Annotated in this window: 424 protein-coding genes, 24 tRNA genes, 7 pseudogenes and 1 riboswitch (2 of these 456 only partly in view); of the genes and pseudogenes, 238 read left to right on the top strand and 217 right to left on the bottom strand. The window is 73.8% G+C overall.

All coding sequences use genetic code 11. The annotated features are described in order from the left end of the window. Nucleotides 1-457 carry the 5' end (the start) of an RNA polymerase sigma factor SigB gene (gene sigB / locus COO58_RS17950; protein ID WP_091579604.1) on the bottom strand. The gene continues 530 nt to the left of window position 1, outside the view, so 457 of the gene's 987 nt are visible here — the first part of the coding sequence; its start codon is at nucleotides 455-457; the stop codon falls past the left edge of the window. A 220-nt stretch (nucleotides 458-677) separates the two neighbouring features. On the opposite strand from sigB, the gene COO58_RS17945 reads away from it, so the two are divergent. Continuing rightward, nucleotides 678-1,466 (top strand): sporulation protein, encoded by a 789-nt coding sequence (locus COO58_RS17945; protein WP_091583963.1) that lies wholly within the window; start codon nucleotides 678-680, stop codon nucleotides 1,464-1,466. Nucleotides 1,467-1,470: 4 nt separating this feature from the next. Here COO58_RS17945 and dtd read toward each other — a convergent pair whose 3' ends face one another. After that, on the bottom strand, nucleotides 1,471-1,893 hold the full coding sequence (dtd, locus tag COO58_RS17940; protein WP_091579600.1) for a D-aminoacyl-tRNA deacylase: 423 nt from the start codon (nucleotides 1,891-1,893) through the stop codon (nucleotides 1,471-1,473). Continuing rightward, nucleotides 1,893-3,377 carry a methyltransferase gene (locus COO58_RS17935; RefSeq protein WP_176558836.1) on the bottom strand — a complete coding sequence of 495 codons (1,485 nt, stop codon included), beginning with the start codon at nucleotides 3,375-3,377 and terminating at the stop codon, nucleotides 1,893-1,895. The genes dtd and COO58_RS17935 overlap by 1 nt, the downstream gene beginning before the upstream one ends. Nucleotides 3,378-3,561: 184 nt before the next feature. Here COO58_RS17935 and COO58_RS17930 point away from each other — a divergent pair, with 184 nt between their 5' ends. The 3 genes from COO58_RS17930 to COO58_RS17920 all read left to right on the top strand — a co-directional run bounded on the left by COO58_RS17930 (nucleotide 3,562) and on the right by COO58_RS17920 (nucleotide 6,704). Then, nucleotides 3,562-4,782, top strand: a complete 1,221-nt coding sequence (locus COO58_RS17930; RefSeq protein WP_091579596.1) for a S8 family peptidase — start codon at nucleotides 3,562-3,564, stop codon at nucleotides 4,780-4,782. 111 nt (nucleotides 4,783-4,893) lie between these two features. Further along, nucleotides 4,894-5,469, top strand: a complete 576-nt coding sequence (locus COO58_RS17925; protein ID WP_091579592.1) for an HhH-GPD-type base excision DNA repair protein — start codon at nucleotides 4,894-4,896, stop codon at nucleotides 5,467-5,469. A gap of 2 nt (nucleotides 5,470-5,471) precedes the next feature. Then, nucleotides 5,472-6,704, top strand: a complete 1,233-nt coding sequence (locus COO58_RS17920; RefSeq protein ID WP_098745849.1) for a low temperature requirement protein A — start codon at nucleotides 5,472-5,474, stop codon at nucleotides 6,702-6,704. Between the two features lie 4 nt (nucleotides 6,705-6,708). Here COO58_RS17920 and COO58_RS17915 read toward each other — a convergent pair whose 3' ends face one another. Next, complete coding sequence (locus COO58_RS17915; protein WP_091579582.1) at nucleotides 6,709-7,020, bottom strand: hypothetical protein; 312 nt, start codon at nucleotides 7,018-7,020, stop codon at nucleotides 6,709-6,711. Then, a complete protein-coding gene (locus tag COO58_RS17910; RefSeq protein ID WP_245666815.1) occupies nucleotides 7,010-7,321 on the bottom strand; it encodes a hypothetical protein in 312 nt (103 codons plus the stop codon). The genes COO58_RS17915 and COO58_RS17910 overlap by 11 nt, the downstream gene beginning before the upstream one ends. Before the next feature lie 106 nt (nucleotides 7,322-7,427). Between COO58_RS17910 and COO58_RS17905 the strand changes: the two genes are divergently transcribed. Further along, nucleotides 7,428-7,784 carry a DUF3099 domain-containing protein gene (locus tag COO58_RS17905; RefSeq protein ID WP_091583956.1) on the top strand — a complete coding sequence of 119 codons (357 nt, stop codon included), beginning with the start codon at nucleotides 7,428-7,430 and terminating at the stop codon, nucleotides 7,782-7,784. A gap of 36 nt (nucleotides 7,785-7,820) precedes the next feature. Here the strand turns inward: COO58_RS17905 and COO58_RS17900 are convergent, their stop codons facing one another. Both COO58_RS17900 and COO58_RS17895 read right to left on the bottom strand, forming a co-directional pair. Continuing rightward, complete coding sequence (locus COO58_RS17900) at nucleotides 7,821-8,717, bottom strand: carbohydrate kinase family protein (RefSeq protein WP_098746430.1); 897 nt, start codon at nucleotides 8,715-8,717, stop codon at nucleotides 7,821-7,823. 224 nt (nucleotides 8,718-8,941) lie between these two features. Then, nucleotides 8,942-9,868, bottom strand: a complete 927-nt coding sequence (locus COO58_RS17895; RefSeq protein WP_098745847.1) for a pseudouridine-5'-phosphate glycosidase — start codon at nucleotides 9,866-9,868, stop codon at nucleotides 8,942-8,944. A gap of 88 nt (nucleotides 9,869-9,956) precedes the next feature. Here COO58_RS17895 and COO58_RS17890 point away from each other — a divergent pair, with 88 nt between their 5' ends. The 3 genes from COO58_RS17890 (at nucleotide 9,957) to COO58_RS17880 (ending at nucleotide 12,779) form a co-directional block, all read left to right on the top strand. After that, nucleotides 9,957-10,175 (top strand): DUF3039 domain-containing protein, encoded by a 219-nt coding sequence (locus COO58_RS17890; RefSeq protein WP_091579574.1) that lies wholly within the window; start codon nucleotides 9,957-9,959, stop codon nucleotides 10,173-10,175. Nucleotides 10,176-10,215: 40 nt separating this feature from the next. Beyond that, nucleotides 10,216-10,860, top strand: a complete 645-nt coding sequence (locus COO58_RS17885; protein WP_091579571.1) for a trimeric intracellular cation channel family protein — start codon at nucleotides 10,216-10,218, stop codon at nucleotides 10,858-10,860. A 197-nt stretch (nucleotides 10,861-11,057) separates the two neighbouring features. Then, nucleotides 11,058-12,779 carry a DEAD/DEAH box helicase gene (locus tag COO58_RS17880; protein WP_098745846.1) on the top strand — a complete coding sequence of 574 codons (1,722 nt, stop codon included), beginning with the start codon at nucleotides 11,058-11,060 and terminating at the stop codon, nucleotides 12,777-12,779. Nucleotides 12,780-12,922: 143 nt separating this feature from the next. Here COO58_RS17880 and COO58_RS17875 read toward each other — a convergent pair whose 3' ends face one another. Then, nucleotides 12,923-13,156, bottom strand: coding sequence for a hypothetical protein (locus COO58_RS17875; protein ID WP_013284786.1), 234 nt, complete (start codon nucleotides 13,154-13,156; stop codon nucleotides 12,923-12,925). Between the two features lie 245 nt (nucleotides 13,157-13,401). Then, complete coding sequence (locus COO58_RS17870) at nucleotides 13,402-15,015, bottom strand: RNA polymerase sigma factor (RefSeq protein WP_098745844.1); 1,614 nt, start codon at nucleotides 15,013-15,015, stop codon at nucleotides 13,402-13,404. Between the two features lie 287 nt (nucleotides 15,016-15,302). Here COO58_RS17870 and COO58_RS17865 point away from each other — a divergent pair, with 287 nt between their 5' ends. Continuing rightward, entirely contained in the window at nucleotides 15,303-16,124 is an 822-nt protein-coding gene (locus tag COO58_RS17865) for an inositol monophosphatase family protein (RefSeq protein WP_098745843.1), read from the top strand. Nucleotides 16,125-16,219: 95 nt separating this feature from the next. On the opposite strand, the gene COO58_RS17860 is transcribed toward COO58_RS17865, so the two are convergent. Continuing rightward, complete coding sequence (locus COO58_RS17860; protein WP_176558891.1) at nucleotides 16,220-16,735, bottom strand: LytR C-terminal domain-containing protein; 516 nt, start codon at nucleotides 16,733-16,735, stop codon at nucleotides 16,220-16,222. 437 nt (nucleotides 16,736-17,172) lie between these two features. On the opposite strand from COO58_RS17860, the gene COO58_RS17855 reads away from it, so the two are divergent. Beyond that, nucleotides 17,173-17,469: a DUF4193 domain-containing protein gene (locus COO58_RS17855; RefSeq protein WP_013284790.1), complete on the top strand. Its 297-nt coding sequence runs from the start codon at nucleotides 17,173-17,175 to the stop codon at nucleotides 17,467-17,469. A gap of 269 nt (nucleotides 17,470-17,738) precedes the next feature. Then, nucleotides 17,739-18,467 (top strand): hypothetical protein, encoded by a 729-nt coding sequence (locus COO58_RS17850; RefSeq protein WP_172968012.1) that lies wholly within the window; start codon nucleotides 17,739-17,741, stop codon nucleotides 18,465-18,467. A gap of 18 nt (nucleotides 18,468-18,485) precedes the next feature. On the opposite strand, the gene COO58_RS17845 is transcribed toward COO58_RS17850, so the two are convergent. Then, on the bottom strand, nucleotides 18,486-18,977 hold the full coding sequence (locus tag COO58_RS17845; RefSeq protein ID WP_098745841.1) for a DUF3093 domain-containing protein: 492 nt from the start codon (nucleotides 18,975-18,977) through the stop codon (nucleotides 18,486-18,488). Nucleotides 18,978-19,062: 85 nt separating this feature from the next. On the opposite strand from COO58_RS17845, the gene dut reads away from it, so the two are divergent. The 4 genes from dut (at nucleotide 19,063) to COO58_RS17825 (ending at nucleotide 21,441) form a co-directional block, all read left to right on the top strand. Then, nucleotides 19,063-19,560, top strand: a complete 498-nt coding sequence (dut, locus tag COO58_RS17840; protein WP_172968011.1) for a dUTP diphosphatase — start codon at nucleotides 19,063-19,065, stop codon at nucleotides 19,558-19,560. A gap of 25 nt (nucleotides 19,561-19,585) precedes the next feature. Further along, nucleotides 19,586-20,221: a DUF3710 domain-containing protein gene (locus COO58_RS17835; RefSeq protein WP_091579538.1), complete on the top strand. Its 636-nt coding sequence runs from the start codon at nucleotides 19,586-19,588 to the stop codon at nucleotides 20,219-20,221. Between the two features lie 162 nt (nucleotides 20,222-20,383). Beyond that, nucleotides 20,384-20,764, top strand: a complete 381-nt coding sequence (locus COO58_RS17830; RefSeq protein WP_091579534.1) for an OB-fold nucleic acid binding domain-containing protein — start codon at nucleotides 20,384-20,386, stop codon at nucleotides 20,762-20,764. Further along, nucleotides 20,761-21,441: a DUF3159 domain-containing protein gene (locus COO58_RS17825; protein ID WP_091579530.1), complete on the top strand. Its 681-nt coding sequence runs from the start codon at nucleotides 20,761-20,763 to the stop codon at nucleotides 21,439-21,441. The genes COO58_RS17830 and COO58_RS17825 overlap by 4 nt, the downstream gene beginning before the upstream one ends. A gap of 15 nt (nucleotides 21,442-21,456) precedes the next feature. On the opposite strand, the gene COO58_RS17820 is transcribed toward COO58_RS17825, so the two are convergent. Together COO58_RS17820 and COO58_RS17815 are read right to left on the bottom strand one after the other, a co-directional pair. After that, complete coding sequence (locus COO58_RS17820) at nucleotides 21,457-22,146, bottom strand: TrkA family potassium uptake protein (protein ID WP_091579526.1); 690 nt, start codon at nucleotides 22,144-22,146, stop codon at nucleotides 21,457-21,459. 3 nt (nucleotides 22,147-22,149) lie between these two features. Then, on the bottom strand, nucleotides 22,150-22,815 hold the full coding sequence (locus COO58_RS17815) for a TrkA family potassium uptake protein (RefSeq protein WP_091579521.1): 666 nt from the start codon (nucleotides 22,813-22,815) through the stop codon (nucleotides 22,150-22,152). Between the two features lie 158 nt (nucleotides 22,816-22,973). Between COO58_RS17815 and COO58_RS17810 the strand changes: the two genes are divergently transcribed. From COO58_RS17810 to COO58_RS17790, 5 genes are all read left to right on the top strand, one after another. Further along, nucleotides 22,974-25,034 (top strand): APC family permease, encoded by a 2,061-nt coding sequence (locus COO58_RS17810; protein WP_091583949.1) that lies wholly within the window; start codon nucleotides 22,974-22,976, stop codon nucleotides 25,032-25,034. 176 nt (nucleotides 25,035-25,210) lie between these two features. Continuing rightward, nucleotides 25,211-26,452, top strand: coding sequence for a class I SAM-dependent RNA methyltransferase (locus COO58_RS17805; protein ID WP_255292666.1), 1,242 nt, complete (start codon nucleotides 25,211-25,213; stop codon nucleotides 26,450-26,452). Between the two features lie 63 nt (nucleotides 26,453-26,515). After that, nucleotides 26,516-27,658 carry an anhydro-N-acetylmuramic acid kinase gene (locus tag COO58_RS17800; RefSeq protein WP_255292665.1) on the top strand — a complete coding sequence of 381 codons (1,143 nt, stop codon included), beginning with the start codon at nucleotides 26,516-26,518 and terminating at the stop codon, nucleotides 27,656-27,658. Nucleotides 27,659-27,706: 48 nt separating this feature from the next. Continuing rightward, nucleotides 27,707-29,653 carry a 1-deoxy-D-xylulose-5-phosphate synthase gene (gene dxs / locus COO58_RS17795; protein WP_091579513.1) on the top strand — a complete coding sequence of 649 codons (1,947 nt, stop codon included), beginning with the start codon at nucleotides 27,707-27,709 and terminating at the stop codon, nucleotides 29,651-29,653. Nucleotides 29,654-29,819: 166 nt separating this feature from the next. Continuing rightward, on the top strand, nucleotides 29,820-30,317 hold the full coding sequence (locus tag COO58_RS17790) for a GNAT family N-acetyltransferase (protein ID WP_255292664.1): 498 nt from the start codon (nucleotides 29,820-29,822) through the stop codon (nucleotides 30,315-30,317). 165 nt (nucleotides 30,318-30,482) lie between these two features. Here COO58_RS17790 and uppS read toward each other — a convergent pair whose 3' ends face one another. Then, the gene (gene uppS / locus COO58_RS17785) at nucleotides 30,483-31,250 is read right to left on the bottom strand and encodes a polyprenyl diphosphate synthase (RefSeq protein ID WP_091579507.1); all 768 of its coding nucleotides are present in this window, start codon (nucleotides 31,248-31,250) and stop codon (nucleotides 30,483-30,485) included. A gap of 36 nt (nucleotides 31,251-31,286) precedes the next feature. Then, complete coding sequence (locus COO58_RS17780; RefSeq protein ID WP_098746426.1) at nucleotides 31,287-32,480, bottom strand: hypothetical protein; 1,194 nt, start codon at nucleotides 32,478-32,480, stop codon at nucleotides 31,287-31,289. A gap of 144 nt (nucleotides 32,481-32,624) precedes the next feature. On the opposite strand from COO58_RS17780, the gene COO58_RS17775 reads away from it, so the two are divergent. Next, complete coding sequence (locus COO58_RS17775; RefSeq protein ID WP_098745836.1) at nucleotides 32,625-34,547, top strand: hypothetical protein; 1,923 nt, start codon at nucleotides 32,625-32,627, stop codon at nucleotides 34,545-34,547. After that, entirely contained in the window at nucleotides 34,505-36,292 is a 1,788-nt protein-coding gene (locus COO58_RS17770) for a hypothetical protein (RefSeq protein WP_098745835.1), read from the top strand. Before COO58_RS17775 ends, COO58_RS17770 begins: the two co-directional genes overlap by 43 nt. A 90-nt stretch (nucleotides 36,293-36,382) precedes the next feature. Here the strand turns inward: COO58_RS17770 and COO58_RS17765 are convergent, their stop codons facing one another. Next, the gene (locus COO58_RS17765; RefSeq protein ID WP_098745833.1) at nucleotides 36,383-38,248 is read right to left on the bottom strand and encodes a hypothetical protein; all 1,866 of its coding nucleotides are present in this window, start codon (nucleotides 38,246-38,248) and stop codon (nucleotides 36,383-36,385) included. 79 nt (nucleotides 38,249-38,327) lie between these two features. On the opposite strand from COO58_RS17765, the gene COO58_RS17760 reads away from it, so the two are divergent. Continuing rightward, nucleotides 38,328-39,590, top strand: coding sequence for a PQQ-binding-like beta-propeller repeat protein (locus COO58_RS17760; RefSeq protein WP_091583937.1), 1,263 nt, complete (start codon nucleotides 38,328-38,330; stop codon nucleotides 39,588-39,590). Continuing rightward, nucleotides 39,587-40,879, top strand: a complete 1,293-nt coding sequence (locus tag COO58_RS17755; RefSeq protein ID WP_098745832.1) for a PQQ-binding-like beta-propeller repeat protein — start codon at nucleotides 39,587-39,589, stop codon at nucleotides 40,877-40,879. Before COO58_RS17760 ends, COO58_RS17755 begins: the two co-directional genes overlap by 4 nt. Here COO58_RS17755 and COO58_RS17750 read toward each other — a convergent pair whose 3' ends face one another. Then, a complete protein-coding gene (locus COO58_RS17750) occupies nucleotides 40,880-42,082 on the bottom strand; it encodes a C39 family peptidase (protein ID WP_255292662.1) in 1,203 nt (400 codons plus the stop codon). A 158-nt stretch (nucleotides 42,083-42,240) separates the two neighbouring features. Between COO58_RS17750 and COO58_RS17745 the strand changes: the two genes are divergently transcribed. The 4 genes from COO58_RS17745 to COO58_RS17730 all read left to right on the top strand — a co-directional run bounded on the left by COO58_RS17745 (nucleotide 42,241) and on the right by COO58_RS17730 (nucleotide 47,427). Continuing rightward, nucleotides 42,241-42,906, top strand: a complete 666-nt coding sequence (locus COO58_RS17745) for a response regulator transcription factor (protein ID WP_091579487.1) — start codon at nucleotides 42,241-42,243, stop codon at nucleotides 42,904-42,906. Nucleotide 42,907: 1 nt separating this feature from the next. Beyond that, the gene (locus COO58_RS17740) at nucleotides 42,908-44,065 is read left to right on the top strand and encodes a cell wall metabolism sensor histidine kinase WalK (protein WP_176558835.1); all 1,158 of its coding nucleotides are present in this window, start codon (nucleotides 42,908-42,910) and stop codon (nucleotides 44,063-44,065) included. Between the two features lie 207 nt (nucleotides 44,066-44,272). Next, nucleotides 44,273-46,813, top strand: a complete 2,541-nt coding sequence (locus COO58_RS17735; protein ID WP_098745829.1) for a malectin domain-containing carbohydrate-binding protein — start codon at nucleotides 44,273-44,275, stop codon at nucleotides 46,811-46,813. A 227-nt stretch (nucleotides 46,814-47,040) separates the two neighbouring features. Next, a complete protein-coding gene (locus COO58_RS17730; protein ID WP_091579480.1) occupies nucleotides 47,041-47,427 on the top strand; it encodes a VOC family protein in 387 nt (128 codons plus the stop codon). Between the two features lie 55 nt (nucleotides 47,428-47,482). Here COO58_RS17730 and COO58_RS17725 read toward each other — a convergent pair whose 3' ends face one another. The 4 genes from COO58_RS17725 to COO58_RS17710 all read right to left on the bottom strand — a co-directional run bounded on the left by COO58_RS17725 (nucleotide 47,483) and on the right by COO58_RS17710 (nucleotide 53,153). After that, the gene (locus COO58_RS17725; protein ID WP_098745827.1) at nucleotides 47,483-48,274 is read right to left on the bottom strand and encodes a hypothetical protein; all 792 of its coding nucleotides are present in this window, start codon (nucleotides 48,272-48,274) and stop codon (nucleotides 47,483-47,485) included. Nucleotides 48,275-48,458: 184 nt separating this feature from the next. After that, entirely contained in the window at nucleotides 48,459-50,522 is a 2,064-nt protein-coding gene (locus tag COO58_RS17720; protein WP_098745826.1) for a 3-hydroxyacyl-CoA dehydrogenase NAD-binding domain-containing protein, read from the bottom strand. Continuing rightward, entirely contained in the window at nucleotides 50,519-51,712 is a 1,194-nt protein-coding gene (locus tag COO58_RS17715; protein WP_098745824.1) for a thiolase family protein, read from the bottom strand. Before COO58_RS17715 ends, COO58_RS17720 begins: the two co-directional genes overlap by 4 nt. A 118-nt stretch (nucleotides 51,713-51,830) precedes the next feature. After that, nucleotides 51,831-53,153, bottom strand: coding sequence for a ribonuclease D (locus tag COO58_RS17710; RefSeq protein WP_091579467.1), 1,323 nt, complete (start codon nucleotides 53,151-53,153; stop codon nucleotides 51,831-51,833). 234 nt (nucleotides 53,154-53,387) lie between these two features. On the opposite strand from COO58_RS17710, the gene COO58_RS17705 reads away from it, so the two are divergent. Together COO58_RS17705 and COO58_RS17700 are read left to right on the top strand one after the other, a co-directional pair. Further along, nucleotides 53,388-54,761 (top strand): S1C family serine protease, encoded by a 1,374-nt coding sequence (locus tag COO58_RS17705; protein ID WP_098745823.1) that lies wholly within the window; start codon nucleotides 53,388-53,390, stop codon nucleotides 54,759-54,761. Between the two features lie 52 nt (nucleotides 54,762-54,813). Then, nucleotides 54,814-55,644: a hypothetical protein gene (locus tag COO58_RS17700; RefSeq protein WP_098745821.1), complete on the top strand. Its 831-nt coding sequence runs from the start codon at nucleotides 54,814-54,816 to the stop codon at nucleotides 55,642-55,644. A 78-nt stretch (nucleotides 55,645-55,722) separates the two neighbouring features. Here COO58_RS17700 and COO58_RS17695 read toward each other — a convergent pair whose 3' ends face one another. Then, nucleotides 55,723-56,289: a DUF3000 domain-containing protein gene (locus COO58_RS17695; protein WP_091579455.1), complete on the bottom strand. Its 567-nt coding sequence runs from the start codon at nucleotides 56,287-56,289 to the stop codon at nucleotides 55,723-55,725. Nucleotides 56,290-56,462: 173 nt separating this feature from the next. Here COO58_RS17695 and hemE point away from each other — a divergent pair, with 173 nt between their 5' ends. From hemE to hemQ, 3 genes are read left to right on the top strand one after another with little or no spacing between them, the layout of a single operon-like run. Continuing rightward, a complete protein-coding gene (gene hemE / locus COO58_RS17690; RefSeq protein ID WP_176558834.1) occupies nucleotides 56,463-57,554 on the top strand; it encodes a uroporphyrinogen decarboxylase in 1,092 nt (363 codons plus the stop codon). Nucleotides 57,555-57,562: 8 nt separating this feature from the next. Beyond that, the gene (gene hemG / locus COO58_RS17685) at nucleotides 57,563-58,969 is read left to right on the top strand and encodes a protoporphyrinogen oxidase (protein WP_098745818.1); all 1,407 of its coding nucleotides are present in this window, start codon (nucleotides 57,563-57,565) and stop codon (nucleotides 58,967-58,969) included. Beyond that, entirely contained in the window at nucleotides 58,966-59,667 is a 702-nt protein-coding gene (gene hemQ / locus COO58_RS17680; protein ID WP_091579442.1) for a hydrogen peroxide-dependent heme synthase, read from the top strand. The genes hemG and hemQ overlap by 4 nt, the downstream gene beginning before the upstream one ends. A gap of 93 nt (nucleotides 59,668-59,760) precedes the next feature. Here hemQ and COO58_RS17675 read toward each other — a convergent pair whose 3' ends face one another. The 5 genes from COO58_RS17675 to COO58_RS17655 form a co-directional block, all read right to left on the bottom strand. Then, nucleotides 59,761-60,891: a lytic polysaccharide monooxygenase gene (locus COO58_RS17675; protein ID WP_098745817.1), complete on the bottom strand. Its 1,131-nt coding sequence runs from the start codon at nucleotides 60,889-60,891 to the stop codon at nucleotides 59,761-59,763. A gap of 112 nt (nucleotides 60,892-61,003) precedes the next feature. Next, the gene (locus tag COO58_RS17670) at nucleotides 61,004-61,450 is read right to left on the bottom strand and encodes a GNAT family N-acetyltransferase (protein ID WP_098745815.1); all 447 of its coding nucleotides are present in this window, start codon (nucleotides 61,448-61,450) and stop codon (nucleotides 61,004-61,006) included. Nucleotides 61,451-61,459: 9 nt separating this feature from the next. Then, nucleotides 61,460-62,383: a cytochrome c biogenesis CcdA family protein gene (locus tag COO58_RS17665; protein WP_098745814.1), complete on the bottom strand. Its 924-nt coding sequence runs from the start codon at nucleotides 62,381-62,383 to the stop codon at nucleotides 61,460-61,462. Between the two features lies 1 nt (nucleotide 62,384). After that, a complete protein-coding gene (locus COO58_RS17660) occupies nucleotides 62,385-62,969 on the bottom strand; it encodes a redoxin domain-containing protein (protein ID WP_091579429.1) in 585 nt (194 codons plus the stop codon). Nucleotides 62,970-63,027: 58 nt separating this feature from the next. Continuing rightward, nucleotides 63,028-63,288, bottom strand: a complete 261-nt coding sequence (locus COO58_RS17655) for a Prokaryotic metallothionein (RefSeq protein WP_091579424.1) — start codon at nucleotides 63,286-63,288, stop codon at nucleotides 63,028-63,030. Between the two features lie 153 nt (nucleotides 63,289-63,441). Here COO58_RS17655 and COO58_RS17650 point away from each other — a divergent pair, with 153 nt between their 5' ends. Continuing rightward, nucleotides 63,442-63,717: an isoamylase early set domain-containing protein gene (locus tag COO58_RS17650; protein ID WP_091579420.1), complete on the top strand. Its 276-nt coding sequence runs from the start codon at nucleotides 63,442-63,444 to the stop codon at nucleotides 63,715-63,717. A gap of 6 nt (nucleotides 63,718-63,723) precedes the next feature. Here the strand turns inward: COO58_RS17650 and msrB are convergent, their stop codons facing one another. Further along, nucleotides 63,724-64,134, bottom strand: coding sequence for a peptide-methionine (R)-S-oxide reductase MsrB (gene msrB / locus COO58_RS17645; protein ID WP_091579416.1), 411 nt, complete (start codon nucleotides 64,132-64,134; stop codon nucleotides 63,724-63,726). Nucleotides 64,135-64,181: 47 nt separating this feature from the next. On the opposite strand from msrB, the gene ligD reads away from it, so the two are divergent. The 16 genes from ligD (at nucleotide 64,182) to COO58_RS17575 (ending at nucleotide 76,229) form a co-directional block, all read left to right on the top strand. Then, nucleotides 64,182-65,207 (top strand): non-homologous end-joining DNA ligase, encoded by a 1,026-nt coding sequence (gene ligD, locus COO58_RS17640; RefSeq protein WP_098745812.1) that lies wholly within the window; start codon nucleotides 64,182-64,184, stop codon nucleotides 65,205-65,207. 65 nt (nucleotides 65,208-65,272) lie between these two features. Next, nucleotides 65,273-66,205, top strand: coding sequence for a tyrosine-type recombinase/integrase (locus COO58_RS17635; RefSeq protein WP_098745811.1), 933 nt, complete (start codon nucleotides 65,273-65,275; stop codon nucleotides 66,203-66,205). A gap of 551 nt (nucleotides 66,206-66,756) precedes the next feature. Further along, nucleotides 66,757-67,041 (top strand): hypothetical protein, encoded by a 285-nt coding sequence (locus COO58_RS17630; RefSeq protein ID WP_098745809.1) that lies wholly within the window; start codon nucleotides 66,757-66,759, stop codon nucleotides 67,039-67,041. After that, complete coding sequence (locus COO58_RS29945) at nucleotides 67,031-67,402, top strand: hypothetical protein (protein ID WP_141561920.1); 372 nt, start codon at nucleotides 67,031-67,033, stop codon at nucleotides 67,400-67,402. Before COO58_RS17630 ends, COO58_RS29945 begins: the two co-directional genes overlap by 11 nt. Further along, on the top strand, nucleotides 67,399-68,496 hold the full coding sequence (locus COO58_RS17625; protein ID WP_176558833.1) for an AAA family ATPase: 1,098 nt from the start codon (nucleotides 67,399-67,401) through the stop codon (nucleotides 68,494-68,496). The genes COO58_RS29945 and COO58_RS17625 overlap by 4 nt, the downstream gene beginning before the upstream one ends. Nucleotides 68,497-69,043: 547 nt before the next feature. Beyond that, nucleotides 69,044-69,250 carry a hypothetical protein gene (locus tag COO58_RS29940; protein WP_141561919.1) on the top strand — a complete coding sequence of 69 codons (207 nt, stop codon included), beginning with the start codon at nucleotides 69,044-69,046 and terminating at the stop codon, nucleotides 69,248-69,250. Continuing rightward, nucleotides 69,247-69,513 carry a hypothetical protein gene (locus COO58_RS17615; RefSeq protein WP_098745805.1) on the top strand — a complete coding sequence of 89 codons (267 nt, stop codon included), beginning with the start codon at nucleotides 69,247-69,249 and terminating at the stop codon, nucleotides 69,511-69,513. Before COO58_RS29940 ends, COO58_RS17615 begins: the two co-directional genes overlap by 4 nt. Further along, the gene (locus COO58_RS17610) at nucleotides 69,510-69,974 is read left to right on the top strand and encodes a hypothetical protein (RefSeq protein WP_141561918.1); all 465 of its coding nucleotides are present in this window, start codon (nucleotides 69,510-69,512) and stop codon (nucleotides 69,972-69,974) included. The genes COO58_RS17615 and COO58_RS17610 overlap by 4 nt, the downstream gene beginning before the upstream one ends. Further along, complete coding sequence (locus tag COO58_RS17605; protein WP_141561917.1) at nucleotides 69,971-70,411, top strand: helix-turn-helix domain-containing protein; 441 nt, start codon at nucleotides 69,971-69,973, stop codon at nucleotides 70,409-70,411. Before COO58_RS17610 ends, COO58_RS17605 begins: the two co-directional genes overlap by 4 nt. Continuing rightward, complete coding sequence (locus tag COO58_RS17600) at nucleotides 70,408-70,983, top strand: hypothetical protein (RefSeq protein ID WP_098745801.1); 576 nt, start codon at nucleotides 70,408-70,410, stop codon at nucleotides 70,981-70,983. Before COO58_RS17605 ends, COO58_RS17600 begins: the two co-directional genes overlap by 4 nt. A gap of 264 nt (nucleotides 70,984-71,247) precedes the next feature. Continuing rightward, nucleotides 71,248-71,466: a hypothetical protein gene (locus COO58_RS17595; RefSeq protein ID WP_098745799.1), complete on the top strand. Its 219-nt coding sequence runs from the start codon at nucleotides 71,248-71,250 to the stop codon at nucleotides 71,464-71,466. A gap of 217 nt (nucleotides 71,467-71,683) precedes the next feature. Further along, nucleotides 71,684-74,056, top strand: coding sequence for a hypothetical protein (locus COO58_RS17590; RefSeq protein ID WP_098745798.1), 2,373 nt, complete (start codon nucleotides 71,684-71,686; stop codon nucleotides 74,054-74,056). Between the two features lie 118 nt (nucleotides 74,057-74,174). Beyond that, a complete protein-coding gene (locus COO58_RS17585; RefSeq protein ID WP_098745796.1) occupies nucleotides 74,175-75,398 on the top strand; it encodes a helix-turn-helix domain-containing protein in 1,224 nt (407 codons plus the stop codon). Between the two features lie 155 nt (nucleotides 75,399-75,553). Then, complete coding sequence (locus COO58_RS30260; RefSeq protein WP_176558832.1) at nucleotides 75,554-75,712, top strand: hypothetical protein; 159 nt, start codon at nucleotides 75,554-75,556, stop codon at nucleotides 75,710-75,712. Next, a complete protein-coding gene (locus tag COO58_RS17580; protein WP_255292661.1) occupies nucleotides 75,700-75,999 on the top strand; it encodes a hypothetical protein in 300 nt (99 codons plus the stop codon). The genes COO58_RS30260 and COO58_RS17580 overlap by 13 nt, the downstream gene beginning before the upstream one ends. Next, entirely contained in the window at nucleotides 75,996-76,229 is a 234-nt protein-coding gene (locus COO58_RS17575) for a hypothetical protein (RefSeq protein WP_141561916.1), read from the top strand. The genes COO58_RS17580 and COO58_RS17575 overlap by 4 nt, the downstream gene beginning before the upstream one ends. Here COO58_RS17575 and COO58_RS17570 read toward each other — a convergent pair. The 10 genes from COO58_RS17570 to COO58_RS17525 form a co-directional block, all read right to left on the bottom strand. Further along, nucleotides 76,215-76,985 carry a hypothetical protein gene (locus COO58_RS17570; protein ID WP_098745793.1) on the bottom strand — a complete coding sequence of 257 codons (771 nt, stop codon included), beginning with the start codon at nucleotides 76,983-76,985 and terminating at the stop codon, nucleotides 76,215-76,217. The genes COO58_RS17575 and COO58_RS17570 overlap by 15 nt on opposite strands. 82 nt (nucleotides 76,986-77,067) lie before the next feature. Continuing rightward, on the bottom strand, nucleotides 77,068-77,454 hold the full coding sequence (locus COO58_RS17565; protein ID WP_098745791.1) for a hypothetical protein: 387 nt from the start codon (nucleotides 77,452-77,454) through the stop codon (nucleotides 77,068-77,070). Between the two features lie 65 nt (nucleotides 77,455-77,519). Continuing rightward, nucleotides 77,520-77,756 carry a hypothetical protein gene (locus COO58_RS17560; RefSeq protein WP_218012364.1) on the bottom strand — a complete coding sequence of 79 codons (237 nt, stop codon included), beginning with the start codon at nucleotides 77,754-77,756 and terminating at the stop codon, nucleotides 77,520-77,522. After that, nucleotides 77,753-79,480, bottom strand: coding sequence for a helicase HerA domain-containing protein (locus COO58_RS17555; RefSeq protein WP_255292660.1), 1,728 nt, complete (start codon nucleotides 79,478-79,480; stop codon nucleotides 77,753-77,755). The genes COO58_RS17560 and COO58_RS17555 overlap by 4 nt, the downstream gene beginning before the upstream one ends. Then, entirely contained in the window at nucleotides 79,477-80,298 is an 822-nt protein-coding gene (locus COO58_RS17550; protein ID WP_098745788.1) for a DUF2637 domain-containing protein, read from the bottom strand. Before COO58_RS17550 ends, COO58_RS17555 begins: the two co-directional genes overlap by 4 nt. Then, nucleotides 80,295-80,498: a hypothetical protein gene (locus tag COO58_RS17545; RefSeq protein WP_098745786.1), complete on the bottom strand. Its 204-nt coding sequence runs from the start codon at nucleotides 80,496-80,498 to the stop codon at nucleotides 80,295-80,297. The genes COO58_RS17550 and COO58_RS17545 overlap by 4 nt, the downstream gene beginning before the upstream one ends. Then, complete coding sequence (locus COO58_RS17540) at nucleotides 80,495-80,674, bottom strand: hypothetical protein (protein ID WP_098745785.1); 180 nt, start codon at nucleotides 80,672-80,674, stop codon at nucleotides 80,495-80,497. Before COO58_RS17540 ends, COO58_RS17545 begins: the two co-directional genes overlap by 4 nt. Continuing rightward, on the bottom strand, nucleotides 80,671-81,447 hold the full coding sequence (locus COO58_RS17535; RefSeq protein ID WP_141561915.1) for a helix-turn-helix domain-containing protein: 777 nt from the start codon (nucleotides 81,445-81,447) through the stop codon (nucleotides 80,671-80,673). Before COO58_RS17535 ends, COO58_RS17540 begins: the two co-directional genes overlap by 4 nt. Before the next feature lie 11 nt (nucleotides 81,448-81,458). Then, nucleotides 81,459-81,824 (bottom strand): hypothetical protein, encoded by a 366-nt coding sequence (locus COO58_RS17530; protein ID WP_141561914.1) that lies wholly within the window; start codon nucleotides 81,822-81,824, stop codon nucleotides 81,459-81,461. Further along, complete coding sequence (locus COO58_RS17525; RefSeq protein WP_098745780.1) at nucleotides 81,821-82,372, bottom strand: hypothetical protein; 552 nt, start codon at nucleotides 82,370-82,372, stop codon at nucleotides 81,821-81,823. Before COO58_RS17525 ends, COO58_RS17530 begins: the two co-directional genes overlap by 4 nt. Nucleotides 82,373-82,624: 252 nt before the next feature. On the opposite strand from COO58_RS17525, the gene COO58_RS17520 reads away from it, so the two are divergent. From COO58_RS17520 to COO58_RS17495, 6 genes are all read left to right on the top strand, one after another. After that, on the top strand, nucleotides 82,625-83,374 hold the full coding sequence (locus tag COO58_RS17520) for a hypothetical protein (RefSeq protein ID WP_141561913.1): 750 nt from the start codon (nucleotides 82,625-82,627) through the stop codon (nucleotides 83,372-83,374). Between the two features lie 221 nt (nucleotides 83,375-83,595). Then, a complete protein-coding gene (locus tag COO58_RS17515; RefSeq protein WP_091579403.1) occupies nucleotides 83,596-84,438 on the top strand; it encodes an endonuclease domain-containing protein in 843 nt (280 codons plus the stop codon). A 163-nt stretch (nucleotides 84,439-84,601) separates the two neighbouring features. Continuing rightward, entirely contained in the window at nucleotides 84,602-87,763 is a 3,162-nt protein-coding gene (locus COO58_RS17510) for an ABC transporter permease (RefSeq protein ID WP_098745777.1), read from the top strand. A gap of 40 nt (nucleotides 87,764-87,803) precedes the next feature. After that, nucleotides 87,804-90,518, top strand: a complete 2,715-nt coding sequence (locus tag COO58_RS17505; protein ID WP_098745776.1) for an FtsX-like permease family protein — start codon at nucleotides 87,804-87,806, stop codon at nucleotides 90,516-90,518. Next, the gene (locus COO58_RS17500; RefSeq protein ID WP_091579393.1) at nucleotides 90,518-91,510 is read left to right on the top strand and encodes an ABC transporter ATP-binding protein; all 993 of its coding nucleotides are present in this window, start codon (nucleotides 90,518-90,520) and stop codon (nucleotides 91,508-91,510) included. Before COO58_RS17505 ends, COO58_RS17500 begins: the two co-directional genes overlap by 1 nt. Further along, complete coding sequence (locus tag COO58_RS17495) at nucleotides 91,510-92,223, top strand: ABC transporter ATP-binding protein (RefSeq protein ID WP_098745774.1); 714 nt, start codon at nucleotides 91,510-91,512, stop codon at nucleotides 92,221-92,223. Before COO58_RS17500 ends, COO58_RS17495 begins: the two co-directional genes overlap by 1 nt. Before the next feature lie 18 nt (nucleotides 92,224-92,241). Here COO58_RS17495 and COO58_RS17490 read toward each other — a convergent pair whose 3' ends face one another. Continuing rightward, a complete protein-coding gene (locus COO58_RS17490; protein WP_091579385.1) occupies nucleotides 92,242-92,694 on the bottom strand; it encodes a GNAT family N-acetyltransferase in 453 nt (150 codons plus the stop codon). Nucleotides 92,695-92,765: 71 nt separating this feature from the next. Here COO58_RS17490 and COO58_RS17485 point away from each other — a divergent pair, with 71 nt between their 5' ends. Next, nucleotides 92,766-93,242 (top strand): potassium channel family protein, encoded by a 477-nt coding sequence (locus COO58_RS17485; protein WP_091579381.1) that lies wholly within the window; start codon nucleotides 92,766-92,768, stop codon nucleotides 93,240-93,242. A gap of 10 nt (nucleotides 93,243-93,252) precedes the next feature. Here COO58_RS17485 and COO58_RS17480 read toward each other — a convergent pair whose 3' ends face one another. After that, nucleotides 93,253-94,401: a CdaR family transcriptional regulator gene (locus COO58_RS17480; protein ID WP_098745773.1), complete on the bottom strand. Its 1,149-nt coding sequence runs from the start codon at nucleotides 94,399-94,401 to the stop codon at nucleotides 93,253-93,255. A gap of 172 nt (nucleotides 94,402-94,573) precedes the next feature. Between COO58_RS17480 and COO58_RS17475 the strand changes: the two genes are divergently transcribed. Further along, entirely contained in the window at nucleotides 94,574-95,845 is a 1,272-nt protein-coding gene (locus tag COO58_RS17475; protein ID WP_098745771.1) for a YncE family protein, read from the top strand. A 15-nt stretch (nucleotides 95,846-95,860) separates the two neighbouring features. On the opposite strand, the gene COO58_RS17470 is transcribed toward COO58_RS17475, so the two are convergent. Further along, on the bottom strand, nucleotides 95,861-97,465 hold the full coding sequence (locus COO58_RS17470; RefSeq protein WP_176558831.1) for an alpha/beta hydrolase: 1,605 nt from the start codon (nucleotides 97,463-97,465) through the stop codon (nucleotides 95,861-95,863). A 19-nt stretch (nucleotides 97,466-97,484) separates the two neighbouring features. Further along, nucleotides 97,485-98,597 carry an ATP-dependent DNA ligase gene (locus COO58_RS17465; RefSeq protein ID WP_091579366.1) on the bottom strand — a complete coding sequence of 371 codons (1,113 nt, stop codon included), beginning with the start codon at nucleotides 98,595-98,597 and terminating at the stop codon, nucleotides 97,485-97,487. Nucleotides 98,598-98,732: 135 nt separating this feature from the next. Here COO58_RS17465 and COO58_RS17460 point away from each other — a divergent pair, with 135 nt between their 5' ends. Beyond that, complete coding sequence (locus tag COO58_RS17460) at nucleotides 98,733-98,945, top strand: hypothetical protein (RefSeq protein ID WP_098745770.1); 213 nt, start codon at nucleotides 98,733-98,735, stop codon at nucleotides 98,943-98,945. Nucleotides 98,946-99,057: 112 nt separating this feature from the next. After that, complete coding sequence (locus tag COO58_RS17455; protein ID WP_098745768.1) at nucleotides 99,058-99,480, top strand: SRPBCC family protein; 423 nt, start codon at nucleotides 99,058-99,060, stop codon at nucleotides 99,478-99,480. Here COO58_RS17455 and COO58_RS17450 read toward each other — a convergent pair. Beyond that, nucleotides 99,455-99,940, bottom strand: coding sequence for a GNAT family N-acetyltransferase (locus COO58_RS17450; protein WP_098745767.1), 486 nt, complete (start codon nucleotides 99,938-99,940; stop codon nucleotides 99,455-99,457). The two genes, COO58_RS17455 and COO58_RS17450, sit on opposite strands and share 26 nt — an antisense overlap. A gap of 47 nt (nucleotides 99,941-99,987) precedes the next feature. Here COO58_RS17450 and COO58_RS17445 point away from each other — a divergent pair, with 47 nt between their 5' ends. Further along, a complete protein-coding gene (locus COO58_RS17445; RefSeq protein ID WP_176558830.1) occupies nucleotides 99,988-100,494 on the top strand; it encodes a DUF1990 family protein in 507 nt (168 codons plus the stop codon). Nucleotides 100,495-100,498: 4 nt separating this feature from the next. On the opposite strand, the gene COO58_RS17440 is transcribed toward COO58_RS17445, so the two are convergent. The 10 genes from COO58_RS17440 to COO58_RS17395 all read right to left on the bottom strand — a co-directional run bounded on the left by COO58_RS17440 (nucleotide 100,499) and on the right by COO58_RS17395 (nucleotide 112,591). After that, nucleotides 100,499-101,413 carry a DNA-3-methyladenine glycosylase gene (locus COO58_RS17440; RefSeq protein WP_098745764.1) on the bottom strand — a complete coding sequence of 305 codons (915 nt, stop codon included), beginning with the start codon at nucleotides 101,411-101,413 and terminating at the stop codon, nucleotides 100,499-100,501. A 169-nt stretch (nucleotides 101,414-101,582) separates the two neighbouring features. Then, nucleotides 101,583-102,236, bottom strand: coding sequence for a hypothetical protein (locus COO58_RS17435; protein ID WP_091579342.1), 654 nt, complete (start codon nucleotides 102,234-102,236; stop codon nucleotides 101,583-101,585). A 202-nt stretch (nucleotides 102,237-102,438) separates the two neighbouring features. Then, complete coding sequence (locus tag COO58_RS17430) at nucleotides 102,439-103,221, bottom strand: anti-sigma factor (protein WP_091579337.1); 783 nt, start codon at nucleotides 103,219-103,221, stop codon at nucleotides 102,439-102,441. Further along, nucleotides 103,218-103,919, bottom strand: coding sequence for a sigma-70 family RNA polymerase sigma factor (locus COO58_RS17425; RefSeq protein WP_091579334.1), 702 nt, complete (start codon nucleotides 103,917-103,919; stop codon nucleotides 103,218-103,220). The genes COO58_RS17430 and COO58_RS17425 overlap by 4 nt, the downstream gene beginning before the upstream one ends. 82 nt (nucleotides 103,920-104,001) lie before the next feature. After that, complete coding sequence (locus tag COO58_RS17420) at nucleotides 104,002-104,859, bottom strand: spermidine synthase (protein ID WP_098745763.1); 858 nt, start codon at nucleotides 104,857-104,859, stop codon at nucleotides 104,002-104,004. Continuing rightward, a complete protein-coding gene (locus tag COO58_RS17415; protein ID WP_098745761.1) occupies nucleotides 104,859-105,821 on the bottom strand; it encodes a hypothetical protein in 963 nt (320 codons plus the stop codon). The genes COO58_RS17420 and COO58_RS17415 overlap by 1 nt, the downstream gene beginning before the upstream one ends. Then, entirely contained in the window at nucleotides 105,818-108,292 is a 2,475-nt protein-coding gene (locus COO58_RS17410) for an AAA family ATPase (RefSeq protein ID WP_098745759.1), read from the bottom strand. The genes COO58_RS17415 and COO58_RS17410 overlap by 4 nt, the downstream gene beginning before the upstream one ends. Beyond that, nucleotides 108,292-109,440 carry an exonuclease SbcCD subunit D gene (locus COO58_RS17405; RefSeq protein WP_098745758.1) on the bottom strand — a complete coding sequence of 383 codons (1,149 nt, stop codon included), beginning with the start codon at nucleotides 109,438-109,440 and terminating at the stop codon, nucleotides 108,292-108,294. The genes COO58_RS17410 and COO58_RS17405 overlap by 1 nt, the downstream gene beginning before the upstream one ends. A 12-nt stretch (nucleotides 109,441-109,452) precedes the next feature. Continuing rightward, nucleotides 109,453-111,201 carry an ATP-binding protein gene (locus COO58_RS17400; protein WP_098745756.1) on the bottom strand — a complete coding sequence of 583 codons (1,749 nt, stop codon included), beginning with the start codon at nucleotides 111,199-111,201 and terminating at the stop codon, nucleotides 109,453-109,455. Nucleotides 111,202-111,805: 604 nt separating this feature from the next. After that, on the bottom strand, nucleotides 111,806-112,591 hold the full coding sequence (locus tag COO58_RS17395) for a pyrimidine reductase family protein (protein WP_098745755.1): 786 nt from the start codon (nucleotides 112,589-112,591) through the stop codon (nucleotides 111,806-111,808). Nucleotides 112,592-112,741: 150 nt separating this feature from the next. Here COO58_RS17395 and COO58_RS17390 point away from each other — a divergent pair, with 150 nt between their 5' ends. The 6 genes from COO58_RS17390 to COO58_RS17365 all read left to right on the top strand — a co-directional run bounded on the left by COO58_RS17390 (nucleotide 112,742) and on the right by COO58_RS17365 (nucleotide 119,387). Then, nucleotides 112,742-113,287, top strand: coding sequence for a plasmid pRiA4b ORF-3 family protein (locus COO58_RS17390; protein WP_176558829.1), 546 nt, complete (start codon nucleotides 112,742-112,744; stop codon nucleotides 113,285-113,287). A gap of 212 nt (nucleotides 113,288-113,499) precedes the next feature. After that, a complete protein-coding gene (locus COO58_RS17385) occupies nucleotides 113,500-114,819 on the top strand; it encodes an ABC transporter substrate-binding protein (RefSeq protein WP_091579307.1) in 1,320 nt (439 codons plus the stop codon). Between the two features lie 121 nt (nucleotides 114,820-114,940). Then, a complete protein-coding gene (locus tag COO58_RS17380; protein ID WP_091579303.1) occupies nucleotides 114,941-115,921 on the top strand; it encodes a carbohydrate ABC transporter permease in 981 nt (326 codons plus the stop codon). A 9-nt stretch (nucleotides 115,922-115,930) separates the two neighbouring features. Continuing rightward, a complete protein-coding gene (locus COO58_RS17375) occupies nucleotides 115,931-116,827 on the top strand; it encodes a carbohydrate ABC transporter permease (protein WP_091579299.1) in 897 nt (298 codons plus the stop codon). After that, nucleotides 116,824-118,257, top strand: coding sequence for a GH1 family beta-glucosidase (locus COO58_RS17370; RefSeq protein WP_098745753.1), 1,434 nt, complete (start codon nucleotides 116,824-116,826; stop codon nucleotides 118,255-118,257). Before COO58_RS17375 ends, COO58_RS17370 begins: the two co-directional genes overlap by 4 nt. A gap of 83 nt (nucleotides 118,258-118,340) precedes the next feature. Further along, entirely contained in the window at nucleotides 118,341-119,387 is a 1,047-nt protein-coding gene (locus tag COO58_RS17365) for a LacI family DNA-binding transcriptional regulator (protein WP_098745752.1), read from the top strand. Between the two features lie 31 nt (nucleotides 119,388-119,418). Here the strand turns inward: COO58_RS17365 and COO58_RS17360 are convergent, their stop codons facing one another. Then, the gene (locus COO58_RS17360) at nucleotides 119,419-120,630 is read right to left on the bottom strand and encodes an acyl-CoA dehydrogenase family protein (RefSeq protein ID WP_098745750.1); all 1,212 of its coding nucleotides are present in this window, start codon (nucleotides 120,628-120,630) and stop codon (nucleotides 119,419-119,421) included. Then, the gene (locus tag COO58_RS17355) at nucleotides 120,631-121,704 is read right to left on the bottom strand and encodes a phosphotransferase family protein (protein ID WP_098745749.1); all 1,074 of its coding nucleotides are present in this window, start codon (nucleotides 121,702-121,704) and stop codon (nucleotides 120,631-120,633) included. 150 nt (nucleotides 121,705-121,854) lie between these two features. Here COO58_RS17355 and COO58_RS17350 point away from each other — a divergent pair, with 150 nt between their 5' ends. Then, a complete protein-coding gene (locus tag COO58_RS17350; protein WP_098745747.1) occupies nucleotides 121,855-122,559 on the top strand; it encodes an amino acid-binding protein in 705 nt (234 codons plus the stop codon). Between the two features lie 80 nt (nucleotides 122,560-122,639). Then, a complete protein-coding gene (locus COO58_RS17345) occupies nucleotides 122,640-123,782 on the top strand; it encodes a GNAT family N-acetyltransferase (protein WP_255292659.1) in 1,143 nt (380 codons plus the stop codon). 178 nt (nucleotides 123,783-123,960) lie between these two features. Here COO58_RS17345 and COO58_RS17340 read toward each other — a convergent pair whose 3' ends face one another. Next, nucleotides 123,961-125,526, bottom strand: coding sequence for an aldehyde dehydrogenase family protein (locus tag COO58_RS17340; RefSeq protein WP_091579276.1), 1,566 nt, complete (start codon nucleotides 125,524-125,526; stop codon nucleotides 123,961-123,963). 430 nt (nucleotides 125,527-125,956) lie between these two features. Here COO58_RS17340 and COO58_RS17335 point away from each other — a divergent pair, with 430 nt between their 5' ends. The 3 genes from COO58_RS17335 (at nucleotide 125,957) to COO58_RS17325 (ending at nucleotide 132,151) form a co-directional block, all read left to right on the top strand. Then, nucleotides 125,957-128,827 carry a glycoside hydrolase family 9 protein gene (locus COO58_RS17335; protein WP_098745746.1) on the top strand — a complete coding sequence of 957 codons (2,871 nt, stop codon included), beginning with the start codon at nucleotides 125,957-125,959 and terminating at the stop codon, nucleotides 128,825-128,827. Nucleotides 128,828-129,059: 232 nt separating this feature from the next. After that, nucleotides 129,060-131,495 (top strand): non-reducing end alpha-L-arabinofuranosidase family hydrolase, encoded by a 2,436-nt coding sequence (locus COO58_RS17330; protein ID WP_098746419.1) that lies wholly within the window; start codon nucleotides 129,060-129,062, stop codon nucleotides 131,493-131,495. 131 nt (nucleotides 131,496-131,626) lie between these two features. Further along, on the top strand, nucleotides 131,627-132,151 hold the full coding sequence (locus COO58_RS17325; RefSeq protein ID WP_098745744.1) for a GNAT family N-acetyltransferase: 525 nt from the start codon (nucleotides 131,627-131,629) through the stop codon (nucleotides 132,149-132,151). A 1-nt stretch (nucleotide 132,152) separates the two neighbouring features. On the opposite strand, the gene COO58_RS17320 is transcribed toward COO58_RS17325, so the two are convergent. The 3 genes from COO58_RS17320 to bioB are packed head-to-tail and all read right to left on the bottom strand — an operon-like array spanning nucleotide 132,153 to nucleotide 133,881. Further along, the gene (locus COO58_RS17320; protein WP_098745743.1) at nucleotides 132,153-132,659 is read right to left on the bottom strand and encodes a GNAT family N-acetyltransferase; all 507 of its coding nucleotides are present in this window, start codon (nucleotides 132,657-132,659) and stop codon (nucleotides 132,153-132,155) included. A 3-nt stretch (nucleotides 132,660-132,662) separates the two neighbouring features. After that, nucleotides 132,663-132,878 (bottom strand): hypothetical protein, encoded by a 216-nt coding sequence (locus COO58_RS17315; protein WP_091579261.1) that lies wholly within the window; start codon nucleotides 132,876-132,878, stop codon nucleotides 132,663-132,665. Nucleotides 132,879-132,885: 7 nt separating this feature from the next. After that, entirely contained in the window at nucleotides 132,886-133,881 is a 996-nt protein-coding gene (gene bioB / locus COO58_RS17310; protein WP_091579258.1) for a biotin synthase BioB, read from the bottom strand. Between the two features lie 144 nt (nucleotides 133,882-134,025). Between bioB and COO58_RS17305 the strand changes: the two genes are divergently transcribed. The 4 genes from COO58_RS17305 to COO58_RS17290 are packed head-to-tail and all read left to right on the top strand — an operon-like array spanning nucleotide 134,026 to nucleotide 138,245. Continuing rightward, nucleotides 134,026-135,171 carry an 8-amino-7-oxononanoate synthase gene (locus COO58_RS17305; RefSeq protein ID WP_098745741.1) on the top strand — a complete coding sequence of 382 codons (1,146 nt, stop codon included), beginning with the start codon at nucleotides 134,026-134,028 and terminating at the stop codon, nucleotides 135,169-135,171. After that, nucleotides 135,168-135,893, top strand: coding sequence for a dethiobiotin synthase (gene bioD / locus COO58_RS17300; protein WP_091579249.1), 726 nt, complete (start codon nucleotides 135,168-135,170; stop codon nucleotides 135,891-135,893). The genes COO58_RS17305 and bioD overlap by 4 nt, the downstream gene beginning before the upstream one ends. Nucleotides 135,894-135,939: 46 nt before the next feature. Further along, nucleotides 135,940-137,571 (top strand): sensor histidine kinase, encoded by a 1,632-nt coding sequence (locus COO58_RS17295; RefSeq protein WP_255292658.1) that lies wholly within the window; start codon nucleotides 135,940-135,942, stop codon nucleotides 137,569-137,571. Continuing rightward, entirely contained in the window at nucleotides 137,568-138,245 is a 678-nt protein-coding gene (locus COO58_RS17290) for a response regulator transcription factor (protein ID WP_091579239.1), read from the top strand. Before COO58_RS17295 ends, COO58_RS17290 begins: the two co-directional genes overlap by 4 nt. Nucleotides 138,246-138,260: 15 nt before the next feature. On the opposite strand, the gene COO58_RS17285 is transcribed toward COO58_RS17290, so the two are convergent. From COO58_RS17285 to COO58_RS17270, 4 genes are all read right to left on the bottom strand, one after another. Beyond that, on the bottom strand, nucleotides 138,261-139,082 hold the full coding sequence (locus COO58_RS17285) for an ABC transporter permease (protein WP_091579235.1): 822 nt from the start codon (nucleotides 139,080-139,082) through the stop codon (nucleotides 138,261-138,263). Continuing rightward, nucleotides 139,079-140,011 carry an ABC transporter ATP-binding protein gene (locus COO58_RS17280; protein WP_091579232.1) on the bottom strand — a complete coding sequence of 311 codons (933 nt, stop codon included), beginning with the start codon at nucleotides 140,009-140,011 and terminating at the stop codon, nucleotides 139,079-139,081. Before COO58_RS17280 ends, COO58_RS17285 begins: the two co-directional genes overlap by 4 nt. 155 nt (nucleotides 140,012-140,166) lie before the next feature. Next, nucleotides 140,167-141,330, bottom strand: coding sequence for a cytochrome P450 (locus tag COO58_RS17275; protein WP_098745738.1), 1,164 nt, complete (start codon nucleotides 141,328-141,330; stop codon nucleotides 140,167-140,169). Between the two features lie 9 nt (nucleotides 141,331-141,339). Beyond that, the gene (locus tag COO58_RS17270) at nucleotides 141,340-142,008 is read right to left on the bottom strand and encodes a methyltransferase (RefSeq protein ID WP_098746417.1); all 669 of its coding nucleotides are present in this window, start codon (nucleotides 142,006-142,008) and stop codon (nucleotides 141,340-141,342) included. 189 nt (nucleotides 142,009-142,197) lie between these two features. Here COO58_RS17270 and COO58_RS17265 point away from each other — a divergent pair, with 189 nt between their 5' ends. Then, nucleotides 142,198-143,040 (top strand): hypothetical protein, encoded by an 843-nt coding sequence (locus tag COO58_RS17265; RefSeq protein WP_091583917.1) that lies wholly within the window; start codon nucleotides 142,198-142,200, stop codon nucleotides 143,038-143,040. A gap of 6 nt (nucleotides 143,041-143,046) precedes the next feature. Here COO58_RS17265 and COO58_RS17260 read toward each other — a convergent pair whose 3' ends face one another. Continuing rightward, entirely contained in the window at nucleotides 143,047-144,405 is a 1,359-nt protein-coding gene (locus tag COO58_RS17260; protein WP_091579225.1) for a glycosyltransferase family 2 protein, read from the bottom strand. Nucleotides 144,406-144,684: 279 nt separating this feature from the next. On the opposite strand from COO58_RS17260, the gene COO58_RS17255 reads away from it, so the two are divergent. After that, nucleotides 144,685-145,875 carry an alkane 1-monooxygenase gene (locus COO58_RS17255; RefSeq protein WP_098745736.1) on the top strand — a complete coding sequence of 397 codons (1,191 nt, stop codon included), beginning with the start codon at nucleotides 144,685-144,687 and terminating at the stop codon, nucleotides 145,873-145,875. 60 nt (nucleotides 145,876-145,935) lie between these two features. Here the strand turns inward: COO58_RS17255 and COO58_RS17250 are convergent, their stop codons facing one another. Beyond that, nucleotides 145,936-146,538 carry a TetR/AcrR family transcriptional regulator gene (locus COO58_RS17250; protein WP_091583912.1) on the bottom strand — a complete coding sequence of 201 codons (603 nt, stop codon included), beginning with the start codon at nucleotides 146,536-146,538 and terminating at the stop codon, nucleotides 145,936-145,938. Nucleotides 146,539-146,815: 277 nt separating this feature from the next. Between COO58_RS17250 and COO58_RS17245 the strand changes: the two genes are divergently transcribed. The 3 genes from COO58_RS17245 (at nucleotide 146,816) to COO58_RS17235 (ending at nucleotide 147,081) form a co-directional block, all read left to right on the top strand. Then, nucleotides 146,816-146,888, top strand: a tRNA-Gly gene (locus tag COO58_RS17245). A 34-nt stretch (nucleotides 146,889-146,922) separates the two neighbouring features. Continuing rightward, a tRNA-Cys gene (locus COO58_RS17240) sits at nucleotides 146,923-146,993 on the top strand. A gap of 13 nt (nucleotides 146,994-147,006) precedes the next feature. Next, a tRNA-Val gene (locus tag COO58_RS17235) sits at nucleotides 147,007-147,081 on the top strand. A 49-nt stretch (nucleotides 147,082-147,130) separates the two neighbouring features. Here the strand turns inward: COO58_RS17235 and COO58_RS17230 are convergent. After that, a complete protein-coding gene (locus COO58_RS17230) occupies nucleotides 147,131-148,111 on the bottom strand; it encodes a helix-turn-helix domain-containing protein (protein ID WP_218012363.1) in 981 nt (326 codons plus the stop codon). 70 nt (nucleotides 148,112-148,181) lie between these two features. Between COO58_RS17230 and COO58_RS17225 the strand changes: the two genes are divergently transcribed. Then, the gene (locus tag COO58_RS17225) at nucleotides 148,182-149,000 is read left to right on the top strand and encodes an isocitrate lyase/phosphoenolpyruvate mutase family protein (RefSeq protein WP_098745734.1); all 819 of its coding nucleotides are present in this window, start codon (nucleotides 148,182-148,184) and stop codon (nucleotides 148,998-149,000) included. Nucleotides 149,001-149,086: 86 nt separating this feature from the next. On the opposite strand, the gene COO58_RS17220 is transcribed toward COO58_RS17225, so the two are convergent. Then, entirely contained in the window at nucleotides 149,087-149,329 is a 243-nt protein-coding gene (locus COO58_RS17220) for a DUF6458 family protein (protein ID WP_091579214.1), read from the bottom strand. A gap of 148 nt (nucleotides 149,330-149,477) precedes the next feature. Between COO58_RS17220 and COO58_RS17215 the strand changes: the two genes are divergently transcribed. The 3 genes from COO58_RS17215 to COO58_RS17205 all read left to right on the top strand — a co-directional run bounded on the left by COO58_RS17215 (nucleotide 149,478) and on the right by COO58_RS17205 (nucleotide 151,454). Then, nucleotides 149,478-149,550: transfer RNA gene (locus tag COO58_RS17215), tRNA-Gly, on the top strand. A gap of 12 nt (nucleotides 149,551-149,562) precedes the next feature. Further along, a tRNA-Val gene (locus COO58_RS17210) sits at nucleotides 149,563-149,634 on the top strand. A 173-nt stretch (nucleotides 149,635-149,807) separates the two neighbouring features. Continuing rightward, on the top strand, nucleotides 149,808-151,454 hold the full coding sequence (locus tag COO58_RS17205; RefSeq protein WP_098745732.1) for a PKD domain-containing protein: 1,647 nt from the start codon (nucleotides 149,808-149,810) through the stop codon (nucleotides 151,452-151,454). A 64-nt stretch (nucleotides 151,455-151,518) separates the two neighbouring features. Here COO58_RS17205 and COO58_RS17200 read toward each other — a convergent pair whose 3' ends face one another. After that, nucleotides 151,519-152,070 (bottom strand): hypothetical protein, encoded by a 552-nt coding sequence (locus tag COO58_RS17200; RefSeq protein ID WP_098745730.1) that lies wholly within the window; start codon nucleotides 152,068-152,070, stop codon nucleotides 151,519-151,521. A gap of 1,019 nt (nucleotides 152,071-153,089) precedes the next feature. On the opposite strand from COO58_RS17200, the gene COO58_RS17195 reads away from it, so the two are divergent. Further along, on the top strand, nucleotides 153,090-154,091 hold the full coding sequence (locus tag COO58_RS17195) for an NAD-dependent epimerase/dehydratase family protein (RefSeq protein ID WP_098745728.1): 1,002 nt from the start codon (nucleotides 153,090-153,092) through the stop codon (nucleotides 154,089-154,091). A gap of 161 nt (nucleotides 154,092-154,252) precedes the next feature. On the opposite strand, the gene COO58_RS17190 is transcribed toward COO58_RS17195, so the two are convergent. The 3 genes from COO58_RS17190 to COO58_RS17180 all read right to left on the bottom strand — a co-directional run bounded on the left by COO58_RS17190 (nucleotide 154,253) and on the right by COO58_RS17180 (nucleotide 159,288). Continuing rightward, nucleotides 154,253-155,254 (bottom strand): hypothetical protein, encoded by a 1,002-nt coding sequence (locus tag COO58_RS17190; protein ID WP_098745727.1) that lies wholly within the window; start codon nucleotides 155,252-155,254, stop codon nucleotides 154,253-154,255. Nucleotides 155,255-155,320: 66 nt separating this feature from the next. Then, a complete protein-coding gene (locus COO58_RS17185; protein WP_098745725.1) occupies nucleotides 155,321-158,257 on the bottom strand; it encodes a BTAD domain-containing putative transcriptional regulator in 2,937 nt (978 codons plus the stop codon). A gap of 56 nt (nucleotides 158,258-158,313) precedes the next feature. Continuing rightward, nucleotides 158,314-159,288 (bottom strand): nitroreductase family protein, encoded by a 975-nt coding sequence (locus COO58_RS17180; RefSeq protein WP_091579194.1) that lies wholly within the window; start codon nucleotides 159,286-159,288, stop codon nucleotides 158,314-158,316. A gap of 183 nt (nucleotides 159,289-159,471) precedes the next feature. On the opposite strand from COO58_RS17180, the gene COO58_RS17175 reads away from it, so the two are divergent. Further along, nucleotides 159,472-160,110: a response regulator transcription factor gene (locus tag COO58_RS17175; RefSeq protein ID WP_091096280.1), complete on the top strand. Its 639-nt coding sequence runs from the start codon at nucleotides 159,472-159,474 to the stop codon at nucleotides 160,108-160,110. Nucleotides 160,111-160,116: 6 nt separating this feature from the next. On the opposite strand, the gene COO58_RS17170 is transcribed toward COO58_RS17175, so the two are convergent. Then, nucleotides 160,117-161,784 carry a GAF domain-containing sensor histidine kinase gene (locus COO58_RS17170; RefSeq protein ID WP_176558889.1) on the bottom strand — a complete coding sequence of 556 codons (1,668 nt, stop codon included), beginning with the start codon at nucleotides 161,782-161,784 and terminating at the stop codon, nucleotides 160,117-160,119. A gap of 93 nt (nucleotides 161,785-161,877) precedes the next feature. Continuing rightward, complete coding sequence (locus COO58_RS17165) at nucleotides 161,878-162,888, bottom strand: nitroreductase (RefSeq protein WP_098746413.1); 1,011 nt, start codon at nucleotides 162,886-162,888, stop codon at nucleotides 161,878-161,880. Between the two features lie 170 nt (nucleotides 162,889-163,058). Between COO58_RS17165 and COO58_RS17160 the strand changes: the two genes are divergently transcribed. Further along, complete coding sequence (locus COO58_RS17160; protein WP_098745722.1) at nucleotides 163,059-165,407, top strand: heavy metal translocating P-type ATPase; 2,349 nt, start codon at nucleotides 163,059-163,061, stop codon at nucleotides 165,405-165,407. 200 nt (nucleotides 165,408-165,607) lie between these two features. On the opposite strand, the gene COO58_RS17155 is transcribed toward COO58_RS17160, so the two are convergent. From COO58_RS17155 to COO58_RS17130, 6 genes are all read right to left on the bottom strand, one after another. Further along, the gene (locus tag COO58_RS17155; RefSeq protein ID WP_091579179.1) at nucleotides 165,608-166,474 is read right to left on the bottom strand and encodes a universal stress protein; all 867 of its coding nucleotides are present in this window, start codon (nucleotides 166,472-166,474) and stop codon (nucleotides 165,608-165,610) included. A 42-nt stretch (nucleotides 166,475-166,516) separates the two neighbouring features. Further along, nucleotides 166,517-168,928 (bottom strand): phosphoketolase, encoded by a 2,412-nt coding sequence (locus COO58_RS17150; RefSeq protein ID WP_098745721.1) that lies wholly within the window; start codon nucleotides 168,926-168,928, stop codon nucleotides 166,517-166,519. Between the two features lie 128 nt (nucleotides 168,929-169,056). Continuing rightward, nucleotides 169,057-169,887, bottom strand: coding sequence for a universal stress protein (locus COO58_RS17145; protein WP_091579174.1), 831 nt, complete (start codon nucleotides 169,885-169,887; stop codon nucleotides 169,057-169,059). Between the two features lie 66 nt (nucleotides 169,888-169,953). Continuing rightward, nucleotides 169,954-170,778 carry an oxidoreductase gene (locus tag COO58_RS17140; protein ID WP_091579171.1) on the bottom strand — a complete coding sequence of 275 codons (825 nt, stop codon included), beginning with the start codon at nucleotides 170,776-170,778 and terminating at the stop codon, nucleotides 169,954-169,956. After that, nucleotides 170,775-171,341 carry a TetR/AcrR family transcriptional regulator gene (locus tag COO58_RS17135; RefSeq protein ID WP_098745719.1) on the bottom strand — a complete coding sequence of 189 codons (567 nt, stop codon included), beginning with the start codon at nucleotides 171,339-171,341 and terminating at the stop codon, nucleotides 170,775-170,777. The genes COO58_RS17140 and COO58_RS17135 overlap by 4 nt, the downstream gene beginning before the upstream one ends. A gap of 67 nt (nucleotides 171,342-171,408) precedes the next feature. After that, a complete protein-coding gene (locus tag COO58_RS17130; RefSeq protein WP_098745718.1) occupies nucleotides 171,409-172,209 on the bottom strand; it encodes a PP2C family serine/threonine-protein phosphatase in 801 nt (266 codons plus the stop codon). Nucleotides 172,210-172,313: 104 nt separating this feature from the next. Here COO58_RS17130 and COO58_RS17125 point away from each other — a divergent pair, with 104 nt between their 5' ends. From COO58_RS17125 to COO58_RS17100, 6 genes are all read left to right on the top strand, one after another. Beyond that, complete coding sequence (locus COO58_RS17125; protein ID WP_073836364.1) at nucleotides 172,314-172,550, top strand: HTH domain-containing protein; 237 nt, start codon at nucleotides 172,314-172,316, stop codon at nucleotides 172,548-172,550. Beyond that, a complete protein-coding gene (locus COO58_RS17120; protein WP_091579163.1) occupies nucleotides 172,550-173,125 on the top strand; it encodes a Clp protease N-terminal domain-containing protein in 576 nt (191 codons plus the stop codon). Before COO58_RS17125 ends, COO58_RS17120 begins: the two co-directional genes overlap by 1 nt. A 91-nt stretch (nucleotides 173,126-173,216) precedes the next feature. Next, entirely contained in the window at nucleotides 173,217-174,224 is a 1,008-nt protein-coding gene (locus COO58_RS17115; protein ID WP_091579161.1) for a diacylglycerol kinase family protein, read from the top strand. After that, on the top strand, nucleotides 174,217-175,218 hold the full coding sequence (locus tag COO58_RS17110; RefSeq protein WP_091579159.1) for a YihY/virulence factor BrkB family protein: 1,002 nt from the start codon (nucleotides 174,217-174,219) through the stop codon (nucleotides 175,216-175,218). Before COO58_RS17115 ends, COO58_RS17110 begins: the two co-directional genes overlap by 8 nt. Before the next feature lie 77 nt (nucleotides 175,219-175,295). After that, on the top strand, nucleotides 175,296-176,786 hold the full coding sequence (locus COO58_RS17105) for a phosphatase PAP2 family protein (RefSeq protein WP_098745716.1): 1,491 nt from the start codon (nucleotides 175,296-175,298) through the stop codon (nucleotides 176,784-176,786). Nucleotides 176,787-176,790: 4 nt separating this feature from the next. Then, a complete protein-coding gene (locus COO58_RS17100; RefSeq protein ID WP_098745715.1) occupies nucleotides 176,791-177,585 on the top strand; it encodes an endonuclease/exonuclease/phosphatase family protein in 795 nt (264 codons plus the stop codon). Here the strand turns inward: COO58_RS17100 and COO58_RS17095 are convergent. Together COO58_RS17095 and COO58_RS17090 are read right to left on the bottom strand one after the other, a co-directional pair. After that, complete coding sequence (locus COO58_RS17095; RefSeq protein WP_098745713.1) at nucleotides 177,582-178,217, bottom strand: GAP family protein; 636 nt, start codon at nucleotides 178,215-178,217, stop codon at nucleotides 177,582-177,584. The two genes, COO58_RS17100 and COO58_RS17095, sit on opposite strands and share 4 nt — an antisense overlap. Nucleotides 178,218-178,441: 224 nt before the next feature. Continuing rightward, complete coding sequence (locus COO58_RS17090) at nucleotides 178,442-179,404, bottom strand: TIGR03557 family F420-dependent LLM class oxidoreductase (RefSeq protein ID WP_091579149.1); 963 nt, start codon at nucleotides 179,402-179,404, stop codon at nucleotides 178,442-178,444. Between the two features lie 362 nt (nucleotides 179,405-179,766). Here COO58_RS17090 and COO58_RS17085 point away from each other — a divergent pair, with 362 nt between their 5' ends. Then, a complete protein-coding gene (locus COO58_RS17085) occupies nucleotides 179,767-181,155 on the top strand; it encodes a cellulase family glycosylhydrolase (protein ID WP_098745712.1) in 1,389 nt (462 codons plus the stop codon). A gap of 67 nt (nucleotides 181,156-181,222) precedes the next feature. Here the strand turns inward: COO58_RS17085 and COO58_RS17080 are convergent, their stop codons facing one another. After that, a complete protein-coding gene (locus COO58_RS17080) occupies nucleotides 181,223-183,412 on the bottom strand; it encodes a tetratricopeptide repeat protein (protein WP_255292707.1) in 2,190 nt (729 codons plus the stop codon). Nucleotides 183,413-183,555: 143 nt separating this feature from the next. Between COO58_RS17080 and COO58_RS17075 the strand changes: the two genes are divergently transcribed. Further along, nucleotides 183,556-184,128 (top strand): hypothetical protein, encoded by a 573-nt coding sequence (locus COO58_RS17075; RefSeq protein WP_098745709.1) that lies wholly within the window; start codon nucleotides 183,556-183,558, stop codon nucleotides 184,126-184,128. A gap of 30 nt (nucleotides 184,129-184,158) precedes the next feature. Here COO58_RS17075 and COO58_RS17070 read toward each other — a convergent pair whose 3' ends face one another. From COO58_RS17070 to COO58_RS17060, 3 genes are all read right to left on the bottom strand, one after another. Further along, nucleotides 184,159-185,415, bottom strand: a complete 1,257-nt coding sequence (locus COO58_RS17070; protein WP_176558888.1) for an RNA polymerase sigma factor — start codon at nucleotides 185,413-185,415, stop codon at nucleotides 184,159-184,161. 2 nt (nucleotides 185,416-185,417) lie between these two features. Continuing rightward, complete coding sequence (locus tag COO58_RS17065; RefSeq protein ID WP_255292706.1) at nucleotides 185,418-185,810, bottom strand: YciI family protein; 393 nt, start codon at nucleotides 185,808-185,810, stop codon at nucleotides 185,418-185,420. A gap of 119 nt (nucleotides 185,811-185,929) precedes the next feature. Further along, nucleotides 185,930-186,340 (bottom strand): RidA family protein, encoded by a 411-nt coding sequence (locus COO58_RS17060; protein WP_091583896.1) that lies wholly within the window; start codon nucleotides 186,338-186,340, stop codon nucleotides 185,930-185,932. Between the two features lie 79 nt (nucleotides 186,341-186,419). On the opposite strand from COO58_RS17060, the gene COO58_RS17055 reads away from it, so the two are divergent. Beyond that, a complete protein-coding gene (locus COO58_RS17055; protein WP_098745704.1) occupies nucleotides 186,420-186,797 on the top strand; it encodes a helix-turn-helix domain-containing protein in 378 nt (125 codons plus the stop codon). Between the two features lie 3 nt (nucleotides 186,798-186,800). Here the strand turns inward: COO58_RS17055 and COO58_RS17050 are convergent, their stop codons facing one another. From COO58_RS17050 to COO58_RS17035, 4 genes are read right to left on the bottom strand one after another with little or no spacing between them, the layout of a single operon-like run. Next, the gene (locus tag COO58_RS17050; RefSeq protein ID WP_098745703.1) at nucleotides 186,801-189,026 is read right to left on the bottom strand and encodes an alpha-galactosidase; all 2,226 of its coding nucleotides are present in this window, start codon (nucleotides 189,024-189,026) and stop codon (nucleotides 186,801-186,803) included. After that, complete coding sequence (locus COO58_RS17045; RefSeq protein ID WP_091579130.1) at nucleotides 189,023-189,907, bottom strand: carbohydrate ABC transporter permease; 885 nt, start codon at nucleotides 189,905-189,907, stop codon at nucleotides 189,023-189,025. The genes COO58_RS17050 and COO58_RS17045 overlap by 4 nt, the downstream gene beginning before the upstream one ends. Further along, on the bottom strand, nucleotides 189,904-190,860 hold the full coding sequence (locus COO58_RS17040) for a carbohydrate ABC transporter permease (protein WP_098745701.1): 957 nt from the start codon (nucleotides 190,858-190,860) through the stop codon (nucleotides 189,904-189,906). Before COO58_RS17040 ends, COO58_RS17045 begins: the two co-directional genes overlap by 4 nt. A 22-nt stretch (nucleotides 190,861-190,882) precedes the next feature. Further along, nucleotides 190,883-192,214, bottom strand: coding sequence for an ABC transporter substrate-binding protein (locus tag COO58_RS17035; RefSeq protein WP_098745700.1), 1,332 nt, complete (start codon nucleotides 192,212-192,214; stop codon nucleotides 190,883-190,885). Between the two features lie 229 nt (nucleotides 192,215-192,443). Between COO58_RS17035 and COO58_RS17030 the strand changes: the two genes are divergently transcribed. From COO58_RS17030 to COO58_RS17020, 3 genes are all read left to right on the top strand, one after another. Then, nucleotides 192,444-194,435: a beta-galactosidase gene (locus COO58_RS17030; RefSeq protein ID WP_091579123.1), complete on the top strand. Its 1,992-nt coding sequence runs from the start codon at nucleotides 192,444-192,446 to the stop codon at nucleotides 194,433-194,435. Further along, complete coding sequence (locus COO58_RS17025) at nucleotides 194,435-195,211, top strand: DeoR/GlpR family DNA-binding transcription regulator (RefSeq protein ID WP_098745698.1); 777 nt, start codon at nucleotides 194,435-194,437, stop codon at nucleotides 195,209-195,211. Before COO58_RS17030 ends, COO58_RS17025 begins: the two co-directional genes overlap by 1 nt. Before the next feature lie 118 nt (nucleotides 195,212-195,329). Further along, a complete protein-coding gene (locus COO58_RS17020; RefSeq protein ID WP_098745697.1) occupies nucleotides 195,330-196,298 on the top strand; it encodes a sporulation protein in 969 nt (322 codons plus the stop codon). A gap of 65 nt (nucleotides 196,299-196,363) precedes the next feature. Here the strand turns inward: COO58_RS17020 and COO58_RS17015 are convergent, their stop codons facing one another. Further along, nucleotides 196,364-196,699 (bottom strand): hypothetical protein, encoded by a 336-nt coding sequence (locus COO58_RS17015; protein ID WP_176558887.1) that lies wholly within the window; start codon nucleotides 196,697-196,699, stop codon nucleotides 196,364-196,366. Between the two features lie 318 nt (nucleotides 196,700-197,017). Here COO58_RS17015 and COO58_RS17005 point away from each other — a divergent pair, with 318 nt between their 5' ends. Continuing rightward, nucleotides 197,018-197,440 carry a hypothetical protein gene (locus tag COO58_RS17005; RefSeq protein ID WP_176558828.1) on the top strand — a complete coding sequence of 141 codons (423 nt, stop codon included), beginning with the start codon at nucleotides 197,018-197,020 and terminating at the stop codon, nucleotides 197,438-197,440. Between the two features lie 55 nt (nucleotides 197,441-197,495). Here COO58_RS17005 and COO58_RS17000 read toward each other — a convergent pair whose 3' ends face one another. Then, complete coding sequence (locus COO58_RS17000) at nucleotides 197,496-199,781, bottom strand: AAA family ATPase (RefSeq protein WP_176558886.1); 2,286 nt, start codon at nucleotides 199,779-199,781, stop codon at nucleotides 197,496-197,498. Between the two features lie 170 nt (nucleotides 199,782-199,951). Further along, nucleotides 199,952-201,094, bottom strand: a complete 1,143-nt coding sequence (locus tag COO58_RS16995; RefSeq protein ID WP_098745692.1) for a sigma-E factor regulatory protein RseB domain-containing protein — start codon at nucleotides 201,092-201,094, stop codon at nucleotides 199,952-199,954. A gap of 95 nt (nucleotides 201,095-201,189) precedes the next feature. Between COO58_RS16995 and COO58_RS16990 the strand changes: the two genes are divergently transcribed. After that, nucleotides 201,190-201,846, top strand: coding sequence for a response regulator transcription factor (locus tag COO58_RS16990; protein WP_091579106.1), 657 nt, complete (start codon nucleotides 201,190-201,192; stop codon nucleotides 201,844-201,846). Between the two features lie 38 nt (nucleotides 201,847-201,884). Further along, nucleotides 201,885-203,234: a cell wall metabolism sensor histidine kinase WalK gene (locus COO58_RS16985; protein WP_098746408.1), complete on the top strand. Its 1,350-nt coding sequence runs from the start codon at nucleotides 201,885-201,887 to the stop codon at nucleotides 203,232-203,234. Between the two features lie 4 nt (nucleotides 203,235-203,238). On the opposite strand, the pseudogene COO58_RS16980 reads toward COO58_RS16985, so the two are convergent. Together COO58_RS16980 and COO58_RS16975 are read right to left on the bottom strand one after the other, a co-directional pair. Next, nucleotides 203,239-204,794: pseudogene (locus COO58_RS16980) on the bottom strand (tetratricopeptide repeat protein). 48 nt (nucleotides 204,795-204,842) lie between these two features. Further along, nucleotides 204,843-205,313 carry a MarR family winged helix-turn-helix transcriptional regulator gene (locus tag COO58_RS16975; RefSeq protein WP_098746406.1) on the bottom strand — a complete coding sequence of 157 codons (471 nt, stop codon included), beginning with the start codon at nucleotides 205,311-205,313 and terminating at the stop codon, nucleotides 204,843-204,845. Between the two features lie 50 nt (nucleotides 205,314-205,363). On the opposite strand from COO58_RS16975, the gene COO58_RS16970 reads away from it, so the two are divergent. Both COO58_RS16970 and COO58_RS16965 read left to right on the top strand, forming a co-directional pair. Beyond that, nucleotides 205,364-205,885 (top strand): VOC family protein, encoded by a 522-nt coding sequence (locus tag COO58_RS16970; protein WP_098745691.1) that lies wholly within the window; start codon nucleotides 205,364-205,366, stop codon nucleotides 205,883-205,885. Nucleotides 205,886-205,933: 48 nt separating this feature from the next. Next, on the top strand, nucleotides 205,934-206,830 hold the full coding sequence (locus COO58_RS16965; protein WP_098745689.1) for a hypothetical protein: 897 nt from the start codon (nucleotides 205,934-205,936) through the stop codon (nucleotides 206,828-206,830). On the opposite strand, the gene COO58_RS16960 is transcribed toward COO58_RS16965, so the two are convergent. Together COO58_RS16960 and COO58_RS16955 are read right to left on the bottom strand one after the other, a co-directional pair. Next, on the bottom strand, nucleotides 206,796-207,314 hold the full coding sequence (locus tag COO58_RS16960) for a potassium channel family protein (RefSeq protein WP_091579097.1): 519 nt from the start codon (nucleotides 207,312-207,314) through the stop codon (nucleotides 206,796-206,798). The genes COO58_RS16965 and COO58_RS16960 overlap by 35 nt on opposite strands. Nucleotides 207,315-207,434: 120 nt before the next feature. Beyond that, complete coding sequence (locus tag COO58_RS16955; RefSeq protein WP_064498970.1) at nucleotides 207,435-207,608, bottom strand: DUF4236 domain-containing protein; 174 nt, start codon at nucleotides 207,606-207,608, stop codon at nucleotides 207,435-207,437. Nucleotides 207,609-207,792: 184 nt separating this feature from the next. On the opposite strand from COO58_RS16955, the gene COO58_RS31245 reads away from it, so the two are divergent. The 7 genes from COO58_RS31245 (at nucleotide 207,793) to COO58_RS16925 (ending at nucleotide 213,276) form a co-directional block, all read left to right on the top strand. Next, the gene (locus COO58_RS31245) at nucleotides 207,793-207,933 is read left to right on the top strand and encodes a putative leader peptide (RefSeq protein WP_369700186.1); all 141 of its coding nucleotides are present in this window, start codon (nucleotides 207,793-207,795) and stop codon (nucleotides 207,931-207,933) included. Between the two features lie 135 nt (nucleotides 207,934-208,068). Beyond that, a complete protein-coding gene (locus COO58_RS16950; RefSeq protein WP_098745688.1) occupies nucleotides 208,069-209,100 on the top strand; it encodes an ABC transporter substrate-binding protein in 1,032 nt (343 codons plus the stop codon). Beyond that, on the top strand, nucleotides 209,097-209,915 hold the full coding sequence (locus COO58_RS16945; RefSeq protein ID WP_098745686.1) for an ABC transporter ATP-binding protein: 819 nt from the start codon (nucleotides 209,097-209,099) through the stop codon (nucleotides 209,913-209,915). The genes COO58_RS16950 and COO58_RS16945 overlap by 4 nt, the downstream gene beginning before the upstream one ends. Continuing rightward, the gene (locus COO58_RS16940) at nucleotides 209,908-210,762 is read left to right on the top strand and encodes an ABC transporter permease (protein WP_091579089.1); all 855 of its coding nucleotides are present in this window, start codon (nucleotides 209,908-209,910) and stop codon (nucleotides 210,760-210,762) included. The genes COO58_RS16945 and COO58_RS16940 overlap by 8 nt, the downstream gene beginning before the upstream one ends. An 11-nt stretch (nucleotides 210,763-210,773) precedes the next feature. Next, entirely contained in the window at nucleotides 210,774-212,108 is a 1,335-nt protein-coding gene (locus COO58_RS16935) for an LLM class flavin-dependent oxidoreductase (protein ID WP_091579086.1), read from the top strand. Further along, a complete protein-coding gene (locus tag COO58_RS16930; RefSeq protein WP_091579083.1) occupies nucleotides 212,105-212,668 on the top strand; it encodes a flavin reductase family protein in 564 nt (187 codons plus the stop codon). The genes COO58_RS16935 and COO58_RS16930 overlap by 4 nt, the downstream gene beginning before the upstream one ends. Beyond that, nucleotides 212,665-213,276, top strand: coding sequence for a malonic semialdehyde reductase (locus COO58_RS16925; RefSeq protein ID WP_091579081.1), 612 nt, complete (start codon nucleotides 212,665-212,667; stop codon nucleotides 213,274-213,276). The genes COO58_RS16930 and COO58_RS16925 overlap by 4 nt, the downstream gene beginning before the upstream one ends. Here COO58_RS16925 and COO58_RS16920 read toward each other — a convergent pair whose 3' ends face one another. After that, nucleotides 213,277-213,732 (bottom strand): Rrf2 family transcriptional regulator, encoded by a 456-nt coding sequence (locus COO58_RS16920; protein ID WP_098745685.1) that lies wholly within the window; start codon nucleotides 213,730-213,732, stop codon nucleotides 213,277-213,279. Nucleotides 213,733-213,739: 7 nt separating this feature from the next. Next, entirely contained in the window at nucleotides 213,740-214,657 is a 918-nt protein-coding gene (locus COO58_RS16915) for an AraC family transcriptional regulator (RefSeq protein ID WP_091579076.1), read from the bottom strand. Nucleotides 214,658-214,814: 157 nt separating this feature from the next. On the opposite strand from COO58_RS16915, the gene COO58_RS16910 reads away from it, so the two are divergent. Next, on the top strand, nucleotides 214,815-215,591 hold the full coding sequence (locus COO58_RS16910; protein WP_091579073.1) for a glucose 1-dehydrogenase: 777 nt from the start codon (nucleotides 214,815-214,817) through the stop codon (nucleotides 215,589-215,591). An 84-nt stretch (nucleotides 215,592-215,675) separates the two neighbouring features. On the opposite strand, the gene COO58_RS16905 is transcribed toward COO58_RS16910, so the two are convergent. After that, complete coding sequence (locus COO58_RS16905; RefSeq protein ID WP_053653619.1) at nucleotides 215,676-216,107, bottom strand: SsgA family sporulation/cell division regulator; 432 nt, start codon at nucleotides 216,105-216,107, stop codon at nucleotides 215,676-215,678. 273 nt (nucleotides 216,108-216,380) lie between these two features. On the opposite strand from COO58_RS16905, the gene COO58_RS16900 reads away from it, so the two are divergent. Both COO58_RS16900 and COO58_RS16895 read left to right on the top strand, forming a co-directional pair. After that, entirely contained in the window at nucleotides 216,381-216,911 is a 531-nt protein-coding gene (locus COO58_RS16900; RefSeq protein WP_369700185.1) for a TIGR02611 family protein, read from the top strand. A 50-nt stretch (nucleotides 216,912-216,961) separates the two neighbouring features. Then, nucleotides 216,962-217,033 (top strand) — tRNA-Val (locus tag COO58_RS16895). Nucleotides 217,034-217,111: 78 nt separating this feature from the next. Here the strand turns inward: COO58_RS16895 and COO58_RS30900 are convergent. Beyond that, nucleotides 217,112-217,314: pseudogene (locus COO58_RS30900) on the bottom strand (site-specific integrase); the annotation flags it as partial. Between the two features lie 908 nt (nucleotides 217,315-218,222). Beyond that, entirely contained in the window at nucleotides 218,223-218,531 is a 309-nt protein-coding gene (locus COO58_RS16885; protein WP_098745683.1) for a hypothetical protein, read from the bottom strand. Nucleotides 218,532-219,548: 1,017 nt separating this feature from the next. Between COO58_RS16885 and COO58_RS30895 the strand changes: the two genes are divergently transcribed. The 3 genes from COO58_RS30895 to COO58_RS16870 all read left to right on the top strand — a co-directional run bounded on the left by COO58_RS30895 (nucleotide 219,549) and on the right by COO58_RS16870 (nucleotide 222,555). Further along, a complete protein-coding gene (locus COO58_RS30895) occupies nucleotides 219,549-219,962 on the top strand; it encodes a transposase (RefSeq protein WP_255292655.1) in 414 nt (137 codons plus the stop codon). Between the two features lie 120 nt (nucleotides 219,963-220,082). Beyond that, nucleotides 220,083-220,502, top strand: coding sequence for a transposase (locus COO58_RS30890; RefSeq protein ID WP_255292654.1), 420 nt, complete (start codon nucleotides 220,083-220,085; stop codon nucleotides 220,500-220,502). A 277-nt stretch (nucleotides 220,503-220,779) separates the two neighbouring features. Continuing rightward, nucleotides 220,780-222,555, top strand: a complete 1,776-nt coding sequence (locus COO58_RS16870; protein ID WP_255292653.1) for an AIPR family protein — start codon at nucleotides 220,780-220,782, stop codon at nucleotides 222,553-222,555. 417 nt (nucleotides 222,556-222,972) lie between these two features. On the opposite strand, the gene fxsT is transcribed toward COO58_RS16870, so the two are convergent. Then, entirely contained in the window at nucleotides 222,973-226,197 is a 3,225-nt protein-coding gene (fxsT, locus tag COO58_RS16865) for an FxSxx-COOH system tetratricopeptide repeat protein (protein ID WP_098745679.1), read from the bottom strand. A gap of 88 nt (nucleotides 226,198-226,285) precedes the next feature. Here fxsT and COO58_RS16860 point away from each other — a divergent pair, with 88 nt between their 5' ends. Then, the gene (locus tag COO58_RS16860; protein WP_141561911.1) at nucleotides 226,286-226,759 is read left to right on the top strand and encodes a hypothetical protein; all 474 of its coding nucleotides are present in this window, start codon (nucleotides 226,286-226,288) and stop codon (nucleotides 226,757-226,759) included. 229 nt (nucleotides 226,760-226,988) lie between these two features. Here COO58_RS16860 and COO58_RS16855 read toward each other — a convergent pair whose 3' ends face one another. Then, a complete protein-coding gene (locus COO58_RS16855; RefSeq protein ID WP_369700184.1) occupies nucleotides 226,989-227,750 on the bottom strand; it encodes a helix-turn-helix domain-containing protein in 762 nt (253 codons plus the stop codon). A gap of 138 nt (nucleotides 227,751-227,888) precedes the next feature. Here COO58_RS16855 and COO58_RS30255 point away from each other — a divergent pair, with 138 nt between their 5' ends. The 3 genes from COO58_RS30255 (at nucleotide 227,889) to COO58_RS16845 (ending at nucleotide 230,154) form a co-directional block, all read left to right on the top strand. Further along, on the top strand, nucleotides 227,889-228,059 hold the full coding sequence (locus COO58_RS30255; RefSeq protein WP_176558826.1) for a hypothetical protein: 171 nt from the start codon (nucleotides 227,889-227,891) through the stop codon (nucleotides 228,057-228,059). Next, nucleotides 228,046-229,245 carry a helix-turn-helix domain-containing protein gene (locus COO58_RS16850; RefSeq protein WP_255292652.1) on the top strand — a complete coding sequence of 400 codons (1,200 nt, stop codon included), beginning with the start codon at nucleotides 228,046-228,048 and terminating at the stop codon, nucleotides 229,243-229,245. Before COO58_RS30255 ends, COO58_RS16850 begins: the two co-directional genes overlap by 14 nt. Before the next feature lie 306 nt (nucleotides 229,246-229,551). After that, a complete protein-coding gene (locus COO58_RS16845; RefSeq protein ID WP_098745676.1) occupies nucleotides 229,552-230,154 on the top strand; it encodes a hypothetical protein in 603 nt (200 codons plus the stop codon). A gap of 164 nt (nucleotides 230,155-230,318) precedes the next feature. Here COO58_RS16845 and COO58_RS16840 read toward each other — a convergent pair whose 3' ends face one another. Together COO58_RS16840 and COO58_RS16835 are read right to left on the bottom strand one after the other, a co-directional pair. Beyond that, entirely contained in the window at nucleotides 230,319-230,867 is a 549-nt protein-coding gene (locus COO58_RS16840) for a hypothetical protein (protein ID WP_141561910.1), read from the bottom strand. A 62-nt stretch (nucleotides 230,868-230,929) separates the two neighbouring features. Further along, nucleotides 230,930-231,445 carry a hypothetical protein gene (locus tag COO58_RS16835; RefSeq protein ID WP_098745673.1) on the bottom strand — a complete coding sequence of 172 codons (516 nt, stop codon included), beginning with the start codon at nucleotides 231,443-231,445 and terminating at the stop codon, nucleotides 230,930-230,932. Nucleotides 231,446-232,314: 869 nt separating this feature from the next. On the opposite strand from COO58_RS16835, the gene COO58_RS16830 reads away from it, so the two are divergent. Continuing rightward, nucleotides 232,315-232,728: a hypothetical protein gene (locus COO58_RS16830; protein ID WP_141561909.1), complete on the top strand. Its 414-nt coding sequence runs from the start codon at nucleotides 232,315-232,317 to the stop codon at nucleotides 232,726-232,728. A 219-nt stretch (nucleotides 232,729-232,947) separates the two neighbouring features. Here the strand turns inward: COO58_RS16830 and COO58_RS16825 are convergent, their stop codons facing one another. Beyond that, the gene (locus COO58_RS16825; protein WP_098745670.1) at nucleotides 232,948-233,553 is read right to left on the bottom strand and encodes a TetR/AcrR family transcriptional regulator; all 606 of its coding nucleotides are present in this window, start codon (nucleotides 233,551-233,553) and stop codon (nucleotides 232,948-232,950) included. Between the two features lie 130 nt (nucleotides 233,554-233,683). Here COO58_RS16825 and COO58_RS16820 point away from each other — a divergent pair, with 130 nt between their 5' ends. Beyond that, nucleotides 233,684-234,787, top strand: coding sequence for an aldo/keto reductase (locus COO58_RS16820; protein WP_098745668.1), 1,104 nt, complete (start codon nucleotides 233,684-233,686; stop codon nucleotides 234,785-234,787). A gap of 109 nt (nucleotides 234,788-234,896) precedes the next feature. On the opposite strand, the gene COO58_RS16815 is transcribed toward COO58_RS16820, so the two are convergent. Further along, complete coding sequence (locus COO58_RS16815) at nucleotides 234,897-235,637, bottom strand: alpha/beta fold hydrolase (protein ID WP_098745667.1); 741 nt, start codon at nucleotides 235,635-235,637, stop codon at nucleotides 234,897-234,899. 56 nt (nucleotides 235,638-235,693) lie between these two features. Between COO58_RS16815 and COO58_RS16810 the strand changes: the two genes are divergently transcribed. Both COO58_RS16810 and COO58_RS16805 read left to right on the top strand, forming a co-directional pair. Further along, nucleotides 235,694-236,668, top strand: a complete 975-nt coding sequence (locus tag COO58_RS16810) for a YafY family protein (RefSeq protein ID WP_098745665.1) — start codon at nucleotides 235,694-235,696, stop codon at nucleotides 236,666-236,668. Between the two features lie 9 nt (nucleotides 236,669-236,677). Next, a complete protein-coding gene (locus COO58_RS16805) occupies nucleotides 236,678-237,004 on the top strand; it encodes a TraR/DksA C4-type zinc finger protein (RefSeq protein WP_091579045.1) in 327 nt (108 codons plus the stop codon). Between the two features lie 30 nt (nucleotides 237,005-237,034). Here COO58_RS16805 and COO58_RS16800 read toward each other — a convergent pair whose 3' ends face one another. Next, nucleotides 237,035-237,598 (bottom strand): NYN domain-containing protein, encoded by a 564-nt coding sequence (locus tag COO58_RS16800; protein ID WP_098745664.1) that lies wholly within the window; start codon nucleotides 237,596-237,598, stop codon nucleotides 237,035-237,037. Between the two features lie 244 nt (nucleotides 237,599-237,842). Here COO58_RS16800 and COO58_RS16795 point away from each other — a divergent pair, with 244 nt between their 5' ends. From COO58_RS16795 to COO58_RS16785, 3 genes are read left to right on the top strand one after another with little or no spacing between them, the layout of a single operon-like run. Beyond that, nucleotides 237,843-238,238 (top strand): GntR family transcriptional regulator, encoded by a 396-nt coding sequence (locus COO58_RS16795; RefSeq protein WP_091579039.1) that lies wholly within the window; start codon nucleotides 237,843-237,845, stop codon nucleotides 238,236-238,238. Continuing rightward, entirely contained in the window at nucleotides 238,235-239,134 is a 900-nt protein-coding gene (locus tag COO58_RS16790) for an ABC transporter ATP-binding protein (RefSeq protein ID WP_098745662.1), read from the top strand. Before COO58_RS16795 ends, COO58_RS16790 begins: the two co-directional genes overlap by 4 nt. Then, complete coding sequence (locus COO58_RS16785) at nucleotides 239,131-240,102, top strand: ABC transporter permease subunit (RefSeq protein ID WP_098745660.1); 972 nt, start codon at nucleotides 239,131-239,133, stop codon at nucleotides 240,100-240,102. The genes COO58_RS16790 and COO58_RS16785 overlap by 4 nt, the downstream gene beginning before the upstream one ends. Nucleotides 240,103-240,151: 49 nt before the next feature. Here COO58_RS16785 and COO58_RS16780 read toward each other — a convergent pair whose 3' ends face one another. Both COO58_RS16780 and COO58_RS30885 read right to left on the bottom strand, forming a co-directional pair. Then, entirely contained in the window at nucleotides 240,152-241,255 is a 1,104-nt protein-coding gene (locus COO58_RS16780) for an FUSC family protein (protein ID WP_091579030.1), read from the bottom strand. A gap of 153 nt (nucleotides 241,256-241,408) precedes the next feature. Continuing rightward, nucleotides 241,409-241,561 (bottom strand): hypothetical protein, encoded by a 153-nt coding sequence (locus tag COO58_RS30885; protein ID WP_255292711.1) that lies wholly within the window; start codon nucleotides 241,559-241,561, stop codon nucleotides 241,409-241,411. Here COO58_RS30885 and COO58_RS16775 point away from each other — a divergent pair. From COO58_RS16775 to COO58_RS16765, 3 genes are all read left to right on the top strand, one after another. Then, nucleotides 241,508-241,837 carry a nuclear transport factor 2 family protein gene (locus COO58_RS16775; protein ID WP_255292705.1) on the top strand — a complete coding sequence of 110 codons (330 nt, stop codon included), beginning with the start codon at nucleotides 241,508-241,510 and terminating at the stop codon, nucleotides 241,835-241,837. The two genes, COO58_RS30885 and COO58_RS16775, sit on opposite strands and share 54 nt — an antisense overlap. A gap of 22 nt (nucleotides 241,838-241,859) precedes the next feature. Continuing rightward, a complete protein-coding gene (locus tag COO58_RS16770) occupies nucleotides 241,860-242,570 on the top strand; it encodes a hypothetical protein (protein ID WP_141561908.1) in 711 nt (236 codons plus the stop codon). Between the two features lie 97 nt (nucleotides 242,571-242,667). Then, nucleotides 242,668-243,642 carry a hypothetical protein gene (locus COO58_RS16765; RefSeq protein WP_255292651.1) on the top strand — a complete coding sequence of 325 codons (975 nt, stop codon included), beginning with the start codon at nucleotides 242,668-242,670 and terminating at the stop codon, nucleotides 243,640-243,642. Nucleotides 243,643-243,833: 191 nt separating this feature from the next. Here the strand turns inward: COO58_RS16765 and COO58_RS16760 are convergent, their stop codons facing one another. From COO58_RS16760 to COO58_RS16735, 6 genes are all read right to left on the bottom strand, one after another. Further along, on the bottom strand, nucleotides 243,834-244,619 hold the full coding sequence (locus COO58_RS16760; protein WP_141561907.1) for a hypothetical protein: 786 nt from the start codon (nucleotides 244,617-244,619) through the stop codon (nucleotides 243,834-243,836). A 135-nt stretch (nucleotides 244,620-244,754) separates the two neighbouring features. Beyond that, the gene (locus COO58_RS16755; RefSeq protein ID WP_098745654.1) at nucleotides 244,755-245,678 is read right to left on the bottom strand and encodes an AEC family transporter; all 924 of its coding nucleotides are present in this window, start codon (nucleotides 245,676-245,678) and stop codon (nucleotides 244,755-244,757) included. A 38-nt stretch (nucleotides 245,679-245,716) separates the two neighbouring features. After that, on the bottom strand, nucleotides 245,717-246,601 hold the full coding sequence (locus COO58_RS16750) for a class I SAM-dependent methyltransferase (RefSeq protein WP_176558825.1): 885 nt from the start codon (nucleotides 246,599-246,601) through the stop codon (nucleotides 245,717-245,719). A gap of 132 nt (nucleotides 246,602-246,733) precedes the next feature. Further along, on the bottom strand, nucleotides 246,734-247,174 hold the full coding sequence (locus COO58_RS16745; RefSeq protein ID WP_098745651.1) for an SgcJ/EcaC family oxidoreductase: 441 nt from the start codon (nucleotides 247,172-247,174) through the stop codon (nucleotides 246,734-246,736). Nucleotides 247,175-247,343: 169 nt separating this feature from the next. Continuing rightward, on the bottom strand, nucleotides 247,344-249,620 hold the full coding sequence (locus tag COO58_RS31135) for a glycoside hydrolase family 44 protein (protein WP_304363130.1): 2,277 nt from the start codon (nucleotides 249,618-249,620) through the stop codon (nucleotides 247,344-247,346). Between the two features lie 95 nt (nucleotides 249,621-249,715). After that, nucleotides 249,716-250,435, bottom strand: coding sequence for a TetR/AcrR family transcriptional regulator (locus COO58_RS16735; RefSeq protein WP_098745650.1), 720 nt, complete (start codon nucleotides 250,433-250,435; stop codon nucleotides 249,716-249,718). Between the two features lie 90 nt (nucleotides 250,436-250,525). Here COO58_RS16735 and COO58_RS16730 point away from each other — a divergent pair, with 90 nt between their 5' ends. The 27 genes and pseudogenes from COO58_RS16730 (at nucleotide 250,526) to COO58_RS30240 (ending at nucleotide 259,024) form a co-directional block, all read left to right on the top strand. Further along, the gene (locus tag COO58_RS16730) at nucleotides 250,526-251,392 is read left to right on the top strand and encodes an NAD(P)H-binding protein (RefSeq protein WP_098745648.1); all 867 of its coding nucleotides are present in this window, start codon (nucleotides 250,526-250,528) and stop codon (nucleotides 251,390-251,392) included. Between the two features lie 137 nt (nucleotides 251,393-251,529). After that, a pseudogene (locus COO58_RS16725) lies at nucleotides 251,530-252,725 on the top strand (helix-turn-helix domain-containing protein). 290 nt (nucleotides 252,726-253,015) lie between these two features. Continuing rightward, nucleotides 253,016-253,390 (top strand): annotated as a pseudogene (locus COO58_RS31240) (hypothetical protein); the annotation flags it as partial. Further along, nucleotides 253,387-253,605: a hypothetical protein gene (locus COO58_RS16715; protein WP_098745647.1), complete on the top strand. Its 219-nt coding sequence runs from the start codon at nucleotides 253,387-253,389 to the stop codon at nucleotides 253,603-253,605. The pseudogene COO58_RS31240 and the gene COO58_RS16715, both read left to right, overlap by 4 nt. A gap of 78 nt (nucleotides 253,606-253,683) precedes the next feature. Next, a complete protein-coding gene (locus COO58_RS16710; protein ID WP_098745645.1) occupies nucleotides 253,684-254,193 on the top strand; it encodes a DUF664 domain-containing protein in 510 nt (169 codons plus the stop codon). Nucleotides 254,194-254,243: 50 nt separating this feature from the next. Next, a complete protein-coding gene (locus COO58_RS16705) occupies nucleotides 254,244-255,269 on the top strand; it encodes a hypothetical protein (RefSeq protein WP_141561906.1) in 1,026 nt (341 codons plus the stop codon). 85 nt (nucleotides 255,270-255,354) lie between these two features. Continuing rightward, the gene (locus COO58_RS16700) at nucleotides 255,355-256,194 is read left to right on the top strand and encodes a helix-turn-helix domain-containing protein (RefSeq protein ID WP_255292648.1); all 840 of its coding nucleotides are present in this window, start codon (nucleotides 255,355-255,357) and stop codon (nucleotides 256,192-256,194) included. 65 nt (nucleotides 256,195-256,259) lie between these two features. After that, nucleotides 256,260-256,841 carry a dihydrofolate reductase family protein gene (locus COO58_RS16695; protein ID WP_098745642.1) on the top strand — a complete coding sequence of 194 codons (582 nt, stop codon included), beginning with the start codon at nucleotides 256,260-256,262 and terminating at the stop codon, nucleotides 256,839-256,841. A 129-nt stretch (nucleotides 256,842-256,970) separates the two neighbouring features. After that, complete coding sequence (locus tag COO58_RS30855; RefSeq protein WP_255292647.1) at nucleotides 256,971-257,102, top strand: hypothetical protein; 132 nt, start codon at nucleotides 256,971-256,973, stop codon at nucleotides 257,100-257,102. 73 nt (nucleotides 257,103-257,175) lie between these two features. Then, nucleotides 257,176-257,248: transfer RNA gene (locus COO58_RS16690), tRNA-Trp, on the top strand. A 184-nt stretch (nucleotides 257,249-257,432) separates the two neighbouring features. Further along, nucleotides 257,433-257,505, top strand: a tRNA-Ala gene (locus COO58_RS16685). A gap of 40 nt (nucleotides 257,506-257,545) precedes the next feature. Beyond that, nucleotides 257,546-257,618 (top strand) — tRNA-Glu (locus tag COO58_RS16680). Between the two features lie 16 nt (nucleotides 257,619-257,634). After that, nucleotides 257,635-257,707: transfer RNA gene (locus tag COO58_RS30250), tRNA-Gly, on the top strand. A 53-nt stretch (nucleotides 257,708-257,760) separates the two neighbouring features. After that, nucleotides 257,761-257,832: transfer RNA gene (locus tag COO58_RS16675), tRNA-Gln, on the top strand. A 6-nt stretch (nucleotides 257,833-257,838) separates the two neighbouring features. Continuing rightward, nucleotides 257,839-257,911 (top strand) — tRNA-Leu (locus COO58_RS30245). 4 nt (nucleotides 257,912-257,915) lie between these two features. After that, nucleotides 257,916-257,989, top strand: a tRNA-Met gene (locus COO58_RS16670). A 10-nt stretch (nucleotides 257,990-257,999) separates the two neighbouring features. Continuing rightward, nucleotides 258,000-258,073, top strand: a tRNA-Leu gene (locus COO58_RS16665). A gap of 5 nt (nucleotides 258,074-258,078) precedes the next feature. Next, nucleotides 258,079-258,155 (top strand) — tRNA-Ala (locus COO58_RS16660). A 1-nt stretch (nucleotide 258,156) separates the two neighbouring features. Continuing rightward, nucleotides 258,157-258,228, top strand: a tRNA-Asp gene (locus COO58_RS16655). Nucleotides 258,229-258,255: 27 nt separating this feature from the next. Next, a tRNA-Ile gene (locus COO58_RS16650) sits at nucleotides 258,256-258,328 on the top strand. 1 nt (nucleotide 258,329) lies between these two features. Further along, nucleotides 258,330-258,402, top strand: a tRNA-Arg gene (locus tag COO58_RS16645). Nucleotides 258,403-258,454: 52 nt separating this feature from the next. Further along, nucleotides 258,455-258,526, top strand: a tRNA-Lys gene (locus tag COO58_RS16640). Nucleotides 258,527-258,581: 55 nt separating this feature from the next. Then, nucleotides 258,582-258,653, top strand: a tRNA-Val gene (locus COO58_RS16635). A gap of 6 nt (nucleotides 258,654-258,659) precedes the next feature. Then, a tRNA-Glu gene (locus COO58_RS16630) sits at nucleotides 258,660-258,733 on the top strand. A gap of 1 nt (nucleotide 258,734) precedes the next feature. Then, nucleotides 258,735-258,808: transfer RNA gene (locus tag COO58_RS16625), tRNA-Asn, on the top strand. Between the two features lie 45 nt (nucleotides 258,809-258,853). After that, nucleotides 258,854-258,925 (top strand) — tRNA-Val (locus COO58_RS16620). 15 nt (nucleotides 258,926-258,940) lie between these two features. Beyond that, nucleotides 258,941-259,024, top strand: a tRNA-Tyr gene (locus COO58_RS30240). Nucleotides 259,025-259,121: 97 nt separating this feature from the next. On the opposite strand, the gene COO58_RS16615 is transcribed toward COO58_RS30240, so the two are convergent. Beyond that, entirely contained in the window at nucleotides 259,122-260,303 is a 1,182-nt protein-coding gene (locus COO58_RS16615; RefSeq protein WP_098745641.1) for a low temperature requirement protein A, read from the bottom strand. A gap of 126 nt (nucleotides 260,304-260,429) precedes the next feature. Next, nucleotides 260,430-261,317, bottom strand: coding sequence for a M23 family metallopeptidase (locus COO58_RS16610; RefSeq protein ID WP_141561905.1), 888 nt, complete (start codon nucleotides 261,315-261,317; stop codon nucleotides 260,430-260,432). 81 nt (nucleotides 261,318-261,398) lie between these two features. Here COO58_RS16610 and COO58_RS16605 point away from each other — a divergent pair, with 81 nt between their 5' ends. Together COO58_RS16605 and COO58_RS16600 are read left to right on the top strand one after the other, a co-directional pair. Further along, nucleotides 261,399-261,980 carry a hypothetical protein gene (locus COO58_RS16605; protein ID WP_098745638.1) on the top strand — a complete coding sequence of 194 codons (582 nt, stop codon included), beginning with the start codon at nucleotides 261,399-261,401 and terminating at the stop codon, nucleotides 261,978-261,980. A gap of 33 nt (nucleotides 261,981-262,013) precedes the next feature. Next, on the top strand, nucleotides 262,014-262,310 hold the full coding sequence (locus tag COO58_RS16600) for an NUDIX domain-containing protein (RefSeq protein WP_369700183.1): 297 nt from the start codon (nucleotides 262,014-262,016) through the stop codon (nucleotides 262,308-262,310). Between the two features lie 38 nt (nucleotides 262,311-262,348). Here the strand turns inward: COO58_RS16600 and COO58_RS16595 are convergent, their stop codons facing one another. Next, nucleotides 262,349-263,134 (bottom strand): DUF5984 family protein, encoded by a 786-nt coding sequence (locus COO58_RS16595; RefSeq protein ID WP_098745636.1) that lies wholly within the window; start codon nucleotides 263,132-263,134, stop codon nucleotides 262,349-262,351. Nucleotides 263,135-263,163: 29 nt separating this feature from the next. After that, a complete protein-coding gene (locus COO58_RS16590) occupies nucleotides 263,164-263,745 on the bottom strand; it encodes a TetR/AcrR family transcriptional regulator (RefSeq protein WP_091578986.1) in 582 nt (193 codons plus the stop codon). Between the two features lie 63 nt (nucleotides 263,746-263,808). Between COO58_RS16590 and COO58_RS16585 the strand changes: the two genes are divergently transcribed. From COO58_RS16585 to COO58_RS16555, 7 genes are all read left to right on the top strand, one after another. Next, nucleotides 263,809-264,810, top strand: a complete 1,002-nt coding sequence (locus tag COO58_RS16585; RefSeq protein WP_098745635.1) for a hypothetical protein — start codon at nucleotides 263,809-263,811, stop codon at nucleotides 264,808-264,810. Nucleotides 264,811-264,977: 167 nt separating this feature from the next. Continuing rightward, nucleotides 264,978-265,511 (top strand): DUF6817 domain-containing protein, encoded by a 534-nt coding sequence (locus COO58_RS16580; RefSeq protein WP_098745633.1) that lies wholly within the window; start codon nucleotides 264,978-264,980, stop codon nucleotides 265,509-265,511. Between the two features lie 44 nt (nucleotides 265,512-265,555). Next, nucleotides 265,556-265,957 carry a pantetheine-phosphate adenylyltransferase gene (gene coaD / locus COO58_RS16575; protein ID WP_255292646.1) on the top strand — a complete coding sequence of 134 codons (402 nt, stop codon included), beginning with the start codon at nucleotides 265,556-265,558 and terminating at the stop codon, nucleotides 265,955-265,957. Nucleotides 265,958-266,056: 99 nt separating this feature from the next. Continuing rightward, nucleotides 266,057-266,710: a hypothetical protein gene (locus COO58_RS16570; protein ID WP_098745630.1), complete on the top strand. Its 654-nt coding sequence runs from the start codon at nucleotides 266,057-266,059 to the stop codon at nucleotides 266,708-266,710. A 7-nt stretch (nucleotides 266,711-266,717) separates the two neighbouring features. Next, nucleotides 266,718-267,965: a DUF6357 family protein gene (locus COO58_RS16565; protein WP_098745629.1), complete on the top strand. Its 1,248-nt coding sequence runs from the start codon at nucleotides 266,718-266,720 to the stop codon at nucleotides 267,963-267,965. Nucleotides 267,966-268,074: 109 nt separating this feature from the next. Next, nucleotides 268,075-268,884: an SAM-dependent methyltransferase gene (locus COO58_RS16560; protein WP_091578971.1), complete on the top strand. Its 810-nt coding sequence runs from the start codon at nucleotides 268,075-268,077 to the stop codon at nucleotides 268,882-268,884. Between the two features lie 62 nt (nucleotides 268,885-268,946). Continuing rightward, nucleotides 268,947-269,213, top strand: coding sequence for a hypothetical protein (locus tag COO58_RS16555; protein ID WP_098745627.1), 267 nt, complete (start codon nucleotides 268,947-268,949; stop codon nucleotides 269,211-269,213). Between the two features lie 102 nt (nucleotides 269,214-269,315). Here COO58_RS16555 and COO58_RS30235 read toward each other — a convergent pair whose 3' ends face one another. Beyond that, complete coding sequence (locus COO58_RS30235) at nucleotides 269,316-269,687, bottom strand: hypothetical protein (protein ID WP_141684621.1); 372 nt, start codon at nucleotides 269,685-269,687, stop codon at nucleotides 269,316-269,318. Between the two features lie 112 nt (nucleotides 269,688-269,799). Here COO58_RS30235 and COO58_RS16545 point away from each other — a divergent pair, with 112 nt between their 5' ends. Continuing rightward, nucleotides 269,800-270,264, top strand: a complete 465-nt coding sequence (locus COO58_RS16545) for a hypothetical protein (RefSeq protein ID WP_098745626.1) — start codon at nucleotides 269,800-269,802, stop codon at nucleotides 270,262-270,264. A gap of 18 nt (nucleotides 270,265-270,282) precedes the next feature. On the opposite strand, the gene COO58_RS16540 is transcribed toward COO58_RS16545, so the two are convergent. The 3 genes from COO58_RS16540 to COO58_RS16530 form a co-directional block, all read right to left on the bottom strand. Then, nucleotides 270,283-270,924, bottom strand: a complete 642-nt coding sequence (locus tag COO58_RS16540) for a GyrI-like domain-containing protein (RefSeq protein WP_098745624.1) — start codon at nucleotides 270,922-270,924, stop codon at nucleotides 270,283-270,285. Then, nucleotides 270,905-271,441, bottom strand: a complete 537-nt coding sequence (locus COO58_RS16535) for a PadR family transcriptional regulator (RefSeq protein WP_098745622.1) — start codon at nucleotides 271,439-271,441, stop codon at nucleotides 270,905-270,907. Before COO58_RS16535 ends, COO58_RS16540 begins: the two co-directional genes overlap by 20 nt. Before the next feature lie 89 nt (nucleotides 271,442-271,530). Then, nucleotides 271,531-272,106, bottom strand: coding sequence for a hypothetical protein (locus tag COO58_RS16530; protein ID WP_098745621.1), 576 nt, complete (start codon nucleotides 272,104-272,106; stop codon nucleotides 271,531-271,533). A 357-nt stretch (nucleotides 272,107-272,463) separates the two neighbouring features. On the opposite strand from COO58_RS16530, the gene COO58_RS16525 reads away from it, so the two are divergent. Continuing rightward, nucleotides 272,464-273,123 (top strand): DUF6082 family protein, encoded by a 660-nt coding sequence (locus COO58_RS16525; protein ID WP_141561904.1) that lies wholly within the window; start codon nucleotides 272,464-272,466, stop codon nucleotides 273,121-273,123. Between the two features lie 97 nt (nucleotides 273,124-273,220). Here the strand turns inward: COO58_RS16525 and COO58_RS31235 are convergent. Together COO58_RS31235 and COO58_RS16515 are read right to left on the bottom strand one after the other, a co-directional pair. Further along, nucleotides 273,221-273,516, bottom strand: a pseudogene (locus COO58_RS31235) (hypothetical protein); the annotation flags it as partial. A 27-nt stretch (nucleotides 273,517-273,543) separates the two neighbouring features. Next, nucleotides 273,544-274,125 carry a DinB family protein gene (locus COO58_RS16515; protein WP_091578955.1) on the bottom strand — a complete coding sequence of 194 codons (582 nt, stop codon included), beginning with the start codon at nucleotides 274,123-274,125 and terminating at the stop codon, nucleotides 273,544-273,546. A gap of 5 nt (nucleotides 274,126-274,130) precedes the next feature. Between COO58_RS16515 and COO58_RS30840 the strand changes: the two genes are divergently transcribed. Next, the gene (locus COO58_RS30840) at nucleotides 274,131-274,259 is read left to right on the top strand and encodes a hypothetical protein (RefSeq protein ID WP_255292645.1); all 129 of its coding nucleotides are present in this window, start codon (nucleotides 274,131-274,133) and stop codon (nucleotides 274,257-274,259) included. Between the two features lie 23 nt (nucleotides 274,260-274,282). Here the strand turns inward: COO58_RS30840 and COO58_RS16510 are convergent, their stop codons facing one another. From COO58_RS16510 to COO58_RS16495, 4 genes are all read right to left on the bottom strand, one after another. Continuing rightward, nucleotides 274,283-275,812: a hypothetical protein gene (locus COO58_RS16510; RefSeq protein ID WP_098745618.1), complete on the bottom strand. Its 1,530-nt coding sequence runs from the start codon at nucleotides 275,810-275,812 to the stop codon at nucleotides 274,283-274,285. Then, the gene (locus COO58_RS16505; protein WP_098745616.1) at nucleotides 275,809-276,606 is read right to left on the bottom strand and encodes a hypothetical protein; all 798 of its coding nucleotides are present in this window, start codon (nucleotides 276,604-276,606) and stop codon (nucleotides 275,809-275,811) included. Before COO58_RS16505 ends, COO58_RS16510 begins: the two co-directional genes overlap by 4 nt. Nucleotides 276,607-276,671: 65 nt before the next feature. After that, nucleotides 276,672-277,058: a hypothetical protein gene (locus COO58_RS16500; RefSeq protein WP_141561903.1), complete on the bottom strand. Its 387-nt coding sequence runs from the start codon at nucleotides 277,056-277,058 to the stop codon at nucleotides 276,672-276,674. Nucleotides 277,059-277,151: 93 nt separating this feature from the next. After that, nucleotides 277,152-279,092 (bottom strand): GTP-binding protein, encoded by a 1,941-nt coding sequence (locus COO58_RS16495; protein ID WP_098745613.1) that lies wholly within the window; start codon nucleotides 279,090-279,092, stop codon nucleotides 277,152-277,154. A 379-nt stretch (nucleotides 279,093-279,471) separates the two neighbouring features. On the opposite strand from COO58_RS16495, the gene COO58_RS16490 reads away from it, so the two are divergent. Next, complete coding sequence (locus tag COO58_RS16490) at nucleotides 279,472-280,707, top strand: cellulose binding domain-containing protein (protein ID WP_098745612.1); 1,236 nt, start codon at nucleotides 279,472-279,474, stop codon at nucleotides 280,705-280,707. 72 nt (nucleotides 280,708-280,779) lie between these two features. Here the strand turns inward: COO58_RS16490 and COO58_RS16485 are convergent, their stop codons facing one another. From COO58_RS16485 to COO58_RS16470, 4 genes are read right to left on the bottom strand one after another with little or no spacing between them, the layout of a single operon-like run. Next, on the bottom strand, nucleotides 280,780-281,220 hold the full coding sequence (locus tag COO58_RS16485; protein ID WP_091578940.1) for a hypothetical protein: 441 nt from the start codon (nucleotides 281,218-281,220) through the stop codon (nucleotides 280,780-280,782). Further along, entirely contained in the window at nucleotides 281,217-281,795 is a 579-nt protein-coding gene (locus COO58_RS16480; protein ID WP_091578937.1) for a CDP-alcohol phosphatidyltransferase family protein, read from the bottom strand. Before COO58_RS16480 ends, COO58_RS16485 begins: the two co-directional genes overlap by 4 nt. Continuing rightward, nucleotides 281,792-282,004, bottom strand: a complete 213-nt coding sequence (locus tag COO58_RS16475; protein WP_098745610.1) for a hypothetical protein — start codon at nucleotides 282,002-282,004, stop codon at nucleotides 281,792-281,794. The genes COO58_RS16480 and COO58_RS16475 overlap by 4 nt, the downstream gene beginning before the upstream one ends. After that, nucleotides 282,004-282,330, bottom strand: a complete 327-nt coding sequence (locus tag COO58_RS16470) for an ArsR family transcriptional regulator (protein ID WP_091578932.1) — start codon at nucleotides 282,328-282,330, stop codon at nucleotides 282,004-282,006. The genes COO58_RS16475 and COO58_RS16470 overlap by 1 nt, the downstream gene beginning before the upstream one ends. Before the next feature lie 111 nt (nucleotides 282,331-282,441). Here COO58_RS16470 and COO58_RS30505 point away from each other — a divergent pair, with 111 nt between their 5' ends. Together COO58_RS30505 and COO58_RS16455 are read left to right on the top strand one after the other, a co-directional pair. Beyond that, nucleotides 282,442-283,239, top strand: a complete 798-nt coding sequence (locus COO58_RS30505; protein WP_218012362.1) for a hypothetical protein — start codon at nucleotides 282,442-282,444, stop codon at nucleotides 283,237-283,239. A 147-nt stretch (nucleotides 283,240-283,386) separates the two neighbouring features. Then, nucleotides 283,387-283,947 (top strand): DUF3455 domain-containing protein, encoded by a 561-nt coding sequence (locus COO58_RS16455; protein ID WP_098745609.1) that lies wholly within the window; start codon nucleotides 283,387-283,389, stop codon nucleotides 283,945-283,947. 45 nt (nucleotides 283,948-283,992) lie between these two features. On the opposite strand, the gene COO58_RS16450 is transcribed toward COO58_RS16455, so the two are convergent. Then, nucleotides 283,993-285,288, bottom strand: coding sequence for a cellulose binding domain-containing protein (locus tag COO58_RS16450; RefSeq protein ID WP_091578926.1), 1,296 nt, complete (start codon nucleotides 285,286-285,288; stop codon nucleotides 283,993-283,995). 382 nt (nucleotides 285,289-285,670) lie between these two features. Here COO58_RS16450 and COO58_RS16445 point away from each other — a divergent pair, with 382 nt between their 5' ends. Beyond that, complete coding sequence (locus COO58_RS16445; RefSeq protein ID WP_091578923.1) at nucleotides 285,671-286,168, top strand: YcxB family protein; 498 nt, start codon at nucleotides 285,671-285,673, stop codon at nucleotides 286,166-286,168. On the opposite strand, the gene COO58_RS16440 is transcribed toward COO58_RS16445, so the two are convergent. From COO58_RS16440 to COO58_RS16430, 3 genes are read right to left on the bottom strand one after another with little or no spacing between them, the layout of a single operon-like run. Beyond that, nucleotides 286,134-286,703, bottom strand: coding sequence for a hypothetical protein (locus tag COO58_RS16440; RefSeq protein WP_245666785.1), 570 nt, complete (start codon nucleotides 286,701-286,703; stop codon nucleotides 286,134-286,136). The genes COO58_RS16445 and COO58_RS16440 overlap by 35 nt on opposite strands. Before the next feature lie 44 nt (nucleotides 286,704-286,747). Then, nucleotides 286,748-287,338 (bottom strand): DinB family protein, encoded by a 591-nt coding sequence (locus COO58_RS16435; protein WP_091583850.1) that lies wholly within the window; start codon nucleotides 287,336-287,338, stop codon nucleotides 286,748-286,750. Nucleotides 287,339-287,375: 37 nt separating this feature from the next. Continuing rightward, nucleotides 287,376-287,795 (bottom strand): PPOX class F420-dependent oxidoreductase, encoded by a 420-nt coding sequence (locus tag COO58_RS16430; RefSeq protein WP_091578920.1) that lies wholly within the window; start codon nucleotides 287,793-287,795, stop codon nucleotides 287,376-287,378. 186 nt (nucleotides 287,796-287,981) lie between these two features. On the opposite strand from COO58_RS16430, the gene COO58_RS16425 reads away from it, so the two are divergent. Beyond that, nucleotides 287,982-288,857 carry an aldo/keto reductase family oxidoreductase gene (locus tag COO58_RS16425; RefSeq protein WP_098745607.1) on the top strand — a complete coding sequence of 292 codons (876 nt, stop codon included), beginning with the start codon at nucleotides 287,982-287,984 and terminating at the stop codon, nucleotides 288,855-288,857. 100 nt (nucleotides 288,858-288,957) lie between these two features. Then, nucleotides 288,958-289,557 carry a tetratricopeptide repeat protein gene (locus COO58_RS16420; protein ID WP_091578914.1) on the top strand — a complete coding sequence of 200 codons (600 nt, stop codon included), beginning with the start codon at nucleotides 288,958-288,960 and terminating at the stop codon, nucleotides 289,555-289,557. 4 nt (nucleotides 289,558-289,561) lie between these two features. On the opposite strand, the gene COO58_RS16415 is transcribed toward COO58_RS16420, so the two are convergent. From COO58_RS16415 to COO58_RS16390, 6 genes and pseudogenes are all read right to left on the bottom strand, one after another. After that, on the bottom strand, nucleotides 289,562-290,677 hold the full coding sequence (locus tag COO58_RS16415) for a ricin-type beta-trefoil lectin domain protein (RefSeq protein WP_098745606.1): 1,116 nt from the start codon (nucleotides 290,675-290,677) through the stop codon (nucleotides 289,562-289,564). 11 nt (nucleotides 290,678-290,688) lie between these two features. Continuing rightward, a complete protein-coding gene (locus tag COO58_RS16410) occupies nucleotides 290,689-292,530 on the bottom strand; it encodes a family 43 glycosylhydrolase (RefSeq protein ID WP_098745604.1) in 1,842 nt (613 codons plus the stop codon). A 345-nt stretch (nucleotides 292,531-292,875) separates the two neighbouring features. Beyond that, nucleotides 292,876-293,247, bottom strand: a complete 372-nt coding sequence (locus COO58_RS16405) for a helix-turn-helix transcriptional regulator (protein ID WP_091578905.1) — start codon at nucleotides 293,245-293,247, stop codon at nucleotides 292,876-292,878. 85 nt (nucleotides 293,248-293,332) lie between these two features. After that, on the bottom strand, nucleotides 293,333-294,076 hold the full coding sequence (locus COO58_RS16400) for a cyclopropane-fatty-acyl-phospholipid synthase family protein (protein ID WP_091578902.1): 744 nt from the start codon (nucleotides 294,074-294,076) through the stop codon (nucleotides 293,333-293,335). A 63-nt stretch (nucleotides 294,077-294,139) separates the two neighbouring features. Continuing rightward, the gene (locus COO58_RS16395; RefSeq protein WP_255292644.1) at nucleotides 294,140-294,910 is read right to left on the bottom strand and encodes a hypothetical protein; all 771 of its coding nucleotides are present in this window, start codon (nucleotides 294,908-294,910) and stop codon (nucleotides 294,140-294,142) included. Between the two features lie 240 nt (nucleotides 294,911-295,150). Beyond that, a pseudogene (locus COO58_RS16390) lies at nucleotides 295,151-296,131 on the bottom strand (NAD(P)-dependent alcohol dehydrogenase); the annotation flags it as partial. 113 nt (nucleotides 296,132-296,244) lie between these two features. On the opposite strand from COO58_RS16390, the gene COO58_RS16385 reads away from it, so the two are divergent. The 5 genes from COO58_RS16385 to COO58_RS16360 all read left to right on the top strand — a co-directional run bounded on the left by COO58_RS16385 (nucleotide 296,245) and on the right by COO58_RS16360 (nucleotide 301,130). Then, nucleotides 296,245-296,958 (top strand): TetR/AcrR family transcriptional regulator, encoded by a 714-nt coding sequence (locus tag COO58_RS16385; RefSeq protein ID WP_098746393.1) that lies wholly within the window; start codon nucleotides 296,245-296,247, stop codon nucleotides 296,956-296,958. Nucleotides 296,959-296,977: 19 nt separating this feature from the next. Beyond that, nucleotides 296,978-297,541 carry an alpha/beta fold hydrolase gene (locus tag COO58_RS16380; RefSeq protein WP_091583844.1) on the top strand — a complete coding sequence of 188 codons (564 nt, stop codon included), beginning with the start codon at nucleotides 296,978-296,980 and terminating at the stop codon, nucleotides 297,539-297,541. Nucleotides 297,542-297,594: 53 nt separating this feature from the next. Continuing rightward, complete coding sequence (locus COO58_RS16375) at nucleotides 297,595-298,911, top strand: hypothetical protein (protein ID WP_141561902.1); 1,317 nt, start codon at nucleotides 297,595-297,597, stop codon at nucleotides 298,909-298,911. Nucleotides 298,912-299,490: 579 nt separating this feature from the next. After that, nucleotides 299,491-300,393, top strand: a complete 903-nt coding sequence (locus COO58_RS16365; RefSeq protein ID WP_091578892.1) for a sulfotransferase domain-containing protein — start codon at nucleotides 299,491-299,493, stop codon at nucleotides 300,391-300,393. Nucleotides 300,394-300,419: 26 nt separating this feature from the next. Continuing rightward, nucleotides 300,420-301,130 (top strand): helix-turn-helix domain-containing protein, encoded by a 711-nt coding sequence (locus COO58_RS16360; RefSeq protein ID WP_091578890.1) that lies wholly within the window; start codon nucleotides 300,420-300,422, stop codon nucleotides 301,128-301,130. On the opposite strand, the gene COO58_RS16355 is transcribed toward COO58_RS16360, so the two are convergent. After that, a complete protein-coding gene (locus COO58_RS16355; protein WP_091578888.1) occupies nucleotides 301,112-301,690 on the bottom strand; it encodes a dihydrofolate reductase family protein in 579 nt (192 codons plus the stop codon). The two genes, COO58_RS16360 and COO58_RS16355, sit on opposite strands and share 19 nt — an antisense overlap. A gap of 72 nt (nucleotides 301,691-301,762) precedes the next feature. Between COO58_RS16355 and pyrE the strand changes: the two genes are divergently transcribed. Both pyrE and COO58_RS16345 read left to right on the top strand, forming a co-directional pair. After that, nucleotides 301,763-302,302, top strand: a complete 540-nt coding sequence (gene pyrE / locus COO58_RS16350; protein ID WP_245666776.1) for an orotate phosphoribosyltransferase — start codon at nucleotides 301,763-301,765, stop codon at nucleotides 302,300-302,302. Then, entirely contained in the window at nucleotides 302,299-302,685 is a 387-nt protein-coding gene (locus COO58_RS16345) for a hypothetical protein (RefSeq protein WP_098745598.1), read from the top strand. Before pyrE ends, COO58_RS16345 begins: the two co-directional genes overlap by 4 nt. A gap of 28 nt (nucleotides 302,686-302,713) precedes the next feature. Here COO58_RS16345 and COO58_RS16340 read toward each other — a convergent pair whose 3' ends face one another. From COO58_RS16340 to COO58_RS16330, 3 genes are read right to left on the bottom strand one after another with little or no spacing between them, the layout of a single operon-like run. After that, entirely contained in the window at nucleotides 302,714-303,070 is a 357-nt protein-coding gene (locus COO58_RS16340) for a nuclear transport factor 2 family protein (RefSeq protein WP_091578880.1), read from the bottom strand. Further along, a complete protein-coding gene (locus COO58_RS16335; RefSeq protein WP_091578878.1) occupies nucleotides 303,048-303,533 on the bottom strand; it encodes an SRPBCC domain-containing protein in 486 nt (161 codons plus the stop codon). Before COO58_RS16335 ends, COO58_RS16340 begins: the two co-directional genes overlap by 23 nt. Continuing rightward, nucleotides 303,530-303,874 carry a helix-turn-helix transcriptional regulator gene (locus COO58_RS16330; RefSeq protein ID WP_091583841.1) on the bottom strand — a complete coding sequence of 115 codons (345 nt, stop codon included), beginning with the start codon at nucleotides 303,872-303,874 and terminating at the stop codon, nucleotides 303,530-303,532. Before COO58_RS16330 ends, COO58_RS16335 begins: the two co-directional genes overlap by 4 nt. A 159-nt stretch (nucleotides 303,875-304,033) precedes the next feature. Between COO58_RS16330 and COO58_RS16325 the strand changes: the two genes are divergently transcribed. Both COO58_RS16325 and COO58_RS16320 read left to right on the top strand, forming a co-directional pair. Then, the gene (locus COO58_RS16325) at nucleotides 304,034-304,777 is read left to right on the top strand and encodes a hypothetical protein (protein WP_245666774.1); all 744 of its coding nucleotides are present in this window, start codon (nucleotides 304,034-304,036) and stop codon (nucleotides 304,775-304,777) included. A 179-nt stretch (nucleotides 304,778-304,956) separates the two neighbouring features. Continuing rightward, nucleotides 304,957-305,907, top strand: coding sequence for an FAD-dependent oxidoreductase (locus tag COO58_RS16320; protein ID WP_091578875.1), 951 nt, complete (start codon nucleotides 304,957-304,959; stop codon nucleotides 305,905-305,907). Between the two features lie 13 nt (nucleotides 305,908-305,920). Here the strand turns inward: COO58_RS16320 and COO58_RS16315 are convergent, their stop codons facing one another. The 3 genes from COO58_RS16315 to COO58_RS16305 all read right to left on the bottom strand — a co-directional run bounded on the left by COO58_RS16315 (nucleotide 305,921) and on the right by COO58_RS16305 (nucleotide 307,415). Next, nucleotides 305,921-306,346 (bottom strand): iron chaperone, encoded by a 426-nt coding sequence (locus COO58_RS16315; RefSeq protein ID WP_091578872.1) that lies wholly within the window; start codon nucleotides 306,344-306,346, stop codon nucleotides 305,921-305,923. A gap of 95 nt (nucleotides 306,347-306,441) precedes the next feature. Next, a complete protein-coding gene (locus COO58_RS16310) occupies nucleotides 306,442-306,825 on the bottom strand; it encodes a nuclear transport factor 2 family protein (protein WP_091578869.1) in 384 nt (127 codons plus the stop codon). A 41-nt stretch (nucleotides 306,826-306,866) separates the two neighbouring features. Further along, on the bottom strand, nucleotides 306,867-307,415 hold the full coding sequence (locus COO58_RS16305; RefSeq protein WP_098745596.1) for an SMI1/KNR4 family protein: 549 nt from the start codon (nucleotides 307,413-307,415) through the stop codon (nucleotides 306,867-306,869). 133 nt (nucleotides 307,416-307,548) lie between these two features. Between COO58_RS16305 and COO58_RS16300 the strand changes: the two genes are divergently transcribed. From COO58_RS16300 to COO58_RS16280, 5 genes are all read left to right on the top strand, one after another. Continuing rightward, nucleotides 307,549-308,163 carry a dihydrofolate reductase family protein gene (locus tag COO58_RS16300; RefSeq protein WP_091578864.1) on the top strand — a complete coding sequence of 205 codons (615 nt, stop codon included), beginning with the start codon at nucleotides 307,549-307,551 and terminating at the stop codon, nucleotides 308,161-308,163. 49 nt (nucleotides 308,164-308,212) lie between these two features. Continuing rightward, on the top strand, nucleotides 308,213-309,103 hold the full coding sequence (locus COO58_RS16295; RefSeq protein WP_091578861.1) for a hypothetical protein: 891 nt from the start codon (nucleotides 308,213-308,215) through the stop codon (nucleotides 309,101-309,103). 90 nt (nucleotides 309,104-309,193) lie between these two features. Next, nucleotides 309,194-310,546: a hypothetical protein gene (locus tag COO58_RS16290; protein WP_098746390.1), complete on the top strand. Its 1,353-nt coding sequence runs from the start codon at nucleotides 309,194-309,196 to the stop codon at nucleotides 310,544-310,546. A gap of 42 nt (nucleotides 310,547-310,588) precedes the next feature. Continuing rightward, a complete protein-coding gene (locus tag COO58_RS16285) occupies nucleotides 310,589-311,833 on the top strand; it encodes an AAA family ATPase (protein WP_218012361.1) in 1,245 nt (414 codons plus the stop codon). Further along, nucleotides 311,830-313,068: a VWA-like domain-containing protein gene (locus tag COO58_RS16280; protein ID WP_098745593.1), complete on the top strand. Its 1,239-nt coding sequence runs from the start codon at nucleotides 311,830-311,832 to the stop codon at nucleotides 313,066-313,068. Before COO58_RS16285 ends, COO58_RS16280 begins: the two co-directional genes overlap by 4 nt. A gap of 9 nt (nucleotides 313,069-313,077) precedes the next feature. Here the strand turns inward: COO58_RS16280 and COO58_RS16275 are convergent, their stop codons facing one another. The 6 genes from COO58_RS16275 to COO58_RS16250 are packed head-to-tail and all read right to left on the bottom strand — an operon-like array spanning nucleotide 313,078 to nucleotide 315,904. Continuing rightward, entirely contained in the window at nucleotides 313,078-313,614 is a 537-nt protein-coding gene (locus COO58_RS16275; protein WP_091578852.1) for an SUKH-4 family immunity protein, read from the bottom strand. Continuing rightward, nucleotides 313,611-314,150, bottom strand: a complete 540-nt coding sequence (locus tag COO58_RS16270) for an SUKH-4 family immunity protein (protein ID WP_091578850.1) — start codon at nucleotides 314,148-314,150, stop codon at nucleotides 313,611-313,613. Before COO58_RS16270 ends, COO58_RS16275 begins: the two co-directional genes overlap by 4 nt. Further along, on the bottom strand, nucleotides 314,147-314,674 hold the full coding sequence (locus COO58_RS16265; RefSeq protein ID WP_091578848.1) for an endonuclease: 528 nt from the start codon (nucleotides 314,672-314,674) through the stop codon (nucleotides 314,147-314,149). Before COO58_RS16265 ends, COO58_RS16270 begins: the two co-directional genes overlap by 4 nt. Then, nucleotides 314,667-315,161, bottom strand: coding sequence for a hypothetical protein (locus COO58_RS16260; protein ID WP_091578845.1), 495 nt, complete (start codon nucleotides 315,159-315,161; stop codon nucleotides 314,667-314,669). The genes COO58_RS16265 and COO58_RS16260 overlap by 8 nt, the downstream gene beginning before the upstream one ends. A gap of 3 nt (nucleotides 315,162-315,164) precedes the next feature. Further along, entirely contained in the window at nucleotides 315,165-315,494 is a 330-nt protein-coding gene (locus COO58_RS16255) for a hypothetical protein (RefSeq protein ID WP_098745592.1), read from the bottom strand. Next, nucleotides 315,491-315,904: a YbaB/EbfC family nucleoid-associated protein gene (locus COO58_RS16250; protein ID WP_091578840.1), complete on the bottom strand. Its 414-nt coding sequence runs from the start codon at nucleotides 315,902-315,904 to the stop codon at nucleotides 315,491-315,493. The genes COO58_RS16255 and COO58_RS16250 overlap by 4 nt, the downstream gene beginning before the upstream one ends. Nucleotides 315,905-316,065: 161 nt before the next feature. On the opposite strand from COO58_RS16250, the gene COO58_RS16245 reads away from it, so the two are divergent. Both COO58_RS16245 and COO58_RS16240 read left to right on the top strand, forming a co-directional pair. After that, the gene (locus COO58_RS16245) at nucleotides 316,066-316,680 is read left to right on the top strand and encodes an RNA polymerase sigma factor (protein WP_098745590.1); all 615 of its coding nucleotides are present in this window, start codon (nucleotides 316,066-316,068) and stop codon (nucleotides 316,678-316,680) included. Further along, a complete protein-coding gene (locus COO58_RS16240) occupies nucleotides 316,673-317,590 on the top strand; it encodes a CU044_5270 family protein (RefSeq protein ID WP_098745589.1) in 918 nt (305 codons plus the stop codon). Before COO58_RS16245 ends, COO58_RS16240 begins: the two co-directional genes overlap by 8 nt. A 53-nt stretch (nucleotides 317,591-317,643) precedes the next feature. Here COO58_RS16240 and COO58_RS16235 read toward each other — a convergent pair whose 3' ends face one another. Continuing rightward, nucleotides 317,644-318,540 carry a LysR family transcriptional regulator gene (locus tag COO58_RS16235; protein ID WP_255292643.1) on the bottom strand — a complete coding sequence of 299 codons (897 nt, stop codon included), beginning with the start codon at nucleotides 318,538-318,540 and terminating at the stop codon, nucleotides 317,644-317,646. 113 nt (nucleotides 318,541-318,653) lie between these two features. On the opposite strand from COO58_RS16235, the gene COO58_RS16230 reads away from it, so the two are divergent. Then, nucleotides 318,654-319,655: an FAD-dependent oxidoreductase gene (locus COO58_RS16230; RefSeq protein WP_098745586.1), complete on the top strand. Its 1,002-nt coding sequence runs from the start codon at nucleotides 318,654-318,656 to the stop codon at nucleotides 319,653-319,655. 14 nt (nucleotides 319,656-319,669) lie between these two features. Here the strand turns inward: COO58_RS16230 and COO58_RS16225 are convergent, their stop codons facing one another. Then, a complete protein-coding gene (locus tag COO58_RS16225) occupies nucleotides 319,670-320,110 on the bottom strand; it encodes a VOC family protein (protein WP_098745585.1) in 441 nt (146 codons plus the stop codon). A 186-nt stretch (nucleotides 320,111-320,296) separates the two neighbouring features. Between COO58_RS16225 and COO58_RS16220 the strand changes: the two genes are divergently transcribed. Next, nucleotides 320,297-320,764: a hypothetical protein gene (locus tag COO58_RS16220; RefSeq protein WP_098745583.1), complete on the top strand. Its 468-nt coding sequence runs from the start codon at nucleotides 320,297-320,299 to the stop codon at nucleotides 320,762-320,764. Nucleotides 320,765-320,782: 18 nt separating this feature from the next. Here the strand turns inward: COO58_RS16220 and COO58_RS16215 are convergent, their stop codons facing one another. Continuing rightward, nucleotides 320,783-321,487, bottom strand: a complete 705-nt coding sequence (locus tag COO58_RS16215; protein ID WP_091578822.1) for a hypothetical protein — start codon at nucleotides 321,485-321,487, stop codon at nucleotides 320,783-320,785. A 190-nt stretch (nucleotides 321,488-321,677) separates the two neighbouring features. On the opposite strand from COO58_RS16215, the gene COO58_RS16210 reads away from it, so the two are divergent. The 3 genes from COO58_RS16210 to surE are packed head-to-tail and all read left to right on the top strand — an operon-like array spanning nucleotide 321,678 to nucleotide 323,694. Beyond that, a complete protein-coding gene (locus COO58_RS16210; protein ID WP_098745582.1) occupies nucleotides 321,678-321,890 on the top strand; it encodes a hypothetical protein in 213 nt (70 codons plus the stop codon). Nucleotides 321,891-321,932: 42 nt separating this feature from the next. Further along, complete coding sequence (locus tag COO58_RS16205; protein WP_245666770.1) at nucleotides 321,933-322,874, top strand: 1-phosphofructokinase family hexose kinase; 942 nt, start codon at nucleotides 321,933-321,935, stop codon at nucleotides 322,872-322,874. Next, nucleotides 322,864-323,694, top strand: coding sequence for a 5'/3'-nucleotidase SurE (gene surE, locus COO58_RS16200; protein WP_098745580.1), 831 nt, complete (start codon nucleotides 322,864-322,866; stop codon nucleotides 323,692-323,694). Before COO58_RS16205 ends, surE begins: the two co-directional genes overlap by 11 nt. Nucleotides 323,695-323,737: 43 nt before the next feature. On the opposite strand, the gene COO58_RS16195 is transcribed toward surE, so the two are convergent. The 3 genes from COO58_RS16195 to COO58_RS16180 form a co-directional block, all read right to left on the bottom strand. Next, on the bottom strand, nucleotides 323,738-323,965 hold the full coding sequence (locus tag COO58_RS16195) for a hypothetical protein (protein ID WP_091578815.1): 228 nt from the start codon (nucleotides 323,963-323,965) through the stop codon (nucleotides 323,738-323,740). Between the two features lie 85 nt (nucleotides 323,966-324,050). Then, nucleotides 324,051-327,248 carry a hypothetical protein gene (locus tag COO58_RS31130; RefSeq protein WP_141561901.1) on the bottom strand — a complete coding sequence of 1,066 codons (3,198 nt, stop codon included), beginning with the start codon at nucleotides 327,246-327,248 and terminating at the stop codon, nucleotides 324,051-324,053. A gap of 176 nt (nucleotides 327,249-327,424) precedes the next feature. After that, nucleotides 327,425-328,255: an alpha/beta fold hydrolase gene (locus COO58_RS16180; protein WP_091578813.1), complete on the bottom strand. Its 831-nt coding sequence runs from the start codon at nucleotides 328,253-328,255 to the stop codon at nucleotides 327,425-327,427. Between the two features lie 106 nt (nucleotides 328,256-328,361). Between COO58_RS16180 and COO58_RS16175 the strand changes: the two genes are divergently transcribed. Next, entirely contained in the window at nucleotides 328,362-329,393 is a 1,032-nt protein-coding gene (locus COO58_RS16175) for a sigma-70 family RNA polymerase sigma factor (protein WP_091578811.1), read from the top strand. A gap of 30 nt (nucleotides 329,394-329,423) precedes the next feature. Here the strand turns inward: COO58_RS16175 and COO58_RS31230 are convergent. Then, a pseudogene (locus COO58_RS31230) lies at nucleotides 329,424-329,657 on the bottom strand (hypothetical protein); the annotation flags it as partial. A 295-nt stretch (nucleotides 329,658-329,952) separates the two neighbouring features. On the opposite strand from COO58_RS31230, the gene COO58_RS16165 reads away from it, so the two are divergent. Beyond that, nucleotides 329,953-330,441 carry a winged helix-turn-helix domain-containing protein gene (locus COO58_RS16165; RefSeq protein WP_091578809.1) on the top strand — a complete coding sequence of 163 codons (489 nt, stop codon included), beginning with the start codon at nucleotides 329,953-329,955 and terminating at the stop codon, nucleotides 330,439-330,441. 265 nt (nucleotides 330,442-330,706) lie between these two features. Here COO58_RS16165 and COO58_RS16160 read toward each other — a convergent pair whose 3' ends face one another. Next, nucleotides 330,707-335,113 (bottom strand): S8 family serine peptidase, encoded by a 4,407-nt coding sequence (locus COO58_RS16160; RefSeq protein WP_098745579.1) that lies wholly within the window; start codon nucleotides 335,111-335,113, stop codon nucleotides 330,707-330,709. Nucleotides 335,114-335,370: 257 nt separating this feature from the next. Between COO58_RS16160 and COO58_RS16155 the strand changes: the two genes are divergently transcribed. From COO58_RS16155 to COO58_RS16135, 5 genes are all read left to right on the top strand, one after another. Further along, on the top strand, nucleotides 335,371-335,946 hold the full coding sequence (locus tag COO58_RS16155; protein ID WP_098745577.1) for a winged helix-turn-helix domain-containing protein: 576 nt from the start codon (nucleotides 335,371-335,373) through the stop codon (nucleotides 335,944-335,946). 53 nt (nucleotides 335,947-335,999) lie between these two features. Then, complete coding sequence (locus tag COO58_RS16150) at nucleotides 336,000-337,439, top strand: cryptochrome/photolyase family protein (protein WP_098745575.1); 1,440 nt, start codon at nucleotides 336,000-336,002, stop codon at nucleotides 337,437-337,439. A gap of 100 nt (nucleotides 337,440-337,539) precedes the next feature. Then, nucleotides 337,540-338,310: a DedA family protein gene (locus COO58_RS16145; protein WP_098745574.1), complete on the top strand. Its 771-nt coding sequence runs from the start codon at nucleotides 337,540-337,542 to the stop codon at nucleotides 338,308-338,310. Nucleotides 338,311-338,344: 34 nt separating this feature from the next. Next, nucleotides 338,345-339,499, top strand: coding sequence for a sensor histidine kinase (locus COO58_RS16140; RefSeq protein ID WP_098745572.1), 1,155 nt, complete (start codon nucleotides 338,345-338,347; stop codon nucleotides 339,497-339,499). Next, on the top strand, nucleotides 339,490-340,134 hold the full coding sequence (locus tag COO58_RS16135; RefSeq protein ID WP_098745571.1) for a response regulator transcription factor: 645 nt from the start codon (nucleotides 339,490-339,492) through the stop codon (nucleotides 340,132-340,134). Before COO58_RS16140 ends, COO58_RS16135 begins: the two co-directional genes overlap by 10 nt. 4 nt (nucleotides 340,135-340,138) lie before the next feature. Here the strand turns inward: COO58_RS16135 and COO58_RS16130 are convergent, their stop codons facing one another. From COO58_RS16130 to COO58_RS16105, 6 genes are all read right to left on the bottom strand, one after another. Beyond that, nucleotides 340,139-341,311, bottom strand: a complete 1,173-nt coding sequence (locus tag COO58_RS16130) for a PLP-dependent aspartate aminotransferase family protein (protein ID WP_091578794.1) — start codon at nucleotides 341,309-341,311, stop codon at nucleotides 340,139-340,141. Continuing rightward, nucleotides 341,308-346,581 carry a non-ribosomal peptide synthetase gene (locus tag COO58_RS16125; protein WP_098745569.1) on the bottom strand — a complete coding sequence of 1,758 codons (5,274 nt, stop codon included), beginning with the start codon at nucleotides 346,579-346,581 and terminating at the stop codon, nucleotides 341,308-341,310. The genes COO58_RS16130 and COO58_RS16125 overlap by 4 nt, the downstream gene beginning before the upstream one ends. Then, the gene (locus tag COO58_RS16120) at nucleotides 346,578-347,597 is read right to left on the bottom strand and encodes a TauD/TfdA family dioxygenase (protein WP_098745567.1); all 1,020 of its coding nucleotides are present in this window, start codon (nucleotides 347,595-347,597) and stop codon (nucleotides 346,578-346,580) included. The genes COO58_RS16125 and COO58_RS16120 overlap by 4 nt, the downstream gene beginning before the upstream one ends. Before the next feature lie 175 nt (nucleotides 347,598-347,772). Next, on the bottom strand, nucleotides 347,773-348,828 hold the full coding sequence (locus tag COO58_RS16115; protein ID WP_098745566.1) for a TauD/TfdA family dioxygenase: 1,056 nt from the start codon (nucleotides 348,826-348,828) through the stop codon (nucleotides 347,773-347,775). Then, nucleotides 348,825-352,079, bottom strand: a complete 3,255-nt coding sequence (locus COO58_RS16110; protein ID WP_098745564.1) for a non-ribosomal peptide synthetase — start codon at nucleotides 352,077-352,079, stop codon at nucleotides 348,825-348,827. Before COO58_RS16110 ends, COO58_RS16115 begins: the two co-directional genes overlap by 4 nt. Beyond that, entirely contained in the window at nucleotides 352,076-364,018 is an 11,943-nt protein-coding gene (locus tag COO58_RS16105; protein WP_176558824.1) for a non-ribosomal peptide synthetase/type I polyketide synthase, read from the bottom strand. The genes COO58_RS16110 and COO58_RS16105 overlap by 4 nt, the downstream gene beginning before the upstream one ends. A gap of 991 nt (nucleotides 364,019-365,009) precedes the next feature. Between COO58_RS16105 and COO58_RS16100 the strand changes: the two genes are divergently transcribed. Then, the gene (locus COO58_RS16100) at nucleotides 365,010-368,240 is read left to right on the top strand and encodes an Ig-like domain-containing protein (RefSeq protein WP_098745561.1); all 3,231 of its coding nucleotides are present in this window, start codon (nucleotides 365,010-365,012) and stop codon (nucleotides 368,238-368,240) included. 63 nt (nucleotides 368,241-368,303) lie between these two features. On the opposite strand, the gene COO58_RS16095 is transcribed toward COO58_RS16100, so the two are convergent. Continuing rightward, nucleotides 368,304-369,350, bottom strand: a complete 1,047-nt coding sequence (locus COO58_RS16095) for a zinc-dependent alcohol dehydrogenase family protein (protein ID WP_098745560.1) — start codon at nucleotides 369,348-369,350, stop codon at nucleotides 368,304-368,306. Nucleotides 369,351-369,522: 172 nt separating this feature from the next. Between COO58_RS16095 and COO58_RS16090 the strand changes: the two genes are divergently transcribed. The 10 genes from COO58_RS16090 to COO58_RS16045 all read left to right on the top strand — a co-directional run bounded on the left by COO58_RS16090 (nucleotide 369,523) and on the right by COO58_RS16045 (nucleotide 379,961). Continuing rightward, a complete protein-coding gene (locus COO58_RS16090; RefSeq protein ID WP_091578770.1) occupies nucleotides 369,523-370,797 on the top strand; it encodes a cytochrome P450 in 1,275 nt (424 codons plus the stop codon). A 167-nt stretch (nucleotides 370,798-370,964) separates the two neighbouring features. Beyond that, nucleotides 370,965-371,426, top strand: a complete 462-nt coding sequence (locus tag COO58_RS16085) for a helix-turn-helix transcriptional regulator (RefSeq protein WP_098745559.1) — start codon at nucleotides 370,965-370,967, stop codon at nucleotides 371,424-371,426. 179 nt (nucleotides 371,427-371,605) lie between these two features. Then, entirely contained in the window at nucleotides 371,606-374,068 is a 2,463-nt protein-coding gene (locus tag COO58_RS16080) for a nitrate- and nitrite sensing domain-containing protein (protein WP_141561900.1), read from the top strand. Nucleotides 374,069-374,086: 18 nt separating this feature from the next. After that, nucleotides 374,087-374,491, top strand: coding sequence for a roadblock/LC7 domain-containing protein (locus COO58_RS16075; protein WP_091578763.1), 405 nt, complete (start codon nucleotides 374,087-374,089; stop codon nucleotides 374,489-374,491). A gap of 47 nt (nucleotides 374,492-374,538) precedes the next feature. Continuing rightward, nucleotides 374,539-375,732: an ABC transporter substrate-binding protein gene (locus tag COO58_RS16070; protein WP_098745557.1), complete on the top strand. Its 1,194-nt coding sequence runs from the start codon at nucleotides 374,539-374,541 to the stop codon at nucleotides 375,730-375,732. Beyond that, a complete protein-coding gene (locus COO58_RS16065) occupies nucleotides 375,729-376,610 on the top strand; it encodes a branched-chain amino acid ABC transporter permease (protein WP_098745555.1) in 882 nt (293 codons plus the stop codon). The genes COO58_RS16070 and COO58_RS16065 overlap by 4 nt, the downstream gene beginning before the upstream one ends. Further along, nucleotides 376,607-377,617 (top strand): branched-chain amino acid ABC transporter permease, encoded by a 1,011-nt coding sequence (locus COO58_RS16060; RefSeq protein ID WP_091578757.1) that lies wholly within the window; start codon nucleotides 376,607-376,609, stop codon nucleotides 377,615-377,617. Before COO58_RS16065 ends, COO58_RS16060 begins: the two co-directional genes overlap by 4 nt. After that, a complete protein-coding gene (locus tag COO58_RS16055; protein WP_098745554.1) occupies nucleotides 377,614-378,357 on the top strand; it encodes an ABC transporter ATP-binding protein in 744 nt (247 codons plus the stop codon). The genes COO58_RS16060 and COO58_RS16055 overlap by 4 nt, the downstream gene beginning before the upstream one ends. Then, nucleotides 378,357-379,154 carry an ABC transporter ATP-binding protein gene (locus COO58_RS16050; protein ID WP_091583828.1) on the top strand — a complete coding sequence of 266 codons (798 nt, stop codon included), beginning with the start codon at nucleotides 378,357-378,359 and terminating at the stop codon, nucleotides 379,152-379,154. The genes COO58_RS16055 and COO58_RS16050 overlap by 1 nt, the downstream gene beginning before the upstream one ends. A 6-nt stretch (nucleotides 379,155-379,160) precedes the next feature. Continuing rightward, nucleotides 379,161-379,961 carry a methyltransferase domain-containing protein gene (locus COO58_RS16045; RefSeq protein WP_098745552.1) on the top strand — a complete coding sequence of 267 codons (801 nt, stop codon included), beginning with the start codon at nucleotides 379,161-379,163 and terminating at the stop codon, nucleotides 379,959-379,961. Between the two features lie 10 nt (nucleotides 379,962-379,971). Here the strand turns inward: COO58_RS16045 and COO58_RS16040 are convergent, their stop codons facing one another. Both COO58_RS16040 and COO58_RS16035 read right to left on the bottom strand, forming a co-directional pair. After that, the gene (locus COO58_RS16040) at nucleotides 379,972-380,703 is read right to left on the bottom strand and encodes a hypothetical protein (RefSeq protein ID WP_098746388.1); all 732 of its coding nucleotides are present in this window, start codon (nucleotides 380,701-380,703) and stop codon (nucleotides 379,972-379,974) included. Then, nucleotides 380,700-381,203, bottom strand: coding sequence for a SigE family RNA polymerase sigma factor (locus COO58_RS16035; RefSeq protein WP_098745551.1), 504 nt, complete (start codon nucleotides 381,201-381,203; stop codon nucleotides 380,700-380,702). The genes COO58_RS16040 and COO58_RS16035 overlap by 4 nt, the downstream gene beginning before the upstream one ends. Before the next feature lie 135 nt (nucleotides 381,204-381,338). On the opposite strand from COO58_RS16035, the gene COO58_RS16030 reads away from it, so the two are divergent. The 3 genes from COO58_RS16030 to COO58_RS16020 are packed head-to-tail and all read left to right on the top strand — an operon-like array spanning nucleotide 381,339 to nucleotide 385,311. Then, nucleotides 381,339-382,124 carry a DUF3152 domain-containing protein gene (locus tag COO58_RS16030; protein ID WP_098745549.1) on the top strand — a complete coding sequence of 262 codons (786 nt, stop codon included), beginning with the start codon at nucleotides 381,339-381,341 and terminating at the stop codon, nucleotides 382,122-382,124. A gap of 54 nt (nucleotides 382,125-382,178) precedes the next feature. Continuing rightward, on the top strand, nucleotides 382,179-383,837 hold the full coding sequence (locus COO58_RS16025; protein ID WP_091578745.1) for an FAD-dependent oxidoreductase: 1,659 nt from the start codon (nucleotides 382,179-382,181) through the stop codon (nucleotides 383,835-383,837). A gap of 55 nt (nucleotides 383,838-383,892) precedes the next feature. Continuing rightward, on the top strand, nucleotides 383,893-385,311 hold the full coding sequence (locus tag COO58_RS16020; protein WP_098745548.1) for an ATP-binding protein: 1,419 nt from the start codon (nucleotides 383,893-383,895) through the stop codon (nucleotides 385,309-385,311). A 12-nt stretch (nucleotides 385,312-385,323) separates the two neighbouring features. Here the strand turns inward: COO58_RS16020 and COO58_RS16015 are convergent, their stop codons facing one another. Beyond that, nucleotides 385,324-386,151, bottom strand: coding sequence for a DUF72 domain-containing protein (locus COO58_RS16015; RefSeq protein WP_218012393.1), 828 nt, complete (start codon nucleotides 386,149-386,151; stop codon nucleotides 385,324-385,326). Nucleotides 386,152-386,284: 133 nt separating this feature from the next. Here COO58_RS16015 and COO58_RS16010 point away from each other — a divergent pair, with 133 nt between their 5' ends. Further along, on the top strand, nucleotides 386,285-386,710 hold the full coding sequence (locus COO58_RS16010; protein WP_098746386.1) for a VOC family protein: 426 nt from the start codon (nucleotides 386,285-386,287) through the stop codon (nucleotides 386,708-386,710). Between the two features lie 57 nt (nucleotides 386,711-386,767). Here the strand turns inward: COO58_RS16010 and COO58_RS16005 are convergent, their stop codons facing one another. The 6 genes from COO58_RS16005 to COO58_RS15985 all read right to left on the bottom strand — a co-directional run bounded on the left by COO58_RS16005 (nucleotide 386,768) and on the right by COO58_RS15985 (nucleotide 394,405). Further along, nucleotides 386,768-387,760: a GGDEF domain-containing protein gene (locus tag COO58_RS16005; protein ID WP_091578738.1), complete on the bottom strand. Its 993-nt coding sequence runs from the start codon at nucleotides 387,758-387,760 to the stop codon at nucleotides 386,768-386,770. A gap of 233 nt (nucleotides 387,761-387,993) precedes the next feature. Further along, nucleotides 387,994-388,965, bottom strand: coding sequence for a phosphotransferase family protein (locus COO58_RS16000; RefSeq protein WP_098745545.1), 972 nt, complete (start codon nucleotides 388,963-388,965; stop codon nucleotides 387,994-387,996). After that, complete coding sequence (gene prfH / locus COO58_RS15995; protein ID WP_091578733.1) at nucleotides 388,962-389,567, bottom strand: peptide chain release factor H; 606 nt, start codon at nucleotides 389,565-389,567, stop codon at nucleotides 388,962-388,964. The genes COO58_RS16000 and prfH overlap by 4 nt, the downstream gene beginning before the upstream one ends. Further along, nucleotides 389,564-390,712, bottom strand: coding sequence for an RNA ligase RtcB family protein (locus tag COO58_RS15990; RefSeq protein ID WP_098745543.1), 1,149 nt, complete (start codon nucleotides 390,710-390,712; stop codon nucleotides 389,564-389,566). Before COO58_RS15990 ends, prfH begins: the two co-directional genes overlap by 4 nt. A 191-nt stretch (nucleotides 390,713-390,903) precedes the next feature. After that, nucleotides 390,904-391,029: a hypothetical protein gene (locus COO58_RS30830; RefSeq protein WP_255292642.1), complete on the bottom strand. Its 126-nt coding sequence runs from the start codon at nucleotides 391,027-391,029 to the stop codon at nucleotides 390,904-390,906. A 31-nt stretch (nucleotides 391,030-391,060) separates the two neighbouring features. Further along, nucleotides 391,061-394,405: an RHS repeat-associated core domain-containing protein gene (locus COO58_RS15985; protein ID WP_255292641.1), complete on the bottom strand. Its 3,345-nt coding sequence runs from the start codon at nucleotides 394,403-394,405 to the stop codon at nucleotides 391,061-391,063. A 522-nt stretch (nucleotides 394,406-394,927) separates the two neighbouring features. Between COO58_RS15985 and COO58_RS15980 the strand changes: the two genes are divergently transcribed. Both COO58_RS15980 and COO58_RS15975 read left to right on the top strand, forming a co-directional pair. Beyond that, nucleotides 394,928-395,686, top strand: coding sequence for a peptidylprolyl isomerase (locus tag COO58_RS15980; RefSeq protein WP_091578725.1), 759 nt, complete (start codon nucleotides 394,928-394,930; stop codon nucleotides 395,684-395,686). A gap of 62 nt (nucleotides 395,687-395,748) precedes the next feature. Further along, entirely contained in the window at nucleotides 395,749-396,726 is a 978-nt protein-coding gene (locus tag COO58_RS15975) for a DUF2804 domain-containing protein (protein ID WP_098745540.1), read from the top strand. A 49-nt stretch (nucleotides 396,727-396,775) separates the two neighbouring features. Here the strand turns inward: COO58_RS15975 and COO58_RS15970 are convergent, their stop codons facing one another. From COO58_RS15970 to COO58_RS15950, 5 genes are all read right to left on the bottom strand, one after another. After that, nucleotides 396,776-398,149 (bottom strand): glycosyl hydrolase family 18 protein, encoded by a 1,374-nt coding sequence (locus tag COO58_RS15970; protein WP_098745539.1) that lies wholly within the window; start codon nucleotides 398,147-398,149, stop codon nucleotides 396,776-396,778. Between the two features lie 102 nt (nucleotides 398,150-398,251). Next, nucleotides 398,252-399,928, bottom strand: a complete 1,677-nt coding sequence (locus COO58_RS15965) for a discoidin domain-containing protein (protein ID WP_098745537.1) — start codon at nucleotides 399,926-399,928, stop codon at nucleotides 398,252-398,254. A gap of 144 nt (nucleotides 399,929-400,072) precedes the next feature. Beyond that, complete coding sequence (locus COO58_RS15960; protein ID WP_091578716.1) at nucleotides 400,073-402,334, bottom strand: catalase; 2,262 nt, start codon at nucleotides 402,332-402,334, stop codon at nucleotides 400,073-400,075. A gap of 45 nt (nucleotides 402,335-402,379) precedes the next feature. Next, on the bottom strand, nucleotides 402,380-403,069 hold the full coding sequence (locus COO58_RS15955) for a 4'-phosphopantetheinyl transferase (RefSeq protein ID WP_098745536.1): 690 nt from the start codon (nucleotides 403,067-403,069) through the stop codon (nucleotides 402,380-402,382). Next, nucleotides 403,066-403,899, bottom strand: a complete 834-nt coding sequence (locus tag COO58_RS15950) for a metallophosphoesterase (protein ID WP_091578711.1) — start codon at nucleotides 403,897-403,899, stop codon at nucleotides 403,066-403,068. The genes COO58_RS15955 and COO58_RS15950 overlap by 4 nt, the downstream gene beginning before the upstream one ends. A gap of 157 nt (nucleotides 403,900-404,056) precedes the next feature. Here COO58_RS15950 and COO58_RS15945 point away from each other — a divergent pair, with 157 nt between their 5' ends. Further along, a complete protein-coding gene (locus COO58_RS15945) occupies nucleotides 404,057-404,812 on the top strand; it encodes a hypothetical protein (protein WP_091578708.1) in 756 nt (251 codons plus the stop codon). Between the two features lie 9 nt (nucleotides 404,813-404,821). On the opposite strand, the gene pip is transcribed toward COO58_RS15945, so the two are convergent. From pip to COO58_RS15915, 6 genes are all read right to left on the bottom strand, one after another. Then, the gene (pip, locus tag COO58_RS15940) at nucleotides 404,822-405,778 is read right to left on the bottom strand and encodes a prolyl aminopeptidase (protein WP_098745534.1); all 957 of its coding nucleotides are present in this window, start codon (nucleotides 405,776-405,778) and stop codon (nucleotides 404,822-404,824) included. A 42-nt stretch (nucleotides 405,779-405,820) separates the two neighbouring features. Beyond that, entirely contained in the window at nucleotides 405,821-406,195 is a 375-nt protein-coding gene (locus tag COO58_RS15935; protein ID WP_098745533.1) for a hypothetical protein, read from the bottom strand. A gap of 95 nt (nucleotides 406,196-406,290) precedes the next feature. Next, on the bottom strand, nucleotides 406,291-407,763 hold the full coding sequence (locus tag COO58_RS15930; RefSeq protein ID WP_091578699.1) for a hypothetical protein: 1,473 nt from the start codon (nucleotides 407,761-407,763) through the stop codon (nucleotides 406,291-406,293). Nucleotides 407,764-407,871: 108 nt separating this feature from the next. Then, nucleotides 407,872-408,834, bottom strand: a complete 963-nt coding sequence (locus COO58_RS15925) for an anti-sigma factor RsbA family regulatory protein (protein ID WP_091578696.1) — start codon at nucleotides 408,832-408,834, stop codon at nucleotides 407,872-407,874. Continuing rightward, on the bottom strand, nucleotides 408,831-409,658 hold the full coding sequence (locus COO58_RS15920) for an MEDS domain-containing protein (protein WP_091583817.1): 828 nt from the start codon (nucleotides 409,656-409,658) through the stop codon (nucleotides 408,831-408,833). The genes COO58_RS15925 and COO58_RS15920 overlap by 4 nt, the downstream gene beginning before the upstream one ends. Nucleotides 409,659-409,714: 56 nt before the next feature. After that, nucleotides 409,715-410,230 carry a 2'-5' RNA ligase family protein gene (locus COO58_RS15915; RefSeq protein ID WP_098745531.1) on the bottom strand — a complete coding sequence of 172 codons (516 nt, stop codon included), beginning with the start codon at nucleotides 410,228-410,230 and terminating at the stop codon, nucleotides 409,715-409,717. A gap of 86 nt (nucleotides 410,231-410,316) precedes the next feature. Here COO58_RS15915 and COO58_RS15910 point away from each other — a divergent pair, with 86 nt between their 5' ends. Then, complete coding sequence (locus COO58_RS15910) at nucleotides 410,317-410,823, top strand: DinB family protein (RefSeq protein ID WP_091578691.1); 507 nt, start codon at nucleotides 410,317-410,319, stop codon at nucleotides 410,821-410,823. Here COO58_RS15910 and COO58_RS30825 read toward each other — a convergent pair. Together COO58_RS30825 and COO58_RS30820 are read right to left on the bottom strand one after the other, a co-directional pair. Beyond that, on the bottom strand, nucleotides 410,810-411,403 hold the full coding sequence (locus tag COO58_RS30825) for a glycoside hydrolase family 88 protein (protein WP_255292640.1): 594 nt from the start codon (nucleotides 411,401-411,403) through the stop codon (nucleotides 410,810-410,812). The genes COO58_RS15910 and COO58_RS30825 overlap by 14 nt on opposite strands. Nucleotides 411,404-411,418: 15 nt before the next feature. Further along, nucleotides 411,419-411,787, bottom strand: a complete 369-nt coding sequence (locus tag COO58_RS30820; protein WP_255292710.1) for a hypothetical protein — start codon at nucleotides 411,785-411,787, stop codon at nucleotides 411,419-411,421. Nucleotides 411,788-411,896: 109 nt separating this feature from the next. Between COO58_RS30820 and COO58_RS15900 the strand changes: the two genes are divergently transcribed. Further along, complete coding sequence (locus COO58_RS15900; protein ID WP_098745529.1) at nucleotides 411,897-412,280, top strand: SCP2 sterol-binding domain-containing protein; 384 nt, start codon at nucleotides 411,897-411,899, stop codon at nucleotides 412,278-412,280. Further along, nucleotides 412,277-414,361: a glycogen debranching N-terminal domain-containing protein gene (locus tag COO58_RS15895; RefSeq protein WP_098745528.1), complete on the top strand. Its 2,085-nt coding sequence runs from the start codon at nucleotides 412,277-412,279 to the stop codon at nucleotides 414,359-414,361. The genes COO58_RS15900 and COO58_RS15895 overlap by 4 nt, the downstream gene beginning before the upstream one ends. An 11-nt stretch (nucleotides 414,362-414,372) precedes the next feature. Here the strand turns inward: COO58_RS15895 and COO58_RS15890 are convergent, their stop codons facing one another. The 3 genes from COO58_RS15890 to COO58_RS15880 all read right to left on the bottom strand — a co-directional run bounded on the left by COO58_RS15890 (nucleotide 414,373) and on the right by COO58_RS15880 (nucleotide 416,531). Then, nucleotides 414,373-415,065 (bottom strand): Pr6Pr family membrane protein, encoded by a 693-nt coding sequence (locus tag COO58_RS15890; RefSeq protein WP_091578680.1) that lies wholly within the window; start codon nucleotides 415,063-415,065, stop codon nucleotides 414,373-414,375. Nucleotides 415,066-415,088: 23 nt separating this feature from the next. Further along, nucleotides 415,089-415,943, bottom strand: coding sequence for a hypothetical protein (locus COO58_RS30230; protein ID WP_091578677.1), 855 nt, complete (start codon nucleotides 415,941-415,943; stop codon nucleotides 415,089-415,091). An 81-nt stretch (nucleotides 415,944-416,024) separates the two neighbouring features. Continuing rightward, nucleotides 416,025-416,531: a DinB family protein gene (locus COO58_RS15880; protein WP_091578675.1), complete on the bottom strand. Its 507-nt coding sequence runs from the start codon at nucleotides 416,529-416,531 to the stop codon at nucleotides 416,025-416,027. 120 nt (nucleotides 416,532-416,651) lie between these two features. Between COO58_RS15880 and COO58_RS15875 the strand changes: the two genes are divergently transcribed. Continuing rightward, nucleotides 416,652-417,542: a DUF72 domain-containing protein gene (locus COO58_RS15875; RefSeq protein ID WP_091578673.1), complete on the top strand. Its 891-nt coding sequence runs from the start codon at nucleotides 416,652-416,654 to the stop codon at nucleotides 417,540-417,542. Between the two features lie 64 nt (nucleotides 417,543-417,606). Further along, nucleotides 417,607-417,792, top strand: coding sequence for a GTPase activator (locus COO58_RS15870; RefSeq protein ID WP_091578670.1), 186 nt, complete (start codon nucleotides 417,607-417,609; stop codon nucleotides 417,790-417,792). Nucleotides 417,793-417,801: 9 nt separating this feature from the next. Here COO58_RS15870 and COO58_RS15865 read toward each other — a convergent pair whose 3' ends face one another. The 13 genes from COO58_RS15865 to COO58_RS15805 form a co-directional block, all read right to left on the bottom strand. Beyond that, a complete protein-coding gene (locus tag COO58_RS15865; protein ID WP_091578667.1) occupies nucleotides 417,802-418,179 on the bottom strand; it encodes a hypothetical protein in 378 nt (125 codons plus the stop codon). A 117-nt stretch (nucleotides 418,180-418,296) separates the two neighbouring features. After that, nucleotides 418,297-418,917, bottom strand: coding sequence for a hypothetical protein (locus COO58_RS15860; protein ID WP_091583812.1), 621 nt, complete (start codon nucleotides 418,915-418,917; stop codon nucleotides 418,297-418,299). A gap of 53 nt (nucleotides 418,918-418,970) precedes the next feature. Further along, the gene (locus COO58_RS15855) at nucleotides 418,971-419,840 is read right to left on the bottom strand and encodes an alpha/beta fold hydrolase (protein WP_098745526.1); all 870 of its coding nucleotides are present in this window, start codon (nucleotides 419,838-419,840) and stop codon (nucleotides 418,971-418,973) included. A 22-nt stretch (nucleotides 419,841-419,862) separates the two neighbouring features. Beyond that, complete coding sequence (locus COO58_RS15850) at nucleotides 419,863-420,843, bottom strand: glycosyltransferase family 9 protein (RefSeq protein ID WP_098745525.1); 981 nt, start codon at nucleotides 420,841-420,843, stop codon at nucleotides 419,863-419,865. Further along, complete coding sequence (locus tag COO58_RS15845; RefSeq protein WP_091578660.1) at nucleotides 420,840-421,535, bottom strand: SDR family oxidoreductase; 696 nt, start codon at nucleotides 421,533-421,535, stop codon at nucleotides 420,840-420,842. The genes COO58_RS15850 and COO58_RS15845 overlap by 4 nt, the downstream gene beginning before the upstream one ends. Then, nucleotides 421,532-422,935 carry a D-glycero-beta-D-manno-heptose 1-phosphate adenylyltransferase gene (rfaE2, locus tag COO58_RS15840; protein ID WP_091578657.1) on the bottom strand — a complete coding sequence of 468 codons (1,404 nt, stop codon included), beginning with the start codon at nucleotides 422,933-422,935 and terminating at the stop codon, nucleotides 421,532-421,534. The genes COO58_RS15845 and rfaE2 overlap by 4 nt, the downstream gene beginning before the upstream one ends. Beyond that, on the bottom strand, nucleotides 422,932-423,714 hold the full coding sequence (locus tag COO58_RS15835) for an SIS domain-containing protein (protein ID WP_342672785.1): 783 nt from the start codon (nucleotides 423,712-423,714) through the stop codon (nucleotides 422,932-422,934). The genes rfaE2 and COO58_RS15835 overlap by 4 nt, the downstream gene beginning before the upstream one ends. Continuing rightward, nucleotides 423,714-424,931 (bottom strand): glycosyltransferase, encoded by a 1,218-nt coding sequence (locus tag COO58_RS15830; protein ID WP_098745523.1) that lies wholly within the window; start codon nucleotides 424,929-424,931, stop codon nucleotides 423,714-423,716. Before COO58_RS15830 ends, COO58_RS15835 begins: the two co-directional genes overlap by 1 nt. Continuing rightward, nucleotides 424,916-425,899, bottom strand: a complete 984-nt coding sequence (locus COO58_RS15825) for a glycosyltransferase (RefSeq protein ID WP_098745522.1) — start codon at nucleotides 425,897-425,899, stop codon at nucleotides 424,916-424,918. The genes COO58_RS15830 and COO58_RS15825 overlap by 16 nt, the downstream gene beginning before the upstream one ends. A 58-nt stretch (nucleotides 425,900-425,957) precedes the next feature. After that, the gene (locus COO58_RS15820; protein ID WP_255292639.1) at nucleotides 425,958-427,535 is read right to left on the bottom strand and encodes an HAD-IIIA family hydrolase; all 1,578 of its coding nucleotides are present in this window, start codon (nucleotides 427,533-427,535) and stop codon (nucleotides 425,958-425,960) included. A gap of 35 nt (nucleotides 427,536-427,570) precedes the next feature. Then, nucleotides 427,571-428,587: a glycosyltransferase family 2 protein gene (locus tag COO58_RS15815; RefSeq protein WP_098745519.1), complete on the bottom strand. Its 1,017-nt coding sequence runs from the start codon at nucleotides 428,585-428,587 to the stop codon at nucleotides 427,571-427,573. After that, on the bottom strand, nucleotides 428,584-430,236 hold the full coding sequence (locus COO58_RS15810) for a carbamoyltransferase C-terminal domain-containing protein (protein ID WP_098745518.1): 1,653 nt from the start codon (nucleotides 430,234-430,236) through the stop codon (nucleotides 428,584-428,586). Before COO58_RS15810 ends, COO58_RS15815 begins: the two co-directional genes overlap by 4 nt. A gap of 199 nt (nucleotides 430,237-430,435) precedes the next feature. Beyond that, nucleotides 430,436-431,647, bottom strand: coding sequence for a globin domain-containing protein (locus tag COO58_RS15805; RefSeq protein ID WP_091578645.1), 1,212 nt, complete (start codon nucleotides 431,645-431,647; stop codon nucleotides 430,436-430,438). A 163-nt stretch (nucleotides 431,648-431,810) separates the two neighbouring features. On the opposite strand from COO58_RS15805, the gene COO58_RS15800 reads away from it, so the two are divergent. Then, nucleotides 431,811-432,248: an Rrf2 family transcriptional regulator gene (locus COO58_RS15800; RefSeq protein WP_098745516.1), complete on the top strand. Its 438-nt coding sequence runs from the start codon at nucleotides 431,811-431,813 to the stop codon at nucleotides 432,246-432,248. Then, entirely contained in the window at nucleotides 432,248-432,880 is a 633-nt protein-coding gene (locus COO58_RS15795; RefSeq protein ID WP_098745515.1) for a class I SAM-dependent methyltransferase, read from the top strand. Before COO58_RS15800 ends, COO58_RS15795 begins: the two co-directional genes overlap by 1 nt. Nucleotides 432,881-432,967: 87 nt before the next feature. Here the strand turns inward: COO58_RS15795 and COO58_RS15790 are convergent, their stop codons facing one another. Together COO58_RS15790 and COO58_RS15785 are read right to left on the bottom strand one after the other, a co-directional pair. Further along, nucleotides 432,968-434,224: a hypothetical protein gene (locus COO58_RS15790; RefSeq protein WP_091578637.1), complete on the bottom strand. Its 1,257-nt coding sequence runs from the start codon at nucleotides 434,222-434,224 to the stop codon at nucleotides 432,968-432,970. A gap of 96 nt (nucleotides 434,225-434,320) precedes the next feature. Further along, the gene (locus tag COO58_RS15785; RefSeq protein ID WP_091578634.1) at nucleotides 434,321-434,974 is read right to left on the bottom strand and encodes a bifunctional 2-polyprenyl-6-hydroxyphenol methylase/3-demethylubiquinol 3-O-methyltransferase UbiG; all 654 of its coding nucleotides are present in this window, start codon (nucleotides 434,972-434,974) and stop codon (nucleotides 434,321-434,323) included. 164 nt (nucleotides 434,975-435,138) lie between these two features. Between COO58_RS15785 and COO58_RS15780 the strand changes: the two genes are divergently transcribed. Together COO58_RS15780 and COO58_RS15775 are read left to right on the top strand one after the other, a co-directional pair. After that, nucleotides 435,139-437,238 (top strand): type IIA DNA topoisomerase subunit B, encoded by a 2,100-nt coding sequence (locus tag COO58_RS15780; protein ID WP_172967818.1) that lies wholly within the window; start codon nucleotides 435,139-435,141, stop codon nucleotides 437,236-437,238. Between the two features lie 32 nt (nucleotides 437,239-437,270). Continuing rightward, nucleotides 437,271-439,760: a DNA topoisomerase (ATP-hydrolyzing) subunit A gene (locus tag COO58_RS15775; RefSeq protein WP_098745513.1), complete on the top strand. Its 2,490-nt coding sequence runs from the start codon at nucleotides 437,271-437,273 to the stop codon at nucleotides 439,758-439,760. 428 nt (nucleotides 439,761-440,188) lie between these two features. Here COO58_RS15775 and COO58_RS15770 read toward each other — a convergent pair whose 3' ends face one another. The 3 genes from COO58_RS15770 to COO58_RS15760 all read right to left on the bottom strand — a co-directional run bounded on the left by COO58_RS15770 (nucleotide 440,189) and on the right by COO58_RS15760 (nucleotide 443,633). Next, nucleotides 440,189-441,526: a uracil-xanthine permease family protein gene (locus COO58_RS15770; protein ID WP_098745512.1), complete on the bottom strand. Its 1,338-nt coding sequence runs from the start codon at nucleotides 441,524-441,526 to the stop codon at nucleotides 440,189-440,191. A 96-nt stretch (nucleotides 441,527-441,622) separates the two neighbouring features. Beyond that, the gene (locus tag COO58_RS15765) at nucleotides 441,623-442,267 is read right to left on the bottom strand and encodes an alpha-ketoglutarate-dependent dioxygenase AlkB (RefSeq protein WP_098745510.1); all 645 of its coding nucleotides are present in this window, start codon (nucleotides 442,265-442,267) and stop codon (nucleotides 441,623-441,625) included. Nucleotides 442,268-442,307: 40 nt separating this feature from the next. Beyond that, nucleotides 442,308-443,633, bottom strand: a complete 1,326-nt coding sequence (locus COO58_RS15760) for a polysaccharide pyruvyl transferase family protein (protein WP_098746384.1) — start codon at nucleotides 443,631-443,633, stop codon at nucleotides 442,308-442,310. 147 nt (nucleotides 443,634-443,780) lie between these two features. On the opposite strand from COO58_RS15760, the gene COO58_RS15755 reads away from it, so the two are divergent. From COO58_RS15755 to COO58_RS15740, 4 genes are all read left to right on the top strand, one after another. Then, nucleotides 443,781-444,965, top strand: coding sequence for an acyltransferase (locus COO58_RS15755; RefSeq protein ID WP_098745509.1), 1,185 nt, complete (start codon nucleotides 443,781-443,783; stop codon nucleotides 444,963-444,965). A 137-nt stretch (nucleotides 444,966-445,102) separates the two neighbouring features. Beyond that, the gene (locus tag COO58_RS15750; protein ID WP_255292638.1) at nucleotides 445,103-445,405 is read left to right on the top strand and encodes a hypothetical protein; all 303 of its coding nucleotides are present in this window, start codon (nucleotides 445,103-445,105) and stop codon (nucleotides 445,403-445,405) included. Nucleotides 445,406-445,554: 149 nt separating this feature from the next. After that, a complete protein-coding gene (locus COO58_RS15745; protein WP_098745506.1) occupies nucleotides 445,555-446,319 on the top strand; it encodes a hypothetical protein in 765 nt (254 codons plus the stop codon). A gap of 306 nt (nucleotides 446,320-446,625) precedes the next feature. Further along, nucleotides 446,626-446,765, top strand: a riboswitch (cyclic di-AMP (ydaO/yuaA leader). A gap of 208 nt (nucleotides 446,766-446,973) precedes the next feature. Then, nucleotides 446,974-447,813 (top strand): C39 family peptidase, encoded by an 840-nt coding sequence (locus COO58_RS15740; RefSeq protein WP_098745504.1) that lies wholly within the window; start codon nucleotides 446,974-446,976, stop codon nucleotides 447,811-447,813. 62 nt (nucleotides 447,814-447,875) lie between these two features. Here the strand turns inward: COO58_RS15740 and COO58_RS15735 are convergent, their stop codons facing one another. Then, nucleotides 447,876-448,427 (bottom strand): hypothetical protein, encoded by a 552-nt coding sequence (locus COO58_RS15735; protein ID WP_098745502.1) that lies wholly within the window; start codon nucleotides 448,425-448,427, stop codon nucleotides 447,876-447,878. Nucleotides 448,428-449,311: 884 nt separating this feature from the next. On the opposite strand from COO58_RS15735, the gene COO58_RS15730 reads away from it, so the two are divergent. Then, complete coding sequence (locus COO58_RS15730; protein ID WP_098745501.1) at nucleotides 449,312-450,064, top strand: alpha/beta fold hydrolase; 753 nt, start codon at nucleotides 449,312-449,314, stop codon at nucleotides 450,062-450,064. Between the two features lie 145 nt (nucleotides 450,065-450,209). After that, nucleotides 450,210-450,764, top strand: coding sequence for a dihydrofolate reductase family protein (locus COO58_RS15725; RefSeq protein ID WP_098745499.1), 555 nt, complete (start codon nucleotides 450,210-450,212; stop codon nucleotides 450,762-450,764). A 45-nt stretch (nucleotides 450,765-450,809) separates the two neighbouring features. Here COO58_RS15725 and COO58_RS15720 read toward each other — a convergent pair whose 3' ends face one another. Then, nucleotides 450,810-451,237, bottom strand: the final stretch of a protein-coding gene (locus COO58_RS15720) for a CDP-glycerol glycerophosphotransferase family protein (protein WP_098745498.1). Its footprint extends 1,249 nt past the window's final position; 428 of the gene's 1,677 nt are visible here — the last part of the coding sequence; its start codon lies off the right edge, out of view — the gene reads right to left on this strand; it ends in the stop codon at nucleotides 450,810-450,812.

Here is a 451,237-nt window from a genome sequence, read left to right as displayed (position 1 = left end):
CCTGGCGGATCCACCAGGTGGCGTACGTGGAGAACTTGTAGCCCTTGGTGTAGTCGAACTTCTCGACCGCGCGGATCAGGCCGAGGTTGCCCTCCTGGATCAGGTCGAGGAACGCCATGCCGCGTCCGGTGTAGCGCTTGGCGATGCTCACCACCAGCCGCAGGTTCGCCTCCAGCAGGTGGTCCTTGGCGGCGCGCCCCTCGGCGGCGACCAGCGCCAGGTCCGCGCGCAGCTCGGCGGAGACCGGCGTGCAGGTGGCCAGCTTCTCCTCGGCGAAGAGCCCGGCCTCGATCCGCTTGCTCAGCTCCACCTCCTGCGCCGCGGTGAGCAGCTTGGTGCGGCCGATCCCGTTCAGGTACGCCCGGACCAGGTCGGTGGAGACGCCGCGCTCGTCGGTGGCGTCCAGGTCGGTGAGGGTGACGTCCATGTCCTGGTGCTCGATCATTCGCTGGGTCATCTCTGTTCTCCCCGTGTCCTACGTGCCGTACCGGTCCCCGTGCCGCCGGCGCGGTGGGCCGGTGACAACAAGCTTGGCGGTCGGGGCGTGAGACGGGAGTGAGGCGATCGGGGACCCGACACGAATCCGGGCGGAAGTCCGGCTGTCGCTTGCCCGACCCGGATACCGTGCCAGCGTCCGGCCGGTGGGGCCGGGAACGAACCGGCGATCGGAGAACGTGGTGGTCTTCAAGCGGCTCATGCAGGCGATGGGTGTGGGCGGTCCGTCGGTGGAGACGGTGCTGGCCAACCCGAACTGCCGCCCGGGCGGTCAGCTGGAGGGCCGCGTCCACGTGGTCGGCGGCGACCACCCGGTGGATGTGAGCTGGGTCGCGCTCGGCCTGGTGACCCGGGTCGAGGTGGAGAGCGGCGACTCGGAGTACGACACCACCCAGGAGTTCGGCCGGGCCCAGGTGACCGGCCCGTTCCGCCTGGACCCGGGGCAGCGCTACGACGTGCCGTTCCGTTTCCAGGTGCCCTGGGAGACCCCGCTCACCGACCTCTACGGCCAGCACCTGCACGGGATGACGATGGGTCTGCGGACCGAGCTGGAGGTGGCCCGGGCGGTGGACAAGGGCGACCTGGACGCGGTCGCGGTGCACCCGCTGCCCGCCCAGGAGCGCCTGCTGGAGGCGTTGCTGCGGCTGGGCTTCCGGTTCGCCCGCGCCGACGTCGAGCGCGGCCACATCTACGGCGTACGCCAGCAGCTGCCGTTCTACCAGGAGATCGAGTTCTACCCGGCGCCCCAGTACGCCGGCGCGATGAACCAGCTGGAGGTCACCTTCGTCACCGACCCGCAGCAGGTGCAGGTGGTGCTGGAGATGGACAAGCGGGGCGGCCTGTTCACCGAGGGGCGGGACGCGTTCGGCCGGTTCACTGTGGACCACGCCACCGCCGATCGCACCGACTGGGCCGCCCAGCTCGACGGCTGGCTGCGCCAGTCGCTGTCCCGTCGGGGTCTGTTCTTCTAGGCCGTCAGAGGTCCAGCAGGAGGGTGCGGGGACCGACGTTGACGCTCTCCACCAGCATGTGGGTGCGGAAGCGGCCGGTCTCCACCTTCGCGCCCCGGGCGCGCAGCTCCTCGACGACGGTGTCCACCAGGGGTTCGGCCACCTCGGCCGGGGCGGCGGCGGTCCAGCTCGGCCGCCGCCCCTTGCGGGCGTCGCCGTAGAGCGTGAACTGACTGACCACGAGCAGCGGCGCGCCGGTGTCGGCGGCGCTGCGGTCGTCGTCGAGGATGCGCAGCTCGTGCAGCTTGCGGGCCATGGTGGCGGCGACCTGCGGGGTGTCGGTGTGGGTGACGCCGAGCAGCACCAGCAGCCCGTCGGCGATCTCGCCGACCACCGCGCCGTCGACGGTGACCGACGCCCGGCCGACGGTCTGCACCAGCGCCCGCATCAGTCGGTCACCGGTTCGACGAGGCCACGCTCGACCAGGTGCGCCACGATCGGTCCGGCCGCCTCGGCCAGCTCGTCCGGTGCCACGTCGTGCGCGGCGGCGAGCAGGGCGAGCTGGTCGCGCAGCGGCAGCCGGCCGTCCGCGCCGCCGACCAGGGCGAGCACCAGCGGGTCGACCTCCTCCGACCAGCGCAGGCCGCGCGGCATGGCCAGGACCTGCCGGTCCACCGCCCAGCCGTCGTCGCCCATGGTGGCCTCCTGGCGCAGCTGGAGCCCGTCGGCGGCCCGGTAGCGGGCGGCGAGCAGGCCGTCGGTGTCCCGGGCGCGCAGCCAGTCCTGCCGGTCGAACCACTCGCCGATCCGGTCGCCGAGCGGCGGTTCGACCCGCTGGCGCAGGTCCTCGACCCGGACGATCGGCTGGTCGTGCCCGGCCCGGCGCAGCGAGACGATGCCGAACCCGATCGCCTCGACCTTGTGCGCGTCGAACCAGTCCAGCCAGGCCTCCATCCGCGCCGGGTCGGCGCGCTCGCCGACGTCGGTCAGCCAGAGGTTCACGTACGCCATCGGGTCGGCCACCTCGCGCTGGATCACCCAGGCGTCCAGGCCGGTGCCGGCGAACCAGCCGGTGACCCGCTCGGCCCAGTCCTCGCCGGTGACGTGCACCCAGTTCGCCAGGTACTGCATGGTGCCGCCCTCGGTGAGCAGGTCCGGCGCGGCGGCGGCCAACTCGGCGCCGATCGCGTCGCCGACCCGGCCGGAGTCGCGGTAGACGTGCGTGGTGGTGCCGGGGCCGACCACGAACGGCGGGTTGCTGACCACCAGGTCGAAGCGGCGTCCGGCCACCGGGGCGACCATGTCCCCGCGCAGCAGCTCCCAGTCCTGTCCGTTGAGCGCGGCGGTGGTGGCGGCGAAGCGCAGCGCCCGCTCGGAGACGTCGGTGGCGGTGACGTGGCGGGCGTGGGTGCCCAGGTGCAGCGCCTGCACGCCGGAGCCGGTGCCGAGGTCGAGCGCGGTGTCGACCGTGCGGCGCACGGCGGCGCCGATCAGCGTCTGGGTGGCGCCGCCGACGCCCAGCACGTGCTCGGCGTGCAGCGGCCGGCCCGGCCGGGCGCTGGCCGGCACGTCGGCGAGCACCCACCAGTCGTCGCCGTACGGCTCCAGGTCGACGCCGGCGCGCAGCCCGTCGCCGTGGCGCTCGACGATGCCCCCGGCCAGCGCCTCGTCCACGGTCAGCGGGGCGAGCGCCTCGGCCACGACCGGCTCGGGCTCGGTCTGGTCGCAGATGAAGACCCGGATCAGCGTGGCCAGCCGGTCGCGGTCCTCGGTGGCGCGCAGCGCGGCCCGGTGGTCGTTGCGGGCCACGCCGCCGGTGGCCTGCGGACCGAGCCGGTCGGCGATTCCGTTCGCGGTGAAGCGGGCCAGCGTCAGCGCGGTGCGCAGCGCGTCCACCCCGGCGGGGGAGAGCAGCATGTCGTGACGGTTCACACCGGCCATCCTGCCTCGCCCGGCGGCCGGCGTGGCGCGCACCCGCCGGAACCGGACCGCAGACCGTATCAATCGGCAACTATCTCTTTCACGAGCATCAATGTATGGCTAGCATTCCCTCCAACATCCGTCGATGGGCGGTCCCGCCGGCCACGAACCGGCCCGCCCGGTAGGGAGCCAGACGATGCCCGACGTGTCCGTTCCCCGGCGGCGTGCGCTGCGCGCGCTCGCCGTCACGGCCGCCGCCGCGGCCCTCACCGCCGCCGCCTCCACCCCGGCCCTCGCCGCGCCGACCGGCGAGATCCGGTACGCCGGCGCCGCCGACGCCGTCAGCGGCAGCTACGTGGTCGTGCTCAAGGGCGACGCGGTCGGCACCGCGAACAGCCGCACCGCCCGCACCGCCGTGCCGGACCGGGCCGCCGGCCTGGCCAAGCGCTACGGCGGCGCCGTCGGCACGGTGTGGAGCGCCGCCCTCACCGGCTACAACGCCACGATGAGCGCCGCGCAGGCCCGTCGGCTGGCCGCCGACCCGGCCGTCGCCTACGTCGAGCAGGACCGCCGGGTGACCGTCCAGGGCACCCAGACCGGCGCCACCTGGGGCCTGGACCGGATCGACCAGCGCAACCTTCCGCTCAACAGCACCTACACCTACCCGAACACGGCCAGCAACGTGCGGGCCTACATCATCGACACCGGCATCCGGACCACCCACACCGACTTCGGCGGCCGGGCGACCTGGGGCACCAACACGGTGGACAGCAACAACACCGACTGCAACGGCCACGGCACGCACGTCGCCGGCACGGTCGGCGGCACCCGGTACGGCGTGGCCAAGGGCGTCCGCCTGGTCGCCGTGAAGGTGCTCAACTGCTCCGGCAGCGGCACCACCGCCGGCGTGATCAGCGGCGTCAACTGGGTCACCTCGAACGCGGTGAAGCCGGCCGTGGCCAACATGAGCCTCGGTGGCGGCGCCAGCAGCACGCTGGACAACGCGGTGGCCAACTCGATCAGCTCCGGCATCACGTACGCCGTCGCGGCCGGCAACTCCAGCGCCAACGCCTGCAACTCCTCGCCGGCCCGGGTCGCCTCGGCGCTCACCGTCGGCTCCACCACCAGCAGCGACGCGCGGTCGTCCTTCTCCAACTACGGCTCCTGCGTGGACATCTTCGCCCCGGGCTCGTCGATCACCTCGGCCTGGCGCACCAGCGACACCGCGACCAACACGATCAGCGGCACGTCGATGGCGTCCCCGCACGTGGCCGGCGCCGCGGCGCTCGTGCTCGGCGCCAACCCGTCCTACACCCCCTCCCAGGTGGCCAGCTACCTGACCAGCAACGCCACCACCGGCAAGGTGACCAACCCGGGCTCGGGCTCGCCGAACCGGCTGCTCTTCGTGGTGAACTGACCGCACCGTGAGCCGCGCGGCCCGGTGGACCCCAGCCCGGTCCACCGGGCCGCGTCGCGCTCGTCGGGGAGTCGCCCCCGCGACCGGTGGCCGGGGCGGCAGGATGGGGGCATGACGCTCTCCCTGCCCATCGACCCGCAGGCCAACGAGCTGCTCGGGCGCAGCCCGCTGGCGTTGCTCCTCGGCATGGTGCTGGACCAGCAGGTGCCGATGGAGAAGGCGTTCTCCTCCCCGTACGTGCTGACCCAGCGGCTCGGCCACGAGCCGGACGCCCGGGAACTGGCCGGGTACGACCCGGAGGCTCTGGTGGAGCTGTTCGCCCGGCCCCCGGCGCTGCACCGCTTCCCCAAGGCGATGGCCGCCCGCACCCAGGAGGTCTGCCGGGCGCTGGTCGAGCGCTACGACGGCGACCCGGCCCGGCTCTGGTCCGACGCGGCCGACGGCCGGGAGCTGCTGCGCCGGGTGGGTGAGCTGCCCGGCTTCGGCCGGCAGAAGGCGCAGATCTTCGTCGCCCTGCTCGGCAAGCGGTTCGGGGTCACCCCGGCGGGCTGGCGCGAGGCGGCCGGCGACTACGGCGACCCGGCGGCGCACCGGTCGGTGGCCGACGTGACCGACCCCGAGTCGCTGCGCCGGGTACGCGAGTTCAAGCAGCGGATGAAGGCGGAGGCGAAGGCCGCGAAGGGCTGACCATGAGCGAGCAGCGGGGCGGGGCGCTGCTGCGCACCATGGCCAGTTCGGAGCGGGCGACGTTCCTGGAGCTCTTCTTCGACCTGGTCTTCGTCTTCGCGCTGACCCGGGTGTCGCAGCGACTGATCACCGACCTCGACGGCTCCGGCGAGACGATGGTCGCCGGTGTCGGCCGGACGCTGCTGCTCTTCCTGGTCCTCTGGCACGTCTGGACCATCACCACCTGGGTGACCAGCCGCTACGAGCCGGAGCGGATCGTGATCCAGGCGCTCGTGGTCGGCACCGCGTTCGGCAGCCTGGTGCTCGGGGTGACGCTGCCCCGCGCGCTGGAGGAGCGGGCGCTGCCGTTCGTGCTCGCGTACGTGGTGATGATGGTCGGCCGGCCACTGGTGATCGTGGCGGCGCTGCGCGGCCACCCGCGGCGGACGGTTCCGCTGCGGCTCGCCGCCTGGGCCGGCACCAGCGCGCCGCTCTGGCTGGCCGGCGCGCTGCTGCCCGGGGCGCGCCTGCCGCTGTGGGTGGTGGCGCTGGCGGTGGACTACCTCGGCACGTACCTGGGGTGGCCGCTGCCCCGGCTCGGGCGGTCCCGCATCCGGAGCTGGCTGGTGGCCGGGGAACACCTGGCCGAGCGCTACCAGCAGATCTTCCTCATCGCGCTCGGCGAGTCGGTCCTGGTGATCGGGGTGGCCTACAGCGGCGAGCGGTTCTCCCGGCAGGGCGCGGCGGCGTTCACGCTCGCGTTCCTGGTCACCGCGCTGCTCTGGCGGATCTACTTCCACCGGGCCGGGTTCCTGCTCGCCGAGGCGCTGCGCCGGGCCGGCTCCCCGGGGCGGCTGGCCGAGTCGGCCGCGCAGACGCACCTGTTCATGGTGCTCGGGGTGCTCGCCGCCGCGGTCGGCTACGAGCTGGTCATCGCCCACCCGTTCGACCCGGCCGAGCCGCGCTGGCTGGTCTTCGTGGCCGGCGGCCCGGCCCTGTTCCTGGCCGCCCGGTCCCGCTTCGAGTACGAGATCTTCGGTCGGATCTCCCGCTCCCGGCTGGCCGGTCTGCTGGCCCTGGTGCTGCTCGCGCCCGTGCTGACGGCCGGCCCGGCGCTGCTGGCGCTGGGCACGGTGGCCGGCGTGCTGGCGCTGGTCGCGCTCGCCGACGCCCGGCACGCCCGAGGTCGGCCGCCGGAGTCCTCCGCCTCGCCCCTGGGCCGGGAGATGCGCGGTGAGGCCGGCCCCGAGGCGTGAGGGCTCAGGCGGCGGTCGGGCGGGACAGCGAGGCCAACGCGCGGCGTACGTCGGCCAGCGAGACGGTGGCCGAGTCGTCCAGGTCGGCCAGGCCGGCCTCGATCCACTGCCGCATCAGGGTGGTCACGCCGATGCCGCGCGCCTCGGCGGCGGCCCGGACCCGGTCGTAGGTCTCCAACGGCAGCCGCACCGAGCGGCTCACCATCGGCACGTCGCTGTCGGGGGTGGGTAGCTGCGCCGGCGACGTCTCGTCGATCAGGTCGGCGAACGCGTCGCCGCCGGCGTGGAACCGCTTGGTCGCCTCGTCACGGTGCATGGTGACCGCCTCCTCGTCGGCGTGACCTCCGCACCGCCTCGTCGTAGCGCTTGGCCTCGACGTCGCTCAGCTCGCGGGCGGAGAGGATGTCCCAGTCGTTGTCGGTGCCGTCGGCCTCGGCCAGCAGCACGGCGAGTCGTCGGCCCCGGTGGTCGGTGGCGTAGACCACCATGACGTCGTCGCCGAGGTGCCGGATGACCCGACGGGTGCTGTGCAGGGCCTCCCAGACTTCCCCGGGTGTGACGTCGTAGACCCGCAGGTTCGCCAGCGCCTCGTCGGTGAAGCTGAACCGGTTGGCCACGAATCGGAGCGTACCACGCACGTAACACGAGCCGGGTCGGTCGAAGTTCGCCGATCATCCGCCCCGAGTGACAGGATGGGCCGTATCCCCTCGTAGGAGGTCCGTGGTGAAGCGTCAGGCTTACCAGCCGATCCTGATCACCGACGCCCCGCGCAGCCAGGACGACCAGCTCACCAGTCGGCAGAAGCGCTACGTGCTGATGATGGGCGTCCGGGTCGCGTGCCTGGTCGCGGGCGCGATCCTGGTCGGCGTCAAGGCCCCGCTGCTCTGGCTCTGGCTGCCGCTGTGCGGGCTCGGCATGGTGCTCATCCCGTGGCTCGCGGTGCTCCTGGCGAACGACCGCCCGCCCAAGGAGGAGCACCGCCTGTCCACCAGGTTCCAGCAGCGCCACCGCGACGAGACGCCGCCGATGGCGCTCCCGGCCGAGGAGCGCCCGCACAGGGTCATCGACGCCGAACCCTGACCGGCCCGGGCCGACGCGCCCGGGCCGGCCCGCGGATCAGCGGGTGGGACGGGCGCCCACCGTGGTCACGGCCAGCGCGCCGAGGTCGCCCGCGCGGGCCAGGGCCGCGCGCGGGTCGGCGCCGGCCAGCCAGGCGGTGAGCAGACCGGCGGCGAACGCGTCCCCGGCCCCGGTGACGTCCACCACGGCCACCCCGGGCGCCGGCGCCGTCTCCACCCGGCCCCCGCGCTCCACCCAGACCGCGCCGGCCGCGCCGCGCTTGACCACCACCCGGTGCGCCACCGACGTCAGCGCCCGCGCCTGGGCCGCCGGATCCAGGCCGCCGGTCAGCACGGTCGCCTCATCCGTGTTGACCAGCAGCAGGTCGACGTCGCGTACCCAGGTCAGGAACGACCCGCCGACGCGCCGCAACGGCGCCGCGGAGGCCGCGTCGACGCTGACGGTCAGCCCGCGCTCGCGGGCCGCGGCCAGCGCGCGCAGGCCCGCTCCGCGCGACCCGACGTCCAACAGGGTGTACGCGGACAGGTGCAGGTGCCCGACGTCGGGCACCGCCGCCAGGGCCGCGTCCACGTGCCCGGCGGTCAGACGCAGGTTGGCGCCCCGCTGGCTGACCATGGTCCGCTCGCCGCCGTGGGTGAGCACGATGACGGTGCCGGTGGGGTAGCCCTCGTGCCGCTCCACCACGCAGTCCACGCCGGCCCGGGTCAGCTCGGCCACCCGCTCCCGGCCGGTCTCGTCGTCGCCGACGGCGGCGACCAGCGTCACGGCCGCGCCCTGCCCGGCGAGCCAGGCCGCCGTGTTGGCCGCCTGGCCGCCGCCGCTGAAGCGGATCCCGGCCGCCGTGTCCGAGCCGGTGGCCAGCGGGCCGGACAGCACCGCGAGCACGTCCGTGATCACGTCGCCCACGACGACGACGCGCGGCACCCCGCTCATGCCGTGCCGGCCGGGCATGTTCTCCCGGCCCTCGCTGCGCTCGGTGCGTTCGCTCATGCTGTGCTGGCCGGTCATGTTCTCCCGGCCCTCGCTGCGCTCGGTGCGTTCGCTCATGCTGTGCTGGCTGGGCATGTTCTCCCGGCCCTCGCTGCGCTCGGTGCGTTCGCTCATGCTGTGCTGGCTGGGCATGTTCTCACGGCCCTCGCTGCGCTCGGTGCGTTCGCTCATGCCGGGCGACGCTTCGCGGCGGCGACCGCGATCCGGGCCGCCAGGTCGGCGTTGCGCAGGATGATGCGGACGTTCACCGCCAGGCTGGCGCCCTCGGTGGCGGCGTGGAAGTGGGCCAGCAGGAACGGCGTCACCGCCTTGCCGGTGATCCCCTCGCGGGCCAGCGCGGCCAGGCCCTCGGCCAGTGTCCGGTCGTGCAGCGCCGGGTCGAGCTGCTCGTCGACCGGCAGCGGGTTGGCCACGACCAGCCCTCCGTGGTGCACGCGCTGCGCCGCGCGGGCGGCCAGCACGTCGGCCACCTGCTCCGGGGACTCCACCGACCAGTCCAGGTCGAACCCGGCGTCGGTCAGGTAGAACCCGGGGAAGCGGCGGGTGCGGTAGCCCACCACGCCCACCCCGAGCGTCTCCAGCCGTTCCAGCGTCGCGCCCACGTCGAGGATCGACTTCACCCCGGCGCAGACCACGGCGATCGGCGTACGGGCCAGGGTGACCAGGTCCGCCGACTCGTCGAACGTCTGCGCCGCCTCGCGGTGCACGCCGCCGAGCCCGCCGGTGGCGAACACCCCGATCCCGGCGGCCGCCGCGACCGCGCTGGTGGCCGCCACCGTGGTGGCCCCGTCCGCGCCGGTCGCCGCGGCCGGCGCCAGGTCGCGGACCGAGAGCTTGCTCACGCCGTCGACGGTGGCGAGCCGGGTGAGCTGGGCGTCGTCCAGCCCGACCCGCAGCTCACCGGCGACCATGCCGATGGTGGCCGGCACCGCGCCCGCGTCCCGGACCGCCTGCTCGATCTCGCGCGCCACACGCAGGTTGTCCGGCCGGGGGAGGCCGTGCGAGACGATCGTGCTCTCCAGCGCCACGACCGGGCGCCCGTCGCGCAGGGCGTCGGCCACGTCACTGCCGAGGCTGATGTGAAAGTTGGTCACTTCGGCTACGGTACGGGCCGCTCCCGGGGCGGGCCCAGCTGGACCGACCCGGGCGGACCTGCAAAACTGGAAGGTCGGAGGTGCAGACGTGAGCACAGAGGTTCTCGAGCGTCCCGAGCTGAAGGACGCCGACACTGGTCCCGAGATGTTCCACTACGTCCGCAAGGAGAAGATCGCCGAGAGTGCCGTCATGGGCACCTACGTGGTCGCGCTCTGCGGTGAGACGTTCCCGGTCACCAAGGCCGCCAAGCCCGGCTCCCCGGTGTGCCCGAAGTGCAAGGAGATCTACGACTCCTACTCGGAGTGATCGCGGGCGGCGCCGCCGCCCGCCCACGTAACCTGCGGCGGTGACCACCTCCACCGCGCTGCTCCTCGCCGACCTCACCGGCGTGGCGGTGTTCGCCGCCTCCGGCGCCTCCGCGGCGGTCGCGAAACGACTCGACCTGTTCGGGGTGGTCTTCGTCGGTGTGGTCGCCGCCCTCGGCGGCGGCATCTTCCGCGACCTCGTGATCGACGAGGTCCCCCCGCTGGCGTTCGCCGACTGGCGGTACGCGGTCACCGCCGCCGTCACCGCCGCCGCGGTGTTCCGGCTGCACCCGCAGCTCGCCCGGCTGCGCACCACCGTGCTGGTGCTCGACGCGGCCGGCCTCGCCCTGTTCACCGTCACCGGCACGCTCAAGGCGCTCGACGCGCACGTGCCCGCCGTCGGCGCCTGCATGATCGGCATGCTCACCGCGATCGGCGGTGGGCTGGGCCGCGACCTGCTCACCGGCGAGATCCCGGTGGTGCTGCGTTCGGAGATCTACGCGGTCGCCGCGCTCGCCGGCTCGGTCGTGGTGGCGTTGCTGTCGACCTACGGACACGCCACCGCACTGCCGCTGACCGGCGCGGCGGTCTTCGTGTTCGGGCTGCGCCTGATCGCGCTGCGGCGACGCTGGTCGGCGCCGGTGCCCACGCTGCGCCCGCCCCGCACCGGGACCCGCTGGCCGTAGCCGCGACCGTCGCGCACCGGGGTGGGCGGATGTGACCAGCGTGGCGTCGAGTGGGGCGGAACGCCCCCGCTGGTTATGCTGAGTCGGCCTTCGCGGCACCGGATGCGCGAGGGCCTTTTCATGGGCGGCGGCTCCCGTGGCCCCCGGTCGGGCCCGCCGCCGTCCGCGGCGGAGAGGAGCCACGCGTGCCACCGCGGATGCCCGCGCTCGACACGTTCCCGCCCCTGCGTGCCTGGCAACGCAAGGCGATGGTGGAGTACCTGCGCCGGCGGGCCGAGGACTTCACCGCGGTCGCCACGCCCGGCGCCGGAAAGACCACCTTCGCGCTGCGGATCGCCGCCGAACTGCTCGCCGACGGCACCGTCGAGGCGGTCACCGTGGTCGCGCCGACCGAGCACCTGAAGACCCAGTGGGCGCAGGCCGCGGCCCGGGTCGGCATCCAGCTCGACGCCGCGTTCCGCAACGCCGACCTGCACTCCGCCGCCGACTTCCACGGCGCCGTGGTCACCTACGCCCAGGTCGGCATGGCGCCGCAGGTGCACCGGCGGCGCACCATGACCCGGCGGACGCTGGTGATCCTCGACGAGATCCACCACGCCGGCGACGCGCGCACCTGGGGCGACGGCGTCAAGGCCGCGTTCGAGCCCGCCGTACGCCGGCTGATGCTCACCGGCACGCCGTTCCGCTCCGACGACAACCCGATCCCGTTCATCAGCTACGAACGCGGCGGGGACGGGCTGCTGCGCTCCCGCGCCGACTCGGTCTACGGCTACTCCGACGCGCTGCGCGACGGCGTGGTCCGGCCGGTGCTGTTCCTGGCCTACTCGGGGGAGACCCGGTGGCGCACCAACGCCGGCGACGAGTTGGCCGCGCGGCTGGGCGAGCCGATGACGCAGGACCTGATCGCCCAGGCGTGGCGGACCGCGCTGGACCCGGCCGGCGACTGGATGCCGCAGGTGCTGCGCGCCGCCGACGCCCGGCTCAGCGTGCTGCGGGCCAACGGCATGCCCGACGCGGGCGGCCTGGTCATCGCCAGCGACCAGCAGGTGGCCCGCGCGTACGCGAAGCTGCTGGAGCAGGTGACCGGTGAGAAGGCCGCCGTGGTGCTCTCCGACGACCAGGGCGCCTCGGCGCGGATCGCGACGTTCGCGGCCTCCGAGCAGCGGTGGCTGGTCGCGGTGCGGATGGTCTCCGAGGGCGTGGACATCCCCCGGCTGGCCGTCGGGGTGTACGCGACCAGCGCCAGCACCCCGCTCTACTTCGCGCAGGCGATCGGCCGGTTCGTCCGGGCCCGCCGGTCCGGCGAGACCGCGTCGGTCTTCCTGCCCAGCGTGCCGCACCTGCTCGGGCTGGCCAGCGAGATGGAGGCCGAGCGGGACCACGTGCTCGGCAAGCCGAAGGACCGCGAGGGCTTCGAGGACGACCTGTTGGAGCGCGCCCAGCGCGACGACGGAGCCAGCGGCGAGCTGGAGAAGCGGTTCGCGGCGCTCTCCGCCACCGCCGAGCTGGACCAGGTGATCTTCGACGGCGCCTCCTTCGGCACCGCCGCCCAGGCCGGCACCCCGGAGGAGGAGGAATACCTCGGGCTGCCCGGGTTGCTCACCGCCGACCAGGTCTCGCTGCTGCTGACCAAGCGGCAGGCCGAGCAGCTCGCCGCGCAGAAGCGTCGAGCCGCCCTACGGACCGCTGAGCCGGCCGCTGCCGCCCCGGCGGCGGTGCCCCCACCGATGAGTGCGGCCCAGCGTCGGGTGGCGCTACGGCGGCAGCTGAACGCCCTGGTGGCCGCGCGGCACCACCGCACCGGCCAGCCGCACGGCAAGATCCACGCCGAGTTGCGCCGGATCTGCGGTGGCCCGCCCAGCGCCCAGGCCACGATCGAGCAGCTCGAGGAGCGCATCGCCACCGTGCAGACCCTGTAAGGAAGGGCCCCTTCTTAACGCCTCCGGTAGTGCAGGGGCCCCTTGTTAACACCTTGCGCGCGCGGGTACGAAAAACCGACCGGAGGCGACCCGTGTGGGTGCCTCCGGTCGGTTATGTCGAGTTGCGGATTTCCTGTCGGACCTCAGTTCGCCATCAGATCGGCGCCACGCCAGCTGAACTCCGGGTCCGACGCGTAGCGCACGGTGATCTTCACGAGATCCTCCGCGTACTTGTTCGCGTGGTGCCCACAGAACACCAGCTCGCTCCCACCCGCCAGAGTGATCCGGAGCTTGCCGGCAGCATTGCAGCGGTCGCACCGTTCATCGGCGGCCGGGGGGCTCACCGTCTCGGGCGGCGGCGTGAGGGTCGGGGTCATCGCCTTCCTCCTCTGGTCGTCACCGATGAACACTCTCTTCGGTTGCTCACCTATCGTGCAACACCCATCTCGGGCCCTGCCTTCCCTGTGTGCCCGCGGGGGACCGAGGTCACACCTGGCGTGGAAGACAGTGTGCCGTGCACCAAGGGTGCCACGTCAACGATCACAAACAGGCAACCGACCGATCACCGATGAGTGTTCTACGGCTGGTGATCAAACCGGCACGACGAGTTGACGTGCGGTGGTCAGTCCAGGTAGTCGCGGAGCACCTGGGAACGCGACGGGTGCCGCAACTTGGACATCGTCTTGGATTCGATCTGCCGGATGCGTTCCCGGGTCACGCCGTACACCTGGCCGATCTCGTCCAGAGTGCGCGGCTGACCGTCGGTCAGGCCGAACCGCAGGCGTACCACGCCCGCCTCGCGCTCGGACAGCGTCTGCAGGACCTGCTGGAGCTGGTCCTGCAGCAGCGAGAACGACACCGCGTCGACCGCCACCACGGCCTCGGAGTCCTCGATGAAGTCGCCGAGCTGGCTGTCACCCTCGTCACCGATGGTCTGGTCGAGCGAGATGGGCTCCCGGGCGTACTGCTGGATCTCCAGCACCTTCTCCGGTGTGATGTCCATCTCCTTGGCCAGCTCCTCCGGAGTGGGCTCGCGGCCCAGGTCCTGGAGCAGCTCGCGCTGGATCCGGCCGAGCTTGTTGATCACCTCGACCATGTGCACCGGGATGCGGATGGTGCGGGCCTGGTCGGCCATGGCGCGGGTGATGGCCTGGCGGATCCACCAGGTGGCGTACGTGGAGAACTTGTAGCCCTTGGTGTAGTCGAACTTCTCGACCGCGCGGATCAGGCCGAGGTTGCCCTCCTGGATCAGGTCGAGGAAGGCCATGCCGCGTCCGGTGTAGCGCTTGGCCAGCGAGACCACCAGGCGGAGGTTGGCCTCCAGCAGGTGGTTCTTGGCCCGCTCACCGTCCCGGGAGATCCACATCAGGTCGCGCTGCAGGTCGCGGACCAGCTTCTCCTCGCCCTCGTCGGCGGCGCGCAGCCGCTCGGCGGCGTAGAGGCCGGCCTCGATCCGCTTGGCGAGCTCGACCTCCTGCTCGGCGTTGAGCAGCGGCACCTTGCCGATCTGCTTGAGGTAGGCCCGGACCGAGTCGGCGGAGGCGGTCAGCTCGGCGTCCCGGCGCGCCTGCTTGAGCGCCTCGGACTCCTCGTCGTCCCACTCGAAGTCGTTGTCGGTGGCGGAGCTGGCGGCGTCGGCCTCGGCGGCCTGGGTCAGCTCGGCCGGCTCCTCGACCACGACGTCCTCGATCTCGGCGGCCAGCTCCTCCGGGTCGATCTCACCCTCGGCGCCCTCGCCCTTGGCGCCGGCCTTGCCGGACTTCGCCGCGGCGGTCTTGGCGGCCACGGTGGCCTTGGTGGCCCGGGTCGCCTTGGTGGCCTTCGCCGGGGCGACGGCCTTGGCGGCCACGTCGGCGGTGGTGCCGGCGGCCTTGCGCGCCGTCGCCTTCCGCGGGGCCGGCGCCGGGGACTCCTCGGCGGCGGGCGCCTGCTTCGGGGCGGGCGCGGCGGCCTTCTTGGTGGTCTTGGCGGTGGTCGCCCGGGAGGCCGGGGTGGCGGACCGGGCCGCGGCGACCCGCGGGCGGCGGGTGCTCGCCGAGCCGTCCACGACCACCGTCACGCCCGCCTCGGAGAGCGCACGGAGGATCTTCTTGGCCTGGGCCGGGGTCACCTCAGCGGACTCGACGGTGCGCGCGAGCTGGGCCGACGTGAGCTGGCCGCCGGCGCTCTGCGCGTGGGCGATCAGGGTGTCGGTGAGCGAGCGAACGTCGGCGCCGGTCTGGCGGGGTTCTGTCACGAATGACCTTCCGGAGGCGAAAGAGCGAGCACGGCCGGGTCGTCCGGCGCAGCACGAACGGCCGTGCCGGGCGAGTCGTTGAGGGACCCCCGTGTCCCGGTCCGTCCGGTCGCTGGCGGTCCGTGGCGCGTGGGCAGGGTGAATTGTAACGCCGTCTGCCGCGATCATCCTGCGCCGCACGGCGTACCGGTGGTCCGGGACCGCCGAATCAGTGCAGATGTGGACTTTGTAAGGATGATACCCACGCGCGATGCGGGCGGTCCCGATCGTGCGGGAAGGGGACGAACATGATCACCTCGGCGCCCACGCCGCGGGAGTTGCTCACGATCGCCGTCGAGGTGGCCCGCGACGCCGCCGCCACCGCGCACCGGATGCGGGCCGAGGGCGTGTCGGTGGCCGCGACCAAGAGCACGGTGACCGACGTGGTCACCGCCGCCGACCGCGCGGTCGAGCGGCAGGTGCTGGCGGCGCTGCGGGAGCGCCGTCCCGGCGACGCGGTGCTCGGCGAGGAGTACGGCACGGGGGACACCGGCCCGGCCGCCGAGGACGGCGTGCGCTGGATCGTCGACCCGATCGACGGCACCGTCAACTACCTCTACGGGCTGCCCTACTGCGCGGTCTCGCTCGCCGCCGAGGTGGCCGGCGAGGTCGTGGCCGGGGTGGTGCGCAACGTGGCCACCGGCGAGGAGTGGACCGCCACCGCCGGCGGCGGGGCCTGGCGGGACGGGGAGCGGCTGCGCTGCTCCGCCGAGACCGACCTGGGGCAGGCGCTGGTCGCCACCGGCTTCGGGTACGACGCCGGCCGCCGGGCGCACCAGGCCCGCGTGGTCGCCGAGCTGATCCCGCACGTGCGGGACATCCGCCGGATGGGCGCGGCCGCGCTCGACCTCTGCCTGGCCGCCGAGGGGCGGGTGGACGCCTACTACGAGAAGGGGCTCGCCGCCTGGGACCTCGCCGCCGGCGGGCTGGTCGCCCGCGAGGCCGGGCTGCTGGTGACCGGGCTGTCCGGTCGGGCGGCCGGGCCGGACCTGGTGCTCGCCGCGCCGCCGGCGCTGCACGGGCCACTGCACACCCGCCTCGCCGACCTGGACGCCTCCGGCGGGCCGTGACCGGCACGCGCCCTCGTACGCGTCAGGGCGGCCTCCCGAACCGCGGAGGCCGCCCTGCGTCGTCGTCGGGTCGGGCCGGGTGACCGGCCCACCGGTCACTTGTCGAACGGCATCGGGCACGTCTCCGGCGGCGCCTCGGGCGCGCCCAGGTCGCCGAGCGACTGGTTCACCTCGGTGGTGGTGGCCAACTGCTGGAAGCCGTTGCCCAGGACCACGTCGACGCTGTCGTCCTTGCGGTTCGGGTCGAACTTCCGCTCGGCCTCGTTGAGGAAGTACGCCCGCAGCAGGTGCGCCGAGCCGACGCCCTTCGGGCCGTAGCGCAGCACGGCCACGCCGTCGAACGCCTTCTTCTCGTTGCCGACCTTCTTGACCTGGAACTTGCGGTTGCGGAAGTCGTCCGCGACCAGGCCGGCCCGGCCGGCCTCGTCGGTGGCGTTGTAGACGTTGAGCTTCACGTCCTTCTGCTCCCGCAGCCGCAGGTCGACCAGCTGCCAGCCGTCCGGGCACCCGGCGGCCGTGCCCGCCTTGCTCTGGGTGTCGCGCACCACGGCGACGACCACGATGACCAGGGCGATGACCGCCAGCAGTCCGACGACAACGAGTGCCCGCACTCGCGCAAAACTCATCCTGGGCGCTCCCCCGGACAGTGATTGGGTGGCGGCGGCCGCCGCGGTCGGGCCGCGTCTGTGGCCGTCCAGTACGCCGCTGAGGTTAACCCTTGTCCGGCTCCCGCGTGGAAACAGTCCGACATGCCGGCGCGCCACCGGGGGAACGGGTAGGACTACCCCTATCTTCGTGTCGCCTGAGTCACATTGGGAACAACTTCGGGCGCAGGGGCGTACATCTCTCCCGCGAGGGCGGTATACATGCCTCGCCCAAAGGGGGGGTAAGGTTCCGCGCTCGCCGGGGGGTTCCGCTCCGGCGAGCCCGACCCAACGGTCGTCGGGTCGGGTGCCCGACACAGATGGTGGCCGACCAGGGGAACCGAAACGGCGTCGTCCGGCGTTACAACCGGCAGCGACCATATCGATATTGGAGAGTGAAACCGATGGCCACCGACTACGACGCCCCGCGTCGCGACGAGGTCGACCTCGGCGAGGACAGCCTGGAAGAGCTCAAGGCCCGGCGGGTCGACTCACAGTCGGGCGCCGTGGACGTCGACGAGGCCGAGGTGGCCGAGAGCTTCGAGCTGCCCGGCGCCGATCTGGCCGACGAGGAGCTCACGGTCAAGGTCCTCCCGATGCAGCAGGACGAGTTCCGGTGCGCGCGCTGCTTCCTGGTCCACCACCGCAGCCAGCTGGCGGTCGAGCGCAACGGCGACCTGATCTGCCGCGAGTGCGTCTGATCCCGTCCGGGGAAACCGGCGGCGGCCCCGGTGCGGGGCCGCCGCTGTTCGAGCCGCCGTGCGCGGGTGGCCGGAAGCTGCTTGACTCGTAGCGGCGGCTGCCACGCCGCACGGAGCAGGAGGGCGGACGGGTGAGCGAGCGCAGCGAGCGTGCGGACGGGACCGACCGGACGCCGGCCCCGGAGCCGGGACCGGCGCCGACCACCCCCGACGCGGCCACCGCTCCGGCGGAGCCGGGCCGGGCGCCGTCCGGTGCGGACGGTGACGAGCTGGGCGCGACCGTCGCCGCCCTGACCGCCGACGACATCGCGCCGGCCCGCCGCCGGCAACTGCTGGTCCGGATGGTCGGCCAGGCCCGGGCCCGCGGCATCACCGACCTGTTCAAGCCGAAGGCGGCGCTGCGCTGGATGACGGACACCGTCGCCGAGGTCGCCCCGCACGTGCCGATCCGGGACCTGGCCACGCTCCGGCGGCACTTCCCGGGGCTGGACGACGACGCGCTGGCCGACCGGCTGGTCCGCAACGCCTCCCGGGCCACGGCCGGGGTGGGCGCGGCCGGCGGCGGGGTCGCCGCGGTCGAGTGGGCGGTCACGCCCACGCTGCTCTCCGCCCCCGTCCTGCTGGCCGCCGAGACGGTCGCGGTGGTGGCGATCGAACTGAAGCTGATCGGCGAGCTGCACGAGATCCACCGGATGCCGCTGCCCACCGGCGGCACCGCCCGCGCCGTGGCGCTGGTGCAGTCCTGGGCCGGGCAGCGGGGGATCAACCCGATGATGCCGGGCGTCGGGGTGAGCGCGGTGCTGGGCACCGCCGCCCGCCGCGAGCTGCGCGACAGCCTGCTGCGCCGGTTCGGTCGCAACCTCACCACGCTCGGGCCGTTCCTGACCGGCGCCGCGGTGGCCGGCTACCTCAACCGGCGGGCCACCCGCGCGCTCGGCGAGCAGCTCCGCAAGGATCTCCGGCACACGGCCCGCGGCCTGCCGCACAAGCGGGGCTGAGGGCCCGGCGGGGGACGGTCAGTCCGCGTCGCGGGCGGCCAGCAGGGCCGCCGCCAGCTCCACCGGACGCCGGGTGCTGACCACCCAGAACGGGGTCGGGTCCGCCGGGTCGTCCAGCACCACCTGGACCGCGCCGCCGACCCAGGGACGCTGGACCACGAAGGCGAGCGGGTCGGCGCCGACGCCGAGCACCTCGCGCCGGCCGGCCGCGTCCAGCGGCACCACGTCCGCGACGTGCCGCACCGGCAGGTGGGCGTCGTCGACCCGCAGTTCGCCGTCGCGCACCTCGACCCGGATCCGGCCCAGCCACCACAGGGCGGCCACCGTGCCGGGGATCAGCAGCACGAACGGCAGCCAGGCGCGGACCCCGGTCGCGCCCAGCCACAGCTCGGCGGCGAGCAGCCCGGCCACCGCCAGGCCCACCGGCCAGGCCCACCAGGGCAGCCCGAGGCGCTCCGCGTACGACGCGGGGGTGGCCGTCGGGGCGGCCGGGGATGACGACTGACGCACACTGCGAGGGTACGGCGCGCGGCGGGTCGGCCAACCGGCAGGATGGCAGGGTCACCCCGCGAGGACCGGACGGAAGAGGATGACCGTGACAGACGTCGTACCCGTGCCCGTACGGCAGCTCGACCCGGAGCTGCCGCTGCCGGCGTACGCCCATCCCGGCGACGCCGGCGCGGACCTGGTGTCCGCCGTGGACGTGGAGCTGCCGCCCGGCGGCCGGGCCCTGGTGCCCACCGGCGTCGCGGTGGCGCTGCCGGAGGGGTACGTGGGACTGGTCCACCCCCGATCGGGGTTGGCCGCGAGGCTCGGCGTGACGGTGCTCAACGCGCCCGGTACGGTCGACGCCGGCTACCGGGGTGAGATCCTGGTCAACCTGATCAACCATGATCGGGACACGCCGGCCACGATCAGCCGGGGCGACCGGATCGCCCAGCTGGTGGTGCAGCGGGTCGCCCGGGCCGAGTTCCGGCCGGTCGCCGAGCTGCCCGGGTCGCGGCGCGGTACCGGTGGGCACGGATCCACCGGCGGGCACGCCGGGCTGGTTCCGGCTCCGGCCGGTGGGCAGGACGAAGAGGTGGCAGGGTGAGTGCGAACAGCGGAGGGTGGGCGCAGTGATCTTCTCCCGGAAGCGGGCCGACGAGACGCGTGACGACGCGGTCCTCGACGTCGAGGAGGCCGCCGGGCCGTCCCGCGGCCCGTACGACGTCAGTGAGGCGCCCGACGCGCCCCGGCTGGACCTGGGCAGCCTCCAGATCCCGGCGGTGCCGGACGTGGAGGTGCGGGTGCAGGCCGACCCGCAGGGGGTGATCCAGCAGGTGGTGCTGGTGCACGGGCAGAACGCGCTCCAGCTCGGCGTCTTCGCCGCGCCCCGGTCCGACGGCATCTGGGACGAGGTGCGCGAGGAGATCCGCCAGTCGCTGTTCAACGACGGCGCCGCGGCCCAGGAGGTCGAGGGCGAGTACGGCACCGAGCTGCGCGCCCGGCTGCGCACCCCGGACGGCATGACCGACCTGCGGTTCGTCGGCATCGACGGGCCGCGCTGGATGGTCCGCGGCGTCTTCCAGGGCCAGGCGGCCACCGACCCGACCGCCGCCGGCCCGCTGGCGGCCTGCCTGGACGGCCTGGTGGTCGACCGCGGGCAGGAGGCCAAGCCGGTGCGGGAGCCGCTGCCGCTGCGGCTGCCCCGCGAGGTCGCCGAGCAGCAGGCCGCCCAGGAGCAGGCCGCCGCCGGTCCGCAGGAGGTCTGACGCACCGTGCCGGGCCCGGTCCCGTCGGCCTCCGGGCCGGCGGCGCCGGGCCCGTCGCGTGCGCGCCCACGCCGGTCCCGCCGGCGCGCCGGATCGGCGTACGCTGGCGGGACGGTTCCGCCGTCCGCGGAGCCCCGGCGTGGAGAGGGTGACGCGGAGGTCATGACGACCGACCAGGGCCGGGTGTCGCTGCGGCGGCTCCTGCAACGGCTCACCGCGAGCGAGGCCGAGATCGAGGCGCAGGAGCTGCGCCGCGAGAGCGCCGAGTCCGGCGGCACGCCGACCCACCAGTGCAACCGGGGCCAGGTCGTCTCGGTGGCCGGGCGGCTGCGCACGGTGGTCTACACGCCGCGCACCAACCTGCCCACGCTGGAGGCCGACCTCTACGACGGCAACGACGTGGTCACCCTGGTGTGGCTGGGCCGGCGGCACATCGCCGGGATCGAGCCGGGCCGGCACCTCACCGCCCGCGGCCGGGTGGCCGTGCGGGACGACCGCAAGGTGATCTACAACCCGTACTACGAGCTGGAGTCGCCGAAGTGACGACCGGACAGCAGCACACCCCGTCGGGGCTCGACCCGCAGGACGACGAGCGGCTGCCCAGCATCGCCGAGCAGATGGCCGACCAGCTGGGCGGCTGGCGCGGCCTGGTCGAGTCGAGCATCCCGGTGGTGGTCTTCGTGATCGCCAACGTGGTGGGCGAGCTGCGTCCCGCGGTGATCGCCTCGGTCGCGGTGGCGCTGCTGATCGCCGTGCTCCGGCTGGTGCAGCGCCGGCCGGTGCGGCACGCGGTGAACGGGCTCTTCGGCGTCGGCATCGGCGCGGCCATCGCCTGGCGCACCGGCAACGAGCGCGACTTCTACCTGCCCGGCATCCTCTACGGGATCGGCTACGGGCTGGCGCTGCTGCTGTCGGCCGCGATCCGGCAGCCGCTGGTCGGCTGGATCTGGTCGGTGCTGGTGGCCAAGGGCCGCTCCGAGTGGCGCGACGACCCGAGGCTGGTGCGCACCTTCACCCAGCTCACCGTGCTCTGGGGCGTGGTGTGGCTGGCCAAGGTCGGCGTGCAGGCCGGGCTCTACCTGGCCCACCAGGACACCGCGCTCGGCGTGGCCCGGCTCGCCCTGGGTTACCCGCCGTACGCGCTGCTGCTGCTGATCACGGTCTGGGTGGTGCGCCGGGTCACCCGGGAGGGCGCACCCGCCCCGCTGCCCGGCGCCTGAGGATCCTCCCGCCCGTCAGGGGCGGCCGCGGTGCCGCTCGGTGCTCTCCGGGCCCAGGATGACGCCGCGCACCTCGTCCTCCACCTCCGCCGTGCACACGAACACCAGCTCGTCGCCGGCCTCGATCGGGTCGTCCGGGGTGGGCACCAGCACCCGCTTGCCGCGCAGGATCGCCACCAGCGCCGCGTCCCGGGGGAGCGGCACCGCGTGGATCGGCTGCCCGACGTAGGGCGCGGTCGGCGGCAGCGTGATCTCGACCAGGTTCGCCTCGCCCTGCCGGAACGTCATCAGCCGGACCAGGTCGCCGACGGTGACCGCCTCCTCGACCAGCGCCGCCATCACCCGCGGCTTGCTGACCGCGACGTCCACGCCCCACTGGTCGGTGAAGAGCCACTCGTTCTCCGCCCGGTTGACCCGGGCGACCACGCGGGGCACCGCGAACTCGGTCTTGGCCAGCAGCGAGACCACCAGGTTGACCTTGTCGTCGCCGGTGGCCGCCACCACCACGTCGCAGCCGGCCACGTTGGCCTCCTCGAGGCTGGCCAGCTCGCACGCGTCGGCGAGCACCCAGTCGGCGGCCGGGACGCGGTCCGGCCGCAGCATCTTGGGCTGCCGCTCGATCAGCATCACCTGGTGGCCGTTGTCGATCAGCTCCTGGGCGATCGAGCGGCCCACGTTGCCGGCGCCGGCGATGGCGATCCGCATGGCTCAGTGCCCCCCTTCCGGCGGCGTCGCCGCCACCGACGTGACCGACGCGGTGATGTCGTCGGTCACCAGCATGAAGACCTGGTCGCCCTCCTGCACCACGGTGGAGGCGGTGGGCAGGGTGCCGATCCCGAACCGGGTCAGGTAGGCCACCCGGGCGCCGACGGCCTCCTCCAGCTGCCGCAGCGACCGGCCGATCCAGTCCTTGTGCACCGGCACCTCGATGATCGACACGGTGCTGGTCGGGTCGCGGAAGATCTCCACGTTGCCCTCGGGGACCAGGTGCCGCAGCATCCGGTCGGCGGTCCACCGGACCGTCGCCACGGTGGGGATGCCGAGGCGCTCGTAGACCTGGGCGCGGCGCTGGTCGTAGATCCGGGCCGCGACCCGGGAGACGCCGAACGTCTCCCGGGCCAGCCGGGCCGAGATGATGTTGGAGTTGTCGCCGCTGGAGACCGCGGCGAACGCGTCGGCCCGCTCGATGCCGGCCTGACGCAGCACCTCGCCGTCGAAGCCGGCGCCGGTGACCGTGATGCCCGCGAAGTCCGGCCCGAGCCGGCGGAACGCGTCCGCGTCCTGGTCGATCACCGCCACCGAGTGCCCCCGGGACTCCAGGCTGTGTGCCAGGGTCGACCCGACCCGGCCGCAGCCCATGATCACGACATGCACGGTGTCCGCTCCTCCCACGGTGCCGCCCGCCGACCCGTCGTCTGCGAGCCTGCCACGTCCCCGCCCGCGACGGGGCACCGAACCGTACCGCGCGGTCGCGCGCGGGGGTGATCAGCCACCCCACCGTCCCGAGCCGGCTGGCCGTACGCTTGGCGGTTGTGGCCCGACCCACCTCGCTGCTGAAGCGACTCCTCCTCGGTCGACCGTTCCGGTCCGACCGCCTGCAGCACACCCTGCTGCCGAAGCGCATCGCGCTGCCGGTCTTCGCGTCCGACGCGCTCTCCTCCGTGGCGTACGCCCCGGACGAGATCCTGCTGACGCTCTCCATCGCGGGCGCCTCGGCGTTCTTCTTCTCGCCGTGGATCGCGCTCGCCGTCGTCGTGGTGATGCTCACCGTGGTGGCGAGCTACCGGCAGAACGTGCACGCGTACCCCTCCGGCGGCGGCGACTACGAGGTGGCCACCGTCAACCTGGGGCCGCGCGCCGGCCTCGCGGTGGCCAGCGCGCTGCTCGTCGACTACGTGCTCACGGTCGCCGTGTCGGTCTCCTCCGGCGTGGCCAACCTCGGCTCGGTGGTGCCGTTCGTGGCCACCCACAAGGTGCTCATCGCGGTCAGCGCGGTCGTGCTGCTCACCGCGATGAACCTGCGCGGCCTGCGCGAGTCCGGCACCGCGTTCGCGATCCCCACCTACGGCTTCGTCATCGTCATCGGCGGCATGCTGCTGACCGGGTTCGTGCGGATCTTCGTGCTCGGCGACGACCTGCAGGCTCCCAGCGCCGGCCTGGAGATCCACGCCGAGCACAGCGTGACCGGCTTCGCGCTGATCTTCCTGCTGCTGCGCACGTTCTCCTCCGGCTGCGCCGCGCTCACCGGCGTCGAGGCCATCTCCAACGGCGTACCGGCGTTCAAGTCGCCCAAGTCCAAGAACGCGGCGACCACGTTGCTGCTGCTCGGCACCATCGCGGTCACCATGCTGGTCGGCATCATCCTGCTGGCCCGCAAGACCGGCCTGCAGTTCGTCGAGGACCCGACCACGCAGATCGTCGGCGGCCCGGCCGGGTACGTGCAGAAGACGGTCACCGCGCAGCTCGGCGAGACCGTGTTCGGCAGCGGTTCGGTGCTGCTCTACGTGGTCGCCGGCATGACCGCGCTGATCCTGTTCCTGGCCGCCAACACCGCGTTCAACGGCTTCCCGGTGCTCGGCTCGATCCTGGCCCAGGACCGCTACCTGCCGCGCCAGCTGCACACCCGGGGCGACCGGCTGGCGTTCTCCAACGGCATCGTCTTCCTCGCCGTCTTCGCGGTGGTGCTGATCGTCGGCTTCCAGGCCGAGGTGACCCGGCTCATCCAGCTCTACATCGTCGGCGTCTTCGTCTCGTTCACGCTCTCCCAGGCCGGCATGATCCGACACTGGAACCGGCACCTGCGCACCGAGCGCGACCCGGAGGCGCGGCGGCGGATGATCCGCTCCCGGGCGATCAACACGTTCGGCATGGCCATGACCGGCATCGTGCTGATCATCGTGCTGGTCACCAAGTTCCTGCTCGGCGCGTGGATCGCGATCGTCGCCATGGCGGTGATGTACGTGGTCATGCTCGCCATCCGCCGGCACTACGACCGGGTCGCGGCCGAGCTGGAGCCGACCGAGCAACGGGCCGTGCTGCCCGCCCGCAACCACGCCATCGTGCTGGTCAGCAAGCTGCACCAGCCGACCCTGCGGGCCGTCGCGTACGCCCGGGCGACCCGGCCGGACACGCTGACCGCGGTGACCGTCAACGTGGACGAGAAGGACACCCGGGACCTCCAGGCCGACTGGGAGCGCCGGGAGCTGCCGGTGCCGCTGACCGTGATCGACTCGCCGTACCGGGAGATCACCCGGCCGATCCTCAACTTCGTCGCCTCGGTCCGCCGCGAGTCGCCCCGCGACGTGGTCACCGTCTTCATCCCCGAGTACGTGGTCGGGCGCTGGTGGGAGAACCTGCTGCACAACCAGAGCGCGCTGCGGCTCAAGGGCCGGCTGCTGTTCGAGCCGGGCGTGATGGTGACCAGCGTGCCCTGGCAGCTCGCCTCCACCGCCAGCAAGAACCTGGACCGCCTCGACGCCACGCTCAGCCGTGGTCCGGCCCGCGGCCCCCGGGTGGCGCCGCAGAGCACGCTGCCGCCGACCGTGCCACCGGTCGCTCCGGCGCCCTCCGACGAGCCGGGAGGCCGGTCGTGAGCGCGAGGAGTGAGCCGGTGTTGCGAGCCTCGCAGTCGCGAACGAAGGAGGACGCCGTGAGCGCGAGGAGTGAGCCGGTGTTGCGAGCCCCGCAGTCGCGAACGAAGGAGGACGCCGTGAGCGCGAGGAGTGAGCCGGTGTTGCGAGCCTCGCAGTCGCGAACGAAGGAGGACGCCGTGAGCGCCGCGCCGGAACGCCCCGGGCTGGAGGAGGCCGAGCGGGTCGAGCTGACCGTCGACGCGGTCGCGCCGGGCGGGCACTGCGTGGCCCGGGTCGGCGGCCAGGTGGTCTTCGTCCGGCACGCGCTGCCCGGCGAGCGGGTGGTGGCCGAGGTGACCGAGCTGCACCGTGGCTTCGCCCGCGCCGACGCGGTGGAGATCCTCGACGCCTCCCCGGACCGGGTCGTCCCGCCCTGCCCGTACGCCCGGCCCGGCGCGTGCGGCGGCTGCGACCTCCAGCACGTCGCCCCGGCGGCCCAGCTCGACTGGAAGGTCGCCGTGGTGCGCGAGCAGCTCACCCGGCTGGGTCGGCTCACCGACGCCCAGGTGGACGCGCTCGGCGTCCGGGTCGAGGCGCTGCCCGGCGGGCCGCTGGGCTGGCGCTCCCGGGTCCGCTACGCGGTCGACGCGACCGGCCGGGCCGGGCTGCTCAAGCACCGCTCGCACGAGGTGGTGCCGATCGACAGGTGCCTGATCGCCCACCCGGCGATCCAGGAGCTGCCGGTGCTGCCGCCCACCGGGGCGCGCTGGCCGCACGCCGACGCCGTGGAGACGGTCGCCAGCACCGGCCGGGACGTCGCCGTGGTCGCGTACGCCGAGGGGGTCGCCACGGCCGTGAGCGGGCCGGAGCGGGTCCGGGAGACGGCGGCCGGGCGGTCCTTCACGCTGCCCGCCTCCGGCTTCTGGCAGGTGCACCCGGCGGCGGCGGATGCCCTGGTCGGCGCCGTGCTCGATCTGCTCGACCCGCGTCCGGGCGAGAGCGCCTGGGACCTGTACGGCGGGGCCGGGCTGTTCGCCGCCGCGCTCGCCGGCCGGGTCGACGGGGCCCGGGTGACGGTGGTCGAGTCGGCGCCCGACGGGGTGGCCGCCGCCCGCACCAACCTGGCCGACCTGCCCGCCGTCGAGGTGGTCGCGGCCCGGGTCGAGACCGCGCTGGCCCGGCGCCGGATCACCGGCCCGGTCGACCTGGTGGTGCTCGACCCGCCGCGCTCCGGCGCGGGCGCCCCGGTGGTATGCGGCGTGGTGGCCGCCGGGCCGCGCGCGGTCGCGTACGTGGCCTGCGACCCGGCCGCCTTCGCCCGGGACGTGCGCACGTTCGCCGAGGCGGGCTGGCGGCTGGCCGCGCTGCGCGGGTTCGACCTGTTCCCGATGACCCAGCACGTCGAGCTGGTCGGCCTGTTCCTGCCCCCGGCGCGTTAAGCGGGGGCCCTTCCTCTACCGGATCCGTTAAAAGGGGGCCCTTCCTTGCGCATCGTCGGGCTGATGTCGGGCACCTCGTACGACGGGGTGGACGTGGCGGCGGGCGAGTTCACCCTCGACGGGGACACGTTGCGGCTGCGTCCGCTCGGGCACCGCGAGCTGGCCTACCCGGACGACCTGCGGGCGCAGATCGGCGCGCTGCTGCCGCCGGCCGCGACCACGATCGAGGCGGTGTGCCGGCTGGACAACCGGCTCGGTGAGGTGTTCGCCGAGGCGGCGGCCGTCGGTGTCGAGCTGGCCGGGGGCGCCGTCGACGCGGTCGTCTCCCACGGCCAGACCGTCTTCCACTGGGTCGAGGCCGGCCGGGTGCGCGGCACCCTCCAGCTCGGCGCGCCGGCCCGGGTCGCCGCCCGGGTGGGCGTGCCCGTGCTGCACGACCTGCGCTCGGCGGACGTGGCGGCCGGCGGGCAGGGCGCGCCGCTGGTCCCGGCGTTCGACGCGTTGCTGCTCCACGGGAGCGCCGAGGCCCGCGCGGCGCTGAACCTGGGCGGCATCGCGAACCTCACCGTGGTCGCGCCCGGGGCGCCGGTCCTCGGGTACGACGTGGGCCCGGCCAACGCGCTGCTGGACGCCGCCGCCCGCCGCTTCCTCGACCGCCCCTGCGACGTCGACGGGGCGCGGGCCGCCGCCGGCCGGGTGCACGGCGCGCTGCTGGCCCGGCTGCTCGCCGAGCCCTACTACGCCGCGCCGCCGCCCAGGTCGACGGGCAAGGAGCTGTTCCACGGCGGCTACCTGGACGCCGCGCTGGCCGCCCTGGGCGAGCCGGTGGCCGCCGACGACGTGCTGGCCACGCTCACCGAGCTGACCGCCCGCACGGTCGCCGACGCCTGCGACCGGCACGGGGTGACCGAGGTGGTCGCCGCCGGCGGGGGAGTGCGCAATCCCACACTCCGGGCCCGGCTGGCCGCGCTGGGCGCCGGGCGGTGGCGGCTGCGCACCACCGACGAGCTGGGCGTGCCGGCCCAGGCCAAGGAGGCGTACGCGTTCGCGCTGCTGGGGTGGCTGAGCTGGCACGGGCTGCCCGGCGCGGTCCCGTCGGTCACCGGCGCCTCCCGGGCCGCCGTGCTCGGCTCCTGGACCCCCGCCGGCCCGCCGTTCGGGGCGGCCCGGGCGACGCCGCCGCGCCGGCTGGTGGTCGCCGCCTGATCCACGGCTCGGCTGCGGACTGTGGCGCGGCCGATAGACTCTCCGGTCATGAGTGTTGAAGAGGGCACGGCCAACCACGGTCGGCTGCTGGGCACCGTCCGCGGCCCGCAGGACGTGAAGCGGATGACCGCCGAGCAGCTGGACATCCTCGCCGCCGAGATCCGTGACTTCCTGATCGCGAAGGTCTCCCGCACCGGCGGGCACATCGGTCCCAACCTCGGTGTGGTCGAGCTGACCCTGGCGATGCACCGGGTCTTCGACTCCCCGCGCGACCGGCTCCTCTTCGACACCGGCCACCAGGCGTACGTACACAAGATCCTCACCGGCCGGCAGGAGGGCTTCGACAAGCTCCGCCAGCGCGGTGGCCTCTCCGGCTACCCCAGCCAGGCGGAGAGCGAGCACGACCTGATCGAGAACTCGCACGCCTCCACCGCCCTGTCCTACGCCGACGGCCTGGCCAAGGCGTACGCGCTGCGCGGCGAGAAGCGGGCCGTGGTGGCCGTGGTCGGCGACGGCGCGCTCACCGGCGGCATGTGCTGGGAGGCGCTGAACAACATCGCCACCGCCGGCAACCCGCTGGTCATCGTGGTCAACGACAACGGCCGGTCCTACTCGCCGACCATCGGCGGCCTCGCCGACCACCTGTCGTCGCTGCGGCTCAACCCCGGCTACGAGAAGGTGCTCGACACCGTCAAGGACGCGCTGGGCAACACCCCGTTCGTCGGCAAGCCGATGTTCGAGGTGCTGCACGCGGTCAAGAAGGGCATCAAGGACGCGGTCGCCCCGCAGGCGATGTTCGAGGACCTGGGCATCAAGTACGTCGGCCCGGTCGACGGCCACGACGTGCCGGCGGTCGAGGCGGCGCTGCGCGCGGCGAAGAACTTCGGCGGCCCGGTGATCGTGCACGCGGTCACCCGCAAGGGCTACGGCTACCGTCCGGCCGAGGACGACGAGGCGGACTGCCTGCACGGCCCCGGCGGCGCCTTCGACGTCGAGACCGGCCAGCTGGTCGCCGCGCCGTCGGTGAAGTGGACCCACGTCTTCGCCAACGAGCTGGTGAGCATCGCCGACGAGCGTCCGGACGTGGTCGGCATCACCGCCGCCATGGCCGAGCCCACCGGCATCGCCACGCTGGCCCGCAAGTACCCGGAGCGGGTCTACGACGTGGGCATCGCCGAGCAGCACGCGGCCACCTCCGCCGCCGGCCTGGCCATGGGCGGCCTGCACCCGGTGGTCGCGGTCTACGCCACCTTCCTCAACCGGGCGTTCGACCAGGTCCTGCTGGACGTGGCCATGCACAAGCTGCCGGTCACGTTCGTGCTGGACCGGGCCGGCATCACCGGCCCCGACGGGCCGAGCCACTACGGCGTCTGGGACATGTCGGTCTTCGGCGTGGTGCCCGGTCTGCGGATCGCCGCGCCCCGCGACTCGGCGACGCTGCGCGAGGAGCTGCGCGAGGCGATCGCCGTGGACGACGGCCCGACCATCCTGCGCTTCCCGACCGGCACCGTCGCCGCTGACCTGCCGGCCGTGCGCCGGGTCGGCCCGGTGGACGTGCTGGCCGAGTCGGCGCGTACCGACGTGCTGCTGGTCGCGGTCGGCTCCTTCGGCGCCCTGGGCATGGAGGTCGCCACCCGGGTCGCCGAGCAGGGCTACGGCGTCACCGTGGTCGACCCGCGCTGGGTCCGCCCGGTCCCGGCCGAGCTGGTCGAGCTGGCCGCCGGGCACCGCCTCGTGGTCACCGTCGAGGACGGCGTCCGGGTCGGTGGCGTCGGCTCCGCGCTGGCCCAGGCGATGCGCGACGCCGACGTCCGGGTGCCGGTCAAGGACCTGGGCGTACCGGCCGACTGGCACCCGCACGGCACCCGCGCGCAGATCCTGGCCGACCTGCGGTTGACCGCGCAGGACGTGGCGCGTGACGTCACCGGCTGGATCTCCGGCCTGGACGCCGCGCCGGTCGACCCGGCCACCGACGGGGCCACGGCGCAGAACTGATCCGGATACGGTGCTCGGGCGGTCCCGCTTTCCCGCGGGGCCGCCCGAGCGCTGTTCCGTAGGTGTCCCGGCCGCGGCGTGCCGCCAGTTCGCCGTAGTGGCGGCGTCGAGGTAGCCGGGACGCCACCACGTCGGCGACGTGGAGTGGATCATGGGAGGCTGCGCGATGGACGTGCGTGCCGCCACGCCGGCCGACCTCGATGACATCGTCGACCTGCACACCCGGGCCCGGATCACCTACTACGGCGCTGGTGGGCTGCCCCTCGGCGAGATCGTCGACCCGGAACTCGCCCGGGAACAACGGGACGGCTGGACGGCGGCGATCGCCGCGCCGCACAAGCACGTGCGCGTGGCCGTCATCGAGGGGCGGGTGGTCGGCCTGCTGGCCATGGGCCCGCCGCACTCGTCCGAGGTGAATGCCGCGCAGCTCTACCAGATCCACGTGGACCCGGAGTGCTGGAGCCGTGGCGTCGGCAGCACGTTGCACGGGCTCTTCCTGCGCCACCTGGAGGCCGAAGGGCTGGCGGTGGGGGTGCTGGAGGTGTGGGAGCGCAACACCCGGGCCCGCGCCTTCTACACCCGGCACGGCTGGCGCCCCGACGGCACCACCCGCCCCGGCCCCGCCGCCGCCCCCTACCTGGGCATGCGCCTCCACCACCCCTGATTTCCGCCCGGCCCGGCTCGCCCTCGCGCCGCTCGCACTGCCCCGCCGCCCCGGCGATCTTGCGATTGTGGCCCAGAATTCGTCCTTTATGCCCTGATTGCGTGGGCCGAAACTGCAAGATCGACGGTGGGGAGGGGTGGGGGCGAGGGGAGGCGGGAACGGTGGCTAGTGGGGGCGGGCGGTGCGGGTGGCGTAGGTGCGCAGGGCCCGGAGGAAGTCGACCTCGCGGAAGCCGGGCCAGTACACGTCGCAGAAGTACAGCTCCGAGTGGACGGCCTGCCAGAGCAGGAAGCCGGACATCCGCCGTTCCCCGCTGGTCCGGATGACGAGGTCGGGGGCCGGTCGGTCCCCGGTGTAGAGGTGCGCGCCGATCGCCTCGGCGGTGAGGCGGGCCGCCGCCTCGGTGAGGGTGGCCCCGGCCTCCGCCTCATGGTGCAGCAGGCGCCGGACCGCGTCGGCGATCTCGGTGCGACCGTCGTAGCCGATCGCGACGGTGAGGTCGAAGCCGCCGGCCCGGTCCTGGGTGTCCTCCTCGGCCAGCTTCAACGCGTGCCGGGTCGAGTCGGGCAGGACGTCGGTCCGGCCGGCCACGTGCAGCCGCCACGGGCTGTCCGGTCGCCGCAGCGGCTCGGCGATGACCTCCTCGACCAGCCGCATCAGGTGCGCCACCTCGGCGGAGCCGCGCTTACGCACGTTGTCGACCGAGGCGACGAACAGGGTGATCTGCCGGATGCCCAGCTCGGCGCACCAGCCGGCCACCTCGTGCAGGTGCGCGGCGCCGTACCGGTGGCCCACCGAGGGATCGTCGAACCCCATCTGCCGCGCCCAGCGACGGTTGCCGTCCATCACCATCGCGACGTGCCGGGGCAGCGTCGCGTCGACGAGTCCGGCCCGCAGGCGACGGGCGTAGAGCCGACGGATCATCTCGACCATGGCGTCTCCTCCGACGCGGCGCGCGGGTGCTCGCCGTCAGCGGGGGGCGGACAGGGAGCGGTACCAGGTCTTCTCGGTACCGGCCAGGCTGAACGTCTGCTTGGCGTCGGTCTGTTCGACCACCACCAGGCCGGGCCGGTCGACCAGGCGGGTGGTGCCGGGCGGGGCGGCGAACGACGCGTCCCGGGTACGCCAGGTCAGCACCGCGAGCGGCTGCCCGGGCACCGGCAGGTGGTAGGCCTGCAGCGTGGTGGACCGGTCGGCGGGGGAGACCACCGGGGTGCCGCCGCCGGCCGGGCGGTAGACCACCGCGGTCATGGTGCCGGTGGCCGTCTCCCAGCTGAGCTGCTCCAGGTCGCCCGGCTCCCCACCGCCCAGGGCCACCTCGCCCAGCGACCGGGTCGCGATCTTCGCCATCGGCCAGGACTCGGGCGCCGAACGGGGCGCCTCGCGGTCGCCGAGGCGGCGGGGGAGGCTGCCGAACGGGCCCCGCTCACCGGCCAGCGCGCAGGTGTCCAGCCCGGTCAGGGCCCGCTTGCCGGCGCCGGTCTCGTCGCGCACCAGCGGGTAGCGGGGCGCCTCGGTGGCCGTACCCAGGTCGAGGACGCGGTCCGCGGCCCGGCCGCGCGGCAGCGACGGGGTGGGCCGCAGCGTCGCGGTCAGCTCGACGGCCCGGCAGGCCGGCACGGCGACCGGGTCGGTCACGCCGTCGGCGCCGCCCAGCACCCGGCCGTCGGGGCCGAGCAGGCGTTCCACCCGGGCGGAGGTGAGGTAGCGGCGGCCCTCGGGCTGGCGCACCGGCAGCACGTCGGAGTAGACCAGGTAGCCGGGGTCGGTGTACTCGGTGGCGTGCGCCACCCGCCAGCGCTGCCCGTCCTGGTCGAGTTGCAGCAGCCAGGAGGCGGCCTCGCCGGGCACGTCCGCGGCGACCAGCGCCAGCGCGGAACCGGCGACCTGGCCGGAGAAGAGAATGCCGGAGGAGGGCACGTGCACCCGGTCGTCCACCGGGGACCGCCAGTCCCGTACCGCCTCGGTGATCCCGGCGGTGGCGGCGGCGTCGCGGGCCAGGCTGCCGCGCGGCGGCCAGACCGCCAGGGTGCCGTCCAGGCTGTCGTAGCCGACCCGCAGGTCCTTCGGCTGCCGGTCGGCGACCGGTCCGCAACCGACCGTGACCAGCAGCAGCGCGGCCAGCGCGGTGCCCGTCGTAGCGCCTCGGCGGGCTGAAACCACCCTGATCCCCTCGCCGGTCGTCGGTCGGAAGCCCACATGGTACGAGACGACCGGTCGCCCGGCCGAGCCCGGCTCACCCGTTCGTCGCGGAACGTGACGCGCGATTCGTGCGCCAATATCCGGCTCCGGTAGACTCCGCCGACTGTGACGCCTGCCGAGACCCGCGGCGCCTCGACGCCGGCCGCCGACGCCCCGACGGGACCCCGCTCCGTCACCCTCGACCGGCCTCCGGTCACCCGGCCGGCCCCGCCGGCCCCCGCCGATGCGCCGCCCCCCGCCGACCCGGCGGACGAGGCCGCGCCCGCCGCGCGTCGCCGGTGGCGGTGGCGCTGGACGCGCCGCCGGATCGACCTCGTCGTGTACGGCGGTTTCCTGCTCGCCGCGATCTGGGTGACCAGCGGCATCTGGGCCGACCCCGCCGGCCGGGTGGCCGCGCTCTACAGCAGCGACCCGGCGCAGGTGCAGTTCTTCCTCGCCCACTCGGTGCGGGTGGTGCTGCACGGCGAGTTCCCGTTCTTCACCGAGCAGTTCAACTACCCCGACGGGGTCAACCTGATGGCGAACACCGCCATCCTGGCGCTCGGCATCCCGATGGTGCCGGTGACCCTCCTGTTCGGACCGGCGGTCTCCTTCGTCACGCTGGTCACGCTCGGCCTGGCCGGCACCGCCGCCGCCTGGTACCGGGTGCTCTCCCGGCACCTGGTGCGCCACCGGCCGGCCGCCGCCGTCGGCGCCTGGTTCTGCGGGTTCTCACCGGCCATGCTGTCGCACGCCAACTGGCACCCGAACATCATCAGCCAGTTCCTGCTGCCGTTCATCGTCTGGCGGGTGCTGGTGCTGACCCGGTCGACCCGCCCGGTCCGCGACGGCGCGCTGCTCGCGCTCCTGGTCACCGCGCAGGCGTTCATCAACGAGGAGATCCTGCTCTTCACCGCCATGGCGCTGGGCGTGTTCCTGCTCGCCGTGCTGGCGCAGCAGCGTGCGCGGTGGGCCGCCGCCTGGCGACCGCTCGGCGCCGGGCTCGCGGTCTGCGCGCTGCTCGCCGGCGCGCTGCTGGCGTACCCGCTCTGGGTGCAGTTCGCCGGGCCGATGGCGTACCACGGGCTCAGCGACACGGTGCGTGACTACGGCAACGACATCGCCGCGTTCTTCGCCCCCGGCTCGCCCACCTTCGGCGGCAACGAGCGGGCCAACGTCAACCTCGCCCCGAACTACTCGGAGGAGAACGCCTTCTTCGGCTGGAGCCTGTCGCTGCTCGCCGTGGGCATCGTGGTCTGGCTGCGCCGGGACGTGGTGGTCCGGGCGCTGGCCGCGACCGGGCTGTTCTTCGCCGTGCTCTCGCTCGGCGAGCGGATCTCCTGGTGGGACCGGGAGCTGGTCACCGGGCCGTGGGAGCTGCTGGTGCGGCTGCCGCTGCTGGACGCCGTGGTGCCGACCCGGTTCGGCATGATCACCGGCGTGACGGTCGCGGTGCTGCTCGCGTACGCGGTGCGCAGCGCCTGGGTGCTGCGGGGCGTGGACCGGCGTACCGCCCGCACGCTGACCGCCGCCGGCCTGGTCTTCGCGCTGCTGCCGATCGCGCCGATGCCGCTGCGGGTCACCACCCGGCCGCCGGTGCCGGAGTTCATCACCGCCGACCGGTGGCGGCAGTACGTCGGGCCGGACCAGACACTGGTCTCCGTGCCGGTGCCGGCGATGGGCAACACCGACCCGATGCGCTGGGCCGCCAGCACCGACCTCGACTTCAAGATCCCCGGCGGCTACTTCCTCGCCCCGCGCAACGGCGTCACCGGCGACCCGGGCCGCTTCGGCGGCCGGCCCAGCGGCATCGGGGAGATGCTGGAGGAGGTGGCGTCCACCGGGCGTACGCCGAAGCTCGACGACCGGCAGCGCCGCCGCTTCCTCGACGAGCTGCGGCACTGGAACGCGGCGGTGGTGGTGCTGCCGCTCAACGAGCAGAACGCCGAGCCGCTGCGCCGGACCGTGGAGCAGCTGGTCGGCCCCGGCCGGCAGGAGCTGGACGTGTGGTTGTGGGACGTCCGGACACTGACCAGCCGCTCCGTCTGACCGGGGCGGACCGCCCCGGCCGCGCGCCCCGGCGCCGGTGGCGGCCCCGCCCGGTCGACGCGCTCGTGGTGGCCGGCTACCTCGGTCTGGCCGTGCTGCTCACCACCGACCAGTGGCGCCGGCCGGAACGGCTGTTCCACCAGGCCGGCGACCAGATGCTGTTCGAGTGGATGCTGGCCCGGGCGGCCCGCGCGGTGACCGGCGGGGAGAACCCGCTGTGGAGCGCCGCGCTGAACGCCCCGGACGGCGTGAACCTGATGGCGAACACCTCGGTGCTCGGGCTGGGCGTGCCGCTCACCCCGGTCACCGTGGCGTTCGGCTCGCAGGTGGCGTTCCTCGTCGCGGTGACGCTCAGCCTCGCCGGCACGGCCACCGCCTGGTACGCGCTGCTCGCCCGCCGGCTGGTCCGCTCCCGGGCCGCCGCCGCGGTGGGCGGCCTGGTCTGCGGCTTCGCCCCCGGCATGGTGGCCCAGGCCGGCGCGCACCTGCACATGGCCGCCCAGTTCCTGGTGCCGGTGATCCTGGCGCTGGTGTTCCGGCCGGCCACCGACCGGGTCCGCCGCGACGGCGTGCTGCTCGGGCTGGCGGTCGCCTACCAGGTCTTCCTCGGCGAGGAGGTGCTGGTCTTCCTGGCCCTCGCGGCCGGGGTGCTGGCCGGGGCGTACGCGCTGGCCGACCGGGCCGCCGCCCGCCGGCTGGTCCCGGTGGTGGCCCGCCGGCTGGGTATCGGCGCGCTGGTCGCCGGCGTGCTGCTGGCGTACCCGTTGTGGTTCCAGTTCTTCGGGCCGGGCCACTACAGCGGGATGCCGTTCCACACCCTGGGGTACCGGCTGGACCTGGCCTCGTTCAGCGCCACCGCGCGGCAGACCGTCGCCGGGGACGCCCACCGCGCCGGGCTGCTGTCGCCGAACCCGACCGAGCAGAACTCGTTCTTCGGGCCGTTCCTGCCGCTGCTGGCGCTGCTCGTGGTGGTGCGGCTGTGGCGCCGGCCGCTGGTGCGCGCGCTCGCCGCGTGCGGGCTGCTGTTCGCGCTGCTGTCGCTCGGCGCGAGCGTGGTGCTGAACCGGCACGACACCGGGGTGCCCGGCCCTTACCGCCTGCTCGCCGGGGTGCCGCTGCTCGACCTGGTCGTGCCGGCGCGGTTCGCCCTGGTGTGCGTACCGGTGTGCGGGGTGCTGCTGGCGTTGGCCCTGGACCGGGTCCGGCGCTCCGGCACGCGCGCCTGGGCGCCGTGGGCCGGCGCGGTCGCCGCCGCGCTGCTGCCGCTCACCCCGACGCCGATCCGCACGGTGCCGGTGACGCCGGTGCCGGCCGTGGTGTCCGGCGGCGGCTGGCAGGCGTACGTCCCGCCGGGCCGGACGCTGGTGCCGGTGCCGCCGGTGACCGGGGCGGCGGTCAGCCCGGCCATGTTCTGGTCGGCGCGCACCGGGCTGGCGTTCGACGCGCCCGGCGGCTACTTCATCGGCCCGCACTCGGCGACCGACCCGACCGCCCGCTGGGGCGCGCCGGACCGGCCCACCTCGCTGCTGCTGCGCCGGGCCGCCGAGACCGGCCAGGTGCCGCCGGTCGGCGACGTGGAGCGCCGGCAGGCGGTCGAGGACCTGCGACACTGGCGGGCGGCGGCGCTGGTGCAGGCCGACTCGTCGCCGGCCGACCCGGTACGCGCCACCGTGGACGCCCTGGTCGGCCCGGGCCGGGACGTGCCCGGCGGGCACCTGTGGGACGTCCGCCCCCTGCTCGGCTGACGCACCTGGTGCAAGGAGGGGCCCCCTTTTAACGCGCGGTGTTAAAAGGGGGCCCCTCCTCTACCGAATACGTTAAGCAGGGGCCCTTCCTTACACGCGGTCGCGCACGTCCCAGAGCCAGACGTCGTCGACCCGCTGGGCGGGGCCGAGCAGCGCCGTCATCAGGTCGCGCAGCACCGCCTCGCGCGGGTTCGCCCCGAGCACCACCGCCGACGCCCGCCAGAAGCGCAGGTCCTCGACGGCCTGCCGGCGGTTCTCCTCGGTGATCTCCGGGACCCGGTCGGCGTCCATGGTGGAGTAGATCAACGTGCTGGTGGGGCGGTTCGGGGCGCCGAAGACGCCCTCACCCCGCTCGTTCGGGCCGATGAAGTAGCCACCCGGGATCGGGAACTCCTGCCCGGTCAGCGCGCTCCAGCGCAGCGTCGGCAGCCCGTGCACGTTGCTCGGGATCGGCACCGGCACCAGCGTCCGGCCGTCCGGCACGTAGGGGCGCCAGCCGCCCGAGGTGACGAAGTGCGGCGGCGGGTCGATCTGCTGCGCCGGCAGCGGGCGCGGGAACAGCGGCAGCAGGGCGGCCGCGATCGCGGCGTACCCGACCAGGCGCAGCCCGCGCCGCCGACGGGGCCCGGCGCCCGGCGCGGAGGCGCCGTCGCCGGCGCGCGGGGCGGGCACCGGGGACCGGCCGTCGCGGGCCAGGGCGTCCCAGGCCAGCGCCAGCAGCACGCCGACCGCGCCGACCACCACCAGGCTCAGCCGGGTCGGCATCATCATCTCGACCAGCGGCAGGTCGTCCGGCACGTACGCCCAGGGGCCGTCGACGTCGGTCTCCACCCCGTCGAAGCGCACCTTCGGCCCGATCGAGGCGACCGTGAACACGACCACCAGCACGGCCAGGATCCGGGCCGGCACCGACCGGCGCGCCAGCAGGACCAGCGCGACCAGCCCGACCAGCACCAGCGGCCAGCCGAACCAGGTGTTCTGCTCGGTCAGCCCGATGGTCTTCTCCACCGCCTCGTCGCCGGCCACGGTGTCCCGGGCGAAGGTGACGAAGGCCATCAGGTCCTCGCCCCAGTTGTGGAAGACCCCGCCCTGCAGGCCGCGGTAGGACTGCGGGCCGTTGAACTGGAACCAGATCGGGTACGCGGTGAGCAGCAGCGCCACCCCGCCACCGACCCCGATCGCGGCCAGGAACGCGCCCGCCCGCTCCCGCGTGGCGCGCGGGCGTTGCACCGCGTACGCCACCACGACGACCAGGCAGGCCAGCGCGGTGAGCAGCAGCATCTCCTCGTTGATGAAGATCTGGTACGCCACCAGCAGCCCGAGCGCCACGCCGTTGCGCCGCCAGCGGCCCGGCTCGCCGAGGCGCAGCACGCGGGAGACGATCAGCGGGAGCAGGAAGTTCGACACGAAGTTGGGCTGCCCGTTGGCGTGGTGCACGATGCCCGGTGCGAAGCCGAGGAACGCCCCGCCGACGAAGGCCGCGCCGCGGGAGCGGACCAGGTGCCGCGACAGCACCCAGTACGACGTGGCGGCGGTCGCCGACAGCGCCGCGCCGAGGTAGAGCGCGTACATCACCTGCGGGCCGAGCAGCATGGTCAGCGGCGCCAGCGGCAGCGTCACCCCGAGCAGCGAGGTGTTCGCCATCATGTTCACCCCGTCCGGCGCGTTCTGCCGGGCGGTGAACAGCGGGTTCTCCAGGTGTCGCACCGAGTAGGCGCCGTGCGCGAACAGCCACTCGAACCAGCTGTGGTCGGTCGGCAGGTGCGAGGAGACCCGGTGCTGCACGTCGCCCCAGTAGTTGAGGCAGACGAGAACACCGAGCAGCGCATAGGCTCCGATGGCCAGCACGTCGGCACGGGCCGGTCGGCGACGCGGCCGACGCGGCGGGTCGGACACGCCGGTGTCGACCTCGACGGACGAGGAGTTCAGCGAGGGGTCCACCACCGGCACGGCCACGACGGGCCATCGTACAGGCGGTCCGGGCGCGGTCCGGTCACGACCGGGCGACGGTCCGGCGGCGCGGAGAGGGGTGCTCGTGACCGTCATCGACCTGGGTGAGCTGCGGGACGGCGCGGTGTCCGACGTGCCGGGCCGGGCGCCGCGTGCGGTCGGCCGGCCGTTCCGCGTGCTGGTGGTGCTGCTGGTGGCGCTGGTCACGCTCGCGTCCGCGACGCCACCGGCGCGTCCCGCGCAGTGGACGGTGCCGGGTGGCACCGGGGCGTCCGCGTTCGTCGCCGGTGACCGGGTGTACGTGGTCCGGCCGTTGGACTGGCGGCCCGGCGCGCTCCGGGAGGTGGTCGCCTACCGGGACGGGCGGGAACGCTGGCGCAGCCGGCTGCCGACCCCGGGCGAGGTGGTCTCGGTGTGGGAGATGGGCGACCGGGTGCTGGCCGCCGGGCCGAACGGGCCCGACCAGGCGTGGCAGACGGTGGCCCTGGAGGCGGCCACCGGCCGGCTCAGCTGGCGGCAGCCCGCGCTCGGCTACCCGGCCGGTGACGCGCTCCTGCTCCAACCGACGACCGCGTCGGGCCCGCAGGAGGTACGCAGGGTGGCGGTCGCCGACGGCCGCACGTTGTGGACCGCCCCCGCGACGCCGGATCTGCGTTTCGTCCTCGGGCCGGCGGGGGTCGAGGGGCTGCTGGTGGTGCCGGAGAGCGGCGAGACCGTGGTGCTGGACGCGGTCACCGGTGAGCGGCTGGCCGCCCGTGACCTGCATCCGGGGGAGCTGCCCACCCAGCGGCGGGTGCTGACCGCCGGCGACCTGGTGCTGGAGATCCGGGAGGACGGCGTCGCGGCCTACCAGCGGGAGACGCTGCGCTCGCGGTGGACCGCCGACCTGCCGCTGCTGGACTACGTGGACACCTGCGGCGACGTGCTCTGCGCCAGCCGGCAGACCGGCGGCATGTGGGGGCTCGACCCGGCCACCGGCGCGGTCCGGTGGGCCACCGACCGGTGGTTCGGCGTGATCCGGGTGGACGGCGGGCGGCTGCTCGTCGGGGCCGGCGACGGCGACGGCGGTGGCGGTGGCGGGGACCGCCTGGCGATGCTGGACGCCGACGACGGGCGGCTGGTCGCTGACCTTCCCGGTTGGGCGGTGGTCGCTCCGAACGAGTTCGGCGACCGGCTGTTCCTGACCCGGCCGCTGGGCGGCGGGCGGCTGCTCCTCGCCGAGCTGGACCTGCCCGCCGGCCGGCTCCCGGTCCGGGGCGTGCTGTCCGGCGTCGACTGCTCGGCCGGGCGCGTGCTGGTGGTGTGCCGGGACCGCGACGGCGACTTCACGGTGCGGCGGCTGCCATGAGCGCGCTCATCGACCTGGGTGAGATGCGGCACGGCGGGGACGGCGACGAGCCGCTTCCCGCGTCGCCCCGGCGTCCTCCGGGTCGGGTCGCGCGGGTGGTGGCGCTGGGCTGCCTGGCGCTGCTCGCGGTGACCGGCGCGGTCGCGCCGGCCCGGCGCCCGGCGCCGGTGCGGGTGCCCGCACCGCAGGGGGCCGCGTTCGTGGTCCTCGCCGACCGGCTGATGGTGGCCGACGGGCCGGGGACGGTCGGCCGGGGCGGCCGGGTGGTCACCGGGCACCGGCTGCCCGGCGGGGAGCCGCTCTGGCGGTTCAGCCTGCCCGCCGGCGACCACGTGCTCGGGCTGGGCGTCGCCGCCGGTGGGCTCCTGGTCACGAGCAGCCCGGCCGGCGCCGGCGACACGCTCTCCACGCTGCTCGACCCGGCCACCGGCGCGTCGCGCTGGCGGCAGCCCGGCTACCCGGTCGCGACCGCGTCCGGCGGCCTGCTGCTGGAGAGTCCCCGGGCGGCCGGCGCGGGCAGCGTGCTGGCCGTCGACCCGGGCTCCGGGGCGGTGCGGTGGACGCTGCCGATACCGGCCCAGGGGGTGGCGTACCGGACGGACGGCCACGGGGTGACCCAGCTCGTGCTGGTGACGCCGGACGGGCGGGTGGCCGTGCACGACGCGGACACCGGCGCGCTGGCGCACACCGGGCGGGTGCCGGCCGCGCCGGACGGCGTCTCCTACCGGTACGCGCAGGTGGTGGCCGATCTGCTGCTGGTCGACGGCGGTCCGGGCACGGTCACCGCGTACGGGCTGGACCGGCTCGACGCCCGCTGGACCGTGCCGGTGCAGGAACGCGCCGGGCTCTGGTTCACCGACTGCGCCGGCATGGTCTGCCTGCGTGACCAGGTCGGCGGCGCCCGGACGCTCGACCCGGCGACCGGGCGGCCGGCGTGGACCGACGAGCGGTGGCTCGGGGTGTACCCGGTCGGCGGCCGCCTGCTCGCGGCCACGCCCGGGATCGGCCTGGAGCTGGACCGGTGGGTGCTGGAGCCGACCACCGGACGGGTGCTCGGCCGGCTCGGGCGCTGGCGGATCACCGGCACGGACCGGGAGGCCGGCCGGCTGCTCGGGCTGCGTCACCTCAGCGCGGACCGGACGCTCGTCGGCGTGCTGGACGTCCCGGCCGCGGAGGCGCGGATCCGGGCGGTGCTGCCCGGCTCGTGGGACGAGTGCGCCGACTCGGGCACCGTGCTGGTGTGCCTGCGCCCGGACGGCGGGCTGACGATCTGGCCGGTCGGCCGCTGATCACCAGTTGCGCTGCGCGGGCGGCGCCGGCAGCGGCACCGACTCCGGGCGCACCACGTACGCGATCCCGCCGCTGCCGCCCTGCCAGGCCGCCTCGAACGGCGCCCGGGGCACGGTCCGGCGGACCCGCTCGTCGTCCGGCGCGTACGGGTCGTTGAGGACCGGGTCGCCGTCGTCGGTGAAGCCGACCAGCACGACGAGGTGCCCGCGGGTGTCGTAGTCCAGCCCGGGGACCTGCCCGGCGGTGAACGCCGCCGAGACGATCAGCGGGATGCCGGCGGCGACGAACCGTTCCGCCTCGGCCAGCGACCGCAGCCGGGTGACGAACGCGTCCACCCCGTGCGTCGCCGCGTACGCGGTGTTGAACGGCCAGTTCCCCGCCCCGGCGTACGCGTGGTCGTAACAGTGCCGGGCGGCGTGCACCACCACCGGGCGCGGGCCGGGCGGGTCGACCCAGGCGTAGCGCTCCGGGGTGGGGCCGGCGCCCCAGAAGTCGAGCACCATCGACACGCAGGTGGGGCTGCACCAGGAGTCCCCGCCGCCGCCCCAGCGGGTCTCCCCGCCGGCGTGCAGCCGCTGCGCGTACCGCGGCACGTCCAGCACCCGACCCCGGGCGCCGGTCTCCTCCGCCGCGCCACCGTCGACCCCGGCGTCGGCGTCGGCGTCGGCGTCGGCGGACGCGACCACGCCGACCGTGCGCAGCACCGGGCCGGCGGGCGCGTCGGGCCGGCGGAACAGGGTCACCCGGGCCTGCCAGCCGGTCACCCTCGCGTCGGTGACGCGGAGCGTGTCGGCCAGCACCCGGGCGTGGCCGTCGGCCTGGCCGGGCACGGACGAGCGGTGCACCGCGCTGTCGTCGGCCGCCCAGCGGCCCAGCTCGTACCAGCCGGTGGTGGCGGCGTCACCGGCCCAGCCGCGCAGCTCCACCCGCAGCCAGCAGCCGGGGGGCGTGTCCGCGGTCCAGGAGGGCACCAGCTCGGCGGCGGCGAAGCCGACCGGCACCACCGGGGAGGTCCACGTCCCCGCGGCGTAGTCGACCGTGGTGCCGGAGTGCGGATCGGTGTGCGTGACCGGCTCCGCGGTCCCGTCGGGAGTCAGCCCGCCCGGCTCGGCGCGCAGCCCGTCCACGCGGCCCCGGTCCCGGTCCGCCGGGAAGCGGAACCGGTGGTGTGCCACGTCGCGGCCGGGGTGGACGGCGGTCATCGGGGCTCCGCTCGGCTCGGGTCCGGCCGTCGGCCGGCGCGCTGGTCGATTCTTGTCGGGGAGCATCGCGTACCCGAAGGTTTTCTGCAACGGCGGCGCGTGCCGGCCGTTTGGTCCCCGCCAGTAGGTTGTGGGAGGTCACGAGGCGGGAGGCCGGGATGCGGGTACTGGTGGTCGAGGACGAGCGGAACCTCGCCGACGCGATCGCGCGCGGGCTGCGCAAGCGCGGGATGGCGGTGGACGTCGCCTACGACGGGAACGCCGGACACGAGGCGGCGTTCGTGACCCGCTACGACGTGGTGATCCTGGACCGCGACCTGCCCGGCGTGCACGGCGACCGGATCTGCGCGGACCTGGCCGCCTCCGGCGCGCTGACCCGGGTGCTCATGCTCACCGCCAGCGGGACCGTCGCCGACCGGGTCGAGGGGTTGCAGCTCGGCGCCGACGACTACCTGGCCAAGCCGTTCGCCTTCGACGAGCTGGTGGCCCGGGTGCAGGCGCTGGGCCGGCGCGCCACACCGGCCGCGCCCCCGGTGCTGGCCGTCGCCGACCTGGAACTCGACCCGGCGCGCCGGGTGGTGAGCCGCGGCGGGATGCCGCTGGAACTCACCAACAAGGAGTTCGGCGTGCTCGCCGAGCTGCTCAAGGCGCGCGGCGCGGTGGTGTCCAGCGAGGAACTGCTGGAACGGGTCTGGGACGCCAACACCGACCCGTTCACCACCATCGTCCGGGTCACCGTGATGACCCTGCGCAAGAAGCTCGGCGACCCGCCGCTGATCGACACCGTGGTCGGCGCCGGCTACCGCGTCGGCGGGGTCTCCTGACATGGGTACGCGGCGGGTGCGACCCACGCTGCGGCTGCGACTGACCCTGCTCAACGGCGTGCTGCTGGTCGGCGCCGGGGCGATCCTGGTCCTGCTGGCCTGGCTGCTGGTCCGGGACGCGTTGCGTCCCACCGACGAGCTGCTGCCCGGCACCACCGTGGTGCTCACCGACGGCCGCACCCTCAACGCCGGGCAGTGGCAGCGGCAACTGGTCGACGCCGCCTCCCGGGAGCTGCTGGTCAAGGGGCTGCTGGCGCTGCTGGCCGTCGGCGTGGTCGGGGTGGCCGGGGCGTACCTGGTGGCCGGGCGAGCGCTGCGCCCGCTGCACCAGGTCACGGCCACCGCCCGCCGGCTCGGCGAGACCACGCTGGACGAGCGGATCGGCTGGTCCGGCGCGGACGACGAGGTGGCCGAGCTGGCCGAGACGTTCGACGCGATGCTGGACCGGATCACCGCCGCGTTCGAGGCGCAGAAGCGGTTCGTCGCGAACGCCTCGCACGAGCTGCGCACACCGCTCGCGGTGATGCGTACCGAGATCGACGTGACGCTCAGCGACGACGACGCCGACCTGGCCGAGTACCGGCGGATGGCCGGCGTGGTGCGGGAGGCGTCGGAACGGGCCAACGGCCTGGTCGACGCGCTGCTGGTGCTGGCCCGCAGCGAGGCGCAGACCGGCCGGCGGCTGGCCCGGCGCGCGGAGAGCGACCTCGCCGTGGGCGCCGCCAACGCGCTCTCCGCGGTCGCCCGGGAGGTCGAGCGGATCGGCCTGCGGGTGCAGACCTCGCTGCGGCCGGCGCCGGTGGTCGGCGACCCGGGGCTGCTCGACCGGCTGGCCGGGAACCTGGTGGAGAACGCGGTCCGCTACAACCACCTGCACGGGCGGATGTGGGTGCGCACCGGCACCGACGGGCAGCGGTCCTGGCTGGTGGTGGGGAACACCGGCTTCGAGGTCGCCCCGGCCGAGGTGCCCGGGCTGTTCGAGCCGTTCCGGCGGGGCGGCCAGGAACGCACCGGCGCCCGTGGCTCCGGCCTCGGCCTGTCCATCGTGCGGGCCGTCTGCGACGCGCACGGCGGCACGGTGACGGCGGTCGCCCAGTCCGGCGGCGGCCTGGAGGTGACGGTCACCCTTCCGTCGGCCGACCCGCCCGCGGCCACCTGACCGCCGATCCCGCGCCGCCCGGCCGGCCACGGGTCCCCACCTTTTCGTGCGGCCCGGCCCGGCTGTCCCGCCCGCCCGCGACGGGTGCTCGGCCGTGGCGACGCGGTGGTCGGTCAGAAAGCTTGCCCGGCGCTGGACGGCGGCTGAGCGGTGGCCCAGGGTGAGCGGAGCGACACGCCTCACCCCGCTCACCTCACGGAGCTGCCAGTGACCCACCCCTCCGCCCCGCGCCGCCGGGCCCTCGCGGCCCTCGCCGCGGTCGCGCTCACCGCCGCCGGCCTGGCCCCCGCCGCCCCCGCGAACGCCGCGCCCGACCACACCGCCGTGGTCAAGGCCGTCCCCTCCACCGCCTCGCCGGACATCGTGGACGGCAGCGTCGACGCGATCCACGACGCCGGTACGAAGATCATCGCGGCCGGCTCGTTCACCACGGTGCAGAACCGCGGGTCCGACGTCGACATCACCCGCAACTATTTGCTCGCCTTCGACAAGGCCACCGGCGCCGTGGACACCGCGTTCGTACCCGTGGTCGACAACGAGGTGTACGCGGTCGTCGCCGGCCCGACCGCCGGCACGGTCTACGTCGCCGGCAAGTTCAACACCGTCAACGGCGTCACCCGGCGCAAGGTGGCCCTGCTCGACGTGGCCACCGGCGCGCTGGTCACCAGCTTCACCGGCCCGGCGTTCAACGGGTTGGTCAACGACATCGCCCTGGTCGGAAACCGGCTGCTGGTCGGCGGCATCTTCACCACGGCCGGCAACAGCAACCCGCGCGGCGGCCTGGCCTCGCTCAACGCCACCACCGGCGCGCTCGACAGCTACCTCACCACCGCGCTGACCGAGCACCACAACTACGACGGGGTCAGCGGGTCCAACGCCGGGGTCGGCCCGGAGAAGCTGGCGGTCTCCCCGGACGGCACGACGCTCGTGGTGATCGGCAACTTCAAGAAGGCCGACGGGGTGCTGCACGACCAGATCGTCAAGCTGGACCTGGGCGCCACCGCCGCCACCGTGGCCGACTGGAACACCAGCCGCTACACGCCGCGCTGCAAGTGGCAGGCGTTCGACTCGTACATGCGGGACATCGCGTTCGCCCCGGACAGCAGCTACTTCGTGGTGGTCACCACCGGCTCGCCGTACGCCGGCACGCTCTGTGACGCCGCGGCGCGGTGGGAGGCCGCCGCCACCGGCCCGGACCAGCAACCGACCTGGGTGGACTACACCGGCGGCGACACGTTCCTGTCGGTCGGCGTCAGCGAGCAGGCGGTCTACGTCGGCGGGCACTTCCGCTGGCTGAACAACAGCACCGGCGCCGACAACGCCCGGGCCGGCGCGGTGGGCCGGGCCAGCATCGCCGCGCTGGACCCGCGTACCGGCCTGCCGCTGTCCTGGAACCCGGGCCGGCACCCGCGCGGCGTCGGGGCCACCGAGATGCTGGTGACCCCGACCGGGCTCTGGATCGGCGGGGACACCTCGTGGATCGGCAACTTCCAGTACCGACGGGAGCGGATCGCGTTCTTCCCGCTGGCCGGCGGCGCGGCCCCGCACCCGACCACCTCGGCCACCCTGCCGGGCCGGGTCTACCAGGCCGGCGTGCCGAAGCCGACGAACGTGCTCTACCGAATCAACGCCGGCGGCCCCGCGGTCGCCGCCACCGACGGTGGACCGGACTGGGCGGCCGACGACGGCGGCAACCCGAGCCCGTACCACAACAGTGGCAGCGCCACCGCCGGCTTCGCGCCGGTCGGCACGCTGGACGCGACCGTGCCGGCCGGTACCCCGGCCGCGCTCTACAGCGACGAGCGGTACGACCCGGCCGGCGCACCGGAGATGACCTGGCAGTTCCCGGTGCCCGCCGGAACCGAGGTGCAGGTACGGCTCTACCTGGCCAACCGGTACGACGGCACCGGCACCGCCGGCAAGCGCGTGTTCGACGTGGCGCTGGATGGCGCCACCGTCCTCGACGACCTGGACCTGTCCGCGAGCGTCGGGCACAACGTCGGCACCATGCGTGAGTTCACCGTGGTCAGCGACGGCACGGTGGACCTGGAGTTCCGGCACGTGGTGGAGAACCCGCTGGTCGACGGCGTCGAGATCGTCAAGACCGGGGCGCCGCCGGCCGGCACCGGCGACGAGGTCCAGGCCCGGCCGTACGACGGCGCCACCACCGTCGGTGCGGCGACGCCGGTGACGAACCCGGACGGCACCGCCTGGTCCGCCGTGAAGGGCGCGTTCTGGGTCGGCGGCACGCTCTTCTACGGCCTGAACGGCGCGCTCTGGCGACGCACGTTCGACGGGACCACGTTCGGCGCGCCGGCGCTGGTCGACCCGTACCACGACGCCTACTGGGACGCGGTGGAGACCGACTCCGGCCCGGCCGGGCAGACATACGTCGGGGTGACCACCGGCTTCTACGCGGAGATCCCCAACGTGACCGGGATGTTCCACCTCGACGGGCGGCTCTACTACACGCTCGCCGGGCAGAGCGGCCTGTTCTGGCGCTGGTTCACCCCGGACAGCGGCGTGGTCGGCGCGGACCGGTTCACGGTGGCCGGGTCGGGCGGCCTCGCCGACGCCGGCGCGGTCTTCGTCTCGGGCAGCACCCTCTACAAGGTCAACCGCAACACCGGCGACCTGTCGGCCACCGACTGGGCGAACGGCGCGCCGACCGCGACGTTCACGGTGCGCAGCGGTCCGGCGGTCGACGGCGTCGACTGGCGGGCCAAGGCGGTCTTCGTCGGCCCGTAAGGAAGGGCCCCCTGTTAACGCCTCCGGTAGAGGAGGGGCCCCTTGTTAACACCCGGGTGTTAACAAGGGGCCCCTCCTTGTCAGGGGGCGGTGGAGGGTGGAAGGATCATGGCGTCAGCCGAGTGTGGAAGGGGGTGTGGTGATGTCCGTTCCGAACCGTCCCGCGCCCCGCGTTCCCCGCTGACCTCGCACTCCGGCGGGGCGCACTCCCCATTGGAGGATGCACCGTGAGCGCACGGATGCACTGCATGACCGTCGAATCCGACGACCCGTACACGCTGGCCAGCTGGTGGGGCCGCGTGCTCGACCGCGAGCTGCACGACGACGACCACCCCGGCGACCCGGAGGCGGTCCTCGTGGCGCCCGACGGGCACGGCACCGACCTGCTCTTCGTCCGGGCCGAGGAGCGCCACGGCAAGGGCGCGTTCCACCTCGACCTGCACGCGGCCGAGGGCACCCGGGACGAGGAGGTCGTGCGGCTGCGCGACCTCGGCGCCACGGTGGTCGCCGACCGCCGGCGACCGGACGGCACCGGCTGGGTCGTGCTCGCCGACCCGGAGGGCAACGAGTTCTGCGTCTGCCGCAGCCCGGCGGAGCGGGCCGCGTCGGCCTGACCCGGAAACGGCACCGGGCCCCCGCCGTCGGCGGGGGCCCGGTGTGCGAGCGGTGTCAGTCCTGCTTCTCGATCTCGCCGCGCAGCGAGACGAACTCCGACTGGAGTTCGGCGGCGGACTTGAAGTAGATCACCACCATGCCCAGGCTGCCCTTGTCGACCCAGATGCAGACGCCGACCGGGATGCCCTCGGTCTTGCCGTCGCCGCACTTGGCGTCGCCGCCCAGCGGGCCGGCGTCGACCGTCTTGAACTCCTTGGCGCCCAGCTCGGGGGTGATCGCCGTGATGGCGTCCGCCATCTCCTTCTTCGGGTCGGCGATGACGCCGGAGACGCCGGCGATCATGACCAGGTCCTTCTTGGCCGGGTCGCCGTAGAACGCGCCGGCCGTGCTGGTCGCGTTCGGCACGTCCTTGCTGAACTCGGACTTCATCTGCAGCGCGGCGCTCTGCAGCTCGGGCTGGCTCACCTTCGGCCGGCCGCCCAGCGTCGTCGGCTCGACGACCCGGGTCTTGGTGGCGGTGACGACGTCCTTGACGTCGTCACCCGCGGCGAGCCAGAAGGCGACGCCACCGCCGACGCAGAGCACCAGGACGACGGCGAGGACGATCAGCAGGATCTTGCCGACCCCGGACTTCTTCTTCGGCGGCACCGGGGCGCCGAGCTGGTCGCCGCCGTACTGCGGCTGCTGCGGGACCTGCGGGTAGTCACCGCCGTACTGCGGCTGCTGCTGCGGAGCAGGCGGGTAGCCGCCGCCGTACTGCTGCTGCTGCTGCGGCTGGTAGCCGCCGGGCTGCTGCGGGGAAGGGGGGTAGTTGCCGGGGTAGGGATTGGACGGCGGCTGGGACATGAAGGCAGCTCCTGTGAAGATTCTGGACGCGTGATGGTAGCCATGACCACCGACGTGCCGCTGTCCGCCCAAGGCCGGTGTGACAAAACCGGGACCCAGCCGTGACCGGGCCCGCAACGCCGATCGCGGTGGCCGGAGCCGCCCCGAGGGGCGGACCGACCACCGCGATCGATGTCCCGGTCGGTCAGCGCAGGCTGGCCGCGCCGCGCGGCAGGAACCGCTTGCCGGTCACCCGCTCGGAGGTGCCGGTCCGGTCCAGGTACGGCGTGACGCCGCCCAGGTGGAACGGCCAGCCGGCGCCGAGGATCATGCACAGGTCGATGTCCTGCGCCTCGGCGACGACGCCCTCGTCGAGCATGAGCCGGATCTCCTGCGCCAGCGCGTCGAGCGCGTTCTGCCGGACCTGCTCGGCGGTGAGCGGCTGGTCGCCGACCACCAGCAGCTTCGCCACCTCGTCGTTGATCTGGTCGTCGACCACGATCGGCTGGCCCGAGTCGGCGATCCGCTTGAGGTTCTCGCTGACACCGAACCGGTCCGGGAACGCCGCGTGCAGCGTGCCGCCCACGTGGTAGGCCACGGCCGGGCCGACCAGCTGGAGCAGCGCCAGCGGACGCATCGGCAGACCCAACGGGTCCAGCGCGCTGTTGGCCACGTCCAGCGGGGTGCCGGCGTCGACGGCGGCGAAGACGGTGCCGAGGAAGCGGGTCAGCAGCCGGTTGACCACGAACGCCGGGGCGTCCTTGACCAGCACGCTGGACTTCTTCAGCTGCTTGCCGACCGCGAACGCGGTCGCGAGGGTGGCGTCGTCGGTCCGCTCGCCGCGGACGATCTCCAGCAGCGGCAGCACCGCGACCGGGTTGAAGAAGTGGAAGCCGACGACCCGCTCCGGGTGCTCCAGCTCGGCGGCCATCTCCGTGATCGACAGCGAGCTGGTGTTGGTGGCGAGCACCGCCTCCGGCTTGACGATCTTCTCCAGCTCGGCCCAGACCTGCTTCTTGACGCCCAGGTCCTCGAACACGGCCTCGATGACGAAGTCGGCGTCGGCGAACACCGACTTGTCGACCGAGCCGCTGACCAGGCCGTAGAGCTTGGCGGCCGTGCCCTTGTCCATCCGGCCCTTGCTCACGGCCTTCTCGATCTGGGCGTGCACGTAGCCGACACCCTTGTCCACCCGGGACTGGTCCAGGTCGGTCAGCACGACCGGCACCTGGAGCCGCCGGGCGAACAGCAGCGCGAGCTGGCTGGCCATCAGGCCGGCGCCGACGATGCCCACCTTGGTGACCGGCCGGGCCAGGCCCTTGTCCGGCGCGCCGGCCGGGCGCTTGGCCCGCCGCTGCACCAGGTCGAAGGCGTACAGGCCGCTGCGCAGTTCCTCGGAGAAGACCAGGTCCGCGAGGGCCTCGTCCTCGGCGGCGGTGCCGGTGGCGAAGTCGGCGTCCTTCGCGGTCTCCAGCAGGTCCAGCGCCTTGTACGCGGCCGGGACCGCGCCGTGCAGCCGCTGGTCGAGGGTCTGCCGGGCGAAGTAGAGCACGCCCGCCCACATGTCCTTGTCGACCTCGGGCCGGGTGACGGTGACCTCGCCCCGGACCACGCCGGCGGCCCACTCCAGGGACCGCTCCAGGAAGTCGGCCGGCTCCAGCAGCACGTCCGCGATGCCCATCTCGGCAGCCTGCTTCGGCTTGAGCATCTTGTTCTGCATCAGCGGGTTCTGCAGGATCACCTGCGTGGCGGCCGGGATGCCGATCAGGTTCGGCAGCAGCTGGGTGCCGCCCCAGCCGGGCACCAGGCCGAGCGAGACCTCGGGCAGCGCCAGCGCCGCCGCGCCCGCGGACAGCGTCCGGTAGTGGCAGTGCAGCGCCAGCTCCAGGCCACCACCCATCGCCGCGCCGTTGACGAACGCGAAGGTGGGCACGGCGCTGTCCTTGAGCCGGGCGAAGACCCGGTGGCCGAGCCGGCCGACCTCCAGCGCCTGCTCGCGGTCCGCCAGCTGGGGGAGGCTGGTGATGTCCGCGCCGACACAGAAGATGTACGGCTTGCCGGTGACCGCGATGAACGACGGCTCCGCCGCGAGCGCGGCGGTGATCGCCTCGTCCAGGCTGGTCAGGCCGCCCGGGCCGAAGCTGTTCGGCTTGGTGTGGTCGAACCCGTTGTCCAGGGTGATCAGGGCGGCGGGCCGGTCCAGTCCCGGTACGTTCACCGCGCGCAGCAGCGCCTTGGTGACGACCTCGTTCGGTGCGGCGAGGCTCACTTGTCTCCCTCCCAGTTCGGGTTCTCCCAGATCACGGTGCCGCCCATGCCGATGCCGATGCACATGGCGGTGAGGCCGTAGCGGACCTCGGGGTGCTCGGCGAACTGCCGGGCGAGCTGGGTCATCAGCCGGACGCCGGAGGACGCGAGCGGGTGACCGATGGCGATCGCGCCGCCCCACGGGTTGACCCGCGGGTCGTCGTCGGCGATGCCGAAGTGGTCGAGGAACGCGAGCACCTGCACCGCGAACGCCTCGTTCAGCTCGAACAGGCCGATGTCGTCGATGCTCAGGCCGGCGATGCGCAGCGCCTTCTCGGTGGAGGGGATCGGGCCGACGCCCATCACCTCCGGCTCGACGCCGACGAAGCCGTACGACACCAGCCGCATGCCGATCGGCAGGCCCAGCTCGCGGGCGGTCTCCTCGGCGACCAGCAGCGCGGCGGTGGCGCCGTCGTTCAGGCCGGCCGCGTTGCCCGCGGTGACCTTGCCGTGCGGCCGGAACGGGGTCTTCAGGCCGGCCAGCTTCTCCATCGAGGTGTCCCGGGGCGCCTCGTCCACGGTGGCCAGGCCCCAGCCGCCCTCGGCGTCGCGCACGGCCACCGGCACCAGGTCGCCCTGGAGCTTGCCGTTGGCGTACGCCTTGGCGGTCTTCTGCTGGGAGGCGAGCGCGAACGCGTCGGTGCGCTCCTTGGTGATGTGCGGGACCCGGTCGTGCAGGTTCTCCGCGGTGGAGCCCATCACCAGGGCGGACGGGTCGACCAGCTTCTCCGCGACGATCCGCGGGTTCGGGTCGACGCCCTCGCCCATCGGGTGGCGGCCCATGTGCTCGACGCCGCCGGCGATGGCCACGTCGTAGGCGCCCATGGCGATGCCGCCGGCCACCGTGGTGACGGCGGTCATCGCGCCGGCACACATGCGGTCGATGGCGAAGCCGGGCACGGTCTTGGGCAGGCCGGACAGCAGGGCGGCGGTGCGGCCGATGGTCAGGCCCTGGTCGCCGATCTGGGTGGTGGCGGCGATGGCCACCTCCTCGACCTTCTCCGGCGGCAGCTGCGGGTTGCGGCGCATCAGCTCACGGATGCATCGGATCACCAGGTCGTCGGCGCGGGTGTTGGTGTACATCCCACCCGCCTTGCCGAACGGGGTACGGACGCCGTCGACGAAGACGACATCCCGAACTTCACGGGGCACTTGGAGCCTCCTGACCGGCACTGGCATTTCCCCGGATGCTACTCGCCAGTAACCAAGCGCGTCACCACCCCCCGTGTGGCCCGTCCCACACCCGGCCGGGCCGCACGGGGGGTGAACGTCAGGACGACGGGACGCGCAGCGCCTCGGTCAGCGCGGGCAGAAGCAGGCCGAGCTGCCACTCCCGGGCGCCGAACGTCCGCAGCGTCTCCGCCACGGTCGCGTCGGTGATCTCCTCCGGCGGCTGCCACGCCAACCGGCGGATCGAGTCGGGCGCGACCAGGTTCTCCGCCGGCAGCCGATGCGCCGACGCGGTGCCGACCACCACCTCCCGGCAGCGGGCCAACCGGCCCGCCGCGACCGGGTCGCGCTCCGCCCACCGGTGGGGCGGGGGCGGGCCCTCGACCGCCGGGCTCACCGGCAACGCGTCGTCCGGCAGCTGGCGTGCGTCGTCCAACGCCGCCAACCAGGTACGCGCCAGCCGGCGCACCGACCGCCCGCCGAAGCCGGGGAGCGTCAGCAGCGTCTTCTCGTCCTTCGGGTCCAGTTCGGCGGCGGCCACGATGGCCGAGTCGGGGAGCACCCGGCCCGGGGCGGCGTCCCGCCGGGCGGCGATCTGGTCCCGGGCGTACCAGAGGGACCGCACCCGCGCCTGGGCGCGGGCGCCGCGGACCCGGTGGATGCCCGACGTGCGGCGCCACGGTTCGGCGCGGACCCGGGCCGGGCGGGCGCCGCCCCGCACCAGCGCGGCGAACTCCTCCGCCGCCCAGCCGGACTTGCCCTGTCGGTCCAGTTCCGCGTCGAGCGCGTCGCGCAGGTCGACCAGCAGCTCCACGTCCAACGCCGCGTACGTCAACCAGGACTCCGGCAGCGGCCGGCTGGACCAGTCCGCGGCGGAGTGGTGCTTCTCCAGGCTGAAACCGAGCAGCTGTTCGGTCAGCGCGGCCAGGCCGACCCGCTCGAACCCGGCCAGCCGGGCGGCCAGTTCCGTGTCGAACAACCGGCGCGGGCGCAGCCCCACCTCGGCCAGGCAGGCGAGGTCCTGGCTGGCCGCGTGCAACACCCACTCGGCCTCGGCGATGGCCGCGTCGAGCGCGGACAGGTCGGGCAGCGGCAGCGGGTCGACCAGCGCGGTGCCGGCCCCCTCGCGGCGCAACTGCACCAGGTAGGCCCGCTGGCTGTAGCGGTATCCGGAGGCGCGCTCGGCGTCCAGGGCCACCGGGCCGGTGCCCGCCGCGAAGCGGGCCACGACCTCGTCGAGCTCGGCCGGGGTGGCCACCGGGGCGGGCGTGCCCTCACGCGGGGCGGTCAGCGGGACGGCTGCGCCCGTGTCGGTCTCGGTCCCCGCGTCCGCCGGCTCCGGCACGGCCGACGACGGATGTGGGGACACCTCTCCCGTACGGCTTTCGGCGGCCCGACGGCGCAGGGGTGGTTCGTCGGTCACCTGACAACCCTAGTGGGCCGGACGATCCGGTGTGCGCAGCCGGTCGGGCGCGTGTCGGCGGGATGTCCGTCAGGTGTCCGGAACGGGCCGCCTTGCGCGCACGTGAGAGGGTCGGACAACGGGGGAGACAAACCCCGTTCCCGCCGGTACGGTCCATCGGGCCGTGAGCGGCGCATGGCCGCCGGACGGGCGGTCGGGGGTCGTCGGCGGAGCCGACGGGGAGGACGGACGATCATGGCAGGCGGGTACGGAACCGGCGAGCCGGGGTGGGACGGTGACGGCACGGCCGACCGGCCGGGGCCGCTGCCCCCGCGGATGGCCCCGCCCGGCGCGGCGGCCCCGTTCCCCGGACCTCCGGCCCCGCATCCCGCGACCGCAGGTCCCGATCCGGCCCGGGACGCGGCCGCCGGATACCGGCCGGCGTCCGGCGCCACCTACCCGGACCCGGCGGGCCAGCCCGGACACGACGCCGGTCACCGGCCCGCCGGCGGGACGTATCCCGGCCGGCCCGACCTGATGGGTCCGGCCCACCCGTCGGCCCGCGCGGCGGCGTCCGTCGTGCCGGTCCAACCGACCCCGGCCTCGCCCCACCCGACCGCCGGCGCCTCCTACCCGGGGCAGCCGACGTCAGGCCCGGTGTATCCGGGGCAGTCGGGGTCGGGTTCGGCGTATCCGGCGCAGCCGACCTCGGGCCCGGCGTATCCGGGCCAGCCCGCCTCCGGGCCGGCGTATCCGGGGCAGCCGGCGTCGGGGCCGGGGTACGCGGCGTACCCGGGTCAGGCGCCCGGCGGGTTCGGCGTGCCGCCCGGCGCGCATCCGGACCGGTCCGGCCGGCGCGGCCGGCTGCCGGTGGTGGCGCTGGTCCTGGCCGGCGTGCTGGCCGTGGTCACCGGCGTGCAGGCGTACCAGATCCACCGGCTCGACGACCGGCTCGCCGCCGCCGACCGGCGGACGGCCGAGGCGCAGGGGGCCGACGCCCGTCGGCTGGACGGGCTGGAGCAGCGCGCCGGAAGCCTGGAGAAGCAGGCCGGCGCCGCCTTCAACCCGGAGGCGGTGGCGAGCGCGGTGCTGCCCAGCGTGTTCCGGGTCCGGGCCGGGCAGTTCACCGGCACCGCGTTCGCGGTCGGCAAGGCGCCGGCCGGCGGCGGCACCACGCTGCTCACCAACTTCCACGTGGTGGAGGCCGTCTTCACCGCCGGCGAGCGCAAGGTGTTCCTGGAGCGCACCGACCAGCGGTTCGAGGCGACCATCGTCGCCACGGACAAGGAGAAGGACCTGGCGCAGCTGCGGACCACCGCGAAGTTCAGCGGCCTGGTCGCGGCGCGGACGCCGGTCAAGTCCGGCCAGCAGATCGTCGTGGTCGGCGCACCGCTCGGTCTGCAGGACAGCGTCACCACCGGCGTGGTGAGCGCGTTCCGCAAGGACGAGGGCGGCTCCGGCCCGGTGATCCAATTCGACGCGCCGATCAACCCCGGCAACTCCGGCGGTCCGGTGATCAACGGATCCAAGGAGGTCGTGGGCATCGCCACGGCCAAGGCCCGCGACGCCGAGGGCATCGGTCTGGCGGTGCCGATCAAGACCGCCTGCGACCGGTTCAAGCTCTGCTGACCGATCGGTCCGGGTCGCCCCACGGGGGGCTCAGCACATCTGGAGGAACGACATGTCCCAGCCACCGATCGGAGCGGGGGACCACCCGCCCCCGCCGCCGGGCGGCACGGTCTACGGCAACCCGTACGGGGGCCAGGCCACGCCCCCGTCGTACGGGCCGGCCCAGCCCGACCCGACCCGACCCCAGCCGCCCGTGCCGGGCCAGTACGCGCCGGAGGTCGCGCCGGGCCGGTACGCGCCGGGCGCCGCCCCGGTCCCGGCCCCCGGCCAGCCGATGTCGGCGCCGCCGGTCTCGGGCCCCGGATACGGGCCGCAGCCGATGTCCGCGCCGCCGGTCTCCGGCCCGGGCTACCCGCCGATGTCGGCCCCGCCGGTCTCCGGACCCGGGTACGGGCCGCAGCCGATGTCCGGGCCGCCCGGCGCCGTGCCGCCGTACGCCCCGACCGGGTTCGGTCCGCCGGCGGGCGCGCCGGCCGGCGGGGGCCGGGGACGGACGGCGCTGATCCTGGGGATCGTCGCCGGCCTGCTTCTGGTCCTCGGCGGCGTGATGACCGGCCTCTACGTCACCACCAACGGCAAGCTGGACAAGGCCGAGCGGCAGGTCAGCCAGCGCGACGGCACGATCGCGGCCAACTCGCAGGAGATCGAGAAGCTCAAGGGTGAGCTGAAGACGGTGCAGGAGCGCCTCGCCGACACCGAGCAGGACCTCACCGGCACCAAGAACGACCGGGACGAGCAGGCCCGGCAGAAGAAGGTCATCGCCAACTGCCTGGACAAGCTGACCACCGCGATCACGGCGGCGTCCCGCGGCGACAAGGCCGGCTTCGAGGCGGCCAACAAGGGCCTCGACAAGGTCTGCGACGAGGCCGAGAACTACCTCTGACAGCTCTTCACCCGGTCGACCACGAGGTGGGCGGCGTTCCGGATCTCCGGGACCGCCGTCGACCCCGCGGTCGACGGGTCAGGCGGCGCCGGCGCGGCGGGGCAGCGCCGTGACGCCGGGCGGCGGCAGGCCGGCGGTGGAGGCCAGCAGGGTGCACCAGCCGAGCAGGTGCGGGGCCAGGTCGGCGCGCAGCGGCGTCCAGGAGGCGCGGATCTCGATGTCGCCGGCGGCGGGCGGCCCGGCCAGCTCGCCGAACCGGGTGGAGAGCGTCTGCGTGACCGTGCCGCCGATCGCCCGGTGGCCGGCGCCCTGCGCGTCCAGCGCGTCGGTCAGCCAGGTCCAGCCCACGCTCGGCAGCAGCGGGTCGCTGGCCAGGTCGACCTCCAACTCGGCGGTGACGTAGGTGACCAGCCGCAGCGTGCCCTGCCAGGCCTCATGCCCGGCCGGGTCGTGCAGCAGGATCAGCCGGCCGGTGGCCACCTCGTCGTCGTCGCGCAGCACCGCGGCGGAGAGCGCGAACGCGTACGGGGCCAGGCGCTGCGGGGCGCCGACCTCCTCCAGCACGATCTCCGGGCGGGGTGTCGCCGACCGCAGCCCCGCGACCGCGCGAGCGAACGTTTCCGGGAGCGCGATCGGGGGGGCCATGCGAGCAGCCTATGCCGCCCCCGCCGTGCCGCGCGTGACGGCGCGCCGGGTGATCGACGGTTAAGAAGGGGCCCTTCCTCTACCGCAGGCGTTAAGCGGGGGCCCTTCCTTCTACGTCACAAATGCGGATGGTGAGCGTGGGCGCGGACGGGGCGCGTGGCACGATTGCCGCGATGACCACCGACACCACGGGCACTGCCGCCCGAGACGGAGAACCCCGCCGCGGCGGGCCGGCCGACTCGCCCTTCGTGCGCGCCTGCCGGCGCGAGCCGGGCCCGCACACCCCGGTCTGGTTCATGCGCCAGGCCGGCCGGTCGTTGCCGGAGTACCGGGAGATCCGGGCCAGCGTGCCGATGCTGGAGTCGTGCCGCCGGCCCGAACTGGTCACCGAGATCACGCTCCAGCCGGTCCGCCGGCACGGGGTGGACGCGGCGATCCTGTTCAGCGACATCGTGGTGCCGGTGGCGGCGGCCGGGATCGACCTGGACATCGTGCCCGGAACCGGGCCGGTGGTGGCCGAGCCGGTGCGGACCGCCGCCGACGTCGAACGGATCTCCCCGATCGGCCGCGACGAGGTGTCCTACGTGGACGAGGCGGTCCGGCAACTCGTCGTCGAGCTGGGCGACACCCCGTTGATCGGCTTCGCCGGGGCGCCGTTCACGCTGGCCAGCTACCTGGTCGAGGGCGGGCCGTCGCGGACCCACGCGAAGACCAAGGCGCTGATGTACGGCGACCCGGAGCTGTGGCACGCGCTCTGCGCCCGGCTGGCCGAGGTGACGCTGTCGTTCCTGCGGGTCCAGATCGACGCCGGCGTCTCCGCGGTGCAGCTCTTCGACTCCTGGGCCGGCGCGCTGTCCGAGGCCGACTACCGCCGCTTCGTGCTGCCGCACTCGACGTACGTGCTGGGCGGGCTCGCCGACGCCGGCGTGCCCCGGATCCACTTCGGGGTGGGCACCGGCGAGCTGCTCGGCGCGATGGGCGAGGCCGGCGCCGACGTGGTCGGCGTGGACTGGCGTACCCCGCTGGACGTGGCCACCCGCCGGATCGGGTCGGACAAGGCGGTGCAGGGCAACCTCGACCCGACCGTGCTGCTCGCCCCGTGGCCGGTGGTGGAGGCCGAGGTGCGGCGCATCGTCGAGCAGGGCCGGGCCGCCCCCGGCCACGTGTTCAACCTCGGCCACGGCGTCCTGCCGGAGACCGACCCCGACGTGCTGACCCGGGTGGTCGCGCTGGTGCACGAGCTGTCCGCGCGACCGGCCCGCTAGGAGGAGTCGTGGCGCGACCGTGGCGGGTGGCGATCGTCGGTGGCGGGATCACCGGGTTGGCCGCCGCCGTCCGGTTGCGCGACCGCGCGCCCGCCGGCACCGAGATCACCGTCTACGAGCAGTCCGGTCGGCTCGGCGGCAAGCTGCGCACCGGTGAGCTGGCCGGTGGTCCGGTCGAGTTCGGGGCCGAGTCGTTCCTGATGCGGGACCCGGCCGGCGGCGAGTCGGCGGCGGTCACCCTGGCCGGCCGGCTCGGGCTGGACGCCTCGATCGTGCACCCGACCGTCGGGCAGGCCGCCCTGCTGGTCGACGGCGGGCTGCGCCCGGTGCCGGGCGGCACGCTCGTCGGCGTACCCGGGGATCTGGAGAAGGTGGCGGCGGTGGCGCGGCCGGCGGACGCCGACCGCGACGCGGGCCGCCCGCTGCTGGCGCCGGACGAGGACGTCGCGGTCGGGGCGCTGGTCCGCCAGCGGCTCGGCGACGCGGTGGTGGACCGGCTGGTCGACCCGATGCTCGGCGGCGTCTACGCCGGCCGCGCCGACGACCTCTCCCTGGTCACCACCATGCCGGCGCTGGCCCGCGCGGCCCGCGCCGAGCACACGCTCGTCGGTGCGGTACGCGCGGCGCAGGCCGCCGCGCCACGCGCCCCCGGCGCTCCCGTCTTCGGCACCCTCGCCGGCGGGCTGAGCACGCTGGTCGAGGCCGCGGCGCGGGCGAGCGGGGCGACGATCCGCCGGGACGCGGCGGTACGCGAGCTGCGCCGCACCCCGACCGGATGGCAACTCACCGTCGGGCCGACCCGCGACGCCGAACAGATGGACGCCGACGCGGTGCTGCTCGCGGTGCCGGCCCGACCGGCCGCCCGGCTGCTCGCCGGCGCCGCGCCGGCGGAGGCGGACACCGTCGGCGCGTTGGACTACGCCAGCGTCGCCCTGGTCACTCTCGCGCTGCCCGGCCCGGACCTGCCGGAGCTGTCCGGCTTCCTGGTGCCGGCCGCCGAGGGCCTGCTGATCAAGGCGTCCACGTTCTTCACCACCAAGTGGGGGCACCTGCGCCGGCCGGACGGGCTGGCGCTGGTGCGCGCCTCGGTGGGCCGCTACGGCGACGAGACGTCGCTCCAGCTCACCGACGACGACCTGGCCGCGACCGTGCACCGGGAGCTGTCGGCGGTGCTGGGCTCGCCGCTGCCCACCCCGGTGGCCCGGCACGTGCAGCGGTGGGGCGGGGCGCTGCCGCAGTACACCCCCGGGCACGCCGACCGGGTGGCGGCGGTCCGGACGGCGCTGCGCGGCGCCCACCCGACGTTGGCAGTGGCCGGCGCCGGTTACGACGGCGTCGGCATCCCGGTCTGCGTCCGCTCCGGCGAGACGGCGGCCGAAGAGATCATCACGGCACTGGGAGGATCGGCAGCATGACCGAGCAGACCAACGCGGCGCGGCTGCGGGAGCTCAACGAGACCATCCGCTACACCATGTGGTCGGTGTACCGGGCCACCAGCCCGCTGCCCTCGTTGCGGGAGAACGTCGTCGACGAGGTCGAGTCGCTCTTCGCGGAGCTGGCCGGCAAGGACGTGACGATCCGGGGCACCTACGACGTGGCCGGCCTGCGCGCCGACGCGGACCTGATGATCTGGTGGCACTCGTCGTCCAGCGACGCGCTCCAGGACGCGTACCTGCGGTTCCGCCGCACCACGCTGGGGCGGGCGCTCACCCCGGTCTGGTCGCAGATGGCGCTGCACCGGCCCGCCGAGTTCAACAAGAGCCACATCCCGGCGTTCCTGGCCGACGAGGAGCCCCGCGCCTACCTCTGCGTCTACCCGTTCGTCCGCTCCTACGAGTGGTACCTGCTGCCCGACGCCGAGCGGCGTGAGCTGCTGGCCGAGCACGGCAAGATGGCCCGGGGCTACCCGGACGTGCGGGCCAACACGGTCGCGTCGTTCGCGCTCGGCGACTACGAGTGGATGCTCGCGTTCGAGGCCGACGAGCTGCACCGGATCGTGGACCTGATGCGCGACCTGCGGGCCTCGGGGGCCCGCCGGCACGTGCGGGAGGAGATTCCCTTCTACACCGGCCGGCGCCGCCCGGTCGCCGACATCGTCACCTGCCTGGTGTGAAAGGAAGGGCCCCCTTTTAACGCCTCCGGTAGAGGAGGGGCCCCCTCTTAACACCGACGTGTTAAGAGGGGGCCCCTCCTTGCTCCGGGGTGGTCAGGCGGCCGTGGTGCAGGAGAGGATGCCCGGCACCGGGTTGGTGCCGGTCGTGGTGCCGGTGAAGCCGAACGAGGTGCTCGCCCCCGGCGCCAGCGCACCGTTGTAGGACACGTTGCGGGCCGTGACCAGGGTCCCGCTCGTGGTCACCGTGGCGTTCCACGCCGAGCTGACCTGCTGCCCGTTCTGGTAGTTCCAGCTCACCGACCAGCCGCGGATCGGCGACCCGCTGCCGTTGGTCACCTTCACCTCGGCCTGGAAGCCGCCGCCCCACTGACCGGTGATCTGGTAGGTCGCGGTGCAGCCCCCGGCCGGGTTCGGCGTGCTCGGCGGCGTGGTCGGGCCGCCCGTCGGCGAGGTGGTGGGCGATGCGGTGGGCGACGCGGTCGGCGTGGTGGTCGGCGATGCGGTGGGCGATGCGGTCGGCGACGGGCCGGCCCCGCCGAAGTCCACGTCACTGCACAGGTAGTAGGACTGGTCCAGGTGGCTGGCCTGCCAGATGGTGTAGACGATGTGCCGGCCGGTGCGGCCCGGCGCGTTCGCCGGCACCTGGATGGACACGCCCGAGGTCTCGGGCGTCCACTGGCTGGCCGGGGTGTTGCCGATCTGGCCGACCTGCTCCAGGTCGCTCCAGCGCAGCGGCGTGGTCAACGCGTTGAAGCCCTGCTTGGTCACGTACACCCGGATGTAGTCGGCGCCGTGGCTGGCCTGGTCGAACAGCTTGATCCGGAAGTTGTTGGAGATGGACGTGGTCTTCCAGGCGCCGACCGTGTCGAGCGCGTTGTAGCGGCCGGCGGAGGTGCGCCCGCCGCTGCACAGCTGGCCGTCCGGGATGGCGCCCTGGTGGTTGCCGGCGACGCCCTCGCGGAACAGGCCGTTCCAGTTCCACATGGCGCTCGGGTCGGCCTGCCAGGCCTGCCAGCACATCGGGTCCTGGGTGGCCATCGCCGGGTTCTGGAAGTCGCCGCCCCAGCGCTGCCAGCAGCCGTAGTTGCGCGACGCCGGGTCGACCACCGACCCGTGCGCCGAGGCCGGGCCGGAGAACGCGGTGGTGAGCAGCGCCGCGACGACCGCGCAGACGCCGAGGATCGCCGCCGCGAGCGGGACGCGACGGCGGTACGGAGTGGACATGTGAAGCCTCCGGGGTGGGGATGTCGGTGCACGACGCCCGGACTGTCGGGAGTTGCCCTCTCCCGCGTGGCGGCTCCGTCCGCACGCTGCCACAGAAAGCGACAGGCGTCAATTAGTTGGGATTCCGGCGCATCGGGGTGTGCGGGATGCCGTCCTCCACGTAGCCGGGGCCGTCGACCGCGAAGCCGTGCCCGGCGTAGAGCGCCACCAGGTGCGTCTGCGCCTCCAGCACGCACGGCCGCTCGCCCACCTCGGCCAGCGCCTCGGTCATCAGCGCGCCGGCCAGGCCCGCGCCGCGGGCGGCCGGCGCCACCACCACCCGCCCGATCCGGGCCACGCCGTCGGGGTCGGCCAGGATCCGCAGGTACGCCAGCACGGCGCCGTCGCGGGTCAGCCAGAGGTGGCGGGTGCCGGGCTCGACGTCCCGGCCGTCGAGTTCCGGGTACGGGCAGGACTGCTCGACCACGAACACGTCGATGCGCAGCCGGAGCAGGTCGTGGAAGGTGCGGGCGTCCAGTTCGGTGAACGCCGCGACGTGTGAGTCGACGGACGGCGGCATCCCGCGATGTTAGGACGCGTCCACCTCGGCGGTGGACTCGACGTCGGGCCGCGCCGGCGCGGCGACCCCGGCGGAGCGCGCGGCGCCGACGCGGCGGGCCAGCGCGCCGACCACGCCCACCGCCACCAGGGCGGCGACCACGGCGGCCACCCCCCACGGTCCGAGGCGGGCCAACCCGTCGCTCACCCAACCCTGCACCCGGCCGGCCACGGCGATCACCGGGTCGTCCGCGCCGCCGCCGGCGAACAGGCGCACCTCGTACCAGCCGTACCAGGCCACGTAGCCGCCGGTGAGCACGAGCAGCACGCCGGCGAGCCGGCCGAGCAGCGGCGCCGCGCGGCGGGTGCGCCGGACCAGCGACTCCCGGGCCAGCGCCACGGCGAGCGCGGCGGCGCCGACCGCCAACCCCATGCCCAGGGCGTACGCCACGAAGAGGCCCATGCCGGCGAGCGGACTGCCGGCCCGGAAGCCGGCGACCACCACGGCCAGGAACGGGCCGATCGTGCACCCGAGCGACGCGACCGCGTACGCCGCGCCGAAGAGGGCCATCGAGCCGAACCGGGCCCGTACCGCGGGACCGGCCGCCGGGCGCGGGGTGAACGCCGGCAGTTGCCGGCCCGTGACCAGCCAGACGCCGGCCGCCACCAGCGCCACCCCGATCAGCACCGACACCCAGGGCAGGCGACGCGCCACCGCGTCCGCGGCCGGGCCGGCGAGCAGGCCGAACGTGCCGAAGACCGCGACGAAGCCGACGGTCATCGCGGCGGTCAGGGCCAGCGCCCGGCCCACCGGCGCGAGCGGCCCCCGGGCGGCCGCCGGGCCCTCGCCCGACACCAGCACCGACAGGTACGCGGGCAGCAGCGCGAAGCCGCACGGGTTCACCGCGGCGAGCAGGCCGGCGGCCAGGGCCAGGCCGTACGGGGCGTCGGGCATGTCAGGTCAGCCCGGCGACGCGACGGCGCAGCTCCGCCTGGGACAGGGCGCCGGAGTGCGTCACCCGGCCGGCGGAGTCCAGCAGCACGTACCACTCCTGGCTGCGGACGCCGAACCGGCGCCACACCTCGCCCTCGTCGTCGGCCAGGTTGGGGAACTCCGCGATGCCGGTGTCGCCGGCGAACCGCCGCATCGCCTCGTCGCCGCTGCCCAGCCCGGCCACCCCGATGAGGTTGACCCGGTCGGCGTGGTCCCGGCGCAGCGCGGCCACGTCCCCGGCGACGCCCCGGCAGCGGCCGCACCAGGCCGCCCAGAACCACAGCACGGCCGGCTTCCCGGCCAGGGCGCTGCCGGCGAAGGGCTTCCCGTCGATCGTGCGTACCGTGAAGTCCAGCACGGCGGGGACCGGCGCGGCGGCGGAGCCGGTGGGCGCGGCGGTCGTCCCGGCGGGTGTCGTGGGCGCCGACGTCGGGGTGCCCGGGGCCGACTCGGCGGCCGGGCGGTCGGCCCCGGCGCAGCCGGCGAGGGCGAGCACGGCGGTCAGTGTCAGTGTCAGTGGCAGCAGCGACGATCCGGTGGCGGGCATGGCCGGATGCTAACCAGGCCCGACCGGCGGCAACCCTTACTGCTCACTTACGGTTCGTCTAGGCGGGGCGGGCGCCGACCGCGTCGCGGATCTCGGCGCCCTGGTCGCCCTCGACCGCCCGCGCGCAGTGGGCGCAGCAGAAGAAGCGGCCGGAGACCTCGACGCCGTGCCCGACGATCTTGATCTGGCAGTGCTCGCACACCGGCGCCATCTTGTGCACCGCGCACTCGAAGCAGTCGAACGTGTGCCGGGACCCGTCGACCGTGCGCACCTCGAACGCCATCCAGTAGTCGTTGCCGCAAACTTCACAGGTAGCCATGCGAAACCCCCCGAAAACGGACCTGTCACCCCAGGGTCGCGTGCTCGACACACCAGGGCAACCGGAACGGGCGAACCTGGTCCGGCCCGACGGCGAGTCGCTCCCGGCGTGTCGTGCGTTGACTGTGGTGACCGCTGCAAATCCGGAGGATCCGTGATCAAGCGCAACAAGCTCTTCGGCAACCAGACCCGGGTGACCTTCTCCCTCCCGCGGGACGCCCCGGCCGGCACCGTCAGCGTGGTCGGCTGCTTCAACGGGTGGGAGCCGGGCCGGCACGAGCTGGTGCCGCGCCGCGACGGCACCCGGACCGTGACCGTGCGGCTCGGCCCGGGGGAGTACCGCTTCCGCTACCTCGCCACCGGTGGCGTCTGGCTCGACGACGAGGCCGCCGACCAGGTGGACGAGGCCGGCGGCCTGCTGCGGCTCTGAGCGCGGTCAGCCGCCGGTCGGCTCCAACCGCACCGAGATCGAGTTGACGCAGTGCCGGGTGTCCTTCGGGGTGAAGCCCTCACCCTCGAAGACGTGCCCCAGGTGACTGTCGCACCGGGCGCAGCGGATCTCCGTGCGCCGCATGCCGAGCGTGTTGTCGGGGATCTCCTTGACCGCACCCGGGATGGCGTCGTCGAAGCTCGGCCAGCCGCAGTGCGAGTCGAACTTGTCCTGGCTGCGGAACAGCTCCAGCCCGCAGGCCCGGCAGTGGTAGACGCCGGGGGTCTTGGTGTCGACGTACTCGCCGGTCCAGGGCGCCTCGGTGCCGGCCTCCCGGAGCACCCGGAACTCCTCCGGGCTCAGGCGGACGCGCCACTCGTCCTCGGTGCGGGGCAGTTCGTTGTCGGAAAGACTCACCCGTCAACGGTACGTCGGCCGTCGGTGCCATCGCATAGGGTCGCCTGATGGCGGGCAGCAGAAGCGCCGTCGAGGAGATCGAGGTCGCCGGGCGGGCCGTGCGGCTCAGCAGCCCCGACCGGGTGATCTTCCCGCAGCGCGGCTTCACCAAGGCGGACGTCTTCCACTACTACCTGGCGGTCGGCGACGGGATCACCCGGGCCCTGCGGGACCGGCCCACCACCCTGCAACGCTTCCCCGAGGGCGTCGAGGGGGAGATGTTCTTCCAGAAGCGGGTGCCGACGCGCGGCGTACCCCCGTGGATCCGCACCGCGGAGATCAGCTTCCCCAGTGGCCGCAAGGCCGACGAGCTCTGCCCGGCCGACCTCGCGCACGTCGCCTGGGCGGCGCAGATGGGCACGGTCGTGTTCCACCCGTGGCCGGTGCGCGCCGCCGACACCGACCGGCCGGACGAGCTGCGCGTCGACCTCGACCCGCAACCCGGCACCGACTTCGCCGACGCGGTGACCGCCGCCGGGGAGCTGCGCGGGCTGCTCGACGAGCTGGGGGTGCCCGGCTGGCCGAAGACCTCCGGTGGTCGGGGCGTGCACGTCTACCTGCGCATCCAGCCGCGCTGGACGTTCGTGGAGGTGCGCCGGGCCACCATCGCGCTGGCCCGCGAGCTGGAACGACGCCGACCCGAGCTGCTCACCACCGCCTGGTGGAAGGAGGAGCGGGGCCGGCGCGTCTTCGTCGACTTCAACCAGACCGCCCGCGACCGCACCATCGCCTGCGCGTACTCGCTGCGGGCCAACGCCCGCGCCACCGTCTCCACCCCGGTCGAGTGGGACGAGCTGCCCGAGGTCGACCCGGACGACTTCCACCTGGGCACCGTGCCGGCCCGGTTCGCCGAGCGGGGCGACCCGCACGCCGGCATCGACGACGCGCCGTGGGACATCACCCCGCTGCTGGAGTGGGCCGAGCGGGACGCCGCCGACGGCCTCGGCGACCTGCCCTACCCTCCGGAATACCCCAAGATGCCCGGCGAGCCGAAACGGGTTCAGCCGAGCCGCGCGAAGCGCCCCACCAGCTAAAACGTTGATCCGTCGAACGTGGACGGGGGTAGCATAACGCTGACTCACCCGATAATCTACCCGACATGTCGCCCCAGCTTTCCGACCTCGCCGCGTCGTTCCGGCGATCCCTACGCGCCGCCGGCAAGGCCGACGGCACTCTGAGGCTCTACGGGCAGAGCATCCAGTTCTTCTGCGCCTGGCTCACCGCGCAGGGTCGGCCCACCACCCTCGACCAGCTCAACCGGCACTCAATCTCCGCTTGGCTGGCGGACCTGATCGAGCGCGGCAACGAGCCGTCCACGGTGGCTACCCGGCTGCGCGGGCTGCGCCGCTTCTGCCGCTGGCTGGTCGTCGAGGGGGAGCTGGAGAAGGCGCCCACCGAGGGCGTGGAGATGCCCGCCAAGTCGGAGAAGCCTGTCCGAGTGCTCACCGACGACGAGCTGGCCCGGCTGATCAAGCTCTGCCAGGTCCCGCGCGGCAAGGCCGGGCAGCACGACCGGCGCATCTTCGACGGCCGCCGCGATGAGGTGTTGATTCGGCTGCTCGCCGACTGCGGGCTGCGCGTCTCCGAGCTCGTCGGCTTGGAGCACCCGGAGCACGTCGACCTCGACCAGGAGCTGGTCTACGTCGTCGGCAAGGGCAACCGGCCCCGAGTGGTGCCGTTCGGCGCCCGGACCGGACAGGCAATCGACAGGTACCTGCGGGCGCGGTCGGCGCATCCGCACGCCGCACGGACCCCGCGGCTGCTGCTCGGCGAGCGGGGCGCGATGTCGGCCGACGGGGTGCGGTGGCGGCTGGAAGTGCTCGGCCAGGCCGCCGGCGTGCCGGACCTGCACCCGCACGCCTTCCGGCACACGTTCGCGCACCGCTGGCTCGCCGAGGGCGGCCAGGAACGGGACCTGATGCAGCTCGCCGGGTGGCGCTCCGACGCGATGCTCTCGGTCTACGCCCGGTCGACGGCGGTCGAGCGGGCGCGCGGCGCGCATCGTCGGATGGGGCTCGGTGACCGGCTCTGATGTGGGCGTTCGAGGGGTCCGCTGTGCCGCTGGGCACGGGGGCAACGGACAGTAATGTCCGGAACTGGCGTCGAGTGGCCAAGCTCACAACCGCCGCACATTGCGTAGCGTGAATCTGACCTCACGTAGACCCGTGACCTGCGGATATTGCTCGGGCACATGAGCAGGGTCACTGCACCACACTGGACCGGCCCGTCACCTATGCATTGCTGTGCAGTCGAGGTCCGACGGAAGTGCCCTGACCAGGTTGGATGCCCAAGTCCGGGCGCTACCAAATCAAGCGGTGCGCCACTATCGTCGGTGGCGCACCGCTTGATCAACACAGGTTGTTATCCCCGCCCCGAGGGGCTAATCCTCGGACGGGAACGAACGCAGGTGGCCTGCCAGCCGCACTGCGCTCATGCACAAAGTAACCACGCACAGCGCTTCTTGCCAGGTGTTGAGCCTCACCCGTAGCCGGGTGAGCCCGGCTCTCTTGGCGCGAGGGCTACGCAGCGTTACTGCGCACCCGTTCGTGTACTCGGGGTGGGCGGACCGAAAGGTAGCCCCGAATGGCATCCAGCCACCCGTCCGACCGCGTCACGATCGCGTCCCTCGCCGCTCACCTCAGATGGGCGCAGACCGAGGACCGTGCCGCCGCCACCGCTCCCGCGCGCCGGGCGTTCAACGATCGCTTCGAGAAGCAGGTCGACCCCGAAGGCAAGCTCTCGCCCGCTGAGCGCGCCCGCCGTGCCGAATCCGCGCGCAAGGCCTACTTCGCCCGGCTGGCGCTGAAGTCGGCGCAGACCCGTCGGGCGAAGGCCGCCCGCAAGGCCGGTGCGCAGGATGCAGCCTGACGAGAACGCCCGCCCCCAGCGGGGCAGCTGGGAAGCGGGCGAGGCGACGGCCGGCGAAGCAGTCGAGCAGAGCGTACCGCAGTGCAGCGACGTAACGCCCCTGCTCCGCGGCGGTGACCCGGTCATCCGCCGGCGACGCGACGCCTACCGCCTCGACGACTACCTCGACGCCATGGGCTATCGACTCACCCCGGCCGACGTGCTGGCCCTGACCACGCCGGCGCCGGCACCCGACGTCGCGCCATGCGGCGGCGCGCACTCCGGCCCGTGCGACTGGTGGCGTTCGTGCACCGGCATGACCCTGCCCGCCGCCGAGCGGGACGCCGCCGGCGCCGTGCACCCCGGACGGATGGCCGCGTGACCGACCTCGACGCCTGGGCAGACGTCACCGTCGCGCAGCCCGGCACCGTGCCCGTCGGCGACCTGCCCGGCCGCCGCGAAGAGGGCTGGCCGGAAGGCGTCACCACCGAACGTCCGGCATCGTCCGGACCGCCGGACGCTCCGGACGACAAGCCGGCCCGCCGGTTCACCGCCACCCTGCTGCGCCGGTCGCAGCTGCGCAGCCTCCCGCCCGTGGAGTCCCTGATCGACGGTGTCATGTCGCGGCGCAGCACCGTGCTGCTGGTCGGGCCCAGCAACGCCGGGAAGACGTTCGTCAGCCTCGCCTGGGCGTGCTCGGTCGGCACCGGCCGCCCGTGGCTCGGCCGAGAGGTCCACCGCACCCGGGCGCTGTACGTCGTCGGTGAGGGCGCGAACGGCCTCAACGCGCGCATCAGCGCGTGGGAAACGGCGTGGGGCACCGAGGTCACGGACGACGACGTCGTGTTCTCCGTGCGGCCCGCGAGCCTTCGCGAGGTCGACACGTGGGTCGAGATGCGCGCCGAGGCCGTCGACCTGGGCGCCGGGCTGATCGTGCTCGACACGTTCTCCAGCCTCGCGCCGGACGTCGACGAGACGAAGGACGCCGCCACGGTGACCCGGCGCATGGCCGACCTGGCGGCGGCGATCGACGGCACGGTGGTGCTGGTGCACCACCCGGGGTGGGGCGACGCGTCCCGGGCCCGCGGCGGCAGCCAGCTGGAGGCCAACGTCGACGAGGTGCTGATCCTGGCCGGCACGTCGGCGAACCCGCTGCTGGAGCTGGAGCGCAAGAAGGTCAAGGAGGGCGTGGCCGGGGAGAAGACGTGGCTGCGCCGCAAGCCGGCGCACGGCTCGGTGATCATCGAGGGCGTCTCGTCGGTCGAGCGGACCGCGGACATGGTCGTCTCCGCCGAGCAGGTTGCCCGTGCGGTGTTCGGAGAGCCGTTCACCAAGACCATGCTGCGCGACGCGCTGATCGAGCGGCTCGGCGTGTCCCGGACGACGGCGTACGAGCACATGACGCAGATGGAGCGGGACAAGCTGCTGCGCAAGGTGGGCGGCAAGGGCCGCGCGTCACTCTACGAGGTGGCCTGACATGCGCGCCGTAGCCGAACGTCCGGACGACCGCCGGACGAACTCTCCGGACGAACTCCCGGACGAACAGGCGTCGCCGCCGGAAAACAGGAGGTCACGGCGTGCAGACGTCCGGACGAACTATCCGAACGTAATCGTCCGTCCGGCACCCCCTCCTTTAGGAGGGGGGGTGCCGGACGAACTCGCGGATGGATGGACAGATGGAGAGCGTGAAGCCGCCGACTGGCCGGCCCGCCTCGATGCAGCGCCGATGACTGACACCTCGCCCCCTCGCCCCAACCTCGCCCCACCTCGCCCCGGGCACAGCTCCCACACCTCGCCCCCTCGCCCCCTCGCTATAGGCGAGGGCGAAGGGGCACACCTTGAAACCGATCCGACCTCGCCCCTCGCGATCGACTGGGACGCACGGCTCCGCGCAGCCGTCGCCGAAACGCTCCGCTGCCGCGCCGAACGCCGACAACTCCGCGAGCACCACCAGGCCGCCCGCAACATCGGGCTCGCCCACCGACACCGGGCCCGGCTCGCCCACGCCAGAGCAGGAGACACCATGCCCGACCAGGAGCAGCACGACCAGACCCTCACCGTTGACGTCACCGGCCTGCGCGACGGGGAACTGGCCACCGTCGCCGGTGCCCTCACCCGCGCCTGCTCCGCGGTGAACCTCCCCGCCGCCGTATCGCTCACGCTCGGGCAACTCGCCCACCAAGCCCGGCAGCTGCACGACCGGCGCCGCACCGACAGGACAGCATCATGAACCACGACAGCCGCCCGGAGACCCGCGCAGCCACCGCCGGCACGCTGCAAGCCGCAGCGGTCGGCGTGGCCACCGAACTGGCCATCGGCCGCCACGACCAGGCCGTCATCACCGCGCTCGTCGACGAGCTGCCCGACGAAGCGCTGCCCCTGCTGGCCCTGCTCGTCGACACCCTCGGCGACATCGCCCGCCTCGCCGGCGTCACCGCGCTGCGCCGCGCCGGACTGCACGCCGCGCAACTCGCCACCCAGGTGCCACGATGACCGAACCGTGGCCGCCGCCAGCGAACTACTACACCGAGCACCGCAGAGCACCCATCCGCCTCGACGGACAGCTGCGCATGCGGAACATCCGCTCCGTGCTCCTGTGGGGCGACGTGGTGTTCGTCGACGACACCGGCCGCTACGTCTACTGCAGCCGCTGCGACCAGCTGGTCGACGTTGACGAACTCGGCCGGCCCGGCAATCCGCACCGCCCCGGTCTGCCGTTCCGCGCTGGCGCCATCGACACCGTCGCACCGCAGCAGCACCTTCCCCTCGATCAGCTCGGCCCGCTGTTCGACCGCATCAGCGACGCTCTCGCCTACGGCTACTCCGTCCAGCAGACCGTCGCCGTCGCCCGCTGCACCGAGGACCAGGCGCGCACCGTCAAGGCGATCCGTGACTGGCGAGCCAAGCCGCCACCGACGACGAAGCCGGGACGGCCGTGGGGGACCGGGTGGTGAGCGACGGCCAGGCGCCCGACGTCCTCGACGCCTACGCGGTGCGGCTCGGCGGCTGCCGTCTGCTGCTCGCCTCCCGGCAGGCGTGCCTCGACGTCCTGCGGTCCCTGCAAGCCGCCGTCGCCGCCTCCGACCGGGCCGGGCTCCGCCCACCGCCACGCATCGTCACCCTGATCGCCGCGCTGGAGGCCGAAATGCAGCAGCCCTCTTCCCCGGGCGGAAGCGCGGAAGTTCCCCGTGAGCCGGGTGTGCCAGGTTCGGTCCTGACAACCGAACCGGCGGACACGAAGGAGGCGGCCCGGATGCTCGGAGTCACGCCCCGCCAGATCCGCAACATCAGCCACCGGCTCGACGGCCGCAAGGTGGCCGGGTCGTGGGTGTTCGACCGCGACCTGGTCGCCGCCGAGGCCATCCGCCGCCAGCGAAAGGCCAGCCAGTGACCATCGACTTCGCCGCCATCAAGGCCGCCAACGCCAGCCTCGACGTCGACCCCGCCGTCCGCAGGATGGCCGACGGGATGGGCATCGACCTGCGGGCCCTGCAGCCGCGACCGGGCCAGGCCGCCCTCGACGCCAGCGACGTCACCGCCGCCTATGCCCAGCGCCTGCGCGCCAGCCGGCGCAGTAGCCCCGCCGCCGGCCCGTACGCCACCGCCGCTGGCGAGCTGCCCGCCTTCACCGCCTCCGGCATCGACCCCAAGGTGCTGCTGCGCTCACCCGCCCCCGTCCGACCCGCCATCGCCGCCGCACCCACCACCGCCGAGGCCTACGCCATCGCCCAGCGCTACAACGGCATGAGCGACATCGACGCCGCCCGCGTCCTCGCCACCGACATGAGCGTGCCCGCCGACCTCGCCCACCACTGGGCCACCACCAACAACGTCGACCTCAGCAACAGCGGCAACTACCAGCCCGACACCACCTTCGGCACCCCCGAGCAGCGCCGCCAAGCCACCGAACAATGGTGGGCCGCACACCGCGCCCGCATCAGCAACCGCACCCAGCAGGGCTGACCTGTGCACGGCGCGTCAACGTCACCCGAGCCCCGACCGACCACGCGGACAGGGCAGCACGCGGGAGCGAAGCCGGGGAGCCGCACCCCCTCCGCGACAACGATCCGAGCTGCGCGCCGAGACACCACCGGCCCTGCCGCCGGGGGCCCGGGCCACACCGAGGCCCCGGCCCCCGGCAACGCCACCACCCCCACCGACCAGGGCAGCACGAGCAGCACCGCGGCGACACCCGCCCTGCCGCCAGCCGAACAGCAGCAGCTCTTCGTGCGCCTATTCACCGACCGCGCGACCGCGTTCCTCGAGGAGATGCGCGCCATCCTCGACGACAAGCAGCGACCCGACCTCGACGCCCTCCTGGCCCCGGTCCTCGACCGCACCTCGACGGCCGTCACCCGAGGCGCCGTCGACGCGCCGACCCTCACGGCCATCGTCGACGACCTCGCCTACATCACCACGCTGCTCAAAGGCGGTGCCATCACATGACCGCCCCAAAAAATTCGGACATTGAAGACGCCCCTGACCGCCGGGGTCAGGATTTTTTTTCGCGGGGCCGCCGGCGCATGGATGGACGGGCCGCCGGCGCTCCCGCAAGCCGCAGGTCAGGCAGGAGGTTGCGGTGAGGTATCCAGGTCAGCCGAGGCCGGGCGGGTCGCCGCGGCCGGTCGGGCCGAGTGGTCCACGGCCGAAGGTGGGCTGAGCGGTGGCCAGGGGCAAGAAGCTGTCCGACGCCTACATCGAGCTGCGCGCAGATGACTCGAAGCTCGACGGGGACGTCAAGGTCAAGGCCACCCGGGCGGCCCGCGGGTTCGGCGCGCAGCTCAACAACGCGCTCAAGGCGCTGAGCATCGACCCGATCGACGTGAAGGCCAGCCCCAAGGCGGCGCTCGCCGCGATCGAGACGACCCGGGATCGGCTGCGGGAGATGTCCCGCGACGCCGAGAGCGTCGAGATGCGGGTGCGCACCGAGCGGGCCACCAGCCAGCTGGAGAAGTTCCGCCGGCAGTTGGGCACCGTCGACGACGAGCCGGTCGAGGTCAAGGCGGAAGTGTCGCCGGCGCAGCGGCAGATCGAGCAGCTGCGCCGCCAGCTCGTCAGCCTCGGCATCGACCCGGTTGACATCGACGCGGACCCGAGTACGGCGTTGGCGCAGATAGCGCGCGTGGACCAGCAGCTGCGGCAGCTGTCCGGTGAGGCTGCCACCGTGCGGGTGAAGGTCGATGTGGATTCGGCGCGGGCCAGCCTGGCCCGGTTGACGTCGCAGTTCGGTGATGCGGCGGTGGAGAGCGCGGACGGGTTCGCTACTCGGTTCGGGCAGCGGCTCGGTGGCCAGTTGCTGGCGAAGTTGCCGGCGAACCCGGAGATCGCCGCGGCGGTGGCGTCGGTTGCGGCGTTGGCGGCGCCGACGCTGGCGGCGACCGTGTCGGCGGCTGTGGTCGGTGCGGCGGGCGCCGGCGGGATCGTCGGTGGTGTGGCTATCGCCAGTAAGCATCCGGCGGTGCGTGCGGCGGCGGAGCTGCTGGGGGATGACTTCACGGAGACGATGCAGCGGGCGGGGGTGTCGTTCGTGCCGGCCGTCGTTGACGCCCTCGGTGACGTCCGCTCCGAGATCCCCGGCATCGGCGCCGACCTCGAGCGGGCGTTCTCCCGCGTGTCGGTGTACGTCGACCCGCTGACGCAGGACTTCCTCTCCGGCGCCCGCTCCGGGGTCGAGGGCTTCGCCACCGCGGTGGAGCGGTCCGGTCCGGTGCTGCTCACCATCGGCAACATCGCCGAGCGCACCGGTGTGCTGGTGGGGGACATCTTCACCGGCCTGTCCGAGCACGCCCCCGAGGCGGCCAACGCCCTCGCGATGGTGTGGACCGTCTTCGAGTACGGCACCCGGTCGGTGTTCGGCACGATCGAGATGCTGACCCAGGCGTACGGGTGGCTGGCCAAGTTCGGGCTGGTCCTCACCGGCAACCTGGACCAGATGGCCCAGCTGACCGCCCAGCAGGAGGCGGCGAAGGGATCCAGCAGTGGCCTGTCGACGGAGCTGCAGAATCTGCTCAGCGGGTTCACCAACACGTCGACGTCGGCGGCCGGGCTGACGTCGCAGGTGCGCACGCTCAAGGAGCTGCTTGCCGAGAGCACCAACCGGACGCTCGACGCCAGGGCGGCGAACCGGGAGTACCAGGCGGCGATCGACGCGGCGGCTGCGTCGGTGAAGCAGAACGGCGCGACGCTGGACACCCACACGGCGAAGGGCCGCGCGAACCAGGCCGCCCTCGACGACCTGGTCCGCACCACGCAGCGCAAGGCCGAAGCCACCCGGGTGCTGACCGGGGACGAGGCCAAGGCCGCAGCCGTGACCGAGGCGGGCCGGGCGGCGTTCATCCGGGCGGCGACCGCGATGGGCATGGGGTCGGCGGAGGCGAAGCGGCTCGCCGGCCAGCTGTTCGCGATCCCCAACGTCGACCGGACGGTCAAGATCCGCACCGAGCAGGCCATGGACGCGATCCGTCGCGTTCAGCAGGCGCAGGGCCGGATCAAGGACATCGTCGTGGGCGTCTACTACAAGACCAACGGCGACCTGAAACTGCCGGGCGGGACGAGCCTCAGGGGCTACGCCGCCGGCGGTCCGGTCGAGGACGCCCCGGGCCCGAAGGGCGTCGACTCGCGGGCGTACATGCTGGCCCGCGGCGAGCACGTGTTCACCGCGGCCGAGGTCGACCGGATGGGCGGCCAGGCGGCGGTCAGCGCGTTCCGGCAGCAGATCATGTCGTGGCCGACCGGGTGGCGGCCCGGCACGACCAGCGCGGCCTCGGCCGCCGTCGCGCCGGCGTCCCGGCCGCTGGTCATGGACTCCGGTGGGGCGATCATGCCCGGCTGGAATCCGCCGATCTACAACGGCACCGGCCGCGCGGAACCGGTCATGCCCGCCCAGGTGCTCGACGAGCTGATCGACGAGTTGCGCGGACTGCGAGACGCGGTGGAGGGCGGCCTGATCGCTGCCGTGCGGCAGGTCGCGCCCCGGGTCGGGGACGAACTGCGCGGGACCGCACGCGGGGCGCTGGCACTGGCACGGGGGAGGTGACGTGGCGACGCTGACGATCCCCTCTCGACCGGCGGGCCGGGTGTACCGTCCAAGGTGGCTGGCCCGCCGGTTGTAGCGGTCGGCGGGCTGCCACCCAGACCGCTACCTGGGAGCGACCATGAGCGACCCGACCATCGGTGACCACGTCGCCCGCCTCCGCCGCCACGCCACCCTCACGCAGGAGCAGCTCGCCGAACGCGCCGGCGTCAGCGTCGAGACGGTCCGCAAGCTGGAGCAGGGCGAGCGTCGCAGCGCCCGGATGTCCACTCTCCACGCTCTCGCCCGCGCCCTGGGGGTGGCGACCACCGCGCTGCTCGGCGACGCGTCGGAGGCCGCTGCCCGCGCCGAGCCGGACCACCGGCCGCTCGCGCTGGCGGAGATCCGACGGTCGCTGACGCCGGCGCGCGGGCTGGGCGCCCTGCCGGATCCGGACGCCGACCGGCCCGCCGCGCCGGTTGAGATCCTGCGGGCCCGGCTGCGGCAGGCCGACGCCGCGTACCACCGCGGGGACTACGCCGCCGCGCTGGCCACCACGCCGCGGCTGCTCGACGACGCCCGGCACGCCGCCGAGGTGACCGGCTCACCGATCGTGCACGCCACCCTGGCGCAGGCCCGCTACCTGGCCACCGAACTGCTCATCCAGCTGCGCGCGGGTGACCTCGCCTACGCGGCCGTCAGCGGCGCTCTCGACGCTGCTCAGGCCGCCGGCGACCCGGTGCTGGGCGCGTCGACGGTGAAGGGCTCGTCGTGGCTGCTGCTGCGGCAGGGCCGCCTGGCGGAGGCGGAGCAGGTCGCGATCTCGACCGCCGACGCGGTGGAGCCACGACTGCGCCGGGCCGAGCCAGCGGAGCTGGCGGTGTGGGGGTGGCTGCTGCTCGCCGGCGCCGCCGCGGCGTCCCGGGACAACCGGCCCGACGACGCCACCGCGCTGCTCGATTCGGCAGCCGCTGCGGCCGCGCGGTTGGCGGACCGGCCCGTCGACGGCCACCTGGCCATCCTCGGCGGGTTCCGGTCCGCGAGGGTGGAGATGATGCGCGCGGAGGCGGCGGCCGTGGCCGGGGAGCCGGGCCGGGTGCTGCAGGTGGCGGAGCGGGTGCCGGTGGGCGAAACCGTCGCCACGTCGTGGCAGCGGCACCGCCTGGACGTGGCGTGGGCGTACGCCGCGCAGCGCCAGTACGGGGAGGCCACCGGCGTGCTGCTGGAGCTGCGGGACCGTGCGCCGGCGTGGCTGCGGCACCAGCGGTACGCCCGCGACATCGTGCAGACGATCAGCGACGGCCGCCGGCGGGCGATGACGGCCGAGCTGGCCGAGCTGGCGACGCTGGTCGGCTACGCCGCCTGACGCTGGTACGGCACGTACCACAATCGTCGGTCCCCCTCTCCGCTCGCACGTGACCTGCCTGGCCGGGTCCTCCCAGGGTCGCCACCCTGAAGACAGGGCGCGGTAACCCTTCGGCTACAGCCAGTTGCCGCGTTTCTCGACTGAGGGAGGCGACCATGGCGACGAGGATCCGCGCGTTCATCCGCCGGCCGACCGGCCGGCCCGACCCGGCCCCATCCGGTCTCGGCCCGCGCATCCAGACGCTGGAGCAGCAGGCCGCCCGCCGTCGCCTGCTGGAGTCCAACCAGGCGCAGGAGCGCCGGTGGACGCCGTGACCACCGGACCAGCCAGCGTCGATCGTGCCCTGGCCGTGGTCGACGATCGGATGCGCGCCGTCGACCACCAGCCCCACCGACCCACGTGGGAGTGCCGCCGCTGCTTCGAGCCGTGGCCGTGCGCGGCCGGTCAGGTGCAGCTGGCCGAGGCGTACCGCGGTGACCGGGCCGCACTGGCGATCTACATGGGCGAGTTGTACGCCGCTGCGCTCGAGGAACTGCCGGCGTTCCCACCGCAGCTGCTCTACACGCAGTTCGTGGCGTGGACCCGCGCGCTGGCCCGGTGACCGCACCGCCCGTGCAGGTACCCGGGCAGCGGTGCATGGGCTGCGTCGAGGGCATCACCGTGAAGAAGCACTACTGCGCCGGCGACAAGGAGCTGGTGCCGTACGGCGGCACCTGCCAGTGCCGGCGGGCCGGCTGCGGGCCGAGTCCGATGATCCAGGCAGGGGCGACCAACCGGCGCCGGGCCGACGCGTCGGCCCGGGCCAGCGGTGAGGACCTACCTGCGCGGTGACGTCGGAAGGCTGCGCGGCAGCAGCGAGGTGCTGACGTTGTCGGACGAAGGCGTCGGGAAGGGCTCCCGCCACCGCTCCGGCTCGCCGTCCTTCGGCAACCGCCAGCCCCGATTGCTCGAGTCGTAGAAGTACAGGGTCACGTCCGTGGCCCTGGTGATCGCGTCGTGCACCGCGTTCACCTCCTGGCTCTCCGTGACCCGGCCGGGCGGGTCGATACCAGTCAGCTCAGCAACGATTACCTTCTCCACCAGGCGCAAGTCGAGCAGGACCTCATCGTCGGCCCGGATGATGGTGAGCGGCTCCGAGACCAGCTCAACGTCGCCGATCGGGGGTCTGACGACGGCCGTCACCCGACGGATCCCTCGAGGACCGTGGTTGGCGATGTTGAGCCGGCACCCAGTGAAGCCGTCCTGGTAGAGGAACAGGTGGAAGTGGAGCAGCAGGACGTCGCGGGCGTCGTCCAACGCGGCCGCGTCGCGCTCCTCCTGCAGCTCGGCGCGCGCCTGCCGGGTCTGCTCTCGCTCGTGCAGCAGCAGCGCGGTCGCGGCGCCGGCGGCGAGCAGACCGGCGATCACCCCACCGAAGCTGCCCCAGGCCTGCATCCAGTCGGTGATCTTCGGCGGTTCAGCACCGGCGGGCGGGTGGTACCGGGCGGTGGAGATCGCGGCCAGCGCCAGAGGAAGAGACGCGACACCGCAGACGACGCTCGTGATCAGGGCGATGGTCCGCCAGTTCAACTTCACGGCCGCCATCATGGCAACGCCCCGCCAGCCGGGCCGGCAGGCCGCCCCCGTGTCGCCCTGGTGACTGCAGCCCCTGCCGACCGGTGGAGCGGTCCTACCAGGGGCCGTCGCCGAAGACGGCCGCGCAGGCCTCCGCGAGGTCGAGCTGGGCCTGGGCGATGTCGACGTTCACCACCGGCGAGGCGGTGGCCGCGGCGACCAGCTTCCCGCCGGCGGCGGAGATTCCCGGCTGACTCGACTGCACGGCCAGCTGCCCGTGGGCCAGGTTGGTGGCCGGGTCGAACTCGAACGCGTTGCCGGTGTCGGCGTTCTTCCGGCAGGTGGCCCGGTCGTCGACGGCGGCGGACGTGGCCGGAGCGGCGCTACTCGCGGCCGGGGCGGCGCTGGTCGGCGCGGCGGCCGGCGCTGCGTCCTTACCGCAGCCGGACAGGGCGAGAAGCAGGGCGGTGGACAGCGCGACGGCGGCACGTGCTCGGGTCATCCGGGCAACGTACCGCCGTCGCTCAACCTGTCAGCCGCTTCCGTCGCCTGGCTGACAGGTGGTGCTCACACCGTCCGTCGTCCCCGTCGGATCCGGCGCCACGCCCGACGGCCGAGGCGCAGCCGCTTGCCGCTGCCACCGCACCAGCGGCACGGTCGGGACAGCTTCGGGTTGCCGCTGCTGCGGTGGCAGCCCTGCCCTCGGCACACCCGGCAGTCCCGGTGCGGGTAGACCAGGCACGACAGCGGATACCACAGCACCACGATCGTCAGGAGCGTCCAGCCGACCCAGCCGCCCCTCACCGGGCCGCCGCCTCGGCGCGGCTGCTGGCCACCCATGCCGCGAGATCCGCGCGGGCGTACAGGTCCGCGGTGCCCCGCTTCCCCACCGGCGTCGGCGCCGTCCCGACACGCCGCTGCAGGCGCTTCTTCGCCGCTTCGTACGACCAGGGCAGCACGCCGGCGTCGACGGCGTCCCGCAGCGTCATCATGTCCCCGTCCCCGGGGACATCCCTGCTCAGCGCCGTATCAGGGTCCGCGCTCGCCTTCGAGAGGGCACGTGCTTGCGCGGTCGTCAGGTACGCCACCTGAACCTCGGTGGCCTGCCCACCGATGACGCACTGCCACCGGCCGAGGGTCCGCGACGCGCGGGGCATCGCCGCCTCCGGCACGAGCATCTTCCAGTTGTTCGCGGTGTAGCGGGCCAGCAGCCGGATCCCGAAGTTCTCCCGCGCCTCCGGCCCGCCGATCGCCCGGGCGGTGAGCATCTGCGCGATGGCCAGCACGTTGACCTTCGCGCTGCGGCCCATGAACAGCAGGTCGGCCAGCGCCGACACCGCCGGGGACCGCTTCGGCTCGCCCTTGTCCCGCACGTCGGCCCAGTAGTTCGCCAGCTGCCCGATCGTCGCGTTCATCTCCTCGCAGATCACCAGCTCGCGGGGGCCCGGATCCCAGTCGTCAGCCTCGTGCAGCGCCAGGGTGTTCCGCTCGTCGGCCAGCTCCGCGAGCCGCAGCAGCGCGGTGTGCATCTGCGCCGGGCGGGTGCAGTAATCGACACCCGGCTGGCCGAGCGCCCACCGGTGCGAGCCCTTGCGGTCCAGGATCGTCACCCGACCGCCACGACGGAGAACCTGCACGGCAACCAGCTGGGCGAGCACCGACTTGCCGGCGCCGCTGCCGGCGCTCTCGGCGATGTGCGGGGAGTCGTCGCGCAGCGAGATGACCACCGGCACGTCCCCGGCGCCCTGCCCCAGGTAGAACTCCCACTCGGCGAGGCGGGGCAGCTGCGCGGCGACCTGGTCGTGGCCCACGGCCGCTGGCGGCCGCTTGCGTACCGTCCACGTCGCGCGGACCCGGGGGCCGACCTGGTGCCACGACTCGACGAGGTCGGAGACGGGGATCTTGCTGCCGATGACGGAGGACACCAGCTGCCGCTGCTCCTTCGTCAGGTACGGGGTGTCGACCGTCAACTCGATGCGCGGCCCGGCGTCCGGGTCGGCGGGCCGGCGGAACACCTCCATCCGGGACGTAACCGGGCGGGCGTGCCGCTGCACGGTCCACAGCGCCCGCTGGGCGTGGTCGGGCAGCCATCGCAGCACCGGCTCGACGTGCTCGCCGTACCACAGCCGAAGGGCCGTCTCAGCGGGCGACAGCGGCTTCGCCAGCCGGGGAGTGAGGTTGCCCAGGGACGGGTCGACGTGCAGCCGCACACCGGTCTGCAGGCCGAGCGGCGGGGTGATCGCGGCGAGGGTCGGCGCGATGTACTCGGCGTGGAAGCGGCGCCGGACCAGCCGGCAGCGGCCCCGCCACAGCGCCACCGCGGCGACCGTCCCGGCGGCGGTCAGGGTCTGCTGCGGCAGGGCGGCGACGAGGCCGCCGGCGGTCGGCACGCCGACGCGGATGATCTGCCGCTGCCAGCCGGTGAGCCGGCCCCGGCCGCGCCGCCGGTAGGGGTAGCCGGCCCGGCCGGTGAGCGGCCGACCGGACAGGTAGCGGTACGTCAGCCGCCCCATGGTGCGGGCCTTCACCGCTTCACCGCCCCGCTGATGCGGCCGCCGAGCTCGACGAGGCAGATCGACGCGACGACGACCAGGCCGTCGACGGACAGCGGGAGCAGGTACTGCGACCCGTTCGTCTCCCCGTACCGGGACGCCACCGCGGCCATGTGCCAGTAGCTGACCCAGGCGGCGATACCGGCGATCAGGGCGGTGGCCGCCCACCGGCCCAGGGCGAGGCTGCGGCGGTGCACGGGCACCCGGGAGATCAGCTCGATGGTCAGCAGCAGCGCCAGCGGCGACCACGCCGAGATGATCTGCGAGATCAGTTCGTCGCGGGCGTGCAGAACGTTCCCGGCGATGCTGGCGGCGACGCCGAGGGTGAGCACGGCGCGCACGCCCCAGCGGATCCGCTTGAGCTGCCGCAGTTCCCCGCTGCTGGCGGGAGCCGGTGCGGGCGTGCCCGGGTGTCCGTCCACCCGGACCTGCTCGGACGCCTCGGCGGTGTTGCGACGCCGGAACCACCTCCGGCGCTGCCGGACCGGCCCGGCGGGCCCGGGTACGACGCCAAGCTCCCGCAGCTCTTCCCGGATCGGCTCCGGGGCGTCCGCCGGGTTCGGGCCGATCGGCTCGGCGTAGTCCCACGGGTCGGTCGCCGGCGGCGTGGTGTCCTGCTCGGCGGTGCCGGCGACCAGCCGCTCACGCAGCTCGGTGGCCTTCGGCACCCCGATGCGGAACTCCTTCATCAGCCGGTTCCGCGACGGCACCTCGCCGAGCTGGTCGGCGAGGGCGAGCGCGCCCGGGTACAGGTCGTCGACGGCGCGCGGGTGGGCGCTGGCGGGGGCGGTCATCGGGTGGTTCCTCCAGTCAGGTCGGCAAGGGCGCGGGTGAGGCGGTGCAGGGCGATGTAGCGACGGCGGATGGCCTGCAGGTGCCGCGCCCGGACGTCGGCGTGGTCGTTGATGGCGTAGGCGAACTCCTGGGTGGCCTCGCCGTACCGGGCCGCCATGTCCAGCACGGCCCGGCGTAGCTTCTCGGCGCGGACGTTCACCGGGCCAACTCCTTCGGACGGTCAGCGGACGGGCGGGTTTCGGCCTGGCGGATCGCCTCGGCGGTGGTGTTGGCGTGGCGCTCGCTGGCCAGGTGGCCCAGCCAGAACGGCGTGAACATCACGGCCGGACCGCCGAGCAGCACCGCCGCGAGCGCGGTGAGGGTCGTCTCGTTCATCGGGCACTCCTGCGGATGGCGGCAGCCGCGGCGGCGGCGCCGCGACGGGCACGGTCGGTCTGGCTGGGGTCGTGTGAGCAGAGCCGGCTGTCGCGGTAGCCGGACGCGTCGCACAGCCCGCAGGCGTCGATTGCCAGCCGGGCCGCCTCGGCGCGCTGCCGGCCCAGCTCCGACTGCACCTGGGCAAGCACGGCCACCTGGTCCCCGTCGAACCGCTCCCGCCGGCGGCGGGCGTCACCGCACGGCCCGCACGGCGGCGGCTCCGGGTCGTCGAGGTGCTTCTCGCATCGGAGAGGGGGCGGCCCAGCCGGGTCGACCGCCGGCGGCTTCACGCGCCCGCCCGCACCCCCCTGACGTTCCTTGACGTTCAAGGACGTTCGGGGGGCGCAGCTGTGTCCGGGGGGAGGGGGCATAGCTGTGTCCGGGGGGAGGGGGCGCAGCTGTGTCCGGGGGGCAGAACGCCCGGGGGGCGCATCGCCCGGGGGCACGCTGCCCCCGGGGGGCACGCTGCCCGGGGGCGGATCGCCCCCCATCAGCACCGCGTACCGGTTGGTGCCGGACGGGCCGGCGCCGACGGCGACGGCCAGGTGCCCGCCGTCCTGCAGCCGCCGGATGATCCGCCGCACGGTCCGCTCGTCGAGGCGGGTCTTGCGGGCCAGCGTGCCCAGCGACGGCCAGGCGTTCGTGCCGTCGTCGGCGGCGCAGTCGGCGATGGCGAGCAGCACCAGCCGCTCGGTGCCGCCGACCGGGGAGTGGTCCCACACCCACGTCATCGTCCGAACGCTCACCGGTCACCGTCCCGACCGGCCAGCCACGCCTGCACCTCGTCGACCAGGAGCGCGCCGTCTACGTCGGGGAGCGGGGTCACGCCGGTGGCGTCCGCGACGTCGAGCAGGTCGTCGCCGTTCTGCTCTGCGTTCAGCGCGGCCAGCGGCCCGGAGTCGCCGGTGCGGGCGGCCTCGGCCGCGTCGGCGAGCCGGGCCAGGTCGTCGCGGAGCTGCCGGTCGGCTTCCTGCTGGTCGGCCACACCAGCCTCGTACGCGGCCCGCAGATCAGCGCCGCCGCCGTGGTGGCCACGCAGCCGGGCAACCCGGGCGGGCCGGACGTTGCGGCGCGGCGCCGGCCGCCACCACCTCTCCGCCCGGCTCACCAGCTGCCCCCGTCCCGGCCAGCGCGGCGAACCGCGTCGGTGAGCAGCCGCATCCGGTTCGACAGCACGTAGCCCTGCGACACAGACAGCCGCAACTGCACCGTCCGCGGCTGTCCGCCGGGGCTGGTGTCGACGGCGGCGATGACCACCTGCGGCTGCTGGTCGCTGTCGACGGCCTGGACGAGACCGACGTTGACGATGGTCGGCTCGGGCCGGTTGGTGTCGACCTCGACCGGTCCGGAGCGGTGCTCACGGCGTCGGTCGCAGTCGTTTCTGTCGCACCAGGCCGGATGCATGGGGCCGGCCAGCGCGCCGGTGGGGAACGGGTACACCTGCCCGCAGTTGCGGTGCACGTCGGGCGCCATCCTGACGCGGTTAACGGTTCGGTTGGTGCCCTCGATGGCGTCGGTGGCCGCGTCAACGTGCTGCTCGCACACGTAGACGGAGGCGTCGAGCGAGCCGGGCAGGCCGGCGGTGGTGCTGAAGACTTCGAGCCGCGTGGTGGCCGGCTGGTCACATGTGGGCAGGGCGAACGGTAGATTGCTCACGGGTCGCCTCCTACTAGGCGATCAAGTCCCCGGGCGGTGCTGGAATCACCGTTCCGGGGGCGCTTAAGGCGGCTGGAATCCGCCAGATAACCTCCCTGTCTACGCTCGTCGGCGACCTGCGTTTTTCCTGGTGTTGCACACCGCTACGCCCAGGGCTCCCCCAAGATGCCCGGCGAGCCGAAACGGGTCCAGCCCTCCAAGGACCGCGACCGCCCGCGCCCCTGAGCCGCCCGTCGACGAGGGAGGCCGCCGATGAGAGCCGTGAAAACGGGAGCGCCGGGCCGACGACGGCGACGCTGGCCGTGGGCCCTGGCCGGGGTGGTCGTCCTGCTGCTCGTCGCGGGCGCGGTGCTGGTCCGGGCCTACCCCTCGGTCGCCGCGACGACCTGCCCCCGCTGCTACGGGATGGTGCCGGTGCGGGACCGCCTCTATGTCGAACCCGGCCGGTCGGACGCCGACCGGCAGCGGCTCGTCGACGTGTACGACGCGGCGACCCGGCGGGTCGACGACTTCTACCGGGGGCGCCGGAGCGACCCGACGGTGCTCGCCTGCTTCACCCCCGGTTGCTACGAGCGGATCGGTGGCGGTGGCGAGCGGGGGGTCGCCATCCTCGACCAGGCGCTGATGCTCTCCCCCCGCGGCATCGATCCGGTGATCGCCGCGCACGAACTGTCACACGTCGAGTTCCACGTACGGCTCGGCGCCCGTGCCGGCGACGTTCCCCAGTGGTTCGACGAGGGTCTCGCCGTCCTCGTCGCCGACGACCGGCGCTACCTGTTGCCGCCCACCGAGCCGGACCGCTGCCGCGACGCCTCGCCGGGGCCGCTGCCGGAGACGCTGGACGCCTGGTTGCGGGCCGCCGGGGCGGACGAGCAGGTGTACGCCCGGGCCGCCTGCCGGGTCCACCGGTGGGTGGACGGGCACGGCGGGCCGCGGGCCGTGCTCGACCTGATCGACCGGGTCCGCGCCGGGGACGACATCGCCACGCTCGTCACCGACTGACCGGACCCGACCGACCGGCGGCCCACCCGTACGACGGGTGACCCGCCTTCCCCGCCCCGGTCGTCGATCTTGGAGTTGTGGCGCCTTTAATGCCCCTTCTACGACTTTTCTGAGGTGCCATAACTCCAAGGTCGACAAAGGGGCGGGAGCGGATCGAGTGCGACCGGCGGGGTTGTCCACAGGGGCGGACGGGGGCGGGGCCGGGGCGGGACAGTGTCCGTGTGTGGGGGTACGGGGAGTTGCTGGCGGGTGGGCTGAGTCGGGGCGCGATCCGCCACCGGGTGGAGGCTGAGCGGCTGAGTCGGCTCGCGCGGGGTGTCTACGGCTACGCCGACGACGAGACGAGCCGGCTGCGGGCGCTGTTCCGGCGGTTGCCCCCGGACGCCGTGGCGGGTTTCCACACCGGCGCCGGGCTGCACCGCTTCGGGGCGGTGCGCAGCGAGCGGGTGCACGTCATCGTGCCGGCGGGCGGTGCGGTGCCGACCATCCGGGGCGTGGCGGTGCACCAGAGCGTCCTGCCGATCGGCGAGGTCGTGGAGATGGCCGGGATACCGTGCGCGTCGGCCGCCCGCTGCGCCGTCGATCTGGCCCGGGTGACGCGCCGGGCGGACGCGCTACCGACGCTGGATCTCTGCCTGCGGGTGGGCGCCTGCGGTCGTGACGAGCTGCGGAGGGAGGTGGCGTCCCATGTCGGCCTGCGCGGGGTGCGCCAGGCGGGCCGACTGGTCGAGTTGGCCGATCCGCGCGCGGAGTGCCGGCAGGAGAGCCAGTTGCGGCTGCTGCTGATCGACGGCGGGCTCCCGCCGCCGGAGCCGCAACTCTGGGTACCCGACGACGTCATGGGGATCTACCGTCTGGACCTGGGCTACCGCAGGCAGCGGGTCGGCGTGGAGTACGACGGCCGCTCCCACTTCGACCCGGACCGCCTGCACCACGACCGCGCCCGCCTCAACTGGCTGGCCGAGCAGGGCTGGCGCATGCGCGTCTACACCGCCGCCGACCTCTACCGTCGACCGGAGCGGATCCTGGGCGCCGTCCGCACCCTCCTTCTCGCCGCTCCGTGATCCGCCCCGCCCTGCCGCACGTCCCAGGCGACGGAAAGGGCTGGGAAGGCGGGAGGCAGCGGGAGGTGGTGGGGATAACGATCATGTAACGGGCGCGAACCTTTTCCGGCCCTTCACCGCTCTTCCTGGTCATCGGCCCGTCGGGGGCCACGGGAGGGGTCGGATGAGACTGGTATGGAGGCGGGCCAGGGCGGCGCGAGGGCTGCTGGTGGCCGCGATCGCCGCGGCGCTGGTCGCGATCGCCCTGGTGGCCGGTCTCACCGAGTACAACCGCAGGGCGGTCGAGGCCGGCCAGCAGGCGTTGCTCAACGGCGCCCCGCTGGAGGAGCGCAGCCTGCTGCTGACCGGCCCCGCCGGAGGCGACGCCGCGGAGGCGGCGGAGCGCGACCGGAAGGTCCGTGACGGCTTCGCCGACGGTTTCGGTGGCGCCCGGGTCGACGTGTACGGGGCCCGGTACGGCTCGGGGCGGCAACTCACCGGCGATCTCGGGCCGAGGCCCCAGGACGACGATCTCGTCTTCGCCAACCTGGCCACCCTCGACGACCTCGCGGCGCACGCCGAGCTGACCGCCGGGGCCTGGCCGACGGCCGGCGCCCGCCCGCTCCAGGTCACGCTGCCGGAGAAGGTCGCCGGCGCGCTCGGCATGGCCGTCGGCGACCGGGTGCCGATGCTCGACCGGAGCACCGACCGGGCCGGCGAGGTGGTGCTCGTCGGCACCTGGCGGCCCCGCGACGCCACGGAGGCCTACTGGCAGTTGGCGCCCGGTGTCGGCGCCGGCAGCGCCCCGGCCTCGGACACCTCGTACGGCCCGTTCGTGCTGGACCCGGCGGACTTCAGCAGGACCTTTCCGAGCCTGGTGTCCGCGTGGTGGGTGGTGCGGCCCGACCTCCCGGCGGTGGCCGGCCAGGGCCGGCTGCTGGACGTCCGGGACGCGCTGCCGGCGGCCGTCACCGGAGTGCCGGCGGCGGCCGGGCTCGGCGACTCCGCCCAGGTCGTCACCGCGATGGACCGGCTGCTCGGGCGGGCGGCCGGCGCCGACCTGGTGGGCCGGTCCTCGCTGGCCACGCCGGTCCTGCTGATCGTGGTGCTCGGCGGGTACGCCTTGATCCTGGTGGCCGCGCTCCTGCACGCCGACCGGCGCAACCAGACCGCCCTGCTCCGGGCCCGTGGCGCCGCCCGACACCAGTTGGCCGGCTTCGCGGCCCGGGAGGCGGCGCTCGTCGTGCTGCCGGCGGCCGTGGTCGGCCCGTTGGTCGCCGACGCCGCCCTGCGGCGGGTCGGCGCGTCCGCCGACGGCGGCCTCACGGCGCTCTGGCTGGCGGCCGCGCTGACCGGGGCCGGATGCCTGGTCGCGATGGTCGCCCCGACGCTGCGGAGCACCGGCACCTACGTCGCCGACATGGCGGCCCGGTCGCGGCCCACCCGGTCCGCCGCCGTGCAGCGGGCCAGCCTCGATCTGGTGCTGGTGGGCTTCGCGGTGCTCGCCTGGACCCAGCTGCGGCAGTACTCCTCGCCGATCTCGGGCGCGGCCGGCCGGCTGGGCATGGATCCGCTGCTGGTCGCCGCGCCGACGCTCGGCGTCCTGGCCGGCGCCGTGGTGGCGCTGCGGCTGCTGCCACCCGCGACCCGCTTCGCCGAACGGTTCGTCGACCGCCGGCTGTGGACCGCGACGATCCTGGGCATGTGGCAGGCGGGCCGCCGCCCGCACGCCGGTCCGGTGCTGCTGCTCGCCCTCGCGGTCGGCGGCAGCACGCTGGCCTGGTCGCTGGTGGCGACCGGCGAGCGTTCCCAGGTCGACCAGGCCGACCACGTGGTCGGCGCCGATCTGCGGCTGACCGAGCGCGGCGGGGTCGCTCCGCCCGGTCGGCCGGCGGAGGTCGCGGCGCTGCCGGGCGTGCGGGCGGCCCTTCCCGGGTGGAGGGACGAGATCCGGGTCGGCCGGGCGGACCTGCCCGCCACGGTGGTCAGCCTCGACGCGGCGGGCGCCGCGGGCGTGGTGCGCCTGGACGACCGGCTGGCCACCGAGCCGGGGCCGGCGTTGTTCGACCGGATGGTCCGGTCGCGCGGCCCGGCTGCCGGCGTCGTGCTGCCCGAGGGCGCGCGGTCGATCACCGGCTCCGTCCGCACCTGGGTACGCGACGCGGTCGCCCCCCAGCGGGTGCAGGTCTGGCTGCTCGTGACCCGCGCGGACGGACTCGCCCTGCGGCTGCCGGTGGGCACCGGGGACGAGTCGGGTCGACGGGTGCCGTTCCGCATCCCGCTCCCCGTCGCCGGTGAGCTGCGGCTGGCCGGTTTCGAGGTCGACGGCGGGGACGTGGCCGGGACCGCGTACCGACTCGGGGTGAACGACCTGCGCGTGGTCGACGCCGCCGGCACGGCCCGGCCGCTGTCCCTGGGCGCCGACTGGAAGGCGATCGGGGCGGCGGCCGGCCCGAGGACCAGGGTCGACGCCACGGCTACCGGCCTCACCGTCGAGAACGACGTCGTGCTGGTGGCCGGCGGACAGTTCGCGTACCAGGAGTCCTCACGCTTCGCCGTGGTGCCGACGGGTGAGGCCCGTCCGGTTCCCGCGCTGTTGACCCCCGGGGTGCGCGAGGCGCTCAGCCTGCGCCCCGGGGAGACGGTCACCCTCTCGCTGTCGGGGGTGTCGCTGCCGGTGACCGTGGCCGGCGAGGTGGACGCCGTGCCGTCGGCCACCGGCGAGGGCGTGCTGCTGGACATGCCGGCGGCGACCGACTGGCTGATCCGCGAGAGCGGCGCCGTGCGGCCGGTGCAGGAGTGGTGGCTCGGCGCCGACGACGACGGCGCCCGGCAGGCGGCCGGGGAACTGGACGGCGTGAGCGTCCTCGACCGGCGCCAGACGGCCGACCGGGCCGCGGCCGATCCGTACTGGCAGGGGGCCCGCACGGGGTTGCTCGTCGCGGCGCTGGGCGCGGTGCTGCTGGCGCTCGTCGGGCTGCTCGTGGACGTGTGGGCCACCGCCCGGCGTCGCCTGGGCGAGTTCGCCGTCCTGCACACGCTCGGCGCCACGCCCCGCCTGCTGGCCCGGGCGCTGCTGGCCGAGCAGACCTTCCTGGCGGGCATCGGGGTGGGCGTCGGGCTGCTGCTCGGGGCCGGTGTCGGCGTGACGATGGCCCCGCTGGTCATCCTCACCCCGTCGGCCACCCGGCCGGTGCCCGAGGCGGCCTTCGTCCTGCCGTGGCTGCCGGTCGGGCTCACCGCGGCGGGCCTCCTGCTCGCGGCGCTGGCCTTCAGCGCGTTCATCGCCTTCGGCATCCGGCAGCGGGTGGCGGCGGCACAGCTGCGAATCGGGGGAGACCAGTGACCGGTTGGAGCAGGGCGGCCCGCGACGTGGAGGAGGCCCGATGAGCATCGGCGCGGTCGTCCGCCGGGTCCGTGCGTACGGCGGACAGTTCCTGTTGCTCGCCGCCCTGGCGGCGGTCACGTTGGCGCTGATCGCCGGCGTGCCGCGGTTGGTGAACGGACGCACCGAGGCGGGCCTGCAGAGTTTCCTGCGGAGCCAGCCGGCCACCGTCCGCGACGTGACGTACGCGACCGACACGATCTTCAACGCGGGTAACGGCACGTCCCTGATGGAGGCGTTCGCGGCCGACCTGCCGCGCCTGCAGGACGAGATGCCGCCGCCGGTGCGGGCGCTGGTCGACCAGCGGTGGTTCACCGCGGAGACCGATCCGGGCCGGCTGACCGGGCCGGACCTCGCCGCGCGGAACCTCCTGGTCGATCTGGGCCTGCGGAGCATGCCGGGCGTCGCCGAGGCGGGCCGCCTGACCGGCGGGCGCTGGCCGGACCCGACGGCGACCGCCGAGGACCCGGTGGAGATCGCGCTGGCCGCCGAGGTGGCCGGCAAGCTGAACCTGCGGGTCGGCAGCAAACTCACCCTCGCCGGGCCCCAGTCGGCGACCCCCGAGGGCGCCCCGGATCCGGTCCGGGCGCTCGTGGTGGGCGTCTTCGAGCCCCGCGACCGCGCCGGGGGGTTCTGGGACGGGCTGCCCCAGGCACTTCGCGTCATCGAGCCGATCGGCGACGCGCAACCGTTCGTCGCGCTCGGCGTGGTCGACCCGGCGACGCTGGACCGGCTCTCCGCCGACGGGTGGGGCCTGCGGTTCGCCTGGCGCTACCGGATGGGCGCGAGCGGGATCCACGCCGTGGACGCGGACCGGCTCATCGGCGACGTCGACCGGATGGGCCGGCAGGCCCAGGGCCGCGCGTTCACCCAGGGGCTCGACATCCCGCTGCGGCAGTTCCAGGACCAGGTGGCCTCCGTCCGTACGGTCCTCGCGGTGTCCGCCACCGGCGCGCTGGGTGCGCTGGCCGGCCTGGTGATCCTGGCGGCCGGGCTGACCGTACGCCGCCGGCGTACCGAGTTCACCCTGCTGCGGGCGCGCGGCGGCACCGCCCTCGTCGGAGCCCGGCGCAGTCTGTCCGAGTCGTTGCTGGTGCTGCTGCCGGCAGCCGGCGCCGGTTTCGCGCTCGGGAACCTCGCGCCCGGCCCGGCCGCGGAGTCGGCGTCCGCCGCCGCCGTGGCCGCCACCCTGCTGATCGTCCTGGCGCTGCCGCTGGCGACCCTCGCCCTGCCGACCGGTGTCGCGCAGCGGCGGGACCTGGTGACGATGCGTCCGTCGGCGCGACGGATCACCATGGAGGCCGGGCTGGTGCTGCTCGCCGTGATCGGCGTGCTGCTGCTGCGCCGGCGTGGTCTGGTGCCCGGCGTGGTGGACCCGCTCCTGGTGTCGGTTCCGGTGCTGCTCGCGGTCGCCGCGGCGGTGCTGACGATCCGGCTGTACCCGTGGCCGCTGCGACTGCTCGGCCGACTGGCCGCCCGGACCCGGGGCAGCGTCGCCTTCCTCGGCTCCGCGCGCGGCGCCCGCGCCGTGGTCACCACACCGCTGGTGGTCGTGGTGCTGGCGGTCGCCAGCGCCGCGTTCTGCGGTGTGGTCGCCGCCGGGGTGGAGGCGAGCCGGGACCGGGTGGCCGCGCGGCAGGTGCCGGCGGACGGGCTGATCCGGGGTGAGCGGCTCGCCCCGGACACCGCCGCGGAGCTGGCGCGGCTGCCGGGCGTACGGCGGGCCTCCCCGTTCCTGCAGGAGGCGGGGCAGCGGCTCGCCACCGACGAGGACGGCACCGACCTGCGGGTCGGTGAGGTGAGCGTGCTGCTGGTGAACGGACCGGAGCTGGAGGCCCTGGTCCGGGACGCCGACGTGCCGGTCGGGGTGCCGGACGCGCTGCTCGGCAGCGGCGACGCGGGACCGCTGCCGGCGGTCGTGTCGCCGGCGGTCGCGGCGGATCTGGCCGCCGCCGGCCGCGACGGCTCCGCCTTCGTCGGTGTGCAGGGGCAGCGGTACGAGTTCCGGGTGGCCGCGCGGGCGGACAGCTTCCCGCTGCTGCGCGGCGAGACGACCCGGTTCGTCGTCCTGCCGTGGCAGCAGCTGCCCCGCCGGACGACCGACGTGACACCGACCGGCTTCCTGGTGGCCGGCGACCGGCTCGACGTGTCGGAGCTGCGCCGGGTCGGCAACGAGGGGCAGCGCCGCTTCGCGCGGGGCGGGACGATCGTCGGACGGGAACAACCGCTCGACGTCGAGGTGACCACCTGGGCGGAGGCGCGTCGGCAGGTCGGCGAGGGCGGGGTGAACGCGGTCCTCGGCTTCGGCTTCACCGCCGGCGCCGTCGTCGGAACGGCGTTGGGCCTGCTGGCCGTCGCGTTCGTGGTGCTGGCCGGCGCCCGCGCCCGGGGGCAGGCGCTGTCCCAGCTGCGCACGCTGGGCCTGTCCCGGGGCCAGTCGCGTGGGCTGCTGCTGGTGGAGCTCGGTCCGTTGGTCGGCGTGGCGGTGGTCACCGGCGCGGTGGTCGGGGCGCTGCTGCCGCTGCTGCTCAATCCGGTGCTCGGCCTGTCCGCCTTCACCGGCGGCGCACCCGTCGAGGTGGCGTTCGAACCACGCCTGGTCGTCGGCGTCGTCGTGCTCGGTGCGGTCGCCCTCGGCTTCGCGATCGTCGTCGAGGCCCTGAACAACCGTCGGACGCGCCTCGGCGAGGCGCTCCGGCTCGGAGAGGAGAGCTGATGACCACTACCGCGAGCACCGCGGCGGTGCCGGACCTGGCCGCGCTCCAGCGGCAGGCCGCCCGCCGGGCGGCCGAGCGAGCCGGCGGAGAGGACCGCCTGCGCGGGCACATCGTCTGCGACGGCCTGGTCCGCATCTTCAAGACCGAGGGCGTGGAGGTCGTCGCCCTGCAGGGACTCGACCTGGTCATCGACCGGGGTGAGCTGGTCGCGATCGTCGGCGCCTCCGGCTCCGGCAAGTCCACCCTGCTGAACATCCTGTCCGGGTTGGACACGCCGACCGCCGGCATCGCCCGGGTCGCCGACTACGACCTGCTCGCGCTGTCGCACAAGAAGCGGTTGGCGTACCGGCGGGAGATGGTCGGCTTCATCTGGCAGCAGACCGGCCGCAACCTGCTGCCGTACCTGAGCGCGGTGGAGAACGTGGAGCTGCCGATGAAGCTGGCCGGGCGGCACGGCGGCCGGCGGGAGCGGCGGGAGCGGGCGCGCCGGCTGCTCGACCTGGTCGGGGTCGGCTACTGCGCGGACCGTCGACCGGGTCAGATGAGCGGCGGCGAGCAGCAGCGGTGCGCGGTGGCCGTGGCGGTGGCCAACGACCCGGAGATCCTCTTCGCCGACGAGCCGACCGGCGAGCTGGACGAGGCCACCGGCGCGGAGGTGTTCGCCGCGCTGCGCACCATCAACGCCGAGCTGGGGGTGACCATCGTGGTGGTCACCCACGACCACGCCGTGGCCGGGCAGGTCCGCCGGACCGTCGCCATCCGCGACGGGCGGACCGCCTCCGAGGTACGCCGGACCGCGCGGGCCACCGCCGACGGCGGCACCGAGCTGGTCAGCGAGGAGTACGCGGTGCTCGACCGGACCGGTCGGATGCAGTTGCCGGCGCCGTTCGTGGAGGCGCTGTCGCTGCGGGACCGGGTCCGGCTCAACCTGGAACCCGACCACGTCGAGGTGCGGCCCGGCGACCGGACGCACGCCGAGGAGAGTGAGTGATGACCGAGCGGACCGTGGTGCTGCCGGCGACGGGTGTCGAGGACGTGGTGCGGGTCGAGGGGGTGAGTCGCACCTTCGGCCGGGGCGAGCACGCGGTGCACGCCGTGCGGGACGTGTCGTTCACCGCCCGGCGCGGCGAGCTGGTCGCGGTGCGCGGCCGCTCCGGCGCCGGCAAGACCACGCTGCTGAACCTGATCGGTGGCCTGGACCGGCCGGACGCCGGGCGGATCGAGGTGGCCGGGCACGAGGTCACCGCCGCCGGGGAGAAGGAGCTGCTGGCGCTGCGCCGGGGCACCGTCGGCTTCGTCTTCCAGACGTTCGGGCTGGTGCCGATCCTGTCCGCGGCCGAGAACGTCGGGGTGCCGCTGCGGCTGGCCAAGGTGCCGGCGGCCGAGCGGGAGCAGCGGGTGGCGGTGCTGCTGGAGCTGGTCGGGCTGGGCGGGCACGCCGCGCAGCGCCCGTACGAGCTGTCCGGCGGGCAGCAGCAGCGGGTGGCGGTCGCCCGGGCACTGGCCAACGAGCCGGACCTGCTCATCGCCGACGAGCCGACCGGCCAGCTCGACTCCGAGACCGGCCGATCGATCATGGACCTGCTCCGGGCCGTGGTGCACGCCCGGGGCATGACCGCGCTGGTCGCCACGCACGACCCGGCGCTGATCGAGATGGCCGACCGGACCCTCACGCTGCGCGACGGCCGGCTGGTGGTCGACTGATCCGTCCGGCCGGGCGGGTCAGAGCGCCAGCTTCATGCCCTCGTGGCTGGCGACGAAGCCGAGGCCGCGATAGAACCGGTGCGCGTCGGCGCGCTGCTTGTCGGTGGTGAGCTGCACCAACGCGCAGCCGCGCGCCCGAGCCTGGTCGATCGCCCAGCGCATCATGTCCCGGCCCAGCCCTCGGCCGCGCAGGTCGGAGCGGACCCGCACGGACTCGATCAGGCACCGTTCCGCGCCGTGCCGGCCCAGCCCGGGGATGTACGTGAGCTGGAAACAGCCGGCCGGCTCGCCGTCGACCTCGGCGACGACCAGGTGGTTACGGGGGTCGGCGTCGAGGTCGGCGAAGGCCCGCTCGTAGGCGGCGTCCACCTCGGGCAGGTCGCGGTCGCGGCCCAGCACGTCGTCGGCGAGCAGGGCGAGCACGGCCGGCAGGTCGGCCCGGGTGGCCTCCCGGAAGATCACATCGGTCACCCCGGCAGCCTGGCACAGCGACACCGGGCGATGGGAATGCGGCGCTTGCCGGCACCGGGCAGCATGACGCCATGGACCTCCTGCTGCCGTTCCGCTGGATCTACCGAGGCCTGGTCTGGTTCGCCAACTCGCCGCGCACGCTGATCACGTCGTACCTGCTGATGATCGTGGTGGCGGGCGTGCTCTACAGCCACTTCGAGCACAAGAGCGCCCCGGACTCGGTCTGGTGGGCGGTGGTGACCGCGTCGACCGTCGGGTACGGCGACATCTCCCCGACCACGTTCGGCGGCCGGCTCCTGGCCGCGCTGCTCATCTCCACCATGGTGCTGCTGGTGATCCCGCTGATCACCGCGCACTTCGCCAGCCGGCTGATCGTCGACGACGACGCGTTCGAGCACGCCGAGCAGGAGGAGCTGAAGGCGGACGTGCGGCGGCTGCGGGTCCTGGTCGAGGAGATGGCCGCCCGGCAGGGCGTCGTGCTGCCCGAGCCGCCCCGTCCGGTGCCCGAGGTCGCGCCCGGCGACCGCCGCCGGCGCCGCCGCCGGTGAGGCGGGGTCCTCAGCACCCGTCCAGCCAGCTGCGCAGCGCCCACCACCAGTGCACGGTCTGCGGCACCGTGCACCGCGCCCCCTCCTCGACCGGTGGTCCACCGGTCACCTCCCGGAGCCGGCGCAACCGGTAGCGCACCGTGTTCGGGTGCACGTGCAGCGCGGCGGCGGTCTGGTCCAGCCGCTGGCCGTGGTCCAGCCAGGCGAGCGCGGTGGTGGCCAGCTCCCGGTGGAACTCGTCGGCCGGGTCGAGCGGGCCGAGCAGCGTCGCCCGCAGCAGCTCGGCCAGGGCCGGCTGGGCGGCCAGGGCGGTCTCCCCGGCCAGGTCGGTCACCTGGCGCAGCCCGCGAAGCCGCCGGTGCGTGGCGGTGCGCAGCGCCGCCCGGCAGAGCGCGTACATCGCCGGGGCGCGGGCCAGCGGCTGCGCCGGCGTCACCAGCGCGAGCAGATCGGCCGGCGCGTCGCCGGGCAGGCGGGGGAGCAGGCCGGCCAGCCGGTCCTCGACGGCGCCGAGCAGACCGCCGTGCCGGGCGAGCTGCCGGTGCAACGTGTGCGCGCGGACCGGATCCGGCGCGGCGGCGACGAGGCAGTGGTAGCGCCCGTCCGGTCGTAGCCCGAACCGGGCCAGCTCCGCCGCCGGCGTGTCGTCGGGTCCGTCGATCAGCAACCGGCGCAGCAGGTGCGCCCGGGCGGCCGGGCCGCTGCGGACCAGCTCCCGTTCGGCCTCCCGGTGCCCGTCGACCACGGCCCGCTCCACCGCGGCGGCGTACCGGCCGATGGTGAGCAGCCCCTCGACGAGCACCTCGTCGGGGATGCCGGCGTCGCGGCCGTGCCGGACCACGAGTTCCACCGCCCGGTCCCGCCCGGCCTGCACGCCGCGCAGCAGGCCGGCGACGGAGACGCCCTGCGCCGCCCGGTCGGCGCCGAGCCGGCGGGCCTCGGTGAAGTCCCGGCCGGCGGGGTCCTCGCGGCGCTCCAACGCGCCCAACCCGCTGGTCAGCAGCAGCACGACCTGCCGGCGGACCTCGGCGGCCGGGAGGCGGGCCACCTCCGGGGAGTTCGCCCGGGCGGCCCGGGCCACCTCGTCCACGGCGGCGGCGTCGGCGGCCAGGTGGCGCAGGAGCGCGCTGAACGCGGGGGCGCTTCCGGTCCGGGTCATCGGCGCCCGCCGCCCTCCCGTTGTCGTCGCGGCACAACCGGGCCGGTCGGGCGTTGGCGTCCGGTGCCTAGCCGGGCCGGCCGTCCGGTTGCTCTCCTGGTTGTTACCGAAAGGTAACACCGATCGAGCCGTTGAGAAACGTCGATGTCGCACCGGCTGCCAGGAGGCGTCCATGACCCCCGCGTCACCCCGCCCGTCCCGATCCCGCCGCCGCGCCGCCCTCGCCGCGCTGGCCGTCCTCGCCCTCGTCGCGCCCACCCCGCTGGTGGCGTCGCCCACGCCCGCCGCCGCTGCCGCCGCGCTCCAGGAGGTGATGTTCGTCGGCAACAACTGGGACGGCACCGCCGACGTCATCCGGTCCCGGGGCGACTACGCCAGGCTCGGCCGGATCAACGTGATCCCGGACCGGGCCGCGCGGCTGCGCGAGATCTACCTCAACCCGATCCGGCTGGCGTTCTTCCTCGGCATCCGGCAGGGACCGGGGGAGGGACACGACCAGTTCGTCGACGACATGTACACCACCCCGGACGGCACCGCCCTGGTGGTGTCCCGGCCCAGCTTCGCCGACGTGGTCTCGATCGACCTGGCCACGGGCGCGATCCGCTGGCGGTTCCCGGTCTCCGGCTACCGCGCCGACCACATGGCCGTCTCGCCCGACGGCACCCGGGTCGCGGTCTCCGCCTCCACCTCGAACACGGTGCACGTGCTGGACATCCGCACCGGGGCGCAGCTCGGCTCGTTCGGCACCGGCGACAAGCCGCACGAGAACGTCTTCACCCGCGACGGGCGGCTGTGGAACATGTCCATCGGCGAGGTCAACACCGACCTGGACGCGCCCTGGCTCGACTGGACCAAGGGCGACCGGCGGATCACCGTCGCCGACGCCACCACGTACCAGGTGGTCAAGGTGATCGACATGCGTGACCGGCTGGACGCCGCGGGCCGCCGGGACCTCTCCGACGCGGTCCGCCCGGCGGTGTTCACCCCGGACGGCGGCACGCTCTACTTCCAGGTCTCGTTCTTCAACGGCCTGGTCGAGTACGACGTGGCCACCGACCGGATCACCCGGGTCACCACGCTGCCGAAGAACCCGGCGACCAGCGACGACCGCACCACCTGGGTGAACGACTCGCGGCACCACGGCCTGTCGGTCAGCCCCGACGGCACGCGGCTCTGCGTCGCCGGCACCATGGACGACTACGCGACGGTGGTGGACCGGGCCACGCTGCGGGAGGGCCCGCTGGTGCCGGCCAGCAAGCCGTACTGGGCCACGGTCAGCGGCGACGGCCGGGACTGCGTGATCTCCGAGTCCGGCGCGGACCGGGTCACCGCGATCACCTTCGCCACCGGGCAGAAGGTGGCCAGCGTCCCGGTCGGCGACCACCCGCAGCGGGTCCGCATCGGGCACCTGCCGGAGGGCTGGACCCCGCCGGCGGCCGGCTGACCGGCCGCCACGCCGTCACCGGGCGGGGCAGCGCAGCCCCTCCCGGGGGACGGTGAGCGAGATCAGGTACGCGTCGACGGCCGCGGTCACGCACGAGGTCTGCGGGTAGGCGGTGTGCCCCTCGCCCTCCCAGGTGAGCACCCGACCGACGCCCAGCATCGAGGCCAGCGCGGCGGTCTGCTCGTAGGGCGTGGCCGGGTCGCCGGTGGTGCCGACCACCAGGATCGGCGGCGCGCCGGTCGCCCGCCCGGTCGGGTAGGGGTCGCGCCCGCCGGGCCACTCCACACAGCCGAGCATCCCCACGGCCAGCGCCGGACCGAACAGCGGGTATTTCTGGCGCCACTGCGACTGCAACGACCGCACCTGCTCCCGGGTCGGCTTCTCGGTCTCGTCCGCGCAGTTGACCGCCATGTTGGCGTCGAACAGGTTGGAGTAGTGGCCGTCGTCCTCGCGACCCGCGTACGCGTCGGCCAGCTTGAACACCCCGTCCGGGTCGCCGCCCTGCAGGTCGTCGATCGCCCGGGCCAGCTCCTGCCAACCCTGCTCGGTGTAGAGGGAGGAGATCACCGCGTAGAACACCCAGCCGGCGGTGGCCTCCCGGCCGCCCTGGCCGCGTACCGGGGAGGTGGTGGCCTTGTCGATCGCGGCGGTGACCGCGCCGCGGGCGTCCGGCGCGATCGGGCAGCGGCCGGCGTTCGCCGCGCACCACCGGGAGAAGTTGTCGAACGCCCGCTCGAAGCCCTTCGCCTGGCTCTCCGACCCGGCGATCAGCTTCTGCCGGGGGTCGACCGCGCCGTCGAGCACCAGGGCCCGGACCCGCTGCGGGTAGAGCTGGGCATAGGTGGCGCCGAGCAGGGTGCCGTAGGAGTAGCCGAGGTAGGTGAGCTTGTCGTCGCCGACCGCCGCGCGCACCGCGTCCATGTCCCGCGCGGCCTGCTCGGTGCCGTAGAGCGGGAGCTGGTCGCCGTACTTGGCGCCGCACCGCTGACCGATGCGCCGGTTGAGGTCGACGAAGCCGTCGAAGGACGCCTGGCTCTCCGGATCGGGGTCGTAGCCGAAGCTGGCGTCCAGGTCGGCGTCGGGGATGCACTTCACCGGGCTGGACCGGGCCACCCCGCGCGGGTCGAAGCCGACGATGTCGAACCGGTCGGTGACCGCCGCCGGCAGACCGCCGAACGCCGGGCCGAAGGAGAGGTAGACCGCCGTGTCGACGCCGGACGCGCCGGGGCCGCCCGGGTTCACCACCAGCGACCCGATCCGGTCGCGCTGCTTGGTGGAGCGGATCCGGATCAGCGCGATCTCGAACGTCTCGCCGGTGCCCGGCCCGGCGGTGGCGCCGGTCGTCGCCCCGGTGCCCCAGTTGCGGGGCACGGCGATCCGGGCGCACTCGTAGCGCATGTCGGCCGCGCCCCGGCCGACCAGCTCGTCGGGCACCTCCGGGCAGGACCGCCAGGTGGGCGTGCTGCCCGGCGGGGCCGCCTCGCCCTCGCTCTCGGCGCGCGGGGCGAACGCCGGCAGCGTGCAGCCGGCGGTGAGGACGACCGCGGCCACGAACGCGGCCACTGTGGGCCGGAACCGGCGGGTCCGGTCGGGGAAGCCTGTCACGTGGGCGCCTTCCATGATCGTGTCGACCGCCAGGCTACGCCCGGCCGTGGGCGTCGCTGACCGTCGCCGCCGGATCCCCGCGCAGCACCTCGTCGACGTCGTAGCGGATCGGCCGGTCGAGCTGGCCGTAGTCGCAGGAGCGCGGGTCGCGGTCGGGCCGCCAGCGCAGGAACCGCGCGGTGTGCCGCAGCCGATCGCCCTCCATCGCGTCGTAGGCCACCTCCACCACCAGCTCGGGGCGCAACGGCTCCCACTCCAGGTTCTTGCCGCCGGTCCACCGGCTCACCCCGCCCGGGATGCGTTGCCCCCGCTCGTGGTCGCCGTGCACCCACGGGTGGCCGCCGCCCACCTCGCGGTAGGGCTCCAACTCGTCGAGCAGCTCCTGGCGGCGGGCCATGGTGAACGAGGAGCTGACGCCGATGTGGTGCAGCACCCCGTCGTCGTCGTGGAGGCCGAGCAGCAGCGAGCCCACCACCGGACCGGACTTGTGCCAGCGGAAGCCGGCCACCACCGCGTCCATGGTGCGCGCGTGCTTGACCTTGGCCATCAACCGCTTGCCCGGCTCGTAGGGCAGGTCGGCCGGTTTGACGATGAGACCGTCCAGCCCGGCGCCCTCGAACACCTCGAACCAGCGCCGGGCCGTCTCCGGGTCGGTGGTCACCTGCGTCACGTGCACCGGCGGGCGGACCCCGGCCAGGGCCCGCTCCAACCGCTCCCGGCGCCGCGGGTAGGGCCGGTCGGTGAGCAGCTCGTCGTCCAGGGCGAGCAGGTCGAACGCGACGAAGTCGGCCGGGGTGGTCTCGGCGAGCAGCTTCACCCGGGAGGCGGCGGGGTGGATCCGCTGGGCCAGCAGCTCGAAGTCGAGCCGTGGCTGCCCGCCGGGGCCGTCCCGGCGGATCACGATCAGCTCGCCGTCGACCGCGCACCGGGGCGGGAGCTGACGGAGCGCCTGCTCGACCACCTCGGGGAAGTAGCGGGTCATCGACTTCCCGCCCCGGCTGGCCAGCTCGACCTCGTCGCCGTCGCGGAAGATGATGCAGCGGAAGCCGTCCCACTTCGGCTCGTACGTCAGACCGGGATCGGTGGGCAGCTCGGCCACGCTCTTGGCCAGCATCGGCTCGACCGGCGGGTTGATCGGCAGGTCCACGGCGACCAGTCAACCAGACCCCACCGACGCTGGTGAGCCAGATCACCGCCCGGGCCGGGCGGCGTGTCCCGCCCCGGCCCCCTTCGTCCCCGCCGCCCGGATGATGAAACCGCAGGTCAGAGCTACCGTCGCGGCGTGCCGGAGTGGAGTTGCGGATGCTGCGGGCGCTGGCGGGTCAGCGTCGAGCTGGTGCGCGGGCGCTACCGCTACCGGCTGGCGCACCGCTACCCGCCGGAGCACGGCGGCGGCGCGAACGTCGTCGGCGAGGTCGGCTCGGTGGCCGAGCTGGAACGGCTGCTCCGCCGGTACGCCCCGGTCGCCCTGGCCGACCTCCACGAGGCCGCCTGACCCGCCCGCCGCCCCGGGCTGTCGCCGCGCGCTCCCGCCGTCGGCCGTGCGGGATACGTCGTGCGAGTGGGCGGCGTAGGGTGGGGTGGACTGTCCATGGGGGAGGGACGCCATGCGGTTCGTCGAGTCCGTCGAGATCGCCGCCGACGTCGACCAGGTCTGGGCGGTGCAGAGCGACGTCGAGCGCTGGCCGGAGTGGACGCCCTCGGTCACCGCCGCCCGGCGCCTGGAGCCCGGCCCGCTCGCGCTCGGTGCGACCGCCCGGTTGACCCAGCCCCGGCTGCGGCCGGCGGTCTGGCGGGTCACCGAGATCGACCCGCCGTACGCGTTCGTCTGGGAGTCCACGAGCCCGGGCGTGCGCAGTCGGGGCGAGCACCGCCTGGTGCGGCTGGACGACGGGCGGACCCGGGCCGAGCTGACGCTGACGCAGAGCGGCCCCCTGGCCGCGCTGGTCGGGCTGCTCGGCGGCTCGACCATGCGCCGCTACCTGCGGCAGGAGGCGGACGGGCTCAGGCGTCGCTGCGAGCGGGGCTGAGTTTCTCCAGCACCGCCAGGCGGTTGCCGTTCTCGTCCGGGCGGTGCGTCACCACCCGGTAGCCGCGCCGGGTGTACAGCCCCAGGTTCTCCGCGCTCCGCGCGCCGGTGAACAGCGCGAACCGGGCCACCCGGCCGGCGCAGGCCTGCTCGACCGCGGCGAGCAGCCGGCCGCCGACGCCGTGCCCCTGCTGGTCCGGGGCCACCGAGAGGCGGCCGACGTGGGCGGTGTCCCCGTCGATGCGGGCCCGCACCGAGCCGACCAGGCGCGGGCCGCGGCGGGCGGCGAGCACCACGTCCGGGCCGGTCAGCGCCGCCCGGACCTCGTCCAGCGTCTCGGTGAGCGGGGGCAGGAACACGTCCCGGTAGCGCTGCGCCTCGACCAGGTAGGCGGCGCGTTGCACGGTGAGGATCTCGCCGGCGTCGGCGACGACGGCGGGGGCGATGGTCACGTCGGTCACCGGCTCAGCTCACCACAACCGGCCCGGACGGTCGTACCCTGGCGGGTGTGGAGAGGTCCGAGCTGACGTACGCCGAGGTGGGCGCGACCCGCGGCGGCGACCTGCCGTCCGGCTACCACCACCTGCGCCACCGGGTCCGGCTGCCCGACGGCGGCTTCCCGCTCGCGGCAGACGCGGTGCTCGGCTGGCGGCTGCACCGCGCCGCCGGCGTGGTGATGCGCACCGACGCCCCGCGCGCCGCCCCCGGCGTCCGGGTCACCCCGGGGCTGGGCGTCGGCCCGGCGCGGGTCTGGGGGCCGACCGAGGTGGTCTGGACGGTGGACGAGCCGGACCGGGCCGGGTTCGGCTACGGCACCCTGCCCGGGCACCCGGAGGTCGGCGAGGAGGCGTTCGTGGTCACCCGGGGCCCCGACGGCACCTGGTTCGAGGTGACCGCGTTCAGCCGGCCGGCCCGGTGGTACGTGCGCGCCGCCGGCCCGGTCACCCGGGGCTTCCAGCTGGGGTACGCCTGGTGGCTGGGGCGCACGCTGCGCCGGCTGTGCGCCCGCCGGTGAGCGGTCAGTAGCGGGCGAAGGAGCGGATCGGGGCGCGTGGGCCGTACTTCGGCGCCTGGATCCCGGCCGCCTCCAGCAGCACGCACACCCGACCCCGGTGCCCCCGGAACGGCTCCAGCAGCGCCAGCATCCGGGCGTCGTCGCCGCGCGGTTCCCCGGCCAGCGCCCAGGCCACCGTGTTCGGCACGTGGTAGTCGCCGACGCTGACCGCGTCCGGGTCCCCGTACGCGACCCGCACCACCTCGGCGGCGGTCCACGGGCCGATGCCGGGGACGGCGGTGAGCCGGCGGGTGGCCTCGGCCGCGTCGGCGCAGCGTTCCAGCCGGTCCGCGACGGCGGCGGCGCGGCGCAGCGTGTCGGCCCGCCGCTGCTCCACCCCGAACGGGTGGAAGACCCAGTACGGCGTGGCCGCCACCGCGGCCGGCTCGGGCGGCAGCAGCAGTGGTTGCAGCGGGCCGGGCGCCGCCTCGCGGAAGTGCCGCACGGTCGCCGCGTACGCCCGGTAGGCCTCCTTGCCGGTGACCTTCTGCTCGAACACCGCCCGCAGCAGCCGGGGGAAGACCTGGCCGGTGGCGGGCATCCGCAGCCCGTGGTGCTCGTGGGCCAGCCGGGCGACCAGCGGGTGCGCGGCGGCCAGCGCGGCGAACCCGGTCAGGTCGTCGCGCAGCCCGGCCACCCGGTCGGCCCGCTCGAGGACCCACGCCGCGCCCGGCCCGTACCCCTCGGCGACCAGGTCGCCGGCCTCCGGACGCAGCGCCAGGGTGGCCGGCCCGTCCGGGGTGCGGGTGGCCCACCAGAAGCTCCCGGCGGCGATCCGCGCGCACGGGTCGTACGGGCTGAAGGTCAGCGCGCGCACCGAGGCGGCCAGTCGGTAGCCGGCCGGAGGGCGCAGCGTCCGGCGGGCGGCGGGCGAGGTCACTACGCCACTCTGCCACGCGGCCCCGTCGTGACGGCCGACACCGCCGCGCGGGGCGCGGCGGTGCTCGTGCCGGAAGGCGGGGCGATGCCGGTACGCCCCACCTTCCGGGTCCACGACGGTGACCGGCCGCGCCCTCCCCGGCGGCGACCGGTCACCGTGACCAGGTGCGTCAGTACGAGTAGGTCGACCCGCCGCCCGAGTCGCCGCCGCCCGACGCCGGCGGGGCGACCGCCTTCGGCGTGCCGGTCGGCAGGCAGGTCAGGTTCTTCTTGCCGTTCGGGTCGACCACGAACCAGGTGCCGCCGACGCCCTGACCCTTCCACTGGCCCGGCTTCTTGTCCCCGATGTAGCGGTAGACCGGCCAGCCCCCGATGGTGATCTGCCGGGTGCCGTCCTGCCGGGTGACCGTGCCGACCTTGTCGTCCGAGACGCCCTGCAGCTGCGGGTTGCCGTCGGTCAGCGCCGGCGGCCACACCTCGGCGCACTTGTCCACGCAGTTGGACTGCGGCGGGGTGGCCGTGTCCTTGTCGAACCGGTACAGCACCCAGCCGTCCTGGTCGGTGACGACCTTGCCCATCCGGGGCAGCTTCTTGCCGACCAGCTCGTCGGTGAGCTTCACGTCGGACGGGGGCGCCTGGTCGGCGGTGGGCTCCTCCGGTGCCGCCGACGCCTCCGGTTCGGCCGCCGCGGTCGGTTCGGCCGCGGCGACGGCCACCGGCTCCGCCGCGCCCGAGTTCGCGCCGTTGTAGCCCGCGGGGGCGCAGGCCGTCAGTGCGACCATCGCGCTCGCGACGATGACGGTCGTCCGCTTGTGGTGTGCCACGTGCCCTCCTCGATTCTGGCAGTTCGTCGAGTAGTACGGGCGGCGGCGCTGTCAAGGTTGAAGTCGAAAGGGTGGTCCATTTCACAGTGGACCGGTTGAACCGTTCCGCGCCGCCGCGCGTGCGGCACCGCGAGGGCCGGTGGCGGAAACGACGCGACGGCGCCGGGCGGCCAGGCCGCCCGGCGCCGTCGGCGCGGTCACCTCAGAGGTCGGAGACGGTCACCAGCGGGCTCGCCACCCCGTTGACGTCGACCGACTGCACCTGGACCTTCTCGATGTCGCCGAGCGGGGCCGAGGTGGACGCGCTCAGCTGCAGCGTGAGCGGGTTCTGGTTGGTGCCGTAGCCGTTGCCCGGCACCGACCAGGTGCTCACCACCTCACTGGTGGCGTTCTTGCGCCACACCACCAGCCGGCAGGTGCGCGGCCCGGGCAGGCGGCCGAGCTGCACCGCGATCTGCGTGCCGTACTCCTTCTTCGCCAGCCACATGGTGGTCTGCACGCCGGTGCCGGGGTCGGTCGCGCGGTGCTCGTCGCCCTCGATCTCCTTGTCGCCGCCGACGCCCGGGGCGTTCGGGTCGGCCGGACCGCTGCTCGGCGCCGAGGTCGGCACGGGCGGCGTCGGCTCGGCCTGCGGCACGGACGGCGAGTCGTCGCCGAGCATCCCGGCCGCGACACCGCTCAGGCCGCCGAACACCACCACGGCCGCCGCCGTGGCCAGCAACTGCCGGACCCGGGTACGCCGGCGGTCCCGTCGCACCGCGACCAGCGTCCGGTCCAGCAGCGCCGGGTCGGTGTGGGTCTGCTCCAACGCGGCCATCGCCTCGCCGTCGATGCCGGAGAGCAGCCCCACCACGGGGACCATCGTCTCCAGCTCCGCCGCGCACGCCCAGCAGGTGGCCAGGTGCTCCTCGAACCGCTCCGTGTCCTGCGGGTCCAGCACGCCGAGCGCGTACGCGGCGACGTCCATGTGGTCGGCCCGGCTCATTCCGTCACCCCCCTCTCCTGCAGAGCCGTGCGCAGCGCGCGCAGCGCGTAGTAGACCCGTGACTTCGCGGTGCCGAGCGGAAGGCCCAGCTCCTCGGCCGCCTCGGGCACGGTACGACCCCGGAAGTACGTCGCCACTAGGATCTCCCGGTGGGACTGGCTCAGCGTACGCAGCGCGTCCGCCACGGTCATCGTGCGCAACACCCGGTCGGTGCTGTCCGCCTCCGCGAACGCGGTCAGGTCCCGGTCGTACGTCTCCGCCGGCCGGGCCTGCTCGCTGCGGTGCTCGTCGATCGCGATCCGCCGGGCCACCGTCACCAGCCACGGCCGCAGCGAGCCCTGACCACCCTGCACGCCGAGGCGGTGCGCGTTGCGCCAGGCCCGCAGCAGCGTCTCCTGCACGATGTCCTCGGCGCGCTGCCGGTCCCCGCCGGTCAGCCGCATCACGAACATCAGCAGCGGCCCGGCGTGCTCCGCGTAGAGCAGCCGGATCAGCTGGTCCGAGTGGCTGGCCTCGGCGGAGGTCGCCTGGTGGCGTCCGGGGGCGGGTCGCGGCGGCACCGGGTCATTCTGGCGATCCGCGGGGCGGGCGTCGACCCCCCGTCCCGAGCGCGACGCGCGCGAGTGTGGCTGCGCCCGGGCGAACATCCACTCGGGCCTCGCCACCTCGCCGTGCCAGCCGGCCGCCACCGCATGCATGCAGACCTCCGGTGTCCAATGACATCAGCCGGCCCCCCACGGGCATGGCCGCCCGGTGATACGCAGCGACCCGCCGATCGGATCAACGATCGACCGAAAAAATTCCCGGCGGGGGCGGAGTGGAGTCGACGGCGTCCGCGTCGCGCACCACCGCGACACCGCCGGCGAACCGGTCCAGGTCCGCGCCGGCCACCACCCGACCGGGGAACCAGTCGCCGGCCGCGCGTCGGGTCAGCTCCGGCACCGGCGGCTCCACCCGGGACGCCACCAGCACCAGGTTGCCGTACCTCCGGCCGCGCAGCACCGCCGCGTCGGCCACCAGGCAGGCCCGGGGCAACACGGTACGCACGGTGGCGACCTGGCCACGGGCGTGCCGCAGCGGCGGCCCGTCGGCGATGTTCGCCAGGTAGCAGCCGTCGGGCGCGAGCACCCGGGCCACCTGCGCGGCGAACTCGACGGAGGTCAGGTGCGCCGGGGTGCGGGCGCCGGCGAACACGTCCGCCACGATCACGTCGTACGCCCCGTCCCGGCTGGACGTCAGCGTCGCGCGGGCGTCCGCCGCCCGCACCTTCAGGCGGGGGTCGGACGGCCAGGGCAGGGCGCGGCGGACCAGGTCCACCAACGAGCCGTCCACCTCGGACACACGTTGCGTCGAGCCGGGCCGGGTGGCCTGCACGTACCGGGGCAGGGTGAGCGCGCCGCCGCCCAGGTGCAGCACCCGCAGCGGCGCGCCCGCCGGCGCCACCACGTCGAGCGCGGCGGCCAGTCGCCGGACGTACTCGAACTCCAGGTGGGTCGGGTCGTCCAGGTCCACGTGGGACTGCGGCGCGCCGTCCAGCAGCAGCGTCCAGGAGCCCGGGCGGTCCCGGTCCGGCACCAGCTCGGCCCGGCCGGTGTCGACGTCGGCCACCACCCGGTCGTCGTCGCGTCGCCGGCCCATCAGCGCCGGATCCCGCGCGCCGCCGCGGTGAGCACCCGGTGCAGCAGCCGGGCGTCGCCGAGCATCCCGCGCAGCCGGCGCTCCAGCCCGGCGATCGGCACCAGGTTCTGCGGGGCGCGCGGGTCCTTGTACGGGGTGGACGCGAACCGGGGCAGCGTGACCAGCGACAGGTCGGCCAGCGCGACCGCCTCCGGGACGGTCAGGTCGGCCGAGCACTCCATCCGCACGATGCCCGCCCACGGCGCCCCGGCGGACACCGGCAGTCGCAGGTACCAGGACCAGCCGCCCCACGCCGTGCCCAGCCGGAACACCGGGCAGCGCTGGCCCGGCGCCAGCCCGGTCACCACCGCGGTGAGCCGGGCGTCCAGGTACTGGCTGTGCTGGGTCTTGATGTAGCCGAGCGTGCGCGGCAGGTTGCGCCGGCTGCGCAGCGGGCCGTCCACCACCAGCAGGTCGCCGTCGGTGCGGACCGCGTCCGAGACGGCCACCTCCAGCGCGGTGAGCGGGGCCTGCACCGCCGCGGGCAGCTTGCTCAGCTCGCCGGTGCCGGAGACCCGGTGCACCGGGTAGCGGATCGCCCCGGCCACCACGTCCTGCGCCGACGGGCTGGCCGTGAACAGCCCTCGGCCCACCCGGGCGCCGGCCAGCTCGGCGGCGCCCCGGTCCAGGTCACAGCGGACCACCCCGGCGGCGTACGAGGCGGCGATGCCGGGGAACGAGCCGCCGTCCTCCTCGGCGGTCCACACGCTGGCGTCGATCCGGCGCACGCCGTCGACCAGCAGCACCACGTCCGGCGCGCGCACGTCCGGGCGGGCGTCGATCGCCCGCCAGTCGGTCGCCGGCAGCTCGACGTCCGCGTCGACCTGGGCGCTGCTCGGCGCCGCCGGACCGGACCCACCCGCCGCCTCGAATGACGCGCCGTACGCCGGGTCCCACGTGTCGACGAAGAACTTCGGGGTCACAGGCCGGTCCGCTCGACGCGGGCCGTGCGCGCGTCCTTGCGGACCTCGAAGCGGACCGGGATCCGCTCCGCCAGGGCCGGCACGTGGGTGACCACACCCACCATCCGGTCACCCCGGGCGGCCAGGTTCTCCAGCGTGGCCGCGACCGTGTCCAGCGTCGCCGCGTCCAACGTGCCGAAGCCCTCGTCCAGGACGATCGACTCCAGGCTCGCGGCGCTGGTCGACATGCCGGCCAGTTGCTCCGACAGGGCCAGCGCCAGGGCCAGCGACGCCTGGAACGTCTCCCCGCCGGACAGCGTCCGCACGCCCCGGCGCAGCCCGGCGTCGTGATGGTCGACCACGAAGAACTCGCCCTTGTCGTGGACCAGGTCGTACTGCCCGCCGGACAGCTCCCGCAGGATCCGCGACGCGCCGTCGACCAGCAGGTCCAGCGCCTCGGTGAGCAGCCACCGCTCGAAGTTGTTGGCCCGCAGGTGCCCGGCGAGCGCGCGGGCCACCCGCGCCTGGCGCTCGTGGCCGGCCCGCTGCTCCCGCAGGTCGGCGGCCTGCTCGCGGCGCTCGTCGAGGCGGCGCAGCTCCGCCTCGGCCCGCTCCACGGCCACCGCCACGTCGCGCGGTGCGTCCTGCGGGGCGTCCAGCCCGGCCGCGGTGAACAACGCGGCGATCCCGTCGGCGACCTCGGCCGCGGCCCGCTGCGCCGCCTCCACCGAGGCGGCCAGCCCGTCGCGGTCCGCGCGCCGCGCCTGCGCCTGCTGGGCGGCCCAGCCGGCCAGCGCCGCCCACGCCGCCGCCACGTCGTCCCGGTCGGCGGCCGGCGGCCCGAAGCGGGCCAGCCCGTCGCGTACCGCGTCGAAGTCACGCCAGGCCCGACGCAGCCGCTCCTGCGCGGCGTCGAGTGCGCCCCGCGCCCGCCGGGCCGCCTCCCGGCCGGCCCGCACCGCACCGGCCGCCTCCTCCAACGCGGTCCGCAGCCGCGCGTGCTCGGCCAGCGACTCGCGCAGCCGCTCCGGCGCCGGCGCGTCCGCGAGCTGCTCGTCCAGCTCGGCCAGGCGCGCGCCGAGCTGGTCGTGCTGGGTCCGGGCACGCAGCAGCACCCGATCCAGATCACGCGCCGTGGTGTCGCGTTCCTGCACGACCCGCTTGGCCACCTCGCTCGCCGCCCGCGCCGCCTTGCCCGCCTCGATCGCCCGGCTCACCGCCGAACCCTTCGGCACCGCCGGCACCGTGGTGACCGTCTGCTCGCACACCGGGCACGGCGCGCCGCCGACCAGGTGCGCTCGCAGCGCCACCGCGTGGTCGGCGGCCTTCGCCTCCTCGTGCGCGCGGAACGCCGACTCCAGCTCCGTCTCGGCCCGCTGCGCGTCCGCCCGCGCCGCCGCCAGCGCCGCCACCGCCGCGTCGTGCTCGGTCCGCGCCGCGTCCACCGCCGCGCGGACCGTCGCCGCCTCCGCGGTCAGCCGGTCCCGGTCCGCGTACGCCTTCAGGTGCAGCCGCAGCGCGCTCTCGTCACCGGCGGCGGCCAGCTCCCCGCGCAGCTTCTCCTCGCGCTCCTCGGCCAGCCCGACCGCGGTTGCCGCCTCGTCGGCGGCGACCCGGGCCTGCGCCACCGCCCGCGCCAGCTCGGCGGTGCCCTCCGGCGGCCGCACCCCGGCCAGCACACCCAGCTCGGCGTCGAGGTCGGCCAGCGCCGCGGCCCGCTCACCCGCCGTGGCCCGGGCCTGCTCCCATTCGGGTACGGCGGCAGCGACCGCGGCGGCCAGCTCCCGCATCGCGTCCACCCGCTCCCGGGCGGCGGTCAGACTCTCGTCGTCGACGTCGGCGAGCCCGCCGAGCATCTTGTCGACCGCCTCCAGCTTCGCCTCGGCCTGCCCGGCGCGTTCGACCGCCTTCTTCTGGACCTCCTCGTAGACGCCCAGGCCCAGCAGGTTGACCAGGATCTGCTGACGGGTGGCCGGCTTGGCGTGCAGGAAGTCGGCGAACTGCCCCTGCGGCAGCACCACGCAGGAGGTGAACTGCTCGTACGGCAGCCCGACCGCGTCCAGCACCGCCTGCTCCATCTCGGCCGGGGTGCCGGCCACCACCTCGCCCAGGTCCTCCGGGCTGAGCCCGGTGTCGAGCTTGGTGACGTCGAACCCCGGCGGCATGAGCTGGAGCCCGGCGTTGGCCGTCTTCACCGTGCCCCGGCCGTCGCGACGGACCACCCGGGTGGCGACGTAGCGGTCGCCGGCGGACTCGAAGACCAGCCGGACCCGCGCCTCGGTCGCCGACGGCGCCAGCGCGTTGGCCAGCCCCCGCGCGCCGCCCCAGCGGGGGACCGTGCCGTAGAGGGCGAAACAGATCGCGTCGAGCACCGTGGACTTGCCGGAGCCGGTCGGGCCGACCAGCGCGAAGAAGTCGGCGTCGGTGAAGTCGACGGTGGTCTCGTCGCGGAAGACGGTGAAGCCGGCCATGTCCAGTCGCATCGGCCGCATCAGTGGTCGACCTCCTCGAGCAGCTCGTCGAAGAGTTCCCGGACGTCCTCGTCGGCGTGCCCGCGGCTGCCCAGGTAGTCGGCGAACAGGTCGCGCGGCGAGCGGCCGGCCCGCTGGGCGGTGCGGGTGCCGCTGCCCGGCGTCGGCACCAGCTCCGGGTCGATCCGGATCTCCAGCGCCCGGGGCAGCAGCTCCTGCACCTCCTCGCGCAGCCCGGCCCGGGGCTGCTCCCGGACGTAGACGCGCAGCCAGCCCTCCGGCGGCTCGATCTCGGCGAGCTGGGCGAGGGTGCCGCGCACCGTGCGCAGCGGCACCGCGCCGGGCACCGGCACCTCCCGGATCCGGGCGGCCGTCGTCGCGGTCACCTCCACGATCGTCACCGAGCCGACGTTCTCCTGCTCACCGAAGTCGACAGCGAGCGGGCTGCCGCTGTAGCGGATCGGGCAGGGCCCGACGACCCGCTGCGAGCGGTGCAGGTGGCCCAGGGCCACGTAGTGCGCGTTGCCGGGGAACACGGTGGCCGGCACCGCGTAGCCGAGCACGGTGTGCGCGTCCCGCTCGCCACCGCCGGTGCTCGCCCCGACCACGGTGAGGTGGGCGGTGACCAGGTGCACCCGGTCCGGCTCGGTGAACCCCTCGGCCAGCTTGCCGAGCACCCGGCCGAGGTGGTCGGCGTAGGTCTGGTTGGCCTCGGCGGGGGTGAGCGAGTACATCTCCACCGCGCGGACGGCGTAGCGCTGGGACAGGAACGGCAGCGCGGCGACCTGCCACCGCTCGCCGTCGCGGGTCACCCCGTCGACGACGTGCTCGGCCGGGTTCTCCCGGACGCTGCCGCGCAGCGTGATGCCGGCGGCGTCGGCCCACGGCCGCAACGCGTCCAGCGCCGCGCCGTTGTCGTGGTTGCCGCCGATCACCACCACGTCGGCCCCGGTGCGCCGCAGCGCGGTCAGCGCCCGGGTCACCAGTCGGGTCGCCTCCGGCGTCGGCGCGGCGGTGTCGTAGAGGTCACCGGCGACGATGACCAGGTCGGGCCGCTCGTCCCGGGCGATGTCGATCACCTGGGCGAGGACCTGTGTGTGCTCCTCGGCCCGGGACTGCCCCTTCAGGACCTTGCCGACGTGCCAGTCCGAGGTGTGCAGGATCTTCATGGTGGGTGCCGCCTAGAACGGGATGTCGTCGTCGGAGGAGCCGGAACCGACCACCGCGAACGGGTCGGCGGCCTGGGTGATCGACCGTAGCGTCTCCGACGGCGCGCGGCCCGCCTCGGAGACCCGGGTGGCCCAGGCCGGGAACGGGAACTCCAGGCAGAGCGGCACCGGGATGTCGGGCTGGTTGACGAACATCGTGCCCGGCTTGGCCAGCAGCGCCCGCTGCCGCTGGGCGGGCGGGAGGAAGCCGTACTCCGGGCGGGACGCCTCGGCCGGGTCGAGCCGACCGACCACCCGGATCGCCGAGTTGGTGACGATCCGCCGCTCGACCTCGCTGGCGGTCTGCTGCGCGCCGACCAGGATCACGCCCAGCGAGCGGCCCCGCTCGGCGATGTCGAGCAGCACCTCCTTGATCGGCGACGAGCCCTCGCGCGGGGCGTACTTGTTCAGCTCGTCGAGCACGACGAAGAGCAACGGCTTGGCGGTGCCGGCCTTCTCCTTGCGCTCGAACTCACTCTTGAGCGTCACGCCGACCACGAAGCGCTGCGCGCGGTCCGGCAGGTTGTGCAGGTCGACCACGGTGACCTGGGCGCTCTCCGCGGTGTTGATCGAGTGCGGGCGGCGGGTGGCCAGATCGCCCCGGATCAGCCGGCCCAGGTCCTTCTTGCTGCCGATCAACCGGCGGGCGAACGCGTTGACGGTGCCCAGCCCGACCGCGCTGCCGGCCCAGTCGCCCCGGGTCTCGTCGTCGTTGAGCTGCTCGACCACGTGGTCGACCAGATCCGCGTAGGAGCCGAGCCGCACCCCGTCGATGCTCACCCCGCCGTCGGCCGGCTGGGCGTACCGGGCCAGGTGGGCGGCGACCGAGTGGACCACCATCGTGTACTGCTGGCGCTCGTCGTCGGCGTCGGCGAACACGTAGGGCAGCAGGCGGTCGGCGCAGAACTCGGTCAGCGTCCAGTAGAAGCTGTCCACCCCGGTGAGCCGGCTGCTCACGTCGGGGGTGCCGGAGGAGTCGCCGACCCGGGGCGGCGCGTAGACCCGCACGTCCGGGAACGCGCCGGCGTCGAGGCTGAGCTTCGCGTACGCCGCCCGGGTCGGGTCGTCGAGCCGGCTGTTCGGGTGGTCGAGGAAGAGCAGGTCCTCGCCCTTGACGTTGAAGATCAGCGCCTTGGCGTTGACCGCGTCGCCGCCGAGCACACCGGAGCGGAACACCGAGTAGAGCAGGAAGGTGGCGAAGCTGGTCTTGGTGGCGACACCGGAGATGCCGGAGATCGAGACGTGCGCGCCCCGGGTGCCGTCGAGGAAGTCGGCGTTGAGGTAGACCGGCACCCCGTCGCGGCCCATCCCCATCGGGATCCGCCGCTCCATCCGGTCGAAGTGCAGCGCCCGGGCCCGGGCGTCACCCTCGGCCCGGTGCACCACCGCGCCGGGGGTCGGTGGGACGTAGAACTCGGGGTCGACCCGGGTGGTGGTGACCTCGGCGGCCTCCTGCACCTGGGCCGGCAGCGTGCCGTCGGCGATGGCGAAGACGTCGGAGTCGAACTGCGCGCCCTCGTGCCGGGCGCGCACCTGGGTCACCACCCCGGCGATGGTCACCGGCTCGCGGTCGGGCAGCTCGCGGCGGGTCACCACCACGTCGTCGAGTTGCAGGTAGCTGCCGGGGGCGACGGCCGTCCAGAAGGTGAGCGGGGTGGCGTCGGCGGTGCCGAGCACCCGGCCGACCCCCTCGCCGGGCCCGTCGAGCTGGTCGTCGGTCATCGGCTGTCTCCGGTCGGCTGGTCGTACCGTTGGCGGTGCACGTCGTGCATCCTGCCCGAGGGATGCGACAGGTTGCCACGCGACGCGGCGGACGCCACGCCGGTCGTGCGCCCGGCGGTCGCCCCCCGGATCCGACCGACCACGGTGCGTGCCGTCTGGTCCGCCTCGGCGGCGTCCCGGGCGAACGGGCGCGACTGTTCTCCGCCCGCTCGGGTCGCTGCGGTGGCTACCCGCCCTGGACGTGCCCGGCCGCTCATCGACGTGGTCGACGTGGCCGCCTGCCACGGGTGGCGTTGGCCACGGAGGTCATCAGTTGCGGCGGTCCCGCCATGGCGACCACGTGCCCCGCAGGCGCCCGGGGCTGCGCCTGTCGAACCGCCCGGTCCGGGATTGCCGTTTCGTCGGCGAGAGGTTTCCGAACTTCGAGAAGAATGTCCCGCCTATTGGGAAGCGCGGAGATCTTGGTACGAAACGGCCCTCAGAGGGGCCCTTTCGTACCAAGATCTCGCCAGCCGCCAGCCGCCAGCCGCCAGCCGCCAGCCGCCAGCCGCCAGCCGCCAGCCGCCAGCCGCCAGCCGCCAGCCGCCAGCCGGCGGAGGGCTGCTCAGGCGGCGGGTGCGGCCCCGGCGAGCGGCGGGTCGCCCGGGTCGCGGGCGTAGCGCAGCATCAGCGTGCCGTCGCCGGCGGCCAGCACGTGGCGCAGCGGCAGGTGGCGCGGGACGCTGCCGTCCCCGGCGGTGATCCGCCCGGGCCCGGCGCCGGCGAGCAGCGGCGCCACGGTCAGGCACAGCTCGTCGACCAGGTCGGCCGCGGTGAGCGCGCCGAACAGGTGCGGGCCGCCCTCGCAGAGCACCTGCCCCAGCCCGCGACGGCGCAGCTCGGCCAGGCCGGCGGCCAGGTCGACGCGCTCGTCGCCGTACCGGAGCAGGTCGGCCACCTCGGTCAGTCCGGCCGGTGCCTCGGCGCCGGAGCGGGTGAGCACCAGCGGCCGGACCGGGGCGTCGGCGAAGCAGGCCTGGGCCGGGTCGAGGTCGAGCGACCCGGAGACCACCACCAGGGTGGGGAACTCGGCCAGCCCCCGCTCGCGACGCCAGGCCCGTCGTTCGGCGCTCAGCCGGACCGCGCGGTAGCCCTCGTGGCGCAGCGTGCCGGCGGCCACCAGGAGGCCGTCGCAGAGCATCCGCAGCAGCCCGAACACGCGCTTGTCCGGCTCGCCGGAGAGCCCGGCCGAGTAGCCCTCCAGGGTGACCGCCCCGTCCGCGCTGGCGACGAAGTTGACCCGCAGGTGCGGGTGGTCGGCGCGGCCGTAGAGCGCGGTGAGCTGTGGGTCGGTCAGCGCGCCGGTGACGGGTGCGGGCCAGATCCGTTCGATCGGGCTTCCGACGCTCATTCGCCGGCCGGACCGGTGACCGGAGGGGTGGGTTCGGCGGTACGGTGCTGGCAGTCGCACCACTTCCGGCCAGGACAGTCGTCGTGCCGCCGCTCCCGGCAGGCTCGGCAGATCATGCCGGCAGCCTATGCCGAGGAAGGATGGGACCGCGTGTCGCGTCAGATCTTCCAGCTGATGGTGTCGCTGGCCGGGGTCCGGCCGCGGGTGTGGCGGCGGGTGCTGGTGCCCGGCGGCTACACCCTGGACCGGCTGCACCGGGTGCTCCAGCACGCGATGGGCTGGCGCGACTGCCACCTGCACTCGTTCGACGTCGACGGGCGGCAGTACGGCGAGCCCGATCCGGACGGCGAGCTGGCGCTGCGCGACGAGTTGGACGTCCGGCTGGACGCGGTGGTGGGCAAGGGCGACCGGTTCCGCTACACCTACGACTTCGGCGACTGGTGGGAGCACGACCTGGTGGTGGAGGACGTCTGCGCCGCCGACCCGGACGAGCGTTACCCGCTGTGCCTGGACGGCGAGCGGGCCTGCCCGCCGGAGGACGTGGGCGGCCCGGGCGGATACGCCGTCCTGCTGGCCGCGCTCGCCGACCCGGCGCACCCCGAGCACGCGGCCATGCGCGAATGGGCCGGTCCGGCGTTCGACCCGGCCGGGTTCGACCCGGACCGCGCGACCGTCCTGCTGCGCCGCTGCTGCTGACCGCGCGCCCCCTGGGATTCCCGTCCCGGGGGATGGCGCGGTAACGAAATGGGAACGCTCCCACCGGTCTATTGACACCCCTGACACCTGCCGGCAATCTCATGGGAGCGCTCCCGAGAGTGGCGTCGGTCTCATCCCTGCCTCCTCCGGTTCGCGCGACACGCACCCCCCACCACACAGATATCGCCTCACCACCGAAAGAGGGGTCTCGGATGAGCGTCCCAATCCGCCGTCGGCAGCTCGCGGCCATCGCGCTCGCGTCCGCCATGGTGCTCGCCACCGCCACCGCCTGCGGCAGCGACGACGACTCGTCGGGCAGCGGCGACAGCAGCGGTCCGGTGACCCTGGTCGTCGACGTCTTCGGCGACCAGGGCTTCGGCTACGAAGAGCTGTACAAGCAGTACGAAGCCGACCACCCGAACGTCAAGATCCAGGAGCGCGGCAAGGGTCTCGGCCTGGGTGACTACAACACCCGCCTGACCCAGCAGATCACCGCCGGGTCGGGCGCCGGCGACGTGGTGGCCCTGGAGGAGGGCACCATCGTCCAGTTCTACGCGCAGGCCGACAAGTTCGTGAACCTCGCCGACCACGGCGCGAACGACCTCAAGGGCAACTTCCTGCCGTGGAAGTGGGAGCAGGGCACCACCCCCGACGGCAAGGTGCTGGGCCTCGGCACCGACGTCGGCTCGATGGCGCTGTGCTACCGCAGCGACCTGTTCAAGGCCGCCGGCCTGCCCACCGACCGCGAGCAGGTCGGCGCGCTCTGGCCCACCTGGGACCAGTTCATCGCCACCGGCCAGAAGTTCGCCGCCGCCGACAAGAAGCACAAGTTCGTCGACTCGGCGACCAACTTCTACAACGTGGTGCTGATGCAGATCGCGGGCCAGGGCACCGGCTACACGTACTACGACAAGAGCAACAAGATGGTCATCGACCAGAACCCGGACGTGCAGGCGGCCTACCAGCTGACCACCAAGATGATCGCCGCCGGGCTGTCGAACAACCTGCAGTCCTTCTCCAACGAGTGGAACGCCGGGTTCAAGAACGGCACCTTCGCCACCATCGCCTGCCCGGCGTGGATGACCGGTGTCATCAAGGGCCAGGCCGGTGACGCGGCGGCCGGCAAGTGGGACGTCGCCAAGGCCCCGGGCAACGGCGGCAACTGGGGCGGTTCGTTCCTCGGCGTGCCGAAGTCGAGCAAGCACCAGAAGGAGGCCGCCGAGCTGGCCAAGTTCCTGACCAGCGCGCAGGGCCAGATCGGCGCGTTCAAGGCGGTCGGCAACCTGCCGTCGAACCCGCAGGCGCTGACCGACCCGGCCGTGGCCGACTCGACCAACGACTACTTCAGCAAGGCCCCGGTCGGCAAGATCTTCGCCGCCGGCGCCACCGACCTGAAGCCGGTCTACCTCGGCCCGAAGAACAACGCGGTCCGCACCGCCGTGGAGAACACGCTGCGCGCCGTCGAGCAGGGCAAGTCGGCCGACGAGCAGTGGCAGGCGGCCCTGAAGAACGGTGCGGCCGCCGGTAAGTGACCCGGCTGAGCCGCCCGCGGGTGGCGCCGGCAGCCCCGCGCTGCCGGCGCCACCCGCGGTGCCCGCAGAGCCCGGCGTCGCCCGTGTGGCGGGTGACGCCGGCCGAGGAGAAGGACTCCCCATGAGCCTCGACCTGCACGCCACGGCGCCGCCCGAGCCCGGTCCGCCGCGCGCCGCCCGTCCCGCGCACCGTCGCGCCGCCTCCGCGACCAAGCTGGACCTGAAGTACTCGCCCTACCTGTACGTCCTGCCGTTCTTCCTGATCTTCGCGGTGTTCAGCGCGTATCCCATCGCGTACACGGTCTGGATCGCGTTGACCGACCGGTCCCCGCTGAACCCGACGATCTCGTTCGTCGGGCTGGACAACTTCGTCGAACTGATCACCGACGACCCGCAGTTCTGGAACGCGGTGGTGAACACGTTCGGCATGTTCGTGCTCTCCACCGTGCCCCAGCTGCTGCTGGCGCTGATGCTGGCCAACGCGCTGAACCGGAAGCTGCGCGCGCAGACGTTCTTCCGGATGGCCATCGCGATGCCGATCATCACCTCGACCGCGGTGGTGGCGCTGATCTTCTCGATGATCTACGCCAAGGACTTCGGCCTGGTCAACTGGCTGCTCGACAGCATCGGCCTGGACCCGATCGACTGGCGGGCGAACCGCTTCGCCTCCTGGTTCGCCATCTCCACCATGGTCGACTGGCGCTGGGTCGGCTACAACGCGCTGATCTACCTGGCCGCCATGCAGTCGATCAGCAAGGACATGTACGAGGCCGCGGCGCTGGACGGGGCCTCCCGGCGGCGCCAGTTCTGGTCGATCACCGTCCCGCAGCTGCGTCCGACGATCATCTTCACGCTGATCATCTCGACCATCGGCGGGCTCCAGCTCTTCACCGAGCCGTTGCTGTTCACCAGCGGCTCGGGCGGCCTCTCCGGCGGCTCGGAGGGGCAGTTCCAGACCATCACGATGTACCTGCTCGACGTGATGAACCAGCGCTTCCGGTGGGGGTACGCCGGGGCGGTCGCGCTCGTGCTCTTCGTGCTCATCGCGCTGATGTCGACGGTCAACTACCTGCTGGCCCGCCGCATCAGCTCCGACAAGTGAGGTGACGAGATGACGACCACCACGCTTCGCCCACCCACCCGGCCGACCGCGCCGGCGAAGGCCACCCACCAGGCCGAGCGGCTCTGGAAGGCCAGCCCGCTCACCTGGTTCGGCCTGGTCCTCGGCGTGATCCTGTCGCTGTTCCCGTTCTACTGGATGATCGTGATCGCCTCCCGGACGAACGACGCGGCCAACTCCTGGCCGCCGCCGTTCCTGCCCGGCGGAAAGCTCGGCGAGAACGTCGAGCGGGTGCTCGCCAACGGCGACGCCAACATCGTCAAGGGGCTGCTGAACTCGTTCCTGGTCTCCGGGACGATCACCGTCGCCACGGTCTTCTTCGGCTCGCTGGCCGGCTTCGCGTTCGCCAAGCTCCGCTTCCGGGGCAAGAACGCGCTGCTGCTGATCATCCTCGCCTCGATGATGGTGCCGATCCAGCTCGGCGTGCTCCCGCTCTACATCCTGATGGCCAAGCTCGAGTGGCTGAACACCATGCCGTCGGTGACCGTGCCGTTCCTCATCGGCGGCTTCGGGATCTTCATGATGCGCCAGTACGCCGAACAGGCGGTCCCGAACGAGCTGATCGAGGCCGCCCGGGTGGACGGCTGCTCCACCTGGCGGGTCTACTGGCACGTGGTGGCGCCCGCCCTGCGGCCCGCCGCCGCGGTGCTCGGCCTGCTCACCTTCATGGAACAGTGGAACCAGTTCTTCTGGCCGTTCGTGGTGTTGGCCGACCCGTCCAACCCCACCGTCCAGATCTCGCTGCGCAGCCTCAACACCGCCTACTTCGCCGACAACTCGCAGATCTTCGCCGGTACGTTGATCGCGACCCTGCCCCTGTTCGTCGTGTTCGTTCTGTTCGGCCGCCAGATCATCGGCGGCATCATGGAAGGCGCCGTCAAGTCGTGAGCAACCCAGCCAGCCCGCCCGCCGTCGGCGTCCTCGACGGGGGCCCGGCCCTGACCTTCCCGCCCGGTTTCCTCTGGGGCGCGGCCACCGCCGCGTACCAGATCGAGGGCGCCGCGGCGGAGGGTGGCCGTACGCCGTCGATCTGGGACACCTTCAGCCACATCGAGGGTCGGACGGTGGCCGGGCACACCGGCGACGTGGCCTGCGACCACTACCACCGGATGCCGGACGACGTGCGGCTGATGGCCGACCTGGGGCTGCGGTCCTACCGCTTCTCCGTGTCCTGGCCCCGGGTGCAGCCGGGCGGCGCCGGTGGGGTCAACCAGGAGGGGATGGACTTCTACCACCGCCTGGTCGACGAGCTGCTCGGCCACGGCATCGAGCCGTGGGTGACGCTCTACCACTGGGACCTGCCCCAGCCGCTGGAGGACGCCGGTGGCTGGCCGGCCCGCGACACCGCCGGCCGGTTCGCCGAGTACGCGCAGCTGGTCGCCGACGCGCTCGGCGACCGGGTGAAGTACTTCACCACGCTGAACGAGCCGTGGTGCTCGGCGTTCCTCGGCTACGGCTCCGGCGTGCACGCGCCGGGCCGCAGCGACGGCGCGGACGCGGTCCGGGCCGGGCACCACCTGATGCTCGGGCACGGCCTGGCCGTGCAGGCGGTGCGGGCGTCCCGCCCGCAGGCGCAGCTCGGCATCACGGTGAACCTCTACCCGGTCACCCCGGCCTCCGGGTCGGCGGCGGACGCCGACGCGGCCCGCCGGATCGACGCGCTGGCGAACCGGTTCTTCCTGGACCCGGTGCTGCGCGGCGCGTACCCGGCGGACCTGGTCGCCGACCTGCGCGGGATCACCGACCTCGGGCACGTCCGCGACGGCGACCTGGCGACCATCTCGACCCCGCTGGACATGGTCGGCGTCAACTACTACAGCCGGCACGTGGTCGCCGCGCCGGTCGAGGGCGCGGAGCCGGAGCCCTACTGGCGGGCGCCGTCCTGCTGGCCGGGCAGCGAGGACGTGCGGTTCGTCACCCGCGGCGTGCCGGTCACCGACATGGACTGGGAGATCGACGCCCCGGGCCTGGTGGAGACGCTGGAGCGGGTGCACCGGGAGTACACCGACCTGCCGCTCTACGTCACCGAGAACGGGTCGGCGTTCGTCGACACGGTGGTCGACGGCGAGGTGGACGACCCGGACCGGCTGGCCTACTTCGCCTCGCACCTGCGCGCGGCGCACGCCGCGATCGAGGCCGGGGTGCCGCTCAAGGGCTACTTCGCCTGGTCACTGATGGACAACTTCGAGTGGGCCTGGGGCTACACGAAGCGGTTCGGCATGGTCTACGTCGACTACGACAACCAGGCCCGGATCGCGAAGTCCAGCGCCAGGTGGTACGCCGACGTGATCCGACGCAACGGCCTGGCCGCACAATAAGCTGGGCCAGCCAGTAACGGGCGGCCCGGCACCGACGCCTCAATCGGTGCCGGGCCCGCCCGACCGTCGGAGGAGCACAGACGATGACAACGCAGCGCACCCGCTCGCTCGGGCGCCCGACCCTCGACGCGGTCGCGGCCCGCGCCGGCGTCGGGCGCGGCACGGTATCCCGCGTGGTCAACGGCTCGCCGCAGGTCAGCCCGGAGGCCCGGGCCGCCGTCCAGCAGGCCATCGCCGAGCTGGGATACGTGCCCAACCGGGCCGCCCGGGCGCTGGTCACCCAGCGGACCGACTCGGTGGCGCTGGTCGTCTCCGAGTCCGGTGAGCGGGTCTTCACCGAGCCGTTCTTCGCGGCCATCGTCCGGGGCGTCAGCTCCGGGCTGGTGGAGACGCCCATGCAGCTCTGGCTGGCCATGGTGCAGTCGCCGATCGAGCGGGAGCGGGTCGAGCACCACCTCACCAACCAGCACGTCGACGGCGTGCTGCTGCTCTCCCTGCACGACTCCGACCCGCTGCCCACGCTGCTGGAGGAGCGTGGCCTGCCCGCGGTGCTCGGCGGCCGGCCGGCCCGGATGCTGCACCCGAACGCGCAGCCGGCGTGGTTCGTCGACGTGGACAACGTCGGCGGGGCCCGGCAGGCGGTGGAGCACCTGTTCGCCCAGGGACGCCGCCGGGTCGCCACCATCGCCGGCCCGCAGGACATGGGCGCCGGCCTGGCGCGGCTCTCCGGCTACCAGGAGGCGGTGCGGGCCGCCGGGGGCACCGTCGACCCCGGGCTGATCGGGTACGGGGACTTCAGCGAGGGCAGCGGCACCGCCGCCATGCGCCGGCTGCTGGAGACGTGCCCGGACCTGGACGCCGTCTTCGTCGCCTCCGACCTGATGGCGTTCGGCGCGTTGCGCGCGCTGCGCGAGGCCGGCCGGCGGGTCCCCGAGGACGTGGCGGTGATCGGCTTCGACGACGCCCCGATCGCGCGCCAGGCCGAGCCGCCGCTGACCACGGTGTTCCAGCCGGTGGAGGAGATGGGCCGGCAGATGGCCCGCCTGCTGGTCTCCCGCATCCGGGGCGACGAGGTGCCCTCGCCGCACGTGCTGCTGGACACCGAGCTCATCCACCGCGCCTCCGCCTGACCCCCCGCCGCCGCGCGGACGGCGGGATGGGTCAGGACCAGCGGCGCAGTTCGCGGCGGGCCAGGGACGCCCGGTGGACCTCGTCGGGGCCGTCGGCCAGGCGCAGCGTCCGGGCCTGGGCCCAGAGCGCGGCGAGCGGGGTGTCCTGGCTGACGCCGGCCCCGCCGTACGCCTGGATCGCCTTGTCGATCACCCACTCGGCCATGGCCGGGGTGGCGATCTTGATGGCCTGGATCTCGGTGTGCGCGCCCTTGTTGCCGACGGTGTCCATCAGCCAGGCGGTCTTGAGCACCAGCAGGCGGGCCTGCTCGATCCGGACCCGGGACTCGGCGATCCACTCCCGCACCACGCCCTGCTCGGCGAGCGGGCGGCCGAACGCCACCCGGTCGAGAGCGCGCCGGCAGAGCAGCTCCAGGGCCCGCTCGGCCATGCCGACCAGCCGCATGCAATGGTGGATCCGGCCGGGACCGAGGCGGGCCTGGGCGATGGCGAAACCGGTGCCCTCGGCCCCGACCAGGTTCTCCGCCGGCACCCGGACGCCGGTGAAGTCGATCTCGGCGTGCCCGCCGTGCGGGGCGTCGCTGTAGCCGAAGACGGTCATCCCGCGCCGTACCGTCACACCCGGGGTGTCCCGGGGGACGAGGATCATGCTCTGCTGGCGGTGCCGGTCGGCGTCCGGGTCGGTCTTGCCCATCACGATGAAGATCTCGCAGCGCGGGTCCATCGCCCCCGACGACCACCACTTGCGGCCGTCGACCACGTAGTCGTCGCCGTCGCGGGTGATCCGGGTGGCGATGTTCGTCGCGTCCGAGGAGGCGACCTCCGGCTCGGTCATGCAGAACGCGGAGCGGATCTCGCCGGCCAGCAGCGGCGCGAGCCACTGCTTCCGCTGCTCCTCGGAGCCGAACTCGGCGAGCAGCTCCATGTTGCCGGTGTCCGGCGCGGCGCAGTTGAGCGCCTCCGGGGCCAGGTGCGGGCTGCGGCCGGTCAGTTCGGCCAGCGGCGCGTACTGGAGGTTGGTCAGGCCGGCGCCGTAGCGGGCGTCGGGCAGGAACAGGTTCCACAGGCCCCGGGCCCGCGCCTCGGCCTTCAGCTCGTCCATCACCGGCGGGCGGGCCCACGGGTCGCCGGCCGCGAGCACCTGCTCGTGGTGCACCGGCTCGGCCGGGTAGACGCACTCGGTGAGGAACGCCTCCAGCCGCTGCCGCAGCTCGACCGTCCGGTCGTCGTACGCGAACTCCATCTACTTCTCCCTCACCGCGTGCAGACCGTGCGCGACCAGCGGCGCCACCATCTCGCCGATCCGGTCGAACCCCTCGCCGAGCGTCTGCCCGAGGGTGTGCCGGTAGTGGATGCCCTCGCAGATCACCGCCAGCTTGAAACAGCCGAGCGCCACGTGCCAGTGCAGCGGGCCGACGTCCACGTCGCTGCGCCCGGCGTAGCGTTCGATCAGCTCGACGCCGGTGGGGAAGCCGGCCCGGGGGCCGATGCCGTCGGCCACCGGGTTGCCCTCGGCCCGGTCGCTGTCGCCGAGCACGTCCCAGTAGGTCAGCAGCAGCCCGAGGTCGGCGAGCGGGTCGCCGAGCGTGGCCATCTCCCAGTCGAGCACGGCCCGCACCGCCACCGGGTCGACGGTGGCGAGCAGGTTGTCCAGCCGGTAGTCGCCGTGCACGATCCGACCCGCGTTCGCGCCCTCCGGCACGCTGCCGGCCAGCGCGTCGCGCAGTTCGTCGATGCCGGGCAGCGGGCGGCTGCGGGAGCGGTCGAGCTGGCCGGCCCAGCGGCGCACCTGCCGGGCCAGGTAGCCCTCGGGGCGGCCGAAGTCGGCCAGCCCGACCTCGGCCGGCTCCACCCGGTGCAGGGTGGCGAGCGTGTCCATCATCGCCATGGCCAGGTCACGCCGCTGGTCGGCGGTGAGCGCGTCGGTCTGCTCGCGCCGCCGGTAGACCTCACCGTCGACCTTCGCCATCAGGTAGAACGGCGCGCCGATCACGCTGTCGTCCGGGCAGAGCAGCAGCGCCTCGGGGACCGGCACCCCGGTCGGGGCGAGCGCCGAGATCACCCGGTGCTCGCGGGCCATGTCGTGCGCGGTGGCCAGCACGTGCCCGAGCGGCGGCCGGCGCAGCACGACCTCGCGGTCACCGGCGCGCAGCAGGTAGGTGAGGTTGGACTTGCCACCGGCGATCAGCCGCGCCGACAGCGGCCCGGCCAGATCCGGCCGGTGCGTGGCGAGGTGGGCGGCGAGCCGGTCGAGGTCGAGCCCCCGGGGGGCCGGACCGGTCGGGGGCCGGGCAGCGTCGACGGCCGGATCGGTCATCCGAATAGTTGATGGCAGCTCAGCCTTCTTGTCAAGGTCGGATTTTCCCGCCGGGACATGCCGCTGCAACGGGGGCGAAATGGTCAGCCGGCAGGCTGGGCCCCAGCCTGCCGGCCGTCGAGCCGGCCCGCCGAGCGGAGGGGATCAGACATGCTGCTGAGAGTTCGGGTGACCCTGCCGGACCGACCGGGCACGCTCGGCCAGGTGGCCCGGACGCTCGGCGTCTCCGGCGCCGACATCGTGCAGGTGGTGGTCCTGGAACGGCTCGGCGGGCGGGCGGTCGACGACTTCACCGTGGTCTGGCCCGGCGCGGCGCGGGTGGAGCGGCTGCTCGCCGGGCTGGCCGCGATCCCCGGTGTCCGAGTGGACGGGGTGTGGCGGGCGATCGGCGCGCCCACCACCACCGGCCAGGACGCCGAGCTGCTCGCCCAGGTGGCGGCCAACCCCACCGACGGGGTGGCCACGCTCGTGGACGCCGTGCCCGGGCTGCTCGCGGCGGACTGGGCGGTGGCCGCCGTGGTCCCGCTGGACTGGGCCTCGCGCAGCGGCGAGTGCGGCACGGCCACGGTCGGGCACGCGAGCTGGCGGGCCCCGAGCCCGCCCCGGCTGCCCGAGGTGACCCCGCTGCGGGCCCGCGCCCTGACCGCGCCGGACGGGCACCACTACGCGGTCGCGCCGTTCGGTCGGGCCGGCCTGGTGCTGGTGGTCGCCCGCGACCACAGCGAACCGCTCGCGGCCGCCGGGTTCCACTCCACCGAGGTGGACCGGCTCGCCCAGCTGGTCCGCGCCAGCGCGGTGATCCTCGGCGACCGGCTGGACCTGGTCGGCGCGCCGCCGGTGACCACCATCACCTGACCGGTCGCGCCGCGTCACCCCGGGGCAACGGGGGCGCAACAGGCGGCCGGCATGGTCGGGGGTGAGGAAGGGAGACAACCATGGCGCTCTGGCGGATCCGAGCCACCGTGGACGACCGGCCGGGTTACCTGTCGGTGCTCACGGCGAGCCTCGCGTTGCGCGGGGTCAACATCCTCACCGTGCAGGTGCACACCACCGAGGTCGGCGCGGTCGACGACTTCCTGGTCGACGCGCCCGAGCAGGTCACCGAGGCCGAGCTGCGGGCCGCCGTGGAGCGCGGTCGGGGCCGGGACTGCTGGGTGGCGCGCAGCGAGGCGCGCGGGCTGGCCGACGAGCCGACCCGGGTGCTCGGCCTGGCCGGCCGGCTGGTGCGCGACCCGGAGGCGGCCGGCGCGACACTGCGGACGCTGCTCGGCGCCGACGCGGTGACCTGGCGCCCGACCCCGGCCGCCGCGCCCGGCGGCGTGGGCGGCACCACCATGCTGCTCACCGACCCGGCGGGCGGCGGCTACGAGCTGCGCCGCCGGGAGCCGAGCTTCACCCCGGCCGAGTACGCCCGGGCGCAGGCCCTGGTCGAGCTGGCGGCGACGCTGGCCCGTCGGGACGTCGACCGGGTCACGCTGGTGCTGCCGGACGGCGCGGAGGTGACGGTGCGGCCGGCCACCGTCGAGGACGTGCCGGCCGTACGCGAGCTGCACGTGGCCTGCTCGGCGCGAAGCCGGCAGCGGCGCTACCTGAGCGGGGCGGCGGACCCGTCGCCGGCGCGGCTGCGCCGACTGCTGGAGCCGGCCCGGGGGGTGACAGTGCTCGCCACGGCGGGCTCCGGCGGGGCGGCGGAGCCGGTCGTGGCCATGGCCAACCTGCTCGGCGAGGGGGACGAGGCCGAGGCGGCGCTGCTGGTCCGCGACGACTGGCAGCGCCGGGGTCTCGGCTCGGCGCTGCTGCGCCGCCTGGTCGGGCACGCCGACCGGGCCGGCTACGCCGCCGTGCTGCTGCACGTGCAGGCGGAGAACACCCCGATGCTGCGGACGCTGCGCCGGCTGGACCGGCCGGTGGCGGTGGAGCGCGACGGCGCGGTGCTGACCGCGACGCTCCCGCTGGTCCCGGCGACGGCCGGGTGGCCGGCGGCCGGCGGTGCGGCGGGCGCGGTGACCGGCGGACCGGCGAAGGCCGGTCGCGGCGCGGGTGCCGGCGCGGTCGTGCCGGCGCAGCGGTCGGATTGAGCTGACGGTCGTCCGGTCCGACCACGGAGGTGAGCCGCAACGGCGCGGCGCGCCCGAGGGGCACGACCGGACGGCCGCAACCGGCGCCCAGCGCGCCACCCGGACCGACTCCCGATGCGGGGGGCGGTGACACGGCGGGGCCCCCGGTGCGGGGGCCCCGTTCGTGTGTCGGGACGGTTCAGGTGGCCGGGTAGCTGCTGTAGTCCGGGAAGTTGCCGTAGAGGCGTCGGTCGCCGCCCACGGTGACCGCCTGGACCAGCAGGTCGCCGCCGACGAACGCGCCCTTCCAGGACGCGCCCCGGCCGCCGAACGCCTCGTCCCGGTCGCCCCGGGAGCGGGGCTTGTTGATGCCCACCTTGAAGGCCTGCAGGTCGACCGCCAGCTTGCCGGCCAGCTCCTCGTCGTCGCAGGCCAGCGACGCGACCAGCGCGCCGTTGGAGGCGTTCATCTGGGCCAGCAGCTCGTCGGTGGTGTCCACCACGACGATGGTGTCCACCGGGCCGAACGGCTCGGCGTGCATCAGGCGGGACCGGCCGGGCGGGGCCAGCAGCACGGCGGGGGCCACGTACGCCGAGGTGTCCTGCCCGTCGAGGAACGGCGCCCCGTCGAGCTTGCCCCGGTGCAGCGGCACGGCGCCGCCGCGTACCGCCTCGTCGACCTTGCGCCGCAGCTCGTCGGCCTTGGCCGCGCTGATCAGCGGGCCGAAGTCCAACTCCGGCAGCGGGTCGCCGGCCGACCAGTCGTCGCCGACGGCGAGCGGGTGGCCGAAGCGGACCGAGCGGACGACCGGCAGGTACATGTCGAGGAACTCGTCGACCAGGTCCCGCTGGACCACGAACCGGGGGTACGCGGTGCAGCGCTGCTTGCCGTACTCGAAGCCCTTCTTCAGGTGCGCCGCGAGCGTGTCCCACTGGGAGAAGTTCCAGATGCCCCAGGCGTTGAGGCCCTCCTGCTCGATGAAGTGCCGCTTGTCGGAGTCGAGCAGCGCCGCGGCGACCTTGCCGCCGTTGGAGCGCCCGCCGACGAACGCCACCGCGCCGATCTCGGGCGCGCGGACCAGCACCTCGGACAGTTCCTCGCCGCTGCCGGAGACCAGCGTGGCGGGCAGCCCGGCCCGGCGCATCAGCGCGTGCGCGACGGTGAGGCAGACCGCGCCGCCCTGGGACGGGGTCTTGGCGATGACCGCGTTGCCGGCCAGGAGCTGCACCAGTTCGGCGTGCACGAGCACGCTCATCGGGTAGTTCCAGGAGGCGATGTTGCTGACCGGGCCGGGCAGCGGCTCGCGGCCGTCGGCGAGCATCCGCTCGATCTCACCGACGTACCAGCGCACGCCGTCGAGCGCCCGGTCCACGTCGGCGCAGGCGAGCCGCCACGGCTTGCCGATCTCCCAGACCAGCAGCAGGGCGAGCAGGTCGCGGTGCGCGGTGAGCGCGTCCAGCGCGTCGGTGACCCGGGCGGTGCGCTCGGCCAGCGGGGTCCGGGCCCACTCCCGGTGCGCGGCGGCGGCGTGGGCGACCGCGGCCCGGGCGGCGTCGGCGTCGAGCCGGGCCAGGTTCACCAGCGTGGTGTTGTCGACCGGGCTGCGGACCGCGGTGGGCGTGCCGAGCGCCCGCCACTGGCCCTCCACGAGGTTGTGCAGCGTGGCGCCGCCGTCGGCGCTCGTGTCGAAGGCCTCGGGGGTGGCGGCCACGGCCCGGGCGAGGGTGTCGGACCAGGAGGTGCCGTCGGCGAGTCGAAGGGCCATCGCGATCTCCTCAGGTTGTCCGGGGGAGCGGCGGCGTCGATGGCACCGCTGGTGACGCGTACTGTCCCGCGGGGCCGATCGGACGGGCAACCGTACGCTCGTATGCCAGGACGCGAGGCCCCTTCCCGTCGGCCTCCCCGCGCGGCGCGGGCGTTGCCGGCCCGGGCCTGAGCTGCGGATACGCTTCATTTGTATTAATGAACATCGATGATGTGATTCATCTCCATCGGGGTTACCGATGGGTAGGGCGACCCGGGTGCGCCGCCGCCGTCTTCCCAAACCGTCGCGCGCGCCGTTACATTGTCGCTTATCCATGGGAGCGCTCCCGCGCCTCCGCGGTCCACCCCACCACCACCGCCGCGTCGGCGGCCCGGGCGGCGCGTCCCCGCCGGTCCGGGCCGCCACGCGGCACCCTCCACAGGAGCTCGCCATGCTTCGACCGACCCCGCCGCCGCGCGGTCGCCCGTCCCGCCGGTGGCTCGCCGCCGGCGCCGCGCTGGTGGCCGCGCTGGCCACCGTCGCCCCGCTCCCGGCCGCCGCCGCGCCCGCCGCCGCGCAGGCCGCGCCCGCGTTCAACTACGCCGAGGCGTTGCAGAAGTCGCTGTTCTTCTACGAGGCGCAGCAGTCCGGCCGCAAGCCCTCCTGGAACCGGGTGTCCTGGCGGGGCGACTCGGCGCTCACCGACGGCGCCGACGTCGGCGTCGACCTGACCGGCGGCTGGTACGACGCCGGCGACCACGTGAAGTTCGGCTTCCCGATGGCGTTCAGCGCCACCATGCTCGCCTGGGGCGCGGTCGAGTACCGCGACGGGTACGTCGCCTCCGGCCAGCTGACGCACCTGCTCAACAACCTGCGCTTCGTCAACGACTACTTCGTCAAGGCGCACCCCGCGCCGAACGTCCTCTACGGACAGGTGGGCAAGGGCGACGACGACCACAAGTGGTGGGGTCCGGCCGAGGTGATGCCGATGGCGCGGCCCGCGTACAAGATCGACGCGAGCTGCGGCGGCGCGGACCTGGCGGGGGAGACGGCGGCCGCGATGGCCGCCTCGTCCCTGGTGTTCCGCCCCACCGACGCGGCCTACGCGGACAAGCTGCTCGGCCACGCCAAGCAGCTCTACACGTTCGCCGACACGGTGCGGAAGAGCTACCACGAGTGCATCACCGACGCGACGAGCTTCTACCGGTCGTGGAGCGGCTACCAGGACGAGCTGGTCTGGGGCGCGATCTGGCTCTACCGGGCCTCCGGTGACGCCACCTACCTGGCCAAGGCGGAGAGCGAGTACGACAAGCTCGGCACCGAGCCGCAGTCCACCACCCGCTCCTACAAGTGGACCATCGCCTGGGACAACAAGCAGTTCGGCGCGTACGTGCTGCTGGCGAACCTGACCGGCAAGCAGAAGTACGTCGACGACGCCAACCGGTGGCTCGACTACTGGACCGTCGGCGTCAACGGGCAGAAGGTGCCGTACTCGCCGGGCGGGATGGCGGTGCTCGACTCCTGGGGCGCGCTGCGCTACGCCGCCAACACCGCGTTCGCCGCGCTGGTCTACAGCGACCGGACCACCGACACCACGCGCAAGGCGCGCTACCACGACTTCGCCGTCCGGCAGGTCGACTACGCGCTCGGCGCCAACCCGCGCAACTCCAGCTACATGATCGGGTTCGGGGCGAACTCGCCGAAGAACCCGCACCACCGCACCGCGCACGGCTCCTGGTGGGACAGCCAGACCGTGCCCGCCGAGACCCGGCACGTGCTCTACGGCGCGCTGGTCGGCGGCCCGTCGGCGGCCAACGACGCGTACACCGACAGCCGGTCGGACTACGTGATGAACGAGGTGGCCACCGACTACAACGCCGGCTTCACCTCCGCGCTGGCCCGGCTCACCAACGAGTACGGCGGCAGCCCGCGCGCCGGCTTCCCGGTCGCCGAGACACCCGACATGGACGAGCTGACCGTGGAGACCACGGTGATGCAGGCCGAGCCGCGGGCCACCGGGCTGAAGGCGATCGTCTACAACAAGTCGGCGTTCCCGGCGCGGGCGCTGACCACCGGTAAGTTCCGCTACTACTTCCGGCCCGACGGCACCGGCCCGGTGACCGTGACGCCCGGCTACACCCAGGGCTGCCCGTCGCCGTCGACCGCGAAGCAGTTCTCCGGCGACATCTGGTACGTCGAGGTCGACTGCACCGGCTGGACCATCGCGCCGGCCGGGCAGTCGCAGCACCGGATGGAGGTCCAGTTCAAGATCGGCGTGCCGGAGGGCGGCACCTGGGACCCGACGAACGACCCGTCGTACCAGGCCACCGCCGGGCCGAACCGCAAGGTGCCGCTCTGGTCCGGCGGCGTGCGGGTCTGGGGTGACGAGCCCGGCCCGGCCACTCCGGACACCACCGCGCCGAGCGTCCCCGGCACCCCGGTCGCCTCCGCCGTCACGTCCACCGGCCTCACCCTGACCTGGCCCGCCTCCACCGACACCGGTGGCAGCGGCCTGGCCGGCTACGAGGTCACCCAGGCCCAGACCGGCAGCGACGCGCTGGTGCTGCGCACCGCCACCACGAACACCCTGGCCGTGACCGGGCTGCTGCCGGAGCGGACGTACCAGTTCACCGTGCGGGCCCTCGACGGCGCCGGCAACCGGTCCGCGTCGTCGGCGGCGCTGGCCGTCACCACGCCGGCCGCCCCGGCGCCGGACACCACCCCGCCGACCGCGCCCGGCACGCCCACCGCCTCCGCGGTCGGCCCGACCGGCCTGACGCTGACCTGGGGCCCGGCCACCGACGCCGTCGGCGTCACCGGCTACCGCGTCTACCGGGGCGGGACCGTCCTGGTCGGCTCCGCCACCGGCACCACGCTGTCGGTGACCGGGTTGACCGCCTCCACCGCGTACACCTTCACCGTGGTTGCGGTGGACGCGGCGGGCAACGTCTCGCCGGCCTCGCCACCGGTCACGGTCACCACCACGGCGCCGCCGACCGGCGGCGGCTGCGCGGTGACCTGGACGGCGAACACCTGGGACACCGGGTTCACCGCGAACATCACCGTTGCCAACACCGGCACCACCGCGATCAACGGCTGGACGCTGGCCTTCACGTTCCCGAGCGCCGGGCAGAAGGTCGGGCAGGCCTGGTCGGCGAACGTCACCCAGACCGGGGCGGCCGTGACGGCGTCGAACCTGTCCTACAACGGAACCCTCGCGCCGGGTGCGTCGACGAGCTTCGGCTTCAACGGCACCCACACCGGCACCAACCCGAGGCCGTCGGCCTTCACCCTGAACGGGGTCGCCTGCGCCGTGTCCTGAGCGCCGGCCCGGCGGGCGTGGTCGGTCACCGTACCCGGGTGGCCGACCACGCCACGCCGCCTCTTCCGCGGCGCGGGACGGGAGGCTCGGCGCACACGTTTCCGAAACTTTTCCGAAACCTGTTGTCCCGGACCGGGACTCGATGTAAGCATCGACAATGATCGATCTTTAACCAGGGCGTCCGGTCGTAGGCACTCCGACGGCCCGGGTGCGGGCCAGTGAGGAGGCCAAGGTGGCAATCAGCCCATCCGTTCCCCGTGGCGGGAACAGGCGGCGGCGGTCGCCCGCCGTCAGAGCGCTGCTCGCCGGCGTGGTCGGCGTCGTGACAACCGCCGCGGTCGCGGTCGTGATGCCGTCGGCGAACGCCGCGGCGAGCACGCTGGGTGCGGCGGCGGCGCAGTCGGGCCGCTACTTCGGCACCGCGATCGCGGCGAACCGGTTGAACGATTCGACGTACAGCACGATCGCGGCGCGTGAGTTCAACATGATCACGGCTGAGAACGAGATGAAGCCGGATGCGACGCAGCCCAACCAGGGTCAGTTCAACTTCTCCGCCGGGGACCAGATCTACAACTGGGCGACCCAGCGTGGCCTGAAGGTTCGCGGTCACACCCTCGCGTGGCACGCGCAGCAGCCGGGCTGGATGCAGAACATGCAGGGCAGCACGCTGCGCAACGCGATGATCAACCACATCAACGGGGTGATGGCCCACTACAAGGGCAAGCTCGCCGCGTGGGACGTGGTCAACGAGGCGTTCAACGAGGACGGCAGTCGGCGTAACTCGAACCTGCAGGGCACCGGCAACGACTGGATCGAGGTGGCGTTCCGCACCGCGCGGGCGGCCGACCCGTCGGCGAAGCTGTGCTACAACGACTACAACATCGAGAACTGGTCGTACGGCAAGACGCAGGGTGTCTACCGGATGGTCCAGGACTTCAAGTCCCGGGGTGTGCCGATCGACTGTGTGGGGTTGCAGACCCACTTCACCGGCGGTAGTTCCCTGCCGGGCAACTTCCAGACCACGCTGTCGAGCTTCGCCGCGCTCGGCGTGGACGTGGCGTTGACCGAGGTGGACGTCACCAACGCCTCCACGTCCCAGTACGCCGGGTTGACCCAGGCGTGTCTGAACGTGCCGCGCTGCATCGGCATCACCGTGTGGGGCGTACGGGACAGCGACTCCTGGCGCTCGGGCGAGAACCCGCTGCTGTTCGACGGCGGGGGCAACAAGAAGGCCGCGTACACCTCGGTCCTCAACGCCCTCAACGCCGCCGCCCCGACTTCGGGGCCGACCACGACCCCGACCACCGGGCCACCGCCCAGCGGTGGCGCCGGCCGGATCGTCGGAGCGCAGTCGGGCCGGTGCGTCGACGTGCCCAACGCCACCCAGACCAACGGCACCCGCGTCCAGCTCTGGGACTGCAACGGTCAGTCCAACCAGCAGTGGACGTACACCTCCGGCAAGCAGCTGATGGTCTACGGCAGCAAGTGCCTCGACGCGAACGGCGCGGCCACCGGGAACGGCACCGCCATCATCATCTGGGACTGCAACGGCCAGTCGAACCAGCAGTGGAACGTCAACGCCAACGGCACCATCAGCGGGGTGCAGTCCGGCCGGTGTCTGGACGTCTGGGGCACCGGCAACGGCCAGCAGATCCAGCTCTACGACTGCCACGGGCAGGCCAACCAGCAGTGGCGGACCGACTTCGGCGGCACCACGCCGCCGCCGTCCTCGCCGCCGCCGTCCTCGCCCCCGCCGGGCGGCTGCGCGCTCCCGTCGACCTACCGGTGGTCGTCGACCGGCGCGCTGACCAACCCGCAGAACGGCTGGGTCTCGCTCAAGGACTTCACCAACGTGGTCTACAACGGCAAGCACCTGGTCTACGGGTCGAACGTCAACAGCAGCGGCCAGTACGGCTCGATGAACTTCAGCCTGTTCACGAACTGGTCCGACATGGCCTCGGCCAGCCAGACCGGAATGAGCCAGGGCACGGTGGCGCCCACGCTGCTCTACTTCGCGCCGAAGAACATCTGGGTGCTGGCGTACCAGTGGGGACCGACCTCGTTCAGCTACAAGACGTCGAGCGACCCGACCAACGCCAACGGCTGGTCCTCGGCGCAGACGCTCTCCACCGCCACCCTCTCCGACGCCCCGTACGGCGTGATCGACCAGACGCTCATCGGCGACGACCAGAACATGTACCTGTTCTTCGCCGGGGACAACGGCAAGATCTACCGGTCGAGCATGCCGCTCGGTAACTTCCCGGGCAGCTTCGGTTCGAGCTACACGACGATCATGACCGACTCGACGAACAACCTGTTCGAGGGCGTCGAGGTCTACAAGGTGGCGGGCCAGAACCAGTACCTCATGATCGTCGAGGCGATCGGGAGCCAGGGACGCTACTTCCGGTCGTTCACGTCCAGCAGCCTGAACGGCACGTGGACCCCGCAGGCGGCCAGCGAGAGCAACCCCTTCGCCGGCAAGGCCAACAGCGGCGCGACGTGGACCAACGACATCAGCCACGGTGACCTGGTTCGCACCAACCCCGACCAGACCAAGACCGTCGACGCCTGCAACCTGCAGTTCCTGTACCAAGGCAAGAACCCGAGTGCGGGAGGCGACTACAACCTGCTGCCGTGGCGGCCGGCGGTGCTGACCCTCCAGCGCTAGGCGCCACACCGTTCGAGGACAGCGTGCCCGGCACCCGTGCGGTGCCGGGCACGCCTGGCGACGAGTGACGTCCCGGCCGGACGGCCGAATTCGGGGCGACCGCCGACCGGCCACCCCGGTAGCCTCCCGGCATGCCCGAGCTGATCACCCCGACCACCCGCCTGCACCGGTCCTGGCTGGCCTCCCGGGACGAGTGGGGGCGTGGCGTGCACCAGGACGGCGCGGGGCTGCGCCCCACCGACGACGTCGACACCCCGGCCGGCTTCGCCGCCTGGGTGGACGGGCTGCGCGCCGGGGAGGACGAGTCCCGGCTGCCCGAGGGCTTGGTGCCGGCGCTGTACTGGTGGATCGTCGAGGAGGACGAGGTGCTCGGGGCGATCTCGCTGCGGCTGCGCCTCAACGACTTCCTGCGCGAGGCCGGCGGCCACATCGGCTACGGGGTGCGCCCCTCGGCCCGGCGGCGTGGGCTGGCCACCTTCGCGCTCGGCGCCGCGCTCGCCGAGGCGGCCCGGCGCGGCATCGACCCGGTGCTGGTCACCTGCGACGTGGAGAACACCGCCTCGGCGCGGACCATCGAGCGGCACGGCGGGGTGCTGGAGGACGTCCGCGACACCGAACTGGGCCGGCTGCGCCGGTACTGGATCGCCACCCGCTGACTCAGCCGGGCAGGTCCTCCGCGAGCAGGTCCATCAGCAGCGCGTCGTGCCAGCGCCCGTCCGCCCCGCGCTCGTAGCGGCGCATGATGCCCACCGGACGGAACCCCACCTTCGCGTACGCCCGGATCGCCGCCGTGTTCGCCGCCGCCGGGTCGATGGTGAACCGGTGGTGGCCGTACTCGTCGACCAGGTGCCGGGCCAGCGTGCGCACGGCGTCCCCGCCCAGCCCGGCGCCGCGCGCCGCCGGGTCGAGGAAGATGTCGAGGCTGGCGTGGCGGTAGTCCGGGTCGGTCTCGGCGTACCACTGGATCGCGCCGACCAGCCGGCCGGAGTGCTCGATCGCGTAGACGGTCAGCGCCTCGTCGGCCAGGTCGGCGCGGACCGCCTCGACCAGGTCGTCCCCGCCGCGCCACCAGCGGCGCACCTCCGGGGTGGCCCGGATCGCGGCCAGCGCGGGCACGTCCTCGTCCGTCGCCGGCCGCAGCGTCACCGCCCGTCCCCGCAGCACGCCTCAGCCCCGCCGCTCGCCGTGCTCGACGCAGACCGCCGACCAGCCGGTCGGCACGACCTGCACCTTCATCCGCCGCCGGCAGGACGCGCACCAGCGCGGCGGCTCCAGCGCCCGGGCCGCCGCGCACGCCGGGTGCGGGCCGGCCGCCACCGACTCGCCGCACCTGTCGCACCAGAGCGCGGCGGGGAGGGCCGTGGCGGGGGAGAGTTCGGTCACCGCTGCCTCACAGGGTCGCCGAGAGCGCCTTCACCGGCATCTTCAGGTCTTCCAGCAGCTTCAGGTCGTCGGTCGCCGGCCGACCGAGCGTGGTCAGGTAGTTGCCGACGATGACCGCGTTGATGCCGCCGAGCAGGCCCTCGCGGGTGCCGAGGTCACCGAGGGTCAGTTCGCGGCCGCCCGCGTAGCGCAGGATGGTGCGGGGCATGGCCAGCCGGAACGCGGCGATGGCCCGCAGCGCGTCCTTGCCCTCGACCGTCGGGCGGTCACCCAGCGGCGTGCCCGGACGCGGGTTGAGGAAGTTCAGCGGCACCTCGTGCGGGTCCAGCTCGGCGAGCTGGGCGGCGAACTCGGCGCGCTGCTCGACCGTCTCGCCGAGCCCGAGGATGCCGCCGCAGCAGACCTCCATGCCGGACTCGCGGACCATCCGCAGCGTCTCCCAGCGCTCCTCCCAGGAGTGCGTGGTGACCACGTTGGGGAAGTAGGAGCGGCAGGTCTCCAGGTTGTGGTTGTAGCGGTGCACGCCCATCTCGACCAGCTCGTCGACCTGCTCCTGGGTGAGCATGCCGAGCGAGGCGGCGACCTGGATGTCGACGGCGGCGCGGATGGCGGCCACGCCCTCGCGCATCTGGGTCATCAGCCGGGCGTCGGGGCCCCGCACGGCGGCCACGATGCAGAACTCGGTCGCCCCGGTCGCCGCGGTCTGCTTCGCGGCCTCGACCAGTGCCGGGATGTCCAGCCAGACCGAGCGCACCGGCGAGGTGAACAGGCCGGACTGGGAGCAGAAGTGGCAGTCCTCCGGGCAGCCGCCGGTCTTGAGCGAGACGATGCCCTCGACCTCGACCTCCGGGCCGCACCACCGCATCCGGACCTCGTGGGCGAGCTGGAGGGCGGCGGGCAGGTGCTCGTCGGGCAGGTTCAGCACGGCGAGGATGCCGGCCTCGTCGAGGCCGACGCCGTTCTCCAGCACCCGGGTCCGGGCCTGGTCGAGGATCTCTGGCATGGCTCGTAACCTAACAGGCCGCCGAGACACCGGGAAACCGCTGGCGAGCCGGGACCGCGCCACGCCGGGGCGGTCCGCCCGGGTGGTAACTTCGCCCCGCGGAAGCGCCCGGCGGGGCGGGGAGTCGGCGGGAGGGGACGGCAGGTGGCGGACTGGCTGGCGGCCCTGGACCGCCGGGCCGAGCTGCGGGCCCGGGCCGGTCTGACCCGCACGCTGCGCCCGCGGGCCGCCGACGACGCCGTGGTCGACCTGGCCGGCAACGACTACCTCGGCCTGGCCACCCACCCGCAGGTCACCGCCGCCGCCGCGCGGGCCCTGTCCGGGTACGGGCTGGGCGCCACCGGGTCGCGCCTGGTGCGCGGCTCCACCGACCTGCACCACGCGCTGGAGGACGACCTGGCCGGCTGGCTCGGTGTCGACCGGGCGCTGGTGTTCTCCTCCGGCTACCTGGCCAACCTCGCCGCGGTCCGGGGCCTGACGCAGCCGCGCACGCTGCTCGTCTCCGACGCCCACAACCACGCCTCGCTGATCGACGGCTGCCGCATCTCCGGCGCGGAGACCGTGGTGACGCCGCACGCGGACGTGGCGGCGGTGGAGGCGGCGCTGGCCGCCGCGCCGGGTCGGCCGGCGGTGGTGGTGACCGAGTCGGTCTTCTCGGTCGACGGCGACCTGGCCCCGCTCGCGCGGCTGCACGCGGTGGCCCGCCGGCACGGCGCGCTGCTGCTGGTCGACGACGCGCACGCGCTGGGCGTCACCGGTCCGGCGGGGGCCGGTGGGGTGGCCGCCGCCGGGCTGGCCGGCGCGCCGGACGTGGTGGTCACGGCGACGCTGTCCAAGGCGCTCGGCGGGGCGGGCGGCGTGGTCGCCGGGCCGGCCGAGTTCGTCCGGCACCTGGTGGAGACCGGGCGCACGTTCATCTTCGACACCGCGTTGCCGCCGGCGGTGGCGGCCGGGGTACGCGCCGCGGTGCGGCTGGCCCGCACCGGGGACGCGCTCCGCGCCGAGCTGGCCGACCGGGCCGCGCTCGCGGTGCGGGTGCTGGGCGAGGCGGGGCTGTCGGTCTCCGCCCCGGACGCGGCGGTGGTGTCGGTGACCGCGCCCGGCCCGGAGGCGGCCACCGCCTGGGCCGCCGCCTGCCGCGCCCGGGGGGTGGCGGTCGGCTGCTTCCGACCCCCGTCCACGCCGGACAGCCGGTCCCGGCTGCGGCTGACCATCGGCGCCGGGGTGGACCGGGCCGACTTCGCCCGGGCCCTGGACGTGATCGTGGCGTGTGCGCGGGAGGTCTCATGAGCGACGGCTGGACCGGACCGGTGCTGGTGACCGGCACGGACACCGAGATCGGCAAGACCGTGGTGACCGCGGCCGTCGCCGCCGCCGCGCAGGCGGCCGGCCTGCGGGTGGCGGTGGTCAAGCCCGGCCAGACCGGTACGGCCACCGGTGAGCCCGGCGACGTCGACTCGGTGACCCGGCTGGCCGCCCCGCTCACCGGCCGGACGCTGGCCAGCTACCCGGACCCGCTCGCCCCGCTCGCCGCCGCCCGGGTCGCCGAGCTGCCGCCGCTGGAGCTCTACACCGCCGTCGACGCGATCCGCGAGGAGGCCGACAAGCACGACCTGGTGCTGGTCGAGGGCGCCGGCGGGCTGCTCGTACCGATGGGGTTGCGTCCGTCCGGCGAGCCCTGGACGGTGGCCGACCTGGCCGTGTCCCTGGGCGCGCCGGCGGTGGTGGTGACCCGGGCCGGGCTGGGCACGCTCAACCACACCGCGTTGACGCTGGAGGCGCTGGAGCGACGGGCGGTCCCGGCCGGCGTGGTGATCGGCGCCTGGCCGGCGGAGCCGGAGCTGGTGCACTGGCTCAACCTGTCCGAGCTGGTGCCGAACCTGCTCGGCGCGGTCCCGGCCGGCGCCGGCGGCATGGACCCGGGCGTGTTCCGCCGGTCCGCCCCCGGGTGGCTCACGCCCGCCCTCTACGGGGTGCTCGACGACTGGCGGGCGTGGGCCGAGGAGACCTGACCTTCGTCGGTGTCCGGGCCTCCCGCCGGTGGGTAGCGTGACCGCCGTGGAACCGCGCCCGCTGTCGCCCGTGGCCCGACGCCGGGCCGGTGACCTGCTGCTCCTGGCCGTTCTCGCCGCGCCGGCGACGTCGGCCCGGCTCAGCCCGCCATGGCAGCCGTACGACGTGCCGCTGTTGGCCGTCGTGCTGGCGCTGCTCGCCGGCTCGGTCGTGGTGGCTCGCCGGTGGCCGCTCGTGGCGGTGCTGGCGGTGGTGGCCGGCTCGCTGGTCGACGGCAACATGGTGTTCGCCATCCCGGTCTTCGGCTACCTGGCCGGGCTGCGCAGCGCCCGGGCGGCCCCGGCGGCGGTCGTGTTCGCCGCCATCGCGGTCACCGGCACCGGGCTCAACCTCGGGCTGCTCGGCACCGAGCCGGCGGTCTGGTTCCAGCTCGCCTCGGTGCTGCTCTTCGCCGGCGTGTTCCCCTGGCTGCTGGGTCGGCTGCGACGGCAGCACCGGGCGCTCGCCGACGCCGGGCGGCGGCACGCCGAGGCCGAGCGGCGCAGCGTGGTGGAGCGGGTACGCCTGCGCGAGCGGGCCCGGATCGCCCAGGACATGCACGACTCGCTCGGGCACGACCTGAGCCTCATCGCGCTGCGGGCCGGCGCGTTGGAACTGGCGCCCGAGCTGTCCCCGGCCCACCGCACGGCGGCCGGGGAGCTACGGGCCAGCGTCGCCGCCGCCACCGAGCGACTGCACGAGGTGATCGGCGTGCTGCGCGAGGAACGCCCCCGGCGACCGCCGGGGGAGACGGTCGCCGACCTGGTCTCCGGCGCCCGCGACGCCGGCATGGCGATCGACCTGCGTCCCGGGGACGCGGGCACGGAGGCCGGTCTGCCGCCGCTCGTCGCGCACGCCGTGCACCGAGTGGTGCGGGAGGCGCTGACCAACGCCGCCCGCTACGCCCCGGGCGCCCCGGTCACGGTCGCGGTGCGGAGGGCGGCCGGCGCGGTCACCGTCACGGTGGTCAACCCGCCGTCCCCGGCCGGCCCGCTGCCCGGCCCGGTGTCGCACGGCTCGGGGCTGCTGGCGCTGCGCGAGCGGGTACGCCTGGCCGGCGGCACCCTGGACGCCGGCGCCCGGGACGGCGGCGGCTGGGCGGTCACGGCCCACCTGCCGCTGACCGGCGTCGCTGCCGCTCCGGCCCTCGGCCGCCGCCCGACGGCGGCCGTTCCGCCGGACGGCGCTCGGCGCGACAGCGGAACGGACGCGGCCCTGGTGCCGGTCGGCGGGGAAACGGACGCCGCCCCGGTGCCGGTCGACGGCATCGGCGAGCCGCACGACGCCGACCGGTCCGGCGTCGAGGCGCGGCGGCTGCGGGAGGCGCGCCGGCGGCTGCGGCGCAGCCTGCTCGTCGCGTTCGGCGCGCCGGCCGGGCTGGCCCTGGCGCTCGCGCTGGTCTACTACCCGATGGCCACGGCCGGCGCGGTGCTGGACCGGTCCGGCTACGACCGGCTGCGGCTGGGCGAGCAGCGCGACACGCTCGGGCTGCCCCGCCGGCAGGCCGACCCGCCGGCGTCCGGCGCCGCACCGGGCTGCGAGTTCTACACCGACGGTAACTTCCCGTTCGCCGAGGCGACCTGGCGGCTCTGCTTCACCGACGGACGGTTGACCAGCAAGGAGCGGATCGAGGAATGAGCGACGACCACGGGCGCCCGCTGCGGGTGGTGCTCGCCGACGACGAGGCGATGGTCCGGGCCGGGGTCCGGGCGATCCTGGCCGCCGACCCGGGCATCGAGGTGGTCGGCGAGGCGGGCGACGGCCACGCCGCGGTCGAGCTGGTCCGCGCGCACCGCCCCCGGGTGGCGCTGCTGGACGTCCGGATGCCCCGCTGTGACGGGCTGAGCGCGGCGGCGCAGATCCGCCGGCTGGTGCCGGAGACCGCCGCGGTCATGCTCACCACGTTCGGCGACGACGACCTGATCGCCCGGGCGCTCGGCCACGGCGCCGCCGGGTTCCTGCTGAAGTCCGGCGACCCGAGGGAGCTGCTGGCCGGCGTCCGGGCGGTCGCCGACGGCGGGGCGTACCTGTCGCCGCGGGTGGCCCGCCGGGTGATCGAGCTGAGCGGCGGCCGGCTCGCCCGCGGCCCGTACGCGCGGGACCGCCTGGCCGGGTTGACCGACCGGGAACGGGAGGTGCTCGCGCTGGTCGGGGCGGGGCTGTCCAACGCCGAGATCGCCCGTCGGCTGCACCTGGTCGAGGGCACCGTGAAGAGCTACCTGACCAGCGTCTTCACCCGGCTGGACGTGCGCAACCGGGTGCAGGCGGCGATCCTCGCGTACGAGGCGGGGCTGGTCCCGCCGTCCGGCTGACCAGCCCCGCCCCGCTCAGGCGTCGCGCCGGGCCAGTGCCCACCGGCCCAGCGCCAGCGCGGCGGCGGCCCAGCCGGCGAGCAGCAGCAGCCCCACGGCCGCCGGGTAGGGCTCGGTGTCCCCGGCCAGGAAGTGGTTGCCCGCGACGCCGGGGAACGCGTCGGCGATCCGGGTGAGCACGGTGATGTCCGGCTCCTGCAACGACAGCGGCACGATCATCAGCGCGGCGAACAGCACGGTCAGGGTCAGCACCGCGCCGCGCAGCGCCGCGGCCAGCCCGAGCGCCAGCACGCCCAGCAGCGCCAGGTACGCGGCGCAGGCGAACACGTCCGCCACGGTGCCGCCCAGCGGGGCCCGGCCCCATCCGCCCAGCACCGGCCGGGCCACCACCGCGCCCAGGGCACCGAGCAGCAGCCCCACCCCGAACGTCACCGCGCCGACCACGAGCGCCTTGGCCGCGAGCACCCGGCCCCGGGACGGGGTGCAGCGCAGCGTGGTGCGGATGGTGCCGGTGGCGAACTCGCTCGTGATCGTGAACAGGCCCAGGGCCAGCACGACGTACTGGGTCAGCTCCAGCGAGCCGGCCACCACCTCGCCGACGTCGAGCACCCCCGGGTTCACCGTCGGGTCGTCGTCGGTGTTGGCGTTGACCGCGTAGATGGCGAGCTGGGCGCTGGTGGCCGCCATGGTCAGCGCCGCCGCGAGCAGGGTCCACCAGGTGGAGCGGACCGACCAGAGCTTCGTCCACTCGGCGGCCACCGCGCCGGCGAGCGGGTGGCCGGCCGGGGCCGGTCGGGACGCCGGGCGGGTCGGGTCGAGCGTGGGCAGCGTGGTCATCGGGTTCCGCCTTCGGTCGGGCCGGCGGCGTACTCGACGCTGTCGGCGGTCAGCTCCAGGAACGCCTCCTCCAGGGAGGGCGCGATCGGGGTCAGCTCGTGCAGCCGCACCCCCCGCTCGTACGCGAGGTCGCCGACCCGGCCGGCGGTGCTGCCGACCACGGTCAGCGTGTCCCCGTCGGCGGTGACCGTGGCGCCCTCGGCGGCCAGCCGGTCGCCCAGCGCGGCGAGCGCGGCCGGCTCGGGCCCGCGTACCCGGACCGAGGCGGCGGGTCGCGCGGCGATCAGCTCGGCCAGCGGCGCGTCCGCGACCAGCCGGCCCCGGCCGAGCACCACCACCCGGTCGGCGGTCTGCTGCATCTCGCTCATCAGGTGGCTGGAGATCAGCACGGTGCGTCCCTCGTCGGCGAGGCGCCGGGTGAACCCGCGGATCCACCGCACGCCGTCCGGGTCGAGCCCGTTGACCGGCTCGTCGAGCAGCAGCACCGGCGGGTCGCCGAGCAACGCGCCGGCGATGCCGAGCCGCTGGCCCATGCCCAGCGACAGCGCCCGTCCCGGCTTGCCGGCGGCGCGGTCGTCCAGGCCCACCAGGTCGAGCACCTCGGCCACCCGCCGGGCCGGTACGCCGTTGCTGCGCGCCATCGCCCGCAGGTGCGCCACCCCGGAACGGGCCGGGTGCACGCCGGTGGCGTCGAGCAGCGCGCCGACCTCGTACAGCGGGTGCCGCAGGGTGCGGTAGTCCCGGCCGTTCACCAGCGCCGTCCCGGCGGTGGGCCGGTCCAGGCCGAGCACCATCCGCATGGTGGTGGACTTGCCGGCGCCGTTCGGGCCGAGGAACCCGGTGACCTGGCCGGGGCGGATCTCGACGGTCAGGTCGTCGACGGCGGTCACCCCGCCGAACCGTTTCGTCAACCCACGAAGTGTGATCATGCGGGGACGCTATGCGGCGGCGGCGGAGCGGCGCCGCTGCCGAAGGGCGGGCGCCCACCCTGACTTTTGTAAGGAAGGGCCCCTTCTTAACGCCTCCGGTAGAGGAAGGGCCCCCTTTTAACGCCGCGCGGGCTCAGGCGCGGAACGCCGCGCGGTCAGGCGCGGCGGACCACGAACGCGTCCGGCATCCGGAAGGTGAGGTTGTCCGGGCACCACGGTGGACGGACCACTGTCACGCCGTCGAGCAGCGGCGTGGCCTCGGCGACCACCACGGCGGCCTCCATCCGGGCCAGTTGCGCGCCGACGCAGCGGTGCGGGCCGGCGCCGAAGGCCAGGTGCCGGCGGGAACCGGGCTGTCCCGGGCGGAACTCGCCCGGCGCGGCGACCACGGCCGGGTCCCGGCCGGCCCGGGCCAGCCAGGCCACCACGCTGGTGCCCGCCGCCACCGGCGTCTCGCCCAGCGTGGTGTCGACGGCGGCCACCCGCCGCCAGGTGACGATCGGCGGCTCCAGCCGCAGCCCCTCCTCGACCACGTCGTCCACGCCGATCTCACCGGCGCGCAGCCCGGCCCGTACCGCCGGCTCGCCGGTGAGCCGGTGCAGCAGCAGGGTGAGGAACTGCGAGGTGGTCTCCTGGCCGGCGACGAGCAGGAAGAACAGTGCGCCGACCACCACGTCGGGGGAGTGCCCGGCGGTACGCAGCCGCGCGGCGAGCCCGCCCCCGGTGGCGGCGAACCCGCGCAGCACGGTGTGGAACCGGCCCACCTCGGCGGCCAGCGCGAGCTGCCGGGAGGCGTCCAGCGGCGCCCAGAACAACTCCAGCGCGGCCCGGGCGAAGTCCTTGACCGCGCCGACCGGCGCGTCCGGCAGCTCGACCAGCCGGGCCAGCACCAGCAGCGGCAGGTCGGCGGCGAGGTCGGCGTGCAGGTCGACGGGCCGGCCGGCGTCGAGCGCGGCCGTCAGCCCGGCCACCCGCTCGCGGACCAGCGCAGTCAGCCACTGACGTTGGGCGGCCACCCGGTGCGGGTGCAGCGCGTCGGCGACGATGCCCCGGATCTCCGGATGGCTGGCGCCGCCGTTGTTCGCCAGCGTCGGCGGCAACCGGAACCGGTGCGCGGCGAGCACCCGCAGCGCGGCCACCGGGATCGGGGTCACCGCGTCGAGCGCGTTGTCCGGCCGGAACGTCACCGGGTCGGCGAGCACCCGGCGCACCAGCGCGTGCCGGGTCACCACCAGGTGCGGCACGCCGACGTGGTCGACCACGGTGGCCAGGTCCGGCCACGGTCCGTCGACGGACCTCCCCCAGCCCCGGAACAGCACGCGCCGACGCTACCGGCGCGCTCCCGGCGGGTTCGGGTCCAGCTCCCAGACGGTGGTGCGCTTCACCCGTACGCTCTCCAGCGCCTCGGACACCGGCACGTCGTACGCGGCCAGTTCGTGGAAACGCTCGCGGGGCAGGAACGCCCGGCCCGGGTCGCCCACCAGCACCCGCGCTCCGGCCCGGGCGGCCCGGAGCAGGAAGCGCAGCATCCGACGGGCCATCGCCTCGCTGTAGAAGACGTCCCCGGCCAGCACCACCTCGGCGTCGCCGGCGTCGGAGTCGAGGATGTCGCCGAGTTCGGCGTCGACGCGTACCCCGTTGGCCTCGGCGTTGAGCGCGACCGCCGCGACGGCCCGCTCGTCCACCTCGACCGCCCGGACGGCGGCCGCGCCGGCCCGGGCGGCGGCGATGGCGACCAGGCCGGAGCCGGAGGCCAGGTCGAGGACCCGGCGGCCGGCGACCAGCTCGGGGTGGTCGGTCACATAGCGGGCCAGGCCTTGGCCGCCGGCCCAGGCGAAGGCCCAGAACGGCGGCGGCTGGGCGCTGCGGAACTCGCCCTCGGTCAGCTCCCAGAGGCCGATCGGCTCGTCGGCCTGGTGCAACCGCACCTCGGGGACGAAGGCGACCGGGGCCAGACGGGCGTGCAGCCGGACGAACGCGGCGGACAGTTCGGACACCGACCGATTGTGTCCCACCGCGGTCGACGCGCCGATCTCGGGCGTGTCGCCGGTCGGCGGTGACCGGTTCACCACCCTCGGTGAAAGGGACCCCCGATGTTGCCGACCGGTGCGAACACGCCCGTCTACCGGCCGGCCGGGGCCGCTCCTAGCGTTGCGGGTGGATACGACCGAGGTGAGGGAGGCGTGGTGAGCGGGTGGCGGCACGCGCTGCGGATCGGGCTGGTGCTGACCTGTCTGGCGGGAGCCGGCTACGGCGGGGCGGCGCCGGCACGGGCGGCGGCCGCGTTCTCCACGGAGTTGAGCGGCCTGCCCGACGAGTTCACCGCCGGCGACCGGGTGGAGACGCTCTCCGCGGTGGTGTCCCGGTCCGACCGGGGTGCCCGCTCGGAGTGCGTCAAGGTGCGCTGGTCGATGCTGCTGCGGGTGGACGGCCTGCGGCTGGACCAGGTGAAGGTGGACCGGGTCGAGGAGACCGGCTCGTTCCCGCTGGAGATCCGCGCCGACGGTGACACCGCCCGGCTGACCGACCGGGAGCTGGACCCGGGGGTGCTCTGTCCGGGGCGCACGGTGACCGCCCGCTACCGGGTGGCCTTCGCCGAGGACGTCGGGCGCGGCCGGGTCAGCTTCGCCGCGGAGGCGTACGACCCGCAGTCGCGGCTGCTGGCCCGGCGGACCGCCTCGCGCCAGGTGGTGGGCGAGGCGGCCGAGCCGACGCCGGAGCCGACCCCGACGAGCGCCGAGCCGACCGACCCGCCCAGCGAGGAACCGGCCACCGAGGACCCGGTGACGGAGGAGCCGACCGACGCGGCGGTGGTCGAGCCGCCACCGCCGGGCGCGGCCGGCCGTCCGGTCGCCGCCACCGGAGGGTTCGGCGTGGTGCAGGCCGCCTTCCTGCTCGGTGGCCTGCTGCTCTTCCTCGGGGCCGGACTCCTGCTGCGGATGCGCCGCCTGCTGCGTACCGCCGACGGGGTGGAGGAGGACCTGCCGCCGTCGTTCGAGCGGCGGCGGACCCGGCGACGCTGGCGCTGACCGGCCTCAGCCGGACGCCGCCGCCCCGGCGTACGCGGGCGCGCCGACGGTCGCCGCCGGCCGCAGCGACAGCACCGTGCCCAGCCCTTCGACCTCCTGCCGCTCGACGGCGAACTCCGCGGCCAGCGACCGACCGAGGTACGCCAGGGTGTCCGCGTCGGTGGCGCACATCTGCGGCGCGCTCGCGTCGGTGGCGACCAGGTGCACCTCGCCGGCCAGCAGCAGCGACGAGTTGACGAACTGGCACAGCTCCGGCCAGAGCAGGTAGCGCCAGAAGTCCACGCTGACCACCGCGTCGAGGCTGCCCGGCGCGAGCGGCGGTGCGAGGCCGATCAGGTGGAAGTTGGTCGGGCCGACCGGCGCGGCGTAGTCGAAGGTCACCGCGGACGCGCTCAGTCCGGCGTCGGCGGACCCGGTGCCCACCCAGAGCACCCGGGGGCCGGGGAGCCGGTCGGCGAGCCGGGCCACGGCGGGTCCGATCGCGCAGGTCGACCGTTCGACGCAGGCGCGCACCAGCGAGCGGAAGAGCAGGATCCGCTTGACCGCCTCGGGGCCGACGATGACGCTGAGGAACTCCCACTCCAGGCACGGGTAGAGCGCGGTGATCGAGCGCGTGTTCGCCATCATCTCGGCCCAGTTGCGACCCATGTTGCGGTGGTGCGGCAGGTGGACGACGCGGGCGTCGTCGTCGTACCCGAAGCTCGCCCCGGCCCGGTCCACCCGGTAGAACAGCTCGATGTCCTCCATGCCGTAGCTCAGCGCGAACTCCTCGCGGAAGCCGCCGACCCGGTCGAACAGCTCCCGGCTCAGCGAGATGTTGTGGGTGTACGCGACGGTCCAGCCCACCTCCAGCCAGTCCCGCCGCTGGTCCGGCACGCCGTCGGGAGGGAACCGCATGTCGCCGCCGTGCGGGGAGAGGCGGGGGATCGCGGCCGGGTCGTCGCGCAGCACGGCGGGCAGGTGCGCCAGCCCGATGTCGTCCCGGCGTCCGATCAGCACCTCCGGGTGGCCCGGCTCCCGGTGGTGGGTCAGGTGCCGTTCCAGCAGGTCGGGCAGGGACCAGGAGTCGGCGTCGAGGAAGACGAGCAGCGGCGCGGCGGCGTGCCGGACGCCCTCGTTGCGCACGCCCGCGCGGCCGCGTCGCTCGGCGAGTTCCACCAGCCGCAGGCGCAGGCCCGCGCCGGCGGCCAGCGCCTCCGGGTAGCCGTCGGGGGATCCGCCGTCGCGCACCACGACGACCTCGAAGCGGTCCGGCGGAAGGGTCTGGCGGGCCAGCGCCCGCAGGGTCAGCTCCAGGCAGTGCGGGTCCTGGAAGGTCGGCATCACCACGCTCAGCTCGGGGGTGCCGGTGGTCTGCAGCGACATGCGTTCGGTCTCCGTTCGTCGGACCGCGGCGGGCGTGCGCCGGGCCACGGGCGCGGCGGGTACGTTGCGGGCCGCCGGCGCGGGCGTGCGGGAAGGGCCGGCCGTGGGGTGGGGCCGGGAGCGCTCTCCGGGATGGTCCGACGATAACCGTGCGCATAGTTAACCGTCACTGAAGGTAGGGGTCGCTAGGGGTGATCCGCTTTACAAAAAACTCGCTCTTGTAAAAATGCGTGACGGATGCCACAGTCGGTTCAGGAGTCGACCGATCGGAGTCCGTTGATGCGCACCGACACCGTTCCGTGGCGGGACACCCGCAAACCGCTCTGGCCGCTCGCCCTGCTCGTCCCGGTGCTGCCGTTCGTGGCCTGGTCGGTCTGGCACGCCACGGACGCGGGGTGGGCCTGGTGGCTCACCCCCGCCGTGGTCTTCGGCCTCATCCCCGTGATCGACCTGCTGATCGGCGACGACCGGGAGAACCCGCCGGACGAGGCGGTGCCGGCGTTGCAGGCGGACGGCTACTACCGCTGGCTCACCTACCTCTACCTGCCCGCCCAGTACGCCGCCCTGGTGCTGTGCTGCGCCGTGTGGGCCGCCGGCGGGCTCTCCTGGTGGGCGGCCGCCGGCCTGGTCGCCACCGTCGGGGTGGTGGACGGCATCGCCATCAACACCGCGCACGAGCTGGGCCACAAGCGGGAGCGGGCGGAACGCTGGCTGTCCAAGATCGCCCTGGCGCCGACCGGGTACGGGCACTTCTACGTCGAGCACAACCGCGGCCACCACACCCGGGTCGCCACCCCCGAGGACCCGGCCAGCTCACGGCTGGGCGAGACGTTCTGGGCGTTCTGGCCGCGTACGGTCTGGGGCAGCCTGCGCTCGGCCTGGCGGCTGGAGACCGGGCGGTTCCGCCTGCGTGGCCGCAACCCGTGGACGTGGCGCAACGACGTGCTCAACGCCTGGGCCATGACCGTGCTGCTCTACGCCGCGCTGGCGGTGGCGTTCGGCCCCGGCGTGCTGGTGTTCCTCGTCCTCCAGGCGGTGGTCGGCTTCTCCCTGCTGGAGGTGGTCAACTACCTGGAGCACTACGGGCTGGCCCGACAGCGCACCGCCGCGGGTCGCTACGAGAAGGTGGATCCCCGGCACAGCTGGAACAGCGACCGGACGGTCACCAACGTCTTCCTCTTCCAGCTCCAGCGGCACAGCGACCACCACGCCAACCCGCTGCGCCGCTACCAGACGCTGCGCAGCTTCGACGCCTCGCCGCAGCTGCCCGCCGGCTACGCCACCATGGTGGTCGCCGCGCTGGTGCCCCCGGTCTGGCGCCGGATCATGGACCACCGCGTGCTGGCCCACTACGACGGCGACCTCTCCGCCGCCAACGTCCACCCGCCGGCCCGCGCCCGTCTCTCCCGGTCCCCGGCCCGCCCCGCGTTCCCCGAACCCCCCGCGCCCGCCCCGCGCTCCCAGGGGTGACCGGGGAGTTCGCGTCCGCGTTCCGGTGCGACGCGGACGCGGACTCGGGGTCGGGGCGGTTCAATCGAGCTGGCTGGGTTCCAGGCCCAGCTCGCGGGCGGCGACCAGGCGGATCCACTCGGCGATCTGCCGGCGGGTGATCACCCGCTCGTGCACCGCGAGCTGCACCGCCAGGCCGTCCATCACCGCGCTGATCCGCCAGGCGGCGCCGGCCGGGTCGGGGCAGTCGAAGGTGCCGTCGGCGACCCCGTCGCTGATCACCGACGCCAGGTCCTGCCGCCACCGCAGGTCCAGCCGGCGGGAGAGCTTCTCCAGCTCCGGCGTCCGCAGCGACTCGGACCAGCCGTCGATCCACATGGACCAGGAGGTGGAGCGGCCGGTCGGCGCGTAGAGCCGGAGCATCCGCCGCAGCTTCGCCAACGGCGGGGCGGAGGAGCGGAGCACCGCGTCCAGCCGGGCCAGGTCCTGCTCCACCGCGTACGCGAAGGCCTGCGCGAGCAGCCGGTCCTTCGTCGCGAAGTGGTAGAACACCAGCGCCTGGCTCACCCCGGCGGCCTCGGCCACGTCGGCGGTGCGGGTGTTGGCGAGCCCTCGTTCCGCGATCACCTCGCAGGCCGTGCGCAGCAGCGCGTCCAGGCGGATCTCGGCGGCACGTCTCGTCACGCGGTTACCGTAACCCATCCGAATGACCACGAGGAGTTACCTGAGCGGCCGGTCGGCGGTGGGACAGTCGGATGCCGGACACTCCACCCGCCGGTCTGGATCCGCAGGTGGACGCGCTTCTCGGCCGACTCCGCGGCGGCTTGCCCAGGCTCCTAGGAAGCCCTACGGGAGGTTCGACGCCCACCGCCCCGGACGCGCCGGGAGGGGACCCGATTTGGCAACCGTTCCCGGGCTCGGCTAAAGTTCTCATCCGTCACCGGAAAACAACCGGGGGCGTGCGGACGTAGCGCAGCTGGTAGCGCATCACCTTGCCAAGGTGAGGGTCGCGGGTTCGAATCCCGTCGTCCGCTCGGAGATGCCGCCACGCATGTCGGGGGCAACCTCGGTGGAGTGGCCGAGAGGCGAGGCAACGGCCTGCAAAGCCGTGTACACGGGTTCAAATCCCGTCTCCACCTCGGCAGTTGACGAGGGCGATTGGCGCAGTGGGAGCGCGCTTCCTTGACACGGAAGAGGTCACTGGTTCAAACCCAGTATCGCCCACCATCGGAAAGGCCGTGTCGAACACTCGACACGGCCTTTCTCGTTCCCTCGTTCAGGCCGAAGCGCCCAGCAACGCCTCCGCCACCGCGGTCCGACTGCTCAGCAGCGATCGGCCCTGGCGCCGGGTCACCACCAGGCCGGCGGCCCGCAGTGCGGTGAGGTGCTGCGACACCCCGGCCGGGGAGAGCCCGGTCCGTCGGGCCAGCTCCGTCGTCGACCGCGGCGCGTCGAGCGCCGCCAGCAGCCGTGCCCGGCCCCGGCCCAGCACCGCGCCCAGCGCGTCCGGCGCGCGCACCGGGGTCTCCCACAGCGTGCCGACACCGCGCGCCGGATAGGCCAGCTGGGAGACGTCCCCGGCCGCGATGCTCAGCACCGACGGCCAGACGAACACCGAGGGCACCAGGACCAGACCACCCCCCTCGGGTACGTCCGGCGCCGGGCAGTGCCGCTGGCTGACCAGCAGCGCGTCGCCCTCCCAGCGGACCAACTCGTGCAGGTCGTTGAGAAGGCCGGCGGTGCCGTCCTCGGCCATCCGGCGGGCCCGGTGGAAGACCTCCGCGTCGAGCACCGCCCGGATCCGGGGCCAGTCGTCGGCGACGGCCAGCCGCCAGTAGGCGTCGATCTCGGCGGCCAGCCGGGCCAGCCCGGCGACCGGATCGGCGTACAGGGCGGCCACCACCGCCGGGCGGGGACCGGGCAGCAGGTCCAGGTGGGCGCGGACCACCTCGGGGCGGGTGGCGCGCAGCGTGGCCAGCTCCTCGGCCAGGTCCGGGTCCAGGCCGGCCGGCGGCGGGGTGAGAAAGTCCGGCAGGTAGCCCGGGGCCGCCGGCACCAGACGCCACAGCAGGCCGGCCTCCGGGTCGAGCAGCCCCGCGTCGGCCAACCGCGGCCGGACCCGGGCGGCCCAGGGCAGGTGGATCGCGTGCCGGCCGGGATCGCGGAGCACCCGGACTCCGGCCATCACCTCCCACAGGCCGGAGAGCGCGAACCGGACCCGCGCCACGGCGCCCGCCGACAGGCCGATCGCGACCACACCGCCCCCTTCGTTTCAGCCAGGACTGAAACAATACGGCGACCGGCCGACCCCCACCGAGACTGACCGGGTGAACGAACAGCACATCCGAGCCCGACAGTTCCGCAGCCTGCACGTGCCCGGCGAGCCGCTGGTCCTGGTCAACGCCTGGGACGCGGCGAGCGCCCGGATCGTGGCCGCCGCCGGCGCCCGCGCGGTCGCCACCACCAGCGCCGGCGTGGCATGGAGTCGCGGCGCGCCGGACGGCGACGCGCTCGCCCGGGAGACCGCCGTCGACGTGATCCGCCGCGTCGCCGCCGCGGTACGCCTGCCCGTCACCGCCGACATCGAGTCCGGGTACGGCGCCCGCCCCGACGACGTCGCCGAGACCGTCACCGCGGTGCTCGCGGCCGGCGCCGTCGGCGTCAACGTCGAGGACGCCCGACACGACGGAGGTGGGCCGCTGCGCCCGGTCGACGAGCAGTGCGCCCGGCTCGCCGCGGTCCGCGCCGCGGCCGACCGCGCCGGCGTTCCGCTGTACCTGAACGCGCGGGTGGACACCTTCCTCCGGGGCGTCGGCGGGGTGCCGGAGACCGTGGCGCGGGCCGAGGCCTACCTGGCCGCCGGCGCGGACGGTGTCTTCGTGCCGGGGACGGTCGACCCGCAGACCGTGGCGGCGCTGGTGGCGGCGATCCCCGCACCCCTGAACGTGCTGGCCGGGCCGGGCGCGCCGCCGGTGGCGGAGTTGGCGCGTCTCGGGGTGGCCCGGGTCAGCCTCGGCTCGGCGGTGGCCGAGGCGGCGTACGCGGTGGCCCGGCGCGCGGCCGTGGAGGCCCTCGGCGACGGCACGTACGGGGCGCTGGCCGACGCGCTCGACTACGGGACGATCAACGAGCTGATGCGGGACTGATCCCGGCACGCGGACGGGGGCGCCACCTGGCGCCCCCGTCCGGGCCGGTCCGGGGACCGATCAGCTCCGTCGGCCCCCGGCTCGCCTCACATCGGCGGGGCGACGTCCCGGCGCTCCTCGACCCGGCGGTACTCGACCGGCTGCTCGGTGGTGGTGACCACCTGGCGGCGCCGGCCCCAGACCAGCGTGGTCATGATGAGGCCGAGCACGCCGGCCGCCATCAGGATCCAACCGACGACGTCGAGGTCGACCCCGCCGACGTTGGCGTTGAGCGCGAAGGTGAGGATCGCGCCGACCGCGATCAGGAAGATGCTCGTACCGATACCCATGACAGCCTCCTTCGGGGGGATGGTTGTGCTGTCGCATCGCCCAGTACCCCGGGGTCGAGCAGCGCAATCACCGTGGCCGGGGGGCTGCCGCAGGGCGATCTTGGCATCGGGTAGAGTTTCCCCCGTCGCCGGCGCAGCCGGTGACGACGCGGACGTAGCGCAGCTGGTAGCGCATCACCTTGCCAAGGTGAGGGTCGCGGGTTCGAATCCCGTCGTCCGCTCGCGAACCGCCCGGGCGATTGGCGCAGTGGGAGCGCGCTTCCTTGACACGGAAGAGGTCACTGGTTCAAACCCAGTATCGCCCACTCGTTCTCCCCGACCGCCGCTCGACCGGCGGACATCTCCCACCGGCCGGACAAGACCGGCCACATCGGTCAGCCCAACCCACCGAGGACCCGGTACGGGTCCACCGTGCGGGTTATGGAGCGCTCGACCGCCGCGTGTCAGGGTGAGGCCCGATACGCAGGGAGGCGGTCACATGGGGACGATCGGGCAGGGACGATGGCGGCGCACGGCCGCCCGGCTGGGCGTGGCGGTGGTCGTCGCGGCGGCCGGGGTGACGGTGGGGGCCACGCCGGCGCAGGCCACCGCGACCCGCACCGTGGCGTTCTGGAGCATGGACGAGCCGGCGTCGTCGACCGTGCTGAGGGACAGCAGCGGCAACGGCCGGCACGGCGCGGTGGGCGGCGAGGTGGTCACCGGCGCGCTCTACGCCGGCGCCACCGCCCACCGGTTCGCCACCCACCTGCCGCCCGACCAGGAGTACGTGCCGGAGCACGTGGACCTGGTGCCGCACAGCACCGACTTCAACCCCGACGCCGGGGACTTCTCGGTGACCATCCGCTACCGCACCACCCACTCCTTCGGCAACATCCTCCAGAAGGGACAGGGCAACGCGGTCGGCGGCTACTGGAAGTTCGAGGCGCCCAGCGGCAAGCCGAGGTGCCTGTTCCGGGGCGGTGACGGCGCCTCGCGCACCGGCTACACCGGAGTGTCGATCGCCGACGGCCAGTGGCACACGGTGACCTGCAACCGCACGTCCACGTACGTGGAGATGTACGTCGACGGTGTCCGGACCAGCCGGCTGACCGGGCCGACCGGCACCATCGCCAACACGTGGCAGGTCTCCGTCGGTGGCAAGAGCCAGTGCGACGGTACGAAGGTCACCTGCGACTACTTCGCCGGCGACATCGACTACATCAAGATCCTGAAGGGTTCCGGCGGTCCGGCCAACCAGGCGCCGGTGGCCGACCTGGCGCCGTCCTGCTCCGGGCTGGTGTGCACGTTCTCCGGCGCGGGCTCCACCGACGCAGACGGCGCGATCCAGGACCACCGCTGGGACTTCGGCGACGGCGGGACCGCCGACACCGTCTCCGTGCCGACCACCTCCCACACGTACGCGACGGCCGGCACCTACCCGGTCACGCTCACGGTCACCGACGACCGGGGCGCCACCGGCACGGCGACCGTCGATGTCACCGTCGCGCCGGTCGCCGAGCGGATCTCCTTCGTCGGCCAGGCCACCGCGAACACCAACTGGACCAGCCACACGGTGACCGTCCCGGCGTCCGTGCAGCCGGGTGACACGCTGCTGCTCCTGCTCAGCCAGAACACCCACACCGGCACCGGCGAGCCGACCGGCGTGACCGGCTGGACCCGTCTGGACCGGCTCGACGGCGGTTTCGCCACCACGACCGCCTGGTCGAAGACCGCGGTCGCCGGGGACGCGGGGACACCGGTCAAGGTGACCCTCGACGGCCAGGCGAAGGGCAACCTGGTGGTGGCCGCCTACCGGGGCGTCCGGCCGGGCGCGCCGGTCTTCGCCCGGGCCACCGACCCGGCCAGCAGCGCCAGCCGGATCACCCCGTACGCGCCGGTGACCGTCGCGCAGAGCTGGGCCGTGTCGTACTGGCTGCACGGTGACGGCACCTCCACCAGCCTCACCCCGCCGGCCGGCGTCGCGGTCCGCAGCAACAGCTCGCAGAGCGGCGGGGGCCGGGTGACCGGGCTGCTCGCCGACTCGGGCAGCAGCGTGCCGGTGGGCAGCTACGGCGGTCTGACCGCTACGGCCGCCGCCGCCAGCACGACCACCACCACGTGGACGTTCGTCCTGCCGCCGGCCTGACCCCTTCCGGTACGCGCGAAGGCCGGCACCCCGGGTTCGGGGGTGCCGGCCTTTCGCGTTGGTCTTACTTGGTCCAGTGCTGGGCCACGATGTCGGTGGCCTGCTTCTCCCACTGCGCGTACGCGTCGGGGTAGGCGGAGACCTGGACGGTCTGCGCGGCGTCGGTCAGGGGCATCTTCTCCCAGCCGTCGACCTGCTTCAGGCCCTTGAGGAAGGCCAGGGTGGAGTACTCGGGGTCGGTGATCTGCTCCGGCGTGCCCCAACCCGAGGAGGGGCGCTGCTGGAACAGGCCCAGCGAGTCGTGGTCATTGCGGTCGCCAAGGTGGCCGAGGTTCTCCAGCTTCGACTCCTGCAGGGCGGTGGCGATCGAGATGACCGCGGCCCGCTCGGGCAGGCCGGCCTTCTTCGTCGCGGCGATGATCGCCTTCGCGTTGGCCAGCTGCTCGTCGTTCAGGTCGATGCGGGACTGCTCGCCCTGCACGGTGGCGACCGCGACGGGCTTGGCGGCGGCGTGGGCGGGGGTGTCGGTGTGGGCGGCGATCGGACCGGCGAAGACGCCACCGGTGAAGGCCAGACCAGCGATACCGAGGATGCTCTTGCGCAGGATCGTGTTCATGAGGGGGCTCCATTCGGGGGTCAACACACCGGGGGGGTGGGCACCGTCAGGCGCGCGAAAAGTCTTGAAGGGGGATCCGGCTGGCTCGTGAGGGCTGGGGGCCGGCTCACGGGGCCGGGGATGTCCGGCTGGCTCGCGGGGCGGGGGGCCTGCACGCGGCGCCGGGATGATGTGTAACGACCGTCCGCCCACCGTCATTCCCGTGGGCGGGGCGGCGGCTCGGGGGCTCGCTGCCTGCTCGGTCGTTCACCCGTCTACAACGCCGCCGACCCGCCGCCGATTCCACGCCCGGGGTGCCGCCCACCACCACCGAACCGGACAAGCCACCCCAGTCCACGCACCCGGGCGGGTGGAGACCGCGCGCATCCCGATCCCGCAGACACCCATGACGTTCCACCCACCGGCCGCCAACCCCGCGAGTGGAACACCATGGGTGCCTCCCGGCCGCGGAGACACCCACCACGTTCCACCCAGCGCCCGCCAACCCCGTCAGTGGAACGCCATGGGTGCCTCCCGACCTGGCAGACACCCCTCACGTACCACCGGCGCCGGGACGTCTCCGGAACACGGACGCACTGCCTGTGCGCTCCCTTCCCTCCCCACCGCCCGGCGCGGGCTGAACGCCAAATCCCCGCTCGCCCGCCCGCTCGCCGAGATCTTGGAAGAAAACGGCCCCCCGAGGGACCCCGAACTTCCAAGATCTCCCACAGAAACGGACAGCCGCACGCAAAATCTGCGCCCGCAGGCACGGATGGACCGCCAGGTCGGGGAGGTGGCGGGTCGGGCGGGGCCTTGATGTCGCCACCTCCCCGCGATGAAGTCGATCAACCCAACACCGGGCCCGGAAAGGGGCGTCGTCAGGAGACGGCAGGTCCCGGTGCCGCAGGTCCCCGGGATGCACGCCGCCCGGACCGGGAAGGTCACCGCCCGGTGGGCGTGGGTGGTGGGCGTGATCTCGTGTTCTGCCGTTGGCAGACGCGACTGTCCGGAACGGGGGACCGGCGGGCAGGCTGGGACGCATGCGACTGCTGATGCTGGGTGGTACGGGATTCGTCGGTGGAGCGGTGGTGGCCGAGGCGGTGCGCCGGGGCTGGTCGGTGACCGTGTTCAACCGGGGGATCCACGGGGACGTGCCGGCCGGCGTGCACCGGTTGCGGGGTGACCGCACCGCGTCGGACGGTCTGGCCGCGCTCGCCGGCGGCGAGTGGGACCTGGTGGTGGACACCTGGGACGGCGCGCCCCGGGCGGTCGGGGACGCGGCGCGGGCCCTGGTCGGGGCGGTGCCGCACTACGTCTACGTCTCCAGCGGCTCGGTGTACGCGCCGCCGGTCGGACTCGGCACCGGTGAGGAGGCGCCGACCGTCGCGGCCGAGCCGGACGCGGACGACGGTGACTACCCGCGGAACAAGGCCGGCGGGGAGCGGGCCGCGGTGCGGGTGTTCGGGGACCGGGCGCTGTTGGTGCGGGCCGGCCTGATCCTCGGGCCGGGGGAGGACATCGGGCGGCTGCCGTGGTGGCTGCACCGGGTGGCGCGGGGCGGCGACGTGCTGGCGCCGGGGCCGCGGGACCTCCCGGTGCAGTACGTCGACGTCCGCGACCTGGCGGTGTGGATGCTGGATCGGGGGGTCGAGGGCGTCGGCGGGGCGTACAACGTGGTCGGTCGCACCGGGCACGCGACGATGGGTGAGCTGCTCGACGCGGCGGTGGCGGTGACCGGGTCGGGGGCGACGTTGCGCTGGACGCAGCCGGAGCCGATCCTCGCGGCGGGCGTGGAGCCGTGGAACGACCTGCCGATCTGGGTGCCGCGCGGGCACGAGTACCGCTGGTTGCAGGAGCGCGACGTCGAGCGGTCGTACGCGGCGGGTCTGGTCTGCCGGCAGGTCACCGAGACCGTCGCCGACACCTGGCGGTGGCTGCGCGAGGTCGGCCGGGTCCCGGCTCGGGCGGGCCGGCCGGCGCGCGCACCGGTGGGTCTGGCACCCGAGCGGGAGGCGGCACTGCTGGCCACCCCGGCGGCCTGACGCACGCCTGCCGGTCACCTGGGTCGAGGGGCCGGGTGCGGCGGGGCCGGGTCCCGGCGGCCCCGCCGCTTCCCCGCACGCCGCCGTCGCACCCGGCGGCGCGCCCCGGGGTCCGTGTCATCGGATCCGGCCGGTCTGCGGCGCGGCCCGTGACACGGCCGCTAGGGGTGGGTGCCGATCTGGCTGGCCTCGGCCTCCCAGATGCCGTACTCCCGTTCGGCCGGGGGCAGGCCGTAGAAGCAGACGCTGTCCACCTGCCCGGACGTCTCGTTCGCCACGGACGAGCCGAAGTTGACGTAGCGGTAGCCGCGGTCGGACTTCGCCCCGTCGATGCCGGCCTCGGTGATCTTCATGCTGATGCCCGGGTTCCAGCCCCGGACGTAGTCGATCATCTTGTACGGGTTGCGTTCGCCGCCGCCGTCCGCGCCCCGGGTCAGATAGCTGGAGCTGTAGCAGTGCACGGTGGCCACGTCCGGGCGGTACGGGCCGGTGAGCAGCGCGCCCAGCCCGTCGCCGGTGTCCCGGACGAACGCGTCGAACCAGCGTCCGGAACTGCCGAAGGTGAACCCGGAGCCGTCGCCGTTCCAGCGCCCGGCCGGCATGTTGATCGCCCAGAGCAGGTTGCCCCGGTCCTGGGCCGGCTTGTTGTCGCGGATGGTCGCCAGCCGGTTCCACCGGGCCAGCCACGGGTTGTCCGGCTGGTGCCAGTCCGGCTCGTTGCCGATCTCCCAGACGAAGAGCGTGTCCGGGTGCGCGTCCACGTAGGGCAGCAGCAGATCCAGCTGGCGGCGCGCCAGGCCCGGGTCGGGATCCTCCGAGGACTGGATGATCATTTCGGTGAGGCCGGTACTCCGCAGCGCGTCGAGCTGCCCGTCGCTGAACTGGCGGCGGTTCGGGTCGCCCCAGAACATCGAGATCCGGGCGGTCTGGGGGCGCATCCGGCGCAGCAGGTCCACCTTGCGGGCGAAGTCGATGTTGTTGGTCGCGCTGCCCGGCGAGACCACCGCGCCCCACTTCATGTAGTAGGCGGCGGACGCCGGCGTGGCGGCGCCGAGCACGCCGCCGGCGCTCAGCGCGGCGGCGGACGCCCCGACGCCGCCGAGGAACCGACGACGGGACATCCCGGTCGCGTCGGCCGGTGCTGTGGTGGTGCGGTCGGTCATCGGGAGCCTCCCCTGGTCCGATGCGGTTCGGCCCTCACCGTGCCGTCCGCCGGCCGCCGGGTCCTCTCACCCCGCTCTCACCGCGCTCGCGCTCCGCTCCGCCTCGCCGTCCCCGGTTCGGGCCCCGGCCTCACCGAGCAGCCGCAGCGCCCGCTCGCGTTCCTGGTCCTCGCCGTGCTCGCGGCACAGGGCCAGGCAGCCGTGCAGCGCCGACCGGGCCGCCGGAAGCCGGCCCAGGGCGAGGTGGGCCGCCCCGAGGCGACGCAGCGCGATCAGCTCGCCGATGCCGTCGCCGACCTCCCGGCTGCCGGCGACCGCCTCGGTCAGCTCGGTCACCGCGCGGTCGTACTCGCCGGTGCGCAGGTGCAGGTCGCCGAGGTGGCCCAGGGAGATGGCCGCGCCCCGCCGGTAGCCCAGCTCCCGGCAGAGCGCCAGCGCGCGGCGCAGCAGGCGGGCCGCGTCCGCGTCCGCGCCGTCGCGACCCAGGACCAGGGCCAGGCTGGTGGAGGTGTACGCCTCACCGAACCGGTCGTCGAGCCGGCGGAACAGCGCCAGCGCGGCACGGAAGGCGCTCTCGGCCGCGCCGGCGCGCCCGGCGACCCGGTGCGCGGCGCCGAGTCCGAACAGGACCTGCGCCTGCCCGGTCAGGTCGCCCAGCTCGACGGTGACCGTCTCGGCCCGGCCCAGCGCGGTCATCGCCGCCGCGTCGTCGTGACGCAGCCGGTGCGCGGTGCCGGCGGCGCGGAGCGCCAACGCCTGCCCGGCCCGTTCGTCGAGCCGTTCGAAGCCGGCCAGCGCCGCGTCGAGGCAGTCCAGCGCGTCGTCCAGCCGGTCGAGGTTGAGATGTCGCTCGCCGCGGGCGCGGAGCAGCCAGGCCCGTCCGGTCTCGTTGCCGGCGGCCTCGCACGCGTCGAGGGCCAGGCGGGTGGTGACGTCCCAGTCGTCCAGGTGCTCCCGCAGCTCGTGGAAGCGGCCGAGGGTGTTCGCCAGGTTCCAGGCGGCCTCGTCGAGCCCGGCGGACGCGGCCCGGCGGACCGCGCCGGTGAGGTGGCCGCGCGCCGCCTCGAACCAGGCCACCGGGTCGGCGAGCAACACCTCCAGGTCGGCCGGCGTCCATCCGGACCAGCGCGGGGCGGTGCCGGCCGCGCCGCGCCGGAAACCGCCAGGGGTACGCCGGTACGCCTCGTCGGTCAGCGTGAGCCAGCCGCCGACCAGCCGGCCCAGCGCCGCCCGGCGGGCCTCGGCCGGCTCCTCCACGGCGCCGAGTTCCCCGGCGTACGCCCGGACCAGGTCGTGCAGCCGGTAGCCGGTCGGGTCGACGTCGACCAGCCGCGCCTCGACCAGCCGTTCGGTGAGTTCCTCGGCGGCGGCCGGCGGCAGGTCGAGCAGGGCGGCGGCGGCCCACGGTGGCACCCGGGGCAGGTTGACCGCGCCGAGCAGGCGCAGCAGCCGGCGTTCCTCGGCGGTCAGCTCCTGGTAGCTGGTGGCCAGGCTGGACCGGACGGCCAGGTCGCCGGTGCGCAGCACGTCCAGCCGGGCGCGTTCGTCGGCGAGCTGGTCGGCGAGCCGCCGTACCGGCCAGTGCGGGCGGGCGGCGAGCCGGGCGGCGGCGATGCGGATGGCCAGCGGCAGGTGGCCGCAGCGTTCGGCGACGCGCAGGCAGTCGGCGTGCTCGCCGGCCACCCGGGCCGGGCCGAGGGCGTGCCGGAGCAGGTCCACGGCCTGTTCGGGGGTGAAGATGCCCAGGTCGACGTGGACGGCGCCGGGCAGGGCGGTGAGCCGGCGCCGTGCGGTGATCAGCACCGCGCAGGCGGGTTCGGCGGGCAGCAGGTGGCGGACCTGGTTCTCGCCGGCCGCGTTGTCCAGCACCACCAGCAGTCGTCGCCCGGCGGTGCGGGCGCGGAACAGCGCGGCCCGGTCGTCCGTGCCGGCGGGCACGGCGCGGGGTTCCTCGCCGAGGGCCTGGAGGAACCGGCCGAGCACCGCGCCCGGGTCGAGGGGCTCGCCGCCGCCCCGCAGGTCGACGAAGAGCTGCCCGTCGGGGAAGGCCGCCCGCGCCCGGTGTCCCACGTGGACGGCGAGGGTGGTCTTGCCGCCGCCGGCGACGCCGGACACGGCGACGACCCGCGGCGCGGTGCCCGGCTCGGCGGTCAGCCGGGCCACCAGGCCGGCGGCCACCTCGCCCCGGTCGACGAAGTCGGGGGCGTCCATCGGCAGCTGGGCGGCGGGGGGTGGGGGCGGGCCGGCGTCGTCGGGCAGCGGGTCCCCGTCGAGGATGCGCCCGTGCAGCGCCCGCAACGACGGGCCGGGTTCCAGGCCCAGGGCGGCGACACCGGCGGCGCGACCCTGCCGGTAGACCTCCAGCGCCTCGGCCCGCCGACCGGCCCGGTGCAGCGCCCGCATCAGTCGTTCCCGCAGCTCCTCCCGGAGTGGTTCGTCGCGCACCATGCGGTACAGCCGGGGGATCAGCTCGACGTGCCGGCCGAGGCCGAACTCGACGTCGATCCGGTCCCGCTCGACGGCGAGTCGCTGCTCGGTCAGCTCGGCCACGGCGGCGTGGAAGCCCGCGACCCCCGGGTGGGCGGGCAGTCGCACGTCGGCCAGCACCGGCCCGCGCCAGGCGTCGAGCGCGTCGCCGTAGCGGCGGGACGCCTCGGCCGGTTGCCCGGCGGCGGCCAGTGCGGCGGCCTCGGCGGCGGTGGCGGTGAACACGGTGGCGTCGAGGTCGGCGGGGGCGACGGTGAGGCGGTAGCCGCCGGGTCGGGTGTCGATGGCGTCGCCGAGCGCGCCGCGTAACCGCCAGATCAGCGTCTGCACCTGGCCGACGGCGGTCTCCGGCGGGTCGTCGCCCCAGAGCGCGGCGAGCAGCACGTCCAGCGAGGCGACGCGGCCGGCGTGCACCAGCAGGACGGCCAGGACCGTCCGCTGTCGGGGGCTGCGCAGCGGGACCGGCTGCCCGGCCCGGGTCACCTCGAGCGGGCCCAGGATCCGATAACTGACCATGCCGGCGTCACCGTACCACCGGATCGACCGCTGTCGCTGCGGCCGGGTGGTGCGGGTCAGGCCGGCACGACCGGCAGGTCGAGCACCTCCTCGACCGGGCGGCGCGGGGTGGCGCGGCCCGGCTGGCCGTACCCGACCCGCATCACCATCTGCGGGGTGCCGAAGCGGCCCAGGGACAGCCGCAGCGCCTCCCGCGCCGCCGGGACCTCGATCGGCTGGGAGAGCATCGAGGCGCTGAGCCCGGCGTCGGTTGCGGTGAGCAGTACCCGCTGCAACGCCTGCCCGGCGACGACCTGGTCGGTGGCGGTGTTGCCGGCGGTGCCGAGCACGGCGACCAGCGGCTCCGGCTCGAAGTCCCGGCCCGGGGCGCGGTTGCGGCCGCCGAATCCGCGTTGCGGCAGCAGGTCCTGCGGCTCGCTCTGCGGCCCGCCGGCCACGGCGGGCACCCCGTCGGGCGAGGGCTCCGAGCGGATCCACTCCACCCGCTCGGCCACGTACGCCGGGTCGCGTTCCAGCACCCGGTGCGCGCTGCGGGCCACCTCGGCGAGCGCGTTGACCGCGCTGGTGCCGATGACCAGTTCCAGCCAGCACTGCTCGGCCCGGGCCGCCTCGCCCAGCCGCCAGCGGGCCTCGGCCGGCACCGGGTCGGGCCAGAACGGGGCCCGGTTGCTGAACCGGCGGCCGATCGCCGCGTACAGGCTCTGCTCGGTCGGGGTGGGCCGGCGCGGCACGTCGGGCACCAGCCGGGCCACCACGTCCGGGTCGGCCGGGTACGGGCGCAGCCGGACTGTGGCCGGGGTGCCCGCCACGGCGAGCGCCAGCCGCAGGTTGAACAGGGCCGCCCCGCAGGCGATCCGCGCGCCCCAGCCGCTGGGGTCGGTGGCCGGCAGCCCGCGCAGCGGGTCGACCGCGACCTCGATGCCGCCGTCGTGCAGCCGGAACCGCCACGGCTGGGTGTTGTGCAGCGACGGCGCGCGTACCGCGTCGGCGACCGCGGCCCGCAGCTGCGGGACGGTGTATCCGGTCGTCATGGTCGTGCTCCCTCCGTGCGGTGCCCGGCCGGCCGGTCGGTCCACCCCCACGGTGCGTCACCGGCGTGCGCCGTGAGCAGGGCCGGAGGTCCCCACCTGGGGAGGTCCGACCGGCCCGGCGACGCGGGACGGTCGGGACCTTCGACCCGTGCGCCGCTGCGGGGGAGCCGGTAGAAAGGACGGATGATCCGGGTGTTCCTGCTCGACGACCACGAGGTCGTCCGTCGTGGCCTTGCCGACCTGCTGCAGAGCAGCGGCGACATCGAGGTGGTCGGCGAGTCCGGCCTCGCCCAGGAGGCGGCGCGGCGCATCCCCGCGCTCCGCCCCGACGTGGCGATCCTCGACGCCCGGCTGCCCGACGGCAACGGCATCGACGTCTGCCGGGACGTGCGGGCCGTCGACTCGTCGATCAAGGGGCTGATCCTCACCTCGTACGAGGACGACGAGGCGCTGTTCGCGGCGATCATGGCCGGTGCCGCCGGCTACGTGCTCAAGCAGATCCGCGGCACCGACCTGGTGGACGCCGTCCGCCGGGTGGCGGCGGGGCAGTCCCTGCTCGACCCGGCGATCACCACCCGGGTGCTGGAGCGCATCCGCAGCGGCGTGGAGCAGCCCCGGGAGCTGAAGTCGCTCACCGAGCAGGAGCGGCGGATCCTGGAGTACGTGGCGGAGGGGCTCACCAACCGGGAGATCGCCGGCAAGATGTTCCTGGCCGAGAAGACGGTGAAGAACTACGTCTCCAGCGTGCTGGCGAAGCTGGGTCTGGAGCGGCGTACCCAGGCGGCGGTGCTGGCCACCCGGCTGCTCGGCAAGACCCACTGACCCCGGTCAGTCCAGCGGGACGCTCCACCGCAGCTCGGTGCCGTGCGGCTCCACCCGGCGCAGCGTGAACTCCCCGCCCAGCCGCTCGGCCCGCTCCCGCAGGTTGACCAGGCCGCTGCGGGCCGCCTCCGGGTCGCAGCCGACCCCGTCGTCGGTGACCGTGACGTCGACCCGCCCGGCGTCCACCGCCACCCGCACCGCCACCCGGTCGGCGTGCGCGTGGCGTACGGCGTTGGACAGCGCCTCGCGCAGCACGGCGGTGAGTTCGGGGCGCAGCTCGTCCGGGACGGCGCTGTCGATCGGGCCGACCAGCTCCAGCTCGGGTCGCCACCCCAGCGACTCGGCGGCCACCTCGATCGCCTCGCGGATCTCGGTGCGCAGCGCCGCGCTCATCGGGGTGCGCAGCTCGAAGATGGTGCGGCGGATGTCGCGGATGGTGGCGTCCAGGTCGTCGACCGCCTGGTTGATCCGCTTGGCCGCCTCGGGGCGGGCGTTCATCGCCCCGCTCTGCAGTTGCAGGCCGGTGGCGAACAGCCGCTGGATGACCACGTCGTGCAGGTCGCGGGCGATCCGCTCGCGGTCCTCCAGGACCACCAGCAGTTCCCGTTCCTCCTGCCCGCGGGCCCGTTCCATGGCCAGCGCGGCCTGCCCGGCGAAGCTGGCCAGCAGGGCGAGGTCGTCGTCGGCGGCCGGGCCGTGGTCGGGCCGGTGGGCGATCACCAGCACGCCGTGCAGCGTGTCGGCGGCGGCCAGCGGGGACACCACCGCCGGGCCGGCGATCACCGGCCGGGGCCAGGGCGCCGCGGCGGCGAGGTCGTCGACCTGCTCGTGCCGCCCCTCGGTGACCGCCCCGGCGAAGCTGGTCTCGTCGGCCGGCAGCACCGTGCCGACCAGTTCCCGGGCGACCGGGTCGGTGCCGTCGACCACCTCGACGGTGAACTGCGCCTCGTCCTCGTCGTAGAGCAGCACCAGGGCCAGCTCGGCCTCGGCGACCTCGCGGGCCCGGCGGGCCACCAGCGTCAGCGCGTCGGTGCGGCGCACCTCGCCGAGCAGCACCGACGTGATCTCGGCGGCGGCGGCGAGCCAGCGTTCGCGGCGGTGCGCCAGCGCGTAGAGGCGGGCGTTCTCGATCGCCACGCCGGCCGCGGCGGCGAGCGCCACCACGATCTCCTCGTCGTCGTCGGTGAACTCGGCGGCGCCCTGCTTCTCGGCCAGGTAGAGGTTGCCCCAGACGTGGTCGCGGATGCGCACCGGGACGCCGAGGAAGCTGTGCATCGGCGGGTGGTGCGGGGGGAAGCCGTACGAGTTCGGGTGCTGGGTGATGTCCGGCATGCGCACCGGCTTCGGGTGGTCGATGAGCAGGCCCAGCACGCCCCGGCCGTGCGGCAGCTCGCCGATCTTCGCGTGCAGCTCGGGGCTGATCCCGTGGACGATGAAGTCGTGCAGCATCCGGTCGGGGCCGATCACCCCGAGCGCGCCGTAGCGGGCGCCGGCCAGGTCGCACGCGGACTGCACGATCCGTTGCAGGGTGCTGCGCAGGTCGAGGTCGGAGCCGATGCCGACCACCGCGTCGAGCAGCGCGCGGAGGCGTTCCCGGCTGGTCACCACCTCGCCGACGCGGTCGAGCATCTCCTGGAGCAGCTCGTCGAGGCGGACCCGGGACAGCGGGGTCAGCCCGAGCGACGGCGTGACGTGCTCGTTCCGGGGGTTCGGTGCGGCGGCCACCGGGCGATGCTATCGCCCGGTGGCGTACGCCGACGAGCCCCGTCAGGACAACTGGTCGCGTACCGCCGAGGTGTCGACGGTCTGCGCGGCCTCCAGGCGCGGGGTGTGCGGCGGGCCGGCGTGCGTCGGGTCGGCCACGCCGAGCCGCATGCTCAGGTAGGGGAAGCCGAGCCCGGCCAGCATCTGCCGGAGCACCTCGCGGGTGCCGTCGACCTCCACCACGCCGGACAGCGGCACCAGGGACACCCCGTGGCGGGTGGCGGCCAGCCAGGCGGCGGAGAGCGCCTCGCCGGCGCGCAACCAGCTCAGCGGCTCGTCCTCGGCGCCCCAGAGGATGGCGTAGACGGCGGCCTTGTCGTGGCCGGGGCCGATCGGCAGCGAACCGGGGTGGCCGAAGTCGCGGCCCGGCACGGTGGTCTGCGCCGGCTGGTCGGGCAGCACCTCCGGCGGCAGCCCGGTGCCGGTGCCGGCCCGGTTGATCCAGTAGGAGAGCTCCTCGCGCAGCTCCGGGCTGTCCGCCTCGACGGCGGCGGCCTGCTGGGCGGCGCCGGCCAGCTCGATCTTCTGCATGTCGTCGAGGAGTTGCAGGTTGACGCCCTCGGCGGTGGCGGCCCGGTCGATGTCGCCGAGCGCGGCGGTGGGAATCTGCTCGTCGCTGACCGGCCGCCGGTCGGTGTGCCGCACCCGCATGCACTGCACGAGGTGCATGGCGTCGGGGTCGGCGCCGGTGTGCCGCAGCCCGGTGATCCGGGCCAGCAGGTCGGGCTGGTTCGGGTCGGGCAGCCGCTCCACCACCGGGGTCCAGCCCTCGGCGGCCAGCGCCGTGCGGGCGTGGTGCAGCGCCGCGCCGCAGCTGACCACCAGCAGGCGGCCCTCCGGGTCCATGGCGCTGAGGTGCCGTTCCCGGACCACCCGCAACTCCAGCGCGTCGGGCAGGACCGTCCAGTGCCACGGCTGCGTGTTGTGCACCGAGGGGGCGTGGCCGGCCATTCCGGCGGCCTCCGCGAGCGCGGTGGTCAGCGGGCGATCGGTAGCCGGCGTCTCGTGGCTCATCGTCACGACCTTTCCTGTCTCTCCCCATCGTGCCTGACACCCGGGACACCCGGGTGGGGTTGCCCGCTCCATCCTCGGTCATGCCCGGCCGGCCCGCACGGGGCCCTTCGACCTGTCGGATCGTCCGGTTCGCCCTACCTGGCCCGCGTCGGCGCTGAGACGATCGGCACGTGGGGACCGAAGCGCCCGAGTGCGTACCCGAGCGGCCGGCCCGGGCCCGGCGGCGGGCCTGGGTGCAGTGGGCCCCGCTGACCCTGCTGACCCTGGCCGTGCTGGCCGGCGCCGCGCTCTGGTTCGCCGGGGTGACCGGCGCGGCCCGGCTGGTGTGGGCGGCGGTCACCGTGGTCGCCCTGGTGCCGGCCGTCTGGACGACGCTGCGGCAGCTGTGGCGCCGGCAGTTCGGCGTCGACGTCATCGCCGTGCTGGCGCTGCTGGGCGCGTTGCTGGTGCGGGAGTACCTGGCCGGCGCGGTGATCGCCGTGATGGTCGCCACCGGGCAGGCGCTGGAGGAGTACGCCCGGCGCCGGGCCACCCGCGACCTGCGGGCGCTGCTGGAACGCGCGCCCCGGCAGGCCCGCCGCCGCACCGCCGACGGCGGGATCGAGGTGGTCCCGTTGGACGCGGTGCGGGCCGGTGACCGCCTGGTGGTCGGCCCCGGCGACGTGGTGCCGGTGGACGGCACCGTCGAGGAGCCCGCCACGCTCGACGAGTCCGTGGTGACCGGCGAGTCGCGGCTGGTCGGCCGGGCGGCGGGCGAGCAGGTGGCCAGCGGCGTGGTCAACGCGGGCGCCGGCTTCGGGCTGCGGGCCCGCAGGAACGCGGCGGAGAGCACGTACGCCGGCATCGTCCGCCTGGCCGGTGAGGCGACCGCCCGCAAGGCTCCGATGGTGCGCCTCGCCGACCGGTACGCGGCGGCGTTCGTCCCGTTCACCCTGCTGCTGGCCGGCGCGGCGTGGCTGCTCTCCGGCGAGTTCGTCCGGGCGGTGGCGGTGCTGGTGGTGGCCACCCCGTGCCCCCTGCTGCTGGCCACCCCGATCGCGGTGGTCTCCGGGCTGTCCCGGGTGGCCCGCCGGGGCGTGCTGGTGCGCGACGGCGGCTCGCTGGAGCAGCTCGGTCGTGCCCGTACCCTGCTGCTGGACAAGACCGGCACGCTGACCGCGGGGCGGCCCCGGGCCGCGGAGACGGTGGTGGCGCCCGGCGGCGACCGGGACGAGGTGCTGCGGCTGGCCGCCTCGGTCGAGCAGCTCTCCCCGCACGTGCTGGCCGCCGCGCTGGTGCGGCAGGCCCGCGAGCGGGGGGTGCCGCTGGCCGAGCCGACCGGGGTGACCGAGGAACCGGGGCGCGGGGTGACCGGGCACGTCGACGGCTGCCTGGTCCGGGTGGGCCAGCTCGCCGGCGAGCCGCCGGAGTGGGCGGACCGGGCCCGGGAGCGGGCCGAGCGGGCCGGCCTGTCCACCGTCTGGGTCGGCGACGAGCACGGTCCGCTCGGCGCGATCCTGCTGGAGGACCCGGTCCGCCCGGACGCCCGGCGGACCGTGCGGCGACTGCGCGAGGCGGGGCTGAGCCGGTTGGTCATGGTGACCGGCGACCGGCCGCGCACCGCGGCGCAGGTGGCGCAGGTCGTGGGCGTCGACGACGTGATCGCGCGCTGCTCGCCGGGGGAGAAGGCCCAACGGGTACGCGAGGAGTCCGCCCGGGCGGTGACCGTGATGGTCGGCGACGGCGTGAACGACGCCCCGGCGCTGGCCGAGGCGCACGTCGGGGTGGCGATGGGCGCGACCGGGGCCACCGCCTCCGCCGACGTGGCCGACGCGGTGCTCACCGTGGACCGGCTGGACCGGCTCGCCGACGCCGTGGAGATCGCCCGGTACGCCCGCCGCATCGCGGTGCAGAGCGCCACCGTCGGGATGGGGTTGGCCGTGCTGGCCATGCTGGTGGCCGCCGCCGGCCGGCTGCCCCCGGTCGCCGGCGCGTTCCTCCAGGAGGGCATCGACGTGCTGGTGATCCTCAACGCGCTGCGAGCCCTCGGTGGCGGCCTGCGGCGGCGCGAGGTGCCCCCGCACACCCGGGAGCTGCTCGACCGGTACTCCGGCGAGCACGGCGGCGTCCGGGACGTGCTGGCCCGGCTGCGGGACACCGCCGACCTGGTCGCCACCCGCCCGGACGACCCGGGGTGCGTGCCGGCGCTGCGGGACGTGCACCGGCGCCTGGTCGACGAGGTGCTGCCGCACGAGGCGGCGGAGGAACGGCACCTCTACCCGGCCCTGGCCGGGCCGCTGGGCAGCGACGAGGCGACCTCGACGATGAGCCGCGCGCACGTCGAGATCGCCCGGCTGGTGGAGCGGATCGGCGGGCACCTCGCGGCGTCGCCGGACGGCCGGCTGCGCCGCGAGGAGGTGACCGACCTGCTGGCCGCGCTCTACGGCCTGGACGCGGTGCTGCGCCTGCACCTGGCCCAGGAGGAGGAGGACTACTTCTCCCTCAACCCGTCCGACGGTGAGGCGTCTCCCGACCGCTGACGGTCACCCCGGCGGTGCGGCGTGGTCGTCCCGGCACGCGGCCGTCCGCGCGGAGAGGGCACGCCCCGAGAGCGATATGACTGCTGGTCATATTTATGCCTCACAGTCATATCGCTGAGGACGGCCATCCCCCCGCTCGGGCCGCACGCACGGTGAGGACGGTGCCCACGGGCACCGTCCCGGGTCCGAGCACCGGCGGATCAGGGCTCGCGGACCACCGCCACCGGGCAGTGCGCGTGCTGGATGAGCTGCTGACTGACCGAGCCGAGCAGCATGCCGCGCAGCCCGCCCCGGCCCCGGCTGCCGACCACCACCAGCTGCGCCGACCGGCTCGCCTCCACCAGCAGCGCGGCCGCGCTGCCGGGCACCGCCTCGATCTCCACCGGCACGTCGGGGAAGCTCTCCCGCCACGGGGCCAGCTCCGCCTCGGCGGCGGCCCGTTCGGTCGCGGCGGTCTCCTGCGGGTCGAAGTCCGGCGGCACCCAGCGGTCGCCGGGCGGCTCCCAGGCCCGCAGCACCCGCAGCGGCACGTCGCGCTGGGCGGCCCGCTCGACGGCGAAGCCGAGCGCCCGCAGCGCCGAGGGGGAGCCGTCCGAGCCGACCACCACCGGCCCCGACGTGGCGGCCTGGCCGTCGCGCACCACCACCACCGGGCAGTGGGCGTGCGCGGTCACCGACACCGCGGTGGAGCCGGCGAGCAGCCCGCCGAATCCGCCGTGCCCCCGGCTGCCGAGCACCAGCATCCCCGCCCCGGCGGAGCGTTCCTGGAGCACCAGCGCGGGCGGCCCGTCGAAGACCTCGCCGTGCACGGTGAGGCCGGGCCGCTCGGCGGCGGCGTCCGCCGCCGCCTTGCGGACCAGTTCCTCGACCTGCCGGCGGGCCGTCTCGTCCGGCCAGACCCCGGGGGCCACGCCCGGACCGATCCACCCGGCCACGGTCAACCACTCGAAGACGTACGCCAACCGCACCGGCCGACCGGAGCGGCCCGCCTCGTCCAGCGCCCAGTCCAGCGCCACCGACGCGTCGGTGGACCCGTCGTAGCCGACCAGGATCTCGTCGTCACTCACTCGCTGTACCTGCCTTCGTTCGCGACTGCGGGGCTCGCAAGCTCACTCCTCGCGCTCACCGGTCCGGACAGCGGGATCGGTCTCGCGGATCCAGCGCCACTCGGCGACCCGCGGGTCGTCCTCGCCGTGCTCGCGGGTGTAGTCGCGGCAGGCCTGGCGGGTGTCCACCATCTCCTGGCGCAGGTGCGCGGCGCGCGAACGCAGCCCGGGCACCCGGTCGATGACGTCGATGACCAGGTGGAAGCGGTCCAGGTCGTTGAGCATCACCATGTCGAACGGGGTGGTGGTGGTGCCCTCCTCCTTGTAGCCGCGCACGTGCAGGTTCTCGTGGTTGGTCCGGCGGTAGGTGAGCCGGTGGATCAGCCACGGGTAGCCGTGGTAGGCGAAGATGACCGGCCGTTCGCGGGTGAAGATGGTGTCGAACTCGTTGTCGGGCAGCCCGTGCGGGTGCTCCGACGGCGGTTGCAGGCGCATCAGGTCGACCACGTTGACCACCCGGACCTTCAGGTCGGGCAGGTGGCGGCGCAGCAGGTCGGCCGCCGCGAGGGCCTCCAGCGTGGGCACGTCGCCGGCGCAGGCGAGCACCACGTCCGGCTCGGCGTCGTCGTCGGTGCTGGCCCAGTCCCAGATGCCCAGGCCCCGGCGGCAGTGCTGGACTGCCTCGTCCATGGTGAGCCAGTTCGGTGCCGGCTGCTTCCCGGCCACCACCACGTTGATGTAGTGCCGGCTGCGCAGGCAGTGGTCCATGGTGGAGAGCAGCGTGTTGGCGTCCGGCGGCAGGTAGACCCGGACCACCTCGGCCTTCTTGTTGACCACGTGGTCGATGAAGCCCGGGTCCTGGTGCGAGAAGCCGTTGTGGTCCTGCCGCCAGACGTGGCTGGAGAGCAGGTAGTTCAGCGATGCGATCGGCTCCCGCCAGGGGATGTGCCGGGTCACCTTGAGCCACTTGGCGTGCTGGTTGACCATCGAGTCGACGATGTGGATGAACGCCTCGTAGCTGGTGAACAGACCGTGCCGGCCGGTCAGCAGGTAGCCCTCCAGCCAACCCTCGCAGAGGTGCTCGGAGAGCACCTCCATCACCCGGCCGTCGGGGGAGAGGTGGTCGTCGGACGGCAGCCGCCGGCCGACGAACGCGCGGTCGGTGACCTCGAACGCGGCGCCGAGCCGGTTCGAGGCGACCTCGTCCGGGCCGAACAGGCGGAAGGTCTGCGGGTTGCGGACGATCACGTCGCGGACCCACGGGCCGAGCGCGCCGGCCGCCCCGGCCACCGTGCCGCCGGGCTCCTCGACCTCGACCGCGTAGTCCCGGAAGTCGGGCAGGTCCAGGTCGCGCAGCAGCTTGCCGCCGTTGGCCACCGGATTGGCGCTCATCCGCCGGTCACCGGTCGGGGGCAGCGCGGCCAGCTCGGCGACCGGGCCGCCGGTGGCGTCGAACAGCTCCTCCGGCCGGTAGCTGCGCAGCCAGCGCTCCAGCTCGGCCAGGTGCGCCGGGTTGTCGCGCACCTCCGCGATCGGCACCTGGTGGGCGCGGAACGTGCCCTCGACCTGCTTGCCGTCGACGTCCGTCGGGCCGGTCCAGCCCTTCGGCGTCCGCAGCACGATCATCGGCCAGCGGGGACGCTCGACCTCGCCGCCGGAGCGGGCCCGGCGCTGGATCTCGGCGATCTCGTCGACCGCCCGGTCCAGTGTCGCGGCGAGCAACTGGTGCACCGCCACCGGGTCGTCGCCCTCCACCACGTACGGCTGGTGGCCGTAGCCGCGCATCAGGTCGAGCAGGTCGTCGGTGGGGATCCGGTCCAGCACCGTCGGGTTGGCGATCTTGTAGCCGTTGAGGTGCAGGATCGGCAGCACCGCCCCGTCCCGGGCCGGGTTGAGGAACACGGTGGACAGCCAGCTGCCGGCGAGCGGGCCGGTCTCCGCCTCGCCGTCGCCGATCACGCAGGCGACCAGCAGGTCCGGGTTGTCGAACGCGGCGCCGTAGGCGTGGCTCAGCGCGTATCCCAGCTCGCCGCCCTCGTGGATCGAACCCGGCACCTCCGGCGCCACGTGGCTGGGGATGCCGCCGGGGAACGAGAACTGCCGGAACAGCCGCTGCATGCCGGCCTCGTCCCGGGGGATGTGGTGGTACAGCTCGCTGTAGGTGCCCTCCAGCCAGGTGTTGGCGACCAGCGCCGGGCCGCCGTGGCCGGGGCCGGTGACGAAGATGGCGGACAGGTCCCGGTCGACGATGACCCGGTTGAGGTGCGTGTAGAGCAGGTTGAGACCGGGGCTGGTGCCCCAGTGGCCCAGCAGGCGCGGCTTGATGTGCTCGGGCTTGAGCGGCTCGCGGAGCAGCGGGTTGTCGAGCAGGTAGATCTGCCCGACGGTGAGGTAGTTGGCCGCCCGCCAGTAGGCGTCGAGCCGGCGCAGCTCGTCTTCGGTCAGGGGGCTGTGCAGGTCGAGAGCGGTGTCCATGCTGCGTTAGCCTCTCGTGGCTCGGGGTCGTCTGCCACTCGGGGACGGGATCGTCGTCCCCGGCGGATCCAGCCTGGCCCTCCGCCGGGGTGGACGGTCAGGGCCGTTGGTCCCGCCTCGCGCGGGCGTCATGGCCCGTCCCCGGCGTCGTCACCGACGCCCCGTACGACGATCAGCGGGGCCGGCGAGTGGTAGAGCAGGGCCTGGCTGACCGCGCCCAGTGTGGACCGTACCGGCCCGTCGCCGCGCGCGCCGACCAGCGCGAGCTGCGCCGACCGGGACCGGTCGAGCAGGACCTCGCCCGGATCGCCGCGGACGGTCTGGCAGGCGGCGGCCACCCGGGGATGCCGTACGGCGTGCCGGTTGACCGCCTCCTCCAGCAGGCCGTCGTCGCCGTCGTGCCGGTCCGTCTCGACCACCCGCACGGCGAGCAGCCGGGCCCCCCGGCGTTCGGCGCAGTCGAAGGCGTAGCGGAGCGTGGCCCGCGAGCCGGGGGAGCCGTCGTAGCCGACCAGCAGCGGCCCGGGCGGCGCCGCCCCGGTGCGCCCGACCAGCACCGGGCAGCCGGCCCGGGAGGCCAGTTCCACCGCCGGGGCGTCGGCCGGGACGCAGGTGGGGCAGCTGGCCATGCCGCCGTCACCGAGCGCCACCAGGAACGCGGCGTCGGCGGCCCGCAGCAGCGCCTCGACCGGCGAGCCCTCGACGATCTCGCCGCTGACCGGCACGTCCGGCGCGGCGTCCGCGGCCACCTGCCCGGCCTTCTCCAGCAGGTTCTCCGCGTCGACGCGGGTGCCGCCGGCCGGCGCCGGTCCAGGGGACGCGGCCCAGTTGAACGCGTGCACGAGGTGCAGCGGCCGGCCGTGGGCCGCGGCCTCGCCGGCGGCCGTCCGGACCACCGTCAGGTCCTCCGCCGACCGGCCGACGCCGACCACCACCGCGCCGTGGCTCGGTGCGGCCATCCCGGCTCACCTCCCGACCGCGCTTTTCACCCACCGTAGTCGCGGGGCCGGGTCGGCCGGACCGGGTCAGCGGAACTGGAGCCGGTTGACCGCGTCGAAGAGCCGGGCGCCGAGCAGCCGGCGGGTGTGCACCATCGCCCACGCGGCGGCGGTGACCAGGTAGCGGGTGCGCGGGCGGCGGGCGACGACGGACCGCTCGATCACCCGGGCCACCGCCTCCGGCGGCGCGGCGAGCAGCGGGTTGCGGTAGGACTTCGCCATCGCCGCGTCCACCGCGGCGACCATCCGACCGTACGGGCCGGTCGGGTCGGCGCCGGCGCCGAGCGAGGACGCGGCCACCGCGCCGAAGCCGGTGCGGATCAGACCCGGCTCGATGATCGCCACGTCCACGCCGAACGGGCGCACCTCCTGCCGCAGGGCGTCGGAGAGCGCCTCCACCGCGTACTTGCTGGCGTGGTAGTAGCCGCCGCCGGGGAAGACCAGCCGGCCGCCCATGGAGCTGACGTTGACGATCCGGCCCCGGCCGGCCCGGCGCATGCCGGGCAGCACGAGCTGGGTGAGCCGGGCGAGCCCGAAGACGTTGGTCTCGAACTGGGCGCGCACCCGGTCCATCGGGGTCTCCTCGACCGGGCCGTACTCGCCGTAGCCGGCGTTGTTGATCAGCACGTCGACCTGGCCGTGCGCGGCCTCCACCGCGGCCACGGCGGCGCGCATGGAGGCCTCGTCGGTGACGTCGAGGGGGAGGAGCCGGGCGCCGGCGTCGGCCAGGTCGGCGATCGCGTCGACCTTGCGCGCGGTCGCGTACACGGTGAGGTCGGGGCGGCGGGCGAGCCGGCGGACGGTGGCCCGGCCGATGCCGGAGGAGGTGCCGGTGATCAGGACGGCGGTCATCTGTGGTCTCCCTGAGGTCGGGGCAGGCCCGCGACGACCAGCGCGACGCCGTCGCGCAGCCGCCGTCGGGGCAGGTCGGGGTCGGTGAGGTCGGCCTCCAGGCCGCGGGTGAGCGCGACGAGCACGTCGGCCACCGCGCGGGCCCGCGGCCCGGCGGCGTCCGCCAGCGTGGCGGTCACCAGGTCGGTCAGCTCGGTGGTGTACGCCTCGACGAGGTCGCCGGTGAGCTTGCCGCTGGCGTCGAGCAGCTCGGTGGCGTGCCGGCTCTCCCGGTGCAGCGTGAGGGTGAGTTCCAGCTTGGCGGCGAGCACGTCGTGCACCCGCCCGGCCAGGTCCCCGCCGGGCGCGTCGGCCACCCGCCGGGCCCGGTCGAGCGAGTCGGCGAAGAGCCGCTCGGCCAGCCGCCGGTAGGCGTCGTCCTTGTTGCGCACGTACTGGTAGACCGCCGGCCGGGACATCCCGGCGGCCGCCGCGATGTCGTCCATGGTGGTGCGCCGCATCCCGTGCCGGGTGAAGCACTCGTACGCGGCGGTCAGGATCGTCTCCAGCCGGTCGTTCGACATGCTGACAAGTCTTGCACAGAATGTCAGGCCGTCACACGTGTCCCCGGTCACGCGGGGGTGCGGAGGCTCAGCGCGGCGCGGGCAGGGCGGGGTGGACGCGCAGCACCACGGCGGTGGCGTTGTCGTCGCCACCCGCGTCGAGGGTGGCGGCGAGCAGGGCGCGCACGGTCCGCGCCGGGTCCCGGCGGGCGGCGAGCAGGTCGCGCAGCCGGTGGTAGCCGAGCTGGTCGCTCACCCCGTCGGTGCAGAGCAACCAGGTGTCCCCCCGCCGCAGCGGCACGGCGAGCAGGTCCGGCTCCGGCCGGTCCGGGTGACCGACGTAGCGCAGAAGCTGGTAGCGGGCCCGCGCCGCCTCGGGGGAGTCCGCCGGCCACCACCCGTGCAGCAGGCCCAGCCAGGCCATCGTGTGGTCCACCGTGACCAGCTCCAGCAGCCCGTCGCGCAGCCGGTACGCCCGGGAGTCGCCGAGCTGCGCCAGCCAGCCCTGGTCGCCGTCCGGCTCGACCACCAGCGCGGTGAGCGTGCACCCGGTCAGCCCGGGTCGACCGGCGCCGGCCCGGCGTACCCGCCGCTGGGTCTCGGCGACGGCGGCGCGCAGCCCGGCGGCGTCGACGGCGGGCCACCCGGCGCGGACCTGGGCCACGAACGTCTCCGCCGCGGTCGTGCCGGCCACCCGGCTGCCCTCGCCCTCGCCCATGCCGTCGCAGACCACGGCCAGCGGCAGCTCCGGGTCGAGGTGCAGCACGTCGTAGTTCTCCGGGTAGCGGTGCCCGACCACGCTGCCCCCGGCGATCTCCAGGGTGAGCCGCCCGGCGGTGAGCCGGCGGGCGGCCTCGACCGGCCGGTCCAGTGGGCGGCGGCGGAACACCAGCGGACGGTAGCACCGGCCCGGGTCACGGATCGGCAGGTCGCGGCCGTGTCATCTGTCAACCGGGGTTGACGGGCGGCCGGTTGTCAACCTACATTGACAGCATGAGTCAGGCGACGGAACTCGCGGCGGCAGCCGGCAGCACCGACCCCAAGGTCGGCCTGCGGGCCGTGCTCGCCCTGCGCCGGCTGCTCGAGCGGCTCGAGGTGGTCCAGGTCGACAACGCCCGGCGACAGGGCTGGTCCTGGCAGGAGATCGCCGACGCCCTCGAGGTCAGCCGGCAGGCGGTCCACAAGAAGCACGCCGGTCGACCGGCGGTGCCCGGAAGCTGGGAGGCGTGATGTTCGAACGATTCACCGACCGGGCCCGCGCGGTCGTGCACCACGCGGTCGACGAGGCCCGGACCGAGGGCCGGCGCCCCGTCGGCACCGAGCACCTGCTGCTCGGGGTGTTGGCCGACCGCGACAACCTGGCGGTCCGGTTGCTCGCCGCCGCCGGCGTCACGGCCGACGACCTGCGCGCGGCCGTGGCCCGCCACGCGGCGCAGGGCGTCGACGGCCTCGGCGCGGCGGACGCGGCGGCGCTGCGCGAGATCGGCATCGACCTCGCCGCGATCGTGGCCCGGATCGAGGAGTCCTTCGGGCCCGACGCGCTGCGTGAGGCGGCCCCGCGCCCGCGCCGCTGGTGGCGGCGCCGGCCCCACGTCGGCACGTTCTCGCCCCGGGCGAAGAAGGTGCTGGAGCTGTCGTTGCGCGAGGCGCTGCGACTGCGCCACCGGCACATCGGCACCGAGCACATCCTGCTCGGCCTGCTCCGGGAGGGCGACGGACTGGCCGCGCTGACCCTGACCGAGGCCGGGGTCGACCTCGACGACCTGCGGCGACGGGTCGAGGCGGCGCTGCGCGAGGCGGCCTGAGGCCGGGCCGGATCCCAAACCTGTTTGCGGTCCTCGCAACGTCCGCCTCCGCCGGCTCGCCGCCGCGCCCCGCGTCCTGCACACTGACGCCGTGGACGGTGCAGACGACAAGCGCCCGGTGACCGCGGAGAACCGCACCCCGCGCTCGGCCGTGGTGGTCAACCCGGTGAAGGTGGCCGACCTGGACGAGTTCCGGCGGATCGTGGACGGCGCGCTCGACGCCGCCGGCTGGCCGGCGCCGACCTGGTACGAGACCACGGTCGAGGACCCGGGCCGGGGCCAGGCGGAGGAGGCGGTCAAGGCCGGGGCGGAGGTCGTCTTCGCCTGCGGCGGCGACGGCACCGTGATGGCCTGCGTGACCGCGCTCGCCGGCACCGACGTGGCGCTGGCCGTGCTGCCCCAGGGCACCGGCAACCTGCTCGCCGCCAACCTCGGGCTCTCCAACGACCTGGGCGCCGGGCTGGAGGTCGCCGTCGAGCGCGGGATGCGCCGCCTCGACGTCGGCGTGGTCGGCGACCAGTGCTTCGCGGTGATGGCCGGGATGGGCTTCGACGCCCAGATGCTCGACTCCACCTCCGAGACCACCAAGAAGCGGATCGGCTGGCCGGCCTACCTGGTCGGCGCCGCCCGACACCTGCGGGACCGGCCGATGCGGGTCTCCGTGCGCATCGACGGCCGCCCGCCGCTGCGCCGCCGGGCCCGCTCGGTCCTGGTCGCCAACGTCGGCCGCCTCCAGGGCGGCGTACGCCTGCTCACCGACGCCGAGCCGGACGACGGCTGGCTCGACGTGGCGGTGCTGACGCCGCGCACGCTCGGCCACTGGCTCGCCATGGGCTGGGCGCTGGTGCGCCGGCGGGGCAGCGTGCCCCGGATGGAGGTGTTCCGGGCCCGCACCGTCGAGATCGCCAGCAACCGTCCGCAGCCCCGGCAGCTCGACGGCGACCTGATCGAGCCGGGCCGTTCGCTGACGGCCACCATCCGGCCCGAGTCGCTCTGGCTCTGCGTGCCGCGCCCGGCGGACGACCCCGACCTGGCGGTGGACGCCGACGCGGCCGCGGAGCGCGGTGAGCAGCTGATCGAGGAGGCGCGCCGTGAGTAGCACCAAGCTCGTCCCCGAGACCCGGTTGATGACCGAGAACGAACTCTCCGCCGACGACGCCTGGCACACGCTGCGCCGGCACGGCGGCTGGTGCCTGCTGCGCGACGCCTTCATCCGGTTCCGCTACGGCGACGGCTTCAGCCACTCCCGCGCCCTGGGCCTGCAACTGTGCCTGGCCGTGGTGCCGTTCCTGATCGCGCTCACCGGCCTGATCACCGACCTGGGCGCGGACGAGGGCGGCAAGGTCGTCGCGGACACGGTCCTGGCGATCACGCCCGGCCAGAGCGAGTCGATGGTGCAGGAGCTGCTCTCCGACACCGACCGCACCGAGGACGCCGGCGAGCTGGCGCTGACGCTCGGTCTGATCACCGGGCTGGTCGCGTTGACCACCACCATGGCGCAGATCGAGCGCGGCGCGAACCGGATCTACGGCGTCGAGCGGGACCGCCCGGCCCTCCCCAAGTACGTGCGCGCCACGGTGCTCGCACTGCTCGCCGGCGTACCCGCGCTGTTCGGCTTCCTGATCCTGGTCGGCGGCGGTGCGTTGGGCGACTCCGTGCGCCGCCACTACGAGTGGGGCGACGTCGCCACCGTGGTGTGGGACGTGGTCCGGTGGCCGCTCAGCCTCGGCCTGACCGTGCTCGCCGTGGCGGTGCTGTTCCGGCACGCGCCCCGGCGCAAGCAGCCCGGCCTGTCCTGGCTCCTCTTCGGTGCCGGCATCGCCATCGCGCTGTGGTGGCTGGCCAGCCTGCTCCTCGCCGCCTACGTGAAGTACAGCGGCGGATTCGGCCAGACCTACGGTGCGTTGACCGGCATGATGGCTCTGCTGCTCTGGGCCAACCTCACCGGGATGGCGCTCTTCGGCGGGCTGGCCTTCGCCGCCCAGCTGGAGGCGATGCGGATCGGGGTCGAGGAGCCGGCCCAGCCGGACCTGTGGGAGCCGGAGGCGCAGCGTGAGGAGCTGCTCGACACCGGTGAGATGACCGCGCTCTGACGCCGCGCCGGTGCGGCGTGTACGAGACACGCGGATCGGGTACAGCGCGCCTCGCAGAAGAACGAGGGAGGTGCGGTGTGACCGCGGTCAAGGAAACCGGGCGCCGGCCGCTCGGCCACTTCGCCGAGCGGAGCCTGGTGGGCCTGCTCGCGGTGGCCGGCGCGGGAGTCGCATTCGGTGTGCTGCTCATGCTCGTCCGGTTCCGCTGGAGCCCGCTCCAGCAGGGCGACCACGAGGCGGCCGAGTGGTTCAACAACCTGGTGGCGCAGCACGGCCCGCTGGTCACCGTGCTCCAGGCGATCACCGACCTGGGCGGCCGGCCGGTGCTCATCTGGCTGATCACCATCGCCGTGGTGGGCCTGCTGATCCGTCGCCAGTCACGGCTGGCGGTCTACCTGATCGTCACCGGCGTGGGCGGCCTGATCCTCGACCCGTCGCTCAAGGCGCTGGTCGGGCGGCTGCGCCCGGTGGTGGACGTGCCGGTGGCCAGCGCCCCCGGCAACAGCTTCCCCAGCGGTCACGCGCTCGGCTCGTTCGTCGCGTACGGCGCGCTGCTGCTGGTGTTCCTGCCGGCCATGTCGCCGCGGTGGCGCAAGCCGGCCATCGCCATCGCCGCCGTGCTGATCTTCCTGGTCGGGCTGACCCGGATCGCGCTGGGCGTGCACTTCGTCTCGGACGTGCTCGGCGGCTGGCTGCTCGGCGCGGCCTGGCTGGGCGTCACCGCGTACGCGTTCCGGCTCTGGCGGCGCGAGCGCGGCCGGCCGGTGCCGCCGCTGACCGAGGGCCTGGAGCCGGAGGCCGGCGAGGAGATCGCGCCCGCCCCGGCCGAGGAGAAGGTGCTGGAGCACCCCCGCTCGGCGGTGGCCGAGCTGCTGGTCGGCTGGGTGATCGTCTTCGGCGCGCTGTACGCGTTCGGGATGTACGTCAGCTACCACGCCAAGGGCACCTTCTTCGCCACCCTCGACACCGAGGTGCCGCGCTGGTTCGCCGCCCGGCACACCGACGCGCTCACCGGGCTGAGTTGGTGGTGGAGCAAGTTCGGCGACACCCACGCCATCCTGCTGGTCTCGCTGGTGTTCTGCCCGATCGTGCTGGCCGTGTGGCGGCGCTGGCGACCGGTGCTCTTCGTGGTGCTGGCGATGTTCGGCGAGCTGAGCCTCTTCCTGGCCACCGCCCGGGTGGTCGAGCGCCCGCGCCCACCGGTGGAGAACCTGGACGGGCAGATGCCCACCTCGTCGTTCCCGTCCGGGCACATCGCGGCGACCATCTGTCTGTGGGCCGCCATGGCGATCATCGTGTTCCCGCGCACCGACCGGTGGTGGCGGTGGCTGTTCGTGGCGATGGCCGTGATCATGCCGGTCGGGGTGGCCACCTCCCGGATGTACCGGGGGATGCACCACCCGACGGACTTCATGGGCGCGATCCTGCTCGGCACGCTCTGGCTGTCGCTGCTCTACTGGGTGATCCGGCCGAACGCCGACGTGCACGAGGGCAACCGGCCGGCGATCGAGTCCGAGCAGGTGGACGAGCTGGACGACGAGCTGGCCAAGGCCGGCCGGCCGGACTGACCCGATGCTGCGGGTGATGACCTGGAACATCCGGACCGGTGGTCGGGACCGCGACGGCACCGACCGCCGGGACCGGATCGTCTCGGTCGTCACCGCGCGACGCCCGGACGTGCTGGCGTTGCAGGAGCTGCGCGGCATGGACGCCAGACTGGGCGGCCTGGCCGACCGGCTCGGGATGGAGGCGCACCTGGCCCGGTCCTGCTTCGGCCAGCCGGTGGCGGTGCTGGTCCGCCCGCCCCTGCGGGTGCTGCGCGCCGGGCGGGTCCGACGCCCGTTCCACCACGCCGCCGCCCGGGTCCAGATCGCCACCGGCGCGGGACCGCTGACCGTGTTCAGCACCCACCTGAACCCGTACTCGGGTGGGCGACGACGGATGGAGGCGGACTGGCTCGCCGCCGCGCTCCGGCGTACCGGGGGAGCGCTGGCCCTGCTGGCCGGTGACCTGAACACGTTGGAGCCCACCGCCGACCACACCGCACGGCTGGCCGGGCTCGCCACCCCGTACCGGCGGCGGCACCTGCGCCGCGACGGCCGGACGGTCGACACCCGGGCGGTGGCCCGGCTGCTCGACGGCGGTCTGGTCGACCTGTGGCCGCGATCCGGCGGCGACGAGCCGGGCGGGTGGACCGTGCCGACACGCCACGGCGGCGCGGAGTTCGCCGGGATGCGGTTGGACTACCTGCTCGCCACGCCGGCGCTGGCCGGGCGCGTGCACGCGGTGCGGGTGGTGCGCGGCGGGGACGCCGACGCCGCCTCCGACCACTACCCGGTGGTGGTCGAGCTGGACCTCGACCCCTAGGTCAGGTCGGACCCGACGATCGCCACGAAGATCAGGATGACCAGCTCGCTGATGATCCAGGAGTGGGCGTCGGACCAGTCGCGGACCTTCGGCAGCATCCGTTCGGCGCGGCGGCCGAGCAGCACCAGCGCGAGCAGCGGCAGCGCCAGGAGCAGCACGGTCAGCACCAGGAACGGCAGCAGGTGCCACCACGGCCTGTCGTGCCCGGCCAGGCTGCCCGCGACCGAGGCCATGGTGACCTCGTCGCTGGGCATGGCGAGGAAGAGCACCACGCCCAGGCCGAACGCGAACGCGGGCTTCGGGTCCTCCAGCCTGCGCATCCAGCCGGGTGGCTGGTTCCGTTTCCGCCTGAGGAACGTGATCACCATGAGGACGAGCAGCAGCGCCAGCACGATCCAGTCGATGAGGTGCCGGCTGCCGTTGTCCCTGGTCCCGTTGCCGGCGCTGTGCCGCACCAGCCGGAACACGCCGTACCAGACGGTCAGCGCGACCAGCATGCCCAGCGTGGCGCCCGCCAGGTAGGCCACCGAGCTGCGGCGTGGGTCGCGGCTGGCGGCCAGGAAGATCGCGCTCACCACCTGCGGCCCGGCGACCATCACGAAGGCCAGCGGCAGCACGCTCAGCAGGTTCATGACCACATTCTGTGGCCGCCGCCGGAGCGGTGCGGGAGCTTCTACAGGACCAGGTTGAGCAGGACGGTGAGCACCACCGAGGCGACGATCGAGAAGAGGATCATCAGGAGGCAGCCGAACCCGCCGCCGGCGGGTCGGATCTCGGTGTTTCCGATACGCATGACATCAGCTCCTCGCAGCAGGCTCGGGCGTTGCCGCGAGTGCCGCGGCAACGCCCGAGCGGGTCACAGCTCGCGCAGCCGGGGCAGCAGTTCCTCCTGCGCCCAGTCGAGGAACATCGGCTGGCTCTCGCCGCCCACCTGGACCAGCGCCACGTGGGTGAACCCGGCGTCGACGAACTTCTTGAACGCCTCGACGTGCCGGTCGACGTCCGGGCCGCAGGAGATGCCCTCGGCCACGTCCTCCTCGCGGACGAACTGGGTGGCCGCGGCGAACGCGTCCGGGCCGGGCAGGTCGGCGTTGACCTTCCAGCCCATGCCGAACCAGCGGAACTGGTCGTGCACGATCTTGCGGCACTCGGCTTCGTCCGGGCCGTAGCAGATGGCGACCTGTCCGTAGCGGGGACGGCCCGCGCCGCCGGCCTCGTCGTACATGTCGACGAGGTGGGACAGCGGGTCGGTGGCGATCATGGCGTCCGCGTACTCGGCGGCCAGCGTGGCCGACTGCCGACCGGAGGCGGCCACCGCCATCGGCACCGGGCGCTCCGGCCGGTCCCAGACGTACGCGTCGGGCACGTCGAAGTGGTTGCCGGAGAACGTCAGCGTCTCGCCGTTGAGCAACGGCCGGATGATCTGGAGCGCCTCCTCGAACATCTCGTGCCGCTGCTGCACGTGCGGCCACCCACCCACCACGTGCTCGTTGAGGTTCTCCCCGGCGCCGAGGCCGAGCGTGAACCGACCGTCCGAGAGCACCCCGATGGTGCTGGCCTTCTGCGCCACCACCGCCGGGTGGTAGCGCCGGATCGGGCAGGTGACGAACGACAGCAGCTCGGGTCGGCTGGTGGCGTGCGCGACCGCGCCGAGCACCGACCAGGCGTACGGCGAGTGGCCCTGCGACTCCAGCCAGGGGTAGTAGTGGTCGGACATGACCAGGTGGTCGAAGCCGGCGGCCTCGGCGCGGATGGCGTGGTCCACCAGCTCCTTCGGGCCGGCCTGCTCGCACATCAGGGTGTAGCCGACGTTCACCATGGCGCATCTCCTTCCGGGTGGATCGTCTCCGGATACCCCGCCTCAGGCGGATCAACCCGGGTGTCCGCTTCCCGGGCGATCGTCTTGACGCCGCGCCGGATGCTGCCTACAGTCCGGCTTAACCGGTTCAGACCGGGACGGCGCACCATCCTGTGGTGGGGATGACCGCCCCTGCGGCGGCCCGTGACGGCACGGGTCGCCGCAGGACTTAACCGGTTGCCTTCCGCGTCCCATCGGCCTACGCTGATGCCGGCGTCCGCCGGGAGTCACGGGCGCGGCTGTCGGGCTCAGCCGCCACCGCCTCGTCACCATCACCGCACCCCCGCTCGGGCACGGGGTGACACCTTCCCCTGAGGACAGCCATGAAGAAGATGCTCTCCGTCGCGGGCGCCGCCCTGCTGACGGCCCTCGCCGCCGTCTTCGCCTTCGGGCAGCCGGCGCACGCCGCCGCCGGTTTCTCCGTCTCGAACGGGCGGCTCTACGACGCCAACGGCACCGAGTTCGTCATGCGCGGGGTCAACCACGCGCACACCTGGTACCCGCAGCAGACCAGCTCGTTCGCCAACATCAAGGCGCTCGGCGCCAACACGGTCCGGGTGGTGCTGGGCAGCGGCGACCGCTGGACCAAGAACAGCGCCGCCGACGTGGCCAACGTGATCTCGCTGTGCAAGGCCAACCGGCTGATCTGCGTGCTGGAGGTGCACGACACCACCGGCTACGGCGAGGACGGCGCCGCCACCACGCTGGCCCGGGCCACCGACTACTGGCTGAGCATCGCCGACGTGCTCAAGGGCCAGGAGAAGTACGTCATCGTCAACATCGGCAACGAGCCGTTCGGCAACCAGGGCTACAGCGCCTGGACCACCGACACCTCGAACGCGATCAAGCGGCTGCGCGCCGGCGGCCTCACCCACACGATCATGGTGGACGGGCCGAACTGGGGCCAGGACTGGTCGTTCACCATGCGCGACAACGCCGGCACCGTGTTCAACGCCGACCCGCAGCGCAACACCGTCTTCTCCATCCACATGTACGGCGTCTTCGACACCGCCGCCGAGATCAGCGACTACCTGGGGCGGTTCCGCTCCGCCGGGCTGCCGATCGTGGTCGGTGAGTTCGGGTTCAACCACTCCGACGGCAACCCCGACGAGGACGCGATCATGTCCTACAGCCAGGCCAACGGCATCGGCTACCTGGGCTGGTCGTGGAGCGGCAACGGCGGCGGCGTCGAATACCTCGACATGACCACCGGCTTCAACCCGGCCCAGCTCACCACCTGGGGCCAGCGCATCTTCAACGGGGCCAACGGCATCGCCGCGACCGCCCGGGAGGCGTCCGTCTTCGCCGGCAGCTCGCCCAGCCCCACCACCAGCCCGACCCCGACCACGAGCCCCAGCCCGACCACCAGCCCCAGCCCGACCACGCCGCCGACCACCACGCCCCCGCCGGCCGGTGGCTGCACCGCCACGTACACCGTCGTCAACTCGTGGCAGGGCGGTTTCCAGGGCGAGGTCAAGGTGACCGCGGGGTCCGCCGCGATCACCGGCTGGACCACGAAGTGGACGTTCACCAACGGCCAGGCCGTCAGCCAGTCGTGGAACGCCACGGTCAGCAACAGCGGGTCGGCGTACACCGCCCGCAACGTGGACTACAACGCCCGGCTGGGCGCCGGCGCCAGCACCAGCTTCGGCTTCATCGCCAGCTGGAACGGCACCAACGCCGTGCCGGCGGTGACCTGCGCCGCGAGCTGACCGACCGGGTACGCCGGTGGCCGGGTCCGCACGGGCCCGGCCACCGGTCCGGTCGGCGAGGGCGGCGCTAACGTCGCCCCAACCGGGTGAGCCGGCGACGAACCGTGCCGGTCAGGGGGTGGTCGTGTCCCAGGACGCGCTCGCAGTGCGCGAGCGTCTGCGCGTACAGGGCGACGGCGCGATCCACCTGGCCCGCCTTCTGGCAGGCGCTGGCGAGATTGCTGCGGGACTTCAGCGTGTCCGGGTGATCGGGTCCGAGGACCCGGACGCGGTCCGCGAGGGTCCGCTCGTGCAGGACGATCGCCTCCTCGGCGCGGCCCGCCGCCCGGTAGGCGTTGGCGAGGTTGTTGCGGGACTTCAGGGTGTCCGGGTGATCGGGTCCGAGGATCCGCTCGGCCTCGGCGAGGTTCCGCTCGTGCATCGCGACGGCCTGTTCGATGCGACCTGCCGATCCGTAGGCGTTGGCGAGGTTGCCCCGGGCCTTCAGGGTGTTCGGATGGTCGGGGCCGAGGATCCGGTCGAATTCGTCGAGAGTCTGTTCGAGCAGGGTGACGGCCTGTTCGGCGCGGCCGGCCAGGCGGTAGCTGACGGCGAGGTTGTTGCGGGAAGCCCAGGCCTCGGGGTGGTCCCGGCCGAGGATCCGCTCGACCTCGTCGAGGCTCCGCTCGTGCGCGGCGACGGCCAGGTCGATGCGGCCGGCCACCCGGTAGGCGATCGCGAGGCTGTTGCGGGACCTGAGGGTGTCCGGGTGTTCCGCGCCCAGAACGCGCTCGTGGTCGGCGAGCAGCTGCTCCGACAGCGTCACGGCGCGGACGAGGTCGCCGGCGGCCTGCAACGCACCGGCCGCCCAGCCGAGTTGACTCAGCGGCGGCACGTCGGTGGCGTGCTCGCGCAGCGCCAGGGTGTGCGCGACGAGCTCGTCGACCTCGGCCCGGCGGCGCGCGACCTGCACCGAGGGCAGGGCGCCGGTGAGCCGGTCCAGCAGGCCGGTCGCGGCGGCGACCGCGTCCGCCAGCGGTGGTGTGGCATCCGCCCTGCTGGCCAGCTCGCGGATCACCCGGGCGGTCAACCGGTGGACGGTCACGACCACGCGGTCGCGACCCCGCTCGTCCTCCACCACACCGCCGAGCGTGACGAGTGACGCGCCGGCGAGCAGGTCCAGGGCCCGCCCCACCCCTCCGGTCAGGCCCAGCCCGTCGGCGCCGGCGACGAGCATCTCCCGGCTGACGCCGTCCGGCGACAGCAGCGCCAGTACGGTCAACAGGCGTACCGCGTCTCCGTCGGGATCGTCGGCGGTCAGCCCGGCCACGCTCAACCGCGTGGCCTTGAGCACCCCGGGATGGTCGGTGCCGGCCTGACGGCGCAGCGTGGCGTCGAGGTCCTGCCCGTCCAACGCCGCCAGATAGCGGCGGTACGAGAGCCGGTTGCGCACGACGTACGCGGCGGCCTGCGCGAGGCCCAACGGCAGCCAGCCCAACTGCTCGCCGACCTCGCCGGCGTCCCCGCCGTCCGGCAGCCCGGTCGCCTCGTGCAGGAAACGCCGCCCCTGCTCCGGGCTGAACAGTCCCACCGGGACGACGGTCACGCCGGGCATAGCGGCGAACTCCTGCCGGTTGCTCGTGATCAACACCGTGGCACCGCCCGGTCCGGGCAGGAACGGCGCGACCGCGTCCGGGTCGTCGACGTTGTCGAACACCACCAGCCGGCGGGCCCGGCCGCCATCGCTGAGCCACCGGGTCACCGCCGTGGCCAACTCGGGCGGCGTCTGCTCGGCCCCGGTCCGGAGCCCGAGATGTTCGGCCAGCAGGGCCAGCTCGACCGTCGCGCCGCCCTCGGCGTTGAGCCACGCCACCAGGTCGTAGCCGTCCGCGACGCACTGCCGCGCGTACTCGGCGGCCAACTGGGACTTGCCCGCGCCGCGCTGCCCGGCCAACGCCACCAACGCGGCCCGGCCCTGGCTCTTCAGCGCCCGCCGCAACGCTTTGACCTCCGCCGGCCGGGGCTGGAAGTGCCACGCCACCCGAGGCACCGCGCCGAACACGCGCGCCGGCACGGGACCACTCCGGTGCGACGTCCTGCCCGGCCTCAGCGCCGTCACCAGGGGCGGCACGAACATCGTCGCCAGCGCGGCCAGCGCACCGGAGACCACCGCGACCGGCGTCTTGCCGTCGGCCACCAGCGACCAGCCGATGAGCGCCGCCGTCGACCCGACCACCACGACCAGCAGCCCCCGCCGCAACCACCGTCCCCAGTGCATGGACACCACCGCACCGTACCCACCGCCCCCAAGCGGTGTGATCGAGGAGTTCGGGTCGCGGATGCGGGTGCGGGGCACGGCCTGCCGTACGATCTGCCGCGCGCCGGGCCGACCGGACGGCGCGATCGTCGGGAGGGGACACGATGAGCACGCCGGGGACCAGGGGACGACCGTCGGGGCTCGTGATCGGCTCGCTGGTGGCGATCTCGTTCGGGACCGTCTTCGTCCTGGTCAACAGCGGTGGTCTGCCCGCGCCGTGGCCGCTCGTGGTGCGGGTGGCCGGCCTGCTGGTGGCCGCGCTGCTCCTGGTCGGCCTGTTCCGGGTCGCCCGCCGGGAGACGCCCGCACCGGAGCGGGAGGCGGCGGGCTTCATGGACCGCCGCTACTGGCTCGTGGTGGCGCTGGAGGCGGTCGCCCTCTTCGGCGGCCTGTCCGTGATCAACAACGTGCTGGACCGGCCCGAGGTGGCGGTCGCGTGGGTCGCGGTGGTGGTGGGTGTGCACTTCTTCGGCCTCGCCGCGGTCTGGCGGATGCCGCGCTACCACTGGCTCGGCGCCGTGATGACCGCGCTCGGCATCGCCGGCTTCCTGGTCCACGCGCTCGGCGGCAGCGCCGCCACGGTCGCCCTGGTCTCCGGCGTCGGCTGCGGCGCGGCCCTGTTCGCCACCGTCGCCCTGGCCCTGCGCGACGCCACCACCCCCCGCCCCACCGCCTGACGACCCAGGAGTCCGACGCAAACTCCTGGCTCAGGGCCGAGGGGGTGGTGTGGCCAGGTGGGCGGCGCGGAGCTGGAGATACTCCTGCTCGGGGCGGCTGGTGGTCCGCGCGGCGGCGGCCCGGTAGTGGGTCACCGCGGCGTCGCGGTCGCCGGCCATCTCGTGCAGATGCGCGCGGGCCGCGTCGAGCCGGTGCGAGCCGGCCAGCCGGGAGTCACCGGCCAGGCCGGCGAGCGCGTCCAGGCCGGCGGCCGGGCCGTGCACCATGGCGGTGGCGACGGCCCGGTTGAGCGCCACCACCGGGCTTCCGGTGAGGCGCTCCAGCACGCCGTACAGCGCGAGGATCTGCGGCCAGTCGGTGTCCGCCGCGCTCGGCGCCTCGTCGTGCAGCGCGGCGACCGCGGCCTGGATCTGGTACGGCCCGACCGGCCCCCGGGCCATCGCGGCGGTGACCAGCGCCGTCCCCTCGGCGATCGCGGCGGCGTCCCAGCGGGAGCGGTCCTGCTCGGCCAGCGGGATCAACTCGCCCGACGGGCCGGTCCGGGCGGCGGCGCGCGCGTCGGTGAGCAGCATCAGGGCGAGCAGCCCGGCCACCTCGCTGTCGTCGGGCAGCAGCCGGCGCATCTCCCGGGTCAGTCGGACCGCCTCCTCGGAGAGGTCGACCCGGCGCAGGTCGTCGCCGAGGCTGGCGGTGTGCCCCTCGGTGAAGATCAGGTAGAGCACGTGCAGCACGGCGGCCAGGCGTGCCTGCCGGTCCGCCGGCTCGGGCATCCGGAAGGGCAGCCCGGAGTCGCGGATGCGCTGCTTGGCCCGGCTGATCCGCTGCGCCATGGTGGCCTCGGGGACGAGGAACGCGCGGGCGATCTCGGCGGTGCTCAGGCCGCCCACCGCGCGCAGGGTCAACGCGATCGCCGACGGGGTGCTCAGCGTCGGGTGGCAGCAGAGGAACAGCAGCACCAGCGTGTCGTCCCGCTCGCCGGTCAGCGGCTCGTCGGCGGCCGGCGCGGTCCGCCGGTCGTCGCCGGAGCGCCGGGCCGCGCGTTCCTCCCGGTCGCGCCGGGCCGTCTCGGCCCGCACCAGCTCGATCATCCGCCGGTACGCGACCTGCGTGAGCCAGCCGCGCGGATGCTCCGGCACCCCCTCGGCGGGCCACTGCCGGGTCGCCGCCAGCAACGCCTCCTGCACCGCGTCCTCGGCGGTGGCGAAGTCACCGAAGCGGCGGGCGAGCACGCCGAGGACCTGCGGCGCCAGCTCGCGCAGCAGGTCCTCGACGGTGTGGTCGGTCAGCGTCACATCTCCTGCGGCGGGCCGGACATCACCGGGTGCACCTCGATCGGCATGTTCAGCGGCCGTCCGCCCGGGCCGGGCGCGGTGGAGATGAACGCGGCGATCTCGGCCGCCCGCTGCGGGGTCTCGCAGTCGACGATCCAGAAGCCGGCCAGGAACTCCTTGGTCTCCGCGAACGGGCCCTCGGTGACCACCGGCGCGCCGTTCGCGCCGGCCCGCACGATCCGGGCCTGCTGCGGCCCGCCCAGCCCCTCGCCCTGCACGAACTCCCCGTCGGCCACGAGCTTGGCGTTGACCTCGCCCATGAAGTCGATGTGGGCGCGGAACTCCTCCGGCGTCCAGGTGTCGACGGACGGGAACTCGGCCCCGGCGGCGCTGAACTGCATCAGCAGCATGTACTTCACGATTCGCTCCTCACGCCCGAGCACCGATTGTCGGTGCCTGCACCCTCCGGTAGAAGCCGCCACCCCGGTTCTCGACATCCGCCGGCGAAGAAAGTTCCGGGGAGGTCCGGTCACCCCGTGATCGCGGTCGCCTCCAGTTCGACGAGCACGTCGGGCTCGAAGAGGTGCTCCACGCCGATCAGTGAGGCCGGCGGCAGCGGGCGGGGCAGACCCAGCTCCTCGGCGACCGACTCGATCCCGGCCATGAACGGCTCGATCCGCTCGGGCTTCCACCCGGTGACGTAGAAGGTCAGCCGCACCACGTCGTCGAAGGAGGCGTCGGCGCCGGCGAGGGCGAGGGCGGTGTTGCGCAGCACCTGCGCGACCTGTCCGCTCAGGTCGCCCGGCGCGACGGGCGTGCCGTCGCCGCGTCGGGCGATCTGGCCGCTGACATGGATGTGGCGTGACCCGGTGGACACCGCCACGTGGTCGTAGGGCGTGTGCGGCTGAAGGCCGTCGGGGCTGAAGCGGATGACCGGCATCATGTCTCCTCTGGTGGACGTGCTGAGGTTTACCATTGATACCTAGTTGACGAAGGACACTTCAAGGAGACCTGGTTTCATGCGCGATACCACCGCCCCTCGCGCCGGTGAGCTGCGGATCGACGCGCCCCACCGCGACCTGCTCGACCAGGTGCTGGACAAGTGGTCGCTCAGCATCCTCAACGAGCTGTGCGAGCGGCCGTGCCGCTTCAACGAGCTGCGCCGCGCCGTTCCGGCCGTGACCCAGAAGTCGCTGACCGCGACGCTGCGCCGACTCGAACGCAACGGCATCGTCGAACGCCGCGTCGTGGCCACCCGCCCGGTCGCGGTGGAATACCGGATCACCCCGCTGGGCAAGACGCTGCGCGGTCCCGTCGACGCCCTCCTCGAGTGGGCCGACGCGCACATGCCGCAGATCGAGAGGGCCCGTACGGCGTTCGACGCCGCGGAGGACTGACGCTCAGGCGGCGACGGCCTCCACCAGCAGCGCCTGCTCCGGGTGCAGGGCGGGCAGTTGCAGACCGACCGACGCCAGCACCGACCCGCTCAGCGTCACCCCCGCGCCGGACGCCAGCCAGGCCGGGGGCGTCAGCTCCAGCAGCGCCGGCTCCGGCACCCCGGCCGGCGGGCGGACCCGGTAGCGCCGGTGCGGGTCCAGCCCCGGCAACCGCACCGCGCCCGGCACCTGGGCCGCCGAGGTGGCCACCCGGCTGACCGCGTACACCGCCGCGGAGCGGTCGTGGGCGACCACGCCGTGGGCCTGTACGGCCGGGTCGGGGTGGTCGACCCGGACCACCCGGCCGCCGTGCAGCAGCGGACGCAGCCGCTTGTGCAGCGCCACCCAGGCGGTGAGTTCGGCGCGGGTGGTCGCGTCGATCGCGGTGATGTCCCACTCGATGCCGTGGTGGCCGAAGAGCGCGGTGACCGCCCGGAAGCCCAGGTCGTGGACCCGGTGCGTGGTGTGCGAGCGCTCCGGCCCGATGTGCGTGCCGATCAGCTCGGGCGGGAGCAGCAGGCCGGTCCAGCGCTGGATGGACAGCCGTTCCAGCGCGTCGTTGCAGTCACTGGCCCAGACCCGGTCGGTGCGGCGCAGGATCTCCAGGTCGACCCGGGCGCCACCGGACGAACAGCTCTCGATCTCCAGGCCCGGATGACGGGCGCGCAGCTCGTCGAGCAGCCGGTAGACGGCCACGGTCTGCGCGTGCACCCCGGGCCGGCCGGCGTGCCCGGCCTCGGTGAGGTCCCGGTTGTGGTCCCACTTCAGGTACGCGATGCCGTCGTGCTCGCGCAGCACCGCGTCGAGCCGGCCGAGCACGTACGCGTACGCGTCCGGGTTGACCAGGTCGAGCACCTGCTGGTGCCGCCACTCCGGCGGCAGCCGGCCGGGCGCCTGGAGCAGCCAGTCCGGGTGGGCCCGGAACAGGTCGGAGTCGGGGTTGACCATCTCCGGCTCGACCCAGAGCCCGAACTGCATGCCGTGCGCGCGGACGTGGTCGATCAGCGGTTGCAGCCCGTCCGGCCAGACCTCGCCGTCTACCCACCAGTCGCCGAGCCCGGCGAGGTCGTGCCGCCGGCCGCGGAACCAGCCGTCGTCGAGCACGAAGCGTTCCACCCCCACCTCGGCGGCCCGGTCGGCGAGCGTCCGCAGCCGGTCCAGGTCGTGGTCGAAGTAGACCGCCTCCCACACGTTCAACGTCACCGGTCGCGGCGTGCGCGGATGCTTCGGCCGGGCCCGCAGGTGCGTGTGCAGCACGTCGCTGAGCCCGTCCAGCCCGTCGGCCGAGTGCGCGGCGTGGAGCAGGGGAGAGGCGTACTCCTCGCCCGGCCCCAGCACGATCTCGCCGGGGGCCAGCAGCTCGCCGCCGCCGAGCGTGGCCTCGCCGGTCGGGCGACGCTCGGCCACGGTGACGTGGTCGCCGCTCCAGGCGGTGTGCACCGCCCACACCTCGCCGTGCCCGAAGCCGAAGCCGGGAGTGCCGGCGACCAGCAGCAGCGTGGCGTCGTGCCCGGTACGTCCGTGCCGTCCCTCGCGGACCCAGGCGCCCATCGGCCACGGGTGCCGCTGCGGCGCGCGTTCCCGGCACCAGCGGCCGGTCAGGTCGAGCAGTTCGGTGGCGACCGCCGGCACCGGCAGCACCGGCGTCAGCTCGCGCAGCTCGTAGCGTCCGTCGCCGTCGTTGCGCAGCCGGTGTCGCAGCGTCAGCAGTCCCGCCGCGTCCAGCGCGATCTCGACGGTCAGGCGCAACCCCGCCCCCGGGTCCACCGCCCGCACCTCGACAGTGGAAAGGAAGGGCCCCCTGTTAACGCCTGGTGCAGGTAAAGGGGCCCCTCCTAACAGCTCGGGCCCGACGGCCGCGGTGCCGTCGGGGGGTGGCGTCGCGCGTTCGTCGCGTACGTCGAGGTCGACCAGGCGGAACGAGGTGGACCAGTCCCGGCCCTCGCGGTGACCGGCCAGGCCGGGCCGGCCGCTCCAACCGGCGCTCGCCTCGGGCAGCAGCGACAGCACGGTGGGCGCGTCGAAGCTGCTCGGGACCACCGGCGGCACGGTGGCGTCGACCAGCGCGGGCAGGTCATCGGCGGGCAGCGGCCCGAGGTCGGCGCCCCAGTGCACGACCCGGGGCAGGCCCGGGCCGCGCGCGTCGAGCACCAGGCTGGTCCGCGCGCGGCGCAGGTGGACGATCGTCATCCCTTGGAGGCTCCCAGCGTCAGGCCCCGGACGAACTGCCTCTGGAGCAGGAAGAAGATCACCAGGGTGGGGACCGCGACCAGGACCGAGCCGGCCGAGACCAGGTTGTTGTCGGTGAAGAACTCGCCGCGCAGGTTGTTCAGCGAACTGGTCACCGGGAACTTGTCGCCGGTACGCATGAGCACGGTGGCCCAGAAGAACTCGTTGTAGATCCAGGTCACCTCCAGCGTGGCCAACGCGGCCAGCGCCGGCCGGCACAGCGGCATGGTCACCTGCCAGTACTGCCGCCACACACTCGCCCCGTCGACCATCGCGGCCTCGTACAGCTCGTGCGGCAGCGCCTTCATGTAGTTGCTCAGCACGAACACGCAGAAGCCGCACTGGAACGCGACGTTGACCAGGATCAGCCCCCAGTAGCTGTCGTAGAGCAGCTCCGAGTCGCTCATCCAGGCCGGCAGCGGGATCTCGGTGAACATCCGGAACAGCGGGATGAGCAGGGCCTGCTGCGGCAGCAGGTTCGCGGCGGTGAACAGGCCGAGCAGCGCGATGTTGAGCTTCCAGCTGAACCGGGCGATCACGAACGCCACGCACGAGGCGAGGAAGAGCGTGAGCAGCACCGCCGGGACGGTGATGTAGACCGAGTTGAGGAAGTGCTTGCCGAACTCGGCGGTGCGCCACGCGGTCACGTAGTTGTCGATCGTCCACCCGCCGAGCGAGACGTAGCCGTTGGCGGCGGTGTACTCGTAGGAGCGGAACGACGTCAGCACCGCCCAGAGGATCGGGAACAGCCAGCCGATCGCGACCGTACCCAGGAAGAGGTGCAGGACCACCCGGGCCGGCCGCAGCGGCCGACGGCGCCCGGTGGAGACGGCGGCGGTCATCGCTTGTCCTCCCGCATCACGGTCCAGAGGTAGATGGTGATGAAGACCAGGGAGACAATCAGCATGATCGTCGCCAGCGCCGAGCCGAAGCCGATCCGGCTCGCCTCGCCGACCACGTTCTGGGTGACCAGCGCGGAGATCAGCTCCAGCCCGTTGCGGCCCTTGTTGATGACCCAGACCAGGTCGAACGCGCGCAGCGACTCGATCACGGTGACCACCAGCACGATGATGTTGATCGGGCGCATCACCGGGAACACCACCCGGAAGAACGTGCTGGTCTCGGAGGAGCCGTCCACCGCGGCGGCCTCGCGCAGCGACGGGTCGACGCCCTTGAGCCCGGCCAGGTAGAGCAGCATGATGTAGCCGACGTGCCGCCAGCCGGCGGCCACCAGCACCGCCCAGATGTTGACGTTCGGGTCGCCGTACCAGTCGGTGTCGCCGCCGAACACGCCGTTGAGCAGGCCCTGGTCCCGGCTGTAGATGAGCTGCCAGACGAAGCCGATCAGCGCCAGCGACAGCACCACCGGCAGGTAGAGCGCGGTCTGGTAGAACCGGCTGCCGCGCAGCTCCTTGTCCAGCAGCACGGCGAGGAACATGCCGAACGGGGTGGCCACCACGAACAGCGCGGCCAGCCAGAGCAGGTTGTTCTGCACCGCGGGGACGAACGGCGGGTAGATGTTCACCACGTCGTCGTAGTTCTTCCACCCGACCCAGTCGATCTCGCCGATCGGGCCGATGCCGTCCCAGTCCGTGCCGGAGAGCAGCACGGTCGTCACCGCCGGCAGCCAGACCAGGGCGGTGACGAGCAGCAGGGGCACCAACACCATCAGCGTGATCACCACGCGGTCGGTGCGGGACAGGAGCCGTAGCCGGCGACCGCGACCACCGGTGGTGGTGGTCGCGGCCGGCGGCGGCACGGCGCGATCCGCTTGGATCAGGGGCAGGTCGGACATGATGTCCTTCCCCCTTCCGCCGTCAGCTGGTGAAGATCGACTTCTTCTGGTTCTCGACGCTGGTGAGCAGCCCGCTGATGTCCTTCGGGTCCTTGATGAACTGCTGCAACGCCGGGATGATCACGGTGGAGGCGAAGTCCGGCCGGGTGTCCCGGTCGAGGAACTGGGCGATCTCGGTGGCCGAGCCGACCAGTTCGGCGGCCTTCTTCTGCAGCGCGGTGTAGCCGGCGGTGTCCGCGCCGCTGTTGGCGACCAGCGTGCTCGGGTCGTTCTTCACGGTGATGTTCGCGGCGTCCTTCGAACCCAGGTACGTCAGCAGCTTCTCCGCCGCGTCCTTGGACTTCGGCTTGCGCGCCATCATGTAGCCGTCGATCGGCGCGTCCAGGGCCTTCGCGCCGATCGTGGAGTCGATCTCGGGGAAGGTGAAGAAGTCCAGGTCCTCCAGGTCGGCGCCGCTGAACTGCTGGCCGACGAAGAGACCGAGCAGGTACATGCCGCTCTTCTTCTGCTGCAGCGACTGGGCGGCCTCCTGCCAGGTGCGGCCGAGCGAGTCCGGCTGGTGCAGGGGGAGCAGGCCGGCCCAGGTGTCGAAGACCTTCTTGACCTTGTCGGAGGTCCACGCCTCCTTGCCGGCCATCAGGTCGATGTGGAACTGGTAGCCGTTGATCCGCAGGTTGAGGACGTCGAACGTGCCCATCGCCGGCCAGCCGTCCTTGTCGGCGAAGGCGATCGGGTTCAGCCCGTCCTTCTTCATCTGCGCGCCGAGCGTGTTCAGGTCGTCCAGCGTCTTGGGCACCTGGTAACCGCGCTGCTGCCAGACCGACTTGCGGTAGAAGACCGCCCACGGGTAGTAGGACGCCGGCACGAAGTACTGCTTGCCGTCGTCGCCGGTCGACGCCTTCTTGAACGCGTCGGAGTAGCCGTCGAGCTTGCCCCACACGTCGCTGAGGTCACCGGCCAGGCCCTTGGCCGCGAAGAACCGCATCCGGTAGCCGGCGAACCAGGTGAACACGTCGTCCGGCTTGCCCTGCAGATAGTTGTTGATGTTCTCCTGGAACGTGTTGTGGTCGACCGTGTTGACGGCGACGGTCACCCCGGAGGACGTCTTGAAGCCGTCCATCACCTTGGCGACGACGTCCTTGGGCTTCGGGTCCGACTGGTTCGAGCCGAGCGAGACGCTCTTGGCGTCCCCGCCGGAACCGGAGTCGGAGTCGCCGCAGCCGGCGAGCAGGCCGGTGCCGAGCAGCGCGCCCGCGCCGGCCGCGCCGGCCAGCAGGGAGCGCCGGTTCAGGCCGGCGACGGAGGGGGGTACGAGCCGGGCGAGGTACTCGGCCTGCGAGCGGGGACGGGACACTGTGCCTCCTGCGTGGAAGAGGTGCGCTACGAGATTCACCGAGAATCCACATGTCCGAACAGAAATAGCCGGTGGCGGTTGAAGCTACCCCTTGGTTCGGCGCTGTCAAGAGGGCAAACGGGCGGCGATAACCGAGCTGTGGCAGGGGAAAGAGCCGGTAAACGTTGTAACTTTTGTCGATGTTGGAAAGTGTTGACTTGAGTCGCGGCCGGGGGCACGCTCTGCTGTCATGCGGAACTGGCACGGCGAGGGCATCTGGTACGGCGCCGACTACAACCCGGAGCAGTGGCCCGAGGAGGTGTGGGCCGAGGACGTCGCGCTGATGCGCCAGGCCGGGGTCAACCTGGTGTCGGTCGGCATCTTCTCCTGGGCCCTGCTGGAGCCCGCCCCGGACCGGTACGAGTTCGGCTGGCTGGACCGCGCGCTCGACCTGCTGCACGCCGGCGGGATCCGCGTCGACCTGGCCACCGCCACCGCCAGCCCGCCGCCGTGGCTGGCCCACCGGCACCCGGAGACGCTGCCCCGGCGTGCCGACGGCGCCGTGCTGTGGCCCGGCGGCCGGCAGGCGTACTGCCCCAGCTCACCGGTGTTCCGGGACCGCTCGCTCCGCCTGGTCGAGGCGGTGGCGCGGCGCTACGCGGCACACCCGTCGGTCGTCCTCTGGCACGTCTCCAACGAACTGGGCTGTCACAACGTGCACTGCTACTGCGACGTCAGCGCCGAGGCGTTCCGGCGCTGGCTGCGCGAGCGCTACGGCGACCTGGACGCGCTCAACGCCGCCTGGGGCACCGCGTTCTGGAGCCAGCGCTACCACGACTGGGCCGAGGTGAACCCGCCGCGCGCCGCGCCGACGTTCGCCAACCCGACGCAGCAACTGGACTTCCTGCGCTTCTCCTCCGACGAGCAACGCGCCCAGCTGCGCGCCGAGCGGGAGCTGCTGAACCGGCTCGTCCCGCAGCCGGTGACCACCAACTTCATGATCGGCACCGGCATCAAGTATCTGGACTACCACTCGTGGGCGTCGGACGTGGACGTGGTCGCCAACGACCACTACCTCACCGCCGCCGACCCGCGACCGCAGGTGAACCTCGCGCTCGCCGCCGACCAGACCCGGGGCGTGGCGGGCGGCGCGCCGTGGCTGCTGATGGAGCACTCCACCAGCGCGGTCAACTGGCAGCCCCGCAACATCGCCAAGACGCCCGGTCAGATGCGGCGCAACAGCCTCGCCCACGTGGCCCGTGGCGCCGACGGGGTGCTCTTCTTCCAGTGGCGCGCCTCCCGGGCCGGCGCGGAGAAGTTCCACTCCGCGCTGGTCCCGCACGCCGGGCCGGACACCAAGGTGTTCCGCGAGGTCCGCCGGCTCGGCGCCGACCTGCGGGCGCTGGCCGAGGTACGCGGCAGCCGGGTCGCCGCCGACGTCGCGCTGCTGTTCGACTACGAGGCCTGGTGGGGCGCGGAACTCGACTCCCACCCGAGCGTCGACGTCACCTACACCGACCGGCTCGCCGCGCTGCACGGCGCGCTCTGGCGGGCCGGGGTCACCGCCGACGTGGTGCACCCGTCGGCGGATCTGTCCCGCTACCGGCTCGTCCTGGCGCCCACGCTCTACCTGACCCGCGACGCCGACGCCGACGCGCTGCGCCGCTTCGTCGAGGCGGGCGGCACCGCGCTGGTCACCTACTTCAGCGGCATCGTCGACGAGCACGACCACATCCGGCTCGGCGGCTACCCCGGCGCGTTCCGCGACCTGCTCGGCGTACGCACCGAGGAGTTCTTCCCCCTGCGCGCCGGCGAGACGGTCCGCCTCGACGACGGCGCCCGCGCCGACGTGTGGACCGAGTGGCTGCACGCCGAGGGCGCCGAGGTGCTCGCCGCGTACGCCGACGGGCCCTTGCCCGGCGTGCCGGCGCTGACCCGCCACGCGGTCGGCGCGGGCGCCGCCTGGTACGTCGGCACCCGGCTCGACGACGCGGCCACCGACCGGCTGGTGGCCCGGCTGCTCGCCGAGGCCGGCGTGCGGCCGCCGGTGGCCGCGCCGGCCGGGGTGGAGGTGGTCCGCCGCCGCTCGGCCGAGCGGAGCTGGCTGTTCGTGGTCAACCACACCGACGGGTCGGCCCGGCTGCCGGCCACCGGCGTCGAGCTGCTCAGCGGCGAGCGGTGCGACGGCGAGCTGGTGGTGCCGGCGGGGGAGGTGGCGGTGGTCCGCGAGGTGGAGGTCTGATGCTGGCCCAGCAACGGCAGAGCGCCATCCTGGAACTGATCCGCCAGCGCGGCGGCGTCCGGGTCAGCCACCTGGTCAGCCGCTTCGGCGTGTCGGACATGACCATCCGGCGGGACCTGGAGGTGCTCGCCGAACGCGGCCTGGTCGACAAGGTGCACGGCGGGGCCACGCTGGCCGGCCCCGGCTCGACCGAGGAGCCCGGCTTCGCGGCCAAGTCGGCCCGCCAGCGGGCCGAGAAGCAGGCGATCGTGGAGCGGGCCGCCGGGCTGGTCGAGCCGGGCATGGCCGTGGCGCTCTCCGCCGGCACCACCACCGCCGCGCTGGCCGCCCGACTCGCCGAGGTACGCGGGCTGACCGTGGTCACCAACTCGATCCCGGTCGCCGACGCGCTCTACCAGAATCCCCGCGCCGACCAGACCGTCGTGCTCACCGGCGGTATCCGGACCCCGTCGGACGCGCTGACCGGCCCGGTCGCCGAGTCCGCCATCGCCGCGCTCAACGTCGACCTGCTCTTCCTCGGCGTGCACGGGATGAGCCAGCGCACCGGCTTCACCACCCCCAACCTGCTGGAGGCGGCGGTGAACCGCCGCCTGATCGGCGCCGCCCGCCGGCTGGTCGTGCTCGCCGACCACACGAAGTGGGAGACCATCGGCATCGCCACCATCGCCCCACTGGAGGAGGCCGACGTGCTCATCACCGACGGTGGGCTCCCGGTCGAGGCCCGCCGTCAACTCGGCGAGCAGGTGGGCGAACTGATCGTCGTCCCCACCGACTGAGCGTCCCGGCGGCGCGTCCCGTCCGCTTTCAGGCACTTCTCAGCCGTCCCATTTAGGGTGCCCTGCACGGCCCGCGTGCTCCAGGGTGGAGCGCGCCTACGGCGGAAGCGGAGTTGCGATGGTCTTCAAGAAGATGCTGAGCGCGTTCGGCGTGGGTGGCCCGAGCGTCGACACCGTGCTGACCAACCCGAACACCCGGCCCGGCCTGGCCCTGGACGGGCACGTCAACCTGGTCGGCGGCGACGCTCCGGCGCGGATCGAGCAGATCACCCTCGGCCTGGTCACCCGGGTCGAGATCGAGGGCGGCGACACCGAGTACGCCGGCGTCATGGAGTTCCACCGGATGCCGGTCAGCGGCGCGTTCGAGCTGGCCCCGAAGCAGCAGCTCGCCATTCCGTTCCAGATGCCGGTGCCGTGGGAGACCCCGGTCACCGACGTCTACGGGCAGCGGCTGCGCGGCATGACCATGGGCCTGCGCACCGAGCTGGCGGTGGCCCGGGCGGTGGACAAGTCCGACCTGGACCAGGTGTCGGTGCACCCGCTGCCGATCCACGAGCGGATCCTGGACGCCTTCCAGGCGCTGGGCTTCCGGTTCAAGCACGCCGACCTGGAGCGCGGCCACATCTACGGGGTCCCGCAGACGTTGCCGTTCTACCAGGAGATCGAGTTCTTCGCCGCGCCGCAGTACGCGCAGACGGTCAACGAGGTCGAGCTGACGTTCGTGACCAGCCAGCAGGGTGTCGAGGTGATCCTGGAGTGCGACAAGCGCGGCGGCTTCCTCAGCGCCGGGCACGACGCCTTCGGCCGGTACTCGATCCCGCACAGCGACGCCGCGCGCACCGACTGGACCCAGGTGGTCGACGGCTGGCTGCGCGAGACCACGTCCCGCTACGGCGGCCTGCGCGCCCAGGGCTTCGGCGCGCCGCACGGCCACCACGGCTACCCGGGACACCACGGTCACCGGGGCTCCGGGATGGGCGGCATGATGGCCGGCGCCGCGCTCGGTGTGGCCGGCGGTCTGGTCGCCGGCGAGATGCTCGAGGACGCCTTCGAGGGCGACGACGGCGGGGACTTCGGCGAGGAGTGACGGCGCGCGACGACGCCCCCGGGACGCAGGTCCCGGGGGCGTCGCCGTTGGCGTGACCGTGAGGGTCAGTGCCGGCCTCGACGCTCCTTGCCGGAGCGACGCGCGCTGCCCGCCTTCGACAGGCCCCGGCTGACCAGGTACGCGCCGGTCAGCGCGGTCAGGTACCACCAGGCCTGGTTCGGGTTGTTGATGTTCAGGCCGTTGGCGGTGGTACCCCGCCAGAACGCGGCGATCACGACGACCGCGGCGGCCGCGGCGTACACCCAGAACTCGGTGGTGAGGAACGCCTGCTTCGTCTCGGTGCCGGGGCTGGGCATCTGCTCCCGGTGGCCGTCGTGCATCGACGGCATCTGACGGGTCGACGTGTCCTGCATGCTCGCCCGGTTCTGGACGTCGGACATCGGCCGGTTCATCGGCCTGGTGGATGCAGCCTGCGTGCTCATCTGGTCCTCCTCAGGATTTGATGAGTCGTTACCTGCACACCCTCGCCCCGCTACCGCAGGTCGGCCACGGCACGGTTCGCGCTCTGTGGCGGGGGCACCCTCCGACTACCCGACCCCGGAGACAAGCTAACCGCCGGATGCCCGGCCGTCGTCGCCCCTGCGGGGAACCGGACAGCGGGGCGTATACCCGGCGCCACCGGGGGTGGGCCGGTTTCAGCCACCGGCCCTCGGGCACGCATCACTGACACCCGACACCGGAGCGACGAGGTGGTTGACGTGCGTGAGGACGACATGCGGCAGGACGCCGCCCGGCAGGCCGAGCGACGGGTCGCCGGCGGCGTGTACGGCGAGGGCGCGCTCGACGAGGTCACCGTGCCGCAGACCGACGTGGAGCGGATGATCCAGGAGTCGGATCCGGACGACCCGGCGCACGTTCCGGTCGACCCGACCGTGCTGCGCGACGGCGGCCCCACCCGGGGCCAGGGCGCGGTCACCACGACCGGTGGCACCGCCGGCCCGGCCAGCGTGCGGCGGGTGGCCCGGCAGCCGGAGCGGCACCCGGGCACGGTGGCGCCGACCACCACCGGGGACGCCACGACCGGTGGGATGAGCACCCCGTCCGGCGGTTCCACCAGTGACGCCTCGGCCAGCGGCGCCCAGGTCGGCAACTTCACCGACGAGGGCGCCAACCCGGGCTGACAGTTGTTAAGAAGGGGCCCCTCCTCTACCGGATGCGTTAAGGAGGGGCCCTTCCTTACACGCGGAGGATCCCGAGTCGCTGGGTGGCGCGGGTGAGCGCGACGTAGAGGTCGCTGTGCCCGCGCGGCGACTCGGACACGATCCGTTCCGGCTCCACCACCAGCACCGAGTCGAACTCCAGCCCCTTGGCCTGCTCGGTGGTCAGCACCACCACCCGGTTCGCCAGCTCCGGCTGCTCGCCGACGGCCGCCTCGGGCAGCGCCGCGACGACCGCGCCGCCCAGCTCGGTCACCCGCCCGGTCGGCACGATCACGCCGAGCCGCCCGTCGCCGAGCCCGGCGGCCTCCCGCGCGGTCGCCTCGACCAGCGCGTCGACCAGCGAGGCCGCCGCGACGGTGCGGTCCCACGGCGGTACGCCGGTGGCGCGTACCGAGCGGGGCGGGCGCAGGGCCGGGTCGATCTCGGCGAGCACGTCGGCGGCGACCGCCATGATCTCGGCGGGGGTGCGGTAGCTGACGGTCAGCTCCTCCAGCCGCCACCGGTCCGCCACGTACGGCGCCAGCGCCTCCCCCCAGGACGGGGTGCCGGCCAGCGCGCCGGTCTGCGCGACGTCCCCGACGACGGTCATCGACCGGCTCGGGCAACGGCGCATCAGCAGCCGCCAGGCCATCGGCGAGAGCTCCTGCGCCTCGTCGACGATGACGTGCCCGAACGCCCACGTCCGGTCCGCGGCGGCGCGTTGCGCGGTGGTGAGCCGGTCGGACTCCTCCTGCCGCTCGGAGAGCCGGGCGGCGTCGATCAGGTCGGTCACGCCGAGGATCTCACCGCCGTCGGCCTCGTCCTCCACGTCGATCGAGCGGGAACCGCGCCAGATCTCCAGCACGCCCTCGGCGTACTCGCGCTCCATCGCGCGGATCCGTTCCCGGCGGGCGGCGGCGGCGCGTTCGTCCTCGCCGAGCAGTTCGGCGGCCTCGTCCAGCAGCGGCACGTCGGCCGGCGTCCAGCCGCCGGGCTCCCGGTGCAGGGCGGCCCGCTCGGCGTCGGTGAGCATCGGCGCGGCGGCGGCGATCCGCTCCGGCGACGCGAACAGGTCGGCGAGCAGGCGCTGCGGGGTGAGCACCGGCCACAGCTCGTCCAGCGCGGCCCGGATCTCCGGCTCCTCGCGCAGCTCGCGGCGGATCTCGGCCCGGTCCGCCTCGGAGAGCAGGTTCTCCCCGCCCAGCGGGTCCGCGCCGATGCGCTCGGCCACCTGGTCGGCGAGCGCGTGCACGATCTCGATGTCGAACAGCGCGCGGGCCAGGTTGTGCGCCCGGCCGGTGCGGCGGACCCGGTCGCGGGCCTGGCGGACCGTCTCCGGGTCGAGCGTGAGCACCTCGCGTTGGGGCAGCTCGATCGTGATCGGCTCGGCCGGCACCCACTGCCGGTCCCGGACCGCCGCGGCGAGCACCTCGGTCAGCACGGCGCGGCCCTTGAGCGCGGCGGTGGTGGCCGGCTCGACGCGCCGGGCGTGCACCCCGGGGAAGAGGTCGGCCTGGGTACGCAGCAGCACGCCGGTCTCGGCCAGCGCCGGCAGCACCTGGGAGATGTAGCGCAGGAACGTGGCGTTCGGGCCGACCAGCAGCACGCCCCGGGTGGAGAGCTGCTGCCGGTGCGTGTAGAGCAGGTAGGCGGCCCGGTGCAGCGCCACCGCCGTCTTGCCGGTGCCCGGCCCGCCCTGCACCACCATCACGCCCGGCAGGTCGGCGCGGATGATCCGGTCCTGCTCGGCCTGGATCGTCTCGACGATGTCGCGCATCCGGCCGGTACGCCCGGCGTTGAGCGCGGCGAGCAGCGACGCCTCGCCGGTGACCTCCTCGTGCGCGGTGGGGGAGGCGGCGGTGATGTCCAGCACCTCGTCGTTGAGCCCGGTGACCTTGCGCTCGCGGGTACGCAGGTGCCGCCGCCGGCGTACGCCCTGCGGGTTGGCGGCGGTGGCCAGGTAGAACGGGCGGGCGGCCGGGGCGCGCCAGTCCATCAGCAGCGGGTCGTAGTCGCCGGAGGTGTCGAAGATGCCGATCCGCCCGATGTAGCGGGCGACGCCGTCGTCGCCGTCGAGGCGGCCGAAGCAGAGGCCGGACTCGACCGCGGAGAACTGCTCGACCTGGTCGGCGTACATCGCGACGGTGGCGTCGCGCTGCGACCGCGCCTGCTGGGTGCCGCCGGTGTGGCGCAACTCCTCGTCGAGTCGGCGGGCGGCCTGGTCCCGCATGCCGTCCAGCCGGTCGTAGAGCATCGAGACGTACTCCTGCTCGCGACCGATCTCGTCGTCCTGGTGCAGGTCACCCGCCACGTCGGAGTGCATTGACAAGCCGGCTCCTCATTGACTAAAATTGCCGCAGGAATGGCATTCAAAAGCCATTCCTTTTTTGTGCCTGAACTGAGAAAGATAGCGCGTCGCCCGCCACCCGACCAAGCCCGGACACGGCTCGGGGCCCGGTCGACGTCCGTCGACCGGGCCCCGAGCGCGGCGGTTCAGCCCTTGGCCGCCTGGTAGAGCCGCTCCGGCGTGACCAGCCCGGCGAGCACCCGGCCGTCGTCGGTCAGCAGCACGCTGAACAGCTTGCCGCTGAGCAGCCGGCCGCTTCCCCAGTCGCCGCTGACCTTCGGCAGGTCACCGAGCACCCGGCTCAGCATCTCCGCGTCCGGCGCGTCCTTGCCGGCCTTCGCGCCGCCGGCGCCCGCGCCGAGCGCCTCGTCGAGCTTGGCGACCACCACGGTGGTCCAGCCGGTGCCGACGGTACGCACGTCGGGGCGGTCGGCGTCCGCCCCGCCGGTGGCCTTGCCGGCGCCCGGCGCACCGGGCATCCGGCCGGCCGGCCCGGGCCGCTCGTCGGCCGGCGCCTCGGTGACCCTGACGCCGGGCGGCGGGTTGAAGCGGAACTGGTCGGCGTCCGGGGTCCGGAAGTCGACCTGGGTGAAGGCCACCTCGAACGCCGGCTCGTCGGCGCCGTCGGCGAGCACCTCGAAGCGCAGCGGCACGTGCTCCTTGGCGTCCAGCGCGATCCGCACCTGGTGCACCAGCGACGCCTTGTCGCGCGGCGTGAGCACCAGCTCGTACACGTCCCGACCGGCCACCGTGGCCGAGCGGCCCACGGTCACCGCCGTGGTCGGGTCGATCGCGGCCAGCGCCTGCTCGGTGGCGTCGGCCGGGGTGGCCGGCGCGGACGCCAGGTCCTTGCCGTCGGCCGGCAGCTTCCGGTGGAAGGCGGTGTTCTCCCGGCTGTTCCAGGTCCAGACGTCGCGCCCGTTGCGCAGCACGTCCTGTTCGCCGAGCGTGTCGACCAGGGCGAGCCGCTGCCGGTCCTCGCCGCCGTACCAGACGCGCAGCGTGTGCGTGCCGGAGACCAGGCCGGCGAGCTGGTTGCCGGTGGCCTGGCCGGCGAGCGCGGCGATCGGCGGCAGACCGAGGTCGGCGCGCTGCACCACGGTGCCGGAGAGCCCGTCCAGGCGGGACGTACGCAGGTCTTCCAGCAGCTGGGCCGCGCTGCGCGGCGGCAGGGCCGGGTCGGCGCCGGCGGCGAACGTGCCGACGGCGGCGCCACCACCGATCACGGCGACCCCCGCGGTCACCGGGACCAGCCAGCGCAGCACGGCGCGGTTCTTCATCACGGACATAGTGTGCACCTCCTGCGCTCCATGCTGCGCGATCGTCGCTGTGACGACGCTGAGGAGATCCCCTACGGGTGACCCCATGGTGGCACCCTGGACCGGTGCGGTTGCTGGTGGTGGAGGACGAGACGCGGCTCGCCGCGGCGCTGCGGCGGGGCCTGTCGGCGGAGGGCTTCGTGGTCGACGTGGCCGGCACCGGCCCGGAGGGGCTGGACGCGGCCCGGCACGGCGAGTACGACGCGATGATCCTCGACGTGATGCTGCCCGGCCTCTCCGGTTACGAGGTGGTGCGCCGGCTGCGCGCCGAGCAGCGCTGGCTGCCGGTGCTGATGCTCTCGGCCAAGGACGGCGAGTACGACCAGGCCGACGGGCTGGACTGCGGCGCCGACGACTACCTGACCAAGCCCTTCTCGTACGTGGTGCTGCTGGCCCGGCTGCGGGCGCTGCTGCGCCGCGGCGCGCCCCGGCGGCCGGCCGTGCTGACGGTCGGCGACCTGCGCCTGGACCCGGCCCGGCGGCGGGTCACCCGGGACGACGTCGAGGTGGTGCTGACCAGCCGCGAGTACGCGCTGCTCGACTACCTGATGCGCCGGGCCGGCGAGGTGGTGTCGAAGACCGAGCTGCTGGACCACGTCTGGGACGCCTCGGTCGACACCGCGCCGAACGCGGTGGAGGTCTACGTCGGCTACCTGCGCCGCAAGATCGGCCGGGAGCGGCTGGAGACGGTCCGGGGCGCCGGTTACCGGTTGGCCACGTGATCCGCCCGCTGCGCCGCCTGGGACTGCGGGCCCGGCTGCTGGCGCTGGGCGTGCTCGGGCTGGTGCTCGGGTTCGCGCTCGGCGGCGCGCTGCTGCTCGGCGCGCTCGGCTGGACGCTGCAACGGTCGGTGGACGAGGAGGCGCTGCGCACCGCCGACGCGGTCGCCCTGCTCACCGCCGAGGACGCGCTGCCGGACCCGTTGCCGGTGGCCGGCGGGCAGCTGCGGGTGCAGGTGGTCGACGGGCAGGCCCGGATCCGGGCCGCGTCGATCGACGCGGACCGCCTGGTGCCGATGCTCGGCCCGGACGAGCTGCGGCCCGGGCAGCGGCAGCGGCTGGTGGTGGACGGGCAGCGGGTCGGCATGTCCGGGCCGGTGCGGGTGGTGACGGTGCCGGCCGGCACGCCCCAGGAGCCGCGCACGGTGCTGGTGGCCAAGTCGCTCTCCGACGTCCGGCACAGCCTGCACGTGGTGCGCAATCTGCTGCTGGTCGGCTTCCCGCTGCTGGTGGCCGGGCTGGCGGTGGTGGCGTGGCGGGTGGTCGGCGCGACGCTGCGCCCGGTGGAGGAGCTGCGCAGCGGCGCCGCCGAGATCACCGGCCGGGCCGGCGCGGAACGCCTGCCGGTGCCGGCCGGGCAGGACGAGATCCACCGGCTCGCGGTGACGCTCAACGACATGCTGGACCGGTTGGCCGCGTCCCGGGACCGGCAGCGGGCGTTCGTCGCCGACGCCGCGCACGAGTTGCGCAGCCCGCTGACCAACATGCGTACCGAGCTGGAGGTGGCCCGCCGGCTCGGCGGCGACACCGACTGGCCGGCGGTGGCCGACGACCTGCTGGCCGACACCGAGCGGCTGGGCCGCCTGGTCGACGACCTGCTGCTGCTGGCCCGCCTGGACGAGCAGGCGGCGCGACCGTCGCCGGTGGGTCCGGTGGAGCTGGGTGGGCTGCTGCGCGCGGTGGCCGCCCGCTACCCGTCCCCGCCCGTGCGGCTGGTCGTGCCGAGCGGGGCGTGGTGGGTCGAGGGGGATCCGGGGGAGCTGCGCCGGGTGCTGGTCAACCTGGTGGACAACGCGCTGCGGCACGCACACGGCGCGGTGGAGCTGGCCGTGACCGGCCCGACCGGGGCGTACCACCTGGTCACCGTGACCGACGACGGGCCGGGCGTCCCGGCGGCGGATCGGGAGCGGGTGTTCGCCCGGTTCACCCGGCTGGACGACGCGCGGGCCCGGGACGCCGGCGGCGCGGGCCTCGGCCTGGCCATCGTGCGCGAGTTGGTGCGCCGGGCCGGTGGCACGGTGGAGCTGGCGGACGCGACGCCGGGCGCCGTCGCGCCCGGGCTGCGGGCGACGGTACGCCTGCCGGCGCTGGCCGAGCCGGACCCGGAGTGAGGTGTCAGCGGCGCCGTTTCGTGCAGACCGGCCCGGTCCGCGCGACGCTGTCGGTGGACCAGACGAGCGCCACGGTGAAGCAGTAGTCGGTGGTGCGGTCGAGGCCGTAGGCGATGTAGTCGGTGGAGCCGGCCGGCAGCGTGGCGAACGTGCCCTGCGGCTGGCCCGAGCGGCCCCCGGCGATCACCACCGGGCCCTCCGCGCCGGTCGGGTAGGTCCAGCTCAGCACGATGCTGTCGCGCCGGTCGGTGAGCGCGAGCCGCCCGGGCGGGGTGCCCGGGGAGGCGGCCGGCGGCGTGGTCGGGGCGGGACGCGTCGAGGCCGGCGGGCCGCTCGACGCCGGCGGCGGCGTGTCGCGGGCGTCGTCCACCCGGGACACCCCGGCGATCACCGCGATGGTGCCGAGCAGCAGCGCCACCACCACCCCGAGCACCGCCAGCGGCAGCCAGGGCCGGGCGCGCGGCTCGGCGGCGGGCGGCCGGGGCACGTGCACCGGCAGGTAGCGCGACGGTGGCCCGGGCAGGTCGGCCGGCGGCACCCGGCGTACGCCCGGCGGCGGGTCGTCGGTGAGCCCGACCACGGTCGGGGCAGCGCGTCCTCGCCGGGCCGCCACGGCTGGTCGACCGGGTCGTCCGGCGGCCACGGGTAGTCGTCGAACGCGTCGCCGTCGGCCTCGGGCGGGGTGCGGGGCGTGGGCACGTGCGCCGCGTCGGCGCCCCGGCCCGGTGGGTGGTAGAGCGGCGTCTGGACCGGGTCGTCGAGCGCGGGCGGGGTGTAGGGCGGCAGGTCGGGGGGACCCTCGGCGGGCGGGGGGACGCGGGCGGCGGGCACCACCGGGGTCTCCGGGGCGGGCGGCTCGGGCGCGGGGCAGACGTGGTCCGGGTCGGCGGCGGCCCGGGCCAGCCCGGCCACCTGCCCGGCGAGCGGGTCGTCGGAGTCCAGGTGGGCCCGGCACAGGTCCTCGGCGAGCGCCAGGTGCTCGTGCGCGTCGGCGTACCGGCCGCAGTCGCGTTCCATCGCGCCGAGCTTGGCCAGCATCTTGATGCCGCTGGGGTGGCCGTCGCCGTAGACCTCGCGGTGCAGCTCCCACGCGTCCTGGAGCCGGTCGCGGGCCACCTCGCACTGGCCGCGCGCGTATTCCACCGTGGCCAGGTCGGCGTGGGCGGCCAGCACCCGCTGGGACTCCGGCCCGTCGCGGGCGGTCAGTTCGATGATGACGTCGGAGTAGAGCCGGGCCGCCCGGGCGTCGCTGCCGACCCGGTGCAGCACCGCGGCCAGGGTGGCGGCGGCGGTGACGGTGCGCTCGTCGGAGCGGCCGAACAGCCGGGTGGTCGCCGCGTACGCGAACGCGGCCCAGCCTCGGGCGGAGTGCGGCTCGCCGAGCGCGACCAGCAGCCGGGCCTGCAACCCGGCGGCCTCGGCCAGCTCGGGGGAGGCGTTGGCGGGGCGGGGGTCGGCGTCGCTGAGCGCGTCGGCGAGCAGCCGTTGCGCGCCGGTCAGGTCGCCTTCGGACACCAGGTGGTGCGCCTGGACGGTCAGGTCAGCGAAGCCGGAGGACACGCCCCATCGTGCTCATCCGGCGACGGTAAGTACAACCCCCGGAGTGGATCAGTTTGGTCCCGATCCGGTCAGGTGGACGGCGAGCGTCTCGCTGATCCGGCGCAGCTGGTCGACCTGGGCCGGGCTGAGCGCGTCGAACAGGTGCCGGCGTACCCCCTCGACGTGGCCGGGGGCGGCGGCGGCCAGGGTGGCGAAGCCGTCGTCGGTGAGCACGGCGAGCTGGCCGCGCCGGTCGGTGGGGCAGTCCTCCCGGCGGATCCAGCCGGCGGCCTCCAGGCGGGCGGCGGCGTGCGAGAGCCGGCTGCGCGAGGAGCCGGTGGCGTCGGCCAGGTCGCTCATCCGCAGCCGCCGGTCGGGGGCCTCGGAGAGCCGGACCAGGATCTCGTAGTAGGCGTGCGGCATGCCGGCGTCGCGTTGCAGCTCGCGGTCGAGCGTCTCCATCAGCGCCCGGGAGGCGGTGAGGAAGGCGCGCCAGGTCCGCTGCTCGTCGGGTTCCAGCCACCGGGTCATGACGACCATCATAACGCCGGCTGTTGAACGCTCAACCAAGCCGGGGTACCGTCGGAGCCATGGGAATCCACCGGCTCAACCACGCCGTCCTCTACGTCAGTGACCTGGAGCGCAGCGTCGCCTTCTACCGCGACGTGCTGGGCTTCCGCCGGGTCCCGATGACGCCGGACGGCTTCCGCGGCGCCGCCTTCCTCCAGGCGCCCGACTCCACCAACGACCACGACCTCGGGCTGTTCGAGATCGGCGCGGCGGCCGGGGCGTCGCAGGCCGGCCGGGCCACCGTCGGCCTCTACCACCTGGCCTGGGAGCTGGACACGCTCGACGAGCTGGGCGCCACCGGCGAGCGGCTGGCCGCCGCCGGCGCGCTGGTCGGCACGTCGGACCACGGCACCACCAAGAGCCTCTACGGCCGCGACCCGGACGGGCTGGAGTTCGAGATCGTCTGGATCGTCCCGGCCGCCCTGCTGGACGACGCCGCGCTCGCCGCCCGCAAGCGGATCGGCCGGCTCGACCTGGACCGCGAGCGGCAGCGCTACGGCGGCCAGACCCGCGGCGGCGTGGGCATCTCCGTCCCGGCCTGACCGGGGTACGCGGCCACGACGCCGCCCGGGTGCGGTAGAAACGGCACCATGTCGACCGACGCCGTCCTGCGCGAGCTGCTCGTCCGCCAGCTCGACCACTGGCTCCCCGCGGCGCTGCACCGGGCCCGGCGGGCCACGCTCGCGCTCGCGTACGCCGGGGGCGCCGCCGTCGGCGCGGAGGCGGCGCTGCGGGTGGTGGCCGAGTTCGCCGACCGGCTGCGCGGGCGACGGCTGACCGTGCTGGTGCTGGCGGACGCCGACCCGGACCTGCCGGCGCGCCTCGGCGCGGCCGAGGCCGACCTGCCGGGCGACGTCGCCGTGCACGTGGTGCCCGGCTCGCCGGACCGGCTGCCGGTGGCGCTCAAGGCGGCCGGGGCGGCCGGCGCGCCGCTGTTCACCCTCGTCGACGGCGCCGAGCCGGACCCGGCCCTGCTGGCCGCCGCCGCGTCCGGCCGCCCGGCCGAGCTGCTGCTGGTCACCGCGCCCGGCCGGTCGCTGCGCCCGGCGCTGGCCGCGGCCGGCTTTCCGCTGGTCACCGAGGTCGAGCTGGTGGGGGACGGGCCGGCCCGGCTGCTCGGCTACGCCACCGGCTCCGACCGGGGTCTGGAGGCGGTCAAGGAGGCGCTCTGGGCGGTCGACGAGTACGCCGGGGTGCGCTACCGCGACCCGGCCGATCCGCAGGGCCGGCTGCTCGACATCTCGCTGGAGCCCGAGCCCGGCCCGCTGCGGCGCGAGTTGCTGGCCGAGCTGGCGCGCTCCGGCCCGCGGACGGTCAGCGAGCTGCGCCGCTTCGCCGCGACGGACACGGTCTACCGGCCCGCCGACGCCAACCGCGCGCTGGCCTCGATGCTCGCCGCCGGCGCGGTGACCCGCGACCCGGAGCACGGCCGGCTCGGCGGCGACGTGCGGATCAGCGTCGCCCCGACCGCTGGGTCATCTGCCTGACCACCACGGACGCCCCGGTGGCGACCACGCCGATGCTGAAGACCATCTGGGCGCAGACGGCCACCCGGGCGATCTGCCCCTGGGCGTGCACGTCGCCGTAGCCGATCGTGGTGAGCGTCGCCAGGGCGAAGTAGAGCGCGTCGATCCGGGTGTGCAGCCCGACGAACTCACCGGGCCGGGTGTCCGCCACCACGTAGTCGGCCAACGCGAAGACCAGCAGCCCGGCGATCAGCGCGACGGCGAGCCGGGTGAGCGCCCGGTCCTCCTCCCGGCCGGTCGGCTGCTCGCGGGTGAGCTGGCGGCGGACCTGGCCGGTGACCAGGAACGCGACCACGGCGACCAGCAGCAGCGTGCCGGCGGACCGCAGGGCCAGCCGCAGCCCGTTCGGGTCCGCCTCGACCGGCACCAGGAAGTAGCCGACCAGCATCAGCACGCAGGCCGCGACGGCCCGCCGCCGCATCCGCCGCAGGGTCAGATCCGCCATGTCGAGATTGTTCCGTCGGGGGGTCCTCGTCGGCGGCCGAACGGCGAACCCGGCCCGGACGACGAAGGGGACGACCGGCGAACCGCCGGCGTCCCCTTCGTCGTAACGGTCCGCGGACCGTCAGGCCTTGTCCTGCTTCCAGGAGAGCGGCCCCGGAAGGTCCACGCGGTGGGCGCGGGTGTTCGAGTTCCAGGACCAACGGCCGATCTTGATGCTCCACGAGGAGAACCCGTTCTGGGTGAAGTGGAGGATCAGCGGCCCGTACTTCTTGCGCTTGCGGAACTGGACGCCCATCGGGGGTGCCTCCTTCTTCGTCTCCCTGCCTCTGCGGCATCGAACATGCCCGGATCGACGTTTCGCGAAACCCGGTCGGATCCGCTCTGGACGGTGGGCCTACCGCCCGGCACAATCTCTATTCAACGGGTAGGTGTTAAGGGGTGGTAAATGCTGGTGGCGACGGCTCGTAACAAAGCCAGCGATGAAAGTCTCACTGATTGGAAGGGCGTTGACCGGCGGAGAGAACGGCCGGCAGCATGAGGACATGTCGCAGCGGAACGAGCTTCTCCTCACCGCTCGCGTGCACGTCGACCTGGTCCGGCACGCGAGCGCGCTCTGTTGAGCCGAGCGCTCGTCGTTCCCCCTCCGCCCGTCCGTTCCCCCCGCCGGCGCACCGTGGCCCGGCGCGGTACGGCGTGCGCTCCCGGCCCCCGTGGGCCCCCTCCACCACATCGTGGACAGATCAGGAGACTCCGCCATGCCCTCCCTCCGAACGTTCCGGCGTGCCCTCGCCGCCGCCGTCGCCCTGCTCACCCTCGCCACCACCGCCGGATGCGGCGCCGACGCCGACGCCGACGGCGCCCAGACCACCGAACTGCGCTACCAGGGCTCGGTCGGCCAGGTGACGCTCCCCGAACTCGCCGCCGACCTCGGCTACCTCGGCGACGTGAAGCTCAACTGGATCGGCAACGTCACCGGCGGGCCGGCCGACATCCAGGCCACCGCCACCGGCCAGAGCGACTTCGGCGGCGCGTTCAACGGCGCGATCGTCAAGCTCCAGGCCGCCAACGCCCCGATCACCGCCGTGGTCAGCTACTACGGCTCCGACGCGCAGACCTTCCAGGGCTACTACGTGCTCGACGGCAGCCCGATCCGTGCCCCCCGCGACCTGATCGGCAAGCGGGTCGGCATGAACACGCTCGGCGCGCACGCCGAGGCCGTGCTGCGGACCTGGCTGGCCCGGGGCGGCCTGACCCCGGCCGAGATCGCCCGGGTCGAGCTGGTCGCGCTGCCCCCGGTCAACACCGAACAGTCGCTGCGCGCCCGGCAGATCGACCTGGCGGTGCTCGGCGGCGTGATCCGCGACAAGGCGGTCGCCAACGGCGGAATCCGCACCGTCTTCACCGACTACGAGCTGCTCGGGGCGTTCAGCGCCGGCAGCTACGTGTTCCGCGACGACTTCATCGCCCGCAACCCGGACACCGTGCGGGCGTTCGTCACCGGTGTGGGCAAGGCCATCGAGTGGGCACGCACCCAACCACGGGAGACGGTGGTGGCCCGGCTGCGGTCCATCATCGACAAGCGCGGCCGCAACGAGGACGCCACGCTGGTGAACTACTGGAAGTCCAGCGGCGTGGCGGAGACCGGCGGCGTCATCACCGACCGGGAGTTCGCCACCTGGATCGACTGGCTGGCCGACGCCGGCGAGCTCAAGGGCGCCCGGCCGAAGCCGGCCGACCTCTACACCAACCGGTTCAACGCGTTCGCCAACCCGGGCGGTGGCGCGTGAGCACCGACAAGATCCTCTTCGACCGGGTGCGCAAGGTCTTCCCCGGCCGGCGTGGCGCAGGCGGCGCGGTCACCGCGCTCGACGGCCTCACCCTCGGCGTACGCCCCGGCGAGTTCCTGGTCGTCGTCGGTCCCAGCGGCTGCGGCAAGTCCACCCTGCTCGACCTGCTCGGCGGGCTGGCCACCCCGACCGACGGGCAGGTGCTGGTCGACGGCCGCCCCGTCACCGGGCCCGGCCTGGACCGGGGCATCGTCTTCCAGCAGTACGCGCTGCTGCCCTGGCGCACCGCCGCCGGCAACGTGGCGTTCGGGCTGGAGGCCAAGGGCCTGCCCCGCGCCGAGCGCGCCGACCTGGTCGCCCACCACCTCGACCTGGTCGGGCTCACCGGCTTCGCCGACCGCTACCCGCACGAGCTGTCCGGCGGCATGAAGCAGCGCGTCGCCATCGCCCGCAGCCTCGCGTACGACCCGGACGTGCTGCTCATGGACGAGCCGTTCGCCGCGCTCGACGCCCAGACCCGCGACTCGCTCCAGGACGAGCTGGTGCGGATCTGGCAGGCCACCGGCAAGACCGTCGTGTTCATCACGCACGGCATCGACGAGGCCGTGCACCTCGGCCAGCGGGTCGCCGTGATGACGTCGCGGCCCGGCCGGATCAAGCAGGTCATCGACATCGAGCTGGGCGACCGGGACGCGGAGGAGGACGTCCGGTCCACCGACGCGTTCCGGCACCACCGGCACCGGATCTGGACGCTGCTGCGCGACGAGGTACGGGCCGCGCAGTCCGCCGTACGCGAGGAGGCCCCCGTTGGTTGACGTCGCCGCGCCCCCGGCCCGCCCGACCGCGGCGCCCGCCGTCGCCCCGGCCGCCGTCGTGCGCCGGCCCGGCCGGCTGCTCGCCACCGGCGGCCGGGTCCTGCACCGCAGCGCCGCGCTGCTGGCGCTCGCCGCGATCTGGGAGGTCGTGCCCCGCACCGGCCTGGTCGACCGGGTCTTCCTGCCGCCGCTGTCCGAGGTGCTCGTCGCCTGGTGGGAGCTGCTGCGCAGCGGCCAGCTGGCCGAGCACGTGGGCGCCAGCCTGACCCGGTCGCTGACCGGCCTGGCGCTCGCCGTGGTCACCGCCATCCCGCTGGGCCTGCTGATCGGCTGGTACCGGCCCCTCGCCGACCTGCTCAGTCCGCTGCTGGAGGTGTTCCGCAACACCGCCGCGCTCGCGCTGCTGCCGGTCTTCGTGCTCATCCTCGGCCTCGGCGAGACCTCCAAGATCGCCCTGGTGGTCTACGCCTGCTCCTGGCCGATCCTGCTGAACACGATCGCCGGGGTGAAGGGGGTCGACCCGCTGCTGGTCCGCTCGGCCCGCTCGATGGGCCTGAACCACCTGCGGCTGTTCCAGAAGGTGATCCTGCCGGCGTCCGTGCCGACCCTGTTCACCGGCGTCCGGCTCGCCGGGGCGTACTCGATCCTGGTGCTGGTCGCCGCCGAGATGGTGGGTGCCAAGGCCGGGCTCGGCTACCTCGTGAACTACGCGCAGTACAACTTCGCGATACCCGACATGTACGCCGGGATCATCACCATCTCCGCCATCGGGCTGGTGGTCAACCAGCTCCTCGTCGCCGGGGAACGTCGCTTCTCCACCTGGCGCGTCGACGTCACCACCGCCTGAGAGGAACCGCCATGTCCCGGACCCTGCACCTCAACGCCTTCCTGATGGGTGTCGGCCACCACGAGGCCGCCTGGCGGCACCCGCGCACCGACCCGAGCCGCCTCGCCGACGTGCGGCACTTCCAGGAGCTGGCCCGCATCGCCGAGCGGGGCACGCTCGACTCGGTGTTCCTCGCCGACGGGCTGGCCGTCGGCCCGGCCGTGCGGCACAACATCCAGGCCGTCTTCGAACCGATCACGCTGCTCGCCGCGCTGGCCACGGCCACCGAGCACATCGGCCTGATCGCCACCGCCTCGACCACCTACACCGAGCCGTTCAACCTGGCCCGCGCCTTCGCCTCGCTCGACCACCTCAGCGGCGGCCGGGCCGGGTGGAACATCGTCACCTCCGCGCAGGCCCGCGAGGCCCGCAACTTCAACCTCGACGACCACCCCGCGCACGCCGACCGCTACCGCCGCGCCGCCGAGTACGTCGACGTGGCGATCAAGCTCTGGGACAGCTGGGAGGACGACGCGCTGGTGCTCGACACCGCGGCCGGCGTCTTCGCCGACACCGACCGGGTGCACGAGATCGCGCACACCGGCGAGCGGTTCCGGGTGCACGGGCCGCTCAACACGCCCCGCCCGCCGCAGGGCCGCCCGCTGCTGGTGCAGGCCGGCTCGTCCGCCGACGGCATCGCGTTCGCCGCCCGCTACGCCGAGGCCGTCTTCACCGCCCAGCAGACACTCGCCGACGGCCAGGCCTTCCACACCGCGCTGAAGCGGGCCACCGCCGACGCCGGCCGCGACCCGGATCTGGTGAAGGTCCTGCCGGGTATCGCGCCGGTGATCGGGGGTACGGAGTCCGAAGCCCGTGCCCTCGCCGACGAACTGGAGGCGCTGATCGTGCCCGAGCACGCCCTCGCCCAACTCTCCGGCATGACCGGGCTCGACCTGACCGGCCTGCCCCTGGACGGGCCGCTGCCGGACCTGCCCGACGCCGACGCGGTGCAGTCGCACCAGAGCCGCTACCAGCTCGTGGTCGACCTGGCCCGCCGGGAACGGCTCACCCTGCGCCAGCTCATCGGCCGGCTCGGCGGCGGGCGCGGGCACCGCGTCGTGGTCGGCACCCCGGAGCAGATCGCCGACCAGATCGAGCTCTGGTTCACCCAGGGCGCCGCCGACGGCTTCAACGTCATGCCACCGCTGCTACCTCACGGACTGGAGGCCTTCGTGGACCACGTCGTACCACTGCTGCGCCGACGCGGGCTGTTCCGGTCGGAATACACCGGGCGCACCCTGCGCGAGCACTACGGCCTGCCCCGACCGGCCAGCGTCTACGCCACCCGAGAGCTGGTGGCGTCGTGACCACCGTGGACCGCCCCGACGCCGGCACCGTCGAGCTGCGCCCGGTCGACGTCGACTCGTTCCGCGGCCTGCTGCGCCGGCAGGCGTCCACGGTCACCGTGGTCACCACGCCCGGCCTGCGTGGCAACCGGATGCGGGCGGACCTGCCGCCGGCCGGCTTCACCGCCACCTCGTTCACCTCGGTGTCGCTGGACCCGCCGCTGGTGTCGGTCTGCCTCGGCCGCGCCTCGTCGAGCTGGCCCACCGTCGAGCAGGCCGAGCACGTGGCCGTGCACCTGCTCGCCTCCGGGCAGCAGGAGATCGCGCAGATCTTCGCCACCAGCGGCATCGACCGGTTCACCGCCCACCCGGGCTGGACCACCGGGCCGTTCGGCGTGCCGCTGATCGGCGACGCGCTCGCCGTGCTGCTGTGCCGGGTGGTCCGCCGGATCGAGGCCGGCGACCACACCATCCTGCTCGGCGAACCGCTCGCGCTGGGCGCCGGCGAGGACGGCGACCCGCTGCTGCACCACCGGGGCCGCTACACCACCACGCTCGGCGACTGGCCCGGGTCCTGGTGACCACCGCCGCCGACGAACTGCTCGCGCTCGACCGGGCCGCCCAGGACCTGCTGTTCCGGGCGGCCCGGACGGCCAACGCGTTCACCGCCGAACCGGTCGACGACGCGCAGCTGCGCGCCGTCCACGACCTGGTCCGGTACGGCCCGACCGCGATGAACGCCCAACCGCTGCGGGTGCTGCTGCTGCGCTCCGCGGCGGCCCGGGCGCGGCTGCTGCCGTACGTCAGCGCCGGCAACCGGGACAAGACGGCGACCGCACCGCTGACCGCGGTGCTCGCCGCCGACGTGGACTGGCACGACCGGCTGCCCGAGCTGTTCCCGCACCGCCCCGGCGCCCGCGACTGGTTCACCGGCGACCCGGCCGGCCGGGAGGCGCAGGCCCGGTTCAACGCCGCGCTCCAGATCGGCTACCTGGTGGTCGGGGTCCGCGCCGCCGGGCTGGCCGCCGGCCCGATGGCCGGGTTCGACCCGGCCGGGGTGGAGCGCGAGTTCTTCCCGGATGGGCGGCACCGGGTGCTGCTGCTGATGAACATCGGCCGCCCGGCGCCGGACGCCTGGCGGGAACGGCTGCCCCGGCTGCCCTACGAGGAGGTGGTCAGCACGCTGTGATCAGCGGGGCTCCCACGCGTCCGGCTGGGCGGTCAGCTTGCGCACGTGCGCCGGCAGCCGGCCGCTGACCAGCTCGTCCAGGCTCACCTCGTCGACCACCCGGCGCACCGAGGCGCGCACCGCCACCCAGAGCCGGGGCAGGTTCTCCGCCGCTCCCTCGTACCGCGTCTCCTCCGGGCGCAGCCCGCGGACCCCGGCGAGCGGGCCGTCGACGGCGCGCAACACCTGCCCGATGGTGGTCTCGCGCGGCGGGCGGGCGAGGGTGTAGCCGCCCTCGGCGCCGCGCTGGGCTCGGACGATCCCGGCCCGGCGCAGGTCGGCCAGGACCGCCTCGAGGAACTTGCGGGGCATGTCCTGCTCCGCCGCGATGGCCTGGGTGGACAGCAGGGTGGGGTACGCGGTGGCCAGGCTCAGGGCTGCCCGGACCGCGTAGTCGCCGCGCGCGGAGATCTGCACAGTGCCATCATGCCCGGCCGGCCGGCGCGGGGGAGTCGGCGGGCGGGCGGGGACGCACCAGACGGACGGGCAGCGGCCGTTCCCGGCCGGCCCGGAACGCGCCCGGGCTCACCCCGACCTCGCGGGTGAAGAAGCGCCCGAAGTTGGTCGGCTCGGGAAAACCGAGCCGCCGGCCGATCCGGGCGATCGGCTCGTCGGTGGCGGCGAGCAGCCGGCAGGCCTGCAACGCGACCCGCTCGTCCACCACCTGCTTCGCGCTGCGGCCGGTCACCGCCAGGCAGGCCCGGGTCAGGGTACGCACCGAGCAGCCGATCCGGGCGGCGTAGTCCTCGACCCGGCGGGTGTCCCGGTAGCCGCTTTCCACCTCCCGACACAGCCGCCGGAACGTCTCCGCCTCGGCCCGTGGCGCGGGCGACCGGTCGGGGTGCGGCAGCAGGCTCAGCCGCAGCAGCAGCACGGCGAGCTGGTGGCGCAGCAGCGCCGCGGCGGCGGGCACCAGCGCGTGCCGGTCGGCGTCCACGGCCAGCTGGCTCACCTCGCCGATCACCGCGTCCTCGTCCTCGCCGGCGAGCTGCCGGTGGGTCGGCACCGCGTCCGGGTCGACGTCGAGGCCGCGCAGCGCGTCCGGCCCCCAGCTCACCACCGTCGCGTCCAGCTGCGTGCCGACGCAGCGCAGCGCCTGGCCGGGGTGGGCGCGCAGCAGCGTGCCCGGCCGGCAGGGCACGGCCCGGAAGTCCAGCTCGGCGGTGCCGTGTCCGTGGGTGACCAGGATCAACACGTCCCGGTCGAGCAGGACCGGCCGGGACCAGCCGCGGTCGGCCGTGAGGTCGTCGAGCGCGCCGGTGACGATCTCGTCGGTGCCGAGGCGGGGCTCCGACAGGCCGGTGCGGGTGGCCGGGGAGGGCTGACCGGTAGTGACCATCATCCCGACGGTAACCGGCCCGGCGGCACGTTGCATCTCGACGCTTTCGCCCCGCTCGGGCCGCTCTTGTCGGCGCGTACGCCCGGCGGTTAGGTTACCGATCGGTAAGGCCCGGGCCGGGGGACCGGTCCGCGGCCCGGGCGACGGCGATGGGATGCGCATGACGGATCTGTTCTCGGTCGACGGCAAGACGGTGGTGGTCACCGGCGGCTCGCGGGGGATCGGGCTGATGATCGCCCGCGGTTTCGTCCGGGCCGGCGCCCGGGTCGTCATCTCCTCGCGCAAGGCCGACGTGTGCGAGTCGGTGGCCAAGGAACTCTCCGCCGAGGGCCACTGCGAGGCCATCCCGGCGGACCTGGGCAGCGACGAGGGCGCGCTCGCCCTCGCCGAGGCAGTGCGGCAGCGCCACGACCGGGTGCACGTGCTGGTCAACAACGCCGGCGCCACCTGGGGCGCGCCGCTGGAGGAATACCCGGAGGGCGCGTTCGACAAGCTCTGGGCGGTCAACGTCAAGGCCGTCTTCCGGCTCACCACCGCGCTGCTGCCCGAACTGCGCGCCGCCGCCGCCGACGACGACCCGGCCCGCGTGATCAACATCGGGTCCATCGACGGCATCCGGGTGCCGTTCATGGAGGTGTACGCCTACTCGGCCACCAAGGCGGCCGTGCACATGCTCACCCGCAGCCTGGCCCACCAACTCGCCGGCGAGCGGATCACCGTCAACGCGATCGCGCCCGGCCCGTTCGAGAGCAAGATGATGGCGTTCGCGCTGGACGACCCGCAGTCGCGCGCGGCCATCGAGCAGCAGGTGCCGCTGGGCCGGATCGGGCGCCCCGAGGACATGGCCGGCACCGCGATCTACCTCGCGTCGCGCGCCGGCGCCTACCTGACCGGCGCGGTCATCCCGGTCGACGGCGGGATCACCACGCACGGCTGAGCGCGCGGCGGCGTACCCCCGGGGTGAGACGGCCCGGGGCCGCGCGGACTCGGCAGATCCGCGCGGCCCCGGGTGGTTGCCGTGTCAGCGCCCGGCGAGCAGCCGGGTCACCGCGGTGTCGACGTCCAGGTGCTCGGCCTCACGGCCGCGCGGGACGACGACGTAGGTCCGGCGCAGGAAGCGCACCAGCACGCTGCGCGGGACCTCGAACAGGGCGTTGCCGTCCGGGGACGACAGCGCGAGCGCGACGAAGTCGCCGCGCGGGGTGGCCCACGGCCAGACCCGGACGTCGCCGATGCCGGCCGGCTCGTCGAGCCCGGTGACCAGCAGTTCGCGGGCGAACGACCAGCTCACCGCCTCGCCGCCGGCGGACTCGGCATGGAACAGGACATGGACCGCGTACGGGTCAGCAGGGTCGTAACGCAGGCTGGCACGCACCGGCAAGGCGGTGGCGTCAGGCGCGACGAGCCTTAGCGACGTCTCGACCTCTACGGTCGTCGGTCGGATGACACTCATGGACGTTCTCCCCCCGGCACCGCTGCGGAACGCGCGTGTCCCGCTTTTCCCATACTCAGGTGCTGCTCCTGGCTACGCTCCGCCATACGCTGACTTCACCCAGTGGTGGGAAGGGGGTCGGAAAGCCTTCGGGAACGTGAGAACCCTTGTAGGATTTCCGGTTCCGCCCACTCCGTCGTCCCGCCCGGCAACGGGTGGTTCAGTCGTCGACTTACTCCGGTAACGTCCAGTCGTCAGCAGGGGTGACGGTCCCGGGCGACACTGGGGGTGGAAATGGTCACGAGGGGATCCTCGGTGACGGCGCGGACCAGGGCCGAATCGCCGAAAGGTGCGGCCCGAGCAGCCAAAAGGCGGGGGTACGAGGTGCCGGTCGACGGGCGTTCGCGAGGCGCTCTGCTGGAGCGCAGGCGGGGCTGGCGAGGCCGCCTGCACACCACCCTGGACCTGATCCGTGCCAACCCCACCGGCCGCGTCGCCCTCAAGATCTTCATCGGCATCCTCGGCGCCCTCGTGGTCACCGTCGGTATCGCGCTCATCCCGCTGCCCGGCCCCGGCTGGCTGCTGGTCATCGCCGGCCTCGGCGTCTGGGCCGTCGAGTTCCACTGGGCCCGCCGGCTGCTCGCGTTCACCCGCCGACACGTCAACTCCTGGACGCGCTGGGTGACCAGCAGGTCGCTCGGCGTGCGCTTCGTGCTCGGCGCCGTCGGCCTGGTCTTCGTGTCGGTGGTGGTGTGGCTGTCGCTCAAGTACAGCCTCGGCATCGACGTGGTGGCGCGGGCGATGCACTACCTCGCGACGCACTGAGACCCGGTTTTTGGTCCGGGCTCTCGATCGGGTAGAGTCATGCGCGCTGAGGGCGATTAGCTCAGCGGGAGAGCGCTTCGTTCACACCGAAGAGGTCACTGGTTCGATCCCAGTATCGCCCACGCAGGTCAAAGGCCACTTCCCGGCTTCGGGAGGTGGCCTTTCTGCTTGCGTACAGCAGCTTTGTACAGCAGTTCTCGTCAGCGGCTCAGGGAGTCGCCGAGGCGCTTGAGTGCGTCTCTGGCCTTTGTCGATGTGACCTGCGTGTAGATCTCCATCGTCACCGAGAAGCGGGTGTGCCTCAGCACCTGCATGGCGACTCTGGGGTGGACGTCGAGGTGGTCCAGGAGGGTGGCACAGGTTCGCGTTGGAAGTTACGCGGCTCGATCGATGTGCCGTAGCGGGCGGGAAGACGAGTCCGGCCGCCGGCGGGAGGGGTGAGCTCCAGCCGCCTAAGAATTCCGGCGAGGCGGAGCGGTGCAGGACCTGGGCGTCACAGCCGACAGCGAGGTGGCAGGGACGGGAGACGAAGCACCACCAGCCGTGGACACCTGTCCGCTGGTGGTGCTCGTCGTGTCTCCTGGCACCGCCGAGGGGACGGCTGACGCCGGAGGGCGCGCTCGGCATCTCCGACGTCGAGTCCAGCGTTCCGGCGGGAAGGCCGCGCTGGTGTGCTTGACGAGCGCCGAAGTAGCACCGGGCACCGGCACGCCAACCCGCCATGACCGCAGGCTGTGGGACGTGATGATGCGCCACATGATCGGCTAGGACCACCTGTCTGCGGAACCGGGCCGCCGCGCCGGGGTAGATATGGAGGATAGTCTCGTCGTACCAGACGTCCTCGTGGTCGGGCGCCAGCACCACGCCCCAACCTGGCGGAAGCACAAGGTACGGCCCCAAGCTCGGAGCGTATTCGTTCAGGTGCTCAACATGTAAGGGTGCGAAGAACTTGTCGTCACCCTGGGGGATGGCCGGGCCACGCCACACGAACCAGCCGTTGCTGTTGCCAGCGATCGGATGCCGCAGGGCGTTAAGCGGTGCCAACTCGCGTGGACGCGACAGCGCGAAGCCGACCACCGTTTGCTGGCCGGGCGGCGATGGCTCGACCGCGAATCGTCGACACATGTCGCGTTGCGCCGCCGAAACGTCGAAGCGCCCCAAACCCCGACGCCAACTGATCACGTCGCACTTCATGTGAAGTCAGACCATCACCGTCAACCGGAGTCGGCACAGCCGGCCGCGGCTGCCGGTCGTGTCGGGTCTCAGGACCTGCGGGACAGATCAGTCTCGGGACGTGGGTGACACGTCCGGCTAGACGATCTTCGGGCCTTGCCCTGCCAGCTCAGTCAAAGCGTCGCTGGCTTCCAATCGAACGGACGCCTCTGGGTGGTTGAGGTACGGCGTGATGATCGGCCGGGCGGCCGGGTCGTGAGTCAGGCCAAGGATGAGCAACACATACCCGGTGAGCTCCGCCGACAGGTTGGGCAACAGCGGCGTCAGCGGCCGGAACAACGCCAGCGGCAGCATGTAGGCGGTTGCCGCGTCAGCGCACGCATTCAACGCTGACTCCCGCACCCGCTCATCCGCCTCAGCGGCCGTCAGCGCGACCAACTCCGCCACGGCATCCTCCGTGTCGTCCTGGTCACCGGCGCAGCGTCGAAAGCAATCGCCGACCTCAGCGGCACCGTGCTCACGGACCCGCGGATCGGGGTCGATGAGCAGAGAGCCAGCGCTCTCCTCAACGCCTTGTTCCCTGCGTCGCGGTCCTCATACTCGTACGGCATCGGCTCATGATCCTCGGTGGAGCAAGCCCGGATCATCGGCTACCCGCACCGATCCGCCGACGGATCGGCGGAGTGTCACCCAGGTTCTGATAACGATGTGTCACGCAGGTCCCGAGACTGGACACGCGGCTGCCGGTCGGCGTGGGAGGACTTTCCTTACGTCTATCAAGGCAGTCCTGAACGGGCCGCACGCGCCGCCGCCTGGGCGCGCGCCGGCCGCTGCCGCTGTCGCTCTGCGGCCGTCACGCCTGCTGCCCGGCGGCTGGCGCGGAGGGCGGGAAGCGCGGAGGGCCGCCGCAGCACGACAGTCTACTGACGGGTGGTGGTGGGCCTGCAGCCGGCCGGGCCGCGGGGCCACGAGCCCGCGCGGCGTATGGGAGCGAACGCTGGCCGCGTCGGCGAGCTGGCGGCGGTCGCAGGGTTGCGGTTACTGCGCCTCCGACGGGGGTGCTCGGGCTCCGAGACGGCTGCAACACCGTCGACGGGTTGCGGTCCGTGGGTGGTTGCGCGAGCCATCCCGCCCGCCGACGAACCCGGGCAAGCCGAGCAGACCACCGCCCGACCTGTCAGCGTCCGACCGTGCGTCAAGGCCGTCTTGACATGGCGGACCGGGCGGCGGCCCGCTCCCCAGCGGGCGGGTCGGCGGCAGACAGTGAGGATGGTGGGGTGGGTCGCCGGGTTGGTCTGACTCACCGGCAGACCGACGGTTGCTGTCCTTATCCCGATTCGTCGGCTGGCCTGGTAGCCCCCGACAGCTGCATGTCACCGGCCACGCGTCGTGACTTGATAAGAGCCTGTGCGAGAGGCACCCACCACTGTGTTGTCCGCATCGCCTGACCGGTGACGTGTCCACGTGTTCTCGACACGACCGAGAAAGGCGGACCTCACCAGCGTGGCAGCGAAGAAGCGATCGGTCATCGGCGGTGTCGACACCCACCGCGACACCCACCACGCTGCGATCATCGACAGCACCGGCGGCCTCCTGGACGACGTCGAGATCCCCGCAACCGCCGCCGGCTATCGAGATTTGCTGGCCTGGATGCGCTCGTTCGGCCGGCTGATCGCCGTCGGAGTTGAAGGAACCGGCAGCTACGGCGCTGGCCTCGCCCGGCATCTGACCAGCAAGAAGGTCACCGCTGTCGAGGTCGACCGACCGGATCGCAGGACCCGACGCACCAAAGGCAAGTCCAACCCGATCGACGCTATCGCCGCCGCCCGGGCGACCTTCGCCGGCACCGCCATAGGCACGCCCAAGACGCGCAGCTAACCTGTCGAGGCCATCCGGGCCCTGCGAGTGGCCCGCCAAGGCGTGGTCAACGCTCGCACGGCGGCGATCAACCAGATGCGCGGCCTGGTCGCCGTTGCCCCTGAAGGTCTGCGGGCACAGTTGACAAAGCTCAGCGCCGCCGTCCTGGTCAACCGCTGCGCCGCGTTCACCACCGACCCGACCCGGATCCACGACCCGGAGCAGGCCACCGCCGCCGCGTTGGCTGGACTCGCCAGGAGAGCCCGCATCCTGACCGAGGAGATCACCGCCCTCGACCGGCAGTTGGCACCCCTGGTCCGCCAGGCCGCACCCCGCACCAGCGCCCTGTTCGGCGTCGGCACCGACGTCGCAGCCCAACTGCTCACCACCGCCGGCGACAACCCCGACCGGCTGCGATCAGAAGCGGCACTAACTCACCTCTGCGGCGCGGCACCCATCCCCGCAAGCTCCGGCCGGGTCCGCCGCCACCGCCTCCACCGAGGAGGCGACCGCGGTGCCAACCACGCCCTACACACCATCGCCCTCTGCCGCCTGCGCTAAGGCCCACCCACCCGCGCCTACCAGCAACGACGCATCACCGAAGGCCTCAGCAAGCAAGAGATCCTCCGCTGCCTCAAGCGCTACATCGTCCGCGACGTCTACACCGCCCTACGCGCCGACTTCGCTGCCCTCGCCCCTTGACCTCCATAGGAGCATCGGGATGACCGGCGCCTTGATGCGTCCCGCCGGGTGAGTGCTTCAAGTGCATCGGCTGGCGCAACACTCACAAGCGCAGATGCCTCCGCAGCGGTGCTACAAGTAGGCTACGACCGTTCGCATGATGCCCATGCTCGCCGAGCGCTGTCGCGGAGGAGATGCAGAGCCAACTATGAACCCCTTGATTCGCGGCCTGTTCAACAAGTTCCGAGAGAGCGAAGAACTCGCGACTCTTGCGGACAGTGATGCGTTTGAACTATTCGCGGCGAAGCTGGCTTTGGGTGATGATCTACTCTCGCAGGTTTCGCTCACGGACCTCCTGCTAGACTCGGGAAATATCGGCGTTGATATTTGCGCAATCGAGATAAATGGGCAGCTCGTTTGGGATGTCGACGATGTCCGCGATGTTTGTAATGCGACCAAGAAGATTGAAGTCGTAGCTCACTTTATTCAGGCTAAGCAGTCGGCATCCATTAGTAGTGGTGACATCCTCAGTTTTGGGGATACCGTACGGCGCTTCTTGGCTAATCATCAGGACCTAGAGAGTTATCCACGCTTCCAGGACCTCGCCCGTGCCATGGGTCTAATATTTGCTGATTACGCCACCAGCCTGAAGGGGCCGCCGTCAGTCGTCCTTACTATGGCAACGACGGCCCCTAGGGCCAGTACGCGTGATCCGATCGTAGTGAACCGAGCGGAGACGGCTCGCTCGCACATCCAGGATCTGGGTTACATCGACAAGGTTGACGTGAAGATCTGGGGGGCTGATGATCTTCACGAGGCTTGGGTGCGGAAGAACCACGCCAATGAGGTTGAGATCCAGCTTGAGAAGCAGGTAAATTTGCCGCGAATGCCCGGGGTGGACCAGGCAATATTGGGCGTGGTTTCGGTCGCGGAGCTTCTGAAGCTAATTCGTGCCGAGGATGGCACTCTTGACGAACGGGTCTTCTATGACAATGTGCGGGGCTTCAAGGGGGCCGACAACCGGGTGAATCGGCAGATCATGGATACCCTGGCATCAGATGAGCGAAGCCTCCTGCCGGTTCTGAACAACGGCGTGACCGTGGTCGCCTCCACGTATTCGCCCAAGCCTGGTGACACCGTTGCGGTCTCCGGCTACCAGATCGTCAACGGCTGCCAGACCAGTCACTGTCTGTACCTGTCTCTTGGGGAACTCGGCGAACACCTTGAATCCGTGTTCGTGCCGCTGAGGCTGGTAGTAACGGCGGATGACGATATCGCGACACGGATTATCCGGGCAACCAACTCGCAGACCGAAGTGGGCGAGAATGATTTGGTTGCACTGACGAAGTTTCAAAAGCGGTTAGAGGATTTCTACCGCCTAGACACTCACGACGTCAAGCTGATATATGAGCGTCGGTCTGGACAGTTTTTCGATAAGGACGTTACGAAAACCCGAATCGTGACGATCAGCGATCAGATGCGTGCCGTATCCGCGCTATTTCTTGATAACCCCCACACTGCGGCCCGTTACACGGGAATGCTGTACGACGAAGTGGGGGACTCCATTTTCCGGGAAGATCACAAGCTATTGCCATATTTGGTTAGCGCCTTTGCGGCGTATCGTCTTGAAAATGCGTTCAGGACGGGGCTTGATCCTTCGCTCAAGCCTGCACGCTATCACATTCTTACTGCGCGCAAGTATCTCATCTTGGGCAAAAGGGCGTCCCCGTTAAACGCAAAGTCTGCGGAGGCTGAGAGTGAAAGGATTCTGGAATCTTTAAAGGCGCCTGACCAGGTGGCGGCATTTCAGAGTGCTGCGGATGAGGTCATGCGTACCGCAGGGGGGGCGATACCGAGTCGTGATCGACTGAAGCGACAGCAATTCACTCAGGATCTTATTGCCAATATTCTCTCGATGGACGTCCAAGCGTAGGGCGGTTTTTGGTAGCTCCGGGAACGTTGGCTGGGGCTGGGGCTGATCGGGTTAGGGCGTTCGCAGTCTCGGCCTAACGCGGTTGACGCTGTTGGCGACAGCAAGAAGTCAGCGAGAGGTCCGGCATCATGCATTGGTGGGCGGTAGCCGAAGGTGGCCGAGGTGCTGGTGTCGGCATTGCCTGGCACCGGTTGTGACGCGACGGCAGGCCAGGCCGACGTTCACACCGAAGAGGTCACTGGTTCGATCCCAGTATCGCCCACGCAGGTCAAAGGCCACTTTCCGGCTTCAGGAGGTGGCCTTTCTGCTGTCGTGCAGCAAGCTTTGCGGGATGGCGGGTCCATTCTAGAAGATGGAAGTCAAGGTTGTGGCATTCCGGCGTTCACAGGTCCATACGTCCGGTCTGCTGGCGGCGGCTCAGCGCTTCTTTCGGCTACTATGCCTCGCGCCCGGCCTTCCGCCCATGCGGGCTCTAATACTGTTTACTAGTGTTTGCGTTTCCCGCGTCCGGTGGTCGTGTGTTCCGAATATTCGTCTTTCTGCTTCGAGTTTCGCCATTGCATGTGTTCGGGAGGCCAGCACCGCGCCTCGCTCAAGTTGCAGATGCGCCAAGTTACCACGGGTGGTGAGGGTGTCGGGGTGGTCGGGGCCGAGCACGCGTAGCCGGTCGGCGAGGACTTGCTCGAAGCCGGTGATGGCGGCCTGGTGGTTGCCGGCTTCGCCTTTCCAGCCGGCGAGGTTGCCGCGGGTGGTGAGGGTGTGGGGGTGGTCGGGGCCGAGCACGCGTAGTTGGTCGGTGAGGAGTTGCTCAATTTCGGTGATGGCGGCGTGGTGGTTGCCGGCCTGGCCTCTCCAATGGGCGAGGTTGCCGCGGGTGGCGAGGGTGTCCGGGTGGTCGGGGCCGAGCACGCGTAGTTGGTCGGTGAGGAGTTGCTCAATTTCGGCGATGGCGGCGTGGTGGTTGCCGGCTCTGCCTTTCCAACTGGCGAGGTTGCTGCGGGTGGTGAGGGTGTGGGGGTGGTCGGGGCTCAGGACGCGTAGCCGGTCGGCGAGGACTTGCTCGAAGCCGGTGATGGCGGCCTGGTGGTTGCCGGCTCTGCCTTTCCAGGTAGCGAGGTTGCCGCGGGTGGTGAGGGTGTCGGGGTGGTCGGGGCCGAGGACGGGTAGTTGGTCGGTGAGGAGTTGCTCAATTTCGGTGATGGCGGCGTGGTGGTTGCCGGCTTCGCCTTTCCAGTTGGCGAGGTTGCTGCGGGTGGTGAGGGTGTCGGGGTGGTCGGGGCTCAGGACGCGTAGCCGGTCGGCGAGGACTTGCTCGAAGCCGGTGATGGCGGCTTGGTGGTTGCCGGCTTCGCCTTTCCAGGTGGCGAGGTTGCTGCGGGTGGTGAGGGTGTCGGGGTGGTCGGGTCCGAGGACGCGTAGCCGGTCGGTGAGGAGTTGCTCGAAGCCGGTGATGGCGGCTTGGTGGTTGCCGGCTTCGCCTTTCCATCTGGCGAGGCTGCCGCGGGTGGCGAGGGTGTCGGGGTGGTCGGGTCCGAGGACGCGTAGTTGGTCGGTGAGGAGTTGCTCGAAGCCGGTGATGGCGGCTTGGTGGTTGCCGGCTTCGCCTTTCCAACTGGCGAGGTTACCGCGGGTGGCGAGGGTCTGGCGGTCATCGGCACCGAGAACGGCAATGCGACGGGCCAGGACATCCGCACCTTTGCTGATGCTCTCGCTCAGCTTCCCAAAAACAGCGAGGAGGACAGCGTGATCGCTGGCGGATCGGAGCGCGGCAGAGTCGTTGAGCCCTAGGGTCCTCTGTCGGCGGATTAGTGTGTCCTCGACCAGGTTGAGCGCTTCCCGGTCGCGGCCCTGGTTGTGGAAAGCGTGAGCGAGTTCGGCTGCAGCGGTGAGAGTGTGCGGGTCATCCGGGCCCAACTTCTGTCGCCACTGGTCGTAGAGGCGTTCGGCGAGGCGGAATCCAGCATCGGTGTTGCCGCTGTAGAGCAGGTAGAGCATGGCGTCAGAGGCCACGTCTCGAAGGGTACCGTTGTCAGTGTTGCCCGCGTCCAGGGCCAGCAGATGTGGCATAAGTTGGGACCAGGCTGGCCATGTGGCCGCCGAATCTGGCTCGCCGGGATGGCAAGCGGCCACCAGGGCACTCGCCTGCTGGCGCAATTCGTCCCGCGTCTGAACATCGAGTTGACTAAGAATGAGGGTCTGCACCAAGCGGTGAACCTGGATGCCGCGTTGTGACGTGCGGATGAGGTCATTGAGACGAGATGCGGTCTGGTACAGCCGCATGGGGCTGGCCAATACCCTCCCCAGTGGCTCCGGCACGGGGCTGGGCGACGCGGCGAGCATCTCCATCGGGATGGGCTCGGGTGCCATGACACAGCACAGGCGAAGCAGATGCAACGCCTCGCCGTCATCAGCAAGCTCGGTGATGGAGACACGCAAGGCTGCGGCGAGCGACCGCGGATAAGACGGCGGTAGGCCTGCGTTGAGCACCTCATCGGCGTCGGTATCCAGCATCTGCATATATAGATCGACCGGCATCGCCGACAAAACGGTGGCCGCCTGAACCAACGCCAACGGGAGATAGCCCAGCTTGTCTGCCACCAAATCGGCGTTCTCGGCTGACAGCTCCGGCACACGATGCCGCAGGAGTGCCACCGACTCACGCCGGGTCATCAGCTCAAGGGTCACCCTGGTGAACTCCGGCCAGTTTCCCTTCCGCGAGGTGATGAGGACGTGGCCGACCCCAACGGGCACCCAGGGCTGGACCGCCTCTGCGGTCTCCGCGTTGTCGAACACCAGCAGCCACCGTTTCGGCTGCTGCAAATACCTTCGCAACGCGGGCAGCGCCCCCGCCTCACCATGCTCGGTGACCAGCCCCAGATCCGCTGCTAGGGCGGTGAGTTGCGCCGCCACCAACTGCGGGTCCTCGGCGTTGATCCACGCCACGAGGTCGTATTGAGCGGCGAACCGGTGGACATATTGCATCGCTACCTGAGTCTTCCCGACTCCGCCCAGCGGAACTGATGAATGAATCACCACGGGCTGCCCCGGCCGGAGCCGCCGACGCACCTCGTCAATATCGCGATCGCGGCCGATAAAGTCCGCGTTACGGTGCGGCACCTGCCACAGCGTGGGCTGATGACCCCCCGGAAGCCGAGGCGCCTCATCCGCCGAGCGCTGTCGAGGTACCTGCCCACCCGGGAAGGTCGGCTCCGTTGCCGGCCGCTGTGTCCCGCGCACGGCATTCATCAGAACGCGATGCGCGTCCTCGGCCGACAGCCCGGCCAAGCTGGGGGCGATCAGCGGCCGGAGCACCAACGGGGGAGTGACGTCTTCCAAGCGCAGCGGTACCAGACGTCCATGCCGGTCACGTCTAGACATGACCCCTGTCCACTCGTCGGTGGTGAACCGTTGGTGTTCGAAGTAAGCCTCTGAGAACAGCGCCACCATCCGGTCTGCCCGCTGCAACGCCTGGTTCATCCGCGCCACCGCGTTGTCGCCAGCGGCCCAGTCCCACAGGTCCAGCTCTACCGCGTACCCGGCCTGTTCCAACTGCCAGGCCACCCACTCCGCCCAAGCCCGATCAGGGCCCGCATAGGAGATGAACAGCTTCTCACCGCTCAGAGCGCCGGCTTCCGTCGTCACGCAACAGACCTACCACATAGGACGGGCAGGCCTACCAGTTCGTGTCCTCATAACGACACCGTTGGTTCATTTGCCTACCGTCGGTATGGTGACGGTCGAAGCGTGGGGGAGGTACGCGGTGACGATGAGCGATGAGGAACTGCGAGTCAAGCACTTGGCCGACATCCAGGTCACGATCTCACGCCTCGCGCAGAACTCCTTCACCATCCGCAGCTGGTCTGTCACCCTCGTCTCCCTCGTCTTCGCCCTTCTCAACAACAAGTCGACCGCTAGCGCCCTGGCATGGTTACCTCTGCTACCTGCCATGGTCTTCTGGTGGCTAGACGCCTACTACCTGCGTCTCGAGCGCCTCTACCGGCGCCACTACGCGCAAGTCGCCACCCGAATCGCCAACGGCCCACCCGCCCACGGCCCTGACGTGGCTCCCTTCGACATGGACGTGACGCGGCACTGTACCGCCGTACCCAACCTGCTGCGAACCATGCTCGCACCTAGCGTCGTAACCATCCCCGTAATCCTGACCGTCGTGATCACCGCGTACCGTCTCACCACTGCGCACTAACCTCATCCCAGCGGCAGTCTGAACCGCCCCCGAATTTTTGTGATGTCAAGGAGTCTTCCGAGCTTGTAGCGGCCGTCCTGTTGCGGTCGAGAGCAACAAGACCGGGCTGCGAACGCCAGAGCCAGACGGCGGCGGATCAGCGGCCGACGTCAGAGACGTGCGTGGACACGTTCAGTAGGCGCCCAGAACTTACAAGCGAGGGGTCAAGGGCTGCCGTGCCAGCAGTGACCTACGTCGCCGACGTGTTGTAGCGATCAAGCGTTACCTTTGACGTCGAGGCGTCGCGGAAGACGAGTTCCCAGGGGCCGGTGTTCACGTCCATGTCCTTGCCGAAGCCGATCCATTTTCCGGCCATCCGTCGGCCGGTCGGCTCGGCGATGAGTTGGATTGCCCCGTGGTATCGGGCGCCCCGGTAGTAGCCGGTGGGGTCGGTCTGCTCTACCCAGGTGCCGGTGACGACGGCACCGTCCACGGTCAGGTCCAGCGAGAGAGACGATGACGCCGAGCCAGGCAGACTGCGCGCGGTGAGCCGATCGCCGTGCTGGAGCAGCACCACGAAGTGTTGTCCGGCGAAGGAGTCTCCCCGCCCGCTGGAGTAGTACTGGTAACGGCTGAGCCACACGCCTTCGTAGGACTGGTGGACCGTCGTGGGCTTGGCCGTCGGTGTCGGGGTGGCCAGGCTGGACACGGGCGAGGTCAGATCGTGGCCGCCGTGTTCGTCGTCGGCGACATGCCCGCCGGGCACCGCGTCGAAGCCGAGCAGAGAGATGGGTAGCCCGGTGACCACCTCCAGGGCGCGGGCGTAGACGGGGCGGGGTGCGGCGATTGCGCCGGACTCCCATCGCTGGACGAGTCTCTTGTTGGCGTCGTTGGGCTCGCCGACGCGGTGGCCGGCGGCCTGGAGAGCGCGAGCGAAGTCGTCCTGGCTCATGCGCATCCCGGTGCGGACGGCCCGCAGGGCGGTGTTGGGGGCGGCCATGACTGCCACCATAGCGCTGTGTCGCCCTAATGTCGCCGGCTAAGTGGCCTGATTGTCGGCTCTTGTGCCGTCGCAGTAGATGACATCTCGACGTCACTGTGGATTCGCGACGGTCGACGTGCCGCCGCTTCTACTGGCGGAGGTGTGGGGATGCCGCGTAAGGGCGACGAGTCGGCGGTGAGCCGGGGCGAGCAGATCCAGGCGGCCGAGCGCGAGGCGGCGAAGCGGCGGCTTCTTGCCCAGGCGGAGGCGGACCGAACTCCAGTGGGGGAGACCACGCGAGCCGTACCGGATCGGCGGTGGCGTCGTGGGCAGCGGTGAGCTGTTGCCGGTCGGTCGACGGGTGGCGTACTGGCGGGGTCGGCGGAAGCTGTCGCAGCAGGTGTTCGCCGACCGGCTTGGCAAGTCGAAGAGCTGGGTCGACAAGGTCGAGCGCGGCGTCCGGTCGCTGGACAAGCTGTCCACGCTCCAGGAGATCGCCCGCGTGCTCCGCATCGACACCGCCGCGCTCGTCGGCCAGGACGCCACCCCGGTCCACACAATGGGTCGCGGCGACGGCGTCGAGCGGATCAGGGCGGCGCTGTCCCGCTACGAGATCCCGTTGGGCAAGCCAGTGGGCGGTCCGGTGGTGCCGGTGGATCGGATGCTGCGGGATGTGGGGTACGCGTGGACGACCTTTCAGTACGCCCGGTACCCGCAGGTGATCGACCTGGCGCCCACCTTGCTTGTCAACGCGCAGCGCACCCACGCCGAGGCCCCGGAATCGGGCCGAGCATCGTTGGTGGAGGCGTATCGGGTCACCGCCGCGCTGCTGGTCAAGCTCGGTGACGCTGAGCTGGCGTGGTTGGCCGTGGATCGGGCGATGCTCGCCGCCACCGGCGACCGGGAGCTGGTGGCCGGCGCAGCCGTTCAGCTCGGTCAGGTGTTGCGCGCGCTCGGGCGGGCTCGGGAGGCGAGGTCGGTGATGCTCAGTGCCGCGTACCGAATCGCCCCGCCCGTGATCGACGACGGCGCATCGGCGGAGTTGTCCCTGTGCGGGACCCTGCTCATCCAGGCCAGTCTGGCGGCGGCGCAGGACGGCAACGAGGCCGCCGCCGGCGAACTGCTCGACGAGGCCGCCGGTATGGCCGAGCGGGTCGGCGACGGGTGCGACCATCACCGCACCGGGTTCGGACCCACGGCCGTCGACTTGGCCCGCGCCGTCGTAGCTGTCGAGGTCGGCGATGCTCATGCGGCGATTGCCTGGCACGAGAAGGCCACCACGCGCTCCGGCTGGCGGTGGTTACCCGCCGAGCACCGCGCCGCGCACCTGCTCGACGTCGCCCGCGCCCACCTGCACGCCGGGGACGTGGGCAACGCGGCTCGCCTGCTGACCAAGGCCGAGCGCACCGCACCGGCCGAGATCACCCACCGGCCCGTCGCCCAGGACATCCTCGCCGAGGTCGCCCGCGACCCGCGCGCACCGACCACGATCGCCAAGCTCGCCGCCACGCTCGGGGTCGGCTGAGCAGCGCTACACGCGGATGAGAAGTCCAGCAGTGAAGTACAGCAACCATGCCAGCCGAACCAGGCCGAGAAGCGCACCAACAGGCCGTCTGACCTCGCATCGAACCCGATCCGCCCGGCTCGCCGGGAGTTCACACCGAAGAGGTCACTGGTTCGATCCCAGTATCGCCCAGGCAGGTCAAAGGACACTTCCCGGCTCCGGGAGGTGGCCTTTCTGCTTGCGTACAGCAGCTTTGTGCGGCAACGGTCAGCGGGCGGGTGACGACCGGACCAGGAGTTGTCCGGCTGGGCTGTTACCTTGCCGCCCGTGACTGATCAGCTGACGTGGATCGACCGGATCATCGATGTGACCGGATGGCGTCAGGAGCCTGAGGATGGTGTCGGCTGGGAGCAGGTGGAAGCCCAGCTGGGCGTTACGTTGCCGACGGACTTCAAGGAACTGTGCCGCCGGTTCGTTCCGGGGGCGTTCTACGCCTACCTGGACCTTTTCCGGCCGACCGACGATCATGCGCAACCGCTGTTCCGCGCGTGGGCCTATTCTCGGCAGCGGCCGAGTGAGCCTGACTTCGCGCGGTTGTGGGCCCTCTACGAGTTGTACGAGTCCGACAAGGGGACGGGGCTGATCCAATGGGGCAGCGATCAGACCGAAGGGGAGTACTACTGGCTGGCGGACCGCTCCGTGGAGCCCGACCGGTGGCCTGTGGTCGCGCGGTGGGACGGCATCGAGCCGTGGCACCAACTCGACATGTCGACGGCCGAGTTCGTCTACCGGGTGATCGCGGATCCGGAGTTCAAGCCGTTCACGGTGGCCGACCCGCCACGACGGCCGTTCTACCTGCCGCACTGGGGGCCGTTCCCGATGAGCGCTGAGGACTGGAACGCCCTCACCGACCCGAACCGCGAGGGCTGAACCACCCCTTCCGGCGGAGGCCAGTCAGGGACGAGAGCCAGGGGCCGAGGGAGTCGCCAAGACGTTCGGGTGCTTACCTTGTCGCCTTCGACGAGATCGCTACCGACACGTCAACCGCCGTGACCCCTGGCGCCAGGGCTGGACGGACCGCAGGACCCTTGACGTCAGGACTGTGAGCCACGCACTGAACGCCACCAGGCGGTGTCGATGAGGATCTCTTCTGTCTCGAGGACATCACGCTCGAACGCTTCCACGTCAACGGGCGCCGGCGGCTGATCCATCAGTTCGGTGATCTCATCCGGTAGTCGCACGCCGTGAGCGTCGATGTAGTGCGCGAGTCCTTCTGGCCACACGAAGTACCTGCCGTCGGTCAGTTCAGTGGATCCGTTCCGGGTACCGCACAGTCGACACAATGAGTGGCCCGCCGTAGCCACGAACCACGTGCCACCACGCAGGTAGTCGCTCACCCGTCGCTGGACCACCGCATCGGCCCCGTGGTCCACGAACAGTGCGGGGTCGGGCCAGTGCTCCTCGCCTGGCGCACACCAGTAGCCAATCAGCCGCAAAGTCCGGGTGTTGTCTGCCTCGCTGCTCGACACGGGGATCATCATCGCAGGATCGGTGATGGCCCGGCCTTGCGTGTCCGCCTCAACCGGCGCGGGGTAGTCGGCCGCCGGAGGACCAAGTCGGCCGCCGGCCGTGCCGGGCTTCACTTGATGCGTGACGGATCAGCGTCAGATGATGCGTGACAGCTCCGCCTAGAGATGCTGGCGAGTCACGCAGGGTCGAAGTTCCAGTGAGGTGGCAGGGCACCATCGCAGAGAGCGCAGGCGAAGTCGTCGTCTCGCACGATGTTGCGTTGCCCGCAGGCTGTGCAACGTCTGAAGGTCAGTGCGGCGGTGAAGCCGCCTGGATGTGGGATGCCGAGACGATCAAGTGCTGCGGCGACTGCCGGCCAGCAGTCAGGGTCTGGGCAGTAGCCGGTCGACTGGTTACTGACCGCCTGGACGACGTATCCGGTGTTGCTCGCGGCGAAGGTGATCTCTCCGGCGGCCAGGACGTCCTGCCCGGCAGCACAGGCAACGTGCTCGCTTTGGCGGGGCGCGACCCGGAGCGTGCCATGAAGGTCGACGACGAAGGTGGCAGGCTCGTCGAGCCCAGTCGCCCGCCGACCATCGAGCCACATACCGAGCGCGCTTGGTGTGTCGGCGACGACGATCCCCACCGGACCCACCTGTTGGGCCAAGATCTCTGGTGGTCCGACGTACCGATACCGCTTGAGCCGCGTCACGGCGCGAAGCTACCCACGCTGGCTCTTGGCCGTCTATCGAGATTGGTCCGCAGATGCCGGTCGCCTGTCCGGGCTGGCTGTCCCGGCCGTGGGGGTGGTCGCGGTCTCGTCGGCCTGTCACGCATCATGTGAAGTCAATCTGTAACGGATCAAGCGGGATACGACACAAGCTGGCTGCCGGTGTCGAGTCTCAGGACCTGCGTGACAGATCAGTCTCGGGACGTGGGTGACACGTCCGGCTAGACGATCTTCATGGTCAGGGTAGTCGGTCAGTTGCCCACGCTGATGTTCTCGCCCCGGCCGCTAGGCCGGCGGTGTGAGGACTTTCCTTACGTCTATCAAGGCGGCCCGCATCGGGCCGCACGCGCCGCCGCCCGGGCGCGCGCCGGCCGCTGCCGCTGTCGCTCTGCGGCCGTCACGCCTGGTGCCCGGCGGCTGGCGCGGAGAGCGGGGAGCCCCGGGGCCGCCGCAGACGGGGTAGCTGGGAGTGGTGGAGGTTGGTCGCCGGCAGCCGGCCGCGCCGCGCCTGAGCAGCGCGGCGCAGGGAGGGGACGCGTCGAATCCGTGCGGCAAGCCCCAAGCATGGGGGGCGGTGTCCGCGCGACGGCATGCTGGTCGTCCAGGAGCCCGCTCCGCAGCCGCTCAAGGTCAGGTCAACCCCTCGCCTGGGAGGGGAGGGGTGGCCGCCGGTGGCCAGCTCTGACCCCGGGAGCCGGGTCCGTGCCGGGCGAGGTTGGGTCAACTGCGCCACTGTGGCGGTGTCCGCCGGGGGCGCGGTCCGTGACACGAGAGCCGACTCCGGCAGTTCTGGCAGCGCCCGTAGGTACGTCAAGGTCCGCTTGACGAGTCCGAGACGTTAGGGTCCTCGGATGCCGGACGATCCAGGATCACCGCTGCTTGACCTTCACGACGGCGATAGCCGCTTCCGGATCACCCTGAGGCCACCCTACGGCCGACAGGTCGCAGACCTAAGCATGAGCAGTTGGCAGGATGCGCTGTTCGAGGTCACGGCCCACCCGTTTATCGCTCAGGCCGAGACGACTCTCACCGGTGAGGAGGCCGAAGCCGTCCGTGGGCTGATCGACAGATTCCACACTGGTGAGGACGTTGTGTTCGACGAGGACGAGCAGTTTCAGTTCTCACTGGCTTACTCGCAGGAGGAAGGCGGCGTCTTGGTGGCGGCGACCCTGAGCACAGAGGGCGGCCCGTTCCCCGAGATTCGCTTCGTCGTTCGCCACTATGACACGGGCGACAATGGCTGTGGTGCCGCGCCGGGTGGGTGACCAAGTGGGTAACGACCGAGGGGTACAACGCCGGACGGGCACGGACGTTGGTGGACCGTTCTCGCAGTTCAGCCGGCGTGCGGGTGCAGGTGGAGTGGCCGTTATCGTTCGTTCACACCGAAGAGGTCACTGGTTCGATCCCAGTACCTGCTGTCATCGATGTAGGTGGGTAGCAAGCCCGTCACCGTGATCACCGGTGACGGTTTCTCCGCCCGGCCCTCAGGTGATGGGTGCTCCGGCGCGTAGGCGCTCGATGGTGAGGTCGAGCGCGGCTTCGAGGTGGTCGGTCTTCCCGGTGTTGAGCAGCAGCAGTACACCGCCCTGGATGCCGGCGAGCAACGCTGCGGCGGACCGTTCGGCGTCGAGGTCCGGGGAGATGTCGCCGGTCGACTGCATGTGCCGGATGCCGTCGGTGATCGCCTTCTGCCAGCGCCACATGAGCCCGGTCACGATCGCCTGCGCGCCGGGCGCCCGCCGGCCGGTCTGGCCGAGCAGACCGTTGAGGGGGCACTTCACCCCCTGTGCCTGGTACCGCTCGATGAGCCGGTCACGCCAGGCGAGCCAGGCCGGCCAGCTCGTCAGGTTGCTCAGCATCGGCTCCTGGTCGGTGAGGACCTGGTCGGCCTCGTGCTGCGCCACCGCGAGCAGCAGCTCCTCCTTCCCGTCCGGGAAGTAGTGGAAGAGCTGTCCCTTGCTGGTGCCGGTGTGGGCCATCACGTCTTCGAGGCGTACCTCGTCGACGCCGCGCTCCCGGATCTGGGCGGCCGCGCCGGCGACGATGCGGGCCCGGGTCGCCTCGCCCTTGCGGGTCAACGCCCGTGTCATGGGACCTCCTGATCTGGGTCTGCGGTCCGACCCTAGCTCAGTTTCTGGACTTGCAGGTCCATTTTTGGCGAGCAAAGGTCTGCGACACGCGGCTCGCACCGGGCCGACAGATGATCGGAAGGACGCGACGATGAACCACTACTACCTGCTCGGGCGGTCCGGCCTGCGGGTGAGTCGGCTGGCGTTGGGCACCATGAACTTCGGCGTCGGCGGGTTCCACGCCGCCTACGGCCGGACCGAGGAGGAGGCGGAGCCGATCTTCCGCCGGTATCTGGAGGCGGGCGGGAATCTCATCGACACGGCGGACTTCTACACCGCCGGGGAGAGCGAGAAGATCCTCGGCCGCCTGATCGACCGGGCCGGCGTCCGCGAACGGCTCGTGCTCACCAGCAAGGCCACCAACACCGTCGACCCGAGCGACCCCAACGCCAGCGGAAACGGGCGTAAGCACCTCGTGCGGGCGGTGGAGGCGTCGCTGCGCCGGCTCGGCACCGACTACATCGACCTGTACCTGCTGCACACCTGGGACCGCATCACCCCCGTCGAGGAGGTCGTGCACACCCTCGACGACCTGGTGCGCTCCGGCAAGATCCGGTACGCCGGGCTTTCCGACGTGCCGGCCTGGTACGCGGCCCGGGCGCAGAGCTACGCCGAGGCGCACGGCCTGGCCCCGATGATCAATGTGCAGCTTCCGTACTCCCTGGTCAGCCGGGGCATCGAGGCGGAGTTCGTGTCGATGTCGCAGACCCTGGGCATGGGGCTCACCGCATGGAGCCCGATCGGTGGCGGCCTGCTCAGCGGGAAGTACCGACGGACCGACGAGGGCGTCAGCGGGACGGGCCGGTTGACCAACCCCGACGCCGTGGGCCGGGCGATCAGCCCCAGCGACTGGCGGGTCATCGACGCCCTGGAGAGCGTGGCGGCCGACCTGGGCCGCAGCATGGCGCAGGTGGCGATCAACTGGGTGGCCACCCAGCCCGCCGTCGCCTCGGTGATCATCGGGGCGAGCAGCCCCGAACAGCTCGCCAGCAACGTCGGCGCGCTCGACTTCGAGATTCCGGCCGACGCCCGCCGCCGGCTCGACGAGGCCAGCGCCCCGGACCTGGGGATGCCGTACGGCATGTTCACCGCCCAGTACCAGTCCTGGGTGGTGAGCCCCGGCCTCGGTGTCGGCGACAAGCCCGCCGGCTACGCCCCGCCGGTGTTCAACGGCGCCACCCATCCCACCAAGTAGCCAGCAAGCTCGTCAGCGGCTGATGCACCCCACGTGCCCGTGGCCACGAACCCGCCGCTCGGGTCTCGTGGCCACGGGCCGGAACCTTCTGGGGGACGACACGCGCCGGCTATGCCGTCGGCCTGGCGCCGTGCAGGATCTGGGCCAGCTCGGCCGGTCGGCTGAGCATCGGCCAGTGCCACGTCGGCAGTTCCTCGTAGTGCCACGAGTCGCCGGCCATGTGCCGGCACAGCGGCACGGCGGCGGCCATCCCGCGTGCCTGCTCGGCGGTGAAGCTCGACAGCACGCCGAGGCGGGGCAGCTTCTCCCACGCCCCGGTGAGCCGCACCGGGCTGGTGGCGGTCGCCCACGGTTGGGCCACCGACCGCTCGTCGAGCAGCGCGACGACCGAGTCGTCCACATCTGCTGCCGCCGCCAGTTCGGCCCACGGCGGGGGTGGCAGCCGCCAGCCGTCGCCGTGCTCGGCGACCAGCGCCGCGTTGCGGTCACGCTCCTGAGGTGGGTTGAAGTCGTCGTTCGTCGCCCCGTCGGGTAGCGGGCCGGTGTCGACGAAGACCAGTTGGGCGATGCGGTCGGTCATGCGGTCGGCGGCGGCGGTCGTCACGACCGCGCCGGCGTAGCTGTGCCCGACGAGGACCACGTCGTGCAGGTCCTCGTAGCGCAGCAGGTTGACCACGTCGGTGACGTGGACGTCGAGGTCGGTGTCCGGGCGGGCCAGGTGGGCGCGCTCGCCCAGGCCGGTCAGGCTCAGCGGATACACCTCGTGGCCCTGCCCACGCAGGGCGGCGGCGACCGGGCGCCAGGCCCACGCGCCGAGCCAGAACCCGGGAACCAGTACGAATGTCGTCATGCGTCCCACGCTACGATCAATACCGGACAGATTCCGCCCGGATGAGGAGTCGAACTTTGGCCCGGCCCACCGCACGGGTGCTGGCGTTGCTGGAGATCCTCCAGGCCGGTGGCGGCTTCACCGTCGCTGACCTGGCCGGCCGGCTGGGCGTCGACGAGCGCACGGTCCGCCGCTACGCCGCGCACCTCGCCGACCTCGGCATCCCGGTCGAGGCCCGGCGCGGTCGCTACGGCGGGTACCGGCTCGCGCCCGGATACAAGCTGCCGCCCCTGATGCTCACCGACGAGGAGGCGGTCGCCGTCATGCTCGGGCTCGTCGCCGCCACCCGGGCCGGGCTGGTCACCACGGAGGGCGCGGCCGCCGAGAGCGCGACCGCGAAGATCCGCCGGGTGCTGCCGGCCGTCCTCGCCAGGCGGATCGATTCGCTGCTGGGCACCGTCGACTTCACCGCACCGATCCGCAGGTCCGCCCCGCCCGGCATCGAGGTGCTGCTGGTGCTCGCCGAAGCGGCCCGACACCAGCAACCGGTGAGCATCACCTACACCAGCTGGCGCGGCCGGTCCGGCGAGCGGCAGCTCGACCCGTACGGGCTGGTCTTCCACGCCGGCCGGTGGTACGTCACCGGTCACGACCACCACCGCGGGGCCGTGCGGACGTTCCGGCTCGACCGGATCGGGACGGCCCGCCCCACCCAGGGCAGGTTCGACATCCCGGCCGGCTTCGATCCCACCACCCAGGTACTCGCCGGTCTGGCGGCCGTGCCGTACGCACACGACATCTCCGTGGTCCTGCACACCAGCCTGGAGGAGGCGCGGCGACGGATCCCGCCGTCGGTCGGCGCGCTGACCGAGGTGCCCGGCGGAGTGCGCCTCACCACCCGGGCCGAACGGCTCGACGGGGCGGCACAGATGCTCGCCGGGCTCGGCTGGCCGTTCACGATCGACCGGCCGCAGGAACTCAGGGACGAGGTACGCGCCCTGGCCACCCGACTGCTCACCGACGCCGACGATGTGCGGGCCGGGGGCCGTTAGGCTGCCCGTATGGTCCGGGATGAACTGCTGCGGCTGCGCGCCAGGGCGGAGGCCGAGGCGGCGACGCTGGCCCAGGACCTGCAGGCGCTGTTCCTGGCGTCGCGGGATTCGAATGCCGACGACGAGCACGACCCGGAGGGCGCCACCATCGGCTTCGAACGCGCCCAGTTGACCGCGCTGCTGGCCGGGGCGCGGAAGCGGATCGCCGACGTCGACGACGCGCTGCGTCGGGTGGACGCGGCGACCTACGGCGTCTGCGAACGATGCGGGCAGCCGATCGGCGAGGAACGGCTCGCCGCCCGGCCGTTCGCCCGCTTCTGCATCAAATGCGCGTAAGCCGTCAAGGGTCCGCGGATGCTGTCCGGCCTACAGGAAGCGCTCCGGGTCGAAGCTGTCCAGGTCGATGATGCGAACCCGGGGAAGGACGTTGGTGAAGCAGCCCGCGTCCTCCTCGATGTCGAACACCTGCAGGCCCGGCAGGTCGGCGAAGCCGGCGTTGAGGAATTCCTTGAATCCGACGACCGCGACCTGGTGCTCACTTCGTAGGAGATCGTCGATCTGCGGCAGGAAGTCGCCGTCGTGGCTGGCGAGCATCACATTGCCCGAGCGCCGGGCGATGGCCTCCAACGTCCGCTGGATGCCGATGTCCACCACCTTCTGATCCGGAGATCCCGCGAGCGGAACGGGCCGGTAGTCCAAGCTCAGGAGGGCCCGGACGAAGGGCATCGGCAGACCGCCGCCCGAGGCGTTGAGAAAGAACAGCGCCTTCACCGGTTGCTGCCAGGTGTCCTGCGCGAAGTCCCGCAGACGCTCCCACCGGGGTCGTTCCGCCGGGGCCGGCCGGCGCTCCAGAACACTGTTGCCGAGAGTGGCATCGATGTTCTCCCCGTCCACGATGAGGTACGTGACGGGTGCGGTGGTGCCGGGCATGGTGTGCCTTTCGAGTCGAGCAACGAGCTTGGACCGGTCGAGCCCGAGCGTCTGACGTGCCGGAGGATGCCGTGCTCATGGTCAAGGGTATGGCCTGCCGATCCGGCCGGCAGACAGCATCCGCCGATCCACTCGTTGCGCGCCGCAGGTTCGGCCCTCCTGCTCCGCGGTGCGGGTACGTTGCCTCCCCTCGGCCTGCCATTTGATGCTTTACTATGGTGCTAGTAAAGCAGTAGGGGGTTCCGTGTTCGTCTTCCGGCTCGACACCCACTCCGGCGTGCCGCCGTACCTGCAACTCGTCCAGCAGGTCCGCCAGGCGGTGCTGCTGGGCTTCCTCCAACCCGGTGACCGCCTCCCGCTCATCCGCGAGGTGGTCGAGGACCTGGCGATCAATCCGAACACCGTCGCCAAGGCCTACCGGCAGATGGAGCAGGAGAACCTGGTCACCGGCCGGCCCGGCCAGGGCACGTTCGTCAACGAGCAGCAGTCCGCCGCGATGCCGGCGTCGACGTACACGTCGTTGCGCCGTGGCCTGGCGGCCTGGCTGCGCCGCGCCTACGCCGCCGGCCTCGACGAACAGGCGGTCAACGCGATCTTCACCTCCGTCCACCAGCAGACGAGGAATGAGGACGTGGCGTGACGGCGACCGAGTTCGCGCTGCGCACCGACGGCGTGGGCAAGCGGTACCGGAAGGGCTGGGCGCTGCGCGACTGCACCCTGGACCTGCCGGCGGGTGGCGTGATCGCCCTGGTCGGGCCGAACGGCGCGGGCAAGACCACGCTGCTGCGCCTGGTCGTCGGGCTGCTGGCGCCGAGCACCGGCACGGTGGAGGTCCTCGGCCACGACGTCACCGCCAGCACCCCGCAGACGCTGTCCCGGGTCGGGTTCCTGGCCCAGGACCACCCGCTGTACAGGCGCTTCACCGTCGCCGAGCTGCTCCGCTTCGGCCGGGCCTGCAACCTGCGGTTCGACCAGGGGCTGGCCGAGCGCCGGCTGGCGAAGCTGGGCATCCCGCTCGACCGGCGGGCCGGCACGCTCTCCGGTGGGCAGCAGGCCCAGGTCGCGTTGGCCCTGGCCCTGGCGAAGCGGCCGGACCTGCTCGTCCTCGACGAGCCGGTGGCCAGCCTCGACCCGCTGGCCCGGCACGAGTTCCTCCAGGTCCTCATGGGCGCGGTGGCCGAAGGCGGGGTGACCGTCCTGTTCTCCTCCCACGTCGTGCACGAGCTGGAGCGCGTCTGCGACCACCTGGTGGTGCTCAACCAGGGCCGGGTCACGCTCACCGGTGACATCGACACCCTGCTCGCCGAGCACCGGCTGCTCGTCGGCCCGCGCACGGCCACCGACCCCGACCGGGCCGGCGCCGTCGTGGAGGCCGTCCACAGCGACCGGCACACGACCCTGCTGGTACGCGACGGCGGGCTCCCGACCGCGCCCGGGTGGCAGGCCCGACCGGTCGCGCTGGAGGACCTGGTGCTGGCGTACCTGCGCCGGCCGTCCGGGCCGAGCGCCCCGGTCACGTCGGGGGTGGCGGCATGACGTGGTTGATCTGGCGCCAGCACCGGACCGAGGTCTGCGTCCTGGGCCTGCTCGTCGGCGTGTTCGGCATCGCCCTGCTCGTGCTCGGGACGCAGGCCCACGACCTGTTCCCCGGCGGTCCCGCCCGGTGTGCGGGACAGGCCGGTGGCAACGACGCCTGCGCGGCCTCCTTCCGCCGGCTCGACGAGGAGTACGGCTACGTCGAGAACCTCCTGGCGGCGTTCTACCTGGTCCCCGTCGTCATCGGCGCGTTCCTCGGTGCGCCGCTGCTCGCGCGCGAGCTGGAGGACGGCACCTGGCAGCTCGCCTGGACGCAGGCCGTGCCGCGGATGCGCTGGCTGGCGGCCAAGCTCGCGGCCCTGGCCGGCGTCACCGTCGCGCTCACCGGGATGTTCACCGCGGTGCTCACCTGGTTCCGTCAGCCGTTCGACGCGTGGGAAGGGCGGTTCCAGTACGACGCCTTCGACCTGGAGGGACTCGTCCCGGTGGCGTACGCGCTGTTCGCGTTCGGCGTCGCCACCGCCGCCGGGGCGATCCTGCGGCGCAGCCTGCCCGCGTTCGGCGTCGCGCTCGGAGCGTTCCTCGCCGCCCGGATGTCGGTGGCGCTGCTGGCCCGTCCCGCGTACGCCACACCGCTGACCAGCATGCAGCCGGTCCCCGTCGGCGGTTCACCGGACCAGGCGGGGCACCTGCCGAGCTTCGCCGACTGGACGATCGACCACGGCTACGCGGACGCGACCGGGCGCAGGCTGAGCGGCACCGAGTACGCCGAGCTGGAGGCGGCCGCCGACCGGGCCGGCACCAACCTCAACCAGTTCCTGCACGCGCGGGGCATCCAGCAGTTCGGGGTCTACCACCCGGCCGACCGGTTCTGGACGTTCCAGCTCATCGAGGCGGCCCTGTTCGTCGCCGTCGCCGCGGTCCTGATCGGGGTGGTGGTGTGGCGGGTGCGGCGCCGCATGGTCTAGTGCCCTGACCGAGGGTGGCTCCGGGGCAGCCTGATCCAGCGTCCGGGTGTCACGCCCGGCTCAGACCGAGCGCCTCGTCCACCCGGTCCAGCACCGTCGTGTCGTCGTGGCCGACGCCGCGCAGCAGGTCGATCGCGGTCGCCCGGATCTGCCCGACGATCATGGTGACCGGCAGCGGCGGGTCGGTCCGCAGCAGGCGCGCGGCGATCCGGACCGCCTCCAGGGCCGCCGCGTCGGCCTGCTGCGCGTGCCGGTCCGCGTCGGCGCCGCTGAGGTCGCGGGCCAGGGCCTCCCCGGCCGACCGTACGGCGGCGGTCAGCGCGCCGATCGCGGCGGCCAGCTCCGGCGGCGTGGCGGTGTGCCGGCGGGTCAGGGTCACGCCGGCCCGCGCCAGCACCCGGATGTTGCGGGCGGCGTAGTCGAGCTGCCGCAGCGTCGCCTCCACGTCGGCGAGCTTGCCCAGGTGCCGGCGGCGCAGTCCCAGCCGCAGCGTCTCACCGGTGGCGAGCACGGCGGACTGCAGGTGGGCGACGCAGTCGTCCACCTGCCGGGCCTGGTCCAGCGCGTCCCGGGCGGCTTCCTCGTCGCAGCTCCGCAGCGCCGCGTTTACCTGGTCGAGCAGGTCGGCCAGGTCGGTGTAGCTGCGCCGGGCCTGCGCCACCAGCGGCTCCAGCGGGTCACGGGCGGCCATCACCTGGCTGGCGGCCAGCGCCACCGCGCCGCCGATGAGCGCGTCGACGAAGCGGAACGGCATCAGCGTCCCGCTGGGCGCGGCGACCACGACCAGGTACATGGCCGAGACGCTGGCCTGCACGACCAGGGCACGTCGGGCCCCGATCACCACGAGCGTCGTGGTGGTCAGCACCAGCACCAGCAGGACCGTGCCGGTGCCCGGGCCCAGCGCGTACACCAGCAGCTCCGCGGCGAGTACGGCGGCGGCCACGGCGAGCAGGATCTCGACGGTCTGCCGCAGCCGTCGCCCGCGGGACTCGCCGAGCACGACGAGCGCGGCGGTCGGGGCGAAGAACGGGTCCGGGTGACGGATCACCACCGCCGCCACGATCCAGGCGACCACCGCGGCGCTGGTCAGCTCGATCACGGTCATCCCGTCGCCCCGCAACCGCGCGACGGCGTCGCGCCCCCACGTCCGCACCGGTGGTGGTCCTCTCGCCGGGCGGACCGGGACCGGCCGCCGATTGATCTTCTGCGAGGAAGGCCACTACCCCGCCCGTGACCTGCTCAATCGCTCCGGTGGCGGGCGGCCGACCGGCCGCGCACGCCGTGGTGGCGAACGCGCCGTGTTCGATCATGACGCGGTGGCGTTCTGCCGCGAGCGAACCCGCTTGTCCCGGCGCGGGGCGCTGGAGAGGATCGCTGGATGGATCTCCATGCTGCGGAACGGCAGCTGCAAGCCGCTCAGCGCGGCGGCGATGTCGAGTCCCTCGACGCGCTTCTGCACCCCCGGGTCGTGGCTGCGGGACCGGACGGGTCGATCTTCTCCAAGGACGATGACCTGGAGAGCTACCGCTCGGGGGCCCTGCGCATCACCAACCTGGTGGAGGAGTCGCTCGACGTCCAGGAAGACGGTGAGACCGGGGTGACCCGCACGGTCGCTGTGGTCGATGCGGTGCAGGGCGGCGCCGTGGTGTCCGCGCGGCTGCTCTACACCCGGCTGTGGGTGCGTGAGGACGGCACCTGGCGGGTGTTGGCCGCCACCCTCGCCCCGGTCCGGTGAGCCTGTTCGGCAGGTGTTCGGTGTGGCCACGGCGTTGCGCTCACCGGGCAGCGAATCACCCGAGGAGCGGTACCGTACGGTGGTGAGCTTTGCCGGGGAGCTTCGTCGAGTTCGAGACGAGTCGCAGCCATTCGCTCGGCGCGTTGCGGCTTTCCGTCGATGCCTCGGGATGTATGCGCCGTTCGGGTTCACGTCGACCCTGAGCCATCTCGAGCACCGGTTCGGCCCGATGGAGGACGCGGACAAGCTCACGTCCGCGGCCGAAGCGTTGGCCACGAGCCGGCAGGCTTGGCTGGCTGACCTGACCCGGTGGCACCAGAGCCGGCGGGACGCCAAGGCTCGCGGCCGACGCCACCCCGCCGAGCACGAACGCTCCGTCTACCTGTCGCGGCAGTGGCCCGGCGGCGGGCACACCACCGGCCCCGCGACATCGTCGGGGCACGGTGTTGTCAGCGTTGGCTTCCTGGCTATCCACGGTGTGGTGCCTGCCTCCGCCATCGAGCAATGGCGGGTCCACCAGAAACTGGCGGGTCGCACCGTGGTGGTGGAGCGGCGACGTCCGATCACGGCCGTGCTGGTCTGGACCGCGATCGCCGCCGCAGTGATCTCCGTACTGGTGTTGTCCACGATCAGTGGCTGGCGGCCCGACCCCACAGGCCTTCTCGTCGCCTCGGGTTCGGTGGCATCCGCTCTTCTGTTGCACCATATGGTCGGCTGGGCGCTCAAGCGGTGAGCGGCACGGTGCGGTGCCTGTCCACCGGCGACCCGGGTGTCCGGCGAAAGCCGGGCACCCGCTTCCGGTCGGCCGGGGACCTGTGGAAGACGTGGCGATGACGGTTGACTGGAGTCGGCTCGGGCACGCGTACGGCCGAGCGACCGACACGCCGGGGCACGTGGCCGCGCTGGAGTTCGGTGACGCCGACGCCCGGCAGGCCGCGCTGGATCACCTCGACATCGCGGTACTGCATCAGGGTTTCCCGAGGACGGCGACCGCGCCGACGGTTCGGGCCGTGACCGCGCTGCTGGCCGAGGGGCGAGCACACCCGGACACCATCGAACCGCTTCTGGAGTTCCTCGGCGATGCGGCTACGAGCGTGACCGACCTCGCTGACAATCGCTACTTCGCCGGGATACTGCCGGATCTCGCCGATGCCGTGGCCCAGGCGTACCCGGTGGTGCTTCCGCTGCTCGCGGCGTCACCGCCGGACCGGGCGCTGCTCCGCGCGGAGAATCTCGTGGCGATCGCGCGGTTGCGGTCCGTCGCGGACCGACGCGAGGAACTGGCGGTGCTCGTCCTGGAGTGGTCGGAACGAGGCGCCGGGCCGCAGGCGGAGTGGCTGCGCTGCCTCGGCCAGCTCGGCGTCGACCTCCGCGACCGGCTCACCGACCCGGACCCGGCGATCCGGCTGCGGGCCGCGCTGGCTCACGAGGACGCCCCGGGTGCCCGTGAGCTGATCCTGGCCGCGCTGGCTGGGCCACCACCTCCGGGAGTGCACCAGTTCGCGCTCGTCGCCGCGGCGATCCGCGTCGCCGCCGACTTCGACGAGATCGCCACGGCCGCCTGCCAGGTGGCCGGTCGGGACAGTTGGGCCGGCTTCGATGACGGCTGGGGTGCGTTGGTGCGATTCGCGTTCCCCAAGCCGTACGCGCCGCACCGGCCCCTTACCGAACCGCAACGCGCGCTGGTTCGGGCGCTGGTGACCAACGACCAACTCTGGGACTCGACGAACGGGAGCTGCCGGCTCGTCTTCACGCGGGCCGGACTACCGAGCACCCGGAGTGCGTGCGGCCGGCTCGCGGGGTGAGCGCCCCTGAGGATCCGACATCCGGATCTGCCGCCGTCCGACCGTCGCCTGGCCGCGTCCGGCGAAAAATCCCGCTTCAGCGGACTGGTCAGCCGCCTCGACCGCGCCGGATTCGGCCATCTCCTGCGCCCCGACGTCATCGACGCCGCCCGTCGGCGCCCCTGACACCGGCCGGCTAGCCGGTTGGCGGGTCAGTGGTCCGGCGGAAGCCGGTCGGTCCGCGCGGGCGCCCGTCGACGGGCCCACCGGGCGAACAGGTTCAACCCCAGGGCGTACGCGGCGGCGCTCACCAGCAGCGCGACGCCGGCGCCGCGCCCCCAGTCGCCCACCGCCACGGGCGGTACGGCCCAGACATCCGTCGACAGTCCGGCCAGTGCGACTGCCGTGCCGGCCGCGATCGGCGGGACGACCCACAACAGCCCGGACGGCGCGTCGAACCGGTCGTCCTGCAGCAGCCCCGTCAGGGTGGCGACGAACCAGCCGAGCAGGAACAGGAGCACGAGCGGCCAGCGCGTCGCGGATCGCCGCAGGCGCGCCCCGAGCAGCGTGCCGAGGCCGACGCCGGCGGCGGCGTAGAGCGGGTACGCGGCCACCTCGCTCAGGAGGACCCGCACCAGGACCGGGTCGTCGAGCGCACCGGTCGTGAAGAAGATGCCCTCGCGGGCCCGGGCGAGCGGGTACGCGACCGCGACGGCCACCCCGGCCAGGAGCACCGCGAGCGGGACCGCCACCACCAGCGCCCTCGCCTGCGTGTTCCGGACGGCGAGAGCGGCGCCGGCCAGTAACGCCAACGCCTGCCCACACAGGACGCCGGAGGTGTATCGGAAGATGCGCGTGGTGTGGAGCAGCTCGTACTGCTGTGCGTCGCCCTGCGCGTCGTAGTTGACCCAGAAACTGTAGAACCCGTCGTTGAACGGCATCGCCACGAACACCAGCAGCGCCATCGCCGGCACCGACCAGACAGCCGGGTGCGTCACGGTGCGCCGGAGGGTCGGCAGACGGCGGCCTGCCATCACGGCGGACATCTGCCAAGCCTGCCGTCCCGGCCGGCGTGGGGCAAGGCGGTCGCCACGGTCGGGTCGGCTCCGTCGTCCGGACGGCTGCTGACGGACCTATCCGAGCATTGACGCCGCCGCGGCCAGGGTGGCCAGCGACAGCGTCGTGGTCACCACCACCGCCCGGTTGGCCACCGCCTCGCCGACGCCGTACTCCTGGCTGTAGATGAACGTGTTCTGCGCTGTCGGCAGGCCGGCGCACACCACGACGGCGAGCATCTGTGGCGCGGACAGGTGCAGGGCCAGTCCGGCCGCGTACGCGATGACCGGCTGGGCGACGAGCTTCAGCGCGGCGATCACGGCCAGCTCGGCCGGTTCGGCCGGCTCGGCTCGGCTCGCCGCCGGGAGGTGCAGCGACGCGCCGAGCGCGACCAGGGCAGCCGGGACCGCGGCGCCCGACAGCAGGGTCAGCGACGCGTCGGCCGCCGACGGCAGGCGCAGGCCGGCAGCCGAGCACACGACGCCGAGCAGCGACGCCAGGATCACCGGGTTGCGTACCGGCAGGGAGGCGATACGACGGACCCGTACCCGCCCGGCCGGGTCGCTGTGCCGGTCCAGGGCGACCAGGATCACCGGCGTCACCACCAGCACCTGCAGCAGCACCACCTCCGCCAGGAACGACACACTGCCGACAACCTGCGTGGCGATCGGGATGCCGAGGTTCGCCGAGTTCACGTACCCGGCGGCCATGCCCCAGAGCGGCCGTTCGCCGGGCGTGCGATCGAACAGCCGGCTCGCGCCGACCCACCCCAGCCCGACGACCGCGACCGTGCTCACCGCGAAAGCGAGCAGCGAGCGGTTGGCGAACCCGGAGAGCGGCATCCGGGACAGCGCCAGGAACAGGGCGGACGGCATCGCCAGATGGAACACGAACCGGCCGAGCACCGACGCGGCCGCCGCGCCCAGCAGGCCCCACCGACAGGCCGCCCAGCCGATCGCGGTGAGGACCCAGATCGGTACGAACGCCGACACCAGGCTCATGCGGCGGTCACCGTCGGGCGCGCGACACGCGAGATGTCTCAGCGGTTCCGGTCGGGACGCCGTGCGCGGAGGAACGCCGTGGCCGCCGTGCGCCGCATCGGCGTGCCGGCCGCCGCCAGGGCGGTCATGCACGCGTCGAGGCGCTCGCGCTCGTCGTCGGTCAGCGCGGCGGCAATGGCCTCGCCGTACGTCGGGGCCAGGGGGTTGGGGGCCGTCCGCTTGAGCGCCTCCCAGTCGCTGATCGGCTCGGCGGGAGCGTCGAGCTGGGCACGGTAGTCCAGTTCGATCGCCTCGAAACCCGAAGCCTCCGCCCAGGCCATGAGGTCGCGTTCGTCGAAGTCGACCATCGGCCGCTCGGCAGCTTCGGTTCGGCCCCGGTAGACGTCGCTGACCTTGGCCACCAGGTCGTCGACCGGCGTGCCACCCCAGCCGAACAGATCCTCCGGGCGGTGCTCAAGCGCAAAGCGGTTGATCGGCTCGAAGAGCGAGAGCCTTCCGCCCGGCCGTAGCACCCGGGAGAACTCCGCGAACGCGGTGGCCTTGCGATCGGAGTAGATGAGCGCCGACCGGGTGGTGACGACGTCGACGGAGGCGTCGGCGACGCCGGCGAGGTCTTCGGCCGGCGCCCGGACGAAGCGGCACCGCTCGTCGCCGTCGGCGGTCCGCCGGCACTGGTCGAGCAGGTCCGGCGAGACGTCGCTGAAGATGACCCGGCCGTCCGGGCCGAGACGGTCGAGCGCACCGAACCCGATCAGTCCGGTACCACATCCGACATCGAGGAGGACGTCGTCGGGCTTCAGATCGGCCCGGTCGAGAACGCCGTCGCGGAACCCGGCGAGGTCGGTGGCGTGCCGGGCGCGCAGGGTGGCGTCGCCGCCGTCTCGGCGCGCCGACAACCACCGGGCCCACCTGTCGGTCGTCATCGGGTCACGATAGTGCCGCACCGCGTGTCGCACCGGCCCGTGCCCACCCCGGTGGTCGGGCATGCGTACCGGTCTGGTGGGTCTCGGCCGCGACCTGGCGGTTGGGCCGATGACAGGGTGCCGGGCGCGTCGTCACGCGTCGGGATCGAGGCCGGCCAGACCCTGACCTGTCTCCGGGTCCCACGGAATCGACTCGTGGTCGTGGACGACGACCCACCGCCCGTCGCGCCTGCGGCACACGAGCGTGGCGCGTACCCACATGGAGACGTCCATGCCCGACCGCAACCGTCCCGTGACGTGGTAGAGGAAGGCGCAGTAGCCGAGGTCGCCGTCGGCGTCGACCTGGAGGTCCCGGACCTCGTAGCCCGGGCCGTCGGCGTACGCGTCGAACCACGCCCGGGTCTGGGGTGCCACCTGGTCGGCACCTCGTAGTCGCAGCGGGGGCAGGACGTTGAAGGCGAGCACGTCCGCGGCCTGGTGGGCGGCAAGCGTCTCGGCGTCGCGGCGCGCCACTGCCGCCACGCGCTCCTCGATCAGCTCCCGCAGCTCCTGCTTCGCCTGGTCGGTCGTCATCAACCTGTCCTACCCGGGCCGTGAGCGGCGCTAACGCGGTTCACGCGATCGTGGACGCAGCAGTCGATGTCGATCTCCGCCGGCCGCTCCCGGGGTGCTCGCGGCCGGGGCGCTGGACCTGTCCGACTCTGCTCCGCCGGTCCGGCCGGCGGAGCAGAGTCGTTTCAGGTCAGCCGCACCGTTGACCGTTGAGGGTGAAGGCGGCGGGCGCCGGGTTGGTGCCGCTCCAAGTGCCGTTGACGCCGATGCTGGTGATGGCGCCGGGGGCGAGCCTGCCGTTCCAGGTCATGCTCTCGGCGGTGACGCTGGTGCCGTTCTGTTTCCAGGTGGCCGACCAGCCCTGGCCGATCTTCTGGCCGGCGGTGGGGAAGTCGAAGGCGAGTTTCCAGCCGTCGATGGCGGTGGCGCCGGTGTTTCTGATGGTGACGGTGGCGGTGAAGCCGCCGGGCCAGCTGTTCGCCGTCCAGCCGACCGTGCAGCGGCCGGTCGGGGCGGTGGGCGCGGTCCGCACGGTCAGGCCGGGCGAGGCCGTCGAGACGTTGCCCGCCGCGTCACGCGCGGTGACCACGAAGGTGTACGAGGTGTCCGCGGTCAACCCGCTCACGGTGTACGAGGTGCCGGTGGCGCTGCCCACCTTCACCGTGCCGGTGGCGTCGACCCGGTGCACGTCGTAGCCGGTCACGCCGGTGTCGTCGGTGGACGGCGTCCAGGTCAGTGCGACGCTGTCGGCGGTGACCGTGCCGGCGGTCGGCCTGCCGGGGGCGGTCGGCGCCGTGGTGTCGCCGGGCGTGGTGCCGCGCGGCAGCACCAGGTGGGTGATCGAGTTGGCCGGGAAGGTGGCGGTGAGGCCGCCGGCGGTCACCGGCTGGTCGGCCTCCCGGACGACGCCGGCGAGGTTCGCCCCGCTGTAGCGGTAGACCTGGGCGGTGTCGGCGGAGACACCGGTGAGCGTGAGCGGGCTCGTCAGGTCGTCGCCGGTCTTGTTGACCACGACCAGGGTCAGTGCCTTGTCGGCGGCGCGCTCGGCGGCGTACACGGCCAGCTTGCCCTGGTCGGCGCTGGTCGCCTTGACGGAGGTCTCACCGAACGCGCCGCCCTTGCCGTCGTAGTCGCGGTAGATGCGGAAGGCGTTGGCCACCGGCTGGTCGGCCCCCGGTGCGGTCCAGAGGGTGGCCAGGTCGAGCCCTTCGCGGCCGAAGATGCCGAGCACGTCGGCCTGGGCCAGCGCGCCGTTGAGCGACCCGTGGCCGCCCCAGTTGTACTCGGTCATCGCGATCTTCGTGCCCGGGTAGTGCTGGTCGACCAGTTCCCGCATCCGGGGGATGAAGCGGACCGGCTGGTTGATCCAACTCTCGTCCACGTACGTCGGGTCCCAGAGCTGGCGGGTCGAGCGCAGCCGCAGCGCCTGGGTGTCGGCGTCGCCGGCGGTGTCACCGAACACACCCGACTGCTGCGGGTAGAGGTGAATGTCGAAGTAGTCGAGGATCCGGGTGCCGTGCTGCTGCTCGTACTCGCGCATCCGGTCCAGGTACCACGGGCCGAGGTCCTGGCCGCCGTGCGCGGCCTTGTCCGGCGGGTTCGACCAGCATCCGGTGCGCGAGCAGGTGTCCTGGTCCAGCCCCGAGTAGAAGATCGAGTTCAGGCCCCAGCCGACGGGACCGAGCGTCTTCGCGCCGGGGTCGGCGGCCTTGATCGCGGCGGCGTACGCGTAGGTGCGGTCGCGCAGCTCGTCGTAGCCCAGGCCCGTCGGGCGGACGTCGCGGTGGGTGGAGTGCCACAGGTCCGGCTCGTTGTCCAGGTTGTAGAACTGGACGCCGCCGTCGGCGGCGGCGCCGAACTGCCCCTTGAGGTGGTTGACGAAGTCGGTGGCGTACTCCGGACCGACCGCGACGCTGGTGTCCTCCGGGTCGTTGCCGGTGACCAGGCTCCCGTCGGGCTTCCTGCCGTTGCCGCAGTCCGGCGCCCAGGGGTCGGTGGACTGCTGCGGACCGTATGTGGCCACGCTGAAGCCGCACGCCTTCGCCCGGTCCTTGGCGATCCACCCGAGCATCGGCACCGTCATGACCGTGGCGGCGCCGGTGGCCTTGTTCCGCTGCACGAACCGGTCGCTCTCCGAGCCCCTGGGCAGGCTGCCCGGGTCCGGGTTGTCGTTCGGGATGTTCTCGAAGTACCAGTCCGAGGCCCGGTTGGTGGTGTCGTTGCGGAAGTTGTAGCGGGTGGTGGCGTTGCCGCCGTACCGGTGCACCGGCAGCCGCAGCTCCCGGGCGAGGGCCTCGTCGGCGAAGTTCATGCCGTAGACGTACGGACTGATCGGGTGCCGGTTGGCGGTGGTGTCGACGGCCAGTGCCGGGCCGGCCGCGGCCAGGGCGGGCTCCGGCAGGGCCAGGCCGCCGAGGGCTGTGGCCAGCACGACCGGGAGCAGTGCGGTGGTGGGACGCACGAGCATTCCTTCCCTCACGCGAATAGAAGCTCGACGATGGGAGCGCTTCCATAGGCTTGCGCCTTCCCGGCCCCGAGTCAATGCCGTGATCGAGCGCCCGGTCAGCTGGCTCGGGGCTGTCCCTGGTGGAGTGTCGTCAGAGCCCTGGTGAGCCACTCGCCCATCAACGCCCGCTCGGCGTCGGTGAGGCCGGGCAGGCCGGGTAGCGCGGTGGCGAAGGTGACCGCGATGGCGCCCACGTCGTTCGCCGGAGCCGCCGGGGCGGTGGTCAGGATGCCGGCGGCGACGGCGTCGAACATCTGGTCGGCCAGGCCGAGGTCGCGTCGGTCCGCTGGCATGCCGAGCAGTGCGCGTACGGTGCCGGTGCCCGCTGCGTGGATCATCGCGACCGCTCGCGGCTCGTCCACGCGCAGCAGCCCGGCTGCGGCGAGCCGGTGCACCTTCGCGCGCAGCACCTCGATGCCTTCCGTGGTGGCCGGGGACTGCTCCGCCCGCGCGGGGCTGGTCATCAGCTCGTACAGCCAGGGGTTGGCCAGCCCGAACTCGATCTGTGCCCGCCAGCCCGCGCGCAGGTCGACCACCGGGTCGGGGTGCGGCCCGCCGGTCGCCTTCGCCGCCGCCCAGGTGGCCATCACGTGTTCGGCCACGGCATCGATCAGGCCGTCCTTGTCGCCGAACAGGCGGTAGATGGTCGGCGCCTGCACCTGCGCCGCCTGCGCGACGGCGCGCGTGGTCACGGCGCGGGCGCCCTGCTCCCGCAGGATCCGTGCGGCCGCGGTGACGATCCGGGACCGGGCGTCGGTCCTCTCGGCAAGCTCCACGTACCAATGGTAACAGCGACCTGTTAGCGCTGAGGTTATCTCTGCTACCGTCACCAGCGTTAGCAACGGAAACCTCTCCTGGGAGCAAACATGATCGTCATCACCGGCGCCACCGGCCACCTGGGCTCACGGATCGTGGCGGAGGTCCTGCGACGGGTTCCGGCCGCCGCCGTCGGGGTCAGCGTCACCGACGTCGCGAAGGCCTCCGCGCTGCAGGCCCGCGGCGTCCGGGTGCGCCGCGGCGACTTCACCGACCCGGCCACCCTCGCGGACGCCTTCGAGGGCGCTGACCAGGTCCTGATCGTCAGCGCCGCGATCCGGGGAGCCGCCGCGACCGGGGCCAACATCGCCGCGATCGACGCCGCGACGGCGGCCGGAGCGCAGCGCGTCCTCTACACCAGCCACCAGGGCGCGTCGACCGACTCGCTGTTCCCGCCGATGATCACCCACGCGCGCACCGAGGAGCACCTGGCCGCCACCGGCATCCCCCACGTCGCCCTGCGCAACGGCTTCTACTCCAGCACCCTCCGCTATCACCTCGACGAGGCGCAGGCCACCGGCCGACTGGCCCTCCCGGCCGACGGGCCCGTCTCCTGGACCGGCCACGACGACCTCGCGGCGGCGGCCGCCGTCCTGCTCACCGACGACTCCGTCGTGGCCGGCCCCACCGCGCCGCTGACGGCCCCGTCGACGCTCGACTTCGCGGCGGTCGCCGCCGTCGCGAGCGAGGTCACCGGCCGGGAGGTGGCCCGCGTCGTCGTGGACGACGAGGAATGGGTACGGGCGGCGGTCTCTCGGGGCATGCCGCGCGCCGCCGCCGAGTTCAACCTCGGCATGTTCCGGGCGGCGCGACGTGGCGAGTTCATGGTCACCGATCCCACGCTGGAGACGCTGATCGGCCGCCCGGCCGAGTCCGTCCGGACCGCGCTGCGGCGCATGCTCGCCGCCCGCCCCTGAGGGTCGGGACCGGTCGATGGCGGCGGCATGGAGCCCGCCGACCCGTGGGGTCATCGAACGTGCGACGAGTCGCGGTACCGTCGACAGGGGTGGTGGCCGGGTGAATTTGTTCGGCCCCTTGAGCTTGGAGCGGCGCCATGGCCTCGTCCGTCGATCCGCGCTTCGGCGCAGTTCTGCGTGAGTTCCGGGAACGGCGTGGTCTGTCGCTTCGGGCCCTCGGGCAGCTCGCCCACCGGAGCAAGAGTCATCTGCACGAGTTGGAGGCGGGTCTCAAGGCCCCGACAGCCGACACGGCGAGGCACCTGGACCAGCTTCTCGAAGCGGGGGGCGTGCTTGCTCGATTGGTCGATGCGCCCGTCGACCACGCGGCCGAGGCCGGCGAGCTGAGGGCGAGAATTGCCGCCAGTGATGTCAGCACAGACGTGCTCGAACGGATCGAGCAAAGCGTCGACGACCTCGCCAGCTCCTATCCGACGCTGGCACCGGCTGATCTTCTGCCCTTGGTGCGGCGGCACCTCGCCTACGTGGTTCGGCTGCTGGATGGACGAGTAACGCTTGCTCAACAACGACGGCTGCTGGTTGCCGGCGGCTGGTTGGCAGTGCTGCGCGCCACCGTTCACATCGACCTGCGCCAGCGGAATGCTGCGGCTGCCCATCTGCGCGCCGCTCGCGATCTTGCCGAACACGCGGAGCACAGCGAGATCCAGGCGTGGTGTCTGGAAACCCGAGCCTGGGACGTGTTGACCCAAGGTGACTTCAGGACGGCACTCGAACTTTCCCGTCAAGCTCAGCGGGTCGCTCCGCAGGGCAGCTCTGCCAGGATCCAGGCGACCGCTCAGGAAGCTCGTGCGTGGGCGCGGATCGGGGACGTCGGCGCAACCCGGCGAACCTTGGACCGGGTGGAGCGGCTGACAGCGAACCTGCCCGTTCCTGAGCGAGCCGAGCATCACTACCGCTACGACCCGGCCAAGGCCGCCGCGTACGCCGCGACGACGTTGGCCTGGGCCGGTGATCCGGGCGCCGAGCAGGTGGCGCGGGCGGTACTGGCCGACCTCGACCCGGCCGGCGACGGGGGAGCGCGGCCGCGCCGGTCCGCGTCGGCCCGTCTCGACCTCGGCCTTGCCCTGGTCGCCGCGGGTCAGCCCGACGAGGCGGTCGCTGTCGGGGCGCAGGCTGTGGCGTCCGGGCGGGTGGTGCCGTCGAACTGGTGGCGTGCCGCGGAACTGCTGTCGAAGGTGGAGCAGTCGGGGGCACCGGAACCGCGACGTTGCGTGACCTCTGCGTGGAGTATGCCCCCGGACGCCTGCCACCAGCGGACAGCACACCTGGTTAGCGGACACTCACCTTCTGGATCGCCGCCGCGCTCGGCATGACGCTGGACCTCACTGCATCCGGGCGCGGACGAGGCACATGAGCAAGTGTCCCTCCGTGCCCCGAAGACGGAGGGGCCGGACACATGACAGCGGACGGTGGATTCCTGCGGCTGATCCTCAACCGATTCATTCCGTCGCAGCTGGTCGTCGCCGGTCTCGGCCAGCGTATCCAGACGATGGAGCAGGAGGCCGCCCGCCGGCGGTTGCTGATCCAGGCGCGAGGCGGAAAGCAGTATCCGGGGGCCGGAGAGGACCCCTCCAAGTCGCCGCCTCGGCGCGTCTCGTACGACGAGTACCTCTCGGCAACCGCGTTGACCCTCGCGCGACGGCATCGGCCGGCGTGGTCGTGGCGGCGGTGGCGGTGGGTGTGCCGCTGTGGCGACGAACTGCCGTGTCGGGTCCGGCACCGCGTTCCGATCGGTGTCGCGCACTGGCCGGGGGAGGAGCGGTGAGGGGTCAGGAGCAGCGCATCCGGCGCGTACACGTGCGGGGTCTGGACGGGATGTGCGTGGGCTGCCGGGTGTGGTGGGGGCGGCTCACGTCGTACCCGGGCTGGCAGATGGAGTGGGTGACCAGCCGGCAGGCGCGGCTGCTCACCGCGACCCTGCTCGGAGGTCGCGGGTGAGCACCCACGGGCCGGTCCTGCCGGTGTGGAGTTGTGGTGGGTGCGCGGCTCCCTGGCCGTGCGAGACGCGGCGGCGGGAACTGCGGGCGGAGTTCGCGGGCGCGCGGGTGTCGCTGGCGTTGTACATGGGTGCGCAGTTGGCCCGGGCGGCGCAGGACCTGCACTGGATGCCGGCCGGGCTGCTGCACCGCCGCTTCCTGGGGTGGCTGCGGTGAGCATCCTGGAAGTTGCCACGGGCGCGATCGTCCACGGCTCCGCCGACACCGGAGGCGCGGCACGCGGACAATGGCGACATGGCGATGCCCTTTCCCGCACCGACGACTCCCGCATCGGGACGCGACGAGGTCTTCCTGGGATACCTGGACTTCTTCCGGGAGACCCTCCTGTCCAAGGTGGACGCACTACCCGACGACGAGGTGCGGCGCAGCCGGCTTCCCTCCGGGTGGACCCCCCTCGAACTGCTCAAACACTTGCGCTACGTCGAGCTTCGCTGGATCGAGTGGGGCTTCGAGGGCACCCAGATCGCCGAACCCTGGGGCGACCGGCGCGGGGACCGGTGGCACGTGGCGCCCGACGAGACACGCGACAGCCTGACGGCGTCGCTCCGCGCCCAGGGCGCACACACCGCCTCCGTGGTCGCGAACAACGACCTGACGACGGTGGGCGCTCCCGGCCCGAGGTGGGACGAGGCGGCGCCGGCGACGCTGGAACGCGTGTTGTTCCACCTCGTGCAGGAGTACGCCCGTCACCTCGGGCATCTCGACGTCGTAGCCGAGCTCGCCGCTGGGCCGCTCGGCGAGTAGCGCGCTCAGTCGCCCCTGCTCGTGCCGGCGGCTGCATAGACTGCCGCGCCATGGGAGAGATTGTCACGCTCGGCGAGGTTCGGTGCCCGTCCGGCCAACTCGTCATCATCGACGGCGGGATGCTGGGCATGTGGTCGGGAAGCAGGCCGCCGAACGAGCTCGACCCGCGCGGTCTGGGATTCGAGGATCCGGACCTGCTGGCTGAGGTCGCCGGTTCCGCCGACTACGCGGTGGTCGGCCCGGACGCCGAGCCGGCGGGAGCGTCGTTCCCGGTACGGCCCGGGCGGTACCACTACGACATTCCCGCCTCACACGGCGACAGCTGGGCGCAACGGTTCGGCGATCACTGCCGGGAGCACGGGTGGACGGCTGCGGTGGAGCGCGCGCAACAGCAGGTGCCGCACCGGGAGCGGGCGCGGCGGTGCGCGGTGGAACGCCAGCCGGGGTTCAGGGTCTTCGGGATGCCCGCGGTGGCGGTGGACGGTCTTCCCGCCGGGACCGTCGCGGTGCAGGCGGAACGTTCCGACGGGCCGTGGGACGGCTGGTCCCAGATCATCGTCCGGGTCCGTGACGCGCCCGTCGCCACCACTGTCGACGTGGGCATGGTGGGTGTCGACGCGGCTCGGCTGGCCTTCGCCGACGCCGACGCACTCGCGTCGTGGCGCCACGAGGAGCCGTTGGACGGTCTCGCCGACGTCGCGTTCTGGGGTGTCGACGCCCCGACGGCGGCCCGGGAGTTCACCGCCGAACCGCTGGCCGCACCGGGTGACGAGGGGAGCTACGGCTGGACGGACCTGCCGCTGCGCTCGGCCCTGCGGCGGGCGACGACCGTGCAGGCCTGGCGCGACGCCGAGCCCGGTCGCAAGCTGGCCGTGGACTTCCGGCCGCACTCACACCACTGGGAGGTGATGCGCCAGGTGCGGGCCAGCGACACGGAGAGCGGGACCCTGGCCCTCGGCGACGCGCAGATCCTGTTCGCGATGACCAGCTGGGGTGACGGGGTCTTCCCGGTCCAGGTCGATCGCGACGCCGCCGGGGACCTGCTCGCCGTCCGGGTCACCCTCGCCGAGGCGTGAACGACCGTCCGCGGCCCGCGACGACGTGCCCCGGCGGCGGCGCGGCTGGACCGCCCCGGCGCGCGATGTCGGCGATGCTGTGGGCGTGGAGTACGTGTCCCGAGTGCCGCGACCGCCGCTGGACGGGCTGATCGACGACCTCTACTACCTGGAGGGTGCGCCGCCGTACGCCCGGTTGACACTGCCGCCGATGCCGGCGGCGTTGCTCATCGTCAACCTCGGTGCGCCGTTCCGCATCCGCGCCGGCGCCGACCTCGGCGCGGCCGAGTACGCCGACGGCTGCGTGGTCACCACGCCCACCCGGGCGCTGGAGTTCAGCTATCCGCCGCGGACCCGGTCCGTCGGCGCGCACGTCAAGCCGTGGGGGTTGGCGCCGTTCCTGCCGATGCCCGCCGTCGAGCTGTGCGACCGGCCGGTGACGATCGAGCAGGTCTGGGGTCGGCCCGCCGTCGCGGAGCTGCGAGACCGGCTGGCCACGGCGGCCCGGCCGCAGCAGATGCTGACGCTGCTCGAGGAGGAGCTGACGCGACGGCTGGGCGAGACCGCCGGGCTGGGGCTGGTGCGCCGGACGAGCGGCGTCATCGCCGCGGCCGGCGGAGCGGTCGCCATCGGCGACCTGAGCGTGGCAGCCGGGGTCAGCAGCACCCATCTGGCGCAGCGGTTCAAGCACCTCGTCGGCGTCACGCCGAAGCGGCTGGCCCGCGCCCACCGTTTCGCCACCGCCGTGTTCTCGATCGACCCCGCCGAACCGGTCGACTGGGGCGACCTCGCCGGTCGCGCCGGCTACTTCGACCAGGCCCACTTCGGCCACGAGTTCCGGGCGTTCACCGGGCTCACGCCGACCCGGTACGTCGAGGTCCGGCGGCGGTTCCTGCGCGAACATCCCGGTCACGTGCTGGACGGCTGGCCGCTGCCGGCCGATTGATTTCCTACAAGAGCGGCAGCCCTCGACACGCTAGCTTGAGGCGTCCCCGAGCAGAGGAGACCCCCGTGGGCACAGTCGTCATGTACAGCTCGGTGTCGGTCGACGGCTTCGTCGCGGACGAGAACGACCAGCCCGGGCCGCTGTTCGAGTGGCTGACCAGTGGTGACGTCCCGTTGGACGCCGGCGGCGGGCTGACGGTGTCGCAGACGTCCTACGACTACACCCGGCCGTACTGGGACCGGATCGGGGTGACGGTCGTCGGCCGGCACGTCTTCGACCTGACGGACGGCTGGGACGGGAAGCCTCCGGGCGGGATCGACCACGTGGTCGTCGTGACGCACCGGCCGGCGCCCGAGGGCTGGGACCCCGACGCGCCGTTCCACTTCGTCGACGGCGTGGAGGCGGCCGTGGCCAGGGCGCAGGAGCTGGCGGGGGAGCGCACGGTCGAGGTCGCCGCCGGTGACGTCGGTGGCCAGGTGCTCGCCGCGGGCTTCGTCGACGAGGTACGCATGGACGTCGTACCCGTCGTGTTCGGGTCCGGCAAACGCTTCTTCGGGTCGGTGGACGCGCAGCACCTGTTGGAAGGGCCGGACGAGGTGGTGCAGGGCAGCCGGGTGCTTCACCTGCGCTACCGGGTCCGCCGCTGACAACCCGAGCGGGTGGATCCTGATGGCAGCCACAGCAGATATGCGCGTACCGAATATCCTTTGCCTTCCGCGGACGTCGGCCTTATCGTAAAACGGCAAGGTCAACCGGATCGAACCAGGGAGTTTCCCGTGCGGCAGTACGTCTCCACCGAAACCATGCGGCTCATGCCGCGCGGCGGTGTCGTGCTGCGTGCGATCGGGCGAGCCCACGATCTGTGCGCGAGCGAGCAGAACTGGAAGCCGGGGTGGCGGCGCGAATAGCGCCAGCGGAAGCTGACAAGCCGCCCACCCCGACCGGGACAGGGCGGCTTTTTCGTTACCCGGACAACCGCATAGGGGCGTAGCTCAACTGGTAGAGCACCGGTCTCCAAAACCGAAGGTCGCAGGTTCGAATCCTGTCGCCCCTGCTTTCGTCCCGGCCCCGGCCGGAGGCGTCGTTGGTTCTCAACTCCACAGTGGATGGCATGGAAAGACCCCGGCCGGCGCCCGCACGGGCCGGCCGGGGGCGATACCCTCCGGGACGAGGGAGACGGTAACCCGCCCGCTTTGGGAGCGGGAGAAACAGCGTTCGACTCGCTGGTCCCGGACCATGGGGTTGTAGCTCAGCTGGTAGAGCGCCGCCTCGGCAGGGCGGAGGTCAGGGGTTCGATTCCCCTCTTCTCCACATTCTGATGCCCTCCCGGCAACCGGGGAGGGTTTTCCACGGGCCGTTGGAGCAATTGGCAGCTCATCCGGTTCTCAGCCGGACGGTTACGGGTTCGAGTCCCGTACGGCCTACGCAGGAATATGCCATGCGGTCGTGGTGAACTCGGCGGACACGTCGGTCGTCCAAATCGAAAAAGCGGGTTCGATGCCCGCCGGCCGCTCGCAGAAAGCAGCGCTGAACCGGCCGGCGGGACCGCGACCCGCCGGCCACCCTTCCCGGGTCGTCTAGTCGGCAAGACGCCGCACTCTGGATGCGGAGAGCTGGGTTCGAATCCTGGCCCGGGAGCGCCACGCCCTCGTAGCCCAACGGCAGAGGCCCGACGTTGAGGACGTCGCCAGTGCGCGTTCGACTCGCGCCGAGGGCACCGCGCCGACGTAGCTCAGATGGCCAGAGCGCTCCGCTCATGACGGAGAGGCCCCCGGTTCGAGGCCGGGCGTCGGCACGCAGTACATGCCCGGGTAGCCCAACGGCAGGAGGCACCCCGTTCAGGGCGGGGACAGTGCGCGTTCGAATCGCGCTCCGGGTACGCATGGGGTCGTAGCTCAGGTGGTAGCAGCGCTTCGTTCGCACCGAAGAGGCCGGCGGTTCGACTCCGCCCGACTCCACCAGGTCCCGTTGGCTCAGTGGGAGAGCATCCGCCTGTCGAGCGGAGGGTCGCCGGTTCGATCCCGGCACGGGGCGCGCACGCAGAGGTGGCCGAGCCGCCAGGTCGTCGTAGCTCAGCTGGTCAGAGCGCTTCCCTGATGAGGAAGGGGCGGTTCGGGCCCGCCCGACGACACCATGCCCCCGTGGCTCAGCGGACAGAGCACTGGATTACGAATCCAGGGGTCGCGCGTTCGAATCGCGCCGGGGGCACGCATCGAGACGAGGCGCGGTCGGCGGCGTCCGGCTCCCTCCCTCACCGCACGCCTCCGTAGCTCAGAGGAAGAGCAGCCGGCTCTTAACCGGCGGGTCGGGATGTCGGAATTCCCCGGAGGCACGAAGTCGTGGTCCACGCCGCCCGGCCGTCGGTCGTGGGCCGGACATCCCGCCTCGCCCCGGTAGCTCAGCGGGAGAGCGTCGGCTCGACAAGCCGAAGGCCGCTGGTTCGACACCAGCTCGGGGCACACGGACGCGCGTTCGGTCATGGGTAGGCCCCCAGCCTTTCACGCTGGTGAAGCGGGTTCGAGTCCCGCACGCGCGACCATTCCGGCGTCGCCCAAACGGTAGGGCAGCGGATTGTTGATCCGTACAGGTACTGGTTCGAGTCCAGTCGCCGGAGCGATGGAGGGGGCTCGTCGGTTCGAATCCCACCCCTTCCGCGTACGCCCGCGTAGCTCAACGGAAGAGCACCTGGTTCACATCCAGGGGGTCGGAGGTTCGACACCTTCCGCGGGCACCGGCCTTCGGCCGAGGGAGCGCGCCACCGACGGTGAGGTGGGCCGGCCTGTAAAGCCGGTGCGTTCGCGCTGAGTGAGTTCGAATCTCTCCGCTCCCACGCCTTCGCGGGTGCTTCCACCCGGCCATCCACTGTTGGCACAACGACGCGCCACCTCCACGACGAGCGGCCGAAGCGCCGTATCCGGCGCCGACGGCTAGTCCGGCGGTGACGGCGGCTCGGGTGGTAGTCCGCGGGCACGGTGCGCGTCCGACAGGGCGATCCCGGTCAGCACGACGGCGGCGGCGGCCGCGACCACGACCGGCGGCACGAGGAGCATCGCCGGTGCCAGGACGGCCAGCGCGAGCACGCCGATCGGGCGGGATCGGGACACCCGGCCGAACACCGCGTGTTCGAAGCGGGCGCGCCCGGCCAGGTACAGCGCGGGTCCGCCGAGGAGGACGGCGATCCAGGCCGGCGGAGTGTGTCCCAGCGGATGCGCGATGACGAGTTCACCGCCGACGGCGGTGACGACCACGCCGGCGACCATGGTCAGGTGGGTGTAGGACGCCGACCGGGCGAGGCGGACCGGGTCGGCGGACGCGACGATCGCCTCCGCCAGGACCTCGCCGGCGCGGTAGATGTAGATCCGCCACAGCAGCACGGTGGTGGTGATCGACACGGCGAACGCGGCAGCCCCGGCGGGTGCGAAGCCGCTGTCGTTCAGGGCCAGTCCGGTGACCAGGATCAGCTCGCCGAGGGCGATGATGAAGAACTGCCGGTAGCGCTCGGACAGGTGCTCGCCGGAGATGACCAGGTCACGGCCGGGGATACGCCCCGCGCCGGGGGTGGGGAAGCCGATTCTGCCGGCCGTGTGGTCGAGGACCACCGCGAGTGCCCAGAGCGCGCCCCGCGCCGTGCCGTGCACCAGCGCCCCCGCGATCCACGGCAGCGCCGACAGGCCGTACCAGAACAGCCCGCGCATGGCGTTGCGTTGCAGCTCGTGGCCGCGCAGCACGGCGGTGAGGACGATCCCGCGGCTGAGCTGGACGGCGACGTAAGCGCCCGCGAAGATCAGGCCGGTGTCGCCGAACGCCTCGGGGACCGCGGCCGCCATGACCAGGCTGCCGACCATGGTCGCGATGACCAGCGCCTGGATGACCGGTCGTTGCGGGTCGGTCCGGTCGGTCAGCCACGCGGTGCTCGACCAGACCCACCACATGGCGCCCATCAGCACCAGTGCCCGGAAGGCGCCGCTCCACCCGAGATCCTCGCCCAGGCTGCGGGAGAGCAGGGCGAGCGCGAGCACGAACACCAGGTCGAAGAAGAGTTCCAGGAATGTGGCCCGCTGCGGACCCCCGGGTCTACGCAGCAGCTCGGCCGCCCTGCCTGTCGTCATCGGCTCGCCCGTTCTGCAGCTCTGCTCCAGGTTTGGGGGCATTCTGACATGCGGCAGCGGCTGCTGAGGGACTCCCGCCGGGTCGGGTGCGACAGGGCGGTGGCTTCCGAGACGTGCCGGGCGGCGTCAGCCGATGCCGTCGACCGCCGCCCGGAGCGCGTTGATCGACGGATCCCAGGTGAAGTTCAGGACGGGGAGGCCGGAGGCGGCGGCGTTGCTGTCGCCACCGAGGACCACCGCCCGTGGCTTGGCGGTGCCCTGGGGGACGACGAGGTACCAGTTGCCTCGCACATTCGCGATGAACACGTCATCTACCTCCTGGTCGGGGGAACTCGGGTTGGCGGCGTCGCCGACGTGGTTCTCGAAATCCACCGTCGCGCCGAAGTTCGTCGGGCTGCCGGTGTTCAGCCAGAGACTGGTGTGCACGTGCGGGCCGACACCGGAGTCGCTGCCGTTGGCCGAGGCGCCGGAGTAGGCGATCGTCTGGCCTCGCGACACGCGTTGGCCGGGGGAGACGGCGATCGTCGACAGGTGCAGATGCCGGGTGTAGTTGCCGTCGTCGTGGGCCATCCCCACGACGCGCCCGGTCGCGGTGGAGGTGTCGGTCTTCACCAGGCGGACCGTGCCGTTCGCCGCGGCCCGGACGGGAGTGCCGGTGCCGACCGCGTAGTCGGTGCCCGGCTCACCCGACGGCGGCGTCCGGTTCCGGTGGTCCTGCCACGAGCTCGAGATCCGCACATTGCCGCAGGGCCGCAGGTAGCTGCCGGCGGCCCGAGCGGAGCCGGGCAGCAGGACGAAGGCGGCCGACACCCCGGACGCGGCCAACGCGGCGCCGGTGAGGAAGCCCCGTCTCGACAGTCCGCGCAGGTAGGCGATGCCGCCGAGGTCCTCGGGCCGCGGATCGTCGTGACCGGCCTCCGGAGGAGGGCCGTGCGGTTGACCACCGATGACCATCAATGGAAGGTAAGGCTCCTCCCGATGAGGGGCAAGGGCTTCGCCCGGATCACTCCCCAAGCGGTCCCGACGCTCCACAATGGCCCGAGCGGTGGAGGTGACGAGGGTGACGGCGACGCCCGGATCGGGGATCGTGGTGGCGTGACGAGCGCGGACGACATGAGCGACGACGAGAACTGGACGGGTGGCTTCTATGAGCTCTGCCTGGTTCTCGGCGCGGCCGACGACGCCACCGTGGACCGGGCCCTGCGGTCACTGTGGCGTGTCGCCGGCGTCCACGGCTGCCACGTCCGCCGGGCCGACGGGTCCGGGTTCGCGGCGGCCGAACCCGGCGTGGCCGCCCTCCACGAGCACGGTCACCTCCTCGGCGCGCTGACGCTGCCCTCGGGTGCCCGGGTCGTCTGCGGCGGCTTCCTGTTCCGGTACGAGAACGTGGACACGCTGGAGTTCTACCTGCCGCTGGGCGCGTTGGCGCGCGTCGACGACCGCATCGGCGGCTACCCCTTCGACGAGTCCAGCGGCGCGGAGTCGTTGTCGTGGCGCGGTGCGCTCGACCGGTGGTTGGCGGGCGTGGCCGCAGCCGTGTACGGCGAGGTGCCGTTCCAGCGGGCGCTCATCGGCTTCGAGGTCGACGAGGACCACGACGTCACCGCCGGCCGGCGGTACGCCGCGGTCGTCACGCCGGGAGTGGACGGCGTGGAGTACCGCCCGGCCGACGCCTGACGCGGGGCGGGTCCCGACGGTTACCGTGCCGGAATGGCCATGTCTCCGTATCTCGCCCGGCTGCGCGCCGTGATCGGCCATGAGCTGATCCAGATGCCGTCGGTGTCGGTCGTCGTCGTCGACGACGACGACGACGCACGGATCCTCCTGGTGCGCCATGCCGGGCACCACGACGGGTGGGCGGTGCCCGGCGGCGCGGTCGACGTCGGCGAACCGCCCGTCGAGGCGGCCGTGCGGGAGAGATCCGTGAGGAGATCAGCGAGCTGCGGTGGTTCGCCCCGGACGAGTTGCCCGGCGTGGAGCTCAGCCGGTTCACCAAGGCGCTGCTGAGGGCGACCGGCCACCTCGCCGGGTGACGGCCGCCCACGTCAGGGGTGCGGCGGGGCGAGCAGCAGGCGGGCGCCGTGGCGGACCGCCGCCCAGTCGGTCGTCGGGCGGCGCTCGAGGTTGCGGGAGAGCCAGTGCCGCCGGTCCTCGTGCTCGCGTCGTAACTGGACGGGGTCGAGGTCGACGCCCGGTAGCCCACCGCGGCGTTCCAGCTCCTCGACCCGCTGTCCCATGGCGTCCATCAGCTCGCGGTCGAGGGTGTGCACGGCGTCGAGGTACGCGGTGGTCGGAACGCGGAGCCGGACGGCGGGCCCTGCGCTGAAACCGATCTCACCGTCGTCCTCGTGCCGCCAGTCCACGGTGACCTCGTCGCGGTCGTCCCGGAGGGTGCGCCAGAACCGGAGCCGGGGTGGGTTGCGCAGGTATCCGAGGTCCAGGTGGCGCTCGCCGTGCCAGATCGCCGCCGTGACGGCGGGGTGGTCGGGTCGGTCCAGGTCGCCGCCGATGGTCCGGTGGTCCTCCGGCTCGAAATCGAACGGGTCGCGGGTCCACTGCCCGCGACGGGACTCGACGAAGGACACCAGATCCGCGGGCACCGGCTCCCGTACCTCGGGGGTGAGGGCGATGACGTCCTCCCAGAGCCGGGCCAGGTAGTGGTCGACGTAGGGGAGCGGTCCCGGGTGCCGGGTGCGGCGCAGCAGCTCCCGTCCGCCGGCTTCGAGCCAGTACCAGCCCTCGGTGAGCCCGAACCAGTGGAGTGTCGGCCGGTCGCCGCCCCACGGCGACACCTCGTCCAGGGGGCACAGCGCGAACCGGAACCTGATCACCGAGGCAGTATGCACCGGCCGGCGTCGCGTCAGCCGCGACCGCGTACCAGGGGCAGGAACACCTCGTCGACGATGTCGACGAGCACCTCGTCGGGGACCGAGGGGATGCCCCGTATCGCGTACTCGGCGCGGAGCAGCATCATCGGCGTGGTCGCCACCCGGGGGCGGACGGCCGCCGCCGGCGCCTCGCCCCGGGCCACGGCCCGTTCGAGCATGGCGATCCAGGCCAGGTCCATGGCGTCGGCGCCGGACCGGGCGCGCATGAGGGTGAGCAGTTCCGGGTCGTCGGCCGCGGCGGCGAGCAGGCCGCGCAGGATGGCTCCGTGCGGCGACGACCACGTCTCGTTGGCCCGCCGCAGCATCTCCAGCGCGTCGCCGCGCAGCGTGCCGGTGTCCGGGTTCGGCAGGGCGGCGTCGGACAGGTGGCGGTACGCCGCGATGCCCAGCGCCGCCCGGTGCGGCCACCGGCGGTAGATGGCGTTCTTGTTGGTTCCGGCGCGGGCGGCGACGCGGTCCATCGTCATGCCCGCGTATCCGGACTCGCGCATCACCTCCGCGGCGGCCCGCAGGATCGCCTGTTCCAGTTCCTCACCCCGACGCCGCCTGCTCATGTCTTGTAGGGTACTCGCCGTACCTTGTAGGGTACGCAGCGTACCTTGGAGAGGGGTTGGCTGATGCGCGTCTTCGGCATGAACTACGACACCGGCTTCGTGAGCGCCGGGTCCACCACCCACGAGCCGTTCGACCCCGAGACCGTCCGGAGCGACCTGCGGGTCATCCGCGACGAGCTGCACTGCGACGCGGTACGGATCACCGGCGGCGTCCAGGACCGGCTGGAGCTGACCGCCCGGCTGGCGGCCGAGGCGGGGCTCGAGGTGTGGTACTGCCCGTTCACCAACGGGCTCGACCGCGACCAGCTCCTGGAGTTCCTGCTCGACGGCGCCGAGCGCGCCGAGCGGCTGCGGCGCGGCGGCGCCTCGGTCGTGTACCTCACCGGCTCCGAGATCTCCATGTTCACCGACGGCTTCCTCCCCGGCCGTGATCTGGCCGAGCGGATGGCGCTGTTCACCGACCCGATGCGGATGCGGGAGGCGGTCCCGGCCGCCCGGGCCGCGGTACGCCACTTCCTCGCGCGAGCGGTACCCGCGGTCCGCGAGCGCTTCGGCGGCCCCGTCGGCTACGCCTCGATCCCGCTGGAGGACGTCGACTGGGCGCCGTTCGACATCATCGCCAGCGACGCCGGCTACCGCGACGCGACCAACGCCGAGGCATTCCCGCAGAGCCTGGCGGCGGCCGTGGGGCAGGGCAAGCCGTACGCCGCGACGGAGTTCGGCTGCTGCACGTACCGGGGCGCGGCCGACGTCGCGGGCGCGACGGAGCCGGTGACCTACGACGACCACGGCCGAGCTGCGACGCTCACCCGGAAGCTGGAGCGCGACGAGGAGGGCCAGGCCCGCTACGTCGTCGACCTGCTGCGCGACTACGAGGCCGGCGGGGCGGAGGCGGCGTTCGTGTACACGTTCGCGAACCGGCACCTGCCGACGACCGGCGACCCCGAGCACGACTACGACCTGGCCGCGCGGGGGATCGTGCGGGTGCTGCCGGACGGCTCGTGGACCCCCAAGGCCGCGTTCCACGCCCTCGCCGAGTACGGACGCTCCCGTCGGGCGGCATGAGCGCGAGGGCGCCCACCGGCCGCGGCGGTCGGTGAGCTGACCGAGGGGAGACTGCGGCAGGTGCTCGACCGCCCAACCCGCACGCACATCGTGGTCGTCCAGGCGCTGTGACGTATCGCCCACGCTCCGGGCCGGTGCATCCGACGGCCGGTGCCTACAGTCGGGCCATGAGCACCGACAGGGACGTGCGGGACTGGCTGCGCCGGCGCGGCGCCGACCGGATCGCGCATCCCGGGGGCACCCTCTATGCCCACCTGTGCCGGGTCGGCGAGCGGCTCGCCGTGCTCGGTTGCGGCAGTGAGGTCCAGGCCGCGGGCCTCACCCACGCCGCCTACGGCACCGACGGGTTCGACCTCGCCCTGCTCGATCGGGCCGACCGCGCGGTGCTGCGGGACCTGGTCGGCCCGGGTGCCGAGGAACTCGTCCACCTGTACGGCGGCTGTGACCGCAGCCGCAGTTGGCGGGCGTTGGCCGAGACCGGCCAGGTGGTCGACCGCTTCACCGGGCAGGTGCGGACGCCGGCTCCGGATCGGCTCCGGGCGCTCGTGGATTTGAGCATCGTCAACGAACTGGACGTGATCGAGCAGGATCCGGGGATCGCCGAGCGGCACGGCGCCTACTTCCGCGACCTGTTCGCCTCCTGGGCTCCGCTGGCCTCGGCGCGGGTCATCGACGACGCGCGGCGGGTGCTGGGGTCGTGACGGCCGAACCGCATCCGGCGGTACCCGGCGTCGGTCGGGTACGGGTGCGTGCTGTCTACCCGGGCAGCTTCGATCCGGTCACCCCCGGGCATCTGGACGTGGTGCGCCGGGCGCGGGACCTCTTCGACGAGCTGGTGGTGCTCGTCGCGGTCAACAGCGCCAAGCATCCGGGCCGGAGCGAGGAGGAACGCGCGGCCGCTGTCCGGGCCGCCCTGCCGGCCGGCTGGACCTCGGTCACCGTGGCGGCCTGGAGCGGGTTGACCGCCACCTACTGCCGGCGCCACGAGGTAGGGGTGATCGTTCGCGGCCTGCGCAACACCACCGACCTCCAGGCCGAGTACCGGCTCGCCGCGATGAACCAGTCGCTCGGCGTCCCCACGGTGTTCCTGCCCGCGCTGCCCGAACTGGTCGCGGTCTCGTCGACAGCGGTGCGGACGGTCGGCTGACCGGTGCGTGACCTGGGGGCGAGGGGTCGTCGGGGCCGCGAGCATGTCTGACTGATCCACTACGCTCGCGGAGCCAGGACACGCGAACGAAGGACGCATATGGCCCGCCCCTACAGTCCCGGACCGAAGCAGTTCGTCTTCGCCGCCGGTGACGGCGCCAGTCAACAGGTCTCGGTGGGCGACGCTCAGGAGGCCTACGAGGCGTTCGCCGCGTTCGTCCGGGAACGAGAATCAGAGAGCTACACCATCACTGACGAACCGGCGGGGCAGAGTCTGATACTCATGCCCGGACAGGGGGTGATCTCCCGGATCGAGGATGGACACCCACCTCGGTCGGAACACCTCCGGGAGGACAGGGGCAACCGTTACCTTTCGGGCGCGATGCTGTTCTTCGAGAACGGATACGCCGGCCTCGACTACTTCGGCCAGTGGCTCTCCGACCTCTCCGACCTCGACGCGTCACCCGAGGCCCGCGGCGCCGCCCGCGCTGCCATGATCACGACGGAAGCAGCAGCGATGGACGAGGTCTTCCGGATCTGGGCGGATTCGGGCTACGTCGACCCGACCGACCAGTTCTACATCTTCTTCGACTCGCACGGTCTCGACGAAGACCGCGCCGAACGGGCCGAACTGCTCCAGCTGATCGATTTCCTCGGTCTCGAACGGGTCGAGGCCCCGGCCGGGGCCACCGGCGGCGAGGTCTGGGTACGCGCCGAACCACGCCTCGACGCCGAATGCGCCCGGTGGGCGTGAACGGATCATGAGGGACCTCGTCTTCACGCGCAGCAGCGGGTGGATCCCGAAGGTGATCCACGAGAACGGCCAGCTGAAGCTGATGCTCGCTGCCGGGGCCGACGCCAACCATGAACCTCGCGAGTTCACCTTCCCGATCGCCGAGGCCCATCTTGCGGTGATCCGCGAGGACCTGGCCCGGCACCTGCTGCTGTGGAGCGCGGTCCTTCCGCTGTGCGACGCCGCCGGGACCCGGGGCCGGCTCGACGAGGACGCTGCCGTCGCCCTGTTGGACCCGGTCCTGCTCGCCCCGCCGGCGGACGTCGACGCGCTGTTCCGGCGTATCCCGTGGGACCGGAGTCGGCCGGTGGCCCATGGCGCCGACATCGCCCTGCTGGAACGCGGTCAGGTCTGCCAGGCGATGCGCGCGGCGACCGAGGAATCGAACGAGAGACGTGCCCAGGAATACCACGCGAACCGCCGTCGCGCCGCGCGCGGCACGGTCCTCGGGCCGCTCGACGCGGCGATCCTGAGATACACGGGCCAGTACCTGCACGGCGCGACGGTTCCACGGCGGATGCCCGATGCCGTCGACCCCGCACTGCTGCCCCAGGTCATGCGTGTGATCGCCACGGCTGAGCAGGCGTGCGCCGGGATGCGGATCGGCCTCGATCCGAGGCGGGGACACCGGGCCACGGACAAGCGCGACTGGGATCGGATGGCGGCGACGGTCGACGCGGCCGTGCGCCGGGCGCATCCGGGACTCGTCGACGACGCGGTGCGTACGGTGAGTTTTCTGATGTGCTCGGAGGCCGCGGACCGCTCCAGGAGCACCCCGGCGGACGACCCCGAGGAGCACACCGACCTCGGTGACGGCGCCAAGACGGCCCTGACGTTCACCGACGACAAGGGCGGCGAGCGGACGTGGCGACGGGACGGCCAGGGCACCGCCTCCGGCGAGTTCTGGGAGTTCGTCGCCGACCGCTCCGCGGGTGACAACGAGGTGTTCACCATCGAGGACGAGGAGATGGGCGAGGGGATCCAGCTGCACTTCTACGCGGACTCCGTCGCCCGGATCACGACCGTGCGACCCGGAGAGGCCGGGTCCGATCCGCAGTACCGGGTCGAGTACAGCCTGGTCGACGGGATCGGCGGATACCGGAACATGGTGAGCGCCTTCGTCCGCGGCGGCTGCGCCGCGCTCGACCAGCACGGGCCCTGGATGGCGGACGTCGCCGAGTTCGAGCGCGCGCGTCGTCGGCGCGACGCCCGGTAGCCCCGGAGACCGGCCGTCGCCACCGGTTGACCACCAGCACACCCCCACCGCCCGCCGGTGGGGCACTAGGCTACGGCCCTGACGCCGTGAGCCATTGGGGGAGAACGACATGTCGCAGGGGCGAGCCGACCAGCCCGTCGAGGAGCTGGCCTCCAAGCTGGACACGACGGTGCCCCACTCGGCGCGGGTGTGGAACTACTGGCTCGGCGGCAAGGACAACTTCGCGCCGGACCGGGCCGTCGGCGACCAGGTCCGCGCGGTCTTCCCCGAGATCGTGGAGGCGGCGCAATACTCGCGGGCGTTCCTGCGCCGCGCGGTGACGTACCTCGCCGGCGAGGCGGGGGTCCGCCAGTTCCTCGACGTCGGCACCGGTCTGCCCACGGCCGACAACACCCACCAGGTCGCCCAGGGAATCACGCCGCAGGCGCGCATCGTGTACGTCGACAACGACCCGATGGTCCTCGCCCATGCCCGGGTGTTGCTGACCAGCAGCCAGGAAGGCGCCACGCGGTACGTCGACGCCGACCTGCGCGACCCGGAGAAGATCGTCCAGGGCGCCTCCGAGACGCTGGACTTCACCGAGCCGATCGCGTTGATGATGCTCGGTGTCATGGGCCACGTGCGCGAACCGGCCGAGGCCCGGGCCATCGTCGACGCCCTGGTCTCCACCCTGCCGTCCGGCAGCTTCCTGGCGATGTCCGACGGCACGGCCACCAGCGAGCGGGTGATCGAGTCGCACCGGCAGTACAACGAGAGCGGCGCCGTGCCGTACCACCTGCGTGAGGTGACCGACTTCGCCGCGTTCTTCGACGGCCTCGACCTCGTCGAGCCGGGTGTCGTTCCGCTCGGCCGGTGGCGACCGGACAGCGAGCCGACCGCCGTCGTGGACGGCTACTGCGGGGTCGCCCGCAAGCCATGACCCCCGGACGACCGGTTCGCCGCAGCGGGAGGCCCACCGGGTCCGCGCGATGGCATGCGGCCGTGAACCTCGACGAGTCCCTCGATCTGGCCGAGGAAGTGGTTCGGCGGGACTATCCGTCGGCGCGGGTGGTACGGCACGTGGGGCAGGGCATTGATGTCAGCGGCCCCGGCTACCACATCGTGTCCGTGGCGGTGAGCGACGTGTTCTGGGACGAGCCGGCCGAGCGGTGGAACGAGGTGTGGGCGGAGCTTCCAGGCCGACCTGGAGCCGGGCCGTCCAGGGCGAGCGGCTACCTCCCGTCGCTGACGTCCCGGCCGAGTTCGTAGCGGAGGCAGACGGCTGGCACCGCCACGGTCGAAGCGTTTGCGTCGGTGTGGGCCAGTGGACAAGGAGTTCCCGGTCCAACTGGTCCTGGCCGTCGGCGAGATCTAGCGGGCCTGGGCTTGCCGTGCGGCGAGGCGACGGCCGACCGCGAACCCGAGCGCCGCGCCGAGGCAGGCCGGGACAGCGGCGACGGTCAGCACGACGACGTCCCCGGCGACGCTGTGGTGGGAAGAGCTCAGCCATGTGCCGGCGTGGAAGGAGCAGAGCAGCACCAGCACCGCGGGCCAGATCCGGTGGTTCCGGAGACCCGCTGCCGAGCCGACCAGCAGGCCGGCGACGGTGAGCCCGACCGCCATGACGAGAAGAGCGGTGGGGGCGCGTTGGACCGAACCGCCGGCGCTCGCCGCGAGCAAGCCCGCCGGCACACCGAGCCCGATCGCGAGGATGCCGGCCTTTGGCGGGCCGCCGATTCGCACCACCGGACCCTAGAGCATCCGGCGGCCAGCCGTCGCCGTGTGCGCCGACCATCCGGCAGCACTCTGACCGTCCGAGGGCCCCGGGGGCGAAGGGGAGGTACGGTTCATCGCCATGAGCTATGACCTGATCTTCGTGCCCCGGGGCGATGACCAGTCCTGGGACGACGCGCTGGAGGCGGCCGAGGAGGCCGACGACGACGAGCGTCCGAGCGGGGAGACATGGGCCCGACTGGTGGCGGCGGTGCGGCAGGTGCTCGGCGAGGTGTCCGTCTTCGACGGCGCCCACAACTACGAGTTGACCCATGAGCCGACCGGCATCCAGGTCAGCTACTTCGCTGGCGAAGCGGCGATCACGGTCCCCTTCTGGTACCGGGGCGCGGACGCCCAAGCGGTCGTCACGGCGATGTACCGGCTCGGCGAGTCCGTCCAGATGGTCACGGGCCTCTCCGGGTACGACCCCCAGATGGAGCTGCCGATAGCGGATGCCGCCGCGCGGGCGGAGGATGCGGTCCGGATGTTCGACGAGGTGGCATCGTCCTTTGCGGCTCGAGGGATCTCCAGCCCCACGAACGGCTGAGCGAATGGCCTCCGACGGTCAGCTCGCCGGGTCGGGAACAACGGGCTGCCGGAGGATGGTGCGCTGCCTGTCGGGTGCGACTCTGCGGAAGTCGCTGAGATAGATCTCGTGGTGCTTCCCGGTCATGCGGAGCCGGTTGCCGGGGACGTACTCGTGGTGCAGTCGGTCGAGCACCTCGGCCTCGTCGTCGAAGGACCCGACGTGCAGTGTCTGCACGCACCGTCCCTCGGACAGCGTCTCGAGGCGGACGTCGTCGAGACGGGCCGGTGGGTTCTTGGCGCCGGCCTGCTCGACGGCGTCGGTGACCATCTGTGGCGCGATCCAGTCGGGGACCATCAGCATCAGCGTCCAGTTCCACTGTGACTTCTGCCGTGCGGTGGTGAACGACGCCATGTCCTCGGCCCACCACAGACCTTCCAGGGGCGGGACGACGTAGTCGCGCCCGAGGCCGCGCCTGCTGGCGAACTTCAGCTTGTACGCCGTCGGGTAGAGCGCCTCGATCGCCTCGGTGAAGGCGGGTGACGTGTTGGGGTCGCCGTGGCCGTCGATCATGAGGTAGCGCATGTCCGGCACCTCGACCAGCCGGAACCGGCCCTGCTGTGCGCGGTAGGCGTCGAGCGTCTTCTTGAAGTCGATCTTCTCAGCGGTCGGGTTCGTCATGGGGCACCTGGACTCGGTGGGCGAGCCACTGCCTCTCTGCCTGCATCAGGCTCAGGGAGTAGGAGAAGACCTCGCGGGCCGCGTGCGGGAGGGAGCCTTGCGCGTGCTGCGCCGCCCGGATCGCGGCGATCCGGCCGGCGAGCTGCGTCAGCCGGGTGCGCAGCGCCTGCTCGTACTGCTGCGGGGTGAGCAGGGCCAGGTTGGCGACGCCGACCAGCAGGGGCTGCGGGTGCGGGCGTGCCTCGGCGATGACCGCCAGCGTGTTCTGCGCGGCGACCCGGCGGCCCTCGTCGGTGGGGTGGAAGACGCGGCGGGACCTGGCGGCGGCCGGTGCCTGCGGGACGTGGAGCAGGCCGCGCTGTTCCAGCTTGGCGAGCAGGTAGTAGATCGAGGAGAACCCGATGTCGGTCCACTGCCGGATGCCCCGCTGCTCGATGACCCGCTCCAGGTCGTAGCCGTGCTGCGGCCGTTCGACCACCAGGCCCAGGACGGTCAGCTCGGCGGGGGTCAGCTCCACGCCTTACTCTAGCACTGGAATAAAGGTTCACGTGCCACTCCAGGGGCATCGTCCGGAGTGGACGAGGGCGGAGAGGCCGGCCGGCGTCGTCAGTCGGTCGGTCGGCTCACGATCTCCCGCACCTTGAGGAAGTCGGCGGTGTGGTCGGGCTGGGGCCTCGACGAGGTGAAGCTCACCACGCCGACGGTTTCCCGGTCCGCCCAGCCGCACGTGGTCAGGTAACTGCCATCCTCGGTTCGTCCGCGCCCACAGCGCGCCTCACCCCCGAGGGCGCCGGCATCGACGCTGGCGACCTTGGTGATGCGGTACGGCCTGAGCGCCCTTTCCAGGACGCCGGCCGGATCGGCGATCGATCCTGACGCCCCGCTGACAAAGACGACGTCTCCATCGGGCGTGCCGTCCTCGTATGCCTCGCCGATCGCGCTGGTCGCCTGGCCGACCTCGCGCTTGAGCTGCTCCAACTGCTGGATCGCAGCGCCGTACAGAACCCTGCTCGTCGTCTTGGGGAAACCGAGGAGCGTGGTCGGCGCGGACAGCTTCCGAGAGGGCGGGGCGCTCGCCGAGGCCGGTGGAGCGGAAGCCGACGACCCGACGTCCGTACCGGGCGCCGGCGACGTGCAGGCGGCGGCCAGCAGGAGTGCGGCGGCGAGCAGGGAGATGGTCACACCGGCGGCTCGCGCCGTCCCGGTTCGGTGAGTCGTCACGATGGTGCCCTCTCAGGAGGTGATCAAGGCGGAGCCTAGACGGGAGGATCGGTCGACATCGGAGCGGCCCGGGCCCGGAGGCGGGCAGCCGTCACGGGTCAGCGGGCGAGTGGCACGGGACGGCAGAATTCCGGAATGCGCCGAGACACCAAGGGCCGGGACCATGCGGCCGGACGCCGTGTCGGCGGTGCCTCGGCGCCAGGTCCGGCGACCGGAGGGGGAAGCCCGGGCCGTCGCCTCGGCCACGCGTCGGCCGCGGTCGTCGCAGTCCTCGTCGTGGTGGGGCTGGTGATCCTGTCGCCCGTCGCGCTGAGAGCGGTGAGCAGGGGGACGGACGAGGACTGGAGCCGGTTGAGCGACATCGGGCAGACCTACGGGGCCACGTCGGCGGTCCTGTCGGCGCTCGCGCTCGGCGGCGTCGCGGTGTCGCTGCTGCTCCAGGCCCGCCAGGGCAGGGCGGACCGGATCCAGGCCATCCGCGGCTTCCACACCGACCTGATCACGATGCAGCTCGACGACCTGCCGGTCTACCTGCCCTGCTGGGGACCACTGGACCTGCCCGACGACACCGCCAAGCGGCAGCACATCTACACCAACCTCCTGGTGCAGTACGCCTGGATGGGCTACGAGATCGGCACCATCCCCGAACCGCTGCTGCGGGACATGCTGGCCGGCATGTTCCGGGGCGACGTCGCTCGGCGCTTCTGGCCGATGGCGCGGGCGTCCTGGGCGGCGGGCACGGCGGGGACGAGACGAGGACGGCGCTTCCTTCTCGTCGTCGACGAGGAGTACGCGAGATCGACGCCGGCCGAACCGGCGGCGCGCAGGGCGGTGTCCGACGAGCGTCCCGGTGCCGTCCGAGGTCCCGCTCCGGTGCTGAGCTACGTCGTCCTCGGAATGGCGGCGGGTGTCTCGGCGGGGCTGATGTGGCGCCGGCGACGATCAGCCCGTACCCGGGAGAATCGGCCGGGCACGTGACGACCGCGCGCTCTCCCGGGGCTGTCCGCGCGCGGGGAAGTGTTCCACGGCGAGCGGGATGCGCACCCCGAGGACTAAGGCGTGTGTCACAAGCTGGTCAGAGCCACTCGGTGATGATCGTGATGGTCAGGACGGCTTGAGAGCGGACCGCCAGATTGTGGTAGCGGGTGGCGAGGCCGCGGTGGCGTTTGAGCCTGTTGATGCGGTTCTCGACGGCGTGGCGTAGCCGGTGGAGGTCCTTGTCGAACGCGGGTTGGTCACCGGGTCCACGCTCACTCTCCAGCCGATCCGGCCGGTCGCATCGGCATCCCCCTGCAACGCCGACAGGATCCTGTCCCAGGTCCCGTCGCGCTGCCAGCGACGGAACAGGCCGTAGACGGTAGGCCAGGAGCCAGAACAGCCCACTGCCCGTCGGTCAGGTCATGCCGCCTCGTCAGCCGACCTGGCGGCCTGCTCGATCTTCGCGCAGTAGGCCGCACGGGCTTCCTCGTCGATCTGGTTCTCGTGTTCGGCGCGCAACCCGGTCCGGCCGTCGAGGCCCTCGCGCAGGATGTCGGCGTGCCCGGCATGCCGGATGGATTCGCCGAGGACATGGACCATGATGGCGAACAGGTTCGTGTCGGCATGAGGCTCCGGCCACCACGGCACGTGGCCGGGGGCGTCGAGGGGAAGCGCGTTGATCGTCGCGTCCGAGTGTTCCCAGATACGCCGGTAGAACGCGATGATCTGATCGCGGGTCTCGTGCTCGGTCGCCCACAGATCGCTGCCGTTGGAGTCCTGCCACCGGGGCAGCGGTTCCGGGGAAGGGCGGTCGAAGACCTCGCCGAAGTACCTGGCCTCGACGGTGGCCACGTGTTTGACCAGGCCGAGGAGGTTGGTCCCGGTCGCTGTCAAAGGTCGGCGGGCGTCGTATTCGGACAAGCCGTCGAGTTTCCAGAGCAGCGCCTTGCGGTCCCGCCGCAGTCTCCCGTGCAGGTTGGCTTTCGCGAAATCATCGATCATGCGGCATGAGCCTGCCATGGGCCACTCGTGGTCTCAAGATCCCGTACGTGGTCCGCAACGACCGGCAGAGCCGTTGCCTGGCCATGGCCACCGCCCTGACCTGCTACAAGAAGTTCGCGAGACTTGCCGCGTGAGACAACCTCGTACGAAACACGCCTTAGACGTCGGCCCGGTCGACGGGCTCACCCCGCAGCTCGGCGTGCGCCTCGGCGAGGAACCGGTCCCGGTCGTCCCCGTGGGCGATCGCCGCGTTGTAGAGGGCGTCGATCGCGGCGGCCAGCGGGTCGTCGTCGGCCAGGGCGGTCAGGGCGGGCAGCGCGGCGGCCTGCTGGAGCATCTCGGTGACACCCTGTGCGCCGAACGCCTTCGGGTTCGGCCGGAGCGGGACGGTGGTGCGGGGCGCCGCGGGGTCCGACAGCATGCGCCGGAACGCGGCGGCGCCGTGCTGCTCGGTGAACGCCGGGGGGAGCGGACGGCCGGCTTCGGCGGCGGCGAGCGCGTCGGCGATCCAGCCGAGTTGCTCCAGCCCGGCCACCCGCATCGCCCGGCGGGCCGCCCAGCAGGCCGCCCCCCGCTGGCGGGCGGCGGGCAGCGCGTCGAGGCGGTCGAGCAACCGGCGGTCCATCCGCGCCAGGGACTGCGTCTGGCCGCGGAGCCGGCGGATTCGATCGGACGGCGGCGGGCCGCCCCACCGCTCGGCCTCCTGCGCGGCCCGCAACCGGCGGTGCTTCTCGGCGCGCGCGGTCGCCTCGGCGGCCCGCGCCCGCAGCGTCCCGACCCACGGATACGTCCCGTCGCCGTCGAGCAGGTGGTCCCAGATCAGGCCGAGGGCGGCGGCGTGCCGGCCCCGCACTCCCTCGTGCCGCAGCGTCACGCCGTCGGGGCCGGTCGTCAGCCGTACGGTGGTGGGCTCGTCGTCCGGCACCGTGGTCAGCGGTTCGGGGAAGATCGGCTCGTCGGCGGTCGCCCACGACCAGCGGAGGGTCTCCGCGTCGATCCGCTCCAGGCGCACCTCCAGGTCACCGACGGGGAGCACGCCGACCGGCAGGTCCACCGGGCCGGGGCGGTGGCGGACCACCGTCACCCGGGCCAGGCCGGTGTCGTCCTCGTAGGGGTCGGGTGGGAGCGTGGGCAGGATCGCCGGCCGGGTGGACGGGCGCGGCACCAGGGACAGCATCGCCCACTCGGCGGCCTTCGCCGGCTTCTGCTCCCAGGCGCGTCCCTCCGGGTCGGCCCGCACGGTGCGCCACGGGGTCTCCTCGCGCACCGCCCAGACGTGCAGTTCGTGCTGCTCGGGCGGGTCGTCGTCGGTGCGTACCATCTCGTGCAGGCGGTGGCGGGCGTGTATGCGCACCCGGATCAGCCCGCGCGGAACGGCGACGTCGACGAGGGCGTCCGCGACACCGCCCATCAGGCCGACGACCGACAACCGGCCGCTCGGGCTCCAGAGCGTCGCCTCACTGACCGCGTCCCAACCGGCGTCGACACGCGTCGGCGGCTCGGACAGGACACGCAGGCGCGCCTCGATCGGTGCGGTGTGGACGCCGCAGAAGCCGGTGACCTGATGCGGCCCGCCCACGTGCAGGAGATCGTCGCCGACGGTGTAGATCGGCGTACCGGGCGCACCCGGCACGGTGATCACCTGGTACTGGCAGTAGTCGACGTGCAGTCGCGCCCAGGCGGTCATGCGGCGAGCTGCCGCAGCACGGTGGGGTCGGTGATCGAGTCGTCGGCGGCGAGCATGATCGCCTTCGACAGGATCGTCGACAGCATCGGATCGTCCTCGAACGGCAGGTGCAGCCGCCCGGTCCCCCCGCGCGCGGGGACGATGCACAGGTAGGCGTCGTTCGGCTCCATCATGATGTTGCCCGAGCCGAGGTGGATCCGGTAGCCGCGCAGGTTCCCGCGTACGTGCAGGTAGCGGTCGGCGAGGGTGACCCGGCCGGCGATGGCCATGCGGGGGAGCAGTCGGGCCAGGGCGTCCCGGCGCACCTGTGCCGACGGGGTCAGTTCCCCGACCACGGTGCGGTGCCAGTAGTCCCGGAACCGGTCCGCGCCGCGGTCGGCCCACTGCGGGTCGGTGGCGATCGAGGTGACGCCGACGAACAGGTCCACGTCCCGCATCGCCTCGGTGAACACCAGCGGCGGAACGTCCGTGACCGGCGCGGGCTGCCAGGCCGTGCCGTCGTGGCGGGCGAAGCGCACCTGGTCGGTGGAGCAGTGGTGCACGTCGTGGTCGCGCGGACCGTCCGTCTCGACCAGCTGGTGGTGGAAGGACGCCCGCCACGCGCCGCCGCCGAAGAGCTTGGTGGCCTCGCTGTCGTAACCGCCGTCCCACGTGCCCAGGTAGCCGGCCTGCCAGCCGCGGGCGCGCAACCGCACCAGCTCCCGCGCGGAGATGCGCTCCGGCAGGCCGGTCAACGGCCACTGGTCGATCGCCCTGCCCGTCGCTGTCTCGTCCCGAACCGTCACCGTGGCCATCGCGTCGTGCTCCTCGCCCTGGGGTGAGCGGCATCATGGCACGCCGGTCCGACGGAAACAGACGGTCAGCCGCCCGGGCAGCGGGTGTCGCCGCCGCTGTGTTCCACGCAGTGCCCGGGCGGGCCGGGCGTCGTCGCCGGGGCCGGATCGAGGTCCCGGCCGGCGAGCACGGCGAACGGTACGGCGGGCACGGCGATCACGAGCGTCAGCACCAGGAAGACGACAGCGGTGCGGACCAGCCGCAGGTGATAGGCGACGAGCGCGACGAGGGCCGGCCCGGCGGTCGCCACCAGCGCGCCGACCAGCAGGGCGAGGCTCGCCCGGCGCTGCAGGGCCTGGAACTCGCCGGGCTGGTCGCCGTAGCTGACGCTCCACTGCTCCAAGGCGATGCCCACCCACCACACGGCCGTCGCGATCAGACCGCACACCCAGAGCAGGACCAGGAACGCCACGACCGGACCACCATGTCGGCCCGTGCCGACCGCCTCCGAGGACATGCGGTCCAGCCTGGACGGTCCGGGTGCGACGGGCATGAGTCGGCGTACTCAGGACCGTCGGGCGAGGAAGCGCAGATACTCCACCCGGTCGAACGGGTTGCCGTCGGTGCGGGGCCGGCGCGGCGGGTCGCCGGACACCGGACGGTCGCCGCCGGACGTCGACGACCACAGTCCTTCCCCGCGGGACAGGTCCGGCAGCCGCCGCTGCGCCTCCGGTTCGAGCCGGGCCGGCAGCACCCCGCCGATCCGCCAGCCGGCCGCGGTCTCCTCGGCGCCGTCGACCCGGGTGCCGAGCCGACCCAGGTACGACGTGACCGGGCCGAGCCGGTCGGCCGGCACCTCCGCCTCGAACCGACGGCACGGCTCGAAGACCCGGGTGCCGGCCTCGGTCAGCGCCTGCATCAGGACGTACGGCGCGAGGTCCCGGAAGTGCCCGGCCGTGGTGATCGGCGACCAGTAGCCGCTGTGCGTGAGGGTGACCCGGACGTCGGTGACCGGCCAGCCGTACCGGCCCTGGTCGAGGGCGGCCCGGGTGGCCTCCTCGATGGCCTTGTGGAACGACAGCGGCAGCGAGCCGAGTTCCACCTCCAGCCGGTAGTCGACCCCGGCGCCCGGCTCGACCCGGAAGCCGACGGTGCCGAAGAAGCCGTTCCCGATGATCTCCACCGCCGTTCCGGTGCCGGTCGGCCGCTCGACGTGCACGATCCGGCCCGGTCCGAACTCCGCCTCGATCCCGTACGTCTCGGCCAGCGTGGCCTCCAGCACCTCGCGCTGCACCTCGCCGTAGAGGAGCACGCTCGTGCCGCCCTCCGGGGCCACCCGGGTGCGCAGGAACGGGTCGGTGTCCGCGAGGTCCAGCAACGCGGCGTGCAGTGCCACCGACCGGGCCGGGTCACGGGGTCGGACCACCGCCTCCACTGTCGGCGCGGGGAAGTGCGACCGGCCGTCCAGGCCGGCCGGGCTGCCGAGCTGGTCGCCGAGGCGTACCCCGGTCAGGCCGGTGACCCGGGCGATGTGCCCGGCGGTCAGCGTGGCCGGCCCGCTGTGGTCGGCGGTCGCGCCGGCCACGTCGAGCCGGGTGATCCGGGCGCGGGTCGCGGTGGTCCGGCCGTCCGGCTCCCGGCGGTACGCGACGACGCGCTGCCGCGCCCGCAGCTGCCCGCCGTAGGAGCGCAGGTAGGCCACCCGCTCACCGCCCGCGTCGTGTTCCACCGCGAAGACCCGGGCCCTCGGCGCGGGCTCGGCCGGCGGTGACGCCGGGAGCAGGGACGCGACGGCGTCCAGCAGCTCCGGTACGCCGGCGCCGGACAGCGCCGAGCCGAACAGCAGCGGGTGGACGAGCCCGGCGGCGGTCTGCGCCCGCAGCGCCTCGTCGATCCGGCCCGGGTCGGGTGGCAGGTCGTCCACCAGGGCGGCCAGCAGCTCGTCGTCGTGCTCGGCGAGGACCTCGGCGACGCGGTCGGCGTACCCCGGATCGTCGGGCCGGACGGTGGCCCCGGGAGTGCCGGGCGCGCGGACCGTGCCCAGCGGGGCGACGGCCGGGGTGAGCAGCCGGCGCACGTCCGCGACCAGCTCATCGGTGCGCGCGCCCACCCGGTCGATCTTGTTCACGAAGATCAGCGTGGGCAGCCGGAGCGATCGAAGGATGCGCATGAGCCGCCGGCTGTGCGGCTGCACCCCCTCCACGGCCGACAGCACCAGCACGGCCGCGTCGAGCACCCCGAGCGCGCGTTCGACCTCGGCAACGAAGTCGCTGTGCCCGGGGGTGTCGAGCAGGTTGACCTGGCGGTCGCGTACCCGGAAGGGGGCGACCGCGCTGCGGATGGTGATGCCCCGGCGGCGCTCGATCTCGCCGGTGTCGGTCCGGGTCGTGCCGGCGTCGACGCTGCCGAGCCGGTCGACGGCGCCGGTGGCGTGCAGCAGGCGTTCGGTCAGGCTGGTCTTACCGGCGTCGACATGGGCGACGATGCCGAGGTTGACGGTCTGCATGGGTCGACGGGTCCTCGAAAGCTCGCGTCCGGATGGGCGGGAAGGTTTCGAGTCCTCGCATCGCCGTGCTCCCGTCGGTCGGTTCGGCCCGTCTCCGGGTCAGGCTGGCACGGCCGGACGGCGCCGGTCCACCGAAATAGCCGACCGCTTGATTCGATAGGTGTCGGTCAATAGATTGTGGGTGGGCGCCGCCGATGCCCGGGTGACCGGGCCGTCGGCGGCTGACAGGTCCACCCCGAGCCGGGCACGTCGGTCGCACGCACCGACCAGTCGCCGTGGCGCACCGCCGCGCCGCACCCAGGGCACGTCGTCGCGCCGCGTCCCCGCCGGACGCGCGCCGCCGCGCCGCCTCCGCCCGCTCGACGCAGAAGGACTTCCCATGACGATTCTCCGCGCCCGCCCCGCCCCGACCCTGGCGGTCGTCGCCGCACTGGCCGCCGCCGTGGCCGCGACCGGAACGGCGGTGCTCACCGGCCCGGCCTCGGCCGCGCCGGGCTGCCGGGTCGACTACACCCCCAACCGGTGGCCCGGTGGATTCACCGCCACCGTCAAGGTCTCCCCGGGCGACACCGCCGTGTCCGGGTGGACCGTCACCTGGACGTACGCCGGGGACGACCGGGTCACCAACGGCTGGAACGCCACGGTCAGCCAGTCCGGCGCCACGGTGACCGCCCGCAACCTGTCGTACAACGGCAGCATCCCGGCCGGCGGCTCCACCGAGTTCGGCGTGCAGGGCACGTACGGCACCGGCGGCGGCACGCCGACCGGGTTCACCCTCAACGGCGTGGCGTGCAACGGCGCCGCGCCGACGCCGACCGGAGCGCCCACCACGACGGTGCCCACCACCGCCCCGCCCACCAGCGCCCCGCCCACCAGCGCCCCGCCCACGACCGTCCCGCCCACGACCGAGCCGCCACCGCCGCCGACCGGGTGCGCCGGGGCGGTGCTCTGCGACGGATTCGAGACCCAGACCGGCTCGACGCCGTCCGGCGACTGGACCGTGGTCAACCCGGACTGCTCCGGCGCCGGGACGGCCACAGTCGACACGAGCACCACGCACAGCGGCAGCCGGGCGATCCGGATCACCGGCGCCGCGGGGTACTGCAACCACGTCTTCATCCGGTCGACGCGGAACCTCGCCGGCCTGGGCAGCGTGCGCTACGGCCGGATCTGGGTCCGGCACACCACCGCCCAACCCACCGACCACACCACGATGATCGCGATGACCGACGCCGCCGACGGCAACAAGGACCTGCGGATGGGCGGCCAGAACGGGGCCCTGCAGTGGAACCGCGCGTCCGACGACGCGACGCTGCCCGAGCAGAGCCCGGCCGGGGTGGCGCAGAGTGTGCCGCTGCCCACCAACCGGTGGGCCTGCCTGGAGTTCATGGTGGACGGCGCGGCCGGGCAGCTCCGTACCTGGCTGGACGGGGCCGCCGTCGCGGGGCTGACCGCCGACGGCGTACCGACGCACGACATCGACGGCCAGTGGTACAACCGCACCTGGCGGCCGCAGCTCACCGACCTGAAGCTGGGCTGGGAGAGCTACGGCGGCGGGGCCGACACCCTCTGGTACGACGACGTCGCGGTCGGGTCCAGCCGGATCGGCTGCTGAGGTGTCCGGGGTGTGACCCGGTCACCGGGTCACACCCCGGGCGAAGACGCCACCGGTTCCGGCGGGACGTTGTCAGGCGAGGCCGGGCAGATATGCCACGGCCACGAACCTCGCCGCGCGACCGGCCAGGCAGATCGCGGTGAAGACGGTTACCCGCATCGCCGTCGCGCCGAAGTAGACCGTGGTGGCCAGCAGGGGAGGCAGGCCGGTGGTGGCGCTCACCGCGAGAAGGGCCGCGGCGGGCCACGGCCGGTCCGGTGGTGGGCGGCGGTGCCGACCGGTCCGGCGTACCGAAGCCAGCTTGCGTCGCAGCCAGGCGGACCGCACGGTGCCCCGGGAGGCCAGGAAGAGCGCGACCTTGCCGATCGTCTGACCGGCTGCGGCGGCCACTCCCAGGGGTATCGGGTGACCGTGCCCGGCGGCCGTGCTGGCGATCAGGTAGGGCTCGATCGGGACGAGCGGCAGGACGGCCGAGACGATCCCCACGCCCGCGGCCGCCAGGATCGCGATCACGGCGAGCCGCTGACCGGGGTGGGGAAGGCCGGCATCGGGGTCGTCAGCCGGGTCACGGCGACCAGCGACGCGACCTTGACGGCGGTGATCGTCAGCGCGAAGGTCAGTGGTAACCACGGTGACGGGCTGAGCACGACCAGGACGATGAGGGCGCCGGTGTTGGCGGCCTTGGCCGGCGGCGACCAGTTCCACCACCAGATCCGCCGGTCGACACGCGCGAAGTGGTTGGGGCTGAGCAGCGGCCAGCGCAGGAACGCCAAACTCAGCAGTTGGTCGACGACCATGAACTGGAAGAGGAACACGCCCACCGGCAGCGCGGTCTCCGGCCGCAGGACGATCAGGGCGGCGGCGCACGTGGCCGTGCAGGCGCGGTCGGCGACGATGTCGAAGACGGCGCCCACCCGGGTCTCCTGCCCGAGTGCGCGGGCGGCCGCGCCGTCGGCGATGTCGCCCACCCAGTAGGTCGCGTACGCGGCCACCAGCAGGGCCGGGCTGTGCTGTGCGAGGGCCGTCACCGCCAGCCCGACCGCGACCATGGTGCGAATCGCGGTGATCGTGTTGGGCACGTTCCTCATTCGGCGTCCTTGAGGATGCGTTCCACCTCGGCGGTGCGCCGGTTGAGCTCGGCGAGCTGGTCGCGGACCTCGCTCAAGGTGCGCTCGGTGCGCTCGGTCAGGTCGACGTGACGCCGCTGCTGCTCGGTCATGGTGCGGGTGCCGAAAAGCCAGATGACCGCGATGGCCAGCGCGCCGGCGACGATGAGGAAGACGGAGGCGATGTCCATCACTGCTCCTTCGGATCGGTGGTCAGGGAGGCCGCCGCGGCGGCGATGATCTCGGGGGTGAGCACCAGTGAGAACGGTGCGGCCCGGTAGAACTTGAGTGCCTTGCCGTCGGGTGACAGCTCGAGGTCGGCGATCACCAGTCCGGCCCGTTCCAGCTTCTTCAGATGCACCTGGAGCAGTGCCCGGCTGATGCCGAGGTCGCGCGCGAGCTGCGACACGTACGCCCGGCCACCGGCCAGCGCCGCCACGACCCGCAGCCGGTGCGGGCTGGCGAGGGCGCCCAGGATGCCCATGAGCGCGTCTCCCGTCAGCTCCTGCTTGCTCATGCCAACAATTATTAGCAGGTGCCAACGAGATCGTCAAAGCAGTCAGGTGGACCCGCCGTGCCGTCACTGACCTCAGCGAGGGGATCTGGGGCGGCGTACTAGCCTCGGCTGATGGACGACGGGCTGCTTCGCCGGCTCCGGGTCGAACAGGCCCGCGCCCTGGTCCGGGACGCGGACCCGCGTCAGGCGGTGATGCTGGCCTGCGACCTCCTCGTGGTCGGGGTCGGCGGCGACGCCGTGGCGGCGCTCGCGGCGGAGTCGACCCGGACGCTGTCGGTGCACGAGGCGAACCGGCATCTGGCGGAGGTCGTCGCCGAGGTCGGGTTGCCGGAGCCCGACCTGCCGACCGCGGTGGAGCTGGTCACGGTCGACACCTGCGAGCGGATCCTCGAGGGCGGCATCCCCGTCGAGCGGGGGATCCACGATCTCCATCTGGTGGGCCACGACGGCAGTCGGCTGCGCGACCTGCTCCCGGCGGTCGCCGCCCTCGTCGAGCGTCTCGAGGGGAACCTCGGCGGACAGGCCGACGACGACCTGCGGACCGACCTCGCCGCCCTGGCCCGGACCGTCCTCGACCGCCGGTCAGCCGCAGCCGCCGGTTCCGCCCCGGCCATCGGCTGGGCGGACTGGACCGAGGAGGAGTACGTCCGGTACCTGCACGAGGAACGCCGGTGCTTCGCGTGGGTGATGCGGCGCTACGGCGACCTCGACGCCGATCAGGCGGAGGCGGCGGCGCTGCGGCGGTATCCGTTCGAGGAGCGAGACGCCCCCTACCGAGGGCTAGTCTTCCACGACGAGGCGTGGCACTGGGCGATGGTGGAGATCCACGGCCAGGGCTACTGGACGTCCCACCCGGAGCTGGTGCGCCCGCCGGCCGAGTACGAGGCGCTCGACGGGAACGCTCCGTGACGGGCGCGCGGGCTCTGTCGCCGGCGGACGAGTCGCGCTGTCGGATTGGCGACCGGCAGATCTGCGCCCGGATTGATCGATGGGCCTCCCGCTCCCGTTGAGGACGGAGATGGGCGCGGACACCCCCGCCCCGAACGGAGGAACGGCATGCTCAGTACGTCTCGTCCCCGCCTGCGGGCGCTCTCGGCCGTCGGCCTGGCCGGCGTCCTGGCGACGACCGGCGCGGTGGCCCCCCAGACCGCCGCCGCCGCGGCGACCCCGACGGCCACGGTCGCCGAGGCCCCCCTCATCGCCCCGGCGATCCGGCCGCCGGCGGGATCGCGCCTGGTCGGCGCGTACGTTGTCACGCAGGGAACGCAGACCTACACATGCGCCGGCGGCGTGTTCACCGGCGCGTCCGTGCCGGAGGCGCGGTTGCTCGGCACCGGCGGTCGGGTGCACCACTTCAGGGGCCCGAGCTGGCAGTCCGAGCGCGACGGTTCCCTGATCACCGCGAAGAAGACGGCCGAGAGCCCGCGTGCGGGCACCATCCCCGAACTGCTGCTCACCGTGGACTCGCACAGCGGCGCGGGTGTCCTCGGCGGCGTCGCGTACATCAACCGGTTGCTGACCTCGGGGGGTGTGGCGCCGGCCGGCAGCTGCGTCGACGGCACGACGGCGGCCGTGCCGTACGGCGCGGTCTACGTCTTCTGGGCGGCGAAGCCGTAGGTGACCCGTCCCCGGTGCCCGCAGGGCACCGGGGACGGCTCACGTTCAGGGGCTGGTGCAGGTCAGGCCGCTCGGCGCGGTGGCGCCGTCACCGGTTGCGGTGAATCCGAACGTCGTCGAGGCGTTCGGAGCGAGCGTGCCGTTGTAGGGCGCGTTCCGGACGGCGACGGTGCCGGTGGTGCCGGTGTTGACGCCGCTCCAGAGGCTGCTGATGGCCTGGCCGCCGGCCAGGTTCAGCCGGACCGTCCAGCCGTTGAGGGTGGCGGTACCGGTGTTGGCCACGGTGACCTCGCCCTGGAAGCCGCCCGGCCAGGTGTTGACGCTGCGGTACGTGGCCGCGCAGGGGCCGCCGGTCGGCGGGGGCGTCGTGGGCGGCGTGGTGGTCGGGGGAGTGGTGGTCGGCGGGGTGGTCGTCGGCGGGGTGGTGGTGGGCGGGGTGGTGGACTCGAACTGGGAGAAGAACCGCCAGATCTCCGCCGACGTCCAGGTCCGGGAGTCGTTCGGGCTGGACGAGCCGTCGACCGGGCTGGGCGTGTGGTCGCCGTCGAAGGCGGCCCACTGCACGGGGTATCCGGCCCGGCAGCCGGCGTAGGTGGTGGTGACGTGGGTGAGGCTGCCGCGGCTCGGCTCGCGCGGGCTCTGCGCGGTGCAGCCGTTGTTGCGGACGAACGTGTCGCGCAGGGACCGGCCCATCGAGATGTTCAGCACGCTGTCGTAGATGCCGTGGATGCCGAAGTAGGCGACGGGCTGGGTGCCGCCGTTGCAGCCGCTGAGGTTGGCGCCGGACAGCACGGTGACCGCGCGGACGACCGTCGGTCGGGCGCAGGCGACCGCGTAGCTCATCGCCCCGCCGTAGCTCCAGCCGAGCGCGAAGCGCTGGGTCGTGTCGACGCAGAGGTCGTTCTCGACCTGGCGGGAGATGTCGTCGAAGAGCGTCAGGTCCCGGCCGTTGGTGTTGGCCCAGCCGTTGTCGATGCCCTGCGGCGCCACGAAGATCGTGCTGTTGTTCGACAGCGGCAGGAGCCCGTAGTAGCCGGCGGAGGCGACGTTGTTCGCCGAGCCGTTCAGCCAGTGGAAACCGAAGATCAGCCGGTAGGGGCGGTTCCGGTCGTACCCGTCCGGGATCCGCAGGATGTAGCTGCGGTTCTGTCCGCTGCTGGTGATGGTGCGGGTGCCGCTGGTGAGCGTGGGGGCCTTGCCGCAGCCCGCGGTCGCCGCGAGCGTGCCGTTCGTCGCGGCCTCCGCCGCTCCGCCGAGGCCGCCGCTCAGCGCGCCGGCGGTCGCCGCGAGGAGGACGGCCGCCGCGGCCAGGGATGAGAGGAGCTGTGTACGTTTCACCATTGCTTGCCTCCGTGCCGTGGGTGGTGTGGTGCCGGCGGTGCGCGCAGGGGTGTCCGTCGCTGCCGGGATCGCCCGCGAGGTGGCGTGGAGGCGTGGGCGTGCGGCCGGGGCCTGACGCGTCCGGCGGTCACCTGTGGCGGCTGGCAACGGCGGATCGGCCCGGACTGGTCACCGGCCGGTCGGTCGGGCGGCGAGAGCAGGTGCCTCGAAGCGCCGTGCCGAATGGCGGGTGACCGGGAGCGTGCCCTGGCGCTCCCGCGCCAAAAGATAGCAGGTTATCGATAACATACTCAACCGCAGGGGCAGCGAGCAGTGCAGGTGTGAGCGATAACAGGGTGCGCCTGGCGGCCGGCGCGGCCCGCCGGGCGGTTATCGTTCGGGCGTGCACATTCGCTTCGCCGTCCCGGCCGACCCCGCCTATCCGGGCCGCGTGGCCGCCGTGCTCAGCGGCGTCCGGCTGCGCCGGTTCGGCTGGATCGGCGCCGTGCTGGCGGCGGTCGGGGCGCTCGGTCTCGTCGTCGCCCGGACGTCCGGGTGGGGCGGCCGGTTCACGACGCTCTGGCTGGCGCTGCTCGTCGGCGGCGTGCTGTCGATGCTCTACGCGCCGTGGGTGCGGTGGCGGGCCCGACGCCGCTCCGCCGGCTACGCCGTCGAGGGCGGCTACGACATCACCGACGACAACATCATGATGCGCAGCGGCTCGGAGTCCGGCGGCATCGCCTGGGACGGCGTGGCCCGGGTCGAGGAGACGCCGGAGTTCTGGATCGTCTACGTCGGCCGGATGCCGGCCACCGTGATCCCGCGCCGGCTGATGTCCGCCGGCGACGACGAGACGTTGCGCGCCTTCATGGCCGGACGAGGGCTCCTGACACCCCGCTGAGCGCGGGCGGGCACGGCCGGCGTGCCGGGCGGCCCGTCCCGCCGTAGAGGTGCACGCGGTGGTCGAGGTCGCGCTCCGGCTGGCCCCGCTCGAAGTGGTCACGGTGCACCCAGCCGTGGCTGACGTGCACGACCCAGTCCTCGAAGTACCAGCTCGGGCTGCACGAGCAGCCGGTGAACCGGAAGTTGGCCCGGTAGCGGCCCACCTGACCCGGCGCGAGCGCGAACAGGTGGGTCGACGCGCGGGGGTGCGGGTAGGCCGCCCAGGTGGGCAGCCGGTCGACGCCGACCGTCACCTCCCGGCGGCTGAGCCACAGACCGACGGCGTGCGCGCGACCCGGGCTGCCGGCCAGCACCTCGTGCCGGGGTGCGTAGCCGTCCGCCTCGTCGAGAAGGACGTCGTGGATCACCACCTCGGCCTCCGGCAGCTCCCGGGGCAGTGCCACCGGCTGGTTGAGGCCGCGCCGGGCGTTCGCGGCCGGCGCGCCGCGCGCCGCGGCCGGCCACCGGACCCGAACCCGCTGGATGAGGATCACCCCGCCAGAGTGACCCAGCCCCGCCGGGCACGCCAGCCGATTTCCTAGGCGAACCGGTCCGCCAGGGTGGTCAACCTGCCGACGTACGCGGGCCAGTCGTACTCGTCGGGGACGTTGGTGTTGGCCTCCCGCAGGCCGATCGCCGTGTCGAGCTGCTCCCGCAGGATGTCGGCGTGGCCGGCGTGCCGGGCGAGGTCCACGGTGACGTGGGTGATGATCCGGTGCAGCGTCACGGCCTGCCGGCCGGGTCGCCACCACGGCACCTGCCCCGGCGCGTCCAGCGGGAGCTGGCCGATCGTCTCGTCGGCGAACGCCGCGACCCGGCGGTAGAGGTCGATCAGACCGTCCTTGGTCTCGTCCTCCCGCGCGTACCAGTCGGCCTGCGGATCCGCGTCGTACGCCTCCATCGGGACCAGCTCGCCGGGGGTGGGGAACTGCCGGCCGAAGGTCGGCCCGAAGTAGCCGGCCTCCACGTTGAGGCAGTGCTTCACGATGCCCAGCAGGTTGTTGCCGGTCGCGGTGCGGGGGAGCCGGGCGTCGCGTTCGCTCAGCCCGTCGAGCTTCCAGATCAGATCCTCGCGGGTCTCCCGCAGGTAGAGGTGCAGTGCGTCCTTCACGTCGCCCAGGTCAGCCATGCCCGCCAGTGTTCCGCACCGGTCGGACATCCGGGGCTCAGCCGACCTGGCTGTTGTCCTTCAGCTCACCCCACCCGTGCCAGCGGTCGACCTCGATCAGCGCGCTGACCCGGGCCCGCTCACGACGCGGGTAGGGGTTGCCGGTGTAGTGCCGGGCGAGTCGGTCGATGTCCGCCAGGTCCGCGTCGTCGCGCAGCTCGGCCACGTGCCCGATGATGCTCAGGTGGGTGTACCAGCCCTGCTCGTCCAGCACGGTCAGGGTGACCCGGGGGTCGTTGCGCAGGTGGCCCAGCCGGCGACGGCCCTCGTCCATGTTCACCAGGATCCGGCCGTCGTCCCACAGGTACCAGGTGGCCGCGGAGACCGGTTGACCGTCGGGGCGCAGGGTGGCGATGACGGCGGGGTTCGGCTTGCGCAGCATGGCGACGGCGGGCTCGGGCAGCGGCGGCTTGGACATGGCTCTCCTCTTCGCGACGGTGCTGTCTTCGCACTGTACGGACCGGCCGGGCCCGCCGCCGGGGATGCGCGGCAGCCGCCCGTCCTGGCTCCGCCCATCCTGGGATCGGTGGTGCCTGGTTGCGCCGGCCGCCGGCGGGCACCGTTCGGGGTGCGGCCGGAGACTCCGGCGCGCGGAAGGGAACCCATGACCGGCGACAAGCTCCCCGGCGGCACCTACCAGGTCGGGGACCTCACCCTCACCCGGGTCGGCTACGGCGCCATGCAGTTGGCGGGCCCGGGCGTGTTCGGGCCACCCCGCGACCGCGACGCCGCCGTCGCCGTCCTGCGGACCGCCGTCGAGCTGGGCATCCGGCACATCGACACGGCGGACTTCTACGGCCCGCACGTCACCAACGAGATCATCCGGGAGGCGCTCGCGCCGTACCCCGACGACCTGCACATCGTCACCAAGGTCGGCGCCCGCCGGGACGAGCAGGGCGGATGGCCGCACGCCCGCACCCCGGCCGAGCTGACCCGACAGGTGCACGACAACCTGCGTCGCCTCGACCTGCCGGCGCTGGACGTGGTGAACCTGCGGGTCGGTGGCCTCGACGCACCCGAGCCCGGCTCGATCGCCGAACAGTTCGGCGCGCTCGTCGAGCTGCGTGACCAGGGGCTGATCCGGCACCTGGGGTTGAGCACGGTCACCGCGGAGCAGCTCGCCGAGGCGCAGTCGATCGCGCCCGTGGTGTGCGTGCAGAACTTCTACAACCTGGCCCACCGCGACGACGACGAGGTGGTCGACAGCACCGCCCGGCAGGGCATCGCGTACGTGCCGTACTTCCCGCTGGGCGGCTTCTCGCCCTTGCAGTCGGACGTCCTGGAGGGGGTCGCGAAGCGGTTGGGGAGCACGCCGATGGCCGTCGCGCTCGCCTGGCTGCTGCACCGGTCGCCGAACATCCTGCTCATCCCCGGCACGTCCTCGGTCGCGCACCTGCGCGAGAACGTCGCCGGCGCGGCGTTGGACCTGCCCGCCGACGCGCTCGCCGAGCTGGACGCGATCGGCGCACCGGCGGGCTGACCACCTCGGCGGCGGCGCGTGTCCGGTGCGCCACCGAGGGTAGACATTCATCGATAGAGTCGGGGCGGCCGCAGCGAGGTGACCGACCGGAGGAGGAGCCGTGAGATTCCTGCCGTCCCGATCTCGACCGATCCCCGCCGACCTGGAGCGGCGCGCGCGTTCCGGCCTGGCCCTCTTCGAGGCCGGCCAGTACGCGGCCGCCGAGCGCGCCTGGCGCACACTGTTCGCCGACTGCGAGCGGCAGCTCGGCCCGGCCCACCCCGAGACGCTGCGCACCCTGGACCGGTGGGGGTCGGCGCTGTTCCGCCTGCGTCGGCTCGGCGAGTCGGCGCAGCGGCACCGGGAGGCTCACCACCGGGCCGCGGCCGGCCTGGGCGCAGGCGACCCGGTCACGCTGGTCTACGCCTACAACCTCGGGTGCGCGCTGGTGGTCATGCACCAGTGGGGCGAGGGCCTGCCGGTGCTGGAGGACACGCTGCGCCGCCAGCGGCGCAGGCTCGGCCAGGACCACCCGCAGACCCTCGCCACCGCCAAGACGCTCGGCGTCTCGCTGTTCATGGCCGGCGACGCCGCAGCCGCGCTGGACCTGCTGCGGTCCAGCTACGAGCGGGCCGCCCGGGCGTTCGGCCCGGACGACCCGCTGACCCGCGACATCGGCGAGAACCTGCGGGTGGCGCTGCGCAACACCCAGCGGTTCTGACGCGTCAGGCGCGGATGCTCCACTGCTGGTTGGCGCCGCCGTGACAGTCCCAGAGGTTGATCCGCGTGCCGTTGGCGGTGCCGTAGTTGGCGGCGTCCAGGCAGCGCCCCGACTGGACCCCGCTGATCGTGCCGTTCGCGTTCAGGTTCCACTGCTGGTTGGCCTGACCGGTGCAGTCCCAGACGATCACGCTGGTGCCGTTGGCGGTGCCCCGCCCGCTGGCGTCCAGGCACTTGCCGCCCAGCACCTGCAACTGCTTGGCGGAGGTGTAGGTCCAGCGCTGCGGGGTGCCGCCCCAGCAGTCGTAGAGCTGCACCGCGGTGCCGTTGGTGGTGCTGCCGTTCGGCACGTCCAGACACCGGCCCGAGCCGGTGTTCACCACCTGCACGTTCTGGTAGGTGCTCCCGCCGCTGCCCGGCGTACCGATGCTGCCGGACACCGACTGGAGCGCGCGGTACCAGACGGCGGCCATCTTGTCGTAGCCGGTGGCGGTCGGGTGGACGCCGTCGATCAGGTCGGCGGTGGTCAGCGCCGAGTGCTGGTCGACCAGGTGGACGCGCCGGCCGGCGTTCACCTTGGCCTGGACGATGCCGGGGACGGCGGCGTTGAACGTGCGTACCGCCGACTCCTGGCCCGGGTTGGCCAGCGGGATGATCTGGGCCACGAACACGTCGGCGTCGGGCGCGGTCGTGGTGATGCGGTCGATCAGCGCGGAGAGCCGGTTCGGCGCGCCGGCGACGTTGTAGTTCTGGAGGATGTCGTTGGTGCCGATGTGCAGCAACACGGTGCGCGGCCGGTAGTTGTTCAGCCAGCCGGTGATGTTCGCGTCGATCTGGTCGATCCGCCAGCCGGGGTGACCCTCGTGGTCGTGGTCGCCGAGGTTGCCCGGCCCGTTGAACTGGGAACCGACCAGGTCGACCCGGTAGCCGGCACCGGCGAGCCGCTGCCACAGACCGATCCGGTAGCCGCCGGGGACCTGGGTGCCCTCGGTGATCGAGTCACCCAGCGGCATCACCCGGACCCCACCGTTGGACTCCGCGCCCGCCGGACCGGCCGGCACCAGCAGGCCGGCGACCGTCATGGCCAGCGCGGCGAGCCACGCTCCTGCCTTCGTTCGCATGACTGTTCCTCTCAGGGACTGGTGCAGGTCAGGGACGGCGTCGACGGGGAGCCGTTCGCCAGGAAGCCGAACGTGGTCGAGCCGGCGGCGGGCACGGAGCCGTTGTAGGACACGTTGCGCACGGTTGCGGCGGAGCCGCTGGTGCTCAACGTGCCGCCCCAGATCTGACTGACGCTCTGCCCGGCGGCCAGGCTCCAGCCCACGGTCCAACCGTTGATCGCCGCGGCGCCGGCCGTGACGGTCACCTCGCCCTGGAAGCCACCGGACCAGGTGCTGGTGGTGCGGTAGCTCGCGGTGCAGGCGTCGGTGGTCGGCGGCGGGGTGGTGGGCGGCGGGGTCGTCGGCGGTGGGCTGGTCGGCGTGCCGCCGCCGGTCGGGGTGAACCGCCAGTGGTCGAGGTTGAACAGCGAGCCGCTGCCGCCGGTGAACCGCAGGTAGAGGTCGTGGGTGCCGGTGGCGCCGCTGACCGCGCACGTGGTGTCGGTCCAGGTCTGCCACCCCCCGGTGCCGGACACCCGGCAGGTGCCCACCACGGTGCCGGTGGCGCTGTCGAGGCGGACCTCGATGGTGCCCCCGCCGGCGGCCGAGGCCACCCGGGCGGTGTACGAGGCCGCGCCGGTGCCGAAAGCCACGCCCTTGACCTTGATGTAGTCCCCGTTGTCGATCCACCCGACGTTCATCCCGCCGGCGCTGCTCGGCTCGGTCTCCACCCCGGAGCCCCAGGCGATCGTCTCGGCCTCCTGCCGGACGTACGGGTTCAGCGTGCCGACCTGCGGGGCACCGGCGGTGGACATGCTGATCGTCGGGATGGAACCGTCCGCGCCGTAGGAGAACTTCTCCACCGCCACGGAGCGGGTGAAGCCGCCCCCGCCCGGTAGTGCCCCGTTGTGGTAGAAGAAGTACGAACCGCCCTTGAAGTCGACGATCCCGGGGTGGTTGGTGAAGCTGCTGCCCTGGGTGGGCATCACCGTTCCGCGGTAGGTCCACGGCCCCAACGGGCCGGGCGCGGTGGAATAGGCGATGAACTCCGAGCAGCACTTGGCCGCGTAGACCAGGTAGTAGAGGCCGTTGCGCTTGTAGACCCAGGGCCCCTCCTCGAAGAGGGTCGGCCGGTTCGCGTCCCCGGTCCGGGTGCCGAAGCCCGCCGTGGTCAGCGGGATCTGCGTGGGGCTGCCCGAGTACGAGGTCATGTCCGCGTTCAGCTTCACGTACCACAGGCGCGGGTTGCCCCAGTAGAGGTACGCCTGGCCGTCGTCGTCGATGAACACGGTGGGGTCGATCTCGCCGTTGCTCACCAGCGGGCGTCCGATCGCGTCCCGGAACGGGCCGGTCGGGCTGTCCGAGACCGCCACGCCGATGCCCATCTGGCCGGTCGCCCGCACCGTCATCGGCACGTACCAGTAGAACTTGCCGTTGCGGTAGACCGCCTGGCCGGCCCACGCGTCGGACTTGGCCCAGCTGAAGCTGGCGATGTTGAGCGGGGAGCCGTGGTCGGTCCAGTTCACCATGTCGTCGGACGAGAAGACCCGCCACTCCTTCATGGTGAACCAGGTCGAGTTGTCCTCGTCGTGGCCGGTGTAGAGGTAGACCCGGCCGTTGTGGACCAGCGGTGCCGGATCGGCCGTGTAGATCGTCTGCACGATGGGGTTGTCGGCCCGGGCGATCGCCGGGAACGACCCCACCAGGGCGAGCAGGCTGGCGACCAGGGCGATCCGGCGCCTGGTCCGATGCCGGGACCGGGCTGACGTGGCTCTCCGTCGCCCCGGACCGCCGGCGGCCGGGTCGGCCGCGGCGGGCGCGGCGAGCGGATGGGAGCGTCCGGCCCGGCCGGGCCGGAGACGGGAGATGACCATGACGGCTCCTCGGGTACGCGGGGCTCCCGGACCGTCCGTGCCGGCGAGAAGCCTCGCGGGTGGTGGATTGCCGTCGATGGAAACGCTAACAGTCGCGGCGTCGACTCAACCGCTGGAACCACGATCTCGGGACGGAGATCGTGCAGGCGGTGGGGTCGGAAGTGCCGACGGTGGTGGCCTGCCGGTCACCGATGTTATCGCAAACATCGACGCCGGTAATTAGAGCACACTCCGGGAGGGACGGGGAGCCCTGACGGGCGGCGGCGCATGGCCGGGCGGGCCGGCCACCGGCCTGCGGCGGCCGGCGCACCGGCCGTCGAAGCGACCGCTGACCAGCGGTTTCGCTCAGCGCGCCTTTTTCGTCGCCCGCTTGCGGGGCGGAGTCAACAGGTCGGCGATCGCGGCGACCGCGGCGGGGACCACCCGGTAGTAGGCCCACACCCCGCGCTTCTCGCGCTCCAGCAGGCCGGCCTCGGTGAGGATCCGGAGGTGATGACTCACCGTCGGCTGGGACAGCCCGAGCGGGGCGGTCAGGTCACTCACCGACGCCTCGCCCTGCGGGGCGGACTGGATGAGGCTGAGCAGCCGCAGTCGGGCCGGGTCGGCGAACGCCTTCAGCACCCCCGCGAGCCGTTCGGCGTCGGCGCGCTTGATCGGCTCGCCGGACAGCGGCGAGATGGAAGGCATGGCGGTCTTGGCGGTTCCCACGCCGTCCATCGTCGCACCTGAACATCGACGACGCGGTGGAAACCGGGATCGGATCGACGTAACGGGCACATTCCTCGCCGGAGGTGAGCCGGCCTCAGGCGCGGCGCAGGACCAGGGTGGCGAAGCCCAACACGTCGCGGTATCCGCGCAGCCACTGGTCCCGGTGTTCGCGCGCGACCGCCAGCGCCTGCGCGGCGTCCGGGTGGCCCGGGTTGTCGAGCGCCCACTCGGTGAGCGACCCGACCCAGGACCACTCGTAGTGGTCCCACTCGGCGGCGTCGCTGACGTGCGCGTACACCGGGGTCCACCCGACCTCCTCGGCGACGTCCACCAGACCGGCGAGATCGGTGAAGTCCTCCGGCTTCGCGTCCAGTGCCGCCAGCGCCTGCGGGGTCGGCGGGGCCTGCCAGAAGCCCTCGCCGACCAGGAGGATCCCGTCCGGGTGCACGTGTCGCCCGGCCAGCCGCAGCGTCCCCGCGAATCCGTCGAAGACGTGCGTCGACCCGACACACATCACCAGGTCGTGGTCGCCGTCCGGCACGTACGCGCGGGCGTCGCGCTCGTGCAGCGTGAGCCGGTCGGCGAGGCCACGTTCGGCGGCGGCGGTCGCGGCGCGCTCCAGGGCGTACGGGTTGATGTCGACGCCGTCGGCGTGCCCGTCGGGGTGGTGGGCGAGGGCCTGCAGCGCCCAGGCCGCCTCGCCGCAGCCGAGGTCGAGGACGCGGGCGGACGGCCCCCGGCCGGCCCGGCGCAGGAGCCGGTTGACATTGACGCCGGAGATCGGCGCCGCGATCGGGTGGTGCGAGTGCGCGATGCTGCTGAGCCGTTGACGATCCACGGGGAGACAGTGAACACCACGACGGGACGGGCGGCATCCGGCTTTGCCCGCCGCCCGGTGGCCCTACCGCTTCACCAGGTTGCGCAGCGCGGCGAGCAGCGACCGGTCGCTGACCTCGGCGTAGATCTTCTTGTCCGCGCCGACCAGCACGACGTACGGGCAGGCCTGGTCGTCGCCGCCCAGGGTCTTGTCGAGCAGCCTCCGGCCGGTCGCCACCTCGTGGACCCGGAGGCGGTAGGTGGCCTTCAGCAGCGTCAACGTGTCCGGCTTCGGGTCGTCGTAGCGGCACTTGCGGATCGTCGCGCCGGTGCTCACCCGGTCGAGACAGGCGACCATCTGCACGGTCTTCGGATCCTCCGCCGCCCAGATCCGTTCCACCTGCTTGGACAGGCCCTCGTCGTAGTAGTAGCCGGTGTCCTGGCGGCGTTGCCCGCCCGGGGTGTCACCGATGAGCAGCGCCACCGGGTGCGGGGCCTTCCCGGCCCGCTTCGGCGACTGCGGGTAGTAGAGGACGCCGTCGCACACGTTGTTCAGGTCGGTGATCTCGGCGGCGGCGAAGTCGCTGGCCTGGGGTCCCTGCGGCACCGGCTCCGCGCTCCCGGTCGGGTCGGGCGCCGGCGGACTGCCGGTCGTGGTCGACGGCCAGGTGGCCGGCACGGGCTCGGCCGGATCGTCGGCGCCGGCGCGCAGCAGGAAGGCGCCGCCGACCAGGCCGGTGCACGCCAGCAACAGCAGGACGCCCAGCGTGACCACGGCGATGATCAGGCCACGATGGGCCCGACCCGGTCCCGGCGGGCCGGCCCCGAACGGCGGCCCGTACGCCGGGACCGCCATCGGCGGCCCGTACGGCTGGCCGGCCGGGGGTGGCGCGTGTGGTGGTGGCGCCGGCGGCGCCGTCGATGGCTCGGGTTGCTCCTCCGTCGATCCGAATTCCGATCCGGCCCCCGTGTCGGACATGCTCGATCCTCTTGTCGACGCTCGGCGAAGCGCGAATGTATCAACATCTCATCGACCGGGCGGCCCGTCGTCGTCCCGATTCCGATGACCCGCTTCACCCGCCGGTCGCGTGCTCCCGACGGTGATGACGACCTTCGCCCGCGCGTGCTCGCCCTCCAGGTAGCGGATGGCCGCCGGCACCTCGTGGAGCGGATAGGTGCGGTCGACCACGGGGGTGAGACGGCCGGCCTCGACATGGGCGCGCAGCAGGTCGAGATGGGGCCGGCTCGGCGTCGCGGTGAGCACGGCGACGCGGTGCCGGACCAGCGGCGCCGACAGGCGTCCGCGCGCGATCAGCCACACCGGGCCGACGACGTTGCCGCCGCGGTAGACGCCGCCACCGGAGAGCACCAGCGTCCCGGTGGGGGTCAGCGCCCGGCGGAGCGCACGGAGCGAGCGGTTGCCGACCAGATCGAGCAGGACGTCGTGGCGGCGCCCCTGGCGGGTGAAGTCCGCCCGGGTGTAGTCGACGACGTGATCGGCGCCGAGGGAGCGGACCAGGTCGACGTTGCGGGTGCTGCACACGCCGGTGACGGTGGCGCCGAACGCCTTGGCCAGCTGGACCGCCAGGGTGCCGACGCCGCCGGACGCTCCGTTGACGAGGACGCGGTGGCCCGGCTCGACCCGCCCGACGTCGCGCAGCCCCATCAGCGCGGTGGTGCCGGCCAGCGGCAGGGCGGCCGCCTGTGGCGGGGTGAGGTTCGTCGGCGACGGCGCGACCACGTCCTCGGGCACGCACGCGTACTCGGCGAACGCGCCGTTGGCGTCACCCAGGTCGGCGAAGACGGCGTCGCCCGGGCGGAACCTGCGCACCCGCGCGCCGACCGCCTCGACCCGGCCGGCGACGTCGCGGCCACGGATGCGGGCCCGGGGTCGGGCCGGTCCCATCGCCAGGCGTGCCAGCCACGGGTCGCCCCGCACGGCGTGCCAGTCGTAGGCGTTGAGCGCGGCGGCCTCGACCCGCACCAGCACCTCGTCGGGTGCGGGCGTCGGCGTGTCGACCTCCGCGAGCGTGAGGGTCTCCGGTGGGCCGTACCGGTCCTGGACGATCGCCTTCATCGTGACTCCTCCCCTGGTGTACGGCGTACACCTGCCTTGTCAGGATGGGTGTACGGCGTACACCTGTCAAGACGGTTAGGGTGCAGACACCGCCACCGGAGGACGGGGACGAGATGGCCGAGCAGGCAGAGGTGCTGCGCCGCACGCCGCTGAGCAGGGACCGGATCCTGCGCGCCGCCGTCGCGCTCGCCGACGGGGCCGGGATCGAGTCGCTCAGCATGCGCAACCTCGCCCAGGACCTGGGCGTCGTGCCGATGGCGCTCTACAAGCACGTGGCCAACAAGGACGAACTGCTCGACGGCATGATCGACGTCGTGGTCGGCGAGATCGCGCCGCCGGAGCCCGACACCGACTGGAAGCCCGCGCTGCGCCGCCGCGTCCTCGCGGCGCGGCAGGTGATGCGGCGCCACCCCTGGGCGCCCCTCGCGATCGAGGCACGGAACATGGCGACGGTCGCCGTCCTCGCGTACCTCGACTCGGTGGTCGGGACGCTGCGGGCCGGCGGCCTCTCGGTCGACCTCACCCACCACGTGATGCACGCGATGGGCAGCCGGGTCCTGGGCTTCAGCCAGGAACTGTTCGACGACGCCCGGCGCGCCGGGCGGTCCGGCGCCGTCGAGTCCGGCCCGCCGGCCGCCCTGCCCCCGGAGGCCGCCGCCCGCTTCCCGCACCTCGCCGCGGTCGCGGCGGCGGCGTCGCACGACGACGACTCCGTCGTGGGGCCGGGTTGCGACGACCAGTTCGAGTTCGAGTTCGCGCTGGACCTGCTGTTGGACGGCGTCGAACGGCTGCACCGGCGAGGATGGACGTCGCACGGCCACCGTTGAGCGACCCGGGGAGGGTGTGGTGACGCAGCCACGGCAGATCCTGTTCGTCCAGGGCGCCGGTGCCGGCACGCACGACGAGTGGGACGACAAGCTGGTCGACAGCCTGCGGCGGGAGCTGGGTCGGGGCTACGAGATCCGCTACCCCCGCATGCCCGACGAGGACGACCCGACGTACGCCGCGTGGAGCGCGGCCGTCCGGCGGGAGCTGACCACCCTGGACGACGGCGTGATCGTCGTCGGGCACTCGGTGGGCGGGACGATCCTGGTCAACACGCTCGCCGAGCGGGCGCCGGAGCGGGCACTCGGGGGAGTCGTGCTGATCGCCGCCCCGTTCGTCGGCCCGGGCGGCTGGCCCGGCGACGAGTTCACGCTGCCACCCGACCTCGGCGCGCGACTGCCACGCGACGTGCCGGTGCACGTCTTCCACGGGCTGCGCGACGAGACCGCCCCACCGTCGCACGCCGACCTCTGGGCCGGTGCCGTCCCGCAGGCCCGGGTGCACCTGCTGCCCGGGGCGGACCACCAGATGAACGACGACCTCGGCGCGGTGGCGGCGACGATCCGACGGTCCGACGTGGCCTGACGGGCGCCCGACGGGGCATCACCGACCGCCCCGGATCGCTAGCATCTGCGGCCATGCGCACCCCCAGGAGAACCCGGGCCTGCCTGGCCACCGCCGGCCTTGCCGTCCTGATCCTCACGCCCGTGCCGGCGTACGCGGCCGAGCCCGGCACGCTCACCCTGATCGACGTCGCGCCGGACGGCGCACCCGGCAACGGCGGGGTCGGCGGCTCCGACGTCTCCGACGATGGCCGATACGTGGCGTTCGCCTCCACCTCGGACAACCTGGTCCCCGGCGACGTCAACGACGCCACCGACATCTTCGTCCGGGACACGCTCTCCGGCACGACCACGCTGGTGAGCGGGGGTATGGGTGGGCAGCTGGCCGACGACTGGGCCGAGTACACGGCCGCCGTCTCCGGCAACGGCCGGTACGTGGCCTTCACCTCGTACGCGTCCAACCTGGTGCCCGGCGACACCAACAACCAGCGCGACGTCTTCGTCCACGACCGCGACACCGGCGTCACCACCCGGGCCAGCGTCTTCGCGGGCGGCCGGCAGATCCGGGGCCTGAGCAGCGCCGCCACGATCTCCGACAACGGTCGCTGGGTCGCGTTCATCACGACCGCGTACGGCGAGGTCGACGACGCGGGCGCCCCGCTGAACGGCCAGGCGGCGTTCGTCCACGACACGCGGACCGGCCGGACCACCCGGGTCAGCGTCCAGGCCGACGGCGGGACGGACCTGTCGGCGTTCCAGGTCGCCATCTCGGGCAGCGGCACCAGAGTCGTGTTCAGCGGCGCCGGTGACTGGGTCGGCGACGGCGGCACCAGCACCGGCGTCTTCGTTCACGACCTCGTCTCGGGTGCCACCGTCCGGGCGAACCGACCGGCCACGGGCGACGGCCTCCTGGACGCGACGAATCCGAGCATCAACCGGGACGGCACCCGGGTCTCCTGGGAGTCGTCCTCGCCGTACGTCGCGGCAGACACCAACGACCGGGGCGACGTCTACGTCCGCGACCTGATCGCCGACACCACCACGCTGGTGACCGCCAACCGCAGGGGCACCGGCGCGGGCGACAGCTTCAGCTACTCCGGTCGGCTCACCGCCGGCGGCCGGTACGTGACGTTCTACTCCGAGGCCACGGACCTGGTCGCCCGGGACGTCAACGGCAACACCAACGACGTGTTCGTGCGGGACCTCAGCACCGGCCGGACCACCGCGGTCAGCGCCGGCGCCGACGGCACGACCGGCAACCGCGCGAGCTTCGACGGGGTCGCCTCGGCCAACGGCAGCCGCGTGGTCTTCCGGTCCAGCGCCACCGACCTGGGCGTCGACCCGGGCGACGGTCACGAGCACCTCTTCGTGCGCTGCCTGCGAAACTGCTGAACCGGAACGCCGTCCGAGCGGCCCGTCACCCCGTGGTGGCGGGCCGCTCGGCGTCCACCGGCGTTCCGGTCACCGGCCGGCCCGTCAGGCGAGACGGTCGGCCTCCGCCCGCGGGTGGTCGACGAAACGCGTGACCGCCCGCTCGCCCCGTGGCTTCCCGCGACGGTGGTACGTGCCGCCGGACCAGGTCACCGCCACCGGCCGGCGTGGGCCTCCCGAACGGGTCGGCGGCGGCTCGTCGTCGGGCAGGCCGAGTAGCGCCAGCGCCGCACCGAGCCGCTCGCGCAGGGACGCCGGAGTGGCCGGGTCCAGCGATTTCGGCTCGCTCGCCGCTGTGCCGCAGGGGGCGGTGGACCCGTCGACCCGGGGAATCGTCTCCCGCAATTCCTATGGAAATTGCGGATTTTCAGCCGACTCCCAGGTTGTCGGGATTGACATTAATTGGACGGTCGGGGATATTCCTAGCGGCGCGTCGGGGCGCAGGCGGAGCAGGCGGGGACTGCGGATCCCACCTGCGCGACGCGCGCGGAAAACGCCGTGTTGCCCCTGCGCCGCAGGGTGCGGATTGGGTTTGGAAAAGTGATCAATCGCGCCGTCGAATTTGCCAAGCACAATACGCCGAATTCCATGCGCGTCGCGGCCCGGCGGGCGCAGATGGACGCGCGCAACGCGCGCATGCGGCTTTCCGTTCCGGTGGTCGCCCGAAACGAATTCGACAACATCTTCCACTGCACCGTGCGGAAGACCGGCAGTCAGTGGATCAAGGCGTTGTTCAGCGATCCGACCGTCTACCGGCACTCCGGTCTGCTGCCCTACGACCCGCGCTTCTACAAGGGCGGCGCGACCGCGCCCGTCCCGGCCGGCCGGGTGGGCCTGGCCATCTTCCTCTCCCACAAGCGTTTCGAGGCCGTCCCGAAGGCCGGCACGTACCGGGCGTTCTTCGTGATCCGCGACCCGCGCGACGTGGTGGTGTCGAGCTACTTCTCGCTGCGGAACTCGCACGCCCCGATGGGTGACATCCCGCAGGCCCGCAAGGCCCTGCAGGAACTGCCGAAGAAGGAGGGGATGCTGTACGTCATCGACCGCCTCCGGGACAAGAAGCAGTTCGGGCAGATGCGGTCCTGGGCGGTGGCGCCGCCGTCCGAGACGTTCCGCCTGTTCCGTTACGAGGACCTGACCGGCGAGGGGCAGGCGGAGGAGGTCGACCGCCTGATGCGCCACTGCGGGATCGTCCTGCCGCCGTCCGAGCTGGAGGCGCTGCTCGCCCGCTACAGCTTCACGAAGATGAAGAAGGACAAGGAGACCCCCGGGCGCATCTCCCACTACCGCAAGGGCGCGGCCGGGGACTGGCGCAACCACTTCGACGACGACATCCACGCCGCCTACCTCCGGGCGGCGGGTGACCTCGCCGAGGTGCTCGGCTACCCGTCCCGGGACGGGGCGACCGACCGGCGCAACGGTCAGGAGTCGGCCGCCCGGTAGGGCGACGGCCGCCGTATCCTCCTGCCGTGGAGCTGCGGTTCACCACCCGGGCGTCCGACTCCGCGTGGGTCGACACCGTCTGGACCTGCGCGAGCGACCGGGTCGCGGAGATGACCTCGGTGGCGACCCCGTGCTGGGGGTTGGTCTTCTGGCAGCGCGACGGGCAGGCGTACGCGAGCGTCTCCGGCCCGGAGACCGGCACCGGCACGGCGCCGGTGCCGGAGGGGGCGACCTTCGTCGGCATCGAGTTCGCCGTGGGCACGGCGCTGCGGATCGTTCCCACGCCGGCCCTGGTGGACCGCGGCGCCGAGCTGCCCGACGTCACCCGCCACACGTTCCGGCTCGACGGCGTCCGGTGGGAGACGCCCGGCCCGGATGACGCGGAAGCCCTGGTCGACCGGCTCGTGCGCGCCGGCGCGGTGGTCCGGGACCCGCTGGTGGCCGAGGTGCGTCGGGGCGACCCGCCGTACGCCTCCCCGCGCACGGTGGAGCGCCGGTTCCGGGCCGCGACCGGGCTGACCCAGGGCGCGGTCCGGCAGATCGAGCGGGCCCGCGCGGCCGCCGCGCTGCTGGCCGCCGGCATCCCGGTCGCCGAGGCGGTGGTGCGGCTCGCGTACGTCGACGAGCCGCACCTGGCCCGCGCGCTGCGCCGCTACGTGGGGCGCACGGCACGGCAGTTACGCGCGGGCGACGGCGGCGCGATCGCCCTGGACCTGGGTCAGCGGGTGACGTCGTAGATCAGCTTGACGATGCCGTTCGGGTAGGTGGCGGAGTCCCGCAGCCGCAGCAGCTGCTTGTCCCGGTCGGCCTGGTCGAACAGGCTCTTGCCGGCGCCGAGGAGCACCGGGAAGACGAGCAGGTGGTAGCGGTCGATCAGGCCGGCCTCGGACAGGCGGCGGGCGAGTTCCGCGCTGCCGTGGATGAAGATGGCGCCGCCCTCACCCCGCTTCAGCGCGGCGACATCGTCGGTCGAGCGCAGGACCGTCGTCGGGCCCCAGCCGTCGACCAGGGCGTCCTCGGCCAGGCCGGTGGAGACCACGTACTTCGGCAGGTCCCGGTAGGGGGCGTGGTCCTCCGAGTCGCGCCAGGTCGGCGCGAACGCCTCGTAGCTGCGCCGGCCGAACATCAGCGCCGTGGTGTCCGCGAGCTCCTCACCCTTGAGCGAGAAGGCCTCCGGCGAGAACTCGATGTCCTTGACCACCCATCCGCCGCTGCGGTGGTCCTCGCCCGGCCCGCCGCCGGGGGAGTCCACGACGCCGTCCAGGGACATGAAACCGGTATACACAAGATCACGCATGCGGCCATGCTAGGAATCCGCGCACGCCCCTGTCTTGTACGGAAACGACAGTCGCGTGCCAGGATCCGTGGCGTGAAACGTGACCATCTCGCGCGTCAGGTCGTGGCCACCGCCCGACTCACCGGTGACTTCACCCTGCGGTCCGGCCGGATCGCCCACGAATACTTCGACAAGTATCAGTTCGAGGCGGACCCGGTGCTGCTCGACGCGCTCGCGGAGCAGATGGCCGACCTGGTGCCGGACGGGACCGAGGTGCTGGCCGGCCTGGAGATGGGCGGCATAGCGGTGGTGACCGCGCTGGGCCGCCACACCGGCCTGCCCTGCGCGTTCGTGCGCAAGACGGCGAAGTCCTACGGGACGGCCCGCCTGGCCGAGGGCGCGGCGGTGAACGGCCGGACGGTGCTCGTGGTGGAGGACGTGGTGACCTCGGGCGGGCAGGTCGTGCTCTCCACCCGGGACCTGCGCGACCTGGGCGCCCGGGTCGACGCCGCCGTCTGCGTGATCGATCGCCAGGAGGGCGGGGCGGAGGCGTTGGCCGCCGAGGGCGTCACGCTGCACGCGTTGTTCACCCGCGTGGATCTCGACCGGAGCGGGCGGACACCGGCGTCGTGACCACGGGCGGACGGTCGGGAGCGCCCGGCGAGGGGGGTGGCGGCCGGCGGCCGGCGTGGGCCGGTGGCTTCCGGGCGCTGGTCGGGGGTGGCATCGCGGTCGCGATCACGCTGGCGATCCTCGACCCGGTCCTCGACGCGCGGGACTGCCCCAACTACGGCGGGAGCGGGAACGCGAGCGCTTTCGGCGACGAGCGGTACGACCTCGCGTTCCTGCTGGTCCTCCTCGCCTGGCTGGCGGCGGTGCTGGTGGAGCAGGCGTTACCGGTGGCCTGGCGGAACCGGGGCGCGGGGGAGGTGGCGCTGCGGGCCGTCGCCGCCGTGCTGCTGGGCCTGACCGTTGCCTGTTGCCTCGCCGCGAGGCTGCTCACGGTCTGCCACTGAGGCGGCCCCGAACAGCCGGGCCGATGTGTCAGGGCAGCGGGACGACGTAGGAGTCGACGCGGGCGATGAGGCCGTCGCGGAAGGTGAACAGGTCGTTGAAGGCGAAGCGGAACGGTCCGTGGTCGACGCTGACCCCCCGACCCTCGCCGGTGGCCACGACGACCGGACCGTCCTCGTGCACCCGCTGCACGTCGAGTCGTGGGCTGCCGGTGAAGGCCGGGTTCTCGATCTCACCGTCGAACTCGGCCCGGCCCCGGGTGGTGCGGTGGCCGTGGATGACCCACTCCACGTCCTCGGTGAGCGTGGCGAGGATGCGTCGGTGGTCGCTCGCCCGGAAGCCGGCGAAATACTCGGCGACCAGGTCACGCTGGCTCGGTCGGGACATTCTCGTCACCTTTCTCGGATGGCTCGTCGTCGCGCAGGTGGGCGGCGAGGGCGTCCAGGATCGCGGCGAGCCCGCCGGCCGCCTGGTCGGTGCGGAGTGCGGGAGGTAGCCGTCGCTGGTGGACGGTGAGCTCCGTGCCGTCGCCGGCGGGCCGGATTGCGACCGTCGTGCGCAGGCCGGTGACCGGCTCGTCGAAGACGAGTTCGTGCGGTGCGGTGACGCTCACGTAGACGAAGCGGAGCCGTCGGGTCCGGCCGTCCGGCGCGCGGGTGTCCAGCGCGAACTCCCCGCCGGGACGCAGGTCGACGGTCACCGACCCGGGCGGCACGGTGGCGTGCGAGCCGCCCCAGAACGCCGCGATGCTCGCCGGCGAGGTGAAGGCCGCCCAGACCCGGTCGGGCCCGGCCGTGAGGCGGCGGTGGGCGATCAGCTCGTCGCCGTGCCGCTCGGCGCGGGCGGTCATCGCGGGTCCGTCCGTCCGCCCAGGTGGGCATCGAGGGCGTCGAGCCGGTCGTTCCACGTCCGGCGCTGGTCGTCGATCCAGGTGCCGAGCAGCGTGAGCTGGTCGACCCGGAGCCGACACGGCCGCCGGGTGCCGTCGCGTCGTTGCTCGACCAGGCCGCAGCGCCGCAGCACCCCGACGTGGTGCGAGATCGCCTGCGGGGTCAGGTCGAACGGCTCGGCCAGCTCGCCCACGGTGGCCTCGCCGCGGGCGAGCCGGGTGACCAAGGCGCGACGCACCGGGTCGCCGAGGGCGGCGAAGGCGTGGTCGAGGTACGGATCCGACGTGGCGGGGGAGGGCATGCCGTCACCGTACAGCAAGCGCCCGTTTGTGCAAGCGTATGTTTTCCTATCGAGTTCGGCGTGGCGCCAGGTGCCGCCGGCGCGTTGGGACAGCAGGTGCCGGTTTCGCGCGCAGCGGCATCGGGCAGGTCGAGGGGACGGCGCGACACGGAGGTCGATGTGACGGAACCGGGACGGCGCAACCGACGACTGCTGGGTCTGCCGCTGCTCGCCACCGCGATGCTGGTCGGCGCGTGTGCCGACGGCGGGGGCGACGCGGGGCAGGGCCCGACCTCCACGCCTGCCCCGACACCGACGACCTCCGGCACGCCCTCGCCCTCGTCATCCGGCCGCGGGCCCGTGACGATTCCGCGGTCCGCGTTCGTCGACCTTCCCGGCGAACTGCGCAAGAGCGCCTCGCAGCCGATGGAGGTGACCGACGCCCTGCCCCGGTTGTGCGCCGAGGAGTTCGCCAGCGGCGGGCGTTCGGTCACCGCGAGCGCCGCCATGACCGCCATCTACAAGCAGCCGAAGGACCGGCCCGAGAACGTCCCCTACGGCACGCTCAACCAGACCGTCTTCGCGTTCGAGGACACCGGCGCCACGGACTATCTCCGCCGCGTCCGTGCGGCGGTGACGTCGTGCCGCAGCTTCCCGCAGTCGGAGATCACCGTCACCGTCCGGTCGGAGCCGATGGCGGGCGTGGGCGACGACGCCCTGCTGGTGACGCTGACCCGGCCGGCGACCGGCCTGGACGGCACCCGCACCGGCGGCACCACCACCAGCCAGATCACGGTGGTCCAGGTGGCGGACGCGGTGTCCGTCGTGCACGACCAGGGCTGGGAGGGCACCAGCAACAACCCCGACCTCACCGACGACTTCGCCCGCGCCACCGTCCGGAGCCTCGACTCCTGGCAGCGGTGAGACCGACCGGGCCCCAGCGGCGCCGGCGCCGGCCACCCGGCGTACGAGCAGATACACGACGCCACCGGCGACCCCGACCGGAGGAGGGCCCACCGCGAGGATCGGGGGACAGACGGGTGGGCTCGCACCGGACAGAATGGGCGTCGCGGCCCGTGCCGCCGAGTGGATGGAGGACCGCCATGACCGTACGTCCGGACGTCGTCGTCCTCGGCTCCGGCGTGATCGGCCTCAGCACCGGCATCCGGCTGGCGGAGGGCGGCGCCCGGGTCCTCGTGCGCACCGCCGCGCCGCCCGCGCGGACGACCTCGGCGCTGGCCTCGGCGATGGTCGGGCCGAACCTGTCGCCGCCCGACGACCCGCAGCACGCGTGGACCGACGAGACGCTGCGGGTGCTGCGCGCCGAGCCGATGCCGGGTGTGGCGGTGCGGGACGGCACGCTCGCCGCCCGGCCCGCCGGGGCCACGCCCCCGTTCGCCGAGCGGACGCCGGGTTTCCGGCCGCTCGCCGACGACGAGCGGCCGGCCGGGTTCGGCACCGCGTTCGCCGTCCGGCTGCCCCTGGTCGACATGCCGGTCTACCTGGCATACCTCCTGGGCCGCCTCCGGGAGGCGGGCGGTGCGGTCCGCGAGGAGCCGGTCGGCTCGCTCGACGAGGCGGCGGCCCTGGCCCCGGTGGTGGTCAACTGCACCGGGCTGGCGGCGCGGGCCCTGACCGGCGATCCCGACCTGCACCCGGTGCGGGGCCCCCGGATCGTGGTGCGCAACCCCGGACTCGACCGGTTCTTCATGGAGGCGCCGATGGCGCCGACCTGGGCGTCGATCTTCCCGCACGGCGACCACGTGGTGCTCGGCGGCGCGCAGCGGCGCAGCGACGACACCACGCCCGACCCCGCCGAGGCGGCCGACATCCTCGCGCGGTGCGCCGCGATCGAGCCCGCCCTGGCCGGCGCCGAGGTGCTGGAGCACACGGTCGGGCTGCGCCCCGGCCGCGCGGCGCCCCGGGTGGAGGCCGAGCGGCGCGGCGGTGCGCTCGTCGTGCACAACTACGGTCACGCGGGCAACGGCGTGATGCTGTCCTGGGGCTGTGCCCGCGACGCCGCGGCGCTGGCCCTGGGCGCGCCGCCGGCCTAGCGGGGCGGCGGCGTCAGGAGACCGCCGCCCGCACCAGCTCCGCGAGCTTCTTCTCCACCTCCGGGCTCCACCTGGTCAGGGCGTACGCCACCGGCCAGAGGTCACCTTCGTCGAGGTTGGCCGCGTCCTGGAAACCCACGGTCGAGTAGCGGTAGTTGAACTTCCCCGAGTCCTGGAAGAAGACGACGATCTTGCCGGCCGCGTTGGCGTACGCGGGCATGCCGTACCAGGTCTTCGGCGACAGCTCCGGGGCGGCGGCGGTGATCGTCACGTGCACGCGCTCGGCCAGCTCGCGGTCGTCCGGCGCCATCTGCGCGATCCGGTCGAGCAGCGCCTGCAACTCGTCCGCCTTCTTGGCGCCCTTCTTCCCCTCGGCGCGCAGCTCGGCGGCGCGCTCCTTCATCGCGGCGCGCTCCTCGGCGCTGAAGCCCTCGGACATGTCGATTCCCCCTCGTCAACCGCGGTCCGCGTGGTGCCGACCGCTCGAGGGAAACGGTATGGCGTGGCGCCGGCCGGCCGCTTCTCGATTCCTGATCAGCTGCCCGCCCGCTGTGTCCAGCGGGCCCGCCAGGCCGGCGCGGGATCCGAACCCGGACAGGTCCAGTATTCCCGGCCGTCGATCACCCGGCCGGCCCGCACCGTCCAGAACGACGCCACGCGGTGCAGCCCCACGGCATCGTGCGGGACCTCGACCTCGGAGACCACCGAGCCCCCGTCGGCCACGATCCGGAGCACCCGGATCGACCAGCCCTCCGGATATTCCGCGTTGATCCGGACGTAGTTGTCCCGCCCCACGATCCGCTCGGCGCTGACCGGCCACTCCACCACCAGATCGTCGGCCAGCAACTCGCCGAGCCCGACCCAGTCACGGGCCTGCATCCGATCCCACAACTCCTGAACGACCTCCGTCGGCTCCATGCCGGCATCGTGGCAGGCCCCACCGACAGGCCCGCGTGCCGTCACCCGGCCGCGCGGGCCCGGGCGTGCGGCCACGGCGGCATCTCGCCCACGTCGTCGCCGTCCTCCGCGCGTACCCACCAGCCGGTGTCCTCGATGTAGTGGTCGAGCCACTGCGCCAGGCTCGGCGAATCCACCCACCAGGCCAGGTCCGGATCGCCGGGATTCGGCTCGAAGAGCAGCACCGTGCCCTCCTCGGTGCGGCAGTCGACGCACGCGTACATACCGCAACCCCAGTCGAGGATCGGCAGGACTCCCTCGGGCCAGGCCCAGTCGCTGCCCCCGTCAGCCGCGCGGGCCTCCAGATAGGAGTCGACCGCCTGCTCGTCGGTCGGTCCGTCGACGAGGCTCAGCAGCTGGTAGTCGGGCCCGAACCCGCCGTTGGCGAACTCCCGGTAGATCAGGGCCAGCAAGGGGTGCAGCGGAAATCCCAGCCTGCGCTCGGCCTCGGCGATCCGGGCGGCGGAGAGCGGCGGGGGCAGCGGCGACTCGGGCTCGTCCGCGCGAACCCGACGGGTCAGGCGGTCCAGCAGGAGCGAAGGGTCGGTCATGGTCGTCGATCATGCCGGACCGGTCCGACGGCTCGGGGCGGCACCCGGCGCCGACGTCCCCCATCGCGGGCGATGAGTTTGGCATGCTGCGGCGGTCTACCCGTCGACATCCCTGACGCGAAGGAGCACTGCGATGGCCAAGGTCATCTCCACGCTGTTCATCTCGGCCGACGGCGTCGCCGAGATCGACCCCGAGTGGCACTTCCCCTACTTCGACGACAACATGGGCCGCGCCGTGACGGAGGACTACGACACCTCCGACGTGCTGCTCATCGGGCGCGAAACCTACGACAGCTTCGCCGGCGCGTGGCCCGACCGGGAGGCCGCCGGCGGCGAGGACGCGCCGTTCGCCAAGCAGCTCGGCGACATGCGCAAGGTCGTCGTCTCCCGCCAGCCGCTGGAGTTCTCCTGGCGCAACTCGGAGCTGGTCGACGGCGACCTCGTCGACGCCGTGACCGCGCTGAAGGCCGACGCCGGCGTCAAGGGCATCCTGATCCCCGGCTCGATCTCGGTGGTGCAGCAGCTGCTCGCCGCCGGTCTGGTCGACGAACTGCGGCTGCTGATCCACCCGGTCGCGGCGCGCAAGGGCCGTCGGCTGTTCGACGAGGGCGACGGCGCCTACCACCTGCGGGTGACCGCGACCGAGGTGTTCCCGACCGGCGTGATCCGGGTGATCTACGCGCCGGCCGAGGCGCCCGGCGCGGTCGGCTACGACGACATCAAGGACCAGGTGCCGGCCGGCAGCTGACGGGTCGAGGGGGCAGCGGCCGACCGTCCCCTGTGACAAGATCCGCCGGGTGCGTCGCGGACCCCTGCTCCTGAGCGCCGCCGTGGTGTGCGTGGCCCTGCACGTCGTCGGTGTGCTGGTGGCCCGGCCGGTCTGGCGCGGCGCCGAGGTGCTCGCCCTGGTGCTGCTACTCGCGTACGCGGTCGTCGGCGGGCCCCCGGCCGGTCGGTGGCCGACGCGGACGGCGCTCGTGACGCCGGCGGCGCTGGCCCTGCTGGCCGCGGACGCGCTGCGGACCATGCCGCCGGAACCGGGTTCGGCCGACATCGGCTGGCAGGTGCTCCGGCCGGACGAGGTCCGGGTGGAGCTGACGGCCGGCTTCGACGCCGGGCTCACCGCCTGCTGGGCGATGCTTGGCGCGCTGGCCGTGCTGCTGCTCCGGTGGCGCGGCCCGGTCCCGCCCCGCTGGGTGGTCGCGGCCGGCGCGGCGGCCGCACCAGTCGTCGGGTACGCGGTCGTCCGGGTCGTCGACATCTGGCGCGACCTGGCCCCCGGCGACCCGGCCCACGCCCCCGACGTCGATGGTGCCGAACCGGTGTCCGCCGTGATCCTCGCGGTGGTGCCGTCGGTGGCCCTGGCCACCCTCGCGCTGACCCTGGCCGCCCTGCTGGCTGGGCACGGCCGGCTGTTGGCGGCGGCCGGCGCGGCCCTGCTGGCGGTGATCGCGCTGCCGTTGACCGACAGCAGCATCGGTGCCGTGCCGCTGTCCGGCTTCGCGGGCGAGGGAACCGAACTGTTCGCCTGGCACGCCATCACACCCACGTCGGCCATGCCGCAACCGGTGCCGGCGCTGACCGTGGCGGTGGAACTTACCGCGTACCTGCTGCTCGTCGTCGGCCTCCGCGGTGCGGACCGCGGCGAGCCGGCGGCGCCCTCCCTGCTGGTCGGACAGGCGGATTAGCACTGGCGGTCAGGCGGGCGCGCGGTTACGCTCCACCGCGATGACTCTCTCGTGCAGATTGGGGGCCCGGTTCGCGCAAGGTGAGTGCTGATGCGCTCCCCGGCCGCGAACGCGGAATCCCGTCTCTCCCTCTGGCTGCGGGTGCGTGAGTACGCCGTCCCGCCGTCGATGATCCAGACCGCGACCGAGCGTCGGCGGGTCGGTGACTGGGCCGGCGCCTGTGCGGCGGCGCGCGTCGACGTCGACCTGAGCCTGCACGCGGTGACCGACCGGCACGGTCGGGAGGTGGCCGCCCGGCTCCGTTCCGACCTGCGACATCTGGCGCCCGACCTGCTGCGCTGGCACCTGCCGAGGGTCGCCCCGGACGGGCTGTTGCGTCCCGGGCTGACCGTCTCGCTGGCGCGGTACGGTCCCGCCGGCGGGGCCGGCGCCGTCCACCTGGTCGCGCGGACACCGCCGTCCTGGGCGGACGCCGGGCAGCGGATCAGCCTGGCGGTGTGGAGCGGGCCCGGCGACGACGTCCGTGCCCACCCGCACCCCCGCCCCGACCGCCGCTACCGGCTGGACCTGCACCGCCACCTGTGGGACGCGCGCCGCGCCCCCGAGTTGCGGGCCCGGTCCGGCGCCGACCGGCCGGCCGACGAGGCGCCGGCGTTCGGCCCGCCGGTGCCGCCGCCGGGGTACGCGGTGCACCGGTGGCCGGACGAGGCGGCGAGGCTGCTGCGGACGGAGGACCCGGCGGGTCGGGCGGTGTCGGTGCGGCTCGGACCGCGTCGTCGGCTGCTCCTTGCCGCCGACGGAACCGGCGGATGGACCGCCCGACCGGTCCGGCCGGGCCGGGTCGCCGAGGTGCCGGCGCTGCCCGACGCGGCGACCTGGACGTCGCCCGACCTGGACCTGCTATGCCACGGGCTGATCGAGGCGGAGCGGCTGCACCCGTTGGTCGCGTCGGCGCTGGCCCCGGGGAGCCGACCCGTCCCCGCGGTCGCCGGTCCGCCCGCGGACCCGCCCGGCCTGGTGACCTGCCGAGGTGCCCGGCATCGGATAGCCCTGGTCGACGGGGTCCTCACGGCCCTGGACCACGACCCGGCGGAGATCCGCCGGGAGGAGCTGCTCGCCGCACTGACCGGCACGCCGCTGCCCTGCCTGCGGGCCGTCGACGAGGCGCACCGCCGTCCCGGGTCCCTCCCGGAGATCCGGGCGCGCCTGGACCACGGCGACCTGGCCGGCGCGGTGGCGACCGTCGAGGCGCTGCTCGGGCCGGACGCGCTGCTGCGCCCCGGCGACCTGAGGACCGAACTGGAGACCGCCGCACTGCGGCGGATCACGCACGGGCTGTTCCGGGCCGGACTGGCCGGGCACTGCCCGCCTCCCTCCGCGCGGGACCGGCGGCGGACCGCCCCGGCGCGACGCTCCCGCCCCCGCCACGCCCACGCCCGCTGACCGCCCGGCCGCGACCCGGCCCCGACGACCCCGGTGATGCCCATGCCTGCTCGCTCCACCCTGCCCGCCCGTCCACAGTCGACGCAGCTCGACGTCGCCGCCGACCTGCTCACCCTGCTCGGTGACACCGCCACCGAGCCGCGCCCCGATCCGCAACTGGAGGCGCTGACCCTCGCCGTGGCGGCCGACCTGCCGGTGCTGCTCTGGGGCGCCCCCGGCATCGGCAAGACGGCCGCGCTGACCCAGCTCGCCGCCGCGCTGGACCTGCCGCTGACCACCGTCATCGCCAGCGTGCACGAGCCGTCCGACTTCGCCGGACTGCCGGTGGTCGGCGACGACCCGGCGACCCAGGGCGTGCCGATGGCGCCACCGGACTGGGCGGTCCGCCTGGTCCGCGTCGGCCGGGGGCTGCTGTTCCTGGACGAGCTGTCCACCGCCCCGCCGGCGGTGCAGGCGGCCCTGCTCCGCCTCGTCCTCGAACGGCGCGTCGGCAGCCTGCGCCTGCCACCGGAGGTCCGGATCGTGGCCGCCGCCAACCCCCGCAGCGCGGCCGCGGACGGCTGGGAACTGAGCCCGCCGCTGGCCAACCGCTTCGTGCACCTGCAGTGGAGCCACGACCACGAGGTCGTCGTCCGGGGTCTCGGCGGGACGTGGCCCCGCGCCACGATGCCCCGGCTCGACCCGGCGCGGCTGACCGACGCCGTCGGGTACGCCCGGCGGGCGGTGTGCGGTCTGTTGTCGACGCGCCCCACGCTGGTGCACCGGCTGCCCACCAGCGAGGCCGGGCGCGGCGGCGCGTGGCCGTCGCCGCGCAGTTGGGAGATGGCGCTGCGGCTGATCGCCTTCGCGGAGGCCGCGGGCACCTCCCGGGACGTGCTGTCCACCCTGGTCCGGGGTGCCGTCGGGGACGGTCCGGGGCTGGAGCTGCTGGCCAGCCTGGACCGGATGGACCTGCCCGACCCCGAGGAACTGCTGGCCGACCCCGCCGCCGCCGTCGTGCCCGAGCGGGGAGACCTGCGCCAGGCGGTGCTGGACGGCGTGGTGGAGGCGGTCCGCCGACGCCCGGACCGGTCCCGCTGGGACGCGGCCTGGACGGTGCTCGGCCGGGCGGTGGAGACCGGCGCGCCGGACCTGGTGGTCGTCCCGGCGACCACGCTGGCCAGGCTGCGCCGTGAGGACTGGGACGTGCCGGCGGTGATCGACCGGGTCATGCCCGTGGCGTCGCTGGCCCGACGGGCCGACGAGACGGCCGAGCGGGTCGCGGCGACCACCGGAGCCAGCCGATGACCGCCACGGCGACGGTCCTGGACCGGGACAAGCTGCTCACCGCGCGCCTCTACGCCGCGCGGGCCCGCCCCTACCTCGCGACGGCGCTGTTCGCGCTGCACGTGGTCGAGTCCCGACGCGTCCCCACCATGGCCGTGGACCGGCACTGGCGGTGCTACGTCTCACCGCTGTTCGTGGACCGGACGCCGGTCGAGGACCTCGCCGGCGTGTGGGTGCACGAGGTGTCCCACCTGCTGCGGGACCACCACGGTCGAGGCGACCGGGTGGTTCGGGAGCAGGGGCTGACCGGGCCGGCGGAGCGGCTGCGGATCAACATCGCCGCGGACTGCGAGATCAACGACGACGCGTACGGCGACGGGCTGGTCAAGCCCGAGGGCGCCGTCGAACCCCGCAGCCTGCGGCTGCCCGACGGCGAGCTGATGGAGGAGTACCTGCGGCAGTTCCGGCTCGGGCCGCTCACCCAGCACCTGGCCTGGTTGGACTGCGGCAGCGGCGCCGACGGTCTCGACCGGGAGTGGGACCTGGGGCCGGACGGCGCGCACGGGCTGACCGAGCAGGAACGGGACGCCGTGCGGTTCCGCGTCGCGGAGGGCATCACCGGCCGCCCCGGGACCGCGCCCCGGGGGTGGCGACGGTGGGCGGAGGAGGTGTTCCATCCGCCGCAGCCCTGGCGGGAGCTTCTGGGCGCCGCCGTCCGGTCGGCGGTCTCCGCCTCCGGCGCGGGCGACGACTACACCTACGGCCGCCCGTCGCGGCGGTCCACCGGCGTCAGCGGAGTTGTCCTGCCGGCGCTGCGCCGCCGACCGCCACGCCTCTGCGTCGTCGTCGACACCTCCGGTTCGGTCAGCGACAGCGAGCTGGGCAGCGCGCTGCTGGAGGTCACCGCTATCGCGCGCGCCGTCGGCGGCCGTCGGGACCTGGTGAGCGTGCTGCCCTGTGACGCCGCCGCCGACCGGGTGCTGGCGCTGTGCCGGGCCGAGGACCTTCCGCTGGTCGGTGGCGGGGGCACGGACCTGCGTGCCGGTTTCGCCCGGGCGCTGCGGGACAGCCGCCACCCCGACGTCGTCGTCGTGCTGACCGACGGGCAGACGCCGTGGCCCGCCGCGCGGCCGGCCTGCCGGACGGTCGTGGGCCTGTTTCCCCGGCAGACGCGGTGGAGCGAACACACCGACCGGGTGCCGACGTCGCCGCCGGACTGGGCCCGGGTGGTCACCATCGGCGCGACGTCGCGGTGACGGCGCCGGTCAGGCGGTGGACTCCAGCTCGTCGAAGGCCATGTTCCACCAGGACTCCGGGTCGGCGAACGCCGCCGGGTCGACCGTGCGCAGGTCCTCCCGGATCGCCGCCGCCCGGGCGGCCCGCTCCCGCCCGCCCGGGTCGGTCGCGATGAGCTGCCCCAACCGGTAGAGGAACTCCACGAACGCGGCGAAGGTGCGGTTCACCGTCTCCAGGTTGGGCGTGTCCAGGTCGAGCAGGAGCACCTCGCCGGTGCCCGCGTCCAGGCAGAACAGCAGCGCGGGATCCTCCGGGGAGCAGCCCAGCACGACGTACGGGCGGGGGCCCTGGTCGCCCAGCTCGATCGCCAGGGTGGAGAACAGCTCGACGTCGGGGACCGTGACGTCCACGGTGAACAGGATCGGCACCTCGACCGGGAGCGCGCCGTCGGGCGGGAAGACCTCCGGGCCGAGCGGCCCGAGGACGGCGTCGAAGCGCTGGTCGGGGAAGTAGACGACGCCCCGCTCACCCCAGAGCGCGGTGAGCTGCTCGCGGGTGACGGTCACGGCTGTGCCCCGTCGTCCTCGTCCGCCTCGTCGAGCAGGCCCTGCCGGTGCAGGAACGCGTACCACTGGTCGTCGTCGGTGACCAGTTCGGCGTAGCCGGGGCCGAGGACGTAGTAGTGCACGAACGAGTCGAGGTCGGGGGCCAGCTCCGCGAAGGCGTCGCCCATGAACCACTCGGTGCCGGTCGGGGGGAAGTACCAGACCGCGCCGGTGGCGCGCTCCAGGAAGATCGGCTCGTCGCTGCGGGTGCCGACGACCAGCCAGCCGGCCTTGTCCTGGGGGATGGGGGAGAAGTCGGGCGCGTAGTCGAGGAAGTATTGCACCGCGGCCAGCCGGCCGGACGACGCCAGCTCGATCGCGCCGGCCCGCAGGCCGTCGGCGACGAGCAGGAACTCGCGCAGGCCGGTCGGCAGCTCCGCCGGCACCTCACCCTCGTCGGCCGGGTCGCCGATCTGCGCGTACGCGAGACTGGCCGGCTCCTCCTCGGCCAGGTCGGCGCGGAGTTCGTCGAGCAGCTGCGCAAGATCGGGAGTCAATCCACTACCTCTATTCGGATCGGGGTCCCGTCCGGCAGATTCTGGATCTGCCCCCAGATCTGGGAGCCGATGTCTGTGTTGGTTCTACCATGCAGCAGCTTGAGGTTGTCGACGGTGTCCGGCCCGCCGAGCTGCAGTTCCCACACGTGGTCGGGGTGGTAGTCGCTGAGTCGTTGGCTGAGCCGGTTGGCGAGGTCCTTGTCGTGCGGCCAGTACTTGTCCCAGATCTTCTGCCGGATCCGCTCCTTGTAGCCGTCGGTGATGCTCTTGTCCCGCTGGACCGGGTTGGTGGCCTTGTAGAGCTTGCCCTCGTCGCTGAGCTTCTTGAGCGCCGCCATCTTGCGCCGGAACTGGGCGGTGGCGTGGAAGTCGCGGCGCTCCACGCGCACGACCCTGGTGGGCAGGTTGTGGTTCGGCCCGGTGACCCGGACGATCGGCTTCTCCAGCTTCTCGACCGCCTTGCGGACGATCCTGCCGGCAGCCGGCTTCGCGGCGGCGCCCCGGCCGCGTCTCGGGCTAGGCATCGAGCAGCCGGCCGATGACCTGGTCGATCAGCGCGCCGACGATCTCCCGGGTGATCACCTGGAAGATCGGGATCTCGGCCAGCGACGCCCCGAACGTGACCACGGCGGTGGCGATCGCCTGGGCCACCTCGAAGGCGAGGATCGCCAGCTGCACGATCACCGCGATCTTCAACGCCAGCACGATCGCCGCGCAGATGATCAGCCCGGCGCCGAGCAGCACGGCCGCCGGCATGCTGTCGTGCAGCACCAGCGGCCCGTTCTGCTCGCCGCCCCACCACTTCTGGAACGCGGCCACCGCCGGCCCCACGTTCTGCGTCCACACCTGTGCCGCCGCCGCGTCCGCCTCACCGGCCGCCGCCCCGATCCGGCCGGCGAACTCGATCCACGCCTGGCCCATCTCGAAGAGCTTCACCTCGTCGGCCTCCGGCCAGGTGTAGCCGATCCAGCCGAGCGCGGTGATCAGCTCACCGGGCAGTTGCAGTCCCACCGGTCACCCCAACCCGTCGGCCAGCGACCGCATGGTGCCCGCGCCGTCGTCGTCGACCTTCTCGTACGCGTCGGCCATGCCGGTGATGTCGGCGCCGGCGGAGGTGAACTCGTCCGTCGCCATTCCCACGCAGTCGACGATGTAGGTGGCCACCTCGGTGTAGGCGATGCCGATGAGCGAGCCGATGTCGTCGGCGCCCCACGGCTCGCCGTAGCCCCGCAACCGCGCCTCGAACGCCTCCAGCTCGCCGGAGAAGCGGGTGGCGAGGTCGGCGACGCCCTTGCCGGCGGCCCGGATCAGCGGCGGGTGCACCTCGAACCCGTCGCCGCTCACCGCTGCGTCCCCCGCGCCAGCCGCTCCTGCGCCTCGGTGAGCGCGTCGAGGAACGACCCGAGTCGGGGCACCGCGGTGTCCCGCACCTCCCGCAACTGCTCGCGCAGCTGCGACATGTCCGCCACCTGCGGTGCCGGCGTGGTACGCAACCCGTCGATCGCCGCGTTGACCGCGGTGACGACGTGCGCGGTCAACTCCTCGGAGCCGAGCCGCATCAGCCGCGGCTCGACGTGCAGCGACCGGAGCCGGCCGTCCGGCCCCATCTCCGCGCGGACCTGGCCGTCGGCGGCCTCGCCGACGGCCGGTGTGTCCGCGTCGTCGCCGGGCGGCGGGCCGACCGTCCGAAGTGCCGCCATCGTCGCGTCGAGCATGCGGGTGAAGTCGCCGCTCATCGAAGGATCCGCAGTCATGAGCCCTCCCCAAGGCCGAACGTCCCGAGCGTAACCGAGGCGGACATACCGCTCGGTCCCGCGCGGTACCGGCCGTCCGTCCTACCGTCACCGGCGTGAACCCTCCGGCCCGCAGGAGCGGACAACAGGGTGACACGTCCCCACTCGCCGAGAGGCCGCACATGAGAAGACCGAGACGGTCGACCGAGGTCGACGTCGGTGCCATGACGGACGCGGCGGTCATCGCCCGGTCCGTGCGGGAGCCGGAGAGCTTCGGCGCGATCTTCGACCGGCACGCGCCGCACATCCACCGCTACCTGGCCCGCCGGCTCGGCGCGACGGCCGCCGACGACCTGGTCGGGGAGACGTTCCTGGCCGCCTTCCGCCGCCGGGACCGCTACGACACCGACTGCCCGAACGCCCGCCCCTGGCTCTACGGGATCGCCACCAACCTGGTCGCGCAGCAGCGGCGGACCGAGGAGCGCGAGTACCGGCTGCGGCAGGCGTACCCGCCGGCGTCGGCCGAGGCGTCACCGGCCGACCGGATCGCCGTCGAGGTGAGCGCGCGGTCGTTGCGCCGCCGGCTCCTCGACGCGCTGGCCGCGCTCGCCGACGGGGACCGCGACGTGCTGCTGCTCGTCGCCTGGGAGGACCTGACGTACGAGGAGGTCGCCACCGCGCTGGCGATTCCGGTCGGGACCGTGCGGTCCCGACTCCACCGGGCCCGCCGGCTGCTCCGTGACCGGCTCGGCGGCGATCCGGCCGACACCATCGAGGAGGTACTGAGCAATGGATGAGATGCGACTGCTCCAGCGGCTCGGCGAGGAGACCGGGCTGCCCGGCGCGGACCGGCTCGGCGCCGCGCGTACCCGGCTGGTGGGCGCGATGACCGCGACGGAGGCCGTGCCCGCGCCGGCTCGCCGGAAGCGGCCGGCCTGGCGGCTGGTCCTCACCGGCGTGGCGACGGCGGGCGTCGCGGCCTCCCTGGCGGCGGTGCTGGTGCTGGCCCCCGAGGGGGTCGGCGGCGACACCCCGCCCGCCCGGGCCGAGGCCGGGCAGGTCCTGCGCAACGCGGCCGCCGCCGCGCTGCGGGTGCCCGATGTGGAACCCCGCCCGGACCAGTTCGTCTACCTGCGCAAGCAGGACGGCCCGGCCCTGTGGGAGAGCTGGGTGTCGGTGGACGGGACCCGGGACGGGTTGGCCGTCGAGTACCCGGGGACCGGCCGCCGGCAGTACGTGCTCCCGGGGTGCCGCGACGGCCGCGCGCAGATGTACAAGGGCGACCGGCCCCTGCCAGGCACCGAGCGGTGCGTCCCGGCGCCCGCCTACGATCCGGCGATGCCGACCGACCCGGTGGCCATGCGGGCCTACCTGGAGAAGCACCGCAGCGGTGAGCCCGGTGACGTCAACGCCGCCGCCAAGGACGTGCTCGACCTGGCCGGGGGCCGCTACCTGCGACCGCGTTCCCGGGCCGCGCTCTTCGAGGCCGCCGCCGCGACGCCCGGGCTGGAGGTCGTGGCGGACGCCCGGGACGGTGCGGGCCGCTCCGGCATCGGTGTGCGCTGGCCGTCGACGGGCCGCGTCCCGGCCTCGATGGTGCTGGTGTTCGACCCGCGGACCTACGCCTTCCTCGGCGTCGGTGGCGACGCCGGCACCTCCGCGACGCTGGCCGTCGCGGTGGTGGACCGGGTGGGTCAGAAGGGCTGAGCACCCCGGCGCCGGGCGGGCCGCGACGGCGGTCCGCCCGGCGCCGTGCCCGCTCAGTCGAGCAGCGCCAGGAGCGCGTGCAGCGCCGGGTTGGTGCTCCCCGCCGGCCAGGCCAACCCGACGTCCACAGTGGGCGTCGGGGCGGTGAACCGCCGCAGCCGCACGCCGGGCAGCCGCAACGCCCGGGCCCGACCGGCCGGCACGGCCGCGACCACGTCGCCCTGCGCCACCGCGCGCAGCAACTGCTCGTCGTCCGGCTCCTGCCGGACCAGCCGGAAGCCGCCGCGCGGCCACACCTGCGCGATGGTCCGGTCGAACATGCCCGGCCCGTTCTCCCGGGGCCACATCACCGCCGGCAGGTCGACCACCTCGGCGCGGCCGATCCGGCGGCGGCCGGCGGCCAGGGGATGACCGGCCGGCAGCGCCAGCACCAGTTCCTCGGTGTCGACCGTGCGGCAGGCCAGTGCCGGTTCGTCCACCGGGGGACGGACGAACGCCGCGTCCAGCCGGCCGGCGAGCAGCCCGGCGACGTTCGGCGCGGTCCAGGCCGTCTCGGCGACCACCTCGACGTCCGGGTGGGCGGCCCGGAAGCGGGCGACCAGCGCGTCCACGCGCCCACCGCGCGCCGAGCGGGTGTACGCCAGCCGTAGCCGCCCGCCCCGGCCGCGTACCAGGTCACGGATGCGGGCGGCGGCGGCGTCCACGTCGGCGAGCATCCGGGCGGCCTCGTCGGCGACCCGGGCGCCCACCTCGGTCAGCGTGCAGCCCCGGCTGGTGCGGTGCACCAGCGGCACGCCGAGCTGCCGCTCCAGGGCCCGGATCTGCTGGCTGAGCGCGGGCTGGGCGATGCCCAGCCGGGCCGCCGCGCGGGTGAAGTGCCGTTCGTCGGCGAGCACCACGAAGGAGCGCAGCCGGCGCAGGTCCGACCAGGCGCCCGGGATCTCCGCCACGCCGCCAGCATAAGCGCCGCTTATCGCCGGCTCCCCGATTCGTCTTGGACCGGACGCCCACCGGGCGGTCACCATCGGCGGAACACCGACGGTACGGGCGACGGGAGCGGACGATGACGACAGCGGACGTGGTGGTGGTCGGCGGCGGGGTCGTCGGGATGACGACGGCGCTCACCCTTCAGCGGCGGGGCGCCCGGGTCACCGTGCTGACCGCACACGACCCGGCGGACATCGTGTCCGCGGTGGCCGCCGCCGTCTGGTACCCGAGCCACACCGACGAGGACCCCCGGGTGCTGCGCTGGGCCCGTGACACCCACGCCGAGTTGCGCCGCCAGGCGGTCGACGGCGTGCCGGGGGTGGTCGACCGGCCCACCCGGATGTGGCTGCGCCACCCGTACGACGGGCCGCCGTGGTGGGCGGACGCCTGCGGTGACCTGGTGGCCGAGCCGGCCCGGCCCCCGTACACCACGCTGTTGCGTTTCACCGCCCCGACGGTGGAGATGAACCGATACCTGACCTGGCTGTACCGGCAGGTGGAGAACGGTGGCGGGCGGATCGTCCGCCGCCCGGTGGACACGCTCGCGGAGGCGTACGAGATCGCGCCGGTGGTGGTCAACGCGACCGGCCTGGCCGCCGGCCGGCTCGCCGACGACCCGGCGGTCCATCCGGTCCGCGGGCACGTCCTGCTGGTGGCGAACCCCGGCCTGACCGTCTCGGTCCGCGACGAGGACGACCCGGCCGGCATCACCTACGTGCACCCGCGCCGCCACGACGTGGTGCTCGGCGGCACGTACGAACCCGGGGTGGCGCACACCCGGCCCGACCCGGAGACGGCGGCGGCAATCCGGCGTCGCTGCGTCGCGCTGGTGCCCCGGCTGGCCGACGCGCCGGTGCTGGGGGAGCGGATCGGGCTGCGGCCGGCGCGGCACGGCGGGCCACGGGTCGAGGTGGACCCGGCGGACGGGCGGCTGGTGCACGCCTACGGGCACGGCGGGGCGGGGGTGACGCTCTCCTGGGGGTGCGCGGCCGAGGTGGCGGACCTGGCCCTGTCGGCCGGAGCGGAAACGGGACCGGGGAGCGCCGACCGTCCGGCTCCCCGGCGCCAACCGGCTTGACGACGTCGGTGAGATCAGGTCAGCTGCTCGGCCAGCCCGACGACGATGCCGCTCGGCCCGCGCAGGTAGCAGAGCAGGAAGACGTCCTCGAAACGCGTCACCTCACCGACGAGTTCGGCGCCGTGCGGGCGGAGACGGGCGAGCATTTCCTCGATGTCGTCGACGGCGAACATGACGCGGTGCAGGCCCAGCGTGTTCGCCGGGGCGACACTCGGCTCCGGGATGATCGCCGTCGGGGAGTGGTATCGCACCAGTTCGAGCTTGCCGGGCGCGTCCGGGATCCGCATCATCGCGATCTCGCTCCGCATGTCGTCGAGCCCGACGACCCGTCCCGCCCAGCTCCCGTCGATCGGCATCCGGCCTTCCAGCTCCATGCCGAGCGCGGTGAAGAAGGCGATCGCGGCGTCGAGGTCGTCCACGACGATGCCGACGTTGTCCATGCGCTGAATCGTCATGCCTGCGAGGGTAGGACGACGGGTGACCCGGGTTCGGGATGTGCACGCGCGCCGACCAGCCGTCGGACGGTGGTCACCGCTCCAGGACGGTGGGCCAGTCCGTGGCCGTGACCGCTCGCCGGTCGAGGACTGCCTGGCCAGATCCGGGGCACCATGGGTTGACGGAGCGGACGTTAACCTCAGCCGGTGTTCGCCCGCCGTGCCGCCCTGGCCGCCATCGCCGCCCTGACGACCGTCCACATCGCGTACACGGTCGTCGCGCTCTCGAACTACAGCTTCCGGATCGGCCTGGTCACCCACGACGGCGCCGGCTTCGTGGCGGAGTTGCTCGACCACCTGGTGCCGTTGCGTGAGCTGCTGCCCGCCATGGTCGGCCTGCTGCTGCTCACGCTGCTCGTCACGTTCGCCGCCGTCGGCACGTGGGCGGTCCGCCGGCCGGCCCGGACCGCCGGGGAGCGGTCGCCCGCGGCCGGGTGGACGGCCCTCGCCGCGGTGCTGCTCAACCCGCTCGCGCTCGGGTGGTACAGGTTTGCCCTGTCGAACGGCGCCGACTACATGCGTACCGTCCAGCCGGCGACGGTCCTGCTGATGGTCGCCGCCTGCGCGGCCACCGTCGTCGCCCTGGGGAACCTCGCCCGCACCGTCCGCCGGTGATGCCGGTGCGGTGGGCGCTCACCGCTCGAGAACGGTGAGCCATTCCGCGGCGCGTGGACGGTAGCCGTGCAGCTCGAAGAGCCCGCGCACGATCGCCGGCACGTGCCCGGCACCGTAGACGATCGCCACGTCGATGCGTTCCTCCGACCGGCTACGGATCAGCTCGGACAGGGCGGCGAGGAGCCGCTCGTCGCGTGCGCCGCCGAACGCGCGCTCGGCGTGTTCGGTGAACTCGTGGTCGGCGTACCGCTCGTCGGTGGGCGACGGCAGGTCACTCATCTCGATCTCGGGCGAGAGCAGCCGCCTGGTGCCGCCGAAGAACTGGATCACGGTCACCACCGGGATCATCAGCCACATCTGGAGGCGGTACCGCAGCGGCATCGCCCGCCAGCCCTGGGCGAACTCCGCCGCCGTCACGTCCGGGTTGAGCACCTCGACGCCGAGAGACGCGTACGGGATCGGGTCGGTCACCAGGCCGGAGCGCCGGTTGGCCGGCATGGCCCGGTAGGTGAGCGTCAACGCCGAGCCGAGAGCCGACCGGCCGCCGATGCCCTCGACGACGAGCAGGTCGCACCCGCGGAGCCGCTTCGTCACCGCCGCGTAGAACGCCGGACTCGCCACGTGGAGCATCGGGAACACCAGGAACTGCAACTGGCTGCCGGGACGGCGCAGACGGAGCACGGCGGACCGGGTGCCGACGACGCTGTGTTCGATGATCTGCATGCCTGCCCCCGTGGCGTCGGCTGCTGTTGTCGGCAGGGTAGGGCGGCCCGGCAACCCGTCGCGTGTGCGGCCGGGCGGCGGCGCAGCGTGGACCGGTCAGGAATCGAGAAGCCTCGGGCGGGTGGGCGGGCCTAGCGTTTCCGGCACGGGCGTCCCCGCCGGGGAGGCCACCGGCGAGAGGCCACCACCCATGGACACGCGCATCCGTCAGCTGCACCGCTGGTTCTCCATCGCCTTCACCGTGACCGTCGTGATCACCTTCGTCGCGCTGGCCCGGAAGGACCCGATCGTGTGGGTCTCCTACGTGCCGCTGCTCCCGCTCGCCCTGCTTCTGGCCAGCGGCCTCTACCTGTTCGCGCTGCCGTACCTGCGGCGCCGCCGTTCCGCCGCGCGTACGCGCTGACCTGGGGGGTTACCGGGGCCGGTCGGCGGGCATCACAGGCTGATGGACCAGAAGGTGATGGTGTTCGCCCCGGCCCCGCTGTTGACCGTGACCATCGAGCAGCAGGCCGGCGCGACCGAGCTGCATCTGCACCCGGGTGGGCAGGGGGTGTGGCAGACCCGGATGATCGCGGCGCTCGGCGTGCCGGTGACGATGTGCGTCGGTCTCGGCGGCGAGGTCGGCGACGCGGTCCGCAAGCTGCTCGACGACGAGGACGTGACGGTCCGCGTGGTCCGGCGGGAGTCGGGCACCGGCTGGTACGTGCACGACCGGCGCGACGGCGAGCGGACCGAGATCGCCGAGCACCCGGGAGCGCCGATGGTGCGCCACGACATCGACGAGCTGTACACCGTGACGCTGACCGAAGGGCTGCGCGCACCGGTCAGCGTGCTCAGCGGCCCCGCCGACCCGCAGGTGGTGGACCCGGACATCTACCGCCGGCTGGCCGCCGACCTGACCGCCAACGGTGGGACCGTGGTGGCGGACCTGTCCGGCCCGTACCTGGAGGCGGTGCTCGACGGCGGCGTGACCGTGCTCAAGGTCAGCCACGAGGAACTGCTCGACGACGGGCTGGCCACCGACGACAGCGTCGAGGCGCTGCGCGACGCCGGCCGCCGGTGCCAGGAGCGGGGCGCGAGGTTCGTCCTGATCAGTCGGGCCGGGGAACCGGCGCTGGCGCTGCTCGACGACGGCGAGGCGCTGCTGGTGCACGCGCCGCCGCTGGAGCTGGCCGACCACCGGGGCGCCGGCGACTCGATGACCGCCGGCGTGGCCGCGGTGCTGGCCCGCGGCGGTGACATGCGGGAGGCGCTGCCCGTCGGCGCCGCCGCCGGTGCGCTCAACGTGACCCGCCACGGACTGGGCACCGGCCGGGCCGAGGCGGTGCGGGAACTCGCCGGCCGGGTCCGGCTGACCCCGCTGGAGGGCGGCGACGATGACCGGTGACCGGCCGGCCCGGGTGCTGGTGACCAACGACGACGGCGTGCACGCCCCCGGCATCCGGGAACTGGCCCGGGCCGCCCACGAGCGCGGGCTCGACGTGGTGGTCGCCGCGCCGCAGGCCGAGGCGAGCGGGATGAGCGCGGCGCTGTCCGCGGTCACCGACGACGGGCGGCTGGTCTTCACCGGCACGGAGCTGGACGGGCTGCCCGACGTGCCGGCGTACGCGGTGGCCGCGTCCCCGGCGTACATCGCGGTGCTGGCCGGGCTCGGCGTGTTCGGGCCGGCCCCGGACGTGCTGCTGTCCGGCATCAACCGGGGCGCCAACGCGGGCCACGCGATCCTGCACTCGGGCACCGTCGGCGCGGCGCTGACCGCCGGCAACAGCGGCATCCGGGCGTTGGCCGTCTCGCTGGACGTGCTCACCCCGGCGGCGGCGAGCGCCGGCAGCGGCGGCGCGGCGATCGCGGTGCTCGACACCGTGGACGACGAGTCCCGGCACTGGTCCACCGCCGCCGAGCTGGCCGCCACGCTGCTGCCCTGGCTGCTCGACGCCGACCCCGGCACGGTGCTCAACCTGAACGTTCCCGACCTCCCGGCCGACCAGGTGGCCGGGCTGCGGCAGGCGACCCTGGCCCCGTTCGGCCAGGTGCAGGTGTCCGTCGCCGAGCGTGGCGAGGGCTTCGTGCGGACAGCGGTGGAGGAGAACGCGGTGCGGGCCGTCCCGGGCACCGACCTGGCGTGGCTGGCCGACGGCTACGCCGCGGTGACCGCCGTGCGGGCGCTGGGCCACCTGCCCGAGGTGGAACTGCCGATCGACAGGTGAAAGGCCCCGCCACCGGTCGACGGTGGCGGGGCCCAGGGGTCGGTCACTCGTCGGCGGCCCGCTCGCGGTCGGCCTCGGCGTCGGCGGCCCCGACCGGGGTGCCGTCGCTGTCCCGGGTGGCCGCGGACAGGTCCACGTCGGCGCCGGCCCGGGCGGCGTCGGCTGCCGCGTCGTCCGCGCCGACGACCTCGCCGCCGCCGGTCTCGCCGTCGTCGGGCACCAGCCGCCCGGCGGCGGCCAGCCCGATCGGTGCGTACCTGGGGTCGGTCATCTCGTCCTCCTCACCGGTGCTCCTGACTCTGCGGTACCCCGGGACGGGAGGTGGCACACCGTCCCGGCCGGGGCGGTGGCGTGGGTCAGGACGACGGCAGCCCGGACGTCTGGTCGGTGCCGGCCGACGGCTCCGGCGCACCTCGGCTGCTGCTGCCCGGCGCGGAGTCGCCGTCCCCGCTGACCTGACGGCCGGCCGCCAGCAGCAGCCCGGCCACGGCCAGGACCACCCCGGCGCCGGCCGCCCACCCGGGCAGGTCCACCGGGACGCCCAGGTAGACGGTGATGCCGAGGATCCGGGACAACCCCCACGGCAGCAGTGCCATCTGGTCGTTCCACACGGTCAGCGCCCGTTCCGCGCCGACCGACGCGACCAGCCCGGCGAGCACCGCCAGCGGCACCCCGGCGGCGGTGAGCGTCCGCCCCGCGGCGCGGCGGCGGGCCAGCCCGTAGCGGTCGCGCAGCACCACGGCGGTCGCCACGAACAGCCAGCAGAACGCCGCCACCGCCACGGTCAGGTAGACCGCGCGGCGGGCCGGCGCGGTCCAGAACACGAACCAGTAGCGGCCCGGCCCGCGCCCGGCCAGCACCGCCAGCAGCAGGGCGCTGCGCAGCACCGCCACCCCGCCGAGCACCGCCCACAGGTGGAAGGGATCCCGCCGGCCCGCCGCCAGCCGGGCGACCAGCGCGAACAGCGCCCACCCGCCGAGCGTGACCAGCACGTGCGCGGGCGCGGCGAACCAGGTGAACGCCAGCCGGCTCCCCACCAGCACCACCACCGGCGCGAGCCAGACCAGCACCCGGTCCAGCCGGGACGCCGGCGCCTTGAGCGCGGCCAGCCGCCACGGGCGCAGCGCGCCGAGCAGCAGGGCCCGGGCCGCCGCGCCGCCCGGCCCGCGCCCCCGCAGACCCCACCCCACCACGACCGCGACCAGGACCAGCAGCGCCCGCGCCACCCAGGCCATCGCCGGGTCGCGGTCCGCCCGCTGCGCGCCGAGGTCGGCCGCGGTGAAGCGGTACGCCGGCAGGTCGAGGTCCCCGCCGTAGCGCTGCCGGTGGTGGTCCCGCGCCTCCCGGTACGCGTCGGCGGCCGACCGCCAGCGCGCGTACGCGGCGTCGGCGCCGATGTCCAGCCACTGCGCGTGCCGCAGCACCATGGCCCGGTACGCGCCGAGCGTGACGAACAGGTCCACCTGGTAGTCGAGCGTGTCGACGAACCGCTGCCGCAGGCCGGCGTCCCGCCACGTGGCCGGGTCGGTCGCGGCCACCAGGTCGCGCATCCGCCGGGCCGTGGCGACGGCCTCGTCGCCCTCGGCGACCGCCGCGTCGACCCGGTCGCGGGCGACCGCGTAGATGCTGTCCAGGGCGGCGGAGTCACCGGTCGGGATGTCCCACTCGAAGATCCACATCATCGGCGGCGGTTCCAGCCCGAGGGCCCGCACCGACGTGTCCGCGTACGGGCCGACGTAGAGGCCCGTGGTGACCGCGGCCCGCGACAGCGCCATCGCCTGCCCGATCGCCGCCACGGTGGCCGGGTCGGCGGAGAACGTCCGGTACGCCCACTCCGCGGTCACCTGGGCCGGGTCGGTGTCCGGGTCCCAGGCCAGCCGCGCCACCGCGTCCGTGTTCAGGTCGTAGAGCTGCCAGAAGCCGGTGCGCAGGTAGAGCGACATCGGCCCGGCGCGCAGCGGACCGCCGTCCTGGGTCCAGTTCCACACGCCCTCGACGCGCGGGTTCGCGGCGAGGAACGCGCGCAGCGCGTCGCGGTGCAGCGGGCCGAGGTCGTTGGGCAGCGCGCCGAACCCCTCGAACTCGCGCCGGGCCTGGAACTCCACGATCCGCCGGTGCGCGCCGCCGAGCAGCGTGGTGTTCAACGGCAGGTGGCTGTAGAAGTCCCCGAGCGTGTACTTGGTGGACACGATCAGGTGCGGGTCGTCGAACCCGCCCAGCACCTCGGCGTACGCGTCGGGGTTGGTGTGCAGGTCGCCGACCGCGCCGACGCCGACCGTCCAGGTCCGGAAGATGATCTCCTTGCCGGCCGGTCCCGCCGTGTCGAGCAGCGCCCGCAGCATGGCGCGGACGCCGGCGGGCGTGGTGACCGCGAGCTTCGACGTGTAGTCCCAGCCGCTGCCGGCGTAGACCTCGCCGCCCTCGCCGATGCGGACCATCAGGCCGGCGACGAACGGCATGCTCTCGAACAGCTCGGTCAGCCCGGCCCGGTAGACGTCCCAGAGTCGGGATTCGGTGGTGTCCAGCCCGCCCACCGTCCTGCTCAGGTACGCCTCCAGTGGCGGCGAGACCGCGAGCATGTCGGTGAGCAGGAAGACCCGCAGCCCCATCTCGTCGGCGTACCGGAAGACCGGGCCGAACGCCGCGACCATGGCCCGGGCCCGGTCGACGTGCGGGTCCCCGGCCGGGTAGACGGCGTGCCCGTCGCCGACGCCGGCGAACGTGACGTACTCCAGGAAGCCCGGCACCACGACGCCGTTGTAGCCCCGCGCGACGGCGTGGTCGACGAACTGCCGGAACTGGGCGTCGATCCGGGCCACCGCGGCGGCGTCCACCCAGGGGGCCCGGGGCAGCAGTGCCGGGGCGACCACGTCGGTGTTCAGGCTGTAGTCGTCGCCGGCCGCGAACGCCGCCGGATCCGGTTCGCGGCCGACCGACCCGGCGTCGGTCAACCGCAGCCCCAGGCGGGGCGCGACCGGGCGGCCCGTCTCCGCCGCCGGCAGCACGTCAGCGCCGGAGCGGATCCGGTCGGCCAGCCGGTAGAGCCCGGCCGTGACGCCCGCGAGGTCGCCGGTGACGGTCAACTCCGCGCGCCGCACACCGATCCGGTACGACTCCGGCGCGTCGCCGGCACGCAGCTCCGCCCGGAGCGTGGTCACCGCCGACGTGTTCCTCGCGCCTGGGCCGGTGGTCGGCGCGGGCGGCGTGCTCGCCGGATCCGGGCGGGTACTCGGCCCGGTGGTCGGCGCGGGTGGCACGACCCGGTCCGGTGCGGTCCAGGTGACGGTGGGGCGGGGACGGCCCCGCGCGGACAGCGCGTCCGCCACGGCTGCGGCGGCCTTACGCGCGCGGACGTGGTCGGGCACCACGATCGAGGACAGCGGCGGCGGCGGCACGGCCGGCCGGAGCGGCGCTGCCACGACCGTCTCCCGTGGCACGTCGGCAGGGGTGTGGCTCAGCCCCAACGCGTCGTCGACACCCCAGGCCACGCCCGCGCCGAGCAGCACCGCCACAGCGGCGGCCACCAACGCGTACGGACTCCGAACCCGAGCCACGCTCGCATACTAGTGCCGACCGCCCGCGGTCCTCGCGCCCGAACTCGTCGATCTTGGACTTGTGGTGCCTCGGATGCCCCCTTCGCGGTCTTCGCGCGGTGCCACAACTCCATGATCGACGGAGTCGTCGGAAGGGCACGACGGCGGCGCGGCCGACCCGTGGCAACCCGGGGCGGTCAGCGGGGCTGGTCGAGGAAAGCCAGGGTGACGGCGGCGAACAGCGGCGACTGGTCGATGTCGTAGTGGGTCAGGCCGGGCAGGATCGCCAGCGCGTGCCCACCCGCCGGGCGGCCCTCGCCACCCCAGCCGCCGTCCCGCAGGCCGCCGTCGAGCAGCTTGAACACCTCGACGTAGTGGCTCGGCGGGGCCATGTCCGCGTCGGCGGCGACGATCAGCGTCGGCACCCGGAGGCCGCGTACCTGCTCGGTGAGGTCGAAGTCCTGCGCCATCGCCTCGCCGATCTTGTCGAGCAGCCGGGGGAAGTCCTCCGGGCGCGGCGCGACCCGCTGGTACAGCTCGTACATCGGGGTGTCCTTCATGAACTCGGCCGCCGCGCCGGTGACCTGACCCTGCTGCGCCAGCAGCTCCGGGTGGACGGCGTCCCGCCGGATGTGCGCCGACGCGGAGACCAGCCGGCCCACCTTCTCCGGGTGCCGGAACGCCACCTGCATCGCGACGCCGCCGCCGAGGGAGAAGCCGACCAGGTCCGGCCGGTCCAGCCCGAGGTGGTCGATGAGCGCGGCGATGTCGTCGGCCATCAGCGCCATGTCGAGCGGCCGGTCGACGTCGGCGGTGCGGCCGTGGCCCTGCAGGTCGACCAGGATCACCTGGTGCGTGGCGGTCAACGTGGGCAGGATCGGCGCGAACAGCTCGCCCGACATCAGGCCGCCGTGCAGCAGGATCATCGGGCGGCCCGCCCCGTGCGTCTCGTAGTAGAGGTGGACGCCGTTGACGTCGGCGTACCGCCCCGGGGCGGTGGTCTCGGCGGTGTGCTGCGTGGTGCTCATCTCGTGCTCCTCGTGTGTTCCGTGCTGACGAACTGTGGACCGGCCGGGACGGGCGGACTCATCGGTGCCCACGCCCCGGGTCTTCGGGTGTTCGCGTTCGCGCAGCATGTGGGCTAGTTTCGGCGGGGTGAGCGACGTGGCGAGCGTCCCTGTCGAGACGCAACTCGAGGCGTACCGGCCGGAGCTGACCGGCTACTGCTACCGGATGCTGGGCTCGGCCTTCGAGGCCGAGGACGCGGTGCAGGACACCTTCGTCCGGGCCTGGCGCAACTTCGACCGGTTCGAGGGGCGGTCCGCGCTGCGGACCTGGCTGTACCGGATCGCGACGAACGTCTGCCTGAACATGACCGCCAGCGCGCAGCGCCGGGTCCGCCCGATGGACCTCGGCCCGGCCGGCAGCGGCACCGCGACCCACCCCGGCGAGCCGCGACCGGAGCAGATCTGGCTCGGCCCGGTGCCGGACGACCGGGTCCTGCCCTCCGCCGGCGACCCGGCCGAGGTGGTCGCCGGGCGGGAGTCGGTCCGCCTGGCCTTCGTCGCGGCGTTGCAGCACCTGCCGCCGAAGCAGCGCGCCGTGCTCATCCTGCGGGAGGTGCTGGCCTGGTCGGCCCAGGAGGTCGCGGAGCTGCTCGACACCTCGGTGGCGAGCGTCAACAGCGCCCTGCAGCGGGCCCGGGCCACCATCGCGTCCGCCGACACCGGCGCCGAGGCGCGCCGCCCCCTCGACGAGGAGCAACAGGCGCTGCTGGCCCGCTACGTGCGCGCGTTCGAGGCGTACGACCTGACGGCGCTCACCGCGCTGCTGCACGAGGACGCGACGCTGTCGATGCCGCCGGTGCCGCTGTGGCTGCGCGGTCCCGACGACATCACGGCCTGGATGACCGGTACGGGCAGCGGTTGCCGCGGCTCCCGCCTGGTGCCGGTGGCGGCCAACGGCATGCCGGCGTTCGGGCAGTATCGGCGCGACCCCGACTCAGGGCACGTGCCCTGGTCGCTGATCGTGTTGGGGCTCTCCGGCGGCCGGATCACGTCGCTCAACCACTTCCTCGACACCGACCGCCTGTTCCCGCTCTTCGGCCTGCCGGCCCGGCTCGAGGAGGGCGCCGGCCAGCCCGAGCAGGCCGGCCAGGTCGCATAGGTCCACGCTCGCGCCCCGGACCTCCAGCCGCCACCCGAACCGGCGGGCGGTCAGGCCCAGCCGCGCCAGCGCCTCGACCGTGACCAGGTCCGGCCGGGTGACGCCGGAGACGTCGCAGACCACCACGCCACGGCCCCGGCCCCGCAGCGCCTCGGCCAGCTCGGCACAACGGACGGCCACGTCCGCGCGGGTCAGCGTGCCGCCGGCCAGGACGAGCAGGAGCGTGGTCACCCGGATTGGACCGGGGTACGGCCCGGTTCTCATCGGTACCGCCCCGTCGGCTCCCCGACAGGCGGTGACGCAATTTCTTCCGGTCATCTTGCCGACCGCAGTTACATCGACGTTAACTGCTATACCAATCATCGGTGCACGGCTATATGATCCCCGGTAGCTCGCCCCGAAGCCTCACGAAACCGCAGCTCCAGCACGCCTCACGCCGTTCACCGCGCCCGGCCCCCCGCAACCGCCGCGCCCGGTGAACGGCTCGATCGCCGGCGCCGGAATGGGCGCGGGTAATTGCTCGGCGCTGCGCCACGGCCTGCCGGAAAGGTGGGAACGGATGACAGGGATACCGTCCTTGGTCATCGGCATCGCGTCCTCGTCGGCCGAGCGCCGGCAGCTCGCCCAACTGCTCGGCGGCACCGAGTCGTTCCTGATCGTCTCCAGCGCCAACCAGGCGCGCCGATTCCTCGATCTGGTCCGCCGGCCGCCGGCGCCGCTCGCCCCGGCCGGGGACGCCGAGCCCGCCGCACCGACGCCGGGGCTGGAACTGGCCGTGGACTCCGACCGGCGGGTGTTGCGCTGGCGGGAGCGGGAGGTCGGGCTGACGCCGCTGGAGCACGACCTGTTCGTCTGTCTCGCCGGGACCCCCGGCCAGGTCTGGACGTACGCCCGGCTGCACCGGGCCGTGTGGGGCAACGACCACCTCGGCCGGGGCTCCGACATGCACTCCGTGGTCCGCCGCATCCGGCACAAGCTCGGCCGCCTGGGCGCCCCCGCCACGATCCACGCCGTCCGAGGCGTCGGCTTCCGCCTCACCCCGTCCTGACCCCTGGCGCGGCGCTCCCGTGCACCGCCGGCCGTGCGCCCGCGTGCCGTGTCGCGCCGCCTCATTCCGTCGATCTTGGACTTGTGGCGCCTGATTCGCCCGGATTCGCGCGCCTTGTTAGGTGCCACAACTCCATGATCGCCGGGTCGGCGGTCGGGGCGCGGGTGAAGGGCGAGGTGCGGCGAGGGGTGAACGGGGGTGGGGGGATGTGGAGCGGCCCGCCCGGTGCGGGGCACCGGGCGGGCCGATCGGGTTGCCGCTGGGGTCAGCAGCGGGCGGGGGAGAGGGTGAAGTCCTCCACGGTGGGCGTGGCGGAGCTGATCTTCGTCTGGCGCGTCTGGGGCTTCCAGCCGTCCTTGGCGACGATCAGCGTGAGCGGGTTGTTGCGCCGGTCCATCCAGTAGGCGTACCGGCCGTCGGCGTCCGTCGTGAAGGTGTAGGAGTTCGCCCAGGAGTCGACCTGGACGGTCGCGCCCGGCAGCGCCGCCGTGGCGCCCTGGCAGCTCCTGCCGGAGACCGTCCCGGACAACTTGCCCCAGGTGGTCGGCGGCTGCGCGATCATGGTGACCGCCACCGGCGGCACCGTGTACGGCGTGTTCTCCTTGATCACCACGGACGCCGAGTAGGTGCCCGGCTGGTCGACGTTCGCGGTCATGCCGACCGTGACGGTGACCTTCTCACCGGGCGCCAGGGTGACCTTCGACGTGTCGACGGTCAGCCAGCTGACGTCGGCCGCACCCTCGGCGCACTCCGAGAAGCCGGGCAGGACCTCGCTGTCCTTGGTGGCCGTGAAGCCGCCCGACGAGCCGCCGACCTTGTAGAACCCGCAGGCCGCGCCGCCCCGGTAGCGGGGCGCGTTGGCGTTGGGCAGGTTGGCCCACGAGTCGGTCGCCGGGTCGAACGCGAAGCCGGCGTTGGTGATGGCCCCGCCCTGCGACCCGCCGACGACCAGGAGCTTGCCGTTCGCCACCGCGTACGAGGCGGCCCAGCTGTCGGCCGGCGCGTCCGGGATGGGGGTCCAGGCGTTGGCGCCCGGGTCGAACGCGTACCCGGCCTTCTGCGACACCGTCCCGTCGTTGCCGCCGGTGCAGTAGACGGTGCCGTCGATCCCGCCGCAGGACAGGAACGCCACCGACTTCGGGTAGGCGGGCAACGTCTCCCAGGTGTCCGCGCCCGGGTCGTAGCGGACCACCGAGTTGGACATCGGCAGGCAGCTGGCCGTGGTGCAGCCACCGATCGCGTACAGCTTGCCGCCCGCGACCGCCTGACCCGCCGCCGCCCGGGGCGCCGGGTTGCTCGCCCGCGCGGTCCAGGTGTTCGTCGCCGGGTCGTACGACCAGGTGGTGCCGTCGGGCCCGGAGGCGCCCCAGCCGCCGCTGACGATGATCTTGCCGTCGACCACACCGGCCGTCACGGCGTTGCGGGCGCCGGGCAGATCGGCGATGCCGGACCAGGTCTGCGCGACCGGGTCGTACCGGTAGTTCTTCGCGCTGGAGGTGGTGCCGTCGCCGCCGGCGATCGAGTAGATCTTGCCGTCGACGGTGACGACCCGGTTGTCCATCACGTTCGCCGGGTAGCCCGGGATGGCGGTCCAGGGGTCCGCCTGCGGGCCGGCCGCCGGGGTCACGCCCGTGGACGACTTGCCGGACGAGCGGGCGGCGAACGACGTGGCGGCGGTCAGCCGCTGCGCCGGTGCGCCGGTCGAGCCGAGCAGCGCCTGCTCGGACAGCTGGGAACCGTCGGCCCGTTGCAGGACGAACCCGCCGTCGCGTTCACCGAACTCGACGTCGACCGGCGCCCCGCCGGTGTTGGTCACGGTGAACGTCCTGCTGACCTTCCCGCTCGGCATCCGGGCCGTTCCGGTCAGCGAGGTCGGCTGCACCGACAGCCGGCCGGCGGCGAGTTGGAAGTTCGCCGCGGTGGCCCAGTCCGCCTCGACCGTGACCTGCTTGGTCTGGCTGACGTAGTTGCCCGCGCTGGCGGTGAACGGGTGCTTGCCGGTCAGCGACGAGAACATCCAGTAGAAGCCGTCCGGCAGCTCGGTGTCGTCCGGCGTGGCGACCGTGGTGGCCTTCTCCGCCGGGCGGTCCTTGCTGGTCACGGTGGCCCCGTTGACGTAGCCGTTGTCGTTCTTGTCGCGCACGTGGCCGAGCACCAGGCCGCCGGCGACCGGCTTGCAGACGAGCTTGCTGCCGATCAGGACGTTGTCGACCTCCCACCACCACTCCCAGCTGGCGTTGTAGTAGTGGAAGCGCACCTGCACCTGCGACTGGTTCGCCGCCTGCGGAATCGCTATCTCGGTCACCTTCGGGCCGCGCACGTCGGCCGCCTGCCGGAGCACGTTGCTCCAGGTGGCGCCGCCGTCGAGGCTCAGGTCCACGTCCGCGCGGTCGCTGTTCAGCCAGTTGTAGTCCTGGTTGAACCGGATCACCGGGGCGCTCACCCCGGTCAGGTCGACGACCGGGCTGACCAGCGAGGTGTCCTGCTGTCCGCCGCTGCCGTAGTTGTCGCTGTCGATGATGGCGAAGGTGCCGCTGCCGCCGGTCAGGTTGCCGCGCTCACCGCTGTCGGTGAACTCCCAGACCTGGCCGGTGCCGGCGTTGTCCACCACGGACCAGCCGTCCGGCACGCCGGTGCCGTCGAACGTCTCGTACTCGCCGTCCGAGCTGACGGTGTAGCCGGGCGCCGTGGTGCACGCCTCCGGGTCCGCCGGTACCTCGATGTTGGCGGTGAGGTTGCCGGCGCCGACCGTGACCTCCTTGGTGACGGTCAGGTAGCCGGCGTACTGCGGCTCGACGGTGAGCCGGTAGGTCGACCCGGACGGCAGCGTCAGGCTGTAGCGGCCGGTGGCGGGCGTGGTGTAGTCGGAGATCGGCGTGCCCTCGACGCTCACCTTCGCGTAGAGCGGCCAGCCGTGGCCGGACCCGTCGGTGATCTGCCCGCCGATCGTGACGCTCGGCACCGCGCTCAGCGCCACGTCGAGCGTGGTGGTCGTGTTCTTGGTGACGGTCGCGGAGAGGGTGCGGCTCGCGTAGCCGAACGCGGAGACGACCACCTGGTAGTCGCCGGCCGGCAGCAGCGAGGAGTACGTGCCGTCGGCGCCGGTGGTCAGCGTGCGGTCCGCCGCGCCGGTCAGGGTGACCGTCGCGCCGGCGATCGCGGCGCCGGTGGCCGCGTCGGTGACCGTGCCGGCCAGCGTGCCGTTGTCCCCGATCGGGGCGGCGGCGACGAGCGCGAGCGCGTCCAGCCGGCCCTCGCCGTAGACGTTGTTGTCGTTCGCGGTGCCGCCGCACTGGGTGTCGGCCTTGTCGGTCGCCGTGTCGTTGAGCAGGGCGCGCGTCGCCGCGACGTCACCGACCAGGGTGGGCGCCGCCGACCAGAGCAACGCGATCGCGCCGGCCAGGTGCGGCGCCGCCATCGAGGTGCCGCTGATGCTGGCGTACGAGTTGGTCGGCACGCTGGAGCGGACGTTCACGCCGGGGGCCGAGATGTTCGGCTTGATCTCGCCGTTCTGCCCGGTGCCCCGGGACGAGAAGCTGGCGATGTTGTTGTTGATGTCGTACGCCCCGGCCGAGTAGTTGCTGGCCAGGCTGCCCGGCGAGCCGCTGGTCTGGCAGGACGGGCCGTTGTTGCCGTTGGACCAGACGCCGAAGATGCCGGAGGCGGTCCACGCGTCGGTGACGTCCTCCATGAACGGCTCGTTGGACGGCGCCGTGGTGCCCCACGAGTTGTTGATGATGTTCGGCCGCTTGCTGGCGTCCGGGTTCTGGCCGCTGAGGTCGGTGGGCTCCAGCATCCACTGCCCGGAGGAGATCAGCGCCGCGTCGGTCGGGCAGCAGCCGTTCGCGGCGATCCACTTGACCTCGGGGGCGACGCCGATCTGGTTCGCGCCGTCCGCGCCGGCCATGGTGCCCATGGTGTGGGTGCCGTGGCCGTCGGAGTCGCACGGCGCGGTGGCGCACTCGCCGGCCGCGTCGAACCAGTTGTAGTCGTGGTCGAAGGTGCCGTCACCGTTGTTGCCCCGGTAGGAGTTCACCAGTGCCGGGTGGTCGAACTGGACCCCGCTGTCGATGCTGGCCACGGTGATGCCGGCGCCCTTCACGCCGTACTGGGACCAGACGTCGTCGGCGTTGATGTTGGCGATGCCCCACTCCAGGGCGTTCGGCGCCTTCTCGTCGGTGCCCGGAGTGGTCTCGGGCAGCTTGTACTCGACCGGGGCGTAGATGCCGTCCACCTCGGCGTGGGCGGCGAAGTTCTGCGCCATGGTCAGCGAGCCGCCGGTGACCTTGATGGCGTTGGTCGCCCAGAACGTCTGGTACTTCGTGCCGGAGCGGTCCAGCTCGGCGCGGATCTTCCCCTGGCTGTCGGCGGCGGTCTTGCGCAGCGCCGCCGCGACGGCGGCGCCGCGCTGGTTCCAGTCCTTGGTCGCGGCGGCCTTGCCCAGGTCGGCCCGGGCGGAGAAGTGGATCCAGAAGTCGCCCTCGCTCTTGCCCTGGAGTTGCCGGGTGAGTTCGGGGCGGATCTTGTCGCCGGCCGTGGCGCCGGCGCCCGTGCCGGCCTGCGCCTGTGCTCCGGTGCCGGTGGCGGCCAGTGCGGTCGCGGCGAGCACCAGGGCGGCCCCCGCGCTCACCAGCCGCCGGGCCAGGCCCCTTCGGTGTGGACGTCTCAGCATCGGTGCTGCCTCCTCCTCCGATGACCCGCGGATGTTCGAGCCATGACAGAAGGGCCAGGAGCTGCGCTCCCGACTGGTCACTCCGGTTTGAGACGAACCCCCCAGGCCCCCTAGGCGCCGTGCGGGTCTACGCCGGTCACCTGAATGGACACTATGATCGACACCGAAGGACGATCAATGACCGTACGTGAGCAACTTGTCACCAACAGGCCCTCCGATCGCGGACCGGTTGACAGTGACTGTCACGGTGGGGTGCGGTGACGACTGACGACACGAGCGCGACGACCGCCGGCGCCGACCCGGCGGAGCGTCCCTTCTCGCTGGTCATCGGCGTCACGCCGTCACCGGCGGAACGGTTGCGGCTCACCGAGCTGCTGGACGGCGTCGCGCCGTTGCTGATCGTCGCCGACCTGGACGAGCTGCGCGAGTTGATCAATCCCGGTGAGGGTGTCCGGCGGGGTCCACCGTTGACGCTCCCGGATGGGGCGGGGCCCTCAACCGACGCCCGGGAGTCCGCGCCCGACCGCGCGTTGGTGATCGACGTCGCCCGGTCCAGCGCCCGGTGGGGTGACCGGGAGGTCGCGCTCACCCGGCTGGAGCGGGACCTGCTGACCTGCCTGACCGCCGAGCCGGTGCGGGTGTGGAGCTACGCCGAGCTGCACCGCGCGGTCTGGCACGACGCGGCGACGCAGCGCCGGGCCGACGTGCAGTCCCTGGTCAAGCGGCTGCGCCGCAAGCTCGACGGGTTGGGCACCGGGGTCACCGTCGTCGCGGTACGCGGCGTCGGCCTGCGGTTGACCGATCACCGCCGCCCTCCGGTCCGGGGCGACTGACCCGCGATTCCGTCCGCACGATTCGTCGAGTCCGAAAGGGGCATCTCCCGGACATGTCACGCTGGCGCTGGCTTCTGGCGGACCAGGTGGGTCCCCACTTCCTCGACGACGACGCGCAACGCGTCCTGCTGGTGGAGACCCGGTCGCTGTTCGCCCACCGGCGGCTGCACCGCCAGAAGGCGCACCTGATCCTGTCCACGCTGCGACATCGCGCCGCCGAACTCGGCGACCGGGCCCGGCTGGTACGCGCCGACACGTTCCGGGAGGCGCTCGCCGGCCTGGGCGAGCCGGTCGAGGTGGTGCACCCGGCGTCGCGGGCGGCGCTGGCGTTCGCCCGTACCGTCGACGGGTTGACCGTGCTCCCGCCGCGCGGGTTCGTCACCGACCGTGCCGACTTCGCGGCCTGGGCCGACCGGCGGCGCGGCCAGCTGCGGATGGCCGACTTCTACCGGTACGCGCTGAACCGTCACGACCTGCTGCGCGACCTGCCGGCCCCGGCGCGCCGGCTCCGCCGGCGGCCACCGACCGACGTGCCGCCACCGCCGGCGATCGTCGAGGACGACATCGACGCGCAGGTCCGCCGTGACCTGGACCGGTGGGAGGCGGAGGGGATCCGGTTCGTCGGCCGGGACGCGCCGCGCCGCCACCCGGCCACGCACGCCGAGGCGCGGGCCCGGCTCACGCACTTCCTCGACCACCGGCTGCCCGCGTACGCCGACACCGACGGCCTGCTCGTCGACGGCGACGGCCGCCTCGCGTCCAGCGTGCTGTCGTCCTCGTTCAACCTCGGGCTGCTCGACCCGGAGCCGGCGATCCGGGCCGCCGAGCGCGCCGGCCGGGACGGCACGGCGCCGCCTGCGGCGGTGCACCGGTTCGTCCGTGGCCTGTTCGGGTGGCGCGAGTTCCTGTGGCAGCTCTACTGGTACTTCGCGCCGCGCTTCCGCGGCGTCGGCTGGCTCGCCGCCACCCGGCCGCTGCCGGACTGGTTCGACCGCCTCGACGCCGACGCGGTGGAGGCGCGCTGCCTGGCCGACGTGCTGGCCGGCGTTCGCGACACCGGCTGGGCGAGTCAGACCGCACGGCTGACCGTGCTCGGCAACTACGGGCTGCAACGCGGCTGGCGCCCCGCCGACCTGGCCGACTGGTTCCAGCGCAGCTTCGTCGACGGCGCCGACTGGGTCATGAACGCCACCGTCATCGGCATGAGCCAGTACGCCGACCTGGCCCGCATCGACACCCACCCCTGGGCGTTCGACGGCGCGCACGTCGACCGGATCAGCGACTACTGCGGCGGCTGCCGGTACGAGCCGGCGGTGGCGCTCGGCGACGACGCCTGCCCGTACACCGCCGGGTTCGACACGTTCCTGCACCGCAACCGGGAGCGGCTCTCCGCCAACCCGCGTCTCGCCGCCGCGCTGGCCGAGCGCACCGACCCGCAGCGCCGCGACGCGGTGCTGGCGCAGGAGGAGAAACGCGGCGACGAGGCACCCTGACCGGGGGTGCGGAAAACCCCAGGGCTGCGGTCCGGTCGACCCGCTCAGGCGTGCGTTCTCCCTCATGGTCCACGCCCCGCCACGGCCATAGCGTCGGGACATGATCGATTCATGGCACCTCACGACCTCCGCCGCCGCGCCGACGCCCGGTGACACCGGCGGCCTGGCCGGATTCGCGGCCGACCTGGTCGAGCGCCTCGGCGCTCCCGGCGCCGGACTGGCGGTGGCGCTGGAGAACCTGTTCCCGCCGATCCCGAGCGAGGTGATCCTGCCGTTGGCCGGCTTCGCCGCCAGCCAGGGCCGGATGAGCCTGTTCGCCGCGATCGCGTGGACCACGCTCGGCTCCGTCGTCGGCGCGGTGGTCCTCTACCAGGTCGGCGTGGTGCTCGGCCGGGACCGGGTACGGGCCATCGTCCGGCGACTCCCGCTGGTCAAGCTCAGCGACCTCGACCGGACCGAGGCGTGGTTCGCCCGGCACGGCACGGCGACCGTCTTCTTCGGGCGCATGATCCCGATCTTCCGGAGCCTGATCTCCGTTCCGGCCGGCGTGGAACGGATGCCGATCGGCAGGTTCCTGCTCTACACCACGCTCGGCAGCCTCGTCTGGAACACCGTGTTCGTGCTCGCCGGCTACCAGCTCGGCGCCAACTGGCACGTGGTCGAGGAATGGGCGGGGGCGTTCCAGAACGTCGTCATCGTCGTCTGCGTGCTCGTGCTCGGCGCGCTCGTGGTGGCCGGGCTGCTCCGGCAGCGGCGACGTCCGGTCGCCGCGGAGGTCGCCGGTGATCCGACTCCGCGTGGCGGACCGGGCCTGCCGGTGCGATCCGGCACCGTGTACCGCAGCCGGGGTCACCTGGGGGAGGATCGCTGAGCGGCGGCACCGGCGGGCCGGCGGGGAGGGGCGGATGGTGGTGACCGGAGGCGTGCGGATCGGCCGGTGGGCGCGGCCCGTGGCCGGCGTCGCCGCCGGTGTCGTCACCGCCGCCGTCGAGATGGCGATCCTGGTCGCGTCCGGCCTGCTGCTGACCCTGACCGTGCCGGCCCCGGCGCTGCGCCGCCGCGTCCTCGCCGCCGTCCTTCGGTACGCCCCGGTGGCCGCCCGGTGGGAGCGGCGGCGGCTGGCCTGGGCCGCGAACCGTCCGGCGCCCGCCCCGTTGCGCGCCACCGGCCGGCGGGCCGTCGGCTACCTCGCGCTGCGGGTCGTGCCGGGCCTGCTCGGCGCGCTCACCGTCGGGGTGCTGGCTGTGGGCGTGGTGCTCGCGGCCGTCCTCCTCCGTGCCGTCGTGACCGGCGGCGTCGCCGTGCCCGATCTGCTGCTGCAACTCGTGATCGGGGCGGGCCTGCTCCTGGTGAACCTCCAGGCGGTCGCCAGCGTCGGCGCGCTGGACCGGCATCTCGCGCGGCGCATGCTGGAGCCCGACGGCGAAGACGCGCTGCGGCGCCGGATCGACGAGCTGACCGAGAGCCGGGCCGGCGTCATGGCGGCGGTCGACGCGGAGCGCCGGCGGATCGAGCGGGACCTGCACGACGGCGTGCAGCAGCGTCTCGTCGCGCTCGGCATGCTCCTGGGTCGCGCGCGACGCAGCCGCGACCCGGACCGGGCGCGGGCCCTGCTGGACCAGGCGCACGCCGACGTGCAGTGGGCCCTCGACGAGCTGCGGGAGGTGGCCTGGCAGGTCTACCCGTCGGCGCTCGACCACAGCCCGCTGGACGAGGTGCTGACCATGGTGGCCCGGCGCACGCCGATCCCGGTGCGGATCAGCCACGCACTGCCCGACCGCCCGCCGCGTCCGGTCGAGGCCGTGCTCTACTTCATCGCCTGCGAGGCGATCACCAACGCGGCGAAGCACGCCGGCGCTACCGTGATCGACATCGAGATCAGGGCCGGGGACGGGGGAGTGGACATGTGGGTCCGTGACGACGGCCGGGGCGGGGCCGATCCCGCCGGCAGCGGGCTGCGTGGCCTCGCCCGGCGGGCCGCGGCTCTCGACGGCAACCTCGACGTGTCCAGTCCGCCGGGCGGTCCGACCACGATCCGGGCGACGCTCCCGTGCGGATAGTCCTGGCCGAGGACTCGACGCTGCTCCGCGACGGGCTCACCCGGTTGCTGGTCGACGAGGGGCACGAGGTGGTGGCCGCGGTGGGCGACGCCGACCACCTGGTCGCCGCCGTCGCGCGGCACCGTCCCGAGGTGGTGGTCACCGATGTGCGGATGCCGCCCACCAACAGCGACGACGGGTTGCGGGCCGCGCTGGAGATCCGACGCGAGTTCCCCACCGTCGCGGTGCTGGTCCTGTCCCAGTACGTCGAGAAGCGCTACGCCGCCCAGTTGCTCGCCGACCGCTCCGAGGGCGTCGGGTACGTGTTGAAGGACCGCGTCGCCCAGGTCGAGGACTTCCTCGACGCGCTCGACCGGGTCGCCGCCGGCGCCACCGCGCTCGATCCGGAAGTGGTGCGGCAGCTCATGTCGGGCACGAGCCGCACCGATCCGCTCAGCCGTCTCACCCCACGAGAACGCGACGTGTTGCACCACATGGCGCAGGGCCACACCAACGCCGCCGTCGCCCAGCGGCTGCACGTCTCGCAGAGCGCGGTGGAGAAGCACGTCAACGCCATCTTCGACAAGCTCGACCTCTCCGATGCCACCGGCTACAGCCGCCGGGTGCTGGCGATCCTGCGGTATCTGGGCTCCTGAGCCGTCAGGCCGGCACCCCCTCCAACGCGGTCCGGAAGTCGGCCACCAGGTCGTCGGTGTCCTCGATGCCGGTGGAGACGCGGACCAGGCCCGCGCCGATGCCGGCGGCGGCGAGCTGCTCGGCGTCCACGATGCCGGCCCACATCGAGCGCGGGTGCACCACGAGCGTGCTGACGCTGCCGAGGCTGGCCGCCCGCTTGCCCAGGCGCAGCCCGGCCAGCAGCGCCGCCGCGCCGGCCCGCCCGGCCGCCAGCTCGACGCCGAGCACCCCGCCGAAGCCGGTCATCTGCCGGCGGGCCAGCGTGTGCTGGGGGTGCGAGGGCAGCCCCGGATAGCGGACCCGGGCCACCGCCGGGTGACCCTCCAGCGCCCCGGCCAGCGCGAGCGCGTTGGCGTTGTGCCGCTGCACCCGCAGCGCCAGCGTGCGCAGGCCGCGCAGCAGCAGCCAGGCGTCGACCGGGCCGAGCGTGGCGCCGGTGACGATCGCCGTGCGCCACACCCGCTCGATCAGCTCCGCGCCGCCGACCACCACCCCGGCGGACACGTCGGAGTGCCCGCCGAGGAACTTGGTGCCGCTGTGCCACACCAGGTCCGCCCCGGCGTCCAGCGGACGCTGGTTGACCGGGGTGGCGAACGTGTTGTCCACCACCACCAGCGCGCCGGCGGCGTGCGCGGTCGCCACCACGGCGGCCAGGTCGGTCAGCTCCAGCAGCGGGTTGCTCGGCGTCTCCACCAGCACCAGCCGGGTCTGCGGCCGCAGCGCCCGGGCGAACGCGTCCGCGTCCGTCTGGTCGACAGACGTGCACGTGACGCCGAAGCGGGCCAGCAGGCCGGTGGCCAGCGAGGTGGTGCCGCCGTAGGTGCTGCGCTGCACCACCACGTGGTCGCCGGCCGCGAGCAGGGCCAGCGCGACCGTGCTGATCGCGCCCATCCCGGACGCGGTGACCAACCCGGTCTCCGCGCCCTCCAGCTCGGCGACCACGGCGGCCACCTGGGCGTGGTTGGGGTTGCCGTAGCGGGTGTAGAACGCGCTGCCCCGCGCCTCGGTCGCGATCTCGGTGAACCGCTCGTCGGACTCGGCGCTGAACGTCGCGCTCTGCACGATCGGCGGGGCCACCGACCCGCCCGGAACCAGGCCGTCGTCACCGTGCACCGCGATCGTGCCGAACCCGGTCATCCGCGGGCCACCCGGTCGACCAGCGCCCGGTAGCTGCCCAGCGCGGTGAACTCGGGCAGCGTCAGGTCACTGCCGTGGCGCTGTCGCAGGACGGTGACCAGACGCAGCGCGCGCAGCGAGTCGCCGCCGGCGGTGACGAAGTCGGTCGCCGGGTCACGCGGCGCGGCGCCGAGCACCTCCTGCCAGGCCGCCGCCACCCGGTCCGCCCACCGCTGCCGCGCGTCCCCGCCGGCCGCCGGGGACGCCACCGCCGGCAGGGGCGCGGCCGGGTCGGCGGCCAGCAGCCGGCGGAAGCCGTCGGCAAGCGCGTCCACCCGCTCGGCCGGCACGTGCCGGTGGTCGTACTGGATCATCAGCCCGAGGCGACCGGCGTCCAGCTCGGCGTCGACGGCGAGGCTGAACGCCACGTCCACGGTGACGCCCCGGCTGTCCACGATGCGACTGCCGGCACCGGCCGGTCGCGCCGGGAAGTGCGTCCAGTTGAAGAAGTGGTCGAAGCGCGGGCCCGCGCCGCCGGCCCGGACGATCTCGGCCAGCGGGAAGCGGTGGTGGCCCATCAGCTCCCGCTCGGCCCGCCACGCCGCAGCGGCCAGCTCGGCCACCGACCGGGTGCCCAGCGCGACCCGCACCGGCAGCGTGTTGAGGAACAACCCGAGCGTCGCGTCGCTGCCCTCCCCCTCGGGTCGGCCGCCGACCACCAGGCCGCTGACCACGTCGTCCCGGCCGGCCAGCTCGCCGAGCAGGCGCAGGTGCAGGGCGAACAGCCAGGACTTGACCGGCACCCCGGCGTCCCGGGCCACCTCGGCCACCCGCTCGGTGGTGCCGGCCCGCAGCGGCACCCGCTGGGTGGTGGTGGTCCTCGGCTGCGCCCTGCCGACCAGCAACGGCGGCGCGGCGCCGGCGCCGTCACGCCAGAACCGCCGGGTCGCCGGGTCGGCCAGGGCCGCCCGCTCGGCCGTCACGTACTCCCGGAACGGCAGACCCGGATCGGCGGCGGCCGGTGTGCCGGCCCGCTCCCGGTCGTACGCGCCGAGCAGGTCGGTGAGGAACAGGTGCAGGCTCCAGCCGTCGAGGACGGCGTGGTGCTCGGCGACCAGCAGCGTGAACGTGTCCCCGTCGGCTCGCAGCGCGTGCAGCCGCAGCAGCGGCGGCCGGGTGAGGTCGAACGGGCGGAGACGTTCCTCGGCGACCAGCGCGTCGATCCGGTCGCGGCGGGCCTGCGGGTCCAGGCCGGACAGGTCGGTCACCGGCAGGTCGACCGGCACCCGCTCGTGCACGAGTTGCAGCGGTTCGGCGTACGCGCCGAGCGCGAAGCCGGTGCGCAGCACCGGGTGGGCGTCGACCAGGGCGGTCAGCGCGCGGCGCAGCGCCGCCGGATCCAGCGGCGCGGCCACCTCGTGCGCGGTGACGTTGTGGTAGACGGCGGGGTCACCGGTCAACTCGCCGTGGTAGACCATGCCGAGCTGGAGCGCGGTCATCGGATACGCGTCCACCAGCCCGTCCGGCAGCAACTCCCGGTCGGCCACGCCGACGAGCGCAAATCTGTCGGCCGTGCCGACGAGGGAGATCCTGGCGGCCGGCTCGGGCACGAGGCCGTCCAGCGTGATCCGGCCGTGGGCGACCAGTTCCCGGATCGTCTGGTGGGTGAAGATGTCGTTGAGCTGGAACGACAACCCGCGTTTCTGCGCCGCGACCTGCATCTGGATGCTGCGGATGGAGTCGCCGCCGAGCGCGAAGAAGCTGTCGGTGACGCCGAACGACGCCACGCCGAGCACCTCACGCCACGCCTCGACCAGGATCTCCTCGGCCCGGTTGGCCGGTGCGGTCGCCGGGTCGTCGGCCGGCCGTTCCACCCGGGGCGCGGGCAGCGCCGCCCGGTCGAGCTTGCCGTTGCGGGTCAGCGGCAACTCGTCGAGCACCACCACGGCGGCCGGCACCAGGTGCGCCGGCAGCCGCTGCGCGAGCCACTCCTGGACGGTGGGCGCCGGCCCGGCGTCGGCGGCGGGCGTCCCCTCCGACGCGGCGGCGTACTCGGGGCGGACCGCGTGCAGGGTGTGCCGGTCGGTGCCGGCGAGCAGGTCGTCCTGCCGGGTGACCACGGTGAACCCGCGCGCCTCCAGCAGCGCCACCAGCTCGGCCAGCCGGCCGGCGGTCGCGGTGCCGGGCGCGTCGTGCACCTCCATGGCGACCTGCGCGACCAGCGGCCAGTGCCGGTCGTCCAGCCCGGCGAGCACGTCCGCCTCGGCCCGCTGCACGTCGATCTTCAGCAGGTCGATCCGGTGCGGGGCCAGCTCGTCCAGGACGGCCGACAGCGGCCGGACCGGCACGGTCAGCTCCCGGCCGGCGAACCGCTCGGCGAGCAGCTCGTCGGCCCGGTCGAGCAGCACGTCCCGCTCACCGGCGCCGGCGTCGCGCTCGTTGGCCAGGTACCGCTTGATCACGCTGATCTCGGCGTCCGGGTCGGCGTACGCGGCGTGCCCGGACATCATCGAGTAGCCCGGGTAGTAGGTGAAGGAGACCTCGCCGTCGGCCCGGGACAGCCCGTGGGCGTGCACCGTGGCCGGCACGCCGAACTCGGCGACGTTGCGGCGCAACGCGTCGGCCACGGCCGGCACCGGCTCGAACGCGTGGATCGTCGCGTCCGGACAGACCTGGTGCACGAAGAGCGAGAACATGCCGATGTTCGCGCCCACGTCGAGCACCGTCGCGCCGGGGCGCAGCGTGATCCCGTCGCGCAGGTAGACCCGCTGGACGAAGATCTCGTCGTACAGGTAGCGGGTCTCGTGCGGGTTGATCCCGGTCACCCGCCCGAGGTCGAGCGGGGCGGACCCGGACCGCGGCCGGACGTAGGCGACCAGCCGGTCGCCGTACCCGTCGTCGTCGCGGGCGACCACGGCGGCGTCGGCCACCCCCGGGTGCTCACGCAGCACGGCGGCGACCTCGCCCGGCTCCACCCGGAAGCCGTGGATCTTCACCTGGTCGTCGAGCCGGCCCAGGTAGCGCAGCCGCCGCTCGGCGTCGAAGCGGACCCGGTCGCCGGTGCGGTAGACCCGCTCGGCGCCGCCGTCGGGCAGCGGCAGCGCGACGAACCGGCGGGCGGTCGCCTCCGGGTCGCCCGGGTATCCCTCGGCCAGCTGCGGACCGGCCACGCACAGCTCGCCGGCCACGCCGGGCGGGACCGGGCGCAGCCGCTCGTCCAGCACCCGGACCGCGACGCCGGGCAGCGGCCGGCCGATCGTCGGCGGCTCGTCCGCGTGGATCTCCGCGACGGTGGTGTCCACCGTGCACTCGGTCGGGCCGTACAGGTTGACCGCGCGCACGCCGGGCAGTGTCGCCACCGCCGACCACAGGTCCTCCGGGACCGCCTCGCCGCCGAGCAGCAGCAGCCCGGGCAGCCGGGCGTCGCCCGCGCCGGCGAGCAGGATGCGCAGCTGGGAGGGGGTCAGGTCGAGCACGTCCACCCGGTGCTCGGCGAGCGCCCCGGCGAGCGCCGCGCCGTCGCGGCGCACGTCGTCGGGCACCAGGTGGAGGGAGCGGCCGTGGGCGAGCTGCACCAGCTGTTTCACCGAGGCGTCGAACGTCAGCGGCGCGTTCACCGCCACCCGCAGGCCCGGCGGGCTGCCCGCGTACACGGTCGCCTCCAGCGCGCCGGCCAGGTGCGCGGCGGCGGCGTGCGACACCCGCACCGGGCGGGGCGTGCCGGTGGAGCCGGAGGTGAAGATGACGTACGCCGGGTCGGTCGGGGCCGGCGCGGTCGCGGGCGCCGCGCCGCCGGCGGCGACCAGCTCCGCGACGGACACCGTCGCCGGGCCGCCGACGCCGACCACGCAGTCGGCGCCGACCGCGCGCAGCTGCGCGGCCAGGCGCGGCGCCGGGGCGTCCGGGTCGAGCGGCACGAACACCGCGCCGGCACGCAGCACGCCGAGGAACGCCACCACCGTGTCCCGGGAGCGGGCGGCGAGCACGCCCACCGGCGCGCCGGCCAGGCCGCGCGCGGCCAGCGCCGCGGCCACCCGCGCGGCGCGGCGGTCCAGCTCCTCGACCGGGTACGCGCCGTCGGCCGCCGACACCGCCGTGGCGCCCCGGTCCATCCCGGCCAGGCCCGCGTCGATCAGGTCGACGAGGGTACGCCCCGGCGTCGCGCCCACCGTGCCGCCGGCCTCGGCCAGCCACCCGGCCTCCCCGGCGCCGAGCACGGCGAGCGGGGCGTCGCCGGCCAACGCGGCCGGCAGGCTGCGCAGCACCGCCACCACCGAGTCGAGCAGCCACCGCCCCCCGGTCACCCGCAGTGTCACCTCGTCGCCGCCGGTGCGCACGGTGAGCCGCGGCCCGGCCGGCGCCGGCGGGACGGGCACGTCCGCCGAGGTGCCGCCCAGCCCGGCCACCACGGCCGGCGCGACGGCCGGTTCCAGCGCGAACCCGGCGACCGCGCCGGTGCTCTCGTCGACCGGGTCGACCAGGTGGAACGTCTCATCGGCGACCGTCTCGGCGGCGCGGACGGCGGCCAGCAGCGCGGCCGGTTCCGCCGGCAGCGGCAGCGCCAGTCGCAGCGGTCCGTAGCCGCCCAGCGGGCCGACCACGCCGGCGGTGCCCTCGGCGTGCCGGCCGTCGTGCCAGCGGGCCAGCACCAGGTCCGCCTCCTCGGCCCCGTCGGGCGCCTCGGCCCGCCGGGCCACCGCGAGCGCCCAGGCGGCGAGCAGCACCGTGCCGACGGGTGCGTCCGCGACGCGGGCGACCTCGGCCAGCTCGGCGGCGGGCAGCGTCGCGGTGACCGTGGCGCCCGGGTCGTCCCCGTGCGGCTCGACCAGCCGCGCGGCCGGCGCGCCCGGTGCGGCGGCCGGGGCCGCCTCCCGCTCCTCCACCTGCCACTCGGTGACGTCGAGGAACTGCAACGCCTCCTCGTCGGCCGGCGGCAGGTCACCGGCGTAGGCGCGGGCCAGGTCGGCCAGGACCAGGCGCAGGCCGGCCGGGTCGGCGATCAGCGGGGTGGCGGCCAGCTCCAACGCGTCGTCGGTGAGGGTGACCGACAGCTCGCCCTGCGCGCCGACCGTGACCGCGCGGTCGTCGTCCACGTCCTGCAACGGCACCCGCAGCCCTGGGTGGTGCACCAGGGTCAGCCGCAGCGCCTCGTGCCGGGCCACCACCGTGTCGACGGCGGCCTGCAACCGGGCCGGGTCGAGCGGCCGGTCCAGCTGGACCCGCGCCCGGACCAGGTCCTGCTTGCCGGACCAGGCCAGCCGCTGGACCGGGGACAGACGGTATCCGTTCACAGCACACTCCGGTTCACGTAGAGGTCGGACATGGCGACCAGGATCTGCCGGTCGCCGGTGAAGGGTTCCCGGCCGTGGGTGGCCAGGAAGTTGTCCACCACCAGCACGTCGCCGCGCCGCCAGGGCACGGAGAGGGCGTGCTGCCGGTACAGCTCGCGGATGCCGGTGACCACCTCGTCGGCGATCGGCTCGCCGTCGCCGTGGTAGGCGTTGCGGGGCAGCCCCTCCGGGCCGTACTCGCGCAGCAGCGCGCCGGCCACCTCGGGCGGCATGTTCGAGACGTGGAACAGGTGGGCGTGGTTGAACCACACCGTCTCCCCGGTACGCGGGTGCGTCGCCGTCGCCTGCCGGCGCGCCACGGTCCGCAGCCCGTCGGAGCCCAGCCAGGTGAACTCCGTCGCCGAGGCGGCGCAGTACGCCTCCACCTCCGCCCGGTCGGTGGTCTGGAACGCCTCCTGCCAGGGCAGGTCCAGGTGCGGCCCGTAGTTGCGTACGTAGCGGACGCCGTCGCGGCCGAACCGCTCCCGCACCTCGGCCGGGATCAGCGGGGTGATCACCCGCTCGGCGGCCAGCGGGGTCGCGCCGCCGTCGCCGGTGGCCGGCTGCGCGCAGTAGAAGAACAGGTGCGTCGGCCAGTTGTGCGAGTACGACATCTCGTGGTGCAGCGGGATCCACTGGGCGGCGTTGAACTCGGTCGAGGTGAACACCTTGTCCGCCACCTCGTGCCGGGGCGCTGCGCGCTCCAGGTAGCCCAGCAGCTCCGGGCCGATCTCCCGGGCCGCGCGCCCGAAGTCGTCGGCGCTGCGCACGTCGAACCCGCGGAAGAACACCGCCGCGTGCCGGTCCAGGTCGGCCAGCAGCTCGGCCCGCCGCCCGGCGAGCCAGCCGGCCAGGTCGAGGTCGGGCACGGCGGCCTCGACCAGCAGCACGAAGTCGTCAGCGCCGAGCGTGCGCCGGGTCACCGGTGCGGAGACGGTGCCACCGCTGCCCCGCCGGCGCGGCCCCGGGGCGCTCACCGGGCCGTCCTCGTTCGCGACTGCGGGGCTCGCAGGACCGGCTCGCTCCTCGCGCTCACCGGGGCCGTCCTCGTTCGCGACTGCGGGGCTCGCAGGACCGGCTCGCTCCTCGCGCTCACCGGGGCCGTCCTCGTTCGCGACTGCGGGGCTCGCAGGACCGGCTCGCTCCTCGCGCTCACGCCGCACCGCCCGTGACCGGTCCCGTCGTGGTCAGCTCCGGCGCGGCGACCGGGTCGGACATCGCGGTGAGGATCCGCCGGGGCGGGGTGAACGGCTCCCGGGCGTGCGCGGCGAGCATGTTCTCCACCAGCAGCACGTCTCCCTGCCGCCACGCGAAGGAGCGGGTCTCCGCGGCGTACGCGGCGCGCAGCTCGGCCAGCACGTCGTCCGGCAGCGGCGTGCCGTCCCCGTACGCGGTCTGGTAGGGCAGGTCCTCCTCGGCCAGCGCGGCCCGCAGCCCGGCGCTGACGTCCTCGGGCAGCGACGTGACGTGGAAGAACAGCGCGTGGTTGAACCAGGTCCGCTCGCCGGTGACCGGGTGCCGGCGTACCGCCGGGCGGACCTGCCGGGTCCGCAGCTGTGTCTCGCCCACCCACTCCACGTCGATCAGGGCGCGGGCGCAGTACGCCTCGACCTCGGCGCGCGAGTCGGTCTGGAACGCGGTCTGCCAGCTCAGGCTGATCCCGGGCAGGTAGTTGCGCCGGTAGAGCACGCCACGGCGCTCGAACTCGGCGACCGTCTCCGGGCGCAGCCGGGCCAGCACCCGACGGCTGTCCGCCAGCGGCGTACGCCCACCGGCGGCCGGTTCGACCTCGCAGTGGAACACGATGCGCAGCGGCCAGGTGACCGTGTACGACTGCTCGTTGTGCAGCACGATCGGCTGGTCGGCCGGGTGCTCGGTGGAGGTGTAGACGCCCTCGGTGACCCGGCTGCGCGGCGAGGAACGCTCGCCGTAGGACAGCACGTCACCGGAGAGCGCCGCCATCACGGTGCGGAAGTCGTCGGCGCCGGCCACGGCGAAGCCGCGGAACAGCACCGCGCCGGCGCGGCGGGCCAGCTCGTCGACCTCGGCGCGGTGCCCGGCCAGCCAGCCGGCCAGGTCGACGTCGGGGACGTTGGCGCGCACCAGCGCCGGCAGCGGGCCGCCGGGCCAGTCCGGCCGGACGTCCACCAGGTTCCGGTCCCGGCCGCGACGGGGGACGGGCCGTGCGACCCGGGTCTGATCGGTCATCTCTCACTCCCAGCGGTGTCGACGCAGTCGGCCAGACTGCGCCCGGGGTCGACGGCGGCGGCGCGCAGCAGCGCGGTGAGGCGGCGGTGCCACGTCGCCACCCCGTCGTGGTCGAACAGGTCGGTTCGGTAGGTCCAGAGCGCGTCCAGCCCGCCCCGGCGGTCGTCCAGCCAGAGCGTCAGGTCGAGGCGGGCCGCGTCCGGCGTCAGCTCCACGCCGGTGAACTCGCCGCCGACGGCGCTGCGGTGCCGGGCCGCCGGTGCGTTCTGCACCCCGAACGCGACCTGGACGAGCGGGTTGCGGTGCGGCCGGCGGGCCGGGTTCAGCCGTTCCACCAGCAGGTCGAACGGGACGTCCTGGCGGGCGGCGGCGAACAGGGTGACCCGCCGTGCCTCGGCGAGCAGGTCGGCGAACGAACGGTCGAGGGCCGGTCGCAGGCGCAGCGGCAGCGTGTTGACGTGGCAGCCCACGCTCTGCTCGGCGGCCACGCTGGTGCGGCCGGCGAAGGCGACGCCGACCAGCAGGTCGTCCCGGCCGGTGGCGGCGCCGAGCAGGGCGGCGAACGCGGTCAGCCCGACCATGTGCAGGCTGGCCCGGTGGGCGCGGGCCAGCTCGCGTACCGCGGCCACGGTCGCCGGCTCCACTGTGGTCCGCAGCGCCCGACCGTCGAGCGGGGTCCCCGGACGCGTCGGGCGGCCCTTCCGCCGCGCCTCCAGGTCGAGCACGGTGGGGGCGCCGTGCAGCTCACGCACCAGCTCGTCGACGGCCCGCCGTCCGGCCGGCCCGACCAGCCAGGCGCGCTGGGCGGCGGCGACGGCGGCCGGTCCGGGCGCCGGCTCACCGGGTGGCGCGTCGGGGTCGTCGTAGGCCGACGCCAGGTCGCGTACCAGCACCCCGAACGACCAGTCGTCGGCGACGGCGTGGTGCACGACCAGCAGCAACGCCTCGGCCCGGCCGGCGGCGTCGGGCAGCAGGCACGCGCGCAGCAGCGGCCCCACCGCCAGGTCCATCGGGGTACGGGTGACCTGGGCGGCGAGCCGGGCGAGCCGGTCGTCGAGCGGGGCGCCCGGGTCGGGCGGCGCGACGGTGGGAGCGGGGTGGGCGTCGGGCCGCACGACCTGCACCGGACCGTCCGGCCCGGCGGGCAGGACCGTGCGCAGCGCGGGATGCCGGTCGACCACCCGGTGCAGCGCCCGGGTCAGCCGCTCCGGGTCCAGCGGGGTGGCGAAGCGGACCGCGAACGCCAGCAGGTAGGACGTGTCGGCCGGGTCGAGCCGGTGCAGGAACCAGAACCGCCGCTGCGCGGGGGAGAGCGGCGCCGGCCCGCCACGGTCCGGCCCGCCGGTCGCCGGCCCGCCGTCGGCCGGGTCCGCGGGGACGGCGTCGGCCGGGTCCGCGAGGACGCCGTCGGCCGGGACCGCGGGGACGCCGTCGGCCGGGCCCGCGCCGCTGCCGTCGGGCGTACCCGTCGGGTCGGCGTCCGGGGTGGGCGGCGCGTCGAGGTGGGCGGCGAGCGCGGCGAGCGTCGGGTGGGCGAACAGGTCACCGGGGCGCACCGGGCGGCCGGTGGCGGCGGCCAGCCGGGTGGCGCAGCGGACCGCCAGCAGCGAGTCGCCGCCGAGCGCGAGGAAGTCGTCGTCCGGGTCGGTCACCGGCACCCCGAGCAGTTCCCGCCACACCGTCGCCACCGCGACGGCCGTCGTCCCGAGGCCCCCCGCCTCCGGGCGCTCACCGCCGAGCGCCGGCGCGGGCAGGACAGCCCGGTCGACCTTGCCGTTGGGCAGCGTGGGCAGCCGGTCCAGCCAGACCACGGCGGCCGGCACGAGCGGCCCCGGCAGCACCTCGGCCAGACGGGCCCGGACGTCGTCGCGCCGCTCGCCGACCAGGTAGCCGACCAGCAGCGGGTCCCCGCTCGGGCCGGGCCGGACGGCGGCGGTCGCCTCGCGTACGCCGGGCAGCGCGGCGAGCCGGGCGGCCACCTCGCCCAGCTCGATCCGGTAGCCGCGCAGCTTCACCTGGTCGTCCAACCGGCCGAGGTAGGCCAGTTGCCCGTCCGGGCGCAGCCGGACCCGGTCCCCGGTGCGGTACATCCGCTCGCCCGGGCGGAACGGGTCCGGCCGGAACCGGGCCTCGGTCTCCGCCGGCCGGTCCAGGTAGCCGCGGGCCAGTCCGGCGCCGGCCAGGTACAGCTCGCCCGCCTCGCCGGGCGGCAACGGCCGCCCGTCCGGGTCGAGCACGTACGCCCGGGTGCCCGGCAGCGGCCGGCCGATCGGCGGCTCCGTCTCGTCCGGCGGCACCTCGGCCCAGGTCGAGTACGTGGTGTCCTCGGACGGGCCGTAGAGGTTGCACAGCCGGCGGACGTGCGGGCGGGCCCACACCCGGGCGGCCAGCGCGGCGGTCAGCGGCTCGCCGGCCAGGCAGACCGTACGCACGCCCGGCGGCAGCGCCCCGGCGGTGAGCAGCTCGCCCATCGCCGCCGGCACGGTGTTGACCAGCGTCACCGGCAGCCGGTCCGCGTCGGGCGCGGCCAGCGCCAGCACGTCGTCGACCAGCACCACCCGGCCGCCCCAGGCCAGCGGGCCGAAGATCTCGAAGACGGACAGGTCGAAGCAGACCGAGGTGGCGGCGAGCATCCCGCCCAGCTCGGTGTCGTCGAAGGTCTGCCGGACCCAGTGCAGCAGCACCGACGCCGAGCGGTGCTCGATGGCGACGCCCTTGGGTCGCCCGGTGGATCCGGAGGTGTAGATGACGTACGCCAGATCCCCGGGTGTCACCGGCGTCGCCGGGTCGGTGCCGTCGCCGTCCGGGTCGAGCCGGTCGACGAGCACGGTCGGGCCGGCGAACCGGTCGGCCAGCCCGGCCCGGGTCAGCACCAGCCGCGCCCCGGAGTCGGCGGTCATGAACGTCACCCGGGCCGCCGGGTAGGCCGGGTCCAGCGGCACGTACGCGGCGCCGGCCTTGAGCACGGCCAGCAGCGCGACCACCAGTTCCGGCGTGCGCGGCAGGCAGACGCCGACCCGGTCGCCGACATCGACGCCGCGCGCCAGCAGCACCCGGGCCAGCCGGTTCGCCGCCTCGTCGAGGTCCCGGTAGGAGAGCGTGGTCTCGCCGCGCCGGACCGCCTCCGCGTCCGGGGTCCGGGCCGCCTGGGCGGCGACCATCCGGTGCAGACAGTCCACGGTGGGGCCGCCGCCGGCCCGCCGGGTGGCGGCGCGGCGGGTCGGTCCGGCGGGCCGGGCGGGCGCGCTCACCGGGAACCACCCACGGCGGCGAGGCGACGGTCCGCCTCCTCCTGGATGCGGTCCTTGTCGGTCAGCACGACGCTGCCCGGGTCGTTGTCCGGCAACTCGTCCTCCAGCCGCCGGATCCGCCGGTACGCGATGCCGCCCGCGGCCAGCGCCAGCGCGCAGAGGCCGGCCAGGATCGCGGCCAGGGCCATGCCGCGCCCCGGACCGGTGCCGACCAGCCCGGCGAGCGGGCCGTCCGGCCGGGCCAGCGGGGCGAGCACGTGCTCGGCCAGCGGGCCGGCGCTGAGGAACCCGGCCGGCACCATCAGCCAGGACAGCATCTGCGCCATGGCCAGCACCCGGCCCTGGAGTTCCAGGCCCACCTTGGCCTGCACGATCGCCAGCCAGTGCGTGTTCACCAGGGCGGTGGCCAGGCCCATGCCGAACAGCCCGAGGGCGGGGAACAGCGGGTCCGGCCGCAGCCCGACGGTGAGCAGTGAGACGCCGAGCAGCACGACGCTGGCCAGGATGCCGGTGGTCCGCCGGGCGGTGCCGCCCCAGACGCCCATCAGCACCGACCCGACCACCATGCCGACGCCGCTGGCGGCGAGCACCCGGCCGAGCACCGCCGGGTCGCCGAAGGAGAGCGTGAGCGGGGTGACCAGCACCTCGACCATGGCGAAGAAGTAGTTCAGCGACGCCACCAGGACGACCAGGGCGACCAGACCGTGCCGGCGGACGATGAACCGCCAGCCGCCCAGCACCTCACGGCGGAACGGCTCCTCCCGCCGGACGAAGAGCGTGTCGGGGAAGCGGACCGACAGCGTGACGGTCACCGCCACGACGAACGTGACCAGGTCGATCACCACGATGCCGCGCAGTCCGACGGCGAGGACCAGCGCGCCGCCGACCAGCGGCGCCAGCACGGTGCTGGTGGCGGTGCCGAGCGAGACGATGCCGTTGGCCCGCCCGTAGTAGCGCTTGGGCACCAGCTGGGTGACGGCCGCCTGGTAGGCGGGTTGCTGGAAGGCGGTGGCCACGGCGGTGACGGTGATCGCGGTGAGGATGTGCCAGAGGCGCAACTGGCCGAACCAGAGCAGCAACGCGAGACTCACCGTGCCGGTGGCGGCCAGGCAGTCGGCGAGGACCATGATTCTTCGGCGTTCCCACCGGTCGGCCAGCGCGCCGGCGATCGGGGAGAGCACCACGGCCGGCAGCAGCGCCAGCACGGTGGCGGTGGCGAACAGCGACACCGACCCGGTCCGCTGGTAGACCCACAGGCCCATGCCGAACGCGGTCAGGCCGCTGCCGATCAGCGAGACCAGTTGACCGATCGCGACCAGGTAGAACACCGCCAGGCTGGGGGTCGCCGTCCGCCGCGCCGGGACGTCCGCCGGGGCCGGGGCGGTCCGGGACGCCCGTGCCTCTGCGGGTCCGGCGGCGGGCCGGGCCGGGTCCGCCGGTGCGGGTCCGGCGGTGGCGGCGTCCGGCGCGGTGGCGCAGTGCGTCAGGATGACGTCGGCCAGCTCGGCCGGCTGGTGCTTGGCGAAGTAGTGGCCGGCGCCCTCGATCACCTCCAGCGACACCTGGTCGGCGAAGAACTCCCACTCCAGGTAGCGCTCCTGGTAGAGCTCGGTGGCCCGGTCGCCGCTGCCGACCACGCAGACCAGCGGCGCGGACAGCTTGCGGGGCAGGCCCCGCGTGTACACGTCGGTGTAGTAGTCCTCGCCCCGGGCCGAGTCGGCCAGGACCACCCGCATCACGAAGTCCTTCTCGGCGGAGTCGAAGACCTCGGTGAAGAAACCCATCGCACGCAGCGACTCCAGCGTCCGCCGCTTCGACGCCCACCGCTCCACCGGGAACCACCGGCGCAGCCAGCCGAACACCCGGCCGGGCAGTCGGGGGGCGGGGAAGTGCGCGCCGATCACCACGCCGGTGACCTCGACGCCGGCCGCCTCCAGCCGGCGGGCCAGCTCGACCGCCTCGGCGCCGCCCACGCAGTGCCCGTACACGGCCACCGGGCCGGTGATCTGCCCGACCACCTCGGCCACGCAGCGGTCCACCAGCTCGTCCAGGTCGAGCATCGGCTCGTCCGGGCGGTTCAGGTCGTGCCCGGGACGTTCCAGCGCGTAGAGCGACACCCCGGCCGGCAGGGCGTCCGCGAGCGGCTGGAAGGTGATCGCGCTGCCGCCGCCGAACGGTACGCAGAGCAGCGTCAGCGTGGTCGGCGTGCCCGGCCGGGCCGGGGTCAGCTCGTGCAGCAGCCGGCCGGCCGAACCGCCGGTCTCGGCCAGGTGCGCGGTGAGCCCGCGGATGGTCGGGTGCCGGAACAGGTCGAGCACGCTGATCGCCGGGTCGGTGCCGGCCAGCGCCTTGATCGCGCGGAACGAGTCGCCGCCCAGGTCGAAGAAGTCGTCGTCGATGCCGACGCGCTCGTAGCCGAGCACCTCCGCCCAGCGCCGCGCCAGCGCCTCCCGCAGCGGCGTGTCCGGCGTGCCGGCGCCGACCTCGGCGCGCTCGCGGCGGGGCGCGGGCAGGGCCGACCGGTCGACCTTGCCGTTGGCGTTGAGCGGCATCCGGTCCAGCGGCACGAACGCCGACGGCACCATGTAGTCCGGCAGCCAGGTGCGCACGAACGCCCGCCACGGCGCCGGGTCGGCGGCGAAGTCGGCGGTCACCTCGCCGGAGGTGTCCGGCTCCGGGCCGCCGGTCAGGGTCAGGTACGCCACCACGGCCTTCTCGCCCGCGTCCTCGCGGACCACCACGGCCGCGTCGCGGACCGCGTCGTGCCGGCGCAACGCCGCCTCGATCTCGCCCAGCTCGATCCGGAACCCGCGCACCTTGACCTGCGAGTCGCCCCGGCCGAGGAACTCGATCCGCCCGTCGGCCAGCCGGCGGCCGAGGTCGCCGGTGCGGTAGAGCCGCCCGTCGCCGTACGGGTCGGGGACGAAGCGCTGCGCGGTCAGCGTCGGGTCGTCGTGGTAGCCGCGGGCCAGCCCCGGCCCGCCCAGGTAGATCTCGCCCGGCACGCCGACCGGCACCGGAGCGAGCCGCGCGTCGAGCACGAGCGCCCGCATGTTGCCGATCGGACGGCCGATCGTGGGCCGGGTCTCGTCCGGCGTGATCCGGTCCATGGTGGCCCACACGGCGGCCTCGGTCGGCCCGTACAGGTTCCACAGCGCGTCGACCCGCTCGGCGAGCTGCCGGGCCAGCGGCGCGGGCACCGCCTCGCCGCCGCAGACGGCGGTCAGCCCGGGCGTGCCGGTCCACCCCGACTCGATCAGCAGTCGCCAGGTCGTCGGCGTGCCCTGGGCCAGCGTGACGCCCTCGGCGTCGAGCAGCGCGGCGAGGCGGGCCGCGTCGTAGGCGACGTCCCGGTCGACCAGCAGCATCCGGGCGCCGACCACCAGCGGCAGGAACAGCTCCGGCACGGACATGTCGAAGGCGAAGCTGGCCATCGCCAGCATGGTGCCGTCGCGGGTCAGACCGGGGCGCTCGCGCATCGCGGCGAGCGTGTTGACCACCGCGCCGTGGGTCACCCGGACGCCCTTGGGCCGGCCGGTCGATCCGGAGGTGTAGAGCAGGTATGCCAGGTGGTCCGGCCCGGCCGTCACCGGGGGAGCGGTGTCCGGCCCGTCGGCCGTGCCGGCGGTCACCACCGCGCCGGCGAAGCCGGCGAACCGGTCGGCCAGCGCCGCGTCGGTGACCAGCACCGTGGCGCCGCTGTGGGTCAGCACGTACCGCTGCCGCTCCACCGGATACTCCGGATCGACCGGGACGTACGCGCCGCCCGCCTTCAGCACGCCCAGCAGCGCGACCGGCAGCTCGGCCGAGCGGGGCAGGCAGACCGCGACCGGCACGTCCGGCCCGACGCCGGCCCGGCGCAGCCGGTGCGCGAGCCGGTTGGCCCGGGCGTCGAGCGCGGCGTAGCTGAGCGTGGTCCCGCCGAACGTCACGGCCGGTCGGTCCGGGTTCGTGGCCACCTGGTGCGCGAACAGGTCGACCAGGGTCGGCACCCGGTCCGGCGCGGCGTCCCACGCCGTCGGCGTGGCGGTGTCGTTCCACTCGGCGAACCGGGCCAGCTCGGCGGCGGTCAGCACCGGCAGTTCCGCCAGCCGGGCGCCCGGGTCGGCGACCGCCGCGGCGAGCAGCGTGTCCAGGTGGCCGATCATCCGCTCGGCGGTGCCCGCGTCGAAGAGCGCGGTGTTGTACTCCAGCCGGAACCGCAGCCCCTCGGCCACCTCGTACGCGTACAGCGCCAGGTCCTGCTGGGCGATCCCGGGCTCCACCGCGAACGGGGTCATCCGCACGCCGGCCGCGTCCACGTCCCGCTGCTCCGGCACGTTGAGCAGGTTGAACATCACCTGGAACAGCGGGTTGCGGCTCAGGTCCCGGGGCGCGTCGACCAGGTCCACCAGCCGCTCGAACGGCACCTCCTGGTGGTCGTACGCGCCCAGCGCGGTGCGCCGGACCTGCCGGAGCAGCTCGGTGAAGGTCCACTCGCCGTCGAGCACGGTGCGCAGCGGCAGCATGGTGACGAAGAAGCCGACCATCGGCTCCAGCTCGGCCCGGACCCGGCCGGCGACCGGCATGCCGACGCAGACGTCGCGCTGGCCGGTCCAGCGCCACAGCACCGCCTTGAACGCGGCGAGCAGCGTCATCGCCAGCGTGGCGCCGTGCTCCTGGCTGAACCGGCGGAGCCGGTCGGCGGTCTCCCGGGGCAGGACCAGCGTGCGGACCGCGCCGTCGAACGTCTGCACCGGCGGGCGGGGCCGGTCGGTGGGCAGCTCCAGCACGGCGGCCACCCCGTCGAGCTGCGCGCGCCAGTACCGCAGGTCCGCGCTGTCCGGGTCGGCCAGCCGGTCGCGTTGCCAGCGCGCGTAGTCGCCGTACTGGACGGCCAGCTCGGGGAGCGGGTCGGGCCGTCCCGCGCGGGCGGCGGCGTACCCGGCGGCCACCTCCCGGGCCACCACGCCCAGCGACCAGCCGTCGGAGACCGCGTGGTGCATGGTCAGCGACAGCACGTGCTTCTCGTCGGCGACGCGCAGCAGCACGGCCCGGAACAGCGGGCCGGTGGCCAGGTCGAACGGTCGCCGCACGTCGGCGGCGAGGGCGGCGTGCACCCAGCGGGGGACCGCCTCGGCCACGGCCGGCTCGACGATGCTGACGGGCGCCGGCGCGTCCGGTTCCGCCGGGGCCTCGACGACCGGCAGCTCCACCGGCCCGGCCGGCAGCACCCGCTGCACCGGGTCGCCGTCCGGCCCGATCGGGAACACGGTCCGCAGCGCCTCGTGCCGGCGCACCAGCCCGGCCAGCGCCGTGCGCAGCGCGTCCCGGTCGAGCACGCCCTCCAGCAGCAGCGTGGTGCCGACGGTGTAGGCGTTCTGCGCGTACGCCTGGTCGAGGAACCACAGCCGGTGCTGCCCGGAGGAGAGCGGCGCGGGTCCGGCGTCCGGATCGGCGCGGGGGATGCGCGCGAGCGCCGTCGCCGCCGGGGCGACCGGCGCCGGTGGCGTTGCCGCGCCACCGGCCCCGGTCGCGGACCCGGCCGCGGCGCCGTCCCCGGTGGTCGCGGTGGGCGCGGGGGCCGTGCCGGCGGGCAACGCCGCGGCGAGACCGGCGACGGTGGGTCGGGCGAAGACCGTCTCCAGCGGCACCGCGACGCCGAGGCGGTCCCGCAGCCGCACCACCACCTGGGTGGCGAGCAGCGAGTGGCCGCCCAGCGCGAAGAAGTCGTCGTGCGCGCCGACCGGCCGGATGCCGAGCAGGTCCGACCAGATCTCCGCCACGCACTCCTGCGCGGGCGTGGCCGGCGGGACGTACGCGGTGCCCAGCTCCGGCCGGTTGCCGGTGTCCACCGGCGCGGCCACCGGCGCCTCGGCCGGCGTCGCGAGCGGCGTCGGGGCGACCGCGCCGGGCCGGGGCGCCGGCGCGATCCAGTAGCGGTGCCGCTCGAACGGATAGCCGGGCAACGGCAGCCGCCGGTCCCCGTCGCCGGCGAACCGTTCCCGGTCGACCGGCACCCCGGTCAGCCAGAGCCGGCCCACCGCGTCGAGCAGCGTGCCGACGTCGTCGGCCTCGGCGCGGGGGTGCCGCATCATCGCCACCGCCTGCGCCGGCCGCAGCCCGGCCAGCCGGACCAGGCCGCCGAGCGCGTGCCCGGGCCCCACCTCGGCCACCGTCGCCTCCTGCTCGGCGAGGAACGCGGCCGACGCGGCGAAGCGGACCGGCTCGCGCAGGTGCCGCACCCAGTACGCCGGGTCGGTGACCAGCCCCGGGGTGACCGGACCGCCGGTCAGGTTGCTCAGGTAGGGGCGCTCGGGTTCGGCGTACCGCACCCGGGCGGCGTGCGCGGCGAACTCGTCGAGCACCGGGTCGAGCAGCGCCGAGTGGTAGCCGCGGGCCACCCGCAGCGGGCGGCAGACGACACCGTCGGCGGTGAGCCGCTCCCGCACCCGGCCGACCGCCGCCGGGTCGCCGGAGACCACGCACAGCCGCGGGGCGTTCACCGCGGCCAGCGACACGCCCTCGTCGAGCAGCGCGGTCACCGCCGACTCTGGCAGCGCGACCGCCAGCATCGCGCCGACCGGCGTCCGCTCCACCAGCTCGCCCCGGACCCGTACCAGGCGCAGCGCGTCGTCCAGGGAGAACACCCCGGCGAGGCAGGCGGCCACGTACTCGCCGAGGCTGTGACCGACCATCACGTCCGGTGTGACGCCGCGCGCCAGCAGCGTCCGGGCCAGCGCGTAGCCGGTCACGAACAGCGCGGGCTGCACCAGGCGGGGGCGGGCCAGCAGTTCCTCCGCCGCCGCGTGCCCGCCCGGCTCCGGGCACAGCACGGCCCGCAGGTCCCGGGCCAGGTCGCCGCCGAGCAGCTCGGCGCACTCGTCCACCACGGCCCGGTAGGTCGGCTCGGCCCGGTGGAGCCCGGCGCCCATCGCCACGTGCTGGGCGCCGTGGCCGGGGAAGGCGAACGCCAGCGTCCGCCGGCCACCCGGGTGGACGCCGGTGAACTGGCGCTGCGGGGCGTCGAGCGCGACCACCGCGTCGGCGCGGTCCGCCGCGACCACGTACCGGCGGTGCGGCATCGCCGCCCGGCGGCCCAGCGCCGCCGCGACGTCCGCGAGCACCACCCGGGGGTGGGCGTCGAGGTGGTCGCGCAGCTGCCGGGTGGCGCTCTCCAGCGCGGCCGGGGTACGCGCCGACAGCGTCAGCAGCCGGGGCCCCGGCGCGGGCGGGGCCGGCGGCGCGACCGGCGACGCCGGCGGCTCCTCCAGGACGACGTGCGCGTTGGTGCCGCCCATGCCGAACGAGCTGACCCCGGCCCGGCGCGGACCGTCGCCGGGCCACGGCCGGGCCGCGCCGTCGAGCCGGAACGGGCCGGACGCGAAGTCGATGCCCGGGTGGGGACGCTCCACGTTGATCGTCGGCGGCAGCGTCCGCGTCCACAGCGCCATCACGGTCTTGATCAGGCCGGCCACCCCGGCCGCGGCGTCGGTGTGCCCGATGTTCGCCTTGACCGAGCCGAGCGCGCAGAAGCCACGCTCGTCGGTGCCGCGCCGGAACGCCTCGGTCAGCGCGGCCACCTCGATCGGGTCGCCGAGCGTGGTGCCGGTGCCGTGCGCCTCCACATAGCCCACCGAGCGCGGGTCCACCCGGGCGGCGGCCAGCGCGCTGCTGATCACCTCGACCTGCCCGGCGACGCCCGGCGCGGTGTAGCCCGTGCGGCGGGCCCCGTCGTTGTTGATCGCCGAGCCGCGGATCACCGCGTAGACCGTGTCGCCGGCGGCCAGCGCGTCGGCCAGCCGCTTGAGCACCACCACGCCCACGCCGCTGGACTCGATGCTGCCGCGCGCCTCGGCGCTGAACGGCCGGCAGTGCCCGTCGGGGGAGTAGATGCCCCCGTCGTGGTGCAGGTAGCCGCGCCGCTGGGCCGGGAAGACGCTGACGCCGCCGGCCAGGACCACGTCCGACTCGCCGGCCAGCAGGCTCTGCCGGCCCAGGTGCACGGCCACCAGCGAGGTGGAGCAGGCGGTGGCCACGGTGACCGCCGGACCGGTCAGGTCGAGCTGGTAGGCGACGCGGCTGAGCAGGAAGTCCTTGTCGTTGCCGAGGGAGATCTGGTGCTCGCTGAGCGCGCCGGTCAGCTCCGGCCGGCCGTTGAGGTGGTCGAGCAGGTAGGAGCTGCGGCCCGAGCCGGCGAACAGGCCGACCCGGCCGGGGTGGCGGGACGGGTCGTGCCCGGCGTGCTCCAGGGCGTGCCAGGCGCACTCCAGCAGCAGCCGGTGCTGCGGGTCGAGCGTCTCCGCCTCCCGGGGCGTGAAGCCGAAGAACGCCGCGTCGAACTCGTCGATGCCAGGCAGGTGGGTGCCGGCGCGCACGTACGCCGGGTCGTCGATCCGGGCCGGGTCCGCGCCGTCGGCGAGCATCTCCTCGACGGTGAACTCGCGGACCGACTCCACCCCGTCGCGGATGTTGGCCCAGAACTCGTCGACCGTGCGCGCCCCGGGGAACCGGCAGGCCATGCCGACGACGGCGACCAGCGCCTCCGCCGAACCGGCGGCCACCGCGGCGCCGGCGCGCGGCGGGGCCTGCGGCGCGGGTTCCGGCTCCGCCCCGGTCGTCGTCCCCGAGACCAGGTACGCGGCCAGCGACTCGACGGTGGGGTGGCGGAACAGGTCGGTGGCGGTGAGCACGTCACCGAGCCGGGCGCGCAGCCGGTCGAGCACGGCCAGCAGCCGCATCGAGTGCCCGCCGAGGTCGAAGAAGCTGTCCCGGACGCCGACCTCGTCGACGCCGAGCACCTCCCGCCACACCTCGGCGACCAGCCGTTCCAGGCGTACCCGGTCGCCGTCCCACCGGACGGGCGGGACCGGCGCGACGGTGCCGGCGGAGGGCGCAGGGCCGGCGGACGGCGAGGCCGCCGCCGGGCCGGGCGTGGAGGCGGGCGGGACGGCCGCCGCCGGGCCGGGCGCGGGCAGCGCGTCGGCGTCCACCTTGCCGTTGCCGGTCAGCGGCAGCGCGTCGAGCCGGACGAACGCGTCCGGCACCAGCCAGGACGGCAGCTCGGCGGCGAGCGCGGCCCGCAGCTCGGCCGGACCGGTCCCGCCGCCGGCCAGGTACGCGACCAGCCGGGGGTCGGCCGGGTCGTCGTGGCGCAGGTGGACGGTCACGTCGACGTCCGGCCGGTGCCGCCGGACCGCCGCCTCGATCTCGCCGCACTCCACCCGGTAGCCGCGCACCTTGACCTGCCGGTCGGTGCGGCCCAGGTACTCCAGGACGCCGTCGGGCCGGCGGCGGACCAGGTCGCCGGTGCGGTACAGCCGCGCGCCCGGCGTCCCGGCGAAGGGGTCGGGGAGGAACCGCTCGGCCGTGACGGTCGGCTGGCCGAGGTAGCCGCGCGCCACCCCGGCGCCGCCCACGTACAGCTCGCCGGCCACGCCCACCGGCGCCGGGTTGCCCCACGCGTCGAGCACGTGCAGCGCGGTGTTGGCGATCGGCCGGCCGATCGGCACCGAACCGTCAGCGGGCGTGCCGGGCTCCACCTCGTACGCGGCGCAGCCGACCACCGTCTCGGTCGGGCCGTACTCGTTGACCAGCGCGGTCTCCGGCGCGTGCCGCCGCCACGGCGCCACCTGGTCGGCGCGCAGGTTCTCGCCGCCGATCACGAAGCACCGGGTCCGCCCGGCCAGCTCGTCCGGGCGCAGCTGGTGGGTGACCAGCTCCAACTGGGCCGGAGTGATCTTGACCAGGCCGAACGGCGTGGCGGTGTCGCGCAGCGCCTCGCCCAGCGCCGCCGGGCCGAGGTGCTCGCCGATCATCCGGACCGTGGCGCCGGCGGCCAACGGCACCAGCAGGCTGGTCACGGTCAGGTCGAACCCGACCGAGGAGTGCAGCGGGACGACGTCGCCCGGCCGCAGCCGGTACGCCTGAGCGGCCCAGCGCACGTAGTTCGCCACACCCCGGTGGGTGACCATCACGCCCTTGGGGTGGCCGGTCGAACCGGAAGTGTGGATGACGTAGGCCAGCTCGTCGGCCGACGGCGTGGGCCGGCGACGCGCCCGCCGTCGTGGCCCGCCGCCGCGCGCCGGCCCGGCCCCCGTAGCCGGCGCTTCCGGCCCCGGCACCAGCAGCGCCCGGTCCCCGGGTACGAGGTGTGCCAGCTCGGCGCAGGTGAGCACCACCGGAGCGGCGGTGTCCCCGATCAGGTGGCGCAGCCGGGCGGGTGGGTTGGCCGGGTCCAGTGGCACGTAGGCGGCGCCGGCCCGCAGCACCGCCAGCACCGCCACGGTGAACGGCGCCGCGCGCGGCAGCAGCACCCCGACCAGGGAGCCGACGCCCACACCCCGGCCGCGCAGCGTCTCCGCCAGCGACTCGGCCCGGTCGTGCAGCTCCCGGTAGCTCAGCGCGCCCTCGCCGTCGGTCACCGCCACCCCGTCGGGGGTACGCCGGGCCTGCTCCTCGATCAGCGTGTGGACCAGCTCGTCCGGCTCGTCCGGCGTGGCGGTGCGGTTCCACTCGTCGATTAGCCGGCGGTGCTCCTCGGCGGTGAGCATCGCGGCCGAACCGACCGGCGCCCCCGGGTCGGCGAGCAGCGACGCCAGCAGCGTCTGGAAGTGCCCGGCGAGTCGGGCCATCGCGTCGTCGTCGAACAGCTCGGTGCGGTACTCCAGCACGGTCCGCAGACCCTGCTCGTTCTCCCGTACGGCAACGGTGAGGTCGAACTTCGCGGTGGCGGGTGGCACCTCCACGGCGCTGACCTCGAGACCGTCCAGGCGGGGCGGAGCCGCCTCCCGGCCGTGGACGAACATCACCTGGAACAGCGGGCTGAAGCCGGCCCGTCGGGGCGGGCGCAGCGTCTGCACCACCGTGGAGAAGGGAAGCTCCTCCCGGCTCAGCGCGTCCAGCACCGCGGTGCGTACCCGCTCCACCAGCGTGGCGAAGGACGGGTCGTCGTCCAGCCGGGCGCGGATCGCCACGGTGTTGAGCAGCAGGCCGACGAGCTGCCGCGTCTCCGGGCCGCGCCGGCCGGCCACCGGCGTGCCGACCACCACGTCCCGCTCGCCGGTCCACCGGGCCAGCAGGACGTGCAGCACGGTCAGCAACACCATGTACGGCGACACGCGGGCCTGCCGGCAGAACGCGGCCAGCGCCTCGGCCGGTACGTCCAGCGGCACGCTCAGCGTGGCGCCGGCGTCGGACGGCACCGCCGGGCGTGGCCCCCGGGTGGGCAGGTCGAGCGCCGCCGGAACGCCCGCGAGCTGCCCGCGCCAGTAGTCGAGCTGCTCGGCCGCCTGCGCCCCGGCGAGCCAGTCCCGCTGCCGCAGCGCGTGGTCGCGGCAGTCGTGCGTGACCGGGTCGAGCCCGGCCGGCACCCCGGCGCGGTGTGCGGCGTAGAGCCGTTCCCACTCCTCGTGGAGGATGCCCAGCGACCACTCGTCGACGGCGACGTGGTGGATCGTCAGCAGGAGCACGTGCTCCTCCGGCGCGCACCGCAGCAGGTCGGCCCGGAGCACCGGTCCGCGTACGAGGTCGAGCGGGTCACGCGCGGCGGCCCGGAGCCGGGTCCGGACCTCCCGGTCGCGTTGCCAGCTCGGCAGGCCGCTGAGGTCGTGCACCCGCAGCAGCCCGGGGCGCGGCGCGTGCACCACCTGGACGACCCGGGTCGGATCGTCGTCGCCCGGCCCGGTCGGCTGTCCGGCGGGTGCCTGCGGTCGGGCGAGCGTGGTGCGCAGCGCCGCGTGCCGGGCCACCAGGTCGTCGAGCGTGGCGGACAGGGCCGCCACGTCGAGCGGGCCGTGCAGCCGGTAGGCCAGCGGCACCAGGTAGGCGGCCGAGCCCGGGTCGAGTCGGTCCAACTGCCACATCTGGCGCTGGGCGGCCGTGGCCGGCGCGGGCCGGTCGGAGTCGGGCCGTGCCGGTGGGGCGGTCACCGGTCTCCGGGTCCGCAGGACGTCCGTCATCGCCTCCGCCTTCGTCGCTGCCCGGCCGTGAGGTGGCGGCATCCGGGCGCGGGCAGCCGCCGCGCCGGACCGTGCGGTCAGCCGGATAGTGGGAAAAGATCAGGATTCCTCGATGGGAACCTCGCCCATCATGTCACCGTCGATCTTCACCCGCCGATCCCCGAATCGTGTCGGCAGTCGGTGCGTTCGGTGACCGGGGCGGCACGTTCGGCCAATTCCCGCGCGCCGGTAAGAAATGCGATTGCGACCCGGCCCGGTCGCCACCCGTGTCGCCCACCGCCGTGATGTCGCCCGTGTCGGTCATCGCCTTTCCCGCCACCTCCACCGCACTGTGGAGGGATTTGCCTGATGCGTGCGGCGATGACGTCTATGTGGGCGCGTTGGCGGACGTTTCAGCAGCTCAGTCCGCGTCTGATGTGGATCGTTGACAGGGTGATCTTCGATGGCATACCGTCACGAGGAATCCTCGCGCCGGCCCGGCGGCCAGACCGGTGATCTGCGTGCCGGAGCCGATCACGCCGTTCTCCGGCGATTGTGTCGACAATTGCGCAGTCGCGCGCGCCGCCCGGTCGGATATCCGCGCCCTCTTCGGAGCACTTTCCGCCCCCGTTTTCGGTCGACATTTGACACTCCGTCAGTCGTCTGCCCGTCACCCCGCACGCCCCAGCTCCTCCTTCCCCCGGAGACCCCCCGACCCACGGTCGCGCCACCTCACCCGCCACCGTGGCGTCGATCATGAGGTTGGCGGCGACAAAACGGGCGGATCGAGCGGTCAACTTCATGATCGACGGGGTGGGTGGGGTGGGGTGGGGTGGCCGATCGGTGGAGGGGGGCCACCGGTGTGGGCGGAATTGATGTCTGGCGGTCGATTACCGGTGCGGCGGCGTATCGCGAGAAGTCCTTGCCTCCTACGGTGACGTCCGGCACGCGGACGGACGGACTCGGGAACCACCCGAGGGCGCCGTCCCGGCGGACAGGGAGAGTTGTCTCGATGCGAGTTTGGAGTCGTGCGGTCGCGGTGCTCGCCGCCGGCGCGGTCGTGGTGGCCGGAGTGCCGGCGATCGCCGGCACCGTCACCGTCCGGGACGCCGGCGCCACCGGGCGCGGCGGCGCGGAGACGTTGGGTGGCAGCGCGGCGATCGGCGCCGCCCGTACGGTCGCCACCAGGGCGCAGGTCACCCCCGGGGACACCCGGCTGGTGCCGTCCACGCCCCGCACCGACACGCCGCAGATCACCAACGGCGAGATCACCGACATCGAGGTGATCGGCAACCGCGTCTTCATCGCGGGCACCTTCACCTCGATCGCGAACGTCGGCGGGACGGCGATCGCCCAGAAGTCGCTGGCCTCGTACAACCTGGACACCGGGAAGGTGGACACCGGCTTCCGGCCGACCATCGACGGCGCGGTCGCCGCCGTGGAGGCGTCGCCGGACGGGTCCTCGCTCTACATCACGGGCTCGTTCAACACGATCAACGGGGTCACCAAGCGCAAGATCGCCCGGCTCAACCCGACCACCGGCGCGCCGGTCGCGGCGTTCACCGCGAACGCGAGCGCGCGGGGGACCGCGCTGGCCGTCAGCCCCACCGCCGTCTACGTCGGTGGTCAGTTCGCCACCGTCAACGGCGTCGCCCGCAGCGGCCTGGTCGCGCTCAACCCCACCAGCGGCGCGGTCGACACCGCGTTCAACCTGCCGCTCACCGGCGGCATCGGGGTGGGCGGCATGCTCACCGTGCAGCAGCTCAAGCTCACCCACGACCGCAGCAAGCTGCTGGTCGTGCACACCGGGCGGCAGATCGCCGGGCAGGACCGCTACGGCGTGGCCCTGATCGGTACGGCCAGCAAGGCCCTGCTGCCCTGGCGTACCCGGCTGTGGGAGGACAACCTGTCCTTCGTCGGCGGGATCCAGCGGGTCTTCGGCGGCGACATCGCGCCGGACGACTCGTACTTCGTGGTCACCAGCGGCTCGGGCGGCGACCGTCCGCCGATCAACGACACCGCCATCGCGTACCCGTTGACCGGGAACGACCACGTCGAGCCGCTCTGGATCTCGCGGCACTTCGACAGCATCTACTCCGTCGCGATCACCGCCACCGCCGTTTACGTCGGCGGGCACTTCAGCTGGCAGGAGTCGCCCACCTCGAACGTGCCGTGGCCCGGCCTGGACAACGTCGGCTACGGCACCGGTCAGGGGCTCAGCGGCTACGGCCTCGGCGACCAGGTGGTGCGCCGCGACCACCTCGGCGCGCTGGACCCGATCACCGGCACGGCGTTGGAGTGGAACCCCGGCTCCAACTCGTACGAGGGGGAGAAGGCGATGCTGGCCACCTCGCGCGGCCTGCTCGTCGGCGGTGACGGCAACACCAAGGGTGGCAAGACCACCGGCCGGGTCGCGTTCTTCGACCTGTCCAGGGAGCCCGCGCCGGCGCCGCTGGACACCACCATCACCACGCCGATCGAGGGCGCGGTGAAGCAGGCCGGCGAGTCCTTCGCCATCGGCGGCCAGGCGCTCGCCCCGGCCGGCGTGGCCAAGGTCCAGGTGGAGATCCAGGACCGCAGGAGTCGCAAGTACCTCCAGGACGACCTGACCACCTGGGGCGCGTCGAACAGTGTCCTCGCGACCCTGGCCAGCCCGAACGCGACCTCCACCACGTGGACCCTGCCGGTGTCCCTGCCCGCCGGCGAATACCAGTTGCAGGCGAAGACGTTCGACCGGAACAAGGCCGGCGACACCACCAAGGCGATCAAGAAGATCGAGGCGTTCCGCTTCGACGACCTGCCGCCGTCGACCCGGATCAGCTCGCCGGTCGCCGGCCTGCTCGCGACGAAGAGCTTCGTCGCGACCGGCACCGCCACCGACGACAAGGGCGTCAACGCGCTGGTCTACTCGTTCCGCACCTCGGACAACCGCTACCTGCAGGACGACGGCACCGTCGCGCCGGTCTACAACACCTTCCGGGGTGAGCCGGACGTGATCGGCGCGGTCTCCACCACCTGGCAGTTCGAGGTGACGCTGCCGGCCGAGGGGCAGTGGCGGATGGCCGCCACCGCCGTCGACACCGCCGGGCAGAGCGACCTGCGCGGCGACACCCGGGACTGGACGGTCTCCGCGACCGGCGTCCCGCCCACCGTGGCGATCACCGCGCCGGTGGCGATGACGCCGCCGACCGCCGCCGCGCCGCTGACCGTCGCGCCGGGCGCCACGGTCACGTTCGCCGGCCGGGCGAGCGACGACGACGCCCTGAAGTCGGTCGAGATCTACCTGCGCAACAACACCACCCGCGAGGCGCTGGCGGCGGACGGCACCTGGGGGGCCGACTCGGTGGCCGCGTACCACCGGATCTCCCCGCTGAACCTCGACGCGGCGACGTTCGACTGGTCCTTCACCACCGTGCCGCTCACCCCGGGCGTCTACGACTTCCGGGTACGCGCCACCGACAAGCTGGGCCTGACCACGTCCACCGGCAACCTGGGCCGGCTCACCGTCACCGCCCAGGTGCCCGGCGACGCCTTCCCGAACGGGCTGCTCAGCTTCACCGGCGTGAACCAGGACGTCGACCGGCTGCACCTCGACCTGAGCGGCAGCGCCACCGACGACAAGGGCGTACGGGCGGTCCGGGTGGCGCTGCGCGACCTGGACACCGGCCGGTACGTGCAGCCCAACGGCACGATGGCGGCGGCGTTCGCCACCGTCGACGCGACGCTGGCCGCGCCCGGCGCGACGAGCACCGCGTTCACGCTCGCGATCGACCTGCCCACCAAGGGCACGTTCACCGTGGAGGCGTGGGCCGTGGACACGGCGGGGCAGCAGGACGGGTCGACCACCGGCGCCACCGCCCGGTACCTCGTCTACCCGGGTGACCTGGACCCGAGGCTGGAGCCGAGCGTCACCCCGGTCGAGGGGCAGGCCTACACCGGCGGCCGGATCGTGGTGAGCGGCCGGGCGGTCGACGACGTCGGGATGCAGCGGGTGGAGCTGCAGATCGCGAACACCGCCGGGCAGGGGATGAACGCGTCCGGCACGTTCAGCAAGCCGGGCACGGCGGGCAACTACCCGTGGATCGCGGCGTTCCTCACCAGCCCGGGCTCGCCGGGGTCGAACTTCGCGTACACGTCACCGGTCATCCCGGCCGGCACGTACACGGTGACGATCCGCGGCATGGACAACCACGGGCAGTACCAGCAGCCGCCCCGTACCGTCTCGGTGACCGTGACGGACTGAGCCGGTCGGTCGCGGGCCGGTCCGCGTCGGGGTTTCCCGACGTCGGGCCGGCCCGCGGTCGTGTCAGGGACGGATGAGGCACATCCCGGCGGCGGTCGGACGGTCCATGGTGGCCAACGCCTGCGGCGCCGCCGCGAGGTCGATGGTGCGGGTGACCAGCTCGCCGGGGCGCAGCACCCCGCCGGTGACCAGGCGCAGCATCTCCGGGTAGGCGTGCGCCGGCATGCCGTGGCTGCCGCGCAGCTCCAGTTCGTACGCGATCACCAGGTCCATCGGCAGGGCGGGCCGGCCCTGCGCCGCGGGCAGCAGCCCGACCTGCACGTGCCGACCCCGCCGGCGCAGGCTCTCGACGGAGGCGACGCAGGTGGCGTGGCTGCCCAGCGCGTCGAGCGAGAGGTGCGCGCCGCCGCCGGTCGCCTCGCGGACCGCGGCGGCCACCGCGCCGGGGCCGCCCAGCGCGGCGCCGTCGAGACAGACCGCGGCCCCGCAGCGCCGGGCCAGCTCCAGCGCGGCGGGCGCCACGTCGACCGCCACCACCCGGGCGCCGCTCGCCGCCGCGATCATCACCGCGGACAGGCCGACCCCACCGCACCCGTGTACGGCCACCCACTCCCCGGCGGCCAACCGGCCCTGCCCGACCACGGCCCGGAACGCGGTGGCGAACCGGCAGCCCAGCGCGGCGGCGGTGAGGTCGTCCAGGTCGTCCGGCAGCCGGACCAGATTGACGTCGGCGTCGCGCACGGCCACGTGTTCGGCGAACGACCCCCAGCCGGTGAAGCCGGGCTGGGTCTGCCGCTCGCAGACCTGCTGGTCGCCGGCGAGGCAGGAGGGGCAGCGCCCGCAGGCGCAGACGAACGGCGCGGTGACCCGGTCGCCGGGCCGCCAGCCGCGCACCTCCGCGCCGACGGCCACGACCACGCCGGCGAACTCGTGCCCGGGCACGTGCGGCAGGCGGATGTCCGGGTCGTGGCCCTGCCAGCCGTGCCAGTCGCTGCGGCAGAGCCCGGTCGCAGCGACCCGCACGACCACCCCGTCGGGCGTCGGCGCCGGATCCGGCACCTCCCGGACCTCCGGCGCCACCCCGAACTCCTCGATCACCACCGCGCGCACCTCCCGATCCTGCCACCCCCGCCCCTCACCGCCGGAAGGGAGGCGCAGGGGGCAAGGGGCGGGGTGCAGATTGCGCGCGAGCGGCAGAAATATATCGATGTCCACGGATGTTGACGCGTGTTCGTCCGATAGCGCACGGTAAGGAAAGTGACCGGTACGTGAGGAGGCGGCCATGCGACTGGATCCGTTCACGGGGGCCTATCTCACCGACCCGTCCGGCGTGTGGGCGCGACTGCTGGCCGACGGCGGCGGGGTCCACCACGACGACGAGCTGGGGCTGTGGCTGATCACCCGGCACGCCGACGTGCGGCGGGCGCTCGCCGACGCGCGTACGTTCGGCAACGCCCTCACGCTCGCCCCGGTCTACGACATGTGCCCCGAGGCGTTGGCGCTGGTCGCCGAGATCGACGCCCCGCCCACCACGGCCGCGGCGGACCCGCCGGTGCACCCGCGCACCCGTCGGGCGCTGCGCGTCACGTTCGCCAACACGACCGAGCGGGTCGAGCAGCGGTACGGGCGGATCGTCCGGCGCCGGGTGGACGAGCTGGTGGCGCGGCTGGCCGCGCGGGCCGGCGAGCGGGTGGACCTGGTCACCGGGTTCACCGCCGAGCTGCCGCTGCTGGTGCTGCTCGACATCCTCGGCGTGCCCGCCCGGGACGTGCCCCGGATCCGGGCCTGGGCGGACGGGCAGATCGCGTTGGTCTGGGGGCGGCCGGACCCGGCCGAGCAGGTCCGTCTGGCGGGCGGGCTGCTGGAGTTCTGGCGCTACTGCCAGGACCTGGTCCGGCGCCGGCTCGACGACCACGGCGCGAACGGTCGAGGCGGTGACGACTACGTGGACGAGCTGTTGGCGTACCGCGGTGGCGACGACGCGGTCCTCACCGTCGCCGAGGTGTCGAGCATCGTGTTCAACCTGCTGGTGGCCGGTCACGAGACCACCGCCGGGCTGCTCGCCCACGCCCTCGACCACGCGCTGGCCGACCCGGACCGGTGGCGGGCGCTCGCCGAGCGGCCCGACGAGGTCGCGGCCTTCCTCGCCGAGACGCTGCGCTTCGCGCCCGCCATCGACGGCTGGCTGCGGATCACGAACCGGCCGGTCACGCTCGGTGGCGTCACGATACCGGTCGGCGCGCGGTGCCTGTTGCTGATCGGCGCCGCCAACCGGGACCCGTCGGTGTTCCGGCACCCGGACCGGTTCGACCCGGGGCGGCCGGACGCGCACGACCACCTCTCGTTCGGGCACGGGCCGCACTTCTGCATCGGTGCGGCGCTGGCCCGGCTGGAGGCGGGTGTCGCCCTCACCCGCCTCGCCTCGGCGTTGCCCGGTCTGCGTCCGGCGCCTCGCGGTGACCGCGTCTTCCGGCCCAACCTGGCCTTCCGCGCGCACCGTGGCCTGCCCGTGGTGGTGGATCCGGCGGTGCGCTCCGAGTCGCGTCCGGCGGCGTGACCGCGCGCCGATGGGGACGTCGACCGGCCACCGTCGACGGACACGGAGCGCAGTCGTGTCTTCACACCCGCGCGTCCGTGGGTTAAGAATGACCCCCTGCGAACGCCCAGTCATCACCCGCCCTCGATCTGCTGCCGGCGCCGCTCCGGCGTCGCGAAGGTGAGCACATGGATCGCACGCCCGCGTCGAACGCCGATCCCGCCGCCGCCAGCCGGCAGTTCCGGGCCGAGCTGCGCCGCTGGCGGACGCGACGCGGCCTGACCCAGCGGACGCTGGCGGAGCGGGTGCGGTTCAGCCGGGAGACGGTCGCGGCGGTCGAGTCGGGCCGGCGCTTCGGCAGCCAGGAGTTCGCCGTCCGGTGCGACGAGGTGCTCGCCACCGGCGGTCGGCTGGCGGACCTGTGGCCGCGCGTCGCGGCGGAGCAGTTGGCCGCGGACGGGCGGCGGGGGCCGCGGTCGGCTGAGGTGGCGGGCTGGGAGCCGGCCGGTCCGCCGCCGGCTCCGCGGCGCGACCCCCGCGATCCGCAGGCCGTGGTGGCGGCCATCGACGAGCTGCGGGAGCTGATCGGCCAGGTGCTCGCACAACCCGGGCCGGAGGGCCAACCGCCGTCGGCGGCCGGCCGGCACTGACCTCCGCCGCCTCCGGATCCCCGGGTTCGCCCCCGGCGTCGCCAACTCCGGGTACAGATGCTGGTACGGCCTGTTTGTACCACGAGCGGGTCTGGCCTCCGCGCACGCCGTCCGGCGCAATGGGACGTGCAATCCGCAAATGCAGATAGAACTTTGCCGATCAGTGCGGGGAGTCAGCAGTGGCGTCGAGCACGAGGTCCCACGCGGCCCGACCCTACCCGACCCGCCGCCGCCGGTGGCGGATCGGCGGCCGGATGCGCCTCATCGTGGCCGCGCCGCTCGTCGCCGTGATGGGCTTCGCCGGCCTGGCCCTCACCGAGAGCGCCCGGCAGACCTCCCGCGCCAGCGACCTCGGCCTGCTGGCCCAGCTCGGCGCCGAGGCCGGGGACCTGGCCCACCGGTTGCAGTACGAACGGATCGTCGCGGCCGACCTGCTGACCCGGGGCGCCCCGGAGCAGCAGGACGCCTTCGCCGACGCCACCACGGCCACCGACGCCGCGGTCGCCGGCTACCGTCGCCGGCGCGCCGAGGTGCCCTCCGGCGCCGCCGCCGAGCGGGCCGTGCTGCCGCGGATCGACGCGGCGCTGGACAGCCTCGCCCCGCTGCGCGCCCAGGTGCGCACCGCCGAGCGCGCCTCGGTGTCGGCCATGACGTTCAGCTACCGCATCGTCATCGCCGACCTGCTCGGCCTGCGCGAGAGCGTCACCCTCGGCGTGGTCAACCCGCGGATCGCGGACGGCATCCGGGCCTCGGCCGCGCTGTCCAAGGTGGCCGAGGCGGTCGGCCAGCAGCAGGTGGCGGTGCTGCGGGCGGTCACCGCCGGCCAGGTGACCCCCGCGTTGCAGCAGGACATCACCGCCGCCCGGACCGGTGTCACCGAGGCGAGCCTCGCGTTCCTGGCGTTGGCCCGGCCGGCCTGGCAGGGCTGGTGGGAGCAGGCCGGCAGCGGCGAGAGCGCGCTGCGGCTGCAACGGCTGCTGGACCAGGTGGCCCGCACGGCGGCGGGCGACCGCCTGGAGCTGGATCTGGGGACCTGGCTGACCGCCACCCAGCAGTGGGCGGTACGCCTGGCCGAGCTGCGCCTGCGGGTCGACGGGACGGTGCTCGACGACATCCGCGCGGCCCACACGGACCAGCGGCGGCGCACCGTCGTCGAGGCCGCGGCCACGGTGCTGGCCCTGCTGCTGACCGCGCTGGTGACCTGGGCGGTGGCCCGCCAGATCACCCGGCGGCTGCGGCGGCTGCGGGACGCGGCGAACGCGGTCGCGTTCGAGCGACTGCCCCAGGTGGTGGCCCGGCTCCAGGAACCGGACAGCGCCTCGGTCGACCCGGACGAGCTGGCCCGCCGGCAGGCCGTCGACACGCTGGAGGTCTCCGGCGACGACGAGATCGGCGAGGTCGGGCAGGCGTTCAGCGCGGTGCATCGGGCGGCCGTGCGGACGGCGGCGGAGCAGGCGGTGATGCGGGCCAACACCGCGGAGATCTTCATCCACCTCAGCCGCCGGGAGCAGCGTCTGGTCGACGCGGTGCTGGCCCAGGTGGACCGGGTCGAGCGGGACGAGACCGACCCCGACCGGCTGCACCAGCTCTACGCGCTGGACAACCTCGCCACCCGGATGGGCCGGATCAACGCCAGCCTGCTCGTACTGGGCGGTGTGGGCGTCGGCCGGGTACGCCACCACGACGTGCCGTTGCCCCAGGTGCTCCAGGCCGCGCAGAGCCAGATCGAGCACTACGCCCGGATCCGCCTCGGCCTGGTCGACGGCGACGTCGCGGTCGCCGCCGAGTCCGTCGACGAGGTGGTGCACCTGCTCGCCGAGCTGATGGAGAACGCCACCGGCTACTCCCCGCCGGCCACCGAGGCCTGGGTGACCGGCCGCAGCCTCGGCGACCGGGTGATCGTCCAGATCAGCGACGAGGGCGTCGGGCTGCCCCCGCACCGCCGGCAGCAGCTCAACGACCTGCTCGCCCGGCCGCCCGCCATCGACGTCGCCACCGTCCGGGCGATGGGGCTGGTCGTGGTGGGGCAGCTCGCCACCCGGCTGGGCGCGGCCGTCCAGCTCCGGTCCGGGCCACGCCGCGGCACCATCGCCGAGGTGGCCCTCCCGGCCGCGTTGACCCGGCCGCTGCCGCCCGAGGAGTTCCTGCTCAGCCCCGAGCGGCCGTCCCGGCGGGCGGCACGCACCACGGTCGCGTACCCGCCCGGGCGGGCCACCGTCGCGCCCGTCGCCCCGCCGGCGCCGCAGCCGTGGGCCGGCGGACCGGCCGCCGAGCGGGCGCTCCCGGTCGCCCCGGTGTTCCGGGCCGCGCCCGGCGGCGGCGCCCCGCCGACCGAGGAGCCGGTGATCTTCGCGCAGGTCAACCACTGGTTCCAGGGCGACCGGCCGGGCGTCGACGGCACGCCGTGGTCCGGTCCCGCGGACGACGCCTGGCAGTCGGCGGCGCGGGTCGACGAGCCACGGGTCGCCGGCACCACCACCTCCGGGCTGCCCCGGCGGCAGCCGCAGGAGCACCTGGTGCCCGGCGGTGTCCCGGCGCCCCGGCCGGCCACCGACCACCGGGACCCGGCCCGGGTGGCCACCGCCATGGCCGCGTACGCCCGCGGCGTCGCCGGCCGCCGGGCCAACCTGATCACCCACTGACCCGACGAGGGAGTGCCCGTGACCGACCACCAGGATCTCGGCTGGCTGCTGGACGCGTTCGCCGAGCGCGCCACCGAGGTCAGCCATGCGATCGCCATCTCCAGCGACGGCCTGATGGTGGCCGCCACCCGCGGCCTCCCGCCGGACCGGGCCGACCAGCTGGCGGCGACCGGCAGCGGGCTGGTCAGCCTGCTGCGCGGGGCGGCGGCGTTCTTCGACGCCGGCGCGGTGATCTCCAACGTCACCCAGCTGGAGGGCGGCTTCATGTTCTCCATGGCCTTCAACGACGGCGCCTCGCTGCTCGTCCTCGCCGACCCGAGGTGCGACGTCGGCAAGGTCTCCTACGAGATGACCGAGCTGGCGAACCGCATCGGCGACGCGCTCACCCCCGCGGCCCGGGCGGCCCTGAGCCGCGGCCGCTGACCGCCGGCACCCCGCCGGATCCTTCCCCCTCGCACAGGAGAGACACCATGTCCCTGACCCTGCCCCGGCGCAGCCGTGCCCGCACCGCGGCGCTGCTCGCCCTCGTCCTGCTCGCGGCGCCCGCCTGCGCCGAGGACCGGCCCGGCGGCGGCGCCGACGCCACCGTCCGGATCGGCCTGCTCGCGTCCCTGTCCGGCACGTACCAGGCGGTCGGCAAGGACATCCGCGACGGCTTCCAGCTCTACCTGTCCACCCACGACGGCAAGCTCGGCGGCAAGAAGGTGGAACTGGTCGTGGCGGACGAGGGCAACGGCGCGGCGACCGCCGTGCCGGCCGCCACCAAACTGCTCAAGCAGGACCGGGTGGTGGCGCTGACCGGCATCGTCGGCGGCGGCTCGGTGGCCGCGGTCTATCCGCTGCTCAACGAGACGAAGGTGCCGTTCGTCGGCTCCAACGGCCGGCCGGAGATCAAGGACGTGTCCCGGGTCTGGCACACCTCCTACCTCTCCGACGAGCCGGGCGAGGCGATCGCCCAGCACGTGCGCGACGACGTCAAGGGCAGCGTCTACGCCATCGGCCCGGACTACCAGGGCGGCTGGGACGAGCTGCGCGGCTTCACCGAGGCGTTCGCCAGGGCCGGCGGACGGCTCGCCAACCCGGACGGCAAGACCACGTTCACGCCGTTCCCGGCGACCACCAACTTCACCCCGTACTTCGCCCGGATCAAGGCGTCCGGCGCGGACGCGGTCTACACGTTCTACGCCGGCAGCGCCGCTGTCGACTTCGTCAAGCAGTACGCCCAGTCGGAGATCAGGGACGTGCCGCTCTACGCCGCCGGGTTCCTGACCGAGGGCGGCGTGCTCGACGCGCAGGGCGACGCGGCCCGGGACATCTACTCGGTGCTGAACTACTCGCCCGACCTCGACAACGCCGAGAACCGGGCGTTCGTGGCCGCCTGGAAGGCCGCGCACGACGGGTCCCCGACGACCTACGCGATGGCCTCCTACGACGCGGCGGCGGTGCTGGACCGGGCGGTCGCGGCGGCCGGCGACGACCCCACCCCGGAACGGGTCAACGCCGCGATCGGCCAGCTCGGACAGATCGCCAGCCCGCGCGGCACCTGGCAGTTCTCGCCGACCACGCACGCGCCGGTGCAGAAGTGGTATCTGCGCCAGGTCCGCCAGGACGGGCGGGCGCTGTCCAACACCGTGGTGGGCGACCTCGCCACCGTGGGCGGATGACCGGCGTGCCGGTCGACCCGTACGTCGTGCCGGCGCTGGACGGCGTCGCCTACGGGCTGCTGGTGTTCGTCGCCGCGGCCGGGCTGGTGCTCTGCTTCGGCGTGGCCGGCATCCTCAACCTGGCGCACGGCACGCTGTTCGCCGTCGGCGGCTACACCGCCGCCGCGCTGCTCGACGGCGGCTGGCCCAGCCTGGCGCTGGCGCTGCTCGTCGGCGTGGCCGCCGCGACCGCCGCCGGCGCGCTGGTCGCGGTGCTGCTCACCCGGGCGGCGGCGGCCGACCACCTGACCCAGGCGCTGCTGACGTTCGGCGTCGCGCTGGTCGGGGGGAGCCTGCTCGTCGGCGCGTTCGGCCCGGACGACCCACCGGTACGGGTGCCCGCCGCGCTGGACGGGTCGGTGACGGTCGCGGGGCACCGCTACGCCGCGTACCGCCTGGTCTTCATCGTGGTGGCCACGCTGCTCGCGGTCCTGCTGCACCTGGTGGTGCGCCGGACCCGGGCCGGCATGCTGGTGCGGGCGGCGGTCGACGACGCGGAGATGGTCGCCGTGCTCGGGGTGAGCCCGGCCGTGGTGCGGGTCGGCGTGCTCGCCGCCGCCGGGGCGCTGGCCGGGGCCGCGGGCGTGCTCGGCGCCCCGATCATCGGCCCGGGACCGGACACCGCCGACGGGGTGCTGCTGCTGTCGCTGGTCGTGGTGGTCCTCGGCGGCCTCGGGTCGATGACCGGCACGCTGCTCGCCGCGCTGGCGGTCGGCCAGATCCAGACGCTCGGCGTCGCGCTCGCCCCGTCGGCGGCCCCGTTCCTGCTGTTCGCCGCCATGGCGGTGGTGCTCGCCGCGCGGGCGCGCGGGCTGGCCACGGCCCGGCGGGCGACATGAGGGACCGGGCCGTACGGGCGCTGCGCGGGCTCGTCGGGGCGGCCGTCCTGGCCGGGCTGGTGGTCGCGCCGTGGGCGGTCGACGACTACACCGTCGCGCTGCTCGCCCGCACGCTGGCGCTCGGCCTGGTCGCGGTCGGCGTGGCGCTGCTGACCGGGGTCGCCGGGCTGCCCACGCTCGGGCAGACCGCGCCGTACGCGGCCGGCGCGTACACCGGCGTCGTGGTCGGCGGTCAGCTCTCCGACGTGGGGCCGGTGCAGCTCGTCGTGGCGGCGGCGGCCGGGGCCGCGCTGGCGGTGGCGACGCTGCCGCTGGTGGTCCCCGCCCGGGGCGTGGTGCTCCTGATGATCACGTTGGCGGTCGGCGAGCTGGCGGTGGTGCTCGCCGGTCGGTGGACCGCGGTGACCGGCGGCACCGACGGGCTCGCCGGCATCGCCCCGACCCGCCCGCTGTGGGGGCTGCCGCCGCTGGCCACCGACCGGGCCCGCTACCTCTACACGTTGGTGGTGGTGGCGGTGCTCGCCGGGCTGGTGCTGCTGGTGCTGCGGACCCGGGTGGGGCTGCTGCTGCGGGCCGGCCGGGACGACGAGGCGCGGCTGCGGGCCAGCGGGCACCGGGTGTCGGCGCACGTCGCGGGCGTGCACGTGGCCGCCGGGGCGATCGCCGGCGCGGCCGGCTCGCTGCTGGTCACCGCCCAGCAGTACGTCTCGCCGGCCGACTTCGGCTTCGACACCTCCGCGTTGCTGCTGCTCGGCGTGGTGGTCGGCGGCACCGCCTCGGTCGGCGGCGCGCTGGTCGGCGCGGTCCTCGTCGTCGCCGCCCGGGACTGGCTGTTCGGCGCGCTGCCGGGGCAGGCGCCGCTGGTGCTCGGGCTGGCGTTCGTCGCCGCCGCGTATCTGCTGCCCACGGCCCGCCGGCCGCGCCGGCGCCCGGCGGCGCCCGCACCGGGGGAGCCGCCCGCCGCCGGGACGCCCCGGCCGACCGTCACCACGGGGGTGGGCGCGTGACCCCGCTGCTCACCGCCGAGGCGGTCACCGTGCGCTACGGGTCGCTGGCCGCGCTGGACGGGGTCGACCTGCGCGTCGCGCTCGGCCAACGGCACGCGCTGATCGGGCCGAACGGCGCGGGCAAGACCACGCTGCTCGACGTGCTCGCCGGCGCCACCCGGCCGGCGGCCGGCCGGGTGCGCCTGGCCGGGCGGGACGTCACCCGACTCGGGCCGGCGGCCCGGGCCCGGCGCGGCGTGGGCCGCATCCACCAGCGTCCCGCCGTCTGGGGTTCGCTGACCGCGCGGGAGAACGTGCTGGTCGCCGCGTTGCCCCGGGCCGTCCGCGCGGGGCGGTGGCATCCGGCGGCGCGGCGACGGGCGGCCGGGCGTACCGCGGACGCGCTGCTGGCGCGGGTGGGCCTCGGTGATCTCGCCGCCGTCCCGGCGGGGCAGCTCGCCCACGGGCAGCGCCGGCAGGTGGAGATCGCGGTGGCGCTGGCCGGGCGGCCCCGGCTGCTGCTGCTCGACGAGCCGGCCGCCGGACTGTCCGCGGTGGAGGTCGGCTGGCTGGCGGAGTTCCTGCGCGGGCTGCCCCGCGCGGTCGCGGTGCTGCTCGTCGAGCACCGGTTGGACCTGGTCTACGCGCTCTGCGACACGGTGACCGTGCTGCGCGACGGGCGGACGCTCGCCACCGGTTCGCCCGCCGAGATCCGCGCGTCCGGCCCGGTCCGGGAGGCGTACGCGGAGGGGGTGACGTGATGCTGCGCATCGACCGGCTCTGCGCCGGCTACGCGGGCGGCACCGTGCTGCACGAGGTGAGCCTCGACGTGCGACCCGGCGCGGTGCAGGCGGTGGTGGGCCGCAACGGCGCGGGCAAGAGCACGCTCGTGCACTGCGTGGCCGGGCTGGTCCGGCCGCAGGCCGGGCGGATCGAGATCGGTGGGGTGCCGGTGGCCGGCCGGCAGCCGCACCGGATCGCCCGCGCCGGCGTGGGGCTGGTGCCGCAGGGCCGACGGGTGTTCTCCCGGCTGACCGTGGCCGAGCACCTGGTCCTGGCGGCGGCGCCGTGGCGTGCGGCCACCCCCGGCGGCGAGGGTTGGACCGTGGCCCGGGTGCTGGACCTGCTGCCCCGCCTCGGCGCCCGGCTGCGTCACCGCGGCGACCAGCTCTCCGGTGGCGAGCAGCAGATGCTGGCGATCGCCCGGGCGCTGCTCGGCCAACCCCGCGTGCTGCTGCTCGACGAGCCGTGCGAGGGGCTCGCGCCGGACCTGGCGGCGCGGGTGCGGGAGCTGGTCGGGTCGCTGGCCCGGTCCGGGTTGACCGTGCTCCTGGTCGAGCAGCAGGTGCGGCACGCGGTCGCGGTCGCGGACCGGATCGCCGTGCTGGAGTACGGCCGGGTGGTCTACGACCGACCGGCCGACGAGGCCCGGGCCGACCCGGGCGCGGTGGCCGCGCTGCTCAGCGTCGCCACGGTCGCGGAGCCGCCGGCTCCCCGGCCCCGGTCCGGCTCCCTGGCGGCGCCGGGACCGCGAACCGACAACCCGGGACAGGAATGAGGAGCGATGCCGACCGACGCCCCCGAGACCGACTACGCCTTCGACACCGGTGCCGCCGACGCGGTGCCCCAACTGCGCGCCCTGGAGTCCTTCCTGGACCCGATCACCACCGACCGGATCGCGCCGCCGCTGCTCACGCCGGGCGCCCGGTGCTGGGAGGTCGGCGCCGGGGGCGGCTCGGTCGCCCGGGCCATGGCCGCCGCCGTCGGCCCGTCCGGCCGGGTGGTGGCGACCGACCTCGACCTGGCGCACCTGCGCCCGGCCGGGAACCTGGAGGTACGCCGGCACGACGTGCGCCACGAGCCGCCGCCGGGCGACCCGTTCGACCTGGTCCACGCCCGACTGGTGCTGCTGCACCTGCCGGAGCGGCGCCGGGTGCTGCGTACCCTGGCCGGCGCGTTGGCGCCGGGCGGATGGCTGGTGGTCGAGGAGTTCGACTGCACGGCGCCGCTGCGGGTGCTGACCGCGCCGAGCGACGACGCGGCGAAGCTGTTCGCCCAGGTGACCGACGCGATGCTCGGCATCCTCCAGGGTCACGGCGCGGACCTGGCCTGGGCGCAGGACGTGCACGCCCAGCTGACCGCCGCCGGGCTGGTCGACGTGGACACGGTCGTCCACGCGCGCAGCTGGCCCGGCGGCTCGCTCGGCGCGTCGCTGTACGGCACGAACTCCCGGCAGCTCGAACCGGAGCTGCTCGACGCCGGGCTGTCGCCGGGTCAGCTGGACGCGTTCCGCCGGCTGCTGCGCGACCCGGCCTTCGCGGTGATGTCCTACCAGCTCGTGTCGACGCGGGGGAGACGCGCCTGAGGGCCGCCGGTCACAGTCGCCGGCCCCGGGCGTCCCGCGCGACGATGCCGTCCAGCGGGGTGCCGGGGGCGAGCGACGCCGGGTCGAACCAGAAGATCACCACCCGCTGGTCCTCGCTCCACCGGGCCAGCCGCGCGTCGACCTGGCGGCCGTCGACGGTGCCGACGATCCGGGCGGCGGGGCCGACGAAGTAGCCGAACGTGGGCAGCGGCAGGTCGGCGGGCACCCGCCGCCGCTGGTCGTACCCGATTTCGTGAAACCCCGGCCGGCGGTCGCTGCCGGCCACGTCGTTGACCAGGTAGTCGGAGACCAGCTCGCCGGCGGGGAGGCGGCGGCCGGCGACCAGCCCGACCGTCACGCCGGGCACCCGGGGCACGTCGACCGGGACGAAGTAGAACACCCGTTCCTGGGTGCCGTACCGGAGGCCGCTGTCCACGACCGCCCCGACCGGGCGCACCGGCGCCGTCGTCGGTCCGGGGGTGGCCTCCGGGCTGGGCGTGGCGGCGGGCACCGGGGCGGCCGGCCGCGTCGGGGTCGGTGGCGGCGGGCCGGTCCGGGTGACGACGTCGGCCGCGCCGAGGACCACCGCGAGCACCGCGACCGCCGCCGCGCCGGCCCCGGCGACCCGCCGGCGACGGCGCAGCCGCCGGCCCCGGCGCATGATGTCGGCGAGGTCGGGACCGGTGCGGTCGGTCCGCTCGGTGGCCCGCAGGACCCGGCGCAGTTCCTCCACCTCGTTCACCGGCACGTCCCCTGCGGTTGCGGCGCGGTCAGGCCGGCGCCGCGCAGCTTCTCCAGCGCGCGGGAGCCGGTGCTCTTGACGGTGCCGACCGACACGTCGAGTTCGCGGGCCACCTGGGCCTCCGGCAGGTCGAAGTAGTGGCGCAGCACGACCACGGCGCGCTCGCGCGCGGTGAGCGTGCCCAGCGCGGTGAGCAGCCAGCGCCGGGTCGCGACCTCGTCCGCCACGTCGCCGCGGTGCTGCTCCGGCAGGTCCTCGGTGGGATATTCGCGAATCGGCCGCCGCCACGTGTCGACGAGGTGGTTCACCAGCACCGTGCGCGCGTAGCCGTACGCGTCGCCGTTGCGGATCCGGGCCCAGGACGCGTACGTGCGCACCAGCGCGGTCTGGGCCGCGTCCTCGGCCTGGTGGTGGTTGCCGGTCAGCAGGAAGGCGGCGTGCTCCAGCCGCGCCGAGGCCGCCCGGGCGAACTCGACGAACTCGGCGTCACCCCGGGCCATGCCCGACCTCTTCCCGTCCCACCCCGACAAGGACGGGCGAGGTGGGGAAAAGGTTGAGTTCCCGACGGATCAACTTCGGCACCGGACCACCCGTCCTCCTCCCTGCGCGCCGACCGGGCGCCGAGGGGGGACGAGATGACCAGGATCGTGGACCGGACGCGCGGCGGCGCGACGATCGTACTGCTGGCCGGGTTGCTGGCCGGCTGCGCGCCGTCCGACCGGCCGGCGACCGACCGCGCGGTGGTCGCGCCCGCCGGGCCGACCGCCGCGCCGGCGGCCCCGGCGCCCGCGCGTCACCGGCCGGCGGCGATCGGCTACCCCGCCGACGGCGGCAACCGGTGGCGGTTCGCCGCGGCCGAGCCGGCCACCCCCCGGGGTACGGGCCGGACGCTGCGCTACCGGGTGGCGGTGGAGCGCGACATCCGGGGCGTGCCGGTGGACGCGTTCGCCGCGCGGGTCACCGGCATCCTCACCGGCCCGGGCGGCTGGACGACCGACGGGCGGGTCACCCTGCGCCGGGTCGGCCCGGACCGGGCCGCCGACTTCACCGTCCACCTGGCCACCCCGGGCACCCGGGACGAGTTGTGCCGGGACGGGCCGGACGGCTACACCTCCTGCCGGCGCGGCGACCGGGTGGTGCTGAACGTGGCCCGCTGGGCGCTCGGCGCGCCGCCCTTCGGGCGAGACCTCGACAGCTACCGCCGGTACATGGTCAACCACGAGGTCGGGCACCGGCTCGGCCACGGCCACGAACGCTGCCCGGGCCGGGGACGGCCGGCGCCGGTGATGCAACAGCAGACGCTGGGCCTGCACGGGTGCACGCCGAACCCGCTGCCGTTCCTCGACGGCGAGCGGTACGCCGGCCGGTCCGGGGCGTACGCCGACCCGGTGCCGCCCCCCGAACCCGGCCGTCCGGGCTGAGCCGGACCGGGCGGGTGGTGCGGGTCGGCCGCCGGTGGTGCTTAAGTGGGGGCCATGCCCAACCCCGCGATCCTCACCGTCGACGACGACCCGGCCGTCTCCCGGGCGGTCGCCCGCGACATCCGGCGCCGCTACGGCGACCGCTACCGGGTGGTCCGCGCCGACTCCGCCGAGGCGGCCCTGGACGCGCTGCGCGAGTTGAGGCTGCGCGGCGAACAGGTGGCGGTGCTGATCGCCGACTACCGGATGCCGCAGATGAACGGCATCGAGTTCCTCGAGGCCGCGATGGACCTCTTCCCCACCGCGCGCCGGGTGCTGCTCACCGCGTACGCCGACACCGACGCCGCGATCAACGCGATCAACGTGGTCGACCTCGATCACTACCTGCTCAAGCCGTGGCACCCGCCGGAGGAGAAGCTCTACCCGGTGCTGGACCAGCTGCTGGAGGCGTGGACGGCCGACGGCGCCACCACCACCCCCGAGCTGCGCGTCGTCGGGCACCGCTGGTCGGCGCCGTCGTTCACGGCCCGGGACTTCCTGGCCCGCAACCTGGTGCCGTTCCGCTGGGTGCCCGCCGACGAGCCGGAGGGCGCCGGGCTGCTCACCGCCGCGGGCGTCACCGCGAACGACGTACCCCTGGTGGTGACCGCGGACGGCAAGTCGCTGGTGCAGCCGTCGGCGGCCGACCTGGCCGCGCAGGTCGGGCTGGCCACCACGCCGGCGGCCGAGTTCTACGACCTGGTGGTGGTCGGCGCCGGCCCGGCCGGGCTCGGCGCCGCCGTCTACGGCGCCTCCGAGGGGCTGCGGACGGTGCTGATCGAGCGGCGGGCCACCGGCGGGCAGGCCGGGCAGAGCAGCCGGATCGAGAACTACCTCGGTTTCCCGGACGGGGTCTCCGGTGCCCAGCTCACCGACCGGGCCCGTCGGCAGGCGCTGCGGTTCGGCGCGGAGCTGCTCAGCGCGCGCGAGGTGGTGTCGCTGGAGGACGCGGGCGGGGCGCGGGTGCTGCGGTTCAGCGACGGCAGCAGCGTCGCCGCGCACACCGTGGTGCTCGCCACCGGTGTCTCCTACCGGATGCTGCCGGCGCCCGGGCTGGCCGAGCTGACCGGCCGGGGCTGCTTCTACGGCTCGGTGGCCAGCGAGGCGCCGAGCTGCTCGGGGTCGGACGTCTACATCGTCGGCGGGGCGAACTCGGCCGGCCAGGCCGCCGTGCACTTCTCCCGCTACGCCCGCCGGGTGCACCTGCTGATCCGCGGCGAGGACCTGACCCGGTCGATGTCCAGCTACCTGATCGAGCAGATCGCCCGGATCGACACCATCGAGGTGCACCCGTGCACCGAGGTGGTCGGCGGCGCCGGCGGCGAGCACCTGGAACGGGTGACGCTGCGGGACGTGCGCACCGGCGCGACCCGCGAGGTGGAGACCTCGTGGCTGTTCGTGTTCATCGGCGCCGAGCCGCGCACCGACTGGCTCGGCGGCGCGGTCGCCCGCGACGGCCGGGGCTTCGTGCTCACCGGCCCGGACCTGACCCGGGGCGGGCGCCGGCCGCCGGGCTGGGCGTTGCCGCGCGACCCCTACCACCTGGAGTCCAGCATGCCGGGCGTGTTCGCCGCCGGGGACGTGCGGGCCGACTCGGTCAAGCGGGTGGCCTCGGCCGTGGGCGAGGGCGCGATGGCGGTCTCGCTGGTGCACCGCTACCTGGAGGCCCAGTGAGCGCGAGGAGTGAGCCGGGTTTGCGAGCCCCGCAGTCGCGAACAGAGGAGACCCAGTGACGGGGGACCGGCTCACCGTCGACGAGCTGCGGCGGCTCTTCCTGTTCGAGTCGCTCACCCCGGAGCAGCTGTCCCACCTGGCCGAGCACGGCCGGGTGGAGCGGCGCCGCGCCGGCGAGCCGGTCTACGTCGAGGGCGAGCCGGCGAGCTGCTTCTACGTGCTGCTCGACGGCACGGTCGCCATGCACCGCCGGGTCCAGGGCGACGAGGTGGAGCTGAGCCGGACCAGCCAGCCCGGCGTCTACGGCGGCGCGATGCAGGCGTACGTCGGGGACCCGGCCGAGCAGCGCTACCTGAACAGCCTCCGCGCGGTGACCGACTGCGCGGTGTTCGCCCTGCCGGCGGCGGTCATCGCGGACGCCATGCGCGGCTGGTTCCCGATGGCCACCCACCTGCTGGAGGGACTGTTCGTCGGGATGCGCAACACGCAGACCATCGTCGGCGAACGGGAGCGGCTGCTGGCCCTGGGCGCGCTGTCGGCCGGGCTCACCCACGAGCTGAACAACCCGGCGGCGGCCGCCGTACGGGCCACCTCGGCGCTGCGCGGGCGGGTCGCGAAGATGCGGCACAAGCTCGCCATGATCGCCGACGGGCGGTTGGACGGGCGGCGGCTGCACGACCTGGTCGCCCTCCAGGAGGAGGCGGTGAAGCGGGCCGCCGCGGCGCCGGGCCTGTCGCCGCTGGCGGCCAGCGACGCCGAGGACGAGCTGGCCGACTGGCTCGACGACCACGGCGTACGGGGGGCCTGGGAGCTGGCCCCGACGCTGGTCGCGGGCGGCATCGACAGCGGGTGGCTCGCCCAGGTCGACGCGGCGGTCGGCGGCGACGACCTGGAGTCGGCGGTCCACTGGATCACCTACACCATCGACACCGAGCTGCTGATGGGCGAGATCGACGACGCGGTGACCCGGGTCTCCGGGCTGGTCGGGGCCGCCAAGCAGTACTCCCAGCTCGACCGTGCGCCCTACCAGACGGTGGACGTGCACGACCTGCTCGACGCCACGCTGGTCATGCTCCAGGCGAAGGTGCCGGCGGGCGTGCGGGTGGTCAAGGAGTACGACCGGAGCCTGCCCGCCGTGCCGGCGTACGCCGCCGAACTCAACCAGGTGTGGACCAACCTGATCGACAACGCGCTCGCCGCGATGGCGGGCGAGGGCACGCTGACGGTCCGGACCGGGCGCACCGAGGACCGGCTGACCGTCGAGGTCCGGGACACCGGTCCGGGCATCCCGCCGGAGGTGCGGCCGCGCATCTTCGAGCCGTTCTTCACCACCAAGGCGGTCGGCGAGGGCACCGGTCTCGGCCTGGACATCTCGTACCGGATCGTGGTCAACAAGCACCACGGCGACATCCGGGTGCGGTCGGAGCCGGGGGACACCCGGTTCGAGGTGCTGCTGCCGCTGACGCCGGCCTGACCGGCCGCACCGTCAGAACAGCGTCGCCGGGCCGACCGGGGCCGGCTCGGGCAGCGGCGCCAGCTCGGGCACCCGGGCGCGTACCTGGTCGTGGAAGCGGCGGGCCAGTTCGGGGGCGTCCGCGTTGTCCGGCGTGTGCACGAACACGGTCGGCGAGCGGCCCTCGCGCAGCCAGGCGGTGACCACGTCGAGCCAGCGCTGCCAGCCCTCGACCGTGGTGGCTGGGTCGTCACGGCCGAGGTAGCGCACGACCGGCCGGTCGGTCAGCGCGTGGGTCCGCAGCGGCAGCCGGGGCTTGCGGGTCCACGCCTCCCGCTCCGCGTCGCTGGTGGGTGGCGTGCGGAAGAAGGCGGTGGTGTCGAACGGGACCCACTCCGCGCCGTGCCGGCCGAGCGTGTCCTCCAGCGCCCGCACCGCGCCGGGGTCGGTGAAGAAGGCGGGGTGGCGGACCTCGACGGCGTACCGGTGGGTGGTGGGCAGGGTGCGCAGGAACCGGTCCAGGACGGGCACGTCCTCGGGGGCGAACCCGCCGGGCAGCTGCACCCAGAGCATGTGGGCCCGGGGGCCGAGCGGCTCGACCGCGTCCAGGAACGCCCGCAGGTCGCCCTCGCCGCCGGTGAGCCGGTGCCCGTGCGTGACCGCCTTCGGCAGCTTGGGCAGGAACCGGAAGTCGGGGTCGGTCTGCTCCGCCCAGGATGCCACGGTCTCCCGGCTCGGGGTCGCGTAGAACGTGGTGTTGCCCTCGACCGCGTCGCACCAGCCGGCGTACGCGCGTAGCCGCTCGTGGGCCGGCAGCGGGTGCGGCAGGAACCGTCCCGACCAGGACCGGTGCGTCCACATCGCACAGCCCACGTGCAGGCGCATCCGGTGTCCTCCCTCGCCGCGTCGCAGCCGCGCCCACCGTATCCGAGCGCCCGGCGGGCGGATTGGGCCGGGCCCGCCCGGGGCAGGAGGAGGTCCGGAGGTGGTGACGGTGACCGACGGACCGGGTCTGCGGCTGTGCCAGGTGGTGCTCGACTGCACCGACGCGCGGGCCCTGGCCGAGTTCTACCGCGCGCTGCTGGGCCTGGTCTACCGACCCGGGGACGAACCCCCGGCGGCCGGGGAGCCCGACGGGCGGGGCCGGGACTGGCTGGTGCTGCGGACCTCGGAGGGTGCCCCGCAGCTGGCGTTCCAGCAGGTCGAGCGGTTGCCGGCGGCGACCTGGCCGGAGGGGGAGGTGCCGCAGCAGCTGCACCTCGACCTGACCGTGCCGTCGGTGGCGGAACTGGACCGGCAGCACGAGCGGGTGCTCGCGCTCGGCGGCCGGCTGCTGCTGGACCGCGTCGACGACCCGGACGAGCCGTTGCGGGTCTACGCCGACCCGGCGGGTCACCCGTTCTTCGTCTTCGTCGCCTGACCCGGAGCCGTCCACCCGGCCGGTTCCGTCGCCGGGGCGTCTCCGGCCGGGGCGTGGTCAGCCGCGTCCGCCGCCGTCGGCGAGCAGCCGGCCGCCGGCGCGTCCGCGCTGCTGCTTCACCCGGTAGAGCCGCTGGTCGGCGGCGTGCAGGAGCCGGTCCAGGGTGTCGCCGTCAAAGGGCGCGGTGGCGGTGCCGACGCTGACCGAGGTGAGCGGGCGCAGCGTCGCCTCGATCCGCGCCGCCGTCGAGCGGGCCGCCTCCGTGTCGGCGTCGGCGAGCACCACCACGAACTCGTCGCCCCCGATGCGGGCGATGGCGTCCCCGCCGCGCAGCACCTCGCGCGTCGCGGCCACCACCCGACGCAGCAGGTCGTCCCCGGCGGCGTGCCCGAGACGGTCGTTGACCAGCTTGAAGTCGTCCAGGTCGAGGCAGAGCAGCGACGGGCCGGGCCGACAGCCCGCGCGGAACAGGAAGCGGGTCAGTTCGGCCAGGCCGCGCCGGTTCAGCGCGCCGGTGAGCGGGTCCAGCGACGCCAGCGCCCGCAGCTGGGACCGCTGCCGGGCCAGCGCCCTGGTCTGGGTGGAGCAGACCGAGACGAGCACCAGCATGCCGGCGAGGTAGACGAAGACGTGCCCGCGCGGCGCGGGTGGCCCGGCGACGGCGACCAGGAGGTAGGTGCCGAGGATGAGCACCTCGAAGCCGAGCATCAGGCGCAGCTGCGGGGTGTAGCTGGCGACGAAGACGGCGGTGGTGACGAAGCCCAGCGCCGCGGGGGAGGAGACCCCGCCGTCGCCGAGCGCGCCCACCGCGGCCACCACCAGCGTGATCAGCAGCAGCGTGGAGGAGACCCGGTAGCTCCAGGTCTTCGACGTCACCCGGGTCGCGACCCACGAGCCCGCGACGCCGGCGACCAGACCGCAGCCGTACGCCCCGAGCATCAGCGGCCGGTGCGGCTCGGCGAGCGTCGTCAGGCAGTAGACGACGGCGACGGCGTGCGACACGGCGTGCAGCGCCGCGCTGAGCAGCGTGCGTCGGCGTCGCTCGGTCATCGGACGGCCCGCCGGGGCGGGTGTCGCCCGGGCGCCCCGGTGCGGGCACGGGCTCGGGCGACCGGTCCGCCCCCGCTGACGGCCGGTGTGGACGACACGCGCGCGGGGCAGCTCGCCACGTCGAAATTCAATGACCGGGCCGCCCGGTCGTCAAGAGGCGAACCGTTCATCAGGCGTTCATCGGTGCGAAATGAGACGGCGTCGTGACCTGCGGGTCACCATGCGTGAGCGGCTCAGAGCACGGAGAGCGCCGCGGCGATGTTCCGGTCGGCCAGCTCGCGCATCCACCGCCGGTCCGGGAAGTCGGTCCCGGCGATCCGCAGTGGACCCTCGATCAACGACAGCACCTGCGCGTACCGGTAGAACTCCAGCCGGTCGACGTCGAGCGCGACCGGCCGCAGCGCCGGGTACGCGTCGCCGAAGCGCAGCCGGAGCCATGCGTGCTCCCACTCGACGTCGAACCAGGTCAGGCCCTCGAAGTCGATCATCACCGGTTCGCCGGCCGGGGTGACGAGGACGTGGTCCGGGCCCAGCTCGCCGTGCACCAGCGCGTACGTCCGTCGCGGCGTCACCCGCTCCCGCAGCTCGCGCAGGTGCGCGGCGATCCGGTCCCGCGCCGCCGCCGGCCGGGGGGCCCGCGCGGCGGCCCCGTCGAGGTGCGCCAACGCCCGGTCCAGGACGACGTCCTCGGCCGCCCGCGCGCCGGAGGCCCCCGGCGCGTCGGTGAGCCGGCCGTACCGAGGGCCGGCCGTGGTGTGCATCCGCCGCAGCGCGTCCCCGAGCCGGGCCAGTGGCGCGGCGGCCCGGACCGGGTCGCGGGCCAGCAACGCCTCCAGCGTCACCCCGCCGGCGTCCTCGACCAGCGCGACGTCGGCGTCGAGGTGACGCCCGGCGCGGTCCACCGCGATCAGATGCGGTACGCGCACCCCGGCGGCGGTGAGCGCGGCGTGGTTGGTGGCGAACAGCTCCGCCCCCGACGCCTCGGTGAACGGATCGTCCGGGACCGTCGCCGACTCCGGCCAGTAGTTCTCCGCCGCCGACCAGACGTAGAGGACCACCGACCCGCCGTCGTCGAGCCCGATCCGGTACACGCCCTTGCGGGTCCCGCCGGTGAGCCGGTCCAGCGCGGTGACCCGCCGATCCGGGCCCAGCCGGTCGCGGACCAGGTCGCGGACGTCGTCGCGCCGCAGGAACGCCCGGGTCACGGTCGTTCCACCCGGACCGGGTCGCCCCGGACCAGCTCGTCGTGGATCCGCCAACGCGCCGTCGTGCCGGCGCGCCGGGCCGCGTCGTCGCCCTCGGCGATCCGCCGCCGCAGCAGGTCGACGGCGATCCGCCGGTTGAGGTGCAGGTGCCGTTCGGTGTCCACCACCACGGTCAGGCCGGACGGGCGGTGGGTCGCGCGGACGGCGGTGCTGGCCTTGTTCCGGTGCTGGCCGCCCGGTCCGCCGGTGCGGCACGGCACGATCGCGACGTCCGCCTCGCGGAACGGGGTCGCCGCCACGTCGGCCCGGTGCGGCCGGGCGGTGACGTACCAGTTCTTCCGCCCGTGCCCCGGACGGTAGGGGCTGGCCGCCTGCCAGCAGAGCGTGCCGGTCCAACCGGCGGCGAACTCCTCCGCGCCCGCGCCGGTGATCCGGACCAGCGCGGACCGGTGGGTGCCCGGGCGCTCACCGGGCACCGTCTCGACCCGGACCACGCGCAGGCCACGCCGGGTGGCGTCGGCCTCCAGGCGGGACAGCAGCCGGGCCAGCGCCCACGCGCACTCCTGCGGTCCGCGCCCGGCGGACAGGAACAGCTCCGTCACCGCCGGCTCCGGCGGCGACCCGCGCCGACGTCCGGGGTCTTGTAGGTGACCAGCGGCACCGTGGTGGTGACCGGCGTGGCCAGGTCGTGCGCCACCAGGTCCCCGATCACCTGCTCGATGCGCTTGTAGGCGGTCGGCGCCTCCTCGAACAGCAGCTGACGGTCGCCGCACACCACCAGCGACCCGACCGATGTGCGGCGCAGCTCCTCGACGGTGTGCTTGGCCCGGCCGCGGCGCAGCGCGTCGGCCCGGGACATCTTCCGGCCGGCGCCGTGCGCGACCGAGTGGTTGGCGTCCGCGCCGGCGTGCGCGGCCACCAGGTAGGACGGTGTGCCCCGGGTGCCGGCGACCAGCACGTCCCGGCCGTCGCCCGGGGCCGCGCCCTTGCGGTGCAGGTAGCGCCCGTCGCGGATCTCGACCAGGTTGTGGCACTGGTCGACGACCGGCTCGGTCGGCTCGGCGCCCAGCGCGTACGCGACCCGGGCCGCGAGCAGCCGCCGGTTGAGCGAGCCCCACCGGACCGCCGCGTCGTGCCGGGCCAGGTAGGCGTCCGGGTCGGGCGCGGGGCCCGCCCCGTGCCGCTCGGTGTGCTCGCGCAGGATCCGCTCGCCCAGCCCGCGCGACCCGGAGTGCACCACCAGCACCAGGTCGCCGGTGGCCAGGCCGATCCGGTCGGCGTGCTCCGGCGCGAGGATCGGGCCGACGCGCGCCAATTCGACGAAGTGGTTGCCGCGCCCGACCGTGCCGAGGCCGTCCAGGTGTCCGGCGGGCACGTCCCCGGCCAGCACCGACCAGGCCGGGTCGTCGGCGTCCCGCTGCGGGTCGAGGGCCCGGTCCAGGTCCGGGAACCGGGCGGCCAGCCGTTCGGGTACGGCCCGCCGCAGCGCGATCGGGAACACCGCGATGCCGCACCCGATGTCGGAGCCGACCAGGAACGGGTAGAGCACCGTCGACGCCATCGCGGCGCCGATCGGCGCGCCCTTGCCGGGGTGCAGGTCCGGCATGGCGGCGACGTGCGCCATGCCGTCCAGCGCGGCGACCTGGTGGCACTGGTCCAGCGCGGCGGACTCGATCCAGCTGCCGGGGGAGGAGAAGACGGAGACGGTGGCGGGCACGGCGGCCCGCCCGGAGGGGTGCACGGACACAGACGCTCGTTTCTGGGAAGGGCGGAGAGCGGCGAACGGCAGGCGGCGCGGCCTGCGGGCGGGGTGCGGTCCGTCAGAACGTCATGGCGGTAACCGTGCCCGACACCGCCGGGCGGGGCAAGCGAGTTTCCCCGCCGAGCACGCCGGAGGCCGGCCGGTCGTGACGACCGGCCGGCCTCCGGGGCGGGGTGTTACCGGCCCCTGCCCCTCAGGTAGACGACGGCGACGAGCACCACCGCTACCAGGACGAAGAATCCGACGAGCACCGGCCCCGGCAGGGGCGAGCGGGCGGCGAGCGTGACGGCGAGCAGATCCATGTCGGTCCTCACGTGGTCGGGTCAGGTCAGGTCAGAAGGCCACGGTTCCCTGGAATCCGGCCGAACAACCCGTGCCACCGCTGCTGACGCCGCCGTTGTAGTCCGACTCGCCCTCCCAGTCCACCTCGGCGCCGGCGCTGATCGCGCCCAGCGCGCACTGACCGTAGACACCGCCACCGTCCTCCACGTTGCCGCTGCCCTTCTGGTAGGACACGGAGGCGCCGGCGCCGGTGCCGATGGACCCGGTGATGCCCTGGTTGCCTTCGTCGTCCCACTCGTAGGCGAGGCCGGCGCACAGGACGTAGCAGATCTCGAATCCGAAGCTCTCGGAGTCCTGGCCGGTCGGGTCGATGTTGCCGATCGGGTTGTCGGCGGCGTAGGCGTAGCGGTTGCCGTTGGCCGGGTTGCCGATGAAGCTGAGGTTGTCCTGCTGGGTGAACCGCCCGTGGTCCGGGTTGTACCAGCGCTGGCCGAACTTGGTGTACTTCGTCGCCGGGTCGTAGATGCCGCCGGCGTAGCGCAGGATGTTCGTCTGCCCGAGGTAGTACTCGTCGGAGCTGGTGACCACGCCGTACGGGTCGTAGCGGTAGGTGGCCACCGTGGTGCCGTCGGAGCTGACCACGGCGATCGGGGAGCCCTGCCCGTCGAGGACGTAGGCGTAGTCGCGGTTGTTGATGCGCAGGCCGAGCAGAGAACCGATGCCGTCGCGCTCGACGTAGACCGTCCCGGAGCCGTTGCGGTAGGACTGGAGGGCGGGCACGCCGTACTGGTCCTGCCGGCCGAACACCATCGCCGTGCCGTTGCCGGAGGTCAGCTCCACCTGGTCGGCGCCGGCGTAGGTGTAGCTGCCGCTCCCGGCGGTGGTCATCTGCTTCAGCCCGTTGTATCCCAGGGTGGTGACCGCGGGCGCGCTGCTCTTGGTCTGGCTGCCCCGGCCGTCGTAGGTGTTGTTGGTCGTGGTGATCTGGTTGGCCGAGTTGAACGTCAGCGACTGGGTGGTGCTGGCGTCGACCTTGACCGTGGTGCGGTTGCCGTTGGTGTCGTAGGCGTACTCGTAGGTCTTGCCGCCCACGTTGGTGGCCTTGGTCAGCCGGTTGCCCTTGTCGTAGCTGAACTGGGAGACCGTGCCGGTCGACTCGTCCTTCTGCCACTGGCGCAGGCCGGTGTCGTCGGTCTTGGCGGTCGAGCAGCCCTGGCCGGCCACGTACTTGGCGTAGCAGTAGGTGATGTCCGAGACGGTGGCCGGGCTGCTGGAGAAGCGCTTCGTGGTGACCCGCAGCGGCCGGTCCGACTTGTCGTACGTGGTGGTGGTCTTCATCGCCCAGACGCTGTTGGTGTTGTCCGTGGCGAAGTACGTCGTGGTCCGGTTGCCGTTGTTGTCGTAGAGGAAGTTGTAGCGGGTGCCCCCGGCGGTGTCCATCCGGACCAGCAGGTTCCGGGTGTTGTAGTAGTACTGCGTGGTGCCCCGGCCGTCGGTCAGCTTGACCAGGTTGCCGACGGCGTCCGGCGTGTAGGACAGCGTCTCGGTGCCGGCGGTACGTTCGCGGAGCCGGTTCAGCGTGTCGTAGAGGTACGTGGTGACCCCGCTGGCGTCGGTTCGCTTGATCAGGTTCCCGGAGCCGCCGTACTCGTAGACGACATCACCGGCGGCCGCGCAGCCGGAGTGCGAGATCTTCGTGACCCGGTCGTCCAGGCTGTACTCGTAGGTGGTGACGCAGCCGTCGCTGACGGTCTTGAGCCGGCCGAAGTTGTCGTAGCTGAACGTCTTCGCGACCAGGCCGTTGCCGGTCGGCGGCGTGAGCTTGATGACCTGCTTGTTGGCGTCGTAGCCGTAGGTGGTGGCGTTGGTGCCGTTGCCGGGGTCGGTGGACGACTTCACCGTGCCGTCGGTGTTGTAGTCGACCTTCGCGTCAGCGGCCAGGGCGTCCTTGGTGGAGGTCCGGTTCCCGACGCCGTTGTAGGTGTAGGTGGAGCTGTTGGCCTGCGTGTCGATCGATGAGCTGGGCTGGAAGTTGGCGGTGGGATTGGTCTGGCTGGCCACGCCGGTGTACGCCGCCGACGCGCTCGCGCCGGTGGGTGAGTCCGACTTGGTCAGCGACTCGCCGCCGTTGGCCCCGTAGGTGTTGGTGACGGTGCCGCCCTCCGGCGAGACGGTGCCCGCCACGTCGCCGAACGGTGTGTACGAGGTGCTGCGCTCGTTGCCCGCGGCGTCGGTGACCTTGGTGACCTTCTTGTCGCTGTTCAGGTCGTAGGTGCTGTGCGGCACCGCCGCGACCGACTGGCCGAGGTCCTGCCGCGCGTCCGCGACGAGCGTCTGCGAGGACGTCGGGTACGCGAACCGGGTGGTGGAGCCGGTCATCGTCGGCACGTTGGTGACCTGGGTGACCGAGGTGACCCGGTGTTGGCCGTCGTAGGTGAACGTGTGGAACGAGTTGTCCATCGCGGTGATCTTGACCAGGTCGCCGGCGCTGTTGTAGTCGAACAACGTCTTGCGCCAGGTGGCGGACTGGATGGTGGTGAGCCGGTTCGACGAGTCGTACTGGTACGACACCTCCCGCCAGGCGCCGTCGTCGGCGGTCTGCCGGTACTTGGTGATCTGGTTGCCGGTGTAGGTCGGGACCGCCGAGCGCACCGACCCGTTGCCCCGGTCCGAGGTGACCTTGCTGAGTTTGCCGCTGGCGTAGGTGTAGGTGGTGGCGTTGTCGCTGCGGTCCAGCGTCTTCGTCAGCAGGCCGGCGGAGTCGAAGTAGAGCCGCTTGCCGCCGTGCTCGGTCAGCTTCCAGCCGGTGCCGTCCTTGGCCAGGACGGCCTTGAACTCCACCGGGGTCTTGTAGCCGGACCCGAGCACGGTGAACTTCCCGACCACCCCGTCGGCGGCGGCGTAGGTCACCGACCCGTCGTCGGCCTTGACCAGCCGGACGTCCATCCCGGCCCGGGTACGCCAGCCGGGGCCGTGCGCGCCCTGGGGAAGGTCGGTGCCGAGCAGCAGGCTGTTGAACGCCGCGCCGATGGTGACGTTGGCCGCCACGCCGGGCAGGGTGAGTTCGGTGCTGGTGATCAGCAGGTTGCCCGACCCGACGTTGACCTTCGCCTGGATCCGGTCGCTGATCGAGAAGGGGATCTGGGTCGCGTTGCGGGCCGGTCCGGTGCCCTTCGGCACGGTGGGGGCGACCCCCTGTGCGACGACGGTCCGGCCGGCCGTGCGGTGCGGGGTGTCGAACAGCTTCACCGTGCCACCCGTACGCGGTGACACCACCGGGGTGAGGCCTCCGGACGCTGCGGGGGCGGCGCTCGCGGGGGTGGCGGGTGCCACCAGCCAAGCCGATGCCAGGGCGGTGACCACCGCCGTCGTCGACATGGCGCGACGTTTCTGCATGTATTCTCCTCGACGCAATCCGGCGGTCGCCGGGTGGGCACGGTGAAGAGCTGTTCCACCGAACGGCGAAACAGCAGGTAATTGCGCTGAAATGGGCGCGCATAATTGCGCGCACATTTCAGCGGCGGTGTGGTGTGGAGGTGCGTCAGCCGCGCAGGCGCAGCTGTGGCGGCCTTCTGGCCAGGCGACAAGCGCCTGGCGGAGAGGGGTGTGACGCGGTCGTGACGGCCGGCGTCGCCCGGCTGTGGTGCCGGGGCGGTCCGGTCGTGCGAGTTGACTCCGTCGTCCGGCTGGCGATTATCCCCGTTCTTTTCGCGCCGGTACTTGATGGATGTCAATTAACCTAGTGAGGTGATCGGATTGCTGTCAATGCCGATCACATTTGGTTGTCATCTATGCGGCGGATACGGGCACAAGGGCCGGCGCCCTCACGGAGCGTGAAACCCCCGCCACCGTCGACATCGGGCCACCGGATCCATAGACTCCGATCTTTCTGGTGCCACGAGTCCAGGGAGGACCCACGTGTCGAGCGAAACCCGACCGCACGTCGCCGTACCGCTGCTGGCCCGCCTCGCCGGGGTGGCGGTGACCGCCGCCGCGCTGGTCGCCGCCGGAGGTGTCGCCGCCGTCGCGGCCCCGGCTGCCGATCCCGCGCCGACCAAGGGGCCGTGCGCGTACACGCCGACGCCGGACGAGCCGGCCGCCCGGCCGGTGCCGCTGCCGCCCGACCCGCGGCGCACGCCGGACCGGGGGACGGTACGGGTGACCCTGCGCACCAACCAGGGCCCGATCGGGCTGACCCTGGACCGCGAGCAGGCCCCCTGCACGGTGCAGAGCTTCCTGCACCTGACCCGGCACAGGTTCTACGACCGGACGCCCTGCCACCGGCTCACCGCGTACCCGACGTTGAAGGTGTTGCAGTGCGGTGACCCGTCGGGAACCGGCGAGGGTGGCCCGGGCTACCGGTACCGCGACGAGCTGCCCACCGACCTGCCGCCGGCGCCGACCGACCCGACCGGGGTCCGCCGGCTCTACGCCCGCGGCACGCTGGCCATGGCGAACGCCGGCCCGGACACCAACGGCAGCCAGTTCTTCCTGGTCCAGTCCGACTCGGCGCTGCGCCCCAACTACACCGTCTTCGGCCAGATCGACGCGGCCGGGCTGGCCACGCTGGACCGGATCGCGGCCGGTGGCATCGCGGCCACCCCGGAGGACCCGGCACCGGTCGACGGCGCGCCCGCCCTGCCGGTGGAGATCTGCCGGGCCAAGCGGGGCCGCTGACCGCCGGCGGCCCGGCGGAACGGCCGACGCCGATCCGCCGGGCCGCCCGGTAGCCTGCGGCGATGACGCACGAGCGGGAGATCACCGAGCCGGTCGACCTGTGCCGGCCGGACGGCCGGCTGAACCCGGCGGCGGTCGGCTGGAGCCGGCGCCCCCTGCACCGGTCCCACCTGCGCGGCTGGGGTCGGGCCAAGCGGTGGGAGCACTGGGGCGTGGTCACTCCGACACACGTCCTCGGTCTGGTCGCGTCCTCGCTGGACTACGCCGGTGTGCAGAGCCTCTACCTGCTCGACCGGCGCACCCGCCGGGAGACCGTCGCCGAGGCGGTCGTGCCGTTCGCCCGGGGTACGGAGTTCCCAGCGGTCAGCGGCGCGGGCCTGGTCCGGGCCCGCGGTGGCGGGCTGACCATCGACATCGACCAGGGGGTCGACGGCAGCACCGTGCGGGCCACGGCGCCCGGCGTCGAGGTCGACCTGGTGGTGCCGCTGCCGCCGGGGCACGAGTCGCTCGGCGTGGTGGTGCCGTGGAGCACCCGCCGGTTCCAGTACACGGTCAAGGACGTCGGCCGCCCGGTGCGGGGCTCGATCCGCATCGACGGCACGGACCACCCGGTCGGCGCCGACTCGTTCGCGGTGCTCGACCACGGGCGCGGCAAGTGGCCGTACGCGGTGCGCTGGAACTGGGCGGCCGGCTGCGGCCCGGGTCGCGCGATCCAGCTCGGCGGGAAGTGGACCGACGGCACCGGTTCGACCGAGAACGCGGTCTTCGTCGACGGCCGGCTGCACAAGATCGGCGCCGATCTCACCTGGCGCTACGACCGGTCCGACTGGCTGCGGCCGTGGCGGATCACCGGCGACCGGGTGGACGTCACGTTCCACCCGTTCCACGAGCGGGTGGCGCGCACCAACCTGCTCGTGCTGGCCGGGGAGACGCACCAGTGCTTCGGGCACTTCACCGGCTGGGCGGCCACCGACGACGGCGAGCGCGTCGACCTCGACGGCCTGACCGGCTGGGCCGAGGAGGCGCGCAACCGCTGGTGACGGGCGTCCCCGCCGCACCGGCGCGGTGCGGAGGGGACGTGTCGGGCGGTCAGGCCGGCAGCCGCCAGACCTGGTTGGCGCCGCCGAAGCAGTCCCAGATCTGCAGCCGGGTGCCGTCGGCGGAGCTGTTGCCGGTGGCGTCCAGGCACCGGTTGGACACCGGGTTGCGCAGCGTGCCGTTGCTCTGCGCCTGCCAGACCTGGGCGGCGGTGCCGTTGCAGTCCCAGAGCTGGATCTTCGTGCCGTTCGCGGTGCCGGCGCTGGTCACGTCGAGGCACTTGCCCAGCGCCCGCAGCGTGCCGTCGCCGGCCACGGTCCAGTTCTGCGCGGCGGTGCCGTTGCAGCCGTAGAGCTGGATCGCGGTGCCGTTGGCGGTGCCCGCGGCGGCGACGTCGACGCACTTGCCGGCGATGCCGGTGATCGGCCCGGTGCGCCCGGACTCCGGTGGCGTGCCGCCGCCGGTGGCCGTGTCGTAGATCGCGCCGACCAGCGAGGTCGAGCCGGTGGTGTCCTGCGACAGCTCCCAGTTCATCATGCCGCCGGCGTTCGCCATGGCCCACTGCGTCTTGCGCCTGACGGTCGGTACGCCGTTGTAGCACTGCTGCGCGCCACCGGCGGTGGTGCAGTCCCGGTTGGCGTTGGCCGGGTCCATCCCGACCAGTGCGGCGTAGGTGTAGTAGCCGGGCCGGCTGTAGAACGGCACGCCGAGCACCGCCTTGGCCGCCGGCAGGCCGCGTGCCTTCCACCCGTTGACCGCGGCGATCGACCAGTCGTAGTTGGCGTGCGGGCTGCCGCCGTCGTACGCCATGATGTTGAGCCAGTCGACCGAGCCGAAGACGGCGGTCGGGACGCCGGTGACGTAGTAGCCCTCGGCGACCACCGCGGCGGTGAGCAGCTTGCCCCGGCTGTGCAGGGCGCTGCCGAGCTGTTGCATCAGCAGCGTGTAGTTGTTGGCCGACGTTCCCGGGTCGGGATACTCCCAGTCGATGTCGACGCCGTCGAGGTTGTACTGGTTGACGAAGGCGACCACGTTGTTCACGAACGCGCCGCGGGCGCCGGAGGTGGCGGCGAGCGCCTCGAACGCGGAGTCGTCGCCGTCGTTCCAGCCGCCGATCGCGATGGAGACCTTCACGTTGTTGGCGTGCCCGAGCGAGACCAGCGAGGAGAGCTTGCTCGGGTTCTCCACCGCGCGCAGGCTGCCGTCGCCGTTGGGCAGCACGAAGGCGTAGTTGACGTGGGTGAGCTTGCCGTACTGGACGGTGTTGACGCTGCCGCTCCACGACGGCAGGTAGCCGACACTCTTGAAGTTGTTCGGCAGCACGACCGCCTCGGCGGCGGACGGGGCGAGGGCGAGGGTGGCGACGGTGGTGGCCAGCGAGAGCGCACCGGCGACGAGGCGGCGCCGGAGGTGGGGTCTGGGCATCGAGGGGCCTTCCCGGGGGACGGGGGTGGACAGGGGTCTTCCTCGAGGTGGACCAAATATTAAAGAGTATTAACTAAGCCGTCAACGATGTCCGTCGATGAACTACACGGCGTACGCGGACAGGTGCGCGAGCTGCCCTGCCGGCCAGCCGGTGTTGGCGGTGAACCGCACCCGCAGGTGGCGGACGGAGGTGGCGGAGAACGTCACCGTCGCCTCGTTGCCGGTCGCCGGGTCGAAGCGGACGCCGGTCGGCCCGGTGAGCGTGGCGAAGTCGGTGCCGTCGACGCTGCCCTGCACGGACAGCGTCTGGGTCCGGCTCTCCCACCCGGGCGGCAGCGCGAGCACCAGGCGGGTGACCGGGTGGCTCGCGCCCAGGTCGACCTGCCACCACTGGGGAAATGCGCCGTTCGCCGACTCCCAGTAGCTGCCCCGGTCGCCGTCGACGACGTTGCCGGCGCCGTACGGGCCGTTCTGCTGGCTGCTCGCGGTCGCCGGCCGGCCGGCCGCCAGGTCGCCGGCGGGTGGCTGCCCACCCCCGACCACCGGCGGGGTGGGGCGCGTCGCGGTGAGCGCCAACTGTCCCTTGAGCATCCGGCCACCGTCGGCGGTGATCCGCAGATAGTAGTCGGCCGAGCAGGCGGTGCCGTCCTCGTCGAGGGCCCGGATCCCCACACCCGCCGGGGTGGTCGCGCCGGTCTCGCTCGTCTTGGCGATCTGGTTGCCCTCGTTGAACTCGTCGAACATCGACACGTAGAGACCCTGGGCGCCCAGCCGCACCATGTTGTACAGGTGTCGCCAGTAGAAGTCGCCGTGCCGCCGGTGCCCGGCGGACAGGTCGCCGGGCATCACGCAGGGCTGGTAGTCGATGCCGTGGGCGGCGCAGTCGGCCAGGTCGGGGACGTTGACGTTGTCGTGGAACCAGTCCAGCCCGTCGAGCGTGCCGGTGCGCCCGACCATCCACGGCGACAGCATGTCGAACGCGCGGTAGACGTCGCCGAAGCCGGGCCGGGAGTCGTTGATCCCCTGCCGCCAGTAGGTGGGCACCCCGCCGATCACGTAGCAGCCCTGCGCCCTGAGCCACCGCACCACGTCCAGGCAGGCGGCGGGGGCGAAGGGGCGGCCGTCGTCGGCGAAGCCGAATCCCCACACGCAGACGACCGGCCGGCCGTTCTGCCGGGCGTACGCCGGTGACGCGGTGTGCGCCGACATCCGGGTGGCCCAGTCCTCCTTGAGCTGCGACTGCATGGCCGTCCAGCCGGTGACGTCGTACATGACGTAGAACGTGCGGCCGAAGCGTTCGGCCGCCGACCGGACCTTCGCCGCCATGGCGTCGCGGGTCGGCCCCTCGTCGCCGAACGGGTTGAACCGTTGCAGCGCGGCGGTGTCGCAGCCGTGCTCCCGCATCCAGCGGAAGTGGGTGTCCACGGTCTGCTGGTCGTAGGAGGAGAAGAGCGTGGCCGGTCGGCCGTCACCGCGGTTGGGGTACGCGGTGGCGTAGCCGCGGTCGTACTCGCGCATGTCCGGCCAGGAGACGATGGTCGTGTTGGCCGGTGAGGGGGACTGGAACCGGTCCCGACTCCAGTGCCACCAACCGCCGATCGGGGCGCCGTCACCCGGACAGGTGAACCAGCCCTGGTAGCCGACGGTGACCTTCCCGACCACGTCGCCCGGCGGGCTGGCGGCGGCGGCCGGAGCGGGGGAGAGCGCGAGGTCGGGGAGTGCGGCGAGCGCGGATCCGGCGAGCGCGGACCGGATCAGGGTGCGGCGGGAGGGCGCCATGGGACCGTTCCTTCGGAAGAGGGAAAGAAATCGACGGTCATCATGGCAGTGAGCGATGTCATGCTGCAATACTGAGACAGGTCAATGAAAGAAACGGCGAGGGGCGGCCCGCCCGTGGCGGACCGCCCCTCGTCGCTGCGTCGGTCAGGCGACCGAGGCCGGGAACCGCTCCCAGACCCGGTGTGCCGCCATCAGCCCCTGCACGGCGGTGAGCACCTCCGCGCCGGAGCCCTCGGTGACCACGCCGGGCGAACCGGCCACGCCGGCCTGCCGCAGCGCCTCCGCGCCGGCGCCCCACGCGCCGATCGCCTTGGCGTGCCGCCACGCCTCCTCGACCAGCAGCAGCACCCGCGGGTCGACGGTGGATGAACCCGTCGCGCCGGCCTTGGCGTCGCGGGCCGGCAGCGCGTCCGGCGCCGGCGCCGGGGCGCCGGCCAGCAGGACCGCGTCGAACTCGACCGAGCGGGCGGTGGCGAACGTGCGCTGCACCGGCAGCCCGCCGACCGTGCCGCCGTGCGCGGCGATCAGCAGCGGCACCATGCCGGCGGCGAACACCGCACGCTGGACCTCGGCGACGTCGTCCAGGTCGCCGTCGGCGTCGACCACGATGCCGACCATCCGACCGTCGGCCGGCCACTCCCGGCCGACCTGGGACAGCGCCGGGCTGGGCTGCACCTCCGCCAGCGGCACGGTGGGCTGCGGCGCGGGCAGGCCCAGACCGGTGGCGACCTGCTCGCACAGCACCGGGTCGATGTTGGCCAGGCTCTGCAGCTGCCGCTCCTTGATCGCCTGGTGGTAGCACTTGCCCAGCTCGAACGTGTACGCCCGGACGATGTGCTCCTTCTCCACCGGCGACATGCTCGCCCAGAAGAGCCGGACCTGGCTGTAGTGGTCGTCGAAGGACGCCGGCGCGGCCCGGACCTTGGGCGCCTCGGCCACGGTCACCGGGACGTCCACGAACGCGTGCTCGCGGTCGCCGGCCGGGAACGGGTTGCCGCCGTCGAGCGAGTTCGGCCGGTACGGCGCCACCCCGGCGTGCACCGCCTGCTGGTGGAAACCGTCGCGGAGCATGTCGTTGACGTCGGCGTGCGGCCGGTTGATCGGGATCTGGGTGAAGTTCGGCCCGCCCAGCCGGGTCAGCTGCGTGTCCAGGTACGAGAAGAGCCGGCCCTGCAACAGCGGGTCGTTGGTGACGTCGATGCCGGGCGGCAGGTGGCCCACGTGGAACGCCACCTGCTCGGTCTCGGCGAAGAAGTTGCGCGGGGTCCGGTTGAGCGTGAGCCGGCCGATCGGCTGCACCGGCGCCAGCTCCTCCGGCACGATCTTCGTCGGGTCGAGCAGGTCGATCCCGGCGAACGTCTCCTCCGGGGTGTCCGGGAAGACCTGGATGCCCAGCTCCCACTCCGGGTACGCGCCGGCCTCGATGGCGTCGTAGAGGTCGCGGCGGTGGAAGTCCGGGTCGATCCCGTTGATCAGCTGCGCCTCCTCCCACTCCAGCGAGTGCACGCCGAGCTTCGGCTTCCAGTGGAACTTGACCAGCACCGTCGCGCCGGCTTCGTTCACCAGGCGGAAGGTGTGCACGCCGAAGCCCTCCATGGTCCGGTAGGACCGCGGGATGCCCCGGTCGGACATGTTCCAGATGGTGTGGTGCTGCGCCTCGGTGTGCAGCGAGACGAAGTCCCAGAACGTGTCGTGCGCGCTCTGCGCCTGCGGGATCTCCCGGTCCGGGTGCGGCTTGCCGGCGTGGATGATGTCCGGAAACTTGATCGCGTCCTGGATGAAGAAGACCGGCATGTTGTTGCCGACCAGGTCGAACGTGCCCTCGTCGGTGTAGAACTTGGTGGCGAAGCCCCGGGTGTCGCGCACCGTGTCGGCCGACCCGCGCGAGCCCAGCACGGTGGAGAAGCGGACGAAGACCGGCGTCTCCCGGCCCTTCTTCAGGAACCCGGCGCGGGTGACCTCCTCGGCGGCGCCGTTGGCGACGAACACGCCGTGCGCGCCGGCGCCCCGGGCGTGCACCACCCGCTCCGGGATCCGCTCGTGGTCGAAGTGCATGATCTTTTCGCGCAGGTGGTGGTCCTGCAACAGCACCGGACCGCGGGGGCCGGCCTTCAGCGAGTGGTCGGTGTCGCGCAGTCGCGCGCCGTTGGCGGTGGTGAGATACGCCCCCTGCTGCCCCTTGGCGATCTTCGGGACGCCGGTCTCGGCGCCGGTCGGGGTGCGGGTGTCCGGTGCGCCCTGCTCGTCCTTGGGCGGCAGCGGGCCGTGCGGCGCGGTGGGCTCGTCGAGCGACGGCGGCGCGCTGCCCGGCGCGCCCGGCACGTCCGGGGTCAGCGCGTCGCCGACCTTCTCGACGGCGGCTTCGACGACACCCTTGACGACCTGGGCGGGCTTGCTGGAATCCATCAGGACCTGTCCTCCCTGCGGCGAAATGACCAGGTCCTCAGGCCCCTACCCCGGGTCGGGCCGGGCAAACAAGGACGAACCGGCGGACACCGCGACGGCGGTCACCACCAGTCCGCGCGCGACCAGCCAGCGACCGTGGAGCACGCGCAGCGGCGGCCCCCCGTCGGCCCGGGCGCCGTCGACCAGCACCCGGGCGACGAACCGGCCGGCCGGATCGATGGTCAGCTCCGCGTCCTCGAAGCCGAGCCAGCGCCCGGTCAACGGGTACCACGCCTTGTAGACCGACTCCTTGGCGCTGAACAGCAGCCGGTCCCAGTGCACCGTCGGGTGGGCGGCCCGCAGTCCGCCCAGGTGCTCCGGCTCGCCGGCGGCGGTGACCGCGCCCGCGACCCCGTCGGGCAGCGGCTCGTGCGGTTCGGCGTCGATGCCCAACCCGGCGAGCGAGGTGCCCGCGGCCACCGCCGCGGCCCGGTAGCCGGCGCAGTGGGTGATGCTGCCCACCACCCCGGCCGGCCAGATCGGCTCCCGTCGCGGGCCGGGGCGGATCGGCGCCGGCGCGTACCCGAGCTCGGCCAGCGCGTCCCGCGCGCAGCGCCGGGCGGTGACGAACTCCCGGCGGCGGCCGTCCACCGCGCGGGCGACCAGGTCCTCCTCGCCGGGGTACGGCGGCTCGCCGGGCACGTCGGCGTACGCCTCGACCGCGACGGTGCCCGCCGGCAGCAGCGCCTCGATCACGTGTCGTCGCCGAGGACGCGTCGCATCGGCCGGGGCTCGCCGCCCCGCCGCCCCCACTCGCGCGGGTAGCCCAGCGACACCTCCTCGAAGCGCACCCCGTCGTACCGGGTGGTGCGCGGGATGTGCAGGTGCCCGTAGACCGCGACGGCCGCCCGGTGCCGCACGTGCCAGTCGGCGGTGCGGTCGGTGCCGCACCACTGGGCGAACTCCGGATACCAGAGCACCTCGGTGGGCTGGCGGACCAGCGGCCAGTGGCTGACCAGCACCGTCGGCAGCGTCGGGTCGGTGGCGGCCAGCCGCCGCTCGGTCACCGCCAGCCGGGCCCGGCACCAGGACTCCCGGTCCGGGTACGGGTCGGGGTGCAGCAGCATCTCGTCGGTGCACACCACGCCGGCGGCGTAGGCGGCGGCCAGCGAGTCCTCCTTCGTGGCGGTGCCGGGGGCGCGGAAGGAGTAGTCGTAGAGCACGAACAGCGGCGCCACGGTGACCGGCCCGCCGACGCCCCGGAACACCGGGAAGTCGTCCTCCGGGGTGAGCACGCCGAGGTCGCGGCACATCCCGACGAGCGCCTCGTAGCGCGCCACCCCGCGCAGCGTCACCGGGTCGGTGGGGTGGGTCCACAGCTCGTGGTTGCCGGGCGCCCAGATGACCGTGGCGAACCGGTCGCGCAGCAGCCGCAGCGTCCGCTCGACGTCGGCGAACACCTCGCCGACGTCACCGGCGACGATCAGCCAGTCGTCCGCCGTCTCCGGCCGCAGGCCGTCCACCACGGCCCGGTTCTCCGCGTACGACACGTGGAGGTCACTGACCGCGTAGAGCGCACCCGTCACCCGGTCGATCTTGCCAGCGGCGCCGCCCGATGACCAGGCTCCGGGTGGCACGGTGTCGGGGGTCCGACGCACAATGGGCGGCATCGGTGTCGCGACCCCGGCGGCGTGCAGGGCCGAGCGGGATGAAACGTCGACTCTTCACGGAAGGGGCGACGGCATGCACCCGATGCTGCGTCGGCTCGACGACCTCGCCACCCACCTCGCCACCCGGCCGGACGCCGTGGCGCTGCTCGGCCTCGGCTCGGCCGGGGTGGACCACGACCGGCTCGACGACCACTCCGACCTCGACTTCTTCCTGGTCGTCGCGGACGGTGCGGTGGCCCGCTACGCCGAGGACACCGACTGGCTGAGCGCGCCCTGCCCGGTGGCGTACAGCTTCGCCAACGAGCGCAACGGCCGCAAGGCGCGCTACGCCGACGGCATCTTCGTCGAGTACGCGATCTTCACCGTGGCCGAGCTGGCCCGGCTCCCGTTCACCGGGGCGCGGGTGGTCTGGCAGCGCCCCGACGCGCCGCCCGGCCTCGCCGCCGCCGGCGCGCCGGCCGGCGCGCCCACCCCGTACGACACGGTCGAGTTCCACCTCAACGAGGCGCTCACCAACCTGTACGTCGGCCTGCACCGCGAACTGCGCGGCGAGCGGCTCACCGCGGCGCGGTTCATCCAGACGTACGCGGTGGACCGGGCGTTGGCCCTGCTGCGCCTCACCGCGCCGGCCGCGCATCGGCGGGACCCGTTCGACCCGAGCCGCCGGGTCGAGCAGGCGTACCCGCCGGAGGTGCTGCCCCTGGCCGAACTGGTGCCCGGCTACCGGCACAACCGCGCCGCCGCCCGGGCGATGCTCCACTGGCTGGAGTCCCGCTTCCCGGTCGATCCGGCCATCGGCGAGCCGATCCGCGACCTGCTGGCCCGATGACGTGCCGGCTCAGCCGACGAGGTCGGCGACCCGGTCGGTGGCGCGCAGCAGCTCCCGGGCGATGCCCGGCTCCGCCGCCGAGTGCCCGGCGTCCGGCACGATCCGCAGCTCCGCCTCCGGCCACCGCCGGGCCAGGTCGTACGCGGACACCGGCGGGCAGCACAGGTCGTACCGGCCGTTGACGATCACGGCGGGCAGGTGGCGGATCCGGTCCACCCCGTCGAGCAGTTGCCCCTCGGCGAGGAAGCCGCCGTGCAACGCGTAGTGGGACAGGATCCGGGCGATCGGCAGCGCCTGCCCGTCGGCGGTGAGGTGGGCGAGCAGCTCCGGGTCGGGCCGCAGCGACGAGTTGACCGCCTCCCACCGCCCCCAGGCCCGGGCGGAGGCCCGGGCCTGCGCCTGGTCCGGGCCGTGCAGCCGCCGGTGGTAGGCGGCCAGCACGTCGTCCCGCTCGGTCGGCGGGATCGGGGCGACGAACCGGTCCCACTCCTCGGGTTGCAGGTGGCGCAGGCCGCCCTGGTAGAACCACTCCCGCTCGCTACGGCGCAGCAGCAGCACGCCGCGCAGCACCAGACCGGTCACCCGCTCCGGGTGGGTCTGTGCGTAGGCCAGCCCGAGCGTGGCCCCCCACGACCCACCGAAGACCATCCAGGAGGCGATCCCGAGGTGCCGCCGGATCGTCTCCAGGTCGGCCACCAAGTGCCAGGTGGTGTTGGCCGCGAGCCCGCCGAACGGGGTGCTGCGACCCGCGCCGCGCTGGTCGAACAGGACCGCCCGGTAGCGCGCCGGGTCGAAGAACCGCCGGGCCGCCGGCACCAGGCCGCCGCCCGGCCCGCCGTGCAGGAAGGCCACCGGTACGCCGTCCGGCCGCCCCACCTCCTCCACGTGCAGGACGTGGCCGTCACCGGCCGGCAGGCGGTGGGTGGCGTAGGGCTCGACGGGCGGGTGCAGGCCGACTCCGGTCATGCCCGCTGATTCTGCCCGCCCGGCCCGCGCCGCACGGACCGGTCAGCAGGCGACGTTGCCGCCGAGGTTGTCGAGCAGGGCATCGGCGACCCAGCCGGAGACGCCGGTGGTGGTGTCCCGCAGATAGGTCCAGGTGTAGGTGGTGTGACCGTTCGCGCTGACCCGGTCGCCGCTGGCGAAGCAGTGGAAGTCGACGCTGTGGCTCAGCTGGCCGTAGCCGAGGGAGCCGCAGGTGGTGTGCGGGCCGGTGCGGATGTTGACGTTGGTGGCGTTGAAGAGCTGGCCGAACTTCGGGTCGACGTTGGAGTGCGAGTGACTGCAACTCGCGCTGGCCGGTGCGGCGGCGCCGACCACCGCGACACCCGCCGCGGCGACGGTCAGGACGACGGCCGCGCCGATCGAGGATGCTTTTCGCATGTCCACCAACCCCCGTGAAGGATCGAGTCCTGCCCTACACATCGATGCAGATATTTGCATATGGCAAAGGATGGTGGCAAGGTCCGGTGTCCCGCTCAGGCCGGGGCACGCACCCCGGTCTCCGGACCGGTGGTCTCCGCCTCCGGCACCGGGCGCGGCGCCGGAGTCCGCACCGCGAAGGCGTCGAAGCTCGGCCCGTCCAGCCGCTCGATGAAGGGCTCGGCGGTCGGCCGATCGGTGTCGCCCGGGTCCGTCTCGGCCCGATCGGCGTCGACGCGCGCCGCCGGCGCCGGCTCGGACGCCGCCGCCGGGGCGGCGGCCGGACGCGCGCCCACCTGCGGGTACTCGGCGGTCTCCCCGCCGCCCGCGGCGGCCGCCATCACCGCCGCCGCGGCCAGGTCGGCGACCCGCTTGGCCTCCCGCTGCACCCGGGCCCGGGTCTCCTTGGCGTGCTGCTCGGCCAGCTCCGCCGCGCGTCGCGCCTCGTCCAGCCGCTTGGTCTCGGCGGCCAGGTCCCGGCGTACGCCGACCAGCCGCTCCTCCAGCTCCGCGCCGGCCCGCTCGATCGCGGCGATCTCGCCGCGGGTCTCCTCCAACTGCGCGCCGACGGTCTCCAGCTCGGACGTGAGCCGGGCCAGCGCCTCCTGCCGCTGCTGGACCTCCCGCTGCACGGTGGCGAGCTGCTCCTGGTGCGCCGCGGTCTCCTCGTCGGCCCGCTCCCGCACCTCGGTGGCGTACTGCTGGGCCTCGGCGACCAGGGCGGCGATGTCCCGCTCGGCGGCGCTCGCCCGGTCGGCCAGCTCCTGTTCCGCCGCGGCCCGCCGCTCGTCCAGTTCCCGCGCCATGGTGGCCTGCCACTGGGCCAGCTCCTGCTGGGCCTTGCTGCGGGTGGCCTGCACCTCCTGCTGGATCTGGGTACGCGCGGCCTTCACCAGCGCCTCGGACGCGGACCGGGCCTGCTCGACCTGCTGGGCGCTCTGCTCGGTGAGCCGCTTCGCCTCCTGCTGGGCCCGGTCGTGCGCGGCCTGGCCCTCGGTGCGCAGCTTCTCCGCCAGCTCGCGCACGGCGGTCAGCTCCGCCTGCGCGGTGGCCCGCCGCTCCTCGTCCACCCGCTCCTGCTCGGCCCGGCGGGCGGACAGCTCCTCGTCCAGCTCGCGCCGTTCCCGGGCGGCCTGCTCCTGGGCGGCGGTCAGCACCTTCTCCGCCTGCGCCTGGTGGTCCTCCGCGCGTCGGGTGGCCATCTCGGTGATCTGGCCGGCCTGCTTCTCGGCCAGGTCGAGGATCTGGTCGACCATCGGCCCCAGGTCGCGGAACGAGGCCCGGTCCACCGCCGTCGGGCGGTCCCGCAGCTCGACCGCCTCGGCCTGCGCCCGCTGCACCTGCGCGGTCAGCTCCCGCACCTGCGCGTACGCCCGGTCCCGGGCGGCGGTCAGCGCGTTCACCTCGCCGTCCATCTGCTCGACGTACCGGTCCACCTGACGCTTGTCGTAGCCGCGCAGCGCCGGGTCGAACCGGGGGCGTGCGGACACGTCGTCGTGGGGTGCGAACGGTTCCTCACCGTTGGACATGCGCCATCCTCCGTCGGTTCGCCAGCGCCAGGCCGCAGGGCACGATGAGGCGCTACGGTACCGTGTCCGCGCGCGCGTCTCGCCCCGCCCCGCCCCCTGATCCGCGAGTCAGACCGGGAAGTGGGGATTCCCGACCGTCAGTCGGATGGTGAAACCGTCCGCGTCCCGGTGGTGCGTCACGTGGTCGCAGCTCTGGTGGGTGATCCACAGGCCCAGGCCGCCCTCGCTCCCGTCGCCCGCCGGCAGCAGCCCGGCGTACGGGTCCTTCGGGCCGGGACCACGGTCGTGCACGGCCACCACCAGCCGGTCGGGGGCGCGCCAGAGGCGCAGGCACACCGGCGTCGTGCCGTGCCGCAGCGCGTTGCACACCACCTCGCTGACGGCCATCACCAGGTCGTCGAGGTCGTCGGGCGGAAGCAGGCCCCGGTCGGCGGCGCGGACCGCCGCACGGGCCCGGGCGGGCGTCGGGTCGGACAGCTCGACCTCCGGCACCGTGTGCTGCACCGGGTCGAGCGGCGCGGGCCGGCACTCGGACAGGTAGGTCGCGGGCTCGGTGTAGACACCGGTCGGTTCGTGTCGACCGTCCGGGGTGGCGACCCGCGGATGCGTCCGCGCCACGTCGGCCAGCACGTGCGGCGGCGCGACCCGACGGTCGTAGGCGCACATGCTCCACAGCGGGAAGTCGTCGTAGGCGTGGTTGATCGCCGACTCGTAGCGCGCCCACGCGTCCCAGGTCGCCCCGAACAGAACCGCCGGCAGCTCGCCGACGATGCGGATCTGCGGGGCGCCGGCGGCCACGTGGGAGCCGAGCAGCTCGCGGTAGGCGCGGATCGCGCCGGTCGGCCGGGCGTAGACGTCCCCGCCGGGCAGGAACGTGACGTCGGCGCCGGTGGGCAACGCCCGACGGACCAGGTCGGCGTTGCGCCCACCCAGGCCCACCACCGTGGGTTCGCCCGCCTCGACGCCGCCCCGCAGGAACGGCAGGACGACGGCCAGCAACTCGTCGTCGGAGTCGTAGAGGAGCGCCTCGTGGAAGTAGCCGGTGTGACCGGCGGCCGCACCGGTCCTCATCGGACCACCTCGACCCGGATCCCGGTCAGGCCCAGCAGCTCCACCAGCCGGGCCGGGGCCGTGCGGCGGGTGCGCAACACCGCGACGGCGTCGTGGCGGCGGGCGTGATCGCGCAGGCGCAGCAGGCTGCGGTGGTCGACGAAGTGCAGGTGGGACGCGTCGAACACCAGCCGGCCCGCCTCCGGACGCGGGTCGGCCCGCTCCAACGCGGTGGCGAAGAGCAGGTGGTTGGACGGGTCCAGCTCGCCCCCGAGCGCCACCGCCGCGTCGTCGCCGCCGGCGTGCAGCCGGAACAGCACCTCGGCGTTGGTCTGCGCGTGCAGGCAGGCCAGCTCGGCGATCGCCGCGTCGCCCAGCACCCGCCGGTCGTACGCGCAGACCGCCGACATCGGCCGGTGCCGCATCCAGTGGTCGATGCGGTGCTCGTAGCGGGCGAAGGCGTCCCGCTGGGCGGCGGTGCGCACCAGGCCGGTCGCCTCGGCCACCACCCGAAGGCCGGTGTAACCGGCGGTCAACGCCTCGGTGGTGGCCCGCACGTACGCCCGGACCTGCGTGCCGGGATCGACCACCTCGTCATGTCGGTAGGCCTGGCCGACGGCGAGCAGCCGCACGTCGCCGCGACGCCGCGCGGCGGTGAACCCGGGCACCGTCGTCAGCCGCCGGGCCGTCACCTCGGGCTCCTCCGGGCCGACCAGCCAGACCTGTTCGCCCGCGGCGAGCCCGGCGGTGACCTGGTCGACCTCCAGCGCGTGCAGCGCGGCCGGGTCGGCGTAGGCGAGGCAGCCGTGACCGTAGCCGGGTCCTGTCGCGTCCCCGCCGGTCACCGGCTCCACCTCATCCGCCCAGTCTAGGCCCCGTGCCGGACAGCCGGCCGTCGCGGTCAGGGCAGCGGGTGGGAGATGTCGCGGGCGTGGTCGGTCACCGCGGCGCCGACCACGGTGGCGGTCAGCGGCAGGATCTCCAGGCAGCGGCGCACCGCGGCGCCCATCAGCGGGTTCGGCACCCGCATGGAGAGCGTGCAGTGCGGCACCCAGCGACCCGGCCGGTAGTGCTCCACCACGCCGACCCCGGCCCGGGCCAGCCGCTCGTGCACGTCCGCGTGGTGGGCCAGCAGCTCCGGCGTGGGCGCCGGCCCGAGCCACAGCACGCGTCCGACGAACTGGCCGGCATGCTGGAACTCCAACCGCAGCGGCGCGGCGACCACCGTCCCGGCGAGCGCCTCGGCCACCTGCCGCGGGTCGAGGCGGGGCGCGACCGCCAGCGAGACGTGCGGGCGGTGCCGCTGGGCCAGCAGCGAGCGCATGCTCGGCACCCCCTCGGACTCCAGCAGGTCCCACAGCACCCGGACCCGCCGGGTGGCGTCGGTGTCGAGATACAGCTCCAGCGCCGCGACCACCCGATCACCCTAGAGCGGAGGTTTGCCCCGCCCGCTGGGCGGTACTGCCCGGGGGACGGTACGAGACGGTGGGGGAGTGAGGGCACGTGGACGTGAACGATCTGCTGACCGAGGGGTACGGGCGGCTGCCCGACCTGGTCGCCGGCGCGCTCGACGGGCTCGGCCCGGAGCAGTTGCGGCAGGCCCCGGTGGACGGGGCGAACCCGGTCGGCTGGCTGGTCTGGCACCTGACCCGGATCCAGGACCATCACGTCGCCGACGTGATGGGCAAGGAGCAGCTCTGGGTCGGCGGCGACTGGGCGCGGCGGTGCGGCCTGCGTCCCGACCCGGACGACACCGGCTACGGCCACGGCCCCGAGCAGATCGCGGCGGTCCGCCCGGACGACGGCGGCGTGCTGCGCGACTACCACCGCGCGGTGGTGGACCGCAGCCTGGCCTACCTGCGCGGGTTGGGGCCGGCCGACCTGGACCGGGTCGTGGACGACAACTGGGACCCGCCGGTCACCCTCGGCGTACGGCTGGTCAGCGTGCTCGACGACGACCTCCAGCACGTCGGTCAGGCCGCGTACGTGCGCGGGCTCATCCGGCGCTGACCGCGTCCCGGGCGCGGCGCAGCGCGGCGTGCCCGAGCAGGTGACAGGCCTGTGCCTCGGGGGAGGTGCCCGGCGCGGCGAAGTCCGGCGCCCCGCTGACCCCGGTCACCCGTCCGGGCCCGTCGACGCGGCGGGCGGCGGCGGCCAGCAGGTCCGCCCCCACGTCGAGCCACGAGCGGGACAGCCAGCCGTCGGCCACCCCGGTCAGTGCCGCGTACCCGAGCAGTTGGGCCGTGTTCGCCTCGCGGAACGTGCCGGGGTCGTCGAGCACGTCGGGGAAGAGCCCGTCGTCGGTCCGGTACGCCAGACAGGCGGTGAGCATCTCCTCGGCGTGCCCGGCCAGCTCGGCGCGGAGCCCGGCCGGCCAGACCGCCGCCGGGCGCAGCGCCCGGGCGATCCCGGCGACCACCCAGCCGTTGCCGGTGCCCCAGGGCTCCGGCCGGTCCAGCTCGCCCCGGTCCTCGTCCCAGCGGGCCGCGTACAGGCCGGTGCGGGGGTCGTGCAGTCGCCGGCGGTGCCCGGTGACCTGTGCGGCGGCCAGCTCCGTGTGGCCGGTCAGGGCCAGCAGCGGCACCGTCATGTAGACCGTGTCGGCCTACACCTGACGGCCGTCGAGCAGGTGGAACAGCGTGCCGTCGGCAGCCCGGGGCGCCCGGCGCGCGAGCCAGTCGAGCTGCGCGTCCAACGCGGCGGCGTACCTCGGGTCCCCGGTCGCGACGGCCGCGTGCCGGACCACCTCGCCGCACGCGGCGCCGTTCACCGCCCCCACCGAGCCGGCCCACTCGCCGAGCCGCCCGTCCGGCCGCCGGCGGGTCACCGCCGCGTCGGCGACCAGCACCGCCGCCTCCGGCAGCCCGAGGTCGAGCAGCGCCTGGCCGGTGATCCCCTGCTCCCAGGACTCCCGCTGCATGGTCAGCAGCGCGAGCAGCACCCGGTCGGCGGTGGCGTCCCCGGTCGTCCACATGCCCGTCCCGGTACCCCGCGCGGCCGCCCCACTCACCCGCACCGGGTGAGTTCGCCTCACCCGCCTCCCGGGGACGCTGCGGGAACGGCACGACGAGGAAGGGGACCGGATGAGCGCCTCCGCCGCGGAGCACCTGGCCCGAGGAGCGGCCGGCCGGCATCCGGAGCTGCCCGAGACCACCTCCGGCACGATCCGCCTGGACCTGCGGGACGGTGGGCACACCGAGCACTGGTATCTGACCATCGACCGGCAGGACGTCCAGGTGGCCCGGCTGGCCGAGGAGGCGGAACTGGTGGTCCGCGCCGACCGGGAGGTCTTCGACCGGATCGCGGCCGGACGGCTGCACCTGGCCGCCGCGCTGCTGCGCAACGACCTCACCGTGCAGGGCAACCTGAAGCTGCTCATGACGCTGCGCCGGCTCTTCCCCGGCCCGCCCGACGCCCGGCACCCCCGGGACGTCGCCGACTTCCCCTACCGGGTGGGCGCCCGATGAAACAGGAACTGGTCTCCGTCCTCAACGGCAACGCGTTCGCGATGGGCGACGCGCAGGGCGACATGGAGGCCGACCCGTGCGCCCCGATCGGGCTCTTCTCCTTCGACACCCGGTTCCTCTCGCACTGGGTGCTGACCGTCGACGGCGAGCGGTTGCAGGCGCTGTCCCGCGACGACCTGACCTACTTCGAGACCCGCTTCGTGCTGGTGCCCGGCACCGCGAGCCACTACGTCGACGCGGACGTCTCGGTCATCCGGCACCGCTCCATCGACGAGGCGTTCGACGAGCGGATCACGGTGCTGAACCACTCCGCCCGGCCGGCCGAGTTCACCGTGCGGATGGAGATCGGCAGCGACTTCGCCGACACCGCCGAGATCCTGCGACCCGTGCCGCGCGAACCGGTCGTCGTCGCCGACACCGACGGGCGCCAGCTGCGGATCCGCTACGAGCGGGGCCGGTTCACCCGGGAGACGTACGTCTCCAGCACCGCGCCGGTGGAGGTCGACGGGCGCGGCATGACGTTCCGGATCCGCATCGAGCCGGACGGCCAGTGGCAGACCGACCTGCACGTCGGCATGGTCATCCACGGCGCCGGGGGACGCGACCTGCGCGCCGACATCGAGTCCCACCGCCAGCACGTCCGCGAGGGCATGCGCGACGACCTGCGGCACTGGTTCGACCAGGCGCCGCACCTCGTCGCCGACCGGGCGGCCCTCGGCGCCGCCTACCGGCAGGCGTTGGCCGACCTGGCCGCGCTGCGCTACACGCCGCTGGCGTACACCGACCGGGTGCCGGTCGGCGGGTTGCCCTGGGCGATGACGCTCTATGGCCGCGACGCCCTGGTCACCTGCCTGGAGACGCTGGCGTTCACGCCCGAGCTGACGCCGGCCACGCTGCGCATGCTCGCGCTGTTGCAGGGCGGCCAGCTCGACGACTACCACGACGAGGAACCCGGCAAGATCCTCAGCGAGCTGCGGTACGGCGAGGCGGCCGCGTTCGACGAGCAGCCCACCGCCCTCTACTACGGTGCGGCCGACACCACCCCGCTCTTCGTCGTGCTGCTCGACGAGTACGAGCGGTGGACCGGCGACGCCGACCTGGTCCGGCAGCTGCGCCACCCGGCCCGGATGGCGCTGGACTGGCTGACCGACTACGGCGACCCGTACGGCGACGGCTACCTGCGCTACCAGCCGCGCAACACGGTCAACGGGGTGGCGAACCAGACCTGGCGGAACTCGCCGGACGCGATCGTCGACCGCACCGGCGTCGAGCCCCCGTTCCCCCGGGCCACGTGCGAACTCCAGGGCTACGCGTACGACGCGCGGGTCCGGGGCGCCCGGCTGGCCCGGGAGTTCTGGGACGACCCGGAGTACGCCGAGCAGCTGGAGGCCGACGCGGCGCGCCTGCGCGAGCGGTTCAACCGGGACTTCTGGCTGCCGCACCGGGGCTACTACGCGCTGGCCCTCACCCCGGACGGCGAGCCGGTCGACGCGCTCACCTCCGGTCTCGGACACCTGCTGTGGAGCGGCATCGTCGAGCCGGACCGGGCCGACGCGCTGGCCGCGCACCTGTGCGGGCCGGACCTCTTCTCCGGCTGGGGCGTACGCACCTACGCCGACGGCCAGCGGCCGTACAACCCGGTCGGCGCGCACCTCGGCGCGGTCTGGCCGTCGGACAACGCGCTCGTCGCGGCCGGCCTGCGCCGGTACGGCTTCGACGCGGAGGCGGCCCAGATCGCCGCCGGCGTGTTCGCCGCGGCCGAGACGCTCGGCGGATCGGTCCCGGAGGTGATCGCCGGCTACCCGCGCGCCCTCACCAAGTACCCGGTCCAGTTGCCAGCGGCGGGTCGCCCCCAGTCGTGGGCCTCCGGCGGCCTGCTGATGCTGCTGTCGACGATGCTCGGGCTGCGTCCGTGCGGGGAGAACCTGCTGGTCGACCCCGCGATCCCGACCGGCTACGGCCGGATCGAGCTGCTCGACGTGCCGGGCCGCTGGGGCCGGACCGACTCGTACGGCCGGGAGCGGGGCAGCGGACGGCGGGCCCGAGTCGGTGACCAGGCGGGCATGCGGCGCGCCGCCTGACCCGTCGGAGTTCAGCCGGACGCGGTGGGCTGCCGTAGCGCCGGGTCTTCCCGCGTCGGCTGCTCCGGTGCGGCGCCCCGGCGTCGGACGAGCAGCCGGTCGACGCCCACGAAGAGCAGACCCAACAGCCAGAACACGACGGCGAACCCGACCGCGCTCACCCCGACGCCGTCGTAGCCGAGCTGCCCCGCGTCGAGGAACGGGTACGGGTAGCGGTGCACGACCAGCCCGCGCACCAGCGCGAAACCGAGGTACGCCAGCGGGAAGACCAGCCACCAGGCGGCGTACCGGGGACGCAGTCGGCCGCGCCGGTCGAACAGCGCCCAGTCGGCGATCGCGAGCAGCGGCACCACGGTGTGCAGGAACTGGTTGCCCCACCACTCGCCCGGCTCCCGGTGCGGCTGGACCATGGCGAACGGGCTGGCCGGGTTCGCCAGCACCAGGTGGTAGACCGTGCCCGTGATGGTGATGTAGAGCGTCACCGCGCCCTTGAGCACGCTCGGCGGCTCCGGCCGGTCGCGCAGCGCGCACCAGGCGGTGTAGCCGGCGAAGACGCCGACCGCCACGTTGCTCTGGATGGTGAAGTAGGGCAGCAGGCCGGTGATCGTGGCCGGGCCGAGCGCGGTCAGCACGATGCCGGCCACCACGCCGAGCACCACGGCCAGGCGCAGGAGGATCGCCAGTCGGCGACGCCGGGGGGTCACCGGGGCACGTTAGCAGCCGGTCGTCAGCCCGGGCGTCGGCCGGTCGGCGGGCCGGCCGGGCCGAGCGGGCGGCCGGAGCCGCCAGCGGTGGTCGGCTGCGGCGGCGGGCCCGAGCCGTCCGGTCCCGGGGGCCCGGAGCCCGCGGGACCCGGTGGTCCGGGGCCGACGGGCGGGCGGGATTCGTCGGGACCGGCCGCCCCGGGGAGCAGGTCGGCGCAGTAGCCGGGCACCCGGCGGGGGCCGCCGGCGGCGGCGACCAGGCCGGCGAACGCCGGGGTGTCCAGGGCGCGCTCGCGCTCCGGCTCCGCCAGCCGGTGGTAGGCGGTGCAGAGCCGGGCCGACGCGAGCGGGTCGGCCGCCGAGGGCGTCGGCTCGCCGGTCCGGTCGCCCGGGCTCGTCGTCGGGAGCGGTCCGGCGACGGGCCGGCTGCCGCCGGAGGCGTCGCCCGCCGGCGTCCGGTCGCCGGCGGGCCCGGGCAGGCTCCCGGTGGCGGCGGCCAGTGCCACGCCGCCGCCGAGGGACGCGAGCACGGCGGCGACCGCGAGCTTGCCGCCGAGCAACCCGGCGAACCGTCGTGCGGGCCGGCGCCCGGTGTCGCCCCGGGGGGCCGCCCGCCACCGGTCGCCCGGCCGGGACCCGCCGGTCGGCCGGGCCGCGCGCGGTACGCCGATCGGCTGCCGGTCGGCTGGTCGGGCCGCCACGACCGCGCCGGCCCGCGCCTCCCGGAACGCGGCGACCGCGGCGGTCTCACCGCTGACCTCGCCGGTGCCGGGCGGGACCCGGACGGCGTCGAGCAGACGGGTCAGCGCCAGCGGCCCGTCGGCGGAACCGACGAGCAGCCGCTCGACGGTTTCCTGGTCCAGGCGGGGTGCGTCCATCTCGTGACCCTCAGCGCCGCCACCTGGCCCGGTGTCACACGATCGCCCGTGCCACGACGGTGAGGTGGGTCACGTCGGCGGTCAACCCATCGTCTTCGCCCCGTCGATGGACTCCCGGATGATGTCGGCGTGGCCCGCGTGCTGGGCGATCTCGGCGACCAGGTGCAGCAGCACCCGGCGCACCGTCCACGCGGCGCCGCGCTCGAACCACGGCTGGTCGGGCAGGGCGTGCGCCGCGTCCAGGTCGAGCGTGGCGACCAGGGCGTCGGTCCCGGCGGCCACCCGGTCGAACTCGGCGAGCAGCCCGGCCAGCGTGTCGGTCGGATCCATCCGGAACTGGCCGGCCCAGTCGACCGGCTCGCTGCTCATGGCCTCGGCCCCGCCCACCGCGAAGCGGGCCCACATCCGCTCCGTGATCGCCACGTGCTTGACGATCCCGCCGAGGCACAGCGCGCTGACCGTGCTCCGGCGCGCCGCCTGCTCGTCGTCGAGCCCGGCCACCGTCTGCCGCAGGAAACCGCGGTGCCGGCGCAGGGCGGCGAGCAGATCCGCCCGCTCCCCGGTGAGAACCTCGTCGCTGACGTCCATGCTGCCCGCCCTTCCGATCGACGACCCGACGTCACCGTACGACCCCGCACCGACAGTTCCGAGGCTCCACACCGGAGCCTCCGGTTGCCGATCCGTCCGGGTGGCGGTGAACTGAATGACATGGGTGTCATCAAGGTGGGCACGTCCTCGTGGGCCGACCAGATGCTGGTCCGCTCCGGCTGGTACCCACGCGGGGTCAACACGCCGGCCGGCCGGCTGGGCTGGTACGCGGAGCACTTCGGTCTGGTCGAGGTGGACACCTCGTACTACGCGGTGCCGGCCCCGGAGACGACCGCGGCGTGGGCCGCCGCCACCCCACCCGGGTTCACCTTCGACGTCAAGGCGTTCCGGCTCTTCACCGGCCACCACACCCCGGTCGACGCGCTGCCCAGGGACCTGCGGCCGGCCGGCGGGCCGAGCCGGGTCCGCTGGCGTGACCTGCCCGCCGGGGCGTACGACGAGCTGTGGGACCGGTTCCACGCGGCGCTGGCGCCGCTCGCGGCGGCAGACCGGCTCGGCGCGGTGCTGTTGCAGTTCCCGCCCTGGCTGGCCCGGGGCGAGGCGGCCCGGCGGCGGATCCTGGCCGCGGCGCGGCGGTGCCGGCCCTGGCCGGTCACCGTCGAGCTGCGACACTCCTCGTGGTTCAGCGAGGACGCCGTGGTGGACACCGTGACGTTCCTGCGCGAGAACGGGCTCGGGTACGCCTGTGTGGACATGCCGCAGGGGCACGCCTCCTCGGTGCCACCGATCCTCGTCGCCACCACCGACCTGGCCGTGATCCGCTTCCACGGGCACAGCACCGCCTGGGAGAGCGGCGACAAGCAGGACCGGTTCCGTTACGCCTACGGCGAGCGGGAGCTGCGGCACTGGTCGGTGCTGCTGCGCGAGCTGGCCGACCAGAGCGCCGAGCTGCACGTGCTGATGAACAACTGCTGCGGCGACCAGGCCCAACGGGACGCTGCCCGCCTCGCCGCCCTGCTCGACGTCGCCCCCGCCACGGCGCGGGCCTGAAGGTTTCCCCACCCCGACGCCGGGTACCGCCGCTGTCGCCGACGAACGAACGCGAGGGGGACACGTGGAGGAACGACGCGACGAGGCCGGCCGGGACCCCCGGGCGACCCGGGAGGCCGAGGAGGCGCACGGCGGCAGCATGGCGCCGGACCTGGTGGACGACACCGGGCACCGGGTGGCCGACCCGCCGGTGCCGGACAACGAGCCGTCGGCGCCGGGCCGGCCGGGTGAGGACGGCACCGGCTCCTGACGGTCACGCTCAGGGGCGGGTCTCCGGGCGCATCCCGGTCGCCTCCTCCAGCGCGTTGTCGCCGAGGTCGCCGTCCGCCCGGTCGTCCGGGAACGTCCGTCGCGACGGGGCCGGATCGGGCGGCGCGCCCGGCCCCGCCTCGGTCGTCCGGGTCGGTTCGACCGGTCCGAACCCGTGCCGGCCCGCCTTCGGGCCGCCCGGTCCGGCTCCGGCCGCGCGACGCTCACCGCGCCGGCCCTCGGGTACGGCGGTCTCCTCACTGCCCTCGTCCATCGGGTCGCGGTCACCCGCGCCCCACGGCGGGTCGGCGTCGAAGCCGTCGGTGGTGCCCCACGGCGCGGCCGACTCCGGCCCGCGCCCCTCGCCCGGGGCGTCCCTGTTCGTCATGGTCTCACCTCACCCTGCCTGGATCGCCCGGCGCCGGTCGTCCGGCACACGTCGGGTAGGGGCCCGCACCGCGCGGCCGGCGGCCCGCCCCGACGTGGGTCGCCGGCCGCGCGGTGGTCAGCGAGCCGCGCCGACCAGGGAACGCCCGGCCGCGCCCATGGCGGCCATCTTGCCGAGGTTCTTCGGCATCCCGCCGGCCCGGTTGAGCATGCCGCGGAACACCTGCCCCGGCTTCTGCTGCTCGCTCATGTACGCCGTCACCACGACCAGCGCGCCGGTCAGCGCCGGGATCGCCCACTGGAGCATCTTCATCTGCCGCTGGTTGGCCGCGACGTTCGCCGGGGTGTGGTGGTGCGGCTCGGTGGTCCCCATGACGGGCGGCCCGCCCGCCTTCTCCAGCTTCATGCCGACCAGCCGGCTGTAGCCGGTCACCGCCAGCGCGGCGACGGTCAGCCCGGTCTTCACCGCGCTGGCCTTTCCCACCCCCGCCTGTCGGGCCATCCGCGGGCTCTCGGTGACCAGTTCGCCGACCGCGCCGGCCAGGTGCGCGCCGATCGCCGCCGCGTTCACCGGCGTCCAGCGGGCCCACCCGGCCGAGGCCACCGGCAACCGCTGGGTCGAGTCGTCGATTCGTGCCGCCGCGCCGTTGACGCCGAGCGCTCCCATCAGGGAGCCCCCGAACCAGGCCGCCAGGCCCAGGTCGTGCATCGAGCGCAGCGTGGTGTGCCGTTCGGACATCAGATCCCCCTCCGCCGTGTTCGGGCGGTGCGGCATACCCGTCCTCGGCGTGCTCACGCCCGCGAATCGCGGGCCGGCAGCGTGTCGACGAAGGCGGCGACCCGGCCGGCCAGCGGCGTGGCGGCACGAACCCAGGTGAAGTGGTCCAGCGCCGCGCCGGCCTCGGCGACCGTGTAGCGGTGCCGGGTCACCGGCGCGGCGGCCAGCTTGCCGCAGAGGTGGTCCAGCGTCTCGTGCGGCGTGTACTGGTCGTCGTCGACGCTGATCGCGAGCACCGGGGTGCGGATCCGTCGCACGGCGGCCTCCGTGTCGACGCCGTCCAGCGCCGGGAACCGGCCGGTGCGGGCGGTGTGCGCCCAGTCCCGGATCACGCCGCGCGCCTGCCGGCCGCCGAACCCCCAGCCGGGCCAGACGCCGAGCAGTCGGGCCGCCGCCGCGATGCCCTGGGTGTACGGCAGCACGCCCCAGCCGCGCAGCCCCGGATACCGGCGCCACCACGGGATGCCCACCGCGACCAGGGCCAGCCCGTCCACCCGGTCGGCGTCGTGCAGCGCCTGGTGCAGCACGGCGACCTGACCGCCCAGCGAGTGCCCGAGCAGCAGCCGGGTGCGGCCGTCCAGTCGGGGCTTGAGCGCGTCGAGCACCGCGCCGACGTCGGTGGCCAGGTCGGCGTAGCCGTACCGGCAGGTGCGGGCGGGGGCGGGGGTGCTCTCCCCGGTGCCGCGCAGGTCGGCCACGACCACGGCGAGCCCGGCGTCGCGCAGCGCGGTGGCGAACGGCCGGTAGTAGCGGGCCCGCACACCCATGGCCGGCCAGATCAGCACCACCGGCGCGCCGGGCGGCCCGGCCGGCTCCGGGTAGATCTGCACGCCGAGGCGCGCCCCGTCGACGTCCACGTACTCCTGCGTGTACTCCCCGCTCACCGGCCCAGCGTACGGGCCGAAGCTACCGGCGGGTAGCAAGGGGTGGCGGGCCGGACGCCTGGACCGGCACCGCGCGGCGGGCGGCGGCCGCCTCCACCCGGCCCACGGCGGCCAGCACGTCCGGCACGTCCAGCGCGGCCAACGCCGGGTGCACCGCCGAACCGTCGGCGGGCGGGTGCGGGCCGACCCAGAGCGCGTCGTGCCACGGCCGGTCCGGCGGCGGTCCCCACTGCGCAGGCGGCACCGGGCCGAACAGCAGCACCGACGCGGTGGCGTAGGCGGTGGCCAGGTGCCCCACACCGGTGTCGCCGCAGACCACCAGCCGGGCGTGCGCCACCAGCCTGGCCAGCTCGCCCACGTCGGTCGCGCCGGCCAGCACGGCGTCCGCCGGCAGCCCCGCCGCCCGGGCCACCGCCGCGGCCAGGTCCCGCTCGCCGGGGCCGCCGGTGACCACCACCCGGTGCCCGCGCCCGGCCAGCTCCCGGGCCACCCCGGCGAAGCGGGGCACCGGCCAGCGCCGCCGCGCCGCCTTCGCGCCCGGGTGCACGACGGTGACGCCGACCGGCAGCGGGCCCGGGTCGGGGCGGCGCAGCGCCAGGTCCGACCGGTCGGCCGGCACGCCGTACCAGGCCAGCATCCGGCACCAGCGGTCCACCTCGTGCTCGTCGGCCCGCCACGGCGGCCCGTCGACCGTCCCGGCCTCGGGGTTGGCGAAGGCCAGCAGCCGCCCGGGCCGGAGCGCGGCCAGCATCCGGTGCGACTGCGGGCCGCGCCCGTGCAGGTTCACCGCCAGCTCCGGGGACGGGCCGGACCACCCGAGGTGGCCCAGCCCGTCCGCGTGGACCTGCCGGTCCACGCCGCCGACCAGGTCGACCAGCGGCGCCAGCCAGCGCGGCGCGACCAGCGCCAGCTCCTCCCGGGGGTACGCGGCACGCAGCGCGCGCAGCGCCGGCACCCCGGTGGCGAGGTCACCGACGCCGAGCGCCCGCAGCACGAGGATCACGGGTACGAGGACTCCTGCTCGGCGCAGACCACCAGCTCCCGCACCGCGCAGCCGGGCGGCTGGGACAGCGCGAACATGACCGCCTCGGCGGTGTCCGCCGGGTCGTTGAGGATCGCGTCCGGGCCCGGCTTGTACTTCTCGTCCCGGTCGTCGAAGAAGGCGGTCCGCATGCCGCCCGGGATCAGCAGCGTCACCCCGACCCGGCCGGCCAGCTCGGCGGCGAGCGACCGGGTGAAGCCCACCACCCCGAACTTCGCCGCGCAGTACGCGGTCGCGTCGCCGACCGCCTTCACGCCGAGCGTCGAGGCCACGGTCACCACCGTGCCGTGCGTCCGCTCCAGCTCGGGCAGGGCGGCCCGGACCACCGCGGCGGTGCCGAGCAGGTTGATCGCCACGATCCGGTCCCAGGTGACACCGTCGACGTCGGCCAGCCGGCCGGGCACGTCCATGCCGGCGGCGGTGACCACGCCGGTGAGCCCGCCGGCCTGCTCGGCGATCTGCCGGGTGGCCGCCTCGGCGGCGCGGGTGTCCGCCAGGTCGCACTCCACCCAGGGCACGCCGGCGGCCGGCGCCCGGCGGTCCAGCACGTACGGTCGACCGCCGGCCTTGGCCACGGCGGCGACCACCGCCGCGCCGAGCCCGCTCGACCCGCCCGTGACGAGGACGGTCCGGTCCTTCCACTGCCTGGTCATACGACTCCCCTGACGAGGTGCAGGCCGCGCTGGCGCGCGGCGGAGATGGTGCCGGTGGTGGACCGGCCGGCCAGATAGGGGACGGTGACCACCCGTCCGCCCCAGCGGCGGACCAGCTCCGCCTCGGGCAGCTCCCCGGCGTCGTAGTCGCCGCCCTTGACCCAGACGTCCGGGCGCAGCCGGGCCAGCACCTGGTGCGGGGTGGGCTCGTCGAATACCACCACCGCGTCGACGCAGTCCAGCGCGGCCAGCAGCCGGGCCCGGTCCTCGGCCGGGTTGACCGGACGGTCCGGGCCCTTGAGTCCGCGGACGCTGCGGTCGGAGTTGAGGCAGACGATCAGGCAGTCGCCGAGGCGGCGGGCCGCCCGCAGGGTGGCCAGGTGTCCGGCGTGCAGGATGTCGAAGCAGCCGCCGGTGGCGACCACGGTGCCGCCGCCGGCGCGTACCGTGCCGGCCAGGTCCTCGGCGGTGCGCGCGGCGTCGGGCAGGGCCGTCGGCGCCGGTTCCCGGCCGAGTCCGGCCGCACCGCCGGCGGCCACGTACGCCGACGCCGCCTCGACCGCCGCGCGGACCGCCTCGGTGACCGACGCGCCGTCGCCGAGCGCCAGCGCGGCGGTGGCCGCGAACCGGTCCCCGGCGCCGCAGGTGTCCTCGACGTGGTCCGGCACGGACGTCGGTGGCACCACCACCGGGCTCCCGCCCCCGTGGCAGAGCACCGCCCCGTCCGGCCCGGTCGTCACCGCGACCGCGCCGACCCGCCATCGGCGGCGCAGCTCCTGCCCGGCGCGGGTGGCCGTGGAGAGCGGCGAGCCTCCGCCCGCGTCGCCGGTGAGCCGGCGCAGCTCGTCGAGGTTCGGCGTGGTCAGCCGGGTGCCCGGCACCGCCGCGGCGCCGCGCGGATGCGGGTCCCAGACCACCGGGGCGGTCGCCCGGGCCAGGGCGGCGCGCAGCGTCGGCTGCCGCAGCAGCCCTCGGCCGTAGTCGCTGACCAGGACCGCGCCCGCCCGGCCGAGCAGTTCGCGTACCGCCTCCGACGGCTCGCCGGGCGCCCGCGGATCGCCGCCCCGGTCGAGCCGCAGCAGCGTCTGCCCGCCGCAGCGGAGCCGGATCTTCTCGGCGGTGGCGCCGGGCAGGTGCACCGGGTAGACGTCGACGCCGGCACCGGCCAGCAGCTCGGCCAGGCGGGCGCCGCCGGCGTCGTCCGCGAGCGCGGTGACCAGCGCGACCTCGCCGGCCTGGGCGGCGGCGAGCAGGGCGGCCAGGCCGGCGCCGCCGGGCCGGTCGGTGGTGGTGCGTTCGTCGAGCACCGGCACGGGGGCGTCCGGGCAGACCCGGCTGACCGTGCCGTCGACGTCGCGGTCCAGCAGCGCGTCGCCGACCACCACCAGCGGGCCGCTCACGGCTCCACCCAACCGGTGCCGGTGCTGCCGCCGTTGCGGTGGTGCCCGTTCGCGCCGTGCCCGTTCGACCCGTGCCCGCCGCCGAGCGGCGCGACACCGTCGACCGAGGCCAGCACCAGGCCGTCCCGGCCGGCCCGGTCCCGCCCGCCCTCCGGTGACCGGCCGGCGCGCGCCGGCTCCCGCCAGGGCGCGCGGGGCAGCTGCCGGACCAGCGGCAACGCCTGGTCGACGTACTCGCAGAGCAGGTGCGTGGAGACCAGGTGCAGCTCCTGCACGACCTGGCTGTCGTCCGACGGCACGGCCAGCGCGTCGTGGCAGAGGTCGGCGAGGGGGTTGGGGGCGGGGCCGGTGAAGGCCCAGCAGCGTAGGCCGGTGTCGTGGGCGGCGTGGGCGGCGGTGAGGAGGTTGGGGCTGGTGCCGCTGGTGGACAGGAGCAGGAGGAGGTCGTCGGGTCGGCCGTGGGCGCGGACCTGGCGGGCGAAGATTTCGTCGTATCCGTAGTCGTTGCCGATGGCGGTGAGGGCGCTGGTTTCGGCGTGCAGGGCGATGGCGGACAGGGGTTGGCGGTCGTGGCGGAGTTTGCCGACGAGTTCGGCGGTGAGGTGTTGGGCTTCGGCGGCGCTGCCGCCGTTGCCGGCCACCAGCAACCGCCCGCCCCGGGCCAGCGTCCAGGCCAGCTCGCTGCCCCAGGACGCCAGCCGCTGCGCCTCCCGCCGGTACGGCAGCAGCGCCGCGGCCAGCCCGGACAGGTGCGCGTCGAGCGTGTCGAGCGGGGTCATCAGGCCACCGCCGACGCGGGACGGGTCGCGGCGGCCACCGAGGCGTAGACCGCGCCGAGCTGCTCGGCGCACCGCTTCCACGAGTACCGGCTGCGGATGCGGTCCAGCGCGGCGGTGGCGTACGCGAACCGGCGCACGTTGTCGGCGAGCAGCCGGCGCAGCGCGGCGCCCAGCGCGCGCGGGTCGCGCGGCGGCACCAGGTCACCGGTCAGCCCGTCCACCACGCTGTCGGCGATGCCGCCGACGTCGGTGCCGATCACCGGCACGCCGCAGGCCATCGCCTCCAGCGGGGTGAGCCCGAACGGCTCGTACCAGGGGGCGGCGACCAGCACGTCCGCCGAGCGGTACCAGGCGCCCATCTCCTCGCGCGGCACGCCGCCGAGCAGCCGGACCCGGTCGGCCACGCCGCACGACTCGGCCAGCGCGGACAGCCGGCGGGCGAACGTGTCCGCCGGGAGCAGGTCGGCCGGCGGCCCGCCGACCACCACGCACTCGGCGTCCGGGACGGCGGGCAACGCCCGGACCACGTCGAGGAAGCCCTTGCGCTCGACCATCCGGCCGACGGTGAGGATGCGGCGGCGGGCCGGGTCGCGCGGCGCGACCGGGCCGTCGGGCCGGAACACCGCCTCGTTGACGCCGGAGGGGACCAACGCCATCCGTGACCTCGGCACCCCCATCCGGACCAGTTCGCGGACCTCGTCCTCGCACTGCACGACCACCCGGTCGACGGCCCGGCCGAGCGCCCGCTCGTAGCCGACCCGCCCCGGTGGACTGGTGTCCCGGGTGCCCTGGTGGCGGCGCTTGACGCTGCCGAGCGCGTGGTACGTCAGCACGGTCGGCACCCCGGTACGGCGACCGGCGTGCACGGTGGCGAGCCCGCTCATCCAGAAGTGCGCGTGGGCCACGTCCGGGGTCCAGCCGCCGTGGCGCCAGGTGTCCGCCAGCCAACTGCCGAACTCGCCCATGTGCGGCAGCAGGTCGTCCTTCGGCACCCGTCGGGCCGGGCCGGCCGGCACGTGCCACACCTGGTAGCCGTCCGGCGCGGGGACCGCCTCGGGCAGCGCGGGGGAGTCGCGGCGGGTGTAGACGCGGACGTCGTGGCCGGCGTCGACCAGCGCGGACGCGAGTTCCGCCACGTGGGTGTTCTGCCCACCGGCGTCCTCCTCGCCGAGGACGGCGAGCGGGCTGGCGTGCTCGGAAATCATCGCGATGCGCATGTCTCCTCCTCCATGATCCGGTCCCAGTCGGCGAGGAACCGGTCCAGGCCGAACCGTTGCTTGGCCACGTCGCGGGCCCGCGTACCGAGCCGGTGCGCGGCGTCCCGGTCCTCGGTCAGCCAGCGCGCCGCGTCGACGAGTGTCTCCACCCGGGTGGAGAGCACCCCGGCGTCCGGCGGCACGGCGTCCACCGCCTCGGTGGTGGCCAGGGCCACCACCGGCATGCCCATGGTCATCGCCTCGATCAGGCTGAGCCCGAGTGAGGTCCAGCGGCACAGGTGCAGGTAGGCGCGGCGCCGGGCCAGTTCGGCGTGCATGGCGTGCTGCGGCAGGTCCTCGTGGCCGCTCACCGGCAGGCCGGGCGCGCCGGCCGAGGCGAGCGCCTCGGGCAGTCCGGCCACACCCATGCCGAACACGTCCAGCGGCGCGACCGCCGCGAAGCGCGGCATCAGGTCGGTGCCGGTGATCCGCCAGCGGCGTACCGGCTCGTTAATCACCACGGCGAGGCGGTCGAGTTCGCCGGTCCATTCGGTGGTGGGGGGGACGACGCCGTGTTCGATGACGGTGGTGCGGGTGGTGCCGTTGTCGTAGAAGAGTTCGTTGAAGTGGGTGACGTGGGTGAGCAGGAGGTCGTCGCGGTCGGCCATGGGGTGGCGGGTGTGGGGCACGTCGCCCTTGGGGGTGTTGTGTTCGACGTAGATCGCGGGCAGGTCGCGTCCGGGGCGGCGGCGCAGCCATTCGGTGGCCAGGTCGAGTTCTTCGGGGCGTTGCAGGATGACCAGGTCGACGTCGGTGTGGGCGAGGTCCTCGGGGGTGATCTCGACGGCGTTGTCGGGCCAGGGGTAGGTGCGGGCGCGGCCGAGTCCGTAGGGGCCGCGGTCGGGGGTGACGGGTACCAGGTAGCGGTGTTTGCCGTGGACGAACGACGTGGTCCACGAGCCGTGCACGTGCCACAGCAGAACGTTCATCTCTCTCCTCGTCGGCGACGGGGCGGTTGCGGTCGTGGTCGTGGTGGTGCGGGCGGGGTCAGCCGGGGGCCAGCGTGCGGATGGCGGCGACCACCCGGGCCGGGTCGAGTCCGCCCAGGCAGGGGTGTCCGGGGACCGGGCAGGTGGTGGCCCGGGTGTCGCGGCAGGGCGCGGCGGCGTCGCCGAGGCGGACCGTGGGCACCCGGTAGGGCCCCCACTGCCCGAACGGGACGGTCGGGGCGAAGAGGCTGACCACCGGGGTGCCGACGGCGGCGGCGAGGTGGGCCGGTCCGGTGTTGCCGACGACCACGCAGCGGGCGTCCGCCAGCAGCCGGGCGAGCCCGGCCAGGCCGGTCGTCCCGCCGAGGTCGACACCCCCGGCGGCGGCGACCCGGGCGGTCAGCTCCCGCTCGTCGGGACCGCCGGTGACCAGCACCCGGTGCCCGGCGGCGGCCAGCGCGGCCACGATCTCCGCGCAGTGCTGGGGCGGGCAGGCCCGGGCGGGCACCGACGCGCCCGGATGCACCACGACGTAGTCGCCGGCCGGCCGGTCCGGGACCGGCGCGTCCAGGTCGGTGCGCAGACGCAGTGCGGGTTGGTCGTGGGAGGGCAGGGGGTAGCCGGCGGCGGCGGCGAGGGAGAGGGCGCGTTCGGGTTCGGGTACGCCGGCGGGGACGCGGTGGCGGACGTCGAGCAGGGCGCCGGGGTAGTCGTCGCTGATGGCGCTGATGTGGGCGATGCCGGCGAGGCGCAGCAGCAGGGCCAGGGGCAGGGGTGACTGGTGGAAGCTGGTGAAGATGACGGCGTCGTCGGCGCCGACGGCGGCGAGCCCGGCGGTGAGGCGCCGCATGTCCTCCGGGTCCACCGGCTCGGGGGATCCGTCGATCCAGGGCAGCGCCCATTCGACGATCTCGTCGACGCCGGGCAGCAGTTCGGCGGCGGCGCGGCCACGGGGGCCGCACAGGAGCACCACCCGGTCCGCGCCGGCCGCGACCGCGCGGATCCCGGGGCCGGTGACCAGCACGTCCCCGGCGGAGTCGCTGCGGACCACGAGCACCGTGCCGGCCCGCGTGGTCCGGGGCGTCGCCGCCCGCACCGCCCGGATCCGGCGCAAAATCTCGTCCACCGCGCCGGTCAGGCTCGCGGCGGCGGCCGGCGCGGCGGCCACCTCCTCCGGCCGGGTGACCGCTGTGGGCACCAGCACGCCGGCGGCGCCGGCGGCCAGCGCCGCCGTCATGTCCCGTCCGATGTCGCCGACCACCACGCAGCGGGTGGCGACGGTGCCGAGCGCGCCGGCCGCCTCGTGCACCAGCCCGGGCGCGGGCTTGCGGCAGGCGCAGCCGTCTCCGTCGTCGTGCGGGCAGATCGCCCAGTGGTCGAACGGACCGAGCAGCTCCTCGACCCGGGCGTGGACCCGACGCATGTCCTCGGCGGTGAAACACCCCCGCGCCAACCCGGACTGGTTCGTCACCACGGCCAACCGCAACCCGGCCGCCCGCAACCGGTCCAACGCCTCCCGCGCCCCCGGCACCGGCCGCACCTTCTCCGGATCCCCGTTGTACGGCACGTCCTCCACCAGCGTGCCGTCCCGATCCAGCAGCACCGCGTCGTACAGCGAGGGACCGGTGGATGACATGGGCGAACAGTTGCCCTGGGACAAGGAGGTAAACATCAGCGTTCGGCCCCGACCGGCAGGGCGCGGGCGCGCCACCAGCCGCGTACCCAGTGGACGACCGCCAACGGCGGGATCAGCGCGCTGGTCGCGACCATCGTGGCGACCTCGTCCGGGGTGCGCGGACCGGGCGCGATCCGGGCCCGGGCGAACTCGGCGGTGCCGGCCGCCCAGCCGAGCGCGGCGAGCCCGCCGAGCACGCCGGACGCCCGCCGCGATCGGGACGACGGTCGGGTGACGGCACGGGCCGCGACGGCGGCCAGCGCCACCGCCCCGGCGGCGGTGACCGCCACGTGCCGGGGCCGTCGACCCGGCGGCAGATCCAACTCGGCACGCCAGCGACGGCCGTGGAGCCGGCGCAGCAGCGCGTCGTCGGCGTTGCCCCGCTGGGTGCGCAGGCTCACCCAGCGGCTCTCCGGGCGGACCGGGTGGGTCACCCGCCGTCGGCCCCGGACCAGCTCCCAGCCGACGCGTCGGACCCGGTGGGCCAGCTCGGCGTCCTCCCGGTAGGCGCGCGGGAACCGCTCGTCGAACCCGCCGACGGCGGCGAGCGCGACCCGGCGGTACGCCATGTCGGCGGTGATCCATCGACCCTCGGCCAGCCCGGCGGTGCCGCGTTCCCAGTCGGTCGGTCGCCGGTGGGCCGGCAGCGGCACCTGCACCACGCCCTGCACACCGCCGACCCGGCCGGGCACCGCCAGGTCGGCGCGCAGCCGACGGATCCAGTCCGGCGCGGGCACCACGTCGTCGTCGAGGAAGACCACCCACTCGCCGCGGGCGGCCCGCCAGCCCAGGTTGCGGGCCGCCGCCGGGCCCGCGCCGCGTCCGGTGAGCACCTTCGCGTACGCGGTCAGCGCTCCCGGCACCGCCAGCTCGCCGGTGTCGTCGCGCCGGTCGTCGACCACCAGCAGTTCGACCTCGGCCGGTGCGTCGTCGCCGCCGAGCTGGGCGGCGAGCGCGTCCAGCAGGGTGGCCAGGCTGGGCCGGCCCAGCGTCGGCACCACCAGGCTGATCACCGGGCACCGCCGAGCGCCCGGCGGTGCACCGCGAACGGCCCCAGGGCGAGCAGGTCCACCGGCGCGGAACCGAACAGCTCCATGGCCTCGCGCGGGGTGTCCACCATGGGGCGCCCGGCGGTGTTGAGGGACGTGTTCACCACCACCGGCAGGCCGGTGCGCCGCTCGAACTCGGCGAGCAGCTCGGCCACCAGCGGCTCGGTGTCCGGGTGCACGGTCTGCACCCGGGCGGTGCCGTCGACGTGGGTCACCGCCGGGATCCGGTCCCGCCACGCCGGCTTCACCCGGTGCACGAAGAGCATGTAGGGGCTCGGGTAGGTCCCCTCGAAGAGGTCCGCGAAGCGCTCCGCGCGCACCATCGGCGCGATCGGGCGGAACTGCTCGCGGCCCTTGACGTCGTTCATCCGGCGGGTGGTGTCCCGGTCCCCGGGGTGGGCGAGCAGCGACCGGTGCCCCAGCGCCCGCGGGCCGTACTCGCTGCGCCCCTGGTACCAGGCGACGATGCCGTTGTCGGCGAGCACCCGGGCCGCCTCGGCGGCGATCGACACCGGCCGGGTGTACGGCAGCGCGGCCCGACGCAGCTCCGCCTCCAACTCCTCGTCGGACCAGCCCCGGCCGAGGTCGGCCCCGGTCATCGGGGCGGACCGGTCGCCCAGCTCGCCGGCGACGTGCAGGGCCGCGCCGAGCGCGGTGCCCGCGTCGCCGGCCGCCGGCTGCACCCAGACGTCGCGGTACGGGCCCTCGGCCGCGATCCGGGCGTTGGCGACGCAGTTCAACGCCACCCCGCCGGCCATGGCCAGCGTGCCGGCGCCGCCGGAGGCGTCGTGGAGCCAACGGGCCAGGTCGAGGACGACCTCCTCCAGCCGCCGCTGGACGCTCGCGGCCAGGTCGGCGTGCTCCTCGCCCGGCTCCGTGCCGGGGGCGACCGCCTTGGCCAGGCTCGCCCAGTCGACCGGCTCGACCCGGAAGCCGCCGTCGTCGGTGGCCCGGACCGGCTCGCGCAGCGCGTCCAGGTGCTTCGGTGTGCCGTAGGAGGCCAGCGCCATCACCTTGTACTCGTCGCTGGAGTGCAGGAAGCCGAGGTGCCGGGTGAGGTCCTCGTAGAGCAGGCCGAGCGAGTGGGGCAGCTGCTGGGAGTGCAGCGGCGTCAGCCGGCCGTCCCGGTAGACGCCGGCCAGGTGGCTGGCGACCTCGCCCCGCCCGTCGAGCACGAGCACCGCGGTGTCGTCCCCGGCCGGCGGCGCGGCCAGCCCGGCGGAGGCGGCGTGCGCCACGTGGTGCGGCACGAAGCGCACCTTGTCCGGGTCGAGGCCGGGCAGCGCGGCGGCGAGGAACTGCGGGGCGCGACGTGCGTAGTCGACCCGCAGCCAGTCCCAGGGGTCGGCGAGGCCCAGGTCGGCGGCGTCGCGGCAGAGCCCGGGGTCGAACGAGTACGCGACCGCGTCCAGGCTGTCCACATCGACGTTCGCGCTGGCCAGGCACCAGGCGGCGGCCAGCTCGGGCAGCTCCCAGGCGGAGAAGGGCACGGGTCGCTTGCCGTGCTTGCGACGGCTGAACCGCTCCTCCTCGGCGGCGGCCACCACCCGGCCGTCGACGACCAGGGCGGCGGCCGGGTCGTGGAAGATCGCATTGATGCCGAGGACACGCATGGGAGGACCCCTACCCCGGCGATCCGCCCCTAACCTGAAGGTCATCGACTTCTCCGCAACGTCGTATCTCCGCTGTGGAGATCAACGAATGCGCTGGTCGCGGCCGTGGCGGCCGTTCTCGCTGGAAAAAGGGCCCGTGGAGTCCTGTTTCGGGGTGCCGGCGGGACGGCGCCGGTGGCGGCCCGTCCCGCCGGGTCGGTCAGGCCGGCAGCATCCCCGGGCCGAACACCTCGTAGGCGATCCGGTCGGCCGGCACTCCGCGCCGCAGCAGATCGGCGCGGACCGCGTTCATGAACGGGATCGGCCCGCACAGGTGCGCCGAGACCCCGGATACGGTCGGGATCCGCTCCGGCTCGACCAGACCGGGGGACACCTCCGCCTTGAGCCCGGGCAGGTCCGCGCCGACGGCGTCCTCGTACCAGAGCTGGACGGTGAGATTCGGCAGCCGTTCCTGGAGCGCGGGCAGCTCGTGGCGCAACGCGTGCGCGGCGGGGGTCCGGTCCGCGTGCGCCACCGTCACCTCGCGGGAGGGGTCGCGGTCGGCCAACCGGGCCAGCGCCGCCATCGCCGGGGTGAGCCCGATGCCGGCGCTGACCAGCAGCAGCGGTCCGCCGTCACCGGTGGCGTCGACCTCGCCGAAGGCCGGGCTCAACCGGAGCGTGTCGCCGACGGCCACCCGCTCGTGCAGGTGTCCGGACACCAGCCCGTCAGGCGTGCCGGCCGTGCCGCGTACCCGCTTCACGGTGATCCGCCACCGGTCGGCGCCGGGCCGGCCGGAGAGGCTGTACTGGCGGATCTGCCGACCCCGGCCACCGTCCAGGTCGACCGCCACCGAGACGTAGCTGCCGGGGATGAAGTCGGGCGCGACGCCGCCGTCGGCCGGCGCGAGGGTGAACGAGACGACGTCGGTGGTCTCCCGGGCCCGGCCGGTCACCCGCCAGTCCCGCCAGACCGGGCCGCCCTCGGGCACGCCGGCCCCGGCGTAGAGGCGCGCCTCGCGGGCGATCAGCTCGCACGCCAGCAGCCAGTAGACCTCGTCCCAGGCGGCGGCGACCGACGGGGTCACGGCGTCGCCGAGCACCTCCCCGACCGCGGCCAGCAGGTGCCGGCCGACGATCGGGTACTGGGTGGCGGTGATCCCGAGGGAGGCGTGCTTGTGCGCGATCCGGTCCAGCACCGGCCCCCAGGGCGCGCCGGCGTCGCCGGTCAGGTGCCCGGCGTACGCGGCCACGGCGGCGGCGAGGGCGGCCTTCTGCTGCCCGTTCGCCTGGTTGCCCCGGTTGAACAGGTCGAGCAGCTCCGGGTGGGCGTCGAACATCCGCTGGTAGAACCGGCCGGTGATCGCCTCGCCGTGTGCCCGCACGGCGGGCAGGGTCGCCGTCACCACGGCGGCGGAGGATTCCGAGAGCACGACTGAGTCTCCTTCTGGCGTCGAACGGGTCGATCACCACGAAACAGGAATCCAAGATTCCGCTTTAGGGTCGAAGGTCCCGGGGCCGACGTGGCGCCGGTCACCCCGACAGCGCGGCGATCTGCCCGTGTCGCGGACGGCGTCGACTGGCTAGGGTCGGGGCGTGAGGCTCAACCGGTCGACCGACATGGCGCTGCGCATCGCCATGCTGACCGCCGCGTCCCCGGTCCGCGCCACGGTGGACGAACTCGCCACCCGGCTCGCGCTGCCCCGCAGCCACGTCGCCAAGGTGGTGCAACGGTTGCAGCGGCTCGGCGTCCTGGTGACCATCCGGGGCCGCTCCGGCGGGGTGGCCTTCGCCGAGCACGCCGGCGAGCTGACCGTGGGCCAGGTGGTCCGGGCCTTCGAGGGCGACGACGAGGTGGTCAACTGCCACGAGCCGGCCTGCCCGCTGGTCGCCGGCTGCCGACTGCGCGGCGAGCTGCGCCGCGCCCAGGCCGCGTTCCTCGCCGTCCTCGACGGGGTGCGCCTCGGCGACCTGGTGGACGGCCCGGCCGGCCCGCTCCTGCTCAGCCTCGGCGCTCCGCCGGTCGGTCGCTGATGGGCGTCTCCCACCCGATCTTCGCCCGGCTCTTCGCCCGGGCCAGCGTCGCCCTGGACGAGGCCGGCGTCGCCGCGCACCGGCGGCGGCTGGTCGCCGGGCTGCGCGGTCGGGTGGTCGAGGTCGGCGCCGGCAACGGACGCAACCTGCCGCACTACCCGCCGGCCGTGACCGGGGTCCTCGCCGTCGAGCCGGAGCCGCGCCTGCGCGCGCTGGCCCGCGCCGCCGCGCCCGCCGCCCGGGTGCCGGTGACCGTGGCCGCCGGCCTGGCCGAGGCGCTGCCGGTCGCCGACGGCGCCGCCGACGCGGTGGTGTTCTCCCTGGTCCTCTGCTCGGTGCCGGACCAGGCGGTGGCGCTGGCCGAGGCGCGCCGGGTGCTCCGGCCCGGCGGTGAGCTGCGCTTCTACGAGCACGTGGTGGCGCAGACACCGGGCCTGCGCCGGGCCCAACGCGTGGCCGACGCGACGCTCTGGCCGCTGTTCTGCGCCGGCTGCCACACCGCCCGGGACACCGTGGCGGCGATCGGTGCCGCCGGCTTCACCGTCACCGGGCTGGACCGGTTCCGTTTCCCCGAGGCCGGACTCCCGGCACCGGCCTCGCCGCACGTACTCGGCACGGCGGTCCGGGCCTGACTCGCCGGCCTCGCCGCACGTGCTCGGCACGGCCGTCCGGGCCCGACCGCCCGGCGCCCCGGGAAACGGGACGCCGGGCGACCGGGGTCAGCCGACGCTGACCGTGCCGTCCGGGGCGCGGACGCAGGACACGCTGCGGGCGCCGGTCGCCGCCGCGCCGCTCAGGCACCGGCCGAGCACCTGGTGGCCGGCGGCGCTCGGGTGCCACGACTCCTGGCAGGTCTGGAAGTAGGTGCCGCAGGCGTTCGCGATCCGCTGGATGTCGAGCTTGTCGTAGCCGGAGAGGCTGGTGACGAAGACGCCGGTCGGGCCGTCCATCAGGCGGATCGGGGTGGCCAGGGCGTTCGCCGGGCTCCCCGCCGACTCGCAGAGCCGGGCGCCGTCGAACGCGCGTTGCACGTTGAGGTAGACCAGGTCGTCGGTCGGGAACTCGGCGGCCAGCGTGCCACGCACCGAACTGACCAGCGTGCCGAGCCCCTGGGAGAACCGCTGGCCGGGCGCCAGGCTGGCCCGGTGGATCGGGCAGCCGGCCGCGTACCGCTCGGCGCCCAGGGCGCGGAACTTGTCCCGGGTGTCGTCCCGGCTGTCCTCGCTCCAGTAGCTCTGGTCCAGCTCGTACGGCAGCGGGTTGGTGTAGTCCTGGAACACCACCCGGTGCTGGCCGTCGGCGTCGACCTGGTCGAGCGTGGTGAGCAGCTGCCGCAGCGCGGCGGTGGTCTCCGCGGTCGCGGCGGAGAACTGCGCCGCCGTGCCCAGGTCGGCGTCGCTGCACGGTTTCTGCTCCACCGGGCCGCCCAGGTACGCCCAGAACTCCCACCAGCCGGTCCACGCGTCGGCGATGAACCGGTTGGCGCACTTCTCCGCCACGCTGCCGAAGGTGAACGAGCTGTTGTTCGAGCCGAGGCCGACCAGCACCAGGTCGATGTCGTGGGTCTGCGCCACCGCCCGCAGCTGGTCGAGCTGGGCGGCCACCTGCCGACCCTTCGCCCGGGTGGCCGAGGCGTTGGCGATGTCGTACGGCTGCCCGCCCGAGCAGGCCAGGTTGAAGCGGGCGGCGATGCCCGGCAGCTCGGCCCGGAACAGTGAGGCGTTCGGCGAGCGGTGGCAGAAGTAGGCGTTGGCGTTCGCCGCCGACCAGCCGGGGAAGCCCTGGGCCACCCCGTTGACGTCGACCACCGGCGCGTACGCCCCGGCGCCCTCGCCGCTGATGAAGCTGTCACCCAACGCCACCGCTGCGGTGGGCAGCGCCGCGGCGGCGGGCGGGGCCGGCGCCACGGCGGCCGGCAGCGCCACCGCGGCGGCGGCCATCGCCGCCGCGAGCACGGTACGACGGAACACGGACATGCCCGACCTCCCCCTCACACATCGAAACGTGAAAGATTCTTCAAGGAGGCGATCAGATCACGGGCGTGTGACGGGCGTCAATGGCCCGACACCGGCTCAGGAACGGTGGAACTCCGCGCGCCACCGCAGCCCGCCGTCCGGCGCGGTGATCTCCTCGACCGGCCCCGGCGTGAGCCCCGCCGCGGCGAACGACTCGACCTCGGCGCGGGTCAGCGGCCACGGCGGACCGTCCACCGCGTCGCCGGGGCGCCGGCCCGCCGCGATCACCAGCAGCATCCCGCGCGGCGCCACCAGCCGCCCCACCGCGGCTGTGGCCCGCGCGCGCAGCCCGACCGGCAACGCCTGCACGTTCATGCTCTCCAGCACCAGGTCGAAGCCGCCCGCCCAGTCAGCCGGCGGGTCGAACAGGTCGGCCACCTCGTAGCGGACCGGCGATCCGGCGTGCCGCCGCCGCGCCGCCCGCACCGCGGTCGGGGAGACGTCGAAGGCCACCGTCGTGAACCCGAGGCCGGTCAGGTGCTCGGCGTCCCGGCCGAAGCCGCACCCGACCACCACCGCGCGGCGGCCGGACCCGTCCGGGCGCACCCGTGCGGTCCACTCCGCGAGCAGGGAATGCGGCGCCGCCAGGTCCCAGGGCACCTCGGCCGCACCCCGCTCGGCCTCCGCGTAGAGCCGCTCGAACCGGCCGATCGCGTCGTCCTCGGCCGACGGCCGGGAAGACGATCCCTGGCTCGTGTCGTTGACGTGCATGGACGCCTCCCCGCTCCGGGTGCCACCGGCTCAGGTGGCGGCACCGACCCGGCCCGCAGGGTAACCGGACAACGCACCGCACCCGGTGACACGGACCTGTCGGAGCGCCGGGCTAGGCTCGCTCCGGCGCGCCGCGCCCGGCGATCGCCGTGGGGGATCACACGGTGAACGGCACCACCACCGCCGAGACCTGGGAGTACGACCAGTTGACCGCACAGCCTGAGACGCTCTACGGCGCCGACGACCTCACCCACCTGGAGGGGCTCGACGCCGTCCGCAAACGCCCCGGCATGTACATCGGGTCGACCGACAGTCGTGGCGTGGGTCACCTCGTCAACGAGATCCTCGACAACTCGACCGACGAGGGTGTCGCGGGTCACGCCACGAAGGTCGACGTGATCCTGCACGCCGACGGCTCGGTCCAGGTCGACGACGACGGCCGGGGCATCCCCACCGACGTGCACGCCAAGTCCGGCATCTCCGGCGTCGAGCTGGTGCTGACCCGGCTGCACGCCGGCGGCAAGTTCGGCGGTTCGGGCTACAAGACCTCCGGCGGCCTGCACGGCGTGGGCGCCTCCGCGGTCAACGCGCTCTCCCGCCGGTTCGACGTCACCGTCCGCCGGGGCGGCAAGGTCCACGCCATGTCGTTCCGCCACGGCGTACCAGGGATCTTCGACGGCGACGGCCCCGACGCGCCGTTCACCCCCGGCCCCGGCCTGCAGATCGTCGGCGCGATGAAGCGCGGCCAGCGCACCGGCACGTCGATCCGCTGGTGGCACGACCCCCGCTACTTCGAGACCGGGGCCGCGCTCGACACCGAGGCGGTCCGGCTCAAGCTGCGCAACACCGCCTTCCTGGTCCCCGGCGTGGCCTACCGGCTGCGCGACGAGACCGGCGAGGAGGCGGTCGAGGAGCGCTTCCACTTCCCCGACGGCCTCACCGACATGGTGGAGTTCCTCTCCCCGGCCGGAGACCGCCCGGTCTCCGGCACGCTGCTGGTCACCGGCGAGGGCACCTACCGCGAGAACGCCGCCGACGCCAACGGCGTGATGCAGTCCAACGTGCAGCGCCGGGCCGAGGTCGAGATCGCGTTCCGCTGGGGCACCGGCTACGAACGCACCGTCGAGTGCTTCACCAACACCATCCGCAACGCCCACGGCGGCACCCACCGCAAGGGCTTCGAGCGGGCCCTGGCCCGCACCCTGGCCGACGCCGCCCGCGCCACCCGCGGCCTGCTCAAGCCCAAGGAGGACGCGCCCACCCTGGACGACGTCCTGGAGGGCATGACCGCGGTGGTGCACGTGCGCATCCCGGAGCCGCAGTTCACCTCGCAGACCAAGGACGAGCTGTCCACCGCCGGCATCACCAAGGTGCTCCAGGGCCTGGTCGAGGCGCACCTCAAGAGCTGGCTGGAGGACCGCCGCACCAAGGCCGAGGCCCGCACGGTGCTCCAGAAGATCGTCGACGCGGCCCGGGTCCGGCTCACCCAGAAGCAGCAGAAGGACGCCGCCCGCCGCAAGACCGCGCTGGAGGGCGCGGCGATGCCGGCGAAGCTGGTCGACTGCCGGGCCACCGGCGTCGAGCGCAGCGAGCTGTTCATCGTGGAGGGCGACAGCGCGTTGGGTACGAGCCGGATGGCCCGCTCCTCGGAATACCAGGCGCTGCTGCCCATCCGCGGCAAGATCCTCAACGTGCAGAAGGCCAACCTCCAGCAGGTGCTGGACAATGCCGAGTGCGCCGCGATCGTGCAGGTGCTGGGAGCCGGCTCCGGCCGCACGTTCGACCTGTCCACGATGCGCTACGGCCGGGTCCTGATCATGGCCGACGCGGACGTCGACGGCGCGCACATCCGGACGCTGCTGATCACGCTTTTCGCCCGTTACATGCGACCGTTGATCGAGGCCGGCCGGCTCTACGCGGCGATGCCGCCCCTGCACAAGATCACCACCAGGGGGCGCAACCCGCAGACCGTCTACACCTACACCCAGGCCGAGATGGAGGCGACGGTCCGCAAGCTGGAGAAGGCCGGCAAGCAGATCGTCACCCCGATCCCGCGCTTCAAGGGCCTCGGTGAGATGGACGCCGACGAGCTCTGGGACACCACCATGAACCCGGCCACCCGGGCGGTCCGGCGGATCACGCTCGACGACGTCGAGGCCGCCGAGCGGATCCTCGAACTGCTCATGGGGGAGAAGGTCGAGCCACGTCGCAACTGGCTGATCGACTCCGCCGACCGCGTCGACCGCGACGCCATCGACGCCTGACCCTCGGGTTCGTTTCGGAAGGAAGCTGCACCATGGCACGCCGCAAGGACGACCGCGCCAAGGCGGACCTCTCCGCCTTCGACCAGGCCGGCGCCCGGGTCTTCGACAACCCGTTGGTCACCGAGGTCTCGGACTCCTACCTGGAGTACGCGTTCTCGGTCATCCACTCCCGGGCTCTGCCGGACGCCCGGGACGGGCTCAAGCCGGTGCACCGGCGCATCCTCTGGTCGATGTACGAGCAGGGCCACCGCCCGGACCGGGGCCACGTCAAGAGCGCCCGGATCGTCGGTGACGTCATGGGCAAGTACCACCCGCACGGCGACACCGCGATCTACGACGCGATGGTGCGGCTGGCGCAGGACTTCTCGCTCAACGTCCCGCTCATCGACGGGCACGGCAACTTCGGGTCCCCGGACGACGGACCGGCGGCGGCGCGCTACACCGAGGCCCGGATGTCGCGGGAGGCGATGCTGCTCACCGGCGAGCTGGGTGAGGACACCGTCGACGTCGAGCCCAACTACGACGGCTCGCTGACCCAGCCCACCGTGCTGCCGGCGGCCTTCCCGAACCTGCTGGTCAACGGCGCGTCCGGGATCGCGGTCGGCATGGCGACCAACATGATCCCGCACAACCTGGGCGAGGTGGTGCAGGCCGCCCGCTGGCTGATCAACCACCCGGACGCCACGCTGGACAAGCTCATGGAGTTCGTGCCCGGGCCAGACCTGCCCACCGGCGGGCTGCTGCTCGGCCTGGACGAGGTGCGCCGGGCGTACGAGACCGGGCGCGGCGTGGTGCGGATGCGCGGCCGGGTGCAGATCGGTCCGCTGGAGGGCAGCCGCGGCCGGCAGGCCATCACCGTCACCGAGCTGCCCTACGGCGTGGGCGCCGAGAAGGTCATCGCGGCCATCACCAACGAGGTCAACAAGACCAAGCGGCTGACCGGCATCGCCGACGTCAAGGACCTGACCGACCGGGAGAACGGCACCCGCCTCGTCGTCGAGTGCAAGGTCGGCGTCAACCCGCAGGCGCTGCTGGCCGACCTCTACCGGCTCACCCCGCTGGAGCAGTCGTTCGGCGTGAACAACCTGGTGCTGGTGGACGGCCAGCCGCGCACGCTCGGGCTCAAGGAGCTGCTCGAGGTGTTCCTGTCGCACCGCTACGAGGTGGTGACCCGCCGCAGCTCCTACCGCAAGCGCAAGCGGGAGGAGCGGCTGCACCTGGTCGACGGCCTGCTGGTCGCGCTGCTCGACATCGACCGGGTGGTCAAGCTGATCCGGGCGAGCGAGGACGCCCAGGCGGCCAAGGACGGCCTGATGCAGAAGTTCAAGCTCTCCGAGATTCAGGCCGGCTACATCCTGGACACCCCGCTGCGTCGGCTCACCAGGTACGACCGGCTGGAGCTGGAGGCGGAGCAGGAGAAGCTGCGCGGCGAGATCGCCGAGCTGTCGAAGATCCTCGACGACCCGAAGGTGCTGCGGAAGCTGGTCTCGGACGAGCTGGCCGCGGTGGTCAAGCAGTTCGGCGCCGAGCGGCGCACCACGCTCGTCGACGGCGATCTCAAGGAGGTCCTCGCGGCATCGGTGCCGGCCGGCCCGCTGGAGGTCGCCGACGACCCGTGCCAGGTGATCCTCTCCGCCACCGGCCTGGTGGCCCGCACCGCGGCCGAGTCGGAGGAGGCCGCCGAGGCGCGCCGGCGCAGCGGCCGGGTCAAGCACGACGCGGTACGCGCCGTCGTCCACTCCACGGCCCGCGGCCGGGTGCTGGTGGTGACCAGCGCCGGCCGGGCGTTCAAGATCGACGTCCTGCCGTTGCCGGTGCTGCCGGAGCAGTCCGGCACCGTGTCGCTGCGCGGCGGCATGTCGGCCGCCGAGCTGGTGCCGTTGGAGCCGGGGGAGACGGTCGTCGGGCTGGCCCCGCTGGGTCCGTCCGCGCCGGGGTCACCCGGCCTGGCGCTCGGCACCCGGCAGGGCGTGGTGAAGGTCTGCGCGCCGGACTGGCCGGTCCGCTCGGACGAGTTCGAGGTGATCTCGCTGCGTGACGGCGACGAGGTGGTCGGGGCGACCTGGCTGACCGACGCCGCCGAGACGCTGGCGTTCGTCTCCTCAGAGGCTGCGCTGCTGCGTTTCCCGGCGTCCCTGGTCCGGCCGCAGGGTCCCAAGGGGGGCGGGATGGCCGGCATCAGCCTGCCGGCCGGCGCTCGGGTGGTCTTCTTCGGCGCGGTCCGCACCGACGACGCGACGCATGGCGAGCCGATGGTGGTCACCTCGACCGGCGCCACGGTGAAGGTGACGCCGTTCAAGGCCTATCCGGCGAAGGGCCGGGCGACCGGCGGCGTACGGGCCCAGCGGTTCCTCAAGGGTGAGACGGACCTGTCGGTGGCCTGGATCGGCCCCCGCCCGGTGGGCGCCACGGCCAACGGTGACCCGGTGGAGCTGCCGCCGGCCGACCCGCGTCGCGACGGCTCCGGTTTCGCCGTGATGCTCGGCCCCACCGTGGTCGGCCACCACATCGACCGCGACTGACCCACACCCGCCCGCCCGGCGGGGCTCGGCCTCGCCGAGCAGCGGTTCAGCGCCATCCTCGACCGGCCGAACCGACCCGCGACCGGTGCCCGCATCGGGCACGGGCGGCAGCCGTCGGGCGGAATGCTCACCGTCGGTAGCCGCGCGGGCGAGCACACCACCAGAGAGCGATATACCGCTGGGTCATAAGTATGACTCAGCGGTATATCGGCCGACGATGGTCAACCGTCCCGCGGGAGAAGCCGTGGGTGTCCCGGTCCCGGAGCACCTGTTCCTCGCGCAGGCGCGCCGCCGCGGCCCCGGCCCTGCGGAGCCGGCCCGGTCCGGCCCGGCCGACCCGCCTCGGCCCGGCCGACCCGCCTCGGCCCGGCCGACCCGCCTCGGCCCGGCCGACTCGCCTCGGCCCGGCCGACCCGGCCGGCTTCCGGTCAGAGTTCGGGTTCGGGGCCTCGGCGGGACTCCGGGGTGGTGCCGCGCAGGCGGGCGATCAGGCGCATGCCGTGATAGATCACCAGCGCGGCGGCGGTGCCCAGGGCGATGCCGTTGAAGGACAGGTCCCCGGCGGTGAGCGTGTAGTTGGCGGCGCCGACGATCACCGCGACCGCGGCGGTCAGCAGGTTGACCGGGTCGTGGAAGTCGACCCGCCCCTCGATCCAGATCCGGGCCCCCAGGATGGCGATCAAGCCGTACAACGCGGTGGTGGCCCCGCCGAGCACGCCGGCCGGCACGGTGAGGATCAGCGCGCCGAACTTCGGGCAGAGCCCGAGCAGGATCGCGGTGCCGCCGGCCACCCAGTAGGCGGCCGTCGAGTAGACCCGGGTGGCGGCCATCACGCCGATGTTCTCCGCGTACGTGGTGGTGCCGGAGCCGCCGCCGGAGCCGGCGAGCACGGTGGCGACGCCGTCGCCGAGGAAAGCGCGGCCCATGTCCCGGTCGAGGTTGCGGCCGGTCATCGCGGCGACCGCCTTGACGTGCCCCGCGTTCTCCGCGATCAGCACCAGGATCACCGGGATGACCAGGACCACGGCCCGGAGGCTGAAGCTCGGCGTGTGGAACTCCGGCAGCCCCACCCAGGCGGCCTGCCGCAACCCGCTGACCGCCTGCTGGTCGAGCTGACCGGTCAGCGCGGCGAGCACCCAGCCGACCACCACGCCGAGCAGGATCGACAGCCGGGCCAGGAAACCGCGGAAGACGACGGTGGTGACCAGGATCGCGGCCAGGGTGACCAGGGCGATCAGCGGTTGCGCCTTGACGCCGGTGCCGGCGCCGCCGCCGTCCCAGGCGACCGGCGCGAGGTTCAGGCCGATCAGCGCGACGATCGCGCCGGTGACCACCGGGGGCATCAGCGCGTCGATCCAGCGGGCGCCGGCCAGGTGGACCACCACGCCGACCAGGGCGAGCGCGACGCCAGCGACGACGATGCCGCCGAGCGCGGCGCCGATCCCGCCGCCGGTCTTGGCCGCCAGGACCGGCGCGATGAACGCGAACGACGACCCGAGGTACGACGGCAGCCGGTTGCCGGTGATCAGCAGGAACAGCAGCGTGCCGATGCCGGAGAAGAAGAGCGTGGTGGCCGGCGGGAAGCCGGTGATCAGCGGAACCGTGAAGGTGGCGCCGAACATGGCGACCACGTGCTGCACGCCCACGCCGACGGTGCGCGGCCAGGAGAGCCGTTCGTCGGGGCGGACCACGTCGCCGGGGCGTACCGAGCGGCCGTCGCCGTGCAGGGCCCACGGGGACCGGCGGGTGGTGGGGGACTGGGTCATCGGTCGCCCTTTCCGTCGTCGGGTGACGGGGGCGTGATCGACCCTGGGAGTTGTTTCTAGCACGGAGTCGGCCCACGAGAGGTCCCGGGCCGGTGGTCAGGCCACCCCGGCGGGTCGGAACTGGACGCTGACCCGGGGGCCGACCGGGCGGGCGGTCTTCGGCACGGCGTGCTCCCAGGTGCGCTGGCAGGAGCCGCCCATCACCACCAGGTCGCCGTGACCGAGGGGGAAGCGCAGGCTGGTGCCACCGCCGCCGCGCGGACGCAGCAGCAACTGACGGGGGGAGCCGAACGAGACGATCGCCACCATCGTGTCGGTGTGCGCGGAGCGGCCCTGGGTGTCGCCGTGCCAGGCGACGCTGTCCCGGCCGTCGCGGTAGAGGCACATGCCGGCGGTGACGAACGGCTCGCCCAGTTCGGGCGCGTAGTGCCGGGTCAGGGCGTCGCGCGCGGCGGTGAGCACCGGGTGCGGCAGCGGGCGGCCGGCGGCATACCAGCAGAGCAGGCGTGGCACGTCGACCTCGGTGTCGTACATGGTGCGGCGCTCGGCCCGCCACGGGACGTCGCGCCGCAGCGTGTCGAGCACCGCGTCGGAGCCGCGCACCCAGCCGGGCAGGTGGTCGACCCAGGCGCCCCGGCTCAGCTCGTAGCGGCGCGGCCCGGTCGGCCCGGCGAGCGGGCCCAGGGTCGGGCCCTGCTCGGCCAGGTCGAGCATCGAGGGCTGGTACGCGACGTCGGACACGCCGCCGATCGTACCCCGGAATCGAACAGGCGTACGACGGTCAGCGGCCCAGCATCCGGCGGACCGGGCCCGGTACGGCCTGCTTGATCCGCTCGCGCAGCCCCTGGGCGCGCAGCGCGTCGACGGTGTCGGCGAGCGCGCGGTTGTCGTCGCGCAGCCGCTCGATGCGGGTCAGCAGCTCCTCGCGCGGGGCGGCGCCGACCGGTCGGACGGCCGGCGGGAACACCGTCTCGCGGACCCGCTGGTCGAACCGGGCGGCGCTGTCGCCGTCGGCGAACGACGTGCCGAGGTCGTGCTTGGCCAGGAACGCGGTGATCGTCGCGAAGCGGGCCTTGTGGCCGGAGTTGAGCGCGGTGTAGTCGGCCTCCGCGTAGAGGTCGGCGGCGTCGACGTCGGCGGGCACGTCCCGCATGATCCGGTGCGGGATGTCGAAGTAGCGGGCCAGTTCCAGCGTGCGCGAGTCGTGCGCGAAGAGGTAGCCGGGGGTGCCGGAGATCAGCGCGGTGATGGTGCCGTGGATCCGGGTGCCGAAGGCGAAGTCGTAGTCGGCCAGGTGCGCCATCCAGGTCCACGGGTCGACGAACATCCGCACCTTGTCCTCGACGAAGAGGGGGTGCGAGGTGTGCAGCGGCATCTCGCCGCTCTTGCCCCGGTGTTCGGGCGCGTCGCCGTAGAGCAGGGTGCCCAGGGTGCGCAGGTCCTGCGGCACGTAGCAGAGGTTCGGGTAGCGCTCCCGGTGGTGGCGGACGACGGCGGCCATCGAGGCGACGTACGGGGAGATGGTCAGCGCGACCCGGTCGTCGGTGCTCAGCTCGGCCCGGGGCTTGTCCAGCCGGAACGCGTCGCCGTGCAGGAACATCGACGGGCAGCCGATCTGCTCCACCGCGGAGAAGCCGAGCGTCCGCAGGTAGCTCTCGGTCACCTCGCCGCGTACGCCGATGCTGTGCGACCGGTCGAGCACGGCCCGGCAGAACGCGCTGACCGGCTCGTCGATCTGCCGCAGGTACTCCCGGTCGCCGTCGACGTTCGTCTGCACGCCGACCCCGAGGACCACCACCGGGATCTTCAGGCGCTCGATCAGCCGGGTCATCGGGGTGAGGCGGTGCACGAAGCTGCGGCGGAAGGCGTTGGCCAGCGGGACCACGAACACGTCGTACCGTTCGTTGATCTCGTCGGCGAGGCGCGGGTCGGCCGGGCTGCGGGTCGCGGTGATCTCCGCCGTGGAGGTGGCCAGCAGCTTGTGCGCGGCGTGGCTGAAGACCAGGTTGCCCGTGTTGTCGCCGATCCAGTTGCCGGCGAACGTCTCCTCCGGCGTGAGGACGTCGAACGGGCCCTTGCGGGCGCGGAGCAGGATCCGCTGGTGCATCCGGTTGGTCACCTTCCGTACTGGCACGGCGTGTCCGGCGGGCCGGGTGGGCGTCCGCTCGGGCAGGAACGGAAATCCTATCCGCCGCCCGCCGGGGCCCGGCCGGGCCTCGGCACCCCGCTCCTCCCGGCGGGTAGGGTGCCCGGAATGACCAGTGCGCCGACCACCACCCGCGCTCCGCGCCTGCCGTCGCTGACCGGGTTGCGCTGGGTCGCCGCTCTGCTGGTCTTCGGCTTCCACGCGGGCACCATGCGGATCGTCGCCGAGCCGGATCTCAAGGCGGTGGTCGACAAGGCGTTCAGCCTGGGCCTGTCCGGGGTCGAGTTCTTCTTCATCCTCAGTGGATTCGTGCTGGTCTGGTCGTACCGCGACGGCGAGCCGGGGCGGACGTTCCTGTGGCGCCGGGTCGCCAAGATCTACCCGAACCACGTGGTCACCTTCCTGGCGGCGCTGGCCGTGGCGGCCTGGTTCGCCGACCCGGTGCCGCGGCTGGCCGCCCTCGGCAACCTCCTCCTGGTCCAGGCGTGGATACCGTTCGGCGGCTACTTCTACAGCGTCAACAACGTGAGCTGGTCGCTCTCCTGCGAGCTGGCCTTCTACCTGTGCCTGCCGCTCGCGGTGCCGTGGCTGCGTCGGGCCCGTACCCGGGCGCTGCGGGTCGTGCTGGTCGCCGCGCCGCTGCTCATCCTCGCCCTGTGGCCCGGGCAGCAGCTGGTGCCCGAGGAGCAGCGGTGGTGGTTCACCCAGATCTTCCCGGTCACCCGGTCCTTCGAGTTCTGGATGGGCGCGGCCGCCGCAGAGCTGATGCGCCGCAACCGCTGGCGCGGCCCCGACCTGACCGTGGCCAGCCTGCTCTTCGTCGGCACCTGGGTGGTCGCCGCGTTCTGGGTCCGGGCCGAGTTCTGGGCGGCGCTGCTCGCGGTGGCGTACCTGCTGGTGATCACCGCGGCGGCGCAGGCCGACGTGCGGGGCCGGTGGACCCCCTGGCGGTCCCGCACGATGGTCTGGCTGGGCGAGGTCTCCTTCGCCTTCTACCTGGTCCACGTGCTGGTCATGGTGACCGTGCTGCGGCTCACCGGCGACTGGGGCACCGGGCTGCCCGGGTGGCGGGGCCCGCTCGCGGTGCTCGGCTTCCTGCTGCTCAACCTGGCGCTCGCCGCCGCCCTGCACCGCTGGGTGGAGGTGCCGATGATGCGGCGTCTCGGCCCGCGCCGGCCCCGCCCCACGCCGGCCGCCGCCGCGCCGGCGCGGTCCGTGCCGGCGCCGAGGTCACCCGCCGACGCCGGCACCCCCACCCCGATCGAGTACGCCGGGCGGCGTGGCCCCGACTGAGGCGCGTCCACCCTGGTCGGTGGTGTCACGACACGCCGACCGAGAGTGCGCGGCGGTGGGATCGGCGGTAATTTGTACCCGTGCTTCCGATCGCGCTTACCTGTCCCGTGTGGTGGGTGGCGCGCTGGGCGGCACGCATGTTGGCCAGCCTGGCCGTGGTCGTCGCCTGCTCGCTCGGCGCTACGACACTGCCCGCCGGGGTCGCCACGGCCGCCCCGACACCGGCCGGCCCGGCCGTCGGCCTGACGTCGCGTACCCCGACTGACACGCCGGTCGCCGCGCGGCCGGGCCGTGTCGACGTCGCCGAGCGGCCGGCCCCCTCCACCGGCGTCCCGGAGCCCGCGCCCCGGGACGCGGTCGCGCGGCCCGGCCACCGGGAGCCGGTCCCGGCCGGTCGGCACCCGGCGCCGGTCGGCCCCCGGGCCCCGCCCGCCCGCTGACCGCACGGGCGGTCCCCGGCCCGTCCCCGCACCCACCGAACCTCACCCCGCACCCGCCTCGGCGGCCCGGCGGCGCCCGTTCCGCGGCCGCGCCCCGCCCCGACCGGCGTGCGACCTTCCCGCCACGTCTTCTCCGTGAGGTGCCGACCATGTCGCAGACCGTTCTCTACCACTTCCTCACCGCCGTCCCCGAGGCCGCCGCGATCTGGTCGGCCCTGCTCGTGTCCGCCTTCGGCCTGCTCGCCGTGCTCGTCGCCCGCCCCGACCGCGACGGCGCGGCGGACCTCGAACCCGATCCGGTCGACGCGGAGGCGCTGCACCGGGCGGACCTCGCCCGCTACGCCGACGAGGTGGCGGTGGCCGCCGCCGGAGCCGCCCAGACCGCCCGCCGGCGACGCGAGCGGTGGCTGGTCGTCCAGGACGAGGCGGAGCGGGCCTGGGCGGCCTTCGACGAGGCGGAGGCGGCCGCCCGCCGCCTGGCCGGCGCCGCCGCGCTGCCCGCGCCGCGCACGCCACACACCCCGTCCGAGTACGCGGCGCGGGAGCGCTGGCTGCACCACGCCGCCATGGCGGCGCACTGGCGGGGCGACCTGACCGCCCGGCAGCTCGCGGACGTGCTGGCCCACCGCAACGGGTGGGACCCGCGTCGCCATCCGGCTGAGCAGGAGATCGTGCTGGCCCGGACGATCCGCGACGGCCGACGGGCGGCCTGGGAGGCGGGCGCCGAGCGGGAGCGACAGGCCTGGCGGGACGCGGAGCTCGCCGCCGACGCGGCGCGGACGCTGGCCGCCGAGACCTACGCGGCGGCCGCCGCGGTGCGGCCGTCGCCCGCCCCCCGCGTCGCGTCGGCCAGCCGAGTCCCGGTGCCCACCGTCGTCCGCGGCGCCCGCTGGCGGCCGGCCCGGGTCGGCTGAGTGGCGTCTCCACCGAATCGTTACCCGAATGCGGTGAGCCCGCTCACGTGCGGCCCGGAAACGGGCGCTCGACGCACAACCGGTCAGCGGACCCGACAATTGCGGGGCGTCGGCCGGTCGAATGCCCGCTTTTCGCCTTCCGATGCCGGCTCGAACCCTTGCCCCCATTGAGTGAAGTCAGTAACCGGCTGTTCCGATATCCGTAGTCGCGGACGACGTTTACGCAGGTGGGAGCGCTTGGCTTGAGGCGTACCCACCGGTAGTGTCGGCGCGTCCGGTGCGGTTTTCGATCGCAGACGGCGACGCCGCACCGACCCGCCTAATCGTGCATACGAACCGGGGACCCACAGCAACACCGGGGTGAATCCGCGAGCCACGGCCCGCGGTAGGGCGTACTTCCCGCCCGAATCCGTCAGCTAACCCGGTCGGCGGCCACGGAAGGAGTTTCATTCCTCGTGCGAACCACCCCCCGATCGTCCCCCCACCTCCACGGCCCGGTGGTGCCGGCGCTCGCCTGACGGCGACGCCCACCCGACCCCCCGTGTGCGCCCGGCTGTCCGGGTGCCCCGTCCAGCGGCCGTCCCGCCCCGTCGAACGCGCGTGAAGTCCTCCGCGCGGGGGCCGGCGTGTGCCGCTCACGCCCTGGAGGAACCCGTGAAGCACCACCTGAAGCGTCAGCTGCGGCGTCTCGCCACCGAGCGCCCGTACCAGATCATCGCCGGTTCGGCCGCCGCCCTCGTGTTGGCCGGCGGCACCGGTGTCGCCCTCGCCGCCACCGACGACACCCCGTCCCGGTCGGAGAACACCGTCGCGGTCGCCGAACTCGGCTCCCGCCTCGGCGAGGCCGCCAGCCGCGGTGAGGCCCGCATCGCCGTCCCCTCGCCGAGCGCCTCACCCAGCGCCGCACCCACCGCCTCGCCCTCGGCGAAGCCGGCGGCCAAGGCCACCACCGACCCGGACACCAAGCCGAAGCCCAAGCCGAAGCCGCCGGCGAGCAAGGTGCTCGACTACGACTACCAGGCGCAGACCACCTACTACTACTGCGGCCCGGCCGCGGTGCGCAACGCGCTCAGCGCCAACGGCATCGAGCGGAGCCAGGACACGCTCGCCGTCGCCCTCGGCACCACCGAGATGGGCACCAACTCGGCCGAGGACACCACGCGCGTGCTCAACCAGCAGGTCAAGGGCAACCCGTACCGGACCCGCATGATCCCGGGCGCGGCCACCCCGGCCCAGATGGACCGGCTCCAGGCCGACGTGGTCACGGCGGTCAGCAACGGCCGCGCGGTCGTCGCCAACGTCGCCGGCGACGCCACCGACACCAACGGCGGCTGGCACTCGTTCCCGGGCGGTCACTACATCGCGGTGGTCGGCTACAAGAACGACGGCCGGACCGTCCGGATCGCCGACTCGGCCGACCCGTCGCTGCCCTCGTACTGGGTCACCACCATCGATCTGGCGAACTGGATGGCGACGCGCGGCTACTCCGCCTGACGCCTTTTACGACGCGCGAAAGGCCGGCACCCTGTTGGGGGTGCCGGCCTTTCGCGTGGGTCTTACTTGGTCCAGTGCTGGGCCACGATGTCGGTGGCCTGCTTCTCCCACTGCGCGTAGGCGTCCGGGTACGCGGAGACCTGGACGGTCTGGGCGGCGTCGGTCAGGGGCATCTTCTCCCAGCCGTCGACCTGCTTCAGGCCCTTGAGGAAGGCCAGGGTGGAGTACTCGGGGTCGGTGATCTGCTCCGGCGTGCCCCAACCGCTCGACGGGCGCTGCTGGAACAGGCCCAGCGAGTCGTGGTCATTCTTGTCGCCGAGGTGGCCGAGGTTTTCCAGCTTCGACTCCTGCAGGGCGGTGGCGATCGAGATGACCGCGGCCCGCTCGGGCAGGCCGGCCTTCTTCGTGGCGGCGATGATCGCCTTGGCGTTGGCGGTCTGCTCGTCGTTCAGGGTGATGGTCGACTGCTCGCCCTGCACGGTGGCGACCGCGACGGGCTTGGCGGCGGCGTGGGCGGGGGTGTCGGTGTGGGCGGCGATCGGACCGGCGAAGACGCCACCGGTGAAGGCCAGACCAGCGATACCGAGGATGCTCTTGCGCAGGATCGTGTTCATGAGGGGGCTCCATTCGGGGGTCAACACACCCGGGGGGGTGTGGGCACCGTCAGGCGCTCGAAAAGTCTTGAAGGGGGATCCGGCTGGCTCGTGAGGGCTGGGGGGTCAGCTCACGGGGCCGGGGATGTCCGGCTGGCTCGCGGGGCGGGGGGCCTGCACGCGGCGCCGGATGATGTGTAACGACCGTCCGCCCACCGTCATTCCCGTGGGCGGGGCGGCGGCTCGGGGGCTCGCTGCCTGCTCGGTCGTTCACCCGTCTACAACGCCGCCGACCCGCCGCCGATTCCGCGTCCAGGGTGCCGCCCACCACCACCGAACCGGACACCCCACCGCATCCCACGCGCCCGGGTGAAAGCCCACGGGTGCATCCGGACACCCGCAGACACCCGTGACGCTCCACCCAGCGGCCGCCAGCCCCGTCGGTGGAACGTCATGGGTGTATCCCGGCCGCGGAGACACCCATGGCGTTCCACCCAGCGGCCGCCAACCCGACCAGTGGAACCCCATGGGTGCATCCCGGCCGCGGAGACACCCATGACGTTCCACCCAGCGCCCGCCAGCCCCGTCGGTGGAACGTCATGGGTGCATCCCGGTCCGGTAGACACGCACCCCGTTCCACCCACCGTGAGCCGAGGCCGCGAGTGGAACGCCATCGGTGTGTCACGCCATACCAGACGTCCGTTCCGTCCGAGGCCGGGCAACGCCCACGAAGCACGGCCCGCGCCCGTGGCCGTCTCCCGGCGGCGGGCCCGAGGCGAGGGCGCGATCGTCGACGAATCTCCGGAAGACGTCCCGTGGTGACGGACGCGCCGGCGGCGGGTGCCACGGTTGCGGGAGGCGTCGGCTCTCGCGCGTCGTGTCCGTCCGGTGGCAGACTGCGCCGTATGGGCGATACGACGGGGACCCGTCACCTGGTGCTCCTGCACGGCATGGGTGCCACCGGCGAGGTGTGGCTGCCCTGGGCGCCGCTGCTGGAGCGGCGCTGGCCCGGCCGATGGCTCGCCCCCGACCTGGCCGGCCACGGCTGGTCGCCACCGCTGTCCGGCTACTCCTTCGCGGGCCTGGCGCAGCGCCTGGTGGAGGGGCTGGGGCCGGTCACCGAGCGATTCGGTCCGCGGGACCGGCTGGTGCTGCTCGGGCACTCGCTCGGGGGCGTGGTGGCGCTGGCGCTGGCCGCCCGGCAGCGGGGCCTGCCCGTCGACGCGGTGGTCGGCCTCGGCATCAAGGTGGTCTGGTCGCCGGCGGAGCTGGCGAAGGCGGCCGAGTTGGCCGCGCGGCCGGTGACCTGGTTCGCCAGCCGGGACGAGGCGGCCCGCCGCTACCTGCGCGTCTCCGGGCTCGCCGGACTGTTCGCCCCCGACCATCCGGTGGTCGACGCGGGGCTGCGCCGGGAGGACGCCCGCTGGCGGCTGGCGATGGACCCGGCCGCGTTCGCGGTGGGGGAGCCGCAGCTGCCCGCGTTGCTGGCCGCCACCGACGTACCGGTGCTGCTGGCCCGCGGCGAGCTGGACCCGATGGTGAGCGACGCGCAGCTCAAGGAGCTGGGTGTGCCGGTGGCGACACTGCCCGGGCTGGGCCACAACGCGCACGTGGAGGACCCGGCGGCGGTGCTCGCCCTGCTGGACGCCTACCTGTGAACCAGGGCGTCGCCGTCATCGACGACCGGCGGTACGCCTGGTTGGCGGCGCGCGACGGGCGTGGATGTGTGAACCGTCCGGGTCGTGGGTGTCGAGCCGGCGACGTCCGCCCGGGCCGACGCCGTCCTGGCTAGACTCGCCGGCCATGGGAGCGCTCATCTTCAGCCTCAACCTCACCCTGGACGGTTGCGTCGACCACCGGGAGGGGATCGCCGACGACGAGACGCACGCCTTCTTCACCCGTCTCATGGACGAGGCCGGGGCAATGCTGTGGGGGCGCGTCACCTACGAGATGATGGAGAGCTACTGGCCGGCCGTGGCCCGCGACGAGCAGGCGCCGCCCGCCGAGCGCGAGTGGGCGGTCAGGCTGGAGGCCAAACCCAAGTACGTGGTGTCGTCGACGCGCCGGGACTTCCCGTGGACCAACAGCCACCACATCGCCGGTGATCTGCGCGACGGGGTGCAGAGGCTCAAGGACCAGACCCCGGCCGGGGTCCTCCTCGGAAGCGGCAGGCTCGCGACCGAGCTCGACCGGCTGGACCTGATCGACGAGTATCAGATGCTCGTCCATCCCAGGATCGCCGGCCACGGCCCGACGCTGCACCAGGGCGGGCTGCCCGGCACGCGCCGGCTCGAGCTGCTCTCGGCGGAGCCGCTCCGTAACGGCGTGGTCGCCCTGCGCTACCGCCGCACGCGCTGAATCACGGGCGGCCGTCGCCGGCGATCACCTGAGCGGGAACACTCCTCAGACGGCGGCGCGGGGGACCGGCACGGCCCAGTCGGGCTCCAGCTCGCGGCGGGCGGCGGCGAGGAACGTCTCGGCGTACCGGTCGGCCGGGAAGTCGCCGAGGTAGCGGGTGCGGGCCGCCCACCGCTCCGCGGCCTTCGGGTCGGTGTCGAGCAGCGCGCCCAGCACCTCGTCCACGTTGGACATGTCGCGACGCAGCACGTAGCCGGAGGCGGCCAGCGGGAACCGCTCGACGAAGTGCTCCCCGTCGGCGCCGGTGTCGGTGACCGCGTACGGCTTGCCGGAGTAGAGCCAGTCGGAGATGACCCCGGAGACGTCCGAGACCAGCGCGTCGGCGCGGTTGACGCACTCGGTCAGCGTCAGTTCCCGGGCCGCCGCCGCGCCCCACAGGTGGGACCGGCCGGTCCGCGCCCGGTCGGCGGCGA

The organism is Micromonospora sp. WMMA1996 (genome assembly GCF_002573675.1).
Lineage (GTDB): Bacteria > Actinomycetota > Actinomycetes > Mycobacteriales > Micromonosporaceae > Micromonospora > Micromonospora sediminicola.
The sequence above is the reverse complement of the archived record's forward strand: the minus strand, read 5'-3'. Positions and strand labels throughout refer to the sequence as shown.

Coding starts and splice junctions, on each gene's coding strand:
- dtd (WP_091579600.1), bottom strand. CDS start 1,893: ATGCGGGCGCTGGTGCAGACCGTCGGCCGGGCGTCGGTCACCGTCGAC.
- COO58_RS17930 (WP_091579596.1), top strand. CDS start 3,562: ATGCCCGACGTGTCCGTTCCCCGGCGGCGTGCGCTGCGCGCGCTCGCC.
- COO58_RS17925 (WP_091579592.1), top strand. CDS start 4,894: ATGACGCTCTCCCTGCCCATCGACCCGCAGGCCAACGAGCTGCTCGGG.
- COO58_RS17920 (WP_098745849.1), top strand. CDS start 5,472: ATGAGCGAGCAGCGGGGCGGGGCGCTGCTGCGCACCATGGCCAGTTCG.
- COO58_RS17915 (WP_091579582.1), bottom strand. CDS start 7,020: ATGCACCGTGACGAGGCGACCAAGCGGTTCCACGCCGGCGGCGACGCG.
- COO58_RS17900 (WP_098746430.1), bottom strand. CDS start 8,717: ATGAGCGGGGTGCCGCGCGTCGTCGTCGTGGGCGACGTGATCACGGAC.
- COO58_RS17880 (WP_098745846.1), top strand. CDS start 11,058: ATGCCCGCGCTCGACACGTTCCCGCCCCTGCGTGCCTGGCAACGCAAG.
- COO58_RS17875 (WP_013284786.1), bottom strand. CDS start 13,156: ATGACCCCGACCCTCACGCCGCCGCCCGAGACGGTGAGCCCCCCGGCC.
- COO58_RS17865 (WP_098745843.1), top strand. CDS start 15,303: ATGATCACCTCGGCGCCCACGCCGCGGGAGTTGCTCACGATCGCCGTC.
- COO58_RS17855 (WP_013284790.1), top strand. CDS start 17,173: ATGGCCACCGACTACGACGCCCCGCGTCGCGACGAGGTCGACCTCGGC.
- COO58_RS17830 (WP_091579534.1), top strand. CDS start 20,384: ATGACGACCGACCAGGGCCGGGTGTCGCTGCGGCGGCTCCTGCAACGG.
- COO58_RS17820 (WP_091579526.1), bottom strand. CDS start 22,146: ATGCGGATCGCCATCGCCGGCGCCGGCAACGTGGGCCGCTCGATCGCC.
- COO58_RS17800 (WP_255292665.1), top strand. CDS start 26,516: ATGTCGGGCACCTCGTACGACGGGGTGGACGTGGCGGCGGGCGAGTTC.
- dxs (WP_091579513.1), top strand. CDS start 27,707: ATGAGTGTTGAAGAGGGCACGGCCAACCACGGTCGGCTGCTGGGCACC.
- COO58_RS17790 (WP_255292664.1), top strand. CDS start 29,820: ATGGACGTGCGTGCCGCCACGCCGGCCGACCTCGATGACATCGTCGAC.
- uppS (WP_091579507.1), bottom strand. CDS start 31,250: ATGGTCGAGATGATCCGTCGGCTCTACGCCCGTCGCCTGCGGGCCGGA.
- COO58_RS17755 (WP_098745832.1), top strand. CDS start 39,587: ATGAGCGCGCTCATCGACCTGGGTGAGATGCGGCACGGCGGGGACGGC.
- COO58_RS17750 (WP_255292662.1), bottom strand. CDS start 42,082: ATGACCGCCGTCCACCCCGGCCGCGACGTGGCACACCACCGGTTCCGC.
- COO58_RS17745 (WP_091579487.1), top strand. CDS start 42,241: ATGCGGGTACTGGTGGTCGAGGACGAGCGGAACCTCGCCGACGCGATC.
- COO58_RS17740 (WP_176558835.1), top strand. CDS start 42,908: ATGGGTACGCGGCGGGTGCGACCCACGCTGCGGCTGCGACTGACCCTG.
- COO58_RS17725 (WP_098745827.1), bottom strand. CDS start 48,274: ATGTCCCAGCCGCCGTCCAATCCCTACCCCGGCAACTACCCCCCTTCC.
- COO58_RS17705 (WP_098745823.1), top strand. CDS start 53,388: ATGGCAGGCGGGTACGGAACCGGCGAGCCGGGGTGGGACGGTGACGGC.
- COO58_RS17700 (WP_098745821.1), top strand. CDS start 54,814: ATGTCCCAGCCACCGATCGGAGCGGGGGACCACCCGCCCCCGCCGCCG.
- COO58_RS17695 (WP_091579455.1), bottom strand. CDS start 56,289: ATGGCCCCCCCGATCGCGCTCCCGGAAACGTTCGCTCGCGCGGTCGCG.
- hemE (WP_176558834.1), top strand. CDS start 56,463: ATGACCACCGACACCACGGGCACTGCCGCCCGAGACGGAGAACCCCGC.
- hemQ (WP_091579442.1), top strand. CDS start 58,966: ATGACCGAGCAGACCAACGCGGCGCGGCTGCGGGAGCTCAACGAGACC.
- COO58_RS17675 (WP_098745817.1), bottom strand. CDS start 60,891: ATGTCCACTCCGTACCGCCGTCGCGTCCCGCTCGCGGCGGCGATCCTC.
- COO58_RS17670 (WP_098745815.1), bottom strand. CDS start 61,450: ATGCCGCCGTCCGTCGACTCACACGTCGCGGCGTTCACCGAACTGGAC.
- COO58_RS17665 (WP_098745814.1), bottom strand. CDS start 62,383: ATGCCCGACGCCCCGTACGGCCTGGCCCTGGCCGCCGGCCTGCTCGCC.
- COO58_RS17660 (WP_091579429.1), bottom strand. CDS start 62,969: ATGCCCGCCACCGGATCGTCGCTGCTGCCACTGACACTGACACTGACC.
- COO58_RS17655 (WP_091579424.1), bottom strand. CDS start 63,288: ATGGCTACCTGTGAAGTTTGCGGCAACGACTACTGGATGGCGTTCGAG.
- ligD (WP_098745812.1), top strand. CDS start 64,182: ATGGCGGGCAGCAGAAGCGCCGTCGAGGAGATCGAGGTCGCCGGGCGG.
- COO58_RS17635 (WP_098745811.1), top strand. CDS start 65,273: ATGTCGCCCCAGCTTTCCGACCTCGCCGCGTCGTTCCGGCGATCCCTA.
- COO58_RS17630 (WP_098745809.1), top strand. CDS start 66,757: ATGGCATCCAGCCACCCGTCCGACCGCGTCACGATCGCGTCCCTCGCC.
- COO58_RS29945 (WP_141561920.1), top strand. CDS start 67,031: ATGCAGCCTGACGAGAACGCCCGCCCCCAGCGGGGCAGCTGGGAAGCG.
- COO58_RS29940 (WP_141561919.1), top strand. CDS start 69,044: ATGCCCGACCAGGAGCAGCACGACCAGACCCTCACCGTTGACGTCACC.
- COO58_RS17615 (WP_098745805.1), top strand. CDS start 69,247: ATGAACCACGACAGCCGCCCGGAGACCCGCGCAGCCACCGCCGGCACG.
- COO58_RS17610 (WP_141561918.1), top strand. CDS start 69,510: ATGACCGAACCGTGGCCGCCGCCAGCGAACTACTACACCGAGCACCGC.
- COO58_RS17585 (WP_098745796.1), top strand. CDS start 74,175: ATGAGCGACCCGACCATCGGTGACCACGTCGCCCGCCTCCGCCGCCAC.
- COO58_RS30260 (WP_176558832.1), top strand. CDS start 75,554: ATGGCGACGAGGATCCGCGCGTTCATCCGCCGGCCGACCGGCCGGCCC.
- COO58_RS17570 (WP_098745793.1), bottom strand. CDS start 76,985: ATGATGGCGGCCGTGAAGTTGAACTGGCGGACCATCGCCCTGATCACG.
- COO58_RS17565 (WP_098745791.1), bottom strand. CDS start 77,454: ATGACCCGAGCACGTGCCGCCGTCGCGCTGTCCACCGCCCTGCTTCTC.
- COO58_RS17550 (WP_098745788.1), bottom strand. CDS start 80,298: ATGACCGCCCCCGCCAGCGCCCACCCGCGCGCCGTCGACGACCTGTAC.
- COO58_RS17540 (WP_098745785.1), bottom strand. CDS start 80,674: ATGAACGAGACGACCCTCACCGCGCTCGCGGCGGTGCTGCTCGGCGGT.
- COO58_RS17535 (WP_141561915.1), bottom strand. CDS start 81,447: ATGACGTGGGTGTGGGACCACTCCCCGGTCGGCGGCACCGAGCGGCTG.
- COO58_RS17520 (WP_141561913.1), top strand. CDS start 82,625: ATGAGAGCCGTGAAAACGGGAGCGCCGGGCCGACGACGGCGACGCTGG.
- COO58_RS17510 (WP_098745777.1), top strand. CDS start 84,602: ATGAGACTGGTATGGAGGCGGGCCAGGGCGGCGCGAGGGCTGCTGGTG.
- COO58_RS17505 (WP_098745776.1), top strand. CDS start 87,804: ATGAGCATCGGCGCGGTCGTCCGCCGGGTCCGTGCGTACGGCGGACAG.
- COO58_RS17500 (WP_091579393.1), top strand. CDS start 90,518: ATGACCACTACCGCGAGCACCGCGGCGGTGCCGGACCTGGCCGCGCTC.
- COO58_RS17495 (WP_098745774.1), top strand. CDS start 91,510: ATGACCGAGCGGACCGTGGTGCTGCCGGCGACGGGTGTCGAGGACGTG.
- COO58_RS17485 (WP_091579381.1), top strand. CDS start 92,766: ATGGACCTCCTGCTGCCGTTCCGCTGGATCTACCGAGGCCTGGTCTGG.
- COO58_RS17480 (WP_098745773.1), bottom strand. CDS start 94,401: ATGACCCGGACCGGAAGCGCCCCCGCGTTCAGCGCGCTCCTGCGCCAC.
- COO58_RS17475 (WP_098745771.1), top strand. CDS start 94,574: ATGACCCCCGCGTCACCCCGCCCGTCCCGATCCCGCCGCCGCGCCGCC.
- COO58_RS17470 (WP_176558831.1), bottom strand. CDS start 97,465: ATGGAAGGCGCCCACGTGACAGGCTTCCCCGACCGGACCCGCCGGTTC.
- COO58_RS17455 (WP_098745768.1), top strand. CDS start 99,058: ATGCGGTTCGTCGAGTCCGTCGAGATCGCCGCCGACGTCGACCAGGTC.
- COO58_RS17430 (WP_091579337.1), bottom strand. CDS start 103,221: ATGAGCCGGGCCGACCACATGGACGTCGCCGCGTACGCGCTCGGCGTG.
- COO58_RS17425 (WP_091579334.1), bottom strand. CDS start 103,919: ATGCATGCGGTGGCGGCCGGCTGGCACGGCGAGGTGGCGAGGCCCGAG.
- COO58_RS17420 (WP_098745763.1), bottom strand. CDS start 104,859: ATGGGCCGGCGACGCGACGACGACCGGGTGGTGGCCGACGTCGACACC.
- COO58_RS17410 (WP_098745759.1), bottom strand. CDS start 108,292: ATGCGGCCGATGCGACTGGACATGGCCGGCTTCACCGTCTTCCGCGAC.
- COO58_RS17405 (WP_098745758.1), bottom strand. CDS start 109,440: ATGAAGATCCTGCACACCTCGGACTGGCACGTCGGCAAGGTCCTGAAG.
- COO58_RS17400 (WP_098745756.1), bottom strand. CDS start 111,201: ATGACCGACGACCAGCTCGACGGGCCCGGCGAGGGGGTCGGCCGGGTG.
- COO58_RS17395 (WP_098745755.1), bottom strand. CDS start 112,591: ATGAGCGTCGGAAGCCCGATCGAACGGATCTGGCCCGCACCCGTCACC.
- COO58_RS17385 (WP_091579307.1), top strand. CDS start 113,500: ATGAGCGTCCCAATCCGCCGTCGGCAGCTCGCGGCCATCGCGCTCGCG.
- COO58_RS17380 (WP_091579303.1), top strand. CDS start 114,941: ATGAGCCTCGACCTGCACGCCACGGCGCCGCCCGAGCCCGGTCCGCCG.
- COO58_RS17375 (WP_091579299.1), top strand. CDS start 115,931: ATGACGACCACCACGCTTCGCCCACCCACCCGGCCGACCGCGCCGGCG.
- COO58_RS17365 (WP_098745752.1), top strand. CDS start 118,341: ATGACAACGCAGCGCACCCGCTCGCTCGGGCGCCCGACCCTCGACGCG.
- COO58_RS17360 (WP_098745750.1), bottom strand. CDS start 120,630: ATGGAGTTCGCGTACGACGACCGGACGGTCGAGCTGCGGCAGCGGCTG.
- COO58_RS17355 (WP_098745749.1), bottom strand. CDS start 121,704: ATGACCGATCCGGCCGTCGACGCTGCCCGGCCCCCGACCGGTCCGGCC.
- COO58_RS17350 (WP_098745747.1), top strand. CDS start 121,855: ATGCTGCTGAGAGTTCGGGTGACCCTGCCGGACCGACCGGGCACGCTC.
- COO58_RS17345 (WP_255292659.1), top strand. CDS start 122,640: ATGGCGCTCTGGCGGATCCGAGCCACCGTGGACGACCGGCCGGGTTAC.
- COO58_RS17340 (WP_091579276.1), bottom strand. CDS start 125,526: ATGGCCCTTCGACTCGCCGACGGCACCTCCTGGTCCGACACCCTCGCC.
- COO58_RS17335 (WP_098745746.1), top strand. CDS start 125,957: ATGCTTCGACCGACCCCGCCGCCGCGCGGTCGCCCGTCCCGCCGGTGG.
- COO58_RS17325 (WP_098745744.1), top strand. CDS start 131,627: ATGCCCGAGCTGATCACCCCGACCACCCGCCTGCACCGGTCCTGGCTG.
- bioB (WP_091579258.1), bottom strand. CDS start 133,881: ATGCCAGAGATCCTCGACCAGGCCCGGACCCGGGTGCTGGAGAACGGC.
- bioD (WP_091579249.1), top strand. CDS start 135,168: ATGAGCGACGGCTGGACCGGACCGGTGCTGGTGACCGGCACGGACACC.
- COO58_RS17290 (WP_091579239.1), top strand. CDS start 137,568: ATGAGCGACGACCACGGGCGCCCGCTGCGGGTGGTGCTCGCCGACGAC.
- COO58_RS17285 (WP_091579235.1), bottom strand. CDS start 139,082: ATGACCACGCTGCCCACGCTCGACCCGACCCGCCCGGCGTCCCGACCG.
- COO58_RS17280 (WP_091579232.1), bottom strand. CDS start 140,011: ATGATCACACTTCGTGGGTTGACGAAACGGTTCGGCGGGGTGACCGCC.
- COO58_RS17260 (WP_091579225.1), bottom strand. CDS start 144,405: ATGTCGCTGCAGACCACCGGCACCCCCGAGCTGAGCGTGGTGATGCCG.
- COO58_RS17255 (WP_098745736.1), top strand. CDS start 144,685: ATGCGCACCGACACCGTTCCGTGGCGGGACACCCGCAAACCGCTCTGG.
- COO58_RS17220 (WP_091579214.1), bottom strand. CDS start 149,329: ATGGGTATCGGTACGAGCATCTTCCTGATCGCGGTCGGCGCGATCCTC.
- COO58_RS17205 (WP_098745732.1), top strand. CDS start 149,808: ATGGGGACGATCGGGCAGGGACGATGGCGGCGCACGGCCGCCCGGCTG.
- COO58_RS17200 (WP_098745730.1), bottom strand. CDS start 152,070: ATGAACACGATCCTGCGCAAGAGCATCCTCGGTATCGCTGGTCTGGCC.
- COO58_RS17195 (WP_098745728.1), top strand. CDS start 153,090: ATGCGACTGCTGATGCTGGGTGGTACGGGATTCGTCGGTGGAGCGGTG.
- COO58_RS17190 (WP_098745727.1), bottom strand. CDS start 155,254: ATGACCGACCGCACCACCACAGCACCGGCCGACGCGACCGGGATGTCC.
- COO58_RS17185 (WP_098745725.1), bottom strand. CDS start 158,257: ATGGTCAGTTATCGGATCCTGGGCCCGCTCGAGGTGACCCGGGCCGGG.
- COO58_RS17180 (WP_091579194.1), bottom strand. CDS start 159,288: ATGACGACCGGATACACCGTCCCGCAGCTGCGGGCCGCGGTCGCCGAC.
- COO58_RS17175 (WP_091096280.1), top strand. CDS start 159,472: ATGATCCGGGTGTTCCTGCTCGACGACCACGAGGTCGTCCGTCGTGGC.
- COO58_RS17165 (WP_098746413.1), bottom strand. CDS start 162,888: ATGAGCCACGAGACGCCGGCTACCGATCGCCCGCTGACCACCGCGCTC.
- COO58_RS17150 (WP_098745721.1), bottom strand. CDS start 168,928: ATGGACACCGCTCTCGACCTGCACAGCCCCCTGACCGAAGACGAGCTG.
- COO58_RS17145 (WP_091579174.1), bottom strand. CDS start 169,887: ATGGCCGCACCGAGCCACGGCGCGGTGGTGGTCGGCGTCGGCCGGTCG.
- COO58_RS17140 (WP_091579171.1), bottom strand. CDS start 170,778: ATGACCGCCGTCCTGATCACCGGCACCTCCTCCGGCATCGGCCGGGCC.
- COO58_RS17135 (WP_098745719.1), bottom strand. CDS start 171,341: ATGTCGAACGACCGGCTGGAGACGATCCTGACCGCCGCGTACGAGTGC.
- COO58_RS17125 (WP_073836364.1), top strand. CDS start 172,314: ATGAGTCAGGCGACGGAACTCGCGGCGGCAGCCGGCAGCACCGACCCC.
- COO58_RS17120 (WP_091579163.1), top strand. CDS start 172,550: ATGTTCGAACGATTCACCGACCGGGCCCGCGCGGTCGTGCACCACGCG.
- COO58_RS17100 (WP_098745715.1), top strand. CDS start 176,791: ATGCTGCGGGTGATGACCTGGAACATCCGGACCGGTGGTCGGGACCGC.
- COO58_RS17095 (WP_098745713.1), bottom strand. CDS start 178,217: ATGAACCTGCTGAGCGTGCTGCCGCTGGCCTTCGTGATGGTCGCCGGG.
- COO58_RS17090 (WP_091579149.1), bottom strand. CDS start 179,404: ATGGTGAACGTCGGCTACACCCTGATGTGCGAGCAGGCCGGCCCGAAG.
- COO58_RS17085 (WP_098745712.1), top strand. CDS start 179,767: ATGAAGAAGATGCTCTCCGTCGCGGGCGCCGCCCTGCTGACGGCCCTC.
- COO58_RS17080 (WP_255292707.1), bottom strand. CDS start 183,412: ATGCACTGGGGACGGTGGTTGCGGCGGGGGCTGCTGGTCGTGGTGGTC.
- COO58_RS17075 (WP_098745709.1), top strand. CDS start 183,556: ATGAGCACGCCGGGGACCAGGGGACGACCGTCGGGGCTCGTGATCGGC.
- COO58_RS17065 (WP_255292706.1), bottom strand. CDS start 185,810: ATGCTGCTGATGCAGTTCAGCGCCGCCGGGGCCGAGTTCCCGTCCGTC.
- COO58_RS17060 (WP_091583896.1), bottom strand. CDS start 186,340: ATGCCGGTCATCCGCTTCAGCCCCGACGGCCTTCAGCCGCACACGCCC.
- COO58_RS17055 (WP_098745704.1), top strand. CDS start 186,420: ATGCGCGATACCACCGCCCCTCGCGCCGGTGAGCTGCGGATCGACGCG.
- COO58_RS17050 (WP_098745703.1), bottom strand. CDS start 189,026: ATGACGATCGTCCACCTGCGCCGCGCGCGGACCAGCCTGGTGCTCGAC.
- COO58_RS17045 (WP_091579130.1), bottom strand. CDS start 189,907: ATGACCGCCGCCGTCTCCACCGGGCGCCGTCGGCCGCTGCGGCCGGCC.
- COO58_RS17040 (WP_098745701.1), bottom strand. CDS start 190,860: ATGTCCGACCTGCCCCTGATCCAAGCGGATCGCGCCGTGCCGCCGCCG.
- COO58_RS17030 (WP_091579123.1), top strand. CDS start 192,444: ATGCGGAACTGGCACGGCGAGGGCATCTGGTACGGCGCCGACTACAAC.
- COO58_RS17025 (WP_098745698.1), top strand. CDS start 194,435: ATGCTGGCCCAGCAACGGCAGAGCGCCATCCTGGAACTGATCCGCCAG.
- COO58_RS17020 (WP_098745697.1), top strand. CDS start 195,330: ATGGTCTTCAAGAAGATGCTGAGCGCGTTCGGCGTGGGTGGCCCGAGC.
- COO58_RS17015 (WP_176558887.1), bottom strand. CDS start 196,699: ATGTCCGACGTCCAGAACCGGGCGAGCATGCAGGACACGTCGACCCGT.
- COO58_RS17000 (WP_176558886.1), bottom strand. CDS start 199,781: ATGCACTCCGACGTGGCGGGTGACCTGCACCAGGACGACGAGATCGGT.
- COO58_RS16995 (WP_098745692.1), bottom strand. CDS start 201,094: ATGTCCGTGATGAAGAACCGCGCCGTGCTGCGCTGGCTGGTCCCGGTG.
- COO58_RS16975 (WP_098746406.1), bottom strand. CDS start 205,313: ATGGTCGTCATGACCCGGTGGCTGGAACCCGACGAGCAGCGGACCTGG.
- COO58_RS16970 (WP_098745691.1), top strand. CDS start 205,364: ATGGGAATCCACCGGCTCAACCACGCCGTCCTCTACGTCAGTGACCTG.
- COO58_RS16965 (WP_098745689.1), top strand. CDS start 205,934: ATGTCGACCGACGCCGTCCTGCGCGAGCTGCTCGTCCGCCAGCTCGAC.
- COO58_RS16960 (WP_091579097.1), bottom strand. CDS start 207,314: ATGGCGGATCTGACCCTGCGGCGGATGCGGCGGCGGGCCGTCGCGGCC.
- COO58_RS16955 (WP_064498970.1), bottom strand. CDS start 207,608: ATGGGCGTCCAGTTCCGCAAGCGCAAGAAGTACGGGCCGCTGATCCTC.
- COO58_RS31245 (WP_369700186.1), top strand. CDS start 207,793: ATGAAAGTCTCACTGATTGGAAGGGCGTTGACCGGCGGAGAGAACGGC.
- COO58_RS16950 (WP_098745688.1), top strand. CDS start 208,069: ATGCCCTCCCTCCGAACGTTCCGGCGTGCCCTCGCCGCCGCCGTCGCC.
- COO58_RS16935 (WP_091579086.1), top strand. CDS start 210,774: ATGTCCCGGACCCTGCACCTCAACGCCTTCCTGATGGGTGTCGGCCAC.
- COO58_RS16915 (WP_091579076.1), bottom strand. CDS start 214,657: ATGATGGTCACTACCGGTCAGCCCTCCCCGGCCACCCGCACCGGCCTG.
- COO58_RS16910 (WP_091579073.1), top strand. CDS start 214,815: ATGACGGATCTGTTCTCGGTCGACGGCAAGACGGTGGTGGTCACCGGC.
- COO58_RS16905 (WP_053653619.1), bottom strand. CDS start 216,107: ATGAGTGTCATCCGACCGACGACCGTAGAGGTCGAGACGTCGCTAAGG.
- COO58_RS16900 (WP_369700185.1), top strand. CDS start 216,381: ATGGTCACGAGGGGATCCTCGGTGACGGCGCGGACCAGGGCCGAATCG.
- COO58_RS16870 (WP_255292653.1), top strand. CDS start 220,780: ATGATGCCCATGCTCGCCGAGCGCTGTCGCGGAGGAGATGCAGAGCCA.
- COO58_RS16855 (WP_369700184.1), bottom strand. CDS start 227,750: ATGGTGGCAGTCATGGCCGCCCCCAACACCGCCCTGCGGGCCGTCCGC.
- COO58_RS30255 (WP_176558826.1), top strand. CDS start 227,889: ATGCCGCGTAAGGGCGACGAGTCGGCGGTGAGCCGGGGCGAGCAGATC.
- COO58_RS16830 (WP_141561909.1), top strand. CDS start 232,315: ATGCCGGACGATCCAGGATCACCGCTGCTTGACCTTCACGACGGCGAT.
- COO58_RS16825 (WP_098745670.1), bottom strand. CDS start 233,553: ATGACACGGGCGTTGACCCGCAAGGGCGAGGCGACCCGGGCCCGCATC.
- COO58_RS16820 (WP_098745668.1), top strand. CDS start 233,684: ATGAACCACTACTACCTGCTCGGGCGGTCCGGCCTGCGGGTGAGTCGG.
- COO58_RS16815 (WP_098745667.1), bottom strand. CDS start 235,637: ATGACGACATTCGTACTGGTTCCCGGGTTCTGGCTCGGCGCGTGGGCC.
- COO58_RS16805 (WP_091579045.1), top strand. CDS start 236,678: ATGGTCCGGGATGAACTGCTGCGGCTGCGCGCCAGGGCGGAGGCCGAG.
- COO58_RS16800 (WP_098745664.1), bottom strand. CDS start 237,598: ATGCCCGGCACCACCGCACCCGTCACGTACCTCATCGTGGACGGGGAG.
- COO58_RS16785 (WP_098745660.1), top strand. CDS start 239,131: ATGACGTGGTTGATCTGGCGCCAGCACCGGACCGAGGTCTGCGTCCTG.
- COO58_RS16765 (WP_255292651.1), top strand. CDS start 242,668: ATGACGGTTGACTGGAGTCGGCTCGGGCACGCGTACGGCCGAGCGACC.
- COO58_RS16755 (WP_098745654.1), bottom strand. CDS start 245,678: ATGAGCCTGGTGTCGGCGTTCGTACCGATCTGGGTCCTCACCGCGATC.
- COO58_RS16750 (WP_176558825.1), bottom strand. CDS start 246,601: ATGACGACCGACAGGTGGGCCCGGTGGTTGTCGGCGCGCCGAGACGGC.
- COO58_RS16745 (WP_098745651.1), bottom strand. CDS start 247,174: ATGACGACCGACCAGGCGAAGCAGGAGCTGCGGGAGCTGATCGAGGAG.
- COO58_RS31135 (WP_304363130.1), bottom strand. CDS start 249,620: ATGCTCGTGCGTCCCACCACCGCACTGCTCCCGGTCGTGCTGGCCACA.
- COO58_RS16730 (WP_098745648.1), top strand. CDS start 250,526: ATGATCGTCATCACCGGCGCCACCGGCCACCTGGGCTCACGGATCGTG.
- COO58_RS16710 (WP_098745645.1), top strand. CDS start 253,684: ATGGCGATGCCCTTTCCCGCACCGACGACTCCCGCATCGGGACGCGAC.
- COO58_RS16705 (WP_141561906.1), top strand. CDS start 254,244: ATGGGAGAGATTGTCACGCTCGGCGAGGTTCGGTGCCCGTCCGGCCAA.
- COO58_RS16615 (WP_098745641.1), bottom strand. CDS start 260,303: ATGACGACAGGCAGGGCGGCCGAGCTGCTGCGTAGACCCGGGGGTCCG.
- COO58_RS16600 (WP_369700183.1), top strand. CDS start 262,014: ATGGCCATGTCTCCGTATCTCGCCCGGCTGCGCGCCGTGATCGGCCAT.
- COO58_RS16590 (WP_091578986.1), bottom strand. CDS start 263,745: ATGAGCAGGCGGCGTCGGGGTGAGGAACTGGAACAGGCGATCCTGCGG.
- COO58_RS16585 (WP_098745635.1), top strand. CDS start 263,809: ATGCGCGTCTTCGGCATGAACTACGACACCGGCTTCGTGAGCGCCGGG.
- COO58_RS16580 (WP_098745633.1), top strand. CDS start 264,978: ATGAGCACCGACAGGGACGTGCGGGACTGGCTGCGCCGGCGCGGCGCC.
- COO58_RS16570 (WP_098745630.1), top strand. CDS start 266,057: ATGGCCCGCCCCTACAGTCCCGGACCGAAGCAGTTCGTCTTCGCCGCC.
- COO58_RS16565 (WP_098745629.1), top strand. CDS start 266,718: ATGAGGGACCTCGTCTTCACGCGCAGCAGCGGGTGGATCCCGAAGGTG.
- COO58_RS16560 (WP_091578971.1), top strand. CDS start 268,075: ATGTCGCAGGGGCGAGCCGACCAGCCCGTCGAGGAGCTGGCCTCCAAG.
- COO58_RS16545 (WP_098745626.1), top strand. CDS start 269,800: ATGAGCTATGACCTGATCTTCGTGCCCCGGGGCGATGACCAGTCCTGG.
- COO58_RS16540 (WP_098745624.1), bottom strand. CDS start 270,924: ATGACGAACCCGACCGCTGAGAAGATCGACTTCAAGAAGACGCTCGAC.
- COO58_RS16515 (WP_091578955.1), bottom strand. CDS start 274,125: ATGATCGATGATTTCGCGAAAGCCAACCTGCACGGGAGACTGCGGCGG.
- COO58_RS30840 (WP_255292645.1), top strand. CDS start 274,131: ATGAGCCTGCCATGGGCCACTCGTGGTCTCAAGATCCCGTACGTGGTC.
- COO58_RS16510 (WP_098745618.1), bottom strand. CDS start 275,812: ATGACCGCCTGGGCGCGACTGCACGTCGACTACTGCCAGTACCAGGTG.
- COO58_RS16505 (WP_098745616.1), bottom strand. CDS start 276,606: ATGGCCACGGTGACGGTTCGGGACGAGACAGCGACGGGCAGGGCGATC.
- COO58_RS16495 (WP_098745613.1), bottom strand. CDS start 279,092: ATGCAGACCGTCAACCTCGGCATCGTCGCCCATGTCGACGCCGGTAAG.
- COO58_RS16490 (WP_098745612.1), top strand. CDS start 279,472: ATGACGATTCTCCGCGCCCGCCCCGCCCCGACCCTGGCGGTCGTCGCC.
- COO58_RS16480 (WP_091578937.1), bottom strand. CDS start 281,795: ATGAGGAACGTGCCCAACACGATCACCGCGATTCGCACCATGGTCGCG.
- COO58_RS16475 (WP_098745610.1), bottom strand. CDS start 282,004: ATGGACATCGCCTCCGTCTTCCTCATCGTCGCCGGCGCGCTGGCCATC.
- COO58_RS16470 (WP_091578932.1), bottom strand. CDS start 282,330: ATGAGCAAGCAGGAGCTGACGGGAGACGCGCTCATGGGCATCCTGGGC.
- COO58_RS30505 (WP_218012362.1), top strand. CDS start 282,442: ATGGACGACGGGCTGCTTCGCCGGCTCCGGGTCGAACAGGCCCGCGCC.
- COO58_RS16455 (WP_098745609.1), top strand. CDS start 283,387: ATGCTCAGTACGTCTCGTCCCCGCCTGCGGGCGCTCTCGGCCGTCGGC.
- COO58_RS16450 (WP_091578926.1), bottom strand. CDS start 285,288: ATGGTGAAACGTACACAGCTCCTCTCATCCCTGGCCGCGGCGGCCGTC.
- COO58_RS16435 (WP_091583850.1), bottom strand. CDS start 287,338: ATGGCTGACCTGGGCGACGTGAAGGACGCACTGCACCTCTACCTGCGG.
- COO58_RS16430 (WP_091578920.1), bottom strand. CDS start 287,795: ATGTCCAAGCCGCCGCTGCCCGAGCCCGCCGTCGCCATGCTGCGCAAG.
- COO58_RS16425 (WP_098745607.1), top strand. CDS start 287,982: ATGACCGGCGACAAGCTCCCCGGCGGCACCTACCAGGTCGGGGACCTC.
- COO58_RS16415 (WP_098745606.1), bottom strand. CDS start 290,677: ATGCGAACGAAGGCAGGAGCGTGGCTCGCCGCGCTGGCCATGACGGTC.
- COO58_RS16410 (WP_098745604.1), bottom strand. CDS start 292,530: ATGGTCATCTCCCGTCTCCGGCCCGGCCGGGCCGGACGCTCCCATCCG.
- COO58_RS16405 (WP_091578905.1), bottom strand. CDS start 293,247: ATGGACGGCGTGGGAACCGCCAAGACCGCCATGCCTTCCATCTCGCCG.
- COO58_RS16395 (WP_255292644.1), bottom strand. CDS start 294,910: ATGGCGGTCCCGGCGTACGGGCCGCCGTTCGGGGCCGGCCCGCCGGGA.
- COO58_RS16385 (WP_098746393.1), top strand. CDS start 296,245: ATGGCCGAGCAGGCAGAGGTGCTGCGCCGCACGCCGCTGAGCAGGGAC.
- COO58_RS16375 (WP_141561902.1), top strand. CDS start 297,595: ATGCGCACCCCCAGGAGAACCCGGGCCTGCCTGGCCACCGCCGGCCTT.
- COO58_RS16355 (WP_091578888.1), bottom strand. CDS start 301,690: ATGCGTGATCTTGTGTATACCGGTTTCATGTCCCTGGACGGCGTCGTG.
- COO58_RS16340 (WP_091578880.1), bottom strand. CDS start 303,070: ATGTCCCGACCGAGCCAGCGTGACCTGGTCGCCGAGTATTTCGCCGGC.
- COO58_RS16335 (WP_091578878.1), bottom strand. CDS start 303,533: ATGACCGCCCGCGCCGAGCGGCACGGCGACGAGCTGATCGCCCACCGC.
- COO58_RS16330 (WP_091583841.1), bottom strand. CDS start 303,874: ATGCCCTCCCCCGCCACGTCGGATCCGTACCTCGACCACGCCTTCGCC.
- COO58_RS16320 (WP_091578875.1), top strand. CDS start 304,957: ATGACCGTACGTCCGGACGTCGTCGTCCTCGGCTCCGGCGTGATCGGC.
- COO58_RS16315 (WP_091578872.1), bottom strand. CDS start 306,346: ATGTCCGAGGGCTTCAGCGCCGAGGAGCGCGCCGCGATGAAGGAGCGC.
- COO58_RS16310 (WP_091578869.1), bottom strand. CDS start 306,825: ATGGAGCCGACGGAGGTCGTTCAGGAGTTGTGGGATCGGATGCAGGCC.
- COO58_RS16305 (WP_098745596.1), bottom strand. CDS start 307,415: ATGACCGACCCTTCGCTCCTGCTGGACCGCCTGACCCGTCGGGTTCGC.
- COO58_RS16300 (WP_091578864.1), top strand. CDS start 307,549: ATGGCCAAGGTCATCTCCACGCTGTTCATCTCGGCCGACGGCGTCGCC.
- COO58_RS16290 (WP_098746390.1), top strand. CDS start 309,194: ATGCGCTCCCCGGCCGCGAACGCGGAATCCCGTCTCTCCCTCTGGCTG.
- COO58_RS16285 (WP_218012361.1), top strand. CDS start 310,589: ATGCCTGCTCGCTCCACCCTGCCCGCCCGTCCACAGTCGACGCAGCTC.
- COO58_RS16280 (WP_098745593.1), top strand. CDS start 311,830: ATGACCGCCACGGCGACGGTCCTGGACCGGGACAAGCTGCTCACCGCG.
- COO58_RS16265 (WP_091578848.1), bottom strand. CDS start 314,674: ATGCCTAGCCCGAGACGCGGCCGGGGCGCCGCCGCGAAGCCGGCTGCC.
- COO58_RS16250 (WP_091578840.1), bottom strand. CDS start 315,904: ATGACTGCGGATCCTTCGATGAGCGGCGACTTCACCCGCATGCTCGAC.
- COO58_RS16245 (WP_098745590.1), top strand. CDS start 316,066: ATGAGAAGACCGAGACGGTCGACCGAGGTCGACGTCGGTGCCATGACG.
- COO58_RS16240 (WP_098745589.1), top strand. CDS start 316,673: ATGGATGAGATGCGACTGCTCCAGCGGCTCGGCGAGGAGACCGGGCTG.
- COO58_RS16230 (WP_098745586.1), top strand. CDS start 318,654: ATGACGACAGCGGACGTGGTGGTGGTCGGCGGCGGGGTCGTCGGGATG.
- COO58_RS16225 (WP_098745585.1), bottom strand. CDS start 320,110: ATGACGATTCAGCGCATGGACAACGTCGGCATCGTCGTGGACGACCTC.
- COO58_RS16215 (WP_091578822.1), bottom strand. CDS start 321,487: ATGCAGATCATCGAACACAGCGTCGTCGGCACCCGGTCCGCCGTGCTC.
- COO58_RS16210 (WP_098745582.1), top strand. CDS start 321,678: ATGGACACGCGCATCCGTCAGCTGCACCGCTGGTTCTCCATCGCCTTC.
- COO58_RS16205 (WP_245666770.1), top strand. CDS start 321,933: ATGGACCAGAAGGTGATGGTGTTCGCCCCGGCCCCGCTGTTGACCGTG.
- surE (WP_098745580.1), top strand. CDS start 322,864: ATGACCGGTGACCGGCCGGCCCGGGTGCTGGTGACCAACGACGACGGC.
- COO58_RS16195 (WP_091578815.1), bottom strand. CDS start 323,965: ATGACCGACCCCAGGTACGCACCGATCGGGCTGGCCGCCGCCGGGCGG.
- COO58_RS16180 (WP_091578813.1), bottom strand. CDS start 328,255: ATGAGCACCACGCAGCACACCGCCGAGACCACCGCCCCGGGGCGGTAC.
- COO58_RS16175 (WP_091578811.1), top strand. CDS start 328,362: ATGTGGGCTAGTTTCGGCGGGGTGAGCGACGTGGCGAGCGTCCCTGTC.
- COO58_RS16165 (WP_091578809.1), top strand. CDS start 329,953: ATGACAGGGATACCGTCCTTGGTCATCGGCATCGCGTCCTCGTCGGCC.
- COO58_RS16160 (WP_098745579.1), bottom strand. CDS start 335,113: ATGCTGAGACGTCCACACCGAAGGGGCCTGGCCCGGCGGCTGGTGAGC.
- COO58_RS16150 (WP_098745575.1), top strand. CDS start 336,000: ATGTCACGCTGGCGCTGGCTTCTGGCGGACCAGGTGGGTCCCCACTTC.
- COO58_RS16145 (WP_098745574.1), top strand. CDS start 337,540: ATGATCGATTCATGGCACCTCACGACCTCCGCCGCCGCGCCGACGCCC.
- COO58_RS16140 (WP_098745572.1), top strand. CDS start 338,345: ATGGTGGTGACCGGAGGCGTGCGGATCGGCCGGTGGGCGCGGCCCGTG.
- COO58_RS16130 (WP_091578794.1), bottom strand. CDS start 341,311: ATGACCGGGTTCGGCACGATCGCGGTGCACGGTGACGACGGCCTGGTT.
- COO58_RS16115 (WP_098745566.1), bottom strand. CDS start 348,828: ATGACCGATCAGACCCGGGTCGCACGGCCCGTCCCCCGTCGCGGCCGG.
- COO58_RS16105 (WP_176558824.1), bottom strand. CDS start 364,018: ATGACGGACGTCCTGCGGACCCGGAGACCGGTGACCGCCCCACCGGCA.
- COO58_RS16100 (WP_098745561.1), top strand. CDS start 365,010: ATGCGAGTTTGGAGTCGTGCGGTCGCGGTGCTCGCCGCCGGCGCGGTC.
- COO58_RS16090 (WP_091578770.1), top strand. CDS start 369,523: ATGCGACTGGATCCGTTCACGGGGGCCTATCTCACCGACCCGTCCGGC.
- COO58_RS16085 (WP_098745559.1), top strand. CDS start 370,965: ATGGATCGCACGCCCGCGTCGAACGCCGATCCCGCCGCCGCCAGCCGG.
- COO58_RS16070 (WP_098745557.1), top strand. CDS start 374,539: ATGTCCCTGACCCTGCCCCGGCGCAGCCGTGCCCGCACCGCGGCGCTG.
- COO58_RS16065 (WP_098745555.1), top strand. CDS start 375,729: ATGACCGGCGTGCCGGTCGACCCGTACGTCGTGCCGGCGCTGGACGGC.
- COO58_RS16060 (WP_091578757.1), top strand. CDS start 376,607: ATGAGGGACCGGGCCGTACGGGCGCTGCGCGGGCTCGTCGGGGCGGCC.
- COO58_RS16050 (WP_091583828.1), top strand. CDS start 378,357: ATGCTGCGCATCGACCGGCTCTGCGCCGGCTACGCGGGCGGCACCGTG.
- COO58_RS16045 (WP_098745552.1), top strand. CDS start 379,161: ATGCCGACCGACGCCCCCGAGACCGACTACGCCTTCGACACCGGTGCC.
- COO58_RS16035 (WP_098745551.1), bottom strand. CDS start 381,203: ATGGCCCGGGGTGACGCCGAGTTCGTCGAGTTCGCCCGGGCGGCCTCG.
- COO58_RS16030 (WP_098745549.1), top strand. CDS start 381,339: ATGACCAGGATCGTGGACCGGACGCGCGGCGGCGCGACGATCGTACTG.
- COO58_RS16025 (WP_091578745.1), top strand. CDS start 382,179: ATGCCCAACCCCGCGATCCTCACCGTCGACGACGACCCGGCCGTCTCC.
- COO58_RS16015 (WP_218012393.1), bottom strand. CDS start 386,151: ATGTGGACGCACCGGTCCTGGTCGGGACGGTTCCTGCCGCACCCGCTG.
- COO58_RS16005 (WP_091578738.1), bottom strand. CDS start 387,760: ATGACCGAGCGACGCCGACGCACGCTGCTCAGCGCGGCGCTGCACGCC.
- COO58_RS30830 (WP_255292642.1), bottom strand. CDS start 391,029: ATGGATCTGCTCGCCGTCACGCTCGCCGCCCGCTCGCCCCTGCCGGGG.
- COO58_RS15985 (WP_255292641.1), bottom strand. CDS start 394,405: ATGCAGAAACGTCGCGCCATGTCGACGACGGCGGTGGTCACCGCCCTG.
- COO58_RS15975 (WP_098745540.1), top strand. CDS start 395,749: ATGACGCACGAGCGGGAGATCACCGAGCCGGTCGACCTGTGCCGGCCG.
- COO58_RS15970 (WP_098745539.1), bottom strand. CDS start 398,149: ATGCCCAGACCCCACCTCCGGCGCCGCCTCGTCGCCGGTGCGCTCTCG.
- COO58_RS15965 (WP_098745537.1), bottom strand. CDS start 399,928: ATGGCGCCCTCCCGCCGCACCCTGATCCGGTCCGCGCTCGCCGGATCC.
- COO58_RS15960 (WP_091578716.1), bottom strand. CDS start 402,334: ATGGATTCCAGCAAGCCCGCCCAGGTCGTCAAGGGTGTCGTCGAAGCC.
- COO58_RS15945 (WP_091578708.1), top strand. CDS start 404,057: ATGCACCCGATGCTGCGTCGGCTCGACGACCTCGCCACCCACCTCGCC.
- pip (WP_098745534.1), bottom strand. CDS start 405,778: ATGACCGGAGTCGGCCTGCACCCGCCCGTCGAGCCCTACGCCACCCAC.
- COO58_RS15935 (WP_098745533.1), bottom strand. CDS start 406,195: ATGCGAAAAGCATCCTCGATCGGCGCGGCCGTCGTCCTGACCGTCGCC.
- COO58_RS15930 (WP_091578699.1), bottom strand. CDS start 407,763: ATGTCCAACGGTGAGGAACCGTTCGCACCCCACGACGACGTGTCCGCA.
- COO58_RS15925 (WP_091578696.1), bottom strand. CDS start 408,834: ATGAGGACCGGTGCGGCCGCCGGTCACACCGGCTACTTCCACGAGGCG.
- COO58_RS30825 (WP_255292640.1), bottom strand. CDS start 411,403: ATGACGGTGCCGCTGCTGGCCCTGACCGGCCACACGGAGCTGGCCGCC.
- COO58_RS30820 (WP_255292710.1), bottom strand. CDS start 411,787: ATGTGGACGACCGGGGACGCCACCGCCGACCGGGTGCTGCTCGCGCTG.
- COO58_RS15900 (WP_098745529.1), top strand. CDS start 411,897: ATGAGCGCCTCCGCCGCGGAGCACCTGGCCCGAGGAGCGGCCGGCCGG.
- COO58_RS15895 (WP_098745528.1), top strand. CDS start 412,277: ATGAAACAGGAACTGGTCTCCGTCCTCAACGGCAACGCGTTCGCGATG.
- COO58_RS30230 (WP_091578677.1), bottom strand. CDS start 415,943: ATGGACGCACCCCGCCTGGACCAGGAAACCGTCGAGCGGCTGCTCGTC.
- COO58_RS15880 (WP_091578675.1), bottom strand. CDS start 416,531: ATGGACGTCAGCGACGAGGTTCTCACCGGGGAGCGGGCGGATCTGCTC.
- COO58_RS15875 (WP_091578673.1), top strand. CDS start 416,652: ATGGGTGTCATCAAGGTGGGCACGTCCTCGTGGGCCGACCAGATGCTG.
- COO58_RS15865 (WP_091578667.1), bottom strand. CDS start 418,179: ATGACGAACAGGGACGCCCCGGGCGAGGGGCGCGGGCCGGAGTCGGCC.
- COO58_RS15860 (WP_091583812.1), bottom strand. CDS start 418,917: ATGTCCGAACGGCACACCACGCTGCGCTCGATGCACGACCTGGGCCTG.
- COO58_RS15845 (WP_091578660.1), bottom strand. CDS start 421,535: ATGACCAGGCAGTGGAAGGACCGGACCGTCCTCGTCACGGGCGGGTCG.
- COO58_RS15835 (WP_342672785.1), bottom strand. CDS start 423,714: ATGACCCCGCTCGACACGCTCGACGCGCACCTGTCCGGGCTGGCCGCG.
- COO58_RS15830 (WP_098745523.1), bottom strand. CDS start 424,931: ATGCGCATCGCGATGATTTCCGAGCACGCCAGCCCGCTCGCCGTCCTC.
- COO58_RS15825 (WP_098745522.1), bottom strand. CDS start 425,899: ATGAACGTTCTGCTGTGGCACGTGCACGGCTCGTGGACCACGTCGTTC.
- COO58_RS15820 (WP_255292639.1), bottom strand. CDS start 427,535: ATGTCATCCACCGGTCCCTCGCTGTACGACGCGGTGCTGCTGGATCGG.
- COO58_RS15810 (WP_098745518.1), bottom strand. CDS start 430,236: ATGCGTGTCCTCGGCATCAATGCGATCTTCCACGACCCGGCCGCCGCC.
- COO58_RS15795 (WP_098745515.1), top strand. CDS start 432,248: ATGGGCGTCTCCCACCCGATCTTCGCCCGGCTCTTCGCCCGGGCCAGC.
- COO58_RS15790 (WP_091578637.1), bottom strand. CDS start 434,224: ATGTCCGTGTTCCGTCGTACCGTGCTCGCGGCGGCGATGGCCGCCGCC.
- COO58_RS15785 (WP_091578634.1), bottom strand. CDS start 434,974: ATGCACGTCAACGACACGAGCCAGGGATCGTCTTCCCGGCCGTCGGCC.
- COO58_RS15775 (WP_098745513.1), top strand. CDS start 437,271: ATGGCACGCCGCAAGGACGACCGCGCCAAGGCGGACCTCTCCGCCTTC.
- COO58_RS15770 (WP_098745512.1), bottom strand. CDS start 441,526: ATGACCCAGTCCCCCACCACCCGCCGGTCCCCGTGGGCCCTGCACGGC.
- COO58_RS15760 (WP_098746384.1), bottom strand. CDS start 443,633: ATGCACCAGCGGATCCTGCTCCGCGCCCGCAAGGGCCCGTTCGACGTC.
- COO58_RS15755 (WP_098745509.1), top strand. CDS start 443,781: ATGACCAGTGCGCCGACCACCACCCGCGCTCCGCGCCTGCCGTCGCTG.
- COO58_RS15750 (WP_255292638.1), top strand. CDS start 445,103: ATGTTGGCCAGCCTGGCCGTGGTCGTCGCCTGCTCGCTCGGCGCTACG.
- COO58_RS15745 (WP_098745506.1), top strand. CDS start 445,555: ATGTCGCAGACCGTTCTCTACCACTTCCTCACCGCCGTCCCCGAGGCC.
- COO58_RS15735 (WP_098745502.1), bottom strand. CDS start 448,427: ATGAACACGATCCTGCGCAAGAGCATCCTCGGTATCGCTGGTCTGGCC.
- COO58_RS15730 (WP_098745501.1), top strand. CDS start 449,312: ATGGGCGATACGACGGGGACCCGTCACCTGGTGCTCCTGCACGGCATG.
- COO58_RS15725 (WP_098745499.1), top strand. CDS start 450,210: ATGGGAGCGCTCATCTTCAGCCTCAACCTCACCCTGGACGGTTGCGTC.